Raw genomic sequence first — 461,373 nt, 5'->3', positions numbered from 1 at the left:
CCTCCACCTCGGGGTTGAGGTAGGGCGCGGTCTTCAATGAGTTTTCAATCAGGGCCTGGCCCTCGGCGGTTTTGCCCAGCTTGCTGAGGATGAGGCCGGCGCGGCACAGCAGCACGGGGTTCTTCGAGCCCGTGCGGCGGGCCACCTGCATGTACTTCTGGGCCTCGGCAAACTGGCCGCGCTTGTAGAGCACCCAAGCCATTGTTTCGTTCACGTCGATGTTGTCGGGCCGACGCTCATACTCGATTTTGGCGTGTTCAAGGGCCTTGTCAAGCTCGTTGGTTTTCACGTAGGCGTAGGCCAGCTCCCGGTCGGCGTAGTGGCCCATCTGCTCATTGTCGTCGGCTTCTTTAGCCGCGCTGGCCAGCATTTCAATGGACTCTTTGGCCTTTTTATCGGCTTCGGCGGGCTGGCCGTTCAGGCGGTACAGGTCGGCTAGCTCATCCGAGAAAGCGTAGTCCTTCACCGTCACGCGCGCTTGTTGATAAAGCTTGATGGCTTGCGCGTAGTCCTTATGTGCCGCTGCCATGCGGCCCAGGCCGGCCAGGGCGTAGGCGTAGGCCGGGCGGGCCAGTAGGGCCATTTGGTACTGTGCGCGGGCGCGGGCTGTGTCGCCACTGATTTCATAGAGGTGGCCCAGGGCTACGCGGGTCCACTCGGTCTGCTCCAGGCCAACGTAGCCGGCCTTAGCCGCCATGTCCATGGCCTCGATAGCGCCGGGCACGTCGCCGTAAATCTCGCGCAGGTAGCTCGTGCGGGCATATGAGGCCAGCTCTGGGCGCAAGGCATTCATCTTGTCGGCCATTTTTATGGCCTCGTCGTAGTGGCCCATTTCCACGTTGGCATCGGTCAGCAGCCCATACACGAAACCGCTGTTAGGGTTCAGCTTCACGGCTTGCTCGGCCAGGCCCAGCCCTTGGGCAAAGTGGTGCTGCGTGAGGCAGAGCGACGACTTGCAGCACAGCGCCTCGAAGTTTTCGGGTTCGGCTTGCAGCACTTCATCCAGCAGGCCCATGGCGGCCTCGTCGTAGTACGGGTGGTCGCCGGTCACGCGGGCCTCTTGCATGTAAGCCTGGGCCAGCAGCAGGCGGCTTTTTTGGTCGTTGGGGTCGGCGCGCAGCTTGGCGAGCAGGCCCTCAATGGCCGCCTTGGTGTTCAGCCACTCGCCACCGGCGGCCAGGTCGCCGTGGCGCTCTTTCAGCTGCGGTGTGCGAGGCGCCGGTTTTTTAAATATAAAAATGGCGGCGGCCAACAGGCCAAAAACCACCAGCAAGGTCGGGTATAGGTACTTTCTCAAAGCAGAAGGGTACTTAAGGATTCAAATGGACCGCGTAAATGAAAGATACCGAAAAAGAGCCGCCGCCAGTCCCATACGGGCCCAACGACGGCTCAGTTTTTCAGGCATTAAAACCGCTTACTGGCGCTCAATGCGAACCGATTGCACTATCGTCTTGCCATTGTACAGCGTGGCGATGTATTGGCCAGGGGCTACGTCGCGGCCCGGCTGCCAGGTCAGTTCGTTCACGCCTTGGCCGAAAGTCCGGTCTTTGGCTACTGTAGCCACCCGGCGGCCCGCCGCGTCGCTGATGACGATGCTCATCGTGCCTTTGACGGGCAGCTCAAAGTGCAGCGTGGTGCTTCCAACGAAAGGATTGGGGTAGGCCTGGGCCACGGTCAGGCTGGGCGACAGGCCGAGGCTGGTCGTGCGCTGGGCCAGGGCCACGCGCTGGGCGTTGGTGCCGCTCCAGGGCGTTTGCACATACGGGAAGGCAGTACGGAAGGTCGTATCGTTGCGCTCCACATTGGTGCTAAAGCTCACCACGTTGGTCAGCTGCGTGGTGAGGGGCGAGGGCGAGGTACCTACCGTGTAGTCGTCGTACCACAGGCCAATGGCGGCCAGCACCGCGCCGCTCACAGCTTGCAGCTCGATGCGGGTCACGTCGTCTTCGAGGCGGCGGCCGTTCGGGAAGCCGTCCATGTTCGGGATGGCAATGTAGTTGGCGCCGCTGGCGGTGTAGCGGGCATCGGTGAGGCCCAGCACGGCTGCGGCAAGCAAGCCTTCCGAACTAAAGTCGGCCGAAGTGCGCGAGGTGGGCGGCACGGCCAGGTTGATGCGCAGCATGTCGCCGAAAGTCGGCAGGAAGTTGTTGATGAAGGGCTTGCCAGCCGTCAGCGGGTTGCCGCCGGTTTTGCCGGTAGCCAGCTGGTAGGGCGGCAGGTTGGGCACGCCGGTGTGGAAGATGGGCAGTAAGTCAACCGAGCGCGGCGCGCCGGAGGTGCCGTTGTTCAGCAGGTATTCGCCAAAGCCGCCGCTGGCAATGGGGGCCAGGGCCGTGCCGTTGGTGGCGGCGTTGCCGAACAAGGGCGCCAGGCCGGGGGCGCCGTTGCGGAAGTCGAAGCCAGCAGCCAGAGGCGCGGGCAGCAGGCCGGCCAGCGACTTGGTTTGGATGCGCAACAAGCCCAGGCCGCGCGTTGGGCCCACGGGGCCCTGGATGGCTTCGCCGTAGTACGTTTGGCCGGCCGGCTTGGGAGCTGCGCCGTTCACGGGCACGTTGTCGGCCATGTAGAGCCCCAGTTCGGGGTTCCGCAGGTTGGCTTCAAACATAGCTTGGCGCGAGCCAGCGGCCGCAGCGGCCACCCCATACGGCGTGTCGTTGTTCCAGGCGTCCTTCATGCCCACGGGCTGAATGACTTCGTTGGTGAGGGGCATGCCCAGGCGCGATACCTGCACGTAGGTGCCGGTTTGGGTGCGCGTGCCGTCGGCGTTGATGGTGCGCAGCGACAGGCGGCTGGCCGAAGCCCACACACCCACGGTGTAGGGCGACACGGGCGAGGCGGGCGAAGTGGTGCCTGCCAGGGGGTTGGTGGTAGCCGTCAGGGCCGGCGTGCCGGTGCGCACCAGGGCAGCTACCGGAATCTTCATTACGATGCTGTGCACGTTCTTGCGGGCCAGGCCATCGCGGGCGCTGCTAGGAGCGCGCACCGCGCCCAGGTCGAAAATAGCGCCCAGGTCGGTGAAGAAGGCATCGTCGGCGGGGCCGCAAAACACCTGCATGTTGCCACCAGTAGTGGCTACCGTCTGGATGGTGCTTTCCAGATAAGCTTGGTAGTTGGGCCGGTTAAGGCCAGCCGCGCTGTTGATAGACCGCGGGCCAATGTTAGGCGCCGGCACCACCCCGGCCGTAATCAGGGTCGTAAAAGCGCCACCGGCCAGGCTTTGCTCCAGCTGGTAGGTGGTTTTCAGGTTTTCCTGCCCCAGCCGCACCCGGAAAAAGGTCGTTGGGTCCTGGTTGGTGCGGGTGAACGTGAAGCGGTAGGTAATGTCGTCGCCCGTGGTGGCGGGGTTGTTCTTGACGTGTATCTCGTAGCGGATGTTTTCGCCGAACGAGTTGAAGTTGGGGCCGCCCTGCGGCAGCTCAAACGGGATGTAGTTGGCCACGATGGTGGCCGTGGCGTTGGCGTCGTTGGCGGGCGCGTCCGGGCTGCGGAACACGTAGAGGTCGGTGTTGTCGGCCAGCGGGTCGTCGGCGATGAGCGGGGCTTCGCGGTGGCTGGAGGCTTCCAGCGTGTTGTGCTGGCCACTCCAGGCCAGCATCCCTCCTACCGCAGCGGCGAATACCGCAGCCGGCACCAGAGGACGAGTAAGCAATTTTTTCATGTGAAAGAAAGGGGTTAAAGTGGAAAAAAATAGGCAAAGCGGTGCCTGACACTAGCCTGTGTAAAGGCCAGATAATGAGGCAACCCAAATGTGTTCGAGCATTTGTTATTCCCTTACGAGCCAACTATTCGTTTCGGTTTGAATGCTGCTTAAAATCGTTCAATAAAATTCGGGCTTTTGCTGGCTTTGCGGGCTGAGCCTGCATCAATTCTCAGCCAGCCTGGTTTAGGGGCTACTTTTGTGGTGCGCTTCGCGCTGTTATTTTATTATTTCCTCTGGGCCGGCTGCTACGCCGGCGCCTCCCCTCTTATGGCTACAGTCGCTATCAATCTTGCCACCGGCAGCCTCCAGCAAGAAGAAATCATCGTGGGCATCGACCTGGGCACCACCAACAGCCTGGTGGCCTACGTGCACCCCGAAACCCGCCAGCCGCTGGCCATCAACGACCTGGGCCGCGGCACCATCGTGCCCTCAGTGGTGCACTTCCCGGCCGATGGGTCGGGCCCCATCGTCGGCACCGAAGCCCGCGAGTTCCTGCTCACCGACCCGCAGCGCACCATCTACTCGGTGAAGCGCCTGCTGGGCAAAAGCTACCGCGACCTGGGCCAGCACGCCCAGCAACTGGGCTACAAAGTCATCGACGACAATTCCGAAGGCCTGGTAAAAATCCGGGTAGAAGACCGGTTTTATTCGCCCATCGAGCTGTCGGCCGACATTCTGAAGGAACTACGCGCCCGCGCCGAGCACGCCCTCAAAACGCCCGTGAACCGCGCCGTCATCACCGTGCCGGCTTACTTCAACGACTCGCAGCGCCAAGCCACCCGCGACGCCGGCCGCCTGGCCGGCCTCGAAGTGCTGCGCATCGTGAACGAGCCCACGGCGGCCGCCCTGGCCTACGGCATCGGCCTCGACCCCGATGAGGAAAAAACTGTGGCCGTGTACGACCTCGGCGGCGGCACATTCGACATCAGCATCCTGCGCATTCAGCAAGGCATTTTTGAAGTGCTGAGCACCAACGGCGACACCTATCTGGGAGGCGACGACCTGGACCGCGCCGTGGTGGACCACTGGACGGCCACCTTCGGCCTGCCGGAGGCTTACCACACCAACCCGCACCTGCAGCAGCAGCTGCGCCTGGCCGCCGAGATGGCCAAGAAATACCTGAGCCAGCACGACGACTTCACCACCCACCTGACCGACGAAGCTGGCCAGAACACCACCGTCACGCTCACCCGCGCGCAGTTCAACGACCTCATCCGCCCGCTGGTAGACCGTACCATTGCCGCCTGCCGCCAGGCTGTTCAGGATGCCAAAATCACCGCTCCGCTCGATGCCGTGCTGCTGGTGGGCGGCTCTACCCGCGTGCCGCTGGTGTACGAAGCGGTATCGGAGTTCTTCGGCCAGCCGGCCAACAACTCGCTCAACCCCGATGAAGTGGTGGCGCTGGGCGCGGCCATTCAGGCCGATATCCTGGCTGGCAACCGGCGCGACGTGCTGCTACTCGACGTCACGCCGCTCACGCTTGGCATCGAAACGCTGGGCGGGCTGCTGGACCCCATTATTCCGCGCAACTCTAAGATTCCGACCAAGGCCGGCCGCCAGTACACCACCAGTGTCGACGGGCAGGTGAACCTGAAAATTGCCGTGTACCAGGGCGAGCGCGACCTCGTGAGCCAAAACCGCAAGCTGGGCGAATTTGTGCTCACCGGCATTCCGGCCATGCCGGCGGGCCTGCCCAAGGTTGATGTGAACTTCCTGCTGAACGCCGACGGCATCTTGAAGGTGGAAGCCATTGAGCTGCGCTCGAACACGCGCCAGCAGGTCGAAATCAAGCCCCAGTATGGCCTCACCGACGACCAGGTGGAGCAAATGCTGATGGACTCGCTGCTGAACGCCAAAGACGACGTGGCCGCCCGTCTCCTCATCGAAGCCCGCACGGCCGCCGAGCAGCTGCTGTACCAGGTCGAAAACTTCACCCGCAAAAACCGCCAGCATCTCACCGAAACCGAGCTGGCCGACACCGAAGCGCAAGTAGCCAAGCTGCGCACGGCCCTAGCCGGCCCCGACCGCGACCCCATTCTGAAAGCCATGGACGAACTGGACGAGCTGACGCGCCCCTACGCCGAGCGGGTGATGAACATTTCTATTCAACAAGCCATGGCCGGCAAGAAAATCGGCTAACCACGTCATTGCGCCGGGCCGCGGCGCGCTTTTCATTTTCGCATGACTCCTTCGCTTTTCCGAAGCCGGCTGCTGTGGCTGTTTTACGTAGCGCTGGCCAGCGTGCCCTTGTCGGTGTCCTGGTTTTCGGAACGGTGGCGTTTTGGGTTGCTGCTGGCTTCGGAGCCGCTCATGGCCCTCACGGTGGGCGCGCTGGGGCTGGGGCTGGTGGCGGGTTGGCTGCCCTGGCCCCGCACCGCCCGCCGCCTCGACAAACTCATTGGCCTGCACGTGGGGGCACTTTTCGTGTCCACGGTTTTTTCGAGCGATGTGGTGGTCTCGGCCAAGTACTTCGCTACCATCGTGCTTTACATCAGCTTTGGCTACGGGGTGCAGCGCGTGCTGCGGCTGGAGCGCACCGAGTGGTTCCGGGCCTTGTGGGCGCTGGCGCTGGGCACCGGCCTGCTGGCGGCCTTCGCCTTGATGCGGCATGCGCAAATCGGCATTTCGTACACGTTTTCCTATTTCGTGGCTCGTCCGTTTTTGGAGCACGGCCACACCAACCTCACCGTCATATTAGAGCCGCTGGTGCTGGTGCTCAACATGGCGCTGCTCTACCATCCGCGGGCGCAGCGGCAACGCGGGCGCTTCCTCATCACCATGCTGCTCACGGCCGTGCTGATGGTGGTGGCGTTCTCGTATTCGCGGGCGTCCTACGTCTCGATGCTGGCCCAGGCCCTGCTATTGCTGGCATTTTCGGGGCGCGAGGCCGGGGTGCGTTTGCTGCTGCCCTGGGCCGTGGCCAGCTGCCTGGTGCTCGGCGGCTGGCAGGTCGTCAACATTGTGCACCCGCATCCGCCCACGGCTGCCAAAACCAACCTGCTGCAGGAGTTGGGCTCGGTGAGCGACTTTTCCTCGGCCAACGAGTCAAACGCCGAGCGCATGAGCCGCTGGTTGTTCAGCTTCGACCTCTTCCAGCAGGAGCCGGTGGTAGGCGTGGGCCCCGGCACCTTCCCCGACCGCTACCTCGAGTTTGTGCGCAAAGCCCCGGCCCACCCCAACTACTACACCACCCTGCGGCGCATGAACGCCCACGACCTCTACCTCGACTGGCTGGCCGAGTCTGGTGCGCTAGGGCTGCTTTCGGGCTTGCTGCTGCTGGGCTACCTGCTGGTGCGGCAGCTGAAGTGGGTATTCCACGGACCACAAACGCCCGCGCAGGTTGGCATCACCGCCTACCTGCTGTATTTTCTGCTGCATTCCTTCGCGCAGGACTTTTGGCAGGAGCCCCGCGTGGTGGTGCTGTTTTGGCTGGCTGTGGGTTTGCAGCGCTACTACGCCCGGGCCGCCATGCACAGCGCCCCTACTACGCCCCCGGTCGCCCTTGCCGCTCCAGCCTCTGAACCTACTGCCTAATTGGCCCACCGAGGCTATTTCCTCGCGCCTTGCACGGCTGGTTTTTGGCTTGGCGAACGAGGCTGGCCGCGCACACCAAAACTCAGCACCGCCCGCGCCGCCGTATCGCGGAAAGTTACTTCCAACAGCTCCGAAGGGCTTTTCATAGCCGAATCGGCCGCAAAAGAAAAATTGTAGAACAAACGGGAGCCGCCTCGGTCGCCCAAGCGCACGCCTAGCTTGTATAGCTCAATTTGGGTTCCGTGCCGCTGGCCACTTTTCCAAATGGGGTGGGCTGCCGCAACAAATTGCTTCAGACTGAAGCCCTGGCGCACTTCGGGTGCCAGGCGGGCGTAGGCAGCCGGGTAGTTGGCGCGCAACACGGCGCGCAAAAACAACCCGGCCGCCTGCGCCTGCCCCGGCCGCGGCGCCGTTTGAGCGAGAGGCGCCGGGCGGCCCAAGCCCAGCGCCGCTCCCCCGGCCACCGTCATCAGCACCAAACCCCGGCGGAATATTTTCAGCATGCCCCAAAATAAGCGAAGGCAGCCGGTCCGGCTGTTGTGCCAGGCCTGCTGCCTTCGTTCCGGTGCCGCAGGCACCGATTTCAGCCTATCATTTATTCAATCACCACCCGGCGCGTCACGCTCAGGCCGCTGCCGGTGAGGCGCAGCGTGTACACGCCCGTCGCCAGCCCCTGCGTGGGAAGTTCGGCCTGGTTCACGCGGCCCGTTCCTAGTTGCATGGCTTGGGTGAGCACGCGCTGCCCGAGGGTGTTGTAGAGGTCAGCCGAGGCCGTGCCACTGGTGCCGGCCCCGCTCAGTTGCACGCGCAGCACGTTGCCGTTCGTCACGGGATTGGGCACCACGGCCACGGTGTAGCCAGCCGTTTGCTCGCGGGCGGCCAGGCCCCGGGTTACCGTCACGGCCAGCGCGGCGAGGTTGTTGTTCTCGTTGCTTTCTGTTTCGGCGTTCAGCGGGTCAGCCACGAAGAGGACGTAGTAAGCGCCGGGCGTGGTGGCGGCGGGCACAGTCGCTGCCAGCAATTGGCGGTTAGCGCTGCTGCCAGCGGCCAGCGTAGAGCCGGCGCTGCTGCCCAGCAGCACGTCGCTGGCATCCAGCGTCTGGTTGGTCGAGAGATAATACCCCACGGCCGAAGTAGCGGCCGGCCCCGCCCCCTGGTTCTGCACCGTGGCGCTCAGCGTCAGATTGCCCCCGGCAGGCACTGAGGAGGGCGAAGCCCCAATCTGGGTCAGCAGCAGGTCCGACAGCACCACGGGCGCAGCCACACACGTCACCGTCGCGTCGAAGCCCATGCCTGTCACGCTGCCATCGCTGGTAAATACCAGCGTCAGGGCCCCCGACGTGTTGGTGGGGCTGGCCTGAATGGGCAGCGTGGGCAAGGAGTTCAGCGTGGCCAGCAAGGGCGACTGCGCGTTCGGGCCGTCGTAGATGCGTAGGGCATCGCAGCAGGTTTCCACAGCAAACGAGTTGAAGGACAGCTGCACACGACTGGCGGCCGTGCCAGGGTTGATGACGAGGGTACCGTTGGCATTGTCCGAGTAGGGCCCAAAGCCGCCGTGGTCATATACCGTCGTGCTGCAGGTGGTGATGGTGTTCGTGCCCGTGTAGGGCACCACCGTACCCGTAAACGGCCCCGTTACCGTGAATTGGTAGTAGGCCACGTTGTTGTTCTCGTTGCTCTCGCTCACCACGTTGGTGGGGTCGGCTACGGCCAGCATGTAGTAGTTGCCCGCCGTGGTGCCGGTCGGAATCGTGACCGTGCCGCTGGACGTGTTGTATTGGTTGCTGCCCAACACACCGCCGGTAGTGGTGGTGAGCAGCACGTCGCTGGCATCCAATATCGCGTTGGTCGAAAGGTAGTAGCCCACGTTGCTGCTCGGCGAATTGGTGTTGCCGGCGTTGTAAACCGACGAGTTAACCGTCATCGTCCCCCCCGGCGACATGGAGTTGCTGCCCAGATAAAGCTGCGTCATCTGCAGGTCGATGAACGGCACGGTTAACTGAATCGTGGTAAACGCCAGGTTGTTGTTCTCGTTGGTTTCACTCACCGCATTGGCGGGGTCGGCCACGAACAATATGTAGTAGAAGCCCGGGGCGGTGCTCGCCGGAATGATGGCATTGGCCGTTCGATAAGAACTCAAATTGGCCCCCAGGGCAGCGCCCGGCACAGTCGTCAGCAGCACATCGCTGGCATCCAGCACGGCGTTGGTCGAGAGGTAGTACCCCATGGTGCTGCTCGGCGATGTCAGCGTGCCCGCGTTGTAGATGTAGGAAGTCATTCCAATTGACCCGCCCACGCCCACCAGGTAAGGCGAGGAGTAAGCCTGGCTCACCTGCAGGTCAATGCCCGGAGCCGTCACCGTCAGGGTGGTGTAGGCCACGTTGTTGTTCTCGTTGGTTTCCGCCACCAGGTTCGTAGGGTCGGCTACAAACAGCAGGTAGTAAGTACCCGAAGCCGTACCAGCGGGCACCGTGATGTTGGAATAAATACTGGCATAGTTGCCGCCTGCCAGCGAGGCCGTGTTCTGGTTGCCCACCAGCACGTCGCTGGCATCGAACGTGGTATTGGTCGACAAGTAGAAGCTCAGGTTGGCCGGACTGGCTGGCGCGTTGCCTTGGTTGTATAGGTAGGCCGAGGCATTGGCCGAACCACCCGCTGCCACGGTGTTTGGCGACACATACACCGACGACACCGACAAATCAATTGTGGGCGCAAGCACCGTGAAAGGCAGGCTGCGCACGTTGTTGGTCTCGTTGGTTTCGCTCACCAGGTTGGTGGGGTCGGCCGCAAACAGGATGTAGTAGGTGCCGGGCGCAGTGCCCGCCGGAATGGTGAGGTAGCCCGAGCGGTACGACGCCAGGTTGGCGCTCAGGGCGCTGCCCGTGGCCGTGTACAGTAGCACGTCGCTGGCGTCCAGCGTGGTATTCGTCGATAGATAGAAGCCCATGTTGCTGCTCGTAGCCATCACGTTGCCTTGGTTGTAAATCGAGGCCGAAGCCTGAACCGTGCTGCCGGCCGCGCCTGAATATGGATACAGCGATTCCTGCTGCACCACCAGGTCCACGCCCGGAGGCGCTACCGTGATGGCCACCGAAGCCACGTTGTTGGTTTCATTGGTTTCGCTTACCTGGTTCTGGTAGTCGGCCACAAACAGAATGTAGTAGGTGCCGGGCGTGAGGCCCGTGGGAATGGCCGCCGTGCCGTAGCGCGCCGACGAATACGTCGTCGTGAGCGCGCCGCCGTACTGCGAGGTCAGCAGCACGTCGCTGGCGTCCAGTGTAGCGTTGGTAGAGAGGTAAAAGCCCACGCTGCTGCTGGGCGATACCGCGTTGCCCGTGTTCTGAATGTAGCAGTTCATGTTGATGGGCGTGCCCACAGCCGTAGTCAGCGGCGACACCGCGGCCTGCTGAATGGTCAGGTCGATGCTCGGGGCCACCACCGTCACGTTCACCGCCGCCACGTTGTTGTTCTCGTTGCTTTCCGTCACCTGGCTTTGGTAGTCGCCCACAAACAGGATGTAGTAGTTGCCGGGCGCAGTGCCCGCCGGAATGGTGGCCGTGGCCGAGCGGTAGGAGCTCAGGCCCGGGTTCAGCGCGTAGCCCGTCGAGAAGTTTAGCAGCACGTCGCTGGCATCCAGCGTGGCATCCGTCGAGAAATAGTAGCCCACGTTGCTGCTGGCCGCCGTGCCCGCCCCGATGTTGTAAATAGAGCAGCTCAGCGAAACCGGGTTGCCGGCCACCGTGCTCAGCGGACTTACCGAAGCGCCCTGCACGGCCAGGTCGGCCAGCGGCACGCTCGTCACGCAGGCAATGGAAGCCGCGAAGCCGCTCAGCGTGTAGTAGCCGTCGCTTTGCAGCACCACCGTGAGCGTACCCGCTGCGTTGGTGGCATACAGCGAAGCCGGCGGCTGGTTGTAGTTGGAATACTCGCCAATCAGCGGGGCCGAGGTCGAACTGCCGTCGTACACTCGCACCACGTCGTAGTAAGGGTCGACGTTGAACGTCGAGAACTGCAGCCGAATCTTGTTGCCAGCCGTGGAGGGCACCAGCGTGGTACCACCAAAAGCATTCGAGGAGTAGTTATTCGCCACACCGCCGTCGTCATACAGCGTTCCCGAGCAGGTTGTCACCGACGTGAGGCCTGTGCTGGGCAAATTATACGTTTGGGCCCGTGTTGCCTGGCTCCAGCAAAGCACCGCCACCAGCACCACCATCCACGCATTACCCTTAAAAAACAAACGGTAGTTTTGTTCCATATGAAGAAATTGATGAAAAAAGCATGAATAGTAAAACGAAAAAACCAAGCCATCGCGGCCCCTGCAAGCAGTGGTTGCCTCGACAGCTTGGTTTCGCTATTTAGTTATCGTTTTGGGGCACCAACACGAACACGTCCTCACCGGGACGTTTCATGAGGTATTTCTCCCGGGCAAACTTTTCCAGCAAGGCCGGCGAGCTCATCAGCTCAGCCCGGTCCTTCTTCACCACCTCAATGTTGTCGAGGTAGTATTGCTTCTCGTTGCGCAGTTCCTGCCACTTGCGGTAGATGTCGAACTGCTTGCCCAAATCGTTGGCATCGAACACCAGCATCCAAACCAGGAAGCCCATGCCGGTGAGAAAATAAAAGCTGCGCAACACCCGAAACACCGGGCTAATGAAATGAGGTAGATTCATTGGGATAAAGGTAATACAAAAGGCCAATTCCACTAGCGCAGAATTGGCCTTTTATTCAACTAAGCCTCAGCAGAGTTACATCTTCTTACCAGGGAAATAAGCTACCTCGCCCAGCTCCTCCTCGATGCGAAGCAACTGGTTGTACTTCGCCATCCGGTCGGAGCGCGAAGCCGAGCCGGTCTTAATCTGACCGGTGTTCAAAGCCACGGCCAGGTCGGCAATGGTGTTGTCCTCCGTCTCGCCCGAGCGGTGGCTCATGATGCTCTTGTAGCCGTTGCGGCGCCCCAGGTTGATGGCGTCAATCGTCTCGGTGAGCGTGCCAATCTGGTTCACTTTGATAAGGATGGCATTGGCAATGCCCTCATCAATGCCGCGCTGCAGGCGGTTCACGTTGGTCACGAACAGGTCGTCGCCCACCAGCTGAGTTTGCTTGCCTACACGCTCCGTCAGGGCCTTCCAGCCAGTCCAGTCGTCCTCGTCCATGCCGTCTTCCAGGCTGATGATGGGGTACTTCTTCATCCAGTCAGCCCAGTAGTCCACCATTTGCGAAGAAGTCAGCTTGTCGCCGGTGCTCTTTTTGAAGTGGTACACACCATCCTCATAAAACTCCGATACGGCCGCGTCCATGGCAATGAACACGTCCTCGCCGGGGCGGTAGCCGGCCGTTTCAATGGCCTGCAGCACAATCTTGATGGCGTCCTCGTTCGACTTGATGTTCGGCGCAAAGCCACCTTCATCGCCCACGTTGGTGCTGAAGCCTTGCTTCTTCAGCACGTTCTTCAGGTGGTGGAAGATTTCCGTGCCCCAGCGCAGCGCCTCCGAAAACGAAGAAGCGCCCGTGGGCATAATCATGAACTCCTGGAAGTCGATGGAGTTGTCGGCGTGCGAGCCGCCGTTCAGAATGTTCATCATCGGCACGGGCAGCGTGCTGGCCCCTACCCCACCTACGTAGCGATACAGCGGCATCCCAGCATCCTGTGCAGCGGCGCGAGCAGCGGCTAGGCTCACGCCCAGAATGGCGTTAGCGCCCAGGTTGGCCTTATTAGGCGTGCCGTCCATCTCCAGCATAATCTTGTCGAGCAGCGCCTGCTCGTACACCGAGAAGCCCACCAATTCTTCCGCAATGCGGGAATTCACGTTCTCCACGGCTTTCAGCACACCTTTGCCCATGTACATCGACTTGTCGTCGTCGCGCAGCTCTACAGCCTCGTGTTTGCCCGTGCTGGCGCCCGAGGGCACGGCTGCCCGGCCCACCACGCCCGAGTCGAGCGTTACGTCAACTTCCACCGTCGGATTACCGCGGGAATCAAAAATCTGGCGAGCGTGAATTTGCGAGATGAAGCTCATAACTTAAGATAGGGATTGGTTCGCCGCAAACTTACGCCTGTCGCCCGCAAATGCCGCCTTTGCGGTGTCATCAACGGTTGGCCAGCATTACCGAGTCCAATACCGCCGCATTGAACTTACGAGCTCCTGTTGCGGCGAAAAGCACCTTGTGTTGCTTATCCAAAATGAGGTGGGTTGGAAACCCAACTATTTCGGGGTGACCGGGATAAATTTCCTCGATAAACTTCTGCTGTCTGCGGAGTCCGATATACTCGTCCCCATACCGGTTTAAGTCTAAAATATAAGTCGGAGCAAAAACCTTATTGCGGTACAGAAAGGACTTTATGCGTTCCAAATCACCCCAATTCTCGGTACTAACCAATTAGGTGGTATGTAGCTGCAGGGTAGCTGGCATCTCGGCTACGCACGGCTTGCAAAAGCTAGCGTAGATGTACAGATGCGTAAACCGATTGGGACTTTTATCAATGTATTCCTTTACAAAGCCCGACGTCATCTTATAAATCCTGATTTTATCAGCCGATGCCACGGGTGCCAAATTCTGTACCTGCCCTTCGCCTGCAGCCAGTTGCCCAGCTAAACCAATTGGAGGCGTGAGTGCCTGCTGCTCCTTCACTGGTAGCTTACTAAACCTCGGATTCACTTGACACGACCATAGCATTACACTACCCATCAATGCGATGACTATAGCTATGAATTTCATCTCGATTGCTTGCAGTTAAGGTTTAGATAAGCTTGAGTAAATAAACGCAGAAAGGGACGCCCCAACGGAGCGTCCCTTCCAAATCAGCAGCAACTGCTACGAATTAAGCACCGGCTTCGTCAGCCTTAGCTTCTTCGCGGCTTTCGCCGTCTTTTACCGTTTCGGTAGCCGTGTCAGCCGGAGCCGACTGCTCAACTACTGCGTTCGGAGCCACAGCCTCACCCGATACTTCGGTAGCCGAAGTACCAGCTTCGTTGGTAGCATCCGTAGCCTTCTTGCCACCGCGACGCGAACGACGGGTCGTCGTGGTCTTCTCGGCAGCAGCCTGCTTCGACTCGAGCAGGGTCTCGTTGAAGTCCACCAACTCGATGATGCACATATCGGCGTTGTCGCCCAGACGGCTGTCGCTCAGCTTCAGGATGCGGGTGTAGCCACCGGGACGGTTAGCAATTTTGCCCGAAATCGTACCGAACAGTTCCTTAATCGACTCCTTGTTTTGTAGGGCCGAGAACACCATGCGGCGCGAGTGCGTCGTGTCTTCCTTCGACTTGGTCAGCATCGGCTCCACGTACTTGCGCAGGGCTTTGGCTTTAGCCACAGTCGTCGTCAGACGCTTGTGCAGGATGAGCGACGAAGCCATGTTCGACAACATGGCGTGGCGGTGGGCGGTAGTCCGGCCCAGTTGGTTAACTTTTCTTCCGTGACGCATTGGTCGTTTGAAAAAATGTGTGCTTGCGGGCGGCGACCACGGCGGGCCTCATGGCCTCATTAGAACCGCTGCCCCTGGGGCACACTGTGAATAAAATGTGAGAAATGTATGTAAAAAGAATGTGGAGATGTGAAGTTGAAAACCGAGCCCGAAGCTCATCTTTTCACATTTTCACATCTCCACACTAGTATTCTATTCTTCGTCGAGCCGGTACTTGCTCAGGTCCATGCCGAACTCCAGGCCACGCTCTTCCACGAGGTTTTCGAGTTCGGTGAGGCTCTTCTTACCGAAGTTGCGGAACTTCATCATGTCGGCGATTTCGAGCTGCACTAGCTCACCCATCGTCTTGATGTCGGCCGCCTTCAGGCAGTTTTTAGCGCGTACGCTGAGCTCCATATCCTCCAGGGGAGTCTTGAGCATCTTGCGCATCTGCATGGTTTCCTCATCAATCGGCTCGTCTTCGGTCACGCGCGGGCCCTCTAGGGTCATCGTGTTGTCCGAGAACAGCATGAAGTGCTGAATGAGGATGTTGGCCGCACCTTTCAGCGCGTCCTCCGGGTGAATCGAACCGTCGGTTTGAATCTCGATAACGAGCTTCTCATAGTCGGTCTTCTGCTCCACGCGGGTGTTCTCGATGCTGTACTTCACGTTCTTGATGGGCGTGTAGATAGCATCGATGGCAATCTGACCGAAAACCTGGTCAGCCGGCTTGTTCTCGTCGGCGGGCACGTAGCCGCGGCCCCGGGCAATCGTCAGCTCCATCTCCAGCTCCACGCTGGGGTCGAGGTGAGCAATTACGTGGTCGGGGTTCAGCACCTCGAACCCGCTGGCGAACTTGGCAATATCAGCGCCCGAGAAGGTATCCTGGCCTTTCACGCGCACCGTAATTTTATCCGAGATGGCGTCGCTCACCTTCTTGAAGCGGACCATCTTCAGGTTCAGGATGATTTCGGACATGTCCTCAATCACGCCTTCGATGGTCGAAAACTCGTGCAGCACGCTGTTGGTGCGCACCGAAGTGATGGCGAAACCCTCCAGCGACGACAACAGAATGCGACGCAGCGCATTGCCGATGGTGACGCCGTAGCCCTTCTCGAGCGGCTTAAATTCAAACGTCCCGGTGAAGTCGTCGGATTTCTCCATCACCACTTTCTCCGGCATCTGAAAAGCTAAGATTGACATATGTGGGGCGTAAAAAATGTAAAAAAAGTTGGTGAAGTATAAGCACAAGTGCGGCCCGGCAAATTGCCGGGCCGCTACCAGTAGCGCTATTTACTTCGAATACAGTTCGACGATGAGCTGCTCCGTGATTTTCTCCGGAATCAGGTCACGCGAAGGAGCGTTGGTGAATTTGCCAGCCAGCTCCTTGCCGTCCCACTCCAGCCACGAGAACTGGCGCGAGTTGCGAACCGACAGGCTCGTGGTGATGGCTTCCAGCGACTTCGACTTCTCACGCACGGCCACAATGTCGCCGGGACGCAGGTGGTACGAAGGGATGTTCACCACTTCACCGTTCACGGTGATGTGCTTGTGGCCCACCAGCTGACGAGCCGCGCGACGCGTCGAGGCGATGCCCAAACGGTACACGGTGTTGTCCAGACGGGCTTCCAGCAGTGCGAGCAGGTTGTCGCCGGTGATGCCGGGCATGGTAGCAGCCTTGTGGAACAGGTTTTCGAATTGCTTCTCCAACATGCCGTACATGTACTTCACCTTCTGCTTCTCCATCAGCTGCACGGCGTATTCCGACTGCTTCTTGCGGCGGCCGCGGCCGTGCTGGCCCGGAGGATATGCTTTCTTGTTGAGCGCCTTGCTCGGGCCGAAAATCGGCTCGTTGAAGCGACGGGCAATTTTTGAGGTAGGGCCGGTATAACGTGCCATTTGATTATCCTAACTGAAGTGAAAAACTAAACGCGACGACGCTTGGGGGGGCGGCAGCCGTTGTGGGGCAGCGGCGTTACGTCGCGGATGGTGGTCACCTCAATGCCCACGTTGCCGAGGGCGCGGATGGCCGACTCACGGCCCGCACCCGGGCCTTTCACGAATACTTCGGCTTTGCGCATGCCCAGGTCGTGGGCCACTTTGCCGCAGTCGCTCATCGCCATTTGAGCGGCGTAGGGCGTATTTTTCTTCGAACCACGGAAGCCCATTTTGCCGGCCGAAGCCCACGAAATAACTTGACCGTTGTTGTTGGTGATGGAGATGATGATGTTGTTGAACGAGGCACGGATGTGTACCTGGCCCACCTGCTCCACCACGACAACGCGCTTCTTGGCTTTGTCTTTTCTTTTTTGTGCCATTTGGTTATCGCAAAAAATGCGGGAGGTGTTGGCGCTGGCTGCGCGAGTATGCTACTCGCCAGAGCCAGCGCCGATTCCCGGTTAAGTTTATTTCGTTGCCTTCTTCTTGCCGGCCACCGTTTTGCGCTTGCCCTTGCGGGTACGCGAGTTGTTCTTGGTGCGCTGACCACGAACCGGCAGGCCTTTGCGGTGACGCAGACCACGGTAGCAACCGATGTCCATCAAACGCTTGATGTTCGTCGTTACTTCCGAGCGCAGCACGCCTTCGGTCTTGTGCTCGGCGGCAATGATGGCGCGGATGGCACCCGACTCCTCGTCGGTCCAGTCCTTCACCTTCTTGTTGACGTCGACGCCAGCTTTTACCAGAATCTTGCTGGCGTTGCTCCGGCCGATGCCGAAGATGTAGGTCAGCGAAATTTCGCCGCGCTTGTTGTCCGGGATATCAACCCCTGCGATACGAGCCATTGTGTGTGGTTATGTGTTTGCGGACAGAAACCCGGCAACTGCTTGGAAGGCGGGCGGGAAGTGCTTAACTCCCTGCTCAGTACCCAAGGTTCCGGGATTCTAAAAATTGAATTAACCCTGACGCTGCTTGAAGCGGGGGTTCTTCTTGTTGATGACGTAGAGCTTGCCATTACGGCGGACCAGTTTGCAGTCCACGCTACGCTTTTTCACCGAGGTTTTTACTTTCATGACCTGTGAAGGGAAACGGGTTTATTTATAACGATACTTAATCCGGCCCTTCGACAAGTCGTAGGGCGACATTTCCAGTTTCACCTTGTCGCCGGGCAGAATCTTGATGTAGTGCATCCGCATCTTGCCCGAGATGTGGGCAATCAGCTGGTGGCCATTTTCCAGCTCCACGCGGAACATGGCGTTGGAAAGGGCTTCGAGGATGGTACCGTCCTGCTCAATCGAGGCTTGTTTTGCCATAAGGGCTACTGCTGCAATGCTTTTTCGATGTATTCAAAAGAGGTCAGAATTTCTGCCTTCTCTTTTCTAACTACTACGGTGTGCTCGAAGTGCGCCGAGGGCTTGCGGTCCTTGGTACGTATGGTCCAGCCATCCGCCTCCTGCACCACGTCCTTCTTACCCAGGTTCACCATCGGCTCAATGGCCAATGTCAAACCCGTTTGCAAGAGCGGCCCGGAACCCCGCTTGCCGTAGTTCGGCACCTCGGGCTTTTCGTGTAGCTCCGCGCCAACTCCGTGGCCAACCAACTCGCGCACCACCCCATAGCCCAACCGGCTTACATGGTTCTGGATGGCGTAGCTGATGTCGCCCACGCGGTTGCCGCTCACGGCTTGTTCAATGCCTTTGTACAGCGCCGCTTTTGTTTCCTTGAGCAGCGTCAGCACTTCCGGCGCCACCTCCCCGATTGGATAGGTGTAAGCACTATCTGAATGGTAGCCATTCAGCAACACCCCGCAGTCCACCGAGATGATGTCGCCGCTCTTCAGCGGCTCGTCGGTGGCAAACCCGTGCACCACTACCGCATTCGGCGACAGGCACAGGCTGTAGGGGAAACCGTATAATCCTTTGAAGGAAGGGATGCCGCCGTGGTCTCGGATGAATTCCTCCGCGCGCTTGTCCAGCTGCCGCGTCGTCACTCCTTCCTTCACCAGGCTCGCGACTTCGCCGTGAGCCCGGGCAAGCAGCTGGCCGCTTGCCCGCATGAGGTCAATCTCCTCTTCGGTTTTGTATTGAATCGGACCCTTTGCCATTGCTTGATTACGAGGCGATGGAAATGGGCTGAGCCGTGCGACCGCGCAGCTTACCCGATTTCATCATGCCGTCGTAGTGCTGCATCAACAAGTAGCTCTGCACCTGGTTCACCGTGTCGAGCACCACACCCACCATGATGATGAGCGACGTGCCGCCATAGAAAGCCGAGAACGGACGGGTAACGCCCAGCAACAGTGCCAGCGCGGGGAAGATGGCGATGAGTGCCAGCGCCACGGCACCCGGCAGGGTGATGCGCGTCAGGATTTCATCGATGTATTCCGAGGTATCGCGGCCAGGCTTCACGCCCGGTACGAAACCACCGCTCCGCTTCAGGTCATCGGCAATTTGGTTAGGGTTAACGCTGATGGCCGTGTAGAAGTAGGTGAAGATGATAATCAGCAGACCGAAGGTCAGGTTGTACTGCCACGAGGTGTAGTCCGAGAACTTCACGCCGATGTAGCTGGCGGTATCGCTCTGGTTCTGCCATACCGACGCCACGATGGCGGGCACGAACATCAACGACTGGGCGAAGATGATAGGCATTACACCGGCTGCATTCACCTTGAGGGGAATGAACTGACGCTGGGCGTCCAGCTGCGTAGTGCCACCAACTTGCTTAGCGTACTGCACCGCGATGCGGCGAACCGCTTGCGTGAGCACGATAACCGCCATTACCACGAGGAACAACACCACCATTTCCAGCAGGAAGATGAGGGATTTGTTCACGCCTTTGGCAGCGGCCTCACCGATGATGGCACCGGGGAGACGCGACACGATACCAATCATGATAATCATGGAGATACCGTTGCCGATGCCTTTGTCCGTGATTTTCTCACCCAGCCACATGCAGAACAGTGTGCCGGCCGTGATGATAATCATGGTCGAGACGGTGAAGAACGTGCCGGGATTGATAATGGCTTCGGCGTTAATCGTGGCGATGAAGCCAACCGATTGGGCCAGCACAATCGGAATCGTGAGAATCCGGGTGTACTGGTTGATTTTCTTACGTCCCGACTCGCCTTCCTTCTGGAGTTTCTGGAAGTAGGGCACGGCGATGGTGAGCAGTTGCAACACAATCGACGCCGAGATGTACGGCATGATGCCCAGCGCGAAGATGGACGCGTGGCTGAACGCGCCGCCAAGCAGCGTATCCAGAATGCCAAACAAGCCTTGGGCGCCGGTCTTGAGTTGCGTGGGATCCACGCCCGGCAACACCACGTAAACGCCTAGGCGATAGATGGCAATGAAGAAAAGCGTATTGAGGATTCGCGTACGCAAATCCTCAATCGCAAAAATGTTTTTTATCGACTCGATAAACTTATTCATTGCCGAAGGTAGCTATTAGAGCGTTACCGCTTTGCCGCCGGCTTTCTCGATGGCTTCAACAGCCGACTTCGAGAATGCGTGAGCATGAACTTCAACAGCTTTGGCGATTTCGCCACGGCCGAGAACTTTGATTTTGGCGTTTTTCGACACCAGACCATTGGCCACGAAGTAAGCGGCATCCATGGTCGTAGCCGAAGCGTCTTTGTCGAGCAGCGAGGTCAAGGCATCGAGGTTGATGGCTTTGTACTCGACGCGGTTCAGGCTCTTGAAGCCGAACTTGGGAACGCGGCGCTGGAGGGGCATCTGGCCACCTTCGAAGCCGGACTTACGCTTGTAGCCCGAGCGCGACTTGGCGCCTTTGTGACCACGGGTCGACGTACCGCCGCGGGTCGAGCCTTCGCCCCGGCCGATGATTTTCTTGCTCTTGGTAGAGCCAGCGGCGGGCTGGAGATTGCTGAGATTAAGCATGACGGATACGGAGTCTTACAGTTCGGTTACTTCGAGCAGGTGTTTCACGCTGTTCACCATGCCCATGATGGACGGGTTCACGTCGTGCTGCGCGGTGCTGTTGAGTTTGTTCAGGCCCAGGGACTGAACGATGCGCTTCTGACGCTCGGGGCGGTCGATGGCGCTGCGCACGAGCTTTACTTGAATTTGTGCCATGTTCAATTAACCGTTAAAAACGCGGGCCAAAGAGATACCACGGGCTTGAGCGATTTGCAGCGGGTCGCGCATTTTGGCGAGGGCAGCAAACGTTGCTTTTACCACGTTGTGGGGGTTCGACGAGCCTTTCGACTTCGCCAGCACGTCCTTGATGCCGGCGCTCTCGAACACGGCGCGCATGGCACCGCCGGCGATTACGCCCGTACCAGCGGCAGCCGGCTGCACTAGCACGAAACCACCTCCGTAGCGGCCTTCCATGAGGTGGGGAACGGTGTGCTTGTACATCGGTACCTTCACAATGTTCTTCTTGGCGTCGTCAATGCCTTTGGCAATGGCGTCGGTTACTTCGTTGGCTTTGCCGAGGCCGTAGCCCACGTTGCCGTTGCCGTCGCCTACTACCACAATGGCCGAGAAGCTGAAGCGGCGGCCGCCTTTTACCACCTTCGCTACGCGGTTGATGGCTACTACTTTTTCTTTGAAGTCGGAGTCAGCGCCCATGCGGCTGTTGTCCTTGTTCCGGTCCCGGTCGTTGCTACGCTCCCGGTTGCCGCCGCGGTTGTCGCGGTTGTTGTCGCGTTCTTGCGCCATGATGATTTAGAAATTGAGGCCGCCTTCGCGGGCACCTTCAGCCAATGATTTTACGCGACCGTGGTAGAGGTAGCCGGAGCGGTCGAACACCACTTTCGTGATGCCTTTCTCCTGGGCTACGGCGGCGAGCTGCCGGCCTACGGCGGCGGCCAGGGCCACGCCGTTACCACCTTCGGCGGTTACTTTTTTCGAGGAAGCGGCAGCCAGCGTGCGGCCAGCCGTGTCGTCGATAATCTGGGCGTAGATGCCCGTGTTGCTGCGGAACACCGACAGGCGCGGACGCTCCGAGGTGCCGGACACTTTCGTGCGGATGATGCGCTGAATCCGCTTGCGGCGAGTTGCTTTATCAAATGCCATGATGCGAATTTATTTAGAAGCCGTTTTACCAGCTTTGCGACGGATAACTTCACCCACGAAGCGCACACCTTTGCCTTTGTAGGGCTCTACTTTGCGCAGCGAACGGATTTTGGCGGCCACTTGGCCCAGCAGCTGGTTGTCGATGCTGGTCAGGGTCACGATGGGGTTTTTGCCTTTTTCGGTAACGGCCGTGGCGGCTACTTCTTTCGGCAGGGCCAAGTACACGTTGTGCGAGTAGCCGAGGGCCAGCTCCAGCGTGCTGCCGGTGGCGGTGGCCTTGTAGCCTACGCCCACCAGCTCGAGCTGCTTGGTGAAGCCGGTGCTCACACCGGTTACCATGTTGTTGATGAGGGCGCGGTAGAGGCCGTGCATGGCCTTGTGGCGCTTCTGCTCAGTGGGACGGGTTACGGTGAGGGTACCGTCTTCGATGGCTACGGCGATGTCGCGGTCCACCGGCGTGGTCAGCGTGCCCTTGGGGCCTTTCACCGTCACCGTGTTGTCTTTGTCGACCGAGATGGCGACCCCAGCGGGGACGGCAATCGGCAGTTTACCAATACGTGACATAATTGAATTTGCTAAAGCGGTTCCGGACTAGTACACGTAGCACAGCACCTCGCCGCCCACGTTCTCGGTTTTGCACTCTTTCTCGGTCATCACGCCTTTCGAGGTCGAGATGATGGCGACGCCCAAGCCGCTGAGGACGCGGGGCAGGTTGTCGGCGGCCACGTACTGACGCAAGCCGGGCGTCGAAACGCGCTGCAGCTTGGTGATGGCGGGAGCCTTCGTGGTGGGGTTGTACTTCAGGGCGATTTTGATGGTGCCCTGAACCGACGAATCATCAAAACGGTACGACTGGATGTACCCTTTGTGGTACAGCACTTTCGTGATTTCCTTTTTGATGTTGCTGGCCGGGATTTCTACCACCCGGTGGTTCGCCTTGATGGCGTTGCGTACCCGGGTCAGGTAGTCGGCAATGGGGTCAGTGTTCATTGATAATTAAATACGTCCGCTTTTTTCGGAGCGCAAAGATAAGAAAATTTCGCCCGGCTGCCAATGGCGCCTAACGAAATTTCGGGTTAAGACTACTTGGCACGTCCGGCGACGGTCCGGCCAATGGTTTCTTTCGGCAACCTGCCAAATGATTTTGAGGCACGCCTCAGGTTTGGGAGTGCAAAGGTAGCGGGCTTGCAGGGGCTTTTGCAAGTGCCTGACAGAAATATTCTTGGAAGCCGAACGGCCGCCGCGCCTAAATCACCGCACCGACTAAGAGGCTATTCCTGCTTCAGATGCTTGAGAATGGCAATCACGTCTTCTTCCCCATGCGCAGGCTCGGCTTCCTGAAAGGTCTGATGGACGACGTTGGCCAGCGGCGTATTCGAGCCCTCAGCTTTGGCTAAGCGCAGGTCTTTGGCGAGCAGCTTCAGAGCGAAAGCGGCCTGGTAGTTCTCGTTGAGGATAGCCTCGCCCTTGAGATTAATGAAGATGCTGGCAAGGGCACTGCTTTTGATGAGGGCGAGCAAGTCGGCCGTTTCCAACCCGTGCTGCTGGGCGAAGAGCACGGCTTCGGCCAAGCCCTGCGCCTGGAAGCCGAGCATGGTGTTCATGGCCAGCTTAGCGGTGTTGCCAGAGCCGGTGGAGCCTACTCGTAGCGCCAGCTTGCCGAGGTGGGCAAACAAGGGCTCGGCCTGCTTGAATGCTTCCTCCTCCCCGCCCACCATAATGGCGAGTTGGCCAGACTCCGCTTGCTTCACGCTACCCGACACGGGCGCATCAAGGTACTGATGACCTTTAGCACGGCTGAGCTTGGCCATTTCCTGACTGACTCCGGGTGAGACGGTGCTCATGTTGACGAGCAGCTTGCCGGTGGTAGCCGACTGCAACAGGCCGTGCTCCCAGGTGAACAACTCACGGATGGCCTGGTCATCCGAGACCATGAGGAAGATAACTTGGGCGGCGTCGAGCACGGCGGCGGGCGTGGGGGCCACGGTGGCACCGTCGGCGCGCAGGGCTTCGGCTTTGGCGGGGTTGCGGTTATATGCGGTGACGGGGAGGCCAGCGGCCAGTAAGCGGCGGGCCATGGGCGTGCCCATGTTGCCGAGGCCAATCCAGCCGGTGGTTGTGGTGGTTTCCATAAGGGGTTTTTGAAGGTTAATGCGCTATAGCATGCCCTAAGCGCAGGCTGCCTATAACGGCAAACGGGGCAGCTCCGACTATTGGAGCAGCCCCGTTTGTACCTCTAGTAGTCCAATAGCTGGACATCTACCTCCCCCATACTTAGTTAATCGGCTGGAACAGCCGGCTCCACCGCACCTTGTGCAACAGGTCCGCATTGGGGTCAAGCGAGAGCCAAGTGAACACGGCTTTGCCCACGATATGGTCTTCGGGCACGAAGCCCCAGAAGCGGGAGTCCTCGGAATTATGGCGATTGTCGCCCATCATGAAGTAGTAGTTCTGCTTGATGGTGTAGCGCGTGAGGGGCTGGCCGTGCTGGTATATCATCCCATCCCGCCAGGTGATGCCCTCGTTGTGCTCGTATTGCGACACGATTTTGTAGTAGATGGCGGCATTGGCGGGCGTGAGAGCAATGGTTTGGCCCTGGCGCGGCACGGGCAGCGGGCCGTACTCGTCAAGCTGCCAATGGTTGGGTACGCTGCTGGCGGCCTGCGATACGTCGAAGTCGGCCACGTCGGGGAACAGCTGCACGGGATACTCCAGCACCGCCAGCGACTGCACGTAGGGCTGACCACGGAAATAGGCGGCCACCTCGGCCGGGCAGCTGATGACGAAGCCGGGCTTGCCCGTTTCGGGATTGGCAACGGCGCGGGGCACGCCGTCGGGCTCGCGGTAGTCGACCACGCCCTGGGTGCGCAGGGCGGCCAGGATTTCATCGTTCGGCGCGGCCACCTGCATGAAGTAGGTGGTTTGGGGCCGGCCGGCTACGGCGCTGGGCTGGCCGTTGAGGAACACCTGGCCGTGGCGCAGCGTCAGGGTGTCGCCGGCCACGGCGATGCAGCGCTTGATGAGATTGGTGCGCAGGTCGGCTGGGCGCTGCGGCTCGTGCGGCACGTGGAATACCACCACGTCGTTGCGTTTCACCGTGCTGAAACCCGGGAAGCGGTAGGTGGGCAGTTGGACGAGGTCGGAATAGCTCTGCGGGCCGCCTTCCCACAGCGTTTGGTGCGTGAGGGGCACTTGCAGCGGCGTTTGGGGCGTGATAGGGCCGTAGTGCAACTTACTCACCATGAGGTAGTCGCCCACCAGCAGCGTGCCTTCCATGCTTTCCGAGGGAATGGTGTAGGCCTCCACCGCTGACCAGCGCAGCAGCGTAGCCGCCACAATGGCGAAAATCAGGGAGTCGGCCCACTCACGGGTTTTGCTTTTGGCCAGTTTGGGAGAAGGGTTAGCTCTACGGGAAGAGAAGTAGGGAATGCGCATAAGGAGTGTGTTGAAGTAATAGCTGCGTAGTATCGCAATACTTTCATCAACGCAGTTGCTCTTCCCCTATTGCTAAGCTGTCTCTCCCCTACTCCCGCGACCCTAGCAGCAATGAAAACGGGAGTAGCGGCAGTATTCGGCATCTGCCTAATTTTCGACCCCAACAGTGGGCGAATTGTAATTGCTGCCATTTACTCTGCTCATCTTACCGAATGCGCCCAGAATGAGGCTATCCCCATCAGTATAATATGAAATAGGAAACCTGTAATGCATGCAGCCTTGACGCATTTCAAGGGTATTTCGCGTTTTGTTAAATTCCGAATAGTAAACAGTATAATGGTTCCAAACCACAAATTCTGGCTGTGGCAGCATGCTGAACTCACCGATTATGATTGTAGAATCCTTGGGTGCTTTATCTCGACGCCATTCGCCTTTGATTCGCTTTCTTATATCAATAGGGTTTTTGTGCCTGCAGCCGAACAACGCACTAGCAACATAAAAGCAAATTAGGCAGGTATATTTCATGTGAATAGCCGAGAGGCAAAAGCAAAATTCCCAAGCCGAAGCCTTTGCAGACCTCAACTTGGGAATTAAAACCTTATTGCGAAAATCGAAGCTTACCAGCTCGACTTGGTCACACCGGGAATCTTCCCAGCGAGGGCCATTTCGCGGAAACGCACGCGGCTGATGCCAAACTTGCGCATGTAGCCGCGGGGGCGGCCGTCAATCATGTCGCGGTTGTGCAGGCGCACGGGCGAAGCGTTTTTGGGCAGCTTGTCGAGACCTTCGTAGTCGCCGGCAGCTTTCAGCGCCTTACGCTTCTCAGCGTAGCGGGCCACGGTGGCAATGCGCTTGCGCTCCCGTGCTTTGATGGATTCTTTAGCCATGAGTTCGGAAGATTAAGCGTCTTTTTTAGCGTTGGCGAAAGGCATACCGAACGCCTTCAGCAGTTCGTAGCTCTGCTCGTCGTTCTCGGCGGTGGTCACGAACGTGATGTCCATGCCCGAGATGCCTTTGATTTTGTCAATCGAGATTTCGGGGAAGATGATTTGCTCCTTCACGCCGAGCGTGTAGTTGCCACGGCCGTCGAAACCTTTGTCGTTGATGCCTTTGAAGTCACGTACGCGGGGCAGGGCCACCGTCAGCAGGCGGTCCATGAACTCATACATGCGCTCGCCGCGCAGCGTCACTTTTGCACCGATAGGCATGCCTTCGCGGAGCTTAAAGTTCGACACTGATTTCTTGGCGATGGTCGGAACAGCCTTCTGGCCCGTGATTTGGGTCAGCTCTTCCACGCCGTTGTCCACCAGTTTCTTATCGGCAACGGCCGCGCCAATGCCGCGGTTGATGCAGATTTTGGTGATGCGCGGTACCTGCATGATGCTCTTAAACTGGAATTTCTCCTGGAGCGCCGGTACTACGTCTTTCTGATAAATATCCTTGAGTCGTGCCATGATAGGTGCGGATTAAGCGTTGGCCGAATCAACTTTCTTCACGTTCGACACGTGAATCGAGCCTTCGATTTTGGTGATGCCGCCCTGGGGCGACTTAGCGCTCGGCTTGTTGTGCTTGGTCATCAGGTTGAGACCTTCCACCACCACGCGCTGGGTTACCCGGTTCACCGACTTAATCACGCCGGTTTTGCCCTTCTCGTCGCCGGCAATCACCTTCACGGTATCGCCCGACTTCACGTGCAGCTGCACGGGGTCTGCTTTCTTGATAGCCATGGTTTAGATTACTTCGGGGGCTAGGGATACGATTTTCATGAACTGACGCTCACGCAGCTCGCGGGCCACCGGCCCGAAGATGCGCGTGCCGCGGGGCTCGTCGTTGTTGTTGAGCAACACGGCGGCGTTGTCGTCGAAGCGGATGTACGAACCGTCTTTGCGGCGCACTTCCTTCTTCACGCGAACTACCACAGCCTTGCTCACGGTGCCTTTCTTGGCGTTGCCCGAGGGCAGTGCCGACTTGATAGCCACCACGATTTTGTCGCCTACCGAGGCGTATTTCTTGCCCGTGCCACCCAGTACGCGGATGCAGAGGACTTCCTTGGCGCCGCTGTTATCGGCCACCGTCAGGCGGGATTCTTGCTGTATCATTGTTCTGGATTACTTAGCGCGTTCAACAATTTCAACCAGGCGCCACCGCTTGGTCTTGCTCAGCGGACGGGTGCTCATGATGCGCACCGTGTCGCCTTCGCCGCACTCGTTTTTCTCGTCGTGGGCGTGGAATTTCGTGGTTTTGGTCACGAACTTACCGTACTTGGGGTGCTTCTGTTTCTGCACCACAGCCACGGTGATGGACTTGTCCATCTTCGAGCTCGTTACCGTGCCGGTGATTTCCTTGCGCATGTTGCGCGAGTCTTCAGCTACGGCTTGGTCTTGGGTTGTTACGTCGGTTGCCATCGGTTATTGAGCGGAGTTAGTGGACTGCTCGCTCTTGCGACGGTTCTGCTCGGTGAGCAGACGGGCGACAGTCTTACGGTTAGCCTTGAGACGGGCGGGGTTTTCCAGGGGCGAAATCGCGTGGGCGAAACGCAGCTGCTGGCCCTGGGCCTGCTCGGATTTGAGTTGCTCTTTCAGCTGGTCAGCCGAAAGGCCTTTGAGGTCGGTCTTGTTCTTCATCGGAATTAGGCGGCTTCAGTGTAGTCGCGGCGAACCACGAAAGAAGTTTTCACCGGCAGTTTCTGGGCAGCCAGACGGAGCGACTCCTTGGCTACTTCCAGCGAAACCCCGTCCGACTCGAACATGATTTGGCCGGGCTTCACGCAGGCTACCCAATACTCGGGCGAGCCTTTGCCCTTACCCATGCGCACCTCAGCGGGCTTCTTGGTAATCGGCTTGTCGGGGAAAATGCGAATCCATACTTGCCCTTCGCGTTTCATGGCGCGGGTCATGGCGATACGAGCAGCCTCAATTTGGCGAGCCGTAATCCAAGACACTTCCAGCGACTTGATAGCGAACGAACCGAAGTCAATGGAGCTGCCGCGGTAGGCCAGGCCTGTCACGCGACCCTTTTGCATCTTGCGATACTTGGTCCTTTTCGGTTGTAACATTTTAGTTTATTGTAAAAAGAGTGTTCTTAAAAGAGAGGGGCGAACAGCCAAACATTTCACTTCGTTCACCTAAGCGGCAAACGAAGTGAAATGCGCTTGACAAGTTCTAGCGACGCGGGCCACGGCCAGCACCGCCGGCAGCACCACCGCCTTGGGCGGGGCCGTTGCGACGGGGACCGGCGTTGTCGCCAGCACCGCCACGGGGGCCACGGTCGTTGCCGCCACGGCCACCGGCACCACCGTCACGACGGGGGCCACGGTCGCCTTCGCGACGCTCGCCGCGGGGGCCGCGGTCGTCACGACGACCACCGCCACCTTCGCCACCACCGGGGTTGGTGAGCTGCTGGTTCGGCGAGAGGTCGGGCTTGCCGAACACCTCACCGCGCATCACCCACACCTTGATGCCGATTTTGCCATACACGGTCTGAGCTTCCGACAGAGCGTAGTCGATATCGGCGCGCAGTGTGTGCAGCGGCGTACGACCCTCTTTGTATTGCTCCGAACGGGCGATTTCAGCACCGCCAAGACGGCCACCGCACTGAATCTTGATGCCTTCGGCACCAACACGCATAGCGGCCTGAATCGACATCTTCATGGCGCGACGGAAGGAGATACGAGCGGCCAGCTGCTGGGCGATGCTCTCGCCTACCAGTTTGGCATCCAGCTCCGGACGCTTAATCTCGAAGATGTTGATTTGAACGTCTTTGCTGGTGATTTGCTTCAGCTCGTCCTTAATCTTGTCAACCTCCTGGCCGCCTTTGCCAATCACCACACCCGGACGAGCCGTGTTGATGGTGATGGTGATGCGCTTCAGGGTGCGCTCAATCACGATGCGGCTGATGCCGCCTTTCTGAATGCGCGCGTTGATGTATTTGCGGATTTTCTCGTCCTCCACCAGTTTCTCGGCGAAGTCCTTGCCGCCGTACCAGTTGGAGTCCCAGCCCTTAATCACGCCGAGGCGGAAGCCGGTTGGATTTACTTTTTGTCCCATGTGTGGTTAGGCGTTGGCTTCGTTGTCGGTGGAAGCGGTTTTAGCGGCTTGCGCCTGGGCGGCTTTCGAGCCAGCCTTCTCAACCTTCGTGTCGATTTTCAGCGTCACGTGGTTGCTGCGCTTACGAATGCGGTGGCCACGGCCCTGGGGGGCGGGGCGCAGGCGCTTCAGCTGACGGCCTTCATCCACGAAAATCTCGCTGATGTAGAGGTTGGCGTCTTCGATGCGCTCGTCTTCGTTATGCTGCTGCCAGTTGGCCAGGGCCGACAGGAGCAGTTTCTCAATCTTCTCGGCGCCGATATTGGCTTCGAAGCGCAACAGGCCGAGGGCCTGGGTCACTTTCTTGCCGCGCACGAGGTCGGCCACCAGGCGCATTTTGCGCGGCGAGGTGGGCACATTGCGGAGTTTAGCTACTGCTTCCATCTTAGCGCTTGCCTTTATCTTTTTTGGCGATGTGACCACGGAAGTTGCGCGTCGGGGCGAATTCGCCCAGCTTGTGCCCTACCATGTTCTCGGTCACGTACACCGGGATGAACTTATTGCCGTTGTGAACAGCGAACGTGTGGCCCACGAAATCCGGAGAAATCATCGAGCGGCGCGACCATGTCTTCACCACCGATTTCTTGCCGGCCGTGTCGAGGGCCGTGACTTTCTTTTCCAGCCGGAAGTCAATGTACGGCCCTTTTTTTAGTGAACGTGCCATCTATTACTTCTTGCCTTTGCGGCTCACAATGAGGTTCTCCGAATACTTGTTCTTGTTGCGGGTCTTCTGGCCCTTAGCCAAAATACCGTTGCGGCTGCGCGGGTGACCACCCGACGACTTGCCTTCGCCACCACCCATGGGGTGGTCAACGGGGTTCATCACCACGCCACGAACGCGCGGACGACGACCAGCCCAGCGGTTGCGGCCGGCTTTGCCCATGCGGGTGTTCATGTGGTCGCCATTCGAAACCGTACCTACCGTTGCCATGCAGGTCACGAGCACCATGCGCATCTCGCCCGAAGGCAATTTCAGCGTGGCGTAACGGTCTTCGCGGGCTACGATTTGAGCGTAGGTACCAGCCGAGCGGGCCATGGCAGCGCCTTGGCCGGGGTGCAACTCGATGTTGTGCAGGATGGTACCGAGGGGAATCTCGCGCAGGGGCAGGGTGTTGCCCACTTCGGGAGCCACGCCCGGGCCCGACACAATCGTCGTGCCTACCTGCATGCCGGCGGGCGCAATGATGTAACGCTTCTCGCCGTCAGCATAGTTGAGCAGGGCGATGCGCGCGGTGCGGTTGGGGTCGTACTCGATAGTCTTCACCACGGCCGGAACACCGGCTTTGTCGCGCTTGAAGTCCACGATGCGGTACTGGGTTTTGTGGCCACCGCCGATGTAGCGGTTGGACATCTTACCGGAAGAGTTCCGGCCACCCGTTTTGTTGAGGGAAGTCAAGAGCGACTTCTCCGGGGTCGACGCGGTAATCTCGTCGAACGCCGGCGCAACGCGGAAGCGCTGCCCTGGGGTTGTTGGTCTGAGTTTTTTGAGTGCCATTACTAGCTAGTTGTGCTTTTGCGGCGGAAAAATAAAGGCAGCCTACAGGTTGCCGTAGAAGTCGATAACGTCGCCTTCTTTCACGGTTACGACGGCTTTCTTGCCGTGGGCGCGACGGCCGGTTACTTGGCCGCCTTTGGTGCCACGGGTTTTCATTTTGCCAATGGTGCGCATCGTGTTGATGTCGGTCACGGTCACGCCGTACAGCGCTTCGATGTCCTTCTTGATTTGCACTTTGTTGGCGGTGCGCTCCACTTCAAAAGTGTAGCGGCCTTTTTCGTTGAGGCCGGTGGCCTTTTCGGTCACGATGGGGCGTTTCAGCGTGCTCATTATTCGGCGGTGCTATAGAGTTCAACCAACGATTTCAGGCCGTCTTCCGCAATCAGGAGCGTGTCCGTGTTCAGCAGGTCGTGGGTGTTGAGGCCCACGGGCGTCGACACGGTCACTTTCTGCAGGTTGCGGGCGCTCAGAACCACGTTCTTGTTCACCTCGCCGGTCACCAGCATGGTTTTCTTGCCGTTGTTCAGCTTCAGGCCGTCGAGGATGGCCACGAAGTCCTTCGTGCGGGGGGCATTGAGCGAGATGGTTTCCACGAGAGAAATCTTGCCGTCCTTGGCCAGGCTTGACAGAGCCGACAGGCGAGCTACGCGCTTGGTCTTTTTGTTCAGCTTGAAGCCGTAGTCGCGGGGCTGGGGACCGAAAATGCGGCCACCGCCAACGAACACACCCGACTTCATGGAGCCAGCGCGGGCGCCGCCCGTACCCTTTTGCTTCTTCAGCTTCTTGGTGGTGCGGTTGATTTCGTTCCGCTGCTTGGACTTGTGCGTGCCTTGGCGCTGGTTGGCCAGGTACTGCTTCACGTCCAGGTACATCACGTGCTCGTTTACTTCGAGGCCGAAGATGGCGTCAGACAGGGTCACCTTGCGGCCGGTGTCTTCGCCTTTGATGTTATATACTGCGAGTTCCATCGTACTAGTCTATTTCTCGATTACCACGTAAGAATTCTTCGCGCCGGGAACCGAGCCGCTCACCAGAATGAGGTTCTTGTCGCCTACTACGCGCATCACCTTCAGGTTCTGCACTTTCACGCGGTCGTTGCCCATGCGGCCACCCATGCGCATTCCTTTGAATACGCGCGAAGGCCACGAGCAAGCACCGATAGAACCGGGGTGACGCAGGCGGTTGTGCTGGCCGTGGGTCTGGCCACCAACACCCTGGAAGTTGTAACGCTTCACAACGCCCTGGAAACCCTTGCCTTTGGAGGTACCTACCACGTCCACGAACTCGCCCTCTTCGAACAGAGTAGCGTCGATGGTGGCGCCGGCGGCGTAGGTCGATTCGGCGTCGAGGCGGAATTCAACCAGTTTTTTCTTGGGGGTCGTACCGGCTTTAGCGAAGTGACCAGCCAAGGCTTTGGTGGTGTTTTTGGCTTTTTTCTCGCCGTACCCAATTTGAATGGCGGTGTAACCGTCATTCGCGATAGTCTTAACCTGCGTCACTACGCACGGACCCGCCTCGATGAGCGTGCAGGGAACATTCTTCCCGTCCGGAGTGAAGAGGCTTGTCATACCGATTTTCTTACCGATGATGCCAGGCATTCTATGTGGTTATTAATGAACACAAAAAGAAAACGGCCGAGTGCCGTTTTCGCTAAGGGAGTGCAAAGATAGAAAAAAAGCCACGGGAATCACAATGATGTCCAGAAATATTTTCTGGATGAGGCGGTTAGCTCGGCGGAATTGAATATTTCGCCCGTCAATAAAACCTTTTGCTAAGCAGGACGCCAAATTGGGTCAGAGTCGTCGGTGGGCAGTGAGCCTTGCAAAGCGAGTAAGAGGAAGAACACCACGAAGGCGAGGCCAATCTGCGTTTCAAGCGTGTATTCGACTAAAAACGACAGTGCCACGCTGACGTACTGGGCCAGCAATAGCGGGGCGCATTTGCGGCGGGCCCACCACACGGGATAGAATAGTCCCCAGCAGAAGACTATTAAGCCTACAATGCCATAGGAGGCCAAGTTGTAGAGGTACTGGTTGTGAGGCAGGATGTAATACTCACTAGTCATCTCAGGGTAAGTCTCGGCATAGCGAATAGCCATCTCGCTTTCCAAATCCGGCTTACCTACGCCGAAGAGCTTGTTGTCTTCCCAGACATTCAGGGCTGCTTTATAAGAATACAGGCGGCCGGAGATGGAGAACTTCTTGCCCTCGTCGCTCGTCTTTTGCTGCGCTTTGCTGACGTCTGTTTTCGTATTCGATATCTTATTCCGGAATGTTGGAAACGCTACGTAGCTAAATACCGGCAGCAGCAGCAATACCAAGGCCAACGCGCCAGCCCGTTTCCACTGGCGCTTGCGCAGCACTAGATACAGTACTGCCAAGCCGCCTAGTGCATAGAAGGTCATCTCGCCACTACGCACCGCCAGCATGTGCAGGAACAGCACGAGGCTTACCAATGCCCCAATTAGCCAAGGGCGCCAGGAGGCCCGCACTGCCCGATGCTCTAACAGTAGCACCCCGGCGGCCACGGCCAGTGTAATGAGCAGGCTGAAGCGGATGTGGTCCGGCTCCGTCGGCATTACCTTAGAGCGGTAGTAACTCTCGTTGATTTCGGCGGCGTGAAAGGCGTAATTGATGGTAGCGCCCACCGCGGCCAGCGTCGTCACGCCAATGAGCAGCAGCCAAAGCCCGCGCAAGTAGCGTCCCGGTAGCGGTGGTAGCAGCCAAAAAGCCAAAGGCAGCATCAATAGCGGCAGCTGCATTCCGAGGTCAAACCGATATTCGTCCATGTTAGCCGCCTCCGTGTGCAGGCCCGCAAGCAGGTGTAACCCGAATAACGTAGCAATGCTCCCGAATACCGGCCACAGCGCCCGGTTGGCAATGTGCTTGTGCACCAACGCGTAAACTACCCCAGTCACCGCCAGCCCACCCATGGCAATTCCTAGCGCCACCCGCAGCCAGTTAGCGAGGAAAATGCTAACGATGATGCAAGCGCAGAAGAAGAAAGCAATGCGGTGCAAACGCGCAACGGAAAAGAATGCAAGCATGTAGAAGCAGTAGTGGCCCCGCAAGTTCCAAAGAAAAAGCCCTACTGCAACGCGTGCAGTAGGGCTTTAACTTAATTAAGACTGAAAATCAGTTCCTCAGACTTTGATTTCTACGTCAACGCCGCTGGGCAGTTCCAGCTTCATGAGGGCATCCACGGTCTTTGAAGAGGTCGAGAAGATGTCCACGAGGCGCTTATAGGTGCAAAGCTGGAATTGCTCCCGGCTCTTCTTGTTCACGTGGGGCGAGCGCAGCACGGTGAACTTCTCCTTTTGGGTGGGCAACGGAATGGGGCCGCTCACGATAGCACCGGTGGCCTTCACAGCCTTCACGATTTTCTCGGAGGATTTGTCGACCAGGTTGTGGTCGTAGCTTTTCAGCTTAATGCGAATTTTCTGGTTCATTGTATGGGGGTGGAAGCCGATTGCCTCCTTATAGAAAAGCTTTTTGGATGTTTCTGGTTGCTTATTCCTAGTTGAGTTAACTCAATTCAGGAATAAGCAACCAGAGACTTATTTACCTCCTTTGGTTTTGGCCACGATGGCGTCAGCCAAGTTGCTCGGCACTTGGTCGTAGTGCGAGAACGTGAGCGAAGCCGAAGCACGGCCCGACGACAGCGTGCGCAGGTCGGTTACGTAGCCGAACAGTTCCGACAGCGGAACGTCAGCCTTGATAACCTGAGCACCACCGCGGGTGTCCATGCCTTTCATCATGCCGCGACGACGGTTCAAGTCGCCGGTCACGGGACCGGTGTATTCATCCGGGCACAGCACTTCTACCGACATGATGGGCTCGAGCAGTTTCGGACCAGCCTTCTTGGCAGCTTCACGGAAACCGTCACGGGCGGCGAGTTCGAACGACAGGGCGTCCGAGTCAACGTCGTGGTACGAACCGTGGAACAGACGCACCTTCATGGTTTCGAGCGGGAAGCCAGCCAGCGGGCCACGCTTCATGGCTTCTTCGAAACCTTTCTGGATGGGCTGAATGAATTCGCGCGGGATAACACCGCCCACGATGGCGTTGTCGAACTCAAGACCAGCCTTTTCGGGCTCGGTCTCTTTCGGACCCAGCTCAAACACGATGTCGCCGAATTTACCGCGGCCACCGGTTTGCTTCTTGTAGGTCTCGCGGTGCTCGACTTTCTTGGTGAGAATCTCCTTGTAGGCCACCTGCGGGGCACCTTGGTTGATTTCCACCTTGAATTCGCGCTTCATGCGGTCGATGATGATTTCCAAGTGGAGTTCGCCCATACCGCGCAGTACGGTCTGGCCGGTCTCTTCGTCGGTGTTCACACGCAGCGTGGGGTCTTCCTCGATGAGCTTGGCGATGGCCATGCCCATTTTGTCCACGTCGGCCTGCGTCTTGGGCTCGATGGCGTAGCCGATTACCGGCTCGGGGAAGCTCATGCTTTCCAGTACCAGCGGCTGGCCTTCGGCCGTCAGGGTGTCACCCGTCTTGATGTCTTTGAAACCCACACCGGCGGCAATGTCACCAGCTTGGATTTTGTCAATCGGGTTTTGCTTGTTGGAGTGCATCTGCATGAGGCGCGAGATACGCTCCTTCTTGCCCGTGCGGTTGTTCAGCACATACGAACCGCCGTCGAGCTGGCCCGAGTAGCAGCGGAAGAAGCACAGACGGCCCACGTAGGGGTCGGTAGCAATTTTGAATGCCAGGGCAGTGAAGGGCTCCGTGTTGTCGGGGTGACGCTCCACTTCCTCGCCGCTGTCGGGGTTGGTACCGATGATGGCGGGCATGTCGAGGGGCGACGGCAGGTAAGCCATTACGGCATCCAGCATGGTCTGCACACCTTTGTTCTTGAAAGCCGAGCCGCAGAGCACGGGCGAGAACTTCATGTCGATAACCGCTTTGCGGATAACGTCCATCATTTCTTCGCGGGTGATGCTGTCCGGGTCTTCGAAGAACTTCTCCATCAGCGTGTCGTCGTACTCAGCTACGCTTTCCACGAGCTTTTCGCGCCACTCCTGCACGGTGTCCACGAGGTCTTCGGGAACGGGGATTTCGTCGTACGACTTGCCTTCGGTTTTGTCGTCCCACACAATGGCTTTGCCGGTGAGCAGGTCAACTACGCCTTTGAAGGTGTCTTCGGCGCCAATCGGGATTTGCAGCGGCACGGGGTTAGCGCCGAGCTTGTCTTTGATTTCGGTAACGGCCTTGAAGAAGTCGGCACCAGCACGGTCCATCTTGTTGACGAAGCAGATGCGGGGCACCTTGTACTTGTCAGCCTGACGCCACACGGTTTCCGACTGGGGCTCCACGCCCGATACGGCGCAGAACAAAGCCACGGCACCGTCGAGCACGCGCAGCGAACGTTCTACTTCTACCGTGAAGTCAACGTGGCCGGGGGTGTCAATCAGGTTGATTTTGTACTGCTTGGTGTCGGCCGTCTGGTTGCCCTTGGCGTCGGTGGGGTAGTTCCAGAAGGTGGTGGTAGCGGCCGAGGTGATGGTGATGCCACGCTCCTGCTCCTGCTCCATCCAGTCCATCGTGGCGGCACCGTCGTGCACTTCCCCGATTTTGTGGGTTTTACCCGTGTAATAGAGAATACGCTCCGACGTCGTGGTCTTACCGGCGTCGATGTGCGCCATAATCCCGATGTTGCGGAGGTACTGAAGGTCTTTGTTAACGGCCATTGTTACAAAAAGTGAATGATTGAATGGCTGAATGGGTGAATGAGGTAAATGGTTCCGCTTAGAAACATTCACTCATTCACCCATTCAGTCATTCGCACTTGTATTAGAAACGGAAGTGCGAGAAGGCCTTGTTGGCCTCGGCCATACGGTGGGTGTCGTCCTTTTTCTTCACGGCGGCACCTTCACCTTTGGCGGCAGCGATGATTTCGCCAGCCAGCTTGTCTTTCATGGTCTTCTCACCACGACGACGAGCGTATTGAATCATCCACTTGGCGCCTACCGAAATGCGGCGGTCGGCACGCACTTCAATCGGAACCTGGAAGGTAGCACCACCTACGCGGCGGCTTTTCACTTCCACGGTGGGCATCACGTTGTTCAACGCCTTGCGCCACATTTCGAGGCCGTTCTCCTTGGTGCGCTGCTCCACGAGGTCGCAGGCGTCATAGAAGATGGTGTACGCCAGGTTTTTCTTGCCGTCGTACATCATGTAGTTCACGAAACGGGTTACCAGCGTCTCCTTGTACTTAGGGTCCGGCAGCAGAACGCGCTTCTTCGGTTTGGTCTTTCTCATGATATGGTATAGTTGTCAGTTGTTTGTTGTCAGTTGTCAGTTGCATAGCCGATTGAACGGCCCAACAACTGACAACTAACAGCCAACAACTAAATCATTTACTTTTTCTTACCGGGTGCTGGTTTGCCACCTTTGCCGGTAGCGGCTGCCTGACCGGGCTTCGGACGCTTGGCACCGTACTTCGAGCGGCGCTGCAGACGGCCGTTTACACCGGCGGTGTCCAGGGCGCCACGGATGATGTGGTAACGCACGCCTGGCAGGTCTTTTACCCGGCCACCACGAATCAGCACGATGCTGTGTTCCTGGAGGTTGTGGCCTTCACCGGGGATGTATGCGTTTACTTCCTTACCGTTGGTAAGGCGCACACGGGCCACTTTGCGCATAGCCGAGTTCGGCTTCTTAGGCGTGGTGGTGTACACACGGGTGCACACGCCCCGACGCTGCGGGCACGAATCAAGGGCGGGCGACTTCGACTTGGTAGTCAAAGCCTCACGGCCTTTCCGTACGAGTTGGTTAATGGTTGGCATTTAGAGAATGGTTGGTTTGGAGCCGTTTGCCCCTAAAATTTGGCTTGCAAAGGTAAGAGAATTCCGTGGCAATAGCAAACAGACTGAGGATGTTAATTTTTCGCTCCTGTGGTTTTGTCCAAAAACAAAAGCGCCTCCACTAAGAAATGGAAGCGCTTTCGCGGCTAAAGCATCTGGTTCAGCTTACGCCTCCCCTACCGCGCCGCCGAAGTTCATCGGGTAGCTGGGGGCTTCGGCCTGCATCTTGATGGTGCCGAAGGCGGCTTCAAACCGCTCGATGTTCTCGGTGAGAGCTTGCAGCAGGCGCTTGGCGTGCTCGGGCGTGACGACGATGCGCGCCTTTACCTTGGCCTTGGGCAGGCCGGGCATCATGCGGATGAAGTCAATCACGAACTCGCTGTTGCTGTGCGCAATCATGGCGAGGTTGGCGTATTCGCCCTCGGCCATGGCTTCGGAAAGCTCGATGTTAATGGCGTTGGGGTCCGGGTTTTGGTCGGTTGGTTGCATTATAGATTAACTGTACTCTCTACTCTCAATTGTTTGAGCTTGCTTATAGTCGTAGAGATTGTGAAAAGCGACACAATGACTGTTAGGCCAATGCCAGTGTATCCGAGCAAGTCAAAGAATTCTAGTGGAACAGAATTACTATGTGCATTAACAATGCCGAACACACAGTACGTTACTTGAAGTCCTACTAACCAAATAGCAGATACAAGTAGTGCGATGTACTGGGCCTTTTTCCAACGGGTCATTCCGACAAAGAAACAAAAAAGCCGACCGGTTTCCACCGGTCGGCTTCTTATTGCCTTAGTGAGGCTGATTACTCAGCCGACACTTCGCGCTTGCCAGCACGGCTGGGGCGCTTAGCGGGAGCGGCGGCTTCGGCGGTCTGGGCGGCTTGGGCAGCCTCCATTTCCTCTTTCGAGCCTACTACCTGACGCGTGTACTCGCGCAAGCCAGTACCGGCCGGGATGAGGTGACCAACGATTACGTTCTCCTTCAGGCCCAGCAGCTGGTCGGCCTTGCCACGGATGGCGGCTTCGCTCAGCACCTTGGTCGTTTCCTGGAAGGACGCGGCCGAGATGAACGAGGCCGTACCCAGCGACGCCTGCGTGATGCCTTGCAGCGTGGGGCGCGAAACGGCGGGCTGGGCATCGCGCACTTGCACGAGGGCAAGGTCGCGGCGACGCAGGCTGCTGTTCTCGTCGCGCAGGCGACGGGCCGTCACAATCTGACCGGGCTTCAGGTTGGTCGAGTCACCGGCTTCGGTCACCACCTTCATGTCGATAATCATGTCGTTCTCGGCCATGAAAATGATTTTGTCAATCACCTGGTTTTCGAGGAACGACGTGTCACCGGCATCCAGAATCACGACTTTCTGCATCATCTGGCGGACGACCACCTCGATGTGCTTGTCGTTGATTTTCACACCCTGCAAGCGGTACACTTCCTGAATCTCGTTCACGAGGTACTCCTGCACGGCGCCGGGGCCCTGAATGTTCAGGATGTCGGTCGGCGTGATGGCACCGTCCGACAGCGGCGCGCCGGCGCGTACGAAGTCGTTGTCCTGCACCAGGATGTGCTTCGACAGCGGCACCATGTACTTCTTCTTCACGCCGTCTTTCGACTCCACGAAGATTTCGCGGTTGCCACGCTTCACCGAGCCGTAGGTTACCACGCCGTCGATTTCCGACACCACGGCCGGGTTCGACGGGTTGCGGGCCTCGAACAGTTCGGTCACGCGGGGCAGACCACCGGTGATGTCGCGGGTTTTGCCCACCGAACGCGGAATCTTGGCCAGGATGTGACCGGCCGTGATTTTGTCGTTGTTCTCCACATTCAAGTGCGAGCCCACCGGGATGCTGTAAGCCTTCTGGCCTTCCACATCGCCTTTTTTGCCGGGGCGCACAATGATGGACGGGTTCTGGTCCTTGGCCTTCGATTCGATAATCACCTTCTCGCGGTGACCGGTCTGTTCGTCCGATTCCTCGCGGTAGGTGATGCCTTCGGTGATGGCGTCGAACACCACGGTACCGTCGAACTCGGCCAGAATAACGGCGTTGTAGGGGTCCCAGGTGTTCAGCTCGGTTCCTTTCTCCACTTCCTGGCCTTCTTTCACCAGCATGAACGAGCCATAGGGCACGTGGTTGGTGGTGAAGACGCGGCCGGTGCCTTTCTCCACGATGCGGATTTCGCCCGAGCGGCCCATCACCACGTCGGTTTTGCGGCCTTCGCCGTCGGTGGTAGCCACCGTGCGAACGTCTTCGAATTCCACAACACCGGCGAATTTGGCTTTGATGCTCGATTCAACCGCGATGTTCGATGCCGTACCACCTACGTGGAAGGTACGCAGGGTCAGCTGCGTGCCGGGCTCACCAATCGACTGAGCGGCGATAACACCCACGGCCTCACCCCGCTGTACCATACGGCCCGAAGCCAGGTTGCGGCCGTAGCACTTGGCGCAGATGCCGCGCTTGCTTTCGCAGGTCAGCACCGAGCGGATTTCCACCGATTCGATACCAGCCTGATCGATGCGACGGGTCATGTCTTCCTTGATTTCCGAGCCCGAAGCCAGCAGCACTTCGTTCGTGTTCGGGTCCACGATGTCGTGCACCGTCACGCGGCCGAGGATGCGCTCCGACAGCGGCTCCACGATGTCCTCGTTATCTTTCAACGCGAAGGTCTCGATGCCACGCAGCGTACCGCAGTCCTGCTCGTTCACAATCACGTCCTGCGACACGTCTACCAGACGACGGGTCAGGTAGCCGGCGTCAGCCGTCTTCAGCGCCGTGTCGGCCAGACCTTTACGGGCACCGTGCGTCGAGATGAAGTACTCGATTACGTCGAGGCCTTCTTTGAAGTTCGACAGAATCGGGTTTTCGATAATCTCGCCAATCGAGCCTTGCAGCGACTTCTGGGGCTTGGCCATCAGGCCGCGCATCCCGCCCAGCTGACGAATCTGCTCGCGCGAGCCGCGGGCCCCCGAGTGCATCATCATGTAGATGGAGTTGAAGCCCTGGTTTTCCTTCTCCAGACGGCCCATCAACGTTTCCGTAATCTGGTTGTTGATGCGCGTCCAGATGTCGATAACCTGGTTGTAACGCTCGTTGTCGGTAATCAGACCCATCTGGTAGTTCTGCGTCACCGCAGCCACGTCGGCCTGGGCTTGCGCCACCAGTTCGTCTTTCTCCTTGGGGATGTTGATGTCGCCCAGACCCATGCTCAAGCCGCCTTTGTAAGCCGACTGGAAGCCCAGGGTCTTGATGTCATCGAGGAATTGCGCAGTGCGGGCCATGCCCGTGCGCTTAAACACCAGCGAGATGATTTGCTGGAGCTTCTTCTTGGTGAGCAGTTCGTCCACGAAGCCCACTTCCGTCGGCACCAGTTGGTTGAACAGCACGCGGCCGGCCACGGTCTCGATGACTTTCGTCACGAGGTCGTCGTTCTCGTCGCGCACCTGCGTCCGTACCTTGATGAAGGCGTGCTTCGAGAGCTGGCCTTCGTTAATGGCGATAACCACTTCCTCGTCGGAGTAGAACATGCGGCCTTCGCCGGCTACTTTCTCGTTGTCGGTGCTGCGCTTGCCTTTGGTCACGTAGTACAGCCCGAGCACCATGTCCTGCGACGGTACCGCAATGGGCGCGCCGTTGGCGGGGTTCAGGATGTTGTGCGAGGCCAGCATGAGCATGGAGGCTTCCAGGATAGCGGCCGGGCCGAGGGGCACGTGCACAGCCATCTGGTCACCGTCAAAGTCAGCGTTGAAGGCCGTACAAACGAGCGGGTGCAGCTGGATAGCCTTGCCCTCGATGAGGCGCGGCTGGAACGCCTGGATGCCTAAGCGGTGCAGCGTAGGAGCACGGTTGAGGAGCACCGGGTGGCCTTTCAGCACGTTTTCCAAGATGTCCCACACCACGGCGTCCTTGCGGTCCACAATCTTCTTGGCCGACTTCACCGTCTTCACAATGCCGCGCTCGATGAGCTTGCGGATGATGAACGGCTTGAACAGCTCGGCCGCCATGTTCTTGGGCAGGCCGCACTCGTGCAGCTTCAGCTCCGGACCTACCACGATTACTGAACGACCAGAGTAGTCGACACGCTTACCGAGCAGGTTCTGACGGAAGCGGCCCTGCTTGCCTTTCAGCATATCGGACAGCGACTTCAGGGCGCGGTTGCCTTCGGCGCGCACGGCGTTCACCTTACGCGAGTTGTCGAACAGCGAGTCCACAGCTTCCTGCAGCATGCGCTTCTCGTTGCGCAGAATCACCTCGGGCGCTTTGATTTCAATCAGGCGCTTGAGGCGGTTGTTGCGGATGATAACGCGGCGGTACAGGTCGTTCAGGTCGGAGGTAGCGAAACGGCCGCCGTCCAACGGCACGAGGGGGCGCAGTTCCGGCGGAATCACCGGCACCATGCGAATGACCATCCACTCGGGCTTGTTCTCGATGCGGGTAGCAGCGTCGCGGAAAGCTTCCACCACGCGCAGGCGCTTCAGCGCCTCAGCCTTGCGCTGCTGCGAGGTTTCGTGGGCGGCAGAGTCACGCAGCGAGTAGCTCAGTTCGTCCAGGTTGATGCGCTCGAGCAGCATTTGCAGCGCATCGGCACCCATCTTGGCGATGAACTTCTGCGGGTCCTCGTTGGGCAGCATCTGGTTTTCGCGGGGCAGCTTGTCAATCACGTCGAGGTACTCGTCCTCGGTCATGAAATCGAGTTGCTGCACGCCTTCCTCAGCCATCGTACCGGGCTGAACGACTACGTACCGCTCGTAATAGATAATCTGGTCGAGCTTCTTGGTGGGCAAGCCCAGCAGGTAGCCGATTTTGTTCGGCAAGCTTTTGAAGTACCAGATGTGAGCAACGGGCACTACCAGTTCGATGTGGCCCATGCGCTCACGACGCACCTTCTTCTCGGTCACTTCCACGCCGCAACGGTCGCAGATGATGCCCTTGTAGCGGATGCGCTTGTACTTACCGCAGTGGCATTCCCAGTCCTTCACCGGACCGAAAATCCGTTCGCAGAACAAGCCACCCATTTCGGGCTTGTAGGTGCGGTAGTTGATGGTTTCAGGCTTCACCACTTCGCCGGTGCTCCGCTCCAGAATTGCTTCGGGCGAGGCCAGCGAGATGGTGACTTTGGAGAAGTCCTGAACTACTTTCTTGTTTTTTGCAAAAGCCATTTGATTGGTTTTAAGCGTTTAGCTGTTGGCTTTGTTGCTGTTTGAGCCTTCGCCCATCGCCAGATGGGCGCAAGGGTTCCAAACAGTTCGACACTTCAAAAAGTGCCTTTGCGCAACAGATAGGTATGTCAGGCAAAGGCACTTTCAAAAAGGTCTATTTTATTAATCTCACCGTCAGGGCGAAGGATGGGAAGGCCTTCGATTAAGATTCGTCGGGGTTTTGTTGCTGTTATGACCATATCTCGGAACAGCCCCCGCTCCTCTTTCACCGAAGCGTTTTCGCATCCTCATTTACCAGAGCCGCTCAGTCAGCCGCTCGTCTTGCCTGCCGGTTCGTTATTGGTTTTTGGTTGTTGGTTTTTTGCTCTGACGAACTAAAAACCAACAACCAAAAACCTTAAACCAATTAATCCATCGTGATTTCCAGTGCCAGACCACGGAGTTCGTGGAGCAACACGTTGAAGGACTCGGGGATATTCGGCTTGGGCAGCACGTCGCCTTTTACAATGGCTTCGTACGCCTTGGCGCGGCCCACCACGTCGTCCGACTTCACAGTCAGGATTTCCTGGAGGACGTTGGAAGCACCGAAGGCCTCCAATGCCCACACTTCCATCTCGCCGAAGCGCTGGCCACCGAACTGCGCCTTACCACCCAGCGGCTGCTGCGTGATGAGCGAATACGGCCCGATGGAACGAGCGTGCATCTTGTCGTCCACCAAGTGACCCAGCTTGAGCATGTAAATCACGCCCACGGTCACCGGCTGGTCGAAACGGTCGCCCGTCAGACCATCGTGCAGGTAAGCACGGCCCCAGTCGGGCAAGCCAGCTTCGGTCAACTCGCGAGCTACTTCGTCTTCGGTAGCGCCGTCGAAAATCGGAGTCGAGTAAGTACGACCCATTTTCAGACCAGCCCAGCCAAGTACGGTCTCATAAATCTGACCGATGTTCATGCGGCTCGGTACACCCAGCGGGTTCAGCACAATGTCCATCGGCGTGCCATCGGGCAGGAAGGGCATGTCCTCATCGCGCACGATGCGGGCTACTACCCCTTTGTTACCGTGACGGCCGGCCATTTTATCACCCACCTTCAGCTTGCGCTTTTTGGCGATGTAAACCTTGGCCAGTTGCACGATGCCAGCAGGCAGTTCGTCGCCCACTTCCAGCGTGAAGCGGTTGCGCTTGAAGCGAGCCGTGATGGTGTTGCGGCGCTTGGCGTAGTTTTTCACTAGCTCCTGCACCAACCCATTCACGCGGGCATCAGCGGTCCAGCCTTCCATCACCAAGTCCTTGAACAGGTTGGCTTCTTCAGGCACGGCGTAGTTGCTCTCATCCTTGTAAGGGTTCTTCTCCGGGAACAAGCCTTCCACAATGTTCTTGCGGTTGAACTTCACGCCCTTCGAAATCATCTCCTCGCCAAAGCGGTGCTTGATGCCCTGCGACGTCTTGCCTTCCAGCAGCTGCACCAGCTTGTCGACCATGATGGCACGCACGCCACGGAGTTCCTGAGCGTACTTGTCCTTCAGGTCTTCCACTTCCTTCTTCGACTTGGCCCGGAGGTTTTTGTCTTTCTTCGGACGCGAGAAGAGCTTGGTGCCGATAACCACACCGTTCAAGGAGGGCGGTGCCTTAAGCGAGGCATCCTTTACATCGCCGGCCTTGTCGCCGAAGATGGCGCGGAGCAGCTTCTCTTCCGGAGTCGGGTCCGTCTCGCCCTTGGGCGTGATTTTACCAATCAGGATGTCGCCTTCCCGCACCTCGGCGCCGAGGCGGATGATGCCGTTGTCGTCGAGGTTACGCACGGCTTCTTCGCTCACGTTCGGAATCTCCGAGGTCAGTTCTTCTTCGCCACGCTTCGTTTCGCGCACTTCCAGTTCAAACTCCTCAATGTGAATCGAGGTGAAGATGTCGTCGCGCACCACGCGCTCCGAGATGACGATGGCATCTTCGAAGTTGTAGCCCTGCCACGGCATGAAGGCTACCTGCATGTTGCGGCCCAGGGCGAGTTCGCCCTGGTTGGTGCCGTAGCCTTCGCACAGGGGCTGGCCTTTGCTCACCCGCTCGCCGCGCTTCACGAGCGGCGTCAGGTTGAGGCAGGTATCCTGGTTGGTGCGACGGAACTTGATGAGGTCATAAGTAACCCGTTCGGCGTCGAAGCTCACGAGGATGTCGTCCTCCGAGAGGTCGTACTTCACCACAATCTTGTTGGCGTCCACGAAGTCAATCACGCCTTCGCCTTCGGCCACCACCAGCACACGCGAGTCGGTAGCAATGCGGCCTTCCAGACCCGTGCCCACAATCGGAGCCTCGGGGCGGAGCAGCGGCACAGCCTGACGTTGCATGTTCGAGCCCATAAGTGCACGGTTGGCGTCATCGTGCTCCAGGAACGGAATCAGCGAAGCAGCTACCGATACAATCTGGTTCGGGGCCACGTCCATGTAGGAGTACTCCTCGGGGCTAACCACGGGGAAGTCACCCTCGAAACGGCCTTTCACCAGTTCCTGAGTCAGCTTACCGTTCTCGTCGAGCAGCGAGTTGGCCTGGGCGATGTGGTGCGTGTCCTCTTCCTCAGCGGTCAAAAACTTTACATTTTCGCTCATGTCCACCTTGCCCGACTTCACGTCGCGGTAAGGCGTCTCGATGAAGCCCATCGAGTTCACACGAGCGTGCACGCACAGAGACGAAATCAGACCGATGTTCGGGCCTTCCGGCGTTTCGATGGTGCAAAGACGACCGTAGTGCGTGTAGTGCACGTCACGTACCTCGAAACCAGCGCGCTCACGCGACAGACCTCCCGGCCCGAGTGCCGATACGCGACGCTTGTGCGTCACCTCAGCCAGCGGGTTCGTCTGGTCCATGAACTGCGACAGTTGGTTCGTACCGAAGAACGAGTTGATAACGCTCGACAGGGTACGGGCATTAATCAGGTCAACCGGCTTGAAGTCCTCGTTGTCGCGCACGTTCATACGCTCCTTGATGGTACGGGCCATACGGGCCAGGCCCACGCCAAACTGAGCGTAGAGCTGCTCCCCTACCGTGCGCACACGGCGGTTGCTCAAGTGGTCAATGTCATCGACAATGGCCTTCGAGTTAATCAAGCCAATCAGGTACTTCACGATGAGAACAATGTCCTCATTGGTCAGTACCCGCGACTCCTGCGCCATGTCAATCTGCAGCTTCTTGTTAATCCGGTAGCGGCCCACTTCCCCGAGGTCGTAGCGCTTGTCCGAGAAAAACAGCTTCTGGATGATGTCGCGGGCAGTTTCTTCGTCCGGCGCTTCCGTGTTACGGAGCTGACGGTAAATCTGCTCCACAGCTTCCTTCTCCGAGTTGGAGTTGTCCTTCTGCAGCGTGTTGTAGATGATGGCGAAGTCCGCGATGTTCACGTTCTCGCGGTGCAGGATAACCGACTTGGCGCCGGCCTCCAGAATCACGTCGATGTCAGCGTCCTCAATCGTGGCATCGCGCTCCAGCAACACTTCGTTGCGGTCGATGGATACCACTTCGCCGGTGTCCTCGTCCACGAAGTCTTCCGTCCAGGTGCGCAGCACCCGAGCGGCCAGCTTGCGGCCCACCACTTTCTTGAGGTTTTTCTTGTCGGCTTTCACCTCTTCCGACAGCCCGAACAGGTCGAGAATGTCTTTGTCAGTGCCGTAGCCGATGGCGCGAAGCAGCGTCGTCACCGGGAATTTCTTCTTCCGGTCGATGTACGCGTACATCACGTTGTTCACGTCCGTAGCAAATTCAATCCACGAACCTTTGAACGGAATAATACGGGCCGAGTACAACTTGGTACCGTTCGTGTGCTTGCTCTGGGCAAAGAACACGCCCGGCGAGCGGTGCAGCTGCGATACGATAACGCGCTCGGCGCCGTTGATAACGAACGAGCCCTTTACGGTCATGTAAGGGATGTTCCCGAGAAACACCTCCTGCTCAATCGTCTCGAAGTCCTCGTTGTCCTTATCATTGCAAATCAAACGCAGCTTGGCTTTCAGCGGAACCGAATAAGTCAAACCACGGTCGATGCACTCGTCAACCGAATATTTCGGCGGGTCGACGTGGTAATCGATAAAGTTGAGCACGAAGTTTTCGCGCGAATCCGAAATCGGAAAGTTTTCGGCGAACACTTTGAACAATCCTTCGTTAGAACGACGCTCAGCAGCGGTTTCCAACTGAAAGAATTCCTGGAACGAGCGCACTTGCACATCCAGGAAGTCCGGGTACTCAATAACCTTCTTAATCTTGGCGAAATTGATTCGCTCGGCGGCCGTTTTCTTGAGGGCGGCCGTCTGTGCTTTCGGTGTAGCCAATGCGATGGGGATTATAAGATGGACACAGAAGCGTAAAGTGGGAAGCCAGGGTGGCGGCTCATCAGCGGTGCAGTGCACTCCCTAACCACCTGTGCAACAAGATGGTTAGCTGACATAGCAAAAGCGCGAACCGGGTAGCTCGCGCGGTTGACACGCTACAAACAGGAAAAGACCTGGCTAAGTTGCCAGGTCTAATCCTTATTTGAAGCGGGTCCGGAGATGCTTCAGGAGCAGAAACTACTTAACTTCTACTTCAGCACCGGCTTCTTCGAGTTGCTTCTTCAGCGACTCAGCCTCGTCTTTGGCTACGCCTTCTTTAAGGGGCTTGGGAGCACCGTCAACCAGTTCTTTGGCTTCTTTCAGGCCCAGACCGGTCAGGTCTTTTACCAGTTTCACCACAGCCAGCTTCTGGCCACCAGCAGCCTTCAGGATTACGTCGAAAGCCGTCTTCTCCTCGGGAGCTTCTTCAGCAGCAGCGCCGCCGCCGCCAGCCATCATTACGGGAGCAGCAGCAGCCGGCTCGATGCCGTACTCGTCCTTCAGGATGCCTGCCAATTCGTTTACTTCTTTCACCGTCAGGTTTACGAGCTGCTCAGCGAATGCTTTCAAATCTGCCATTTCTGTAGATTGTTAAAAAATGTGTTGTTGAAAATTTAAAGGGATGCGGAAAAGCGGCGGGCTTAGGCGGCCTCTTTTTCGCTGAGGGTTTTGAGGATACCAGCCAGTTTGTTGCCGCCGCTCTGCAGAGCCGAGATAACATTCTTGGCGGGCGACTGGAGCAGGCCGATGAGTTCACCGAGCAGTTCCTGTTTGCCTTTGATGGTGGTGAGGGTCTCCAGCTGGTTAGCGCCGAGGTAGATGCTAGCATCTACATAAGCACCTTTCAGAACCGGCTTGGGCTCCACGCCACGGGCGTAGTTTTGAGACTTGTAGAAGTCGCGCAGGAGCTTCGCAGGAGCCGAACCGCTCTCCGTAGAGAACAGCACGCCCGACTGACCTTTCAGCGCGGCATCCATTTCCGAAGTGTCGTGGCCGAGGGTGTCCAGTGCTTTCCGGATGAAGGTGTTTTTGTACACCTTGAACTCCAGGCCGCGGGTGAACACCAGGCGACGAAACTCGTTGATTTTCGCTACCGACATTACCGAAGCATCGACAATGTAGAACGAGTTGTGCGACTGCATTTTTCCGCTCAACTCATCCACGAGGGCTTGTTTTTCTTCCCGGGTCATGTTTGGTTGGTTTAATTAGCTAGCGGAATTTACTTGGCTGTCAACCGGCACAGCGGGCGACATCGTGCTCGAGAGCGTGATGCTCTTGATGTAGGTACCTTTCGACGAAGAGGGCTTCAGGCGACCCAGCGTCTGGATTACTTCCAGAGCGTTTTCGGCCAGCATCTTCTCATCGAACGACACTTTACCAACCGAGCAGTGGATGATACCGGTTTTGTCAACTTTGAAGTCGATTTTACCAGCTTTCACTTCCTGCACAGCCTTGGCTACGTCGGTCGTTACGGTGCCCGACTTCGGGTTCGGCATCAGACCACGGGGACCGAGCACGCGGCCCAAGCGACCCACTTTGGCCATTACGGCCGGCATGGTGATGATTACGTCGATGTCGGTCCAGCCTTTCTCGATTTTCGAGATATAGTCGTCCAGACCCACGAAGTCGGCGCCGGCGGCGGTAGCTTCGGCCTCCTTGTCGGGGGTCACGAGAGCCAACACGCGAACGGTTTTGCCGGTGCCGTGGGGCAGGGTGGCCACGCCACGAACCATCTGGTCCGCTTTGCGGGGGTCCACGCCGAGGCGTACGTCGATATCTACCGAGGCGTCAAATTTGGTGTAGGTGATATCCTTCACCACTTTGGCGGCTTCCACGAGGCTGCGCACTTGCGTCAGGTCGTGTTTGGCAAGGGCTTCCTTGCGCTTTTTGCTTACTTTAGCCATCTGTCTTTTCTCCGTTTTAATTATTCAGCAAAAGGAGAATCGCCTTTGATGGTAATGCCCATGCTGCGAGCCGTACCGGCTACCTGCTTCATGGCGGCTTCCACTTCGAAAGCGTTCAAGTCGGGCATTTTCGTTTCGGCGATGGTACGCACCTGGTCCCAGGTGACCGAGCCCACCTTGTTGCGGTTCGGCTCTTTCGAGCCGCTTTGCAGCTTGGCAGCTTCCATGAGCAGCACCGGAGCCGGTGCCGTTTTCACCACGAAGTCGAACGACTTGTCGGTGTACATGGTGATGAGAACAGGACAAACCTGGCCGGCCTTATCTTGGGTGCGAGCATTGAACTGCTTGCAAAACTCCATGATATTCAAGCCTTTGCTACCAAGTGCAGGTCCTACCGGCGGCGAAGGGTTCGCGGCGCCTCCCTTTATCTGCAGACGCAGATAACCTCTGATTTCTTTGGCCATTTGGATGGATTAGGCTGGGGCTCCTGCGTCGTAACTCGCACTTGCCTCAGTATTGAAACTCCTGTTTGGAAGCCCCGCCGACCCGGAGCGAATAATCGGCGTGGATATTTTTAGTACACTAAAACGTCATGCGTCGCTGGGCTCCGCATGACGTTCTTTCTATGCTTCTTTTTCTACTTGCGTATAGCTCAATTCTACTGGCTGCGAGCGGCCGAAAATCTTCACCACCACGTTGAGCTTCTTACGCTCTTCGAATACTTCGTCCACGTTGCCGGAGAAACCGTTGAAGGGGCCGTCCACCACTTTCACGAGTTCGCCCACTACGTAAGGCTTGTCGAGGGTAGCGTCAGCTTGCTGCTCGGCCTCATCCACGATACCGAGGATGCGGTTTACTTCGGTGATGTGCAGCGGAACGGGCTTGTTATTGGCCGCGTCCTTCTTGTCCTTGTCGCCGAGGAAACCAATCACGCCGGGTGTGCTGGTGATGATGTGGTCAACTTCACCGTGGCCCAGCTCAGCCTCGATGAGGATGTAGCCGGGGTACAGGTTACGCTCACGAACGCGCTTCTTGCCGTTGCGCATCTCGAACACCTTCTCTACCGGAATCAGTACCTGGGGCACGTAGGTAGTGAGGTTGTGGCGCGCCAGCTCGGTTTCGAGGTAGTTCTTCGCTTTTTTCTCCTGGCCGCTCACCGAGCGCACCACGTACCATTTCAATTCGCTCATCTTGTTTACTGATTAGCGAAACGAATTATAGAAAGCTTTCAGTACCGACTCAAAGCTGACATCCATGATGCCTACCACCACGGCAAACACGAGCGAGCCTACCAGCACGAGGCCGGCGCTTTTCTGCAGCTCGGTCGTGGAAGGCCACGTTACGTTGTAGCGCATTTCCTCGATGGTGGCGCGGAAATAATTGCTCAGTTTGTCCATTGGATGAAGAAAAAACAGCGTTGCCGCTGAAAACAACATGGAGCGGACCAACCGGCCCAGATTGCACGAGTGGAGAGATTCGAACTCCCATCAAAGGTTTTGGAGACCTCTATTCTACCCTTGAACTACACTCGTGTAAATGCACTTCCCGCTAACGCATTTCGCTAAAGGGAGTGCAAAGGTAAGAGAAACAGAACACAAAACAAATACTTGCTTCTGTTTCAGCGTAAAAAAAGCCGCTCTCGAAATACCGAGAGCGGCTTTTTTACTGGTTAAGCCGGAGCTTAGTCGAGAACTTCGGTTACCTGACCGGCACCTACCGTACGGCCACCCTCACGGATAGCGAAGCGGAGGCCTTTCTCCATTGCCACCTTGTTGATGAGCTCAACCGTGATGGTGATGTTGTCGCCGGGCATTACCATTTCAACGCCCTCGGGGAGGGTGATGATGCCGGTAACGTCGGTGGTACGCAGGTAGAACTGCGGACGGTAGTTGTTGAAGAACGGCGTGTGACGGCCACCTTCCTCTTTCGAGAGAACGTACACCTCAGCCTTGAACTTCTGGTGGGGGGTTACCGAGCCGGGCTTGCAGATAACCATGCCGCGACGGATGGCTTCTTTTTCAATACCGCGGAGCAGCAGACCTACGTTGTCACCAGCTTCGCCACGGTCGAGGATTTTGCGGAACATTTCCACACCCGTAACCGTCGACTTCAGGCCGGCAGCAGCGCCCATGCCAAGGATGTCAACCTGGTCGCCCGAGTTGATAACGCCGCGCTCGATACGACCGGTAGCCACGGTGCCGCGGCCGGTAATCGAGAACACGTCTTCAACCGGCATCAGGAAGGGCAGGTCGGTCAGACGAGCAGGAATCGGAATGAACGAGTCAACCGCGTCCATCAGCTCGTTGATTTTGGGAACCCAGTTGGCATCGCCGTTCAGGCCGCCGAGGGCCGAACCCTGGATAACCGGAATGTTGTCGCCGTCGAAGTCGTAGAACGAGAGGAGTTCGCGGATTTCCATTTCCACCAGCTCGAGGAGCTCGGGGTCATCCACCATGTCCACTTTGTTCATGAACACCACCAGCTGGGGAACACCTACCTGACGAGCGAGCAGGATGTGCTCACGGGTCTGGGGCATCGGACCGTCGGTAGCAGCTACCACGAGGATAGCGCCGTCCATCTGGGCAGCACCCGTTACCATGTTCTTCACGTAGTCGGCGTGACCGGGGCAGTCAACGTGGGCGTAGTGACGGTTCTTGGTGGAGTACTCTACGTGAGCGGTGTTGATGGTAATACCACGCTCTTTTTCTTCGGGAGCATTGTCAATCGAAGAGAAGTCACGCTTTTCGGCCAGGCCCTGGTTTGCTAACACCATGGTGATAGCAGCGGTCAGGGTCGTTTTGCCGTGGTCAACGTGGCCGATGGTGCCGATGTTAACGTGCGGCTTGGACCGGTCGAAATTTTCTTTAGCCATTGTAAAGAGTAAAAAAAGAGGTGGTGAAGTGAATTTGAAGGTAAAAACCGGACCTACACGAAGAAAGCGAGACTCAGCCCCTACTGTAATAGAAAACTGTGCGTCGCTTGCCTGAGAGAACCGTGCCGGCGGCCGGAATAACTCCGACCGCTGGACTTGAACTAATCTGAGCCATTTATGGGATTTGAACCCATGACCTCTTCCTTACCAAGGAAGTGCTCTACCACTGAGCTAAAACGGCTTATTCTGAAAACGTGAGCGGGAGACGAGGTTCGAACCCGCGACCTGCAGCTTGGAAGGCTGCCGCTCTACCAACTGAGCTACTCCCGCAGATGGCATCATGTAAAAAGTGGGGGTAACAGGACTCGAACCTATGAACCCGAAGGAGGTGAGTTACAGTCACCCGCAATTGCCGCTATGCGATACCCCCATTTTTGGTGCTCCCCGGCCGATTGCCGAGAGGCGTTTTCCTCTTGATTCGCTGACCGCTGAAGCAGTTGTGTTTCGTAAGGAGCTGCAAAATTAGAGGTTTTTCGACACAAGGCAAGTGGTAGCGCGAAAAAAGGTTGTTCTTTTTTCGCGCCTTTTGCGGAAGTCGCTTTTACATAAGGTTATAAAATGCTTTGAGCCGGTCATCGGTTTCTTTCTCCCGGATGTTTTGCAGCGTCGCTTTCAGGCTAGGCATGGATGGGAGCAGCAGCGCGAGGCTCTTGTAGGCACCCAGGCGAATTTCGTAGCGCGGGGCGTTGCGGGCGTAGTCTTCCAGGATTCTGATGCCTTTGTCGCGCTCCACGGGTGGGATGTGCGTCATGAGTGTGCCGAAGGACTGGAAGTAGGCGTAAAGGTCCATTTCGGCTACGTCGGGCAGGCGGCGCAGGAACCAGGGGTACTGGTCGAGGGCGCCGTTGAGGGCATAGTAGTCGGCAATGGCGAGGATGAGCGGGCCGCTGCTGGTGTTTTCGATGGCGGCGACTTGCTGGCGGGTATTGAGCTCGGGCTTTTTGGCCAGCACCTGGATGGCGGCGGCGGCTACCAAGGCGGAGCTGTCGGCGATGGCGGCGCCGTAGAGGGGGCCGTAGTTGCCGTCGGGGAAGGTGGCGAGGGTAGCAATGGCCTGGGCGCGGACGCGGGAGCTGCGGTCGGTGGTGGCGAGGCGCTGGATGTCGCGGCGCATGCCTTCGGGCTCGGGGCCACGGTAGCGGCGGAGGTGGTCGAGGGCGAGGCGGCGCACTTGCCAGAATTTGTCGTTCATCGCATTACGCAGCATGCTGCTCACCGAGAGGTCGGCGGTTTTGTTTTGCAGCAGCTCCATTACCTCGGATTTCTGCTGGTAGGTTTTGGCGTGGTAGAATTGGAACACCAACTCGTCCTGGCTGCGGTCTTCGTCGATTTGGGCCAGAAGTTGGTTTTCGCTGTCGAACTTGACCAGGACCGGCTTCTGGCCGGCGGGCAGGGTGAAGGTCTGGTCGGCCTTGGTGACGGTGATGCGGTGCTCGGTGGGCTGATTACCATTGGTCCAGACGGCCACGCTGACGGGCAGGCGGTAGACGGGCTGGAACAGCGTATCCTGAGTTTGCTGCACACGCAGGGCTACCTGGCCGTTGGCGTAGCTGTGGGTGATGTGCAGTTCCGGATGGCCGCGCTGCATGAACCACTGGTTGAAAAACCAGGTCAGGTCCTCGCCGGTGGTTTCCTCGAAAGCGGTGCGCAGCTTCGAGATTTCTACGGCCGAGAGCTTGTTCTGGGTGAGGTAGTGGTTCAGCGCGGTGAAGAAGGCGTCATCGCCCACGTACTTGCGGAGCATGTGGAGTACGCGGCCACCTTTGTCGTAGGAGTGGCGGTCGAACATGTCCTCGCGGTTGACATAGCGGTAGCGGATGAGGGGCTCGCGCTTGGCGGTAGCTTCTTCGAGGTAGTTGTTGAGCTTGATTTCCTGCACGAGGCTGGCCTCGTCGGGGCCATACTTGTACTCGGCCCAGAGGTATTCGGAGTAGTCGGCGAAGGACTCGTTCAGGGGCAGGTTGCTCCAGCTTTCGCAGGTCACATAGTCGCCGAACCAGTGGTGGAACAGCTCGTGGGCGATGACCGTCTCGGCGGTTTGGTAGTTGGCGTCGAGCAGGTCGCGCTTGGTGGCTTGGATGGTACTGCCGTGGGTGGTGGCGGTGGTGTTTTCCATGGCGCCGCTCACGTAGTCGCGCACGGCCACCTGGGCGTATTTCTCCCAAGGGTATTCCACGCCCAGCTTTTTGGAGAAGAAATCCAGCATTTCGGGGGTGTGGCCGAAGATGGCGCGGGCGGTGCCGGCATACTGCGGCTCCACGTAGTAGTCGACGGGCTTGCCGTGCCAGGAGTCGTTCACCACGGCAAAGTCGCCCACCACCATGGTAGCCAGATAAGGCGCGTGGGGCTGCGTGAGCTTCCAGGTATCGGTGCGGGTGCCGTCGGCATTGGCGTGGGAGGATGTCAGCATGCCGTTGGAAAGCGTTTTGAATTGCTTTTCCACCGTCAGGCTGATTTCCTGGGTCATCCGCTGGTTAGGCTTGTCGATGGTGGGGAACCAGCAGGAACTGGCCTCCGTCTCGCCCTGCGTCCAGATTTGGCGGGGTTTGTTCTTCTCGGTGCCCAGCGGGTTGATGAAGTACAGGCCCTTATCGGAGGTAATAGCGGCCGAACCGCCCTGCGGCAGCTCATTGGGCTTGGCCACGTACACGATGCGCAGCTGGTAGGGCGTAGTGCGCGGAAAGGGCTGGCCGAGAGCAATGACGAGCTTCCGGCGGTTGTAATTATAATTGAGGCTGCGGCTCTTCCCCTCCCCCATCAGCTCAATCTTCTGAATGTCGAAACCTTTGGCATCAAGGGTCACCTCGCTCTGCGGGTAGAAGTGCGAGCGCAGCGTGAGCACGGCGGTACCCAGCAGGTGCTGCTTCTTGTAGTCGAAGCGCACGTCGAGCTTTGTGTCGAGGATGTCGGTCAGGATGGTGGCGGCGGGCTGCAGTGGGGCCTCGGCGGGCAGCCAGGAGGGCACCACCAGGCCGGCTGGGGCGGGCGCGGGCGTAGCGGCGGGGGCCGCTTTCTTGTGCACCGGTGCCTTGGGTACGGGCTTGCTGCTGCGCGGCTTAGTGGCTTGGGCAGCAGCCGCTAGTTGCACCAATAATAGCAGACTGGTGAGGCCTGGAACCAGATACTTCATGCCAACAAGAACGGGCGAAAAACGCGTCAATTTCTGAATTAATTTGAGATTTGGGCTACCTTTAACCCCAGCTTTCCTCCCACCCTATTCACCGCAGATGCTTCAAATCAGCACCGGCCCTGGTCAACTCTGGGAAGTTGACTACCGCGCCGCCGACACCGTCACGCTCAATGGTGAGCCTTTTGCCTGGGATTTAGTCGATTTGGGCGAAGGCCGCTTTCATGTGCTGCACGAAGGTCGCTCCTACAACGCCGAAGTTGTAGCGGCCGACTTCGCCACAAAAAGCATTGTGTTCAAAATCAATGGCCAGCGCGTTGAGCTTAATGCCAAAGACCGGTTCGACCTGCTGCTCGAACGCTTGGGTATGAGCGACGCCACCGCCGCGAAAGTAAATGAGCTCAAAGCCCCCATGCCCGGTCTTATCGTAGACATTCGGGTGGCGCCCGGCCAGGCCGTACACAAAGGCGACCCGCTGCTGGTGCTCGAAGCCATGAAAATGGAGAACATCCTGAAAGCACCGGCCGATGGTACCGTGGGCAGCATCAAGGTAAACCTGCGCGACAACGTGCAGAAAGGACAGGTGCTGGTGCAGTTTTCGTAACCGGCCTTATTATTCCGACATTCTTATTCATTACGACTTGAAATACAACCGCATCCTCCTCAAGCTCAGCGGCGAAGCGCTGATGGGCCAGCAGCAGTACGGCATCGACGCCGAGCGGCTGATGCAATACGCCTCCGAAATTAAAGCCGTGGCCGCTACTGGCGTGCAGGTGGCCGTCGTGATTGGCGGCGGCAACATTTACCGCGGCGTGGAGGCAGAAGCCTTCGGCCTCGACCGCGTGCAGGGCGACTACATGGGCATGCTGGCCACGGTCATCAACTCCATGGCCCTGCAAAGTGCCCTCGAAAAGCTGGACGTGAGCACGCGCCTGCTGTCGGGCCTCACCATTCAGCGGGTGTGCGAGCCGTATATCCGGCGCCGCGCCGTGCGGCACCTGGAGAAGGGCCGCGTGGTGATTTTCGGGGCCGGCATCGGCTCGCCTTACTTCACTACCGACTCGGCTGCGTCGTTGCGCGCCATCGAGATTGAAGCCGACGTGGTGCTGAAGGGCACCCGCGTGGACGGCATTTATACGGCCGACCCAGAGAAGGACCCCACCGCTACGCGCTACGCGGAAATTACCTTCGACGAGGTGCTGAGCAAGAAGCTGAATGTGATGGACATGACGGCCTTCACGCTGTGCAAGGAGAATAACCTGCCCATCATCGTGTTCGACATGAACACGGCCGGCAACCTAGAGCGCCTGCTGAACGGCGAGCCGATGGGCACGCTGGTGCACGACGGCGGCAAGGGCGATGGCCGCAAGCACGCCCTCGACCCCATCAACAGCCTGTTGCAGCCGCTGGTGGGCAAGCTACCGGAACAAGCTTAATTTTTAGTTGTCAGTTGCTTGTTGTCAGTTGTTAGTTTGTATCGAGAAACCACACTGATAGCAGAACCTGACAACGGACAACTATCAACTGACAACTAACAAAATGGACGAAGAAATTCAGTTTTACCTTGATGAGCTGGTAGAATCGATGGGCAAGGCCCTAGCCCACGTGAACGTGGAAATGAGCCGCATCCGCGCCGGCAAGGCCTCGCCGGCTATGCTCGACAGCCTGCGGGTGGACTACTACGGCACGCCCACGCCCATCGGCCAGATTGCGAACATCTCGGCGCCGGATGCCCGCTCGCTGTTCATCAAGCCCTGGGAGAAGAACATGATTAGCGAGGTCGTTAAGGCCATTAAGAACAGCGACCTGGGCCTGAACCCGATGTCGGATGCCGAAGGTGTGCGCCTCAACATCCCGGCCATGACTGAGGAGCGCCGCCGTGAGTTGGTGAAGCAAGCCAAAAACGAAGGCGAGGCCGGCAAGGTGCGCGTGCGCGGCATCCGCAAGGATGTGAACGAGGCGCTGCGCAAGTTGTTGAAAGAAGGTGCTTCGGAAGATGCCGTGAAGTCGGCTGAGGAGAAAGTGCAGAAAACTACCGACACTTACATCGCCGAGGTTGAGAAGGTACTCAGCAAGAAAGAATCGGAGATTATGACTATCTGATTTGGTCATTTCTTGATGCGAAAAAGCCCGGCGAGTTATCGTCGGGCTTTTTTATTGTTTGGGAAGTTACCGTAGAGGTGCGCTGTGCTTTGCTACTTTAGAAGCTCGGCCTCGACGGCGGCAGGCACAAGGTAGCGGATGCTGCGGCTGGCGCGCAGGCTTTCGCGGATGTAGGTGGCCGATATGTCGAGTAGCGGGGCGGCTATGACCTGAACGCGGGGAAATGTGGTCAGGTCAGGTAGCTCGGTGCCGGGGCGTGGGTACACGTAGATGTCCACTTCGGCCAGCAGACGCGGCGCTTCCTGCCAGCGCGGGAGGCCAGGAAGGTTGTCGGAGCCCATGAGGAGCACGAAATCGTGCGTGGGGTGGCGCTGACGCAGGGCGTCGAGGGTGGCAATGGTGTAGCTGGGGCGCGGCAGGCCGAACTCGATGTCTTCGGCGCGCAGGCGCGGGTTGCCGGCAATGGCCAGCTCGACCAGGCGTAGGCGCTCGGCTTCGGGCCGCAGGTCGGCAGTGGCTTTGAAGGGGTTGTGCGGCGTGACGACGAGCCAGACTTCGGCTAAATCGGTGCGCGTGGCGAAGTGCTCGGCCAAGATGAGGTGGCCGATGTGCACGGGGTTGAACGAGCCGAAGAGCAGGCCGATGCGTCGGCTCATACCACGGCCGGCTCGGCGCTGATGAACTCACGCACAAGCTTTTCGGCGTGGGCGCTGGCTTCGTCGAGGTTGTCGTTGACGACGGTTACGTCGAACCGGTCTTCAAACGCCAATTCGAACTTGGCCTTGTATACCCGTGAGGAAATGCTGGATTGTGAGTCGGTGGCGCGGGCTTGCAGGCGCTGTTCCAGGACTTCGATGGACGGCGGGCGCACGAAAATGGCCAGCGCGCGGTCTTTGTAGAAATCCTTGATGCTGAGACCACCTTTCACATCCACATCGAGAATGGCGTGCTTGCCGCTGTCCCAGATGCGTTCGATTTCCGACTTGAGCGTGCCATAGAAGGCACCCTCGTAGACTTCCTCCCATTCCACAAATTCGTCGTGCCGAATTTTGTCCTGGAATTCATCTGCCGTGATGAAATAGTAGTCCTTGCCATTCTCTTCGGCCCGGCCGCGACGGTCGCGGGTGCAGGCCGAAATGGAAAAGCTCAGCTCCGGCACCCGCTCCATGAGCCGGTGCACAATAGTGGTTTTGCCCGCGCCCGAGGGCGCCGAAAACACGATGATTTTGCCTTGCATCACGCAAAGCTAAGCCGTCGGAGCCGGTATTAGGCCACCACGGCCCCCACACGGGCCAAAATGGAGTTGTGGAGGGAGGCGGGCGTCGACGGGGAGGGCACGCGCTGCTTCAGGAAGGAGATGAAGATGCGCTGCTTCTCGATGTCGTCGAAGCAAGGCGAGCAGTCGTTGGCGTGGTCGATGAGGTAATCCTCTTCTTCCATGGTCAGGGGCTGGCCTTCGATGAGTTGGTCAAGTACAGTATTCACGCGTTCACAGTCGGGGCCGTTGTCGGGGGTAGCAGCAACGGGGGCCGACGTATTGGTTTTCGTAGTAGCAGATGGGGTCATAATTGAAAAGGCCGGGAAAGAAGTGAACGCCAAGGAAATGCGACCTAAGTACCGACTCGGTGCGCTTGTCGGGAGGGTTAATTATTTTCGGAGTCGGTTAGTTCCGTTTCGCCGTCAATAGCGTCATTGCCATATCCCATTGATTGGGCGTATTTCTCCAGCTTGTCTTTGAGGAAATTGCGGGCCCGGTGCAGGCGCGAACGCACCGTACCAATCGGAATATCAAGCACTTTGGCCATTTCCTCGTAGGTAAAGCCTTCGAGGTCGCAGAGGATGATGACGGTGCGGAAATCGACCGGCAAAGAATTTAGCGCGCTGGCTACTTCGTCGCCAATCAGGTCGCGGGCCGACTGCTGGCGCATATCGGACGACGAAGCGCCTACTTCGCCCTCGGCTTCTACATCGTCGGGGTTGTAATAGCCCTCAATCTCGCTGTAGTCGACCTTGGCGGGCTGCTTGCTCTTCTTGCGGAAGTCGTTGATGAACGAATTCTTGAGAATGCGGAAAAGCCAGGCCTTGGCATTGGTACCGGGCTCGAAGTACTCGAAAAAGCGGTACGCCTTGAGGTAGGTTTCCTGCACGAGGTCGTTGGCATCGTCCTCGTCGAGGGTGAGCCGGTAGGCAAAGTTGTAGAGCGGGTCGAGCACGGGCATGAGCTCGGCCTGGAAGCGGCGGTCTTTTTCCTCTTTGCTCAGTTTAACCCGTTCGGGAGAATCGCTCATACAGGTGGGCGGGGGAAATTGCAGGTCGAAACCTACGAAGGAATAGGGAATTAGGAAAAAATCTGGCGCAATCGGCAACTCGGGAAAATGGGTGGCCGGGTTGCTTTTCGTCGGCGCGAAGCTAGCCAGCAAAGCACGCTTTAGGCATTAAAAACACCTAAAAATGCATCTTCTGGTGGGCTAAGCGCCGCCCGATGTACGCAGGGCGCCGCCCGCTGGGTTGCGTAGCGGCTATTAACTAACAAACGAAGTAGTCGAATTGACCTGAATATGTTTGCTAGCATCCGGCTTTTATAGCGCAGGCAAGCGCTGCCACGCGGCTACTTGTGCCACCACCGCGGCGGCCTCAATGGCCCGGATGCAGGTGCAAGCGGCAGGCTGCTGGCGGCAGTCCTCGCAGTTCGGCTTGTCGAACACGACGAAGCCAGCGTGTGCACCCAGCGGGGCCCAACGGCCGGGGTGCATGGGCCGGATGGGCGGGTAGAGGCCCAGCGCGTGTCGGCCCAGCGCAGCGGCCAAGTGAAGCGGGCCGGTGCTGCCGGCCACGAGGCCATCGGCGGCGGCAATAAAGGCGATGAACTGGGGCAGGCTGAGCTGGCCGGTGAGGTCGGCGGCGAGAAAGGCGGCGTTTTGCGTCAGCCAGTCGGCCAGCTCCTCCCCTTCCGCGGCCGTGCCGGTGACGAAGACGCGGTGGCCGGCCGCGTGCAGCAGTTGAGCGAGGCGAGCATAATTATCCAGCCCCCACTCGCGGGCGCTGCCCCGGCTGCGCGGGTGCAGAAGGACGTTGAGCTGGCCGGGTTGACGCCGATGGAGTAGTTCCTGAAACGCGGACGCCAACGGCTCGGCGGCTTGCAGGCGCACCAGCTTGGCTACTTCGGACAAAGGCGGGGTTTCGAGGAAACCCAGGGGGTGGAGCAGCTTTAGATTCAGCTGGGACTCGTGCAGGGGCGAGTGGCGGCGGCTGAGGGCCACCAGCCGGTTGCAGGTGAGCCAGTGCTGCCAGCGGTTGCGCGTGCCGATGCGAACGGGAATTCGAGCCTTCCGGGCGAGACGCGCCAGGGTTTTATTGGGGAAGACGTGGATGATGGCTGCGGCGCTGTAGCTACGCAAGGCAGCCACTTGCTCAGGCTCCGGCAGCTTCAGCAGTTCGTCCAGGTTCAGAAAATCATCGACCCACGGGCAGGCCGACGCTACAGGCGCGGTGTAGGTGCGGCCGATGAGCACCACCCGGCAACCGGGAAACAGCAGCTTGAGCTGCCCCGCCACGGGCAGGGTCAGCACCACGTCGCCGATGGCATCGGTACGGGAGACGAGGAAGGTCTGGCTCATGCTTCGGCGTTTTCCGTGCGGGTTTTCAGCTTGGCGAATTTCAGGAACACGCCCCAGGCCGATATGCCGGCGATACACAGGCCAGCAAAGCCATCGAGCAGGCCCAACCGGAAAAAGTAGCCGTGCACGAATTTCCAGAGCGGCTTGAGCAGCAGGTGAAACAGGCCTACCTGAGTTTTGCCGCGCAAGGCCAACTCCTGGGCCGTGATGCTGGTGAACTTGTTGAGCTGGCTGACGTGCTGCGCGATGCTGTGGTAGCTGTAGTGCAGGGCGTCGCCGGCGAGGGGGGCGGTGGTTTGACCTTCGTTCACTTCGTAGCGCTCGTGCAGGAGCAGGCCGGTCCAGCGGCCCAAGCGGCGGTCGTAGAGGCGCAGCTTGCGGTCGGGGTACCAGCCGCCGTGGCGCACCCAGTGGCCGCAGTAGTTGGTGAGGCGGGCGAGGCTGTAGGCAGCGTGCTGCCAGTTTTGCTTGGCCGCGCGGATGGACTGCCGCAGCTCCTCGGTCAGCACCTCGTCGGCGTCGAGTTGGAGCACGTGGTCGAACCGCGCTTGGCTGGTGGCGTAGTTTTTCTGCTCCACGTAGCCGGCGAAGGCATGCTGAATGACGCGGGCGCCGTGCTGGCGGCAGAGGTCCACGGTGGCGTCGGTGGAAAAGGAATCGACCACCAGCACGTCGTCGGCCACGTCGCCCAGCGCCTGCAGGCAGCGGACGATGTTGGCTTCTTCGTTGAAGGTGATAATGACGACGGAAAGTGGAACGGGCATGGGCCGGCAAAGGTAAGCGGAGGCCGAATGCGGGGCGGCGGCCATCTTTGTCGACGAAGCGGTATCCCCGCTGCCATAGCTGATGCCACCTGCGGAACTTTGTCGCTCCTATTTCCTGGCCCGTCGTTGGCGGTGGTTCTTTTGCTTGCTAGCGCCGCCGCTAGTGGCATTGCTCGTGGGGCTGCCCGCATCTGTGCTGCTACGGCCGCAGCCGGTGCCAGTGTTTTTTGTGCTGTGCTGCTTGCTGCCGTTTGGCTTGGCAATAATGTTTCTCTATGGGTTGGTGGAGGCCATCTGGGAGCGGGTAACGATAGCGCCGGATGGCGTAACGCAGGCCGAAGTTTTCGGCCACCGCCAGTTGGCTTGGATGGAAATCAGAGGCTATAAAATTGACCGCAACTACTTGCGCCTCTTGCCCACCGACACGCGGAAGCGCCCGGTTAGAATTGGGTTGCTGACGGAGCACATATCCGAAATCATCGACTGGGTGGTCGCATATTACCCTAACCTCAGCCCCCGAACCACCACAATTCAGTCCGAGCCACCATTCGCAGCGCCAGCTACGGAATCTGCCCAAGCCCGCCAACTAGCCGAAGCCCAGCAAACTGCGCGGCTCCTGAACGGGGGCAGCTGGCTGGCCGCAGCGTGGCTGCTTTTCCTGCCGGTGCCCTACTCCATGGCGGTGCTGGCGTGCCTGCTGCTTCCCCTGGCTGCTATTGCCGCACAGTGGCTATATCCCGGTATGCTGCGGGCCGATGAGCCCGATGCCGCGCCGGCACCGTCACTGGGCGTGAGCTTGTCAATTCCCGGGGTTGGCTTATTCATCCGGATGCTGCTGGATGCAGAATTAGTTAGCACATCGGCTATTCAGCCGTGGGCGTACCCTGTGGGCGGCACGTTTGCGCTGCTACTGTTGGCGGGAAGTTGGAGACAGCTCTTGAGCAAAAAGGGAATTGGCGGCTCCGTCATCATCATTGTCGTAACGGCGTGCTGTACGGCTACAGTGCTCCGGTGGCTTATGACGTGGCTTTCGACACCGGCCGGGCCGTCGACTACCGGCCTGTTCTGCTGCGGAAGTACATCAACGACGACGAACTGCCCGGCTTCAGCGCCGTGGTGCAGCCGTGGGGACCTTTCTCCGACTCGACTACGGTGCACGTGAGCAAGGCTTACTACCGCCGGCTACGGCCCGGCAGCCGCGTGCGGGTGCGCCTCATGCCGGGTGCGCTGGGAGTTCCGTGGTTTAAGGTAATGGAATGAAGCCAGCGGCGCTGGCATCGGTGGTTGCAGCCTGCCGCCGCGATTTTCCGTATGGCAAGCCGCACTCCGTGCGTAACTTGCGCCCGCATTCGTTTTCCCATACAATGAAAAAAACGCTCCTCCCCGGCCTGCTGGCCGCTGCCCTGCTGTCGTTTACGCTGCCGTCCTGCGGTCCTTCGGCCACGGAGGGTGACGACGATATTGCCACCGCCACGCTGCCGCCCCTGCCCGCCGCGCCCGACACCACCAAGGGTGCCAAGCAGGCCGAGCAGTTCCGCGAGCTGAACGCCGTGAACGCCACCGAAGACATCAAAAAGATGCAGCCCCAGATGTAATCTGGCCCTTGGCAGCTTCGCAATGAGCAATGAGACATGCCGGATGAGGCGTTTCTCATTGCTCATTTTTCGTTAAAGCCCTTCTTCCCACTTTTTCCTTTCTTCCTTTGGCTACTGATAATTACACCATTCGCCGCGGCGTCGAAGCCGATTTGCCCCAGGTGCTGGGCCTGATTCACGAGCTGGCGCTGTACGAGCGCGCGCCCGAGGCCGTGACCAACACGCTGACGGCCATGCAGCGCGACGGGTTTGGCCCGGCGCCCATCTTTGGATTTTTTGTGCTGGAAAACGAGGCCGCCGAAATTATCGGCCTCGCGCTGTTCTACACCGCCTACTCCACCTGGAAGGGCCGGATGCTTTATTTGGAAGACTTGGTGGTGACCGAAGCGGCGCGGCGCGGCGGCCTGGGCCGGCTGCTGTTCGATGCCGTGGTGGCCGAGGCCCGCGCCTCCGGCGCCGTGCGCCTGAAGTGGCAGGTGCTGAACTGGAACGAGCCCGCCATTGCCTTCTACCAAAAGCTGGGCGCCACCATCGAGAGCGAGTGGTTCAACGGCAACCTTGACGAGGGCCAGCTGGCCACTTATGCAGTGGCGCCAGCGGCCTCGGTGGCAGTGGCCAGACGATGATTTTAGGTAGTAGAAAAGATGTAGAACGTCATGCCTCGCCTCTGCTTGGCATGACGTTCTTTTTTTATCACGTAACTGCCTAATACCGCACAAACCTGCGGCTACCGGTTTTGCCCTGCGCGTCTTGCCAGCGCAGGATGTAGAGGCCCGGAATCAGACTGGCAACGTTGAGGGGCACCACGCTCAGGCCGGCAGAGAGCGTGGTAGAAGTGGTGCTGAGGCGACGACCCAGCCGGTCGTAAATGCGGAACACAACTGCGCCATCTGCCGCGGCGGGGTATTGCAGGCGCAGCACGTCGTCGGTCACCGGGTTGGGGAAGATGGAAGCCGTGGCGCTGGCCCCTTCGGTGGTGATGAGGGCGGGCGCCACGTTGTCGAGGGTGCCGTCGGGGCGCAGCAGGCGCAGGCGGTAGTAGTGCAGCCCGCCGGGCGTTTGCGCGTCCACGTACTGGTATTGGGCCGCGGGCGGGCGAGCGGCCACGGTGGCCAGGCGCGTCCAGGCAGCGGTGTCGCCGGCGAGGCTGCGCTCCACGGCAAAGCTGCTCAGGAAGCATTCGTCGCGGGTGGCCCAGCTGAGGGTGGTGCCCGTGCCGGCGGCGTACTGCGCCGCGAAGCTGGTGAGCGGCGCGGGCAACAGCGCGGGCCCGCCGCAACCCAGCTGCCGGAAACTGCGCACCCGCAGCACTTGCCGCCCACCGGCCACGTCGCTGCTGGTGCTGAGGGTGCGGGTGTTTTGGCCGCGGGCCACGGCGTAGTGCATCACGGCACCGGGCAAGATGAGGTGGGTGAGTTGCTGGGCGTGCCCCAGCTCGTGCACGGCCACCGACTCGAAATCAATTTGCCCCAGGGCCCCAACGGCCAGCGCGGGCCCAAACTGGAAGTTGGTCGCGTCATCGAATTGCATATCGATTTCCTTCACCCAAAACACCACCTCGCCGCTGGGCGCGTAGCAGCCGCGGTAGTAGCTGGTGGTGCGGCCCAGCACCTGGGCCGGCAGGTCGGCGCCGGCGTCGAAGGCTACCACGTTCTGGCCGTCGTCGGCAATGGCGTTGCTGGGGTTGGCGGCAGCCACGTCCCAGTTCATACCGGTTTGGCAGCGCCAGGTGGCCAGGGCCCGCTGCCAAGAGGCCGCCGCGCTGGTCGTGAAGTTGGGCCCGAAGCGAAAGCTGATGCCGCCGGTGGCATTGAGGGCAATGTGGTTGGGCCGCTGCAGCAGAGTGCCGTCGGTATTCTCGACGTTGGTGAGGGCGTAGCCGATGGTGACGGCACTCGCGCTTTCTACCACCGATTGGTCGGACGTGGTGATGCGCAGGGTGCCCGAGCCGGCCGGGTGGCCGTTGCTCACGGGCGAGCCGCCGTTGGCGGCGGAGGGCACCCGCACATCAATGCGGTTGTTGGTCCAGCTCAGGTAGTCGGCGGCGCGGGCTTTCACGCGGGTGCTGCCCCCGTCGTCGGCGTTGCGAAACTCGACGAAGCCCGCGCCCCGGCTGTTGCCAAACCCATCGCCGGTGATGGTGAGCACCGCGCCGGTGCCGGCGGGCAGGCGCTGGGGCGAAAAACCGCTGATGGTGGGCGCCATGTTGCGCTGCCCTGGGGCCGGGGCCATTGGCGCCAGCGCCGGATTGGCTTGCAGCAGCTGGCGCGGCTGGCCGGTGAGGTTGGTTATCTGCTTGAAAAAAGCAGCATCTAGTGCCGGATAGGTGCGAAAGGGCTCGGCGGCGGTGCGCTCGGCGGGGTTAAATTCAATAAAGCCCTGCTGGCTGGCGTAGGGCGTGTAAGCAGCGGCTGCGGGCAGGCCCGACCAGGGCGCCCGGGTTAGAAAAAAGACGCCCTGCTGGCCAGGAGCCAGCTGCAGCGTGTTGGTGAGCACCTGCTGGTCGAGGCCGAGCCGGCCGCCTTCGGTGACGAGCACGAGGCCGGTGGTGTCGGCTACCTGGCCCTTCAGCAGCGAAAACACGCGCAGCCGGTGCCGCGTGAACAGACGCGTGTGGCTGGCATTCCAGAAGCCCTGTGCATCGAGCACCTGGGCTTCTACTACCAAGGCTGCTTGATGGGCGCGTTGGGCTGGCTCGATGGGCTGCATGAGGCAGTGCAGCTCGGGCGCCTGGGCGCGGGCGCTGCCGTAAGCGGCCACCAGCAGCCCCAGTGCCCCCGCCACCCGGCGGCTTAACCCACGAAGAAATGGTAACGAAAGCGGCATAAACAAAGAAAAAAGCGAGGTGTGCCCAAGATACGGCAAACGCGCCGTGCCCGGCGCGCTTAGCGGCTGCGGTGGGCCTCGGCCGCTTCGCGGGCGAAGTGGCGGCCCTGCTGGTGCCGGCGCCAGTCGTGCCAGATGACGCCCACAAATACGTTGAGCCGGTAGCTAAAATACAGGCCATCGAAGTCTTCTTTATAGTCGACTTCGAACACCGACTTGCGGTAGCCGAGGCTGCCGCTCACGCCCACCCAGCGGAAGGGCTTGAGCAGCACCGCCACGCCGGCCTCGACGGGCACAAACAGGCCACGGGTGTTGGTGGGCGTGTTGCCGTTCTGGTCGGTCACGGTGTAGTGGCTGCGGCCCAGGCCCACCTCCAGCGGCAGGCTGATTTCGAGCCAGGGCCGGTGCACGAAGACGTAGCTCACGTTGGGCGTGAGGTAGGTGAGGCTGAGCTGCGGCGTGAGGGTGTCGGCTATTTTCTTGGTGCGCTTGCCGTTTTTGTATTGGTAGGTGTAGAGCGTGGCGTAGTCGCGGCTGAGGGTGTAGCCGCCCACGCCCAGGCGCCAGCGGTGGTTGGGCAGCACCACGCCCGCATTGAGCCCAACGACGTGCACCGCCGACGACTGCACAAAAGACTCCCGGTTGTCGAGCGAGAGCACGAAGCCTACCCGGCGATGCGCCGGGGCCGGCGGCAAGCAGGGCGGCCCCTCGGGCAAGGCCAGCGAGTCGTGCGGTGCAGCCTCCGGCTGCTGCGCGGCCGCCGGGCCTGCCAGCGCCAGCAGTAGCAGCAGGCCCCAGCAACGGCAATGAAAATCAGTGTATATTAGCCTCATGCGCTCAAAGCTAGGAGCGCACCAACCGGGCCCCTGCCGAAAAACGGCCAATTCCGTTTCACGCTCTACAGACTACCAAAAATGCACCGGGTTTAGTCGGCAGCGGGCGCGGGCTGTGGCAGCCACGAGGGCGAGCCACCTGCCACCACAGGCCAGCCGTCAGCGTACGTAATTTGGTCGAGCAGCAGCACACGACGCGAGTAGCCCTCCGAGTCGTCGATGGCGTCGAAGGTGGGCTGGCGCGGGTCGATGGCGTGGCAGGCCAGCCAGTCCTGGCCGGCGCCGTCGGTCACCACGCAGTTGTGGCCGGGGGCGAGCCAATGAGCGTTGGCAGCCAGCAGGGCGGCGTGGGGGTTGCCCGTGGCCGCGGCGTAGGTTTCGAAGGGACCGGTGGCGTGGCGGGCGCGGGCCACCAGCACGGCGTAGTGAGCGTGGGGGCCGCAGCAGTTATCGCCCGAAAAAAAGAGGTAGTACCAACCCTCGTGGTAATGCACCCAGGCGCCTTCCACTAGGCGGTGGTAGTCATTGGGGTCGTTGCTGCCGCTGGGAAACACCACGGCCTGCGCCACGCTGCCAGGCGCGAAGCTAAGCCGGTCTTCGGCCAGCTCGCGCACCCAGATGGGCCCGAAGCCCGAGCCCCAATACAGCAGCCGCTGGCCGGTGGCGGGGTCGTCGTAGGCCATGGGGTCGATGCAGGTGAAGCCGGGGCCGGGCAGCAGCGGCCGGCCGCAGTCGCGGAACGGGCCGGCGGGCGCTTCGGCCACGGCCACGGCCAGGCTGAAGAAGTCGGCGCCGTCGGGCCGGGTAGAGTAGTAGAGGTAATAGCGGCCGCCGTGCTCGCTCACGTGCGGCGCCCATATTTTCTGGCTTTGCAAGGCCCAATCGGGCTTTTCGGGCAGGCCTTCGCCAAGGTAATCCCAGTTTACCAAATCCTGCGAGCGGGCCACTTGCAGGTTGATGATGGCGCCGGCCCGCTTGGTTTGGGTACCGTAGGCGTAGTACCAGCCGTCGGCGGCGTGGATAAGGGTTGGGTCCGGGAAGTTGTCGTCGATGACGGGATTTTGGTACATGCGAGGCTTCGGGGGTACAAGACTGCTATTGGCAACAGCTTTTTAGTACATACGAGGTTTCGACGGTACAAGAACATCAAGCTTCAACTGTTTCCCGCTTGGCGCTCTGCGCGTTTCGCCGCTGCACCACAACCTGCCTCTTCACCTTTGCAACACCCGCACCGGCTGTTGTTGCAGCCACACATAGGCCGATGCCACGTCATCGAAGGTACCAATATGCGGGTTTTCGACGGCTTGCACAATGGCCTCGGTGGTTTGGCGGGCCACCAGGCTGCGGGGCAGCACCCACGCTATGTATTGCAAGCCCGCGTTGCGCATCTCTTCTACCCACCACGCGCCCCACAGCGAGAGCTGCATGGTGGTGCGGATGATGCTAGAATTGTCGTTGAGGATTTTGGCGCAGGGGTGGGCCCGCAGGCTGTCGAGCATCAGCAGGCAGCAGGCCTGCGAAGACTCCTGGTCATGTTCGCCCTTCCAGTCCACGTACAGCCATTGGTTCGGCGCATCGTAGCCGATGAAAATGGCGGGCGTATCAACAATGGTTTGCAACTGCATGGGCAACCGAAGGCAGCAATGAAGCTACAAAACTAAGGCCGGCGGCTATTTCAGAGCGGTCGACAGGAGGAAGGGTTGTTTGCAGCCGGGCCACGGCGGCAGCTATTAGCTTTGTGGTTTGGCCCAGCGGGGCGCGGGGGTTCCGGCGCGTAGTTGAGCTGCTTTATTATTCTTTCTTTTCTCCTTTATGTTCCGAAAAATCGTTGTGCTGCTGGCTCTCTTTTGCGCCCCCTACAGCCTGCTGGCCTGGGGCGTGCTGGGCCACCGGGCCGTGGCGCGCATTGCCGAAAACCACCTCTCCCCCACTGCCAAGCGCGAAGTAGCCCGCATCCTGGGCCGCGAAACCATGCCGCTGGTAAGCACCTGGGCCGACGAGCTGCGCAACGACCCGCAGTTCAAGGAAACGGCCCCCTGGCACTACGTGAACGTACCCACCGGCCTCGACTACACCGCCTTCGCCGCCCAGCTCAAGGCTACCGTGCAACCGGCCCCGGCCCTGCCCGCCAACGCCTACGCGGCCCTGCTGCAGATGCGCCAGGACTTGAAAGACCCCAAGAAAACGGCCGACGAAAAGCGCATTGCCCTCAAATTCCTGATTCACCTGGTGGGCGACGTGCACCAGCCCCTGCACCTGGGCCGCCTCGAAGACAAGGGCGGCAACACCATTCAGGTGAACTGGCGCGGGCGCGACACCAACCTGCACAGCATCTGGGACGGCGACCTGGTGGAATACCCCGGCTTCACGTTCACTGAAATGACGGCCGCATACGACCACCCTACTTCTACCCAGGTTAAGGAATGGCAAAAAAGTGACCCCACGGCCTGGCTGTTTGAGTCGTACCAGCTGTGCTCGCCCATTTATGCCAGCGCGGCCACGCCGCCCACCAAGTTCGACTGGCACTTCTACCCCACTTTCGGGCCCACCGTGGAAGACCAGATTCTCAAAGCCGGTATCCGGCTGGCCGGCATGCTGAACGAGGTGTTCGACAAGTAAAAAGCCCCGGCTCAGTGTTGAGCTCAAAGCCCTTTGGAATGCGCAGGTTGCATTTCGAGGGGCTTTTTGCTGTCCGGCCGTGCAAGCTGCACACTAGCAACATTGGCGCAACATCGTGCGTCCTACCGCACAGGCAAGCGGCCTTTTCGCGCTTGCCACCGTGCTTATGTCTCCTGCTTTACATCAACTGCCGGCCCACGTGCCCCACTCCCGCAGCCGCGTGCACGTGGTGGTAGAAACGCCCAAGGGCAGCCGCAACAAGTTTGCCTTTGAGCCTGATTTGGGTGTTTTCAAGCTGAAGGGTACGCTGCCCGAGGGCCATAGCTTCCCGTTCGATTTTGGGTTTGTGCCTTCGACAAAAGCCGCCGACGGCGACCCGCTCGACGTGCTGCTCATCTTGCCGGCGCCCGCGTTTGCCGGCTGCGTGGTGGAGGCCCGCCTCATCGGGGCCATTGAGGTGGAGCAGCAAGAGAAAGACGGCCAGGTGGTGCGCAACGACCGGCTGCTGGCCGTGGCCGCCGACTCGCGCGAGCACCAGGGCATGCGCGAAATCACGGATTTGCCCAAGGAGCAGCTGCACGAAATCGAGCATTTTTTCATTTCCTACAACGCCGTGAAGGGCCAGGAGCTCAAGATTCTGCGGCGCGTGGGGTCCGAGCGGGCCCACGCGCTACTGGCTCAGGCCGCGGCGGCTAAGCCCTAGCGCCATGCAAGAGCTGATTGACACCCTTTTCGGCCCCGACGCCGACTCGCACACCATCACCGCCCTGCAAATGACGGTGCGGGCCGGGCTGGTATTTTTTGCGGCGCTGGTGCTGCTGCGGTTTTCGGGCAAGCGCACGTTTGGCGGCAACACGGCTTTCGACATGGTGGTGAAAATCATGCTGGGGGCGGTGCTGAGCCGGGCGGTGGTGGCGGCCTCGCCCTTTGGGGGCACGCTGCTGGCCGGGCTGGTGCTGGTGGGCCTGCACCGGCTGCTGGCCTGGGCCTCGTTCCGCAGCGAGGCCGTGAGCCGCTTGGTGAAGGGCGACGCCGTGCTGCTGGCCGAGCACGGCCAGCCCCACCCCGAAACCCTGGCCCAGCACAACCTCACCCACAACGACCTGCTGGAAGGCCTGCGCGACAGCGGCAACGTGGCCTCGCTGGCCGATACCGAAGCCGTGCGCCTGGAGCGCAACGGCAGCATCAGCGTGGTGAAGAAGAACGGCTAGCCCGCATTGCCCTGGCGCTGCAGCCAGCCAAAGGCCGAGGCCAGGTCGTCGAAGGTGCACACCGTGGGGGCTTCAATGTCGAGCACCACGCCTTCGGTGCTTTGCCGGGAGATAAGCTGCCGGGGCAGCACCCAGGCCAGATAGCGCAGGCCGGCGGCGTGCATTTGCGCCACCCACTCCAGGCTGCGGGCCGAGAGCTGCATGGTGGTGCGGGTGATGTTGGAGTTATCGTTCAGGATTTTGGCGCAAGGAAACGCCCGCAGGATTTCCAGCATCAGCCCGCAGGCCGCCCAGGACGAATCGGCGTCGTGCTCGCCCTTCCAGTCCACGTAGAGCCACTCGTTGGCCTCGTCGTAGCCAATGGAAATGCCAGGGGTGTCAACGATGGGGCGCAACTGCATGCAATGGGTAGAGGTGGGGCAAGGCGCGCCTGGCGCTGGAACCACCAAAAATACGCGAGCGCCTGCGGTTGGTCAACTATTCATTCGTTGCATCCAATTTGCCCAACTGCTAGCGTTGGCCGAACCGCTTTGCTGCGGCTGCCTCACCGGCGACTTGCATCATGAGCAGCCACGAACTAGCATGAATCGGGTTACAGAATGCTTCTGCATCGGAGCGCCGGGCCTTTTCTTCACCATCTGACACCAATGGTATTCACACCGGGCCGAATACGGGGCGCTCCGTGGGCTGGCAACACCGGATGGACTTCTTTACGCGGAAAATATCTTGGAGCAAAGCAGCCATTGGCGGGCAACCTCAGCTACTTCTGAAGGGACAGTTGCTAAAAGCCCAGTAATATTCTTTACCTTTCTGTGATTTAACAGCATTATATCCGGAGCAGTTCGCTCACTTCGCTCCCGTATGCTCCTACCTGCCTACATGGTAACTCCCGTTTTCAGCATCTCCGATTACGCGAAAGCCATTGAGTTCTACATTGGTTGGCTGGGCTTTCGCATCGATTGGGAAGAAATGCGCAACAAGCAGCCCGTTTACGTGCAGGTATCGCGCGGCGAGGTCATTCTCCACCTCAATGCCTTGCCCGACGACGTGCCACCCGGCGCCAAAGCCCGGGCCGAAATGCAAGGGCTCTTGGCCTTCCACCGCCAATTGCTGAATAAAAACCAAGCCACCCGCCTCAGCCTCGAGCCCGCTTACTGGAACAACCGCGTGCTGGAAATGGAGGTCGTCGACCCCTTCGGCAACCGCATTGTGTTCTGCGAATTTGCCACGCTGCCGGCGTAGCGGGCTGCCGGCTCAGGCCGGCTGTCCGCTTGAAGTGCCCCGATACCTGCCAAACGACGAGCGGACAGCCGGCCTGAGCCGGCAGCCCGCGCCCATACGTCTGCTCTGCCTACTTCTTCACCGCCTTAGGCGCAACCGGCTTAGCTACCGGCGCCCATTTCTTTACTGGTTTTGGCGCGGCTGGCACGCGGGCCACGGCCACTGGCACAAGGCTGTTCAAATAAGTTTCGAGATGGGTGTAGCCGTTGGCGGCGCGCAGGGCGCGGTCGGCGGCGTTCTGCGGGTTGAGGCCGTGGGCTTTTTCCCAAGCGTCGGGCATGCCGTCGTGGTCGGCATCGGCTGGGGCGGGGGCCGATTTCAGCACCGGCCAGGCGCGCTGGCTCACGCTGTAGGGCGTGCCGTGGGGGTAGTGGCCCTGCACGTCGATGAGGGTGCCGGTGCCGGTGCGCACCTCGCCCACGATGCGCTGGTCCAGGGTGTCGCGCACAGGCCGGATGGCGCCGGCGCCTTGCAGCACCGCTTCGTAGGCCGTTTTGGCCGGCTGCAGAGTGAAAGGGCCCAGGGCAAACGGCTGGGTTACTTTCGACTGCACGGTGTCGGCGGCGGTGCCGCCGTTCATCACCACGCCGCTCCAGTTGTGGGCCGTCACGGCCGGGGCGCCGTCCACATAGTTGCCGGCCAGGTAGAACTTGCCGTAGGGCAGGCGGCCCTTTTCCTTGTCGATTTTATAGGGATTCAGCACCTGGGCGCGGGTTTTGGGATTGGTGCTCGGGCCGGGCTTGTAGTAGTTATTAACGACGTTGTAGTTGCCGCCCTCGCCGGCGTATACGTTGTTGGTGCCCCAGTCGTAGATGACGTTGTTGCTGAAATCGCAGTTTTCGAAGCCCGCCGGGTGGGTGTAGCGGCTGCCGTTGAAGCGGGGCGTGCGGTTGTTGCAGTGGGCAAACAGGTTGTGGTGGAAGGACGAATGCTGCCCACCCCAGATGCCGCCAAAGCCGTGCCGCTCAAAATCTTTGTCGCCGGCCTCGTAGTGGTAGGAGTAATTCAGCGGCTCGGCAATGAGGTTCCACTGCAGAGTGGTGCTGTCGCCCTCGTACACGGAGAAGGCCTCGTCGGTGCTCCAACTCATCGAGCAATGGTCGACCACAAGGTGGTTGTTGCGCGTGCCGCCGAAGGCATCGTCGCCCCCGGCGCCGTCCACGAAGCCCTTGTTCTGGTTTTTGTCGCCCATCCGGAAGCGGATGAAGCGCACGATGACGTTGTTGGCCTTCACCGACACCGGGTAGTCGGCCAGGCAAATGCCGTCGCCGGGCGCGGTTTGGCCCGCAATGGTGGTGTTGGCCTTGCTAATGGTGAGCGGCGAGGCCAGGTGAATGGTGCCCGACACCCGGAACACGATGGTGCGGGCCGGAGCTTTGTCAGCGCTCAGTTGTAGGGCGTAGCGCAGGCTGCCGGGCTTGCCGTCATCGAGCAGATTGGTTACTTCGAGCACCGTGGTGGGCGCTGCTGCTGTTCCCCGCCCGCCGCTGGTGAAACGCCCCGCCCCTTCGGCCCCCGGGAAGGCCAATAGGCCCTGCGCCCGTGCCGGACCGGCGGCCATCAAACCCAAAACGACTACTCCCACGGCCCGCCGGGAAGCCACTTTTGAAAAAAAATCTTTGAAAAAGAATACCATGTGCCTAACTTGAGCTTGCAACTTGGCAGCTCCGGCGTGAACGTGCCGTGAAAACTGCCAGCTGCGGGCGCACAGAAACCGCGCCAGGCTCACGCCATCGATTGCATAGAATTTGTTTGCTGACAGGCAACTTCCTTTTTGGCAGTTGCGTGTTAGAATGTTCTCAGGCCTACCACCCCCTGCCGGGCCGCTTCCCCGATTCGCTTACCTTACTCGTTCGTTATGCGCCTTGCTTTCCTCTCCTTCGCCATAGCAACCTTCGGCGGAATTCACGCGGCCGCTGCCCAGCAGGCCGACTCGCGGGTGTCCGCTTCGGGCAACACCCAGGAGCGTATTGCCCTCTCGGCCCGGCCCGAGCGCGCAGCCCCCGCCCGCCCGCGCCTGGCCTGCGCCCCGCTTATCGGTACCGTATATGACCCCAACGGCAAGCCACTGACGGGCGCCACTCTGCTCATCAAAGGCACCCACGACATCTACGTGACGGACTCGGAAGGCCGCTTTCAGCTCACCGACCCGGTGTACGAAGGCCAGATTCTGGACGTGCAGGCGGCGGGCTACGGTATGATTGAGGTGCCGCTCGACGACTGCACCCTGCCGCGGCTGGTGCTGGCGCCCCTGCCCACGGCCAAGTTCCGCCAGTATGGCAAAAAAGAAGGCCAGCTGATGCGCCTCAACCACCGCAGCACCAACCTGCACTAAACTTTTGGAAAACCGGCCGCGCCGGGCGCCAATGGAGTAAGTAGCCGATGTTTCCGACTGCCCCATTGGCGCCCGGCGCGGCATTTACGGCTTGGCCTCCCAGCAAAAAGCGGATGGCGCAAGGGCCCGGGCGAAAGGTTATGGTGTGTAATAACGGGCTGGGTGCGACCTTCACGCACCAATGAAGACACGCCTTTTCTGCGGCGCGCAGCCGCTTGCTCGTCTGTTGCGGCTGGTAGCCCTGCTCATCTTTACGGGGTTGCCAGGGCTGGCAACGGCCCAAACGCCCGGCGCTGCACTCTCCAAAGTGTGGGTGCCGGACCTGGGCAACGGCCGCTACAAAAACCCCGTGCTCTACGCCGACTACTCCGACCCTGACGTGGTGCGGGTGGGTAGCGACTTCTATTTGACGTCGTCGAGCTTCAACTGCGTGCCGGGCCTGCAGATTCTGCACTCCAAGGATTTGGTGAACTGGACCATTATCGGCAGCGTGTTTAAGGAACAGCCGCCGCTGGCGCGCTACCGCGAGCCCCAGCACGGCAACGGCGTGTGGGCCCCGGCCATTCGCTACCACAATCAGGAGTTCTACATCTACTACCCCGACCCGGACCTGGGCATATTCGTGACCAAGGCCAAAAACCCGGCCGGGCCGTGGTCGGCGCCGGTGTGCGTGAAGGAAGCCAAGGGCTGGATTGACCCCTGCCCGCTCTGGGACACGGACGGCAAGGCCTACCTCGTGCACGGCTTTGCGGGCTCGCGGGCCGGCATCAAAACCATTCTGGCCGTGAGCCCGATGAGTGCCGACGGCCGGCGCCTCACCGGCGACGACGTGCTGGTGTTCGACGGCCACGCCGGGCATCCTACCCTGGAAGGGCCGAAATTTTACAAGCGCAACGGCTACTACTACATTTTTGCGCCGGCCGGGGGCGTGCCCACGGGCTGGCAGCTGGTGCTGCGCTCGAAAAGCGTGTACGGGCCTTATGAGGAGAAGATTGTGATGGACCAGGGCAAAACGCCCATCAACGGCCCGCACCAGGGCGCCTGGGTAGACACCGACGCGGGCGAGGACTGGTTTCTGCACTTCCAGGACCAGGGCGCCTACGGCCGCGTGGTGCACCTGCAGCCCATGGTGTGGAAAAACGACTGGCCTGTTATCGGCGAAGACCCCGACGGCGACGGCAAGGGCCAGCCGGTGCTCACCTACCGCAAGCCGCGCATCAAAAGCCCTGCGCAGCCGCTGGCCACGCCGCCTACTTCAGATGGGTTTGCGGGCACGGTGCTGGGCCGGCAGTGGCAGTGGCACGCCAACCCGCAGGACTACTGGGCCTACCTGAACCCCACGGCCGGCGCGCTGCGCCTCTACTCGGTGCCGCTGCCCGAGGGCTACAAAAACCTCTGGCAGGTGCCCAACCTGCTGCTGCAAAAGCTGCCCGCCGACGTGTTTACGGCCACGGCCAAGCTCACCTTCAGCCCCCGCGTGGAAGGGGAGAAAGTGGCGCTGCTAATGATGGGGCTCGATTACGCTTACATTTCGCTTACCAACCAGGGCGGCAAGCTGCAGCTCAGCCAAAGCGTGTGCAAAGATGCCGACAAGGGCACGGCCGAAACCAGCACCCCCGCCGTGGAGGTGCCCGCCGCCCGCGCCGGCCAGCCCCTCTACCTGCGCGTGGCCGTGAAAGCCGGTGCCAAGTGCCAGTTCAGCTACAGCTTCGACAACCGGACTTTTGAACCGCTGGGGGCCGAGTTTCAGGCCCGCGAGGGCAAATGGATTGGGGCCAAGGTGGGCTTATTCTGCTCCCGCACAACCAAATTCAACGACTCGGGCAACGCCGACGTAGATTGGTTTAATATAGAAAAAATTGTATATTAAGGGAAAATTCCATTCATCGCGATACCCTCGCTTCGTTCGCAGCCCTGCAAATGCCCGTCGACCTGTACCATAATCCGCTCACCGAAATCCTATTTGAGCAGGCCAAAGACTTTGTGGGGCTGTATGATGTGCAGGGCCGGTGGTTTACGCGGGTGAACGCGGCGGGCTACCGTCTGCTGGGCTACCCTACGGCCCAGGCCCTCTATGATGACCCGCGCCGCACCCTGCTGGGCCAGCGCATGAGCTCGGAGGAGTGGGCTGAGCTGTGCGACCGGGTGCTGCGCGACGGGAACTATACCTTCGAAACCGAGCTGCGGCGCCTATCGGGCCAACTGTTCTGGGCCTCGATTGAGCTGACCAACCTGGTGGTGGAAAACCGGCACTACTTCGTGATTCGCCTCACCGACACCGACCGCCTGCACACAGCCGAACGCCGCCTGGCCATGAGCGTGGGCCGCTTCGAGGCGGTGGTAAGCCACGCCACCATCGGCATCATTATGTGCAACGCCGACGGCCGCATTGTGCTGGCCAACGACAAGGCCCACGCTGTGTTCGGCTACGACAGCCCGGCCCTGCTCAGCCACGGCATCGAAGAACTGGTGCCGGCCTCCGTGAGCGGCTACCACGAGCGGCTGCGCACGTCCTTCAACGCCCGGCCGGAGGTGCGCGCCATGGGCCACAACCGCGACCTGATGGCCCGCCGCCGCGACGGCTCGGAGTTTCCGGTGGAGGTGAGTCTGAGTTATTTCCACCTCGACGAAGAGCTGTTTGTGGTGGCCTACGTCGTCGACATCACCTTTAAGAAAGACGCCGAGCGCGAGCTCCTCATTCAAAACAAGCACGTAGCCCGCCTCAATGCCGAGCTGGAGCAAAAGGTGGCCGACCGCACCCACGCCCTGGAAAATACCCTGGCCCAGCTGGAGCAGCGCAGCCAGGAGCTGAGCCAGGCCCTGGCCGCCGAGCAGGAGCTGGGCGAGCTGAAGTCGCGCTTTGTGAGCATGGCCTCGCACGAGTTTCGGACCCCGCTCACCGGGGTGCTTACCTCGGCCGCCCTCATTGAGAAGTACACCACCACCGAGCAGCAGGACAAACGTGAGCGTCATTTGCAGCGCATCCGCACCTCGGTGAAGCACCTGACCGACATTCTGGAGGAGTTTCTGTCGGTGGGCAAGATTGAGGAAGGCCGGCTGGAAGCCCACCCGGCCCAGGTGGCCCTGCCCGCGCTGCTGCGCGAGGCCCAGGCCGACGCCGAGGGCCTGCGCAAGCCCGGCCAGCACGTGCGCGAAGTGTTTGGCCCGCTCGACCTGCTCTGGACCGACGCCTCGCTGCTGCGCAAGGTGCTGGTGAACCTGCTGAGCAACGCCTTCAAGTACTCGCCCGACCAAACCACCGTCACGGTGCGCGCGGCCACGGCGGGCGGCTGGCTCACGCTCAGTGTGCAGGACCAAGGCGTGGGCATTGCCCGCGAAGACCAGGAGCATTTATTTGAGCGGTTTTTCCGGGCGCGCAACGCGGCCAACCTGCCCGGCACCGGCCTGGGGCTCTACATCATTGCCCGCTACATGGAGCTACTAGGCGGCACCGTGGCCCTGCAGAGCGAATTGGGCCACGGCACCACCGTCACCATCACCCTTCCCTATGAAAACGATACTGCTCGTTGAAGACAGCGACCTGATTCGCGAAAACACGGCCGAGATTCTGGAGCTGGCCGGCTACGACGTCATCACGGCCGAAAACGGCAAGGTCGGCGTGGAAAAGGCCCTCGCCACCAAGCCCGATTTGGTGGTGTGCGACATCATGATGCCCGTGCTCGACGGCTACGGCGTGCTGCACATCTTCAGCCAGAACCCGCAGCTGGCGGGCGTGCCCTTCATCTTCCTCACCGCCAAAACCGAGCGCGCCGACCTGCGCCGCGGCATGGAGCTGGGCGCCGACGACTACCTGACCAAGCCTTTCGAGGAAACCGAGCTGCTCAGCGCCATTCACAGCCGGCTGGCCCGCTTCGGCCAGCTGCGGCCCGACTACGACCTGCGCGCGCCCGGCGGCCTGAACCAATTTCTGGACGATGCCACCGCCGTGGGCCACCTCACGGCCCTGGCCGCCGACCGCAAGCCCCACACCCTGCGCAAAAAGCAGGAGCTGTATGCCGAAGGCGACGAGGCCACGCGCCTGTACTTCGTGCAGAGCGGGCGGGTGAAAACCGTGCGCCGCAGCCCCAGCGGCAAAGAATTGATTACGGGCGTGTATGGGCCGGGCGAGTTTTTCGGCTACCTGCCGCTGCTGGAGCAGCGCCCGCACGCCGACTCGGCCGTGGTGCTGGACGATGCAGTGCTGCTCTACATCCCGCAGGAAGATTTTACGCAGCTGCTGCACCGGCACCCGGCCGTGGGCCAGCAGTTTGTGCGCCTGCTGGCCGGCCGCGTGAATGAGCGGGAGCAGCAGCTCCTGGGCATGGCCTACGACTCGTTGCGCCGCCGCGTGGCCACCACCTTGCTGCGCCTGCACGAGCACGCGCCGGAAGGCGCCATTCAGCTCTCGCGCGACGACCTGGCGGCCGTGGTGGGCATCGCGCCCGAGTCGCTGATTCGGACGCTGAGCGAGTTCAAGCACGACGGGCTGATTGAGCAGACGGCCCACGGCATCCGGGTGGTGCAGTCCGAGAAGCTGCGGCAGCCCAACTGGTAGCTTAGGCTGACGAGAATCAGGGCGTTTCGCGTTTGTCGTCAGGTAGGCGGCAGGGCGCGGCCGGTAGGTTTGCAGCGTCTTCATTCAACCGTCAAACCCTTATGCTGACCACCTATCCACCCCTGAAAACCGGCAGCCTGCTGGCCGGCCACCACACGCCGGCGGGCGAGCAAAAAGCCCTGGTGCTGCTCGACAAAAACGGCCAGAAAGTCATTTACAAAACCTTCGCTGCCGGCGAGCGAATGCCCACCCACCACGCGCCCGCTGAGGTGCTGGTGACGGTGCTGGCCGGCCGGCTCGTCATCACGGTGCTCGAAACTTCCACAGAAGTGGAAGCAGGCGACTACCTCGTTATCCCCGCCGGGGCGCCGCATGCGCTGGATTGCCTGGAAGCGGCCCGCATTCTGATTTTCCGCTAACCAGCAACCCACCAAAAAGCCCGGCCCGCACCCTGAACATCAGGACGCGGGCCGGGCTTTTTTTGGTCAAAAATGCGGGTTACAGCACCGAAAGCGGGCCCCGTGCCTGCAGCCGCGTTTCGAATACCTGGGCAATGGCGCGGCCGCGCAGCTTGGCCTCCTCGGCGGTGGGGCCGGCAAAAAGGTCGTCGACGGTGGCGCAGAACAGGGCCACCCAGCGCTGAAAGTGCGTGGCATCGATGGGCAGCGGCACGTGCTTGGGGAAGGGGCGGCCGTGGTAGCGGCTGGTGCCCAGCAGCAGGCCGCTCCAGAAGTCGTACATATTGGGCAGGTGGTGCGCCCAGTCTACCTGCGCGAAGCCGTTGAAAATAGAGTCGAGCAGGGCGTCTTCGTTGACGCGGGCGTAGAACGTATCGACGAGCAGGCGCACGTCGGCTTCGGTGGTGATGTCGGGGCGGGGCGTGGTCATGGCGAATAATAAGAACCGAAATATCAGGCCAGCTGGTGCTGAGCGGCCGCGGGCACCGGAGCTGCCTGGGGAGCTTGGGTGCCCCAACGGTAGGCCCAGCTGCCGGCCAGCAGCAGCGTGATAAGCTTAACCACTTCGAGGCCGATGTAGGTTTTGTGGAGGTTGCTGGGCAGCGGCGGGTGGCCGGCCAGCAGCGCGGTGGCGCGTAGGTCGAGGGCCGGCAGCAGCCACAGGGTTTGGAGCAGGAGCACCGTGCTGAGCAGGGCCAGCGCCGCCCACAGGTGGGCCGGGGCGCGCCGTAGGGCCGCGCTCAGCAGGGCTGCACCGGCCAGGGCCAGCTCCAGCTTGTTGAGCGCGGCAAACACGATGCGGCCGATGCCCAGCCCCAGCGGCACGGTGATGTGCGGCGCGGTGAACTTCAGCGGAGCTTCGAGAAAGGAAATGCCGGCCACCAGGCCCGCCCACACAAAGAGCGACAGCACCAGCAGCAACGAACCAGCAGGACGAACAGCAGACATACGACAACGGAAAAAGAGCGAAAGCCCGGCGCGGAGCAGACCTTGCAGCTAGCGAAAAGATGATACAAAATTGAGTCCGCGCCGGTGCCCGGGGCCTGAAAACAATCAGCCGCGGGCCTGATGTTCGTCAGCCGGGCCCGGCGCGGGGGGCCGGAGCTTTGCGGTTGCCAATTTTCCTGCCTGCCCGTGCCTATCGTCGCCCCTGCCCCTGCCGAAAATCTCACCCATACCGCCTGCGCCCACTGCGGCGACGCCTGCCCCGACGAACCCATCCGGCTGGCCGAGGAGCCGGAATTGAGCTTCTGCTGCCAGGGCTGCCGGGCGGTGTACGAGTTGCTGGCGGCCCGCAACCTGTGCACCTACTACCGCCTCGATGAGCGCCCCGGCCAGAAGGTGAAGCCCGTGGAGTTGCCCGGCCGCTTCGACTACCTCGACCTGGAATCGGTGCAGACACAGCTGCTGGCGTTTCGCTCGCCCACGCTGGCGCGCCTCACGCTCAGCATCCCGCAAATGCACTGCGCCTCCTGCATCTGGCTGCTCGAAAACCTGTTCAAGCTGAATGCGGGCATCACGGCCTCGCGGGTCAATTTTCTGCGCAAAGAGCTTACGGTGAGCTACCAGCCGGCCGCTACTTCCTTGAAAGAGGTGGTGACGCTGCTGGCCTCGGTGGGCTACGAGCCGCAGATTACGCTGGCCGAACTAGGCGCCCAGCCCCACCACGCCAACCGCACGCTGTATTACCAGCTGGGCGTGGCGGCCTTTGCCTTCGGCAACGTGATGCTGTTGGCCCTGCCCGACTACTTTTCCTTCACGGCGCAGCTGCAGGCCGCGTTTGGGGAGTTTTTTGGCGGGCTGAGCTTGCTGCTGGCCCTTCCGGTACTGCTGGTGAGTGCGCGCGGCTTCTACCGCTCGGCCTGGCAGGGGCTGCGGCAGCGCTACATCAACCTCGATTTCCCCATCAGTTTGGGGCTCACGGCGCTGTTCGTGACCAGCGTTTTTGAAATCGTCACGCAGCGCGGGCCGGGGTACCTTGACTCCTTCACAGGGCTGGTGTTTTTCATGCTCATCGGCAAATGGGTGCAGCAGCGCAGCTACGACGCCCTGCGCTTCGACCGCGACTTCACCTCCTACTTCCCGGTGGCCGCCACCCGCCTCACGCCCACCGGCGAGGAGGCCGTGCCGGTGCGGGAGCTGCGCGCCGGCCAGCGCATTCGGGTGCGGCACCAGGAAATTATTCCGGCCGATGCCGTGCTGCTGCGCGGCCAGGGCCTGATTGACTACAGCTTCGTGTCGGGCGAAAGCGAGCCCGTGGCCAAAGCGCCCGGCGACACCCTGTATGCCGGCGGCCGCCAGGTGGGCGAGGCCGTGGAGCTGGAAGTGGTGCGCGAGGTGTCGCAGGGCTACCTCACCCAGCTCTGGAACAACCCCGCCTTCCAGAAAGCCGACACCGCCACGCTGGAAACCTACGCCAATAAAGTGGGCCGCTACTTCGTGGCCCTCACGCTGCTGCTGGCCGTGGGCGCAGCAGCCTACTGGTACCCCAGCAGCCCGGCCATGGCCTTGCGGGCTTGCACATCGGTGCTGGTCATTGCCTGCCCGTGCGCGCTGTCGCTGGCCACGCCGTTTGCGCTGGGGGCCGCGTTGCGGGTGCTGGGCCGCCACAAGCTCTACCTCAAAAACAGCGCCGTGGTCGAAACCTTGGGCCGCGCCGACACCCTGGTATTCGACAAAACCGGTACGCTGACCGATGTAAAACGCTCGGCTGTGGAATACGCGGGGCCGGTGCTCAGCCTGCCGCAGCAGCAAGCCGTGGCGGCCGTGGTGCGCCAGTCCACGCACCCGCTCAGCCAGCGCCTGGCGGTTGAACTGCCTTCGGGCCAGCTGGCTGTGACTGATTTTGCCGAAGTGCCCGGCGCAGGCGTGCGCGGCACGGTGGGTGGTGTGACGGTGCGCGTGGGCTCTGCCGCTTTCGTAGGTCAGGCTGGCGACTCCGCAGGCGAGGCCGGCGTGCGGCAGTCCCGCGTTTACATCAGCTTCGAGGGTGGCCCAAGCGGCTGCTTCACCTTCCACAATGTATACCGCGAAGGCCTGCGCGAGGTGCTAGCCAAGCTCAGCCAGACCTACCGCCTGGCTGTGCTTTCGGGCGACAACGAAACCGAGCGCGCCCGCCTGCGCGAGCTGTTCGGCCCGAAAGCTGAGTTGCATTTCCACCAAACCCCACAGCAGAAGCTCGACTACGTGGCACAGCTCCGGCAGCAGGGCCGCCGCGTGGTGATGGTGGGCGACGGTCTCAACGACGCCGGCGCCCTGCAGCAGGCCGACGCCGGCCTAGCCCTCACCGACACGCTCACCAACTTCTCGCCCGCCTGCGACGGCATCCTCGAAGCCGGCAGCTTCGGCCGGCTGCCCACCGTGCTGGGATTCGCGCAGGACTGCCTGCACATCGTGCTGGCCACGTTCGTGCTGTCGTTTTGCTACAACGGCATCGGCCTGGGGCTGGCGGTGCAGGGCCGGTTCACGCCCATCGTGTCTGCCATTCTCATGCCTATCAGCTCACTGAGCGTAATGGTATTTGCCACGCTGCTGGTTAAGCTGGCCGCCAGGCGGCGCGGGCTGTAATCATCGCACTTATACACCAATCCCACCATGTCAATCATATTCATCCTTATCGGAATCAGCTTGTGCGTAGCCCTTGCGTTTCTGGGCGCTTTCCTGTGGGCCGTGCGCTCGGGGCAGTACGAGGACGACTACACGCCTTCTATACGCATGCTTTTTGAAGATGAAGCCCTGCCTGATGAGAAGTAGCTAAAGCGGCTTGCGGTATCTTGATAGCATTTTCAAGCTTATTGCAGCCAAGCAGCATGGATGGTTTTACGTGTTCAAAATGTGGAGAATTTCATGCTGAGTTTCCGATGTGCTTCGGCGCACAATTCCCCGCTTATTATTTCAGTATTCCGGCGGATGAAAGGGAAAGCCGGATTGAACTGACGGAAAGCCTGTGCATCATTGATGACACCCACTTTTTCATTCGGGGCAGAATTGAAATACCAGTAATTGATTCCACCGAAGTGTTTTGCTGGGACGTGTGGACGACGTTGAGCGAAGCAAATTTCTGGCGCACCAATGAGGTATGGCACGACCCCGAACGCGTGAACGAGCCGGCCTACTTTGGCTGGCTACAAACCAGCCTCCCAGGTTACCCCGAAACATTGAACCTGAAAACGCTGGTCCACACGCAGCCAGTCGGCAGCATTCCGCTCATTGAGGTAACTGAGGAAGGCCATCCATTAAGCGCTGACCAACTGAGCGGCATCACTTGGCAACGCGTGATTGAACTGGTAGAAATAGCCTTACACGGTACGGCCGCCTGACAACAATCAGGCAGCCGTCTGATTTCGCTCAGCCAGGCAAAAAAGGGCTTGCCGGACCTTTGGGGTAATAAAAACAACCCCTCTCCGACCCATGCAGGCCGCTTCATTTGCTCCGACTGTCGCCCCTTCGCCGCCGCTTATTCCGGCTACCCCTGGCCGGGCCGTCGACACCTTTTTCTACGACAACAAGATTGTCCGCAACTTCGGGATTGCCACCGTGGTGTGGGGCATCATCGGCATGATGGTGGGCGTGCTGGCCGCCTTCCAGCTGGCTCGGCCCGAGCTCAACATGAACACGGCCGTCACCACCTTCGGCCGCATCCGCCCGCTGCACACCAACGCCGTGATTTTCGCCTTCGTCGGCAACGGCATTTTCATGGGCGTGTACTACTCCTTGCAGCGCCTGTGTAAGGCCCGCATGTTTTCGGACGTGCTGAGCAAGGTGCACTTCTGGGGCTGGCAGCTCATCATTTTGTCGGCCGTGGCCACGCTGCCGCTGGGCTTCACCACCAGCAAGGAATACGCCGAGCTGGAATGGCCCATCGACATCGCCATCACGCTGGTGTGGGTGGTGTTTGGCTGGAACATGTTCGGCACCATCGCCAAACGGCGCGAGCGGCACCTCTACGTAGGCATCTGGTTCTACATCGCCACCTTCCTGACCGTGGCCGTGCTGCACATCGTCAACTCCATGGAGCTGCCGGTGGGCTGGCTGAAAAGCTATTCGCTGTATGCCGGCGTGCAGGATGCCTTGGTGCAGTGGTGGTACGGCCACAACGCGGTGGCCTTCTTCCTCACCACGCCCTACCTGGGTTTGATGTACTACTTCCTGCCCAAGGCAGCTGAGCGGCCGGTGTATTCCTACCGACTGAGCATCATTCACTTCTGGTCGCTGATTTTCATTTACATCTGGGCCGGCCCGCACCACTTGCTCTACACTGCTCTGCCCGACTGGGCCCAGAGCCTCGGCGTGGCTTTCTCGGTGATGCTGATTGCGCCGAGTTGGGGCGGCATGATTAACGGCCTACTCACCCTGCGCGGCGCCTGGGACAAGGTGCGCGAGGAGCCCGTGCTCAAGTTCATGGTGGTGGCCATCACGGCCTACGGCATGGCTACTTTCGAGGGCCCGATGCTGAGCCTCAAGAACGTAAACGCCATTGCGCACTTTACCGACTGGATTGTAGCGCACGTGCACGTGGGTGCCCTGGGCTGGAACGGCTTCCTCACCTTCGCCGTGCTTTACTGGCTGTGGCCGCGCCTCTACCGCACGCCCTTGTATTCGAAGAAGCTCGCCACCACGCACTTCTGGCTGGGCACGCTGGGCATCGTGTTCTACGCCATCCCGATGTACTGGGCCGGCTTCACGCAGGGCCTGATGTGGAAGCAGTTTAATGCCGAGGGCATGCTGCAATACCCCAACTTCCTCGAAACCGTGCTGCAGCTGGTGCCCATGTACTACCTGCGCGGCATCGGCGGGGTGCTCTACCTCAGCGGCGTGTTCCTGATGATGTACAACCTCATCAAAACCGCCAAAGCCGGCTCGCTGCTGGCCAATGAGAAAGCTCAGGCGCCGGCCCTCCTGCCCGCTGCCTTGGTGGAAGCCCATCACGAGGGCCACTGGCACCGCTGGATTGAGCGTCGTCCCTTTCAGCTGGCCGTGGGTGCCACGGTGGCCATCCTCATCGGCGGCGCGGTGGAGATGATTCCGACCTTCCTGGTGAAGTCGAACGTGCCCACCATTGCCTCCGTGAAGCCCTACCGGCCGCTGGAGCTGCAGGGCCGCGACCTCTACATCCGCGAAGGCTGCTCGAACTGCCACACCCAAATGGTGCGCCCCTTCCGCTCCGAAACCGAGCGCTACGGCGAGTACAGCAAAGCCGGCGAGTACGTGTACGACCGGCCCTTCCTGTGGGGCAGCAAGCGCACCGGGCCCGATTTGCAGCGCGTGGGCGCCAAATACCCCCACTCCTGGCACTACAACCACATGATGGACCCCACCAGCATGTCGCCCGGCTCCATCATGCCGCCCTACCCCTGGCTGTTCGAGGATAAAATCGACTACAACATGCTGCCGGCCAAGATTAAGGCCCTGCGCCACCTGGGTACCCCCTACCCTGCCGGCTTCGAAAACGAGGCCGTGGCCGACGCCCAAAAGCAAGCCCAAGGCATCGTGGCCGATTTGAAAAAAGAAGAAATCGAGGTGATGCCCGACAAGGAAATCGTGGCCCTCATTGCCTACCTCCAGCGCCTGGGCACCGACATCAAGGTGAAGCCCGAGCAAGTTACGGCCAGCGCCACGGCCGCCGCGCAGTAGCGTGGACTCTGCGAGTCCGCGCCCTCCCGAACGACAACCACTAATACGCAGACTCGCAGAGTCCACGCTACTACCCATGGATAAAAACGTCCTGCAATCCATCGCCGGGGTCGGCATCTACCCCGTGATTTCGCTGGTCATTTTCGGCCTTTTCTTCCTCGGGCTGCTGGTGTTTGTGCTGCTGAGCAGCCGCCAGCATCTCCACGCCATGAGCCAAATGCCGCTGCTCGATGACGAACCCACCCTGCAATCCAACCTCAACCACGACGTGATATGCTAACCCTTCGCACTTTCTCGCTGACTACCCTGGGCCTGCTGACCGGCTTTGCCGCCGCCGCCCAAACCGCTGCCCCCACCGCAGGGCCGACGCCCACCAGCATCCTGAGCTGGGTGGTGTGGTGGATGGCCGGCGTGGTGCTGCTGATGGCAGTGATGACGGGCGCCTCGGTGACTTCGGCCGCCCAGCGCCGCTACGCAGACCAGCAAGAGCCCGAGGCCGCTGCCCAACCAGCCGCGCCGCAAGCCCCGGTTCAGGCCCCGGCCCCGGCTGTTGCCGAAGCTGCTTTAGTTGCCACCCGCGAAGAAGTTTACGCATGAGCCGCCACTGCTTAGCGCTATCCGGGGCCGCCGCGCTGCTGCTGACGGCCGGCCCCGCCGCAGCCCAAACGGGGGCCGCGGTTTCGGACCCGCAACGGGCCATGCTCTGGTTTTTGCTGAGCACGCTGGTGCTGGTGCTGCTGGTGTTTCTGCTGCTGTTCGTGGCCCTCATCAGCTGGATGCGGCCGCAACTGCGCCAGTTGTATAACCTGCCCACCGTGCACGACACCTGGAGCGGCCGGGTGCTGGGCCTGCTGGTGGGCGACGCTCGCCTGGTGAAGGGCGAGGTGCGCGACGAGCTGCTCGACCACAATTACGACGGCATCCACGAGTTCGACAATGACCTGCCGCCGTGGTGGAAGTACGGCTTCTACCTCACCATCGTCTTCGCCATCGGCTACGTGGGCTACTACCACGTCCTCAAGACTGGCCAGCTGCAAGGAGCCGAATACGCCGCCGAAATGCAGCAAGCCGCCCTGCTCGTGGCCAGCACCCCCGACGACCCCAACCAGCTCACCACCTACACGGTCCTCACCGCCCCGGCCGACCTGAGCACCGGCAAGAGCCTCTTCGCCACCAACTGCGCCCCCTGCCACGGCGCCAACGCCGAAGGCAAAGTGGGCCCTAACCTAACCGACGAGTACTGGCTGCACGGCGGCGAGGTGAACCACGTCTACAAAACCGTCAAGTACGGCGTCAACGGCAAGGGCATGGTGGCCTGGAAAGGCAAGCTCTCCGGCAAGCAGATTCTGCAGGTAACATCATATGTGCTGAGTCTGCAAGGCTCGAAGCCGGCAAACGCCAAGCCCCCACAGGGCGAGAAAGAGGCACCGGCGGTCGCCAAGCGGTAGTGTGGGTTCGAAAACACATTTCAGAACGGTCATGCTGAGCGCAGTCGAAGCATCTCTACCGCGCAACTAATTCAATGCTGTCACAACGAAGCGGTAGAGATGCTTCGGCTGCGCTCAGCATGACCGTTCAATTAATTCATTACCTCCCATGTCCACCACCCAATTCAAACCCAACGACTCGTACCGCGATTCCATCGCCACGATAGATGCGAAAGGGGCACGGGTGTGGCTCTACCCCAAGAAGCCCAGCGGCCGCCTCTACCGCTACCGCAAGCTGCTCAGCTACGGGTTTCTGGCGCTGCTGTTTGCTGGGCCCTGGCTTCGCATCAACGACCTGCCGGTGCTGCTGCTCAACCTGCCGGCGCGGAAGTTCATCATCTTCGGGCAGATTTTCTGGCCCCAGGATTTCTTCATTCTGCTGCTGGGCTCGCTCACGTTTCTGGTGTTCATCATTGTGTTCACGGTGGTGTATGGGCGGGTATTTTGCGGCTGGGTGTGCCCCCAGACCATTTTTCTGGAGATGGTATTCCGCCGCATCGAGTACTGGCTGGAAGGCGACGCGCCCCAGCAAAAAGCCCTCGACCGCCGCGCCCTGGACTGGGACAAACTCTGGCGCAAAACCACCAAGCACGCGCTGTTCCTGGCCATTTCCTTTCTCATTGCCAACACGTTTCTAGCCTACGTCATCGGCACCGATGAACTGCTGAAACTGGTGACGGACGCACCCTCGGCCCACCTGGGCGGGCTGGCTTCGATGGTGATTTTCACCGGCATTTTCTACGCGGTGTTTGCCCGGTTTCGGGAGCAGGTGTGCACCATTGTGTGCCCCTACGGCCGCCTGCAGGGTGTGCTGGTGGACAAAGACAGCCTGGTGGTAGCATATGACTACCAGCGCGGCGAGCCCCGGGAGAAGCTGCGCAAAAACCAGCTGCGCACCGCCGGCGACTGCATCGACTGCAACCAGTGCGTGCAGGTGTGCCCCACGGGCATCGACATCCGCAACGGTGCCACCCAGCTCGAATGCACCAACTGCACGGCCTGCATCGACGCCTGCAACAACATCATGGCCCTCATCAACAAACCTGAGGGCCTGATTCGGCACGCCACCGAGAATGACATTGCCAACGGCACCAAGTTTCGCGTCACGCGCCGCGTGAAGGCCCTTTCCGGGGTACTGGCCGGGCTGCTGCTGGTGCTCACGGGCCTGCTGGTATCGCGGGCCAACGTGGCGGCCACGGTGCTGCGCACGCCGGGCCAGCTCTTCCAGAAAACCAGCCACGGCACCATCACCAACCTCTACAATATCTCGGTCATCAACAAAACCAACCGCCCCTACCCGCTCACGCTGCGGGTGCTGGAGCCCGCGCAGGGCCGCATCTCGCTGGTGGGTAGCAATGGCCTCAAGCTGCCTGCGCAAGGCATTGCCGAGGGCGTGTTTTTCGCCGAACTACCCCGCACGTCCCTGCACCGCACCAATCAGCCCATCCGCATCGGCCTGTTCAGCGGCAACAAGCTCATTGCCGAAACCAGCACCAAGTTTCTCGGGCCGGCACAGTGAGGCTTTAGCCACCAACCAGCCCGTCATGCCGAGCGCAGCCGAGGCATCTCGCGTGCCGCAGTAATCAATGCTCCCACAACGAAACGAGCGAGATGCCTCGGCTGCACTCGGCATGACGTTCTTCCAAACCATCCAATAACATGGTCACCACCGTTCCCAAAACCCGCACCACCCTCTGGCCCTACGCCATTATTGCCGTGTTCGTGCTGTTCGCGGGCTACATCGGCTTCATGGTGCAGCAGGCCATGCGCACCAGCGTCGACTTGGTTAGCGCCGACTACTACAAGCAGGAGCTGGCCTATACCCAGCGCATGGAATCCGTGGCCCGCACGGCGGCGCTCCCTGCCCCCGTAGAGCTCACCCACGATGCCGCCGCGCAGGAGCTGGCTTTGCAACTACCGCCCACGCTGGCCGGCCAGGCCGTGCAGGGCCAAATTCACTTCTTCCGCCCCTCCAACCAAAAGCTCGATTTCATCCTGCCGCTGCAAAGTGCCGCGCAGGTGCTCAGCACCCGCAAAATGCAGCCCGGCTACTGGCGCGTGCGCCTCGATTTCACGGCCGGCAACCAGGCCTATTTCGTCGAAAAAGAACTCACCATTTAGGTAAGAGGGGGAAGAGGGAGGTGGAGAGAGGGATATCTAAAGACCTTCTTCTGTCTCCCAATCAACATTCTCTCCTTCCCAACTCCCCAACTCCCCACCTTCCCCTCTCCCCTCCTCCCATCTCATGCTTCTCGCTGGCTTTCTGTTTGGCTTACTGGGCAGCTTCCACTGCGTGGGCATGTGCGGCGCCATTGCGCTGGCCCTGCCGGGGCAGCGGAGCGGCTTTGGGCAGCTGCTGACTGGGCGCCTGCTCTACAACTTGGGGCGCGTGAGCACCTACGCTGCCCTGGGCGCCGGGGCCGGACTGGTGGGCGAAAGCCTGCGCTTGGCCGGCGTGCAGCAGGGCTTGTCCATTGCCTCGGGTGTGCTGATTCTGCTGCTGGTAGCGGTGCCCGAGCGGCACACCGGCCGCCTGGCCGCCGCACTGGGCTTGGCCCGGCCGCTGACTTGGGTGAAAACCACGCTGGCCGGCTTGTTTCAGCACAACTCCTGGCCTGCGCTGTATGCAACGGGCCTGCTCAATGGCCTGCTGCCCTGCGGCCTGGTGTACCTGGCCCTGGCTGGGGCCCTGAGCGCGCCGGGCGTGACGGGCGCGGCGGCCTATATGGCCTGCTTCGGCCTGGGCACCCTGCCGCTGATGCTGGGCCTGGCCCTGAGCGGGCAACTGGTGCCGCTGGAGTGGCGCGGCCGCCTGCGCCGGGTGGTGCCCTATGCGGCGTCGGGGCTGGCGGTGCTGTTCATCGTGCGCGGGCTGGGGCTGGGCATCCCCTACCTGAGCCCGCAGCTGGATGCAGCCACCGAAGCGACGACCGCAGCCCAGCCGCTTACCGTCCATTACTGCCACTAGACAAATAGGGAGTGAGAAAACATTAGCCACCAGACCCATTCCTCCTTCGCCTTATTCCTTCTTCCCTGCTCCCCTCTCCCCCATTCCCTAATGAAAACCCTGCTTGTTGCCCTCGACCACACTGCTGCTGCTGAACACACCCTGGCCTACGCCAACAAGCTGGCCGTGCGCTGGCCGGCCGAAATTGTGGTGCTCTACTGCCACCCCAAGCCGGCCGCCGGCCAGCCGCTGGCAGAGCTGCGCGTCCAGGAGCAACGGCTGCGCGGCCTGGTGGAGCGCCTGCGCTACCAGCAGCTCACCCGGCAGGATGGCCGCCGCATTCAGTACCACTACCGCGTGCTGGCCGGCTGCCTGCACGACCACATCCGCGAGGAAGTGCTGCGCTGCGCCGCCGACCTTGTGCTGATGGGCCTGGAGCACATCGACTGCGGCCGGCAGGAGGCGCCCGGCAACCACGCCGCGGCCATTGCCAAGCTGGTGAGCTGCCCCCTGCTGGTGGTGCCGGCCGGCCGCCGCTCCCTGCCCAAGCGCATGGTGTTTTCGGCCGATTTCCGCACGCTGGGGCTGCACATCCTGCCCCGTCTGGCGGCGCTGGAAGGCGCCTTCCCGGCCCCGCTCGACTTGGTGCAGTTCTATGCCCCCGCCGACCGGCCCCAGCGCCGCCAGCTGAAGCAAGCCCTCAGCAAGGCCTCGGCCCACCTGGCCTGGCCCTTCAGCGCCACGCATCTGCTGGAAGACGACGCACCGCTGGAAGGCATCGGCGACTTTTGCGCCCACATGCAGGCGCAGCTGCTCATCATCGCGCCGGGCAGTTCGGAAGAATTGCTGCGCTTTTTCGATGCCTGCTACGCCACCACGCAGGCCTACCACACCCGCATTCCGGCGCTGGTGCTGCCCTCGGCTGCCGAGCGCCAGCCGCAGGTGGCCTGCTGCGACCGTTGCGCCGCCCGCCTGGCGCAGGAGGCCGCCCCCCAATTGGCCCTCGCCAACTACCACGCCGTGCGCTGGGCCTAAGCCCCGGCCGTTTTTCTTCTGCTTTTTCTCTAAACCTCATGACTCCCTCCGTTCTAATTCCCATTGCCCCGCCGCGCACCGTGGTGGAAAGCTGGATGCGCCAGTTCCAGGACTGGCTGTGCCACCGCCTGGAAGCCGCCGACGGCGGCGCCACCTTCAGCCGCGACGACTGGGCCCACGAGGGCGGCGGGGGCGGCTGCACCCGCGTCATTCAGCAAGGCAACGTGCTGGAAAAAGGCGGCGTGGCGTTTTCGGCCGTGTGGGGCGAGATGGACGAGCGGGCCGCCCGGCAGCTGCTCATGCCCGACCGCCGCTACTTCGCCACCGGCGTGAGCGTGGTGCAGCACCCGCGCAGCCCCATGGTGCCCATTTCGCACATGAACGTGCGGTATTTCGAAGCCGGCAACGGCGAGGCCTGGTTTGGCGGCGGGCTCGACCTCACCCCGATTTATGTGGATGCGGAGCAGGCCCGCCGGTTCCACGAGCAAATTGCCGAGGTGTGCGACCGCCACGACACCAGCTATTACCCGCGCTTCAAGCAGTGGGCCGACGAGTATTTCTACCTGCCCCACCGCCGCGAAACGCGCGGCGTGGGCGGCATTTTCTTCGACCGCCTCACGGTGGGGCGCGACGGGCTGTTCGAGGAATTATTCGCCTTCGTGCAGGACGTGGGCGAGGTGTACGGCCGGGCCTACAGCGCCATCATGCGCCAAAACGCGGGCCTGCCCTACGGCGAGCAAGAGTTGCAGTGGCAGCGCGTGCGCCGCGGCCGCTATGCCGAGTTCAACCTGGCCATTGACCGCGGCACCCGCTTCGGCCTCGAAACCGGCGGCCGCACCGAATCCATCCTGATGAGCCTGCCGCCCCAGGCCGACTGGCACTACAACCTGACGCCCGAACCGGACTCGTGCGAAGCCACTACCCAGCAGTGGCTGCGGCCGGGCGTAGACTGGCTTAATGTGGGACAGTAAGTAAAAAGGGTAAGCGGCCCGGTTTAGGCCCAGGCCACGGCCCGCAGTGCCGGCACCGGCAATACCAGAGGCGGCTCCGCCACCTTTACCACCGCTGGGGTGGCAGTGGTGCACCAGCCGGCTCGGACGGCCGCCGTAACGGTGGATGCGCAAAACACGAGTTGCAGGGCGTCGGCAGCGGTAAGCATGATGGTGGGAATTGAGATGAATGGCAAAAATACTATTCAATCTATAAATACTACCTGACGAAAATCAGCCAATCGGCTGATTTTCGTCAGGTAGTATTTTTTTTGCACCCACTAGTAAGTCAAGACTGCCCGCGGACCGATGAGCAAGCAAGCCAGTACACATGCGTCAGTGACGGGTTCTATCTTTTCTGCTTCCGCCGCCGTTATAGCACTGGCTGAACACTATCTTAGATTTTTACCGCTTGCCAGCCCCCAATTGCCTCAATAGACAAGCGGCTGTGACACATCTCTTTCAATGTTAGAAGAAACGAAACACTACTTTTCCAATGCCGTCGGGTCGGTGCTGTACGTGCCCGGCTCTTTCGTATACCTCCACTGGACGGGCGAACCCCTGCACGGGCCCGAACTGCGGGCCCTCTACGTGCACGCCCGCAACCTGCTGCTGCGCTACAAGCTGCGCCGCATCCTGGCCGACCACCGCGCCATGCCCACTGCTTTTGCGCCCACCGAGCGCGAGTGGCTGCTTACCGAGTGGTTTCCCAACACGGCAGAGGAAATACCGCGCGTGCGCTACGCCGCCCTGCCCAGCCCCGACCCGCAGCGCCGCCTGCACACCGACGAGGTGGTGGAAGCCCTGGGCCGCCATGCCGAAGTAGCCGTCTTCGACGACATTGCGCAGGCCACAGCCTGGCTGGAGGCCCAATAGCTCAAAGACGGAACGGCCGGCTTCACCGCACGCTTACGAAGGCCCCCGTCCTTTGTGCTTTTGCTTCCTTATCCTAATCAATGTCCGAATCCGATTCCCGCTATGCCCGCGTGCTGGCCTGGCTCGACCAGCACGTTATCCATCCCTTTTATACCGACCGGGTGCGGCGGCTGATTCTGCAAAGCTTCCCGTTCTGGTTTGCGTCGGTATTGGTGGGCGGAGTAGCTGTGGGCTACGAGAAAGTATTTGGCTGGGCCGAGCAGATGAGCTTTGCTTGGCTGCGCCACGAGCCGCTTTTGGCCTTCGGACTCACGCCGCTAGCGTTTGGCGCCTCGTGGCTGCTGGTGCGGCAATGGGCCCCGGCGGCGCGGGGCAGCGGCATTCCGCAGGTGATGGCAGGCATTGAGCTCTCGAACCCCAGCCAGCACCGCCGCACGGCCTATTTGCTGAGCTTGCGCGTGGCCGTGGTGAAGGTGCTGAGCAGCGTGGTGCTGCTGCTGGGCGGCGGCGTAATTGGCCGCGAGGGGCCTACCATTCAGATTTCGGCGGCCATTTTCAGGGCCATCAACCGGCTACAGCCGGCCGGCTGGCCCCAGCTCTCGCGCCAGATTGCCTTGGTGACGGGCGGCGCGGCGGGGCTGGCGGCGGCCTTCAATACCCCGCTGGGCGGCATCGTGTTTGTAGTGGAGGAGCTGACGCAGATGCACATGGCGCGGTTTCGCATGGCGGTGTTTACGGCCGTCATCATTGCCGGCCTCACGGCCCAGACGTTTCTGGGGCCTTACCTATACTTGGGCTTTCCCAAGATAGTGCCGGCGGTGGGGCGCGTGCAGGTGCTGGTGGTTGTGGTGGCGGTGGTGTGCGGGCTGGCCGGAGCGGTGTTTGCCAAAACCTTGCTCTGGCTGGGGCGTTACCGCCAGCGCTTCGGCACGCTGGCGGCGCAGGCGGGCTGGGTGCTGGGCTGCGGGCTGCTGCTGGGCTGCCTGGCTTACCTGGTGGGCAGCGAGGGCGTGGGCACAGGCAAGCCCATCATCAACCGGCTGCTGTTTCAGAATAACGGCGAGACGCCGTGGTACCTGTTTCCGGTGCGCTTCGCGGGCATGGCCCTGAGCTACAGCAGCGGCGGGGCAGGCGGCGTGTTTGCTACTTCGCTCAGCGCTGGGGCCATTCTGGGCGACGGCATCTGCCAGGTGTTCGACGTGGCCGTGGCCGACCGCAACCTGCTCATTCTGGTGAGCATGGTGAGTTTCCTGACCGGGGTGGTGCGCTCGCCGTTCACGGCCGCCATTTTGGTGCTGGAAATGACGGACCGGCACTCGGCCATTTTCCAGCTGCTCATCAGCGGCCTGCTGGCCCAGGCCGTGGCCGCGCTGGTAGACCCGCACTCGCTTTATGAGCACCTCAAGGCAGGGTTTGTTCGCGAAGCAGGCGAAGTGGACCGGCGGGAGGCCGTGCGGGGGTAGGAGTTAGGACGCCTGTCATCCTGAGCGCAGCGAAGGACCTTCTCACGTCAAGGTTTCTAACGGGAGAAGGTCCTTCGCTGCGCTCAGGATGACAGGCGTCTTCGGCCTCTACTCCCACCCCAGCTAGTAACCTCGACTCAGAAAACGGGGTACACCCTGGCAGCCGGCCCGGTGGGCCACCGCTCCTTTCCCCGACCTGATGACGAAACACACCTATGACATGGGCTTGGTGGGCAACTGCGCCTTTCTCGCCCTCATCAACACCGATACGTCAGTGGCCTGGCTCTGCTGGCCACGCTTCGACAGCAGCTTTGTATTTGGCAGCCTGCTCGATACGCAGAAGGGTGGCGAGTTCAGCGTACGGCCGGCCCACGGCGCGGCCTTTGAGTCGAAGCAGTATTACCAGGAAAATACCAACGTGCTGCGCACCGAAATCACGACGGCCGACGGGCGCTACCGCGTCACGGACTTCGCGCCGCGCTTCGAGCAGTACGACCGGTACTACAAGCCGCTGATGTTCATCCGGAAGCTGGAGCCGCTGGCCGGCGCGCCCCGCGTGCGGGTGGTGTGCAACCCCGTGGGTGAGTACGGCCGCAAGCCGCTCACACACCGGCGCAGCTCCAACCACATTGCTTATCTGGGCCTGGAAGAGGAAATCCGCCTCACCACCAACATCGCCCTCACCTACGTGCTCGACGGCGAAGATTTCGCCCTGAACGAAACCAAGTACCTCGTGCTCACCTACGGCGCGCCGCTGGAAGCCCCGCTGGAAAGCACCGTGGAGCGCTTCCTGGGTGCCACCGGCGACTACTGGCGCAAGTGGGTGAAGAACATGAGCATCGGCAACTTCCACCAGGACCAGGTGATTCGCTCGGCCCTGGCTTTGAAGATGCACCAGTACGAGGACACCGGTGCCATCATTGCGGCCACCACCACCAGCCTGCCCGAAGCGCCCGGCAGCACCCGCAACTGGGACTACCGCTACTGCTGGATGCGCGACACCTACTATATCCTCACGGCCTTCAACAACATCGGCCACTTCGAAGAGATGGAGCGCTACTTCCATTACATCGCCAACCTTTCGGGCAAAGTGAAGGGCAAGTACCAGCCGCTGTATGGCATCAGCGGGACCACGGAGCTGGTGGAGCAGGAACTGGATTTGGAAGGCTACTTGGGCAACCAGCCCGTGCGCATCGGCAACGACGCCTACACCCATGTGCAGAACGACGTGTACGGCCAGGTGCTGGTGGCCCTGCTGCCGCTCTATGTGGACCAGCGCTTCGTAAACCGCGAGCGGGCCAACCCCGAAGCCCTCATGTACGAGGCCCTGCGCCTGATTGACGCCACCATGGACGTGCCCGACGCCGGCCTGTGGGAATTCCGCAACCTGGCGCAGTACCACTGCTATACCTACCTTTTCCACTGGGCCGGCAGCCACGCCGCCCGCCAGACTGCGCGCGCCTTGGGCAATAAGGAAATGGAAGCCCTCGCCACCGAGCTGAACGAGGAAGCGGCCCGCCGTATCGAGCAGTGCTACAGCGAGGAGCTGGGGGCCTACACCAACGCCATCGGCTCGCCCCACCTCGACGCCAGCACGCTTCAGCTCATCCTCATGGGCTACCTCGACCCGCACTCCGACCGCGCCCGCCGCCACCTCGAAGCGCTGGAAAAGGAGCTGAAGACACCCGAGGGCCTGTTCTACCGCTACCGCCACGCCGATGACTTCGGCACGCCCGAAACCACCTTCCTCATCTGCTCCTTCTGGTACGTGGAGGCTCTAGCCTGCGTAGGCCGGCTCGACGACGCCATTCGCGAGTTCGAGAAGCTCATTGCCTATGCCAACCACCTGGGCCTTCTCTCTGAGGACGTGGACGCCAAGACGGGCTCGCAGTGGGGTAACTTCCCGCAAGCCTATAGCCACGTGGGACTAATGAATGCGGCCTACCGCATTGCCAAGAAGCTGGATAGGCCGAATTTTGTGTAGGCCGCTTCTATGTTGACGAAAAAGTAGAACGTCATGCCGAGCGCAGCCGAAGCATCTCTCTACCTCCCCGTCTGTCATCCTGAGCAAAGCGAAGGACCTTATCAAGCTAGAACAATAAACGTTCGTCGGTGATAAGCTGCTTCCTTCGTCAGCATGACAAACAGCGCGGTAAAGATGCTTCGGCTGCGCTCAGCATGACCGTTTAGTTAGTAGTCCAAGCTGGCTACCTGTTTACAGCAGCTCCCGCAACAGCCCCCGCACCGCCGCAGGCCCATCAACGTGGAACCGCGCCAGCGAGCGGGGCGCGCTGCCCACCTTCAGCGTGTAGGCATCGGGCGGCAGGGCGCGGAAGGTATCCTCATCGGTGCGGTCGTCGCCGATGGCCAGGATGAAATCGGGATGGTAGCTACTCACGGTGCGAGCGGCCGCGGTGCCTTTGTTGATGCCAGCGGTTTTGATTTCAACCACCTTGTTACCTTCCATTACCTGCAACTCGGTGTTGGAAGCCATGAAGGTGAGGTGGCTGGTGAGCTCGCGGGCGCGGCTGGCGCCCAGCTCGGCATCGGCGCGGCGGTAGTGCCACACCAGCGAATAGTCTTTTTCCTCAATGAAGGAGCCGGCCGTGCGGCTCACGTACAATTCCAGCACGGGGCGGATGTCCTGCTTCCAGTCGGCCCGCAACTCCTGAAATAAGCTCCACTCTTCCCCCTGGCCGCGCAGCCACACGCCGTGCTCGGCAATAAAATCGAGCGGCAGGTGGCCCAGCCACTCCTGCAAGGTGGCCCGGTCGCGCCCGCTGATGATGACCACGCGGTTGCGCGGCTCGTCGGTGAGGGCCCGCAGCAACAGGCGCAGCTCCTCGTCGGGCTTGGCGCGCTGGGGGTTTGCATTGAAAGGCGCCAGCGTGCCGTCGTAGTCGAGCAGCAGCAGGCGGCGCTCGGTAGCGTGGTAGTCTTGCTTGAGCTGCTGGGTGGCGGCGGGGGTGAGCTTGGTGGTAGCCAATGTCTGCTGCTGGCTCTTGGCATGGGCAAGCCGGTCCATAAACAGCTTGGTCCAGGCAAACACGTCGTACTGGCGCACCAAGGCCTGCATGTTGGTCATGCGGGCTATCTGGTCTTCCTCGGGCATTACCAAGGCCTCATGCATGGCCTCGGCCAGCTGGCCGGTGTCGGTGGGGTTGATGATGAGGGCGTCGGAGAGCTCGCGCGCCGCCCCGGCCCGCTCGCTCAGAATGAGCACGCCGCGCTGGTCGGCCTTGCTGGCCACATACTCCTTGGCCACCAGGTTCATGCCGTCGCGCATGGGCGTCACCAGCGCCACCTCGGCCAAGCGGTAGAAAGCGGCCAGCTCTTCCAGCGGAAACGAGCGGTAGAAGTAGTGCACCGGGTTCCAGGCAATGGTGCGGTACTGGGCGTTGATGCGGCCCACCAGCTCGTCGATTTCCACTTTCAGGTCGGCGTATTGCGCCACCTGGTCGCGCGAGGGCACCACCACCATCAGCAAGCTTACCTGCCCGCGCCATTCGGGGTAGCGCAACAGCAGCAGCTCAAACGCCCGCAGCCGCTGGGCAATGCCCTTGGTGTAGTCGAGCCGGTCGATGCTCAGGATAACGCGCACCTCCTTCAGCGCCTCGCGGTACTCGCGCACGTGTGCATCGGCCGCTTCCGAGGCTGCCGCGTCGGCGTAGCGCTGGTGGTCGATGCCCATCGGGAAGGCATCCACCAGCACCGAGCGGGTGGGGGTTTCAATCTGGCCGTGCTGGTTGGGCAGGCCCAGCAACTGTGACACGGCACTGAGAAAGTGCCGCATGTAGCCGAAGGTGTGGAAGCCAATCAGGTCGGCCCCGAGCATGCCCTGCAGCAGTTCGGTGCGCCAGGGCAGCACCCGAATCAGCTCGTAGCTCGGAAACGGGATGTGCAGGAAAAAGCCAATGGTGGCCTGCGGGCGGGCCGCGCGCAGCATTTCGGGCAATAGCAGCAGCTGGTAGTCGTGCACCCAGATGGTGTCGTCGGGGCCGGCCTGCTCCAGCACAGCGCGGCAGAATTTCTCGTTCACGGCCACGTAGGCCTTCCACATGTCCTCTTCATACACTGCCAATTGAGCGAAGTAGTGAAAGGTGGGCCAAAGCGTGCCGTTGCTGAAGCCCTCGTAGTAGTCGCGGATTTCGTCTTCGGTCAGAAACACCGGCGCCATGCTGTCGGCGGCCAACTGCTCGGTTACAAAAGTGGCCTCGGCTTCATCTTCAACAAACAAACCCGGCCAGCCTACCCACACGTTGCCATCGGCCCGGTAGATGGAGCCCAGGCCGGTGGCCAGCCCGCCCTCGCTGGGCTGAAAAGCAAGGCCGTCGTCGGTACGCAGGGCTTTCGTAGGCAGGCGATTGGAGACAATAATCGTTCGTGACATAGCAACAGGAAGAATGAATAATCTTCCTGTTTACGGCAAAAAGCCACTTTTCGCCGAATTCACGCACTTTTAGGACCGCACCCGCCGCCTTTTAATGCGTCTGCTGAGCAAACAGCATGCCCGCGGAGATGGAAAAGCCGTGGCTACGGGCGTGGTAAGGGGTGCCCTGGTAATCGCGCTGGTAATAGTCGGTTAAGTCCTGGGTGAAACGGGCGGTGAGCGTGTACACCCGCCGCTCGTGGGCCCAAGCCAGTTCGGCACCATACGCCTGCGCCCAGAAACTGCCCTGGTTGTTAAACCGATTCCCCGGGGCAAACGACGTCGCGTCGAGCTCCACGCCGTTGACTACCGCCACAAAGGCCACGCCTCCTTGCAGGTGCAGCGCGGGGCCGGATGGCCCGCCCAGGCGCACGTCCAGCAGCAGCGGCACCTGCACGCAATCAATGTCGTAGGTCGATTTACCGGTAAATACCCGACGGGTAAAATTACCGCCTTCGCGGACGTAGAGCACTTCGCATTGCGCCGACAAAGGTTTGTAGAGGCGCCGCCGCACCACGGCCCCAGCCGTGAGTCCCGGCACGCGCAGCACCTGGTCGGCCCCGGGCCGGGTGTGCAGGTCTACTTCTGTGCCGGTGATGGTGTAGTTGCTGTAGCCTGCGCGCAAGCCCAGGTACAGTTTCGGTTCGGCTGGGACATCCGAGCTTTGGGCCCTGGCCCAAGCGGGAATCAGGAACAGAGCAAGGGCAAAGAAGCGGTGAAAACGCGGGCAGGGCATAAGGAAGGCCAATAAGGAGCCGAAAAGATAGAGCGTACGTCCGGGCTTTGGCTACTAAATCGGAGCATTCAAAGCCGGCCCAGCCAGAAAAAACGTCTCATTCGATATAATTCGCTACCCGTCAGCCCTATGCAGAACATCTTATTCCCTTCATAAACTGGGAGAAGTGTTCTGCATAGAGCTGCAAAAGCCAGCATCGCCCCAACGTTAGCTATGCGCCTGACATGCGCCGAAGCAGCTGCGCTCGTCTGGGCACAATTTGACCCGGCTGGATAAAATGTTCAATGCGGACCCAACTCAGTTTTAGCTCAAAATGGACTACATGAACTTCGAGCATGGTCCCTACCTAGACCTGGCCAACGAGCGCCTGGCGGAACTCAACCTGGTACAGCGGCGGGGCGCGGTGCGCCTGATTGTGAGTATTGTTCTTTGATAATTACGGGCTGCTCAAGCCAATTGGCGTCGATTGGCAGAGGTTAGGTTGGATGCTGGCCTGTGCTTACGCAACTTTGGGGCCGGCCAAGCGGCCGAATCGTTCGGAGCACCGTGCCGGCGAGTTACTCAACTGCCGCCACTCTCACCCATTGCCTATCACTGTGTTGCCGGTCTGCCGTCCGTTTTTTGCTAGCTGTCGCCGGGCTTACCAGACCTGGGGCCGGGGCGGACGGGCATACCTGCTGCTGGGTGGGCTGCTTGCAACCCATCTTGCCCCGGCCCAAACCACCGGGCGGCAGCCGTCCGATGTCTTAGCCCCGCCGGCCCGGGTCAACGACCTGGCCCACCGTCTGCCCGCCGACTCGCTCGGGCGGCTGCTGGCCTATGTGCGCCTGGCGCATGCTATTCAAGACCGGCACCGCCCCGATTCTGCCGCCTACTACCTGGGCCGGGCCTGGCGGCTGGCCGGGGCGCGGCAAAGGCAACAGCGGCCGGCCGCTGTGATAGCGCTGGCCAACGAGCTAGCCGGGCAGCACTACGTTCGGGGCAACTTTGACAGCACTCTCTACTACTACCAGCAGGCGGTTCAGCAGTTTCAGGGAGCAGGGCCCGACAGCAGTCTGACGCCCGACCCGGCCACCACCCGGCCCACCAACTCGGGCCAACCCCTCCCCCTTTTGCTGGCCGGGACGCTGGCCAATGCCGGCTCGGCCGGTCGCGTGCTGGGCCGCCTGCCCCTGGCGCTGCGCTACTACGAGCGGGCCCGAAACCTCTACCAACGGCAAGGTAACCTGAACGGCATCGGCTGGACGCAGTGCCTGATAGGCGAAGCCTATGCCGCCCAAGGCAACTACCCCCAAGCCGAGCAGGCGTATGAGCAGGCCCTGGTTACCTATCGCCGCTACGCCCAGCCAGCCGCCAACCGAGACCCGGCCGGGGGCGCGCTGGCCGACGTGCTGCTGAGCTACTACCTGCCCCTGCTGCTGGAGGGCCACAGCAGCCGCCCGCCCGCCTACGCCAGTGCCCTGGCCGCCGAGGCCACCGCCCTGGTGCGGGCCGCTCCCTACAACGCCTTGCTGCTCACCCGCCTGAACCTGGTGCCGGCTCAGGTGGCGCTGCAAGCCGGCCAGCCGGCCGAGGCGGCCCCTTGGCTGAGCCGCGCCTGCACCTGGCTTCGCCGCGGGGCCAGCGCCGACACCGCGGTGGCCGGCTGGCCCGCTCGCAACCAGCCCTACGCCGAAGTGAAAGCCCTGACCCTGGGCCTGACGGCCTGGCAGCAGCAGCCCACCCACCCCGAGCGGGCCCGTAGCCTGCTAGCCGAAGCCGTGGCCCTGCTCACCCGCTACCCCCGCACCGCCCCCCAGCCCAAGCCCCGCCAAACCCTGGCCCGAATTGCCCTAGCCATGGGCGAGCCGTCGGCCGCCGTGGCGCTGCTGCGGCCCCTGCTGCGCGGCTACCAGCAGTCGGGCAGCCTGCTGCCGCTGAGCCAGCTCACCGAATTGCTTACCCAAGCCTATGCCCGGGTTGGCCGCTACGACAGCGCCTACGCCTATTCCCGCCGCACCCAGACCCTCACCGACACCTTGCGCCAGGCTCAGCAGTTTGCGGCCCTGGCCGCCTCCGAGGCCCGGTTCCGTAGCCGCGAGCAGGCCTCCCAAATTGCCCATCTCACCGAGCGCGAGCGCCAGCAGACCCGCCTGGTGCGCCTGGCCGCAGCCGGGGCGGGGCTGCTGGCCCTGCTAGCGCTGGCCATCCTACTGGCCCTGCGCATCACTCGCCGCCTCAATAGGCGGTTGGCCGCTCAGACCGTCCAATTGCAAGCTCAAGCTGAGCGCCTACAGGAGCAGGCCGGGCACTTACAGATGCAAACCGAGCACCTACAGGCGCAGACCGAGCGCCTGGGTGAGCTGGATGCGGCCAAAAACCAGTTTTTTGCTAATGCCAGCCACGAGCTGCGCACCCCACTCACGCTGGTGCTGGCCCCGCTCGACACCCTGCTGCACGCCCCTGCCCAGAAGCTGCCCGCCGCCGCGCGCGCCGCCGTGGCCCTGGCCCATCGCCAGGCCCAGCGCCTGCACGAATTGGTGAACCGCATCCTGGACCTGACCAAGCTCGAAGCCGGGCAACTGGCGGTGCAGCCCGTGCCCACGGCCGTGGCCCCGCTGCTGCGCAACCTGCTGGCCTCCTTCGAGCCGCTGGCGGCCGCTCGGGGCCTGTCCCTGCACGGCCCCGAACGTCTGCCGGAGGGGCTGCATCTGCTGCTGGATGCGGATAAGGTGGCGCAAATTCTGACCAACCTGCTCGGCAACGCTTTGAACCACACGCCTGCCGGCGGCACCGTGACGCTAACAGCCGCTCTGCCCGCTGCCGACGGCTATTACACCCTGACCGTGCAGGACACCGGCCCCGGCATCGCGCCGGCCGAGCAGGAACGGGTGTTCGAGCGCTTCTACCAGGGCAAGCAACACCAGGCGCAGGGCGGCACCGGCCTGGGCCTGGCCCTGAGCCGCGAGCTGGCTACCCTGCTGGGGGGTACTCTCACGCTGGCCAGCCAGCCCGGCCAGGGCGCCGCCTTCACCCTGCGCTTTCCAGCTACGGTGTTAAGAATTGAGAGTGAAGAGTTAAGAGGTGAAGGAGTGAATGAACTGGACTTAAGAAATAAGAGGGCGGAAACAGGGCCTGTGTCTGACGACGCGTCGATATCCCCAACGCTTAACTCTTCACTCCTAACTCTTAACTCCAAACCTCGTGTGCTGGTGGTGGAAGACCATCCCGACCTGCGTGATTACCTGCGCGAGCTACTGGCGCCCACCTACGAGGTGCTGACGGCCACTGACGGCCAGGACGCGCTGGAACTGCTGACCCGCGAAGCACCCGTGGACTTGGTAATCACCGACGCCATGATGCCGCGCCTGAGCGGCACCGAGCTGCTGGCCCAGCTCAAGGCCGACCCGGCCCGCGCCGGCCTGCCCGTGCTCATGCTCACGGCCCGGGCCGACGAGGCCCACCGCCGGGCCGCCCTCACGGTGGGGGTCGACGATTACCTGACCAAGCCCTTCGCCCCGGCCGAACTGCTGGCCCGGGTGCAAGTGCTGCTGGCCCGCCACAACGTGCGCCGCCAGTTTGCCTACCGGCCCGAAGTCGCCGTCCCGGCCGGGCTGGCTCCGCTCACCGACGCCGGACCGGCCACGGCGGCAACCGAAGGAACCGGAGCGAACGAACAACTGGCCCAGTGGCAGGCCCAGGTGGTAGCCCACCTGGCCGACGAGAATTTTGGGCCGGCCGAGCTGGCGGGTTTGCTTGCCGTGAGCGAGCGCACCCTCTACCGCCGGTTGGGCGAAAGCGCTGGGCTCACGCCGGCGGCCTGGCTGCGCGAGCTGCGCCTCAACCAAGCCCGGCAGCTGCTCGAAGCCGGCGATTTCCGCACGGTGGTGGCAGTAGCCGAGGCGGTGGGCTTTGCCTCGGCCAGCTACTTCAGCAGCCTGTATACCGAGCGCTTTGGTCGCCGGCCCAGCGACTACCGAAAGTCGAAAAAGTAACGTTTCGGGGAAGCCGGGCTGCCGCCCGGATGGCCGGAGCAGGTGTGCTGGTGGCCAAGCAAAGAGGCCATTTGCCTGCCAGAAAGGTGTAATTCCCTGCCAAAATGCGGCAGAAGACAAAATTGGCGGGGAATTGTGCCTTTTTAAAGGAGCCTCAATTCCAACTTTGTAAGAGGTAGTTACGGGTCAGCTTTTGTGTCCGCAGGCTTTGCCTACTAGCGGCTGGCCTGGGACTGCGCGGACTCCCCGTGTGCTCGCGGGGCTTCCTGGCAAGCAGCCAATAGCCCGACAAACCGGCAGCACTCCCCCGGCTCAAGTGGCACTCCCCACCGCACTCGACTAGGCGACGCGAACACTTCGCGACCAAGGGTACCCGCCTTCGGTACCGCACCCCAGTCTCTGATTATCTATCCTACCTCCTCCACTTATTTTTATGAAGTACGTCTCCTCGCTGTTTTTGCCAAAAGGTGCCTCGCGGTGCGCGGCTCCCTCACTACCCCTCCGCCTCCGCTGGGCCGTCGTGCTGCTCCTGCTCGTGGCGCCGCTGCTGAGCCGGGCACAGGACTACTGGATGACTCCGGCGGCCATCACCACCTGCTCGGGCAACTTGTATGACCCCGCCGGACCGGTCAACAACACCACGAGCTCTAACACGACCTACAGCACCACTCTGACGCCAGCCACGCCCGGAACCTCAGTGCGCCTCATCTTCACGCAATATTATGGGCAAGCTAGTGAAGGCAGTCTCTTTATCTACGACGGGCCGGACACCAATGCCCCGCTCATCGGGGAGTATTCTCAGAACCCCCGCACTGTAACCGCGAACAACGTCACGGGCCAGCTCACCGTCGTTCTCAAAACCCTGGTACACCCTATCGGCAGTAGCGGGGTGGGGTTTTCCGCCATTATATCCTGTCAGAGGAGCCCGTACATCAGCAGCTTTACGCCCACCAGCGGCACGGGGGGCACCAGCGTGGTCCTGACGGGAAGAAATTTTACCGGCGCCACGGACGTGACCTTCAACAGCATGTTGGGCTACGACATTGCGGCGACGAGCTTCACCGTCAACTCTGACAACCAGATAACCGTGCAAGTACCGGCTGGGGCTCCCACCGGCCCCATCAGTGTGCAAAATGGCTCTGGTACGGGCACCAGTGCTGCCAACTATACCAGCACCGATTCCTACTGGATGACTCCGGCGGCCATAACCGCCTGCTCGGGTACCTTGTACGACCCCGCCGGCCCCATCTACAATACCACGAACTACGACTACGCGTACCCCAAGACCTATACCACTACCCTGACGCCGGCCACGCCCGGGGCCTCAATGCGCCTCAATTTCACGTCTTTTTATGTGCCATACGATGAAGGCAGACTCCTCCTCTACGACGGACCGGATACCAATGCCCCGCTCATCGGGGAGTACTCCCGGAACACCCCCCCTGGCACCGTGACCGCGAGCAACGCCACGGGCCAGCTCACCGTCGTCTTCAGAAACATACTAACCCTTTCCGGCAGTAACGGCACGGGGTTTGCCGCCACTATTTCCTGCGTGAATCGCCCGTACATCAGCAGCTTTACGCCCACCAGCGGCACGGGGGGCACCAGCGTGGTCCTGACGGGAAGGAATTTTACTGGCACCACGGCCGTGACCTTCAACAACACGTTGGGCAACGGCCTGGCGGCGACGAGCTTCACAGTCGATAATGACAACCAAATTACGGTGCAGGTGCCGGCCGGGGCCCCCACCGGCCCCATCAGTGTCACCAATGCCTATGACAAGGGCACCAGTGCGGCCCACTTTATCACTGGTACCTACTGGATGGGCCCGGCGGCCATTACTACCTGCTCGGGCACGCTGTATAACCCGGGCGGCCCTAGCGCCGGCAACCCCGCCGGCAGTGCCACCACTACCCTGACGCCGGCCACGCCCGGGGCCAAAGTGCGCCTCAGCTTCTCGCAGTTCAGCGTGAATGAATCGGTCGTCCTCTCCATTTACGACGGGCCGGATACCAATGCCCCGCTCATCGGGCAATACTACCAGAACGACGTTCCCGGCACCGTGACGGCGACCAATGCCACCGGCCAGCTCACGGTTCGCTTGATTGGCAATCTTACCTGGAGACAGGGCGTCGCCAATTATACCGCCGCCGTTTCCTGCGCCACGGGCATGCCTACGGTGAGCAGCTTCACGCCGTCCAGCGGGGGGCAGGGGGATTTAGTGGTCATCACGGGCACCGGTTTTACCAACGCGACGGGGGTGGCATTCAACGGTTCGGTTTATAATAACCGCGTGCCGGCCCCGGGTTTTGTCATCAATTCCAGCACCCAGATTACGGTGCCGGTGCCGGCCGGGGCCACGGTTGGGCGCATCAGCGTGAGCAACGCCAACGGCGCGGGCAGCAGCAGCACCGACTTCACGCCGCTCCCCCCGGTCATCAGCAGCTTCACGCCCACCAGCGGCACGGGGGGCACCAGCGTAGTCCTGACGGGAAACTACTTTACTGGCACCACGGCCGTGGCCTTCAACGGCTTGGCGGCGCCGAACTTCGTGGTCAACTCCAGCACCCAGATTACGGTGCCGGTGCCGGCCGGGGTCACCACCGGCCCCATCACCGTCACCACCAGCTTCGGCACGGGTACTAGCAGCGTTTTTGCCACCGACGTCATTCTGATTGGCACGGCGGCCGTCACCACCTGCTCGGGCAGCATCTACGATTCGGGCGGGCCCAACGGCAACTACGGCAACGACGAGAACCTGACGACCACCATCACGCCGGCCACGGCCGGAGCCAAGGTGCGACTCAGCTTCTCCCAGATAAACACAAGAAGTGGTACGGATGTCCTGCGCGTGTATGACGGCCCCAACACCAGCGCGCCCTTCCTTCGCTCCTTCGGTGCCGGCAGCGCGGGCGGTGTCGTGACAGCCACGAACCCCACCGGCCAGCTGACGCTGAATTTCACCTCCGGCAATACGAATTATTACATGTCCGGCTTCGCCGCCGCCATTTCCTGCGTCAAGCCCACCATCAGCAGCTTCACGCCCACCAGCGGGCAGGCGGGCACCACGGTAGTCATTACGGGCACGGAATTCAACACGACCACGGCCGTGCGCTTCAACGGCGTGCTGGCTCCGGGCTTCGTGGTCAATTCCGACACGCAAATCACGGTGAACGTGCCGGCCGGGGCTACTTCGGGGCCGATTTCGGTGATTGCTTCTTACGGCACCGCCGTCAGCGCCGGCAGCTTCACGGTGCCGCAGCCCGCCCTCACGGCGGTGAGCCCGTTCCTGGGCGTGCCGGGCACGGTGCTCACCCTCACGGGCACCAACCTGAGCGGCACCAGCGCCATCACCTTCACGGGCAGCGCCGGGGTGAAAACCGTGACCAGCGGCTTCGTGGTGAATGCCGCCGGCACCCAGATTACGGGGGTAGTAGTGCCCGCCGGCGCCCAAAGCGGCCCCGTGACGGCCACCACGGGCGGCGGTACCGCCCCGGTAGCCACGGCCCTGTTTTCGCGGGCCACTACTCTGGCCGCCGGGGGCAGCCACATGGTGGCCGTGCGGGCCGACGGGTCCTTGTGGGCTTGGGGCAACAACGCCAACGGCCAACTGGGCCTGGGCAGCGCGGCCAATCAAAACACCCCGCAGCGCGTGGGCACCGGCAATAGCTGGGTGAGCGTGGCCGCCGGCGGTAGCTACACGCTGGCTATCCAGGCCGACGGTTCGCTCTGGGCCTGGGGCCTGAATGACAGCGGCCAGCTCGGCCTGGGCAACACCACCAATCAAAACACCCCGCAGCGCGTGGGCACCAGTACCAGCTGGGCCAGTGTGACAGCGGGCACTTACCACACGGCGGCCGTTCAGGCCGACGGCTCTTTGTGGACCTGGGGCTACAGTGGCTCCGGCCAGCTCGGCTTGGGCAGCACACTCCAGGCGAACAGCCCGACGCGGGTAGGCACCGGCACCACTTGGGCCAGTGCGGCCGCGGGCGAAAAATACATGCTGGCCGTGCAGGCCGATGGCTCGCTCTGGGCCTGGGGCGGCAACGAATACGGCCAGTTGGGCCTGGGCAACACCACCAATCAAAACACGCCCCAACGGGTGGGCACTAGCACTAACTGGGTGAGTGCGAAGGCGGGCAAATTACACTCGGCCGCCGTGCAGGCCGATGGCTCGCTCTGGGCCTGGGGCCTGAATACCAACGGCCAACTCGGCCTGGGCAACACCACCAATCAAAACACGCCCCAACGGGTGGGTACTAGCACTAACTGGCTGAGCGCCGCCGCTGGCGACGCGCACAGCCTGGCCGTGCAGGCCGACGGCACGCTCTGGGCCTGGGGCGCCAATGCCAACGGCCAGCTCGGCCTGGGCAACACCACCAACCAGACCACCCCGCAATCCGTGGCGGCCGTCACCAGCTGGCTGAGCGCTGCGGCGGGCACCGGCTACTCGGCGGGCGAACAGAGCTGCGGAGCCACTTGGGCCTGGGGCCTGAACACCGCCGGCCAAGTGGGCGACGGCAGCACCACCGCGCGCACCAGCCCGGTACTCATTTACAATCCCATCAGCCTGCTCACCTTCTCGCCCGCTACGGCCGGGAGCGGTAGCCCCGTCACGGTGACGGGCACCAACCTGGCCGGTCTCACGGCCCTCACGGTGAACGGGGCCAACGCCTTTACCAGCGTGACCAACAGCACGGCCACGGGCTTCACCTTCGTGGTGCCGGCCGCGGCCCCGCTCGGTGCGGGCACCGTGACCGTGGCGGCCGGCTGCGGCACGGGCAGCAGCACGGCCTTCACGGTGGGCGCGCCCACGCCCATTCTCAACACGGTGAGCCCCGCAGCCGAACTGCCGGGCCAGGCCGTGACGCTCACGGGCCTCAACTTCACCAGCACCAGCACGGTGAGCTTCGGCGGGGTGGCCGCGGCCAGCGTGACCTACAACTCGGCTACTTCGCTCACGGCCGTGGTGCCGGTGGGCGCCACGCCGGGCAGCAGCGCCGTAGTGGTGAGCACCGCCACCGGCAGCAGCCCCAACAGCCCCGCTTTTGAGGTGCTGCAAGTGTACCGGGGCACGGCGGCCAGCGGCTGCCTGGCCACGGCCAGCGTGAGCATAACGGGCAGCGGCGGGGCCAATACTTGGCGCTACCTGCGCCTGCCCGGCGCGGGCGGGGCCGTGGTGGCCGCCATCGAGGACACCCGCAACCTGGGCACCGTGTCGGCAGGCATGCTCGACCTGGGTACGGCCACGACCGCACCCGTGCGCACCGACGCCAACGTCCAGGCTTACTTCGACCGCAACTTCTACCTGACGGCCACCAACAAGACCTTCACCGGCCAGACTGTGCGCGTGCGTTTCTTCGGACTGAGCAGTGAGCTGACCCGCCTGGCAGCGGTGGATGCCAACGCCACGCTGGCCGGCCTGAAAGCCTCGCAATACAGCGGCGCCAACGAAAACTGCGACCTGGTCGACAACGACCCGAACGGCGAGTCGCGCCTGCTGCCCGCGCCCGCCACCATGCTCAGCGGGGCCGACTGGTTTACGGCCCAGGTGAGCGTGACCAACCATTTCTCCGAGTTCTACCTGACCGCGGCCAGCGTGCCGCTGCAAGCCGTGAGCCAGGCCCCCATGCTCACGGGCGTGTCGCCGGCGCGCAACCTGCCCACGGCCCCGCGGGGGGCCAACGTGGCGCTCACCTTCTCGCAGCCCATTGCGACGGGCACGGCGGGCAACGTGCGCGTGTTTGGCTCGCAAAGCGGTGGGCAACTGGTGCGCGGCGGCAATGCCACCGCCAGCGGCAACCTCATTACCGTGGACCCGACCCGTCCGTTTGCGCCCGGCGAACGGGTGATGGTGACGGTGCCGGCCACGGTGCAGAGCACGGCAGGCTACAATGCGCTGGCCCAAGTGCATGAATTCACGGCCGGGACGGTCCCGGCCACCGGTACCTTCCTCACCCCCCCGACGCAGCTCAACATGGGAGGAGCGGCGACTTCGGTAGCCGTGGGCGACCTGAACGGCGACGGCATGCTGGACGTGGTAACCAGTGACCCTTACAGCAAGGGCTTTTATTCTGCCTTTCCATCCCCGGGGGTAGTGGTGCGGCTAGGGGCGGGGGGCGGCCAGTTTGACGCGGCCGGCAGCAATCCGCTCTCTGACCCCGGCAACATTACATTGGGCGACGTAGACGGCGACGGCGACCTGGACATTGTCATAACCCCAACAACTTACAATGGCAGCATCACCGTTAGGCTGAACAACTCGCAAGGTCAATTTCCCCCTGGTGGTCGAAATATTTATCTATACTCATATACTGGACCTAGCCACGTAGTACTGGGCGACGTAGACGGCGACGGTGACCTGGACATGCTGATAGCCGCCAGCAAGGCGTCCGTCAGCTTCAACGATGGCACTGGCAACTTCACTAGCGCCTCCACTACTGCCTCCAGCATCCCCACAGCTAATGCAGCGTCGGATGTGGCGCTGGCCGACGTGGACGGCGACGGCGACCTGGATGCCCTGATAGCCAACAACAACCAGGTGAGCGTGCGGCTCAACAACGGCAGCGGCAGCTTTAGCGGCGGCACTGACGTGCCCGTGGGCGGCGCACTCAATAAGCTGGCGGTGGGCGACGTGAACGGCGACGGCTACCTGGACTTTGCGACGAGCAGTGGGTCGGCGGCCTCGCTGAGCGTGCGGCTCAACAACGGCAATGGCACGTTCGGGGGCGGCACCGACTATCCGGTGAGCTTCACGCCGGGCTCCCTGGCGCTGGGCGACGTGGACGGCGACGGCTACCTCGACCTGGCGGCGGCTGGCTACTCGAGTAGCAGCAACTCTCCGGGGCAAGCGGCGGTGCGGTTAAATAACGGCAACGGCACGTTCAGCGGCGGCTCCGACTTTGCCACTGGGGGAAGTCGGGCCTCCGTGGCGCTAGGCGACATGGACAACGACGGCACCCTCGACTTGGTTACGCCGCACCTCGGCTACCAGTCGGGCTATGACTTTAATAGCCAGGTCCCTATTTTCTCAATGGCCGACCTTTTTATTCGCTTCAATACGGCCTTGCCGCCGACCATCACCGGCTTTTCGCCGCAGAGCGGGCTGGCGGGTACGCCCGTCACCATCACCGGTACTAACCTGAACCGCGTGCGCGGCGTGCGCTTCGGCGGTAGCAGTGAGCTAGCCCTCTTAGACCCTAATGCAGTACAGACGGCCACCAGCCTCACGGTGCTGGTGCCGGTGCGGGCGGCCAGCGGCGTCATTACCCTCACCTCTGCGCAGGGCGTTAACGTGCCCACGGCCACGTCCTTTACCTACACGCCCCGCCCCCTGGACCTGGTGGCCACGTTGAGCCCGGCCGGGCCGCTGGATGTGTGCCAGCCGCGCACCCTCACGGCCACGGCCGCTAGCCCGGCATTTGCTGCCGGGGGCGGCATTAATTTGGCCGTCTTTGCTGCACTGGAGCAGCCCAATGGCAAGCTGCTGCTGGGCGGTGCCTTCACCACCTATCAGGGTGCGACGGCCAACCACCTCATCCGGCTCAACCCCGACGGCAGCCCCGAGTCTACGTCTACCTTCAGTACCGGCACGGGTGCTACCGCCGGCTTCAATGGCACGGTGTATAGCGCCGCGCTGCAAGCCGATGGCAAGCTGCTGGTGGGCGGTATCTTCACCACCTATCAGGGCGCGCCGGCCAACCAACTGATTCGGCTCAACCCCGACGGCAGCCCCGACGCCACCTTCAACACCGGCGCCGGTGCGGGCTTTACCGGCGGCACGGTGGGCGTGAACAGTATTGCAGTGCAGCCCGATGGCAAAATTCTGCTGGGCGGCGACTTCACCACCTATCAGGGTGCGACGGCCAACCGCCTCATCCGGCTCAACCCCGACGGCAGCCCCGACATTCTGTTCGGCACCGGTACGGGTGCTACCGTGGGTCTCAATGGCGTGGTGAACAGCATTGTGGTGCAGCCCGATGGCAAAATTCTGCTGGGCGGCGACTTCACCATGTACAAGGACGCTACGGCTAGCTACCTCATCCGGCTCAACGCCGATGGCAGCCCCGACGCCAGCTTTGCCGTCGGCAACAGCTTTCAAAATACGGTGTATGGGCTTGCCCTGCAGGCCGACGGCAAAGTGCTGGTGCATGGGAGTACTTTTTCGCAATCCCTCCGCTACCTTGTCCGACTCACCGCTAACGGCAGCACCGACGGCACCTTCAACGCCGGGGCCTTAAGCGGCACGGTGAACCACTTGGCGCTGCAGGCCGATGGTAAGATAGTGGTAGTCGGCACCTTCACTAGGCCTGGCAGCCGCATCGCGCGGCTCACCACCACTGGCAGTGTGGATGGCACCTTCAACGCTGGTGGTTCGGGCCTCGACAACGGGGCGCGGCGGGTACTGGTACAGTCCGACGGCAACATCCTGGTAACCGGCGGCTCATTCCTGAACTATAACGGCGCTGCTGCCCCCAAGCTCATTCGCCTCAACGCTGACGGTATCCCCAATATGCCTACTCCCGTGAGTGGGGCCACGTTCACCTTCTCGCCGGGCGGCACCACCACCAACCCGCTCGTCACCAACACGGCCGGCAGCTACTCGGTGGTGGCCAGCCTCAACGGGGCCACGTCGGCTCCCTCCAACACCGTCACCCTCACGCCCTGCACCACCATGCCCACCATCACGGTGCTGAGCACGGCGGCTGAGCTGCCGGGGATGCCCGTTACCATCACGGGCACGGGCTTCGCGGCGGGCAGCACCGTCTCGTTTGGCGGGGTGGCGGCTAGCAGCGTAACGGTGAATTCGGCTACCTCGCTCACGGCCGTGGTGCCGGCCGGCGCGGTGCCGGGCAGCAGCGCCGTGGTGGTGGGCACGCCCGGGCTGGGCAACAGCGCCAGCGCGCCGCCCTTCACCGTACTGGCCGTGTACAGCGGGACCACCCTGGGCACCTGCCTGCCGGCCGTGCCCGCCACGGCCAGCGTGGGCGACGGCGCCTGGCACTACCTGCTGAGCAGCGGCGGCCAGGTGGTGGCAGCCTACAACTACACCGGTACTTCGCTGGGCAACCTCTCCATCGACGTGTTGCTGGCCGACCCGGCCCAGCCCGTGCGCCACGATGCCGGCAGCCGCTCCTACCTGGACCGTAACTGGCACCTCACGGCCAGCGCCGGCCGCTTCGACGGCCGCACCGTGCAGCTGCGCCTCTACGGCCTCAATAGCGAGCAGGCCCGCCTGCTGGCGGCTGACAACACCGCCACGCTGGCCAACCTGAAAGCCACCCAATACAGCGGCCCCAACGAGGACTGCCAGTTGGGCAATAACGACGCCACCGGCGAGCGCCGCGTGCTGCCCGCCCCGGCCAGCTCGCCGGCCGGCACGGCCTGGTTTGCGGCCGAAATGACCGTGGCCGACCACTTCTCTGAGTTCTACCTCACCGGCAGCAGCACCCCGCTGCCCGTGGAGCTGCTGAGCTTTACGGCTGAAAAGCGCGGTACCACCGTGGCGCTGGCCTGGGCCACGGCCTCGGAGAAGAATTCCGACCGATTTGAGGTGGAGCGCAGCCGCGACGGCCGCATCTTCGAGCGCATCGGCCAGGTGGCCGCCGCCGGCAGCAGCGTCAGCATCCACCGCTACGACTTCCTCGACCGACAGTACCCCGGCGAAACCAATCAACTCTACTACCGCCTGCGGCAGGTGGATTTGGATGGCACGTTCAGCTACTCGCCCATGCGCACCGTGACGGTAGGCGGCCCGGCCACGCTGGCGCTGTTTCCCAACCCGACGCACGGCGGCGCGGCTACCCTCACGGGCGCGGTACCGGGCACGACAGTGCGCGTGTACGACGCCCTGGGCCGCGAGGTGCTGGCCGCTATGGCCGATGCTTCTGGTACGGCCGCGCTGGCGCTGCCGGTCGGGCTGCCGGCGGGCGTGTATGTGGTGCACGCCGGCAGCAAAGCCTTGCGCCTCACGGTGGAGTAAGGCCCCTGGTCTTTTTACCCAAGTTGAAAAGCCCGTCGTTCCCGCGACGGGCTTTTTGACGTTTAATGGGGAGAGTCCACCGGCGACCGGGCTACGCAATTTGCACTGGCATTTGGCCTGGCAGCGACTGGCAACTGGTAGCAGTGGAAGATGTGTGGGGCATGGGCCGGCAATACGCCACCAAGCTACACGGGCTGGGCATCACTCCGGCGGCCCTAGCCCGGTGTACCGAGGCGATGTTTTAGTAAGCTCTCGACATCAACCGGGGGCTAAACCGCGGGCATTAAATAAAAAAGGCCTCTTACGCTAACGTAAGAGGCCTTTTAGCGCTCCCTCCTGGGCTCGAACCAGGGACCCTCTGATTAACAGTCAGATGCTCTAACCGGCTGAGCTAAGGAAGCTTTTTCTAGTCCGAAACCCGGTTGTTGTCGTTTCGGAGTGCAAATCTACAACGGCTTTTCAGAGATACACAAGCTCTGCATAATATTTTTTCAAAAATTCGCCAGCTAGCTCAGTTCGTAATGTTGAGCTGCGAACCTTGTTGGCTGACATTGTACTGTTTAAGTGGCCGCGAGGCCGGTCCGCCGGTGACTTGTCCTTGCAAATTAAATTGTGAATTGCAGCAGGAATCCCGCATAAACAGGCTCGAATTTCGGTCCAAGCTTACCAGAGCGCAGGCATCGTAAGGTTGGTAGGGGCAGTTGCGCTCGAAGGCCAGGTAAGAAGTCGCGTTCTGCCGCACCACAATGACGCCCTTCACGCCCCCATTGCCCGCGGGGCCCTTCACCGGCAGCATTACCGCCCCGTTATCGAATCGCAACTTCACGTATTCCTGGCTGGTCAGGTTAATGCTAAGGTTGACCGGAGCATAAGGAATAGCCGGCTGGCTGTCGTTTTTGCTGCCGCAACTGGCCAGCGCCAAGGCAACGCCTGCAGCCGGCAACATCCAAGAATAATGGCTCATATCGTCACGAAATAAAGGCGGAAAAGCAATAAGCCACTTCAAGGGCCAATAGTTCGGCGCTCGAAGTGGCTTATCCAGCAAACGCCGGAAGGCGGCGCTTATTTCTTAAACAGTGAATTCACGAACGTGTGCCGGTCGAACAACTGCAGGTCGGTCATCTTCTCCCCCACCCCAATGTAGCGCACCGGAATGCTGAACTGGTCCGAGATGCCGATGACCACACCGCCGCGGGCCGTACCGTCGAGCTTGGTGATGGCCAGGGCCGTAACTTCAGTGGCTTTGGTGAATTCCTTGGCTTGCATGAAGGCGTTCTGGCCCGTGCTGCCGTCGAGCACCAGCAGCACTTCGTGCGGTGCATCGGGAATCATTTTCTGCATCACGCGCTTGATTTTGCTCAGCTCGTTCATCAGGTTCACCTTGTTGTGCAGGCGGCCGGCCGTGTCAATGATGACCACGTCGGCATTCATTTCCACGCCTTTTTTCACCGCATCGAAGGCCACCGAAGCCGGGTCGGTGTTCATGCCGTGGCTCACCACGGGCACGCCCACACGCTGCCCCCAGATGATGAGCTGGTCGACGGCCGCGGCGCGGAAAGTGTCGGCGGCGCCCAGCACCACTTTTTTGCCAGCTGCGTGGAAGCGGTGCGCCAGCTTGCCAATGGTGGTGGTTTTGCCCACCCCGTTCACGCCCACCACCATGATGACGAAGGGCTGGCCGGTGCTGCCCGCGCGGTCGAGCACGGCCATCGAGCCGGATTTGTTGTCTTCCAACAGCTCGGCGATTTCCTCGCGCAGGATGCGGTCGAGCTCCCCGGTGCTCACGTACTTGTCGCGCGCCACGCGCGCTTCAATACGGTCAATGACCTTGACGGTGGTTTCAATGCCCACGTCGGCGTGCACGAGCAGGCCCTCCAGGTCGTCGAGCACGGCCTCGTCCACGGTGCTTTTGCCCACCACGGCCTTGCTCAACTGCTCGAAGAAACTGGTTTTGGTTTTTTCCAGGCCCGCGTCCAGCGAGGCTTGCTGGGCGGGGGTTTCCTTATCTTTTTTAAAAAAATCGAAGAGGCCCATGAGGGGAAGGGTATGAGGGTATGAGGGCGTGATTCGAGGAGGTATAAAGGGTTGCCAAAGCCGTGCGGCTGCGCCGCCAATTCCCTCATAAACTCCTTCCCTCCTACCCCCTTAAACTGCAAAAAGTCCCACGAAGGTGGGACTTTTTACTCTTTTAACGAAGCCGCAGCGGCCAACAATTACTTGTTGCCGGTGGCCAGGTATTCCTGTACTTTGTCGAGCAGCACCATTTCCTCGCGGAAAGTGTAGGCACCGGTTTTCTCCGATTTCACGGCCCGAATCACCTTCGCCCAGTTCTTGGCGTTCTCGGTGGTTTTCAGCGTAGCAACTACTTTCTTAGCCATTGTTCAGGTTATTTAATTTCCTTGTGAACGGTCATTTTCTTGAGGATGGGGTTGAATTTCTTCAACTCGATGCGCTCAGGCGTATTCTTGCGGTTCTTGGTGGTGACGTAGCGCGAGGTGCCCGGCATCCCCGAGTTTTTATGCTCGGTGCATTCCATGATAACCTGCACCCGGTTTCCTTTCTTGGCCATCTCGACGGGGGTGTATGATTTTAATTTTTAGGACTGCAAAGGTACGTGGATTTTTGGAAATCACAAAGGGTCAAGTCAACATCGTGTAAAACAATGGCTCTGCCTTACTTCAACTCCGGCAGTTTGAAGCCTTCTAAGGCGCTGGGTTCGGCCATGAGCTTTTCGATGTCGGCCACCGTACGTGGCGCTTCGGCCGATAAATTATCGTAGCCGGTGGGCGTAATCAGCGCGTCGTCTTCGATGCGGACGCCGATGTTCCACCACTTGGGGTCGCAGGGCGAGCCGGCGGGGATGTAGATGCCGGGCTCCACGGTGATGACGTTGCCGGCCTGCAGGGGGCCGTAGCGGCCCCGGTCGTGCACGTCGAGGCCAAGGTAATGGCTGGCGCCGTGCGGGTAGTAGCGGCGGAAATCCTCTTTCTTTTTGATGATACCAAGCTTCACCAAGCCATTGGCCACCACTTCCTGGGTGGCTTTGCTGGGGGCATTGAACTCGGCGCCGGGCTTGCAGGCGGCAAAGCCGGCCTCCTGAGCGGCCAGCACCAGTTCGTAAATCTGGCGCTGGGCGGGGCTGAACGTGCCGGAGGGTGGCGCGGTGCGCGTTACGTCGGCTGAGTAGCCGTGGTACTCGGCGCCGCAGTCCATGAGCACGAGGTCGTTGTCGAGGCGCTGGCGGTCGTTGGTTTCGTAGTGCAGAATGCAGCCGTTGGCCCCGCCGCCCACAATGCTGGGGTAGCCCTGAAACTCGGCGCCGTAGCGGCGGTACACGTATTCGTGCAGGCCCTGCACCTCCATCTCGCCCATGTCGGGGCGCAGCAGCTTCAGCACCTCGCGCTGGCCCTGCGCGCTGATGCGGATGGCCCGGCGCAGTAGGGCCAGTTCCTCGGGCGTTTTGATGGCGCGCAAGCCGTCGAGCTTTTCGCCCAGCGTGGCGTCGTCGAGCCGGCCGGGTGGGTGCGCTTCGATGGCGGCTTTGCGGGCGGCATCATTGGGCGCGGCCAGGAAAGCTTTCAGCAGCGCCGAGGTACCCAGCGCCGGATTGTCCTTGATGGCTTGGCTGATGAACCCGTTGGCACCCTTGCCATCGAGCAGGCCGTAGCGGCGGGTCATGTTTTCAGCCTCCGAGACGGCGGGGTTGTAGTTGGTGGTCAGGCCGGCCTGCTGGCGGAAAGTATTTACCAGGCTGTAAAGGTCAGCAGGGTTGCGCGCATCGTCGCGCGCATCGGTGGGCAGGTTGTCGAACAACACCTTATCGAAATCTCCCCACTTGATGCCGGCAGCTTCAAAGTCTTTGTTGTCGGCAGCGAACTGTAACCGGAGTTGGCCTTTGGCCCCGGCGGCGCCCAGGCGGCGGCCGGTCCACTGCTCGCGGGCGGGGTTGCGGGGCTGGGTGAAGAGGGCCTCGGTGATGCCCGGCTGGCCGCCCACGGTGCGCGGCTCCTTGAAGAGCAGCAGCACGGCGTCGGGCTCCTCGTAGCCGGTGAGGTAGTAAAAATCGGGGTTTTGGTGGTAGACGTAGTTCACGTCGTTGGCCCGGTTGCGCACGGGCGCGGCGAAAACGACGGCCACGCTATTGGCGGGCATCTGGGCCCGCAGTAGCTCACGGCGCTGCTTGTGAAAGGCCGGCGTCAGGAAATCGGTGGGCCGGGCGGGCGCGGGGTTGTCAACCAGCGGCTCGGGAATGGACGTGGGCGCTTGGGCCGAAGCGTTAAGGCTGGTCATTCCCAGCCATCCGGCCAGCGCCAGCTGCGCAACGTGCTGCCATGGCCGTGACGTCCGGAAACGAGGGTAAAGCGATAGTAGCATAGCAACCAGCTGGTAAGAAGGTGATAATGCAAGTTAGCCGCCAATAGACAAAGCCAGCGCCGCTGCGGTTGCCTGAGAGACAACCGCAGCGGCGCTGGCTTTATGGAGTAGTCAGTAAAAAGTATTAAGCAGAAAGACCTGGTGCCATCGCGGCTACATCTTATTGCTTACGACCCCTACCTGATGCTAAAATCTAGTAAACGATGAAGCCCTGCTCCTTGGCCTTCTTCAAGGTGGCCATGATGCCGTTCTTGTTGATGGTGCGGATGGTGGAGGTAGCCACTTTCAGCGTTACCCAGGCGTCTTGCTCGGGCACGTAGAAGCGCTTTTTCTGCAGGTTCGGGTAGAACTTGCGCTTGGTCTTGTTGTTAGCGTGCGAAACGTTGTTACCAACGCGGGTACGCTTGCCGGTCAAATCACAAACACGGGCCATGATATCGGAGGGTTAATTAGTTACTAAGCAGGGAAACGGGCCGCAAATATCGGCAAAAGTCTGGCATTCACCAAACACCCCTGCTTATTTCTGACCGGAAGGGCCCGCAGGGTTGTTTTTGGGCCGAAATTTCCAGGGACAGTGGCGGCAGCCGCTGCCGCAGCAGGAACCCCGCCGAAGGTGATATTGCTCCGTGAAAACGAGGTAGCCCTCGGGCGTGTAGTAGAAATCGCCGGGTTGGAGCGGCTGGGGTTGGACGGGAGGCATGGGCGAATCAAAGTTAAGACTCGGTACGTTGAATGGGCGGTAAGCCGTATATTGTTCTCGCAATCCGCACATTCGTTCTATGAAAACGTCTACTTCCTTCGCGCGGCCGCTGCTGGCCGGGGCAGCCTTGTTATTGGCGCTGCCTACCATTGCCCAGGGCCCGGCGCCGGTGGTGCTCACGGCCGATACCGCCCCGGCGGGCGTGCGCCCGGCCCTCACGCGCGAGGAGGCTGCGCTGGCCGACCCCATGCGCGAGGCGTTGCGGACGTTGCCGCAGGCGAAAAAGAAGTTTTTGGCGGGCCTACCCAGCGGCGACCAGTTTCTGCTGTCGGTGCGGGTGATTGCCACGGACACCAGCTTCCGGCAGGCGTCGGCGCGGGTGCTGGGCTGGCACGGCAACACGGTGCAAGCCCTACTGCTGCCGCCGGCCGACGCAGCTGTGAAAGCCGAGCCTACTCCCGTGAGCTTCCCCGAAACGGCGGTGGTGGACTGGACGCTGCTGCGCGCCAGTGGCCGCGAAGAAGGCAACTACGTGGGCCGCTACATCGACACGTCGAAGCAGATGGAAAGCCTACCGTTTCGGTAGGCAAACGCCACCCGGCGGGCGGGAAAATCGTAGTTTCGTGGGCTCACCCATTTTCCCACCTGCCTTATGAATTCGACCTCCTCCCCCACCGCCACCAGCCGCCGCGCCGAGCAGCTCATGCAGCTCGAAGACCGGTACGGCGCCCACAACTACCACCCGCTGCCCGTGGTGCTGAGCCGCGGCGAAGGCCCGCTGCTGTGGGATGTAGATGGCAAGCAGTACTACGATTTTCTCTCGGCCTACTCGGCCGTGAACCAAGGGCACTGCCACCCGCACATCATTGGGGCGCTCACTAAGCAGGCGCAGCAGCTCACGCTCACGTCGCGGGCGTTTTTTAACGACCAGCTGGGTGAGGCCGAGAAGCAGCTATGCGAGCTGTTTGGCTACGACAAAGCTTTGTTGATGAACTCCGGGGCTGAAGCCGTGGAAACCGCCCTGAAGCTGGCCCGCAAGTGGGGCTACCAGGAAAAAGGCATCGCGCCAAACACGGCCCGCATCATTGTGGCAGAGCACAACTTCCACGGGCGCACCACGGGCATCATCTCCTTCAGCACCGACGGGGACAGCACCCACGGCTTCGGGCCCTACATGCCGGGCTACCAAGTGGTGCCCTACGACGACCTAGAGGCGCTGGAGGAAGCCGTGCGGGAGCCGCACGTGTGTGCCTTTATGGTGGAGCCTATTCAGGGCGAAGCGGGTGTAATGGTGCCGTCGGAGGGGTATTTGAAGAAGGCCGCGGCCATTTGCCAGGCGCACAACGTGCTGTTCATTGCCGATGAAATCCAGACCGGGCTGGGCCGCACGGGCCGCATGCTGGCCTGCGACTACGAAGGCGTGGACCCGGATATTCTCATCCTAGGCAAGGCCCTGAGCGGGGGCGTGCTGCCGGTGTCGGCGGTGCTGGCCAATGACATTATCATGCTCACTATTCAGCCCGGGCAGCACGGCTCTACCTTTGGTGGCAACCCGCTGGCCTGCGCCGTGATGCGCGCCGCGCTCGACGTCATTAAGGATGAAAAACTGACGGATAACGCCTTCCGGCTGGGCGAGATTTTCCGCGAGCGGATGCGCCAGGTGCAAGCCAAGCGCCCCGAAGTGGTGGACTTGGTGCGCGGCAAAGGCCTATTGAATGCCGTTGTCATCAACCCCACCGACGACGGCCGCACGGCCTGGGACGTGTGCGTGAGCCTGATGGAGCGCGGCGTGCTGGCCAAGCCCACGCACGGCGACATCATCCGCTTCGCCCCGCCGCTGGTGATTACGGAGGAGCAGTTGCACGCGGCCTGCGACGTGATTGAAGAGGTGATTCTTGCGTTTTGATGGCTCTCCGTCATCCAGAGCGCAGCGAAGGACCTTCTCACGAAAGAACAAAATTCATTTCATCGTGAGAAGGTCCTTCGCTGCGCTCTGGATGATAGATTTCTCCCATGTTTAACACAAACCTGTCCTACTGGGAGCACCAGTCCTTTTTCGGCCCGGCCGACGTGGCCATCGTTGGTGCAGGGCTGGTGGGCCTCACGGCGGCGCTTTACCTGAAGCAGCGCCGGCCTACTTGGCGGGTGGTGGTGCTAGAACGCGGCGCGTTGCCCAGCGGGGCCTCGACCAAGAATGCGGGCTTTGCCTGTTTCGGGTCGGTTTCGGAGTTGATGGAGCAGGAAAAGCGCGGCGACCTGCAAGCCGTGGTGGCGGCCCGTTTCGAAGGGCTGCAACGGTTGCGCGAGCTGCTGAGCGATGCCGCGCTGGACTACCGGCCAGTGGGTGGTTACGAGTTGTTTCGGCACGAAGAATCAGCACTAGCAGCGGAGTGCCGCGAACGAATTGATTATTTCAATGCCCTGCTGGCGCCGGTGGTGGGCCAAGCCCGCACCTTTCGGGATGCGAGTACTGAGGCGGGCCATTTTGGTTTTGCGGGCGTGGGCACGCTGCTCAAAAACGAGCACGAGGGCAGCCTCAATACCGGGCGCATGATGCGCAGCCTGCTGGCCCGCGCGTGGGCTGCTGATGTGCCGGTGCTTACCAATAGCGGGGTAGAAATCATTGAAGCCTCGGCCGCCGGGCACTCGCTGCACCTTGCCAACGGCGCGACCGTCGAAGCCAGCCAAGTGCTGCTGGCAACCAACGCTTTTGCCACTGAGCTGCTGCCGGAGCTCGCCGTGATGCCTGGCCGGGGCCAGGTGCTGGTGACGGAACCAGTGCCTGCCGTGGAACTGCCGGGCACCTTCCACTACGACCACGGCTACGCCTACTTCCGCCAGCTGCCCGACCACCGCATACTGCTCGGCGGTGGGCGCAACCTGGACTTCGCGGCCGAAGCCACCACTGCGCCCGGCCTCACGCCCACCGTGCAGCATTATCTTGAAAACCTGCTGCACGAAGTTATTTTGCCCGGGCGGCAACCGCGCATCGACTACCGGTGGAGCGGTGTGATGGGCTTCGGGCCGGCGCTGGCGCCCATCATTGCGTGGGCGCAGCCGGGCGTGCTGGCCGCCGTGCGCTGCAATGGCATGGGGGTGGCCCTGGGCGCGGGCACCGGCTGGCGCGCCGCCGAAATGCTGGCCGGCGCATAGCGAAAACTCCCGGATATTCGTAGAGCACAGTTCAGATTCTACTTTCGGCTTCCTGCTATGCCTCTTGTTACGCGTGCTCGTTTTTTTCCTTTCCGTTTGCTGCCCGTGGTGGCGCTGCTTGTCGGCTTGATGAGTAGCTGCCAGAGCAGCCGGCCTGGCTTTGCTTTTCAGCCTGCCTCGGGCCGGGCAGTGGCGGTAGTAGCGCCGGCTTCGGCCGTTGCTGTCCCTAATGGTGCAGTGGTAATGGCAGCAACGGCAGCGGCCGATGATGCCGCGCCTGTTGTGGCGCGGGTATCAGGCAAGGCACGGCGGCCGCGAGCTGCAGCCCGCCTTGCCGTCGTAGCAAAAGCGGCGTTAGCGCCCAAAACTGTCCGCCCGCCGTTGCTGCAGCGGCGCGCGCTGCTCCAGCGGCCCCACGCTACTGCTGAAGCCGGGCTGGGTACCACGGTGCTGGGAGTGCTGGGTTTGATAACGCTGCCCATTGCCGCGGTGGGGCTCATTCTGAGTGGCGGCGCGCTGGGCTGGATAATTGTGGGCGGGCTGGCGGCGCTGGCCGTGCTGGTAGCGTACATCGACCCGTTTGGGCGGTAAGAGGCGTGGCAACACGCCGTTTTATAAAATCGAATAATTACTGTTATAATATTTTATCAATCAGTAATTTGTCGCCAAATATAATTTCATTTTAAAGTCTGACTAATTGAAAATTACGTTAGGCTTTCCTACGGTGAGCTAGTGAACTTGGGCCATTGTCTTTCATCACAATGTTCCAATGGCACGAGCACGAAATGGGGGTTGGGGTCTCCTAATTTTAATATGCTGGGCCGCAGGGTGCCGGAGCGAGCAGGTGGCTTTTCGGTTTCAACCAGTTGCTTTGTATCAGGACGCGGAGTTAACTCCCAAGACTGCAGTAGCCACACAGCCGAGCGAAACGGCTTGTTTTGGGAATCCTTTGTTGCCGGCAGTTCCCGCAGCTTCTTCATTGTCGGCATTGCAACGCGCAACACGGCAGCCGCCGCATGGCAGCCGCTTTGGGGTCGTCAAGCGTTGCGGGCAATTGCTGCCACATGGCAAGGCCGACCGTCACGCGCTGCCTGTCGCGGCCTCCGAACCTAAACGCAAACGTTCGATTGATGACCCGCCTTGGGGCGGTATCATGTTTTTGCTGGGTGTGTCGTTGTGTGTGGCCGCGGTAATATCAGGCATTAAAATTGGCGGTTTGTTGGGCTTGGGCGTTGGGGTGCTGATGTATCTGGTCGACGCTTACATCGGGGCCAGAGGCTTTGCTGGGCCTGATAAACACGCTTCGGCCAGCGTCTACTCTGGCCCAACCCGGCATCGCCTTAAGTTCATCATTCTCAACAAGGCACGGAAGCCTACCCAAAAGGATGTTTCCGATACCAGTCTCGGACAAATTATTTTTATAATTGGCGGTTTAATGATGATTACGGGAATATTTGCCGGAATCATTCTGGGACTTCTAAGCATCTTTCCAAGCGTCAGCTTAGGTACGCTGGCTTTATGGCTTCTTTTCGGGGGGTGCCTTCTAGCCGGTGCAGCCTACGGTGGTATCGGGTAGCCGGGCCCGCCCAACATTACCTTTGCGGGGGTTGTTTCAACCCGTCTTACCAATCCTATTCGCTGTGTCTTTTCTCCCGACCCACCGCCCCCGCCGCAACCGCAAGTCCGCTGTCATTCGCGACATGGTGCAGGAAACCCGCCTCACCGCCCACGATTTTATCTACCCCATCTTCATCACCGAAGGCCAGAACCAGACCGAGGAAATTAAGTCGATGCCCGGCATCATGCGCTTCACGGCCGACCGGGTGATTGACGAAATCGGGCAGTGCGTGGAGCTAGGCGTGAAAGCCTTCGCGCCCTTCCCCAACATCAACGAAGTGCTGAAGGACCCCATGGCCCGCGAAAGCACCAACCTCGAAGGACTCTACCTGAAAACGGTGGCCGACATCAAGCGCCAGTTCCCGAAGGTGGTGCTGATGACCGATGTGGCCATGGACCCCTACAGCTCCGACGGGCACGACGGCGTGGTGGACCCCGACTCGGGCGAAATCCTCAACGACCCCAGCCTGGAAGTGCTGGGCCAAATGGCCCTGGCCCAGGCCCGCGCCGGCGCCGACATCATCGGGCCGAGCGACATGATGGACGGCCGCGTGGCCTGGATTCGGCGGGTGCTGGACGAGAATGGCTTTCAGCACGTGAGCATCATGAGCTACACGGCCAAGTACGCTTCGGCGTTTTACGGGCCGTTCCGGGATGCGCTGTCGTCGGCGCCCAAGAAGGGCGACAAGAAAAGCTACCAGATGAACCCGGCCAACCGCCTGGAGGCCCTGCGTGAGCTGGCGCTGGACGAGGCCGAGGGCGCCGACATGGTGATGATTAAGCCCGCGCTGAGCTACCTGGACATCATTCGGGAAGTGAAAAACCACACCCATCTGCCCGTGACGGCCTACAACGTGAGCGGTGAGTACGCTATGATTAAGGCCGCCGCCCAAAATGGATGGGTGGATGGCGAGCGCACCATGATGGAAGTGCTGATGAGCATCAAGCGCGCCGGCGCCGATGCCATCCTGACTTACTTCGCCAAAGAAGCGGCCGAGGTGCTGCGCCGCGGGTAATGCAGACTGCTGAACGGCCCCTCACCCGCCGCGCCACGCCAGATGACGTTCCGGCCATCCTCGCGTTGGTGCGGCGGGTGGTGCCGCTAATGCAAGCCATCGGCAACTTCCAATGGTCGGCCGACTACCCGAACGAGGCCGTTTTCCTGACCGACATTGCGCAAAACCACCTTTGGGTGGCTGAGCTGGACGGCGCCGTGGCCGGCGTAGCCGCCCTCACCCAAGACCAGGACGCCGAATACGCTCAGGCCGACTGGGACGTGACCGAGCCCGCCCTCGTGACGCACCGTCTGGCCGTGGACCCGGCCGCCCAGGGCCGGGGCGTGGCGCTGGCCCTGATGGAGCGGGCTGAGAAGCAAGCCGTAGCGCAGGGCCTGCGAGTGTTGCGCGTGGATACCAACTCCGAAAACGCCGCCACCCAGCGGCTGTTTCCGAAGCTGGGCTACCGCTTTGCGGGCGAAATCACGCTGGCGTTTCGGCCGGGGCTGCGGTTCTTCTGCTACGAAAAGCGGCTGGCGTAATGGACATGCCTCGGCTGGGTTTGGTGGTGGCGCTGCTGGCCGTGGGCATGGCCTACAGCGTGCGCGCCGGCAAACTGACGACGGCCGCTGCCACTACGGGTGGCGGGCTGGGGCTGCTGATTTACCTAGGTGGCGGCTTCGGCGGGCTGGCGCTGCTGGCTTTGTTTTTTGGGCTGGGCACAGTGGCCTCCGGCTGGCGCGTGGCCGAGAAGCGTCGGCTGGGGCTAGCCGAAGAAAACAAGGGCCGCCGCACCGACGGCCAGGTGGTGGCCAACGCCGGCGTGGCCGCGCTGCTGGGCCTTTGGGCCTGGCAGCTGCCCGCCCAAGCGCCGCTAGCTTGCCTGATGCTGGCCGGTAGCTTCTGCGCCGCCACGGCCGATACGCTGTCGTCGGAGCTGGGCAACGTGTATGGGCAGCGCTACTATAACATCCTGACTTTCCGGCCCGACACGCGCGGCCTCAACGGCGTGGTGAGTTTGGAAGGCACCCTGTTGGGGCTGGCGGGCACGGCCGTGCTGGCGGGCGCCTACTGTTTGGGCGCGGGCTGGGGGCCGGTGTTTGGCTGGCTGCTGGTGGCGGGCACGGCTGGCAACATGATGGATTCGGTGCTGGGCGCCACGCTGGAACGGCGCGGCGTGCTGGGCAACAACGCCGTCAACTTTATTAATACCCTGACCGGGGCGCTGGTGGCTGGCGGGCTGATGCATTGGCTGGGCTAAAGCTCACCTGTGCACAGCTACCCATTTGCTTACACCAACACGCCTCCTCCGTCCACCACCACAATTTGGCCGGTGCTGAAAGACTGGCGCAGCAGGTAGAGGTAGGTTTGCGCCACCTCCACAGCCTCGCCCACGCGGCGAGTCAGGAGCTGCTGGCTGAAGCTGGCATACATGGCTTCGCGCTCGGCTTCGGGGATGCTGGCCCACAGGTCGGTTCTGACAATGCCGGGCGAGACAGCATTTACCCGAATGGGAGCCAGCTCCACGGCCAGGGCGCGGGTGAGGCCATCCATTGCCCCGCAAATGCTGGCACCCACAGCCCAGCCTTTGCCCGGGCGGCGGCTGGCAATGCCCGTCGTCAGTACTACCGAGCCGCCGGGGCGCAGGTGTGGCTGGGCGTATTTCACGGCCGTTATGGCGCCGAAATAGCGCAGTTCGAAAGCCCGGCGCATGGCATCGAGGCCAGTTGTGGCAACTTCGCCGAGCTGCAGGCTTTCGCCAGCTGTGAAGATGAGGTGGTCGAAAGCACCGCGTTGCGCGAAGAAGGTCTGCACCTGCGCTTCGTTGGTGAGGTCCAGGGCGTAGCCTTCGCTGCCGGCGGGCAGGGTTTGCAGCGCCCCATCGACGCGGGCTTGGTTGCTGGATGCAATGACTACTAGGGCGCCTTCGGCAGCCGCGGCCTGGGCGGTGGCGAGGCCGATGCCGGCGCTGCCGCCAAGGATGACGACGCGTTTGTTGGTTAAGAATCCGGGGGTGGTGGAGGTGCTCATGGTTGCTTTGTTTGGTTGAAACAAAGGTCCCCAGCGGCCTGGTGGGGCCACTTACTAAATGGTAAAAAGCGCGCTACCGAATGTTTTTGCGGATGCGGCTGAGCGACTGCGGCGTGATGCCCAGGTAAGAAGCCACGTCGGCCAGCGGCACACGCCGCACCACATCGGGCTGCTGGCGCAGGAACTGCTGGTAGCGCGTGGTGGAATCCAACCCCAAGTAGGCGTTGCGGATTTGAATCTTTTCGAGCAGGGCTCGCTGGGTAATCTGACTGATGTAGGCGCGCAGGTAGGGCAATTGTTGGTAAAGCTCCTCAAGCCGGGGCCGGGTGATGGCCAATACCTGTGCCGCACAGGCCGCCTGAATGCTTTCGGCGGCGGGCACCTGGTTGTCGAAGCTGTGGAGAATGGTGCACAGCTGGCCCTCTTTCAGGAAAAAGTGCGTCACCTCCTTGCCGCTGGGCTGCAGCACCATGATGCGCAGCACGCCTTCCTCGATAAAGAAACGCTCCTGGCAAATGTGGCCGGCGGCAAAGAGCGTTTCGCCCTCGGCCACGGCGCGGGGCCGCCAGGCTTGGAGAATGAGCGCCTGGTCGGCCTCGGGAATGGGGCCGGCGTCTTGCAGACAGGCGATGAGAGATGCGGGCATCGGGCAGCAGGCGAAAGGCGCAACGAAACTATGCCACCGGCTTATTTGCAAACGGCCAACGCCCCAGCCGCCGGCTCCAGAGCAGAAACGCGCCGGTGCCCAGCGCCATCATGCCCAGCGCCGCCAGCTGGAAATAGAGCTTAAAGGTGACGCCGCCCCAGGTCACCTCAGCTGGCGCTATGCCCACGAACACGAACAGCCACACCGCAATGGCCACAATGACCGGCAGCGGAAACAGGGGCATCTTGAAGGGCAGCGCCGCCGTACCGCGCCGGCGCCGGAGCAGCACCAGCCCCACGGCCTGCCCCACAAACTGCACCAGAATGCGCATGGCCAGAATGGCCGAAATCACCTCGCCCAGCCGGAACAACAGGCTGAACACGAAGCCTACGCCGCCCAGCAGCAGCAGCGACACGTAGGGGAACTGCTTGGTGGGGTGCAGCTTGCCAAACAGGGGCAAGAATTCGCCGTCGGCTGCCGCGGCGTAGGGGATGCGCGAGTAACCTAGCAACACCGCAAACAGCGAGGCAAACGCCACCAGCAGCACCAGCGCCGTGGCTGCCGTGGCAGCAGCCGGCCCGTAGAGGCGCTCCACAAACACGCTCACAATGAACTGCGATTTGTCGCTGGCGCCGGATTGCCAAGCCTGCACCTCCTGCCAGGGAATGACCGTCCCTACGCTCCAGTTCAGTAGCAGGTAGAGCGCCGCAATGCCCAGAATGCTCAGGAAAATGCTGCGCGGAATGACGCGCTGCGGGTTCACGATTTCGGCGCCGAGGTGGCACACGTTGTAGTAGCCCAGGTAGGAATAGATGGTTTTGACGGCCGCTTGGCCCATGGCCGCCGAGATGAGCAGGCCCGGCAAGGCCGGAAAGCCCCCCGCCGGGAAAAGGTCGACGGGGTGGTTGGGGTGCGTGACGCCACCCACAATCAGCCAGCCCATGAGGCCCAGCACGCCCACCCACAAAGCCACGCCTAGCTTGCCAATGTCTTCGATGCGGCGGTAGAGCAGCACGATGAGCAGCAGCACCACGGCGCCGGCCACGGCTTTGGGCTGCCACCACTCGGTGAGCGGCACGAGGTAGCCAAAGTATTGGGCAAAGCCAATGGCGCCCGAGGCCAGCACCAGCGGCGACTGAATGAGCGTCTGCCACACGTAGAGAAACGACATGAACCGGCCCCAGGTCTGTTCGCCGTAGGCCAGCTTGAGGAAGCGGTAGGAGCCGCCGGCTTCGGGGTAGGCCGCGCCCAGCTCGCTCCAGATGAGGCCGTCGACCAGGGCCAGGGCCGCGCCCACCAACCAGGCCAGCAGGAAGTTCGGCCCCATGAAGCCCATGACGAGCGGCAGGGTGACAAAGGGGCCAATGCCCACCATGTCAATCATATTTAAAGCTGTTGCCTGCACAAGGCCCAGGCGGCGCTGCAAAGTGGGTGCGGACATGGGGGCGAAAGTACCGATGTAGCGTGGACTCTGCGAGTCCGCGCCTGGCAGAACGTTCGCCCAGGCGCGGACTCGCAGAGTCCACGCTACATTCCAACCCCTGCCACTGCCTGCGCGTAAGCCCGGCCAACGCTTCACCAGTTCTTCATCTAAAATCCATGGCCGGTAGCTCTTCTAAAATTGTGGTGTACGGTGCCATTGGGGCCAACCTGGCCATTGCCGCTTCCAAGTTTGTGGCGGCGGCCTTCACCGGCAGCGCGGCCATGATGTCGGAGGGTATTCACTCGCTGGTGGACAGCGGCAACGGCCTGCTCATTCTGTTCGGCATGAACCGCAGCGCCCGGCCCGCCGACGCGCAACACCCCTTCGGCCACAGCAAGGAAATCTATTTCTGGACGGTGATTGTGGCGGTGCTCATTTTTGCGGTGGGCGGCGGCATGTCGCTTTACAAGGGCTATCAATACTTGCAAAACCCCGCCCCGCTCACCGACCCTACCTGGAACTACTGGGTGCTGGGGCTGGCCATTGTGTTCGAGGGCGTGGCCTGCACGCTGGCGTTCCGGGAGTTTCGAAAGACGCAGGGCGAACAGGGCTTCTGGCAGGCCCTGCGCACCAGCCGCGACCCGGCCGTGTTCGCCATTCTGCTCGAAGACCTGGCGGCGCTGGTGGGCCTGGTGATTGCGCTGGCGGGCATTTTCTTCGGGCATCTGCTGAATAACCTGTATTTCGACGGCGCGGCTTCCATGGCCATTGGGGCGCTGCTGGTGGGCATGGCCGTGTTTATGCTCACCGAAGCAAAGGGCCTATTGGTGGGCGAAGGCGCCAGCCCCGCCGTGCTGAATCAGCTCGAAACTCTGGCCCGTCAAGACGCGGCCGTAAGTGCGTTGCGCCCCCCGCTCACCATGTACCTGGGTCCGAATGACGGCATCCTGGCGCTCGACGTGGCGTTTCACGACCACCTCACGGCAGTGGAAGTGGAACAGGCGGTGGAGCGTCTGCAAACCAGCATTAAAGCGCAACACCCGGAGTTCAGCAAGATTTTCATCGAAGCCTCCTCGCTCACCGGGCACGCTCAGTAGCGCGGACTTTTAGTCCGCGGGGCTACTACGCCACTCGCGGACTAAAAGTCCGCGCTACGGCCCCAACCTCCCACGCAACCTCCGCCATGAGTTCAGCCCACAGTTCAAAATTTGCCATCTATGGCGCCATCGGGGCCAACGTGGCCATTGCCGCCAGCAAGTTCGTGGCGGCGTATTTCACGGGCTCCTCGGCTATGCTCTCGGAGGGCATTCACTCGCTGGTGGACAGCGGCAACGGCCTGCTCATCCTCCACGGCGTGAAGCAGGCCGAGAAGCCGGCCGACAAGCGCCACCCCTTCGGCCGCAGCAAGGAGCTGTACTTCTGGGCCCTGATTGTGGCCATTCTGGTGTTTTCCGTCGGCGGCGGCATGTCGTTCTACGAAGGCATCGAGCACCTCAAGCATCCCGCCCCCATCTCCGACCCCACTTGGAACTACTGGGTACTGGGCCTGTCGCTGCTTTTTGAAGGCATTTCCTGCTTCCTGGCCTTCAAAGCTTTCAACGCCGACCGGGGCGACACGGGCTTCTGGGAAACGCTGCGCCGCAGCAAAGACCCGTCGGTGTTTGCCATTCTGCTCGAAGACCTGGCGGCCTTGCTGGGCCTGGTGATTGCGTTGGCCGGCGTGTATTTCGGGCATTTGCTCAACAACCCCTATCTCGATGGCGCGGCCTCCATTGCCATTGGGGTGCTGCTGGTGGGCGTGGCGCTGTTTCTCATCTACAAAACCAAGCGCCTGCTGGTAGGCACCGGCGTCGACGACGAAACCATCGACGACATTGAGCGCATTGTGCAGTCCCAGCCCCACGTGGAGCAAGTGGGGCCGCCCCTCACCTCCTACCTCGGCCCGGCCGACGTGGTATTGGCCCTGGACGTGGAGTTCAAGGACCACCTCACGGCCGAGGAAATCGAGCACGCCATCGACAAGCTGCAGGACGACGTTCGGGCCAAGTACCCCGAGATGAAGCGCATTTTCGTAGAAGCCAAGTCGCTGTCGAGCCGGGCGGCTTTGTAATAGGCAAAAGAAGAACGTCATGCCTCGGCTGCGCTCGGCATGACGTTCTTTGAGTTCAAGACAACTACCTCATTCTCCTCCTTCCTCAGCCTTATGGCCGACGCAAACGCTTCTAAACTTTCCCTCTACGGCGGCATTGCTGCCAACGTCGCCATTGCCGTGAGCAAGTTTGTGGCGGCGTATTTCACCGGTTCTTCGGCCATGTTGTCGGAGGGCATTCACTCGCTGGTTGATACCGGCAACAGCGGCCTGCTCCTTTACGGCACCGCCCAAAGCCAGCGCCCGCCCGATGCCGAACACCCCTTCGGCCACAGCAAGGAGCTGTACTTCTGGGGCCTGATTGTGGCCGTGCTCATCTTCGCCATCGGCGGCGGCATGTCGTTTTACGAAGGCATCAAGCACATTCAACACCCCGAGCCCATCGAAGACGCTACTTGGAACTATGTGGTGCTGGGCCTTTCCTTCCTGTTTGAGGGCATTGCGTTCTACCTCTCGGTGAAGGCCCTGCTGGCCCAGGCTGACCGCAGCGTGGGCTTCACGGCAATGCTCAAGACCAGCCGCGACCCGGCCGTGTTTGCCTCGGTGATGGAAAACCTGGCCGCACTGATTGGCCTGGCCATTGCCGGCCTGGGCGTATTTCTGGGCCACTTGCTGAATAACCCGTATTTCGATGGCGGGGCATCCATTGCCATTGGGCTGCTGCTGATGGGCGTGGCCGTTTTCCTGGTGAGCCGCACCAAGGGCCTGCTAGTGGGCACCGGCGTGGACGCCGACACGCTCGCCAACCTGGAGCGCATTGCGCGCGCCGCGCCGCAGGTGCGCGAAATCCGTTCGCCCCTCACCATGTACCTCGGCCCGAACGACGTCATCATGGCCCTCGATGTGGACTTTGCCGACGACCTCACCTCCACGCAGGTGGCGGCGGCCGTGGAGCACTTGCAGGACGCCATCCGGGCCGAACACCCGGAAGTGCAACGTATTTTCATCGAGGCGAAGAACTTGGTGCAGGCCGCGCCAACGGAGGGCAAATAGCCCGTCATACCGAGTGCAGCCGCGGCATAACGGACTTGCTTATCCATCCAGATAAGCTCAACCTTAACCCTAGCCCTGCTTTTTCGGTTTAAGCCATACCTGTGCCCGTGTCCGCCCAACCAGCGGGCGCGGGCATTCGCCTATTATCCCCTTTCCTGATTTATGGCTCTTCTTTCCTCCGAGACCAACCCGTTCCAATCCTTTTGGTGGGGCGGATACGAGTGCACCGACCAGCTCAACGCCTTTGGCAACCGCGTCGATTTCCTGCCGCTCACCGGCCATTTGCAGCTGATTGACGAAGATTATGCGGCCCAGAAACCGTTTAATATCGGCACCGTGCGCGAAGGCATTCGTTGGGCCATGATTGAGAAAACGCCCTACCATTACGATTTCAGCACCGTGAAAACGATGCTGGACGCGGGCAAGCGCCACGGCGTGCAGCAAATCTGGGACCTGTGCCACTTCGGCTACCCCGACGACTTGACGCCCTTGCATCCCATGTTTGCCCGGCGCTTCGCGGCACTGTGCCGCGCGTTTGTGGATTTCTATCGCTCCGAGCGGCCCGACGATGTGCTCATCGTCACGCCCATCAACGAGGTGAGCTTCATCAGCTGGCTGGGCGGCGACGCCAACGGCACCTCGCCCTACTGCCACGGCCAGGGCTGGCGCGTGAAGTACGGCCTGATGCGCGCCTACATCGAGGGCAGCTATGCCCTGCGCGAGGCCGACCCCAGCATTCGCCTGCTCACCACCGAGCCGCTCATCAGCATTGTGCCCCCGCCCAACGCCTGGCCCGAGCACCGCCGCGACGCCCGCCAGTCGCACGAAAACCAGTTTCAGGCCACCGACATTCTCTGCGGCCGCTTGAGCCCCGAGCTGGGCGGCTCGCCCGAGCTGCTCGACATTGTGGGCTTCAACTACTACTACGACAACCAGTGGCAGCTGCACCCCTACCGCAAGCTGGGCTGGAACGATGCGCCCATGGACCCACGCTGGGTGCCACTGCACAAGCTGCTGCGCAAGGCCTACCAGCGCTACGGCCGTCCCTTCGCCATCACCGAAACCAGCCACCCCGGCGTGGACCGGCCCATCTGGTGGCGCATGATTGCCGACGAGTGCGCCCAGGTGCTGCGCAAGGGCCTGCCGCTGCAAGGCGTGTGCATCTACCCGCTCATCGACCGCCCCGACTGGGACCACCTCGACCAGTGGCACCGCTCCGGCCTCTGGGACGCCGACCTCGCGCAGCCCGGGCCTGGCCGCGTGCTGCACCAGCCCAGCGCCGAAGCCCTGCTGCAGGCCCAGGCCCTGGTGGCCGCTGCCAAGCCGCCCCGCCGCCGGCAAAGCGCCACCAGCGTGCAAGCCAGTCTTTCGCTGGCCGCGCCTATTTTTAAGCCATGAACCTTTCGGTGTTTCTGGGCACTCCCATCGGCCCGCTGGCCATCAGTGGCTGCGAGGAAGGCTTGAGTGCGGTTACTTTTCTGAACGATGCGGTGATTCCGGCAACGCCGCTGGCTGCTGTGCCCGAATGCCTGCGCCCGGCGTACGAGCAGCTGCAAGCCTACTTTGCCCGCGAATTACGCACGTTCGATTTGACGTACTACTCCACTTTTGGCACCGATTTTCAACGGCAGGTGTGGCAGGCGCTCACGGGGATTGGCTACGGGCGCACGGCCTCTTACCTCGACGTGGCCAAGCTGCTGAACAACCCTAAATCGGTGCGCGCCGTGGGCGCGGCCAATGGGCAGAATCCGCTGGCCATTGTGTGGCCCTGCCACCGCATCATCGGCGCCGACGGCAGCCTGACGGGCTACGCCGGCGGCATGCACCGCAAGAAGTGGCTGCTCGAATTTGAGCAGCCCACGCGGCAGGGCGGGCTGTTTGGGTAAATGGTCTGAAAGCGGCTATGCCGCCCCTGCCAAGCACACAGCAGTTATTTCAGCAGGCCAGGAACGGTGCAACGGATGAGTTTCCAACTAGTCGTGTCCATACACTTGGGCCCCAGGTATTGTAGTTCAACAACATAGGGGAAAGGGATAAACCGAGGCTCAACAAATTGAAAGATTTTGCCCTGCACGATGAAATGGCCTTGGGGAGACATCTTCACCTCGGGGGAAGCTTTGGGGTAAGTGAGGTCGGGCGAATAGTGCAACCGCTCGTCCATTAGGATATGAGCCATGCGCAACGCGTCGATGTAGTTCGGTTCTTCGACGATGACGTTGCCTGTATAGCTTTCATACAGGCTAATCCCTACTCCCACCAAAAAAGGAATGGCCACCATGGCCACGCCCAGGCACGCCAGGACTACGAACAGACGAGTCAGATTGGGCGGGGGCGGCGGGGGCATGGCAGCGAAGTGGACAGCGTAAAAATAAGCGGTGTCCACGGGTACGACAAGGCAGATGGACATTTCGCTACCCCTCCAATCCACCTCACGCCCCCACAAACTTCAGTAGGCCCTGATAGATAATGTTGTGCTGCCAATACAGCTGCAATACCATGGGAATGTGGTGCCGGCCGGGAATGATGGTGTATGTTGGTGCTTGCCCAATGGCTTTGAGCCGGTCGCGGAAGCGTCCCGCGCTGCCACTGATGCTCGGGTAGGTTTCGCCGCCGAGGTAGAACAGAAAAGGCGGAATGCCTGGCCGAATCTTGTAAATGGCTGACATCTCCTTCCAAACCGCGGGGTCGTGGCCGAAAGGCACTTTGTACTGGGCGTCGCCTTCGTAGCGCATTTCCTTTAGGTAGCTGTACATATCCAGCCCGGCCGGGTCGTCTAGGATGGCGCCGCGCACGGGGTTTTGGGGCAGGCCGTTTCGGGCCAGCAAGGCATCGTCGGTAGCGAGCAGCGCGGCTAAGCCACCACCGGCGGAGTGTCCCATTACGAACACGCGCTGCGGGTCGCCGCCGTACCGGGCAATGTGCTGCACCGTCCAGGCCAGGGCGCGGGCGCAGTCGGCGGCCTGCTCGGGCACGTGCACGGCGGGCGCGAGGCGGTAGTTGATGACGACGGCCACCACGCCCTGCTTGGCCAGGCGCCGGCCGATGAAGCTGTAGATGTTCTTGTTGCCGCTCGTCCAGCTGCCGCCGTGGATGAACAGCACCACCGGGTAGCCGGCCGCCTGAGGCGCGGCTTTTTTGGGTGAATACACATCTAGCACGTGGCGCTCCTTGTCAAAATCGGGTGCAGTGCTGGCCACATAAGGCACATTTTTGGTGCGGTGGCTGGGGCGGGCTACCACGTATTCGGTGGCGAGCAGGACGGCCACGGCCGACAGTAGCACCGCCACGGGTGCTACCAGAAGAAAACGACGCATAAAACGGGAACGAATGACCGGCGGCCATGCTTCGGAATGCGCATGGCCGGGGCTCACCTACGCCGCGCCGGTGGCTGCGGTTTGCGCGGCTCGGCAGCAGCGCGGGCTTTGCAGCCCGCGTCCCCGCGCCGTTGGAATCGTTCGGGCTTCCGCTGGAGACGCGGGTTACAAAGTTCGCGCTACGAGCTCTGGCTTTATCTTTGTCAGAAACTGCGGCCGGCGCATTTTAATAGCGGCCGGCATTATTCATTTCTTTAATCTTCAACGTGTTTATCCCTGCTTCGCTCAAAACCGTTTCGTCGGCCCTGACGGCGGCCTTGGTACTGGGGGTGCTGCTGGCCACGCCGGCCCAGGCCCAGCGCCGGGGCAAAACCTCGGCCGCCAACGCCGACGGCAGCCTGGCCACCGCCCCGGCAGCGCCCGGCCGCCCGGCCCGCCTACAGCCTATGTTCGGTGGCCTCAGCCCGGCTCAGGCCACCCAGATTATTGGCGAGGCGCAGCTCAAGGCCATTGCCGCCAGCTTTGCCTCCACGGCCGAAGCCAGCACCTTTTTCACCAATAAAGGCTACGAGTATCTGCGCGAAAACCAGCCCGACACGGCCGTTTACCGCTTCAACCTGGCCTGGCTGCTCGACCCCAAAAATGCCGAGGCCTACCGGGGCATGGGCATTGTGGCCAGCAGCGAGCCCACGCCCGACGCCGCCATCGGCCTGCTCACCAAAGGCCTGGCGCTGTCGCCCAGCAGCGCAGTGCTGATGAGCGACCTGGGCACCAGCCACCTCATCCGCTACAACCAAACCAAGAAGAAGAAGGACCTCACCACCGGCATCGAGCTGTTGCAGCGCGCCACCGCCGCCGAGCCCACCAACGCCGTGGCCTGGCAGGAGCTGGCCCGCGGCTATTTCTACCAGGAGAAGTACGCCGAGGCCTGGGCCGCCGTGCACAAAGGGCAGGCGCTGAGCCCCACCAGCCTCGATTTCAACCTTGTGTCGGACCTGCTGGCCAAGCAGCCCGACCCGCAAGGCACTTTCAAATAAACCCCGCCCGGCAGACCAATTCCGGCAGCCTTGCCGTTGTTGGCCGTACAAGCGGAGTTTCATCATCCTTTATCTCTAGCATGCGGTTTCGTCTTTTTATTCTGGGAGTGCTGGCGGCTGGCTTTCTCAGCAGCCACACGGCCCACGCCCAATACCACTACTCGGTGCGCCACTACAACCGGCAGGGCCGCCCCTACTACCGGGGGCCGCTGCACGTCACGCTCGGCGGCGGCACGGGGCTCTACGACGGCGACCTGGGCAACAGCCCCGGCGACAATTTCTTTGGCCCGGCCGTGAGCGCGGGCATTCTCTACCGCCTCACGCCGCACCTGCACCTGGGCAGCGAGTTCAGCTACCTGAAGCTGGGCGCGCGCGACAAGGCCAAAGAGCGTGGCCTGGCCTTCACCAGCACCAACGGGCTGGGCACGGTGTTTCTGCGGTTTGACCTGCTCCCCGATGAGTCGATTTTTGCGTCGTCGGTGGCCGAGGCACCCATCTTTCAGGTGTTCGTGCAAGGCGGCGCCGGTTTGATGCTTTTCGACCCCCGCTCCTACCTGGGCACTGCGCGGCCCAGCAACGAAACAGCGTACCTGGCCCCAGAGCGCAACGACTATCCCTACCTGGCCGGCGTGGCGCCGGTGGGCGGCGGCTTCAGCGTGCGCCTCACCGACCAGTTCCGGGCGAATCTGGAAGCCAACTACTACTTCACCACCACCGACCAGCTCGATGACATCAGCAAGCGGCTGGGTGGTGCCTCGCGCAACAATGATGGCTTCGGCACGGTGATGCTAAAGCTGGATTACTCGCTGAAATAAGCCAAGCGGCCATACTTCATAACGAAACAAAAAGGCCCGTCAGCAATGCTGACGGGCCTTTTTTAGTCTATTTGCCGAGCGGCTACTCTTTCACGAAGCGCTGGCGGAAGGTTTGCTGCCCGTCGCTCACGCTGATGACGTACATGCCCTTGGCCAGGCTGCTCACGTCGAGCGTGCCGTTGCCGTCGTAGCGTACGCTGCCCACGTTGGCGCCGCGCAGGTCGGCCACGCGCACGCTGATGATGTCAGCATTGTTGCCGAGCAGCAGGTGCAGCTCGTTGGTGGCGGGCACGGGGTAGATGCTCAGCTCGTGGGCCGAGGCCAGGCCGGTGTTGCTGCCGGTCAGGGTAGCGTTGCCGCTGTTCACGGCTGGGGTGCTGGTGCTGGTGCCACCGGCCACCAGGGCCGTGCTGCCGGTTACGCCCACGGCGTCCCAGGCGTTGGTCACAGAAATTACTTCGGGCGAGCCGGCGCCGTAAATGTCCGCGGCGGCCTGAATGGAGTAGGTGCGGGCCTGGGCGTAGGTGGTGCCGGCTGTCATGTACACGTCTTCCATACGGAAGGTAATGAGGGCGGCTTTGTCGATGCCGATGCCATTTACGGAGTAGGCCACGCCCTTCTCGTTGGTGGCCGTCTTACCCACCGAAATCAGGTAGTACCAGAAGTTGATAACACCCGAGTTGGTGTGCACTCCGCCGTAGTCGCCGGTGCCGGTGTACCAGTTGATGCCCTTGTAGTAGTCGGGCTGGCCCTGCGTCTTGGGGGCGCTCATCGAGCGCAAAGCGGCCTGCTGCTTGTCAATTTCCTCGCCAATCAGCCAGGTCGATTTCGGCTTGGCACCGCTCGAGGTCACGCCCAGGTGGTTTACCGCATAGTCCTCAATGCTGGCGCCCCAGATGTCGGACAGGCCCTCGTTCATGGCGCCCGACTCGTTCGAGTAGGTCAGGTTGGCAGTGTTTTCGCACACGGCGTGGCCGATTTCGTGGCCGCACACGTCCAGGGCCGTGAGGGGACGGAAACGGGTGGCGCCGTCGCCGTAGGTCATGCGCACGCCGTCCCAGTAAGCATTCTCGTAGCTGCGGCTGTAGTGCACGTAGCTCTTGATGATGGCGCCGGCGTTGTCGTAGGAGTTGCGGCCGTGCACAGTCTTCCAGTAGTCGTAGGTGAGCTGGGCACCCACGTGGGCGTCGCCGGCTACCCAGTCGAAGTTGGCGTTGTTGTACTCGGCCGACGTCCAGTTGTTGTCAGCGTCGACGAAGTCGACGGCGCGGGCATACTGCGTGCCCTTCTTCATGTTGAAGGTCTGGATGCCGAGGCCGCGGGTGGTTTCGCGCAGGAAATAGCCGCCGGTGGTGGTGCCGTCGGCAAAGGTGCGGGTGCCGCTGTAGGCCGTGGCAAAAGTGCCGGTAGCGCCCGCGTGCTTGATGATGTTGTCTTGCAGCACCACCTGGCCGGTGTGGGCATCCACGTAGATGAGGGCGCGGCTAACCGGCTCCTGAGCGTAAATGTTGAATTTCCAGGCCAGCACCGGCTGGCCTTTCTCGCTGGCGTTGGTGGTCAGGCCATTGCGCACAATCACCAACTCGCCCTGCGGGTAGTAGGTAGCGGCCGAGTTGTTGGTTTCCTGCTTCAGGCCGGCTTCCTCGGCCACGTCCTGCCACATGTACTTGGTGGCGCCCACGTGGGCCAGCGCCCGCGTGAGGGCCGCCGAGGCACTCAGGGCCGGTGTGGTGTTGAAGTTGGTCAGCTTCTCGAAGTCGCCGCTGATGCTTTCCACCGCGCCGCCCTTGGCGTGCACCGTGTAGTCGGCATGCTCTACCCGGATACCCTGGTAGTACTGCGCAAATTTCTCATGGGTATAGCCCAGCGCATCGGTTTTCACGCGGGTCGAGCGCATCTGGTCGGCGTTGGTGAGGGCCAGCTGCTGGCGCAGCACGTCCTCAGCGGACACCCCGCGATAGGCAGCCTTGCCCTCGGCGCTGAACTGCACCAGCACGGGCTGCTTGTCATCGCCCAATACTTTGGTTTGGATGCGGCGGGCATCCTGGGCCTGGGCCACGTTGGCGGCCAGGGTGCCGAGCATCAGTAAAACGGCAGCAGAGTATTTGTTTGTCATGCTTTTAAGTATTTAGAAAAGGATTGAAAGGAAGGTGGAAAGTTGATTGTGAAAAAATCATGAAGTGAAAGCAGGCATTGAATAAAAATGAGCCGCCAGCAGCGCCAGCGGCTCATTTCCATAAAATTCAACCGCTTATTCCTTCACGAAGCGCTGGTGGAACACTTTCTGCCCGTCGCTCACGCTGATGGTGTACATGCCCTTGGCCAGGCCGCTGATGTTAAGCACACCGTTGCTGAGCGTGGTCCCGGTCATGCGGGCGCCGCGCACGTCGGTTACCGTCACATCGGTTACTTCAGCATTGCCGGGCAGCACGAGGCGCAGGGCGTCGGTGGCCGGGTTGGGGAACAGCTCCAGGGTGCGGGCCACATCGTTGCCGAGCGGCGTAGCGTCGCCGGTCAGCGTAGTGGGCGCAATGGCCGCGCCGCCCGTGATGTTGAGGGTGTAGTCCTCGGCCTCGCCGTAGCTGAAGGTGCCGCAGCTGGTGGTGGCCGAGTTGTCGCTCATTATCACGCGCATCACGGTGCTGCCGTTGCGGGCCGTGGTGGGCACCGTGAAGGTGGCGCTCAGGGTGCCGGAGCTGGCGCTGCTGCCGCTAATCACCAGTTCGCCGGCATCGGTGAACACGCCGTTCTTGTTGTAGTCGATGTACACCTTCCAGTACTCGGTGTAGGCGGTGCTGGTGAAGCCAGCCGAGAAGTACATGGTCTGCGACGAGCCAGCGGCCACGCTGGTGCTCAGCGCCGTACCGTTGTAGTAGCCGCCATCTTTACCGGAAGTGCGGTTGATGCTGCCCAGCTGCACGAGGTCAATCCACTCATAGGCCTGGCTGGTGCCTTTGATAGTGCAGTAGGTAGTAGTGGTGGGGGGCGGCGTGGTGGTGCCACCGCCGGCGTAAGACGCGCCCACTCCCACAGCATACCAAGCATCGGTTACGGCAATTACCTGGGCCGAGCCGGCACCGTAGAGGTCGGTAGCGGCCTGGATGGCGTAGGTGCGAGCCTGGGCGTAGGTCGAGCTGGCCGTCATATACACGCTTTCCATGCGGAAGGTGATTTTGGCAGCAGCATCAATGCCCTGGCCGGTCACGCTGTAGGTATTGCCACCTTCGTTGGTGCCCGATTTGCCCACCGCCAGGATGTAGTACCAGTGGTTGAGCACGCCCGAGTTGGTGTGCACGCCGCCCTGGTCGTTGGCATTGGAGGGCGCCGACGACAGCGGCGCCCAGTACTGACCCTTGTAATAAGCCGGCTGGCCCAAGGATTTCGGGTCGCTCATCGAGCGCAAAGCGGCCTGCTGTTTGTCGATTTCCTCGCCAATGAGCCAGGTCGACTTCGCTTTCACGCCGCCCGAAGTGAAACCCAGATTGGCCACTGCGTAGGCTTCGATGCTGGCACCCCAGATGTCGGACAAGCCTTCGTTCATGGCGCCCGACTCGTTGGCGTAGGTCAGGTTGGCCGTTTTCTCGCACACGGCGTGGCCGATTTCGTGGCCGCACACGTCCAGGGCCGTCAGGGGGCGGAAACGGGTAGCGCCGTCGCCGTAGGTCATGCGCACGCCGTCCCAGTAGGCATTTTCGTAGCCGGCACCGCCGGGCACGTCGTCGAAGTGCACGTAGCTTTTGATGATGGCACCGGCGTTGTCGTAGGAGTTGCGGCCGTGCACGTTCTTCCAGTAGTCGTAGGTGGCTTGGGCACCCACGTGGGCGTCGCCGGCCACGTTGTCGAAGTTGGCGTTGTTGTACTCGGCCGACGTCCAGTTGTTGTCGGCGTCGATGAAGTCGGTGGCCGAAGTATAGCTGTTGCTCTTCTTACAGTTGAAGGTCTGGATGCCGAGGCCGCGGGTGGTTTCGCGCAGGAAATAGCCGCCGGTGGTGGTGCCGTCGGCAAACGAGCGGGTGCCGCTGTAGGCCGTGGCAAAGGTGCCGGTGGCCGCCGCGTGCTTGATGATGTTGTCTTGCAACACCACCTGGCCGGTGTGGGCGTCCACATACACGTAGGAGCGGCTAATGGGCTGCGCGGCGTACACGTTGAACTTCCAGGCCAGCACCAGCGGGCCGTTCTCAGCGCCTTGGCGCATATCACGCACAATCACCAACTCGCCGGTCGGGGCGAATTCGTTGGCGTTGGCTTCATTGGTTTGCCACATGTACTTGCGGGCACCTACGTGGGCCAGGGCGCGGCTCAGAGCGGTGCTCTCATTCAGGCCGGGCGTGGTATTCAGGCCCGAAATGCGCTCGAAGTCGCCGCTGATGCTTTCTACCGTGCCGCCCTTGGCGTGCACCGTGTAGTCGGCGTGCTCTACCCGAATGCCTTGGTAGTACTGCGAGAACTTCTGGTGCGTGAAGCCCAGTTGGTCGGTTTCGACGCGGGCCACGCGCATCTGGTCGGCGTTGGTAAGGGCCAGCTGCTGCCGCAGCACCTGTTCGCCGCTCAGGCCGCGCAGGGCCATCTTGCCTTCGGCGTTGAATTGCACCAGCACGGGCTGTTTGTCGTCGCCCAAAACCTTGGTTTGGATGCGCGCGGCATCCTGAGCGTGAGCCGTGGTAGCGGCCAAGGCGCCGAGCAGAGTTAATGCTACAGCTGAGTATTGTTTTCTCATTTAAATGGATGAAAAATGTGGTGGGAAAGGCTTAGCACTTTTTGCAATATTCGTGCTTTTGCCTTCGCAACCTAGACATTATTTCAATCCGCAAACGTTATCGATTAAAAATTTTAATGTTAATGCCAAAATTTTATACAATTCATGAAGATGAATTTGCACTCAGCCAAATTGAAATAATCCTTTACCTTGAAACGAGCAAACTGGACTTATTTTTGCTGATTTTGGGTACGGTTGAGGTAGTCGGCGGCTAAGGTCGACAGTGTCTTCACGCCTAGCGTCAACCCGCTCTCATCAATGCGGAAGCCGGCCGTGTGGTGGTCGGCCGCAGTAGCGGGGTCTTGCCCCTTGGCCATGCCGCCCACGAACAGGAACAGGCCCGGTACCTTCTCCTGGTAAAAAGAGAAGTCCTCCGCACCCGTCACAGCCTTAATTTCGTGCACATGCGCCGGGCCGGCCACCGCCTGCAGCGTGGGCAGCATCCGGGCCATGAGGGCGGGGTCGTTGGTGGTCACGGGCACGTAGGGCTCGATGCTGACGTCGGCGGTGGCCCCGGCGCTCTCGGCAATGTTGGTGGCAATGCGGCGGATGCTGGCCCAGATTTGCTTTTGCACTTCGGGGTTGAGGGCCCGAATGGTGCCGCTCAGCTCTACATCGGGCGGGATGACGTTGTAGCGCACGCCGCCGTTGATGGTGCCTACCGTGACAACGGCCGCGTCGTCAATCAGCTTCACCTGCCGGCTCACGATGGTTTGCAGGCCCAGAATAATCTGCGCAGCCGTCACCACGGGGTCCACGCTGTTCCAGGGGTAGGCGCCGTGGGCGCCCTTGCCGTGCACCTTGATGGTAAACCGGTCGGAGGAAGCCATTTCGCCGCCAGGGCGGTAGCTCAGGTTGCCCACCTCGGTCTGGGCCTGAATGTGCACCCCGAACACGGCGTCCACCTTGGGCTTGTCGAGCACGCCCTCCTTCACCATGAGCTTGGCGCCGCCCTCCACACCGGGCAGGGAGCCTTCTTCGGCGGGCTGGAAAATGAATTTCACGGTGCCGGGCAAGTCGGCTTTCACTTGGCTGAGCACTTCGGCGGCGCCCATGAGCATGGCCACGTGGGTGTCGTGGCCGCAGGCGTGCATCACGCCCACGGGCTGGCCCAGGTAGGTGGTTTTCACCTTGGAGGCGAAGGGCAGGTCGTTGCTTTCGGTGAGGGGCAGGCCGTCCATGTCGGCACGCAGGGCCACCACCGGGCCCGGCTTGCCGCCGCGCAGCACGCCCACCACGCCGGTGCGGCCCACGCCGGTTTGCACTTCCAGGCCCAGCTTTTTGAGGTGGGCGGCAATGAGGGCAGCGGTGCGGGTTTCCTGGTTGCCCAGCTCGGGGTGCTCGTGGATGTCGCGCCGCCAGGCTATCACTTTGGTTTCTTCCTGGGCGGCCAATTGGGCAATGCGGGCATTGAGGGCTGTGTTTTGGGCTTGTGCGGCGGGCGCAGCCAGGGCAAAGGCCGCAGTGGCCGTGAGTAGGGCAAATGTAGAAGTGGAGCGCATCGAGAAGCCAATTTTAGCGGTGAATGGACCCGCAGCGGCACCTGCAGGCAGGTTGCAATGTTACGTTAATGCTACCGGCTTCCGCGCGGCGGTCGAGCTTGTGCCGTATTTTTGCAGCAGTATTTCTTCCTGGTTAATTATTTGATTGCCTTAACTCTGTGGCTACTCTCTTAAAACCGGTTAACTCCTCTCCTGCCGATTCTGCCTCGTTGCCCACCCGCCCGGCTCCCTGGGCAGCGGCCTGGGCCCGCCCCGGCTACCGGCTGCGCCTGGCGCTGGTGCTGCTGCTGATGGCCGCGCTGCTATCGGTGGTGCCGGGCTTCTTTCACTTCATTCAGGCCCGCCCGGGCCACCGACTGGCCGACCCGCTGCTGGCGCTGCTGCCGGTGCACGACGTATCGGTGCCCACCTTTGCGCTGATTTACGGCGCCGTGGCCGGTACGCTGGTGTACCTGCTGCCGCGCCCCAACCTGCTGCTGCGGGCCCTGTGGGCCTACCTGTTTCTGCAGTTGCTGCGCATGGGCACGCTGTGGCTGCTGCCCCTCGACCCGCCCGCGGCCCTGGTGCTGCTGCGCGACCCGGTGATGGACCGCATTTTTGAGGTGACCACGCAGCCCATCGTGCGCGACCTGTTTTTCTCGGGCCACACCGCCACCATGACGCTGCTCGCGCTGGTCGTGCGCGGCCGCAAGCTGCGCCGCGCCCTGCTGCTGATGACGGTGGCCGTGGGCATGCTGGTGCTCATCCAGCGTGTGCACTACAGCTACGACGTGCTGGCCGCCCCGCTGTTTGCCTGGCTGGCCTACTGGCTGGCGGGGCGAGTAACAAAGCAGCAACCCGCCGCTCAAGATTCTATTCCTCTTTGAATATTCTTCGCAATGCACCTAAAAGCCCCGAAAATGTAAATTTTCGGGGCTTTTTTAGGGATTCATTCAAGCGCCCTTAATTTTAGAATAGCTACCTTTTGCGTGAACCGACTGGGGATGGTTTACAAGGCTTGAACGTTGGCCAGCGTGACTTCCGGCAAGTCATAATGCGGCGGCCGTGGGGCGGCAGAGATGGCTTCCGGGATGGAATACCACTGCGGGGGGCTCCAGGGCAGGACTTGGTAGGTGAAGGAGATGCGCGTGCCGGGGCGGAACGCGGCCGTGTCGGCGACGGCGAAGGAAAAGGTTTTCACTTCCGAAAAGGCCGTCGTGTGGCTGTTGGGGTTGCCCGGCAGGGTCAGCGGGGGCGCCAGCTCCACCCGCCACCGCCAGCGCACAGGCGAGACGTTGAAGGAGGCAATGAGCTTGGTGGGCTCGACAGCCACAATCCGCCCCTGCACGGAAGCCAGCGGCGCCGCGGTTGTGGCGGCTGGCACTGGGGCCACCATTTGTTGTTGACAACCTCCTAGCGAAGCGGCAGCCAGCAAACACAGGAACGTTTTCATGGGCGTAGCGGGGAAAGAGGTGGAGTGTATCGGTTTGACCGGCAACTAATGAACGAGGTTGCATTTTGCTCAAAGCGCTCTACAAGCAGAACGGTCCCGGCCAAGTGCCCGAAGCGGGGATGGGTCATGACCGTCTTGAGCTCCATTCCCTTCAAAAAACGCTCCAAAAACCTCGTTTGTCGAGACGCAGTAAGTCTAGGGCGCGACCGTTTTCCTGAACGCAAGTTCAGGGAGGCTGACCAACCCAGTGGACACGGCCACCCGCGCCCGGGTGCTGGCCTAGGTTTCTTCCATATATTAGCCCGCCGGAAGGACTCACCTTTCTGCTTTTGCCGCCCCGCCAGATGCCCCTGCTCCAGTTCTACGCCCATCTGTTGTTCCGGGCAGCCGCGCTGCTCACGGCGGGGCTCGCCCTGGTCTGCCTCGCGGTCATCAACGTGCTGGGTGGGGCCCTGCCGGGCGTGGAATTGAACGAACTGGTGGCCCGCGCGGCGACGGCGTTGCACCGCGACGCCGGCAGGCTGCTGGCTTCGGCCCGGACCCGCAACGCCCCGGAGCCCACCGTTTCCAGGTCCGGCGACGCCGGGTAAGCCCCGGGATTGCCTCCTTCGGAAGGCCGCTACACCTGCCCGAACCTAGCGGCTTTTTGGTGGGGCTTTATTCTCATACGCCCCCAGATGAGGCATTCGGGCCCATTTATTGCCAGGAAAGAGCATATTAGCCTCCCTGTGGAGGCCAGAGCGAAGGTGGCGTTAGCGTGACCAGTCGGCTGACATATTCCTCGTTTCAATAAACGGCCAATAATTTCCCGCCACCAGATGCCAACAAGCTACCGCGGTACTTGGCGAGTCTAAGAAACTCGTCTACGAATCAAAGTTTACAAAATACGCCAAGTAGATGAGTTTTGTAAACTTGTGGGTTTCTCAAAAAAACCATGACTCATAAAAGTGAAAGCCCCAAACCACTCAGGTTTGGGGCTTTCACTTTTATGAAATCTGATTCAAAATGACCACCTAGCCCTACAAATACTTCTCGTAAATCCCGGCCGCGATTTTCTCCACAATGCCCTTGGGCACCACGCTGGTGAGGCCGGCCGACACCTTGTTGAGCACGCCGGGAATGATTTCAGCTTCGCCGGCCAGCAGGCCCGCCACGGCGGCTTCGGCCACGGCTTCGGGCGTCATCGAGACCTTGTTGGCGGTGGCTTGCAGCTCGGCGCCCATGCCGGCGCGGTCAGCAAAGCTGGTGGTGGTGGCACCGGGACTCAGGCACGTCACCGATATATTACTAGCTTTTAACTCGTAGCGCAGGCCGCGGCTGAAACTCAGCAGAAACGCCTTGCTGGCCGCGTAGAGCGAGAGCGAGGGCACCGCCTGATAGGCGGCCGTGCTGGCTACGTTCAGGATGTATGCTTTAGACGCCCGGTGCAGGACCGGCAGCAGGGCGTGCGTGAGGGCCACGGGCAGATGCATGTTCAATTGCAGCATGTTTTGCTGCTCGGCCAGGCCCAACTGCTCAAAGCGGCCCCAGAGGCCGTAGCCGGCGTTGTTCACCAATACGGCCAGCTGGTCGGTTTGCTGGGTGGCCCAGGCGGTCACGGTTTCGGCGGCACCGGGGGCAGCCAGGTCGAGGGCCAGCACTTTGGCCTGGCGCTGGTGTTTTTGGCTGATTTCCTCGGCCAGGGCCGTGAGTTGGTCTTCGGAGCGGGCCACCAGCAGCAGGTCGTAGCCGCGCCGGGCTAGTTGCAGGGAAATGGCGCGGCCAATGCCGCGCGAAGCGCCGGTGACGAGTGCGTACATGGTGGATTAAATTAGTGGGATGTTTGTCATCCTGAGCGCAGCGAAGGACCTTCTCACGTTTACGCCGATTGATTTACTGGAAACCGTTTAGCCGTGAGAGGGTCCTTCGCTGCGCTCAGGATGACAAGCGTTTTTTACTTCACCAAGTGCAGGAAGCGCAGGTAGAAGGGCGTGGGGCTGTCTTCGCTCTTGGGCTGGTACTTGCCTGCGATGATGGGCACGTACATCACGCGGCGGCGGCTGGCCTCGCCGATGAGCGGCGACTGGGCCACGCGGTGCCACATGCGGCCGTCGTGCACGGTGAGGTCGCCGGGCTCGGTTTCGATGGCCATTTCGTTGGGGTCGTAGTACACGTCTTTGTAGTACTTCTTGCGAAACAGCATCTTGTGCAAGCCCTGGCGGTGGGTGCCAGGTATCACGCGCAGGCCGCCGTTGGTGGCCTTGGTGCCGTCGAGGTGCAGGCCCACGTTGAGCATGGGCCCGATGCGCTTGCCGTAGAACACGTCGCGCAGCGAATCGGTGTGCCAGCCCATCTGGCTGAACTCGGAGCCGGGCACGTTTACGTAGTGGTTCACTACGAGGCCGTCTTTCTCGTTTTCGCCCACGCGGCCGCCTTCGGCTTCGAGCAGCGGAAACAGGGCCCGGAACCGCTCATCCTGCAGCAACTCGTGCAGCACGGGATGGTGCTGCGAGGCGAAGGCAAAGCGCTGCACAATGCGCGAGCCGTCCACGTCCTTGCCGTATTTGATGGGCACGCCGTTCACTTTTTCCACGCCCTCAGCCAGCCACTTGGCTTGCACCTCCTGCGTGGCTTGCAGAATTTGCTGAACGTGTTCGGGCGAGGCGAACGGGCGAAAGTGCAGGAAACCGTATTTAGCGAAAAAAGCCCGCTGCTCGGCCGTGAGGGCGTGGCCGAGGGTAAAGCGTGGGTAATCAGCAGATAGAGCCATAGCAGAAAAGAGGCGGCCGGCGGGAAGGCCAACCGACATACAAAGATAACATGCCCGGCGCAGCCCTTGCCCTGCCGAAAGGGCGTTGGCGGCTGCGCAGCGGCTATAAACCGCGCCGGTGCGCGAGGGTTTTAAACAGGGCAAGTACGCACCCGGTGAGTGAACAGATTGTGAATCTGCCGCCGGCTCCGCCTTGCAAACGGTCCGGTTTGCCAAATACTTTACCGGCCTCAACTTAGCCGCCCACCCAACGTGCTAAATAACCGGCCGCTAGCGTTAGGCAGCTATTCCGGGCGCACGTCAATTAGCCCGGGTTCGCTTGGTTTTATTTCTATGCTTCTTCAATTACCCACTTTCAACGCGGTGCTGAACCCTTGCCCCGTCGACCGGGCCGCGTTTGCGGCGCATCCGCGGGGAAGCTTCTGCGGCCAGTGCCAGCGCGTGGTGCAGGATTTCAGCCAAAGCCCCGACCCCCTGGCCGACCTGGCCGCCGCCCGCGCCGCCTCGCCCAATGGGCAGGTGTGCGGCAGCTTTCGGCAGGCGCAGGTGGCCCCCGCCCCTACCCTGCCGCGGCGGCTGCGCTGGTTTCTGCTGGCGCTGGTGCTGGTGGTGGGCCAGGGCCTCACGGCGCGCGAGGCGTGGGCGCAGGTGCGGCGACGGGGAATTGACTATGAGCAGCTAGTAACACAGCCAGCGCAAGCGCACACAGAAGCCTCAAAGCAGGATTCGGCGGCGTTGGCAGATAAGAACCGGCTGCCGTTTCTGGGCGTGGTGGTGGAGCACATGCCAACTTTCCGGGGCGGTGGCGTCCGGGCGATGGCCGACTACCTGCAGCGGCACACCAACTGGCCGGCGCCGGATGTTCTGGCAGGTGAGGGCGCTTCCGGACGCATTTTCGTGGCCTTCACGGTGGGTGCCGATGGGCTTCCCAGCAACGCGAGAGTAATCAGGGGGTTTAGCCCGCAAGTGGACGCTGCCGTATTGAAAACCATTGGGGGAATGGTTGGCTTCGAGCCGGGTATGCAAAATGGCCACCCAGTTAGCGTAGACGTGGTGCTGCCAGTGAACTTTAAGCTAAAATAGCCGTGGTCGTACATTCCAGCACTTCAAATACTGTCGCGGGGCCGCTTATTTGGCTGGTGCTGGTTTTGACCGGGGCATTCTGCTGCAGAAGTTCAACTGTTGCGGCCCAGGCTGCTCATATTTCGCACACCCCGGTTGGGGCGGCGCCCGTATTCCTTTTCGTGGAGCGCATGCCTGAGTTTCGAACGGGTGGCGGAGATGCCGCCTGGCGGCAATACCTGCAGCGGCATATTCACCTGCCAGCCACCACTCAGGAAGCGCCCAACCGGTTTGTGGCCACTTTTATCGTCAGCGAAACGGGCGCCATTCGGCAGGCCCGCCTTGCCCGCAGCTCCGGCATTGCGGCACTCGATGCGGAAGTGGTACGCGCTATTCGCGCCCTGCCTCCTTTTCGACCGGGGCAGCAAAACGGTGTGAATGTGAGCGTGCAATTATCTTTCTCCATGATTATTTGCCTACAGTGAGCCCCGCAGCGTAGCGGCAGCTTGCCGATTCCGCCCAAAATTCCCCATCTTCCCCCCGCGCTTCTTCGCCACTTCACTTCCACACAACCTCAACCCCACCGCTCCCATGGTCTTCACGCCCAGCCCCATGCTTCTCAAGCTGCTCTACACGCGCGGCAGCCTGCACAACCTGCCCGACAACCAAGGCGTGGCCTTCAGCATCAAAAACCGGCTCGACACCGTGAAGGTGACCGGCTTCAAGCAGGTGAAGATTGGGGAGACGATAGTGCCAGCCGAGCAGATAGTAGTGGACCTGGGCGACGGCGAGCAGCGCCCCGCCAGCCAGATTAACGCGGACGGCCAGGCCATCGACCTACCCGTGGGCCGCTCCCTCACCATTCGGCTGGCCACGCCGGCCCTGCCCGAGGGCATGCACCCGGTGCAGGCCTGGTTCAGCACCGATGCCTTCGGCGAGCTGCACGTGGAAGTGGAAGACGCCATTGTAGGCGCCGCCATGCACAAGCCCCGCATCCCGCGCTCCGACGAGGACGACTACGCCGAAGCCGCCATTGCGGCCCGCCAGCGCTTTGCCGAGGAATTTTCGGGCAAAGAATTTAAACACCTGAAGGAGTACTCATTCGATGCGCACGTGCTGAAAGGTAACTGCGAGCATTTCATGGGCGTGGCCCAGATTCCGGTGGGCCTGGCCGGGCCGCTCACCGTGCACGGCGAGCACGCGCAGGGCGATTTCCTCATTCCAATGGCCACCACCGAGGGCACGCTGGTGGCCAGCTACAACCGCGGCATGCAGGTGCTGAACCTGTGCGGCGGCGTGAAGTGCACCGTCATTGGCGATGCCATGCAGCGGGCACCGGTGTTCGTATTCGACGATGCCCGTGGGGCCCGCGACTTTGGCAAGTGGGTGGAAGACAACATCAACCAGATTCGGCCGCAGGCCGAAAGCACGTCTAGCGTGGCCAAGTTGCAGTACATCGACACGTATTTGAGCAACAAGTTTGCTTACCTGCGCTTCAATTTCAGCACCGGCGACGCGGCGGGGCAAAACATGGTGGGCCGCGCCACCTTCGCGGCCTGCTCCTGGATTCTGGAAAACTACAAGGGCCCGAAAATCGAGCACTTCTACCTCGAATCGAACTTTGCTACTGATAAAAAAGCCTCGCAAATCAACGTGATGCGCACCCGTGGCAAGCGCGTGGTGGCCGAGGCCGTGGTGAAGCGCGACGTGCTGATGCAGCGCATGCGCGTGACGCCCGAGCAGCTGGCCTACCACGGCCAGGTGAGCAACGTGGGCGCCTTCATCTCGGGCGCCAACAACAACGGCGCTCACTCGGCCAACGGCATCACGGCCCTGTTCATCGCCACCGGGCAAGACGTGGCCAACGTGAGCGAGTCGAGCGCGGGCATTCTGTATTCGGAAGTGACCAAGGACGGGGACTTGTACATCAGCATCACCATTCCGTCGCTCATCGTGGCCACGCACGGCGGCGGCACCGGCCTGGCCACCCAAAACGAGTGCCTGCAAATGCTGGGCTGCGTGGGCCGCGGCACGGTGCGCAAGTTTGCCGAAATAGTGGCCGGCGTGGTGCTGGCCGGCGAGCTAAGCCTGGGCGCCGCCATCAGCAGTTCCGACTGGGTGAGCAGCCACGAGCAGTACGGCCGCAACCGGTAGGCACCGGCACTGCGGGCCTGCGCCATGCTTTGGCACTCTTTCTGCCAACGCCACAAGGTTCCAACTATTTTCTCCATGAAACGTCCCTTTACCTCTCTCTTTGTCGGCCTGGCGCTCACCGTCAGTGGCTTGCTCACGCCAGCCCGCGCCCAGCCCACCTACACGCGCGACTTGGGCGAAGTGGCCCTGGGCATCTACCAGCAGGCCAACTCGCCGGGCGCGCTGGAACGCATGCGCAAAGACCTCATCAAGGCGCCCGAAGCCTACCTCGTCAGCGTCGACCAGCCCGGCGTGCTGGTGCTGCCCAACAAGCGCCGCGTGCGCGTGCCGGCCATGAAGTACAACGTGGCCCTGCACCTGCTCGAAGTGCGCGACTCGACCGGCAGCCACGTGTGGCCGCCCGGTAGCCTCGACGGCTTTTATATGGGTAAAGGGGCCGATACGCGGCATTTCCGCACCTTCCTGGTGCGCAACGGAGGCACCGAGCGCAACTTTGTGGAAGTGCTCACGCCCGACGACAACGCTTTCCTGGTGCTGGCCGTGCTGCACCACTACGTGCACGACGACGCCGTGCTCGACCCCATTCTGCACACCGAAACCCGCCCGGCCCGCACCGAAATCGGCCAGGTGGTGTTGGCGGGTCCCTCCTCCACGCCGCAGGAGCCCCTGCGGGCCCTCTCGCTCAATCGGCGGGACGTGTTGCGGCTGTTTGGCACCCGCGCTGCTCAGGTAGAAGCTTATGCCGCCAAGGAACACCTCAGCTACACCGACCTGGCCCAGGTGCTGCGCATGGTGGAATACTACAACCAGCAGGGCAAATAGCCATATTCTGCTGCTGACTTCGTGAAATTCAGCCGTTAAGGCCACGGCAACTACTTTTTTGCCTGGCCCACGACAGCCGTTGGCGTTGTAATTTTGTGCCTTTCCTTATAGGCTTTACTTCATTATTCGTGAAAACTTCTTTCTGCTTATCACTCCTTTTTGCCGCGGCCGTGAGCGGGGCCGCGCCTGCCGCCGCCCAAACCTCGCGCGACGTAGCCGATGCACGCGTGGCTTACCAGCAAGCCAACACCGGCGCCGTGGCCGAGGGTTACCGCGCTTCGCTGAAGCAACAAACTAGTGGGTTCGTGGGCGGCCCTGCTTTTCAATTGGGCTATTTGCGCACCGCCGATGGCCGCTCCCTGCTAGTGCCCGGCCTGCGCTACCACGCGGGCCTGCACCTGCTCGAAGCCCAGGACTCCATCGACCTCGAATCGACGCACTTTTGGCCCGCCAGCAGCCTGCGCGGCTTCGACCTGGGCGAGGCCGGCGACCCCGCCGCCCCGGTGCGCCGCTTCCGCTCGCGCCTGGTGAAAGAAGGCAGCGCCGGCACCCGCCGCGAGTACGTGGAAGTTCTCACCGCCATCGACGCGGGCCCGCTGCTGCTGGCCTGGCTGTATGCCCCGGCTGACGAGGCCACCACCAGCAAGCGCCCCCTGGTGGGCACGCTGGTGGCCGGCCCCGGCACCGTGGGTACCGAGCCTCTGCGTCCGCTGGAGCCCACCGAATCGGCCGTGCTGCGCCTCTTCGGCAGCCGGGCCAACGACGTGCGCACCTTCGCCAACACCCAGCACCTCGACTACACCCGCCCGGCCGACATCGCCAAAATGATGGACCACTACAACCGCATTGCGGTGGTCAAATAACGCAGCTGCCCGGCCCGCCCGGTGCAATCAATGCAACAAAAAAGCCGACCTGCGAGGGTCGGCTTTTTTATTAGAAGCCTGGGCCAAATGGGCTTACAGCGAGTTGGCCGTCACTTTAAAGCGCGTGTCGGAACGAATGGTGAGCGAGTCGCGGACGAAGTAGTTGGGCCGTTGCCGGCTATACACCGTCAGCTCGTAGGTTTCCGATTTCAGGTAGTCGTCGAGGCGCTCGGTGGTGGGCACCAGCGTCAGGGTTTTCGCTCCTCTGGGCGGGTTGTAGAGGTAGGCGAGCATAATCCGGTTGTTGGTTTTCGGGGTGTTGATGTACACCTTGAGGCTATCCAGAAAGTCGAAGTTGAGCGTGGACGGGCTCACCAACGTGAGCTGCATCTGGTCGAGCAGCACGTTCTTGACTTTGTCGCGAGTGGTCTTGTTGTTGCGAAACGATGCCTCCGAGTTCGTGATGATGGAAACCGGCTTGGGCAGGCCCGTGTAAAAAATGCTGGGCGGGGGGATGCGCGAGTTCTGCGACACGTCTACGGTAAATGTCAGCAGCTCATCGAGCGGGTTCTTTTTGCAGCCGAATACCGTCAGTAGCACCAGCGCCGGGGCGAGGAAAAGTAATTTTTTCATAGATGGTCAAACGGTTGGTTAGGTTTCGGTATACGCAATGCGGCCGCTAAAAAGTTCGCTCACAGCGGCCCGGCAACCCGATGAAGTTACGCATTTCCAGCTCAATCCATCATGTCGGCCGAGCGCGGCGGGTCGGGCACGAAGCCGGGGTTCCAGCTCATGGGGTAGCGGGCATCCACATACGGCAGGGCCGCTTCGGTGAGGTAGAGCGGGCGGAAGGTGTCCACCATCACGGCCAGCTCGTGGGTTTCGGTCTTGCCAATGCTGGCTTCCACGGTGCCGGGGTGCGGGCCGTGGGGCAGCCCCGTGGGGTGCCAGGTGAAAGACGCCAAATCGACGCCCTTGCGCGACATGAAGTTGCCGGCCACGTAGTACAGCACCTCGTCCGAGTCCACGTTGGCGTGGTTGTAAGGCGCCGGAATGCTGAGCGGGTGATAGTCGAACAAACGCGGCACGAAGGAACAGATGACGTAGTTGTGCCCCTCAAACGTCTGGTGCACGGGCGGCGGCTGGTGCAGGCGCCCGGTGATGGGCTCAAAATCGTGGATGCTAAAGGCGTAGGGGTAGAAATACCCGTCCCAGCCCACCACGTCGAAGGGCGTGTGGGCGTAGGTCAGCTCATGCAGCATGCCCTCCTTTTTCACGCGCACCAGATAGTCGCCCTCGGGCTGCTCGTGGGGCAGCAGCTCGGTGGGCGGGCGCATGTCGCGCTCGCAGTAGGGCGAGTGCTCCAGCAGCTGGCCGAAGTGGTTGCGGTAGCGCCGCACCGTTTCCACGGGGCTGAACGACTCGATAATCATGAGCCGCACCGGCCCTTCTTCGAAGTGCAGCTGGTGAATGATGGTGCGCGGCACCACCACGTAGTCGCCGGGCTCGAAGGCCACCTTGCCCATCTGGCTCCACAGCTCGCCGCGGCCTTCGTGCACGAAAATCACCTCGTCGGCCTGGGCGTTTTTGTAGTAGTAATCCATTCGCTTCTCCGTGGGGTTGCAGATGCTCATGGTCACGTCGGCGTTGCCGAGCAGCGTTTGGCGGGCGGCCAGGTAGTCGCCGCCGGTGGTAGTTTGGGCGAGCGTGCGCAGGTGCTCGGGCTGCAGGGGCCGGTCTTTCAGCAGCTTGGGCGCGAAGGGCTTGGGCTCGCCCACATGCTTAATCTGGGTGGGCGGGTGCACGTGGTAGAGCAGCGACGACACGCCGTGAAAACCCAGCGTGCCCACCAATTGCTCCGAATACAAGGAGCCATCGGGCTGCCGAAACTGGGTGTGGCGCTTGCGCGGAATCTGGCCGAGGCGGTGGTAATGCGACATGGGGCGGGGTGGGGAAAATGGAGCAGTGAAGGTAAGAACCCCAGCTGTTTTGCGCGCAAAATGCACCATCTGTCATTGTGAGGAGGAGCCGAAGCAATCCGTCCTGTCAATGCCAGACACTCCCTTTCACCAGAACCGTAGGTCAGCGAAGCTAAAGCCCCGGTACCGCACTGGCACCAAGGCTTTGTCACAATAGAAGGCAGGTCGCTGAGACAAGGACGGATTGCCGCGCTCCACTGCGTTTCGCTCGCAATGACAAATGTCCCGCAATGACAGACATCTCCTGCTCCTACTTCCCCAGCAGCGCCAGCTGGGCCGAGCTGTCGCTCACGGCGTGCAGGGCGCTTTGCAGCTCGGCGTCCTGCTCGCGCAGCACCGTGTAGTAGGGCACTAGGCCGTAGGCACTGCGGGCAATGTAAGCCTTGAGGAGGTTGCGCAACAGCGGCGCGCAGCGGCGCACGGTGGCCCCGTCGGCCTTCACGCCATCTTGGGCGGCCTGGGCTGTGAGGCTCGCCAGCTGCGCATCGGAAATGCGGAAGGTGGCGTTGAACTGCTCAAAGCGCAGGCCTTCTAGCTCGGCCTTGTGGCCCTGGTAGAAACTTAGGGCAAAGGCGCGGGGCACGCCGTGGGCCAGCAGCTTGGTGTAATACGCCGAGTGGGCCACCGAGTCGCGCGGCACAAACACGTCGGGCATGATGCCGCCGCCGCCGTACACGGTACGGCCGTGGTCGGTGCGGAAGCGCAGTTCCTTGGCAAAGTGCACGCTGTCGGCCGACTGCAGCTCGCCGCGGGCGGCGCGGTTGGCCACGTCGGCGCTGTATTCGGCGTAGTTGGCGCCATAGGGCTTCTGAATGGAGCGGCCGGCCGGCGTGTAGTAACGGGCAATGGTGAGGCGCAGCTCGCCGCCGTCGCTCAGGGCAATGGGTTGCTGCACGAGGCCTTTGCCAAAGGTGCGGCGGCCAACGAGGATGGCGCGGTCGTGGTCTTGCAGGGCGCCGGCCACCACCTCGGCGGCCGAGGCGCTGCCTTCGTCCACGAGCACCACCAGGGCGCCTTCCTCAAATTCGCCGGCCACTTTGGCGTAGGTCTGCGAGTCGTACTGCTCGCCCTTGCCGTCGGTGTACACGATTTTGCGCGAGCCCCCGATGAACTCATCGGCCAGGCGGGTGGCGCGGTCGAGGTAGCCGCCGGGGTTGCCGCGCAGGTCGAGCACGAGGCGCGTGAGGCCCTGCCGCCGCAAATCGACCAATGCGGCCTTGAACTCGTCGTAAGTATTCGAAGCGAAGCGGCTCACCTTGATGTAGCCGGTCTGGTCATCCACTAGATAAGCCGCGTCGATGGACGAGTTGGCAATGCGGCTGCGGGCCACGCTCAGGCGCAGCGGCTGAGCCAGATGCCGGCGGCGCAGCTCCAGGGTGAGGCTGCTGCCGCGCGGGCCGCGCAGCAGCTCGCTAAGGCGGGCCGTGCTGAGGCGGGCCCCCGACACACGCTTGCCCCCGATGCTCAGAATCTGGTCGCCGGGCTGCACGCCGGCTTGCTCGGCCGGGCCGCCGCTGAGCGGGGCCACCACCGTCACGGTGTCGCGGAAGACGTTGAATTCGATGCCCACGCCGTCGTAGTCACTCTGCAGGAAAGCATCGGTCTTCTGCCGGTCGCGGGCCGGGATGTACACCGAGTGCGGGTCGAGCTTTTCCAGCATCTGCGTCACGGCGTAGTCGGCCAGGCCCTCGGTATCCACCGAGTCGGCGTAGTCACGGTCCACGTAGCTCAGTATTTCCTTGAAGCGCAGGTAGCCACGGGCGGTAGCATCGGGGTTTTCGGAAGAGGGTCGGAAGGGGTTGTTGGCCACCAGCACGCCGCAGCCCATGGCCAGTCCCAGCATGAGAATTTGCCGCAGCCCAGCCCGCCGCCGGGAGGCAACGGGCCGGGTCTTCTTTAAAGAATCGAACGGCGAATCGGACATGTAAAGAATAGAAGTGTTCGAATAGGGTATAGAATAATGGAGTTCAAAGCTATTGAAATTTTCTCAGCCTAAAAGCCCCAAATATTGCATCCCGACACTTTATAAGATTTATCCTATGACAATCTTAAATTAAGTAAACAACAGGCCTTCTTATTGCCATATTACAATTTATGGCGAATTAAGAATGCCAGCAAAAACGCGCTGCAATTTGTAACTTTATTTATACCGGCATGAATCACTTTCGATGAAGCAGCCTTTATTCACGGCGAGTTGCGGCCTGGGCAATGCCGACTCAAAACGTCGGATGCAGCAGGCTATGCTGCTACCGACGGGCTTTGGATTACCTCCCTGCCTCTGTCCGTATCTTTGCCGTTGCAACCTTGGTTGCGTCACTTTTTTCGCTTCTCCTGCCCTGCCATGCCCCGCATCCTTGCCATCGACTACGGAAACAAGCGCGTGGGCCTGGCCGTGACCGACCCGCTGTGCATGATAGCCTCGCCGCTGGAAACTGTGCACAGCAAAGACCTAGTGGCGTATGTGAAAGCCTACCACCAGCGCGAGCCGCTCCGGGCCGTGGTGGTGGGCATGCCCCGCACCTTGCTCAACGAGCCCACCGATGCCACCAGCGCCGTGGTGGGCCTGTTGCGCACGCTGCGCCGCGAGCTGCCCGAGGTGCCCGTGCACGAACTCGACGAGCGGTTTACCTCGCGCATGGCCCACGCGGCCATGCTGGCCGGTGGCCTCGGCCAGAAAGCCCGGCGCGACAAAGCCACCGTGGACCGCGTCAGCGCCACGCTCATTTTACAGTCTTTTCTCGAATCGCCGCTGATGCGGGAAGTGTAACCGGTTTAGTTGTTTTAAAGAAACGTTATGCTGAGCGCAGCGAAGCATCTTGCCCGCCGCCAGTAATTATTTACTATAGCACGCGAGGTGCTTCGCTGCACTCGGCATGACGGCCATATAGTCCCTGATACCATGATTTACCCCATTGTCGCCATCGGCGACCCCGTGCTGAAAACCAAAGCCAAGAACCTGCCCGCCGACCTGCCTGCGGCCGAGCTCAAGCAGCTCATCGCCGACATGTACGAAACCATGTACTCGGCCCACGGTGTGGGCCTGGCCGCTCCCCAGATTGGCAAGGCCATCCGGCTATTTGTGATGGACTCGGGGCCGATGGTGGAGCTCGACGAGGAAGACCTGGCCGAGCTGGAAGAGGGCGAAGTGCCCGAGCAGGGCATCAAGCGGGCCTTCATCAACCCGCAGATGGTGAGCGAAACCGGCGAGGAATGGGGCTTTGAGGAAGGCTGCCTGAGCATTCCCGGCATCCGGGAGCTGGTGACGCGCCACGCCGACATTGTGCTGCGCTACGAGGACGAAAACCGCCAGGTGCACGAAGAAGCATTTTCGGGCATGGCCGCGCGCGTCATCCAGCACGAGTACGACCACCTGGAAGGCGTGCTGTTCACTGACAAGCTCTCGGGCTTTAAGAAGCAGCTGCTCAAGGGCAAGCTGGCCCGCATCAGCAAGGGCGACGTGCGGCACGACTACCGCATGAAGTTTGCCGCCGACGGCAAACGGCGGTAGGTATTTATCCCGCGGTAAACTTTATATCCTGTCATCCTGAGCGCAGCGAAGGCCCTTATCACGCCAGAAGTTTCTAACGTGATAAGGGCCTTCGCTGCGCTCAGGATGACAGGTTTCATAGTGTTTCTTTGAATAGTTACGCCCCCGGCTCCGTATCTTGTTACTCGTGAAAAAATACGGCTACTTCCTGCTGATTTGCTTGCCCTTACTGTTTGTGGCTTACCGGGCGCAAGCCTGGGGCTTTTTTGGGCACCGGCTGCTCAACCGGCTGGCGGTGTACACCCTGCCGCCGGGCATGATAGGCTTCTACAAAGCCAACATTGACTACCTGACGGTGAATGCTACGCGGCCTGACTCGCGCCGCACCATTGTGCCCGACGAAGCCCCCAAACACTTTCTGGACGTGGACCGCTACGGCGACAGCGCCGAGTATAAGCTGCCGCGCAAGTATGCCGACGCCGTGGCCCGCTACGGCGAAGACTCCTTGCAGCGCCACGGCATTGTGCCCTGGAACGTGGTGGCCATGAAAAACCAGCTCACCGCCGCCTTCAAGGCCAAGGACACTGACCGCATTCTTCGCCTCTCGGCCGACCTGGGACATTACGTGGCCGATGCCTGCGTGCCGCTGCACACCACCAAGAATTACAACGGCCAGCTCACCGGCCAGCGCGGCATTCACGGGCTGTGGGAATCGCGCCTGCCCGAGCTGCTGAGCAGTGACTACGACCTGTTTACGGGCAAGGCCGAATACCTGGAAAACCCCACCAACGCCATTTGGGCCGCGGTGATTCGCTCGCACGCGGCCGTCGATTCGGTGCTGCTGTTTGAGAAGCAGCTGACGGCACAGATGGCAGGCGACCAGAAATACGGCTATGAGCAGCGCGGCAACAACACGGTGCGGGCCTACTCACGCGAGTTCAGCCGGGCCTACCACGCACGGCTCAACGGGCAGGTGGAGCGGCAGATGCGCTACGCAGCGGGACTCATCGGCGACTTCTGGTTTACCTGCTGGGTAGACGGTGGTTCGCCTGATTTGCGCCAGCTGCCGCGCACGCCTTCCGAAAAAGAGCAGCTGCGCTTGGAGCAGGAGGCCAAACAAACCGCTGTGGCCCCCACGCGGGTGGTGCCGGGGCACGACGAGTAAGCGGGCTTCAGCTGGCATTATCGGGAATACACAACAGAAAACGTCTGTCATCCTGAGCGCAGCGAAGGACCTTATCACCACGGAACGAACAACGTTCTGACTGGATAAGGTCCTTCGCTGCGCTCAGGATGACAGACGTTTTTATTAGCGCAACGCTTCGGTGTCGTGCACCTGGTCCAGGTTGACCACGGCGATGCCGTCATCGCCGACTTCGTAGGCGCGGATGAAGCGGCGGTGCCACTCGATTTCGTCGTGGGTGTAGGAGTTGCGGGCGTGCACGTCCTGGGCAAAGGTGTCGTCGTAGCCTTTGAGCTGCACGATGACTTCGATGCCCAGCCGGGCGTAGTCTTCGGCTTGCAACTCGTAGAGCGGGCTTTCGGGGGTGATGTCGTGCACCAGCGTCCAGGTGAGGGGGAAGAAGCTGATGGCGCTGCGCTCCAAGGGCAGCAGGTCGTAGCGCTGGTCGAGGGTGGCCTCGTCCACGGTTTTGAGGATGACGCGGGCCTGCAGGTCGATGAGAATGCTGTTGCGCAGGTTGGCAATGCGGAACTGCAGGCAGGGCGTGCCATCGGCCCGGCGGCTGATGAGGGCCGTGCGGCTGAACAGGATGCGCGCCGTAGGCCGCGAAAACCGCCCGTATAGCAAGCCCGTGGCCAAGGCAAAGGTGAGTACACCCACCAATGCTTCCACGCTGGAAAGAAAGCCGCTGCCGTTGCTGCCGGGGTACACGTGCCCGTAGCCGACGGAGGTGAATGTTTGGATGGAGAAAAACAGGGCGCTGAGAAAGTCCTGCCACCAGCCGTGCGGGGCGGCCACGCCGGGCAAATCATCGAGCCCGAGCGCGATGTAGGCCAGCGCAAAACCCACGTTCAGCACCGTGAAAAACACCACCACAATGCCGATAAACGGCCACCACGGCATGGTGATGAGCCACTGATAAGGGTCGTGCTGGTGGGGGCCGCCGCGCCGCCGCACGTTGAAAGTGCCGTCGTGGTTGATGGCGCGCTGGGTGCGGCGCGAGAATTTTTCGCCAATGCCAGGGTCGAGCGTGGGCATGAGAATAAAAGGCTAATAACCGCTGCCAAAGAACGTCATGCTTTATCCGACGTCCGTTTGCCGAGGCGTCTTTATCGCTTCGTTGCAACGAATAAGTTACTTCAGCGGTAGAGATGCTTCGACAAGCTCAGCATGACGTTCTTATTTGCTTTACCCCTTCCCTTCATGAAAGGCGTTTACTCCCTCATCCTGCTCACCATTTCCAACCTTTTCATGACGTTTGCCTGGTACGGCCACCTGCACCTGTTCAAGAAAATGGCCTGGTTTGCCAAGCTGGGGCTGGTGGGCGTCATCCTGGTGAGTTGGGGGCTAGCCTTGTTTGAGTACGTGTTTCAGGTGCCGGCCAACCGGCTGGGGTTTGAGGAAAACGGCGGGCCGTTCAGCCTGTTTCAACTCAAAGTCATTCAGGAAGTCATCACGCTCACGGTGTTCACGCTGTGCGCGGTGTTCGTGTTCAAAACGGACAAGCTGGGCTGGAACCACATTGTGGGCTTTGTGCTGCTGGTGGCGGCCGTGTATGTGATTTTTAAGAAGTGGTAAGAAGCGGCGCTACTGCGCTTTGGCTACCCGCAGCACTTCGGTGCGGCCTTCGCCAACGAAGCGCAAGTGCAGGCTGTACACGCCTGCTGGCAGGCCGGTGGTAGGGAGCGCCACCTGCTGAGCGCCGCCCGGCAACAGCGCCGCCGGCCAGGCCAGCACCACGCGGCCCAGCCCGTCGTGCAACGTGAGGGCCACAGCCTGGGCATGCGCAAGGGTGAAAGCTACGGACAGCTCGGCTCCGAAGGGATTGGGAAAGGCGGCCGTAGTGGCGGCCGGGCGGCTGGCGGCCGTGGCCAGGGGCCGACAGGCTTGGCGCGGCGTTTGGCCCCAGGTTTCAGTGCCTTTCCGATAGCCAATCAAATTGGTGGTTATGGTGCAGCAGGAGGAATTGTATTCAATGTGGTTGGTTCGGCCCAGCCCGACAGCGTAAGTTTCATAGAGTTCGCAGTCGACACACGGCCTTTGCAGACAGACCGAGTCGTTGGGAGGGGTGCTAAAACTACCCCCACTCCAGCTATACCGGCCATCGTAACGCCAAACAGGCCGGCGGTTCCATTGCGCCGAACGGATGGCATCGCGCATAACGCCTCCGGTGCGCTGCCGGGGCCCATCGGGCACGTATTCGCCGGTACCCCGGGCAAAGCGGGACATTGTGCGACTGGAAACAACCAACGTAATAATCTGGCCATAAGTTTGGCGGGAAGCCGCGCAGTGCCAGATGCGATAGGTAAGTGTGTCGCCCGTGCGGCTAGCCGTGCGCGTGAGGACGCTGTCTACGTAGTTGTAGTTGTAGATAAAAGGGGAAGGGGCGGGCACGCCACTATTATACTCGGAAGTATTGTACCAGAATGCGTCGCCGGGCTGAAAATCGTAAATAGCCTGGGGCGTGAGTTGCGCGGTGCCCAGACGGCGGCCGGGCACTGCGCTTAGCACCAATTGCCGCACCCGGTTAGCCGCCCGAAGCCGGACATCACTCAGTGAGGGGCCCTCTACCAGGCCGTTGTTTTTACTAAGTCGCCATATTTTGCCAGCCGAAGACGTGATGGTCACCACCGAGTCTGTCTGCCCTAGCACCGTAACTAAGCCGCGGGCCGTGACGCGAGCCGTTTCGGCGCTTCCCTGTCCGTATAGCCCCCACGCCTGATTGAGTGGCGCGCGCGGACGCAAGACAAACACCTTGAAGTACTGCATATTAGCATAATCACCAAAAATCAGTCGGTATTCTTCCTGCGCGGTTCCGGCACTGCGTACTTCCAGATAGCCGCCAAACAAGTTATCTGAATAGCGGCAATTGCGACAATTGGCTACGTATGACGCTCCTAGATTAGGACCGACGCGGGAATTGAAAAAGTAGGCCGAGTCGGTTCCGCCGCTCACTCCGGCGCGTTCCAGTCGCAACGAGTAGAGTGTGTCGCTCCCCACTTGACTGAACTCGTACGAGGCACCCGGCCGAAACGGACGGAAATTCTGCCCCCGGGCCGTGATAGAGAATAGCAAGATGAGCAGCCAGTAAGCGTTTTTCATAAGCAATGGGCAGGGATGATGGCGGCAGGACGGTGCGCCGCCAAGCCAGGATAGCAATATAGATTATTGCTATAGAAATAAATGTGCGGCCCCGCGTCGACGCCTCACTACCCGTGCCATTGCGCTGCCAATCAGCAAGCTGTTGCTTGGCTACGGCCGGCAAAAACCTAGCGGGCCGGCCCGGCGTACCAGCCGCAGCGGCGCGGCTCTGGGCCGCGCGCTTTTCTGCATTTTATGGCTCAATTTTGCTCCCGGATGCTGCTGGCGCTGCTGCTGGCAGGTGTTTTTAGGTTTTCGGCCCAGGCCCAGAAGGTGGGTGTGGTGCTCAGCGGCGGTGGGGCCAAAGGCCTGGCCCACATTGGCGTGCTCAAGCAGCTGGAGAAAAACCACATTCCCATCGACTACATCGTGGGCACGAGCATGGGCGCCGTGGTGGGCGGCATGTACGCGGCCGGCTACTCGCCGGAGGAAATTGAGCAGATTGTGCTCACGCCCGAGTTTCAGCGTTGGACATCGGGCAAGCCACTGGAAAGCAAGACATTCAATTTCCTCACGGCCGAACCTTCGCCCTCGGCCCTGCGGCTCGGCATTGCCATCGACTCGACCTTCAAGGCGCGGGTGAGCACCAACCTGGTGAACGACCTGAACCTGAACCTGGCCCTGACCCGCATGCTGGCGCCGGCCTCGGCCAGCAGCGGCTACAATTTCGACAAGCTGTTTGTGCCCTTCCGCTGCATGGCCTCGGAGGTGTTTACGCGGCAGGTGGTGGAGCAGAAGTCGGGCTCGTTGTCTGACGCCATTCGCAACTCGATGGCCTTCCCGCTGGCGTTCCGGCCCATCCGCAACCTCGACGGCAAGTACTACTACGATGGGGCGGTGTACGATAACTTCCCCACGAATACAATGAAGAAAACCTTCGCCCCGGACATCATCATTGGGGTGAACGTGGGCGACGTGGCCTTCAAGAAATACCCCAAAAACGACGACCAGCTGCTGGCCAGCACGGTGGCCTTTCTGGGCACGAGCGTGGCCGACACGGGCAGCGTGGGCAAAAACGGCATCTACATTCAGCCTGACCTCGACGGCATGGGCGTGGGCGACTTCGACCGGGTGAAGGACTTTATTGCCGAAGGCGACACGGCCGCCCTGCGCAACATGGAAAAAATAAAGGCCCGCATCGGCCGCCGCGTCGACTCGACCGAGCTCCAGAAGCGCCGGCTGGCCTTCCAGGCGCTGGCCCCCAAGCCCCGCTTCATCGACGTGAAAGTGAACGGCCTGCGGCCCGACCAGAACGAGTATGCGGCGCGGTTTTTCCGGAAGACCGGCCGCGAATACACGCTCGACGACTTAGAGGAAGGCTACTACCGCCTGGCGTCGGACGACTATTTCAAGAACATCTACCCGCGCATTCGCTACGACGCAGCACGGCAGGGCTACGTCTTCAGCGTGGATGCCCAGCGCAACAACAACGTGAGCACGGAGCTGGGCTTCGTGCTTTCCAACCGGCCCATCGACAACCTGTACTTCGGGCTCGAATACCGCTACCTGCGCCGGCTGCTCTACACGGCCTCGGCCGACGTGAGCCTGGGCCGCTTCTACAATGGCGCGCACGGCTCGTTCCGCATCAGCGTGCCGGCCAAGTATTCCTACTTTATTGAGCCCGAAGTCACCTATAACCAGTGGGATTACCAAAACACCGGCGGGCTGCTGGGCCGCGACGTGCTGAGCACCCAGGTGCGGCAGCAGGACACCAAGCTGGGCGGGCAGTTCGGCATTAGTCCCACCTACCGCAGCCGCCTGCTGCTCGACCTGGCCACCTTCGTGACCAAGGACGAATACACCAACTCTAAGGAAATCAACTCGGCCGATGTACTTGATGCCACGGTGTTTCGGGGGGCCACGGCGGCGCTACGCCTGGCCCGCAACACTCTCAACCGCAAGCAGTACGCCACCAGCGGCCACCGCTACGTGTACACGCTGCGCGGCGTGACGGGCGAAGCCGACTACACGCCCGGCTCCACGGGCCAGCAGCCGGGCAGCTCCACCCACCACGAGTGGCTGCAGTTTCGGGCCACGGTGGAGCGGTATTTTGTGTTGAAGGGCGACCGCCACGCCTGGGGCTATTTCGCCGAGTTGATGGCCAGCTCGCAGGGCACGTTCTCGAACTACCGCTCTTCGCAAACCACGGCGCCGGTTTTTGCCCCGCTGCCCGATACGCGCACGCTGTTTCTGGACAGCTACCGCTCGGCGCGCTACGGCGCGGTGGGCCTGCGCTACACTCAGCCCTTCCTGAAAAAGCTGGAATGGCGCTCCGAAGTGTACGTGCACGTGAACGCCCAGCCCCTGAAGCAGGGCGAACAGCAGGTGGCCGTGCGCCAGTCCGGCCTCGACCGACCCCGCCTGACGGCCAGCACGGGCCTGATTTTCCAGACGCCGGTGGGCCCGCTGGCCGTGCACGCCCGTTTCTACGACGACCCAGCCGAGCGGTTCGGTGTGTACGGGCATCTGGGCTTCCTGCTGTTCCGCAGCCGCGCGCTGGAGTAGGAATCTAACTACCAAGCGACTCTGTCATCCTGAGCGCAGCGAAGGACCTTATCACGCTAGAATATTCTGACGTGGTAAGGTCCTTCGCTGCGCTCAGGATGACAGGTTTTCGTAATACTCAAGCTACCTCCGCACCGCCTCCATCACCTCGTCTGGCGCTTCCAGCGGCAGCAGGTGGCCGGCACCGGGCACCACGCGGAAGGGCGTGCCAGCCGGCAACAGCGGCAGCGTGAGGTGCCGTTGGCTTTCGGGCGTAATGGCGGTATCGCCTTCGCCCACCAGCAGGTGGCAGGGCACTTGCACGCGCGGCATCAGGGCGGTGATGTCTTCGCGCGCGCCTTCGAGCAGCCAATGCGTCCAAGCGGCCTGGGTGGTGCGCAGGTTGTCGGCGATGACGCGGGCGCGGATTTCGGGCGCGATGGGACGGCGGGTGATTTTGCGGAAGGTTTTTTCGGCCTCTTCCAGTTTGCCGTGGGCGGCCACGGAAGCGGCGCGGTCCTCGTCGGTCATGGGCTCGCCGGCGGGCGGCGAGGGCGACAGTAGTACCAGGCGGCGCAGGCCCGCCGGCTGCCGGGCGGCCAGCGCCAGCGCCATTTTGCCGCTCATGCTGTGGCCAATGAGGGTGAAATCGGCCACGTGGTGCTGCGCGATAAAAGCGGCTATCCAGTCGGCATAGGCCCGCACCGAGTAATCGTACCCTGCCGGCACCGCTTGTCCGCCAAAACCGGGGAGGTCGGGTGCGAGTAGGGCTGCAGGCGCAGGCAGCAACTGACGCAGCAAGTCGTACTCACGGCCCGAGCTGGCCCAGCAGTGCAACGCGATAATGGTGTGGGACATAGCAGCAAAGTGGGGCGTAAGCGCTACTGTACGCAGCCGGCCTGAAAAAGCCGTCTGCTTCCCTACTTGTTTTGCCTCCGGGCGAAAATTTGCCTTCACCATCCCATTTTCTTCCGGCGGATGGAAGCGTAGCAATAACTATTATCTGCTTCGGTGCGCGCCGTTGGCATCGGTCAGCATCGGGTTGTGCATCAGCATTTCAGGCGCAGTAGTCAACTTTTTTCGCCAGTAATGCAAACCGCAGCCCCTTTCCGGCTCGTAAGTGCGCTTCAATTACCCGATATCAACGCCATAGCCCGTCTTCGGGTCGCTTCATTAACTTCTAGATTACGTACTTATACATAGCCTCTATCTGCAATAAACTCGTACTAGCCCCATCCTCCGTTCTTTTATTGCAAGCTCTGCCCCTCGCCGCCCACCGGCCAGCGCCAGTTACACTCTTTCCATGAAATCAACTCAGGCGCTGCTGTCGGCAGCGGACGAAGACGCGCTGGTGCAGCGCCTCCTTGCCCGTGACGAACAGGCTCTCCGACTCCTGCATGACCATTATTCCCGCAACCTGCTCACAGTCATTATCCGCCTGGTGCGGCATGAAGACCTGGCGCAGGACGTGTTGCAGGAGGGCCTGCTGAAAGTGTGGCTCAGCATTGCCCGCTACGACCCCGCCCGGGGCCGCCTTTTCACTTGGATGGTGCGCGTGTGCTGCAATCAGGCCATTGATGCGATGCGTAGCCCGCGGCACCGCTTCCACAGCGCCAACAAGTCGTTGGAAGTGGGCGGCGCGCAGCAGGCCTCGGCCCCCGCTTCGTTCAATCCCGAGCACATTGGCTTGCGCGAGTTGGTGCTGCGCCTCAAGCCCCGGCAGCGCGAGGTTATCGACCTGCTCTACTTCGGCGGCTGCACGCAGGTGGAAGCTGCTGAGCAACTCGGTATTCCGCTGGCCACGGTGAAAACCCGCGCCCGCGCCGCCCTGCTGGTATTGGGCAATATGGCGAAGTAGCGTTTATAATACTGTTTCCTTTCGCTGCGCGAAGAATGGCAGTATTATAGGCTCATCCCCTCCTTACTTTGGGCACTCCTCCCGCGTCAGACCTTCATTGATAAGGATGGCGGCGCGGTTGCCCTCCGCCGCGGCAATGAGGGCTTGCTGGGCGCCGGGTGTGGTGTCGCCGGCGGCGTAGAGGCGCGGAATGGACGTCTGCATTCCACTATCCACCCACACGGCACCCTTGCTGGTGAGGCGAGCCCCCATGTCGGTGGCCAAAGCGCTGCGTTGCAACTGCGGCGCGTGCAGAAACAGGGCGGCTCGCTCCAGCTGGCTACCGTCTTCGAACTCGATGCACTTCAAGTCGCGCGCCGGCGAGCCAATGAGCCGGGCAATGGGCGCGTCGTGCACGCGAATGTGCTGGCGGCGCAGGCGGCGGCGGGCGTTGGGCGTGAGGTGACCCGGGCCGTTAGTAACCACCACAATGTCGGAACTCCAGCGGCTCACCAGCAGGGCCAGGCCCGTCACGGTACGGCCCTGCCCGAACACGGCCAAGGGTTGGTTGCGCACCTCCCAACCGTGGCAGTACGGGCAATGCAGCACGCCCCTCCCCCACAATTCCCGAAAGCCCGGCAGCGGCGGCAATACGTCGGACACGCCCGTGGCCAGCAGCACGCGCCGGGCGTTGCACTCAAACGGCGCGTCGTCGGCGGTGCCCCGGCCGGTGGCCCGGAAGCCGCCATCCTGCCGGGTGATGCTCTCGATGCGCAGGCACTGTACTTCTACCGTTTCGTAGGGGCGCAGCTGCTCGTGGCCCAGGCGCAGCAACTCGTCGGGGGCCACGCCGTCGCGGGTGAGAAAACCGTGCACGCCCGGCGAGCATTCATTGCGGGGGCGGCCACCGTCGGCCAGCAGCACCCGGCGCAGGCAGCGGCCCAACGTGAGGGCCGCCGAAAGCCCGGCGCTGCCCGCACCCACTATCAAAACATCGTATTGCATAAGTAGAAGAAACGTCGGTTGCTGTAACTGCCCCCACGGCGCTGGGGTTGTGATAAAAGCAAAAAAGCCCTCCCCAGCGTGGGGAGGGCTTTTTAGTCAAATCGCCGGCTAGGCCGGAAGCGGCCTTATTCCTTGATAAGGCGCTTGGTGAGGTTAATGGTTTGGCCGTTGCTCACGCCGCGCACCAGCACCATGTAGGTGCCGCTGGCAATGGTGTTCACATCCAATGCCTGGGCCAAGCCGGCTTCGCGCGTTACGCTCAGCACCATGCGGCCCGTGGCGTCGAGCACGCTCACCTGGTAGCTACCAGCAGGCAGCGCCGTCAGGTCGAGTTGCGTGGTCGAGGTGGCGGGGTTCGGGAACAGGGTGATGGCCGGCTCGGCGGTGGCGGTGCCCGTGAAGGCCACGGTGCGCACCGGCGAGTAGGTCGCCGTGCCGTCGGTGTCGACCTGCTTGAGGCGGTAGTACACCAAGCCGGTGGCCTTGCGGCCGATACCAGCGTCCGTCAGGCCGTAGGGCGTGGCCACCGAGCTCGAGCCCTGGCCTTTCACTTGCGCGATTTTCACGAAGTCGGTGCCATTCAAGCTACGCTCCACATCGAAGTGGTCGTTGTTCTTCTCCGAAGCCGTGTGCCACACCAAGGCAGCGTCCACGTTTTTCACTGCCGTCGCCGTGAAGTCGGTCAGCTCCACCGGCAGCGGGTTGGCGCCCAGCACGAGGTTGAAGGTCTGCGTGGTGATACCGCCGTAGAGGTCGGTGGTGGTGATGGTCACCGGGATGGTCTGGCCGGCGCGGGGCAGCTTGGTGCGGTCCGTTACCGTGAACAAGCCGGTGGTGGCGTTATAGGCAATGCCCACCGCCGTCAGGGCCGCGGTGTTGGCAGCCGTGATGGAACCGGTGACGATGCCGTTGTTCACCGTGCCCGTGGCCGGGGTGCCGTTGGCGTTGTACACCAGGCCGGAGGCATTGTAGAGGGCACCGTTGGTGTCGATGCCGTAGGCCACCACGTCGCCGTTCTGGTATTGGTTGGCATTGCCACCCTTGGTGATAACCGTGTAAACTGCAGCGTTGTCCTGGCCCACCGGGATGGTGTAGAGCGCCGGAAGCGACTGCCCATCTTGGTTATCGACGGCCAGGTAGGTGAAGAAAGCATTGCCCACGAAGTTGGCAGCGGGGTCGAACGTCAGCTTGGTGGCGTCCGTCACCACCGTACCCACGGTGGCCACTGCGCCGTTGTAGTACAGCACCCCGGGGCTGTTGCCACTGGGGGCCGCCGTGGGCAGCGACGTGATGATGTACTTCACCACCGTGCCGGGGTCGGTATCGGTGCCTTGCACCGGCGAAAGCGCGAGCTGGTCGGCCGTGTTGCCTTCGGGGACGCGGTAGTTGACGCCGGTATTCACCAAGGGCAGGGCCACGGGCAGGTAGTTCACCTGCGTGGTCACCGACGAAGTGTTGTCCGAGGCCAGAATATCGCCGCTAGCCGTCACGCTGGCCACCGCTGTGTACGAGTAGGTGGGCGAGGTGAAGGTGATAGTGTTCAGGGCCTGATTCGTCGCGCCAGTGTTTTGGGTGCTGAGCGCGGGGAAGGTCACGATGCCCGTGGCGTTGTCGTAGGTGCCACCGCCCGAGGCGGTCACCGTGCCCAGGCCGGCCGGCAGCTGCACCGAGTAGTTCACGTTCGAAGCCGTCGAGGGGCCGTTGTTGCGCGTCGTCACAGTGTAGGTCACGGGCGTGTTGGGCTGCACTTGTGCCGGGCCCGCCAGCGAGATTTGCTCGTTCACCTGAGTTGCTACCGACACTGAGGTGCTGGCAATGTTGTTGGCCAGGTTCGGGTCGGAGGTGTTATCGGTTACGGCAGCAGTGGCCAGCAGCGGGCCTGTGCCGGGCGCGTTCACCGTGATGGTGTACGTGTTGGTCGTGTTGGCTGCCATCGAGGCAACCACCGGGAAGGTGACCACGCCGGTCGTGGCGTCGTAATTGGCGTTGCTGGCCGTAGCGCCCGCCGGGCCGCCCGAAATCGTCACGCCGGTCAGGCCGGCCGGCAGCAGCACCTTCTGGGCCACCTGAGCGGCCGCCGTGGTGATGCTGGCGTTCACCGTGGTCACGGTGAACGTCACCGCCGAGCCGGCCGCTTGCGTTTCCAGGTTGGACGTGATGGTCGTTTGCACGTCGGCCACAGCGGCCGTCTGCGCGCCCAGGGTGGTCACCGTGGCCGCGTAGTTGTTATTGAAAATCTGGTCATTGCTGGCGTCGGTGGGCGTTACCGTGGCGGCAGCTGTGATTTCGGGCACGTAAGGCGACGTAAACGTGATGGTGTTCACGATGGCGTTGGCTGCACCAGGTGCCTGGTTGGTTTGGGCCGGGAAGGTCACCAGGCCCGTGGCGTTGTTGTAGGTGCCGCCGCCCGAGACGGCTACCGACGTCAGGCCAGTCAGGCCCGCCGGCAGTTGCACGGTCGTCGTCTGGCCATTGCTGGCCGAGGGGCCGTTGTTGGTCGTCGTCACCGTGTACGTCACCAGGTTGCCGGCCGCCACCGTCGTGGCGGGTCCGTTGATGGCCACGGTGAAGTCGCTGTTCGGAATCACGGTGGTGCTGGCCGTGGCCGCGTTGTTGGCCGGCGCACTGTCAATCCGGTAGCCCGTTACCGAGGCCACGTTGGTCAGCGTGGGCACGTTGGGCGCTAGGTAGGTCACGGTGTTTTCGCGGCGCGTGCCGGGCGCCAGGTTTGCCACCTGCGGGAAGGTGACCAGCCCGGTCGTGGCGTCGTAAGTGGCACCCGCTGCATCCGGGCCGCCAAAGGTCACCTGGCTGGCCGTCAGGCCGGCCGGGATAGAAACGGTCTGCGTCGGCGTAGCCGTCAGGGGACCGTTGTTGAGGGTGGTCACCGTGTAGGTCACGGCCTGTCCGGCCAGCACCGAGGCCGGGCCCGTGATGGTCGTTGCCAGGTCGTTGGTGGTGGGGCTCACCGTCACGTCCACGTTCGACAGGTTGTTGCTGGGCATGGGGTCCGACGTGTCGGAGCCGATGGTCGACATGGCCGTGATGGTGCCCCCGCCGGGAGCCGTGGCCGTGATGGTGTAGGTGTACGCCGAGCCCGAAGTCACTGCGCCCGAAATAGTGGGCAGCGTAACCACGCCGGTTGTAGCGTTGTAGTTGGCGTTGCTGGCTGTGGCGCCTGCCGGGCCGCCCGATACGGTTACCCCGCTCAGGCCGGCCGGCAACGACACCGTCTGGGTCACGTTGGTGGCCGCGCCCGGGCCGGCGTTGCCCGAAGCCACCGTGAAGGTGACGGTGCTGCCGGCGGTCACCGCATTGCTCGGCACCGTGATGGTCGTGTACAGGTTGGCCGATGCCGCCGTGGCGGCGTTCACGGTCAGGTTCACCACGGCCGAGTTGTTGGCCGTGTTCAGGTCGCCGGCCGCCGTGGTATTGGGCGTGGCCGTGGCCGTCACAGCGAAGGCCGTCGCGGCAGCCGTGGGGCTGTAGCTGATGACGTTGTTGACGCTGGCACCGGGCGCCAGGCTGGGCAGGGCCGGGAAGGTCACCAAGCCGCTGCTCTTGTCGTACGTGCCGCCGTTGGTCACAAACACGTTGGTCAGGTTAGTTGGCAGCTGCACCGTCTGCACCACGTTCAAGGCCGGCGAGATAGAGCCCGTCGTCTGGGTGCTGGTGGCGTTGAAGGTCGTCACATCGTAAGTCACCGTGCCGTTGGCCGGTACCGAAGTGGGCCCCACGATGCGCGTCTGCACGTCGAACTGCGGGGTGACGTTGATGGAAGCCGATGCCGAATTGTTGGCCGTCTGGCCGCCTTCGTTGGTGCTGGTGCTAATATTGGCCGTAGCCGTTACCGGGCCGGTGGCCGGCACGTCAAACTTGATGGCCGAAGTGGCCAGCGTAGTCCCGGCCGCAAGGGTAGTCCCGGCCGCCGTGGGCGTGTACGTTACAAGGCCCGTGGTGGCGTCGTAAGCCGCGGTGTAGCCCGTGATGGCGCCAATGGTAACGTTGGTCAGGTTAGGCACCAGCTCCACAATCAGCGAAGGGTCGGCCGCCGCCACCGCACCGGTGTTCCGGAACGTCACGTTGAACTGTCCTTGGTTGGCACCCGTGCCGCCGGCCGTGGCCGTGGCGTTCGAAGCCGTGATAGCAGCCTGCACGTCGGCGGTACCCACCACCGTCAGGGCCAGCGAGGCGGCGTCGTTGGCGGTGATGCCGCCCTGGCCGGAAGTAGTCGTGGTGTTGCTGGTCAGCGTGTTGGCAGCCGTGGCCGGAGTCGAGGCGGTAGGCGTGGTCGAAGCGGTGTAGCTGAACGTGAACATGTTAGTGGCGCCGCTGGCCAGCGTAGCTGCCGTACCGAAGTCGATAACGTTGCCCGCCAGGGTAGCACCAGTGGGCAATACCACATTGGTGACGCCGGTGGGCAGAGTTACTTTCTGCGTCACCTGCACCGCCGTTGCCGGGCCGTTGTTGGTGAAGGTCGCGGTGTAAGTACCCGAAGGCTGGCCAGCGTACAGCGACGTGGGGCCGCTGAGCGTAGTGGCCACGTCGGCATTGGTCGAAATGGTGGTCGTCAGCTGGTCGGTGTTGTTCGCCGGCACTGCGTCGGCGGCCGGCGTGATGTTGGAGTTGGCCACCGCCGAAGTCGTGCCTGCAGCCACCACATACGAGATACCGAAAGAAGTAATGGTACCACCGGCCATAGTCGTCAGGGTCGGGTAGGTGACCGTGTAAGTCCCAGCGGCCACGTTGTAGGCGCCCACTGTGCCGCCGGTAGCGGTAATAACCGTGGCCACCGGCACTTTGAGAGTGACGGTGCGCACCACGTTGCTGGCCGCCGTACCACCGTTGTTATAGAAGTCTACGTTCAGGTTCACTGTGCTGCCCACCGCGGCCGTGGTCGGGCCAGTCAGGTCCGAAATCAAGTCGAAGGTGCAGTTGATGCCAGCCGTGGTGTTGGTGATGACGTTGCCAATGTTCTTGTTCACCACCCCGGCCAAGCCGGGTTGCGCGCCGTAGGCAGTTGTGCCGCTCGTGGCGAGCGTGAGGCCGTTGGCCCCGCCGTTGGCCGACGAGGCACTCGACGCCGGACCGTTGGTGTACACAAAGCCGCCGCCACCGCCGCCGCCCGGGCCGTGGGGGTCGGCGCCCGGGGTGTTCGTTCCGCCGTTGCCGCCGTTGGCTTGCAGAATGATGTTGGGCAGACCCAGCGTATTGTTGGCCGTGAGCAGCACCGAGCCACCCGCGCCGCCGCCGCCGCTGCCGTCGTTCAGCACGCTGTTGTTGGCATTGGCGCCGTTGGCCAGCACCGAACCCGCGCCGCTCACCGAGCCGGTCCGAATCAGCACCAGGCCGCCGCCGGCCGCGCCGCTGCTGGCGAAGCCGTTGGCGTTGTCGCCGGTGCCGTTGTTGGTGGTGCCGGCGCCGCCGCCACCGCCCATCACTAGGCGGTTGGTGCTGGCCACCGCGAAGGCGGCCCCGGGCTCCCCGCCCACCGGTTGGTTGCTGTTCCACGAGTTGCCGCCACGGCCGCCCTGGCCGCCGTTGGCGCCGCCGCCGCCGCCGGTGTTTTGGTCGTTGGCCGCCGGGTTGGCGTCGGTGCCGCCACCGCCGGCATTGCCGGGCCCGCCGCGGCCGTTGCTGCCGCTGGGGTAGCCTTCCGCTACGTTATCGGTTGCGGCCGTTGTAGCGCCACCGTTATTGGTGAAACGGGGAGTACCCGCCATGCCTTCGCCTTTGGCGCCGTGCACGGTTTTAGAAGCTAGGTTTCGGTAGTCGGTGCCGCTAGCGGTGGCGTCGCCGGCCTGTTCAATGCCCGCGCCCCCGCGGAAGCCGGCACCCGAAGCATCAATATTAAAACCATTGAAATTAAGCGTCCCCAGCACGTCAAGCGCGATAACGCCGCCCACGCGGCCGTTCCACACCTGGCCGCCGGCCGATGTTTGCAGCGACAGGTTGCCGCTTAGCGTCAGGCTTTGGTAAGACGCCACTTTGATAATCTGAAACCGGCGCTGACCGGTCGCAGCAGTAGCATCTGCATTCGAGTAAGCGTTGCGCAGCGCGGTGCTGAGGGTTACGCTGCCGTCTTGGTTGTTTTTCGGAGCATTGTACGAGCTGGCGATGGCATACTCGTAGCGGCCCGCCGTGAAATTGTTGTTGGAGAGGTTGCCGTTCACGGGTGCGCTGGGCACACCGTTGCCGTAGCTCACCGTGTTGGTGGCGTCGATGTCGGCTCCCTGCATCTGCACTATCAGCAGTAAGTCACCGCTGTTGATGGCAGCCGTACTACCTCCGTAGCCTTGGTTAAGGCTGGGCAGCGTGATTACCGTGGTCGTGCCCGCCGTGGTCGTTTGGTTGGATACCGCATAGTATTGGTTGCCAATGGCGGCCGTAGGGGTAGTGGCCGTGCTGGGCGTGGTCGGGCACGGGCCGGGGGTGGCGGCGGTGCTAGCCGCACCCACCGTCGTGGTCACGTTGGCCGCGGCGGCGGTGCCGTTGTTGTTGGCTGCCGCAGGGTCGGCCGTGGAGCTGGTGCTGGCGGCCTTGCCGGTCACGTTCACGCTGCCGCTGGTTGGCGTGGGCGCCACGAAGCTCACCGAGTTCACCACCGAGGCGCCGCTAGCAATGCCTACGGCGTCAAACGTCACCAGCCCAGTCGAAGGATTATAGCTGCCATTCGTTACGTTGACGCCCGTGGTACCGGCCGGGAGCTGAATAGTAGCCACCACGGCCTGGGCGTAGTTGGGGCCATTGTTCTGGCTGATGGCCTGGTAGGCCACCGTCTGGCCGGCCGCCGCAGCGGTGGGGCCCGAAATCGTCGTCACCACGTCGGCCGAGCCGGCGCTAGTGGGGATGATGTAGTTAGCAGTGTTTGAAGCAGCACCTTGGTCGTCGGTAGCCAAGTAAGTAAAGGTGGGCGAAGATGCGTTCACATAAGTGCCCACCGGCGCGAAGCTGAGCTGCGAAATTTGGGTGGGGGTCAGCACCTGGCCGGCGCGGGCCGGGCCACCGTTCACGTACAGCGTGCCCTGCGTGGTCGGGTTGGGCACGGTCACCAGGGTATACGACACAATGGAGCCATTGCCGTTGGCGTCGGTGGCGCTCAGCGGAGCAATGGCGGTGGCGGGGCTGCTGTTAGGCAGCACCGGCGAGTTGGTCACGTTGTTGGCCACGGGCGGCGTATTGGCCGCTACTGTGGTGGTAATGTTGGCGGCAGTAGCTGTGCCGTTGTTGTTGGCCACGGTGCCGTCGTTGGGCGAAGCCGAGCTAGCGGCTTTGCCGGTCACGGTTTGGTTTGGCATCACAAAGCTGACCGAGTTCGTGACGGCGTTGGCCGCGCCGGTCGCCAGGTTGTTGATGGTGGCAAACGTGACCACGCCCGTGCTGGCCGTGTAGGTGGCGCCGGCGGGCAGCGTCAGGCTGGCCAGGGGTAGGTTGGGCACCAGCGTCAGCGTGGGCACCACGCCGTTGGCAACGTCGCCGCTCAGGTTCTGGGTGGTCACGCTGTAGGTGGCCGTCGAGTTGAACGAGGCGCTGGTTGGCCCGCTGATGGTCGTTTGAATGTCGGACTGGGCGCACCAGGCTAGGTCTACAATGCCCGTGGTTTGCGTGCGGTCGGCCGTGGTGTTGGCCGGGGCAATGTTTTCGTAGGTGAGCACCAAGCGCTGAATCGGGCTGGGGAAGCGCACGGTCACGTCGCTGGCACGGTCAGCAGCGCTGGCAGCTATGCCGGTCACGGCATTGGTCTTGAACTGCGGCGTCGTGGCCGCCGTGAGGCCCGAGCCCGAGCCCACAAAGCGGTTGGTGTTGTTCGTGCCCACAGTCACGTTGGCAGTAGTCAGCGTGACGAGGTTGCCGCCCGTGGCCGCGTCGTAGCCGTCGAACGTCACGCGGTCGATGAAGTCGGCCGGCGTGGCGGAAGTGGGCTGCACGTCCTGGTCGATGTCGGTAAGGCGGATGGTGAAATTGCTTAACGGCCGGCTGAACGTATAGGTAACGGTCGCTACGTTGGCACCGGTCACGCCCACGTTGTTCTGCTTCCACACCAAGTAATTACCAGTGCCCAACACCGCATCGGCGCCCACCGAGAATAAGTTGGTGTTCGTCCCGGTCACGGTCGAGGTGTAGCCACTGGTAGTCAGTGTGGTACCACCTACCACATCGCTGGCGGCCTTGCGGCTGCCGGGAGCGGCCGTGGCGTAGTTAAAGGTCGTGGTTTGGTTGCAGGTTTGGGCCCACGTCTCAATACTTATGAGACTGACCCAAGCCAACAATAGGGCCCTAATAGGTATGTTTATTTTCATGAAAAAAAACTTATTGTGAAAAATCAGAAAATGGGAAGCACAATTCTGAGTGGGGCGGGCAAGCGAATGCACAATTGATTTCCCCGGTTACAAAAGTATTTTTAATGCCAGATGTTCTTGTATTGCTTTCGTTTAACCCACCGGGTCCGCCGGCAAACGCGCCAAAAGAGGAGGTGAACGGCAGACATGATGCTACTTTCATTTTGCTCAAGAGGGCAACCCTGAAAATGCCATCCTAAAAACAAATTGAAAAAGTCATATATTTTATTTTACAATAAATTTTTTAAGCCTTGTGGCGCCTCAACAACCTATATCGAATCGGCTTAGAAATAAGCACTATGGTCGGAATGCAGCCACTAATTACGGAGCCAATTTCAAATCGGATTTGGCCTTAAATTAATAATTTGCTACGTTTACCCATTCTATATAAAATCCTATTTATCAATCACTTATCATTTATATCAATACGATTTCTATTCGGTTGAATTAGTTTAACGACTCGTTCAAGGGTTCCTAGCCAGCAGCTGCCTGATTGCCGAAACGTGACCACATGAACGTGCTCCCTGCTGCTGATTACTGGTAGCGCCGCATTGGGTCCTAATGCAAAAAGCCCCGTCGGAGACCGACGGGGCTTTTTGTTTTTATCAGGTCGCCCCGAATCGGAGCCACTTGTTTTATCGCCAATTAGCGGCGGATGAGCGGCAGCGCTTGGCTGATACCCGCGCCTTGCACCTGCACGATGTAGGCACCCTGCGGCAGGCCTTGCAAATCGAGCGACGCAGCCACCGCTTCCATTTGCTGTTTGCGCAGCACACGGCCGGCCAGGTCAACTACCTGCACCTGGTACGAGCCGGCGGCTAGGCCACTGAGGTCAAGCGTGGCGTTTTCCTGGCTGGGGTTGGGGTAGAGCGACACCGCGGCTTTACCTATGCCAAACACCACCTTGCGAATGGGGCCGTATGAGGCAGTGCCATCGGCATCTACCTGCTTCAGGCGGTAGTAAGCCACACCCTGCGTCAGCGGGCCCACCCCGGCGTCGGTGAAGCGGTACTCGGTGGCGCGGGTGGTACTGCCCTGGCCGCGCACCGTGCCCACAGCTACGAACGTGGTGCTGTTGATAGAGCGCTCCACCACGAAATGGTCGTTATTCTTCTCCGAAGCCGTGGTCCAGGTTAGCACGGCATCGGCCTTCTTGGCCGTGGCCTCAAAAACTGTCAGCTCAACCGGCAGGGGCACGGCAACGGCATTGGAGCGGAACAGGTACTGGGTGCCTGCCGCGTTTTTGGGCGCGGTCGACGGCGTGCCGCCGTACGTGGGGTCGTATAGGTCTACTAGTCCGTTGAAGTTGGCATCGTGGTAATACGGGCTGTCGGTGTCGAGGAAATTTGGAATCTTGTCGTTGTCCGTATCCTGGAGGAACGCCGTAGCCGCCAAGGTATTGCCTACCGGGTAATAGGTAGCTTTTTCCGTGTTAGCAACCGTGAAGGCGCGGGCTTTGGCCAGGATTTCATCACCGGCCCGGCCGTTGTCGTTCGTGTCAAAGCCCTCGGACCAGTCGGCCGTTTGCTGCAGTACAGATTTGGCACCGTTGGCCGCATTATCGTTGTCGGAATCGGCGTCGAACATATCGGCTTTGGTGTCGGCATCCGTATCCACGGCATACGTCAAGCTGGTGCCAACGAGTGCGGTGCCACCCGGGGTAGCATCGTAGGCATTGTCCAGCCCATCCTTGTCATTGTCGAGGCCGGTGGGGGCTACATAAGTCAGCGTGGCCTGGGCCTCGCGGCCGTCGTCGATGCCGTCGTTGTCTGAATCAAAATCCAGGAAATTATAGTTGCGCACGGTCTGGCTGTTAGCCGTGAACGTATCGGCGTCGTTGTCGGTCAGCGTGTATTTGCTTACACCGTCTTCAGCTGTAATGGTGCCGGTATTTGAATAAGTCATGGTTTGCTTCACGGCATCGGGCAAGCCGTTGCTTCCCACACTGGAAGGGGCTGTGCTTACGTCGGTTGCCATGTACTTGCCCAGCGAGGTGTTGTAGTCGCTGGATTTGGTGCCGCCGCCGGCCAGGTTTTTTCTGAATGAATAAGTCGGAGCCGATACCGTTGAGTTGTTGCCGTTGGCTTCCACGGCGTCGGGCAGGCCGTCGCCATCAGCATCCACGTCGAAATGATTGGGAATGCCGTCGAGGTCGATATCGAAGATATCGTTAATGCCGTCTTTGTTGGCATCGCGGAACGCACCCAGCACGGGGTGCACGTAGTCCACGTCGAGGTAGCGAATGGGCGACTGGGCGTCGGCAAAGCCACTGGGGTCGATGCTGGTCGTGTTCGTGGACAGGGCTTCCACCACATCCAGCACCCCGTCGTTGTCGTCGTCGATGTCTGTGTTGTCGGTCACACCGTCGTTGTCATTGTCGCATACGCTCACCGTGGTGTAGGATAGGTTGCTGGCGGTGCTCACGAAACCGTACGTCCAGCTGTTCACTAGGTAGTTGTTGCCCACAGTGTTGGTGCCATTGCCCCAGGGGTGGCCGGCGTTTGCGGCGTTGGTGCCAGTGGTTTGAACGGTGGGCGTCGGGAAGCCGGTCAGGTTGGTGTCGTCCCAATACAGCAGGTCGGTGCCGGTGGATGAAGGCCGCACGTTGCGCACGACAAAGCCGCCTTCGTTGCCTTCGGCGTCGTACAGGGGAAAGTTGACGGCCACGCCGCGGTTTACAAAGCTATAGGAAATGGTTTGGCCTGCGGGCACCCGAACGCCGTTCACCAAACCGTCCCATAGCACGGTGGCCGAAGTGCCAGCCGTTACATCAGCCGTCAGCGTCCGGGTATTGCCGCCGTAGGTGATATTAATGTCAAACCGGCCCGTTTCCGATGAATAGGTAGTAAACGCCACTTCCGTGTTACCACTGCGGCAGTAGGGCTGAGGCGTGATGCTGGCCACCGGCACCGCGGCGCTGGGCCAAATGGTGCGGTCGGGGTCGTTCACGAAACTGGGGTATTGTGCATACGCTAGGTTGCTAGTCTGGCTGCGCCGACGCAGCGCTACCGTGTTGCGCCCAGTAGCGGTGGTGGAGCCAAACTCATTGGTAACAAAGAAGAAAGCGTAGGGTCGCAGGCCTGCCAGCTCAATGGCTTTCACATAATACTGGCCCGGCGTGGCCCGGCTTTCCACCAAGGGATAAAGCGTAAAGTTTTTGGATAGCCGGTTTTCAAACGTGGTGCCGCCCGGCGCGTTGACCGAAGGACCGGTCGAAAAAGCCCAGAACTTGCTGAACAGGCGGCCCGTTTTCTCCAGGTTGTCGGTGCCAGTTACGGTGAAGTCCCATTTATCGTACACGCTGTAGCGCTGGCCGGGAAAGGCCGTATTGTTGCTACGCGTTTTCAAATCATTGAAGGCACCCTGCGTGCCTTGGCTCGTGTATTCGCCCACCTGCGTGAACTCTACAAAGAAGTCCTGCGTGGCGCCGGTATTGTTGACGTAGGTAAGCGGCACATAGCCATTGGCGCCGCCTGGGCCCGCGGTGGCCTGTGCATAGCTATTAATCACCCCCGCCTGCGTGGTCAGCAGTTGGTAGGTGTTGGTAGTGGTGCTGGCGCGGGTCAGGGTTTTCTGGTCTACAATAGTCCCATCGCCGGTGCCGTAGCGCAGCGTAATCATCAAATCCTGATAGGCCGCAGCAGCGCCCGTCAGGCTTGTGAGCGGGGCCGTGCGGTTTACGCCGTACGACAACTTTTCGCCGGGCAGCAGCCGGATATACAGGCGCTGGTCGGGCGAGAACGAAGAGCCAGCTGCGGTGCTGGTCCAGCTAGCCGGTTTCAAAAACCCATAGGAGACGTCAATCCCCCCCGAAGCCACGTCCGAATCGTGCACCAGAAATCCGGTTCGGTCATTAGTCGTGGCCGTTAAGGCATCGGTATTAGTGCCGGGGGTGAGGTTTTTTGACCCCTCGGCCCAGGCCTGTGAGCCGAAGCTTAGGTTAGCTAGAAGGCCCCCAAGCGCCAGTGCTTTGGTCAGTAGTCTCTGTTTCATATCAGAAGTGGTAGTGTGGAAATAGATTATAATCAGACAGTATGCCGGCTAATTATTAAGCTTGGCATAACGAAGGGCAGAGGGCTCTTGCGTTTTAATGGCAGCGTTTGGCAATGAATCGCAGACGTAGCTGGTGCGGGTAAAATACCATCAATACCGCCAAAGGCTTTTATTAATTAAATTCAATTACAAACGCTCATTTAAATGACAAAATTAGAGCTTTTGGCCTTAACCAGACACGTATAATTATAAAATTAACATCAATTGCACATGAATAATTTTACTATATTGACTTTATAAACGGCAGTATTTTTTTGACATTATTTACCTAATAATCAAAGGCGTAAATCTAAAATTGTTAGAATCATTTTTTTTAAATACCAATATGATTTAACTCTATATCTATTGTAAATAATCCAATTATTTATTCATCATGTCTCAATTCTGAGTAAAATCTGTTTACACATAATTGTACAAAACCCAGTAAAATAGCGAGAAAATAAAAGCGGGCGGTCGACCACTTGTATGGCCAACCGCCCGCTTCGGCGGAATTTCTAAAAGTGGGCGACCTTACGCCCGGCCGCTATTAGTCACCAGCGCCCGCAGGGGCTCATTGAAGCCAACGGACTCCACCAACTCCTCCAGCGGCAGGTGCAGGCGGTATTTCCAGAAGTGCGTGGGGTTGCTGGGCACGTTGATTTGCTCGTCGTGCGGGTTGGCGCGGCGCAGGTGGCCATCGATGGCCAGCAGGTCTTGCAGCGGGAAAATGGCCCACATGGCCGGCGAATGCAGATGCTGCACCAGGATTTCGCGCGCTACCCAGGGCTCGCAGTAGAAGGGGGCGATTTCGCGCCAGTGGCCCAGCATGGTTTCGAAGAAGCGCTGGGTGCGCACCCGGTCTTCTTCCCACCAGCCGCGGATGGTGCTCATGTCGTGGCTACTGGTGGTCACCACGCTTAGGTAAGGCGCCGCGTCGGGGTGGCCAAACTCGGTGGCGGGGTCGGCGGGCATGCGCTGGATGTTGAGGCCCAAGATGCCGAGTTCCTTCATCACGCCGGGCACGGATGCGGGCACCATGCCCAAGTCTTCGCCACAGATGAGCATGTCGGTGGCGTAGCGCACGGGCGGCAGTTTGATGAGGCCCTGCTGGCGCCAGAACTCCTCGTGGCGGCGGAAGAAGAAGTCGAGGTAGATGTCGTCGTAGAGGCGGCGGCGGTCCTCGTCGCTGTCCAGCTCGCGGAAGGAGTAGCTCTTGTTGAGCGTGATGCGCGGGTGGTAGAAGTCATCGCCGGCCGGCACAAACAGCACTTCGTTCACCAGCTTGAACAAACCGGTTTGCACCCACTGGAAGTACTCGGCATGTTCGGGGTAATCGGCAATTTTCTGGGCAATGTAAGCCTCTATCTTGCGCTGGTTGTCGACTTCTTCTTTCAAGTGAATGCGGCCGTAGCTGGCATCGTACATGTATTCATCGAATACATTTTGCGCCTCGCCTTGGAAGATTTCCTGGAGCATGTGCCAGCGGATGTACGGCTCGCACAGGCGCGAGTAGTCGAACCAGCCAAGGCGGCGCTCAATCTCGTGGCGGTGCAGCGGCAGGGCCGGCGAAAAGTGGCCCAGCAGGCCTTCTACTGACTCAATGGGCATTTCCCAGATGCGGAAGAAGCCCAAAATATGGTCGATGCGCAGGGCGTCGAAGTAGCGGGCGAGGTGGCCCATGCGCTGCTTCCACCACTTGTAGCCATCCTCGGCCATGCGCTCCCAGTTGTAGGTGGGGAAGCGCCAGTTCTGGCCGGTGGTGGAAAAATCGTCTGGCGGGGCGCCGGCCTGGCGGTTCATGTGGTAGAGTTCGGGCTGGGTCCAGGCATCCACCGAGTGCCGGTAGATGCCGATGGGCAGGTCGCCCTTCAGCACTACGCCCTTCGAACGGGCATAATCGACGGCGGCCAGCAACTGCTTGTCGAGGTGGTACTGCACGAAGAAGAACAAACCGTACTCATCGTAGTCGGGCGCGTTTTCAGCGGTGAGGGTCTCTAGGTTACGGGGAGAGCGAAACTCCTCGGGCCACTGCTGGAAGTCGGCCGTGCCGAACCGGTCGCGCAGGGCTGAGAAGGCCGCGTAGGGCACCAGCCACTCGGCTTGGCTGGCGTAGAAGGCGCGGTAGCCAGCATCAGCCAGGAAGTTCTGTTTTTCCTGCTTGTAGAGCAGCTTCAGGAACTTCCACTTGGCATTCATCACCGGCTCGTAGTCCACGAAATCTTTGGCGTTGAATTCCTGCTTGAGTTGGGCCAGCTCTTTGGCGGTATTCTTGTCCTTGAGGGCGGCAATGCCTTCGAGGTGAATAAACTGCGGGTGCAGCGCAAACACCGAAATGGCTGCGTATGGGTAGGAATCGACCCAGGTGTGGGTGGCTGTGGTGTCGTTGATGGGCAGAATCTGGACCAGCTTGAGGCCGGTTTGCACGGCCCAATCGGTGAGCAGCTTCAAATCGGAGAACTCCCCTACCCCAAGGCCGCTTTCGGAGCGCATGGCGAAAACGGGCAAAGCCACACCGGCCCCGCGCCAGGCGTCGGGGTGGCGGTAGCCTTCGTCGTTGAACACGCGGGCGGCGGTGCTATCCTGCGTGGCGGGCACTACGCGGTTTTCGCCGCCTTCCATGTCGAGGGCGTGGCCGGCGACGGCATCCCACATGGCGTATTTATAGTGGCAGTCCTCGCCCGGGTTTTGCAGCGTGACGCGGCCGGTCCAAGTCGGGTAGTTGGCATCCGACAGCACGAGTCCCTTGGTGTTGTCCCAGGCGCCCAGCGCGGGGTCGGAGCCGAGAATGCACAGCCCCAGGTGGGGCGCCACGCGGGGCGCGACGAGTTGGAAAACGGTTTCGCCAGCGGCGGGGGCTGGCTGGTTGGTGGTCGCTAGTTGCTGGTTGTTGCCTGTCGCGGCGGTTTCCGCAACATCCGCAGCGTCTTTAGCTGCTTTAGTACCTCTGGCTGCTTTCTTGGCTTTGGGAGCCGGGGTTTCGGCGGGCGCGGCGGGCCGGGCAGGGCGGCGAAACAGGGCCTTGGTGAAGGCGGCAGTCTGCAGCTCATTTTCGGGCTGGGCGGGGGCGCGCCAGTAGTCGGCCAGGCGCAGGGCGGGGGTGCGGGCGGGGTCGTAGGTTACGGTGCGGTTGGGGCCGTGCTCCCAGTGCTGGGCGCCGGTGTTTGCGTCGAGCAGTACATACTTATAGGTAAGCGTACCGGCCGCGTCGGGCACTTCCAGGTCGAAACTCCAGCAGGTGGTGGCTTCGTCGTAGCGCATGAGGGCGGCCCCCGCCAGCAACCAATCGCCTAGCTCGGGGCGGGAGCCGCACACGGCCAGCCGTTGGCCAAACACGGTGCGGTAGGGAAGAGAGAAACGTATTATCATGGGAAGCTCGGTGGGATTTCGGGTCGAAGATAAGGCGGCGTTTAGTGAGGAAGACGGAAAGAAAGCGCGTCAGGCTGAGCAGGGTTGGGCCGTTTCCGGCTGTTTTGTGCAATCGATTGAACAACTAGCTAAATCAAGCGGCTTTTACCCAGCTCAAACAGACAACTTTTTACGCCCCAATTATTCGTTCTTAATTCTACATTCCTCCTGGAGCGCCGTGTTGATGTCCAACCCCGGCGTACGGTTTTGCGTTTGGAATAGCTGCTTTGCCTGGTGTAGTTGCTAATCCCATCCTGCTTTGTCCACTTTTCTGCGTCGTGCCCTTTACGGATTGTTGGGCTTAATTGCCTTGGTGCTACTGCTCGTTGTTGCAGTGGTGGTGTTTCTGCAATTCGATGCCGGACAAGACTTTGTAGCCAAGAGAGCCGAGAATTACTTACGCGGCAAGCTGGGTACGGAAGTGCGCATTGGCAAGTTCCGCACCGACTTCCGCCACGCCATCAACCTCGACGGCGTGTACCTCGAAGACCAGCAGCGCGACACGCTACTGTCGGTGGGCCACCTGGGCGTCGACCTTGCCATCTGGGACCTGCTGCACAAACAAATCAACGTTTCGAACATCGAGTTGAACGACGGCCGCGTGCGCCTCACCCGCACCGAGCCCGACTCGGTGAACAATTACGATTTCATCATCAAAGCCTTCACCGACCCCACCGCGCCGGTCGATACCACGGCTTCGGGTTTGAAGTACGACATCGGCAAGGCCCGGCTCACTAACATTTACTTTACGCAGCTCGACCAGATTACGGGCTCCGACATCCGGGCCCGCATCGGCGAGTTCACGGCCAACATGGACGAGGTGGATGTGGACAACTCCATCTACAAGGTGGATAAAGCGGCCCTGCGCCGCTCGGCCATCAGCATCGTGCAAACCAAGACGGCGCCCGAGGTGGAAAACCCCGGCCCTACCGAGCCGCTCACCCTGCAGTTTGGCCTTAACCGCGCCACGCTCGACAGCGTGCAGTTTACTTATAAGAATAACCCCGCGGCGCAGTACATCAACACCAACATCGGTCTGGCCGACATCACCGCTAAGGACATCGACCTGCAGCGGCAGCGGGTGAACCTGGGCAAGCTCACCCTCAAGAACACCACCTTCGCCTATGCCCAAAACGAGCAGGTGCCCGTGGAAGAAAGGGTAGTGAACCCCGCCGAGGCTGTGCGCAAACTCGACGAGGCCACCGACAAAGCCAAGGCCGCCACCGGCCAGGCCGCCGCCTCGCCCGGTTGGCGCGTGAACCTGGACCAGTCGGACATCAGCGGCCTGGCCGTGAAGTTTGACAACTTCAACCAACCCCAGCAGCGCACCCGCATCCCGGCGCTCGACTACAACCACCTCGATTTTACCAACCTTGTACTCAACACGCGCGACCTGCGCTATTCCGAAAACCGCACAACGGGCAAGGTGGACAACCTGGCTGGGCAAGAGAAAAGCGGCTTCCGAGTGGATTCGTGGAAGGCTAACGTGGTGTACGACTCGGTACAGATTCGGCTAGATAGCCTCGATTTGGTGACGCCGCACACCCGCATCCGGCGCACGCTGGCCATTGGCTACGAGAGCCTGGCCGCGCTGGGCGATGTGAATAAGCTGCCGAATCTGAAGATTGAAGGTGACCTGCGCGACGTGCGACTGGGCTTCCGCGACATTTTGTACCTGGCGCCGGACTTGGCCGGCACCTCGCCCTTCAACACCGGACCCAACCAGTCGGTGCTGCTGAACGGGCAGGTAGCGGGCCGTGTAGGCGACATGACCATTCGCAACTTCGAGTTTGTGGGCCTGCGCAACACCATTGTGAAGGTGCCCCGCATCCACATCACCGGCCTGCCGGAGGTGGACGGGCGGTTGTACGTCGATGCCAACCTGCGGCAGTTCAGCTCGTCGCGGGCTGATGTGCTGAGCCTCGCGCCCAAGGGCAGCATTCCGAACAACATCAGCATTCCACCCACTTTTGCGGTGAGCGGCACTTTCAAGGGTTACCCCACCACGCTGCAATTCAACACCGACCTGCAGGCCCGCACTAGCTACGGCAACCTGGCTTTCAGCGGCAACCTGGGCCGCAAGCAGGCCAACGGACAGCAGCCGCTGGTGGGCACGTTTGCCATTGGCGGGTTCGATTTTGGCAAGCTGCTGAAAGACCCGACCATTGGGCGCGTCACGGCCACAGGCCGCATCAACGCTACCGGCAACCTGCAGGACCCCGGCACGCTCGTGGGCCAGGTGCGCGCCAACGTGCAGAGCGCCCGCTACAACGGCTATACTTATAAAGGCGTAGCCGCCACCGTCGACCTCGACCGCAACCGCTACGTCATCAACGCCAGCAGCAAAAACGACCCCAACCTCAACCTCGACCTGAGCGCTGTGGTGAACCTGCGCGACCCGCGCAACCCCACCTACGAAGTCACCAACCTGAACCTGCGCGGCGCCAACCTCACGGCGCTGGGCTTCTACACCGGCGGCGACTTGCGCGTGCAGGGCAACCTCAAGGCCAACCTGCGCGGCTCGAACCTGAACACGCTGAACGGCACCTTCAGCGGGCAGAAGATTGTGATTGTGCGCGACAACCAGCCTTTCGCGCTCGACTCGCTCAACGGCCGCATTGTGCAGACGGCTACCCGCACCACGGCCGTCATCACCTCCGATATCGCCAACGTGAACCTCGACGGCAACGTGCACCTCGGCGACATTGCCACCGAGCTGCAGCAGCACCTCGACCGCTACTTCGACGTGCCTGGTGTGCGCTACGTGCCCAGCACGGCTGACCGGCATTTCACCTACTCGCTCAAGCTGAAAGACCCGCGGCTGGCCACCAAACTGGTGCCGGGCCTCAAGAAGATTTCGCCTTTCACGCTGGCCGGCGACTACTCGCGGCAGGCCGCCCGCCTTACGGCCAACACCAGCATTCCGCTTATTCAGTACAACAACTACCGGCTCGATTCGCTGCGCCTGAACGTGGACTCGGACCCCAGCAAACTGGACTTCGGCCTGCGCCTGGCCCAGGCCGCGCAGGATACCACGCTGCGGCTGCGGCGCCCCAGCGTGGTGGGCAACATTGCCAACAACAAGGTGTTTGCCCGGGCCGCTATCCTCGGCGACTCGGCCAACCGTGAGCGGCTGGCGCTGGCGGGCACCGTGCAGGCCCTGGCCCAGCCCGGCGGCAAGGAAGTGGCCTACCAGTTTGAGGCCGCGCCCGAGCAGATTATCAACTACCAGAACTGGACGGCCGGCGCCAACAATTACGTGCGCTACTACCCCAGCGGCGCCGTGGTGGCCGATGGCCTGAACCTGACCAACGGCCGCAGCACCCTGGCCCTGCAAAGCCAGAATCCGCAGGTACCCACCTCGCCGCTGGGCGTCACGTTCACCAATTTCGAGCTGGCCGAGCTGGCCCGCATCGTGCAGCAGCAGGATTCGCTGGTGGCGGGGCAGCTCAATGGCACGGCCCGCATCGACAACCTGGGCAAGCCCAACCAAGCCTTCACGGCCGATGCCACCATCAAAAACCTGGTGTTCCAGAAGGCTTCGATTGGCGACATTGCCTTCCAGGCCACCAATCCCGCTCCCAGCCGCTACGACATCGACGCGCGCCTGACCGGCGGAGCGGCCGGCACCGTGGGCGGCGCCGGCAACGACGTGCACGTAACCGGCACCTACTTAGCCAGCAGCCCCACTCCGCTCAACCTGACCGTGGACGCCAACCGGCTCAACCTGAAGCTAGTGGAGCCTTTCTCGGTGGGGCAGGTGCGCAGCGCCACGGGCTACATCCGCGGGCAGCTGACGGTAACGGGCGCCCCCTCCGCTCCTATCGTGCGCGGTACGCTCAATACCTCGGATGATGCCGGCTTCATCGTGCCACAGCTGGGCTCGCCCTTCCGCTTGCCCAACCAGGCGCTGACGTTTGATGTCCGGGGCATTGCCTTCAACAACTTCACGGTGCTGGATTCTGCTTCCAACAAGGCCGTCATTAACGGCTACCTGCTGAGCAAGGATTTCATCAACTACGCCTTCGACATGCGGGCAACAACCAATGATTTCCTGGCCGTGCGCAGTACCCGCGAAAACAACGAGCTGTTCTACGGCCGCCTGGTGCTTGATTCGGAAACGCGCCTCACCGGGCCGGTCGACCTCATCAAAATTGACACCCGCGTGACCGTGGTGGATGGCTCCAACCTCACGGTGGAGTCGCCGGCGGCCACGCCTACTACTCAAGAGCGCACGGGTATTGTTGAATTTATTGACAAGAGCGCCCCGCTCGATACCATGCTGGCCCGCAAAGTAGCCGTGGATACTACCAAGGTGAACGCCACGGGCTACGACATCACGGCCGTGGTTACCATCACCAACCGCACGCCCTTTACCATCGTCATCGACCCGGCCAGCGGCGACAACCTGAAGGTGCGGGCCGCCGGCACGCTCAACACCAACATTGCGCCCGACGGCACCATCTCGCTCAGCGGCCGGCTGGACGTGGCCCGCGGGCAGTACCACATGTCGCTCTACAACCTGGCGCAGCGCGATTTTATCCTGAGCCGGGGCTCGTCCATCACCTGGGACGGCGACCCCTACAATGCCACGCTCGACCTCACGGCCATATACAAGGTGCAGGCTGCGCCGGCCGAGCTGCTGGCCGGCCAGGGCACCGACGACCTGACCAGCGCCACGGTATCGCGCAACCGGTTGCCGTTTAACGTGCTGCTGAAAGTGACCGACCAGCTCAGCAAGCCCACCATCGGCTTCGACATCACGCTGCCCGAAAACCAGCGCGGCGCCCTCAACGGCCAGGTGGAAGCCAAGCTGGCCCAGCTGCGCCAGCCCAACCAAACCTCGGAGCTGAGCAAGCAGGTGTTTTCGCTGCTGATTCTGGGCCGGTTTGTGGCCCAGAACCCTTTCCAGACCAGCAGCGGCGAGGGTTTGGTGGCCACGCAGCTGCGCGGCAGCGCCAGCGCCGTGCTGACGGACCAGCTCACCAACCTCACCGACAAGTACCTCTCCGGCCTGGGCCTCGACCTGGGCGTGACCAACCAAGCTGCCTACGGCGCCGACGGCAGCCAGGGCAGCCGCACCGACCTGAACGTGGGCCTGCGCCGCCAGCTGCTCAACAACCGCCTCACCGTGCGCGTGGGCACCGACATCAACCTGAGCGGCGGCACGGGCACCCAGGCCACCCGTGGCCAAAACAGCGCCAGCAACCTGGCCGGCGACGTGAGCATCGAATACCGCGTGCTGGCCGACGGCCGCCTGCGGGTGCGCGTGTTCCGCCAAAACAGCTATGAGGACATCGATGGGCAGATTATTCGCACGGGTGCGGCCTTGGTGTTCCAGCGCGACTACCAGGATTTGAAGGAGCTGTTTTCGAAGGTACCCAAGGACATCAAAGCCGAGCGCCGGGCCGATAAAAAGGACGCCAAAGCTGAGAAGAAGGCCGAAAAGGACTCCGTGCAAAGCCAGCCTTCGGCGCGGGTAGACACCACGCGGACGCCCAAAAAATAGAGACCAAGAATGAGGAATGGAGAATACGATATGGCTAACAGGGACTCGGGTACGAGCGGTCTGAAATTGCTAATGAAGCGGTTTCCACTGCTTGTTGCTTCGTTGCTGGCGCTCTCCGCATGCTCGGGCCTGAAGTATGTGCCCGAAGGCCAGAAGCTGTACACAGGCAGCAAGGTCATCATCAAGTCGCCCGAGAAGCTACCGAACCAGAGTGCGCTGCAAACCGAGCTTGAGTCCGTTATCACGCCCAAGCCCAACGGCTCCTTTCTGGGCATGCGGCCCAAGCTGTATTTCTGGGGCCGCGGCCAGGTTAAGAAAAAGGGCCTGGGCAAGTTCCTGGCCGACAAGTTTGGCGAGCCGCCGGTGCTGCTGAAAGACGTGAAAATCAAAGCCACCAGCGGCCTCATCACCAATCGCCTCTACAACAACGGCTTCTTTAAGGGCGTGGTAACCAACGAGGTGAAAACCCAGGAGAAAACCGCTCAGGTTAACTACACCGCCACCACGGGCCAGGTCTACACCATCGAGAAAATTTTCTTTCCCGACCGCGACACGTTGATTGACAAAGACATTCGGGCCACCCAGCCCGGCACGCTGCTCAAGGAAGGCGATGCTTATAACCTCAATACATTCATCGCCGAGCGGGTCCGCATCGACAATGAGCTGAAAAACAGCGGCTATTTCTACTTCAACCCCGACTACATCCTATTCCAGGTAGATAGCACGTTGAACAACAAAATCAACGTGTACCTGCGCGTGAAGGCCTCGGCCCCCACCAAAGCCACCCGCCCCTACTGGCTCGACCGCATCAAGCTGAACACCAACTACGTGCTGACCGATACCACCACGCGGCAGCCGGTGCTTTATAAAAAATACGAGTACTACCCCGACGAGAAGGTGTTTAAGGCCAAGGCCATTACCAACGCCACCTTCCTGTATCCGGACAGCCTGTTCCGGCGCAAGCGGCGCGACCAGACCATCAGCCGCCTGATGAGCCTGAACACGTTCAAGTTCGTGGAAATCCGCTTCCTGCCGTCGGCGGCCGGCGACTCGGCCGGCCGCGCCCGCCTCGATGCCGACGTGCGCATGACCCAGCTCAAGAAGAAAAGCCTACGGGCCGACTTGCAGCTGGTGAGCAAGAGCAACGGCTTCACCGGCCCGGGCCTCACCGTGTCGTTCCGCAACCGCTCGGCCCTGCGCGGCGGCGAGCAGCTGCTGGTGAACGCCGTGGTGTCGACCGAAACGCAAACCGGCAACGGCAATGGCGCCCTGGGCCTCACCAGCTACGAGTACGGCATCAACGCGCAGCTGCTGTTTCCGCGGCTGGTGGTGCCGCACCTGCCCTTGCTGGATGTGCATTTGCCCAACTCTGACTTCCAGCCGCGCACCACGCTGGGCGTCGGTGTGCGAACGGTGACGCGGGCCAACTACTTCTCGCAGAACTTCTTCAACCTGAACTACGGCTACACCTTCAAAACCAAGATTACCAACGAGCAGGAAATCCGGCCCATTGACATTACCTACGTTCAGTTTGCGCCTACCGACACCTTCAACATCATTCTTAAGGACCGGCGCTACCTAAAAACGGCCTTTGAGCAACAGTTCATCCTGGCCAGTTCTTACCGCTACACCTACAACCAGCAGGTGCTGGAGCAGCGCCGCCAGCAGATTTATTTCAGCGGGCAGGTGGAAGGCAGCGGCAACCTGGCCAGCCTCATTGCCGGCTCCACGGGCCAGACGCGCAACCCGCCCGAGCGCGGCTACACCGTGGGCGGCCAGCAGTTCAGCCAGTACCTGAAGTTTGACTTGGAGTTGCGCGAGTACTACCGCATCAGCCCGAACCCCGCCTCTGGCAACCGCATTGTGGGCCGCTTGCAAGCCGGCGTGGGCATGCCTTACGGCAATTCGGTGGTGCTCCCCTACCCTCGCCAGTACGGCATTGGCGGGCCCAACAGCATCCGCGCCTTTGCGGCCCGCGGCATCGGGCCGGGCACCTACAAGCCGGCGCCGGGCGAGCAAACCCTCAACCAGTTCTACGACCAGGTGGGCGACATCCGCCTCGAGGGCAACCTCGAGTACCGCCAAGACCTTATTCCCTACCTCAAAGGTGCTGTGTTCGTGGATGCCGGCAACATCTGGCTGGCCAACGACGACCCCGACCGCCCCGGCGGCAAGTTCAACCCCAAAACCTTTCTCAAAGAATTGGCGGTAGGCTATGGTGTGGGCCTGCGCGTTGATGTGCAGTTCTTCGTCATCCGCTTCGACCTGGCCTTCCCGCTGCAGGCGCCTTATGGCCCGCCCGACAGCACCAGCCCCCGCTTCAACCTGGCCATCGGGTATCCGTTCTAAAACGGGCCCCGTCATTGCGAGGCGCAGCCGAAGCAATCCGTCTTGACCTCAGTGACCAGCCCGAAGAAGTGATAAAGCCAATTAAAAAGCCCCGGTACCAATGCGGTATCGGGGCTTTCTGGCAAAAGAGCGTGTATGATGTTGACAGGACGGATTGCTTCGGCTTTGCCTCGCAATGACAAGTCTATTCTCTACCGAATAATGGGCATGCGTTCAAACGGCCGCTCCCGGTCGAACAGGTAGCGGTAGGTGGCGTGCGTCTTCAGAATCTTGGCGCCGATGGAACGTATGGTAACCAGCATACGCGGGTTGAAGTCGCCAATCCAGTTCATTTCCAGGTCGGCATAGCCCGCGTCGATGAATGCCTGGCGCGCATACACCAGCATGGCCGCGTCCACACCCTTGCCCTGGTGCTCGGGCACCACCCCGTAGATGATGCCGAACATCTTCTTATCGGTCCGCTGCATGTAGCGCCGCTGCTCCCACAGGAAGCGCAGCTTGCCCAGCAAGTTTAGGCGCCGCCCCACGTGCTTGAAAATCTGATTCAGAGCAGGCAGGCTGATGAAAAACGCCACCGGCTCTTCGCCGTGGTAGGCAAACCACAGCAGGCGCTCATCCACCACGGGCTTCATTTCCTTCACAATCTTGCGGGCTTCCTCCAGCGCCATGGGCTTCACGCCGGTATGCTTGGCCCAGGCCAGGTTGTATACGTGGTGAAAATCCTGCGCCAGCTTCTCGGCGTCCTGCTTGCGGGCGTGGGCGAAGCGGTAGGCGGCGGCATGTTCCTCGGCCCGCTTGGCAAAGCTGGGGTGCAAGGGAGCTGCCGTGGTGCGGTAGCAGGTGTATTGTTTGAAGTACACCTCAAACCCGTACTGCTCAAACAGCTGCCGGTAATAGGCCGGGTGCCAAAACATGCCGTAGTTGGGCTCCAAGTCGTAGCCGTCGATGAGCAAGCCCCAGAACCGGTCCCGCTCGCCAAAGTTGATGGGGCCGTCCATGGCCTGCATGCCCCGGGCCGCCAGCCACTGGCGCGCCGCCTCAAATAGTTGGTTGGCCGCCGCCTGGTCGTCGATGCACTCAAAAAAGCCCATGCCACCGGTGGGCAGGTCGGCGTTTTGCACATCCACCGCGTCGCGGTTGAGGAAGGCCGCCACACGGCCCACGGTTTGGCCGCCGGCATCGGTCAGCACCCAGCGCACGCACTCCCCATTTTTGAACTTGGGATTTTTGGCAGGGTCGAATACGGCCTCCACCTCGTTTTCCAGCGGGCCAATGTAATTCGGTATGCCCGCGTGCAAGCGGGCCGGCAGTTCAATAAACTCCCGCGCCAGGCGGGCGTCGACAACTTCTAGAAGTGGCATAGCAAAGTGTGTTCCGCGGCCGGGCCACGCAAGCGCGCCGCCGAAAACCCGGTAACGCCGCAAAGAAACGCCTCAACCTCCTCTCGCCCTTGGCCAGCGGGGGTGCCCCGGCCTTTTATTGCAGCCGCGAGGACCCACTGCGTGCTGCCGTGGCGTAGTCTGCCTGCGCGGGGGCAGGGACAGAATTACCGGAGGCACCGCCCTTTCGCGGCAGTTTGGTAGCGCCCAGCTGGCCCAGCACGAAGCAAAAGGGGCATTCTTTCCGTCCTTCGCCCATGCCATATATGCGGTTGGCGGGCTCTATTTTCTGGCCAACACGGCAGTTGGGGTGGGTGTGATAAACCTCAGCCGCTGGCATTTCCAGTGAGACTGCATAAAACGGCAAGCTGTATTTCATAGCGCGCAGAATTGGTGTAGGATAGCATGCAAGCGCAACTGCCCTGGGAACGCATGGGCAATTGCTGCAATAAATGTACTTATAAAGTAATAAATTTACTTATTTTCAAAAAACATATTTTTCATTATTGGAAAAATATCATAAAATGCGCCCGCAAAATATTTTATTTATTAAATTCTGGCTGGGCTACTGTTAATAATTCATGATTAGGATTGTCGAAATCCTATGCCGGAAGCTGACCATCTTTCCGCCCCTGCTACTTAGCCAACAATGCAACCAACTGGGTTGGTGCCTATAAAAAAGCCAGTCATAGCTTTCTACGACTGGCTTTTTTATAGGCTAAAGGCTTATACACCTTAGTCTTTGGGCTTCACTTTGGTTTTGCCACCGCGCTTACCCTTTATCTTGGTATCGCTCGGAATAACCGGAGCCTGGTTTACGGTAGTGGTAGTCGATGGCTCTACCGTTGTGGTCGTCGACTCGGTGGTGGTCGATGAGGCGGGGGTTTGCACCGGGGTGGCCGGGTACGCGGGCGTGGCCGGCGTCACCGTGGTTTGCCGCGTGGTGGTGGTAGTCGTGCTCGACTGAGCGCTGGCCGAGTAGCCTGCTGAAGCAAACAGCAGTGCTAAGAAAAGTTGCTTTTTCATAGGTAAGATGGCGTTAAGAGAACGTTGAGCCGGCCTAAGTGGAATACCGGCTGTGAGTTGGCTTAAACGACTGTTCTGCCCAAAGGGTTGGCCTAGTGCAGGCGGTAGGCGGTTGCATGGCCAGACGAGAAAAACGCAAAGGCCCACCGGTGGAGCACCGGTGGGCCTTCGACCGCTCTGACGAAAGCGGGTGATTAGTTAGAAGCCATTACCTCAACGGCCGCTGGGTTCCGAGCCGGTGCCCCCTTCTTTAGGTAGCGGTGGGCTTCCTGATAAAGGTCCGACTTGCGTTCGGCCTGCTCCAGCACCACCTGGAAGTAGCGCTGCGCCAGCGGGCGGTTGCTGGCCTGCGCCGCCAGCCGGCCCAGCCCGGCCGCGGCAAACAGGTAGTAGCCGCCCTTGGTCTGGCCCACCGATTCGGAAAACACCAGGCAGCGCTGGTAGAAATCCTGCGCGGCTGCGAAATTGTGGTAGCGGTGCTGCTCCACGTAGCCCAAGTAGTAGGCCGCCGCGCGGCCGCTGAAGCCTTCGTAGCCGGGCAGGCCTTTGTTTATCTTGGCCAGAATGTCGCGGCTGGTGCGCTCGCACTCTGTCAGCTCGCCTTCGGCAAAAGCATTCTGGGCACGGGCACGCTGAAAGCAGCTGTTGTCAGGAAAGTCGCGGGTGAGGTCGCGGGCAGCGGAAAGAGCACCGGCCGTGTTGTTTTCGCGGGTGCTGCCCAGAATGCGCATGCGGAAGAAGCGGGCCTCGGCAGCGGTGTAGAAACCGTGCTGGGCCACATCTTCCAGTTGGGCCAGGCCGGTGTTGCGGTTGCCCTTGGGGAAAAACCAAAGCACAGGGCGCAGCCAGCGATATTCCTCGGCAATCCAGACGGCGTAGTAATTGAACAAGCCTTCGCCGAACACGAATTCCGGGCTCAGACCGTTGGCCTCGCGGCTTTTTTGCAGGTAAGTCAGCGCCCGCTTGCTGCTCACCGTGGCCTTGCGCCAGTCGTGCCGCTCGGCGTGCAGGCGGGCATCAAAGCCGTAGGCGGCCGAGAGGAAGAAGCTGGCTTCGTAGTTGTTGTTGTCGGCGTCGTAGAGCTTCTGGGCCTTGGTGGTGGCCGTGTCCATGTAGGCGAAGAAGGTCTTGTCGTACTGCTGATTATGGGTGTTGCTGGGCATGATTTTCCACCACGTGCTCAGGCCCAGTAGGAAGTAGGGCATGGGATGGTTGGGGTAGCGCCGCCGCAACGACCGGAACTGCCGCTCAGCCTGGTCAAACTTGAAGTTGTAGAGGTTGTGCACTGCCCCGTCCAGCTCGGTCTGGATGTCGGCGTTGAGCAGCAGCCACTCCTTGGTATCGACGGCGGCCGGGGCCACCAGCACGTCGTCAAGCGCCACCTCGGGCATGGCCCGCACGGTATCAGCAGGCGAAGGCAGCGGAGCCTGAGCCGACGCGGTGGTCAGCGAAAAAAAACTAAATATTCCTGCGCTCACAAAACGCAGGGCACGACGAAATTGGTAGAAATTTGCCATGTGCGAGCCTTTGTATAATTTAACCGATAATTAACTTAATAAACAAGAGAGGCGAAAGCGGTGAATACGCTTTATAAACCCTAATTCAGACCAAATTAAACGCATTATCTAATAACTGATACAAATTTAGCAAATATAATTTTACTAATTTCCACAGAAATATAATTTCATGCTTCTTCATGGTATAATCCAATAACAAGAGCATGTTTGACTCTTACGGCAACCTCAACATGGGAACATTCAGGATGAGCTTTTTCGAAAACCTCACCTACGATTTTGCAGTTGAATTCAGATTTATCAGCTACTAAATCATCGGCTGGCGCTGGCCAGCCTTTTTCCCGCTTTTTATGGAATACTTACGTTTGGGCAACACCGGCCTGCAGGTGTCGCGCATCTGCCTCGGCACGATGACCTACGGCACCCCCACCGAGCGCTGGCCCTGGGCCCTGAAAGAGGACGAAAGCCGGCCCTTCATCCAGAAGGCGCTGGAGCTGGGCATCAATTTCTTCGACACGGCCGACGTGTACAGCAACGGCGCCAGCGAGGAAGTGGTGGGCCGCGCCCTGCGCGACTTTGCCAAGCGCGACGAAGTGGTGCTGGCCACTAAAGTCTTCAACCCCATGGGACCCGGCCCCAACGACAAGGGCCTCTCGCGCAAGCACATCATGAGTGCTATTGATGCCAGCCTCAAGCGCCTGGGCACCGATTACGTGGACCTGTACCAGATTCACCGCTGGGACTACCACACCCCCATCGAGGAAACACTGGAGGCCCTGCACGACGTGGTGAAGGCCGGCAAGGCGCGCTACATCGGGGCGTCGTCGATGTACAGCTGGCAGTTTGCGCAGGCTCTGTACTTGGCCGACAAGCACAACTGGACACGCTTCGTGAGCATGCAGCCGCACTACAACCTTGTGTACCGCGAGGAGGAACGCGAGATGCTGCCGCTGTGCGAAGACCAGAAAATCGGCGTCATTCCGTGGTCGCCGCTGGCGCGGGGGCTGCTCACGGGCGGCCGCGGCAAGGCCCGCAACGAAACCGAACGCGCCAAAACTGACGCCTTCGGCAAAAGCCTCTACGGCCGCGACGACGACTTTGCCGTGGCCGACCGTGTGACGGAAATTGCCCAGGCACATGGCCTCCCCAACGCCCAGATTGCGCTGGCCTGGATGCTAAGCAAGCCCGTCATCACGGCGCCCATTGTGGGCGCCAGCAAGCCCGGCCACCTCGAAGACGCCGTAGCGGCGGTGGACGTGAAACTCAGCGCCGAAGAAATAAAGCGCCTGGAAGAGCCGTACCAGCCGCACCCGGTGCTGGGCTTCTCGTAGGGCAGAATTTTAGAAAGGAAACAGAACGGTCATGCTGAGCGCAGCCGAAGCATCTCTACCGCAGCAGTATATGAATTTCACTGCGCGGTAGAGATGCTTCGGCTGCGCTCAGCATGACCGTTCTGTTTATTCTCTGACGTTCCCAGCTCCTCCCCTATTTCTTCAGTACCAGATAGCCATACGCTGGCAGCGAAATGGTAGTGCCCACGGCATAGGTCCCGCCCTGCAAGGCGTTGGTCCAGGTGGTGTTGGCCAGGGCGGCGGGCACGGTGAAGGTCTGCACCGAATTGCGCACATTGGCCAGCACGAAGGCTTGCTCGGTACCGGTGGTTTTGGTGAAGGCGCACACGTTGGCGGTGCTGTAGGCGGTGGGCGTGCCGGTGCGCAGGGCGGGGCTGGCGGCGCGCGCCGTCATCAGCTGCTGGTAGGCGCGCTTCACGTCGGGGTTCAGGCCCCACTGCACTTTCACGGAGGTGAAGGGAAAGGGAATGTTGGCCGCCATACCCGTTTCCTGGCCGTTGTAAATCATGGGGACGCCCTTATAGAGGGCCGCCACCACGAAGGCCGACATGGCGCCCGCCTTGCCGCCAAACAGCGCCACGGGCGAGCCGTCGGAGCCGTTCACGTCGTGGTTGGTGATGTAGCGCACCACCTGCTGCGTGCCCGTGGCGCCCAAGTATTCGCTGGCGTTGAGGGCGTCGAAGCTGGTGGCCGACTGGCCGTTTTTATACACGTTGTAAACGCCGCCGTAGAAATTGAAGCCGTAGTTGTAGTCGAAGCCCGAGGCGAAGTTGCTGCTACGGTTGGCTTCGGCCAGCAGCAGCAGTTTGTGGGTCTTCACGTTGCGCAGCGTGTCGATGGTTTGCTTCCAGAAATCGTTGGGCTGAAAGTCGGCGTAGTCGAAGCGGAAGCCGTCGACGTTGGCCGTGAACACCCACGACTTAATGGCCGAAATCATTTCGGCCCGCATGTAGGCATTGTTGAAATCGAGTTGGGCCACGTCGTTGTAGGTAGTGCCGTTGTTCGACACCGCCGCAATGCCGCCGCCCGGATTGGTCTTGTACCAGTCCGGGTGGGCAGTAATCCAGGCATTGTCCCAACTGGTGTGGTTGGCCACCCAGTCCAGCATCACGACCATGCCGCGGGTATGGGCGGCATCCACCAAGGTGCGCAAATCGGCCAGCGTGCCAAATTCCGGGTTCACGGCGCGGTAGTCCTTCACGGCATAGGGCGAATTCACCGATTTGCTGTCGGTGCCGATGGGGTAAATCGGCATCAAATACAGCACGTTCGTGCCCACGGCTTTGATGGAATCGAGCCGGGCCAGCACGCCCGCAAAGTTGCCCGCCTGGCTGAAGGCGCGCATGTTGACCTGGTAAATCACCGCATCCTCACGGTTAGGCACCCCGTTGAAGGGCGTGCCGTACTGCGGCGGCGTGGGCGTGGAAGTAACCGTTGGGAAATCTACAGCTGGGGGCGTAGCGTCCTTATTGCAGGCGGCCAGCAAGCCCACGGTGGCCAGCACCAGTGCGTTAGCGCGTAAAATTTGGCGAATCGACATTGTAAAGCGTTTATATAAAGCGAAAAGAAAGACCGGCGGCTACTTCACCGGCTTGAAGCTGACGGCTGCCCCGCCGCCCGGCGCCAGTTGTAGCTTCAGTACCGATTTGCTGGTCACCGTCTGCTTGGTAATGCGGTAGGCCATGGGGTTTTTCTGCCAGTCGGCCCCTTTGCCGTCGGCGTAAATAATGGCCTCGTAACGCTGGCCGGGCGTTAAAAAGTCCAGTTTCACGGCCTGTTGGCGGGCATTCTCGTCGGTGATGGCACCCAGGTACCACTCATCCTTGCCCTTTGCCTTGCGCACGGTGGTGAGGTAGTCGCCGGGCTCGGCGGCCAGAATGCGGGTATCATCCCAGTCCACGGGCACGTCCTCGATGAATTGGAAGGCGTCGAGGTGCTGGTTGTAAGCCTCGGGCAGGTCGGCGGCCATTTGGAGGGGCGAGTACATTGTCACGTACAGGGCCAGCTGCTTGGCCAGGGTGGTGTGCACCTGCTTGCATTGGTTACGGGCCGGGTTCCAGTCGTCGAGCTTAATCTGAAAGATGCCGGGCGTGTAGTCCATAGGCCCGCCCATGAGGCGGGTGAAGGGCAGGATGGTTTCGTGCTCGGGCGGGTTGCCGCTGCTCCAGGCGTTGAACTCGTTGCCGCGGGCGGCTTCGTTGGCCAGCCAGTTGGGGTAGGTGCGGTGCAGGCCGGTGGGCCGCACGCTCTCGTGCATGTCCACCATGATGCGGCTGTCGGCCGTGCGCTGGGCCGTGCGCACGTAGTGGTTCACCATCCACTGCCCGTCGTGGTGTTCGCCGCGCGGAATGATTCGGCCCACGTAGCCGGTTTTCACGGCGTCGTAGCCGTGCTGCTGCATGAAGCGGTAAGCGGCGTCCTGCCGGCGCTCATAATTTGTCACGGAGCTGCTCGTCTCGTGGTGCATGATGAGCTTGACGCCCTTGCCAGCGGCGTAGCGCTGCAGCTCGTCCACGTCGAAGTCGGGGTAAGGCGTCACGAAGTCGAAAACTTCCTCCTTCCAGTTATTGGCCCAGTCTTCCCAGCCCACGTTCCAACCTTCTACCAGTACGCCGGGGATGTGGTGCGCGGCGGCGAAGTCGATGTAGCGCTTCACGTTGGCGGTGTTGGCGCCGTGGTGACCGTTGTTTTTCAGGGCGTTCCAGTTGGTGCCGGCCAGCTTGATGTTGCTGGTGTCGGCGTAGTTCCAGCTGGCGCGGTTCACGTGCATCTCCCACCACACGCCCACAAACTTTTGGGGCTTAATCCAGCTGGTTTCAGCTACTTTGCTGGGTTCGTTCAGGTTTAGGATGAGCTTGCTGGCCAGCACGGCGGGGGCATTGTCGGCCACCACAATGGTGCGCCAGGGCGTGTGCTCGGGTGCTTGCAGGTAGGCCTTGGCGCCGGTGCCGGTGGCATCGGGCACCAGCTGGCTGCTCAGGCCGAAGGTTTGCGTGTTCACGTTCAGGAACATGGCCGGGTAATTCACCAGCGCCGCCTCGTGGATGTTCACGTACAGCCCGTCATCCGATTTCAGCATCAGCGGCGTCTGCACCCGCTTGGGGTCGGCCTTCTGCTGAATGGGCTCAATGGGCGTGGTGTTTACCTCGCTCAGGCGGCTGGTGGTGTAGGTATACTCGTTCGAATCGTAGTCGCCCGGAATCCAGAAGGCCTTGTGGTTGGCCGGCAGGTTGAACTCGGTGTGCTCGTCTTGCACCGTGAAGTACTGCAGGCGCGTCTGCCGCGGAAACTCATACCGAAAGCCTACCCCGTCGGCAAACACCCGAAACACCACGTCCATCTTGCGCCCGTCAGCCGCGGGCTGGCGAAGGTGCACCGTGAGCTGCTGGTAGTGGTTGCGAATGCTTTTCACCTCGCCCCACACCGGTTGCCAGGTCTCGTCTACGTCCTTGGTTTCGCTGCCCACCATCACCAGCGGCCCGTCAAAACCATTGCCATCGGCAAACGACAGGCCCAGCCGTGAGGGCTTGATAACCTCTTTCGGCCCTTTAACCATCCCTTCTTGTCTCAGCGACACCTCATTCGGGCCGTAAAACACGGAATAGGTAGGGCGTCTATCAGGCCCCAGCGCCACCCTCAGGCTGACTTTATCGAGGCGGGCGGTGAGAGGTGAAGCAGCCTGAGCGTGGGCGCAGTGCCCAGCTCCCAAGAGGCCAACGGCCAGTAGGATTCTTTTCATAAATAGGCATCGAATGCACCGAGCCCAGGGGCCTGGGTTGCATTCGTTTCGAGTGGGAATCCGACAAAGCTAGTCCCACCTTTACCTGCCCGTAAGTAATCAAGCCCTAATATAAAAATTATTAAGCTCCCATTAGGCAAACACGCTCACTAACAGCGCAGTATCACTTATAAAACGAGGCAAAATATTGACCTAATATTGCTGCATTCAAGTCAGTTTTGGCCGCAAAGCACCCCACCTTCGGCCATTTACCTACACCGCCTCGATGGCCTGAATGCGTGCCTCAAACTCCTCGTTCGGAACTACCGACCGGTTCTTCACCCGGGTCTTGTAAGTGTAAATCGTGTTGATGGAATAGCCCAGCATGCGGCTGATTTGCTCGCTGTCGGCAATGCCCAACCGGATGAGGGCGAAGATGCGTAGCTCGGCCGTTAGCAGCTGGTCATCGGAAAGCACCACCCGGTCTTCCTCCCGAAACAGCGCGTTGAATTGCGCAATGAAGTTGGGAAACAGCCGCAGAAAAACCGTGTCGAAGCCGCGCAGTAATTCGTTGCGCTCGGTCTTGATGTTGACGCCATCGACCAACTTTTGCAGGCCGGCGTACTGCTTGCTGCTCAGCAGGGCCTCTACCCGCTTTTTCAGGTTCTCCAGCTTGTCAATGTACTGTGAGTTGTTGTGGAAGTAGTAGCCAATGTACTCTTCCTTAATCTTGTTGGCTTCGTTGAGGCCGTGGTTGAGTTGGTACAGTTCGTTGTTGCGGGCCTGCAGCGCGCCGTTGGCCGCTGAAATGAGGCGGTCGGCCCGGCGCAATTTGCGCAGCGCCAGCGCGCTTACCACCGCAAAGGCAATAACCACCCCAGCCAGCGCTGTCATGATGATGGCATAAGTTTTCAGCGACTTGCGCTGGTTTTCAATGATGCTGATTTTCTGCCCCTCGATAATGGACGACACGTGGCTGATTTCAATCTGCCGCTGCCGCGCCTTGTAAAACGCCGCATTTTCGCGCGCTTCGCGGATGAAAGTATATGCGTTCTGGAGGTCGCCCTGCCGGTAGCAATAGTCGGAGAGCTTGAAGATGGCCGTGGTTTCCTTGGTGGCAGTTTTCACGTCGGCAATGGCCGCCAGCAGCAGCAGCTCAAACGCCTTGCCGGGCTGGCCAGCCAGCTCGTAGAGGTAGGCGGTGGTGCTGGCACTCACCGCTAGCTGGTGCAGCGTGAGGCGGGGCAGCTGCCGGATTTGCTGGTAAGCCGCAACGCCGGCCCGCAGGTCGTTGCGTTTCTGCGCCCTAAACTCCTGCACCGACAGGTAGTCGTAAGAACCGGGCCGGCTGAACTGCAGAGCCTTGTCGGCATACGCCAGGGCTTTGGCGTAGTAGCCCGGGCGATACACCTGGTCCTGGTTGAAGTTGCCTAGGTCGCTGTAAGCCCGGGCTTTCAGGAAATAGAAGCTTTGCTTATCTGGCCCGCTTAGCAGCTTTGGGTTGATGCGGTCCAGGGTGTCGAAGGTTTCCTTAAACAAGCCCGATGAGAGTAGCACAAAGGCCAGCTTCAACTTGGCCAGCTCCATCTTCTCGGGGCTGCGCAGCTGGGCCGCCAGGCGCGTAATCTTCTGGCAGTAAGCAAATGCCGAGTCGTACTTGAACGCCTTGTATTCCTCGTAAATCCGCACTCCCAGGTCGAACTTGGCATTGTCGCTGGCTTCGCTGGAGGCGAAGTCGGCCGTGAGGGCCGCAATGCGATTCAGGCGCTGCCCGTCGTATTCCTTCTTATGGGCCAGGGTTTGGTTGAGCACCGTAAGCAGGCTGTCGGTGGTGCCTGTTCGCTCTATTGCGCAAGCCCACAAACTGCTGAGCAGCAAGCCCCCAAAAAGAACAAAGCGCTTCAACAAGTAGCTCACGTTGCGGAAGAGCCGCGGCGCGGCTTTGAATCGGATGATACGGCGTCGGAAGCTGTAAAAAAACGAGTTGCGGCGAAAGGCCAAGGCAGCTTTCGCACCAAGCCAAACCGGGGCAAAAACAAAACCGCCACTCAATTCTACAACTGAGTGGCGGTTTTTCGTGTGGGAAGTAAAGGATTCGAACCTTCGACCTCTTGCGTGTGAAGCAAGCGCTCTAAACCAACTGAGCTAACCTCCCAAAAGCATAAACAACAAGCGCCAATTACACTTGCGGCAAAAAAAACAGCCACCTAGCTTAACGCCTAAGTGGCTGCTTCTCAGTGTGGGAGATGTAGGGTTCGAACCTACGACCCTCTGCTTGTAAGGCAGATGCTCTGAACCAGCTGAGCTAATCTCCCGTGGGGTTGTTCCCGTTTGGGATTGCAAAGATGGGAGGTGATTTTGGAAATGCCAAACGGAACGAAGCTTTAGCCTCTTGATTTTTTCGTGCAATCCATCATTTCAGCAGCAATTCATTCATTTTCAGGCAAAGAATTTTTCCTCAAAATTGTCGGCCGGTATCTCAATTGAGCAGTTTCCGGAGCTGGCAACGTATTCGGGCCACTCCCGTTAAGCTTCCAAATCTCACTTTCCAACCAAACTGTCTTTCCCAATGGATACCCAACTCCTCCAAAACTACTCCGAGCAAGAGAAAACAGCTTACCTGAGCGCCATTGCCAGCCTCGCCACTGCTGACCGCCAGGCCTCCCAGGCCGAAGGCCAGTTCCTGCAGGCACTATGCCAGCAAGCGGGCCTCTCCGAAAGCTCAACCCAGCAGGTGGCCGCTGCTGCCCAAAATGCTAGCAACGAAGGCATTCAGCAGAACCTGGACGCGCTGAAAAACAGCGACCTGCGCTTCTCGCTCGTCACCGACCTCATCAGCTTCGCGCGCGCCGATGGCTCCTACGCCAACGACGAGGAAGCCATGATTAGCAAGATGGCGCAGTACCTCGGCATCAACCCCGAGCAAAAACAGACGCTGGAAACCGTAGTGGACCAAGCCGCCAACGTGCCGCACGACCCGCAGGACCCCGCCAAGCAGGGCTTCTTCGACCGCATCGGCGACAAGCTCTCCAACGTGGGCATTCCCAAAAGCGCTCTGATGACGGGCCTGCTCGGTGTGGTGGCCCCCATGGTGATTTCGCGCGTGATGAGCGGCGGCAGCCAGAACCAGGGCTATGGCAACCAGGGTGGTGGTTTGTTGGGCGGCAGCATGGGCGGCCTGCTGGGCGGCGCGGCCCACAGCGGCCTGGGCGGCATGCTCGGCGGCTTGCTGGGCGGTGGTATGCTGGGCGGCCTCATGGGTGGCGGCAATCAAGCGGCCAACTACCCGCAGCAAGGCTCGGCCATTGGCAGCGGCGGTCTGGGCTCGATGATGTCCATCCTTGGCGGCCTGGGCGGGCGTCCTAACTCGCAGCCGGCCAGTGCGGGCGGCAGCGGCCTGGGTGGTTTGCTGGGCGGTGGCAGCTTGGGCGGCATGCTCGGCGGGCTGTTCGGCGGCAATCGCTAAATCTTGAACCACGGACCACGGATTCGCGCGGATTTTTCGAATGCCACAGATTTTGTGGACGCCTTTATCTTCTGATTGCACAAATAGAAAGGCCACTCATTGAGTGGCTTTTCTATTTTTAATTGAGCTCGGGGTTGATTTATGTGCATCCGTCCACAAAATCCGTGGCATCCGAAAAATCCGCGCGAATCCGTGGTCCGTGGTTCAGGGCTTGGTTGGCGGCGCTACCACCGGCGCGCCGGCAAACACGCCGCCGTGCTGCTCCACCATTTCCACGAGGCGGTAGTTAAGGTCTTCCTTCACGTCGAGGTACTCGTCGTAGCTGGTGGTGTCGACGAAGTACTGCACGGTGACTTCGCGGCCGGCGGGCGTGAGGGCGTTGAATTTCATTTGCACGTCTTGCGTCACCAGCGGGTGGGCCTGCATGGCGGCAATGGAGCCTGCGATGATGGCGTGGAGTTGGGCGCTGGTGGTTTTCTGGTCGAAGACGAGGGTGAAACCCACGCGGCGCGAGGTGCGCAGCGAGAGGTTATCCAGCGGCTTGTCAATCATGCTTTTGTTGGGTACGGTCACATAGCTTTTCTCGGCGGTGCGCAGGCGCGTGCTGCGGAAACCGATTTTTTCTACGGTGCCGCTCACGTCGCCGGCCGTCACAAGGTCGCCCACCCCAAAGGGCTGGTCGAGGAAGATGGTGAAGGAGGCAATAAGGTTTTCGAGGCTTTCCTTGGCTGCGAAAGCCACCGCCAGCCCGCCGATGCCAAGGCCGCCAATCAGGGCCGTCACGTTCACGTTGAAGACTTCGCCCAGCACCACCAGCACCCCGATGATGATAACCAGCACCTTCAGCAGGTCTTTGGCGAAGGGCAGAAACTGGCTGTCGAGCCGGGTAGCGGTGGCAGTTTGGCGCAGCTCGTTGCGGCGCTGCACCACCAGTAAAGCGAAGTCGACCAGCCGCAGCACCACCCAGGTAACGGTGAGAATAATGCCCAACAAAAACACGCGCAGCATTGCCACCTTGGGCCAGGGCTCAACCCCGGGCACGGCATCGGGCGGCAGTGGGTAGCGCAGCACCCCAAACGCCAGGTAGAGCGTGGCCAGCAGCAGCAGCACCGACAGCGGCTGAATCAGCAAATCGTGCAGTTCCCGCTCGGTCACCCCGGCCGTGTAGCGCTTGGTGAGTCGGAAAAGAATGGCACTCAGCAGCCGCGACATCAGCCGCCGCAATGCCGCGCCCACCAGCAGAATAAACCCGGCCAGCAAGTACTGGCCGATGGAATTGCCTAGAATTTCATGATTTAGAAAAGGAGGAAGCGTCATCAAGCAAGGAAATGGATACGCTGTAGAGACGCAGGTTGGCGCCGCGTGGTTGGGAGGGCATGGATGCAATAGCCAGCAAAAAGAACGTCATGCTGAGCGCAGCGAAGCATCTCTACTGCAGGAGTAATTATCTACTCTCGCGGTAAAGATGCTTCGCTGCGCTCAGCACGGCTTTTCCGCTCCCTACTTCGCCCGGATGGCAATCACCGGGTCCAGATTGGCTGCCACGGCCGCGGGCACGATACCGGCGATGACGCCAATGGCCACCGAAATGAGCAGGCCCAGTGCGATGCGGGCCGCTGTCATGGTGAGCGGCAGAGCGTCCTGCGGGATGGTAGTGACGAGCCACACCAGGAAAAGGCCGGCTCCGCCCCCGATAAGGCACAGGCAGATGGCCTCAAACAAGAATTGGAATAGGATGAAGAAGTTTTTGGCGCCCAACGACTTCTGTATGCCGATGATATTGGTCCGCTCGCGCACCGACACGAACATGATGTTGGCAATGCCGAAGCCGCCCACCAGCGTGGCCAGCCCGCCAATAACGGCCCCAATGACGCCGATGCGGCTGAACAGCGTGCCAATCATGGAGGCAATCATTTCGGGGCGGTTCAGGGCGAAATTGTCTTCCTCGCGGGGCTTGAGGCCGCGAATGTTGCGCATCACGCCCTGTATCTCGTATTCCAAATCGAGCAGGCCGGCGTCCTCGTCGCGGCCCTTCACGGCGATGGATGTGCTCGGGCCGTTGCCATAGCCGGTGGTACTCACGCTGAAGAGCTTGGCAAACAGACTGAAAGGAATGATGCAGTTGTCGTCGTTGCTGGCGATGGTGAGCAGCTTTTTACCCTCTTTCTCCATTACGCCAATGACGGTGAACGTGCGGCCGCGCACTTTGAACTCCTTGCCCAGGGCATTGCCATTGGGAAACAGGTTTTCGGCGATGATGGCGCCGATGATGGCAACGGGCCGGCCCGCATCCATCTCCTGCGTGGTGAAATAGCGGCCTTCTTTGAGCGGCACGTTGCGCACCGCCCGGAAATCGTAGGTGACGCCCTGCAGTACGCAGTCGGCCACCGAGTTGGAGCCGGCTTTGAACGTATTGCTGCCGCTGGCGGCAAACATGGCCACGCCCTTGTTGTTGGGCCCAAGCTGCCGGCGTAGCTGTTGGAACTCGCGCGGCGTGGGGTTGGGGCGGTTGAAGTATTTCCACCAGGGCGAATCGGGCGAAAAAATAAACGGCCATTTCTGGACGTAGATGATTTTATCGCCCACAAAATCGAGGCTGCTGCGAATGTTCGTTTCCAGCGAATCGACGACGGTGAAGACGGCGATGATGGAGAAAATGCCCACCGTGACGCCCAGCAGCGACAAAATAGTGCGCAACAAATTGGCCTTCAGGGCGTCGAGGGCAAAGCGAAAGCTTTCGAAGACGAGACGGAGCGTGAGCATGGCAAAAGGCAGGGATGCAGAAAAGAGGAATGGCGGCCGGTAGCGCCTGCAAAAGTGCACCGGATAACTTTCGCCGCGGGCGGCGGTTTTCCGTAGAGGCGTTTTACAAGCTCAAAAGAAGGGATTGCGCGGGGAAGTTGCTGACGGTGAAAGCCCGCCCATGCAACCAGCCTCCTCAAAAAAACCGATACTCCCGAAAAAAGCCGTACTTTTGCCTCCCCAAAATTCCGTATATTCCCCAATTACTGCCCTATGGCGATGAAATTGCATGAGTTCAAGTTTGAACTCCCCGAGGAGCTGGTGGCCATGCACCCGGCCCGCAACCGCGACGAAAGCCGCCTGATGGTGGTGCACCGCGCCACCGGCCAGATTGAGCACCGCAACTTCAAAGATATTCTCGATTATTTTGACGAAGGCGACGTGTTGGTGTTCAACGACACGAAAGTATTCCCCGCCCGCCTCTACGGCAACAAAGAAAAAACCGGCGCTAAAATCGAAGTGTTCCTGCTCCGCGAGCTGAACAAGGAGCTGCGCCTGTGGGATGTGCTGGTGGACCCCGCCCGCAAAATCCGCGTGGGCAACAAGCTGTACTTCGGCGAGTCGGACATGGTAGCCGAGGTGATTGACAACACCACTTCGCGCGGCCGCACCATCAAGTTCCTGTTCGATGGCACCGACGAGGAATTCCGCAAGGCCCTCTACGAGCTGGGCGAAACCCCGATTCCGAAGGAAGTCATCAACCGCGAAACCGAGCCTTCGGACAAGGAGCGGTACCAAACCATCTACGCCGAGCACATTGGCGCGGTGGCGGCTCCCTCGGCTGGCCTGCACTTCACCCGCGAGGTGATGAAGCGCATGGAAATCAAGGGCGTGGAGCCGGCGTTTGTGACGCTGCACGTGGGCCTGGGCACCTTCCGCACCGTGGACGTGGAAGACCTGACCAAGCACAAGATGGATTCGGAGAACTTCATCGTGACGGCCCCGGCCTGCGAGGTGGTGAACAAGGCCCTCGACGCCAAGAAGAAGGTGTGCGCCGTGGGCACCACCACCATCCGCGCCATGGAAGCCTCGGTGTCGGCCAATGCCCGCATGAAGCCCACGCAGGGCTGGATTGACCGGTTCATCTTCCCGCCTCACGATTTCAAAATCGCCAACTGCATGCTCACCAACTTCCACATGCCGGAGAGCACGCTCATCATGCTGGCGTCGGCCTTCGCCGGCTACCCGCTGCTGATGGAAGCCTACAAGGAGGCCATCAAAGAGAAGTATAAGTTCTTCAGCTACGGCGACGCCATGCTGATTCTGTAAGCATTCGAGCCGCTGGCTTTCGGAACGCCGGAATTCCTTGTCAGGAGTTCCGGCGTTCTTTTTTAACAGAACTTCGCGCCGATGAAAGCAAAGCGTCTCAGTACCCAGGCCCCCAAGCCTCAGCCCGTCCAAGCTCCCAAGTCCCCAGGTGCCCAAGCTCCGCGGTTCGCCATTCTGGTGGCCGGCGGCAGTGGCACCCGCATGGGCGCCGACCGGCCCAAGCAGTTTCTGCTGCTACGCGGCGAGCCTGTGCTGCTGCATACCCTGCGCCGCTTTGCCGAGACGGCGCTGGGCGTGCAGGAAATTGTGCTGGTGCTGCCCGCTGACCAATTCGATACCTGGCAAGGGCTGTGTGCACAGTTCGGCATTAACATTCCGCACCGGCTGGTGACGGGCGGCGCCACGCGCTGGGCATCCGTGAAAGCCGGCTTGGCAGCGCTGAGCGAACACCCCGAAGGCCTCGTGGCCGTGCACGACGGCGTGCGCCCGCTGGTGTCGCGCCAAGTGGTGGAGCGCACCTATGCCGCGGCCGCTACGCACGCCGCTGCCGCCGCCGCGGTGATGCCGAAGGACTCGGTGCGGTTGGTGTCGCAGCACGGCTCCTCGGCCCAAAACCGCAACCGCCTGCGCCTGATGCAAACACCCCAGACCTTCGAAATCGACCTGCTGCGCCGGGCCTACGCCATGCCGGAGTTGGCTTCGTTCACCGACGATGCCACGGTAGTGGACGACCTTTGCCGCGTGCAGTTGGTGGATGGTGACTATCGCAACCTGAAAATCACAACGCCCGAGGATTTGGTGGTAGCCGAAGCGCTGCTGGGCGGTGGGTTGGCGGATTAGTGAACTTAAAAGAACGTCATGCAGAGCGCAGCGAAGCATCTCGCGTGCAGCAGTAATTAATGATTAGTTGGAGCGGGCGAGATGCTTCGCTGTGCTCTGCATGACGTTCTTGCATTCTCAATCCCGCCACTCTACAAATCCACTACTTCACTGACCCACCAATCCACCCAATGGAATACACCAGCCTGCTCTACGACGTGCGCCCTGACGGCGTGGCCACCATCACCCTGAACCGCCCAGAAGTATTCAACGCTTTTAATGACCCCATGAGCTACGAGCTGCAGGATGCCCTGAAGCAAGTGGCACGCGATGCCGCCGTGCGGGCCGTGGTGCTCACGGGCGCCGGCCGGGCCTTTTGCTCGGGCCAGGATTTGAAGGCGGCGCAGGAGGCTGCTGCTGCTGAGGGGAAGCCCCGCTCCTTCTACGACTCGCTGCATCAGCGCTACAACCCCATCATTCGGGCCATGCGCGGGCTGCCCAAGCCGATTATTGGCCGGCTGAATGGCGTGGCGGCGGGCGCGGGCTGCTCGCTGGCGCTGGCTTGCGACGCCATTATTGCCAGCAGCGACGCTTCGCTGATTGAGGTGTTCATCAACATCGGGCTGGTGCCGGACTCGGGCTCGTCGTGGTTTTTGCCGCGGCTGGTGGGCACGCTCAAAGCCTTTGAGCTGTGCAGCCTGGGCTCGAAAGTGCCGGCCGATGAGGCGCTGCGGCTGGGCCTGGTGAACCAGGTGGTGGCGCCCGAGCAGCTCGACGAAGCCACTTACGCGCTGGCGTCCCGTTACGCTTCTGCTCCTACTAAGTCCATCGGCCTCATCAAGCAGATGCTGAACAAAGCCGGCGCGGCCACCCTGGACGAGATGCTGGATTACGAAGCCCACTGCCAGCAGATTGCCGGCGAATCGGCCGACTATCTGGAGGGCGTGAAGGCGTTCAGCGAGAAGCGCAAGCCGGCATTCAAGGGAGTCTGAACCACGGATTCGCTCGGATTTTCCGGATTCTACGGATTTTGTGGGCGTATCCGTACCGCAGAATTCAAGACATAAAAAAGGCCACCCTAACAGGTGGCCTTTTTCATTGAATTGTGGGACGTCTACAAAATCCGTGACATCCGAAAAATCCGAGCGAATCCGTGGTCTAGCGCAGGGTGATGGTGCGGGTGCGGCCGTTGATGGACACCGTGGCGGTATTGTCGCAGGCACCGTTGCCGTAGTCCAGCACCATGGTTTTGCCCTTGGTGTTGCTAATGCTGATGGTACCCTGCACGAAGTACTTGAAGCAGTCGCCGCGCTTGGTGAGGGGCGACTGCACGGTGGTGGTGTAGCCGACGCCGTTGCGGTTGGTGCCGGCCGAGGAGCCGGTCACGCTGAACACGTCATCCGAGAACTGGGGCGTGCCGAAGCCGGCCGTCTGGGTGAAGGTCCAGCTGGCGGTCCAGGAGTGGGTGCCGCCGTTGTTGGCGCGGATGATGCTGGCGTTGGTGACGTCCACCGAAAACGAACCCAGCCCAAGGTCGGTGAAGGTGCGGGTGGCGGTGTGCTGGTTGTCGTTAACAAAATAGTTCTGGCGCGTAACCACGGCGCCGGCGCGACGCGTCTGTACATCGGTGGTGAAGCGCACCAGAATCTGGCCGCGGCGGTAGCGGCCGTCGGGGCACAGGCAGTTGGTGGGCCCAAAGTCGATGGTAAGCGTGCGGGTGTTGTAGTCGTAGCTGCGGGTGGCGCAGGAGCCAAAGCGGGCGCGGAACTCAGCATCGGTGGTGGCGTAGGACGAGCCCTGCACGGTGGGGTCGGTGGGGCCGGCCAGCTTGGCGTCGGAGCTCACCGCGGTTTCGATATTGTCCTCGCTGCGGTCTTCGGCGGTGGTGATGTCGTCGGGAGCAGCATCGTCGGACTTACGGTTGCAGCTGGCGGTGAGCAGCAGGCCGCTGGCCAGGCAGGCAAAGGTGAGGGAGCGGAGCGAAAAGGTACGCATGGTGAAAAAGGTGGGAATATAAAGATGTTGAAAGATACGCTGCGTTTGTGGCCGTTTGGAGGCGGCGGGCAAGGCCAGGTTTAACGGCTTTTTAAAAAAATGCCGAAAACGCTAAAAAACCCGGCCCCTACGCCCGCGTATAGCGGGCCAGATTATTCCTTAACTTCTTCAAGCACCCTTACCATGCGCCTTTCGCTGAATATGTTGCCAGCCCTGCGGCGGTGGTCCTGCGGTGGGCTGGTAGTACTGCTGGCCGCCTGCTCCTCGGGCGGCGGCTCCGATGCCTCGGCCGAGGCCGACGCCTTGAACGAGCACAAAATCAATGAAGCGGCCATCACCGACAAGCAGGAGGCCGATGCCAAATTCCTGGTGCGGGCCGCCAGCAACGCCTTGCTGGAAGTTGAATTAGGCAAGCTGGCCCAGGCCCGGGCCGCGGCGCCGGCCGTGCGCGCCTTTGGCACGGAGGTGGTGCGCAGCCGCCTCGACCTGCTGGCTGCCCTCCGCACCCTGGCTGCCGCCAAGCAGCTGGCCGTGCCCTCAGCATTGGGCGACGACGAACAATCAGCTTATCACGAAGCCAGCACCCAAACCGGCAATGAGCTCGACAAGCGCGTGATGGCGCTGCTGGTGAAAACCCAGAAGCAGGACGAGGATGCCTTTGATGACATGAAGGACGACGCCTATGACGGCGACATTCGCGGCCTGGCCGCGAAGTACTATCCGCCCATCGACGAGCAGCTGGACGCTGCTAAGGAAGCGGCCGAAGCAGCGGAAAAACTGCCGTAGGCGTCGGCGTTTCTTCAGCATCTGTTCATCTAGCTATTTCAATTTTAGCATCTCATCAAACTCATTCTCTTCCATGAAACGCCTATTCATCACCCTATGCAGCGCGGCCACGGTACTGCTCGCGGCGGCCGGCTGCAACTCCAACGACTCAGTGAAAGAAGCCCAGAAAACCAATGAGGTGAAAGCCGACAGCGCGACGGCCGACACCAAAATGGGCGACATCGAGAAGAAAGGGATGGACTATGACTCCGAATTCATGACCAAGGCGGCCAGCGGCGGCATGCTGGAAGTAGAGCTGGGCAAGCAGGTGGTGGCCCGCGCCATCACGCCGCAAGCCAAGGAGTATGCCCAGAAAATGATTGACGACCACACCAAAGGCAACGCCGAACTAATGGCCCTGGCCACCAAGAAGAACATCACGCTGTCCACCACCCTCGGCGACGACCATCAGAAAGTGCTGAAAGACGTGACCGAGGAAAAAGGGGTGAAGATGGACCAGGAGTATATGAAGGAGATGCTCAAAGACCACCAGGAAGACGTGAAGGAATACACCGACGCTTCCATTAAAGCCTCCGACCCCGACATCAAGGCTTTTGCCGCCAAGACAGTGCCCATGCTGAAAATGCACCTCGACATGGTGACGAAAATGAAAGCGACGGTAGACGCTGCCAAGTAGCCAGAGGTGTGGCCACGAAAAAGGCCTGTCCCGCACCGGGGCAGGCCTTTTTTGTGGCCTCTAGGAACCAGTTTATTGATAATCAACGGTTGTGCTTAGGAATTTTAATAAACAAACTGTGCAACATCGACCTGCGATTCTTCCGTAACACCCGCGAGCACACGCTTAAGCCAACACCTTCCTTCACTTTTTCCTTTCCAAAATCCATGGTACGCTCCCTCCTTCCCTTGCTGGCTACGGGCCTGCTCACGCTGGCCGCTTGCGGCGATGCCAATAAATCGACCACCGAAAGCAATACCGACAGCAACATGGCCAACACGCCGGCCGCCGGCACCGATACTACCGCCGGGGCAGGCTCCGCTATGGGCGATAGCAGCGCTATGAGCGGTGACGCGATGAGCGGCGGCGCGGCCAAGGCCGACCCCAACGGCCCCACCGGCCCTCACAAAGACGACAAGGAATTTATGATGACGGCCGCCCACAGCGACCAGAACGAAATTCAGCAAAGCAAAATGGCCCTGGCCAAAGGCGTGACCGGCATGGCCAAAGAGATGGCCAATAAAATGATTGCCGACCACACCAAATCGACCAACGACCTGAAAGCCATTGCGGCCAAGAAAGGCGTGACCCTGCCCACCGACATGGACGCCGAGCACAAAGCCATGGCCCCGGCCATGGAGAAGCTCTCGGGCAAGGAGTTTGAAGCCAAATACATGGCTCAGATGCAAACCGACCATCAGAAGACGGCCAACACCATGGCCGCCCACGAGAAAATGACCCAGGACGCCGACCTGAAAGCCTTCATCGGCAAAACCCTGCCGGTGGTGGAGCAGCACCTGGGCATGGCCAAGCAAGGCTCGGATATGAAGATGTAGCCACCACTTGGGTGCTAGCCCTAAAGCCCACCTGCCGCATGCAGGTGGGCTTTTTTTTGTTTCTTTCCAATGGAAACAACTTATTCTATATTCATTTTATGCAGCACGTTCCTGACACCGCCCTCGACCACCACGACCGCACCGAGTTTCAGATAGAGCGCATGATTTTGTTTTCGGACGCCGTGTTTGCCATCGCCATCACGCTACTCATCATCGAAATCAAGGTGCCCGAGTTGCACGAGAAGTCCAACCACGCGGCCTTTACGGCGCTGCTGTGGCTTATTCCCAAATTCGTGGGCTTCTTTATCGGCTTCTTCGTCATTGCCACGTACTGGGCGGCCCACCACCGCATTTTCCGCTTTGTGCAACGCTACGACGACGGCCTGATTTGGCTAAACGTGTTTTTCCTACTCAGCATCGTGCTTATGCCCTTCACCTCGGCCTACTACGGCGAGTACCCCATGCTGCGCGTGCCATTCGTGCTGTATTGTGCCAGCGTCATCGGCACTGGCCTGCTCCAGATGCTGATGCAGCGCACCTTAGCCAACCCCAAGCGCAACTACGTGTACCCCGAGGCCCTCTCCCACCCCGACCTGGACCTGGGCCGCCCCCTGATTCCGACGGCGGTATTCGCCCTGGGCATTGTGCTGACCTTGCTGCTTCCGCACTCCTTCATCAGCCGCACGGTCTTCATCCTGATTTTCCCATTCATGATGCTCTACGGCAAGCGCTACAAGCGCCTGAAAAGCGAGTATGATGCCCGCCAGCCGGCGGCAGTGGCGCACTGAAACGGGTCCGTCGCCTCCAGATAAAGCGCGCCCTACTTGGCCGGGCCAACGGCCGCAGCCTCCCATTGCAGCTCGTAGGAGTCGCAGCGCAGGGCGTTGATGTTCATGCGGAAACGGCCGGTGGCGGTTTTGCCCGCAATTTTGCCGCCCAGGTCGAAGCACCAGGCGGTAGCTCCGCCGTCTGGTGGCTCGCAGATGCGGCCCGCAATGGTGCCGTTGCTCACGGCGAAGGTGCCCTTGGTGGGGCCGGCCGCGCCCAGCATCTCCAGCTTGCCATCGCAGCGCCAGTAGCCTTTGAAAGTGAAGTCGCGGATGGTTTTGCCGTCAGGTGCCACTACGAAGCTGAGCGTATTCCCTTTCAAGCCGTTGGTGAATTTGCCCTCGAAGCGGGTGCCCGCCGGGGGCGCGGCAGGATTGGCGGCGCTCAGGAGCGTCAGTAATGGAAACAGTAACAATGTTCGCATAGCGGTGGGAATGAAATGAGGCCGGCAAATAACCATTTGCCGGCCTCATTCGCAATATCCCTTTCCGGCTACGCCGTGGCGTATTTGCTCGTGCGCAGCTCCTCGGCCAAGAAGCGGGCGGTGTGGCCCTTGCCGGCCTTGGCTACCTGCTCGGGCGTGCCCTGGGCCACGATGATGCCGCCGCCCGCGCCGCCCTCGGGGCCGATGTCAATAATGTGGTCGGCCACCTTAATCAGGTCGAGGTTGTGCTCGATGATGAGGACGGTGTTGCCCTTGTCGGCCAGCTTCTGGAGTACATCCGCGAGGTGATTAATATCCTCGAAGTGCAGGCCGGTGGTGGGCTCGTCGAGGATGTAGAAGGTCTTGCCGGTGTCTTTCTTGCTGAGCTCAGTGGCCAGCTTCACGCGCTGCGCTTCGCCGCCCGAAAGCGTGGTGGCCTGCTGGCCCAGCGTGAGGTAGCCCAGACCCACGTCGTTCAGGGTTTTGATTTTACGCAGGATGCGGGGCTGAAACTCGAAGAACTCCACGGCCTTCTCCACGGTCATATCCAGCACGTCGGTGATGGACTTGCCCTTGAAGCGGACTTCGAGCGTTTCGCGGTTGTAGCGGCGGCCCTTGCAGGTTTCGCAGGGCACGTGCACGTCGGGCAGGAAGTTCATCTCGATGGTGCGGATGCCGGCGCCCTCGCAGGTTTCGCAGCGCCCGCCCTTCACGTTGAAGGAGAAGCGCCCCGGGCCATAGCCGCGGATTTTAGCTTCCGCCATCTCACCAAACAGCTGTCGGATTTCGGTGAACACGCCCGTGTAGGTGGCCGGGTTCGAGCGCGGCGTGCGGCCGATGGGCGACTGGTCAACCTCAATCACCTTATCGATAAAATCCAGCCCCTCGATGCTGCCGTAAGCCAGAGGCTCCTTCTTGGAATTAAAGAAGTGCTGGTTGAGAATCGGGTACAGCGTATCGTGAATGAGCGTAGACTTGCCCGAGCCCGATACACCCGTGACGGCCACCAGCTTGCCCAGCGGCACTTTCAGGGTCACGTTTTTGAGGTTGTTGCCCTTGGCGCCTTTCAGCACCAGCTCGGTGCCTTCGCCCTTGCGCTTCCTCTTTTGCAGCTCAATGTGCTTCTGCCCGCTGAGGTACTGCGAGGTGAGCGAACCCGAGTTGAAAATCTCGGTGGGCGTGCCCGAGGCCACGATGCTGCCGCCATGAATGCCCGCGCCGGGGCCAATGTCCAGCACGTGGTCGGCGTGCAGAATCATGTCCTTGTCGTGCTCCACCACAATGACGGAGTTGCCAATGTCGCGCAGGTGCTGCAGCGCCTTGATTAGCCGCTCGTTGTCGCGCTGGTGCAGGCCGATGCTGGGCTCGTCCATGATGTAGAGCACGCCCACGAGCTGGGTGCCAATCTGGGTGGCGAGGCGGATGCGCTGGCTTTCGCCGCCGCTCAGCGTGCGCACCGGGCGGTGCAGGTTCAGGTAGTCCAGGCCCACTTCGAGCAGGAAGCCGATGCGCTTGCGGATTTCCTTAAGGAGCTCCCGCGCAATCACGTTCTGGCGCTCCGTCAGCCGGTCTTCCAATCCATCAAACCAGCCAGCCAGCTCGTTCAAATCCATCACCGACAGCTCGCCTATGTGCTTGCCGTCCATCTTGAAGTGCAGGCTTTCCTTCTTAAGGCGGAAGCCCTGGCACTCGGGGCAGGGCTGGGCCTGTGCGTACTGCGCAATCCACTCCCGGATGCTGTCCGACTCCGAGTCCATCTGCCGGCGCAGGAAGGGAATAATGCCCTCGAACGGCTCGGTGAAGGTACCTTTGCCGCTGTCGGCCTCGTCTTCCGAGATGCCGTGGAGCAGGCGCTTGAGCAGCTCCTCGGGCAGCTTCTCGATGGCCGTATTCAGGGTGGCCTTGTTCTTCTTGAGGATGAGCGAAAGCTGCTGGAAAATCCAGATGTCGCGGTACTCGCCCAGCGGCGCGATGCCGCCCCGGCTGATGCTCAGCTTGCGGTCGGGCAGCACGGCTTCCTCGGTGATTTCCTGCACCTCGCCCAGTCCATTGCAGGTGGGGCAGGCGCCGTAGGGCGAGTTGAACGAGAATGTGTTGGGCGCCGGGTCGTCGTAGGCGATGCCGGTGGCCGGGTCCATCAGAAAGCGCGAGAAGAACTGCGGCGCGGCCTTTTTGGCGTCGGGGTCGAGCACCAACATGGTGCCCTTGCCGTGCGTGAGTGCGTTCTGCACCGAGCCCGAGAGGCGGAACCGGTCTTCCTCCTTCACGATGAGCCGGTCGATGACGATTTCGATATCGTGGATTTTGTAGCGGTCCACCTGCATCTTGGGCGTGATGTCGAGGATTTCGCCATCTACCCGCACCTTAGCGAAGCCCAACTTGGCAATCTTCTGGAAATCTTCGCGGTAGTGGCCCTTGCGGCCCTTCACCACGGGCGCCAGCACCACCAGCTTTTTGCCGTCGAAGTGCTTGAGAATGTAGTTGATAATCTGGTCATCAGATTGCCGAATCATCTTCTTGCCGGTGGCATAGCTGAACGCCTCGGCCGTGCGCGCATACAGCAGGCGCAGGAAGTCATAGATTTCGGTGATGGTGCCCACCGTGGAGCGCGGGTTGCGCGAGGTGGTTTTCTGTTCGATGCTGATAACCGGCGACAGGCCCTCAATCTTGTCCACGTCGGGCCGCTCCAGCCCGCCCATGAAGCTGCGGGCGTAGGCCGAAAACGTCTCCATGTAGCGGCGCTGCCCTTCCGCATAAATGGTATCGAAGGCCAAGCTGCTCTTGCCCGAGCCCGAGATGCCCGTGAACACCACCAGCCGGTTGCGCGGAATCTGCACACTCACGTTCTTGAGGTTGTGCTCGCGCGCGCCGTACACTTCGATAAACGGGGCATCGATGTGGTGGGCCGCGCCGTTGGCGGCGGGCGCCGTGGTGGGCGGCAGCGTCTCGGGCGTCTGGTGTTGCAGGGCTACGGCCACGCTGGCCGGGTTGGGCTGGGTGGCAGCGGCGGCTTCCGGCTCGGTGAGGGCACCGGCGAGCTGCTTTTTTAGCGCGGCGCCGTTGGCAACTGGTTTTTTCTTGGCGGAAGCGGCGGCTTTAGGAGCTTGGGCAACCGGGGTAGCAGTGGATTTTTTGGCCATTCAGGAACGCAGCGAATAAGTGCGTAAAGGTACGTAGATGGGACGCCGAAGGCTAACCCGAAAGGCAACTTTGCCAGTCGGGTTAGCTTCCGGGGCGTCGGGGTGTAACAGCACAGGCAGGCGGTTTGTCCCCGGCTTTCTGATAGAAAATGAATGGGCGAGGGTTCCCGGCATTTGGGCGACGTTTTTAGCCGGTGAATCTACCTTTTCGGGCACATTGGCACTAGCCTTGCACCTATGGAAGAGCAGCGCCGTTAGTGGCCTGTTATTCCATTTTTTCCAACCCAATAGCATGAAACCCCTCGCAAGATTATTTGGCGCGGCCCTGGTGGGCGCGTTTGCCCTGTTGGCCACGCCGGCCGCCCAGGCGCAGGTGGGGGTGAATATTAATATCGGCGTGCCGGCCTGGGGGCCCCAGGTGCCCTACGGCACGCAGTATTACTACATCCCCGAGATTGATGGGTATTACGACCTCTACAACCAACAGTACATCGTGTTCCAGGACGGCTACTGGGTGCCCCAGCCGGAGCTGTATGGCTACGACCCCTACCTGTTTCATCCGGTGATAGTGGACTACCGTGGCACCCAGCCCTGGACGCGCCTCGACTACTACCACCAACGCTACGCCTACCAGCCCTACCGCTACTACGGCCCCGCCCGCTCCGGCTACTATGGCTACGGCCACAACGGCTATGGCAACTACTACGGTGGCAACTACGGCTACCCGCGCCCCGGTTATTACTCCAACGGCCGCAGCTACAATGCCCCCGGCGGCTACAGCGGCCACGACAACCGCGGCGGCAACCCCTACCCCGGCGGTAGCTACAACCCGCCCCGCGGCAACCAACAGCCTCAACCGCATCAGGGCAACTACAGCCCCGGCCCAGGCCAGACCCCGGGCAACCACGGCGGCTATGGCGGCGGTCAGGGCCAGCCAAGTGGTGGCAACGGCGGCGGTCGGCACGGCCGCAGCTAAGGCAGCCAACTGAGCGTTATTAACCAACTTTTTGCCGATGCAGTATAACAGCACCCGGCCCGGCGCCGGGTGCTGTGTACCTCACCCCATCCTAACCTCATGAAACTGATTCCCAATCTTTTTTGCGCCGCCCTGATTGGCAGTGCCGCGCTGACCGCTGCCCCCGCGGCCCAGGCTCAGATTAACGTCAACATCAACCCGGCGCCGCCCGCTGTGGTGGGCGCACCGGCTGATGCGCAGTACTACTACGTGCCCGAAATCAAGGGCTACTACGACGTGCCGGCCCGCACATACATCGTGCAGCGCAACGGCCAATGGACGCGCCTGGAGCGGTTGGAGGGCTACAACCCGGCCAACTTCCATCCCCAATACATCGACTACCGCGGCAACTCGCCCTGGACCTACCGCGGCGGCAACCCCAGCAACGGTGCCCTCCCCCCCGGCCAGGCTAAAAAGATGGGCTACCCCGCCAACCCCAGCAACGGCGGCCTGCCCCCCGGACAAGCCAAGAAAATGTATCGGCACGACGACCATGACCGCCACGAAGACCACGACGATGACCGCGGCAAGGGTCGCGGCAAGGGCAAAGGCCGGGACCACGACCGTGACTAATTTTCCGAACGCACAAAAAAACCGACCACTTTTAGGGTCGGTTTTTTTGTGCGTTGAGTAGTTGACTATAAGCTTAAAACGCCGCGTTCTTGGGGTAGCGCGGGAAGGGAATCACGTCGCGGATGTTGCCCATGCCCGTCACGAACAGCACGAGGCGCTCGAAGCCCAGGCCGAAGCCGGCGTGCGGCGCCGAGCCGAAACGGCGGGTGTCAAGGTACCAGTCGAGGTCTTCGGCGGGCACGTGCATTTCGGCCATGCGGGTGGTGAGCTTGGTGTAGTCTTCCTCACGCTGCGAGCCGCCGATGATTTCGCCGATGCCCGGAAACAGCACGTCCATGGCGCGCACGGTGCGGCCGTCGTCGTCCAGCTTCATGTAGAAGGCTTTGATGTCCTTCGGGTAGTTGGTGAGGATGACGGGCTTCTTGAAGTGCTTCTCCACCAGGTACCGCTCGTGCTCGCTCTGCAGGTCTGTGCCCCAGTCCACCGGGAACTCGAACTTCTGCTTGGCCGACTTCAGAATGTCGATGGCCGCGGTGTAGGTGAGGCGCTGGAAGGCGTTATCGACCACGAAGTGCAGGCGGGTGAGGAGTTCCTTGTCGTACTGGTCGTTGAGGAACTGCAGGTCGTCGGCGCAGTGCTCTAGGGCGTAGCGCACCAGGCTTTGGAGGAAGTCCTCGGCCAGGTCCATGTTTTCTTCGAGCTCGATGAAGGCCACTTCGGGCTCAATCATCCAGAACTCGGCCAAGTGGCGGGCGGTGTTGGAATTTTCGGCCCGGAAGGTGGGGCCGAAGGTGTAGATACTGCCCAGGGCCATGGCGGCCAGCTCGCCTTCGAGCTGGCCGCTCACGGTGAGGTTGGTTTGCTTGCCGAAGAAGTCCTGGGTGAAGTCCACCGAGCCGTCGGCGGTGCGGGGCGGGTGCTCGGGGGGAAGGGTGGTCACGCGGAACATCTGGCCGGCACCTTCGGCGTCGGAGCCGGTGATGATGGGAGTGTGCACGTAATAGAACCCGTGGCGGTTGAAGTAGTCGTGGATGGCGAAGGCCAGGGCATGCCGGATGCGCAGCACCGCCCCGAAAGTGTTGGTGCGGGGGCGCAGGTGGGCGATGTCGCGCAGGTGCTCCAGCGAGGTGGCTTTCTTTTGCAGCGGGTAAGCTTCGGCGTCGGCCTTGCCCAGCACCGTGATTTCGGTGGCCTGGATTTCCACGGCCTGGCCCTTGCCTTGCGAGGCCACCAGCTGGCCGCGAATGGCCACGGCGGCACCGTTGCTCACGTCTTTGAGGCTTTCCTCGGGGAAATTCTCGGCGGCGGCCACGGCCTGAATGGTGTGGATGGTGGAGCCGTCATTCACGATGATGAACTGCACGTATTTGTTGCCGCGGCGGGAGCGAACCCAGCCTTTCACGAGGACTTCGCGGTCGAGCTCCTGGCTGGCCAGAAGGTCTTTGACGGTGGACCGTTTGAGGGACATGGTATTGAACTAGCGGGATGTAAGTGGGGCAAAGGTAGGTCCTGGCCGCAGTAGCACGAAGTTTGCAGGGCGCGCCCCGGCCGCGAAACCGCCGTTGTTATCAACTTTTCAGGCCAAGATTTAGTAAAATTGACCTCCGCTGTCGCCTTTCCGTACTTTCGTTACTATGCAACGCCTCGACCTTAAACAGCTCCTCTCCCAAAAGCTCAGCCCGCAGCAGATTCAGTTCATCAAGCTGCTGCAAATCCCGACGGCGGAGCTGGAGACGCGCATCAAGGAGGAAATGGAGGTGAACCCGGCCCTGGAGGAAGACGAACCCGACGACGCCGAAGAACTGGACCGCGACGATGACGACAGCGACGACTCGGATGACCCCGACGCCAGCCTCGACAACGACGACAACACGCTGGACGAGGACTTTGACGACCGCAGCAGCTCGGACGACAACGCGGAAGAGATGCACGAGCCCGACCTGGCGGCGAAAGAAGACCTGGCCTCGACCGACGACGCGCCCGACAACACCGACCTGGACCTGAGCGACTACCTCAACGACGACGAAATAGCGGGCTACAAGATGCAGGGCGACGGCCCCGGCGAGGAAGAAGAGCGCGACACCCCGCTGGCCGACACCAGCGCCTCGCTCATCGACTCGCTGATGGACCAGCTGCACTTTGCAGATTTGGATGAGCGGCAGGAGGCCATTGGCCAACAACTCATCGGCTCGATTGACGGCGACGGCTACATCCGGCGCGACCTGGCGGCCATTGCCAACGACATGGCCTTTGCGCAAAATCTGGAGGTGACCGTGCCCGAAATTGAGGCAGTGCTGCGCGTGGTGCAACAGTTCGACCCGCCTGGCATTGCGGCGCGCGACCTGCCCGAGTGCCTGCTGCTGCAACTGGAGCGCCGGCCCCAGGACGACAACACCGTGAACGCCGAGCGGATTCTGACTGAAACCTTCGAGGAATTCACCAAAAAGCACTACCCGCGCATTCAGCAGCGGCTCGACCTGGAGGACGACGAGCTGAAGGAGGCCATCAATGTCATTTTGAAGCTGAACCCCAAGCCGGGCGGTAGCGGCCCCACTGGCGCGGGCAAGACGCAGTACCTGATGCCGGACTTCATTCTGACGAACGACAACGGCGTGCTGAACCTGACCCTGAACGCCCGCAACGCCCCCGAGCTGCGCGTGAGCCCGGCCTACACCGAAATGTTCCGCACCTACGACAAGGCCGCCAAGAAGGACGCCAAGATGAAGGAGGCCGTGACCTTCGTGAAGCAGAAGCTCGACTCGGCCAAGTGGTTTATCGACGCCATCCGGCAGCGGCAAAACACGCTGCTGCGCACCATGAACGCCATTGTGGAGCTGCAGCGCGAATTCTTCGTGGAGGGCGATGAGAGTAAGCTCAAACCCATGATTCTTAAAGACATCGCCCAGATGATAGGCATGGACATCTCGACCGTGAGCCGGGTGGCCAACTCCAAATCGGTGCAAACGGAATTCGGCATCTACCCGCTCAAGTACTTCTTCTCAGAGGGCATTGCCACCGACTCTGGCGAAGACGCCAGCAGCCGCGAGGTGAAAAGCATTCTCAAGGACCTCATCGGCAAGGAGAGCAAGGAGCGGCCCCTTAGCGACGACAAGCTGGAGAAGATGCTCAACGCCCGCGGCTACAACATTGCCCGCCGCACCGTGGCTAAGTACCGCGAGCAGCTGAACATTCCGGTGGCCCGGCTGCGGAAGGAGCTGTAGGGGCGCTGGCCTTAATCAGAAAAACGCCTGTCATCCTGAGCATTCACGCTCTTTTTTCATCGCCATTAAGCCCATCTTCAGCATATTTACAGGGTGAAAACCGACGCCCTGCCCTCCCCTACTCTTCCTACTGGCTTAGCTGAGCTGCAAGAGCTGCTGCTCACCGAGCGCGCCCGCCGCGAGCAGGCCGAAGCCGAATTGGCCCGCCTGCAGGCCCTGAGCCAGGTGCCCTTGCTCAATCCCAACCCCTCTCTGCGGGTGAACAAGGACGGCCAGCTGCTGTATGCCAACAACGCGGCCGAGGGCCTGGCGCAGGAAATGCAAGGCACCGGCCCCTCACGGCTGCGGCCGCAGCTGCTGCACGCCGCCACCCAGGCCCTGCGCAGCGGCGAGGTGACGCGGCACGAAGTAGTAGCCAACGGACAGTACTTCGTGCTGCACGTGGTGCCGGTGCTGGAAGAGCAAACCGCCCTGCTCTACCTCACCGACGTGACCAACCAGCGGCAGGCCGAAAAGCACAACGACGAGCGGCGCGAGTTCTATGAAACCGTGCTGGCCCACCTGCCGGCCGTGGTGACGGTGCTCGACCCCGACCAACGCTACCGCTACATCAACCCCTACGCCGAGCCCGACCCAGTGAAACGGCAGGCCCGCATCGGCATGTCGTTTGCCGACCACGCGGCCGCCCGGGGCCTGCCCACCGCCCTGATGGTACGCCGCCGCCGCCTGTTTGAGCGGGCCGTGCAGAGCCGCGAGCTGGTGAGCTGGGAGGAGCGCTGGCCCGGCCCCGACGGCGAGCCCAACCTGTACTGGCTGTGCTACTACCAGCCCGTGTTCAGCTCCGATGGCGGGCTGCGCGAGGTGCTGTGCTACGGCTTCGACATCACGGTGCGGCGGCAGGCCGAGGCGCGCACCCGCCAGAGCGAGGCCGAACGCGACGCCCAGCAGGCCTTCACCAACCTGGTGCTCGACCTCAACCCCAACCTCATCTGGGTGCGCGACGCCCAAGGCCGCACCATCTTCGAGAACGCCGAAATGCGGTCCCAGCGCCAGCACATCGCCGAAGTGGCGGGGGCTGCGTCGATGGAAGCAGCCATGAGCAAGGACGAAATCCAAGAGGCCATTCAGGCTGACCAGCAGGTGCTGCGCACCCGCCAGCCGCTCACCACGCAGTTTTCGATGAAGCTGGGCAACGGCGAAACCCAGTGGTACCAAACCGTGCGCTGCCCCCTGGTGCAGGCCGACGGCACCGTGCAGGTGCTGGGCGTGAGCACCGACATTACGGCCCTGAAAAAAGCCCAGCACGCGGCCGAAGCCGCCGCCACGGCCCGCGAAAACTTCCTGGCCAACATGAGCCACGAAATTCGCACGCCCCTGAACGGGGTGCTGGGCATGACCAGCCTGCTGGCCAAAACCGGCCTCAACGAGCAGCAGCGCAACTACGCGGCCATCATTCAGCACTCGGGCCGCCACCTGCTGAACGTGGTGAACGACGTGCTCGACATGGCCAAAATCACCTCGGGCAAGCTGGAGCTGGAGCAGTCGGCCTTCAACCTCTGCGACTCGATGGCCAACGCGGGCCAGCCCTTGGCCATTCAGGCCCAGGAAAAAGGCATCCGGGTGGTGGGCACGCTGCTGCGCGACTCCTGCCCCCACCCTTGGGTGATGGGCGACTCCTACCGCCTCAACCAGGTGCTCATCAACCTGCTTTCCAACGCCATCAAGTTCACGCCGCCGGGGGGCACCATCACGGTGGGCGGCTACTTCGTGCGCGAAACCGAGGACACGCTCACCACTGAATTTCGGGTGACGGACACGGGCATCGGCATTGCGCCCGACAAGCTGGAAACCATTTTCCAGGAATTTACGCAGGCCTACGCCGACACCACCCGGCAGTTTGGCGGCACCGGCCTGGGCCTGAGCATCAGCCGGGCGCTGGTGCAGCAGATGGGCGGCCAGCTCACGGTGCAGAGCGAGCTGGGCAAAGGCAGCTCGTTTGCCTTTATTACCACCCTGCCCAAGGCCAGCGCCGAGGCCCGGGCGGCGGCCCTGGCCCCGCTGGCGCCGGTGCACGAGGCCACCGTGCGCGGCGCTCGTGTGCTGCTGGTGGAAGACAACCCCGTGAACCGCGAAGTGGCCCAACTGCTGCTCGAAGGCCACGGCGTCATTGTAGACGAAGCGGCCAGCGGCGTCGAAGCCCTGGAGATGTTTGAGCACCAGCGCTACGACGTGGTGCTGATGGACATTCAGATGCCGGGCATGAACGGGCTGGAGGCCACCGCCCGCATCCGGGCCCACGCCGATGCCACCAAGGCGGCCACCCCCATTCTGGCCCTAACGGCCAACGCCTTCCGGGCCGACGCCGAGAAGTACGCCGCCGCCGGCATGAACGACACCCTGCCCAAGCCCTTCGACGAAGCCGAGCTGCTCAGCAAGCTGGCCGCCCTGATGGGCGGCGGCACGCCCCTGCCCAAGGCCACCACCGCCGAGCCAGTGGCTACCGAGCCGGCCCCGGCAGTGGAATCCGCTGCGCCCGAGCCCGCCGCCCCAGCCAAGCCCGCACCAACAACGCCCAACGCGCCGCTCTACAACCTGGCCCTGCTACACGAAACCGCCCACGGCAGCATCGCTTTCATGAACCGCATTCTCACTTCGTTCCACACCAACACGCCCGCCAGCGTGGCCGAGCTACGCACCGCCCTAGCCGCTGCCGACTGGCCCGCCGTGGCTACCGTGGCGCACCGCCTGCGCCCCTCACTGAATTTGGTGGGCGCCGCCCGGGTGGCTCCCCACCTGCAAACCGTCGAGTCGAAAGAAGCGACTGATGCCGAACGACGGGCCGCTACGGAAGGCTTCATCGCAGAGCTGACGGCACTGCTGGACGGGCTGCCGGAACGCGTGACGGCGTAGAGGAGGAGGGCATTGGGGCGGCGGCTTGCGGCGCAAGCTCGCACTAAATGGGCCATCCAACGCAAAGGAGCGCGTTTTTCTAACCCGCCCTCAGAACTGGCTGGGCGGCCTCAGGGCTGCACCACCAGCCGTTGAGCGGCGCCCAGCTCCCCGCCCGTCGAATCGACGAGGCGGGCCAGGTACACGCCTGCGGCCAGCCCTGTCACGTGGGCTGTGCCCGCAGCGGACGGGGCCAAGCCTTTTTCCAGCACCAGTTGCCCCAGTGCGGAATACACCAGCAGCCGCGCGGCCTGGTGGCCCGGCGCCGATTGCCAGGTAAGCGTGGCGTCGCCCGTGCGGCTGGGGTTGGGGTAGAGGGCAAACGCTCCTGCCTCCCGGGCCGTGGCGGCGGACAACGGTTGGCAGCTCAGGTGGGCGCTGAAGGGCGAATAGCCCCCGCCGGTGCCGGCCGGGTTGTTTAGCGTGAGCGAGCCGAAGCGCAGCGTGGGACTATTAAAATACCCTGTGACGGTTAAGCACCCAGCCGCGTCCATCGTGATGCCGGTACCATAGTCGCTGGTATTCCCACCGGCGCTAATGGCCCATTCAAAAACGCCCGCGGCGTTTACCTTGGCCACGTACACGTCGTTGTATTTGAAGTAGCTTGTGCCTGGGCCGTTGTTAATGGAATACATCGCGCTTCCATTATTAAGCGTAGTGTTGCCAAAGCTGGCCGGAGAGTCGGCAAAGTAGCCCGTCAGGTACGCGTTGCCCGCCGCGTCGATGGCCACGGCTTGGTTACTATCGCTGCCCGAGCCGCCGCCTCGCACGGCCCACTGCCAGGCGCCGCTGGCGTTGAGCTTGGCCACAAACATGTCGCTGGGGGCAGCGCAACTGGTAGAAATTCGAGGCCCGGGCGTGTTGGTGAGGGTGGTGGTGCCGAAGGTGGCAGTGGTAGAACTAAAGGAACCCATCACGTAGATATTCCCCTGCCCATCCACCAAGGCCCGCTGTGCTATCCGAGTACCGCCGCAAGGGTCGTTGCCGCTGCTAGACGTGGCCCATTGCCAAACGCCGGCGGGGCTGAGCTTGGCCACGAAAGCGCCGCCCGTGGGATTGGTGATGGTGACGGTGCCGAAAGTGGCGGTGAAGTTATACAGGTGGCCAGTCACCAATAAGTCGCCTCCCGCGGTAAAAGCCAGGTAGGGCGCCTCATCATTGCCAGGGCCGCCACCCTGCACGGCCCACTGCCACGCTCCGGCAGCGTTGAGCTTGGCCACGAACACGTCGGTTAAGTCGTTACGGACTTGGGGAGCGTTGGTCAACACTGTGCTGCCAAATTGCGCCGTAGGCCCATCGAAGGTGCCGCTCACGTAAGCGTTGCCGGCACTGTCGAGCAGCAAATCCGTCACGAGGTCGAAGGCGCCGGTTTGGGTGGCGCCGCCCGCTCGCACCGCCCACAGCCAAGTGCCCGTGGCGCTCAGCTTAGCCACGAAAATATCTGGCCGCTGGTAGGCATTGGGAATGCCCACGTAGGAATTGGTGAGCGTGAAGGGGCCGAAGGTGGCCGTGCTGCCATCAAAGCTACCGGCTATTACCACTCCCCCATTGGCGTCGGCGCTGAAGGCGTTCACGCGCATCGTGCCGTTGCTGCTCGCGCCCACTGCCCATTGGTAAACGCCCGCGGCGTTGCGAAAAGCCACAAACGTTTGGGTGGGAGCGGCAATGCTGAACGGACCGAACGCAGCGGAACTGCCGTAGAAAGTGCCCGCTTCGTAGGTGTTGCCCTGGGCATCGGGGGCACTCCGGCTGCCATAGATGTTGCTCCCGGCCCCAGCCACCACCCCACCAAACACGGCATTGGCCGGTACCGATACCTGGTCGAATACAGGCACCTGCGCGCGTACTCCGGTACCCAGCAGCACAATAATCCATAGCAGTATAATGTGTTTCATGGGATTATGGAAGAAGTGAAAGCCGAATATAGGCTTTTATCTTCTACCCACACGCCATTCCGCCGTCAGCTCGAAGTAGGGCAGCACGCGGCTGGTTTCGCGCTCCAAATCAGCTGCCGAGTAGCTGGTGCCTATGAAGCTGCCCTTGCCTACGGTATAAGTCGAGTACGTCCGCATCCACTGCAGCCACAGGCTGGCCGTGAGGTTGAAGCCGGCGGTGGCGCGGCGCTCCACGGCCACCTCGGGCCCCTGCTGCCGGGTAATGTTGTGCAGGTAAATCAAGCTCACGGCGGGGTTCGCGGCCGAGGCGTCGGGCAGCAGGGCGGCGCGGCCGTAGTTGCGCTGCTCCAGCAGGCGGTAGCCCAGGCGCAGGCTGGTGCTGCCCTTGGGCCCGGCCCAGCTCTGGCGGGCGCCGATGTTCAGGTCGTGGGTCACGCTGGTATCGAGCGGGCTTTCGCGGAACTTGGTCCAGTCGAGCTGGCCCACACGGTTTTCGCGGCGCACGTAGTCGGCCAGCAGCAGCAGGCGCGGGCGCAGCTGGTAAGTGATGCCCTGGGTTTGCTCCAGCACGCGGCTGGCGCGGTTGCGGGCCTGCTCGGTGGCCTGGTCGCGCACCTGGTAGCTCACCCATAGGTGGTAATTGGAGCGGATGCTCCATTTGCCCGGCGCCCACGTGAAGCCCGGTTCCCAGTGCAGCAGGTGGTCGGTGTAGTTCTCGGCGCTCAGCCCCGCCCGGATGAACACCGTTTGGCGGTACTCGCCGGCCACGCCCAGCGTGGTGCGGAAGGCCCCGGCCCAGCGGCCCGTCCAGGTCAGGCGGGCCAGGTGCTGGGCTTCGTCGCGGATTTGCTGGTTGTCCTTGCTGGGGGCGTCCACGCGCAGCAGCTGGGCCGAGCCCAGCAGCGCCAGGGCGTGGCGAGCCGTGGGCAGCCAGGTGAGGTTGCCCTGCCACAGAGTGGTTTGCTCGGTGATGTCCTTCACCTGCTCGCGGGCCAGGGCGGCCGCCAGCCGGGGCGCGTTCAGGCGGCGGGAGTTGTCGAGGTAGTAGGCGCGGGTGCGCTCGTGGTAGTTGAAGGTGATGCTGGCCTGCAGCTTGGGCCGGGCAAAGCGCAGCTCCTGCCGGGTGTCGATTTCGCGTTGGCGGTAGCCCACGTCCTGCAGGGTGTCGGCTCCCTCGCTCAGCCGGCGGTACAGAAAGGCGCGGGTGGGCAGTAGCACGCTGTTGTCGGAGCGCAGCGTGGCATACTCGTTCACTTTATAGGTAGCGCCCGCCTGGGCCAGCACCGTGTCGGACTGGATGCGTTGCACCGAGCCCAGCAGGTAGTCTTCGGCGCGGTTGGTGCGGAAGCCCAGGCGGCCCTGTACCAGCAGCGGCGCATTTTCCAGGAAAGTCTGCTCGCCGGCCGCCTCGGCCACCAAACGCTGCATGGTGCGCGGGCCCAGCTGGGCGCGGGTGCCCAGCACGCGCAAAGCCAGCGGTGGCGCGGCCGTACCGTTGAGAAAATACAGCGCGGCGGCGTCGAAGCCGTAGGCCAGGCCCGCGTCGGAGCGGCCGTTGCGGTGGTCGGTGGCCAGGCCGCCCAGGGCGGTGAGGTGCAGCTGGCTCAGGGTATCGAGGGCATTGCCGGGGCGCAGGCGGCGCTGGTAGCCCAGGCGGCCCAGCCACAGGCCAGTGCGGGTGGCGTTGGCGCGGCTTTGGTCGTAGTGCAGTTGCTGGCCGATATGCCAGTGCTGGGCGGCATCAAGCATGAAGACGTGGGCCACGTCGGCCCCGTAGTCTTGCCGCACGAAAGGCGGCGTGCCGCGCGAGTCGTAAATCCAGTCGGAGCCCACCCGGTAGCGCAGCTGCTGGCGCGGCCCCAGCTGCAGGTAGCCCAGCGCCCGGCTGGTTTGCACGAAGGTGCTCACGCCCACACGCCGCGCCTGAGCCAGCAGAAATAGGGCCGTGTCGGCTCCGGCCGGGCGCAGGCCCCGAAACACGGGGCCGAACGGAGTGGCCCCTACCTGAGCGGAGGCGCGTGGGGCCGGCACTAGGAAAAACAATAAAATCAGCCCGGCCACGGCGCGTCGAATCAGGAGGCGCCCCCTGGCCGCCGTCCACTTTTTACGCACCGTAAAACCTTGAATTACCACACCTCCCCGCCCCGCCGAATAACGCCTCGCGGAACGGCACCGGGAAGGTAATACATTCATTCGGGAGGCTCCGCAAATCCTTTTCGGCAGGTTGGCGGCGGTAAATTATTCTTCATTCGTTTGCTTTTGCCGTTATTTGCCCTGCCTACTCCTGTTGCTACATTTTTCATCCTGCCGTTACTATGAATAATTATCTTATCCGAAACACCTTACTGGCCGTACCAGCAGCCCTGCTGCTCTCGGCGGCGCCGGCCCTGGCCCAGCACGTGCAGTGGGCCGCCCGCCTCGTCGCGGTATCGTCCTACAAGTCGGAAGGCAAGGACCCATTTTCGCCCAATCAGGTGCTGGGCGTGCCCAACGCCCTGCCACTGGGCCAAATCAGCAACGACGCCTGGATTCCGCGCAAGGAGGGGCCCAATGAGTTCATTGAAGTGCGCTTCGCCCGCTCCATTGCGGCCCAGCAGGTCACTATCGTGGAGAACTTCAACCCCGGCTCTATCACCAAAGTGGAGCTGGTAGACACCAAGGGCGAGCACCACGAAGTGTACGCCAACGCCAACCCTGGCCCCCTGCCCGAAACCTTCCGCACGCTTGAAATTCGCTTTCCGACAGCCGACTACCGCACCCTGGGCGTGAAGGTGTACATGAACACGGCCAAGGTAGAGGGCGTTAACCAGATTGATGCCATTGGCGTGGCCGACGTGGCCTCCACCATGGTGAAGCAGGACTTCACCGAGCCCAAAGGCCCCGAGGCAGTGAAGTCGACGCAGTTCGACTCGTCGCTGGTGAACCTGGGACCGAACGTGAACACGCGCTATGTGGACACCCACCCCGTGATTTCGCCCGACGGCCGCACCCTGTACTTTGCCCGCCAAAACCATCCCGGCAACGTGGGCGGCTCGCGCGACCCGCAGGACATTTGGTACTCGAAGCTGCTATCGGGCCGCAACAAAACCTGGAGCTTGGCAAAGAACATGGCCGAGCCCAGCAACAGCCCCGAAGACCCCAACGGCCTGGCCTCGGTGTCGGCCAACGGCCGGTCGGCCCTGCTCATTGGCGTGTACGAAGACGGCCTGATGCAGCCTAAAGGCTTCAGCATGAGCAAGCAAACACCCGGCGGCTGGACCAAGCCGGTGAAGGTAGAAATTGACGACTTCTACAACAAAGACCCCGAGCACATCGACGGCTTTCTGGCTACTTCGGGCAAGGCTCTGCTCATGGCCGTGGAGCGCAACGACGGCGTTGGCGGGCAAGACTTGTACGTGAGCTTCCCCAAACCCGAAACCCTGCCCGAAGGCGTGGCCACTGTGAAAAAGCAAACCGAGTGGACCAAGCCCATCAACCTGGGCCGCAACATCAACACTACCGGCTCGGACTTCGCCCCTTTCCTGGCGGCCGATGAAAAGACCTTGTACTTCGCCAGCGACGGGCGCGGTGGCTACGGCAAGTCCGACATCTTTTATACCAAGCGCCTCGATGATACCTGGACCAACTGGAGCACGCCCCGCAACCTGGGCCCGGTGGTGAACTCGCCCGACTTCGACGCCTACTATACCATCTCGGCCGCCGGCCAGGACGCTTACCTGGTGTCGTCGCGCAACGGCATCGACGGTTCGAAGGACATCTTCCGCATCTCGCTGGCCCCCGCCTTCCAGCCCGAAGTGGTGACCCTGCTGACCGGCCAGGTGCTCGACGTGAACACCAAGAAACCCATCCGGGCCATCATTCACTACGAAAACCTGCTCACGGGCGAGGAAATCGGTGTGACCGAGACGGACCCGCGTGATGGCTCCTATACCATTGTGCTGCCCAGCGGCGTGCAGTACGGCGTGCGCGCCGAGGCCAAAGGCTACATCGCCGAAAACGCCAACCTCGACGTGACGGCCAAGGACAAGTACTCGGAGCAGAAGCAAGACCTGTTCCTCGTGCCCTTCGACGTGGGCCAGACCGTGAAGCTGAACAACATCTTCTTCCAGCAAAGCAAGTACTACCTCAACACCAGCTCCTACCCCGAACTGCTGCGCCTCATCCGCATCATGAAAGACTACCCCACGGTGGAAATCAAGATTTCCGGCCACACCGACAACCAGGGCGACCCTGCCCTGAACCTGAAGCTGAGCCAGGACCGCGTGAACGAGGTGAAGAAGTACCTCGTGGCCCACGGCATCAACGGGGGCCGCATCACCACCGAGGGTTTCGGTGGCACCAAGCCCATTGCCAGCAACGACCAGGAAGAAACCCGCTCGCGCAACCGCCGCGTGGAGTTCACCATTACCAAGAAGTAGCGCTTTCGCACTACTTTCCCGGTCAAACAAGAAGCCCCGGTACCGCTTGGTACCGGGGCTTCTTGTTTGACCGGGAAAGTAGCTTACTGCTTGGCCGTTGACTCGCTTTCGACAAAGGCCGTGAGGCGCCCTTCGGAGCTTTCAATGCCCACCAAATCGAGCAGGTCCTGATAGAAAGAAGCGGTCTGCTGACGGTCCTCCAGGGTTTTCATCAGCGGGTTGATGCGGCTTAGGCCAGCGTCGAGGCTCTGCAGAAAGGCTTCCTTGGTGGGATTGGTGCGTGAGGCGAGGGCCAGGAAATCGGAAGTGGACTGCGCCAATACACGGTTGGTCAGCGGGCGGGCTTCGACGGGCAGAATTGCCGCCTTCTTGCCCACCTCCATAGCATCTTGCGTTTGCTTGAGCAGCTTCTCAAGCTTGCTCGCCGCTTTGCTGGGAATGGTGATGGTAGTTTGGGCGTAAGCATTGCTGCCCAGTAAGATAAGGAGTGCGAGTAGAAAATTACGCATGAGTGAAAGAAGTTAGCACCACGCAACCACGTGGCACTTTAATGGCCCAAAGATAGTGCCAACAACGAGCCATTTTATGAATTAAATCAAATTTTTTATTTAATTCATAATAAAATTTAACCTACCCTACAGGTTATGAGCTCATGCTGAATGAATCAGGCCTCAGCGAGGCCACAGCTTCAGAAACAAAGCTGTGGCCTCGCTGAGGCCTGAAATTTATCCTGGTGCACCCGTGTATTGACAGCTGCCCCGCGGTTAGCTTATCGCGTTTTAGTAAGCCCGGGCGAAGTAGGCCCGGCGCGGGCTCGGCTTGCCCGTCACCATGCAAATGCCTTCCTCGTCGGGTTCGGCCAGGGCCAGGCAACGCACGGTGGCTTTGGTTTCTTCCTTGATGCGTTCCTCGGTTTCGGAAGTGCCGTCGTAGTGAGCCAGCAGGAAGCCGGGCTCCTCGTCCAGCATGCGCTTGAACTCGTCGTAGCTGTCCACGCGCGTGGTGTGCGTGTCGCGGAAGTCCTTGGCCTTGGCGTAGATGTTGGTTTGAATATCAACCAACAGCTGGTCAACGGTGGCCACAATGTCGGCCAGCGGCAGGCTCATTTTCTCCTTGGTGTCGCGACGCACCACTTCCACCATGCCGGCGTCGAGGTCGCGCGCGCCGATGGCCAGGCGCACGGGCACGCCCTTCAGCTCCCACTCGGCAAATTTGAAGCCGGGGCGCTCGGTGTCGCGGCTGTCGAGCTTCACCGAGATGCCGCGCGCGATAAGGCCCTGCTGAATAGGCCGGATGCGCTCGATGAGAGCGTCCAGCTCGCCGGTTTTGTAGATGGGCACGATGACCACCTGGATGGGCGCCAGCTTGGGCGGCAGCACCAGGCCTTCATCGTCGGAGTGGGCCATGATGAGGGCGCCCATCAGGCGGGTGCTCACGCCCCAGCTGGTGCCCCACACGTGCTCGCGCACGCCTTCCTTGTTCGAAAACTGCACGTCGAAGGCTTTGGCGAAGTTCTGGCCCAGGAAGTGGCTGGTGCCGGCCTGCAGGGCCTTGCCGTCCTGCATCAGCGCCTCAATGCAATAGGTGTCTTCGGCACCGGCAAACCGTTCGTTGGGGGTTTTCACGCCTTTCACCACGGGCAGGGCCATATGCTCCTCGGCAAACTCGGCGTACACGTCGAGCATCTGGCGGGTTTCGGCCACGGCTTCCTCGGCGGTGGCGTGGGCGGTGTGGCCCTCCTGCCACAGAAACTCGGCCGTGCGCAGGAAGAGGCGCGTGCGCATTTCCCAGCGCACCACGTTGGCCCACTGGTTGATGAGCAGCGGCAGGTCGCGGTAGCTCTGTACCCAGTTTTTGTAGGTGTTCCAGATAATGGCTTCGGAGGTAGGGCGCACCACCAGTTCTTCTTCCAGCTTGGCGTTGGGGTCCACGCGCAGCTTGCCCGGCTTGTCGGGGTCGGTCTGGAGGCGGTAGTGCGTCACCACGGCGCACTCTTTGGCAAAGCCTTCGGCGTTTTTCTCCTCGGCTTCGAACAGGCTTTTGGGCACGAAGAGCGGGAAGTAGGCGTTTTCGTGGCCGGTGCGCTTGAACATGTCGTCGAGCTGGCGCTGCATTTTTTCCCAAATGGCGTAGCCGTAGGGCTTAATCACCATGCAGCCGCGCACGGCCGAATTTTCGGCCAGGCCAGCACGCTTTACTAACTCATTGTACCAGAGCGAATAATCTTCTTGGCGGGTAGGCAACTTTTTGCTCATAAAAGGCATCTTAGGGGTAATCGAAAAAGTTCCCAACTCTGGTACAACATTTGAATTGACCAAGCGGCACCGTTTCGGTGCCAAATTACGTTAGGAATACGCGGACCTTCCCAGCGCCGCACGGCCGGCCCTCACGGGCGGGCGCGCAAGGCCAGTGAGCAGGGGCTTCGTGTTCTGTTTATTAGCAGGTGCCGGCCCGCGCTTCCTTCATCTACCTTCTACTATTTGCGTTGTTACTTTACCGCTGTCCCACTCTTTTCGTCCTCAGTCATGAAAAATTCGCTCACCGCTTTGTTGCCCGCCATGGCCCTGCTCGCGCTGGGCGGCTGCGCGAGCACCGCGGGCCTCGCCACGTCGGAAGACGACGGGGTCTATTACTCTTCGAAAGACCGCACCACGGCCGTGGTGGCCGCCGCGCCCGCCCCGGCCGCTACCGACGAAGCTGCCAACCCCGACTACCATGGCGGCTCGGCCAAGTCATCGGCCAGCCAGGGCACTGGCTCCGACCAGTACTACGACAACACGTACACCTACATGAAGGGCGTGCCCACCAGCCCGGGCCTGGCCTATTACACCCCGTATAGCCCCTACACTACCCTCAGCTACGCCGGGGCGTATGGCTACGGCTGGGGCGGCGGTGCCTGCGGCTTCTCGCCGTATCCCTGCGTTGGCGTTTACGACCCGTTCTATAGCTCGTTTTACAGCCCCTTCTACAGCCCGTTTGGCTATGGCTACCGGTCGGGCATTAGCGTAAGCTTCGGCTTTGGCTACGGTCGTTCGTACGGGTATTACGGCTATTCGCCTTTTGGCTACGGCTACTCCCCGTACGGTTATGGCTACGGTGGCTTCTACGACCCCTTCTACTCGCCCTATTACTACGGCGGGGCCTTTTACGGTGGCTACTACGGCCGGGGTGGTTACTACGGCAACAGCTACAATGGCGGCTATTATGGCAACAGCGGCAGCTACGACAACCGTGGCAACGGCCGCACTTACGGCCACCGCACCGACCGCGCCTCCGAAGGCCGGGCTTCGACGGCGGGCGTGAATAGCGGCTCTACGCCGGCACCGGTGCCGGCAGGTGGCGGGCGCATGCGCAGCGAGATGGTGGTGCAGCCGGGTACCACACCCACCTCGACGCCTGACGGCGTGTCGATTGAACGGAGCCGTGGGCGTTCCGACGCGGGCTCCCTCACCTCTACTCCGGGGCAGGAACAGAGCACTGGCGGCTTCAACCGCCCGCAGCGCATGGACCGCACCGGCCAGCCGCAATACCGCGACATGAGCCAGCCGACCACCATTTCGGCCCAGCCCGATGCGGCACCCGCCCAGGGCCAGGACATTCGTGACAACGGCCGCGGCCGCTGGCGCAATGCCGACGCCAACCCGCAAGGGGGCCAGATGCAGCCCACTGCTGCCCCGCAGCCGGTTGAAAACGAGCGCCGCCGCGGCGGGTTCTTCCGCAACCTGGCCGGCGACCAGCCGGCTAACAATGGTGGTCAGACGGCCGAGCAGCCGCAACGCCGCAGCTACGAACAACCCCGCCCGCAACGCACCTTCGAGCAGCCCCAGCGCACCTTCGAGCAGCCCCAACAGCGTAGTTACGAGCAGCCTCAGCAGCGCAGCTACGAGCAGCCGCGGCAGGAGCGCACCTTTAGCCAGCCTTCGTACTCGGCTCCGTCGTATGGCGGCGGGGGCGGCGGCGGAAACAGCGGCGGTGGCGGTGGCGGCGGTCGCCGGGGTCGCGACTAAACGAATCGGTTTGTTTTCTGCAAAAATTCCCCTTAGCGAGCCGGCCCGACGGCCGGCTCCTTTTCTTTCCCTTCCCCATGAAAAACCGGATATTATGGCTTAGCCTGGCCCTCGTTGCGGGGCAGGCCGGCCACGCCTTTGCCCAAGGCCCCAGCGATGCCCTGCGCTATTCGCGCCTGCAGTTTGGTGGCCCAGCCCGTACGCAGGGAATCGGCGGGGCCAACGTGGCCCTGGGCGCCGATTTTGGCAACCTCACCAGCAACCCCGCGGGGCTGGGCCTGTTTCAGAAGTCGGAGCTGCACTTCACGCCGGGTGTGGGCGTGGGCCAAAGCGACGGCCGCATTGAAGGCATCTCCAGCGCCGCTGTCAACGATACCAAGAACAGCTTCCACATTGCCAGCACGGGCGTGGTGCTGGCCAACCGCAAGGCCGACACCGAGGACGGCGACTGGCGCGGCGGGGCCTTTGCGCTGGGCTTCACCCGGCTGGCCGATTTCAACGCGAGTTCCAACTACCAGGGCACGTTTGGTCTGGAACGGGCTTCTTTTCTGGAACGGCTGAAACCTTCCGCTGGGGTGCAGCCACAAAGTTTCTATGACAACCTGGACGCTCAGGCCAGCAGCGGCCGCTACACTTCCGACCTGGGCCTGGCCTATGGCGCTTACCTGGCTAATATCTCTTCCTATCGGCGGGGCACCCGCGGCGACTCGGCCGTGGTGTTGCGCGCGCAGGGCAACCAGATAACCCAGGGCGAGCTGGTGACCAATTCGGGCTCGCTGTCGCAGTTTGACATCGGCTACGGGGGCAGCTTCCGCGACCGGTTGTACATCGGCGGCGGCATTGGCATTGTGAGCTCCAACTTCACCCAAACCCGCACGCTCACGGAGTCGGACAACGACCCCAACACCCACTTCCAGAGCCTGACCAGCAGCACGGAGCTGCGCACCAAGGGCAGCGGCTTCAATGCCCGCCTGGGCGTCATTGTGCGGGCCTTAGATAACCTGCGCATCGGCGCCTCGGTGCAAACGCCGACTTTCATGCGCCTGAGCGATACCTACAACGAAAGCCTGGTGGGCAGCTTCAGCGCCACCGGCACCGACCGCGTGCCCGGCGACCTGCCCGTGGGCACCGGCCCCAAGGTGTCTTTTCAACCCAATGACTACGACTACACGCTAACGACGCCCTTCCGGGCCAACGGCGGCGTGGCCTACACGCTGGGCAAGCACGGTTTCGTGACGGGTGACGTGGAATATGTGGGCTACCGCCAGGCCCGCCTGCACAACGACCCCAACGGCGCCAACGGCGACGACTACTCGTTTTCGGCCGAGAACCTCGCCGTCCGCAACCTGTATAAGAACACCGTAAACCTGCGCTTCGGCGCCGAGGGTCGGTTCGACGTGTTCCGGGTGCGGTTGGGCTATGCCCGCTACGGCGACCCCTACGTGGCCGACACCAACGACGACCGGGCCCAGAACTTCTACACCGCCGGCCTGGGCCTGCGCCAGGGCAATTTCTTCCTCGACGCGGCCGGCGTTTACACCACCTTCAACCAGGTGTACACGCCCTACAGCGTGGGCGGCCTGGAGCCCACCATTAAGGTGAGCAATACACGCTTCACCACCAGCGTCACGGCCGGCATCACGTTTTAGTGGCGGGCCTACACGCCGCTTGTTGCGTACAAAAAAAGGCGTCCTCTGCATGAGGGCGCCTTTTTTATTGATTGGCTGGCGGTTGGCCCTATTTCGTCACCTTCACCGAGCAAGTGAGTAGCGGAGCGGTGCCAAACACCGCGTTGCTCACCAGCAGCACGCCGGTGTGCGTAAGCCCGCTTTCGGTCACCCGGAACGCAACCACCTGGTTTTTAGCCAGCACACCGGTATTGAAGGGATTGATAAAGGTCGTTCCGGCAGTGAAGGCACTGGTGATGGCTGCCCCCGTGGTGATGCCGGCAAAATCGTTTTCGTTGAGCCGCGTGGCGCGCAGCTCGGTGGCTTTGCGGTTGCTGCGGGGCCACCGCTGGGGGTTTAGCTTAAACACACTGGTATCGACGGGGGCGTGCAGGCTCACGGAAGTGCCGTCGAGGCTGTAGGCTATCAAATCCACCAGCAACTGGTTGCCTTGCACGGTGGTTTCGCGGTTCAACACGGCGTACTTGGGCAGCAGCAAGCCGGTGCGCAGGTTCAGGAACACGCGGCGGCTGTCGCGCGTGCTGGCGGGCACGGCGCGGCTGCGGGGCACAGGCCGCAGCAAGGCCGTGTAGCTGTGGTACACGGCCGCCGAATCGGCTTTGCGCACCGTGAGGCGCAGGGCCCGGCTAGCCGATTCACCTTGCTTGTCCTTGATGGTGTACTGCCACTGCTCGGAGCCCGAAGTGGCCCGCGCCACAAAGGAATTGTTGAACAGGTACTCGCCGCCAGCCGGTGCAGGGGTAGAGGCCCCAAATACCGGCTCGATAAGGGAATCGAGGTACACAATGGTTTGTGCCTGAGGGGCATTCTTGGGGTCGAAGCTGGATACCGGCGTTGGGTAATTGATGGGGCTGAGCCCCGGGCTGTAAGTTACCTCCGCGTGCAGGCGCTCTAAAGCCACGTCGTTGCCCAGGGCGTAGATGCGCGTGGTGAGGGTGTCGTTGGCATTCACCGTCCGGTTGCCCGACGTAAGCGATGACGCGCCCACCAGGTCGAGCCGGACGGGCCCGTTGGTTTTGGCACAGGCGCCCAGCAGCGCGGGCAGGCAAAGCAGCAAAAAGCGAAAACGCATGGTGCAAAGGTAACGGTGGGCGCGGCCAGCCGTGGGGCGCAGGGCAGGTCCGCTCATCAACGGTCCATTGGCGTTCATATTTTACCGGCATCGGCAGCCACATCGCCTTGCCTGCACCCAACAAAAAAGGGCTCCCATTACCGGGAGCCCTTTCTCTTACTTATTTATCCGAAACTAGTACGGCTTGGCGTCGTGGGCCACTGCTTCGGCTTCGGCCGCTGCTTTCGAGCCTTTGGCTTCGTTGTACTGGTTGCCACCTTCGGCGTTCTGGCCGCCGCGGGCCGCGGCGAGGCCGTCGGCCAGGCGCTTGCCCCAGTCGGCGTCGCAGTTGGTGCACAGTTCCACCATCTTGTCGCTCACGGTGCGGTTGGCGGTAGCCAGGGCGCCCACCATGTTGCTGATGAGGTCGTCGCGCTCCCAATCTTCGTGCAGGCGGTAGCGCTCACCGGCTTGCTTGAAGTTGTTTTGGCGGTCGATGGTCTGGCGCATCAGGCGGCCCTTGTACTCGGGCATGTGGTCGGGTGCCGTGCGGGGCGCCTCCTTCAGGCCGTTCAGCGAGCTGGGCTCGTAGTTGATGTGGTTGTTCTGGCCCGGGGCCGAGTCCACGTGGTAGGCCATCTGGCCGTCGCGCTGGTTGGTGGCCACGTGCTTTTTGGGCGCGTTGATGGGCAGCTGCAAGTAGTTGGTGCCCACGCGGTAGCGCTGCGTGTCGGAGTACGAGAAGGTGCGGCCCTGCAGCATCTTGTCGTCGGAGAAGTCGAGGCCGTCCACCAGCACGCCCGTGCCGAACGCCGACTGCTCTACTTCAGCGAAGTAGTTCTCGGGGTTGCGGTTCAGCGTCATCATGCCCACGGGCAGGTGCGGGAACTGGTCTTCGGGCCAGATTTTGGTGTCGTCGAGCGGGTCGAAGTCCAGTTCCGGGTGCTCGTCGTCGCTCATAATCTGCACGCGCAGCTCCCACTTGGGGAAGTTGCCCTTTTCAATGTTCTCGAACAGGTCCTGCGTGGCGTGGTTGAAGTTTTTGGCCTGAATGGCTTCGGCTTCGGCGGCGGTCAGGTTTTTCACGCCCTGCTGCGGCTCCCAGTGGTATTTCACCAGCACAGCGTCGCCGTTCTGGTTCACCCACTTGTAGGTGTTCACGCCCGAGCCCTGCATCTGGCGGTAGTTGGCCGGGATGCCCCAGGGCGAGAACAGGAAGCTCACCATGTGCATGGCTTCCGGCGTGTTCGAGATGAAGTCAAAAATGCGCTCGCCGGTCTGGCGGTTGTGCACCGGGTCGGGCTTCTGCGAGTGAATGAGGTCCGGAAACTTCATGGCGTCGCGGATGAAGAACACCTTCAGGTTGTTGCCCACCAGGTCCCAGTTGCCGTCTTCGGTGTAAAACTTCACCGCGAAGCCGCGCGGGTCGCGCAGGGTTTCGGGCGAGTGGCCGCCGTGGCCCACCGTGCTGAAGCGCACGAACACCGGCGTCTGCTTGCCGGCGGTATTGAACAGCTTGGCGCGGGTGTACTTCTCGATGGGCTCGTTGCCCACCTTGCCGTAGGCTTCAAACACGCCGTGGGCGCCGGCGCCGCGGGCGTGCACCACGCGCTCGGGCACGCGCTCCCGGTCGAAGTGGCTGATTTTCTCAATGAACTGGTAGTTCTCGAGCGTGGCCGGGCCGCGGTTGCCCACGGTGCGGGTGTTCTGGTTGTTGGTGAGGGGGTGGCCCTGGCGGGTGGTCAGGGTCTGGGCGTTTTCGCCGGAAGCCATGCGGCCGTCCTGCGAGGTGCCGGCGCCGTTCACGGCCGTGCCGGTGCCGTCGCCCGACGTGGGATTTTGCGCTTCGCTCATGGAATGAATGCGTTTAGGTTGAAAGGATGGATTCGGAATTACTGTGCAAGTAACACCAAATTTTGGCCGCTTGTTTATAGATTTTGGTTATGGCAGCATTAGGAAAAGGCCGTTCGGAGGAAGGGCACCGTCTGTCATCCTGAGTGTAGCAAAGGACCCTATCACGACTGACCAGCTTGCAGTAAACCAGTTGGCGCAAGCGTGAGAAGGTCCTTCGCGGCGCTCAGGATGACAGACGAATATTAGCGCCGCGTACCCCGCACCATCCGCGCTTTGCCGAACATATCGGGCACCACGCGCACGTCCTCAAAAGCTTCTGGCGAGAGCAGAGCGGCTGTTTCGGCGCCTAGTGCTTCGTTAATCTCCCAATAAATACTGCCGCCGGCAACCAGCAGCTCCTGCCCTACCTCGGCCAGGCGGCGGTAGAACAGCAGCGGGTCGTCATCGGGCACAAACAGCGCTGTGGCGGGCTCCCAGGCCAGCACGTTTTCGCGCATGAGCGGCCGCTCGCTTTCGCGCACGTAGGGCGGGTTGCTCACCAGCACATCGAGGGCGCCGGGCGCGAGACCAGCGGGCAGCCCCCCTAAAATATCAACTTGCTGAAAGGCCACGGCCGGGGCGTAGCGCGCGCCGTTGCGCCGGGCCACGGCCAGCGCCTCGGCCGAAATATCGACGGCCATCACCTCGGCTTGGGGCAAGGCGCGGGCCAGCGCCAGCGCCAGACAACCCGAGCCGGTGCCCACGTCGAGCACGTGCAGGCCGGCGCGCGCGCGCTGCTCCTGGGTGATGAGGTGCACCAGCTCCTCGGTTTCGGGGCGCGGAATGAGCGTGGCGGGCGTCACTTCTAGCTCCATATCGGCGAAGTAGGCGGTGCCCAGCACGTATTGCACGGGCTCGTGGGCTTGCAGGCGGGCCAGCAGCGCAGGGCAGGCGGCCTCGGCGGCGGGTGGCACGGGCTGCTGGGCGTCCATCATGCGTTGCAGCGAGTCGATGCCCAGCAGGTGCTCCACCACCAGCGTGGCAATGGCCTGGGCTTCGCGCTCGGGGTAGAGCGGGTGGAGGGCCGCAGCAATGTCGGCGGTGAACTGGCGCGTGGTCATCGAGACAAATGTAGGCTCCGGCGTAGCTGCGGCGCGGCTGCTACCTTCGTCCTGATGAAAACAGACGACGCCACTTTCATGCGCCGCGCCCTCGATTTGGCGCAGCAAGGCACCGGCTACGCCCGCCCCAACCCGCTGGTAGGCTGTGTGGTCACGCACCAGGGCCGCATCATTGGCGAGGGCTGGCACCGGCAGTACGGAGGCCCCCACGCCGAAGTAAATGCCTTGGCCGCCGTGGCCGACCAGGAGCTGCTGAAGCAAAGCCGCGTGTACGTGACGCTGGAACCCTGCGCCCACCACGGCAAAACGCCCCCCTGCGCCGACCTGCTCATTGCCAAGGGCGTGCCCGAGGTGGTGATATGCAACGACGACCCCTTCCCGCTGGTGGCGGGCCGCGGCCTGGAAAAGCTGCGCGCCGCCGGCGTACGCGTTGAAACCGGCCTGCTGGCCGAGGAAGGTCGCTGGCTTAACCGCCGTTTCTTCACTTTCCACGAGAAAAAACGGCCCTACCTGGTGCTGAAATGGGCCGAAACGGCCGACGGTTTCCTGGCCGGGCGCTACTTCCAGCCCGTGCAAATCAGCGGGCCGCAGGCGGGCCTGCTCACCCACCGCTGGCGGGCCGAGGAGCAGGCCATATTAGTGGGCACCCGCACGGCCCTGCACGACAACCCGCGCCTGAGCGTGCGCGACTGGCCCGGCCAGCAGCCCACGCGCCTCGTCATCGACAAAAATCTGAGCCTTCCGCCCACGCACCACTTGCTCGACGGTTCGCAGCCCACCCTCATCTACACCTACCGCCAGCCCTATCACAAAGCCAACCTCGACCTGGTGCACCTCTCCGAAGCAGACGACCTCATGCCTCAGGTGCTGGCCGATTTGTATGAGCGCAACATTCAGTCGGTGCTGGTAGAAGGCGGGCCCACGGTGCTCAACGCCCTCATTAATGCGGGATTGTGGGACGAAATCCGGGTGTTCCGGTCGCCCACGACGCTGGGCCAGGGCATTGCGGCCCCGCGCATCGGCTTCGGTGGCTTGCGCAGCCAGGAAAACGTTGGGCCAGACCAGCTGTTCTGGTACGTAAACGAGTAATTTTTATTTGGTTGTCAGTTGCTCGTTATCAGTTGTTAGCCCTTTCCGGTTTCCTTCTGATAACCGACCTGACAACTAACAACAGACAACTGACAACCATGGCCGAATCCCTCACCCTCGATACCACGCTCACCAAAGCCGAGCAATACCAGCAGCTCCTGCCCCAAATCGAAGCCCTCACCACCGGCGAGCCCGACCTCACGGCCAACCTGGCCAATACGGCAGCGGCCCTACGGCAGGCTTTCGGCTTTTTCTGGGTGGGCTTTTACCTCGTAAAAGGCGATGAACTGGTGCTGGGTCCATTCCAGGGGCCCATTGCCTGCACGCGCATCCGGCACGGCAAGGGCGTGTGCGGTGCCAGCTGGGCGCGGGCCGAAACCGTGCTGGTGCCCGACGTGGAAGCTTTCCCCGGCCACATCGCCTGCAGTTCGGAGTCGAAATCAGAAATCGTGGTGCCGGTTTTAAAGAACGGGCAGGTAGTGGCCGTGCTCGACGTGGACAGCGACCAGCTCAACGATTTTGACGTCGACGACCAAGCGGCACTGGAGCAGCTGATGCAACTGGCGGCGCGGTGGTTTTAAGCATCACCGGGAGTTGCTCTCCTAATAGTTAATGTCCATTTCTTATGCGTGGCGCCCTTCGTCTCGGCCGCAAATACACCGTTGGCCCGGCCCTGTTGGCTGGCTTGTTGCTGGCGGGCGCGAAGGTTCGGGCGCAAGCCGTTGCGCTATCGGGCGTGGTGGTAGATGCTGTTTCTGGGCAGCCGGTGCCGTTTGCGGTAGTTGAAATCCGAGCGCGCCACTTGGGGGTGCAAACCACGGAACAGGGCCAGTTCACCATGGACTTGCCGACGGCTTGCACAACCTCCGACTCGTTGCAGGTTTCATCCTTGGGGTTTGCCCCGCGGGTGGTAGCCGTGCCGGGCGTCTCGCCGTGCCGGCTGGCCCTGCGGCCGTTGGCCGTGGCGCTGCCCGAAGCCGTGGTGCGGCCTTCCACGGCGCGCCCGGTGCTGCTGGGTCCCGCCGGGGCGGGCGATAAAGCCGGCTTTGGGGGCGGGGCCGGCATGAGCGCCGCGCACAGTTCAGGCTGGCAAGTGGCCCGGCGGTTCACTGAGGCTCCGGCCGGGACCATTCAGGCCGTTCGGTTTTACGTGAAGCCCAACCCGCATTGCGGCAAAACCTCCGTGACAGCGCCGTTTCGGGTTCGGCTTTATGCGGCCGACGGCCCCAACGGCGCACCAGGCACCGATTTGCTAACCACATCCGTTATCAGTGCCGCTGGCAAAGCGGGCTGGCACGAGGTAAATCTGGCCAATTACCAGGTGGCGGTGCCAACGGGCGGCTTCTTCGTGGCCATGGAGTGGCTCTACACCAAGCCCGATTTTGGCTGCGAATTCCACTACGTCACCTCGACCAAAGAGCAGAAAACAGTGTCGGTCTACGGCCAGAGCCTCGGCGGCTATCGGAATGCCACCGAGCCGCCGGGGTGGTACCTGAGCGCCGGCTATCCGTGGCAAACATTCCGGGCACTGCCGGACCATGCTGCCCTTGGCAGCCAGAGCGCCGCCATCCAGGCTTTGGTGCAACCCAATTAAAGCCGGCCCTGGGTTATATTTTTTCATCTGTTCCCCCTGAGCTCCTTCTTTTCTATGAAAAAGCACTTCCATTTCCTCGGCGACTGGCGCCGCAACGTGCTACTGCTGGCCGCCGCCGGCAGCCTTGGCCTCGCGCTGCCGGCCTGCTCCAACGACCACGACACCCGCACCGACGACAACGGCGCCGAGGGCAACTGGGGTGGCGAAACCTACAGCCAGGGCGTCATCACTGAAATGACCGAAGTGCAGCCCGGCGAGTGGAAAATCACGGCCGAGCGCCCCGCGGGCAAGGAGGAAGTGGCCGCCATTCTGCACCACGCCGACGGCAAAACCGACACCCTGCAAGGCCAGGCCCTGCAACGCCAGATGCAGGATTACAGCCGCCGCTACCCCGAAAACCACGCCAGTGGCAACGGCCTGATGAACGTGCTGATGTGGAGTAGCATCGGCTACATGGCCGGCCGTTTCATGACGCCTAACCCTACCTACTACGCCAACCCCGGCGTGATGCAGCAAACCCAGGCTTGGCGCAGCACCGTGGCCGACGAGCGCCGGGGCGGCCGCGGCTTCTTCGGGCGGGGCTTCAGCGGCGGACGCACCTCCCCTTCAGCCGGCATTCAGGAAAGCCGTTCCATCATGCGCAGCTCGCCGCGGCCCAGCTTCCGCAGCAGCGCGCCGGCGGGCCGCAGCAGCGGCTTCGGCAGCCGCGGCGGCTTCCGGGGGTTTGGGGGCTAAGGATATTCAAGTAAAAAAGCCCGTCATGCTGAGCGCAGCCGAAGCATCTCTACCGCGCAATGCAATTCTTTTAAGTGAATTACTGCTGCACGCGAGATGCTTCGGCTGCGCTCAGCATGACGTTCTGATTTTCATTGTCCAACTATGATAAATCTTCTCCCCCTCTCTGGCGACGTAGCCCCGGCCGTGCGCGCCCTGGGCTGGGACTGGGCCGTTGAAGACGCCTGCCAGCACTACGTGGCCCGTGAGGCCGTGCAGCTCACCGAAAACGAGGCCGAAACCCTGCTGCAAGCCGCTGATACGCTCTACGACATGCTGGTAGAAGCCATTCCCGACCCCATCCCCGACGAGCTGCTGCAAAAGCTAGCCATTGCGCCCGACCTGTGGGAAGCCGTGCGCCACTCCTGGAACGACGAGCGGCACTGGCATCTCTACGGCCGCTTCGACCTTGCCCTGACCGCCGATGGCCCCAAACTCCTAGAATTCAACGCCGACACTGCATCCAGCCTGCCCGAAACCGCTGTGGTGCAGTGGGCCAGCCTGGTAGCCGCCGGCCAGGCCAGCGACGAGCGCCAAGCCAACGGCCTGTTTGAGTGCCTCGAAGACCAATTCCGCCACTGGCGCGCCCTCAACAACGACCGGCAGGCCACTCTCCTGCTCGTGCATCTGCCCGACAGTGCCGAGGACGAAGCCAACTGCGCCGTGCTGGCCGAAGCCGCCCGCACGGCCGGCTTTGCCGATGTGTTTGTATGCTCGGTAGATGCCATGACGGTATCGGTGCAGGGCGAAGACCGGGGCGTATGGGCCGAATCGGTACCCGGCGAGTGGCAAAAGTTTGACTTCCTGTTCAAGCTAGTGCCCTGGGAAATTCTGGCCGAAGAGGAGCCCGAGCTCACCGCTGACCTTGCCCACCTGCAGCTCACCCGCGACGTGGTGACTGCCAACCCCGCTTACGCTCTGCTATTCCAATGCAAGGCCCTGCTGGCCCTCCTCTGGGACACCTTCCCCCACCACCCGCTGCTGCTCGAAGCAAGCCTGCAGCCCCTGCCCGGCCACCACGTGCGCAAGCCTCTGCTGGGCCGCGAGGGCCAGAATGTAACCGAAATCCAGCCTGATGGCCGCCCCGGCGCCGCCGTGCCCGGCGAGTTTGACCAGCAGCCCCAGTTCTACCAACGCTGGGCCGAGCTACCCACCGATGCCCAGGGCCGCCGCTACCAGGCCGGCGTGTTCTGGGCCGGCGAAGCCTGCGCCATCGGCTTCCGCCGCGACGCCGGGCTCATCACCAACCTGTCGGAATTCGTGCCTCACATTCTTATCTGAACCGCAGATTTTCGCAGATTAAACGGATAAGAACGGATTCGAATGGGTCCGTTCTTTTTCATTTTATGTTCTATGAGAATTCAATAAATGGGCTTGGTTTTGACGAAGCATTTGTATTCCAAAGAAGGGCCACCGAAATTGATGAGCAAGCCAACAGGAAGACGGTACGCCTCTAAGTAGTTGATGATTTGAGCATGGTGCGTTTCATTTAGAACGCTTAGAGCTTTAAGTTCCACCAACACGGTATCATTCACAAGAAAATCGACTCGACGCGAGCCAATTTCCTTTTGACGGTAGTAAATAGGCATTTCTAACTCGCGCTGCGCTACTACGCCACACTGTTCCAACTCGATAGCTAACGCCCGCTGATAAATCACCTCCTGAAAACCAGTTCCCAGCACCCGATGCACCTGCATGGCACAACCAATGATTTTGCCCGTCAATTCTTTGTACAGACTCAAATCAACTGGTGTCTTTTCCATACTGGAGCATCTTTCCAACAAGATAGCAAATTCAGTGAAGCACAAAAAAAGAACGGACCCATTCGAATCCGTTCTTATCCGTTTAATCTGCGAAAATCTGCGGTTCAGACCTTCAACTGGCAAATCACCGTTTCGCCGCCTTTCACCTTCTGGCCCAGCTCCACTTTCACATCCGAATCCACGGGCACGAATACATCGACGCGAGAACCGAACTTGATGAAGCCGAACTCCTCGCCCTGGCTCACTTCGTCACCCTCGTTCACGTACCACACAATGCGGCGGGCCATGGCGCCGGCAATTTGCCGGAAGAGCACGAGCGGGCCGGCGTCCGACTCTACTACCACGGTGGTACGCTCGTTTTGGGTGCTGCTTTTGGGGTGCCAGGCCACGAGGTAGTTGCCGGGGTGGTACTTGAAGTATTTTACCAGGCCCGAAATCGGGTTGCGCGTCACGTGCACGTTGATGGGCGACATGAAAATGCTGATTTGCTTGCGCTCGTCCTCGAAATACTCGGGCTCGAACACGTTCTCAATCACCACCACTTTGCCGTCGGCTGGCGCAATCAGCAGGTCTTCGTGGGTGAACATGTGCCGGTACGGGCTCCGGAAGAACTGTAGAATCAGCAGGAAGATGATGGCCGTAGCGCCTGCGAACAGGCCGTTCACCAACGTGTTGCCCCGGTTGAAATAGAACATCAACAAGTTGAGCGTCAGCAAAATCAGCAGCGTCACAAACAGAATGCGTCGTCCTTCTTTATGTATTTTCATGAACCGCGGATTGAACGGATTTTAACGGCTGAAACGGATTTTAGAGGTTCCAGGCAGCCGTTAAGATGAGTGGTCGGGGTGAATTTGGGCAAACAAAGGTCGGCAGGAAAACCAAAAAGGCACGAACCTCGCGGCCCGTGCCTTTTCAAAAGCAATTACGTCAGGATGTTAAAAACGGTTGAGGCTTCGCTTTCAAAGCAGGCGGAACCACCAAAAACCCGTTTTCTTCCGTCGCAATTTGTTATATCTGCGGGCTAGAAGCCGCCGCGGAACTTGTAGGTCTGAGCTACTTTGTCGATGGCCACCACGTAGGCCGCAATGCGCATCGGGATTTTATACTTCTGGCTGGTTTCGTACACCTTCTCGAAGGCTTCGGACATAATACGGTCGGCGCGCTCGGTCACCATGTCCAGGCTCCACTTGAAGCCCTGCTTGTTCTGCACCCACTCGAAGTACGACACCGTGACGCCGCCCGAGTTGGCCAGAATATCCGGCACCACCATAATGCCCTTCTCGTTGATGATGGGGTCGGCTGAGGCCGAGGTGGGGCCATTGGCGCCCTCCACAATGAGTTTGGCCTTGATGTCGTGGGCGTTGTGCTCGGTGATGACGTCCTCCACGGCGGCGGGCACCAGTACGTCCACATCAGAAGTCAGCAGGTCGTTCGGGTCCATCGGCGTGGCGCCGGTGAAGCCTTCGAGGCGGCCGTTGTGGACGTTTTTGTAGGCAATGGCCTCGTCAATGTTAATGCCGTTCTCGTTCCAGTAAGCGCCCGAGATGTCCGACACGGCCTTGATTTTCACGCCCTGCTGGTGCAGCAGCACCGCGGCCCAAGAGCCCACGTTGCCGAAGCCCTGCACAGCGGCCGATACTTCCGTGGGCTTGAGGCCCAGCTTCTTGAGCGCGGCCAGAGCCGACACCATCACGCCGCGGCCGGTGGCCTCGGTGCGGCCCAGCGAGCCGCCCATTACCAGGGGCTTGCCAGTCACCACGGCGGGCGAGGTCAGGCCGTTGGTTTTCGAGAATTCGTCCATCAGCCAGGCCATCTCGCGGGGGCCGGTGCCCATGTCGGGGGCCGGAATGTCGCGGTCGGGGCCAAAAATGTCTTTCAGGGCCAGCGTATAACCGCGCGTCAGGCGCTCAATCTCGCCGGCGCTCATGGTGGTGGGGTCGCAGATGATGCCGCCCTTGGCGCCGCCATAGGGAATATCAACCACGGCGCACTTCCAGGTCATCCAGGCCGCCAGAGCCTTCACCTCGTCGAGGTGCACGTTTTTGTCGTAGCGGATGCCGCCCTTGCTCGGGCCCAGAATGGTGTTGTGAATAACGCGGTAGCCTTCGAAAACGCGGATTTTCCCGTTATCCATCGTCACCGGAATGTGCACAATCACCTGCTTGTCAGGAGCTTTGAGCACGTTGTAGGTTTCATCATCAAGGCCGAGGATTTCGGCGGCGATGTTGAAACGCGACATCATCGACTCGAGCGGGTTTTCGCGGTCGACTTTCGGGGCCGGTTCTTTATACACGGTATTAGCAGCCATGCGGAAGGGGGTTGGTTAAGGAAACGTTGGGTGGGACGATAGGTACGTTTTAGGCCCGCAAAGGTATTGGTTTTGGCAGGATGCGGAAGGAATTTGCTGCAAACGTTTGGGGATGGTTGTAACTCCCTGTTATGCCTGTCATTGCGAGCGAAACGCAGTGAAGCGCGGCAATCCGTCCTGTCAAAACCAAATATGCCCTTTTACCAGAAAGCCCCAATACCACAATGGTACAGGGGCTTTTCGCGGGTTAAAATAGCCTTATCACCTCTCAAAGGCTGGTTGCGGCTGAGAGGACGGATTGCCGCGCTTCACTGCGTTTCGCTCGCAATGACAGACGAAGCAAAAGCCCCTACCCTGCCAGCAACTGCAGCAGCGCCAGCACCGGCAGCACCAGCAGAAACGCGTCGAATCGGTCGAGCAGGCCGCCGTGGCCGGGCATGATGCTGCCCGAGTCCTTTACCCCCACGCTGCGCTTGAGCATGGACTCGGCCAAATCGCCGAGCGGGGCAAACACGGCCACCACGCCGGCCGCCACCAGACGGTGCATGAGCGGCATGTTGGGCAGCATGAAGCCGATAGCCCAGCCCACTATCAGCGTCATTACAAAGCCGCCGGCCCAGCCTTCCCAGGTTTTGCCGGGCGAGACTTTGGGGGCCAGCTTGTGCTTGCCAATGGCCCGGCCCACGGCATAGGCGCCGATATCAGACGCCCAGATGAGAAAGAGCAGGGCGAAGATGCGGCGGTAGTCGTAGCCTTCGCCGCTTTGGGCCAGCAATGAAAGCAAAGCCATTGGCACACTGACGTAGAAAACGCCCATCAGCACCACACCGGCGTTGCCGAAAGGGCTTTTGTAGCGGGGCCACACGAGTAGCTCCCGCAGCAGCAGAATCACGGGAACCAGCACCGCCAGCCCCGTCCAAAGCAAACGCAGGTATAAACCGTTAATGACCCTAAAAAACTCGTCAAGAGCTGTCGCTGATTCGCCACTGAGGCCATAATCGAGTCGTACAAACCAAAATGTACCGACAAACACTAATATCCCTAGGGCCATGCCTACACCTGTGGCCGGATACAAATCACCCGCCCGCATCATGCGGTAAAATTCCCACAGCATGACGGCCTGCACGGCAGCGAAGAACAGCCCGAACGTCCAGGGGCTGAACCAGACGCTGCCCAGCAGCAGCGCGGCGCCCAGCACGCCATAAATGACGCGCAGGCGCAGGTTGCTGGGGCCGGCTTTTTCGGCGGGCGTTTCAGCGGGAGAGGTCGGAAGCGTAGAGTCGGGCAAGTTGGGAAAGGCTGTAGAGGAAGAATGAATTTTAGAACGTCATGCCGAGCGCGGCCGAGGCATCTGGCGTGCTGAAGTAAATCAATCGTGGCAACGAAGCACGCGAGATGCCTCGGCTGCGCTCGGCATGACGTTTTTCCGGCAATCGGGTTACGTTGTTTGCTGAACGCCCTCGCGGCTGAGGATGCGCATTTCGGTGGGCGGTGCCGGGGCTACGGCCGTCATGCGCTGGTGCAGCACGTAGAGCAGCCCCACCGTGAGCAGGCCCGAGGGCAGCACCCACCACCACGGCAGCGCCTCGTTGGAATCAGCATCGAAGCCCCAGCCCAGGGCGCCCTGCTGGGCAAGGTAGAGCAGCAGCAGTTGGAAAGCATTCTGGGTGAAGTGGGCGGCCATGCTCACCAGGATGTTGCCGCTCCACAGATACAGGTAGCCAAGTACCAGCCCCAATATGAAGCGCGGCACAAACCCAAAAAATTGAATGTGAATGGCCGAAAAAATAGCTGCTGCCAGCCACACGCCCACGTGCGGCGAAAACCAGCGCACCAGGTTTTTCTGCACCACGCCCCGGAAAACCAACTCCTCGGCCACGGCCGGCACCAGCGCCACCACCACCACGCCCACCAGGAAGCGCGCGCCCGTGTTGAAGCGGGTGAGGAACTTGGTGAGGGCAGCGGCGCGGTCTTCGCTGGCGCGGGCCCACACTTCAAAATCATGCAGCGCGGCCGGGAAGTGCGCGCCCGCATTCCAAGCAATGATGACCGACATCAGCGGCATGATGACGAGGATGAGCGCGCCCGCCGCCAGCAGCCACCAGCCCGCCCCGAGCCGGCGCGGATTGAAGTATTCGGCCCAGCCGTAGCCCAGCGCCGAGGCCAGCGCCAGCGCGCCGCCCCCAAACACCAGCCCCAGCGTGACGCCCTGAATCATCATCATCAGGCCCCAGCCGTTGGGCACGTCGGCCGGGCGCTGCATGGCCGTTATCATCTCGCCCACGCTCAGCCCGAAGCCGCCCATGCCCCAGGCAAATATCACGGCATAGGCCACACAAAGGCACAAAACCATGAAACCCAGGAGCAGCAGAATCTGCAGGCCGGGGTGCAGGGTGCGGGGCAGGAAACCTTTCATGGCGGGGTGCAAGTTGGGAAGGGCGTAAATTTACCGCAGTTTTTAACTTAGGCTTGAACAGCACGTCACATTAGAACGTCATGCTGAGCGCAGCCGAAGCATCTCTACTGCAGTAGCAAATGATTACTTGCACAGTAGAGATGCTTCGGCTGCGCTCAGCATGACGTTCGGAATAAAATAACCAAGCATTCCCGTGGTCAAAATAGGCAACATCGAACTCCCCGACTTCCCGCTCCTGCTCGCCCCCATGGAGGACGTGAGCGACCCGCCCTTCCGCGCCGTGTGCAAGGCCAACGGGGCCGATTTGATGTACACAGAGTTTATTTCCTCGGAGGGCCTTATCCGGGCGGCCGCCAAGAGCCGCAAGAAGCTCGACGTGTTCGACTACGAGCGGCCCATTGGCATTCAGCTCTTTGGCTCCGACGTGGAAACCATGGGCGAGTGCGCGGCCATCAGCACCGAGGCCGGGCCCGACCTCATCGACATTAACTACGGCTGCCCCGTGAAGCAGGTGGCCTGCCGCGGGGCCGGCGCTGCCCTGCTCCAGGACATCCCCAAAATGGTGGCCATGACCGCCGCCGTGGTCAAAAGCACCCACCTGCCCGTGACCGTGAAAACCCGCCTGGGTTGGGACGAGGGCACCAAAAACGTGGAGGAAGTGGCCGAGCGCCTGCAGGATGTGGGCATCAAGGCCCTCACAGTGCACGGCCGTACCCGCGCCCAACTCTACAAGGGCGAGGCCGACTGGCGCCTCATCGCCAAAATCAAGGACAACCCGCGCATCCAGATTCCCATCTTCGGCAACGGCGACATCGACTCGCCCCAGAAGGCGCTGGAATACCAGCAGCGCTACGGCGTGGACGGCGTGATGATAGGCCGCGCCAGCATCGGCTACCCTTGGATTTTCCGCGAGGTGAAGCATTACGTGGCCACCGGCCAGCTACTGGCGCCGCCCACGCTGGAGGAGCGGGTGGCCATGTGCCAAATGCACTTCGACCGCAGCGTGGAGTGGAAAGGCCCGAAAGTGGGCATCTTCGAGATGCGCCGCCACTACGCGCACTACTTCCGCGGCTTGGAAGGCGCCAAGGCCTGGCGTACCCGTCTGGTAGAGGCCGGCACCCCGGCCGAGGTGTACGAGATTTTGCAGGAGATTGCCAGCAGCGACGCCGTGCTGGTGGGGTAACTTTTGGCTTTGTTTGTCAACTCACGGCCCGTCATGCCGAGCGCAGCCGAGGCATCTCGCGTGCCGCAGTAAATCAATCGTGAGAACGATTTGAATTACTCCACCAAGCGAGATGCCTCGGCTGCGCTCGGCATGACGTTCTTTTTGCTCAGCCCGACGTTCTTTGTCGTTGCTACGTTACCGCTTTCATGATTCCGATTTACGAAAAGAAAACCCGCGTCAAAATCCTAGTGGCGGCGCTGGCGCTGCTCATTGGCGCGGCCACGGTGGTGTATACCAACCTGCTGGTGCAGCGCGTATCGGAACGGGAGCAGCAGCAGATTCAGCTCTACGCCAAGGCGCAGCAATTCATCGTCAACTCGGAAACGGACATCAATCCCTTCGTTTTCGACGAAATCATCAACGGCAACACTACCATTCCGGTCATCCTCACCGATGGCACCAACGTGGTGAGCGCCAAGAATGTGGCCATGCCACCGGGCGTTTCTGTTGCTGATTCGGTGGCACTGCTCAGCGCCGAGCTGGCCATCATGAAGGAAAAGCACCCGCCCATTCTGGTGAAGCTGGGCGCCGGGCAAGTAAACTACATCTACTACCGCGACTCGCAGCTGCTGCGGCAACTGCGTACCTACCCGCTGGTGCAGCTGGTGGTAATTGGCTGCCTGGCCATCATCGCCTACTTCGCGTTCAGCGCCTCGCGCCGGGCCGAGCAAAACCGTGTATGGGTGGGCCTGGCCAAGGAAACAGCCCACCAACTGGGCACGCCACTCAGCAGCCTGGTGGGCTGGCAGAGCTATCTGCGCGAGAGCGACCGGTTCCGGGGCGAGCCCATTGTGGAAGAGCTGGGCAAGGACATTCGGCGCCTCGAAATCATCACCGAGCGGTTCAGCAACATCGGCTCGGTGCCGGTGCTCAAAGATGAAAACCTGCTCCAGTCGACCCGCAACGCCATCGAGTACCTGCAAAGCCGGGTGTCGAAGAAGGTGGTGTTCAAGATTGAGTCGGACCTGCCGATGGACACGCCGGCCCGCATCAACGTGCCGCTGTTCGACTGGGTCATCGAAAACATCTGCAAAAACGCTGTGGACGCCATGGACGGGCGCGGCTCCATCACGCTGCACCTACGGCGGGTGCGCACGCGCCGCACCTGGTACCGCCGCGGCGCCCCGCCCCGCCAGGTGGCCGTCGACATCACTGACACGGGCAAGGGCATTCCCAAAAACAAGATGGAAAGCGTGTTCATGCCCGGCTACACCACTAAGAAGCGCGGCTGGGGCCTGGGGCTAGCGTTGGCCAAGCGCATCATCGAGAATTACCACGAGGGCAAGCTCTTCGTGAAGTGGAGCGAGATGGGCCGCGGCACCACCTTCCGCGTAGTGCTGAACCAATAAAGGGTTGAGTTTTGAGGGTTAAATGTTGAATGAAACACAATGGAAAAACTCAACATTCAACCCTCAAAACTCAACCCTTCTTTACCTATTCGTAATCTCCACATACGCATTGCCCGTCACGGGCTGGCCGTGGTGGGTGCCGGTCACGCGGCACATGCCTTCCCAGTACCGCAGGTTCAGCACTTTGAAGACGCGCAGGTTCAGTTCCTGGTTGGGCACGAGGGGCGTCACGGTAAGCTCATAGCCTTTGCTGGGCACGCTGACGTGCCAGGTGGCAGGGTATTTTTTCTTGGAGACCGGGCTGGTCCAGTACGTGAGGGGCTCCAGCTTAAAGTCGGCTTCGGCGAGGTGCAGGTTTTCGCCTTTGGAGCCAAAATGTGAGCCGCCGCCGATGTGCTGGCCGGTTTGGGTGTCGTGCACGGTGTAGAGCATCAGCTCCTCGCGGGGCTCGTCGAGCTGCAGGCTGAGCCAGTCCCAGGCCACGTTTTTCTTGTTCACGCCGCCGCAGTTCCACTGGCGGTCATACCACAGCTCGCCGGTCACTTCGTGCGTTTTGCCGGCCACTTCGATGGTGCCAGTGGCCGCGAGGCGCGGGTAGCTGTAGTAGCCGGCCTGGGCTACGGGGCCGTATTGCTCGTAGCCGGTGCCGCCGTGCAGCAGCACGGGCTTGGCCGGCGTGGTGCGCAAGCTAATGGCCTGGCCGGCGTGGTTGGTCATGCGGGCCTGCAAATTGTAGGTGCCCTCCTGGCCGGTCAGCGTCCAGGCTTGGGCGGCTTTTGGCTGCTGGAGGCTGAGGGGCAGCGTGGCCGCAAGCGGCTGGGGCAGCTTGCCGAGGTAGTAGTCGTAGCGGAACTGCTGGGCTTGCGGGTCGGTGAGGGCGAAGTGCACCATCTGGTAGTCCTGCTTGCCGTCGGGGTTGAAGTGGAAGAAAACATATTCTACACCGAAGCTTTCGCCGGTTTTCACATCCTTCAGGTGTCCCGTGAAGTACCACCACTCCAGCGAGTTGTTTACGTGCGGCGCCTCTTCCTGCGGCAGCTCGGCGCGGCCGGGAAAACGGTCGTTTTTGGTGGTAGGCTTGAGGATGGAACAGGCCGAAACGGCCGCGAGCAACAGAGCAAAACGCAGAAACTTCATACCCTTTGAGAAGGCTTTTCGGGGCCGAAAAGTTTGGGTTCAGGAGCTGCTTTTGTGCGGCCGGGGTGGCCGCACCGGTGGGCGAGTGCGGGCAATCTTGCCCATGATTCCGCCCCGCCCGAGTGTAGAGAGTAGCCGCACTTCCAGCCGCGCCGTGGGCGGGCGGTTGATATCCAGCGGAACATACTTCGGCATGAAAACGAAGTGACCGGCTGTAAATCGCAGTACGAGTTGCCGCTGTTCGAGCACTTTCCAATCGCGGGCAAACGTAAGCTTGAATTCGCCTTGCCCGTTGGCCACGGTCCCGTATTTAGTACCATCGATGAATACCTCGGCCCCGGGCACCGGCAACTGAAGCGAATCGTCCACGACCACCCCGCGAATGGTGATGGCCGCGCGGCTGGCAGCCAGCGAAAACAACGCGCCGGGCACCGGCGCCGGGGGCCCCTCTGCATCGGCCTTTCCTTTAAGAAAGCCCCGTTGCGGTACCGATAGCTGGCGTATGACGACCGGAGCCGGCGCGGGTTCGCCTTTCACCGACACCACCACCGTTTTTTCGAGCAAGGCAAACGGCCGCCGGGCAATGCGCAACGTGACGGAGCCGGCTTTCACCGGCTCCCAGTTGGCAGGCAACGTCACCGAGAATTCGCCGCGCTCGTTGGTTATCACCCCGTAGGGAGTTTTGTCGATATAGACCGGGGCGCTGGCCAACGGCACATTCAACGAGTCATCGAGCACCACGCCCCGGATGGTGATAATGGCCTGGGCCGGGTTTTGCCGGACTAGCACCTCCGCCGGCAAGGGGCTGGGCAGCCGTAGCGCCGCCACAGGCTGGCCGCTGAGCAGGGTCATGGCCGCCAGCAACCAGCGTCGCGGGCCTTGGGCGCGCCCAAACGAAAATCCAACGGCCGGCACCGCCGGGGCGGCTATGAAAGCGCACACGGGCCCACGGCGCGCCGCCAGAAAGGCCAGCACCTCGGCCTCGCTCATGCGCGTGAAATCGACCACTTCCGTTTGGCAGCTGTGGCAGTGGCGGCCCGCCGCAGTGGGGGACATGTTGTCCCAGTTGGCGGCGCAGGGCTTCGGAATGGTTACCATGGAAACAGCGGCTAGCGAGCTTAGCTTATTTCACGGGCGGCGCCACCGGCGGCTCCGGCATCCGGATGCGCCCCATCACCTTGCCCCGGTCGGGAATGGAGGCCAGCTGCACCATTAGTGGCGCGGGCCGGGGCGTGGTGCGCACGTCCACGGCCACGGTTTGTTCCTTGAAGTCAAAGGGATTGCCGGAAAATTTGAGTGCCACTTTACCGTTAGCAATGGGGGCCCAGCTACGGGCCATGGTCAGCTCGAAATTGCCTTTGTCGTCGGTAGTGGTGCCAAACTCGGTGTCGTTGATGAGCACCCGGATGCCGGCCACGGGCGTATTATTGGCCCCGTCCAGCACCTGCCCGCGAATGACAATTTGCTGGGTTTCGGGAGCCGTGGCATCGGATGCAGGGGAAGCGCTGGCCTGTGCGGGCGGCGACTGGGGCGGCTTGGGGGCGCACGACGAAGCCACCGGCTGCCAGCCCAACAGGGCCAGCCCCGCCACCAGCCAGCGCCGCCAACGGCTAGCCGGCACTGGCGCTAGCTGTGTGCTAAAAGCAAGCCCGCATACCCGCTGCCCACTACGCGCCGCCAAAAAGGCCAGCACCTCGGCCTCGCTCATGCGCGTGAAATCGACCACTTCGGTGGCGCACACGGCGCAGTGGCGGCCCTGGGCCGTGGGCGTCATGGCGGCCCAGCTTTCGGGGCAGGGCTGCGGAATGCGGAGGGCGGGGCTGGTAGTCATGCGGCTAATGTAACGTTTTCGGCGGCTCAGCCGCGGCGGAAGGGGCGCGTGAGCCAGTATTTGCTCCACCGATAGAAAGCGCGTGGGTGCCAGGGCCACGGCGAAGCTAATGCCATAACTCCTCCCGCCACGACAACCACTTCGCCGCTCAACATGCCTTTCACATCGGGCTGAAGCTTAAATGTCAGCGGCTTCGGGCTGCTGGTTGCGATGCTTAGTTCTTGCGAAACATACCCAAGGCAGCGTACCTCTAACACGACTAGGCCATACTGTCGGTATTCGTCGGGCACCCGCAATTCAAATGTGCCGTCGGCAACGGTTGCAACTCCTACCGTGGAGTTCCGAATAAGTACGGACGCGCCCGGCAAACCTTCCCGAGTGGTCGAGTCGAGCACCAAGCCCTTCAATACCAACGGCTCGGAGGCCTCTGCTACGTCTTTCATATCGGCTGCTTGCGCCACCGGCACCGGGCCGCCCCAGTAGCGGGCGCGCCATTCCGTCGGCGCTTGGGCCTTCGCATCCGTCCCTATTCCTTCGCGCAGCCCCCACAAAGCCACGGCCGCCGCCAGCCAGGTGCGCCAGCGCGCCACCGTTGGGGCAGCCGGGGCGGCGCGCTGCAACGGCCGCCCGAGCTGCCCCGCCGCGAAACGGCCGCAGGTGCGGCCGCCCGCGGCACCGGCCAGCAAGGCCAGAATTTCGGCGTCGGTTTTGTGAGTGAAGTCGACTACCGTTTTCTGGCAGGCGGCGCAGTGGCGGCCCTGGGCGGCGGGCGTCATGGCGGCCCAGCTTTCATGGCAGGGCTGCGGAATGTGAAGGATGGTAGCTGGGCGCATCGGTACAGGCTTTTGCTCTTGATGCCCGGCCGGCAAAAACTGCACACATTCCGGCGCAAAATCTCGTACCTTGGTTATTGTCATCCTCCTACCCCACTGCCATGACATCTGCTCTACGCCTCAGCCCACTTGCCCTGCTACTGCTGCCGCTGCTCGGCCAAGCCCAAACGGGCGCCACCAGCTCTATTGGCTTAGAGCTGCCAGCGCCGGCGCCGCCCAGCAGGGGCCACTTCCTGACGGGTGCCTACGTGGTGGGCACCTACTCGGCCCTACCCCTCAGCAGCAGCTACGGCTACGGGGTGCAGCCGTTTTTGCGCTACCAGTGGGGCAGCGGTACCAGCAGCCGGCGGCCGTACGTGCAGTACAGCTTCGCGCCTTACCGCATGCCTACCTACAGCGCCGGTCAATTTGCTGGGACCGACGCTGCGGCCCGGCCCGCCAATGCTGGGTTTGCACCGCTGGCTTTTCGCCAGGCACCACTTGGCGCACTGCCCTACGGCAGCTACGGCGGGCTGGGCGCTTTCTCGGTGGGAATCCCCATGCAGATTGGACGCAGTTCGGCCGTGTTGAATGTGACCGGCACAATAGTTCAGGGACTCCTGAACCCGGCCACCTGGGGCGTGACGGGGCTATAACCCGCGCCGGGGCGCTATCTTTTGCCCCTCAAACCCGCCCCTCCACCTTTCATGAGTTCCCAGAAGTCCTTGTTTCGTCGCAAAACCATTGCGGCCATCCTCCAAAATCCACCCGCCGACCACGAGGGCCACGCCAGCGGCCTGGCCCGCCACCTGACCGTGCGCGACCTCACGGCCCTCGGCATTGCGGCCATCATCGGGGCCGGTATCTTCAGCACCATAGGCAAGGCCAGCCTGGATGGCGGCCCGGCGGTGTCGCTGCTGTTTGTGTTCACGGCCGTGGCCTGCGCGTTTTCGGCCCTGTGCTACGCGCAGTTTGCGGCCACCATCCCGGTCAGCGGCTCGGCTTATACTTATGCCTACGCCTCCTTCGGCGAGCTGGCAGCCTGGATTATCGGCTGGGCGCTGATAATGGAATATGCGGTGGGCAACATCGTGGTGGCCATTTCCTGGTCCGACTACTTCACCGGGCTGCTCGATGGGATAGGAATACACATCCCCGACTACCTCAGCACCGGCACCCAGAGCGCCTACCAGGGCTATCATTCTGCTCTTAATGCGATGATTGCGCACCAGCCGCTCACGGCGGCGCAGGAAGCCAGCTACAAGCTCTGGGCCACCGCACCGCTGCTGTTCGGCGACTTCCATTTGGTGTGCGACCTGCCGGCTTTCCTCATCACGGTCCTCATCACGGCGCTGGTGTACGTGGGCATCAAGGAAAGCAAAAACGCCTCCAACCTGCTGGTGCTGCTCAAGCTGATTGTGGTGTTCGTCGTCATTGCGGTAGGCGCCTTCTACGTGCAGCCGGCCAACTGGACGCCCTTCGCCCCCAACGGCGTGAGCGGTGTGCTCAAGGGCGTGTCGGCGGTGTTTTTTGCCTACATCGGCTTCGATGCCATCTCCACCACGGCTGAGGAATGCAAGAACCCGCAGCGCGACCTGCCCAAGGCCATGATGTACGCCCTCGTCATCTGCACGGTGCTGTACGTCATCATCACGCTGGTGCTCACGGGCATGGTGAGCTATAAAGAACTGGGCGTGGGCGACCCGCTCTCGTTCGTGTTTGCCAAGGTGGGGCTGTCGCGCCTGTCGGGCCTGGTGGCGGTGAGTGCGGTGTTTGCCATGGCCTCGGTGCTGCTGGTGTTCCAATTGGGGCAGCCGCGCATCTGGCTCACCATGAGCCGCGACGGGCTGCTGCCATCGGTGTTTTCCAAGATTCACCCGCGCTTCCACACGCCTTCGTTCAGCACCATTGTCACGGGCTTTTTTGTGGCGGTGCCGGCCTTGGTGCTCAACATGGATTTGGTGGTCGACCTCACCAGCATCGGCACGCTGTTCGCGTTTGCGCTGGTGTGCGGTGGCATTCTGATTATCGACCCCTACGGCAAGTCGGAGGCTCGCTTCAAGGTGCCCTACATCAACGGGCAGTGGCTGGTGCCGCTGATTCTGGCCATCGGCGCCTTCCTGGTGGTGCGCTACAACGCAGCCTCCAACCATGAGTTCTGGCTCGATGCCAGCGGGCAGCACGGCTGGCTGCAAACCGATGCCGTGAGCGGCAAGGTGACGGGCGGCTTCGCCCACCAGATTCCCACGCTGGTGTTTTTCCTGTTCTGCATCGGCCTGAGCGTGCTGTCGTTCCGCAAAAAGCTTTCGCTGCTGCCGGTGCTGGGGCTGCTTATCAACCTGTACCTGATGACAGAGCTGGGCATCAGCAACTGGACCCTGTTCTTCGTGTGGCTACTGATTGGGCTGGCGGTTTACTTTGGCTATGGGTACCGTAACTCGCGGCTAAACCCGGCGGTGGGCTAAGCAGTTGCGCGTGGGTTAGGTATTTGGCTGCTGCTTTTTTTCTTTGCGCTGACTTATGAATCCCTCCGCTGCTTTTCTGCAACAAGCCCTCGACGCCAGTCCGCAAGTTTTCTTTGTATACGACGCCACGGCCGCCCGCATCGATTTTGTGAGCGCGGCCTACGAGCAGCTTTTCCCCGATTTTCGGCGCGAAAACGCCACCGCCGACCTGCCCCGCCTGTTGGCCTTGCTACCGGCCGAAGACCAGCAATATGCCCGGCGCTGCCTGGGCGAACTGCTGGCCGGCCACCACTGCGACGACCTGCTGTTGCGCCTGCAACCCAGCCCCGACGCGCCCCTGCGCTGGGTATCGATGCGGGCCCAACGCAGCGTGAGTTCCGAAGGCCAGGTGCTGCTTTCGGGCACCGTAGAAGACGTGACGGCGGAACAGGAGTACTTGCGCAACTCTGACAAGTACATGGCCAAGAAGAACACCACGCTCGAAATTCTGTCGCACGACCTGGCCGGTCCGTTTAACATGCTGCAGCAATTGGCTGAGTTCCTGGAGGAGCGCACCCGCAGCCTGCAGGACGAGCACGTGCAGAAGATGCTACGCATCATGCGCGACACCTGCCGCGACAGCGTGAACCTCATCCGCGACTTCGTGGACGGCGAGTTCATGGAATCGTCCAACGTCGATTTTAAGCCCTCGCGCGTCGACTTGGTGCAGGCCCTGCGGGAAGTGGTTGACATGTACAGGCAGGGGGAGCACCTGGTGGCCAAGCATTTCTTCTTCCGCTCTGCGCAGCCCTTGTTGCTGATGGAGGTTGACAACAACAAATTTCTACAGGTCATCAACAACCTGATATCCAACTCCATCAAATTCACCCGCGAGGGTGGTAACATTACTGTCTCGGTGGAGCAGCAAGCCGACCAGGTGCTCGTGTCCGTGGCCGACGACGGCGTGGGTATTCCGCCCAAGATGTTGCCGGTGCTGTTCGACCGCTTCACGCCGGCCCGCCGGCCGGGCTTGCTCGGAGAGAAAACCACCGGTCTGGGCATGCACATCATCGAAACCATTGTGCGCCTGCACCACGGCCGCATTTGGGTGGAAAGCGAGGAGAACGTGGGCACCACATTCTACATTCAACTGCCGCTGCCGAGCGGGGCGGGGGCTAAATAGAAACGCATGGTCCGCTAGCATTGGGGCCTCCCCCGCTTCATGACCTCCCTCCTCACCTTCCGACTGCACGGCACCATACCGGCCGCCACCGGCCGCGAGCTGCAGGCCGAGTTGCGCCAGGCCCAGGAAGTCGGTACCGACCACCGCCGCGCTCAAAAACAGTTTTTTGCCAAGTTCGATGCCGTGCTCGACCGCGGCCCCATCGGCCCGCGCTACTTCGAAAACGAGAAAATAGCCGAAGTGCTGGCTGGTGAAATCATGATGCTGGAAGAAACCGGTTTCCGCGTGCACGCCTTCGCCATCTTGCCCAATCACGCCCACCTCGTGCTGGAACTGTCCGCCGACAGCTCCCTGTCTTTCGCCAAAGCCGTCGACCTGCTGCACCTGCGCACCGGCACCGCCTGCCGCCGTTTGGTACGCCCCAAGCTCCCGCCCGAAGCCGAGTTTTGGCAGGTAGGCTGGCACGAATACGGCGTGCAGGATGCTGCCGAGCTGGCGCGCCTGCTGACTTATGTGCGCGGCAATGCCCGGCAGGCAGGGCTACCGGCGCGGTTTCAGGAGTGGCCGTACGCGAGTGAGTAAAATGGGAAAACGCTCCTACTTCGCCCGGTGTACAATCAGCACGCCGCCCAGAATCACCACCATGCCTACGAAGTGCCAGATATTGAACGCCTCCCCGTCGAGCGCACCCAAGGCCAGGGCAACGATGGGAATGAGGTAGGTGCTGGACGAAGCAAACAGGGCCGTTGACTGCTGAATTAGCTTGTTGAACAATACCATGGCCACCGCCGTGCTCATGGTGGCCAGCAGCGCGATGTAGCCGAAGGCCGTCCAGGCGCCCGGTACGGTAGCCAGCTTGTGCAAGAAATCGGTGCCCAGCAGCAGGAAAGCCAGCGCCGGCCCGCCAATGAGCATGAGCAGCACGGAAGTCACCGCCACCGGCGTCAATCCGTTTAGCTTGTGTTTAATCACGTTTACGCTCACGCCGTAGCCGATGGTGGCGGCCACAATGTAGAGGCCGTACCAGGCGTTGCCCTCGCCGGTGGGCGTGGCGTCGCCGCCGCTGCCGCCCAGCTGCAGCATCACCACCGTGCCCACCAGTCCCAGGCCGATGCCCAGCACCCGCAGCACCGTGAGCCGCTGCCCAAACAGCAGCGCACCCACCAGCAGCACGAATACCGCCGTGAGGGCATTGAGCACGCCCGCCAGCCCCGAGGCCAGCCGGGTTTCGGCGTAAGCAAACAGGAAAGCCGGCAGCAGCGTGCCCACCACGCCGCTTAGCGCCAGCCACTTGAAGCGGCTGCGCGCCACGCTGCCCACGTGGCGCAGGGCAAATGGCAGCAGCAGCGCCGCTGCCACGCTTACCCGAATAGCGCCCAGCTCGAGGGCCGAAAACACCACCAAGCCCTTCTTCATCAGAATGAACGAGGTGCCCCAGATGCAGGCCAGGATAATCAGCAAGGCCCATGCCATGGGCGTGGTGGCAGCCGGCGCGGGGGCGGCCAGCGCCTCGGCTGCTTCAAGGGAAGCCGTTTCGTCGGTGGCGCCCAAGGCACCGGTGTTGCCGCTGGGTTGGAACCCGCCCGAGGCAACCCCGGCGGTGCGGGACGCGAGTGGAGAATCAGTGGCAGCAGGGTTTTTCGATAACATGGGGCAAAGGTACGCGCCCTCCGCACGGCGGTTATTCCGGAAAGTTGCGGCTTTGGGGCTGGCTGTCTGGCGCGGGGCGGCTGATTTTCGTCAGCTGCCACTTGGTTGCTGGCCTTTGCACCGCCTGAGGCTGCCCTGGCGCCTGATATTCGTCAGGTTTGGGGGCGAACCCTGGCTTAGCCTTGGCTGTTGGTAGGGCGTACCGAAATCCTGCCGTAATTTTGTCGTCCGATTTCGTGTCGTTTCTATCTATGTCGCATCCGTTCAAGGCCGTTAGCCTATCGTTCAAGAAAGCGCCGCTGGCCATCCGCGAGCTGCTTTCGCTGGACGAGGCCGCCTGTCGCCGCTTTCTACACACGCTGCACAATGAGCTGGGCCTAAGCGACCTGCTCGTGCTCAGCACCTGCAACCGCACCGAAGTTTACTACGCCGCCGAGGACGACCGCAGCCGCGAGATTATCCTCGCCCTCGGCGACCTCAAGGGCCGCCCCGACGTGGGCCAGTTCCTCCCCTACTTCGACTTGCTCCCCACCGCCGACGCGGCCGTGCAGCACCTCTTCGACGTAGCCATGGGCCTCGACGCCCAGGTGGTGGGCGACCTGCAAATCAGCAACCAGGTGAAAATGGCCTACCAATGGGCCGCCGACGCCGACGCCGCCGGCCCCTTCCTGCACCGCCTGCTGCACACGGTATTCTTCACCAACAAGCGCGTGCAAACCGAAACCAGCTTCCGCGACGGCGCTGCCTCCGTGAGCTACGCCGCCCTGGAATTGGTAGAGGAGTTGACCGCCGACGTGGCCAACCCCAAAGTGCTGGTGGTGGGCCTGGGTGAAATTGGGGCCGACGTGTGCCGCCACCTGGCCGCCAGCAAAGGCTTCGGCGAAATCACGCTCTGCAACCGCACCCGCAGCAAGGCCGAGGCCCTGGCCGAAGAGTGCGGCATGAACATCGTGGACTTCGAGGACCTAGTGCCCGCGCTGAAAGAAGCCGACGTCATTATCTCGTCCATCAACCGCGCCGAGCCCTTCTTCACCAAGGAATTGGTGCAGCACCTCGACGTGCTGAGCTTCAAATTCTTTATTGACCTGAGCGTGCCCCGCAGCATCGCTGCCGACGTGGAGCAAGTGCCCGGCGTGCTGGTGTATAACATCGACGCCATCCAGAGCAAAGCCTCAGCCGCGCTGGAAGTGCGCTTGGCCGCTGTGCCGCAGGTGCGCGCCATCATCGGCGAGAGCATTGCCGGCCTCAGCGAGTGGAGCAAGGAAATGATGGTGTCGCCCATCATCCAGAAAGTGAAAGCCAGCCTGGAGCAGCTGCGCCAGGAAGAGTTGGACCGTTTCCAGAAAAAAGCCACCCCCGCCGAAAGCAAGCTCCTCGACGAGGCCACCCGCTCCCTCATGCAAAAGGTGCTCAAGCAGCACGTGCTGCAGCTCAAAGCCGCCTGCAAGCGCGACGACGCTGGCCAGCTGGTGGAATTGCTGGGCGAGCTGTTCGACCTGGAGAAGCAGCCGGCAGCGGTATAACCCTGTTCGTCTGTCATTGCGAGTGAAGCGCAGCGAAACGCAGCAATCCTTCATCTCATCCGCGACAAGCCTTGAGAAGTAATAAAGTCAAACAAAAGCCCCAGTGCCATTGCGGTACCGGGGCTTTCTGGTAAGAGGGCGTGTCTGGTATTGACAGGACGGATTGCCGCGTTTCGCTGCGCTCCACTCGCAATGACAGGCGGGACGCTTATGCCTGCTCCATCATCTTCTCCCGCTCCTTGATGCGGAGGTCATTGTTGGCAGCAGTGGGCACCACCGTTACCACCACGTATTTCGAGGTGGGCGTATTGCTCACTTTAGCCACGCTGCCGATGGGTACCAGGGGGTTGGCCTCGGGGAAGTAGGCCGAAACGTTGCCTTTCGGGATATCATACGGGACGGCAACAAACTTCTCTACCCGGCGCTGCTCGCCCTTGTAGTGGCTGGTGATGTCGATGAGGTCCTTAGCCTTAATATTGCGGTCGGCCATGTCGGCCGGGTTCATGAAGAGCACGCGGCGTTCGCCGTGGATACCGCGGTATCGGTCGTTATACTCGTAGATGGTGGTATTGAACTGGTCGTGCGAGCGCACGGTCATCAGCACTAGTTGGTCGGGCTCCAGGTGGTATTTCTCCAGCGTGGTTTTGCTGAAGTTGGCCTTGCCGTTGTCGGTGGTGAATTTCCGTTCGCGGGGGCCATTGGGTAGGTAGAAGCCGCCCGGCTTGCGCAGCTTGCGGTTGTAGTCCTCAAAGCCCGGAATGACACGGGCAATGTGGTCGCGGATGACGTCGTAGTTCTCCGTCATGGCTACCCAGTCAGTCTTGGTTTTGCTGCCCAGCGTGGCTATTGCCATGCCGCAGATGATGGCCACTTCGCTCAGTTGGTCGCCCTCCACGGGCACCAGCACGCCCTTATTCTGGCTCACCACGCCCATCGAGTTTTCGCAGCTCGTCATCTGGTGGCCAGCCCTTTGCATATCGATATCGGCGTGGGCGAAGGTGGGCAGCAGCAGGCTGGTTTCGCCGGTCACCAAGTGGCCGCGGTTGAGCTTAGTGCCCACGTACACCGTCAGCTTTTGCTTGCGCATGGCTTCGGCAATGACTTCGGTATCGGGGCCGGCCGCCAGCAGGTTGCCGCCCAGGCTGAAGTATACCTTGGTGTGTCCTAGGCGCATGGCCTTGATGGATTCGACCACGTCGAACCCGTCTTTCGTGGGTGGCTTGAAGCCGAACTCTTTCTCCAGCGAATCAAGGAAATGCTTCGGCATGCGCTCCCAGATGCCCATCGTGCGGTCGCCCTGCACGTTGGAGTGGCCGCGCACCGGGCAGGTGCCCGCGCCGGGCTTGCCGATGGCGCCCTTCATCAGCAGCAGGTTCACAATTTCCTTCACCGTTTCCACGCCCTGGCGCTGCTGCGTGATGCCCATGGCCCAGCACACGATGATTTTCTGCTTGCGGGCAATGATGTTGGCTGCCTCCAGCAGCTGCGCGCGGCTGATGCCGCTGATGGTTTCAATATCTTCCCAGCTGGTATCAAGAATATTCTGTTTAAACTCCTCGAAGCCAGTGGTGAACTCCTTCACAAATGCGTGGTCGACCACCTGGCCGGGGTTCAGTTCCTCAGCTTCAAACAGGTGCTTCATGATGCCGCGCAGCAGGGCCATGTCGCCGTCGATGCGCACTTGCAGGTAGAGGTCGGTAATCTGGGTGCCGCCGCCGAGGAGAGTACCCATGGCTCTCAGCGGGTTCATGAAGTCCTGCGGGTTGCGGAAGTGGTTGAGGCCGGCTTCAATCAGCGGGTTCACGCTGATGATTTTGGCGCCATTTTTCTTCGCGATTTGCAGGGCCGAGAGCATGCGCGGGTGATTGGTGCCCGGGTTTTGGCCCATGATGATGAGCACCTCCGCCTCGTGAATGTCGTTAAGCGTGACCGAGCCTTTGCCCAGCCCAGTAGTGGGTGTGAGGCCCGAGCCGCTGCTCTCGTGGCACATGTTGGAGCAGTCGGGCAGATTGTTGGTGCCAAACTCGCGGGCAAACAGCTGGAACAAGAAGGCCGGCTCGTTCGGCACTTTGCCCGAGGTGTAGAAAATGGCTTCCTCCGGCGACTTTATGGCGTTCAGCTCCTTAGCAATAATGTCGAAAGCATCGGGCCAGGCAATGCGCGAGTAGTGGTTGTCGCCGGGGCGCTTCACCAGCGGGTGGGTGAGGCGGCCGGCGTTGTTGAGGTCGCGGTCGGTCATGCGCGAAAGCTCGGCCAGGCTGTGCTTGGCGAAGAATTCGGGGCCAGCAGCGCGGTGGTCGGAATCGGAAGCGCTGGCCTTGGCCCCGTTCTCGCAGAACTCGGCCACCGAGCGGTGTTCGTCGGGGTCGGGCCAGGCGCAGCTGGAGCAGTCGAAGCCGTCCTTCTGATTCATCTTCAGCAGCGCGTGGGTGCCGCGGGTCATGCCGCCCTCGCTCCAGCTGAACTGCATCGACTTGAGCACGGCCGTGACGCCGGCCGCAATTTTCTGCCGCTCCTCCAGCTGCAGGCCGGTGAGGGCCTCCGGCGGCTGGGCCAGCACGGGGTGTTCGTATTTGGCGTTGGCCACGTCGGGTGCGGGAATGTGGGCGTGCACGTGGGTTCGGTTGGGGTCGGAACGGTAGTGGTTGGGCGCGGGTGCCGCGCCCTGGGCGGGCCGTTCGCCGCTTTTGGGCGCGTTGGCTTCGGCGCCCTGCTCGTGGGTACGGCCGGCCTTGCTGGGGTCGTTCTGGGGAGAGTGCGGAGTATCGGGCATGGCTTGAAGTGTTGAATTTTCAGGGTTGAGGGTTGAGTTTGTGGAAGCGTTGAACTGAAGACTCACTAAGTGGCAGCACACTCAACATTCAACCCTCAAAACTCAACATTCTTGCTAGTGCTTGCAGTCCAAGTCCTTCTCTACCAGAATGCGCAGGTGCTGGCTTTCGGACAGTGGCAAGTCGTGGGAGAAGCCGTTCTGCTCGGTTTCGACCCAAGCTTTGGCCAGCGCAAAGGGCACCAACACGGTGAGGGCGCCCGGCTCGTAATGAATCTGCACGGGCTCCTCGTTGGGCATCGTCTGGGGGCGCTCGGAGCCGCGCTCCAGGGCGTAGGTGAGGCGCTGCTCGGGGTTGGGGCCGAAGTGCACGGCCCCTTCCACGTGGCCCTTTTCGGCAAACTCGGCTACCTCGCCATCGGAGAGGCGCAGGCGCAGGGTGTCGTCTTCGATGCGGAGTTTCATAGATGGGTGGGATTTGGGGTGAAAGTTAAACGGATGGCCCCGGCGGGCGTTGCCGGATGCAGGTGCATTGGGTGGCTTTTCCCACTAAATTTTCACCGCACAGCACGTAGCCTAAACCGTTACACGGCCAACCGCCAGCCGTGACTGTAAATATTGAACCGCTCGTTGCGCACAAAGCCCAGCACCGTCATTCCAAAGTTTTCGGCCGCCTGCACCGCTAGGCTGCTTGGGGCTCCCACTGCCGCCAGAATGCCAATGCCCGCCGCCGCCGCTTTCTGCACCAACTCGAAACTGACGCGGCCGCTCACCAGCAACACGTGCTGATGCAACGGCAGCCACCCGGCCAGCAGCGCGGCCCCAATCACCTTGTCCAGCGCGTTGTGACGGCCCACATCTTCGCGCAACAGCAGCAGCTCCCCCTCCGGCGAAAACAGGGCCGAGGCGTGCTGGCCGCCCGTCTGCTCGAAGCCGGCCTGGGCTGCGCGCAGCTTCTCCGGTAGCTGGTGCACCACGGCTGCACTGAGGAGCGGGCCGGCAGCGGGCAGCACCGGGCAGCTTGCGGTTTGCACAGCGGCTATGCTGGTTTTCCCGCACACGCCACAGCTGGAGCTGGTGTAGAAATGGCGCTCCATCGCCTGGAAATCGACTTGCACATGAGCGTCCAGCTCGGCCCTCACTACGTTACCGGCCTCTTCGGCCTTTTGCACATCGGGGCAGGGAATGATGCCCAGCAAGTCGGCTTTATCGTGGATAAGGCCTTCGGTGAGCAGAAAGCCGGCAGCCAGCTCTTCGTCGTGGCCGGGCGTGCGCATGGTGACGGACAGGGTACGGTGCAGGCGCTGGCCCCCGGCCTCGTAGCCGACGCGGATTTCCAGCGGTTCTTCGGCGGCCAGCTGGTCGGAGGCGGGCACGGGTGGGCCGCTGCCGCTCACTTTCTGGATGGTGGCGAATTCGTAGCTGGTGGCGGGGAGCAGAATGGCGGGATTCATGGGGATGGGGTGAGCGCACCTTCGAAAGTAGAAAGTGAAGCTGCTGGTTTTTAATTTTTGATTGCGCTCGCTAGTTGCCCGCTGGCTCGGCACTGGCCAGACCCGAAGCGCAGTATGGCAACTGCAAACGCACAAAACCTGCCGCCGTCAGCCTCGTACTGCTAACTTATTAGTATTCAACGCCACTCAGGTAGTCCCAGATGAAAAAACTTTCCGCACGGTTAACCTCATTGCTGGTGGCTGCTCTGTGGTTGATATCCCCATGGGCGCAGGCGCAGACGCCCGCCTGGCAGCAGCTGACGGCCCCCGCGTGCGCCTTGGGTAGTGCTGCCAATGCCCAAGCGCTGGCGGCCGATGCCAATGGCAACGTCTTCATGGCCGGCACCTTCAGCAACGCCATCCGTTTCGGCACTACCTTACTAACCACCCGCAACTCGCAAGACAGCGAAGCCTACGTGGCGAAATGGAACCCTGCCGGCGGCTTCATGTGGGCACAACGCATCGAAGGTTCTTTTGTTCAAATCAGTGCGCTGGCCGTGAACGGAAGCGGCGTGTACGTGGCCGGCACGTTCAGCAACAGCCTCCGTTTGGGAGCGGTGCAGCTGACCAATGCTTCGCAGGCAAATTCTCCCGACATCTTCATCGCGAAATTGATTGACCAAGGTTCCACTGCCGCAGTGGCCTGGGGCCAGCGCACCGGCGGGCCCGCGTATGAAACGATTTCGGCCCTGGCCGTAAGCGGTTCTGACGTCTACTTAGTGGGCAAAGTAGGGCCTAACGGGGGCACGATTGGCAACGTGGCCTTTCCCAATACCGGCTACTGGGGCTTTGTGGCCAAGCTCACCGACGCGGGCACCAGCGGGACCATTGCCTGGGCCCACCAGCTTCAGGGCAATTCCTATGTTATTCCGTTTGCGGTTGCCGCCAATGCGGGAAATGTTTACATCGCCGGCACGTTCGGCACAACCGCTACATTCGGCGCCACCGCCCTGACCGGCACCGACGATTGTTTTGTGGCCAAGCTGACCGACACGGGCACCGGCGCCAACTACGTGTGGGCGCAGCAGGCCGGTGGCACCGATGTTGAACAGGCATCCGCACTGGCGGTGGCGGGAGCCAACGTGTACGTGGCAGGCTACGCCGAAAGCTCCAATGCGGCCTTCGGTGCCTTGCGGCCGGCCGCCTCGGGGCCCCGCTCCTTCGTTGCCAAACTCACCGATGCCGGTAACAGCAGCCATTTTGCGTGGGTGCAACAGTCGGTGGATGGAGGCTTGGGCTCCATCTCCTCGCTGGCCGTCAGCGGCCCCAACATCTACGCCGCCGGCAGTTTTTCCACTTCTTCCATTGCCTTTGGCAGCGCTGCTACGCTAGTCAACTCGTCGCAGCCATCCGGAAATCCCTTAAGTCCTTGGGGTCGGGACGGATATGTGCTCAAAATAAGCGAAACAAACAGTGGCGCCGCTTTTGCCTGGGCCAAGCCCGTAGGTGGCCGCTTTGAAGAAGTGAGTACCGGAGTGGCCTGCAGCGGGACCAGCGTGTACCTCACGGGTTGGACCAACAGCCAGACCGCAGATTTTGATGGCCGCCCCCTAGCCAATCCTTCCGGAAACAACGCCTTTCTAGCCTATTTTGATGACCCCACCCTCACCGCTACCACGGCCGTTCACAGCGATTTGAACTTCCGATTGTCGCCCAACCCGGCCCACGGCCGCGCTACTGTCGCGCTGCCCGGGGTGCCGGGTGTTCCGAGGGTTGCCCTCACCCTGCTCGACGCCCTGGGCCGGGTGGTGCGCACCACCACGGTGCTGTTACCAGCCACTGGCCTATCACTAGAGGTGGACCTCAGTGCACTGCCAGCTGGCCTTTACGCCCTGCAAGTGCGGGCGGGCGGGGCCACAGCCACACGCCGGCTGCTAGTAGAATAAGGCGGCGACCGGTCATTTCCGGCTCGGCAACAGCGCAAGCCGGTTGGGCGCTGGGCAAGCGCCCGTCAATCTTTCGTATGGGTGCATGCGGCTCACTCAATTTGCACAGCAGCTGGCAGCGTGCGCCCCCGTGCCGAACTTGCGGCGCGTGGGGCACTCACCGCTTCTACCGCTGCCTATGAAAATCAAGAAACTCACCCGTAACCTTACCTTCTGGGTACTGCTGGCCATTGTGGCGGGGGCCCTGCTGGGTCACTTCGCCCCCGCCAGGGCGGTGCTGATGGAGCCGCTGGGCAAGCGCTTCATCGACGTGGTGAAGCTGTTTATCAATCCCATCATCTTCCTCACCATCACGCTCGGCATTAGCACGATGGGCGATTTAAAGAAGGTGGGGCGCATTGGCGGGAAGGCACTGCTGTACTTCGAAATCGTGACTACGCTGGCGCTGCTCATTGGTGTGGGCGTGGCGGCGCTGGTGCGGCCGGGTGCGGGCGTAAGCACCGGCCGGCTCGATACAGGCAAGGTGGGCGAGTTCACGAAGCGGGCCTCGGAGTTTTCGTGGGGGCACTTTCTGGCCGATAACCTGACGCTACAAGTTCTCCTCGTGGCCATTGTGCTCGGCATTGTGCTTAGCAAGTACGCCGGGCGCAAACCCATCATCCACTTCCTCAAAGAAGCCTCGAAGTATGTATTTCGGGGGCTGCACCTGGTGATGCTGTTGGCGCCCATTGGGGCATTTGGAGGCATGGCCTTCACCATCGGTAAGTACGGCATCGCCACGCTGCTGCCGCTGGGCAAACTCATGGTGACGGTGTATTTGACCATGGGCGTGTTTGTTTTTGCGGTGTTGGGGGCCATTTTGCGTTCCTGCAACATCGGCGTGTGGTCATTCCTGAAATATCTCAAGGCCGAGCTGCTGATTGTGCTAGGTACTTCGTCGTCGGAAGCCGGCCTGCCGGGCCTCATGGAGAAGTTGGAGCGCATGGGCTGCGCCCAGCCGGTGGTGGGGCTGGTGGTGCCTACGGGCTATTCCTTCAACCTCGACGGCACCACCATTTACCTTTCGCTTTCGACCCTTTTCCTGGCTCAGGTGTTCCACGTCGACCTTTCCGGCGCCCAGATTCTGACCATGATGGGCATCCTGATGGTGACCAGCAAAGGCGCGGCCGGCGTAGCGGGCAGCGGCTTTGTGGTACTGGCCAGCACGCTCACGGCCATGAAGGTGATTCCGGTAGAGGGCCTGGCCTTGCTGCTGGGCGTCGACCGGTTTATGTCGGAAGCACGCAGCATCACCAACTTCATCGGCAACGGTGTGGCCACTGTGTTCCTCGCTCATCACGAAGGCGCCCTCGACCACGAAATGGCCGCAGAGGCCCTGGGCAAGCGTCTCAAACCGTTGCGTTTCCGCCGGGGCTACACCAGCGGCGAGTACCTGGGCGACGCCGCCGAGCATGCCAGCGAGGTGGCGCGCCTGCTGAACAATAAGAAGTAGAAACGGGTAGAGACATTCCCACTTCGCCCTGATGCAACCTACTGTTACGCCGCCCCCCGCCCCTACCCGTCCGCCCATCCGCTTCGACCGCAACGAGCTGGCCGGCGCGTTTGGCGACCTCGGCACCGACCTGCCGCTGCTCATCGGCGTCATCGCCGCCTCGGGAATCGACAGTGCGAGTGTGCTCATTCTCTTTGGGCTGATGCAGGTGTTTACCGGGCTGTGGTACCGCATGCCCATGCCGGTGCAGCCGCTCAAGGCTTTCGCGGCGCTGGTTATTGCTCAAAAGCTCCCGGGCCGCGTCATTTTCGGCGGGGGGCTGGCCATTGGCATCGGCATGTTTTTTTTGTCGATAACCGGGCTGATTGATGCCTTGGGAAGGCTGGTACCCAAGGCCGTGGTGCGCGGCATTCAGTTTGGGCTGGCCCTGCAGCTGGCCACGCTGGCCCTCACCAAGTATGTGGGGGCCGATGGCGCGGCCGGCTACGCGCTGGCGGCGGCGGCTTTTGTGGTCACGGTGGTGCTGTTTGGCAACCGGCGCTGGCCCGCGGCGCTGGTAGTCATTGCCCTGGGCGTAGCTTACGCGTTGGTATTCAAGCTCGATTTAGCTACTGCCCAGAAGGCCGTGGGTCTGCACTTGCCCACCTGGCACCTGCCCCAGCGAGCCGACATCCTCACCGGAGCCCTGCTGCTGGCCCTGCCTCAGATTCCCTTGTCGCTCGGCAACTCCATCCTTGCCACCAAGCAGGTAGCCCAGGATTTATTCCCCGAACGGACACCGCTCACCATCCGCAAAATCAGCTTCACCTACGCCCTGATGAATTTGGTGAATCCCTTTTTCGGCGGGTTTCCGGTGTGCCACGGCTCGGGCGGCATGGTGGGGCACTACGCGTTTGGGGCCCGCACCGGCGGCTCGGTGGTCATCTACGGCGGTATTTTCTTGGTGCTGGGGCTGTTTTTCAGCCAAGGCTTTGCCGACGTGGTGCAGATATTTCCGCTGCCCATTCTGGGTGTGCTGCTGCTGTTCGAGGCGCTGTCGCTGGCCGTGCTGTTGCGCGACATCAGCGACCGCCGCGCCGACATGCTGCTGGCGCTGCTGGTGGGCCTGCTCTGCGCCGGGCTGCCCTACGGCTACCTGGTGGGCCTGGTGGTGGGCACGGCGGCCTACTACACCCAGCAGCGCGGCTGGGTGGGGCTGGGCAAGCACTAGCCCCACCCAGTTCCTACAAGAGCCCGCGAATCCAGCCGCCATCGACCGGAATGGAGGTGCCGGTGATGTAGCTGGCTCGTTCCGAGCACAGAAAAGCAGCCAGCGCAGCGAACTCCCGCGGCTCGCCCAGCCGCCGCATAGGAATCTGGCTTTCCCAGCGCGCCGTAGCGTCGGCGGCCGAAATGCCTTCTTTGGCGGCCGTGACATCGGCCAGGCCTACCACCCGCTCGGTGCGCGTGTAGCCGGGCAGAATATTGTTGACGGTGATGCCTTGGGCGGCCACTTCGGTGGCCAGGGTGCGTGCCATGCCGGTTACGGCTGCGCGCAGGCTGTTGGAGAGCATCAGGTTTTCCACCGGCTGCTTCACCGAAATGGACGTGATGTTGAGAATGCGGCCCCAGCCGCGCGCTTTCATGCCGGGCAGCACGGCGCGCGTCAGCTCCACCACGCTGGTGAGGAGCAGACTGGTGGCGGCCTGCCATTGCTCAGGCCCCAGCGTGTCGAAGGTGCCGGCGGGCGGGCCGCCGGCGTTGGTTACCAAGATGTCGATGCGGCCGAAACGCTCCTGTGCAGCCTGCGTCACGCGGGCCACGTCGGAGGGGTTGGCCACGTCGGCCACCACACCCAGCACCGGCACACCAGCGCTTTGCTCGATGGCTGCGCAGGTTTCGCGCAGGGCTTGCTCACCCCGCGCGCACAGCACGAGGGAGGCACCTTCGGCGGCCAACTCTTCGGCCACGGCGCGGCCCAGGCCCTTGCTGGCAGCGGCCACCAGGGCCACTCTGCCTTTTAGTCCGAGGTCCATGGGCTTATTTCTGGCGCAGGTAGTCGTCCGATTTATCGAGCCAATCCTGACGGGGCGGGCTGAAAATGTCTACGTCCAGCGTGTCTTCGAGGGCCTCGGCCTTGTGGGGCACGTTGCCGGGGATGTGCAGCACCTCGCCCACACCCACCACAATGGGCTCGGCATCCTCGGAGCCAATCCAGAAGCGCAGCGCACCTTCCAGAATATAAGTTATCTGCTCGTTTTCATGCTGGTGCAGGGGCACAATGCAGCCCTTTTTGAGGTAGACGTGGGCCAGCATCATCTTGTCGCCGGTGATGAGGCGGCGCGAGAGCTGCTCGGTCACCTGCTCTTTGGGCATGGCGTCCCATGTGTATTTGGTGGCGGTGGGGTTTTCGGGCATGAAATGGTTCGTGGGTTAGTATGGGCGAAAAATAAGGAAGGTCATGCAGAGCGCAGTGAAGCGTCTCGCGTGCCGCAAGTAAATCCTTATGATTGGTTTACTACTGCACGCGAGATGCTTCGCTGCGCTCTGCATGACGTTCTGATTTAAGCTCCTTTCCTGTATACCCTATTCCTTCTCCCCTATCCCCAAACAAACTACACCCGCACCCGGCCCGCCACCGCCGACACGCATAGCCCCATGAAGGCAATAAACGCAAACGACACGCGCAGGCTCGTGGCACCGGCCACAAAACCGATGATGGGCGGCCCCAGCAAAAAGCCGAAGAAGCCGATGGTAGACACTGCCGCCAGCGCCATGCCTGCCGACATGTGCGTAGACCGCCCCGCCGCTGAGTACACCAGCGGCACCACCGCCGAGGTGCCAAAGCCCACCAAAAGGAAGCCCAATAGAGCCGTGGGCAGCATCGGAAACACCACCGCAATGCTGAGTCCGGTGGCTGTAAGCAGCCCGCAGAGCTGAATCACGCGCTTCGGCCCGAGCCGGTGAGCCAGCCAGTCGGCCCCGAAGCGGCCAGCGGCCATGGTGCTCATGAAGGCCGTGTAGCCCGCGCCCACCCAGGCCTTGTCGGCCTGAATAACTTTCTTGAAATAAACGCCGCTCCAGTCGAACATGGCCCCCTCGCAGATGAGCGCGCAGAAGGCAATAGCGCCTAGGCCCAACAGCTCCTTGTCGGGCCGCACGAAGATGGGCTGGTCGGGGTCGACACCACTGTCCTGGCGCACGGTGTAGCCGGCGCTCACCACCAGGCCGGTCAGAATAAACAGCGCAATGCCCACGAAATGCCAGCCCGGCGGTACCGCGTGCCCAATCATAAACGAGCCAATGGCCGCCCCCACGAAGCCCGCGAGGCTCCACAGCCCGTGAAACGAGCCCATGATGGGCTTGTGCTTATACAGCCGCTCCACGCCTACAGCCTGCGTATTCACCGAGATATTGGTCAGGTTGCCGCCCACGCCGAACAGTATCAGGCAGGGCACCAGCTGGAACAGGTTTTGGGCCCAGCCCAGGCCCAGCAGCGCCGTGGCGTAGAGCACCACGCTGCCCAGTATCACCCGGCGGCTGCCGTGTTTGGCCACCAGCCAGCCGGCTAGCGGCAGCGTAAGCATCTGCCCCAGCGGAATAGCCAGCAGCACGCCGCCCAGTCCCGCTTCCGAAATGCCCATGCGCTGCTGAATGCTCGGAATACGCGAGGCCCAGGTAGCAAAGCACAAACCCAGCAAAAAGAACAAAGCGCCTACCGCCACGCGGTGGGCCTGGCGGGAAACTGTCCGCACCGAAGAAGTAACTGAAACCATATTGCTTGCCGCCCACCGGCGGCGCTGTAGCGCCGCGTCCCGCACGTTGTGTGCCGTAAAATTAAGTTTCCCAAACGCCCCAGCCGCCCGATAAGTTTTGCGGAATACCTGCTGCCAAACAGCCAACGGCCCGGCACACCAAAGGTGCACCGGGCCGCAAAGCCGACTTTGCCCGCTGCTTAGGCGTTGGTATCGAGCGTTATCTGCGTCACCACGTCGCGCAGCAGCAAGGTGATGGAATCGACCAGCGGCTGCAGAGCTTCGGCCTGGAAGGGGCCTTCCCATTGGTCCAGCGCCTCCACGGGCGGCAGCACGTGCAGGGCGTGCAGGTGCTCCACGCCGGGCTTTAGCGTGTGGGCGGTAGTTTTCAGCAGCTTGATGTCGCCTTCCTGCATGCCGCGGTTCAGATTCTGGACGGCTTCCTCGCAGCTCTCCACGAAGGTGGTGAGCATGAAAGCCACAAATTCCTGGTCGCCCTGGCCGGCCACCAGCAAGTCTGCAATGGAATAAAGCTTTACTTCCGCTGCCATTGGCGGGGCGGGCGGTGGGGCCAGTATTTCGGGCTCGGCGGCCGCGCTGGGGGCCGGCGCGGGCTCAGATTCCAGCGCGGGCAGCGGCATGGTCAGGGTCCAGTCGCCCACCACGCGCAGCAGTTCTTCTTCCTTAAAGGGCTTGGCCAGGTAGCCGTTCATGCCGGCCGAGAGGCACTTCTCGCGCTCGCCTTTCACAGCGTTGGCCGTGAGGGCCACAATGGGGGTAGCCAGGCCCAACTGTTGGCGCAACAGCGCGGTGGCCGCGTAGCCGTCCATCACCGGCATCTGAATGTCCATCAGAATCAAGTCGAAGCGCGTGTGCTGGGCCAGCTCCACGGCCATAGCGCCGTGCTCGGCCTCAGTCACCTGCACGTGGGCGTGGCTGAGGAAGGTTTTGGCAATCTGACGGTTGAAGCGGTTGTCTTCCACCAGCAGCACCTGCTTGTTGCGCAGGTACTGGAAGGCCGGGCTGTCGGGGGGCAGCACCACTTTAGGGGCTAGGTCTTCGGCCGTGCCCACGGGCAGGCGCAGGGCAAAGGCCATGGTGGTGCCCTTGTTGCGCTCGCTCTGCAGCTGCACGTCGCTGCCCATCAGCTTCACCAGGTTGCGGCAAATGCTCAGGCCCAGGCCCGTGCCGCCAAATTTGCGCGTCACCGACGAGTCCTGCTGGCTGAACTCGCTGAAAATGTGCTGCACAAACTCCGGTTCGATGCCAATGCCCGTATCGGCCACCCGGAATACCACCTCGCCGGTGTCGCCATCGGCGGCGGGCTGGTAGTCGCAGGTAATGGCCACGTAGCCGGTTTCGGTGAACTTGATGGCGTTGCCGGCCAGGTTCAGCAGCACCTGCCGGATGCGGTAGGGGTCGCCGAGCAGCACGCGGGGCACGGCCGGGGCCACCCGCGTGAGCAGGCGCAAGCCCTTTTCTTCGGCCTTGTAGTGCAGGGTTTGCTCAATCTCGGCCAGCAGGTGCGTGGGCGTGAAGCCGACTTGCTCCAGCGCCATCTTGCCAGCCTCCAGCTTCGAAAGGTCCAGAATGTCGTTGATAATCACCAGCAGGTGCTCGGCCGAGGTGCTGATGGCCTGGCGGTAGCTATCCTGGTCGGGCGCCAGCTCGGTTTTGGCCAGCAGCTGGCTCATGCCCAAGATGGCGTTCATGGGCGTGCGGATTTCGTGGCTCATGTTGGCCAGGAAAATCTCGCGGGCCCGCACGGCGCTCTCGGCCGCCAGCTTGGCATGGCGCAGGGCCCGCTCGGTGGCCACCCGCTCGGTGATGTCGAGGCCGTAGGCCACCAGCATGCGCGGCGAGCCGTCGGGGTGAAACACGGGCTGCAGGCAGCGGAACTGGTGCCGCAGGCCCTCGGGCCGGTCAAAGGTTTCTTCAAACGTCACCAGCCGGCGCTCCTGGAACGCCTCGCGCAGGCGCTCCTGCCGCTCCTCGGCCAGGGCCTGGGGGTAGCCGTATTGCGCGCAATATTCGAAGTTGTTTTTGCCAATCACCCACTCGCGCTTCACGGGGTCTTTGATGCCGCTCTGGTTGACAAACAAGTAGCGGCCTTCAGCGTCGAACACACCAATGTCGCTGGGTATGTGATTGAGCGTGAACTCGAAGAACTCACGCTGCTCTTCCAGCTTTTGCTCGGCTAGCCGGCGCTTGGTGATGTCGGTACCCGTGCCCACCACCATGCGTACGGCCCCGTCGGAATCCAGCACAGGCACGTAGTAGCGCAGCAGTTGGCACGGACCATCGTCTGTCATTAGGGTTTCCTCCCAGCTGGTTTCGACGCCGGTTTCAATCACCTGGGTCAGCAGGCGCCGCCGGGTAGCCCCGATTTCGGGCGCCACGCCGCGGTGCTCGCAGTATTCGTCGTTGGTTTTGCCAATCACCCATTCCCGCAGCTCGGGGTTGCTGAAGGACTTGGCATTGACTACCTGAAACCGTTGCTCAGGGTCGAACACGGCCACATTTACCTTTAGGTGGTCGAGCACCGCCTGGTAATAATCCTTCTGGTCTGCCAGCCGTTGCTCGGCGCAACGCAACGCCGCCTGCGCGTCGGCCAGGGCCTGACGCAGCTGGGCTACCTGGCAAGATTCGGCAGATGTGTCGCTCATTAGCTGAGTCTGAAGAGTAACAGATGCCGACAAAACGGTAGAATTGTAAAAATCAGACATAGAATATAATTACGACCCTGTATAGCACTAGCAAATATACGTTATTGCACCATGCTAACACCTTTATTTTCTACTTATTAAAATAAATAAAATTGCACTATAATTTTTAAAATTATAAAACCCATTTAACTCAACATGCAATTGGCCGTGGTTAACTACAAGAAAGTCTAATGCTTGTGAAAGGCTTACGTGACTGCTTGTAGCTCCGGATTTACATCGATTTTCTGCGTGTTTTTTACTTATAGCAAAGTCGCCAGCTCTCGCTGATACATAGGATTATCAGTCATGCCGTTGTGGCCCGCGCCGGGCAGCAGCACCAACCGGTCGGTGGGCTTCAATAACGCTTTGAGCCGGAGCGACGACTGATGATAAATCACCTCATCCCGGTCGCCGTGAAACAGCACGACGGGCGCCTTGACTTTGCCAATCAACTCGTTGGTAGGCAACGGGTAGCGCACCAGAAACCCCGGCACGAATGGGTACAGCCGCGCCGCCAGGTCGCGCATGCTGAAGTACGGCGCCTGTAGTATCAGCAGCTTGGGGTGCTGCTGTGCGGCCAGCCAAGTGGCCAGGCCCGTGCCCACAGAGTAGCCCAGCACCACGGTGCGGCTTTCGGGATACTCGGGCAGCAGCTGTTGGTAGACCGTCTGCACGTCGCCCGGCAACTGCGCCTGGCTGCTAATGCGCCCCTCGCTTTTGCCGTAGCCACGGTAGTCGAGGAAGAAAACGTCATAGCCCAGGCGGGTGTACACGGGCGCGGCCTCGGCCCAGCTGCTCACGTCGCCGCCGTTGCCGTGCAGGTAGAACACCAGCCCTTTGGAGTGGGGAGCGTGGAATAACAGGCCGTGCAGGCGGGTGCCATCGGCCATCTTAAACCACCGTTCTTCGAAGCTACCGGGAAAGCGAAACCGATAATCGACCGGCAGCCGGCTGGGGAAGAATAGCAGCTTTTCCTGCTTAAAATAGAGCACCGCGCACAGCAGCACATACAGGCCAACCAGCATGCCCAGGATAATAAAAACAACTTTCATTGCAGCGGGTCCCGGGCTTTAATGCCCCGGCCCCAATAGCAGGCAAGGTAAGATAACGACCGTGGCTTCCTAGCCCCCAATGGTGGCCATGCTCTCGAAGCTGAGCTGGTGCAGAGGCCGCTGCCGCTCGGCCTCGAAGCCATTGGCGGCGCGGTGACGGAATGCGGCCGACAGCGCCGCCACAATTTCCTCATCAGACTTGCCGCCGCGCAGCAGGGCGCGGGTATCGAGCACGCCCTGGTCGTAGAGGCAGGTTTTGATGCCTCCTTCGGCGGTGAGGCGCAGGCGGTTGCAGGTGCCGCAAAAAGTACGCGAATACGCGGCAATGATGCCCACACGGCCTTGGTGGCCGGCCACGCGGTAGTCGGAAGCCGTGGCACCGGCCGCCATGGGCACGGGCGTGAGTGCGCCAAAATGCGCTTCCAAGTGCTGGCGGATGCGCAGGTGGTTCCAGGGCAGCGAGGCAGGTCCGGCCTCGTGGCTGCCGCCGTTGAAGGGCATTTCTTCGATGAATCGCACGTCTACGGGCAGGTCGCGGCTGAGGGCGGCCAACGGAATGAGGTCGTCAATGTTTCGGCCGTCCATCACCACAGCATTGATTTTGACCTGAATACCGGCATCCAGCAGGGCGTAAAAGGTTTCCAGCACCCGGGGCAGCTCGTCGCGCCGCGTGATTTGGAAGAACCGCTCGCGGTTTAGCGTGTCGAGGCTGAGGTTCACGGCCTTCACGCCCAGGCGGGCCAGGGCGGGCACGTGCGGTGCCGTCAGCACGCCGTTGGTGGTCAGGCTGATGTCGTCGATGCCAGGCAGCTGGGCTAGTTGCTCCATGAAGGGCACCAGGTCGCGCCGCACGAAGGGCTCGCCGCCGGTGAGGCGCACTTTGCGCACGCCCAGCCCGGCCAGGAGGCCCGTCAGGCGCAGCATCTCCTCGTAGCTCAGCAGTTCGTGCTTGGGCATGTACCGGATGCCTTCCTCGGGCATGCAGTAGAAGCAGCGCAGGTTGCAGCGGTCCGTCACGGCCAGGCGCAGGTATTCCAGCGGCCGGCCGTGCTGGTCGTAGAGCGTGGGGCGGGCCGGGGCGGCTGGGGCGAGGAGAGATGGAAGCACGTTTATCACCAATTTTGCCGGGCTGTACGTAAGACTGCCGACTTGTGGTAACCCCGGACGCCGGGCCGGTGTTCAGGCCACAGCCCAAAGCGCCGCCCGCGGCTGATTTTCGCCCAAGTTTACGTCGAAAGATATGTCCTTAAAAATCGCCCTCTTCGGCATCACCCGCGACATCGTGGGCACTTCCGTCATCGAGCTGCCGGCCCCCGCCCCTGCCACCGTGGGCGAGCTGCTGGCCGAAATGCGCCGCCAGTACCCCGCGCTGGGCGAGCTGCGCAGCTGCGCCGTGGCCGTCAACAACGAGTACGCCAACGCCGACCAGCCGCTGCACACCGTGGATGAAATTGCGTTGATTCCGCCCGTGGCCGGCGGCTAAACGTCATGCTTCGCTGCGCTCGGCATACGTTCTATGTAATTTCAACTGACACATGACCCCTACCCTTTCCATTACCGACCAGCCCATTGACATTGCCGCGGCCCTCGCCGCCGTGCAAACCGACGCGGCCGGGGCGGTCAATTCCTTTATCGGCACGGTGCGCAATCAATCGGGCGGCCGGCCCGTGCGCCGCCTGCACTACGAATCCTACGACAGCATGGCCCTCACGCAGCTGGGCCACGTGGTGGCGCAGGCCTACGACAAGTGGCCCATGCTGCAGGAAGTGGCCGTGGTACACCGCAAAGGCACCCTGGAGCTGGGCGACGTGGCCGTGGTGGTGGCCGTGGCCACCCCGCACCGTGCCGAAAGCTTCGCCGCCTGCCAGTTCATTATCGACACGCTAAAACAAGTGGTGACCATCTGGAAGCGCGAGGAGTACGAAGACGGCACCGAGTGGGTGGCCGCGCACCCATAAAGCTCTGAACAAGCAAAAAGCCCGGTTCCTACGCAGGAACCGGGCTTTTTGCTGTTAAATCAAGACCTTACTTCGCCGGAATCAAATAGCCGAGCGAGAGCTGAAAGGCCGAGTGACGGGCGTTTTTCAGGTCGCCGTTGAAATAGGTGCTGTTGTCGGATTTCACAAAGTCGCTGAAGGCGCCGGTGTAGCGCAGGTTCAGGCTCAAGCCGTTGTCGGCCTGGTAGCCGATGCCGGCCAGGTAGCCCAGCTCGTTGCGGTTGAGGCCGCTCACGTCGCGCTTGTTCTGCGACTCGGTGGTGGTGGGCGTGCCGTTCAGGGCCGAAGTGGTGGTGACTTTGGTCTCGTCGTTGGCGCTGATGAGGTAGGAGTACTGCGGGCCCACCTCCGCGATGAAGCCACCGGCGTTGATTTTTAGCAGCACCGGCACATCGAGGTAGTTGTAGTTCACCTGGCCTTCGCGCTTTTGCTTGGTGCCGAGCAGGTTGGTGTATTCGGTGGGCTTGTTCTCAAACCCTTTCTGCGAATACAGCACTTCGGGCTGCACCGAGAAGAAGCCGTCGCTGGTGACGGGCACGTTCACCATGACGCCGCCCAGAAAGCCGACTTTGTTGTTATAGGTCGATTCGTTTTTGACGTCGCCGGCCAGGTTGGAGTAGTTGGCGCCGGCGCGCAAGCCAAAGCGCACGTCCTGGGCCCGGGCCGAAGAAACAGCGGCCAAGGCTAACAGCGCAGCGGCCGGAATGATGACTTTTTTCATGATAGTAATAGCGAGTGAATGAATAAACGCTGGCCGGCTAAATTCGAAAAGTGTGCCAACCTGCGCCGTAAACGCCCTTTTCCTTTCTCGCATTGCATCCGCCGCGCACGAAAAAGCCTGACTACCGTGGCGGCAATCAGGCTTTCAGAACGTTAATTACTAATCTTTTTTTCGAGCTACCCGGCATACCAGGCGCTGGCCTAGCTGCCTTTTTCAAAAATCAGTGGGCCAGTTCCTGCTCGGCGGCGGCCCGTTCTTCGGGCGTGTTCACATTGCGCAGCTCGGCGGGCACCGGCGGGGCCAGCAGCTCGATATCGGAGTTTATCAGCGCCTTGCGCGGGCAGGAATAGCCCATGCCCAGAAAGCGCAGCAGCTGCCCGTAGCTGCGCGGCTCCCAGATGCTGACCAAGGGCTCCGGAAAATCATCCCACGGGCTGCGAAAGGACGTGGCCATGCGCGCCGGCTGCCGGTTGCTCACCAGGTATTCCAGCGTGTCGCGGGTCAGGAAGGGCAGGTCGCAGGCCAGTACTAGCCACGCCGCATTGGGGTCGGCTTGAAAAGCTGATAGGATGCCGCCCAGTGGCCCCAGGCCCAGAAAAGTATCGGGCAGGGCTTTGAGGCCGGCGGGCAGGTCGGCCGCCTGGTCGGGCCGAACAGACACGCGCACGTCGGGGCAAAACTCGGCCAGCAGTGCGGCGGTGTGCTGGCGCTGGTCGAGGCCGTGGTAGTGCAGGGCGCCTTTGTCGGTTTGCATGCGCTCGCTGCGGCCACCAGCCAGCACCAGGGCGCGCAGCACCGGCACGGCCATGTGGTACCACTGTTGCAGGAAGGCCGCAATTTTGGCCGTGTCGGCCAGCGGCAGCACCGGGGGCAGCAGCCCGGCGCTCAGGTGCTCGGTGAGCACGGCGGGCAGCTCGGTCTGGCCCTCGGCCAGCAAAATCAGCCGCACATCGGTGAGGCGGTCGAGCTTCTTATCCAAGGGCTTGCGCGGGTCGACGATGACGACCTGCTGGCGGGCGCGGAAGTGGTTGCCGTTCACCAGCACCACGCTTTCGTGGGCCAGCAGCTCGGGCTGGCTGAAGCGGTCCAGCACCCGCGTGAGGTTGAGCTGGCGATAGGTAATTTTATCAACCAGCTCCGCCGAAAGGCCATTATCGGCCACGTAGGGCGTGGCTTTGATGGCTGCCGGTGCCTCGGCAGCGGCGTCGCCGGCGGCGTGGTCGGCATCCACATAGGCCATGCGCAATTGGGGGGCCAAATGCGGCAGCAGCCGGGCTACGAGCGCCTGAATGTCGCCGCAGGGCGCGCCGAGGATGGCGAGTTCGTGGCGACCAAATTCGCCCACATCGGGGCGGGTGAGGGCGGCGTGCTTGAAGCGTTTTACGGTTGAGCTGGGCAGACTATCCATGCCGGAATCTACGAATTTTCGAATCGATTGAAATCTTTCTTACCGCCGGTTTTGGCGATAAGCTGCACGTTATCAATCGTGATATCGTGCGAAAAGGCTTTGCACATGTCGTAAATGGTGAGGGCAGCTACGGTGGCGCCGGTGAGGGCTTCCATTTCCACGCCGGTGCGGCCCGTGACCACGGCGGTGCACACCACGCGCAGGGCGTCGGGGCCGTCGGGCTCGATGGTGAGACTGCAGTCGTCCAGGCCCAGCGGGTGGCAGAGGGGAATGAGGTCGGCCGTTTTTTTGGCGCCCATGATGCCCGCCAGAATCGCCGTGTGAATGACCGGGCCTTTGTGCGAGGGCATTTCGCCGGCCTGCACGCGGCTTAGTAACTCTTCGCCCAGCACCACGCGGCAGTGGGCGCGGGCCACGCGGCGGGTGGGGGGCTTGGCGCCCACATCCACCATGGTGGGCTGGTTGGCGGCGTTGACGTGGGTGAAATTTTTGGTTTGCATAGGGCGTAGAGACGTGGGAAAGGGCCTAATCGTTGAAAGTAGCGCGGACTTTTAGTTCGCGTCGCCAAGGGTCGCTTAGACACTTAGTAGGGCCGCAACCTAAACCTCCAGGCTAATCTAGCCAACTCGGCGCCCAATTGTTTTAGCCCAAACCATTGGGCTAGGCAGCCGTTTTGTATCCGGCACCGAGCCCAACAACCGACGCCCAACGCGGCAAATCTGCCGCATCGGCCCCTTTGGACCGCCCATTTCCCATCCCGAATTATGACCAATACCGCTTTAGTCGTTGGTGCCAGCGGCATCATCGGCAGCAACTTAGCCCAGGAACTGCTGGCCAATGACTGGCCGACTTACGGCCTGGCCCGCCGCCCCGGCACCGACATTCCCGACCTGCAACCCGTGGCCGCCGACTTGTTGGACGTAGCCAGCCTGGAAACCGCCCTGGCCAATATTCGCCCTACGCACGTGTTCATTACCAGCTGGATGCGTAATGACACCGAGGCCGAAAACATCCGCGTGAACAGCGCCATGGTGCGCAACCTCCTGGCCGTGCTGGGGCCGAAGCACTCGGTGCAGCACGTGGCCCTCGTAACGGGGTTGAAGCACTACCTGGGGCCGTTCGAGGCTTACGTGAGCGGAGGCGTGCCCCCACCCACGCCGCTGCGTGAGTCGCAGCCCCGGCTGGCGCTCGACAACTTTTACTACGCGCAGGAAGACGAGGTGTACGCGGCGGCCGAACGCGACGGCTTCACCTGGAGCATTCACCGGCCGCACACCATCATTGGCAAGGCGGTGGGCAACCTGATGAATCTGGGCACCACGCTGGCCGTCTACGCCAGCATCTGCAAGGAAACAGGGCGCCCTTTCCGCTGGCCGGGCTCGCGGGCGCAGTGGGAAGGCCTGTCGGACGTGACCGATGCCCGCGTCATCGCCAAGCAACTGGTGTGGGCCGCCACCACCGAATCCGCCCGCAACGAGGCCTACAACGTGGTGAACGGCGACGTTTTCCGCTGGAGTCAGCTCTGGGGGCGCTTGGCCGAGTGGTTTGGCGTGGAACCGGCAGGTTTCGACGGCGCCACCTACCCGCTTGAAACGGAGATGGCCGGCGACGCAGACACTTGGCGTGAAATTGCTATGAAATACGGCTTGGCAGAGGCTGATTTGAGCCGTCTGGCCTCGCCCTGGCACACCGATTTGGACCTGGGCCGGCCCATCGAAGTGATGACGGACATGGCTAACAGTCGCAAGCGCGGCTTCACCGTGTTTCAGAGCACGGAAGACTCGTTCTTTGATTTGTTCGCGCAGCTGCGCCAGGACCGGCTGATTCCGTAGGCGCTACACAGAAATATTCAGTACGTCATGCTGAGCGCAGTCGAAGCATCTCTACCGCGCAAGTATTCATTTACTGTTGCGGCAGAGATGCTTCGACTGCGCTCAGCATGACGTGCTGTTTTTTGGCCACCGCTTCATCCTTTGCTTTTAACTCTCAACCAATACCCATGCTCTCCCCCGCCGAAGCCACGGCCCGCGTCCTCGCCACGGCCCGCCCGCTGCCGCCCGAAACCGTGCCCCTGCCCCACGCCGCTGGCCGCATCCTGGCCGAGACCCTGATGGCCGACCGCGACTTCCCGCCCTTCAACCGCGTGGCCATGGACGGCATTGCCCTGGCGCACACCGCCTGGGCCGGTGGGCAAACAGAGTTTGAAATTCAGCACGCGCAATTTGCCGGCGCCCCGCCCCGGCCGCTGCTTGATGCCCGACAGGCCGTAGAGGTGATGACTGGCGCGGTGCTGCCCGCCGGCACCGACGTGGTGGTGCGCTACGAGGACATTCTGCTGCACGACAACCGCGCCCACATTCAGATTCCGCCGCCCGAAGCGCCCGGCGTCAATATCCACCACCAGGCCGCCGACCGCCGCGCGGGCGATGCCCTGCTCACGCCCGGCACCCGCCTAGGACCGGCCGAGCTGGCCGTGGCCGCCACCGTGGGCGCCGCTGAGTTGGCCGTGACGCGCGCCGCTCGTGTGGCCGTGGTGAGCACCGGCGACGAGTTGGTAGGCATCCCGGAAACGCCGCTGCCGCACCAGATTCGGCGTTCCAATGCCTACGCCTTGCAGGCGCTGTTCACGCAGGATGGCGCCGCAGTTTCGATGTTCCACTTGCCCGATGCACTGGAGGAGCTGCGCGATGGCCTCACCAAAATCCTCGGCGCCGACTTCGATGCCGTGGTGCTGAGCGGGGCCGTGAGCAAGGGCCGCGCTGACCACCTGCCGGGCCTGCTGCGTGAACTGCAGGTGCGCGAAATTTTCCACGAGGTGCAGCAGCGGCCTGGCAAACCGTTGTGGTTTGGGGCGCGGGAAGGTGGGCCGGTGGTGTTTGGCCTGCCCGGCAATCCGGTGTCCACCTTCATCACGGCCTGCCGCTACGCGCGGCCCTGGCTGCGCGCCGTGCAGCAGCCAGAAGGCGCACCGGCAGCGGTGGAAGCCCCCGCACCGGCCGTGCTTACGGTGGATATCAATTTCAAGCCCCTGCTCACGCACTTCGTGCCCGTACGCCTGGCGGTGGATGCCGAGGGCCGGCGACTGGCCACGCCGCTCCGGGTGGGCGGCTCGGGCGACATGCTGGGCCTGGTGGGAGCCACTGCGTTTCTGGAGCTGCCGCCGGAGCCAGCCGTGTTTCCGGCAGGCAGCGCGTGGCCGTGCTGGTTACTGTAAGCTTGGTTTTTTCTGAACTTCTGGCGGGCAAATGCGTAAACCCATCCGAGTCGCAGCGCCAGCGGCTGAGTGTTGAGGGTGGCCCGGCGCACTGGCCACCGTCTTTTTTCTCACCGGAAGCCACCCGAATTATGCCGACGAAAAAAGCAAGCACCGCCAAAAAAGACCCCTGCTGGAAAGGCTACGAGCAGGAAGGCACCAAGAAAAAGGACGGCAAGACCGTTCCGAATTGCGTGAAGAAAGACTAGCTCTCGTAGCAGCTTCATAATATCAAATGGCCCCGGCCCGTGCCCACTCGGCGCGGGCCGGGGCTTTGTGTTAGAGTCGGGCCCAAAACCCAAAATTGATTTAAAGGGCTGCGTCGTATCTTCGCCTTACGCTGCTATCCAGAAAGACCGAGGGACCGGGCCCGATGACGTCTTGGCAACCTACCGCGAGTAGGTGCCAACTCCCGTTTCACCGCCATTTTGGGTGAAAGAAGATGACAGCCGGAACTGTGCGCCTGCGCACGGGTTTCTTTCTGGATACGCGCTTACGTAGCTATTCGCCCCAGATAAGAAATGCCCAACGCCACCCTCGCTGCTCCCTCTCCGCTTCCCGAAATCCTACGCCAGCGCCTGCTGATTCTTGACGGCGCCATGGGCACCATGATTCAGCGCCACCCGCTCACGGAAGAGGACTTTCGCGGCACCCGCTTCGCCGACCACGACCGGCCTCTACGCGGCAACAACGACCTGCTGAGCCTTACGCGGCCCGACATCATCAAGGGCATTCACGCTGAATACTTCGCCGCCGGGGCCGACATGGTGGAAACCAACACCTTCTCGGGCACCACCATTGCGCAGGCTGATTATGGCCTGGAGCACGTGGTGTATGAGCTAAACTATGAGTCGGCCCGCCTGGCCCGCGAGGCGGCCGACGAGTACTCCACACCCGACAAGCCGCGCTTCGTGGCAGGCGCCGTGGGCCCCACCAACCGCACCGCCTCGCTCTCGCCCGACGTGAATCGGCCCGGCTTCCGCGCCGTGACCTTCGACGAGTTGGCCACCGCCTACCTGGAGCAGGTGCGCGGCCTCGTGGACGGCGGCGTAGATGCCCTGCTCATCGAAACCATCTTCGACACGCTGAACGCCAAGGCGGCACTCTACGCCGTACAAAAGTTTTTTGACGAGGGAGGCCGCGTGGTGCCCATCATGATTTCGGGCACCATCACCGATGCCTCGGGCCGTACCCTGAGCGGGCAGACGGTAGAAGCTTTCTGGAACAGCATCAGCCACCTGCCACTGCTAAGCGTGGGCCTGAACTGCGCCCTGGGCGCCCACCAGCTCAAGCAGTACGTGGAGGAGTTGAGCCGCATTTCCGACGTGCACATCTCGGCCTACCCCAACGCGGGCCTGCCCAATGCCTTCGGGGGCTATGACGAGTCGGCCCAGGAGTTTGCGGCGGTGGTTGAAGACTACTTGAAAGACGGTATTGTGACGGTAGTGGGCGGCTGTTGCGGCACCACGCCCCAACACATTGCCGAGCTGAGCAAGCTGGCCGACAAGTACAAGCCGCGCCAGCTACCCACTGAAATTACCCCTGCTACCCACCTTAGCGGCCTCGAACCGTTCGACATCAAGCCCGAAAGCCTTTTCGTGAACGTAGGCGAGCGCTGCAACGTGACGGGTTCGCGCGCCTTCGCCCGTCTCATTCGTACCGGCGCTTATGAGGAGGCGCTGGCCGTGGCCCGCGTGCAGGTGGAAGAAGGGGCCCAGGTGCTCGACATTAACATGGATGAAGGCATGCTTGACTCGGAGCAGGCCATGACCACCTTCCTGCACCTCATTGCCTCGGAGCCTGACATTGCGCGGGTGCCGGTGATGATAGACTCTTCGAAGTGGAGCGTGATTGAGGCGGGCCTGAAGTGCGTGCAGGGCAAGAGCATTGTGAATTCGATTTCGCTGAAAGAGGGCGAGGAGGTGTTTTTGCAGCGGGCCCGCACAGTGCGCCAGTACGGCGCCGCCATGGTGGTGATGGCCTTCGACGAGGAAGGCCAGGCCGACACTTACGAGCGGCGCATTGCCATTTGCCAGCGCAGCTATGACCTGCTGATGAGCATCGGCTTCCCGGCTACCGACATCATTTTCGACCCCAATATCCTCATTGTCGGCACCGGCATGGAGGAGCACCGCAACTACGCGGTCGACTTTATCGAATCGGTGCGCTGGATTAAACAAAACCTGCCCGGGGCCCTCACCAGCGGTGGGGTGAGCAATATCTCGTTCTCCTTCCGCGGCAACGATGTGGTGCGCGAGGCCATGCACGCGGCCTTCCTCTACCACGCCATCCAGGCGGGGCTGGATATGGGCATCGTGAACCCCAACCAGCTCGCGGTGTACGACGAAGTACCGAAAGACCTGCTGGAACTGGTAGAAGACGTGCTGCTCAACCGCCGCGCCGACGCCACCGAGCGCCTGCTGGAATTTGCCGACCGCATCAAGGGCCAGAAATCCAGCAACCAGCAAGCCAGTGCCACCGCCCAGGAATGGCGCAGCCTGCCGGTGCAGGAGCGCCTGGCGCACGCACTGGTGAAGGGTATCACCGAGTTCATTGACGAGGACACCGAGGCCGCCCGCCAGGAGCTGGCCCGGCCGCTCGACGTGATTGAAGGCCCGCTGATGGCCGGCATGAACGTGGTGGGCGACCTGTTTGGGGCCGGCAAGATGTTCCTGCCCCAAGTGGTAAAATCGGCCCGCGTGATGAAGAAGGCGGTAGCTTATCTGGAGCCGTATCTATTGGCCGACAAGCAGGGCTCGGACCGGCAGACGGCCGGCAAAATCCTGATGGCTACGGTGAAGGGCGACGTGCACGACATCGGCAAAAACATTGTGGGCGTGGTGCTGGCCTGCAACAACTTCGACATCGTGGACTTGGGCGTAATGGTACCGCTGGAGAAAATTTTGGACGAGGCCCAGGCCCAGCAGGTGGACGTTATTGGCCTGTCCGGCCTCATCACGCCCTCGCTTGATGAGATGGTGTACGTGGCCCAGGCCATGGAAAAGCGCGGCATGAAAACCCCGCTGCTCATCGGTGGCGCCACCACCTCGCGCCTGCACACGGCAGTGAAAATTGCGCCGGCCTACAGCGGCCCGGTGGTGCACGTAAATGACGCCTCGCGCAGCGTGGGGGTAGCGGCGGGCCTGCTCGGCTCGGGCGAAGTGGCGTATGCCGAGACGGTGGCCGCCGACTACGCCGCCCTGCGCGCCGACTACGCCAGCCGCCAGCGCGAGAAAAACTACCTGACCATTGAGGCCGCCCGCGAAAACGGCTTCAAGTCAGATTGGGACACGGTTTCAATTACCAAGCCTAGCTTCCTCGGCACCAAGGTGCTGGAAGACTACGACCTGGCCGAACTGGCCGAATACATCGACTGGACGCCCTTCTTCCATACCTGGGAGCTGAAGGGCCGCTACCCGCGCATTCTCACCGACGAGACGCTGGGCGAGGCCGCCACCAAGCTATTTGAGGATGCGCAGGCCATGCTTAAGCGCATCATTGATGGCAAGCTGCTGTCGGCCCGCGCGGTGCTGGGCTTCTGGCCGGCCAATACGGTGGATTACGACACCATCGAGGTGTACGCCGACGACACGCGCGAAGCCGTAGCCACCGAGTTTTTTACCTTGCGGCAGCAGGGCGAGAAGGGGCCGAAAATCCCCAACCTCGCTTTCTCCGACTTCTTGGCGCCGAAGGAATCCGGCCGGGCCGACTACCTGGGCGGCTTTGCCGTGACGGCCGGCATCGGCATTGAGAAGCTGCTCGAACAGTTTGCGGCCGACCACGACGACTACTCCAGCATCATGGTGAAGGCCCTGGCCGACCGCCTGGCCGAAGCCTTTGCCGAGCGCCTGCACGAGCGGGTGCGCCGCGAGTTCTGGGGCTATGCGCCCGACGAGCACCTTTCCGGCGACGACCTGATTCAGGAGAAATACCGCGGCGTGCGCCCCGCGCCCGGCTACCCCGGCTGCCCCGACCACACCGAGAAAATCACGCTTTTCAACCTGCTCGACGCGGAAGGCAAAACCGGCATTTCACTCACTGAAAACCTGGCTATGTACCCGGCCTCGTCGGTAAGCGGCCTTTACTACGCGCATCCCGACTCGCGCTACTTCGGCCTCGGCCGCATTGGCCTGGACCAGGTGAGCGACATTGCCCACCGCAAGGGCATGGCCACGGCCGAGCTGGAGCGCTGGCTGATGCCCAACCTGAACTACGAGCCGAAGAAGTAGCGCGGACTCTGCGAGTCCGCGCCTGAAAGGCCTCTAACCATATTGACTTTACGCTTCCAAGCGCGGACTAAAAGTCCGCGCTACACTCAATGAAAGTTACCGACCACCTGGAGCGTGCCAAGGGCAAGACGCTCTTCTCCTTTGAAGTGCTGCCGCCGAAAAAGGGCGAAAACATCCACAACCTGTTTTCGAACATTGAGCCCCTGATGGAGTTCAAGCCGCCGTTTATCGACGTGACCTACCACCGCGAGGAGTATGTGTACCGCCACCACCCCAACGGCCTGCTCGAAAAGAAAACCGTGCGCCGGCGCCCCGGCACGGTGGGCATTTGCGCGGCCATCAAAAACCGGTTTGATGTGGACACCGTGCCCCACCTCATCTGCGGCGGCTTCACGAAGGAGGAAACGGAAAATGCGCTGATTGACTTACACTTCCTCGGCATCGACTCTATCCTGGCCCTGCGCGGCGACCCCATCAAGAGCGAGGGCGTGTTCAAGCCCGAGCCTGACGGCCACGCCTACGCCTGCGACCTCATCGGGCAGGTGGCCAACCTGAACAAGGGCGAATACCTCGACCAGGAGCAGGACGACACCTGGGCCACTAATTTCTGCATTGGCACGGCGGGCTACCCCGAAAAGCACTTCGAGGCGCCCAACTACAACGCCGACATCCGCTACCTCAAGCACAAGGTGGACCGCGGCGCCGACTACATCGTGACGCAGATGTTTTTCGATAACGAGGAGTTTTTCCGCTTCGAGAAGCTGTGCCGGGCCGCAGGCATTGACGTGCCCATCATTCCGGGCCTCAAGCCGCTCACCACCAAGAGCCAGCTCACCATGCTGCCCCGCTCCTTCTACCTCAACCTGCCCGAGCCCTTGGTGGAAGCCGTGAGCCAGTGCCGCGACAACGACGCGGCCCGCGCCGTGGGCATTGAGTGGTGCCTCAACCAGAGCCGCGAGCTGATGGCCCACGGCGTGCCCTGCCTGCACTACTACAGCATGGGCAAGTCGGAAAGCATCCGGCGAGTGGCAGCGGAGTTATTTTAAGTCAGGTTTGGGGTAAACCCAGAACGTCATGCAGAGCGCCAGCGAAGCATCTTTACCGCAATAGCAATTCAATCGTATGGATTGATTAGTTGTGCGGTAAAGATGCTTCGCTGGCGCTCTGCATGACGTCCTTTTTAAAACCTGACCGAATCAAAGAATGCTCGACGACCTGTTTGCCCAACTGCGCACAGCTACTGCGCCGGCCGAGATTGAGGCACTGCAAAGTGGTATCTGGCAGCTCTGGCTCACGAGCGGCGACGTGGCCCTCGACAAAGTGCTGGAGGCTGGCATGCGCGCCATGCAGGCCGAAGACCACACGCTGGCCATTAAACATTTTACCGAAATAATTCAAATTAATCCGGCATTCGCCGAGGCTTGGAACAAGCGGGCCACGGCGCATTACCTGCGCGGCGAATACCGGGCTTCGCTTGATGACATTGCCGAGACGCTGCGCCGGGAGCCCCGGCACTTTGGGGCGCTGTGGGGCGAGGCCAGCATCTGGCGGCAGCTCGGCGAGTACCGGCGGGCACTGCGGGTACTGAGCCAGTTGGCCGCTATTTGCCCGCACCTGCCTGGCCTTCACGAACAACAGCTCTACTTCCGGGAACGCCTCGAAGACGGCGGAGCAATGGAGTAGCATTATGGGTAAGAAGAAGATTTTGCTACCTTAGGTCTCAGCAAACGTTTGGGACCGAACCAGCAGCAATTTCTCATTCTTCAATACCCGTGCTACTATGAATAATTACATTTACTCCATTTGTCAACTTTTCCTCATCACGCTGACGCTGACAGCCAACGCCCAAAAAATGCACACCACCAAATGGGAAAGCGGCCAACTCGACCGCCGCACCAAAGTGGGCGTGTGGGAATACTACGGCTACACGGCCTCGAAGGAGCAGGTGGTGGTGCAGCGCTACGACCATTCGACCAAAGAATTGCTGTATTTCCGCCCCAATGGCGAGTTTATCTATAACATCGAAATGAAGCCCGGCCAGTGGACGCGGCACGCCGTGGACCGGCCGCCGCTGTTCATTGGTGGCGACCCGGCCCTGGCCACCTACACCACCCAGCTGCAATACCCACCGCAAGCGCAGGAGCGCAACATCCAAGGCCAGGTCACGGTGAGTTTTGCGGTTGATACGCTGGGGCGGGCCAGTGGGCACCGGGTGCTGCGCAGCATTGGGGGCGGCTGCGACCAGGAGGCCCTGCGCGTGGCCCGCACCATCCCGGATGAGTGGATTCCGGCCAAGCTGGGCAGCCACGCGGTGGCCGTCGAATATGAGCTGACGCTTACCTTTCGCCTGGCCCAGCCGTAGAAGGCGGGGCTGAATTGGCTCCACCACCTGCCCGCCTGTGCGCTATGAAACTACGATTTGAAGGAAACAGCGGCCGCTGCGCCCGGCTGGCTGGCACCCTCGCGGCCCTGACGCTGGCCCTGACCAGCTGCGACTCAACCCCGAACGAACGCCGCGCCGCCGCCCGCAATGCCGGCCGCGAACTCGACACCCTGGCCAGCAGCGCGGCCCACAAGCTCGCCCGCGTGGGCAAAGGCGCCGCCACCTACAACGCCGCCAACCGCGCCCGCCGCGCCCGGCCCCTCGACCCGCGCCAGCAGATTGCTATGGAAACCAAGCTGCTGGGGCCGTACTCGGGCCAGGTAAATGCCCTCACGCCGGCCGACCTGCCCAATGCCTACACCCAATTTATTCGGGAAGTACGCGCCCAGCGCGGCGCCTGGACCGACCGCGACTGGGACTACGCCCGCGCCGTGTACCAGCGCCTGAACGACCAGCTCAAGCAAATTCGGCTCGACATGCCGGCCCGCTATGAAGTAGCCATTCGGGCCCGGCAGGCCGAGTGGGTGACGCTGCAAGCCGGCCACACGGCCTCCGGCATCAGCGACGCCACCAAAGCGCAGCCGAAATAAGAAATGTTGAGTGCTGCGGGTTGAATGTTGAGTTGCCAGTCGACCATTATCCGGCTCCGGAACTGAATCATTCAACACGCAGCAGTCAAAACTCAACACTTCCCAAGGTGCCCGGTCCCGATTCCATCGTTTTTCTTGAATCGTTTTACGAGCCGCTGGCGGCCAACCTGGCGCGCACCCGCCTGGAGGCGGCGGGCATTCCGTGCTTTCTGAGCAACGAAAACCTGGTGTCGCTGCTGCCGCTCTACAGCCCCATCACGGGTGGCGTGCGGCTGTATGTGCGGCAGCGCGACGCCGAGGCGGCCCTGGAAATCCTGCACCACGAGCCGGTGCCGCTAGCCACCGAGCCCGACGTAGCCTCCTTCGCCGCCGATGCCCCCGACCCGGTGACGCCGCGCTGCCCCCGCTGCGGGTCATCGGATGTGGCCTGGGGGCCGGCCACGCGCAATACCTATGGCTTCTGGGAATCGGTGCTGTCGGTGCTACTGCGGTTTCCGGTGCGGGGCCACCGGTATCACTGCTTCCATTGTGGGAACGAGTTTAAGTAGAGCGGCCGGGTGGGTTTCGTGAAAATGATACTACTTTTTGGAGCCGTTGCGTTGTCGAAAGATGAGCTCCCTGAATAACAAACGCCGGCCCATAGTGGCCTTACTTTCGATACTGCTGGCCACGCAAGTAGCTGGGGCACAAGGCCAGGCGCAGCCCGCCATTAACGGTTTGCGGGGCGACTACTACGAGGGCACTGATTTTGAAAAGTATGTTTTGACCCGGCGCGACGCCACTATCGATTTCAATTGGGGCCATCAGCCGCCCGCGCCAGGCCTGCCAGCCGAGGATTTTTCGGTGCGCTGGACGGGCTGGCTGGTACCGCCGGCCAGCGGCGAATATACCTTTCACGTAACCGTGGACGACGGCATCCGGCTGTGGGTGAACGACAAACTGCTACTAAATGAGTGGCGCGGGCAGCCCGTAAGCGTATACACCGCCACCGTGACGCTGCGGGCCGGCGAGCCCTACCGCCTGCGGGTCGACTACTGCCAATACCGCCTCGATACCCGCGTGTTCGTCAACTGGGAGCTGCCGTCGACGGTGTCTTCCTCCTGGCGAAATCTATGGGGCGTGGCCGCCAGCAAACCCAAGCCCGTGCCCATTTCGGCGGCTTATTTGTTTCGGAGCAATCCCAAACTAGTGGCAAGGCCGGCCACCCCTCCCACGCCGGCCCCCAAAGCGCTGGCTCCTCAAACGGTGGCCGCAAGCAAGCCGCCACTGCCCGCGCCGCCACCGAGGAAAAAACCAGTGGCGTCGGCATTGCCCCGCATACCAGCACCGAAGCCTGTGGCCACAAAGCGGGTGGTGCCAGCAGTAGAAAAGGCCCCTCTTCCCGTTTCGGTCGTTATTGATTCGAGCAGCACGGCGCGGCTGACCACGTTGGCAGTGGGCGAGGCCTTGACCCTGCCCGAGCTTTATTTCGACCAGGGGCAGGCGCGGCTGCTGCCGGCCGTGCGCACTGCCCTGGACGGGCTGGCTGCCACCTTGCGCGCCCAGCCGGCGTTGCGCTTCGAAGTGCAGGGCCACACCGACAACGTGGGCAATGCCGAGCTCAACCGCCAGCTGTCGCAGCAGCGAGCCGAGGTGGTGTGCCTCTACCTCACGGCCCACGGCGTGGCGGCCGGGCAGCTGCGTCCCGTGGGCTACGGCGGCACCCAGCCCGTGGCCGACAACGCCGACCCTGCCCAGCGCCCGCGCAACCGCCGGGTGGCATTGCGCCGGCTGTAAGGCCAACCCCGTGGCCTTTTCTGCGTTGCATCAACGCACCCATTGGCCCACCCCTATGGCATTTGCCACCCGCATGACCCAGGCCCTGCGCCAAAATTGGAGGCATTATTTGGTTGAAGCGGGCGGCATCATCGCCTTTCTCACGTTTTCGAGCCTGGCCGCGGTGGTCTTTCACCATCCCGATTCGGCGGTGGCGCGGGCGCTGGGGCCGCGGGAGTGGGTGCAGCGCATCGGGATGGGGCTGGTGGTGGGCGGCCTGATTGCGGCCATGGCTTACTCGCCCTGGGGAAAACGCTCGGGCGCCCACTTCAACCCGGCCGTGACGCTTGGCTTCTGGCACCTGGGGCACATCGCCGCGGCCGATGCGCTGTGGTATGCGCTGGCACAGTTTGCGGGGGCCCTGGGAGCGGGCGCGGTGCTGCATTGGGCGTTGGCGCCGTGGTTTGGGCACCCAAGTATTCACCACAACACCACCCGCCCCCTGGAAGGCCCCCACGGCTGGGCGGTGGCGCTGGGCGCGGAGGTCGTTATTTCCAGCATGCTGATGCTGGGACTGCTATGGACCATGCACTCGGCCCGGGGCAAAAAGTGGACGGGCGCGCTGGCCGGCCTGCTGCTGGCCGTGTTTGTGGTGGTTGAGGCACCGCTGTCGGGCATGAGTTTGAACCCGGCCCGCACCCTTGGCTCGGCCGTGGCGGCGGGTGAGGCGCCGCACCTGTGGCTGTATTTTGTGGGGCCGCTGGGCGCCATGTGGGCCACGGCCGAAGCCTACCGACGCCACCGACTTCGCCGGCTTCCCACCGAGTACCCGCCCCAATTTCCGGATGCCGCAGCGTAGGCCATGCCAGAAGCAATTCGCTATAGCCTTCCCCAAGTTTTTCGCGTAATGCAGGGCAACCCATACTTCCTTGCTCATGCCCACCAAAAAACCTGCGGCAGCCAAATCTGCCGCTAAGAAAGCTCCTGCTGCGCCCAAAGCGGCTCCTGCCAAAGCCGAGCGCCGCCCCATGGCCGCCGACATGAAGGCCGCTGCCCAAAAACTGCCCTATCCGGCCAAGCAAGCCGACATGAAGCTGCAGCCCGACTCCGACCTGGCCAACTACCGGGCCGCCGGCAAGCTGCAAGACAAAGTAGCCATCATCACCGGGGCCGACTCCGGCATTGGCCGGGCCGTGGCTATTGCCTTTGCCAAGGAGGGCGCCCACGTGGCCGTGGTGTTCAACGAAAACGTGGAGGATGCCGAGAAAACCAGGCAGCTGGTGGAGCGCGAAAAGCGCAAGTGCCTGCTGCTGCAGCTCGACGTGCGCGACTCCGAGCAATGCAAGCAGGCCGTGCGCCGCACCCTGGCCGAGCTGGGAGGGCTGAACATCCTGGTGAATAACGCGGCTTTCCAGAACAGCCAGTTAACGTTTGAGGAAATTCCCGAAGAGCAAATCCGCCGGACTTTCGACACCAATATTCTGGGCTACATCTGGATGGCGCAGGCGGCCATTCCGCACTTGAAGAAGGACGATTGCATCATCAATACGGGCAGCATTGTGGGCATCACGGGCATCCCCATTCTGGTGGATTATGCCGCCTCGAAGGCCGGCATTCATGCTCTCACCAAGTCGCTGGCTTTGTACCTGGGCGAGAAAGGCATTCGGGTGAACTGCGTGGTTCCCGGTCCGGTCTGGACGCCCAACATTCCCGGCACCATGCCACGCGAAGAAATCGAGAAATTCGGTCACGAAGTGGCACTCAAGCGCCCCGGGCAGCCCGAAGAAATAGCCCCGGCCTACGTGCTGCTGGCATCGCAGGACGGCTCCTTCATGACCGGCAGCCTGGTGCACGTAACCGGCGGCAAGCTCAGCAGCGACGAGTAAGCCGCCCGGCTGAAAAAGGCTGTCATCCTGAGCGGAGCGAAGGACCTTCTCGCGTTGGAACGACTGCTTCTGGCGTGAGAAGGTCCTTCGCTAAGCTCAGGATGACAGACGAATTCTTAACTATAATCCACTTTGCTTTATGACCGACAACTCCTCCTCGCTGCTCGACCGCAGCCGCACCGTGGCCGGCCCCGGCTACAACCGCTGGCTGGTGCCGCCGGCGGCGCTGGCCATTCACCTGGCTATTGGGCAAGCGTATGCGTTCAGCGTGTTCAACAAGCCGCTGGGCGCGCTCATCAGCGGCGACGTGGACAAGCCCGCGTCCGACGACTGGACGCCGCTGCAAATCGGCGTCACGTTTTCCATCGCCATTGTGCTGCTGGGCTTGTCAGCGGCCGTGTTTGGGAAGTGGCTGGAGCGCGTGGGGCCGCGCAAGGCCATGCTGGCGGCGTCGCTGTGCTTTGGCGGCGGCTTTCTGATTGGGGCGCTGGGGGTGCACCTACACAACCTCTGGCTGCTGTATTTCGGCTATGGCTTTGTGGGCGGCATCGGGTTGGGCATCGGCTACATTTCGCCGGTGAGCACGCTGATTAAGTGGTTTCCCGACCGCAAGGGCGTGGCCACGGGCATGGCCATAATGGGCTTTGGCGGCGGCGCTATGATTGGCTCGCCCTTGGCCAACAACCTGATGAACCATTTCAAAGCCTCGGCCCCGATGGGTGTAGCGCCTACGTTCATTGTGATGGGCCTTATTTACCTGGTTTTTATGCAGTTTGGCGTCTGGACCATTCGGGTGCCGGCCGATGACTGGAAACCTGCCGGCTACGTGCCCAGCACCGAGCACAACGACCTCATCACCACGGCCAACGTCTCGGCCGACAACGCCATCAAAACGCCGCAGTTCTGGCTGCTGTGGGTGGTGCTGCTCTGCAACGTGACGGCCGGCATTGGGGTGCTCGAAACCGCCTCCCCGCTTATTCAGGAGACGTTTTCGGACTCGGCCATGGGCCCGGGCAAGGGCGTGACGGCGGCCGCGGCGGCTGGCTTCGTGGGCTTGCTTAGCTTGTTCAACTTGCTGGGCCGCTTCTTCTGGTCGTCGGCCTCAGACAAGTTGGGCCGGAAGGTGGCCTACGCCATCTACTTCGGGCTGGGTATGGTTCTCTACGCCTTGATTCCAACACTGGGCCACAACCTGCAGCTGACCTTGTTTGTGGCCGTGGCTTGTGTGATTATCAGCATGTACGGCGGCGGCTTTGCCACGGCGCCCGCCTACTTGTCCGACCTTTTTGGCAAGTACCAGGTGGGCGCCATCCACGGCCGTTTGCTCACGGCCTGGAGCACGGCCGGGGTGCTGGGCCCGCTCATTGTGCACTACCTCTCCAACAGCCGCAAAGCCCAGGGCCTATCGGGCGCTGCGGCCTACCAAACGGTGTTTTACACCATGGCCGGCTTGCTGGTGGTGGGCTTCATCGCCAACATCGTTGTGACGGCCGTGAACGAGCGGTATTACGAAAAGGGCCCAGTTACGATAGAACCCGGCGCCCACTAGGCTTCATTTCCAATTTCTAATCTGACTGCATTATGAATCCGCAATCCAATTCCCCTACGCCGCCGGCCACGACGGCCGACACTAGCAGCGGCGGCTCGGTGGTGCTGGCTTGGCTGGTGGTGGGCCTGCCCCTGGCCTGGGGCGTGTCGCAAACCTTTATCAAAGCACTGGCTTTGTTCAAGTAAGCCCGTTCATTTCCTCTGGTTTCTAGGAGCAGCCGGCCCGCAAACTGGCTGCTCTTTTTATGAATTTTGTTTAAGAAATAAACCCCAAAAGTTGAACCCTTTGGATGGGCTTCCCTCGTAAGGAGTATTAGCTGAGCCGTTCCTGGCGGTGCGGCTGTCAGCCCAAGCTCCTTATATGCTCACTCCCGAATACCCAAGCGGCACCGTGCGCGCCCTTCTGGACAGCTCGCACGTTTCCGAAGCCACCCGCGCCGCTTTGCAAGCCCGGCTCGAAGCGCCCGCAGCCTACGTGCCGCAGTTTCTGGCCCCCGACGCCTACGCGCTGCTCGAAGCCGTGGCCGCCCGCCTCTTCCCGCAGCCCGACCGGCCCACGCAGCCTGTGCCGCTGGCCCCGGCCGTGGACCAGCGCCTGGCCGAAGGCCGCGCCGACGGCTGGCGCTACGACGCCCTGCCGCCCGACCGCGAGGCCTACCGGCTGGGCCTCGGCGGCATTCAGGAAATTGCGCAGGCATTGTTCCAGGCCAATTTCGCGGACCTGAATACTACCGGGCAAGACGCCGTGCTGAAGGCACTGGCTACCGGCAACCCACCCGGCGCCACCTGGCAAACCCTCGATGCAGGCCGCTTCTTCGAGGAGCTGCTGGCCGAGCTGACCGAAACCTACTACGCCCACCCGCTGGCCCAGGAAGAAATTGGCTACGTAGGCATGGCCGACCTGCCCGCCTGGACGAAAATCGGCCTCAACCAGAAAGAAGACCGGGAGCCGTCCCTGTCATCCTGAGCATAGCGAAGGACCTTATCACGTCAGCAGCAAAATACTGCAAGGTATTCAGGCTTGATAAGGTCCTTCGCTATGCTCAGGATGACAGCCGATTTCCTCCTCAAACATATTGATATCCATGCCCGACGAAGAAGTTCTCGAAGAAGGCGTCCTCAACCCCATCAAGCCCGAAGTGCAGGACCCGCTGCTACGCGCGCTGCTGGCCGACGAGCCTGCTCCGGCGGCCGCAACGCCCGTTGATACTCCGCTGGAACAGCCCCAGGCCGTGGAGCCCGAAGCCGACGAGGTGGACTGCGTGGTGATAGGGCTGGGCGCGGGCGGCGCGCCACTGCTGGCCCGCCTGGCCATGGCCGGCCTGAAAGTGGTGGCCCTCGAAGCTGGCCCCTGGCACAACCCTGAGAAGGACTTTGCCACCGATGAAAGGGCGCAAGACTTCTTGTTTTGGAACGACGAGCGGCTCTCGGCGGGCCACGACCCGCTGGCCATGGGCAAAAACAACTCCGGCATGGGCGTGGGCGGCTCAACACTGCACTACACCGCGTACACGCCCCGCCCCCTGCCCGACGACCTGAGCCTGCGGCGCGACTTTGGCCGGGGCGAAGACTGGCCGGTGAGCTACCAGGAGCTGGAACCGTACTACGAGGAACTGGAGCAGTTTCTGGGCATCTCGGGCCCCACGCCCTACCCTTGGGGCCCGACCCGCCGCAAGGGCTACCCGCTGGCGCCGCTGCCACTCAATAGCGCCGCCCAGCTAATGGTGCGTGGTGCCGAGAAGGTGGGCATTCGTACCTCGCCGGCGGCCAATGCGGCGCTGTCGGGGCGCTACTACCAGGAGGGCGTGGGCTGGCGCGAGGCCTGCACCAACCGCGGTTTCTGCCAGGCCGGCTGTTTCAACGGCGCCAAGGCCAGCATGGACGTCACCTTCATTCCGCTGGCCGTGAAGCACGGCGCCGACATCAGGCCCAACAGCTTCGTGACGGAGATTGAGCGCGACGCGCGGGGCTACATCACCGGTGTGGTGTACACCCAGAATGGCGAGCAGAAGCGCCAGCGTTGTCGCCATCTGTTCCTGTGCGCCGGCTCGGTGGAAACACCTCGCTTGCTGCTGCTGAACGAGTTGGCTCTGACCAGCGGGCAAGTGGGCAAAAACCTCATGGCCCACCCCGGCCTGCAGGTGTTCGGCACCTTTGCCGAGGAAGTGCGGCCCAACAAGGGCATTCCGGGCGGCCTGATTTCGCAAGACACCCACCGGCCGCAGGATGCGGATTTCGCGGGCGGGTACTTGCTGCAAAGCATTGGCGTGATGCCTGTGACGTTTGCCGGGCAGGTAGCACGCGGGCGCAAGCTCTGGGGCCAGCCCCTGCGCGACTACATGCGCAACTTCAACCACATTGCCGGCATCAACATCTTGGGCGACTGCCTGCCGCACGCCGACAACTTCTTGGAACTGGCCGAGGAAAAGGACGCCCGCGGCCTGCCCAAGCCGCGCCTGCACTTCACCGCTCAGGAAAACGAGCAGCGCATGAACGCCCACGCCGAGAAGACGATGCGCAGCATCTGGGAAGCGGCCGGCGCCACCGACATCTGGGCGTTTCAGCGCTACGCGCACGTCATCGGCACGGCGCGCATGGGCCTGAGCGGCGATGATGCCGTGGTGGACGCCAACGGCCGCGCCTTCGACGTGCCCAACCTCTACATCGCCGACAATTCCGTTTTCCCCAGCGCCCTAAGCGTGAACCCGGCTCTGACCATCATGGCCCTGAGCCTGCGCACCGCCGACAAGTTTCTGGAGCAACAGCAGCGGCGCGACGTTTGATTCTGGTTGTTAGTTGCTCGTTGTCAGTTGTTAGTCAATGACTACTCCTTGAACAGCCTGACAACCGACAACAAGCAACTGACAACTATTCTTTCATGAAAACCTTCCTCACCCACATCAAGGAGAAGTACGGCGACGGCGGCTACGCAGGCGACGAGTTTGGCGGGGCGCGCGGGCACGACGGGCGCGGCCTGCCCACGGGCCAGCCCAACAACTTCATGTTCGCCACCGGCATTGAGTGCTCGAACCCCACCATCGACCACGGCCGCATCCGGCGCGACCTGTTGCAGGAGTGCGGGCACTACGAACGGTGGCGCGAGGATTTTGCCTTAGTGAAGGAGCTGGGCCTAAAGGTGCTGCGCTACGGCCTGCCCTACCACAAAACCCACCTCGGCCCCGGCCGCTACGACTGGGAATTTGCCGACCAGGTAATGGCCGAGCTGCAGCGCCTCGAAATCACGCCCATTCTGGACTTGCTGCACTTTGGCGTGCCCGACTGGCTGGGCAATTTCCAGAACCCCGAGTTGCCCGTGCACTTCGCCGACTACGCCGCCGCCGTGGCCGAGCGATACCCCTGGGTGCGGTACTACACGCCTATCAACGAAATCTACGTGACGGCCCGCATGAGCGGCAAAGACGGCATCTGGAACGAGCAGCTGAAGACGGACCGCGGCTTTGTAACGGCCATGAAGCACCTGGTGGCGGCCAGCATCATGGCTACCCAGCAAATTGCCCAGCGCCGGCCCGATTGCATCATCGTGCAAAGCGAATCGGCCGAGTTTGTGCACGAGCTGCGCTCCAATCCCTCGCCGCAGATTACGCTGGATAACAAGCTGCGCTTCGTGTCGCTCGATTTGCTGTATGCCCACCACCCCGACGGCGATGTGCTGAACTACCTCTTTGACAACGGCCTGACCCGGCGCGAGTACGACTGGTTTATGGCTGGCGAGCCGCCCGGCTACCAGATTATGGGCAACGACTACTACGGCCGCAACGAGCGCATCATCCTGCCCGATGGCACCGAGTGCACCAGCATGGACGTGCTGGGCTGGTACAACATCACGCTGGAATACTACCGGCGCTACCGCAAGCCCGTGATGCACACCGAAACCAACGTTTTTTCGGCCCACGAGGCCCCCACCTGGCTCTGGAAGCAGTGGGTGAACATTCTTCGCATGCGCGCTGAGGGCGTGCCGGTGCTCGGCTTCACTTGGTATTCGCTCATCGACCAGGTGGACTGGGACATTGGCCTGAGCCGCCAGGTGGGCAAGGTGAACGCCTGCGGCCTCTACGATTTGGACCGCAAGCCGCGTCCCGTGGCCGCCAGCTACAAGATGCTGCTCCAGGAATACGGCCAGATTACCATTGTACCCCACGGCGAGCTGTTCGAGGTAACAAAAGGTCCGGCTACGCTCAAAGTGGAAGTATAATGCCAGCGCCAGCCGTCTTGCTGCTGCGCGTGGCCGCCGCCTGGCCTTTGCCAGGCCTGGGCATGCTGGTGCTGCCCGAAAAGCCCGCGCCAGCTCTGGCCGTCTACCCCCTGCACACAGCCCTGCCCGTGGAAGCGGCCCTGCCCGACGGAGGCCGCCACCCCGCCGTGGCCACCGTGGAAGAGCTGACCCGCTCCGACGCGCCCGCCCCCGAGCGGGGCTTACTGCTGGACCTGGAAGCCGACCGGCTTCCGGTCGGCACCGAGATATGGCTGGTTGAAGCCAGCGCCGACCCGTACGCAGGCCTTCATTGATGATGTAGTTGAAAGGCACGTCCGTCTTTGCCGACGCGTGGCCAAGGCCGTCGACTTTTTGCGGGGCTTGCTAGACGAGCGTTGGCAGGCCCCATCGGGGCGGCTAGCTTGGTGGCTACCGGTGCTGCCCGCGCGGCGCTGGGTGTTCATTTCCCACCTTTCACTTATCTCGTGATGTCCAAAATTCTTACCCCTCTGCTGTTTGGCGCGCTGCTGGCGCTGGCGGGCCAACCCCTCAGCGCCTCGGCTCAATGCCGCGACCCCTGGATTGCCAAAGCCTACCAACAGGTGGCGAGGCGCAACCCCGTGGGCCAGGGCGAAATCTGCGAATGCAACATCAAGCTCTATAATAATGGCTCCTGGGGCAATTACAACGAGTTGGTGGGCTACGTGCAGCAATTCCTGAACAGCGGCACGCGCGTGGGCTACGCGCCCCTTTCCAACGGCAACTTTGCCATGGCCATTCTCAGCGGCAACCAGGTTTCGGCCGTGTCGGTACTGAATGCGGGGGGCAACGTGGTGGCCGCGGGCGGCGGCAACGTGGTGGCGGCCGGCGGTGGCAATGTGGTAGCTGCGGGCGGTGGCAACCTGGTAGCAGCCGGCGGCGGGAACATCACGGGGCTAAGCAATAGCACTCCGGGCTTTGCGTTTGGCATGAGCCGCGGCCTGCTGGCGGCGGGCGAGCAGCGCAAGCCCACCAGCGGCAACGGCGCCATCGTTATCAAATAACCGGTACGGCCCAGCTGCTGCGACTGCCCGGCAATAGACAGCTGAATTTGCAGCGTTGCAACTTAAACAGGCGCGGATGGTGAGCAAGTCCTCACTATCCGCGCTTTTCTATTTAGCCGCCCCCGACAACAATTCATCCAGCAGGTTTAACCGTTCATCCGTTTTTTTTCTCCGCTGGCCGCGGAACTAGTTGGGAGCCACCCTTGCTTTGCGTAAATTGCGAGACTACTACTCGTCCAGGTATTTGGCTCCTTACTACTTTCTATGAAATTTCTTGCTCCGCTGCTCCTGGCCTGCCTCTTGGTATTGCCCGCCGCAGCCCAGCGTATCATCATAAGCGGCCAGGTGGTGGAAGCCGTCAACGGCGAGCCGGTGCCGTTTGCTTCCGTCTTCATCCCCAAAACCAGCAGCGGCGTTACGGCCGATGCCGACGGCAAGTTCAAGCTGGCCGTGGCCGGCTCGCCCGACTCCATTGCAGCGTCGGCCATGGGCTTTGCCACCCAGCGGCGCAAGCTCACCAACGCCCCCACCCAAACGGTGCTGTTTCGGATGAAAACCGGTGGGGTGACCCTGGGCGAGGTCTTCGTGTCGTCGCGCCAACCCGAAAACCCCGCCTTCCGCATCCTGCGCGAAGTGCAGAAGCACAAGCCCGAGAACGAGCGCAACGCCCTGCAAGCAGCCGAGTTCGACTCTTATAACCGCATCGAAACCAGCCTCATCGACCTGCCTAAGTCCCTCTCGAACCGCAAGGTGGTGAAAGACATCCGGGCGCTGGCCGTGCGGCGCGGCGCCGTGGCCGCCGCCGACCCCGACGCGCCGCTGCCCGTATTTGCCTCGGAAGTGGGCTCGCGCGTGTATCAGAAGTACTCGCCCCTGCGCCGGCGCGAAGACCTACTGCACAAGCAGATGCGTGGCGTCGGCCCCCGCGAGGGCTCGGTACTGAGCCAGATGCTGGGCTCGAACTTTCAGAGCTTCGACTTCTACCCCAACTGGCAGAACGTGCTGGGCAAGGACTTCATCTCGCCCATCGCCGAAGGCGGCCGCCTCACCTACGAGTACGAGCTACAGGACTCGGTGTTTGTGGGCAAAGACTGGTGCTACAAGATTGCCGTAACGCCCAAGCGCAGCCACGACCTGGCTTTTAAGGGCACCATCTGGATTACGCAGCAGGGCTACGCGCTGCGCCGCATCGACGTGGTAGCCAGCCCCGAAGCCAACATCAACTTCGTGAGCGACCTGCGCATCTACCAGGACCTGACCTCGCCCGACGACGGCCCCGGCATTGCGGCCCGCACCAAGCTGCTCATCAGCGTGCGGCCCTACGAAAAGCAGGCGGCCATGCTGGTACGCTTCACCACGGTGAACAGCAATATTGTGCGCAACAAGGTGCACACCGAATCCGGCTTCTACGACCAGCCCATCGTGTCGTCGCTGATGGAAACCGACGACAAATCCAGCGGACTGCTGGGTGGTTTGTCGCCCAATGGGCCGGGCTATTTCGACCAGCACCGCCCCGACACCCTGAGCCTTTCGGAGCAGCAGACGTTTGCCGTGCTCGACTCGGCCAAGTCGCTGCCGTCGGTGCGCAACGTGCTCGACTGGGTTGAACTGCTGGTGAACGGCTACAAGCGCGTGGGCAAACTCGATTTTGGTCCTATCTCGACCCTGTATGCCCACAACGACTTTGAGGGCAACCGCTTCCGCATCGGCTTCCGTACCACACCCGAAATTAGCCACAACTGGCTCACCCAAGCCTACCTGGCCTACGGCACCCTCGACGGCCGCTTCAAGTACGGCGCGCGGGTGAGCTACATTGCCGAACGCCGGCACTGGACGGTGTTTTCCGGCGAGTTTAAGCACGACGTGGAGCAGGCCGCTCTGCTCGACAACGACTTCCTCGACAACAACAACTTGTTCATTGCGGCCTCGCGCTGGGGCCGCTTCAAGCAGGGCCGCCCGGTACTGCGCGACCTCACGTCGTTCAGCATGCAGCGCGACCTGTTCCACGGCTTCACGCAGACCATGACGCTGCGCTACCAGTACGTCAACCCGCTGTTTGAAATTCACTCCCGCCCTTCCGGCCCCGGTGCTCCCATGCCCACCGACGAACCCGGCTCCAACATTTTACACCTGAGCGAGCTGGTGTCGGAATCGCGCTACGCGCCCGACGAAAACCTGGTGCAGAGCGAAAACCGCCGCCGGGCCGTGGGCCTGAAGCGCTGGCCGGTGTTTGGCTTCCGCTACACGTTGGGCGCCATCGACTGGACGCATGGCAACTTCATGTACCACAAGTTCAACCTGTCGGTGCAGCACAGCGTGTCGCTGGGCCAGCTGGGCCGCCTCACCTACCGCGCCGAGGGCAATTACATTCCCACGGCCCTGCCCTACTTCATCCTGAAAACGCCGCTGGGCAACCAGACGCCCTTCTACAACGCCAACGCGTTCAACCTGATGAATTACTTCGAGTTCGTGACGGACCGCTCGGCCTCGCTGCGCCTCGACCACCATTTCGAAGGCCTGTTCATCAACGCCATTCCCGGCCTGCGCGCCCTCAACTGGCGCTTTGTGGCCACTGGCAACGTGCTCTACGGCAAACTTTCGGACCGCAGCCGCCGCATCAACCGCGACTCGCCCGACCTGCCCGGCCAGATTTCGACCCCCTACGTGGAAGTGGGCTACGGCGTGGAAAACATCTTTAAGTTCATCCGCGTCGATTTCATTCACCGCCTCACCTACCGCGACGTGCCCAACACCAACAATTTCGGCATCAAAGTGGGCGCCCAGTTCCGCCTGTAACCGGCTGTAACCGGCTGCAACCCGCCGGCAGCAAAGCCCATCGGCCCAAAGCCGGTGGGCTTTCTGTATTTTAGACGCCTTACGCAATAGGCACATATTTACGCGTAGCCTCGGAGCCCGCGCGGTGGGTTTGGCAAGAAGCTGCTGAAGCTCGTTTTGAGCACGGGTTTGCTGTTGGCCAGCCTGCTGGGCCATAGCCTGACGGCCCAAGCCGCGCCCGAAGACACGCTGGTGGTGAACCCGGCCCAGCAAGCCATCTACCTCGACGAGAACCACTACAGCATGCTCGCCAAGGCAGCCATGCCGCAGAAGCAGCTCAAAGCCTTCGAGCGCATCAACCGAGCGCCGCAACAGAAGAAGACAGTAACGTTCAGCCTCACGGCCGAAGCCATTTACCCTGGAACGAGCAAAGCAACACCAGCTTCAGCCGGCAGCTCAAGGTGTATTAATTCATGAAGCAAAGCCGATGCACGCAAGGGGCTTCGTATCTCGTTTGCCGAGCCCCGCCTCCCCTGCCATTTGGCTTATGGGAAGGCAGGGCTTTGCGCTTGGTGGGGACATGGAGCCCAGCTGCCAAATATCATCTAATCTGGCCCGCAACCCAGTCTGGCGTTTTATCATTTTCGCATCATGTTGGCCTGATAGGTTTGTTTCATTCTTCACCTTCTTATCAGTTCCAACTCATGAAAAAGATGCTTTTTTCCGCTGCTGCGCTGCTGTGCACCGTGGCCGCAATGGCGCAAGCCCCCGCTTCCGCCTCGCACGCCGTGAAGCCAGCCACCACCCGCCAGCACGATGCTGACGATGAACGCGACGGCAAAGCCGGCGCCCCCGCCAACCACGGCCAGACCGTGAGCAACGTGGCCCAGACCACTACTCTGACCGGTGCCGACAAAGGCGCCGCCGTGAGCGCCGTGGCCCGCAGTGGCCGAGGCGTCGACCACGCCACCCGCAGCGCCCGCGGCGAGCACAGCCATGCCGGCGGGGGCCATCTGGGCGGCGGCCACAGCGCCGGCAGCCACGGCGGTGGCCGCGGCCACGGCCACTAAAAGCCCATCGCACATGCGCCGGCCGCGCTTCTGAGCTACTCGGGGGTGCGGCCGGCTTTGTCGCTTAGCAGCCACCCGGGCTTTGCTACGTTGTAATTTGCCTCCTTCCATTCTGCCGGGAAACCGGGTTTGCTTATCATGAAAATCGTGTTTCGCTTTCTTTTTCTGGGGCTGCTGCTCGGGGCTGCCCGGGCGCAGGCCCAGGCCGTGCCCGAGTTTGCCCAAGGCGCGCAGCCTGTGGCCCAAGCCCCGGCGCAGACCGCGCCCGGCACCGAGCCACCCGTGAAAGCCGTGCCCCAAACCGAACGCAAGCCCAAGCCCGAACGGGTGGATGACGGTGCCTCCGAAAACCCCGGCAACAGCGCGTCGGCCCGGGGCAGCCGGCCGGAGCGGAGCGCCCGCGGGGCGCGCGGCAGTCAGGGCGCCGGGGCCGGTGGCGGCCGGGGTGCCCGCGGAGCCGGGGCAGGGGGCGTGGGCCGCTCAGTAGGCGCGGGGCGCGGGCATCGATAACGACAACGGGCTTATCCATGCGCTTTTTCTACCGAACCGCTGTCCTGTTGGTGTTTCTTGGTCAGTGCCTGAGTGGCCGGCCTGCGGCCGCGCAGGACGTGGGCAGCGGGCTGCCAACCGGCAGCTCGGCCACCCCAGCTGATGCTAGCGCGGCCCACGGCGGCTTCACGGCGGCGCTGAGCTACGGCAGCAACTCGTCGTTTTTTGGCCGCACCCAAACCACGCGCTACCCTTACACAGCCGGCGAACTCATCTATAAAAGCCGCTGGGGCGTGTGGGGCTCGGCAGTGGGCTACAACCTGCTCAACACCAGTACTTTTTTGGACGAAACCGACCTGTCGGCCGGTTGGGATGGCGACTTATCGAAAACGGTGGATGCTTCGGTAAGCTACTCGCGCTTTCTGTTTGCGCCCAACAGCCCGCTCGTCAAGTCCAGCGTCAACAACTCCATTGATGGCTACGTGGGCTGGGACTGGGGCTACGTGTACACCCGCCTGAACGCAGCCTACCTGTTCGGCGAAACCAGCGACTTTTTTCTGGTGCTCGATAACTCCCGCAACTTCGAGTTCGAGAAGGTGCTCACAGACAAAGGCTACCTGTCCATCGAGCCGCGCGTGAGCGTGACAGCTGGGACGCAGCGCTTTGCCGAAACCAGCCTAGTGCAGCAGGTGCAGCGCGGCAATGGCAACGGCCGCGGCAACAGTGGCAGCGGCAAAACGACCCTCGCGACCACCACCAAGACGCGCTTTCAGGTGCTCAACTACGAGCTGCGCGTGCCCGTGACCTATTCGCTGGGCGTGGTGGCGCTGCAGGTGGCGTGGCGCTACGCCATTCCCGTGAACCTGCTGCCGGAGGATGCCTCCGGGGCGCGCTCCTACTTCACCACCAGCCTTTCCCTCAACCTGTAACCGCACGGCGGGTCTGTTTTTACTTCGCTCATGACCGTTTTGATTGTGGAAGACGAGCGCACCCTAGCGCGCGAGCTGGGCATCTTCCTGCACAACCACAATTTTGCCTGCACGGTGGCCCGAACGGCCGCCGAAGCCCGCGCCCAACTGGCCGACACCCCCTTCGACTTCGTGCTACTCGACCTGGGCTTGCCCGACGGCGACGGCCTGCAGGTGCTGGCCGAAGCCAAACAAAACGAGCTGACGGCCGCCGTCATCATCCTCACGGCCCGCTCGGCCGTGGAAGACCGCATCGGCGGGCTGGAGCTGGGCGCAGACGACTATTTGGCCAAGCCCTTCTCGCTGCCCGAACTACTGGCCCGCATGCACGCCATCACGCGGCGGCGCTTTGGGCTGCACAAGCCCCGGGTGGCCTGCGGCGCGTTTGAGCTGGACTTGCAAACGCGGCAGCTGTTTTGCGCGGGGCAGGAAGTGAGCTTGTCGGTGAAGGAGTTCAACGTGTTGAGCTACCTCGTGCTGCACAAAAACCGCGTGCTGACGCGCCTGCAGCTCACCGAGCACATCTGGGGAAACCTGGCCGACACCGGCTTCGACTCCAACTTCATCGACGCCCACATTAAGAACCTTCGCAAGAAGCTGGGCCAGTACGCCGACACCGACTGGCTCGAAACCGTGCGGGGGATGGGCTACCGGGCCCGGCTGTAGCTTGCGCGCTTCCCACCTCGGCTCTTCACTCGCATTGCTTTGAAGCTCAGCACCAAATTTTCCTTGTTCAATGCCCTGTCCCGGGTGGCCATTCTGCTGCTGCTGGTGGTGGGGCTGCCGCCGGTGATGAGCCGCCTGGCCCTGCTGGCCACCGACCAGCGCCTGGTGCAGAAAAAGGAGAAGGTGCTGCGCCTGATTCGGCGAACTGGCATTTCGGCCTTCATTGCCGGCGAGCAGTCGTCCTACGGCAGCTACAACCTGCTCAAGGAGGAGTTCATCTCGCTCGAAACCATTGTGCCAGGGCCCAAAATCGACGTCATCGAGGACTCGAAGCGGGCTGTGGAAGACGAAATCGTGCCCTACCGCGTGCTGAGCTACTCCTTTGCCCAGAACGGGCAGAATTACCTACTCGAAATCGGGCGCAGCACCGACAGTATCGGCGAAACGGAACGCAACTTCCGGCGCTACGCCTTCTACCTGCTGCTGCTGGGCGTGGCCCTCACCACGCTCGCCGACCTGGCTTTTTTCCGCTACCTGCTGGCGCCGTTCTACACCATCATCCGGCAGCGGCTGCGCAACAGCCATTACCCGCCGGCGTTCGATTTTGACCCGGTGGAAACCAGCACCGACGACTTCCGCTACCTCGACGAGAGCCTGCGCGAGATGATGGCCACCATTCAGGCCTCGTTCAGCAAGGAGCGCAAGTTTATTGCCGATGCCTCGCACGAGCTGCTGACGCCGCTGGCTGCCCTGCAATACCGCTTCGACAACATGCTGGCCGACGAAAGCCTGTCGGAAGAAAACCAATTGCGCGTGGTGGAGTCGCAACGCACCGTGCACCGCCTGCGCACCATTATCAAGTCTTTGCTCATGATTTCTAAGATTGAGAATGACCAGTTTACCCGCACCGACTCCGTGCGCCTGCAAGAGCTGACGGCCGAGGTGAGCGAGGAAGTGCAGGACCGGCTGGCCGTGCGGAACCTAACCCTCACCTGCCTTGTGGAGCCCGATTTTGTGGTGGAGCGCTGCAACCGCGGGCTGCTATTCACGCTGCTGTTCAACCTGGTGAGCAACGCCATCAAGTACAACCGCGAAAACGGGCAGGTGTACCTACTGGGCCGGCCCGATCCCACCGGCCGGGGCTACGTGCTGGAAGTGCGCGACACCGGCCAGGGCATTGCCAAGGAGCAGCTGCCCCACCTCTTTCACCGCTTCGACAAAGGCGCCGCGGCCGATGCCGACAGCTATGGCCTGGGCCTGAGCATCGCCCGCACCATTGCCGACCTGCACGACATCGCCATCGAAGTGAATTCCATCGAAGGGCTCGGCACATCCTTCCTGCTCACCTTTCCGCCCACGCCCGCCGCGAGGCGCTAAAGGAGCGGGCCGCGTGGGCCGTTGTGCGGCGCGGCTTTTTGCGCCCGTATCTTTGGCAACGGCTGTGCCCGGTGGTGCCGGCCGTTCTTTCTGCATGCTCTCGGCCACCTCCCTTCAACGCCTGTTCGGCATCAAAGCCAGCGAAACCCGCACCGTGGGGCTGTTTTTGCTGCACAACTTCCTGCTCGGCATCGGTTCGGTGCTGGTGTACGTGGCGGCTAACGTGCTGCTGCTGGAGCACGAGCCCGAGCTCAGCCTGCCCCTCGGCTACCTGGCCGGCGCCGCCGCCATGATGGCCGTGGGCAAAATCTACACCTACTTCGAGCACCACCTGCTGCTGAAAAAGCTGGCCGTGCGCGTGCTGCTGGCCGTGGTCGCACTAGTGGGCGCAGTGGGCGCGCTGGTGGTATTCGGCCACTCGGTGGCGGCTGCGGTGGCCATAATGGCCGGCTATCGGGTTATTTATCTGCTCACCAACCTGGAATTCTGGGGCGTGTCGGCGGTGGTGTTTGATGTGCGCCAGAGCAAGCGCCTGTTCAGCGTCATCAGCTCGGGCGATATGCCGGCCAAGGCCCTGGGCGCCTTGCTGGCCGCCCTCATCCACGGCGATGCCCAGCTGCCAGTGCTGCTAGGTGTGTCGTTTGCGGCGTATCTGGCGGCGTTGTTTGCCTTGCGCGCCACGCTCGGCTCGCACGTGGTGGAGGCCGCTGCCCGGCCGGTGCGGCGGCCCCAGCGGGCGCCGGGCCAGCTGGCCCGGCAGCTGTTTGGCGGCAGCGAGCTGGTGCTGGCCATGTGCATGAGTTTGCTGGCCATCGGGGCCGTGCTTACGGGCGTCGAGTACATGTTTTTCCTCAATGTGAAGCATAAGTTTCACGCGTCGGAAGACGTGATGCGCTCGGTGGGCTGGGTGCTGGGCGGCACTTACCTCGCGGCCATGTTTTTCAAGCTGCTGGTGAGCCGGCAGGCCCTGGAGCGATACGGCGTGCAATGGTCGCTGCGGCTACTGCCGGTGGTGGCGCTGGCAGCGCTGGCCATTTTCGGGGGCTTGCAAGCCACAGGCGCTTACTCCCAAACCGGCCAGCTGGCCTTTTTCTGCGGCCTGTATTTGCTACTGGAAGTGCTGCGCCGCACCGTGTTCGACCCGGTGTTTCTAGTGCTGTTTCAGCCGCTGGCGCCGCAGCAGCGCCTGGCCGCGCACACGCTGGCCAAGGGCTTTTATGAGCCGCTAGGCATGGGCCTCACGGGGCTACTGTTTTTCATGTTCCGCTACACTGGCTGGCTCAGCGGGGTAGCGCCTTTCATTTGGATGGGTGCCTTGCTGCTGCTGGCGCTGTTGTTGCTGGCCCGTACCTACCGCAGCTACCTGGCCGAGTTGAAGGAAGGCCTGGGCCGCCGCTTCGCCGAAACCGCCGACCTGGCCCTGCCCGACGCCGCGCGCCAGGTGGTGCTTGGCCACTTGCAAAGCGCCCACCCGCTCGAAGTACTGAATGCCATGAGCTGGCTGCACCAGCGCGAGCCCCAAGCTCTGGCCCTTCACGCCCCTGCCCTGCTCCAGCACCCCGACGAGCGGGTGCGCCTGGCCCTGCTGGCCACCCCCGAAGTGCGCCCCCTACCCCTCGACACCCTGCAGCAGCTCGCCCACCATGACCCCGCCCCTGCTGTGCGCGAAGCTGCCGCCCGCGAGTTTGCCGCCGCTGCGCCTGAGGTTTCCACACTGACGGCTCTATTAGAAAGCACCGACCTGGCCGTGCGCCAGGGGGCCCTGCGCGGCAGCCTCGAAACCACCCCCCAGCACGCCGCCGCCCAAGCTAACCTTGGCGAGTTAGCCGCCACCCCGGCCACCCACCGCGCCGCCCTGGCGCTGCTGGCTTTTTTTCCGCTCGATGTGCAGATTGAGCTAGTGGAGCGCAGCCTCGGCAGTACCGATGCGGCCGAAGCTCAGGCGGCGCTGGCCGCCATTGGCACCGTGGGGCATACCGCTCTGGCGCCCTACCTGCTGCATGCCCTGGGCGACAAGCAGCGCTGGCAGCCTGCCGCCGACAGCCTTGTGGCCCTAGGCCCCGCCGTGGTGCCGCTGGTGCGCGAAGCCCTTGCACACGAGCCCGGCAATGCCATTACCCACCGCCTCACCACCGTGCTCGAGCGCCTGGACGCGCCCGCCAGCCGCGCCGCCCTGGTCGAGTTGGCCCAGCGGCCCAACCTGTTTTCCCGCTTGGTAGCGCTGCGGGCCCTGCGCCGCTTCCCGGCCGAACCTGCCGAAACGCCGCTGTTTGAACGCCTGCTGCGCGAAGAATTTGGCTTGGCCGCCCAATTGCTGCGCGGCTTGGTGGCCGACCCGCGCCCGGCCCTGCAGGCCCCCGTGCAGTACGAGTTTGAGCTATTGCACCAGCGGGTGTTCGGCCTGCTGGCCCAACTGTACGATGCGGAGTCGGTGGCCACGGCCCAGCGCAACGTAGCCCACGCCGCCCGCGAGCGCCAGGCCAACGCCCTCGAAATTCTCGACAACTTGATTCCGCGCACTATTTATCAGGGGCTGCAAACCCTGCTTGACGACACCCCGCTGGCCGAAAAGGCCCGCATTTTTGCCACGCTCACCAGCGCCGGTGTAGCCATTCACCACCCGGCCCCGGCTGGCCCCGCAGCTGCCGCGGGCAGTGCCATAGCGCCGCCAGTGGCACCCGCGCTGGCCGTGGCCGAAGAGCCATTGCCGACGCTGCTGCTACGCCGCGGCCCGGCCGCCTTCACCACCTGGACGCTGAGCGTGGCCTTGCGCCACTGGCAACCCACCGAACCCGACGCCGAGGCGCTGCTCCGGCCCTACCTTCACTCGCCCCTGGCGCTGCTGCAAGAAAGCGCCCTGCTAGCCGGCCGCGCGCTGGAAGCCCTTACCGGCCGGCCGCTATCCATTTCGCCCATTTCCATGAGCCACGCTGCCACATCCGAAACCCGCGTCTCTGCCCTGGAGCGCGTGGTGGTGCTCAAAAGCACCGCCCTATTTGCCTCCACGCCCGAAAACGTGCTCAGCAGCATTGTGCCTATCATGAAAGAGGTAACGTTCCACGAAGGCGAGGAAATCTTTGCCAAGGGCGACATCGGCACCTCGCTCTTCATCCTGCACGACGGGCAGGTAGGCATCTTCAACGGCGAGCAGCAGCTGGCCACCTTCGGCCCCGGCGACTTCTTCGGCGAGCTGGCCCTGCTCGATGCCGAGCCCCGCTCCGCCTCGGCCGCGGCGCTGAGCCAGGTGCTGGCTTTCCGCATCGACCAGGAGGACTTCTACGACGTGATGGAAGAGCGCGCCGAGGTGTTGCGCAACATCCTGCGCATGCTCTGCCAGCGCATTCGCACCCAGAACGAGAAGATGCGGGAGCTGGCAGGGTAAGCCACCCCTAGTGTCATGCTGAGCGCAGCGAAGGACCTTATCACGGCTGAACAAGTCATTGTTGCGTGATAAGGTCCTTCGCTGCGCTCAGCATGACAGGTAAGATGGCTATTCCACCACTTCGTAAATCTTCACCGGCAGCGCCTTGTTCTTGAGCGTCACTTCGCCCACAAACTGGCAGTGAAACGACTCTTTCACCCGCTCATATACGGCTTCGCTGATGATAATCTGGCCGGCTTTGGCGGCCGACTGCAGGCGTTGTGACATGTTCACCACGTCGCCGATGACGGTGTAGTCCAGGCGCTTGAGCGAGGCCGAGCCGATGTTGCCCGAGACCACTTCGCCGGTGTTCACGCCGATGCTCACTTCGGGGCGGTAGTCGAAGCCTTGGGGTAGCGGCGTTTCGCTGTTCTTCAGCGCGGCGCGGGCCGAGAGGGCGGCATCAATGGCGCGGTCGAGGTGGTGCTCGCCGCGGAACACGCCCATCACGGCATCGCCCATGAACTTATCGACGTGGCCGCCCTGCGCGATTACCTCCTTCACAATCAGGTCGAAGTAAGTATTGAGCAAACTCACCACGTCGGTGGGGTTTAGCTTTTCGGCCAAGGCCGTGAAGCCGCAGATGTCGAGGAAAACCACGGTGGCTTCCACGGTTTCGGAAGCCAGCAGGCGGTTCTCGAAGTCGGGCCGGGTCATGAAGTTGAGCACCGTTTCATCCACGTACATCTTCAGGATGTTGTTTTCCTGGATGGCGCGCAGGGTTTCGCGCAGTTGGCGCACCTGGTCGGCGGTTTTTTCGATGGTCACCTCCAGGTCAGCGAAGTCCACGGGCTTCACCACGAAGTCGAAGGCGCCGCGGTTCATGGCGGTGCGCAGGTTGCCCAGGTCGCCGTAGGCCGACACGATGACCGTTTTCATGGCCGGGTGCTCGGAGTGGGTGCGCGTGAGCAGGGTCAGCCCGTCCATCACCGGCATGTTGATGTCGGAGAGGATGATGTCGGTATCGGGGTGCTCGTCGATGCGCGCCAAGGCTTCTTCGCCGTTGGTGGCGAACACAAACTCGTAGGCCTGCTCCCGAATCTTGCGTCTGAATTTCTGTTTAATCAGCAGCTCCAGGTCGGTTTCGTCGTCGACCACCAGAATTTTAGTTTTCATACAACTGATTATAATGGAGCAGTGGCCACGCGTTGGGAACGGTCATGCCGAGCGCAGCGAAGCATCTCGCGTGCAAGTGCAATAGTAAACCACGGGATTAAAATTACTGCCACAAGCGAGATGCTTCGCTGCGCTCGGCATGACCTGCTGCCGGGCTGTCTCCGTTAAGCCGGCCGCAAATGCGCCAGCTTTTCCTTGAGCACGGCAAAATCCACCGGCTTGCTCAAAAAATCGTGGGCGCCTAAGGCCAACGCCTTCCGGTGGCTGTCGTCGTCGCCGTAGGCCGTAATCATCATCATGGTGGTGGGCGGCATCTCGAACTCCTCCTTCACGTGGCCCAGCAGGTCGAGTCCGCTCATGCCGGGCATGTTGATGTCGGAGAGGATGATGAGCACCTCGGAATGGTGCTGGCGCAGAAAATCCAGCGCCTCCTCGCCCGAAAACGCGAAGCTGAAGCTCCACTCGCCGCTCCGGATTTCGCGCCGGAAGCGCTGCTGGAACAAGTCGCGCACATCGGTTTCATCGTCAACCACCAGGATTTGCATGGGTAGATTCCTTATTGAATTTGGTTGCTTCAAAGGTAAAGCCGCCCGTTGCCTTTCTAATGCAGGATGAATTGGGGGAATTGCTCTAACCGTATTCCCTGCGGCGGAACAGCAGCGGCTAGGCCGGCAGCCGCACCACAAACTCGGTGCCCTGGCCTTCCTGGCTTTCCACGGTGAGGGTGCCGCCGTGGCCGGTGGTCACGATGTCGTGGCTCAGCGAGAGGCCCAGACCGGTGCCCTCGCCCACGGCTTTGGTGGTGAAAAAGGGCTGGAATATTTTGGCCCTGATGCCGTCGGGAATGCCCACACCGTTGTCGCGCACCCGAATTTCCACGTCATTGCCCACCCGCTTGGTGCTCACGCTCACTTGCGGCTGGTAGTCCGAGTCGGCGCCTTGCCGCTGGCGCTGCTGCACGGCATGAAAGGCATTGGTGAACAGGTTGATGAGCACGCGCCCCAGGTCCTGGGCCACCACGGTTACCGCGGGCAATGCGGCGTCGAAATGCGTGCTAAGCTCGGCGCTGAAGTCCTTGTCTTTGGTGCGCAGGCCCTGGTAAGCCAGGCGCAGGCTGTCGTCGACCAACGCGTTGAGGTCGGTGGGCATGCGCTGGCTGGTGCCCGCGCGCGAGTGCTCGAGCATGCCCTTGATGATGGACGTGGCCCGCTGCCCGTGCTGGCTGATTTGCTGCAGGTTTTGCTTCAGCCCGCTCAATATTTCTTGCTCTAGCCCCGTGGAGCGGGCCGGGCCCTCGCCTTTGATATCGTCGACCAAACCGGAGCTGACTTCGGCGAAGTTTTTCATGAAGTTGAGCGGATTTTGCAGCTCGTGGGCAATGCCGGCCGTCAGCTCGCCCAAAAAGGCCATCTTCTCGCGCTGCACCAATTGGTCTTGGGCCGTTTTCAGCTCGGCCAACGACTGCTCCAGGGCTTCGCGGGCCCGCTGCTGCTGGCGGGCGTGGCGGCCTAGCAGCAAGGCCAGGGCCAGCAGCGCCACCACCCCCGCCACCAGGGCGTAGGTGCGGTAGCGGGCCTTGAGCGCGGCCTGGGCCGCGGCGGCCTCCTGCATGCGCTGCTGCTCGCGGTAGTTGAGGGCTTGCAGGCGCATCACTTTTTCCTGGCCAAAGAGCGTGTCCTGCATCAGGATTTTCAAACTCTGGTACTTGAGGGCGCTGTCGGCGTTGCGGCGGGCCTTAAAGTCCTGCGTGAGCAAGTTGCTCGCGTTGAGCACACCGCGCAGGAAGCCGTTGGTTTGGGCGGCCTGGCAGCCCAGGCGGGCGTAGTAGATGCTGGAATCGGCCTGGCCCTGCTGCTGGTAGAGCGTGGCCAGGCCCACGTAGGCAAAATTGAGGCTGCGCAGGTGTTGCACCTGCTTCGACTCGGCGATGCTGGCCCGGTAAAAGGCTTTGGCCTGTGCCGTGCGGCCTTGCTTGCGGGCCACGTTGCCCAAGCCGTAGAGGATGTAGTTGGTAGGCGTGTGCAGGCGCCGGGCCAGGGTGTAAGCCCTTTCCTGGAAAATACGGGCCGAGTCGAGTTGGTTGAACAGGTCGTAGGCCAGCCCGATGTTACTCAGCTCAATCACCACGCGGCGGTCGTCGCGCAGCTCCTCGCCCAGGCGCAAGGCCCGGAAATAGTAGGCCAGCCCCTGGCGCTGGTCGCGCAGGTACACGTAGATGATGCCGATGCTGCGCAGGTTCTGGGCGGCCAGGGCGCGGTCGTGGGTGGCTTCGGCAATGCGCAGCGACTTCTGAAACACTTCCAGCGCGCGGGCCAGGTTGCTTTCGCGCAGGGCGGCGCCCAGGCGGTTCAGGGCCTCGCCTTCGCCGTGGCGGTAGCCAATGCGGCGGGCCAGGTTCAGGGCCTTGTAGGCGTACACGGCGGCCGAGTCGGTGCGCTGCGTCCAGAGCTGGTCGCTGAGCTGGCAGAGCAGCAGCACCTGGTCGTAGTTGGTTTGGGGCAGCGAGAGCAGGTGGCGCAGGCTGTCCACGGCCCGGCTTTGTGGGGGCTTCGGCGCGGGTGCCGGCAGCGCGCGCCCCGAAGCCGGGAGCAGGAGCAGCAACCAGCCCATCAGCGCCAGCCGCCGCCAGCCGGACTTAGGCAGTAACACGGAAAAGAGCGTAACGATTTGGCGCAAGAATCGACGGTTAAACGCGGATGGAGAAAAAGCAGATTCCTATTCTGAGAAGGCCTAGCCGGTTGGCCCAACGCCAGCCGGCTGCTTTCGCGGGCCGCTGACTAGCGTTGGGGTTTCCGGCCAGAAACAAGCCCAAATGCCTGCTGGCAAAGAGAGCGTTGGCAATATGACCAGCCAGAAAACCTATAGACAAACAAACCGCTAAGTGGTTCTGAAACAGGCGCACCTAATTAAGTGGCAAGCTAATCAGAAACTCGGTGAAATTCCCCGGTTGAGACTCGACGCTCAGCGTGCCACCGTGGCCCTGGGCGATGATGTCGTGGCTCAGCGAGAGGCCCAGCCCCGTGCCCTCGCCCGTGGGCTTGGTGGTGAAGAAGGGCTGGAAGATTTTGGCCCGGGCCTCGTCGGGAATGCCCGTGCCATTGTCGCGCACCCGGATTTCCACGCCGCCTGGGCCGGCGCTGGTTTGCACCGTCACCTCGGGGCGGTAAGATGAGTCGGCTTGGCGCTGGCGCTGCTGTACGGCGTAAAGGGCATTTGTGAGCAAGTTGATGAGTACGCGGCTCAGGTCCTGCGGCACCACGGCCACCGGGGGCAGGGCCGGGGCGAGTATGGTGTTGAGCTCGGCTCTAAAGGTCTTGTCTTTAGCGCGCAGGCCCTGGTAGGCCAGGCGCAGGCTGTCTTCCACCAGGGCGTTGAGGTCGGTGGGTACGCGCTGGCTGGTGCCTGTGCGCGAATGCTCGAGCATGCCTTTAATAATGGCCGTGGCCCGCTGCCCGTGCTGGCTGATTTCGCGCAGGTTCTGCTTCAGACCGGCCAGAATCTCGCCCTGGAGCCGAGCCCCAGGTTCGTGGGGCACGGCTGGGCCGTCGATGTCGTCGACGAGGCCGGTGCTGACTTCGGCGAAGTTCTTCATGAAGTTGAGCGGGTTTTGCAGCTCGTGGGCGATACCAGCCGTGAGTTCGCCCAAAAAGGCCATTTTCTCGCGCTGCACCAGTTGGGCCTGGGCGGCGTGCAGGTTGGCCAGCGACTGCTCGAGCTGGGCGTTCTGGGCTTCCACGAGTTGAAGCGCCTGGGCGTTGATGCTGTCAAAAACCAGCGTTACCACCAGCAGAATCAGCATCAGCCCCACCAGGATGTCGAGGTGCCAGAACTGAGCCTTGGCAGCCGGCACCTGGTTCGGAAACCGGTAGTGCAGCTGTTCCGCTCCCCAAAAAGCCAGCACCGTGGCCAGGCCCAGGCCAAAATAAATCAACCCTGCCCGGCGTCCTAGCAGGAAGGTGGCAATGACGCTGCATAGCCCCAGCCACCAGGTAGTGGCCGCGTAGTAGCCGCCCTGGTAGGCCGAGTTCACCGCCACCGTGAGGTAGCCCACAAACACAAACGCATAGCCCAGCACCACGTGCGAATACCACCCGGCGCGGTAGCCAAACAGCAACAGCACAAAGCTCACCACCCCAAAAAGCAGCACGTACAGCCCCGGCAGCAAATCGCCCCACCAGCACAACAACATAAAGTTGATTGAGAACAGGCCGGTGAGCAGCACGGTATTGACGATGATGCGCACCCGCCGCCGCAGGTCGAGGCTACCGGTAAAGCCAGCGGGAATGAAGTAGTCGGTAATGGAGGTGAACATAGCTACGCGGCACTGCCGACAATGGAAAGGGCGGTGCAGCTCCACCAGCCGGCCCGAATGGTCCAACCCCGTCCGGCTGCGGGCGGCCGTCGTGCCCGCGCAACGCACGACCGTAGGCCATCAGGCCCAGGCGCAGCAGGGAGGCAGCAACGCAACCAAACAGGTTTTTACACCGGCAAGCTAATGACAAACTCGGTGCCTTCGCCCTCGCGGCTTTCCACGGCCAGCGTGCCGCCGTGGCCTTGGGTCACAATGTCATAGCTCAGCGAGAGGCCCAGCCCCGTGCCCTCGCCCGTGGGCTTGGTGGTGAAGAAGGGCTGGAAGATTTTGGCCTGCACGCTCTCGGGCATGCCCGTGCCGTTGTCGCGCACCCGGATTTCCACGTCGTCGCCCACGCGCCGGGTGCTCACGCTCACGGTGGGCGCGTAGCCGGGCTCGCCCTTTTGCTGGCGCTGCTTCACGGCGTAGAAGGCGTTGGTGAGCAGGTTGAGCAGCACCCGGCCCAGGTCCTGGGCGATGACGGCCACGGGCGGCAGGCTGGGGTCAAACTCGGGCTTGAGGGTGGCATTAAAGGTTTTGTCTTTGGCCCGTAGGCCGTGGTAGGCCAGGCGCAGGTACTCGTCGGCCAGCTGGTTGAGGTCGGTGGGCACCCGCTCGCCGGAGCTGGCGCGCGAGTGCTCCAGCATGCCCCGCACAATGCTGGCCGCCCGCCCGCCGTGCTGGTGAATTTTCTGCAGGTTCTGCTTGAGGTCGGCCAGCAGGTCGGCTTCCAGCTCCAGGTCGCGGTCGGGTTTTTCGCGCTCCTCTTCCAGCTCGGTCACCAGCTCGGCGCTCACCTCGGCAAAGTTGTTGACAAAGTTGAGCGGGTTTTGAATCTCGTGGGCAATGCCGGCCGTGAGTTCGCCCAGGCTGGCCATCTTCTCGCTCTGAATGAGCTGGGCCTGCGTAGTACGCAGCTCCGTGAGGGCCGTGCGCAGCTCTTCGGCCTGGTTGGTGAGGGCGGCGGTGCGCTCGGCCACCAGGTGTTCGAGCTGCGCGTTCTGGGCCTCGATGAGGCGCTTGGCTTTCTCTTCCTCCTCGCGCAAGGCCTGCTCTTTTTCGAGCTGCTTTTTTTGGCTGCGGGCAATGAAAATGAAGGTAAACAGCCAAATGATGACGAAGGCCTGCGAAGTATCAAGGGCCGAATCGTACTGTTTGGGAATTTTGCCCTGGGGCGTTTCCAGCACGTATTCCACCAGCTTGTAGAGCACAAAGGGCGCCATGGCCAGCAGCAGCGAGCGGGCCGGGCGGTAGTCGCGCAGCACCAGCAGCATGGCCATTATCACGCCCAGGGCCAACAGCCAGTACACGTCGCCCAGCGTCGTGGTTTGCAAATTCAACGCCTGAGACGCCACAAACAGCGCCGCGCCCGGCACCCAAATCCAGTTCAGGGCGCGGTTCCAGACGGGTAGGCGACGGGGCAGGTCCAGGAACTTGCGCAGGGCGCCCACCATCCCATACACCAAGGGAGTGACAAAAAATAGGTCGCTGTTTGAGTAATGAGCCATGAATGGAAAGCAGCTGCCGGCCGGGCGCTCCCCGGCCGTAGTTCCCGGCAATGTTAATCAGCAGCGAACGAACTGTGATTTCGCGCCGAGGTCAGCAGCCATCGAAACGACAGCTGCGGGCCACGCCGGCAGGCGCTAGCCGGGCAGCACAATCAGAAACTCGGTGCCCTCGCCTTCGCGGCTTTCCACGGTGAGGGTGCCGCCATGGCCCTTGGTGATGATGTCGTAGCTCAGCGACAGGCCCAGCCCCGTGCCCTGCCCGGCGGGCTTGGTGGTGAAGAAGGGCTCGAATATCCGGGCCTGCACCGCCGCCGACATGCCCGTGCCGTTGTCGCGCACCCGGATTTCGACGGTGCGGCCGGTGGGCCGGCGCGTGCTCACGTCCACGGTGGGCACGTAGCCCGCGTCGGGGCGGGTTTCGTGCTGGCGCTGGCGCACGGCGTGCAGGGCGTTGGTGCACAGGTTGAGCAGCACCCGGCCCAGGTCCTGCGGCACGGCGGCCACCGTGCCCATGCGCGGGTCGAATTCCTTATTCAATTGGGCCTCGAAGGCTTGGTCCTCGGTGCGTAGTCCCTGGTAGGCCAATGTCAGCGACTCATCGGCCAGGGCGTTGAGGTCGCTGGGTTCGCGCCGGCCGATGCCACTACGCGAATGCTCGAGCATGCCCTTGATGATGGAAGAGGCCCGCTGCCCGTGCTGGCTGATTTGTTGCAGGTTCTGCTTCAGCCCGCTCAAAATTTCCTGTTCCAATCCCTTGGAGCGGGCGGGGTCCTTGCCGTTCATGTTGTCCACTAGGCCGGAGCTGACTTCGGCGAAGTTTTTCATGAAGTTGAGCGGGTTTTGCAGCTCGTGGGCGATGCCCGCCGTGAGCTCGCCCAAAAACGCCATCTTCTCGGCCTGCACCAGCTGCGACTGCGTGTGGCGGAGTTGGGCCAGGGTGCGGCGGTTGGTTTGCAATTGCAGGTAGATGAACACGCCCAGCCCCGACACCAGCGCCACCACCAGCAGGGCACCCAGCAGCAGCCAGTTGCGCAGGCGCAGGCGCTCGGTCTGCACGGCCTGGGCTTGCCGCAGGTCGTTTATCTGGTTGCTTTGGGCCTGTTCCACACGCTGGGCCTCGTACTGGGCCACGTTGAAGGCGGCCTGGGCAGCCTTGAAGGTATCGGCCAGGGCAATGTAGGCACGCGAATAGCGCTGAGCTTCCACCAGCTGGCCCCGGGCGTCGTAGAAGGCGGCCAGTTCCTGCAGGTATTTCGGCCGCAGGCGGTCGAGGCGGGCCAGGGTGGCCTTTTGGTAGGCCAGTAGCCAGTGCTGCTCGGCCTCGCGGTCGTTGCCCTGCGCGGCGTAGTACTGCGCCCAGGTAGCGTCCAGCTCAAACTCGCCGGGCCCACTGGACATGGGCAGGTCAAGAGAATCGTCGAGCTGCTGCGCGCGGCGCAGCAAGGGCGCCGCCTGGGCCGGGGCGTGCATCTGGAGCAGCACGGCCGCTTTTTGCACCAAGGCACAGGCCCGGTCCATTTGCTGCTCGCTGGGGTCGGCCACGTGGGCGGCCAGGGCCGAATCGGCCGAGCGCAGCGCGGCGGGGAAATGCTTTTGCTGCACAAACAGCTTCGACAGCGCCAGGAAAGTAAAGACCCGGTTGGTGCCCTGCACGCGGCGGAACTCCGGCATAGCCTGGGCCCGGCTCAGGTATTGCACGGCCTTGTCGTGGTTGCCCCAGTCGGCGTAAAGGCCCCCGGTCACTATCAGCTCGTTGATGTGCAGCTTGTGGCTGAAGGGCAGCGCCGTGTCGGCCGCGCGCAAGGTGCTGTTGATGGCCCGGTTGTAGTCGCCCATGCGCCGGTAGTAGGCGCCCTGCGACACGTAGCAGGCCGTGATGTTTTCGATGGCGCCGCGCAGGCGGTAGAACGTCAGCTTCTCGTCGTAATATTTTTTTCGCGCCGCCATGTTGTTCTGCTCGTTGTACAGCCCCACCAGGTTCATCAGCAGCCACGGAATGGGACGCTCCAGCCGGTCAAACTCGCTGACGGCGGCCTTCATGGTGTCGAGGGCCGCGGGCACGTTGCGGCGCCACAGTTGCAGGCCGGCGCGCAGGCGGCGGTAGGGGGCGTCGTCGATAGCCTGCTCGCGCTGGTTCAGCAGCAGCAGCTGGTCTAGCCAGGAAATGGCCTCGACGCCGGTGGGGCGCAGGTCCAGCAGGTGCACGAGGGTGCGCAGGCGGGCCGAGTCGGCCGTTTGCCGTGGCAACGTCCGGGCCAGCGAGTCGCAATCTGCGTCCCAGTAGCGCTGCTGGGCCCGCGCCGGGCCGCAGAGCGCCCACATCGCCAGCACCGTAAAAATCCATCTCATGGGTAGAACCTAAGCGTAAAGGGCGGGAATTATCGAACCAGGCAGACTGCTATAGCCGTGTTTTTGCCCGGCCGGAAGATTCGCCGCCATTTCCATGCCGTAAAGATGGATTAATTCCCGCGCAACATCGACAACCCGGCGCAGAATTATGCTGCCCGCTGGGTTCAGATAAGCGCTTGATTTTCTGTTTTGAATTTTACCTGCTTGCTTTGCTTGCCTCCCGGGCACTTTTGCCCGCCCGCTTTGCCGCATGAACCTCCAAGCCGCCGAAGATTTTATCGTGAACGAGCTGCGGCGCGGCCTCTCCCCCACGCTCTACTACCACGGCCTGCACCACACCCTCGACGTGGCCGCCGTGGCGCTGAAGCTGGCCGCCGCCGAGGGCGTGACCGATGCCGAGGCCCTGGCGTTGCTGCGCATCGCCGCGCTGTACCACGACGCTGGCTTCCTGCACAGCTACCAGGGCCACGAAGACGAGGGCTGCGCGCTGGCCCGCGCCACGCTGCCGGGTTTTGGTTTTACGCCCGCGCAAATCGAGCAAATTTGCGGCCTGATAACGGCCACAAAATACCCGCAGGAGCCGCGCAACCACCTCGAGCAAATCATCTGCGACGCCGACCTCGACTACCTCGGCCGGCCCGATTTTGTGCCCATCTCCACCAGCTTGTTCGACGAGCTTACGGCCCGCCAGCTTATTGCCGACGAGCACGCCTGGTTTCAATTGCAGGCGCGGTTCTTGGCCAGCCACCACTTCTGGACGCGCACGGCCGTGGCCCGGCGCGCGGCGCCCAAGCAGGCCCGGCTCGACCATATTCTGGCGCTGCTGGCCAACTGGCCCGCGCCCGGCGAAACCGCCTGACCCGCCGTGCAGCTCGTCGTGATTTCGGCACCGGAAGCGGTAGCGCACGAAACGGACAAAATGCGCGGCCTGCTGGACGCCGGCCTCCGCCGCCTGCACCTGCGCAAGCCGGGCTTTAGCGCCGGCGAAATGGCCAGCATCATTGAGCAGCTGCCCGCCCGCTACCACGCGCGGCTGGTGCTGCACGGGCATCCGGCCCTGGTTTCGACGATGAAGCTGGGCGGCCTGCACCTCACCGCCGCCGCCCGAACCAGCCCGAGCAGTCGGCCCAAACTAGCCACTGGCCAAACCTTATCCACCTCTTTCCACACGCTGGCCGATGTTCGGCAGCACCGCCGAAAGTACGACTACGTATTCCTGAGCCCCATTTTCGACAGCCTCAGCAAGAGCGGCTACGCGGCAGGTTTTGAATTATCCACCGTAGCGGAGGCGTTACGGCACCTGCGGCAGCGCACCGGCTACGTGCCGCAAGTGCTGGCCCTGGGCGGCATCGAAGCCGAAAAGCTGGCGGCCGTGCGGCAGGCGGGCTTTGCGGGCGCCGCCGTGCTGGGCGCCATGTGGCAAAGCCCCGACCCGGTGGCCGCATTCCGCGAGCTGCAGGCCCTGGCCGGCTAGTAGTCGGCCAGCCCGTTTCGCAGCGAATACACCTCCCGAAATCCCAACCCCAGCAGCTGCTGCGCGGCTTTCTGGCTGCGCACTCCGCTGGCGCAATGCACCACCACGGGCACAGCGGGCACAATTTCACCCAACCTCCCTTCCAACTGGCCCAGCGGAATCAGCCGCCCGCCAATGCTGCGCCGGGCCGCCTCATGCGGCTCACGCACGTCGAGCAGCTGCAGCGGCCGGCCGCTTTGCTGCCAGGCCTTGAGTTCGTCGGCCGTGATTTCGGGCGCGCGCTGCGGTGCGGCGCGCAACGGGGCCTCGCCACAAAAAGCGGCGTAGTCGGGCGCCAGCTCGGTGAGCTGCTGGTTGGCCGCTACGGCGCGGAAGCGGATGCTTTGGAAGCGCATGCCCAGGGCGTCGACCAGCAACAGGCGGCTGCTCAGCACCTCGCCCAGTTCCAGAATGATTTTCAACGCCTCGGTGGCCTGCAGGGTGCCAACCAAGCCCGGCAGCACGCCCAGCACCCCAATTTCGGCGCAGCTGGGGGCGTCGCCCGGCGCGGGCGGCTCCGGGTAGAGGCAGCGGTAGGTAGGGCCGTTTTGGTAATTAAAAACCGACACCTGCCCCTCAAACTTAAAAATGGCCCCAAACACTAATGGCTTGCCGAGGATGACGCAGGCGTCGTTCACCAGGTAGCGGGTGGCAAAGTTGTCGGAGCAGTCCACTACGATGTCGTAGCTGGCAAACAGGTCAAGCACGTTGTCTCTCGACAGCAGCTCCTGGTGTGTTTGCAGGACGATAAACGGGTTTTGCGCCGCCAGCTTTTCGGCGGCTACCACGGCTTTAGGCCGGCCCACGTCGGCGGTGGCATAAAGCACCTGGCGCTGCAGGTTGCTGTCGTCCACCGTATCGAAATCGAGCAAACCCAACGTGCCCACGCCGGCCGCCGCCAGGTATTGCAGCACCGGGCAGCCCAAGCCCCCGCAGCCCACCACCAGCACGCGGGCCGCCTTCATGCGCTGCTGGCCGGCCGTGCCTATTTCGGGCAGCAGCAGGTGGCGGCTGTAGCGGTTGGTTTCGGGAGGGGAAAGCGAGAGGTCGGCGGGGTTCATCAAGAGTAAGTTTTGAACGTCATGCAGAGCGCAGCGAAGCATCTTTACCGCCACAGCTAAACCAATCGTTGAATGAAAAGGATTAGTGAATGCGGTAAAGATGCTTCGCTGCGCTCTGCATGACGGCCGAGTGGAGGCGTTCTACCGGCCCAACCCTACCAGCGTCGCGTCCCAGTCTTTCCAAACCGGCTCATAGCCCTGGCGGCGCAGCATGGCGGCAATTTCGGCGGGGCTGCGCTCGTCCGAAATCTCGAATTGCTCCAGCGACTCCGGCGCCACCGCGTAGCCGCCGGGGTTGGTCTTCGAGCCCGCGCTGATACTGGTGATGCCCAGCTTCACCACGTGGTCGCGAAAAACCGGATGTTCGCGGGTCGAAATCGACAATTCTACTTCCTCGTTCAGCAGGCGGTAGGCGCAAATGAGCTGCACCAGTTCCCGGTCGCTCATCTCCACCTTCGGCTGCAGCAGCCCCTCGGCCGGCCGCAGCCGCGGAAATGACAGGCTGTACTTGGTCTGCCAATAGGTTTTTTCGAGGTAGTCGAGGTGTAGCGCGGTATAGAAGCAGTCGGTGCGCCAGTCTTCGAGCCCGATGAGTACGCCCAGCCCCATTTTGTGAATGCCGGCCCGGCCCAGCCGGTCGGGCGTGTCGAGGCGGTAGTTGAAATTCGACTTCTTGCCCTTGGGGTGGTGCTTTTTATAGTCGTCGCGGTGGTAAGTTTCCTGGTACACCAGCACCGTGTTCAGCCCCTCGGGAATCAGGCGCTCGTAGTCGGCCTGGTCCAGCGGCTGCACTTCCATGGAGAGATGCGCAAAGTGCGGCCGCAGCGTACGCAGGGCCTTTTCCAGGTAGTCCACACCCACTGTCACGTTGGCCTCGCCCGTCACCAGCAGCACATGGTCGTAGCCCCAGTCCTTGAGCACGGCGGCTTCCTGCAGCATCTCTACGCTGCTCAGCGTACGCCGCGCAATCTTGTTATCGAGGCTAAAGCCGCAGTAGGTGCAGATGTTCTGGCACTCGTTGCTCAGGTACAGCGGCGCGTAGAGCTGCACCGTATTGCCGAACCGTTTGCGCGTGAGCTGGTGGCTGAGCTGCGCCATCTGTTCCAGATACGGCGCGGCGGCCGGCGAAATCAGCGCTTTGAAATCCTCCAGCGTGCGGTGGGGCGCGGCCAGGGCACGCGCCACATCGGCCGCCGTCTTGGCGTAGATGCTGGCTTGCACTTCGTCCCAAGGGTGGGCTTCAAAGAGGGGGCGGAAGCTCATGGTAGCTGGTTTTTTAATTTCAGAACGGTCATGCTGAGCGCAGTCAAAGCATCTCTACCGCTTCGTTGCTTTGATTGAATTAGTACTGAGGTAGAGATGCTTCGACTGCGCTCAGCATGACGTTCTACCATTCTCTGCTTTCAACCAAAATCTACATATCCAGAAATGCCGTGAGCGGCGAGCTGGCCACTGCTTCTGTGTGCACCACGGGCGCGGCTAGCCGGGCCTCGTAAGCCATGCGGCCGGCTTCCACGGCCATTTTGAAAGCTGTCGCCATCGCCACCGGGTTGCCGGCCACGGCGATAGCCGTGTTCACCAGCACCGCATCGGCGCCCATTTCCAGGGCGGCCGCGGCGTGCGAAGGTGCCCCAATGCCGGCATCCACCACTACCGGTACCTTGCTCTGGCCGATGATGATTTCGAGAAATTCCCGCGTCAGCAGGCCCTTGTTCGAGCCGATGGGCGAGCCCAGCGGCATCACGGCCGCCACGCCCACTTCTTCCAGGCGTTTGCACAGCACCGGGTCGGCGTGGATGTAAGGCAACACCACGAAGCCCAGCTTCACCAGTTCCTCGGCGGCTTTCAGTGTCTCAATGGGGTCGGGCAGCAGGTACTTGGGGTCGGGGTGAATTTCGAGCTTGAGCCAGTTGGTTTCCAGTGCCTCGCGCGCCAGCTGGGCGGCAAACACCGCTTCTTTGGCCGTGCGCACGCCGGAGGTATTGGGCAGCAGATTAAACTGCGGATGCGACAGGTGGCGCAGGATGTCGTCCTCGGCATCGGCCACGTCCACCCTTTTCAGCGCCACCGTCACCAATTCCGAGCCCGACGCCAACAAGGCTTCTTCCATCAGCCCCGACGAGCTAAATTTGCCCGTGCCAGTGAACAGCCGGGAGCTAAACGTGCGGTCAGCAATGACCAGATTATTATTTAACATAATAATTAAATAGCATTTACTGCTGATAATTCGCTGACAAACAAACCTGCTGCATCTGCCGGGTTTTCAGTTGCCCCAATGGCGCCGGACACCGCCACTCCATGCAGCCCCGCAGCCAGCAGCGCCGGCACGTCGGCCAACGTGATGCCGCCGATGCCAATGACGGGCGCTGTAATGCCCATTGCCTGGCATTGTCGCATGATTTCAGTGTAGCCTGCCAGGCCCAGAATCGGGCTCAGCTTCTCTTTGGTGCTAGTGAAGCGGAAAGGCCCCAGCCCCACGTAGTTGACGCCGGCTGCGGCCAGGCGCTGCACATCAGCAAAGGTGTTGGCGGTGCCGCCGATGATGAACTTCGAACCCAGCATTTCGCGGGCTTCGTCGGGTGGCAGGTCTTCTTTGCCCAGGTGCACGCCGTCGGCCCCGATTTCCTGCGCTAACGCAGGATTGTCGTTGATGATGAGTGTTGCGCCGTGGCGCCGGCACACGGCCTGCGTGTCGAGCGCCAGCTGTTTCCAGATGGCGGGCGGCTGGTTTTTCACTCGAAGCTGCACCCAGCGCACCCCGCCCCGGCAGGCCAACTCGGCCGCCTCAGCGTTGGTGGTGATGTAGTGGAGCGCGTTGATTTTCATGGTTGGTTCGGTTGAGTGTCGCTGAAGCTGAGTTGGTGCTATAGTTTCGAATGGTATCCCAGCAGCGTGTTGTTGCTGGCCAAAAACGCGGTGGTATAGTCTTTAGCGGCTTCGCAGGCTTCCACCAGCGCTTCGCCCTTAGCTAGGTTGGCCAGCACCGCGGCCGAGAGCACACAGCCGCTGCCATGCTTCTCGCCGTGCGGCAGCCGCGTCACCGAAAACGAGTCCCACCGGCCGCGGGCGTAGAGCACGTCGGTTGATAGCTCGCCTTCGTCGTGGCCGCCTTTCAGCAGCACCGGGCAGAAGGCGCTCACAGCTTGCGCCGCCAGCTCCGCCGATTCTTCGCCGGGCCACATGCGTAATATTTCGGGCTTGTTGGGCGTCACGAGGGCCATTTCGGCGCACAGGGCCTGCATGAGCTGCCGGTCGGTTTTGCGGTGGAACTCGTAGCCGGCCGAAGCTTTCAGTACCGGGTCCCACACGAGTTGCAGACGCGGGTTCTGCCCTTTCAGCCAGCCCACCAGTTCCAGTAGCTGCGGTAAGCTTTCGACCAGGCCAATCTTGATAAAATCGACCTTAAAACGGGCAAATAGCACGCGAATCTGCTCCCGAATTTCGGCCGCTGGCACCCAGTTCACCCGCTCAAACGACACGTCGTTTTGCATGGTGAGGGCCGTGCACACGCCCAGCCCATACACGCCGTGGCTCTCAAACGTTTTCACGTCGGCCAGCAGACCGGCCCCCGCGCTGGGGTCGAAACCGGCAATGCTAAGGGCGTAGGGGCGGAAGGGTTGGGACATAGAGTTGTGGGCTTAGAAGGTTGGGCAGCAGAACGTCATGTCGAGCGCAGCCGAGACATCTCGCCGCGGAAGACTAATCACTTCGGCACGCGAGATGCCTCGGCTGCGCTCGACATGACGTTCTGGTTTGACCATTTACAGATAAATCTCGCTGCCCTTTTCCACAAATTCACGCGACTTTTCCACAAGACCCTGGGCCAGCACCTCGCTGGCCGTCAGGTCCTGCGTGGCGGCATAGTCGCGCACTTCCTGGGTGATTTTCATCGAGCAGAAATGCGGGCCGCACATCGAGCAGAAGTGAGCTACTTTGGCGCCTTCGGCGGGCAAGGTTTCGTCGTGGTACTCGCGGGCCGTATCGGGGTCGAGGCTGAGGTTGAACTGGTCTTCCCAGCGGAACTCGAAGCGGGCCTTGCTTAGGGCGTTGTCGCGGTATTGGGCGCCCGGGTGGCCTTTGGCCAAATCGGCGGCGTGGGCCGCAATTTTGTAGGCGATGACCCCGTCTTTCACGTCCTGCTTGTTGGGCAGGCCGAGGTGCTCTTTGGGCGTCACGTAGCACAGCATGGCCGTGCCAAACCAGCCAATCATGGCCGCGCCGATGGCCGAGGTGATGTGGTCGTAGCCGGGCGCAATGTCCGTCGTGAGCGGCCCCAGCGTGTAGAAAGGCGCCTCGTGACACTCTTTCAACTGCTTGTCCATGTTTTCCTTGATGAGGTGCATGGGCACGTGGCCGGGGCCCTCAATCATCACCTGCACATCGTGCTTCCAGGCAATTTTGGTGAGCTCGCCCAGCGCCTCCAGCTCGGCAAACTGCGCTTCGTCGTTGGCGTCGGCGATGGAGCCGGGGCGCAGGCCGTCGCCCAGCGAAAAGGCCACGTCGTAGGCCTTCATGATTTCGCAGATTTCCTCAAAGTGCGTGTAGAGGAAGCTCTCTTTGTGGTGCGCCAGGCACCATTTGGCCATGATGGAGCCCCCGCGCGACACGATGCCGGTCACGCGCTTGGCCGTCATGGGCACGTAGCGCAGCAGCACGCCGGCGTGGATGGTAAAGTAGTCGACGCCCTGCTCGGCCTGCTCAATGAGCGTGTCGCGAAACAACTCCCAGGTCAGGTCCTCGGCCTTGCCGTTCACCTTTTCGAGGGCCTGGTAGATGGGCACGGTGCCCACCGGCACGGGGCAGTTGCGGATAATCCACTCGCGGGTTTCGTGGATGTTTTTGCCAGTGCTCAAATCCATCAGCGTGTCGCCGCCCCAGCGGCAGCTCCACACGGCTTTATCCACCTCTTCCTCAATGGATGAAGTCACCACCGAGTTACCGATGTTAGTATTGATTTTCACCAGGAAATTGCGCCCGATAATCATGGGTTCGCTCTCCGGGTGGTTGATGTTGCTGGGAATGACGGCGCGGCCGGCGGCCACTTCCTGGCGCACAAATTCGGCCGTGATGTGGCCCTCGGGCGTATTGGCCCCAAAGCTGTGGCCGCGGTGTTGGGTGCGCAGCGGGTCGTCGGCCGGTAGCTCGTCGAAACGCTGGTTTTCGCGGATGGCGATGTACTCCATCTCGGGCGTGATAATGCCCTTTTTGGCGTAGTGCATCTGGCTCACGTTGTGGCCTGACTTGGCGCGCAGCGGGGCTTGGATGTGCTCGAAGCGCAGATGGTCGAGGCTGGTGTCGGCAGCGCGTTGCTGGCCGTATTCCGACGTGGTGCCGGCGAGCTGCTCCACGTCGCCGCGGTTCAGAATCCATTGCTGGCGCAGGCGGGGTAGGCCCTTTTTCAGGTCGATTTCAACGTTGGGGTCGGTGTAGGGGCCGCTGGTGTCGTACACCGTCACGGGCGCGTTCTGCTCCGAAGGGAAGCCGAAATCGAACTTGCGCTCGGTGTCGGCGAGAGCGATTTCGCGCATGGCCACCCGGATTTCGGGGTGCAGCTTGCCGGGCACGTAGATTTTGCGGGAGCCGGTGAGCGGCTGGCGCTCCACCAGCGTCTGCTGCGGGGCCTGGTCTTTTTTCTTCATCTATCGAAAGTGTAGCGGTGAAATATTCCTGTTTGGCTTTTAAATCGTCTGTCATCCTGAGCGCAGCGAAGGACCTTCTCACGCTGGCGCCAATTGAGTTGCTGCAAACCATTCACCGGTGAGAAGGTCCTTCGCTGCGCTCAGGATGACAGGCGTTTAGCCGCCCTGCGTGGCGCGGATAATCGTGACCCGGTCGTGCTCGCGCAGCTCATGCGCAGCCCAGGCGGCGCGGGGCACCACCTCGTCGTTCACGGCCACGGCGAGGCCGCGCTGCTCGGCCAGCGCGAGGCCGGCGAGGAGCTGCGTGAGCGTCTGAGAATCGGAGGTTTCCTGAGGCGAATTGTTTACGTAGCAAACCATAGCAACTGAAAAAGTTGGTGGTGAGGCAAATCCATAAACAATAGCGGGTGCCGGCAACGGACCACCCATAGGCAGCCGCGAGCGGACCATTACTTTTCCCTTCGCCGGTATTAGCCGGAATCAGGTTCCAAGGGTATTATCTCAGCCGCGCCGAAGCGAAGCACCCCTAAAGTTTATGGGCCAAAGCTACACACCGCTTCCAAATAACCGACCAGTCAGTGGTAATAATTGGATAGGGCATCGGCGCCGTGGCGCGCCACGGCGCTGCAAAAGTTTCTTGTGCAGGATTAAGCCGAAAGCAAAAATCCTATATCTTCGCTACAGATGCGTTGCTTTCGAACTATCAGCCAGCTATGATGCAAAAAGCTCTATCTATTTTCGTGTTACTCGCCGCACCCGTCGCAGCGAAGGCGCAGGTCGACACCGTGCGGGCCAGCACCCTACCCGGCCCGCAGTTGGCCGAAAAGGCTTACAATGCCGGCCTGGCCAGCTTCCAGGCCCAGAGCTACCCGGCCGCGCTGCGCAGCTTCGACCAGGCCTTAGCCGCCAAGCCGGACTTTGTGGCTGCCTACACCAACCGCGCCGCCACGCATTTCGAGCTGAAAGAATACCCGCAGGCCCAGGCTGACTACGACCAGGCCCTGAAACTGGAGCCCGGCAACTACGCCAGCTACTTCGGCCGCGCCCGCGCCCAGGAAGCTCAAAACCACCTCCCCGAAGCCGAGCAGGACTATTCCGAAGCCCTGAAAGCCAAGCCCGACTACGCGCCTGCCTGGTACAACCGCGGCGTGCTGCGCTTCGAGAAAGGCGACTATCAGGCCGCCCGCGACGATTTCGACGGAGCCCTCAAGGCCGACCCTAAGCTGGCCTATGCTTACCACGACCGCGCCAGCGCCCAGCAGAAGCTCGGCAATTTCGCTGCCGCTACGCAGGATTACACCCAAGCCCTAGCCCTGCAGCCCGACCTGCTGCCCGCCCTGCTCAACCGCGCCGCCGCTGAGCGCCGCACCGGCCAGTTGCCCCAGGCCCTGAAAGACTACGACGCCTACCTGGCGAAGAAGTCCGACAACGCCTTGGCCTACACTAACCGCGGCAGCGCCCGCTTCGAAAACAAGGACTACGCCGGCGCCATCGCCGATTTCAGCCAGGCCCTGCAACTCGACCCTAAGTATGCCTACGCTTGGAACAACCGCGCCGCTGCCCTGCTCAAGCAGGAGAAATACGCCGATGCCGCCGCCGACGCCAGCCAAGCCCTCCAGCTGAAACCCGACTACGCCGAAGCCTACCTCAACCGCGGCCACGCCCGCGAAATGCTCCGCCAGGCCGACGAAGCCTGCCAAGACTGGCGCAAAGCCGCCGAGCTGGGTTTGACGGTGGGCAACCAGTACGCCGCCGCGGCCGGCTGCGCGGGCGAAGCGGCGGAATAACAGCACGTCATGCCGAGCGCAGCCGAGGCATCTCGCGTGCCTTAACTACTTAAGTCTACTGGATTACTTCGGCACGCGAGATGCTTCGCTGCGCTCTGCATGACGACAATAATTAAGTTTTATATAATGCCCTTTTCTATTCGTTTGCTCCTCCTGCTCCTTACCGCCGCCCTACCCGCCGCGGCCCAAAGCATCGCCTTCACCAAAGACAACTTTGGCGACAACAAGGACGGCCTGCGCGAAGCAAACCGCGAGCTAAAGGACGGCGACACCGAGTACCGCGCCGACCCGCCGCGCTACGCCGCCGCGCTGCCGCACTTCCTGGCCGCCCAGCAGTTCAACCCCAACAACGCGGCCCTGAACGTGAAAATTGGCGACTGCTACCTGCACTCGCCCACCAAAACCGCCGCCCTGCCCTACCTGCAAAAAGCCGCCAAGCTCGACGCCACGGCCGATGTGCGCACGCACTACCTACTGGCCCGCTCCCTGCACCTGAGCGGTAAGTGGCGCGAGGCCCTGGCCGAATACCAACAGGCCCAGCCCACCGGCACGAATACCCGCAGCGGCGACGCCGAAACGGTGACGGCCACCGACTTGCAGCGCCACATGCAGCAGTGCCGTAATGGCCAGCAACTGGCCGCCCACCCCACCCGCGTATTCATCGACAACGCCGGGCCGGAGCTAAACTCTCCTGATTCGGACTATGGGCCGGTGGTGTCGGCCGACGAGTCGACCATTCTCATTACCTCCCGCCGGGCGGGCTCGACGGGCGGCAAGAAAGACCCCGAGGGCAACGGCTATTTCGAGGACATTTACCAGGCCAACTGGCAGGGCAAGAAGTGGAGCCGCGCCACCAACCTGGGCGCCCCCGTGAATACCGACGACCACAACGCCACCGTGGGCCTGGCCCCCGACGGCCAGCGCATGCTGGTATATGTGGGCACCAACGGCGGCGACCTGCTCGAAGCCAACCTCACTGGCACCACCTGGACCAAGCCCCGGCAGCTCGGCTCGCGCATCAACACCAAGGCCCACGAAACCTCGGCCAGCTACTCGCCCGATGGGCGCTGGCTCTACTTCGTGAGCGACCGGGTGGAGGGCAGCCTCGGCGGCTCCGACATTTATAAAGTGGACATGGAAGGCCGCAACCAACCCGTGAACTTGGGCCCAACCATCAACACCGGTTCCGGGGAGGAAGGCGTTTTTATGGCCCCCGATGGCAAGACGCTGTACTTCTCCTCAGAAGGCCACAACTCGATGGGCGGCTACGACATCTTCAAATCCGTGTTTGAGAACGGCAAGTGGAGCGAGCCCGAGAACTTGGGCTGGCCCATCAACACGCCCGATGATGACGTGTTTTTCGTAACCTCGGCCTCAGGGCGACATGGCTACTACAGCAGCGACCGGCCCGGCGGCCTCGGCGCCAAGGACATCTACCGCATCACCTTCCTTGGCCCCGAAAAGCCGCCCGTGCTCAGCCAGGAAGACCAGCTGCTGGCCTCGCGCCTAAACCCCGTGAAGCAAACCGTGCTGGCGCCCGCCGTAGCCGTGGCCACCGCCCAGGTCACCATCCTGAAAGGCACCGTGACCGATGCCGCCAGCCAGCAGCCGCTCGACGCCGCCATCGACCTCATCGACAATACCAGCGGCCAGACCATTGCCACTTTCCGCAGCAACGCCACTTCGGGACGCTACCTCGTGAGTTTGCCCTCGGGCACCAACTACGGCATCGTGGTGCGGCAGGAGGGCTACCTGTTTCACTCCGAAAACTTCGACCTACCCGCCGGCGCGGCCTACGCCGAGGTGGTGAAAGACATCCCGCTCAAGAAACTGGAAGTGGGCACCACCATCGTGCTGCGCAACATTTTCTTCGACACCGGCAAGGCCACCCTGCGCCCCGAAAGCACCGCCGAGTTGGAGCGCCTGCAAAAGCTCCTCACCGAAACGCCCGCCCTCAAGCTGGAAATGGCCGGCCACACCGACGACGTGGGCGAAGCCGCCATGAACCAGGACCTGAGCCAGCGCCGCGCCCAGGCCGTAGTCACTTACCTCACGCAACACGGCATCGCCGGCGCCCGCCTCACGGCCGTGGGCTACGGCGAAACCCGCCCTGAAGTGCCCAACACCAGCAAAGGCAACCGCCAACTCAACCGCCGCACCGAGTTCAAGGTGGTGGCCAAGTAGCCTTGCAAAAGCAGAGCAAACAACCTCAGAACATCCTGCTAAGCGCAGCCGGTGCATACCTACTGCATTAGTAATCCAACAATTAGGATTAATTAGGTAGTAGAGCTGCTTCGGCTGCGCTCAGCAGGACGTTCTGATATCCTTCAACTGCAAGCGCGACCCGGTAAAATGTCGCATTGACCGGGCGGGGCGCTTTGATAATCGGAAAGTTGCCTCTGGCGAAGGTGATGGCTTTTTACTTTGCGCCATTAGATTATTGGGTGACTTTCTCCGCTTGAAACTGATACGCTATTTCATTTACCGCCGCCGGCTGGGGTTGCTGTTGCTGGCGCTGCTGGGCGGTCTGTTGCTGCTCACGCGGCCGGCGCAGGCCCAGCAGGTATTTCTGCAGCGGTTTGGTCCGGCCGAGGGCTTGCAGCCGAACTTCATCTACGCGCTGCTGCAAGACCGGCAGGGCTACCTCTGGATGGGCACCGGCGAGGGACTGGTGCGCTACGACGGCACCCGCTTCGTCACCTTCACCAAAAAAGATGGGCTGGCCGAGGATTTCGTGGTCTCGTTGGGTGAGGAACCTGCTACGGGGCGGCTCTGGGTTGGGCACTACGATGGAGGCGTTTCGGTGAGGAACGCGGCCACCGGCCGCTTTGCGCCGACGAAGCTTGCTGCCGTGCCGCGTGCCCTGCACCTGCGCGCCGACGGCCCGCCACCCGTCGACACGGCCGCCATAGGCCGCTACCTGCGCCATTACCATATAACGCTGCAAGAAGGCACCGAGCCCATCTGCCTGCTGCCCGACCGCGAAGGCAACACTTGGTTGGGCACCGCCGGGCAGGGCTTGCTGCGGCATTCAGACCGCCACTTGCGGCTGGAAGCCCAGCCTGCTTTTCCCTCCGGGCAGGCACCCGCGCTGGCCACCGTGCCCCAAAAGCAACGCACAGAAGCCTGGGGCACCCTCAGCGGCAACCGTTTCTTCCAGTTGCTGCCCAGTAACGATGCTCCACTGATGCTCGGCACCGCCTTGGCTCCGCCCCTGCCCGGCGCCCCGGTCAAGGCCTTGCTACCCCGCCCAGCCCGGTTCGGCGGGGGCTTCTGGGTGGGCACTTCGACGGGGCTTTACGCCGTAGCCGCCCCCGGCCAGCCCGGCGAGGCGGTGCCCGGCCTGTCGGGGCGAACGGACTTCAACGTTAGCGCCCTCGCCTACGCCCCCGGCACCGGTCTGTGGGTGGGCACCGCCGCCGACGGCCTCTACCTGTTACCGGCCGACGCAACCAGGCCCATCCGCCACTTCACCACCGCCGAAGGCTTACTTCACAACACCATCACCGCCTTGCTGGCCGACCGCGCCGGGCGAGTGTGGGTGGGCACGCACGGCACCGGCCTGGCCTTCTACGAGCCCGCCCGCAATGCCTTCGATTACGCTCGCCTCACCAAAAAGGGCCTCGACGTGAGCAGCTTCGCCGAAGATGCCGATGGCCGCCTGTGGGTGGGCACCGAAGGCCAGGGGCTGTTTTGCCGCCTGCCCACCGGGCAATGGGAGCAGTTCACGGGCGGGCAATTACCTTCTGATTATATCTATGGCCTGCTGCCGCTGCCCGACGCCGCGCCGCGCTTGCTGCTGGTGCACCGCCAGGGCCTCACGGTGCTGCACGCCCGCACCCAGCAGTTTTCCCCGCTCGCGGCCCCCGACAACCCGCTGGTGCGCGACTGCCTGGGCCCGGCCGCCCTGGCCCAGCAACCCAGCGCCCCCACCGTGGCTTGGCTGAGCACCCGCGCCGGCCTGCTCCGCCTCGACCTCACGGCCGGCCTGCAGCAGCTTAGCCCACCTGCTCCCGGCCTGGCCCTGCTCGGCGCCGAAGTCGATGGCGAGGCCCGTCCGGTGCAGGCGCTGGGCCAGCTTTCGGCCACCCGGCACCGGATTTCGTTTGCCTTTGAAGGCATCAGCCTGAGCGCCGGCGAGCCGCTGCAATACCAGTTCCGCCTGCGGGGCCTTTCCGATGAGTGGAGCCGCCCCAGCCGCGCCGGCGAGGCCCAGTTTCCGGGCCTCGATGCTGGACGCTACGATTTCCAGGCGCGGGTGCGGCGGGGCGACGCCGGGCCTTGGAGCTCGGTAGTTTCGGCCCGCTTCGGCATTGCCACGCCATTTTGGCGCACGGGATGGTTTGCGGTATTAGCGGTGCTGGGTTTGGGGGCGTTGGTGGTTGGGCTGGTTCGTTTCCGGGAGCGCACGCTGCGCCGCACGCAGCTGGTACTGGAACGCACCGTGCGCGAGCGCACCGCCGAGCTGCGCCAGCAAAAGGCCCAGATTGAAGACATAAACGCCGACTTGGTGGTGGCCCGCGACGCCGCTGAGGCCTCACGCCGGGCCAAGGCGCAGTTTCTGGCCAACATGAGCCACGAAATCCGCACGCCCATGAACGCCGTCATCGGCCTCACCAACCTGCTGCAAGCCACCCGGCCCACGCAGGAGCAAGCCGAGTACCTCACGGCCATCGAGTCGTCGTCGCAAAACCTGCTGGTCATCATCAACGACATCCTCGACAGCTCCAAGATGGAGGCCGGCAAGCTGACGCTGGAGCAGGTGCCCTTCCGCCTACCCGAAGCCGTGCGCCGCCTGGGTGCCATGTTCAAATTCGCCACCGAAAGCAAGGGCCTGGCCCTGCACATTGAGGTGGCTGACGGCGTGCCCGCCGCCGTGGTGGGCGACCCCGTGCGCCTGAACCAGATTCTGGTAAACTTGGTGGGTAACGCCATCAAATTTACCCGCCAGGGCAGTGTAACGGTGCGGGCCGAAGTCGTCAACCAATCCGCCAATTCGCCCACCCACCAGCTCATTCGCTTTGCGGTGCGTGACACCGGCATTGGCATTCCGCAGGATAAGCTGGGGGCTATTTTCGAGGATTTCTCGCAGGCCAACACCTCCACCACGCGCGAGTTTGGCGGCACCGGCCTGGGCCTGAGCATTGCCCGCAACCTGGTGCAGCTGCACGGCGGCCAGCTGGGCGTGACCAGCGAGGAAGGTCAGGGTTCGGAGTTTTTCTTCGAGCTGCCCTATGAGGTGGCCGATGCCAGCGCCGCCCAGCCCGAGGCCCACGCCGGCCTACTCGCGCCCTTCGAGCCCGCACTGCGCGTGCTGGTGGCCGAAGACAACGCCCTCAACCAGCTGGTAGCCCGCAAAACCCTCGAAGCCTGGAACGTGCAGGTCGTTATTGCCGAAAACGGGCGCCTCGCCGTCGAAGCCGCCGCGGCCGACTCCACGCCCTTCGACGCGGTGCTGATGGACGTGCAGATGCCCGAAATGGATGGCTACGAAGCCGCCCGCCGCATCCGCGCCCTGTTTCCCGACGCCAACCAGCTGCCCATCATCGGCCTCACCGCCTCGGTACTGCCCGAAGACCGGGTGCTGGCCCTGGCCGCCGGCATGAACGACACGCTGGCCAAGCCCTTCGAGCCAGCTGTGCTCTACGCGCGCCTGGCCCACTTCACGGGACGAGCTTTAGGGCAGGAGAGTAAGAGGGTAGGAGAGTATGAGGGCGCGGCTACCGACCCTTCGGAAGCAACTTCTACCCCCCTACCCCCACACCTTCCTACCCTAAAGCCCGACTGGCACCTGCTGGAAGAGTTGGCCGGCGGCAACGAAGGCTTCCTGCGCCAGATTGTGGGCACCTTCCTGGCCGAAGCTCCGGCCCTGGAAGGCCTGCTGGCCGCTCACTGCATGAGCGACCCGGCTGCGCTGGCCGCCACTGCCCACAAGCTCAAGGGGCAAGTGGCCTACTTTGGCGTGCCGGTGCTGCACACCCAGCTCGACGAGCTGGAGCGCGCGGCCAAGCACCCGGCGCATCCTTACTGCGAACCGCTGGTGGACTCCATTCGCCAGCAGCTGGCCGAGCTGTACCCGCAACTCGAAGCCCGGGCTTCGGCTTAGAAATCGACAGCACCGGTTACATTCGCTTTCTTAACGATTGCCTTTTCCGCGCCTATGTCTGCATCTGTTCTAAGTTGTCTGGTGGTCGACGACGACCCCATGTCGGTGCAAGTGGTGCTCAACTGCATCAACAACACGCCATTCCTCACCGCCGCCGGCAGCTACACCAACCCCGTCGAAGCCGCCGAAGCCCTGCGCACGCAGCCCGTCGACCTGCTGTTTCTGGACGTGGAAATGCCGCTCATGTCGGGCATTGAGTTGCTGCGCACCCTGCAGCACCCGCCCCTGGTGGTGCTCATCACCAGCAGCAAAGACTACGCGGTGCAGGCCTTCGAGCACGCCGTGGTCGACTACCTGGTGAAGCCCGTGAGCTACGGCCGTTTTCTGCAAGCCGCCCAAAAAGCGCTGGAAATGGCCGAACGCCAGTCGTCGGCCGGCGCCGACAACATTGAGGACACTCCGGCCAACGCGGCGTTTACCTTCGTGAAAGTCGACAACAAACTGGTGCGCGTCACCTTCGCCGACGTGCGCTACGTGGAAGCCCTCGGCGACTACGTGCACATCATCACCGGCCAAAGCAAGCTCATTGTGTATAGCACTATGAAGGGCGTGGAGGAGAAATTTCCCAGCAGCTTGTTTGTGCGGGTGCACCGGTCTTTTATCGTCAACGTCAACCACATCCAGGCCCTCGAAGACAACATGCTGACCGTGGAAGGCAAGCAAATCCCAGTGGGTCAAACCTACCTGCGCGATGTGATGCAGCGCCTCAACAAGTTTTAGCCGGCTGCCCCGTCGTTTTTTCATTCCTCATCCTTCTTTTCGGCATGCGCTTCCGCTTAGAGTTTCGTCCCGGCAGCCTGGCGGCCACTGTCGCTTTGCTTTCCCTACTCATGGGTTCCGCCGCCCGCGCCCAGCAGGCCGGCGACACCACCAGCGTGAGCTGCGGCCCGCCCCTGCCGCGCATGCTCTGCGTCGACCTCGACGGCCGCCCGTCCATCGACGAAGCCGCCGGCCCCTTCACCTACCGCTGGCAAATGGGCGACGGCACCACCCTCACCGGCCCCACCATCACGCACTGCTATAAGGAGCGCAAAAACTACGTGGTGCAGCTCGACGTCATCGTGGACAAGACCGGCGAGGTGCGCACCGGCCAGAAATACATCCCCATCAACCTCGTGCAGCAAGACGTGGTCGACTTCACCGCCTCCACCACCCGCGTGCGCGTGGGCCAGCCCGTCAGCTTTGCCTCGCCCGAAGCCCAGCTCCTCAGCTGCCAGAACGTGCAGTTCGTGTGGGACTTCCGCGACGGTACCGTGCAAAGAGGCCGCACCGCCGAGCACGTGTTCCGCCGCCCCGGCACCTACGCCGTGCGTTTCAGCATGCGCGGCTACGGCTCCGAAGCCTGCATTCAAAGCCACTGCGTTTCGCGCCAGATTGTGGTTGAGCCCTAAAGAGGAGAGTAAACGCCCGAGAACGAAACGTCAGGCCGAGCGCAGCAGAAATAATTCTACTGCGCTCGGCCTGACGTTTTTTATGACCCTTCGTACCTACACCGCTGCATCGTTGGCCACCGGCGCACCCTCGCGCAACAGCTTCAACACCAGTTGCCACAGGTGCTCATAGGGGATGATTTCTACTTCGGCAAACGCCTCGCCGGGCGGCGCGGTGTCGTACAGTTGCTGCAGCAGCGCCTTGCCGCGCTCGGCGGCTTTGGCAGCGTCGAAGTTCTTTTCCACAATTAGCTGCAACAGGCGCAGAAACAGCCGGCTGCGCACCGTGGAGGGTTCGTATAAGTGCCGCTGCTGGTACTTGCGCAGGCGCTCCAAGCGCAGGAGCACGGCTTCGAGGTTGCGCTCGCGCAGAAAGTGCAGCAACTGCAGCACCAAAATGGCCACGTTGTGCCCGCGCTTATCACGGGCGTATTCGGGCAGCTGCAGCACCCATTGGGCCATTTGGCGCTGCCGGGCAACAGATGGCCGCGGCGGCGGCAACACAAAGTCGATGTAGGCCCTGTACAAATCCCAGCGCTGCAAAGCCGCCTCGCGCTGAATCAGATACGCCGGGTTTTGGGTGATGGTTTCCATCAGCTGCTGGGCCCGCTCGTATTGTTCGGCGTGCAGCGCCAGCAGCACGTGGTGTTCCTGAAAATAAAACCAGTTGTTCGACGACGGGTGAAAGTCCCGGTTGTATTCTTCGGCCAGGCGCAGGCCCTGCACCGGCTGCCGGCTGCGCAGGTAAGCGTAAATGCTCACGAAGTGGTTGAAGCGCAAATCGAACCGCCGCTCGTTCAGCTTGCCCTCCTTCAGGCGCCGCGAGGCCGCCGCCGTCACCCGAATCATTTCCTGGAAATTGCCCTGCAGCTCCTCGTAAGCCAGCCGCGCCCGGTACACCACATTATATGTGGTGAAGCTGCGGGCTTTGCGGTGCAGGGCTTCGAGCTGGGCAATACGCTCGGGCAGCACGGCCAGCACGGCCCGGCGCGCGGCCACGGTACCGCTCAGGGCCAGCTGGGTGTCGGTGTACAGCTGTTCGGCTTCGTCTTCCAGCGCCAGCACCTGCTGCGCGTGCGCCAGCACCTTCACGGCTTTCTTATAAGGTATGACATCGCGCTTTTCGGCGTGCAGGTTGCGCAGCATGCGGGCGCACTGCACGGCATACTGCGTGAATTCGCCTTTTTCGGCCAGTACCAGGCAGCGTTGCAACAGCCGTTCCGACAGCTTGTACTCGCGCTCGGCATATAAAATGCTTACCTTGTGTAACATGTCCAGACACTCCAGCTCGTAACGGCGCGACACCAGGTGCCGCGGGTCGGAATGGTCCAGGAAATAGAGTTGGTTGAGCAGCTTGCTGCGCACGCGCGACTGCAGCTTTTGCAGCGCCCGCACGTTGGTCGGCGTGGCCTTGCCATACAAAGCCTTCACCACCTGCAGCTGGGTGGCATCGGGCGAGTTGGCCAGGGTCTTCACAAACTGGTTCTCTTTGCTCGGCTGACGGCTGTTTAGGTCCAAAACCGGCAAAGAATTCAGAGTGCGCGATGTCACAATTCGCGCCAAATTCGCAATTTCATTCATCTAAAATCGGCTCAATTGAATTGCAAACGCAGTTTTCACACAAAATATGCACCTAAAACCGATGTCACAAAAAGACGGATTCTTTCCTTTTTCCGATGACAGCGTCCGCTCACCTTTGTATCGTGAATATTTACGACCAATTTTCGGCTTCGACGTCACAAATTGACTGTTTTTTCTGAAAGCGCCATCAAAAAAAGTTTGTTTAAAATCAGAAAAACTTATTCCATATATTTTTTCTGATTTTAGTTAAGTTATTTATAATTTGTATACAAGTCAACTTTAGGGCGGAAATGTCCTTTTGCACGGTCTGGTAGCCCCCCAACTTTGTGGTGTTCAAATAGCTGACACACATTTAAAGCCTCACACCCCGTGCTGAATCTCCTTACCATCGCCCTGTTCCAAGTTGCTAGCATCTGCACTCCCGCCGCCCCCACTGCGGCACCGGCTAATTCTGCGAACATCACCAGCATGACCGACGGCGGCACCGGCGGCTGGGCCGGCGACATCACCGCTTCGGTAGATGGCGGCACGGGTGGCTGGGCTGGCGATATCACGATGCAACTGGATGGTGGCACGGGCGGCTGGGCCGGCGACATTGCCATGCAGTTGGACGGCGGCACCGGCGGTTGGGCTGGCGACATCACCATGCAGCTCGATGGCGGTACCGGTGGTTGGGCTGGCGACATCACCACCACGGCAGACGGCGGCACCGGCGGCTGGGCCGGCGACTACACGGGCAAGTAAAGCCCCGCTTTTCGTGCCTATATTGCCTGCTCACTGTAGCATGACTTTATAGTCGGAATGTACCGCGCGAGGCACAACTTCCTGGTCGGAGCCCGTCTCTGTCTTGCAATTGCCTTGCTGCTACAGGGTTGTACGGCCAAGCGCCGCGCCGCGGGCTCCGTTCAAATCCGCTGGGCGCACGACCCCGAAAACCTCGACCCTATGGCCATGGCGAACCAAACCGCCATCGACGCCATCAATTTATTAAACTGCAGCCTGCTCCAGGTTGATTTTGCCACAAATCAGTTTGCGCCGGCCTTGGCCGAAGCGCTGCCCACCGTGCAGCTCCTCGGCGACTCGCTCATGCGGCTGCATTACACCCTCCGGCCCGAGGCCGCCTGGGACAACGGCCGCCCGGTGCTGGCCACCGATGTGGCTTTTACCCTCAAGCTGATGTTCTGCCCCGGGCTGCCCAACACGGGCCCCAGCAGCCAGTACCGCTTCATTCGGGATATTCTGGTTGACCCCCACTACCCGCGGCGGTTCACCCTGGTCTGCACCAGCCAGTCGGTGGAAAACGTGCAGGCATCAGGCGATTTTTTTATACTGCCCGAGGCTGCGCTCGACCCCAAGGGCGAGTTGCGCGCCTTTTCGCTGGCGGCGCTGCAACGCCACGTGGCCGCGGCGCCCTCCCCCGCAGTATTGCAGGCGCTGGCTCGGCGCTACGCGGCTGCCTCGCCCGGCCAAACGCCTGCGCGGCTGCCCGGCTGCGGGCCCTACCAGTTGGTGAAGTGGGAGAAAGACCGGTATCTGAGCTTCCAGCGCAAGGCTCACTGGTGGGCCGACCGGGTACGTTCCCGCCCGCTCGCGCTACAAGCACGCCCGGCCCGGCTCGAATACGCCATCATTCCCGACCCGGCCACGGCGTCGCTGGCCCTGCAGCGCGGCGATATTGACGTTTTCCCGCAAATGCCTCCCCGGGAGTTTAAGCGCCTGCGCCAAACCCCGGCTGCCCGCGCGGCGCTGAATTTTTACACCACGGCTTCCTACGACGTCGTCACCGCAGGCTTCAACACCCGGCATCCGGCCTTGTCCGATGCCCTGACGCGCCAGGCCCTGGGCCGCTGTTTCGACGCCGCGGGCCTCTTGCAAGGCAGCGAGTTGGGCGAAGGCCAGCGCACAGTGGGCCTTATCAGCCCCGCCGACCGGCTCAATTACAACAACAAACTGGTGCTGCTGCCCTTCGACCTAGCTGGCGCCGTGGCGCTGCTGCGCCAAGCGGGCTGGCAGCGCGGAACTTCCGTTGCGGCCGGCTGGCAGCGCCTCAGCGCCCAAGGCCCCCAGCAGCTGCGCCTGACGATGCGCTACCGAACCGATGAACCGCTTTTTGCCACGGTTGCGCTCCAGTTCCAGGCGGCGGCGGCCAGCATTGGGGTGCCCGTTAGCCTGCAGCCTACCGAGGCGGGCGCTTTCACTGTAGCGCTGCACAACGGCGAGTTCGATGTATACGTGCGGGCGCTGCGCGGCAACCCGTTCATGTTCAATTTTACGTCGATTCTGCATTCGCAGGCCATTGGTGCGGGCAACACTACTGGTTTTGGCACCCCCGAAAGCGACCGGCTGATTGAAGCCATTGCGGCGGCCAGCACCGTGCCGCACCGCGCGCAGTTGCTGCACCGTTTTCAGGCCCTGATGCAGCAGCAGATGCCGCTGGTGCCTCTTTTTTTTCGGTCGAACCACCTGGTGGCGCAAAAACGGCTCACCAGCCTGCACCCCACCAGCCTCAAACCCGGCTTTGCGGCCATGGCCATTGGCGAAGCGGTCCCTTCCACTTCGCCTTAACTTATGGCCCGGCTACTTTTCTGGCGACTGCTGCGGACGGCGTTGGCCGTGTGGGCGTTGGCTTCGGGGGTGTTCCTGCTCAGCCGCCTCGAAGGCAGCACGGCCGTAGAACTGGCGCAACCCGACCCAGCCGAGCTGCGCGTGGCGGGCGCCGCTGCTACCCCTGCCGCACGCCAGGCACTCGATGAAGCCACGCGGCATCGCCTGGGGCTCGATATTCCGCTTTTCTATGTTGGCACGCACCCCGTGGCGGCGACCACGGCGGACCGATGGCATTGGAATGGGGTACCCAATCAGTATCATAAGTGGCTCAGTGAGGTGGTGCGTGGGCGGCTTGGCACCTCTTTCCGCACGGGCGAGAGCGTAGGCGGGCGCTTGCAGCAAGCGCTGCGTTTCACGCTGCCGCTCACCGGCACCGCCGCGGCACTTGCTGTTGTATTCGCGTTGCTTCTGGCCCAGCGCCTGGCGGCCCGCCCGGGCTGGCACCGGCCGGTGCGGGGTGCGCTTGTGGCCTTGCAAGCCCTGCCCCTTTTTGTCATCGCGCTGGGCTTGCTGCTGCTCTTTGCCAACCCGGCAACCCTGGCCTGGTTTCCCAGCTATGGCCTCGAACAAGCCATTGATGCAGATGTGGACGAGGGCAGCCGGCTTGGTTCCTATTTGTGGCACTTGGCGTTGCCTGTAGCAGCACTCACGCTAAGTGCCCTCCCCGAACTCACGCTGCAGCTAACGGCAGCCCTAGAGCAAGAGCTCGGCAGCCAATATGCCACCACGGCCCGGGCCAAAGGCCTGGGCGAGCGGGCCATAATCAGCCACCACGCGCTGCGCAATGCCCTACTGCCCTCGCTAGCCCAACTGGCTGAGTTGCTTCCTGCCCTGGTGGCCGGCGCCGTGGTAGTAGAAGTGGCATTTGCCCTGCCCGGCATGGGCCGCTTGCTGGCAGAAGCCGCCGCCGCCCGCGACTTTCCCGTGCTTGTGGGCAGCGTGCTGCTCGTGGGCACAGCCCGACTGCTGGCGTTGCTCATCACCGACCTACTGGCCCGCTGGGCCGACCCTCGCATTCGTTGGCAGCAATAATCCCTCCGTCCGCATTTCGGCTGCCCCGGTGGGCGGCGGCCTGGCTGGGGCTGCTGGGGCTGTTGGCCGTGGCGGCGCCTGTGCTGCCCCTTCCCTACCCTCCCCACGTGCCCGACCTGGCGCATATCGCCCAAGCCCCCTTAGGCCCTGGCCAGCATTGGCTCGGCACCGACCCACAGGGGCGCGACGTCCTGAGCTTGCTGGTGTTTGGCACGCGCACTGCGGTGTTGCTCACCTTGCCAGCGGCCCTGCTGGCGGCTGTTCTGGGAGCATTGCTGGGTGGGGTGGCGGGCTACTGGGGCAATCGGACGCGGGTTGCGGTGCCGTACTGGGCCGTGGCGGCGGGTGCCGCGTGGTGGGTCTTGCGCCTGCCCGCTCCGTGGTTGGGGCCGCTGGTAGGCACACTTGGGCTTGGCAGCTTGGTGGCGGGCGGCTCCGGGCGCCGGGTATTGGCCTGGCGCGTGCCGCTCGATGGTGTGGTAATGGCCGGCGCCGCCACGCTCGATACCGTGCCGCGACTGGTATTGGTGGTGGCCTTGGCGGCCAGCACCGGGAGCATTTCCGCCCTCGGTTTGCTGGTGCTGCTCACGGTTACGTCGTGGCCTTCGTCTGCTCGCCTGGTACGCGCCCAGATGCTGCGGGTCCGAGCATTGCCATTCGTGGAAGCGGCTCAAGCGGCTGGCCTGCCTGCGTGGCGCATTTGGCTGAAGCACGCCATGCCACACGCTATCAGCCCATTACGCACAACATTGCCCCTAAGCTTGGCCACGCTATTGGGGCTGGAAAGCACACTGTCTTTTTTGGGCATTGGCTTGCCTCCTGAGGTAGCAAGTTGGGGCCGGCTGATGGCCTCTTACCGACAGGACACCGATGCTTGGTGGCTTTTTCTTTTTCCATCAATCATGCTAACAATCAGCATTATATCTCTAAACAAACTAGCAAAATACAGGACATAGAAGCTACTGTACACAGGCATTGCTCACGGCGGGAGTGAAGCATAAATATGCTTACGCCATTGTAAAACCACGATATTTTAAATGTCGCAAATGACTCATTTTTTCAAGACCATCTGCAGTAATGAGCCATAGAATCATGATGGCCATTTAACTGAACTACAGTACAATACATAAAACAACCTTACTAATAACTTTTACAAAAATTGAATTATAATCAGTTCTTAATTAACAAAAACAACAATAAGGCAACTTTTACAATGTCTCAATCTTAGCTAGTATGTCCTTTTTTGGGGTAAAATGGAGCTGTAACATTGTATTGCTTTTCGGGACAATAATTAAATCCCCGAGCGAATGTTCCCTCCGTTTCTCTACCCACAGCCCATGTATCTTCTCATTTACCCTTCTTTGAGTGCCCCCCGCCGCCCTAAAACTGCGGCGCGGCCTGCCGGTTCCGTTTCGGTGGGCGTCGATTTCGTCACCCCCGATGGCATGGTTGTTCCCCGTGCATTGGGCGAAGCGGCCTTACTGGGCCGCACGGCGGTTCTGGTGGGCGGCCTGCTGGTAGGGGTATGGCCCCAGTCTTAAGTTCTTCCTTTCCGCTTTAGTCGATAGCAAGCCATCTAGTTTATTACCAATTACTTATTTTACAACGCCGCATTTGGTATAATACTTTACCCATTTCTACTATCCTTAAGTCTACCGCTCGCAGGCTACCCCCGCCGAGCTTTAACCCGCCGTCTACCCCGGCGGGTTTTTTATTGGCCGGCTTCGCTTTGCCGGCCCACGATGTCGATGCCTTCGGCAAAGGAATGAGGGCTGTAGCCCAGGTCGCGCCGGGCCTTGTCGATGCGAAAGCCGGTGCGGGCCGGGCGGCGGGCGGGCTGCGAAAACGTGCTGGCATCGACGCGCTCAATCAGCCCTTTGTCGAGCCCGAAGAAGTCGGCCACCTGCAGGGCCATGGCGTAGGGCGTGAGCATGTCGGCACCGCTGAGGTGGTAGATGCCTTGGGCGGAATGCCGGGCCAGCAGCCAGCAGCCTTCGGCCAGGTCCTCGGCCAAGGTGGGCGTGCGCCACTGGTCGGCCACTACTTTAATGGGCTTGCCAGCGCGGAGCGAGTCGCGCACCCACAGCACGATGTTGGTGCGCCCGTATTCGTGTGCCACGCCATATACCAGCACGGTGCGGGCAATGGCCCAGCGGCCGGAGCTGGCTTGCACCAGCTGCTCGGCAGCCACCTTGCTTTCGCCGTAAAAATTGACGGGGCCGGGCGCGGCGTCTTCATCAAGCGGCCCTGCTTCGCCGCTGAAGATGAAATCGGTGCTCAGGTGAGTGAGGTGAATGTCCAGCGTAGCGCACAGGTTCACCAAATGGCCTACGGCTGTCACGTTCTGCTGCCAGCAGGCGTCGCGATTCAACTCGCAGTCGTCTACATTGGTCAGGGCGGCGGTGTGGATGACGTGGGTGGGCTGCTCTTGTGTTAGCACCTGTCGCACCTGGGCGGCGTCGGTCACATCGAGCGGCACAAAACGCACGTCGGGATACAGAGCAGCCAGCTTGTTGGCGCCGCGCGACGTGGCCACCACTGTTACTTCGGGCTTGGGCTGCAGCAGCGCCACCAGCTTCTGCCCCAGCAGACCGTTGGAACCGGTGACGAGGATTTTCATTTGACAATTAAGAGTTGTCAGCTAACAAGCTCCGCTGTGGCGGTTAGCAACGCAGGCCGCGGTGTTCATTTGGAGCGTTAAATGCCGAATATTAATTGCCAAACGAATAGCCGTAGAGCTTGGTGATTTTTTTGCGCTTGAGCTTCTCCACTTTCATGGTCATTTTGGCGTCGGCCAGCGGCCGGTCGCGCGGGTCTTTGGGCAGCTTGGCAATCTTGTCGATGACATCGAGCCCCTGAATGGCCTGACCGAAAACCGTGTACTGCCCGTCGAGGAAGTGGGTGCCGTCGTGGTTTTCGACTAGGTAAAACTGGCTGCCGCTGCTGGGCGTGCCGGCGGGGCCGCCCATACGGGCGGCAGCCAGGGCGCCGTAGTTGTGCTGGTGGCCCACCAGCTCGGCCGGGATGCTGGGCTCGTTGGGCTGGCCCAAGCCGTCGTTGGTGGGGTCGGCGTCCTTGGAGTTGGCGTCGCCGCCCTGAATCATGAAATTGTCGATGACGCGGTGGAACGTGGTCCCGTTGTAGAAACCGCTCTGCGCCTTTTTCAGGAAGTTGGCCTTGTGTAGCGGCGTGTCATCGAACAGAATGACCCGGATAACGCCCTGCGGTGTGGTGATGGTGACGACCTCTTCTTTGCCGCCCTTTTTCGGCTTGTCGGGTTTAGCGGCCCAGGCCGGCGCGGCTGTGGCCAACAACATCAGCAAAGACCCAGCGAGGAAAGCGGAAGCACGTTTCATAATTGCAGAAGGAAAGTCTAATGAAAAACAAAGCTAACGGTGGCGACGGGCTAGCCGCGGTGCTCGCGGATGCTGGCCAGAATTTCGCGGCCACCACGCGCCAATACGGCATCGGCCACGGCCACGCCCAGCGCCCGGGCACCGGCTTCGGTGGCTGCGTCGGCGGTTTGAATTTCTTCCACGTACTCTTCCCCGCTCAGGCTGATGAGGCCGCCGTGCAGCCGCAGCCGGCCGCCGTCCAGCGTAGCCAGCGCGAATGAGGGAATGCTGCAGCCGCCTTCCATGGTGTGCAGGAAGGCGCGCTCGGCCAGCAGGCAGGTGTGGGTGGCGGGGTGGTCGAGGGCCGCTTTGAGGCGGGCTTTTAGGTCGGCGTCCAGGTCGGCGGCGCACTCCACGGCAATGCTGCCCTGGCCGGTGGCGGGCACAAACTGGCTGGTGGGCAGCGTGTAGCGCACCAGGTGCTCGTAGCCCATGCGGTGCACGCCGGCGTAGGCCAGCACCAAGGCATCAAACTGGCCTTCTTCGAGCTTGCGCAGGCGGGTTTGGAGGTTGCCGCGGGCTTCGGCGGTTTCGGCGTGGGGGTAGAACCGGCGGAGCTGGGCCTTGCGGCGGGTGCTGCTGGTGCCCAGCACAATGCCGGGCTGGTCGAGCACGAAGTTTTCGTTGAAGCTTAGCACCACGTCGTTCACCTGCTCGCGCTCCAGAAAAGCCAGCAGCTCCAACTCGCGCGGAATGCTGCTTTGCACGTCCTTGGCCGAGTGCACGGCCAGGTGGGTGTCGCCGCGCAGCAAGCTGTTTTCCAGCTCTTCGGTAAAGACGCCCTTGGAACCGATTTTGGCTAGGCTGCGGTCCTGCACGGCGTCGCCGGTGGTTTGCATGGGCACTATTTCGGTTTCGAAACCGGCTTGCTGCAGCAGGGCGGCCACGTGTTCGGTTTGCCACAGGGCAAGGCGGCTGGCGCGGGTAGCGAGGCGGATTTTCATTTTGCTGAATGGATTTGGAACGTCATGCTGAGCGCAGCCGAAGCATCTCGCTCACATCGTTGAACAATTGAATTACTACCCTAAGCGAGATGCTTCGGCTGCGCTCAGCATGACGTTCAGATTTTTAGAAAGCCGCCCAACCGCAGCGAGCTGTCGACAAACACCATTTTGGCGTTGGCATTGCGCTCGATATGGTAGTGGGCGTCGGTGAGTTCTTTGGTAAGCAAGTCGGCGTTGCGCGGGGTCACGAATTTGGCGAAGCCGGTCACGAATTGCTGCTCGCCGCTGGCCAGGTGCGGCACAAATTTCGGGTCGATGCCGAACAGCAGCACCTTGCGCAGCAGGCCCAGCGAGTAGCTCAGCAGCTCCTTCTGGTTTTCGCGGCCCAGCTTCTGGAATTCGTCACTTTGCTTGAGGATGTCGGCCGCTTTCTGACTATAGCACTGGCGCATCCACTTCGCGAAGAACTCGAAGTAGTCATGGTCGGCGTTAGCGTCGCGGCTGGCAATGGCGGCGCCCAGGCTGCCCTCTGCCAGCTGCGCCACCTGGCGCGCTTTGGCTTCGGGCACTTGGTAGGCGTCGCGCAAAAAATCCGTGATGTCGTCCTCCGAAAACGGGCGCACCACCACCGGCTGCACCCGGCTGATGATGGTGGGCAGCAGCTGCTCGGGCGCGTGGCTCACCAGCAGGAAAATGGTGGCGGGCGGCGGCTCTTCCAGCAGCTTGAGCACGGCGTTGGCGGCGGCGGGGTGCATCAGCTCGGGCAGCCAGATGATGACGATTTTGAAGCGCGCCTCGAAGGCTTTCAGGCTCACTAGCTTCAGAATCTGCACGGCCTCGTCTTTCGAGATATTGCCTTGCTTGTTTTCGGCCCCGATGTGCTGCATCCAGTCGTTGAGGCCCTGGTAGGGGTTGTCGAGCACGAAGCTGCGCCACTCGCCCATGAACTTGCTGCTCACCGCGTCCTTGGTCACCGTTTTGGTGGTGGTCACGGGCATGATAAAATTCAGGTCGGGGTGGGCCAGTTTGGCCATTTTGGTGCAGGCCGGGCAGTGGCCGCAGCTGTCTTGGGCGTCGGGGGCACGCTCTTCACAGTTCAGAAACTGTGCGTAGGCCAGTGCCAGCGCCAGCGCCGCGCCCCCCTCCTGCCCCCGAAATAGCTGCGCGTGCGCCACGTGCTGCCGCGCCACCGATTGGCGCAACAAGGCTTTGACGGCCGTTTGGTTGGGAATATCCTGGAATAGCACGGCTTAATTGATACTGGGTTTCAACTGTTTCGGGCGCGACTTGTGCTGCCACAGCAGCTTCATGGAATTGAAATAGTCCGTATCGAAGCGAAGCAGCTGGATTTCCGACAGCATGAAGGGCGGGTTGTCATCATCGCGCACGCTCACCGTGCAGTCGGGCCCCAGCGTATCTACCCACAAATGCACCGCGTCGGTTTCCTTCACCCAGCCAAAGAAGGTGCTTTCTTCCTCGTCGGCAAATTCAACCAAGCCGTACTGCCGCTCCACCCAGCGCATCATGTCTACCAAGTCTAAGAAGACAAAACCAGGCGGCACACCGGGCTGAATTCCCTTTAGTTTCAGGACCTGCTCCACCTGCTTTCGGCCGCGGTGCGGCCGGCGCGACACGATGTGCTTTTTAACTATCAAGGCGTAGCCATCCACCACATAATCGGCCGGAATAGAGCGTAGCAACAGCCAATCCTCGTTTTCGGCCACCCACAGGCCCACCTCATCGGTTTGCCAGCCGGCCAGCTGCACGTATTCCACGCGGTAGGGCTTCATCTTACTTCGCCTTTTCCCAAATCCGGTCCTCGGCCGTTGCATCGAACACCGCTTTCAAAATGTCCCGCTCCACCGCGTCATACGGCAGGTTGCGGCGGGCCATCACGCGCTCGGCTACCTCGTTGGCCTTGGGCAGCTGGAAGGTTTCGAAGCCGGCCGCGCCGCCCCAGCTGAAACTCGGGATGAAGGTGCGCGGGAAGCCGGCGCCGAAAATATTGGCCCCCACGCCCACCACCGTGCCGGTATTGAACATGGTGTTGATGCCGGCCTTGCTGTGGTCGCCCATCATGAGGCCGCAGAAGGTCTGGCCCGTATCCACGAAGCGCTTGGCGGTGTGGCTCCAGATTTTGACGGGCGCGTAGTTGTTCTTCAGGTTCGACGTGTTGGTGTCGGCCCCGAGGTTGCACCACTCGCCGATGACGGAATTGCCGAGGTAGCCGTCGTGGCCCTTGTTGCTATAGCCCAGCACGATGCTGTTGCCCACTTCGCCGCCCACCTTTGAGAAAGGGCCTACGGTGTTGTCGCCGCGCATTTTGGCGCCGGCATTGATGTGCGAGCCTTCGCACAGCGCCAGCGGACCTTTGATGATGGCGCCCTCATGCACTTGCGAGTTCTTGCCCAGATAAATCGGGCCGTCCTCGGCGTTGAGAATGGCGGCCCGAATTTTCACGCCTTCCTCAATGAAGATGTTTTCGGCCCCGTACACGATGGTGTGGGCGTCGCCAACTGGCTGCGAGGTGCGGCCTTTGGTAAGGAGGGCGAAGTCGCGGCGGATTTCGACACCATTGCGCAGAAACAGCTGCCACGGCCGGTCAATCACCGTCACGGGCTCGGCTACCTGCTTGGTTTCGGGAATGCCGTCCTGAATGAGCTCGGCCACCAGCGAGGCATCGGCCACGTGGGCAGCCACCAGCAGCTCGTCGCTGTAGAGGGCCTGGCCGGGCTGCAGGGCCTGCACTTGGCGGGTCAGCAGGTCGTCGGGGCACACAGCGCCGTTGACGATGAGGGCGGGGCCGCTCACGTCGCCGGCCGGAAACTTGGTTTGCAGGTAGGGCTGCGTAAGGTAGCCAACAGAGTCAACCCCCAGCCGGTGCTGCCACTTTTCAGCCAGCGTGAGGATGCCGCAGCGCAGCGCCGCCACCGGCCGCGTGAAAGTGAAGGGCAGCAAGTGGGGCCGAATGGCCGGGTCGTCGAACAGGAGAACGTGCATAATTTGAAGCTTCAGGCCGCAAGCTACAAGCCACGAGCGGGCAGCTACGGCCAGTGGCCGCCGTTGACGGCGGAAAACGGAGGAACTCAGCAAGAAAAAACTCCTGCCAGCTTTCGCCAACAGGAGTTCTATCAAAAAGCTTGTGGCTTGCAGCTTGGCGCTTGCGGCCGGGCCAACAGAAATTACTTGTTGGTGCTGGTCTGCTCTTTCTTGGCGTAACGGCTGCGGAATTTCTCCACGCGGCCGGCCGTGTCGATGAACATGTTTTTGCCCGTGTAGAAGGGGTGCGAAGCGGAGCTCACTTCGATTTTCACCAGCGGGTAGGTTTTGCCGTCTTCCATCACGATGGTGTCGGTCGGCTTCATCGTGGAGCGGGTGATGAACTTAAAGTCCGAAGAAGAGTCCTGGAATACGACTTCCTGGTACTCGGGGTGGGTGTCCTTTTTCATATCGAGAGGTCGGTTTTACCGGTTAAACCCTGCCGATTTTGCGGAAGGGACTGCAAAAGTACAGCTTAGCTCCGAAATTCCCAACGCCGGCCCCAAGATTTTCTTGCCGGGCCGGCACGTCCGGGCCGGCTGCAGAGTATGTTGATTTTCTGAAAAGGTTTGTACATTTGAATCCGGCCGCACCCTCAGGCCGCTTTGCCGCGCGTGATGCCACCCGTACTCGTCCGCCGTATATCCCGCCGTTTTGGCCTGGCAGTGCTGCTGCTGGTGCTGGGGAGTGCCGTGGCCGCCGTGGCCGCCTCGCTCAGCTTGTTCACCGCCTCCTACGACAGCGCCCGGGTCCGCATCGACTGGGAAGTGAACACCGAAGCCGACGTGACGAGCTTCGACCTGGCCCGCAAAACTTCTACTGAAACCAGCTACTCCGCCCTCACCAACGTGACGCCCAACGGCCAGCGCCGCTACACGTTCTACGACGCCAACGTGTTTCGTACCGCCAGCGGCGGTGCGCCCACGCCGGCCCTGGGCGGCGGCCCGGTCACTTACCGCCTCACCATTCACGGCCCCGGCGGCGACCAAAGCTTTCTGACCGTGCTGGCCGGCACTCCCAGCTCCGTGCAACGCTCCTGGGGCACCATCAAGTCGATGTTCCGGTAGGGAAAGTCCGAATTTTTGTAGAACGTCATGCTGAGCGCAGCCGAAGCATCTCTACTGCAACACTAAACCAATCGACGGGTTTAATTGCGGGAGAGATGCTTCGGCTGCGCTCAGCATGACGTTCTTTCTATTTCTATTTGATTGATTAAACCCGATTCCATGCCTGCCCAGCTCTGCTTCGCTTCCAACAACGCCCACAAGCTCGATGAAATCCGGCCGCTGCTGCCCGCTGGCCTCACGCTGCTGAGCCTGGCCGATATTGGCTGCCACGAAGAATTGCCCGAAACCCAGGATACGCTCGAAGGCAATGCCCGCCAAAAAGCGGAGTACGTGCGCCAGCACTACGGCGTGGCCTGCTTCGCCGACGATACCGGTCTGGAAGTGACGGCTCTGGGTGGCGAGCCCGGCGTATACTCAGCCCGCTACGCCGGCCCTCAGCGCCGCGCCGAAGACAATGTGGCCAAGCTCCTGCACGAGCTGCAAGGCGCTGCAGACCGCTCGGCCCGCTTCCGCACCGTGGTGGCCCTGGCCCGCGCCGATGGCAGCACGCACGAATTTGCGGGCGAGGTACTGGGGCACATCACCGAAGACACCCGGGGCGCGGGCGGCTTCGGCTACGACCCGGTGTTTGTGCCCGACGAAGGCGACGGCCGCACGTTTGCCGAGATGAGCGGGGCCGAAAAAAACCGCATCAGTCACCGGGCGCGGGCCGTGGCCGGGCTGCTGGCGTTTTTGCAAAAGGAATAAGAAACGCCTGTCATCCCGAGCGCAGCGAAGGACCTTTCACGCCAAACGTGCCGTTGCAAAGTGATAAGGCCCTTCGCTGCGCTCAGGACGACAGGCGTTTTTCGCTGGATGCTCTGTTCATTCCTCGCCTCCCTTTCCCGCGCAGCATTATCTTTGCCTGCTATGCACACCCCGTATCTAATTGGCATCACCGGCGGCAGCGCTTCTGGTAAAACCACGTTTCTGCGCCGGCTTCTGGCTTCTTTTCCCGAAGAGCAGATTTGCCTCATCTCGCAGGATAATTATTACCACCCGCGCGAAAAGCAGCTGCGCGACGACCAGGGCGTTGAGAACTTCGACCTACCCGCCAGCATCGACGCCGCGGCCTATGCCGACGACGTACTGCGCATCAGCCAGGGACAGGAGGTGCGCCGCAAGGAATACACCTTCAACAACGCGGCCGTGACGCCCAAGGAACTGGTGTTTCGGCCGGCGCCCATCGTGGTGGTGGAGGGTATTTTCGTGTTTCACTTCGAGGAAATCGCCAAGCTGCTCGACCTCAAGGTGTACATCGATGCCCAGGAGCACGTGAAGCTGCATCGCCGCATCATCCGCGACCGTGATGAGCGGGGCTACGACCTGGCCGATGTGCTCTACCGCTACACTCACCACGTGGCCCCCACCTACGAGCAGTTCATTGCGCCCTACAAGCACTACGCCGACATCGTAATTCCAAACAACCGCCACTTCGAGAAAGGGCTGGAGGTGCTGGTAGGCTTCCTGCAGGGCAAGGTGGCCGCCGCTCAGCGATAAACGCTGGCGGAGTTAGAAGGGCAGTTTTGAGGCCGTTTGAACGCCGAGGCATTCGACTTTGCGGATGCTTTTTTGGCCTACTTCATAAAATGGAAGTTAAAATAGATTATCTTGTACCTGCAATTGACGCCAGCCCGGCAGACACTAACGCCGTATAGGACCTGATTGCTTTCTGGTTTTGATAATCCATTTTGCTTTGCCACTTATGAAACGTGCACGTTTACTCTTTTCTCAATGGGCGGTGCTCACTGCCCTTTCGGCCGGGCTGCTGGGGCTGACCAGCTGCGATAAGAACGGTCAGGCGGGCATTTTGCAGCACCCGGCCGGCAACTCGGCCTACCGCGTGGAGGTGACGCCCGACAACGCCTACAGCCAGGCCTTCGACGCCAACCTGGGCAAGCTCAACGACACCACTTACCTCATTATTACCAAGGCCGAGCGCGGCAGCGTGTTTGCGGTGCACACCGGCCCGCTGCCCACCGCCGACCACGCCGTGTGCTTTGCCAGCACCAACAACGCCGGCTTCAAAGAGTGCGTGCAGGAGTATTACCACAACGCAGGCGGCGTAGCCATCCAAAGCAACGAAGCCGGCTGGTGGGCCACGCCGCTGTAGGCGGAAGATTTCGACAGCAACACAAGCCCGTCATGCTGAGCGCAGCCGAAGCATCTCTACCGCGCAAGTAATTTATTTACTGCCGCACGCGAGATGCTTCGGCTGCGCTCAGCATGACGCTTTTTACCTACCTAATGTATAGCAAAGCAGAAGCTACCCAACTGCGTCAGGCTTTCTGGACCACCTTCGGGCAATACATGGCGCCCATTCCATCGGCCGAGGGCGAAACCACCAATTGGATAAACTACAAGACGGGCATCAAGCACCTGTATTTCCGAATGCAGGCCGACAACCGGCGCGCCAAAATTGCCATCGAGCTGAACCACCCCGACGCGGGCATTCGGGAGTTGTTCTGGGAGCAGTTTCTGGAGTTGAAAACCCTGCTGCACGAAACCTTGGGCGAAACCTGGATATGGGAAGCTGAGTCCATCGATGCGCAGGGCTTGCCGCTGAGCTGCATCTACCAGGAGCTAAGCCCCGTCAACATTTTCAACCGCGAAGACTGGCCCAAGCTGATTTCCTTTTTCAAGCCCCGCATTATTGCCCTTGATGCGTTCTGGGCCGACGCGCAATACACGTTTGAGGCGCTGAAATAGCCGGCACGCCGACTATAAAGATGCCTCTTGCCCGCATTGCCTTGAAATGGGTATCTTTGCAGACCCCGTACATACCCATGCTGGTTCTGCTCTCCCGTTTTTGGTTCTCGCTCCGCTTTGCCCTGCTCGCCGCCACGGTGCTGCTGGTGCTGGGCCTGAACCAGCGCGCCGTGAGCGTGCTGCGGCCCGTGGGCAAGGGCGAAGCGCGGTTTACGCGCGCCACGGTGGTGAAACAAAAGGTAATGCTAGAAGCCACGGCTTCGCTCAAGCATTTTGTGGCTCCGCTGGGCACGGCCTGGCTGCCGCTGCCGGCCATTGCGGCCACTTGGCTGCCCACGCTGCGCCAGTTGCTGGCCGTGCCGCGCCTGCGGGCCGGCATCCGGGCGGGCGAGGTGTTTCGGGCGCGGCTGCTGGCCGTGGCGCTGTCGCCGCAGGCCCCTTAGTGAAGTGTTGAGTTTTGAGGGTTGAATGCTGAATGACCTTTTGCCAAACGGCAGAGGGTTCAGGCAGCATCCAACCCTTTTCCACTTCCCCATTCTTCCGCTTTGCTATTCCTGGCTATCCAGTGCAGGAATTCAACCCTCAACATTCAAAACTCAACCCTTTTCTCTAATGCGTAACAAAGGATTAATCATCGCGCTTACCGTCGTTGTCACGGCGTTGTGCGCGTACTTCCTCTTCTTCACCTACGTCTCGCGCGGGGTGCAGCAGAAGGCGGTGGCCTACGCCACCCGCAACGGCAAGATTGACGAAACCGCCCGCCAGCACTACCTTGATTCGGTGTGGCGTGCCCCGGTGTTTGGGCCCTTCACCTACCGCGAGGTGCGCCAGAGCGAGCTCGGCCTCGGCCTTGACCTGAAAGGCGGCATGCACGTGACGCTGGAAGTATCGCCGGTGGAAATTGTGCGCGCCATGAGCGGCAACAGCAAAGACCCCGCCTTCAACAAATCGTTGGCCGATGCCCAGGAGGCGCAGAAAACCAATTCCAGCACGCCCTTCACGGCCCTCTTCGCCCAGGCTTGGCAGCAGAACGCCGCTGGCCGCCCGCTGGCCAGCATCTTCGCCAACACCACCAACAAGAGCCGCAACATCGACATCAACTCCTCGAACGAGAAGGTGATTGGCGCCATCGACAAGGAAGTGGAAGAAGCCATTGACCGTTCCTTCAACATCCTGCGCACCCGCGTAGACAAGTTCGGCGTGAACCAGCCCAGCATTCAGCGCGTGAAAGGCACCGGCCGCCTGCAAATCGAACTGCCCGGCGTTGATAACCCCGACCGCGTGCGCAAGCTGCTGCAAGGCCAAGCCAAGCTGGAATTCTGGGAAGTATGGAACCAGAACGAAGTAGCCCCCTACCTGGTGGCCCTCGACAAGCAACTGCAAGCCAAGCAAACCGCTGCTAAAGCTGCTCCCGCTGCTGCTACCACCGACACCACCGCTACGGCCGCTGCCGCCGGCGACTCGACCTCGCTGGCTGCTCAGCTGGCTAAGAAGACCAAAGCTGGCAAAGCTGGCGCCGACACGGCTGCCGCCAACACGCCTGGTGTGCTGGCCAAGCTCTTCACCATGCCCGGCCGCCTGGGCGTGAACCTGCGCGACACCTCGGCCATGAACAAAATCCTGCGCTCGCCCGAGGCTAAGGCTACCCTGCCCCCCACCCTGGCCCTGCTCTGGAGCCTGAAGCCCACCACCATCGACAAGCAGGAATACCTGGAGCTGGTGCCGGTGCGCAAAACCCGCGACGGCGTGCCCCCCATGGGCGGCGAAGTAGTGAGCGACGCCCGCGCCGACCTCGGCCAGAACGGCCAGCCCGAAGTGTTGATGAACATGACGCCCTCGGGCGCCCGCAAGTGGCAGAAAATGACGGCTGCCAACATCGGCAAGCAGATTGCCATGGTGCTGGATGACTACGTGTGCTCGGCGCCGGTGGTGCAGGGCGAAATCTCGGGCGGCGGCACCAGCATCACGGGCAGCTTCCAGGTAGAAGACACCGACGACTTGGCCAACCAGCTGAAAGCCGGTAAGCTGCCCGCTCCCACGCGCATCGTGGAAGAAGCCGTAGTAGGTCCGTCGCTGGGTAAGGAAGCCATCAACCAGGGCCTGTACTCGTCGCTGGCCGGTGTGGTGATTATCATGCTGTTCATGGCATTTTACTACGGCCGCGCCGGCATCGTGGCCGACATCGCCCTGCTCTTCAACATCTTCCTGATTCTGGGCGTGCTCGCTCAGTTCGGCACCGCCCTCACGCTGCCCGGTATTGCCGGTCTGATTCTGGTGATGGGCACCTCGGTGGACGCCAACGTACTGATTTTCGAACGGATTCGAGAAGAACTGGACCACGGCCTCAGCCTGCCTGACGCTATTAACAAAGGCTACTCGCGTGCCTTCTCGGCCATCTTCGACTCGAACGTGACCACCATGCTGATTGCCGTGATTCTCGGCTTCTTCGGCACGGGCCCGGTGCAAAACTTCGCCATCACGCTGGGTATCGGTGTGCTCACCTCGTTCCTGTCGGCCGTGTTCGTGTCGCGCCTCATCATCGAGTGGATGGTGAAGGGCAACGAAAACCACCCGATGACCTTCAGCACGGTGATTTCGCGCAACCTGTTCAAGAACCTGAACTTCGACATCGTGGGCAAGCGCAAGCTGGCTTACACCTTCTCGACGCTGTTCATCGTGGCCGGCTTCGTGCTGATGTTCGTGCAGGGCGGCCCCAACCTGGGCGTGGACTTCAAAGGCGGCCGTGCCTACGTGGTTGACTTCAACAAGACGATGGTGGCCTCCGACGTGGCCGACAAAATCCGCCCCGTGTTTGAAGGTGCCGGCCTCGAAGTGAAGCAGTACGGCTCGCCCGACCGCCTGCGCATCACCACCGGCTACCTGGCCGAAGATGAAAGCGTAGCCGCCGACAAAAAGGTGGTAGCTGCCCTCAACAAAGGCCTGGAAGCTTACAGCGCCGATGCCCCGGTTATCAAGTCGACCTCGAAAGTGGGTGCTACCATCGCCGACGACATCAAGCGCACCTCGGTGCTGTCGCTGGGCCTGACGCTGCTGGGCATCTTCGTGTACGTGCTGTTCCGCTTCGAAAAGTGGCAGTATTCGATGGCTGCCGTGGTGGCCCTGTTCCACGACGCCCTGCTCGTGATTGCGGCCTTCCCGATTGCCCGCCTCTTTGGCCTGAACTACGAGATGGACCAGATTTTCGTGGCTGCCCTGCTCACGGTTATCGGCTTCTCAATGAACGACACGGTGGTTATCTATGACCGTATCCGCGAGTACCTGCGCGAGAACCCCAAGCTGACCTTCGCCCAGGTGGTGAACCCGGCCCTGAACTCGACCTTCTCGCGCACCATGATTACGTTCACCACGGTGTTCCTGGTGGTGTTTGTGATGTACGTGTTCGGCGGCGAAACCCTGCGTTCGTTCTCCTTCGCCATGATTATCGGCATCATCTTCGGCACGTACTCGTCGCTGTTCATCGCCACGCCGATTATCCTCGACACCTACGGCAAGAAAGAAGAGCGGGAGCGCCGCGCCGCCGGTGAGGACCTCAGCAACGTGGGCACCGACGCTCCGAAGCTGAGCCAGGCTAACGTGTAATCTGAACCGCAGATTAAGCAGATTTAACGGATTGAACAGATTCAAGCGTTAATACTGATTTGAGAAAAGGCCGTCCAATGGACGGCCTTTTTTTGTGACTAATTGTGGCTTCGCGGCTGTAGCAAGCCAGGAATAATGGTCGAATCCGTTCAATCCGTTAAATCTGCTTAATCTGCGGTTCAGACACAGGCAACCCTTTTTTACTATCTTCCGAGTGGTCTTGTGAAGTCCCGCCAACGGCCGCTTGTATGCTGCACCTTTCCTCACCTAAATCTGCTCCCCCGACGCTGCCGGAGCTGCTGGCGGCCTGCCAACGGCAGGACCGGCTGGCGCAGCGGCGCCTCTACGGGCAGTTCCACGGCTTTGCGATGAGCATTTGCCTGCGCTACGCCCGCGACCGTGACCAAGCTCTTGAAGCCGCCAACGACGGTTTTCTGAAAGTATTCCGCGATTTGTACCGCTTCGATGCAGCGCGCCACCCCGAAGATGTGCTGGGCTCGTTCCGGGGCTGGCTCAAGCGCATCATGATTCACACGGCCATCGACCACTACCGCGCCAACGAGCGCCACCAGCACCAGCAGGAACTTGACGACGTGACCCTGAACCAGGCCGACCAGGGCGCCACGCCCCTCGATGCGCTGAGCTACGACGAGTTGCTGGGGCTTGTGCAGCGCCTGCCACCGGCCTACCGCGCTGTGTTTAACCTGGCGGTGATTGACGGATTTGGCCACGAGGAAATTGCCGAGCAGCTGCGCATCTCGGTGGGCACGTCCAAATCCAACCTATTCAAGGCCCGCGCCCATTTGCGCGCCATGCTGGCCCAACACGCTACTATTTCTATGCCCCGCTATGTGGTCGGATAACGATATTGATAAAGCATTTCAACGGCTCAACCCACCGGAGCCGGAGCCCGCGCCCTTCCCGCTGGACGCCTGGCTGCGCCTGGAAAATGAGTTGGACAAGGAAGAAGTGGCCCGCACCGTGCGGCGGAAGATGTGGCGCTTTTTTGCGGCCGAGGTGCTTATCGTGGCACTCGTAGGCTTGGGCTGGCTGCTGTGGAAACCAGCGGACGCGGTGGCTCCGGCTGCTTCCCGGGTAGCTGCCAGTGGCACACCCCGTCCGAAGGAAAGCCAGCACCTTTCGGCATCCACCGCAGCACAGCCAACGGTGGCCGCCCGGCCGCACGGTGCGGCAGACGCATCGGCTGTTTCCCCGGCCAGGTTGAGCGCCGCGACGGTTAATTTGGCTCCTGCTGCAAATGCAGCGGCTGGTGCTGCTACGCCCGGGTTAGCGCCAGTAGCCGCACGTGCTGCTTCCAGCACCCAGGGCGCTGCATTAGAGCCCCGCAAATCCGTTTTGGGCGTGGCAGTTGCCACACCTCGATTCAACTCGGCTTCGGCACGTGGCGGGGCAGAACACCAGACCAGCCGTCTGCCTTTGGCCGCCGCTATTCCCTCCAAATCCCGCAAGGCCCGTCGGCTTGCTGAGCAACAGGCACAGCGTAGCCACCAACGCAATGGTTCGGTCGTGGCAGCGCGGTTTCATTCGCAGGCGTCCTCGGCAGTAGCCACGTCTGGGACTCCAGCAACTGCATTAAGCGCTACCAATAGCACCCGTGGCGAGGGCTGGACGAACCCGCAGCCTGAGGCCCGCATTTCTGATGAGGCGGATGGAAATTCAGCAACTGCTACACCACTGGCTGCCGCAGAACTCGACTCCGAAACCAGCCCGGTAGCATCTGATAACGCAGCACTTGTGCCACAGGCGGTGAGCTTGCCCACCGCGGCCCTTGCGCTGCCTGCGCCCCTAACGCCGGTAGCCGAGACGAAGCTCACTACTGCAGCACCGGAGCCGCGCTTCTTCATTAGCCTGGTGGGCGCGCCCGACGTGAGCACTGTGAGGTTCGTTAGCGTAGAGCGGCCCTTGCTCAACCTGGGGTTGACCTTGGAGTACCGTTTCACCAATCGTCTGCGCTTGAGCACCGGCCTGCTGCGCGCCAATAAGGAATATTACGCTCGCCGCGAGGACTATGATTGGACGAACTACCCCCGGGCGCAAACGCGAACCTTTAGCTGGGTGGAGGGCAAATGCATTGTGCTCGACGTACCGCTGAACCTGCGCTACGACGCCGTGGTGCGCGACAACGCCCGGTGGTTCGGCACGACTGGCCTCTCGTCGTTCTTCATGCACCGCGAAAACTACAGCTACGACTACCTCGAAGGTGGCGACTACAAGCTCTGGGAAATGCCGGGCCTAGTCAACGCCAACCAGCACCTGTTCAGCGTCCTCAACCTCTCGGCCGGCTACGAGCGCAGCCTGGGCCAGCACTGGCGCCTGCAGGCCGAGCCCTACGTGAAGGTGCCGCTGGGCGGCGTGGGCGCCGGCAAGGTGAAGCTGACCAGCGCAGGCGTATTTCTGGGCGTGAAATACGGATTTTAGGTGCGGGCACGCCCCATTGCTTCGTAGCTTTCCGGTTTCAGTTGCCAAGCGGCATTTCTTCTCCTTCTTTTTGATGCTATTCGGTATGTCCGTCTTCTACTCCTTTTCTGCTCAGCTGCGGCTCGCGCTAGCGGGCGTTTCACTCCTCACGCTGGGCCTTGCGGCCGGCTGCACCTATTCGCACGGCGACCCCGCCCCTGCCTGCGACGTGCCCAGCGAAAACGTGACGTACAGCGCGGTCGTCTCGCCCATTTTCGATGCGCATTGCCGCGAGTGCCACGGCACCAGCGTGTATACTGTGAAAGGCGGGGGCAACAACTTCGGCGACTATGCGGCCATCAACCGCTACTTCTCGCCTTCCAAAATCATCGGCAGCATTCGGCACGACCCCAACTTCGACCCCATGCCGCAGAACCGCGACAAGCTCTCCGACTGCGACATCCAGCGCATCGAGAAGTGGATAGCGGCCGGCAAACCCAATAACTGAGTCAGTATCCGGAATTGAGCTATAAGTGCTTTGGCTTGATTCTCACTACTCATTACTTCATCCTCTTTCGCTATGAAACGCCCTTTCTTTCTGCTGCTGGTCTTTTTCTCGCTCACGGCACTGAGTCACTCCCACGCGCAAAGCAAGTTCATGACCAAGACGGGGCGGGTATCGTTTTTTTCGTCCAGCCCCATCGAGGATATTGAGGCCCGAAACGAGCAGATGGCTGCCGTGCTCGACTTTGCGGGCGGGCAGCTGGCTTTTTCAGTTCCGATTAAAGCCTTCGTGTTCAAGCGCACGCTCATGCAAGAGCACTTCAACGAGAACTACATGGAGTCGGACAAATACCCGAAAGCCACGTTCTCGGGCCGCTTCGTGAGCTTTGACGCCGCCACGCTGGCCACCGCCGGCCCGCACAATGTGCAGGTGGAAGGCGACCTGACCCTGCACGGCGTGAAGCGCCACATCACGGTACCGGCCAGCGTGGAGCTGAAAGGCAGCCAACTGCTGGCGTTTGCCACGTTTCCGGTGGCCACGGCCGACTACAACATCGAAATTCCGCTGCTTGTGCGCAACAACATCGCCAAAATCGTGACCGTGCGCGTGGCCCTCACCTGCGACGCCGTGCCCGGAGCAGCCGTGGGCGCCGCCACCCCGGCCCATTAACTTCAACTTTCCCGCCTATTTCCGTTTTTATGTGCCGTCATTTCTACACTACTTACTGCTTCACGGGCTTGCTGCTGGCTGGCCTGCTCGCGCTGGCCAGCCCCGCCCGCGCCCAAACCGACTTGCTGCGCGACCTCGAAAAGCAAACCACCGACTCGACCAAGCAGGAAGCGGTGGCGGCCACGTTCAAGGGCACGCACATCATCAACGCGCAATCCGTTGAAACGCCGGGCCGCGGCACGCTGGCCTTCCTCATTCAGCACCGCTTTGGCACGCTCAACAGCGGCGCCTACGAGTTTTTCGGCCTCGACCAGGCCGTGCTGCGCCTGAGCTTCGAGTACGGCTTGAGCGACCGGCTGGCCGTGGGCGTGGGCCGCAGCTCGCAGGAAAAAACCTTCGACGGCTTCCTGAAATACCGCGCCCTGCGCCAGAGCACCGGCGCGCACGCCATGCCGGTATCGGTTACACTGTTTGCGTCGTCGGCCATCACCACGCTCAAGTTCAATGAGATTGCCAACACCGAAAAGCGCAGCACGGCCTCGCGGCTCGACTATGCTTACCAGGTGCTCATCGCCCGCAAGTTCAGTCCCAGCTTGTCGGTGCAGCTTATGCCCACACTCATTCATCGCAACTACGTGGCACTGGCTGGCATGCAGAACGACGTGTACTCCATCGGGGCCGGCCTGCGCCAGAAGCTGACCAAGCGTGTGGCCTTCACCGCCGACTACTTCTATGTGCTGCCTGGCTACGTGGCCGACAACTTCCACAACGCCCTCGGCCTGGGCTTCGACATCGAAACCGGCGGCCACGTCTTCCAGCTGCACGTCACTAACTCTAAGGGCATGACCGAGAAGTTTTTCGTACCCCAGACGGATGGCAACTTCTTCAAAGGCGACATCTATTTCGGCTTCACCGTGGCGCGGAATTTTACCATCAAGTCGCAGCTGTAAAGCCAAGCGCTTCATCTGTCATTGCGAGCATTCCGCGCATGAAGCGGCGACGAAGCAATCCGTCCTCTCAACGCGACTAGCCTTTCGTTGTAATGAAGCCAATCAAAAAGCCCCGGCGCCATTACGGCACCGGGGCTTTCTGGTAAAAAAGAGTGTCTAGTTTCGACAGGACGGAATGCTTCGTCGCCGCTTCATGCGCGGAATGCTCGCAACGACAATGTTTCGTGCTTACACCAGCACGCCTTCGGCTACTACGCTCTGCACTTCGGGCACCATGCGCTTGAGCAGGTTTTCGATGCCCGATTTCAGCGTAACAGTAGCCGAGGGGCAGCCGGAGCAGGAGCCCTGCAGATTTACGGTCACCACGCCTTCGTGGTAGCTTTTGAAGGTGATGTTGCCACCGTCTTGTTCCACGGCGGGGCGCACGTAGTTGTCGAGCAGGTCGATAACTTTTTGGGCAATCTGACCTTCCTGCTGGGTGGGGTCGCCGGCGGTGGCGGCCTGGGCAGCCTTCTGCTCAGCGGCGGGGTCGACGGTGAAGATGGGGCCGCCGGCTTCAACGTAGCCCTTCAGGAACTGGCGCAACTCGGGGATGAGCTGCGTCCAGCCGAGGTCGGGCTGGGTTTTGGTGATGGTGACGAAGTTCTGGGCAATGAATACGCGGCCCACATAATCGAAATTGAACAGCTCCTGCGCCAGCGGCGAGTTGGCAGCAGCTTCGAGGTTGGGGTAATCGACGCTCACGCCATCAACCAGCAGGTTTTGGTTGAGGACAAATTTCATGCTCTCCGGGTTGGGAGAGGCTTCGGCATAAATGGAAACAGACATGGCTGGGAGGCTTAAAATCAAGGAGAAAGCTTGACGCGCTTGCAACGGCAAAGATACAACCGCAACGGGGCATCATAGGTTGCAAATGTACCTACATTGATTTGTTTGTGCCGGGTGCCTGGTTGCCCCCGGCTATTGGGGGCCTAGCAGCCACAGCCCACGCTCGCGCAACATCCGGGCCACGGGCGAATCGGGACGCAGCAGGGGCAGCAGCTCTGCCCAAGGCACCACTAGGTTGGGGCCCCAGCGGTAGAATAGCAATTCATGGTCGCTGTATTGAAACTCAAGCCCCTTTTCGACTATGCCAAATGCGTCGTTGGCCGGCAACGGCAGCCACTCAAAGCTGTCGTCGGCGCTTTGCTCCCCGCCAAGGCCCGTCGGGCTGCCGGATTCGGATTGGTCGTCATCGGTGCGCAGGTGGCGAGCCAAGGCGTGGCGTAGGGCCACCGCGGCGCCGGGCTGCAGAATGTCGTTCAGCGTCAGCACAGCGCCGGTATTCAGGTCGTATACCACGTGGGTGAAGCCGTGCGAACAAGCCGAGGACCCCGAGCAGTAAGAATGGTCTTCGGCCCAGGATAACAGCCCGTAGTCCAGGTATTCCACATAAAGGCTGCTGTATTCCTCTTCGGTGCCACGTGGCTCCTCGTAGTAGCCCTGTCTCCTAGCTTCGGCTACATGATTAAGCTTTTCGCCGGCTCTTTGCCGGGGTCCGGTGGCGCGTGCCGCCGGGGGCGGGCACTGCAGTTCGGCCAGTGCCGGGCGTAGGGTGTCGGGGCCCAGTAGGTGCAGGTAGGCTTGGCCATACATGCCGTACATGGTTGCGTGGCGCAGCACCGTGTCCTGGCTCACCCGCTGGGTCCAGTCGGCGCTGCGCATCACCTGCTCCCCCACAGCCACGTAATCCACCATGAGTACTTCGTAGGGCACGGCGGCGAGCTTACCCTGGTCGTCGTGGTAGTCTTCGTGCAGTTCAAAAGGCTGCGGAGGGCCCGTTGGCCCCGTCCACGTGCCCGTCAGTCGGGGCCCTACGGACTGGTCGGCCCGCCAAAACCCCACGCCGACGGTGGGCTGAGCGCTGTCGGCTTCTACCAGCCGCAGAGCTACGGCGGGGCGGTAGTCTGGCCACGCCCGCAGGCAGTGAAGCACCGCGGGCCGGCCCGCAAAACGCACGGTGCCGCGCAGGGCCGGGTCGCCGTTTTCGTCTTTGTCGCGGTTCAGCTCAACGGTGACTTGCTGCCCGCCCACGGTTCCGCGGTAGCGGGCCCCTGCAAACGGCGGGGCCACTGCATTTGGCGGCGCAAAGCGAAAGATGGGGCCTGGTGCTTCTGCCCACTGTGCCCAGGCCACCTGTTCTCGGCCAGCCAGCAGCAGAATCATGAATCCAAATCGAAGGAAAGACGAATGCACCGGCACCAGATGGTTTTTATAACCGGTTGGCCCGCGCCCGCAGCAGCAGGTCGGCCAGCACCAGTTGCGTCATGGCCTCCACAATGGGCACGGCGCGGGGCAGCACGCAGGCATCGTGGCGGCCTTTTCCAACTAGGGTGATGGCCTCGCCTTTGTCATTAATGGTTTGCTGGGGCTGGAGCAGGGTGGCCACGGGCTTGAAGGCGACGCGGAAATAAATGTCCTGTCCGTTGCTGATGCCGCCTTGGCTGCCGCCGCTGTGGTTGGTGCGGGTGCGCACGGCGCCGGTTTCGTCGGTGTAGAATTCGTCGTTGTGCACCGAGCCGGGCAGCTTCGTACCCGCAAAGCCGGAGCCGAATTCGAATCCCTTCACCGCATTGATGCTGAGCAAAGCGTGGCCCAACACGGCCGGCAGCTTGTCGAACACAGGCTCGCCCAGCCCGGCGGGCACGTGCCGGGCCACGCCCGTGATGATGCCGCCCACAGTATCGCGCGCGGCCTGCGCCTCGCGGATGCGGGCTTCCATGCGGGCGGCCGTGTCGGGGTGCGGGCAGCGCACGGGGTTGCTGTCAATGAGGCTCAGGTCCAGTTCCTGATATTCCAAAGGCAATTCTACCTCGCCCACGGCCGAGACGTAGGCAGCAATTTCAACCCCGAAATGCGCCAGCAGCTGCATAGCCACGGCCCCGGCGGCCACACGGGCGGCGGTTTCGCGGGCCGAGCTGCGGCCGCCGCCGCGGTAGTCGCGCCGGCCGTACTTCACGTCGTAGGTGTAGTCGGCATGGCTGGCGCGGTAGGCGTGCGCAATGTGCGAATAATCGTCGGAGCGTTGGTCGGCGTTGGGGATGAACAGGCTGATGGGCGTGCCGGTGGTCAGCCCCTCGAACAGGCCCGACTGTATGTGCACCGTGTCGGATTCCTTGCGCGGGGTGGTGAGGTCGGACTGTCCCGGCCGGCGCCGGTCCAGCGCCGCCTGAATCTGGGCGGCCTCCACGGCCACGCCGGCCGGACAGCCATCGATGACGACGCCGATGCCCGCCCCGTGCGACTCGCCAAACGTGGTGATGCGAAAGAGGGAGCCGAAAGTATTGGACATGTTTTGTTAGTGGTTAACGGGTTAATGATTAGTGGTTAATTGGTGGCAATGAAGCGTGGCGCTGGACGAGCCAACACAAGCATTAATCACTAGCCGTTAATCATTAATCATTGACAAAATTACGCCCGCCGCCCTGCCCGCCACCAGCCGAAGCCGGCCAGGCCGGCCAGGCCGATGAGCAGCCAGTCGGCGTAGCGACGCACATCCCGGTACACGTCGAGCGACTGCAGGGTATCGTCGGCGCTGGCCAGGGCGGGGCCGTAGAAGGGGTCGTCTTCGGGCTTGGGCATGGATGCGGGCGGGGTTGCCACACCCTGAATGTTCGGACGCAGCTCGGGGCGCAGGGTGTCGTAGTGGGCCGTGGCCGGATTGAACACCACAAGGCGGATGAGGCTGTCGAGCGGGAGCACGCCGGGGCGCCGGGCCACCAGCCGGTAGCGAAACATCTTGCGCCCACCGCCGGACGTGGCGGCCTCTTTCACTTCGGGCCCAAATACTTCCAGGCCCGGGCGGGCCGGCCACTCGGGTGCCAGCACGGCCGCCAAGTTGCCACGCCCTTCCACCCCAAACGTGTAAGTGAACGACTCGCCCACCCGAAACCGGATGCGGCTGATGGCCTCCCGCACCTGAAAAGTGCCCACAGCCACGGCCCCGCGCTGCTCGGCCTGCGGCAGGGGCTGCACCTGCACGCTCAGGCCCGGCGCGTAGTAGGTTTTGTAGCCCGCCAAGCGGTTGTCCTGGCCCGGCTCGGGCTTTTTCAACACCTTGAATTTCACCATCGTCAGGGCCAGGGGCGGGAAGTGCAGGGGCTGGGCCGTGAGCGGGTAATAAATGTTTTCGGCCAGCCGGAAACGCAGGTAACGCTCGCCCTGGTGGCGCACGGTGTCGGGCGTCACGCTGGCCTCGGGGCCGGGCTCCTGCCAGGCGGTGGGCTGGTGCAGCTCGTGCAGCAGCGGCGGCAGTTGGTCGTTGAAATCGTGAAACGCCAACAGGGCTTGGTCTTCGGGCTTGAGGTAGAAGTAGAGGCCCACCCGCACGCCCTCGCCCACAAACACACGCGGGCGCTCCGCCACCACGGCCAGAAAGGCGTGGTCGGGCACGTCCTGGTAAAGCACTGGCTTGGGCTTGCCAAACATCTTGTCGAGGTCGCCCACGGCTTGCAGGGGCGCGGTGGGGTTGGCCGGCTTGGTAATGGTGCCGGGGTTGGGCACCGGGGCGGGGCCCACGTGCACGGTGCTCCCGCTGCTGCGCAGCACCACGCCGTTCACCGTCAATTGAAAGGGTTTGATGACAACGTCGCCCTCGCCGTAGGGCACGTAGCGCTGCGTAATGGTGACGTCGACAAAGCGCCGGCCCTGCACGGTGCGCACGGTGTTGGTGCGCGTCTTGCCTGCTTTCTTAAAGCCGTCGAGCTCCGGAAAATCCGAGTATTTCTCCAGCGTGCCGCCCCGTAGCCGGAAGCCCAGCGTGAAAACGCCCGTCACGGGCAAGGCGCTCGGGCCGGGCACCAGTTCCACATCGGCTGGAGCGGGGCTGGCGGCGGGCTTGGGCACTGCGGCGGGCTGCGCCACGGCTGCGCTTAGTCCCAGCAGCCACCAGAGCCCCGCCATTCGCCAAAAAAGTCTTCCCATAGTTGCCGGCCCGTTAGCAAACCTTAAAAGTAGGCTGAATTGCTGGAATCCCCATTTTCGCTAAAAGAACGCCAGGATATATACAGCAGCAGGATGACATTTGCAAAATAAAATTTCGGCTTCATAAATCCTTTTCTGATGCAGTTGCCGTATCTGCCCTCACATACCCCAACAATAAATCTGGTTTTCTTCCTTGCAGTGGCCTTTATAGGCCGCACGGTTGTGTATTGCCTTTGCTGGCCACCTTATTTTCCCACTTAACTTTTCTCACCATGTCCGACAATCTCCAGCCCCGCGGCTCCGACGACGCTGCGTTCGCCCAGCCGCTGTACACGCCCATCAAGCGGCGCTCGTTTTTCATGTACGCCGGCGCTACCGCTGGGGCTACGGCCCTGGTGCTGGCCGGCTGCTCCAAAGACAACGACAACAACCCCGTCAGCAATGGCATCAGCCTGGGCTCGGGCGATGTGGGCGTGCTCAACTACGCCTACGCCCTGGAGCAGCTCGAAGCCGCGTTCTACGCCCAGGTGGTGAAGACGCCCGCTTCCGACTTCCAGACCGGTGAGCTGGCCTATTTCACCCAGGTAGCCGCCCACGAAGCCATTCACCGCGACTTCTTCAAGGCCGCCATCAACCGCGACGCTCCGGGCAAAATCCTGCAGGACCTCACCCCAAACTTCACCAGCATTGACTTCACCAAGCGCGCCAGCGTGCTGGGCGCAGCCAAAACCTTTGAAGACCTGGGCGTAGCCGCCTACAACGGGGCCGGCATTCTCCTCAAAAATGCTGCTTACCTGGTCATTGCCGGCCAGATTGTGTCGGTGGAAGCCCGCCACGCCGCTTACGTACGCGACCTGCTCACGCCCGGCTCGTTTGCCGACGACAACCAGGTTGACGCCAATGGCCTCGACAAGCAGATGATGCCGACGGATGTAATTACCGCCGCCCAAGGCTTCATCACGCAGAAACTGGACGCCAGCTCGGTTGGCAAATAAGGCTTCCTTTCCTCCACTTGTAACTCCTCATTGCCATGAATTTTTTCCAAATCATCGACCAGCTGGCGGCCGTAGACCCCGACGTACTGGACCGCTTCGATTCGCGTCGCTCCGTCTTTAACTCCCTGGGCTCCGTAGCCAAACGCTCGGCCCTGGCTGCCACGCCGCTGTTCTTAGGCGCGCTGTTCCAGAAAGCCTATGCCGGCACCAAGTCGACGCCCGTGGAGGTGCTCAACTACGCCCTGACCCTGGAGCTGCTCGAAGCCGACTATTACCGCCTGTTCCTGGCGGCCGGCACCATTCCGGCCGGCGCCGCCACCGCGGCTATCACCCAAATCAAGAAGCACGAGGACGCGCACGTGGCGCTGCTTACGGGGGCCATCCGCTCGGCGGGCGGCACGCCCGTAACGGGCAGCTCGACGGCGGGCGTGCGCTTCAAGCCCTCGGCGTTTCCTTCCACCTATGCGGGCCAGCTGCAGGTAGCCCAGTTGCTAGAAGACGCTGGCGTGCGCGCCTACAAAGGCCGCGCCGGCGAGTTGATTGGCACTACCCTGCTCACTACGGCTCTGCAGATTCACTCGGTGGAGGCACGCCACGCGGCTCACATCCGCACCATGCGCGGCCAGCTGCCGTGGGTGAACCCCGCCGATGACCTGGCCTCGAACGCCATCTACACCAGCGGCGTCACGGCTACGCCTTCCACCACCGTCACCACGGCCGGTGGCTCCTACGGCATCCCGGCCTACACGGCCGCTAGCCCCACCGAAAACAACACCGTGCAGTCGAACGTGCCCCTCACCTCGGGCCTGGGTGCTACCTACACCGCCGCCGATGCTGCCGCCGCTTTCGACGAATACCTGCAGGCAGCCGAGGTAGTAGATGCTTCGCGCGCCGGTGGCCTGTTGGCTTAAATTCAGCCGTTAGGACACTTTTTCGGGCTTAGCCCCCTTATGAAGCCGGTTCCGCTTGCGCGGGGCCGGCTTTGTTGTGCTGGCGTTGCAACCATTGGTCGGGCAGGAAGTACCTTTGTACTGGCTGGGACCCGGCTTATCGGGTAGGCGGGCTGGCTTGAAACGTTTACGAATGTCTGACCTCTCTCATTTGCCCGCTCGGCGGGAGCCGTCGCTGGGGCGACGCTTGTTTTTGCAGCTTTCGGCGGCTTCGGCGGCTTCGGTTGCCCTGGCTGCGGCGGGCTGCAGCCCTTCCTCCACCCCTACCCCGGCGGCCGCCTCCAACCAGATTGTCCTGCCCCAGGGCAACCAGGGCCTGCTCTACTACGCCTACTTTCTGGCCCTGGCCCAGGCCACTACCTACCAGAAAGTAGTGGATGCACCACCCAGCGACTTCACCCCCGTTGACCGGGCCGTCTTCGACGACCTGCGCGACCACGCCGTGGTGCACCGCGAAACGCTGAAGTACCTCATCGACCCCACCCGGGCCACCGTCATCTTCCCCGCGGATTTTGCGTTCAACCTCAAGTCCTTCACGCTCACTACGCGGGCGGGAGCACTGGCGGCGGCGCAGCAGCTCGAAGACCTGGTGGCCTCGGCCTACCCCGTGATTTTGCCGCTGTTCAGCAGCACGAACATCTATAAGCGCACGCTGCTGCTTAAGATGTCGACGGTGCAGGCCCGGCATGCCGCCACGGTGCGCGACCTGCTCACGCCCGGCGGCTTTGCCAGCAGCGCTGTCGTGGATGGCAACGGGCAGCTCATCACCCAAACGCCTTTTGTTGTGCTCACGGCGCTGGCGCCTTTCGTGGCGCCCTATGTGCTGGCCTTCACTTGCCCCGACACCAATTCCAGCACCGACGCCGGCCTTTGCACCGCCAACGGCTAGCGCTGCCTTATTCGTTATTTCTACGGCCGCCCCGGCGGTTTCTGCATGAAGCTGATATCCTTGCTTGACCATTTGGCCGCCACGCCGGCCAGTTCTGCGGCCGCCCCACGCCGCGACGTGCTGGCGCAGCTGGGCCGGGCCGCCGCTGCGGCGCTGCCGCTGGCCCTCGGCACCCTGCCGGCCGCTGCCGCCACCAACGACACGCCCCTGGATGCCTTGCTGCAACTGCTGCAGCTCGAGCGCCTGCAGGCGGCCCTCTACACCCAGGGTCTGGCCGCGACAGGCCTGATTCCGGCGGGCCAGACGGCTGATTTCCAGCGCTTGCTGGCTCATCAAAACCAACACGTGGCGTTCCTGACGCGCACCCTGCAAGATGCCGGCAGTGCTGCGCCCACGGCCCCCACCTTTGACTTCAGCGGCCGGCGCAACGTGGCTTCCAACCCCGAGCTGTTCCCGGCCGTGTTCAGCAACTACGACAATTTCCTGGCCCTGGCGCAGCAGATTGAAGACCTAGGCGTGCGCCTCTACCAATATCAGGCGTTCAACATCAATTCTGATACCCGCCTGACCCAGGCCGTGTTGCGCATGCAAAGTGTGGAAGCCCAGCATTCGGCTCACGTGCGCAGCCTGCGCCGCGGGCGGGGGGCCACGGTGGGCACCTGGCCCAGCGACGAAGATGCCACCATTGTGCGGCCGGCGGCCCAGGCCCTCACCACGGCCGCTACCGGCGGCGAAGCCAACGTTGTGCAATTCGCGTCGGCCAGCACCCAGGTGCCGTTTTCGACGTTCTTTCTCATTCGCGACAATACGGCCATTCACGACCCGGCCCTGGCCGAGGCGTTCGACGAGCCCATTACCAGCGCCGTAGGGCAAGCCGCCCTCAACTTATTTAGTTAAGCCGCTTGTCGGCATAAAATTTTGGCATTTTCCCGGAAAAGAGCGGCCCTGGCCGCTCTTTTCGCGTATTGTCCCTCCCGCAAGCCCCGCCACCCTTACGATTCTGCTTGCGTTCGCTGCCTGTTATATTGTATCTTTCCTATTATCAAAAGCACCAAGCCCAGGCCACGCCTTGCCGTTGCCTTTCCTCTGTTCTTCACCGTCCTCCCAATCCCACCCAAATGTTAGACTATGTAAAACTGATACTGACGAAAGTCAGCTTCAACAAGGCGCTGTTTGAGAAAGAACTTCGCAAAGCCCTCCACATAGTACTGCCGGCCGAGCTGGCCGATTTTCGCAGCTGGTGCTACCAGCAGTTTGCCCGCGTGTACCGACACGTGCTGAAACGGGTGTTTGGCCGCTTCCGCGACGATTTCCCGGTTGCTGGCGTGGGCTAGTCTATAGGTAGCGGTGCTGGTTCGTTGCTTTCCGTCACGAACCGGATGTTGCGCCGGAGGCCTTCGTAGCCCGTGCGCTTCACGGCCGACTGGCGGAATAACTCCGTAAATAGTTCGTGGGTGATTTCGCGCCAGTCGCCCGGCGTCAGGTCTTTCAGGCCAGGCGCGGGGTTGAACTGTGGCTCGTTGTGCGGTTTCGAGAAGCGGTTCCAAGGGCACACGTCCTGGCAGATGTCGCAGCCGAACACCCAGTTGCCGAATTGCCCAGCCACTTCGGTCGGAATCTGGTCCTTGAGCTCGATGGTGAAGTAGCTGATGCACTTGCTGCCATCCACCACGTAGGGCTCGGTGATGGCCTGCGTGGGGCAGGCGTCGAGGCACTTGGTGCAGGTGCCGCAGTAGTCGCGAATGGGCCCATCGGCAGGCAGCTCCACGTCCACAATCAGCTCGGCGATGAAGTAGAACGAGCCCGTGCCCGGCGTTATCAGGTTGGAGTTTTTACCCACCCAGCCCAGGCCCGACTTCTTGGCCCAGGCCTTGTCCAGCACCGGCGCCGAATCGACGAAACAGCGCCCGCCAATCTGGCCAATCTCCGCTTCCATGTCGGCCAGCAGCGTCTTCAGCTTGTCCTTGATGACGAAGTGGTAGTCGCGCCCGTAGGCGTACTTGCTGATTTTGAGCGTGTCGTCGGGCTGCTGGGTTTCGGGCGCGGGGTAGTAGTTGAGCAGCAGCGAAATCACCGACTTGGCGCCGTCCACCAACAGGCGCGGGTCGAGGCGCTTGTCGAAGTGGTTTTCCATGTAGCCCATGCGGCCGTTCATGCGGCGGGTGAGCCAGGTTTCGAGGCGCGGCGCTTCTTCCTCCAGAAACTCCGCCTTCGAAATGCCACAGGCCATGAAGCCCAGTTCTGCCGCGCGGCGCTTGATGAACGGGGCCCATTGGAACTGAGGAAGCATTCTTGACGAGAATAGGGTTAGGGACGGTCGCGGCCAACGAAGCGGTTTCTGCCCAGCAAAAATCCGACAGCGCGCTCTAAGTTGCGCGCCAGGGTTTCTTCGCTTTTCAAACGCACCAGATAACGCACCAACTCGTGCTGGCGCGAGGGCGGCAGTCGGTCGAACACCTCCCGGGCTTCGGGAGTTTCGGCCAGTGCCTTTTCAAAAGCCGGGCAAGCAAGCACCGGCGCAGGCGCTGGGTTGTAATCAATACCAATGGCCAGCACCTCCCCAATTCGGCGCGGCGAGTTGGGCAGCATCAGCAAATTGATATACAGGCGCCAGAGGCCGGCGTAGCGCACCAGCGTCTGCTGATAGGGCTGGCCGTTCACGGTTCCGTGCACGCGTATCGGCCCCTTGATGCGCCCCGCCCGAGCGAAAACGTCGGCCAATACCTCGGCGGGCACCTGCACAAACGGATTGACGCCAATGATTTCCAGCGTAGCGGTAAAAGTGTGCATGAGCAGCGGCCATATACAAAAACGCACCGCCGGATGGCGGTGCGTTTTCATCAAATGATAACAAACCTACGAGGTTATCTCGTCGAACAGGCTGGCGCCGTTGTTGCCGCGCAGGTGGTTGGGCAACAGGCGGCCGAGGTGCTGATACGCCGCCTCGGTGGCTTCGCGGCCACGCGAGGTGCGCTTGATGTAGCCTTCCTGGATGAGGAAGGGCTCGTACACCTCCTCGATGGTTTCGCCTTCCTCGCCGCAAGCCGTGGCGATGGTGCTGATGCCCACCGGTCCGCCCTTGAACTTGTCGATGATGGTGCTGAGGATGCGCTTGTCCATGTCGTCGAGGCCGCGCGAGTCCACGTCCAGGGCGTTGAGGGCAAACTGCGCGATTTCGACCGTGATGGTGCCGTTGCCTTTAATCTGGGCGAAGTCGCGGGTGCGGCGCAGCAGGTTGTTGGCAATACGGGGCGTGCCGCGCGAGCGGCGGGCAATTTCGAAGGCCGCGTCCTCGTGGATGGGCGTGCCCAGAATTTCGGCCGAGCGCTGCACGATGCTGGTCAGCAGCTTCGAGTCGTAGTACTCCAGACGGGCCGAGATGCCGAAACGGGCGCGCAACGGCGCCGTGAGCATACCCGAGCGTGTGGTGGCGCCCACCAGGGTGAAGGGCGACAGCGAAATCTGCACCGAGCGGGCGTTGGGGCCCGAGTCGAGCATGATGTCGATGCGGTAGTCCTCCATCGCCGAGTACAGGTACTCTTCCACCACGGGGTTGAGGCGGTGGATTTCGTCGATGAACAGCACGTCGTGCGGCTCTAGGTTGGTGAGCAGGCCGGCCAGGTCGGAGGGCTTGTCGAGCACCGGGCCACTGGTCATCTTGATGCCCGAGCCCAGCTCGTTGGCGATGATGTGCGAGAGGGTGGTTTTGCCCAGGCCGGGAGGGCCGTGCAGCAGCACGTGGTCGAGGGCGTCGCCGCGCTGCTTGGCGGCGGCCACGAACACCTTCAAGTTCTCCAGAATCTTGTCCTGGCCCGTGAAATCGTCGAAACTAAGCGGGCGGAGGGCTTTGTCGATGTCCTTGTCGGTGGCATCAAACCCATCGGTTCCGCCGGTGAGAAAGGCTTCGCGCATAGATATAGTTGCTAAAATTATTGGTCGCTTCTTGCTAAGCTAATGAGTAACTATTTACCAGGCAAAAAAGCTCCTTTTATTGAATAAAAAACGCCTCTCATCCTGAGCGCAGCGAAGGACCTTACCACGTTGGAAACTTCGGGCGTGATAAGGTCCTTCGCTGCGCTCAGGATGACAGAATTTTGTCTGTCTCTTCTACTCGTGCAGCAGCACTTCAATGTCTAGGTGCAGCCAGTCGGTTTCCCAGGATTTGTGGTTGAGGCGAGCGGTGAGGTGCTTGCCGGCGTCGAGCAAGCGGGCCACGGTTTCGTTGCGGCCTTCGGGCAGGTAGCCGAGCCATACGTTGGCGGGGTCGGTGGCGGGGGCGGTGTGCACCTGCACGGCCCAGTCGTCGTAGTGGTTGTCGGCCTCGCGGGTGAGGTGCAGGGCCTGGCCCACCTTCAGCTTGGGCTCGTACTTCTCCAGGTTGGGGCGGTGCGAGGTGCCGGCCACGAGGCATTCGAGCAGCACGAGGGGTTCGGACGCAGGGACGATTTTCATCATGGGGCCAAATTACGGCACGGGCGAACTATATGGATGAAGCCTGCGGCACAGGCGAATGGCCCGCAAGCAAATATTTTCCACATTCTATTGCGGCCATCGTGCGTCGTTCTTCTGACTGTTTCAACTTCTGGGTGATTTTGATGCCCAACCTTGCTTTTAAAGATGCCTGCACGAAAAATGCTGCGCTAGCGTCGGCAGAGTTCCACGATGCCCTGCTGCCACTGCTACAGGGCTACAGCGATGAAAAGGAAGTGGCCAAGGATAGGCAGCGGTTTTGAGGTGGGCGGAACTGATGATGGAGTAAGAATTGAAATCCATATTTCAACCATCTAACGCTTTCTCATTCATGAAAACTTTCTACGCTTCCTCGCCACGGCCACTTGTTGCTGCGCTGCTCCTTGCTGCGGTGGGCCCGGCTTTGGCCCAGGCGCCGGTTATCACCTCAGTTGTCCCGATGGCCAACGCCCGCGCGGTGGCCCCTAACAGCGCGGTCACGGTCAACTTCAGCCCGCCGCTCACGGCGGCTTCGGCCGGGGCGCTGAAGGTGTTCAGCAGCCAGCGCGGCGGGCTGCGCACACGCGGAGCCACGCCGGCGACTGTGAACGGGAGCGCGCTGAGCTTTGCGCCCACTACCTACCCGTATATGCCCGGCGAAACGGTGCGGTACACCGTGACCACGGCCGCGGCCGGCAGCGGCGGGGCCATGGCGCAGAGCCGGGTCGGGCAGTTTACGGCGGCGGTGGGCGGCACGGGCACAGGCAGTAATTTCAGCCTACCGAGCGCCAATGCTCAGGTAGCCACGAACTACTACCCGTCAAGTGTAGCACTGGGAGACATAGACGGCGACGGTGATTTAGACTTTGTTACGGCCAATAATGGCACGACGTCTATTCCCGGTTCGGTCAGCCTGGGTTTCAACAACGGAAGTGGTGTATTTAGCCGGGGTTCTGACGTAGCTATAGGTCTGATTTGCTACGGCGTGGCCCTGGGCGACCTAGACGGGGACGGTGACTTGGATTTGCTCATCGCCAACCAAGAGCAGAACGGCACTGTGAGCGTGCGCCTCAACAACGGGAATGGCACGTTTGTGGCGCCAAGCAGCACACCTGAGGTGACCGTGAGTAGCTATCCAGGCAGTGTAATAGTGGGCGACGTAGACGGCAATGGCGATTTGGACCTGCTCACTGCTGCCACCATCAATACATATGGCACTAACAGCGGCAATACAGTGAGTGTCCGGCTCAACAACGGCGCCGGTGTTTTTACTACCCCAACTAGAAATCCGGAGGTTACCTTTAGCAAAGACATCACTGGTTTGGCACTGGGCGACGTGGACAGCGACGGCGATTTTGACCTGCTCACAACCAACTATCGTTCTTCTGCTGCAGCTATGAGCGTGCGCCTCAACGATGGGCAAGGCAGCTTCACTGCGTCAACGCTCTACCCTGACCTTGTCATTCCAGCTTATTCCGGTGGCGTGGTATTAGGCGACGTGGATGGCGACGGCGACCTCGACGCGCTGACGGGCGCCACTGAATCGGCTTTCTTGTGGCTTAACGATGGACAAGGCAACTTCTCCGGGTCAATTCCCAGCAATGAAATCTATATAGGGTCTATCTACATAAGCAATGTAGTGCTAGGCGATATGGATGGCGACGGTGACCTCGACTTAATTGGCACCACCCTGATTACCGGGGTACGGTATCCAGGAGCAAGAAATGGCCACGTCAGGATATGCTTTAATAACGGTCAGGGCAATTTCGCTTCTCCGACCAGCGCCTCCCACTTCTCTACAAACAGCGACTTCTCCACCAGCACAGCCCTGGGCGATATTGATGGCGATGGTGACCTGGACTTTGTGGTTGCCAACTATCAAGGCTTCACTGTGAGTGTGCACTTGAACAGCAGCGGCCCGCTGGCCACGGCCACCGGTCGCACCGCCGCTGCCCTCTCCGCCTTTCCCAACCCCGCCCGCGGCGCAGCTACCGTCACCGGCGCCACGCCGAACGCGCCGCTTACCATACTTGATGCCGTGGGCCGGGCGCTGCTCACCGCTACCACCGATGCGACCGGCACGGCCCGGCTGCCGCTTGAGGGGCTGCCGGCGGGCGTGTACCTCGTGCGCTGCGGCGAACAGGTGCGCCGGCTGACGGTGGAGTAAGCCCACACCGCGTAAGTTGCGTGGGCATTTCCATCCCCCTTCTTCCTTCATGCCATGAAAAAAGTGCTTCTCTCTGCCGCCCTCGTGCTAGCCGTGGCTGGCTCCTGGGCGTTTTACCCCAACGGGGCCCCGGTGGCTTCCGGCTACCTGATGGTGGTGGGCAGCGGCCGCCCGGGCAATGAGTCCTACGTGCCCGAAATCGTCACCATCATGCCCGATGGCAAGCAGCAGGTGCAGCGCCTCACCAACGTGAAACCCAGCTCGGACCGCAGCACCACCGACGTGGCCGTGGCCCTGCACCACGCCGAGTTGCTGCAAGTAAACAAGCTGGTGGCCCAGGGCTGGCGCCTGGTGAGCGTGGCCCAAAGCACCGTGGGCGTGGGCGCCACCACCGAAACGGTGTATATGATGGAGCGGCGGTAAGGGCGTTGCGCCATATAGAAAACGGCCGCCTCATTGCTGAGGCGGCCGTTTTTCTTGCGGTGCTATTTGAATACTACTACTTGGTCAATCCTGTTACGGACCAACGAAGAGCAGCAAGGCATTATTTACTTCGGTCGCTTCTTGTAAGAAGCGTTGGAAATCCTGAAACATTTCAACCATCAGCGCGTCTCCATCGAATTGCTCATCAGCTTGACTTAGCGATATCGAGGCCAAGGCGCGATACAAGGTGGCCACCTCATCCGGGTGGAATACCTGCGCTTCGCCTTCCAACTGCCAGGATTCTTCCAGCCCACCTACTGGCTGGCCGCCGTGCACGATTAAATGGTGCGCTATGCTGCTGAATGAGAGCATGCCTTTCACCAACACCACCCAATCGTAGCTGCGCGCTTTTTTTGCCTCGTACCAAGACGTAGAATCAAAGCGCGGGTGCCACTGCTTGATAAACTCTTCTTGTTCGGCCCGTAGTACTTCAACAAGCATGGCCGGCTGCCGAACATACATCTCGGCAGCCGGCCATGCGATTTGTTGCAGTGAACAAGTGATGCTCACACGCGTTATTTAAACGCCTGAATGCCCGTAATGTCAGCGCCCGTGATGAGCAGGTGAATGTCGTGGGTGCCCTCGTAGGTAATCACCGATTCCAGGTTCATCATATGACGCATGATGGGGTACTCGCCGGTGATGCCCATGCCGCCGTGAATCTGGCGGGCTTCGCGGGCCACGTGCAGGGCCATGTCCACGCTGTTGCGCTTGGCCATCGAGATTTGGGCGCTGGTGGCTTTGCCTTCGTTTTTGAGCACGCCCAAGCGCCAGGCCATGAGTTGGGCCTTGGTAATTTCGGTAATCATCTCGGCCAGCTTCTTCTGCTGGAGCTGGTAGCTGGCAATCGGCTTGCCGAACTGCTCGCGCTGCAGCGAGTATTTCAGGGCCGACTCGTAGCAGTCGATGGCTGCGCCGATGGCGCCCCAGGCAATGCCGAAGCGGGCCGAGTCGAGGCAGGAGAGCGGGCCGCGCAGGCCGTCGACGTTGGGCAGGATGTTCTCTTTGGGGATTTTCACGTCCTCAAACACCAGCTCGCCGGTGCAGGAGGCGCGCAGGCTCCACTTGTTGTGGATTTCGGGGGTGCTGAAGCCTTCCATACCGCGCTCCACGATAAGACCTTTGATGCGGCCTTGCTCGTTTTTGGCCCACACCACGGCCACCTGGCACTCGGGCGAGTTCGAAATCCAGAGCTTGGCGCCGTTCAGCAGGTAATGGTCGCCCATGTCCTTGATGTTCGTGGTCATGCCGCCGGGGTTCGAGCCGTGGTCAGGCTCGGTGAGGCCGAAGCAGCCGAGCCACTCGCCGCTGGCGAGCTTGGGCAGGTACTTCTTGCGTTGCTCTTCGGAGCCGTAGGCGTAGATGGGGAACATCACCAGCGAGCCCTGCACCGAGGCGGTGGAGCGCATGCCGGAGTCGCCGCGCTCAATTTCCTGCATGATGAGGCCGTAGCTGATGTAGTCGAGCCCGCCGCCGCCGTATTCCTGCGGAATGGTGGGGCCGAAGGCGCCCACGTCGCCAAACTTGCGCACAATTTCCGAGGGGAAGTGTGCGTCCTGTGCCCACTTCTCGATGTTGGGCGAAATCTCTTTCTTCACGAAGTCGCGGATGGACTGGCGGATGAGCAGGTGCTCCTCGGTCAGCAGGCCGTCGAGGTCGAAATAATCGGTGAAGCCGTTGGCGTTGGTGCTGCCTTTCTGGGCAGTGTGGGCCTTGGCTTGGGGGGAGAGAACGTCGGCTTCGGATGACATGGTGGAGGGTTGGGTGGTGAGGTGGGAGATTCAGCAAAGATAAGAGGCTGAGGTGGCCTCTGCGTGGGCAGAGCTACGGCTCCGCGCGCTGATACCAGCCGGCTACCAGGCGGTAGGTGCCGGGCGGGTAAGGTTCTTGCTTAACGGGCGGCTCGTCACCGAAAAGCCCGATGGGCATGGTGTCGGTTGAGTCTTTGGACAAAGGCTTTTCCGAGGAACTGTCGATGCGGTAGCGACCCAACACCACGGTACGGGCCTGGTTGAGCACGCGGTAATAGCGACTCACGTTTTGTTCCTGACCGGGCGATTGCTCGCCATCGTCGGTTTCGGAACTCAGGCCCGTTTCGTAGCGCCCGACGGGTGCGTCGAGCAGCCATTCATCGCGCTCCAGGTCGTAAATCTGTAGCCGGGTAGTGGCTTCGCCGGTGGCACCCCGGCCGGCGCCCATCCAGCCGTCCACATTGGTCAGGACCAGCAGCGTGGTATCTGGGCGAGCAAAAACCTGGTGCGTAAGGCCGCCAAACGTGTTTTTTTGGCCCAGAATGCTTGCCCGGTAACGGTCTTTTCCGAATTCGAGCAACACATAATAACCTGCCATGCCCTCAACGATATACAGCTCCCGCCCGGCCGCAACGGGCAGCGCCACCGGTTTGTCGTAAGGGTCGGGTTCAGCATTTGCGGGTGGCGGCACCACCGTTAAAAACTCATCTAACGCGCAGAAATCCGTGCGCCAGTCCGTTCTTAATTTTAACGAATCAGCATTCTCTTGCTGGGTCAGCAGCCTAATTACTTCATCGAAATTGCAGCGCTTGCCCACAGTATCTGAGGCAATACGATGGTCAATGTCTTTGGAAAAGCGCCAGGTCGCGACGGGCACAGCGGGTGGGGCTGCTACCCGTGTATCGGGGGCCGGCTTTTTCACCGGCTCGGAGCACGCATGCAGTAGCAGGCAGAGGGGCAGCCCCCATTTCCACGTAAAAATCATGATACTTGCGGGCTAAAGCCTTGTGGTAAAAGTAGCACGCCGTTTTCAAGCGCAGTCATGCGGCCGGCATCCTCGTAACAGCCCTACCCGTTCCCCTTGTCATCACCATGCCTACCTCTATTCCCCCTCACCACCCCGCCAAACTAAACGAGTTGGAAGCCACTGCCATTTGCGGCAACGACATTTCCTCCTCTTGTCTTTATGTGTCGGCATTGGCCATTTCCTACGCCGGGCAGTACGCCTGGCTGGCCCTGCTGGTGGTGGGCGCGGTGCTGTTTCTGTTTCGCAAAATCTACGGCGAAGTGGTGGGCGCCCTGCCCCTGAACGGCGGCGCCTACAACGTGCTGCTCAACACCACCAGCAAGCGCAACGCCGCGCTGGCCGCCTGCCTTACCATTCTCTCCTACATGGCCACGGCGGTGCTCTCGGCCAACGAGGCCATGCACTACCTGCACACGCTGTGGGAAGGGTTGCCCATTCTGTGGGCCACGGTGGGGCTGCTGGGGCTGTTTTTGCTGCTCACCATCCTGGGCATGTCGGAGTCGGCCATTGTAGCCGTCATCATTTTCATCACACACCTGGCCTCGCTCACGCTGCTGGTGGGGGTAGCCATTTGGTACCTGGCCACCCACGGCTTCCATAATCTGGCCCTGAATTTCCAGGTGCCGGTGAAGGGCGGCAGCATTCTCAACGCGCTGTTTTTTGGGTTTAGCGCGGCCATGCTGGGCATTTCGGGGTTCGAGAGCTCGGCCAACTTTGTGGAAGAGCAGGCCCGCGGGGTGTTTCAGAAAACCCTGCGCAACATGTGGGTGGTGGTCACCGTGTTCAACCCACTCATTGCCTTTCTGGCCGTGGCGGTGCTGCCGCTAGTGGAAGTGGGCCAGCACACCGAAACGCTGCTTTCGTACCTGGGCACCGTCACGGGCGGGCCGTGGCTGGGCATGGTCATTTCGGTGAATGCGGTGGCGGTGCTCAGCGGGGCCGTGCTTACCTCCTTTGTAGGTGTGAGCGGCCTGATGAAGCGCATGACGCTGGACCGCATTCTGCCACAGTTTTTCCTTAAAGAGAACAAGCGCGGCAGCAACTACCTCATTCTCGTCATGTTTTTTGCCTTGTGCTGTTCGGTGTTGTTCATCACGCAGGGCCAGCTGGGGCCACTGGCGGGGGTTTATACCATCTCGTTTTTGTCGGTGATGGCCTTTTTTGCGCTGGGCAACTTCCTGCTGAAGCGCAAGCGGCCCAACCTGCCGCGGCCCGTGTACGCGGGCATCCTCACGGTGTCGTTGGCGCTGCTGGGGGTGCTGGTGGCGCTGTTCGGCAACGTGCGCATTCACCCGGAGTACCTGATTGTGTTCCTGGAGTATTTCCTGCCGGCTATGGGCGTGGTGGCCATCATGCTCAACCGCATTGCCATTCTCAACCTGGCGCTGTCGGCGGCCGAGTCGCTGGCCCAGCACCTGCCCAAAGCGGCCCGGCTGGCGCGCCTCAAGGTACGGCGGCAGCTCAAGGAGCTGGCCCAGCAGGAATTCGTGTTTTTCACGAAGGGCGACAATGTAGCCAACCTCAACAAGGTGATGGCCTACGTGGTGGAAAACGAATTCACCAACCGCCTGCGCATCGTGACGCTACTCAAAGAAGGCGAGCGGTACCCCGAGGAATTGCTCAACGACATTCGGGTACTGGACCGCGCCTACGAGCAGATTGAGGTGGAACTGGTGACGATGGAGGGCCACTTTGGCCCAGAGCTGATTAACGAGCTGTCGGAGAAGTGGAATATCCCCAAAAACTTCATGTTCATCGGTTCACCCGGCGACCGGTTTCCCTACCAAGTGTCGGAGCTGGGCGGCGTGCGGCTGATTATCTGAACCGCAGATTAAGCAGATTGAACGGATTTCACAGATTTTAATTTTGCGGACGATGCTAACGTACTACCGCAAGCTCAGCAAAAAAGGCCACTCATTCAGAGTGGCCTTTTTTACAAATCAGGCTTTAGGGTTTGTCCACAGAAATCTGTGAAATCCGTTTAATCTGCTTAATCTGCGGTCTAGAAACGCAGGTTCAGCGAGGCCAGGAAATTGGTTTTGGCCTGGGGGTAGTAGTAGTTAAAATACTGGGTCTGCCCGCCGTAGACGTAACCGTACGTGTAGCCGTTGTTCACGTACTCTGTGCCGAAAATGTTGTTGACCAACACGGCCATTTCCACTTCCCGGAAGCCCAGTTTCTGCGGCTGCCAGAGGTAGCGCAGGCGCAGGTCCTGCACATAGTAGGGGTTGATGCTGCGCGCCTCCGTGCTGGTATTATCGAGGTACTGGCGGCCGGCGTAGCGGGCCAGGGTGGCCAGCTTCAGGCCGGGCAGAGCCTCGTACTCCACGGTGTAGGCGGCCGTGAGGCCGGGCGAGAAGGCAATGTTGGTTTGGCTGTAGGTGGTGGCTTTTTCGCCGCCCTGGTCGTAGTCGGCCAGGTAGTCGGTGTAGTTGTTGATTTTGTTCTGGCTGGCCGTGGCAGTGGCCGTAAAACTCAGGACAGGTACAGGCTTGTAGGTTACCTGAGCCTCCACGCCGCGGCGGTAGCTCTCGGCCACGTTGGTGTGAATGGGGTTGCCCACGTCGTCGAGCTGGCCACTCAGCACCAGCTGGTTGCGGTAGTACATGTAGTAGAAGTTCAGGTTCGCCTGCACCTTTTCGGTGGCGTGGCGCAGGCCCAACTCATAGTTGTAAAGCTTTTCGGCGGTGGGGCGGCGCTCGGCGGGCGTGTCGGTGTAGTCGGTGCGGGTGGGCTCGCGCTGGGCGATGGCAAAGGAAGCGTAAAGCTGCGTGCTGGGGCGCAGCTGGTAGGTGAGGCCGAACTTGGGATTGAGGAAGGTGAAGCGGGCCGTTTGCTGGCTTTTGGAGCCGTTGGGGCGGCCGTCGGGGGCGTACAGCTCGTAGCGCACGTAGCGGTTTTGCAGGTCGACGAAGCCCGCCAGCTTATCGGCCAGGCTCACGTTCAGCCGGGCGTACACGTTGATGTCCTGCTTGTGGGCATTGGGTTCGTCGTTGTAGCGCGTGCCGGTTTCGGGAATGCTGAGGCCGCGCTGCGCCCAGGTCAGTTCATCGAAATGCTGGCCCCGGTAGCCCACCACGGCCCCGCCCAACGTGGCTTCGGTGATGCGGCTGTTTGTGGGCCGGGCCTGCAAGGCAAAGGTGGCACCGTACATATCGGTCTTCAGCCAGCGCCGCCGAATAACGTCGGTCAGCGAATCGGGCCCGGTCGGGCTGATTGGTACAATGCCGTAATTCACGGCCGTCTGCCCAGCCTTGTACTCCTCGTAGTAGCCGCCACCGCGCGTCCAGAAGGGCGTCACGCTCAGGTTGAGGGTGGGTGCGAGCTGGCGCGAAATCAGGAACTGGTAGTAGTCCTGCTGGTAGTTGTCGGTCTGGTTCTTATAGGCCGGCAGGTGCTGGCCGTAGTCGGTGCCGGCCTCGTTGTAGCGCCGGTTTTTGTGCAGCAGCGAGTCGGCCAGGCCGTACCAGCTTTGGTAGGTGGTTTCGTAGCCGGTGAGCACAAGGGCCCGCAGCAGCGTTTTGTCGTCGGAATACGTGCCGGTCAGGTACAGTGACCTGAGCCGCGACGAGGCGCGGTCCACGTAGCCGTCGCTCTGCACCCGCGAGGCGCGGGCATCTACTGAGAAGTGGCCGTTGATAAGCCCCGTGCCGGCCATGATGGTCGACTTCCAGGTGCCAAACGAGCCGGCCGAGTTGTTGATTTCGGCATACGCCTTGGGCCGCAGCCCCAGCGTTTCCACGTTAAGGCTGGCCCCGAAGGCGCCCGCGCCGTTGGTGCTGGGCCCGGCCCCGCGCTGCACCTGAATGCTTTGGGTAGACGAGGCCAAATCCGGCAAATCGACAAAAAACACGCCGTGGCTTTCGGCCTCGTTCACCGGCACGCCGTTCAGCGTCACGTTGATGCGGGTGCCGTCGGTGCCGCGAATGCGGATGCCGGTGTAGCCCACGCCGGTGCCCGCGTCGGAGGTCGTCGTCACGCTGGGCGTCTGGTCGAGCAGGTAGGGAATGTCCTGGCCAAAGTTGCGCGCTTGCAATTGCTGGCGACTCACGTTTTGGTAGGCAGTGCCGGTTTTGTCGGTGGCGCGGGTGGCCGTCACCACGGCCTCGGGCGTCAGGATGCGGCGCAGTTTGGCCGTGTCAGGCGGGGCGGTTTGCTGGGCCCGCGCCGGGGCTGCAGCCAGCCCGGCAAGGGCGGCTCCAGCGAGCAGTATAGTTTTCAAAAAGAAAGACTAAAGATGGAACGCGCCGTCGCCCCAGGGGTCGGAGCGGCAGCGGAAACGTCCGCGGATTGTTTGTTCCCTGCGCCGGCATTACCCGGTTCAGGTTCGATGGGTATCATCTCAGCCGATGTGTTGTGCACAACACCAGCACCCCTAAACAGACCGCAAAGGTAACACCTGGCCCGCCCCGCATCATTTTTTTATTATTCAACCGCTCGGAGTGCGCGCGTTTCCTGACTGTCAGTTAATTTAGGGACGTCGGGCGACGCAACGCCGAACCCGGAACCTGCGTTTCTAGTTTCCCTCCCGATTAAGCTGCTTTCGCCATGTTCAGCCTCCTCTACGCCGTCGCCTTCTGCGCCTTTTTCCTGTTTGTGCTGGCCATGCCGCGGCGCCGCGGCGTGGTGCCCCCGCCCCCACCCTCCGATGGCGACGACGACGGCGGCGAACCGCACGACCCCGGCCTGCCCGACCTCGACTTGCCGCCCGGCATCTCGCGCCCCATCAACGACTGGGAGCCCGAATACAACCGCCGCCGCGTGGGTGTGTAAGCCTATTTTCAGCTAAAACCGAAGGGCCCGTGGTCTACAGTGTGCACGCCATGCGCACGTAGGCCACGGGCCCTTTATAAAATATTTCGCCCTCAGGCTGCATGCCAAACCGGGCATAAAATGCCGCGCTGTCCTGCCGGGCATCGCACCAGATGTGCTTGGCTCCTAGCCGTTGAGCCTCAGCGAAAACATGCTTCAGCAACTCAGACCCAATGCCCTGCCGCTGACAATCAGGCCGGGTGGCGAATTTGCGAAACCGGGCTTCCGGCCCCGTCACGAATAGGGAAATAACGGCCACTACTTCACCGGCCCGCAAAGCGCCGAAATGGTGGCCGGCCGCGTCCTCGGCAATTTTTACGTAGTCCAGCGGCTTGTCGGGCCATAGCACCTGGTGGCGCAGGGCGTAGGTAGCTTCAGGCGCAATGGGTTGAATGTGCAACAGTTCAGGCATAAATCAAGGGCAGGCAGGGAAGTCATGCTGCGCGCAGTGAAGCATGACCCGCTTAGTTGCATTACTTAGCCTACCTCAATGCTGAACGCAGCCGTGAACACCTGACCGGGCTCCAGCGTCATGATGCCTTCCTTGTCGCGCAGCTCACCGGGCTCGCCGGTGGGGCTGGCCACGCCGTGCCAGGGCTCCACGCACACAAAGCCCGCGCCGGGGCCTTTGGTCCAGAGGCCGAGGTAGGGAAAGCCATCGAAGCGGAAGCGCACAAAGTGCGCCGACTTGCGCGTGCGCAGCGTGAGGTTGGTAAAATCGTAGTGCTTAAACACCAGCGCATCGTCGGCGAATAGCTCGTAACTCAGCGGCAGCTCTTGCGCATGGTTCAGCACAGGCGCGGTGGCGCCGGTGAGCAAGCCGCCCCGCAGCAAGTGGCGCTCCAGCGTCACGGGGTGGTCGAACTCGAAGTAATAGTCTTCAAATGCCTCGCCCGGCAGCAGGGGGCAGCGCACCGCCGGGTGCCCGCCAATGCTGAACAGCAAGGGCTGGTTGGCGGCGGGGTTGCGCACGTCCCAGCGCACGGTGAGTTGGGCCTCGCGCAGGGTGTAGGTAATGGTCAGCTCAAAGGCGAAGGGGAAAATGGCCTGGGTGGTTTCGTCGTGCTGCAGCCGGAACACCAGTTCGGTAGCATCGTGGCGCAGCACGGCAAACTCCTGGTCGCGGGCGAAGCCGTGCTGCGGCAGCTTGTAGTCGCGCCCCTCGTAGTGGTACACGTCGTCGGGCAGGCGGCCCACTAGGGGGAAGAGCACCGGCGCGTGCCGGGCCCACACGGCGGGGTCGCCGGGCCACACATATTCGAGGTTGTCGGCCCGGGTGACGAGGCTGGTAAGCTCGGCGCCGTGGGCGGCGAAGGAAGCCCGGCAGGTTGAGTTTTCGAGGGTGTAGCGGGCGGACGTGTTCGGCATAACAGGTTGTTGCAGGGAAAGTGGCTGTTGCTCGGCACTACGCAGCAGCTCATCGACCAGAAAACAGGCCTGGGCAAAGCGGCGGGGGCCATCGCCGGAAATTTCGGCAAAGTTGGACATGCGTTCCCGCAGTTCGCGCTGGTAGAGGTCGTAGAACTGCTGGCGCAGGTGCGGGTGCTCGCGCAAGGGGTCGGGCTGCCAGGGCAGGTCCACGCCCATGAGCAGCACCAAGTCGTACTGCTGCTGGTCGATGCAGCGCAGTATCCACTCGGGGCAGGTGCCGAAGGAATGTTCGGCCCAGATTTTAATCACCAGCAAATCGGTGTCGCTGAATACCAGGCGATGGGCCCGGGCTTCGGCCGCGGCTTCGGCTTGCAGCTGGCCCCGGGCAATTTCCTCGAGGTCTTCGAGCGTGTAGCGCGGCCCCGAATCGGCGAGGTATTCGCGGGCAAATTCGGGGGCGAAGGACGTGCCGTAGTGCGCCGCCAACTGGGCAGCCAGCGTCGTTTTGCCCGTGGATTCCGGGCCGGTCAGGGAAATGCGCAGCAAGGGTGGGCGAAGTGAAAAGGGGGGTGGAAAGGAGACCAGACAGCCGCGCGGAGACGTTAGGGGGTGGACTAACGAGGTGCCTCCGGGCTGCCCAATCGGTCAAATATTGCACATCGCCATGACTTTATTGCCATAGCTAGCGCTAAGCGCCTCCTTGTGAGGCCGTAACCGTGCCCGCCGCGGCCCGCATTTCTCGGCGCCACTGCCAATAACCGTAGGCCGCCAGCCCCAGAAATATCACGTACAGCCCGCTGGTGAGGAAAAGGTCGCGGTGCCAGTACATACCCACGTAGGCCACGTCGACACCCACCCAGAGCAGCCAGTTTTCGAGGTGGCGGCGCGAGAGCAGCAGCTGGGCCGCCAGGCTGATGGCCGTGGTGGTGCTGTCCCAGTAAGGCAGGGCGGCGTCGGTGCGGGTTGAGAACAGAAAACCGGCGACCAGCGCGTAAAGCAGCCCAGCCCCCAGGAGCCCGGCCGCCAACCGGGGCGGCGTGCGCGTGATGGGCAGCGGCGCGGCTTCGGCTGCGGCGTTGCCGCGCAGCCACCTCGCCCAGCCATACAATAGCAGGGCAATGAAGGCCAGCTGCAAGCCCGCATCGGAGTAGAGTCGGCTTTGCCAGAACACCGCCATGTACAGCACGCCGTTGAGGATGCCGATGGGAAAATTCCAGATGGAATTGCGGGCCGCCAGCCACACGCAGGCCACACCCGTGAGCACGCCCGCCACCTCCAGTGGGCTGGCCGACCGGATGGCAGCCGCTACAGCAGCCAGAATAGCGCTCAGAATATCGGGAAGGGACAACGCAGCCACCGGGGAAAGAATAAGCAAGGCTGCAAGGTAGCCCCGCCCCTACTTTTGCGCCCTCAATCCCCTCGCCCATGGAAAGCGCCCCCCTCGAAATCAGTCCCGAAGAGCTGCACCGCCGCCTGCAAGCCGGCGACGACCTTCAACTCATCGACGTGCGCGAGGAAATGGAGTTTGAGTACTGCCACCTGCCCGGCAGCCAGCTAGTGCCGCTAAGCGAATTCACACGCCGCACCGCCGAAATCCGCGAGGAAGGCCCCGTGGTGGTCATTTGCCACCACGGCGTGCGCTCGGGGCAGGCGGCCGGCTACCTGCGCCACCGCCTGGGCCGCACCAACGTGCTGAACCTGCGCGGCGGCGTGGCCGCTTGGGCCGCGCAGGTCGACCCCACGTTTCCGACGTATTGAGTTGGGCAGTTGTTAAAGTAGTTTGAGAAGCCATAACGCCTGTCATCCTGAGCGCAGCGAAGGACCTTATCCAGTTAGAATTATCCAACGGGACAAGGTCCTTCGCTGCGCTCAGGATGACAGGCGTTACGATTTTACCCAATCGTTTGGAGCCGAAATCCGTTGTAAGGGCACTTGATGCTTCCAGCTATGCCTGATTTCGCTCTCTCCCCGCCCGTGCCCGCCCCCACCCTGGCCGACCGGCTGGCCCTGCGCGAACGGCCCTTGGGCACGCCCCTGCTGCGCCAGGAATGGAAAGAACTATTGTTTTTGCACTGGCCGGTGCCGCCCGACTTATTGCAGGCGCACCTGCCGCCCCGCCTTCGCATCGACACATTCGACGGCCAGGCCTGGCTGGCGGTGGTGCCGTTTCAAATGGCCAAGGTGCGCACCCGGGCTACGCCGCCTATGCCTGGCACCGATGAGTTTCTGGAGCTGAACGTGCGCACCTACGTGCACCTCGACGGCGTGCCCGGCGTGTGGTTCTTCTCGCTCGATGCCACCAGCGCGCTGGCCGTGTGGGTGGCGCGCACCTTCTTCCACCTGCCCTACCTGCGGGCCGACATGCGCCTCGACAGCCCAAGCGCGCAGCTGCGGCAGTTCGCGGCCCGACGCACGCACGGCGGCGCCCCGCCCGCGCACTTCCGCGCCACCTGGAAAATCGGCGCGCCCCTGCCTCCGGCCGAGCCAGGCTCGCTGGCGTTTTTTCTTACCGAACGCTACTGCCTCTACGCCAGCAACAAGGCCCGTACCAAGCTCTACCGGGGCCGGGTGGCCCACCAGCCCTGGCCCCTCAGCGCGGCCCAGGTGCTGCACTACGAATCGAGCCTGGTAGAAAGCCACGGACTGCCCACGCCCAGCAGTGCCCCGCTGGTGCACGCCGGCGGCCCGGTGAGCGTGGAGCTGTGGCCCATGCAGCAAGTGTAACCGGCGGATAGGCTAGTCGCGCAGCCAGCGCGTCATGCGCGGAAAATCCTCGTTGGTGGTCAGGCCCATCCACACCAGCAGGGGCAGGCCGGGGTAAATGCCCTGGCTGAAGTTGCCCAGTATCCACGGGCTGCTGCCGCGGTAGCCGGCGGGGTGAAACACGATTTCGGGCGGTACGCCAATGGCCTGGGCCGCGGCGTATGACCACAGGATGGCTCCTATCTCTTCGCCGTCGGTGCCGTGTTGCTCGGGCTTGCCGGCCATCACGTTGCCCGCCAGCTGGCGGCGCTCGGCGGCGGGCGTCATGGCCAGGTGGCCGGCCTCGTGCAGTAGGTCGCCGGGATAAAGCAATTTGGAGAGGTCAAGAAGCAGGCCGCCGTCTTCGATGAGAATACCAGGCAGGAAAGAATCGGCCTTTAAATTGGCTTCCCGGGTCGGAATGCCGATGTTGGCCAGAAACTGGCGCATGGCAGGCAAATAGGCGAGGGCAGCTTCGTCGGCGGGGGGCGAAGCAGGGCGCTTGTTGAACATTGCGAAAAAGGACGAGACGGCCACAAACCAAACTTAGCCTCATTTCGCCAATATCTGGCTGTGCGCCATGGCCTGCCAGTGGCTTGGGGGCTTTGACGGCAAGCCACTGCGGCGGTTCAGGCCGTAATTTTGGGCCGATGCCCAACGCCTTCATCCTACCTCCGCTGCCCGATTTGCCCATTCTTGCGGCGCTGCCCGAACTCATGTCGGCGCTGGCCGCCAGCAGCCGCGTGGTGCTGGAGGCCCCGCCCGGCGCGGGCAAAACCACCGTGGTACCGCTGGCGCTGCTGGCCGCCGAGTGGCGCAATCCCGAGGACAAAATTCTGGTGCTGGAGCCGCGCCAGCTAGCCGTGCGCGGCGCAGCTGCCCGCCTGGCCCAGCTGCTGGGTGAGCCCGTGGGCCGCACCATCGGCTACCGCGTGCGGCTCGACAGCAAGGTGAGTGCCGACACCCGCGTGGAAGTCATCACCGAGGGCATTCTCACCCGCATGATTCAGGACGACCCGGCGCTGGAAGGCGTGGCAGCTGTGGTGTTCGATGAGTTCCACGAGCGCAGCCTGAACGCCGACCTCGGCCTGGCGCTGGCGCTGGATGCGCAAGCTGTGCTGCGCGACGACCTGCGCATTCTGATAATGAGCGCCACGCTCGAAGCCCAGCGGCTGGGGCAATGGCTACCGGCCCCGGTAGTGTCGTCGGCCGGCTTTCTATTCCCCATCGAAACCCACTACCTCGACCCGCGCCGCGCGGCCAGCCTGCCCAACAAGCCCGCCGACCGGCTGGCCGAGCTGGTGCCGGCCCAGGTACGCGCCGCGCTCAACACGCACGCCGAGGGCGACATTCTGGTATTTCTGCCCGGCGTGGGTGACTTGCAGCGCAGTGCCCGCAAGCTGGAAGACACGCTGCCCGACCACGTCGACCTGCACCTGCTGCACGGCGAGCTTCCGCTCGAAACCCAGGACGCCGCGCTGCGCCCCGCCCGGGCCGGCCGGCGCAAGGTCATTCTGGCCACCAGCATTGCCGAAACCAGCCTCACCATCGAAGGCGTGCGGGTGGTGATTGACGGCGGCTTTGCGCGGGTGCCGCGCTTTGTGCCGCGCACCGGCTTCACCACCCTCGAAACAGTGCCCGTGGCCCGCGCCGCCGCCGACCAGCGCCGGGGCCGCGCCGGCCGCCTGGCCCCCGGCACCTGCTACCGCCTCTGGACCGAAGCCGAGCACCACAACTTGCCCGCCCACCGCCCGCCCGAAATCCAGACCGCCGACCTCAGCAGCTTGGCCCTGGAACTTGCCCTGTGGGGCGCCGCCGAGCCCACCAGCCTGCGCTGGCTGGATGTGCCGCCGGCCGCTGCCTTCGGGCAGGCGCGGGAACTGCTGCTGCGGCTGGGAGCCTTGGCTGAGTTAAGAGTTGGGAGTGAAGAGTTAAGAGTTGAAACTGATGCGTCAACTAAATCAACTCTTAACTCTTCACTCCTAACTCTTAACTCGGCAAAGCCGACGCCCCACGGCCGCCAGCTGGCGGCGCTGGGCTTGCCGCCGCGGCTGGGCCACCTGGTGGTGCGCGGGCAGGAGCTGGGCCACGGAGCCGCCGCAGCTTCCCTGGCGGCGCTGCTGGCCGAACGCGACTTGCTACGCTGGGCCTCTCCCACCGACACGCGCCCTGCCCCGCCTGACCTACGCCTGCGCCTCGAAGCGCTGGCTAGCGGCCGGCCGCCTCTGCCGGGCCTGGCCCTGCACCATGCCACGCTGCAACGGGCGCGCGACGTGGCCCGCAACCTCACCGGCCGCTTGAGCAGAACCGCTAGTTTACCAACTCACCAATTCGCTCATCCACCCGTAGGCCTGCTCACCGCCCTGGCCTACCCCGACCGGCTGGCCCAGCGCGAAACCCACGACCGCCTGCGCCTCGTGACGGGCCAGCGCGTGAGCCTGAACACGACCGATGTCGACCCCCAAGCCACCTTTTTTGCAGTGGCGCATTTGGCGGGTACGGCCTCGGCCCCGCGGGCTACGCTGGCCGCCCCGCTGGGGCAAGACGAGCTGGAGTTGGCCTTCGCCGAGCAGATTACGACCACCGACGAAGTGCGCTACGACCCGACCACGCAGCGCGTAACCGGCCGCCGGGTACGTCGCCTTGGGGCCCTGTTGCTCGATGAAAAAGTAATCGGCCAGCCCGATGCGAAACTGGTAGCGCGGGCCTTGCTCGATTATTTGCAGGAAGCCGGTGCAAGCAAGCTAAACTGGACGCCCACCGCCCGCCAGCTGCAGCAGCGGCTGGAGTTTCTGCGGCAGCAATTTCCTGCGAATGATGCCGCCGAGCCATGGCCGGCCTTCGACGACGAAACCCTTACGCATGAGCTGGCCGACTGGCTCGGGCCCCACCTTACCGGCCTCAAAACCCTCGACCAGGTGCAGCGCCTCGACCTCTACGAGCCCCTGCTGGCCCGCCTGCCCGGCGGCTGGAACCAGCGCCAGGAACTCGACCGCTTGGCCCCCGCCGCGCTGGAAGTGCCCAGCGGCTCGCACATCACCCTCGACTACAGCGACCCGGCCGCACCCGTGCTGGCCGTGAAGCTGCAGGAGCTATTTGGCCTGACCGAAACGCCCACGGTGGCGGGCGGCCGTGTGCCCCTGCTGCTGCACCTACTCTCGCCGGGTGGCCGCCCGGCCCAGGTGACGCGCGACCTGCGCAGCTTTTGGGAGAAAGGTTACTTCGACGTGCGCAAGGATTTGAAAGGCCGCTACCCCAAGCACCCCTGGCCCGACAAACCCATGGAACACATTCCGACTAAGCTTACTAAAAAGCGACTAGGGCAATAGGCGGATTGGTGGGATAGTAGGCCGGCGGATTAGTTCGGTTATACCATCGAACCTCAATCCACCATTTAGCGCATTTCGTTCTCGTCCAGGAAGTTCTTGCCGTTGGTGCGGGGCGAGTAGTGGCGGTGCAGCCAGCGGCTCAGGCCGCCGAGACCGGGCAGCAGCACCCGCTCGGTAATGTTGGCCTGGTCGAGTTTGTCGCGCACTTCCCACTTCAATTCGGCGGGAATGATGATGCGGAAATACAGCTCGGGATGAGCGGCCAGCCAGTCGTGCAGCACGCTCTGGGCCGTGCTCATGAGCGAGAAAAGCGCGTACTGGTGCACGATGCGGGCATCGAGGCTGGGCGGCTCTAGAAACAGCACGTAGGGCTCGGCCTGCAGTTGCTCCAGCTCGTGCAAGCTGCTGCTCACCGACTGCAGCAGCTCGGAGGTGAATACGTTGGAACCCTCCTGGCGCAGGGCCTGGCGCAGGCGCTCGGGCAGATGCTCGGCGGCTTTCACATAGTTCAGGGCCCAGATGATGCCGTCTTCGTGGTAGGCGGCGAGGTCGTCGGTGGCAAAGTGCAGGGCCACGTAGGGCGAATACGTCCAGTCGAGCAGGCGGGTGGGCAGGCCGTGGTGCTGGGCCAGGGCCAGCCAGTCCCAGGTGCTGGTAGTGGCCGTGGGCAGGCTGGTTTCGCGGGCGTACTTGCGGAAATTGCGCAGCAGGTGGTGCTCCAGGTTGTGGTATTCGCCGCCCAGCCGCTGCAGGCTGGTATCTAGCAGGTAGTGCCGCGAGCGGCTGCCCCGGTACACAAACGGCGACCGAAACCGCCCAATGCGCGCGTCCCAGGTGTTTTGGAACAGCAGGCGCTGCAGGTCTTCCCAGGAGGCGGCGCGGTGGTCGGTGGCAGAATGCGGCATGGGGCGAAGATACACTGGGCAGAAGGCAAGCCCAGGTTAAAAAAACGTCATGCTGAGCGTAGCCGAAGCATCTCTACCACCACGCTAATCAAATTACTTGCGCGGTAGAGATGCTTCGGCTACGCTCAGCATGACGTTCTGTGTCGGCAACTCCGGCAAACCGAAGCTGACCGCCCAAGTCTACTCTCCTGCCGGAAAGTCAGCGGCATCGCCTACTTCGGCGTATTGCTCCAGCTCTTTGCTGATGGCCGCAAACTTCTCGCGGGCGCCTTTCACGGCGGCTTTGCCCAGGGGCAGGTGAAGCGGCGGATTCTCCAGCTGTACCACATCGTACATGGCTTTGGCGGCGCGCACGGGGTCGCCGGGCTGGCGGCCGCTGTATCCCTGAATGCCGCGCAGGTTTTCGCCCACCGTGGCCTCGTAATCAGCAATTTTGGTGTTGGCAATAGTGGCCGACTCGCCCGCCCACTTGGTGCGGAAGCCACTGGGCTCAATGTTCGTCACCTTGATGCCGAGCGGGGCCACCTGCTGGCTCAGGCTCTCGCCAATGGCTTCGAGAGCAAACTTTGAGGCATTGTAGATGCCCACGCCGGGGAACGTTTTCAGCCCGCCGATGCTGGTGATGTTCAGCACATGGCCGCTCCGCTGCTTGCGTAGCTGCGGCAGCACCGCCCGCAGCACGTGCAGCGCCCCAAATACGTTCACGTCGAACTGGCGCTGCACTTCCTCGGCCGGCACTTCTTCAATGCTGCCCATAGAGCCGTAGCCCGCATTGTTTACGACAACGTCAAGCTGGTTGAACTTTGCAATAGCGTCGGTAATAGCTTTTTTCACAGCGGCTTCGTCGGTCACGTCGCACACCAGGCCGAGGGTGCGGCCGTCGGCCTTTTGGGTGAAGGCATCGGCTTGCTCGGGCTTGCGAAAAGTGGCGGCCACGCGGCCACCTTTTTCGAGCACATAATCGGCCAGTGCTTCGCCAAAACCGGACGAGGCGCCGGTGATAAACCAGGTTTGGTTGGTGGAATCAGGCATGTTTGGTTGATTTGAAATGGGAGCTGCTAAGACGGCCCGACGCGGCGAATTGTTTGGTTAAGGTTTCATTAGGCAAAACACCTGTCATCCTGAACTTCGCGAAGGGCCTTGTCACGTTTGAACCACTTGTTTTTGCTTGACAAGGTCCATCGCGAAGCTCAGGATGACAGTTAAAATAAGAATTTCTGCCACGCCAACCCAACTTCTCGCCGTACCTTTGCCTGGCAAAAGGCCCCAACCCCCAACCCCTTTTGCCATGGCGGACTCCGCAACCCCCAAAATTGCCTTCGAGGCCCTCACCTACGACGACGTACTGCTGCTGCCAGCGTACTCCGAGGTTTTGCCCCGCGACTGCGACACCGGCACCCGCCTCACCGCCAACATCCGGCTGCAAACCCCGCTGATTTCGGCGGCCATGGACACCGTTACGGAGTCGGACATGGCCATTGCGCTGGCGCAGGAAGGCGGCCTGGGCATCATTCACAAGAACATGTCGGTGAAGGCGCAGGCCGAGCAGGTGCGCCGCGTGAAGCGCAGCGAGTCGGCCCTGATTCAAGACCCCTTCACCCTGCCGCCCACCGCCACCCTGGCCGACGCCCGCCAGCTCATGCGCAAGCACAACATCGGCGGCATTCCGGTGGTGAGTGCCGACCACCACCTCGAAGGCATCCTCACCAACCGCGACCTGCGCTTCGAGAAAGACATGGCCCAGCCCGTGACCACCGTCATGGTACCCCTGGACCGCCTCGTGACGGCCCCCGCCGGCATCACTCAAGCCGCGGCCGAGCAGCTGCTCACCGACAGCAAAGTCGATAAGCTCCCGCTGGTGGACGCCGACGGCCGTCTCGCCGGCCTGATGACCTACAAAGACATTCGCAAGCGCCGCCGCTCCCCCAACGCCAGCAAAGACCACCTAGGCCGCCTGCGCGTTGGCGCCGCCGTGGGCGTCACGCCCGACTTGCTCCAGCGCGTGGCCGCCCTGGTTGAGGCCGGCGTCGACATTGTAAGCCTCGACACGGCCCATGGCCACTCCAAGGGCGTGATGGACGCCGTGCGCGCCATCAAAGCCGCTTATCCTAACCTCGACGTGATGGCCGGCAACGTAGCCACCGAAGCAGGCGCCCGCGCCCTGGCCGAGGCCGGCGCCGACGTGGTGAAGGTGGGCGTGGGCCCGGGCTCCATCTGCACCACGCGCATCATTGCCGGCATCGGGGTACCGCAGTTGTCGGCTGTGCTCGAAGCTGCGAAAGGCCTGGCCGGTACCGGCGTGACGCTGGTGGCCGACGGCGGCATCAAGTTTTCGGGCGACGTGGTGAAGGCCCTGGCTGGGGGTGCCGCCGCCGTGATGGTGGGTTCGCTGCTGGCCGGCACCGAGGAAGCCCCCGGCGACCTCATCATCTACGAGGGCCGCAAGTACAAAAGCTACCGCGGCATGGGCTCGGTGGAAGCTATGGAAGACGGCAGCAAGGACCGGTACTTCCAGGACGCCGAAGACGACGTGAAGAAGCTGGTGCCCGAGGGCATTGTGGGCCGCGTGCCTTTCAAAGGCAATGTGAGCGAGGTGATTTATCAGCTGGCCGGCGGGCTGCGTGCCGGCATGGGTTACGTGGGCGCGCCCAACATCGAGGCCCTGCAGGCGGCGCAGTTTGTGCGCATCACCGGGGCGGGCCTGCGCGAAAGCCACCCGCACGACGTGCAAATCACCCGCGAGGCGCCAAATTATTCGAGCCGCTAATTAAACATTTTTAGCCTGCTGACATTCAAGAAGCCCCGCTGGTCTACGCTGGTGGGGCTTCTTGCGTATGGTCTTTCGGCGAAGCCCTATTTTGCCCCTGCGATTGTATCTTGCAAGCCGGTTGAGCGCCCTCCAAGGCGCAAGAGGCTGGTGGGCTTGTGTTATTCCTAGTTTCTGTCTGTGCCTCAACGCTTACGCTCCATTTTATTGCCGCTGACAGCCCTGAGCTGGCTGCTGCTGCTGCTGAGTGCCCTGAGCCACTCGGGAGCCGGGTCGTGGCTGGGCGTGTGGCCGCAGTGGGCCACGCAGCTCGCGCAAGGCGCGTTCGTGCTAGGCGTGTTTTTGCTCTACCGCTACCACCGCTCGCCCCTGCAGGGCCAGGCCTTTGTGCGGCTGCTGAAGCAGTTGCTGCTGGGGCCGGGCCTGCTGGCGTTGGTCTGCATCGGCCTGCATTTGTTTGAGCGCCTGCTCGAACCCGACGCCGGCGCGGGCAAGGCCAGCATCCTGTTCACGAGTGTTTACACGGTCAACCTGGCGCTGTTCGTCATTTTCCTGGCTCGCACCAATTATGCGTGGCGGGCGCTGGTGCTCTTCCGCTCTACACCCCGCCTGCAGCGCGAGTGGACCATTTTTGAGGTGTTGCTAGGCGCCACGCTATTGTTCCGGCTGGTAGGCGTGAACCCGCCCAATTATCTGACTTACCCCCTCATGGCGGGGCTGGGCTTATTCGGTGTGTACCTGAGCGGGCACCAGAAATGGGTAGCCTACCTCAGCCAGCGCGAGAAGTGGCGGGCGGTGGCCTTTCAGGCGGGACTGTTGTTCAGCTTGTTGGTCTTTGTGCAATACTTCCGGGTCACGCAGGTCGACCCGCAGCTCATTGCCCCGCAGCCGCAGTACGCCTTTTTGCTGCTCACGGCCTTTTTCTCAGCATTTTATGCGCTGATGGGCCTGCTGGTCACGTTTTTCAACATGCCCATTGCCGACGTCATCGAGCAGCGGCGCAACGAAATCCTGCGCCTGCAGCGCCTCACTCAGATTATCCAGCGCGGCCAAACCACCACCGAGGTGTACCGCATTCTGCTAGAGTCGGCGGTGCAAACGGCGCAGGCCGACGCTGCCTGGCTCGACCTCGACCCCGTCCACGCCGGCATCGACGCGGCCGACGCCACGCAGTATTACAACTTCACCCAGGCCCAGGCCGATGCCATGCGCCCCCGCCTGCAGGGCCATGAGCTGCCCGAGGGCGAGCACATCACCAACGACCTGCACACCCGCGCGGGCTTCGAAGGTCCCGCGCAGCTCTACCGCTCGCTGCTGCAGCTGCCTTTGCGCGGCCTGCACTTCAACTACGGCATGCTCTACCTGCTGAAAACAGAGCCGCACACCTTCGACCGCGAAGACCTCAGCATTCTGCAAACCTTCACCAGCCAAGCCGTTCTCAGCATCGAAAACCTGGAGCTGGTGCGCACCTCGCTGGCCAACCAGCGCACCCAGGAAGAGCTGAAAATTGCCTCGCAGGTGCAGGACAGCCTCATTCCCAAGAACCTACCTACTGACAACTGGTTCGACATCAGCTCTCACTCGCTGGCGGCCAAAGAGGTGGGCGGCGACTTCTACGACTTCCTACACTTGCAGGGCCGACGCCTAGCCGTCATCATCGGCGACGTGAGCGGCAAGGGCGTGACCGCCGCCTTCCACATGGCCCAGATGAAGGGGATTTTCCACTCGCTGATGCAGGAAAACCCGCTGGCTAAGAACGAGCGCGACAAATTCCCGGTGCCCAGCAAGTTCATGGCCCAGGCCAACACGGCCCTCACCCACTGCCTCGAAAAGTCCTCGTTCATCACGTCTTCGCTCTACATCATTGATTATGAGCAGGGCGGCTTTGTCTTTGCCCGCGCCGGGCATTGCCACACGCTCTACTACCACGCGCTGCGCGAGGAGGTATTCTATTTCGAGTCGCAGGGTCTCGGCCTCGGCATCATCCGCAACGAGAGCTACGAGAAGCACATCAAGAATCAGTTTTACGACTACAGCCCCGGCGACGTGATGGTGATTTACACCGACGGCATTGTGGAAGCCCGCGGCGGCGACGGCACCGAGGAGTACGGCGAAGACCGGCTGAAGCTGCGCCTCGAGGAAAGCTATTTTCAGGAAGCCGAAGAAATCAAAAACTTCATCCTCGACGACCTCAACAGCTTCACCCACGGCCATCCGATTCACGACGACCAGACGCTGCTCGTCATTAAATTCAAGTCGGCCCAACCCCTGCCGTTGGCCTAACGTATCGACCTCACTATGAAAGTAACTGCTCAACCCTCCGCCGATACGCTTACCCTCCTGCTCGACGGCGAGCTGGACGCCAGCTCCGCCATTGTGCTTGACACTGAGCTGGCTAAGCCCGATATTCTGAACTACCGTAAGGTGCTCGTCGACTGCGCCAAGCTCAGCTATATCTCCTCCGCTGGCTTGGGCGTGTTCATCTCGCACCTGCAGCGTTTCCAGGACGCCAACGTGAAGCTGGTGTTCTTCAACATGCAGGAGAAAGTGTTCAACGTGTTCGAAATCCTGGGCCTGGATGCGCTGATGACCATCGTGCCCAGCGCCGCCGAAGCCGAAGCCGCCTGATATTCAGTTTTGAGTGTTGAGGGTTGATTGTTGAGTTGTTAGGCTTGTCCATACTCCGCACATCTACTCACTCAGCATTCAACCCTCAACATTCAACCCTTCCCAAGTGAAATCCTCCCTCCGCATTGCTTGCTCCCGCAGCCACCTCCAAGAGGTGCGGGATTTCGTGCGGACTTACCTCATGGGGCTCGACCTCCCCGAAATCACCATCAACCAAGTGGTGCTGGCCATCGATGAGGTGGTGGCCAATTTCATCATCCACGCCAATGGGGAGGACGAAACCCAGTTTCTGGACCTGGAGCTGGCCGTGGCCCAGCACGAGTTGAACGTAGAAATTGCCGACCACGGCGATACCATTTTCCTGCCCGGCGCCCACCAGTCGCCCGACCTGCGCGCCTACATCAAAGAGGGCCGCAAGGGTGGCATGGGCATGGCCCTGGTGAACCGTCTGATGGACCGCGTGGAATTTTTTACCCGCGGCAACCACACGGTGTGCCACCTGAGCAAGCACTTGGCTTAGGCCTAATAGGCCAAATATCCTCAAGAACGTCATGCTGCGCGCAGCCGAAGCATCTCGCTTGTGATAGTAAATCAATCGATAAAACGGTGCTGATTACTACCTCAAGCAAGATGCTTCGGCTGCGGGCAGCATGACGTTCTATTTGGTATTGGCTATCAGTTGGCCTCGTCTTTCTTTCCGTCCGGAAATTGGTTAATTTCGCACCGGTAATTTTATGCCCACGCGGCTCACTTCTTCCCGGCCGCAATTCTTGTTTTCTCTAGCTTTTTATATGCACAAACGCATTCTGTACGCCGGCGCGGCCGTCGTGACGTTGCTGGCTGGTTGCCAGACTTCCAAACCGGCGGCTACGGCCACTGCGGCTTCTACCCCCGCCACCGGCCCCGTGGTCGAAACGCTGGGGACCTACCCCGTGCCGGCCAACGAGTTTGCCTACGTGTACCGCAAAAACAACAGCTCGGCCCCCGACTACGGCACGCGCCAAAGCGTGACCGACTACCTCGACCTCTACACCAACTTCCGCCTGAAGGTGCTGGAAGCCGAGCAGCGCGGCCTCGATACCACTCAAGCCTTTAAGCGCGAGCTGGAGGGCTACCGCCAGCAGCTGGCCCAGCCCTACCTCACCGAGAAGAGCGTGACCGACCAGCTGGTGCGCGAAGCCTACGACCGCATGAGCCAGGAGGTGAACGCCTCGCACATCCTCATCCGCGTAGCCCCCGATGCCACCCCGCAGGACACGCTGGCCGCCTACCAGAAAATCACCAAGCTGCGCCAGCAAGCCCTGGCCGGCGAGGACTTCGGCCAGCTGGCCCGCGCCAACAGCGAAGACCCTTCGGCCAAGGAAAACGGCGGCAAGCTGGGCTACTTCACGGCCATGCAGATGGTATATCCCTTCGAGTCGGTGGCGTATAAGACGCCGGTGGGGCAGGTGTCGCAGCCGGTCCGCACGCGCTTCGGCTACCACCTCATCAAGGTGAACGACAAGCGCGCGGCGCAGGGCGAAATCAAGGTAGCTCACCTCATGGTGCGGGCCAATGCCAACGCGCCCAAGGCCGACTCCATCACCGCCAAAAAGAAGATTGACGAGCTTTACAGCCGCCTGAAAAAGGGCGAAAACTGGGACAAGCTCGTGGCGCAGTTCTCGGAAGATGCCGGCTCGGCCGCTAACGGCGGCGAGCTGCCGCCCTTCGGCACCGGCCGCATGATTCCCTCGTTCGAAGAAGCCGCTTTCAAGCTGCAAAAGCCCGGCGACCTCTCGGCCCCCGTGCAAACGCCCTACGGCTGGCACGTTATCAAGCTGATTGAGAAGCAGCCGCTGGCCAAGTTTGCCGACCTCGAAGCCGGCTTGAAAAGCAAAGTGGCCAAGGATTCGCGCTCGGAGCTGAACAAAGCCGCCTTCCTGAAGCGCGTGCGCCAGGAAGACCAGTTTGTGGAGGTGCCCGCCGCCAAAACCTACGTGTTCAGCAAAGCCGACACGGCGCTGGTAGCCGGCCGCTACAAGTACGTGGCCCCGGCCGCCGCTACCGGCAAGCCCGCCAAAAACGCCGTGACCGACAATTCGGCTCTGTTCACCATCAAGGGCAAGCCCTACACGGTGAAGGACTTCCTGACTTACGCGCAGCAAAACCAGCGCCCCCGCGCCGGCGCGCAACCCAGCTTCGCCATGCAGCAGCTCTACGACCAGTACGTGGAGCAGAGCCTGACCGACTTCGAAAAGAACAGCCTCGACAGCAAGTACGAAGACTACCGCATGCTGGTGAAGGAGTACCGCGACGGCATCCTGCTGTTCCAGTTGATGGACGAGAAAGTGTGGAGCAAAGCCATTGAGGACACCGTTGGCCTGAAGAAGTACTTCGCCGCTAACCAGGACAAGTACCAGTGGGACCAGCGCGTGCAGGGCACCGTGGTGAGCGCAGCCACCCCCGCCCTGCTCACCCGCGCGCAGCAGGAGTTGAAAGCCGGCCGTTTCGCAGTGACGAAAAACGTACCGAAGGCCATTGCCATTCGCCCAGGCACGGCCGTTCAAACCAAAATCGGCAGCATTGCGCTGGACGGTTTGATTAAGCAAATGCTGCAGGACACCCTTTCGCGCGTAACCCTGACCGGCCGCGTGAAGAAAGGCGAAAAAGCCAGCCTGGCCGGTGCCCGCGCCGACTCAGTGGCCAGCTACCTGCGCAAGCGCGGGGGCATTTCGGCCCGCCGCATCAGCAAAACCGTGGCCAAGGCGCCCGCCGCCGAAAGCCAGGTGCAAGTGGCGCTGGTAAGCGCTAACCCGGCCGCCATCGAATCGGCGCTGAACGAGCAAAACCCGCTGTCGGTGCAAATCAGCCAGCGCATCTTCCAGAAAGGCGACAACAAGGTGATGGACGACCTGCTGGGCAAGGGCCCCGGCACCTACAACGTGCAGAAAGACGGCCGCTACTACGCCGTGACCATCGACAAGGTGCTGCCCGCAGGCCCCAAAACCTTGGCCGAAGCCCGCGGCCAAGCCACCAGCGACTACCAGACCTACCTCGAGAAAGAGTGGATTGCGCAAATGCGCGCCACCCGCCCCGTGAAGGTGAATGAGGCTGAGGTAAACAAGCTCATTACGAAGTAATAATTGCCAGTTAGCAGTGAACAGTTAACGGGGATACTGCTCCCCGTTAACTGTTCACTGCTAACTGTTTTTACGCCCTGCAACCTTCACCGCCGGGTATGGCTCCTTGTTTTTGTCCGCCCGCGGATTTATCATGAAATTTGTGCGTGCATTTACGTGTTGAGCGTGGGTGTGGCTCAGGTCCCGGCTGATTGGCCAGCGGACTTTACTTATTTAATTTATGCTTGTTAAAGTGAATCGCGCTGCGGCGTCGGCCCTGCTTACGCTGTTGTTGCTTCTGGGCCTGGCGCCCGCTTCCAAAGCCCAGTTGGGCATCAGCCGGCCCAAGGGGCAGGAGCTGCTCGATGGCATCATGGTCAAGGTGGACAACCAGATTGTGCTCCGCTCTGATGTGGAAATGATTTATGCTCAGGAAGTGGCCCGCGCGGCCGGCAAGCCGCTGCCGCCCGATTTGAAGTGCAAAATTCTGCAGAGCTTGGTGCTCAACAAGCTGATGCTGGCCAAAGCCGAGACAGACTCGGTGGTGGTAGAAGACAAGCAGGTGAACAACGAGGTAGACCGCCGCATGGCCTACTTCGTGCAGCAGATTGGCTCGGAAAAGCGCTTGGAGGAGCAGTACAACAAGCCCATCAAGGCGCTGAAGGACGACCTGCGGCCCCAAATCAAGGAGCAGCTCACCCAGCAGAAGATGCAGGAAACCATCACAGGCAAGGTGGCTGTGACGCCCCGCGAAGTGGCTCAGTACTTCAGCCGCGTGCCCAAAGACAGTCTGCCCTACTTCAGCACCGAGGTGGAAGTGGGTCAGATTGTGATTCCAGCCCAGGTGAATGATAAAGCCAAGCAGGCCGCCATGGCCAAGCTGAACGACATCCGGGCACAGGTGCTGGCCGGCGCCGACTTTGCCACCCTGGCCAAGCAGTATTCCGAAGACCCGGGCTCGGCCAAAGAAGGCGGCTACCTGGGCTTCTTTAAGCGCGGCGAGCTGGTGCCCGAGTACGAGGCGGCTTCCATGAAGCTGGAGCCGGGGCAGCTGTCGCCGGTGGTGCAGTCGCAGTTTGGTTTCCACCTGATTCAGTTCATCGAGCGCAAGGGCAATACCTATGCTACCCGCCACATCCTGCTGAAGCCCGAAACCGGCGCGGCCGATGCCAGCGCCGCAGCCAAGCAACTGGTGCGCCTGCGTCGTCAGATTTTGTCCGACAGCATCAGCTTCGCCAAGGCCGCCAAAGACAACTCGACCGACAAGCAGAGCAGCACCAACGGCGGCCTGCTAGCCAACCGCCAGGACGGCGGCTCGCGCCTGCCGCTCGACAAGCTCGACCCGGCCATCTTCTTCGTTATCGACACCATGAAGGTGGGCCACATCACCCCGCCCATGCCCTACCGTACCGACGACGGCAAGGACGCCATGCGCATCCTGTGGCTGAAATCGAACACCCCGCCCCACCAGGCCAACTTGGAGCAGGACTACCAGAAAATTGCCGCCGCTGCCCTCAACGAGAAGCGCAACAAAGCCCTGGATGAGTGGTTTGCCAAGAACCGCAACTCGGTGTATTTGGAAGTGGCCCCGGAGTACGCCCAGTGCAAGGTGCTGGAGTCGACGGACAACCGATAGCTGCGGACTATTTGAACGTCATGCCGAGCGCAGCCGAGGCATCTCGCGTGCAGCAGTAATCCATTCATCAGGTTTACTATTGCATGCGAGATGCCTCGGCTGCGCTCGGCATGACGGGCTTTTTATTTTCTACTAGAATTTTCTAATGGCTCAATTCCAAAACGACAAAGAAGCAGCCGATGCCCTGGCGGCCTCCTACCAGAAGCTGCGCCAGGAAATCGGCAAGGTCATCGTGGGGCAGGACGAGGTAGTGCGGCTGGTGCTCACGGCCGTGTTTTCGCAGGGGCACGCTCTGCTGGTGGGCGTGCCCGGATTGGCTAAAACCTTGCTGGTTCAAACCATTGCCGCTTCGCTGGACCTGTCCTTCAACCGCATCCAGTTCACGCCCGATTTGATGCCTTCCGATATCGTGGGCTCAGAAACGATGAACCAGCAGCGGGATTTTCACTTCGTGAAAGGCCCCATCTTCGCCAACATCATTCTGGCCGACGAAATCAACCGGACGCCGCCCAAGACCCAGGCTGCCCTGCTTGAGAGCATGCAGGAATACGCCGTGACGGTGGCCGGGCAGCGCTACCCGCTCAGCCGCCCGTTCTTCGTGCTAGCCACCCAAAACCCCATCGAGCAGGAAGGCACCTACCCCCTGCCCGAGGCGCAGCTCGACCGCTTCATGTTCAACATCGAGCTGGGCTACCCAACTTATGCTGAGGAGTTGAACATCGTGAAAAACACGACTTCGAACATCAAGCAAACGGTGAGCAAAGTGCTGCACGCGGCCGACATTCAGGCCTTCCAGGAACTGGTGCGTCGTGTGCCGGTGGCCGATAATGTGGTGGAGTACGCCGTGGGCCTCGTGCGTAAAACCCGCCCCAACACCGACCGCGCCCATGCCCGCACCAACCAGCTGCTAGAATGGGGTGCCGGCCCACGGGCCTCGCAGCACTTGGTAGTGGGTGCCAAATGCAACGCCTTGCTCAACGGCAAGTACTCGCCCGACATAGAGGACGTGCGCGCCGTGGCCGTGCCGATTTTGCGCCACCGCCTCGTGCGCAACTTCAAAGCCGAAGCCGAAGGCCTCGGCGTGGAGCAGATTGTGAAAGAGTTGTTGTAGAAAACGGCTGTCATCCTGAGCGCAGCGAAGGACCTTATCACGCCTGAGGCAGTAGATTTGTCAATCTTTGCAACGCAAGCGTGATAAGTTCCTTCGCTGCGCTCAGAAAGACAAAAGCCCCAAACCGAATGGAAGCCCAAGCCTACTATCAGCAATTTGAGCGCAACGTGCGCATCATCCTCGACGCCCTGGCCGCCGGCCTCGACCTGCGCACCACGTCCCTCGAAACCAGCCTGCCCCTCGAAGTGTACGTGCTGTGTGAGGTGTTGAACCAGGGCGCTGGCGAAGACTTCACGCTCTCGGCCAGCGGCGTGGCCCGGCTGGCCGAGTTCCAGCAGCAGTTCATGAAGCACGAAGGCCAGACGCTGGCCGCCATGCAGCGCGTGCTGGCCGACAAGCGCGGCACCATGCGCACCCCCGAAGGCCGTGTGCTGACCAAGGAAATGCTCATCCGTCGCTTCGAGTTCTTCAACGAAGCCGCCCGGCAGGTGAACGTGATGCGCACCCAACAGTCGCTGGGCAGCCCCTACCCCCACGTGGGCGCCAATAAGTAGCCAATTTAATTTTTGGAAAAAGGCCGCTTCTGAGCCCAGAAGCGGCCTTTTTCGTTTTTACTGAATTGCCCGGTCTGCTGCGACCAATTTGCCGTATTTGCCTGCATGCTGTCCCGCGCCCCGCTCCACACCGCCCGCCTCTGCCTGCGCCCCTACGAACCGGCCGATGCCGAGGCCTTCTTCGCCCTGCTCCACGCCGACCGGGCGCGCTTCCAGCCCTCCTTCCCCGACCGCCTGCAGGCCGTGCGCTCCGTAGCCGATGCCCAAACCTCCCTCAACACCTTCGCCGACGATTGGCGCACGGGCCGCTTCTATGTGTTTGGCATCTGGGAGCGCGCCACTGGCGTGTACATCGGCGACATTTGCATCATGCCCCAGCAAAAAGGGCAGGCCGAAATTGGCTATTACCTGGCCGCTGCCGCCGAGGGCCGCGGCTACGCCCGCGAAGCGTTGGCAGCCGTTATTGATTTTGGCTTCGAAAACCTGGGCAGCCAGCGCCTGCTGGTGCGCTGCTTCTTGAGCAACGAGAAAGGCCAGGCCGTGGCCCGCGCCGCAGGCTTCATGCCCGAGCCGCCACCCAAGCGCCCGCTCTGGTTCCGCAACTCCGATGCCCTGAGCCGCATTTGCCGCTTGTGGCTTGAGCGGCCGGTCTTGAGCAACTGATTAGTTTCGGAGCGAGGTGAAGTAAGGCGGCCGAGGCTTCTATTGCCCCACCCGCGTCCGCCGGCCGATATTGCCCAGCAGCCATTCCTGCCGGAAATTGAAGTACATGGCCAGCGAATAATCAAGTGCGCCGCTGTTGAGGTCGTACACCGGCTCGACGCGGGCTGTGATGGCGGCAGCATCCGAAATGCGGATATCGCGCATCAGGCGTACCATGATAATCTTGCGGTGCGGGTCCAGAAAGCCGGGGTCCGACACGGTGCGCGAGGCGCTTTGGTAGAAGTCGCCCCCCAGCGGCGAGAGAAAGCGCTGACCCTGCCAGTAGCTCACCATCACATCTAGAATGCGGCTTTCGAGGGTGCCGTTGAGATACAGGCCCCAGCCGTTGCGGTACGGGAATTGGTTCCGGGTGAAGGAATAATCCTGGTAGCCCAGCACGTAGCCCTGGAAGCGCACGGCCTGCATAGTCGGCCTTTGCAATAAATAACGCGTTTCCAGGCCCAGCGCGCCGTTGAACACGGTTTGCAGGGGTTTGTCGAGCGTATCAATCTGCCCGCCGTGGTGGATGGCCGTGAACTGGAACGGGATGGTGGTTGTCCAGCGGCTGCCGTCGCGGCTGGTGCGGTAGCTGGTGCTCAGACCGCCGGCCACTTCCTCCTGGTAGTTGCTGTAGCGGTACTGCTGGCGCTGCCAGTCCACCCACTGGTCGAGGAAAAAGCGGTGAGTGCGAATGACGGTCTGGATGCCCTCCTCCAACGGGTTTAGCATTACCCGCTCAAAGTTGAACATCGGCTCGATGTAGTTGTGGTGCAGGTGCGGGCGGATGTTGCCGAAGATAAGCTGCTGCTTGCCGTGCGTCCAGGTGGCCCGGAAGGTGGGCCGCACTGCCTTCAGCACCGGGTTGCCAAAATCCTTCCACAGAAACACGCCGCCTTCGAGGCGCAGGTTTTGCGATGGGTAGTACACCAGCTGCGGGTTCAGGTGCGTGCCGTAGAGCGTGTAGCCGTCGATGATTTTGTTGAAGTACTCGTTGTCCTTGAAGAAAACGAAGGCATTGAGCGAGAGCCGCAGGTCGCCAGAGGAAACAGAATCCTCTCGTGCCCGCTGCTGACTTTCCCGTCTAAGCGAATCATCTAATTTGGTATCGGGTCCGTCTGGATTTCGTGAGATGTAAGTATACTTCAGTTGACCAGGACGATTGCCTATAAACGCCCGATTATCCAGTTGTGCTTGGGCCGTTTCCACTCTAATTAGCAGAGCCACAACACCAACTAAAATTTTTAGATAATTCCTCATATATTTCCGCTTTCTGCGGCACGATTCCGGTAGGCGTTGTGTTAGAAAAAGCCGTCGCAAAAGGGGCTATTCGGAGGATTTACCAAAGAATAGCTTTATCTGATTGCCACGTCGCCAAAACCCTTAACTTTACCAAACCTAATTCCTTTTTCCCAACCAACCCCAATGGCAGTAGCTACCGAAAAGGCTTCCAAAGCCGATAAGGCCGAGACCAACGTCGCCGCCGAAAAAATGAAAGCCCTCCAGCTTACCCTCGACAAGCTGGACAAAGCCTACGGCAAAGGCACCGTGATGAAGCTCAGCGACCAGAAGGTGGGCGACATTCCGGCCAACAGCACCGGCTCGCTCTCGCTCGACATCGCGCTCGGCATTGGCGGGTTGCCCAAGGGCCGCATCGTCGAAATCTACGGGCCGGAATCGTCGGGTAAAACCACGCTGACCCTGCACGCCATTGCCGAAGCTCAAAAGGCCGGTGGCATGGCCGCCTTCATCGACGCCGAACACGCTTTCGACCCCATCTATGCTCAGAAACTGGGCATCGACACCGCCAACCTGCTCATCGCCCAGCCCGACAACGGCGAGCAAGCCCTCGAAATCGCCGACCAGCTGATTTCTTCGGGTGCCGTCGACATCTGCGTGATTGACTCCGTGGCCGCCCTCGTGCCGAAAGGCGAACTCGAAGGCGACATGGGCGACTCGAAAGTGGGTTTGCACGCCCGCCTTATGAGCCAGGCCCTGCGCAAGCTCACCGGCACCATCAACAAAACCGGCTGCTTGTGCATCTTCATCAACCAGCTGCGCGAGAAAATCGGCGTGATGTTCGGCTCGCCCGAAACCACCACCGGTGGTAACGCCCTGAAATTCTACGCTTCGGTTCGTCTTGACATCCGCCGCATTGGCCAAATCAAGGAGGACAAAGATAACGTGACCGGCAACCGCACCAAGGTGAAAGTGGTGAAGAACAAAGTGGCCCCGCCCTTCAAGGTGGTCGAGTTCGACATCATCTACGGTCAAGGCATCTCGAAAGTCGGCGAAATCGTTGACCTCGGCGTCGACATGGGCATCATTGCCAAGTCGGGCTCGTGGTTCAGCTACGGCGACCAGAAAATTGGTCAGGGCCGCGAAGCCGTGAAAACCCTGCTGCTCGACAACCCCGAGCTGGCCGACGAAATCGAACAGAAAATCCGCACCATGGCCAAGGGCGACGAAGATGTCATCCCCGTGGATATGGCCGGTCCCGAAGACGGCGAAGACACGCTGTAAGGCTTGTTGAACCGGAACCCTGAAAAGCCCGTTGCCTGTCGCAACGGGCTTTTTCTATGTCCGTATCTTTGGCAAGATTCCGAACTGGCACTGCGTTTGTCTTTGGGCTGCCTAAGCTATTTCTTATTTATCCTTATGAATCGCCGCTGGCTCATTTTTACCCCTGCTATCCTGTTTGTATTGGCGTCGGCGCGGCTGGCGCTGGGCCCCGGCGATGCCGTGCGCAGCATTCCGCAAAACAGCTTCGGGCGCGGCGAAACCATTAAGTATACCGTGCACTACGGCCTCATCAACGGCGGCGAGGCCACCGTAGAAACCAGCGGCGGCCTGGAGCGCGTGAACGACCGGCCCTGCTACAAGGCCACGGTGAGCGGCAAAACCACCGGCTCGTTCGATTTTTTTCTGCGCATCCGCGACCAATGGCGGGCCTACATCGACACCACCAGCATCTTGCCCCTGCGCGCCCAGCGCGAGATTGCCGAGAAGAACTACCGCAAAAAGGAAACCGTTGATTTCGACCACCTGCACGACGTGGCCGAGGTGACCGACCACACCCACAACAATGCCCGCTCCACGGTGAAAGTGGCCAACAACTCGCTGGAACTGGTGAGTGGGTTCTACTACCTGCGCACCCTGAATTTTGACCGCATGCGGGTGGGCGACGTGGTGCGCGTGCCAGGCTACTTCGACGGCGACAATTTCATGCTGGAAGTGACCTTCAAAGGGCGCGAGGTGGTGGAAACCAAAGCCGGCGACGTGCGCGCCTTCAAGCTGGTGCCTAAGATGCCGAATAACAAGCTGTTTCGGGGCGAGAATGCCATTTCGGTGTACTTCTCCGACGACCGCAACAAGATTCCGGTGCTGTTTCAGGCCGAGATGTTTGTGGGCACGGTGAAAGTGGACATGACGGGCTACAAAGGCTTGAAGTGGAAGCTGAACATGGTGAATTAAACCGGTTAGCTTTGCCAAATGCCTGATTCTATTGCCGATATTTGCAGTTATGTCCTTCCCTATCGAAAGATATGTTGCAAATTTATCGGTAGTCGCGCTGTGCGTTGCAGGCATTATTGGCTTGGTTCGGTATCGAAAGCTTGACGGCAACATGCGGCTGCTTTTGCTGCTGACGCTGCTTGCCATGGCCGTCACGACGGTGGCCATGACGCTGCAGCGGCAGCATCGGCCCAATCTGTTTCTCTTTCCCATCGACACGGCCATCGAGGGTACGCTCCTGGCCCTCATCTACCGCAATGCCCTGCGGCCCTTGCCCATCACCCGGTTCATTCCGGCGTTCATTGGGGTGTTTTTGCTGGGCTCGGCCGTCAGCTACAGCCCCCGCCTCGACACAGTAGAGTTCAGCCCGGTGCAGCATTTCATCGAGGGGGTGGCGGTGCTCACCTTCGTATTCTATTATTTCCACCGCGAAATCACGCGCCAGGTGGTGACGCGCCGCTTGGAGCGCGAGCCCATGCTCTGGGTATCGACGGGCCTGCTGCTGTATTTCTCGGGCAACCTGCTGATATTCCTGACCAGCAATCTGGTGCTGAAGTACTCCGTCGTTGTCAGCCGACACGTGTGGGCCATTCATGCCCTGCTCTACACTTTCCTCAACGTGTTCTACTGCATAGCCTTCAGCCTCAGGCCTCGCTTAGCCGACGAAACCGTCTATACCCGGTAGCAAATTGGTATTCAGTGGCTAGGATGGGTACGGCCGAGTGGCGTCACACAATCGTAACATAGCACCGGCCGCATCGGGCGGTACTTTTGCGGAAACATTGTTTCGCTTCACTTTAGCCCCAACCGCCGTGAGCACTCCTAAATCCGCCGTGTACAAGATTCTGGTAGTCGATGACGACCCGGACATCGTTGAGTTGCTGGAGTTCAACCTCAAGAAAGAAGGCTACAACACCGCGTCGGCCGCCGACGGCCGCAAGGCCCTCGAAATCGCCGCCGATTTCAACCCCGACATCATCCTGCTCGACGTGATGATGCCTCACCTCGATGGCATTGCCACCTGCCGCCTCCTGCGCGAGCAGCCCAAGTTCAAAGACACCTACATCCTGTTTCTGACGGCCCGCGCCGAGGAATTCTCCGAAGTGGCCGCCTTCGAGGCCGGCGCCGACGACTTCATTGCCAAGCCCATCAAGCCTCGCGCGCTGCTGGGCCGCCTGGCCGCCGTGAAGCGCCGCGACCAGGACCCCCACACCGCCGTCGACGCCATCGATATCAACGGCCTGCGCATCGACCGCACAGCCTTTGCCGTGTACCAGGACGGCAAAAAAATTACCCTGCCCAAGAAAGAGTTCGAGCTGCTGGCCTTCCTGGCCGCCACGCCGCACAAGGTGTTCAACCGCGAAGAGCTGCTGCAAAACATCTGGGGCAACGACGTCTTTGTGCTGGCCCGCACCGTGGACGTGCACGTGCGCAAGGTGCGCGAGAAAGTGGGCGACCACCACATCCAGACCATCAAGGGCGTGGGCTACAAATTCAATGTAGACTAAGCTTCTGGTCCCTTGCCTGTCATCCTGAGCGCAGCGAAGGACCTTACCACGTCAGCATCTTTGAACGTGATAAGGTCCTTCGCTACGCTCAGGATGACTTATTTTTATCCTTATAGCCCCGTCTTATGAACCTCTCCTCCCGCACCATCGCCATTCTCATTGCGCTGCTGGTGGCCGGCGTGCTCACTACTTATGCCCGCATTGGCCCCACACTGCCATTCCGGGAGGCCTTTCTGGCGGCGGGCGTCACGGTGGCGGCGTGCTTTCTACTACTGTATCTGTCGTTCGAAGCCCTGATTTTTCGCGAAATCAACGGTATCTACGCGGGCCTGGAGCACATCAAGCGCAAGGAGTTCAAAAAGCTGAGTGCCAAGTTCCTGTTCCGGCCGGAACCGGTGAAACGCGTGCGAGATGAGATTCTGCAGATGGCCGAGCGCCGCCAGCAGGAGCTCGACGAGCTGGTGCGCCTGCAGGCCCTGCGCCGCGACTTTCTGGCCGACGTGTCGCACGAGCTGAAAACGCCCCTGTTTGCGGCGCAGGGCTTCGTGCATACCATCTTAGACGACGAAGACGACGACATCGACCTGGCCACCCGCCGCAAATTTCTGAGCAAAGCTGCCGCCAGCCTCGACACCCTCAACGCGCTGGTGCAGGACCTAGTCACCATCGCACAGCTCGAAAAAGGCGTGGTCCGCATGCGCCGCCAGCGCTTCGACCTCATCGTACTGGTGCGCGAGATATTCGAGCTGCTGGAGCAACAGGCCGCCCGACGCGGCACCACCGTCGAGCTGTTTCCGCCCAGCCTGCCCGAGTCTGGCCTGCTGGTGATAGCCGACCGCAACCGCATCCGCCAGGTTCTCATCAATCTGATTGACAATGCTATCAAATACGGCCGCGACCACGGCCGCGTGGTGGTGGCCCTGATAGAAGGCAGCCGCAGCGTGCGCATTGCCGTGCGCGACGACGGCAGCGGCATTGCTCCCGAGCACCAAAATCGCATTTTCGAACGCTTCTACCGCATCGACAAAAGTCGCTCGCGCGAGTCGGGCGGCTCGGGGCTGGGCCTGGCCATCAGCAAGCACATTGTGGAAGCGCACAAGTCCACCATCAAGGTAAAAAGCACCGTGGGCGAAGGCACCACGCTGGAGTTTAAGTTGAGCAAGCCGAAAAGTGGCCTGGTGGGCAGCTAGTTTGTAGAACCAAAGCAAGTACGTCCTGCTGAGCGCAGCCGTACCTTTGCAGCTTCCTATGAAGCTCCCGAATTTCTCCGACCTCGTACTTTTCGAAAACGACGACTACCTCGTTGTCAACAAGCCGCCGTTTCTGGCCACGCTCGACGAGCGGGTGGGCGGCGCGCCCAACATGCTGCGCCTGGCCCGGCAGCACCATGATGACATTCAGGCCGCTCACCGCCTCGACCGCGAAACCAGCGGCGCGCTGGCTTTCGCCAAAAACCCGGCAGCCTACCGCCACCTCGCCATGCAGTTCGAAAACCGCGAGGTGAAAAAGCAATACCACGCCGTGGTGTGGGGCACCCCGCAGCTACAGGACGAAGTGGTGGAGCGCAACATCGAAACCACCAGCCGCGGCAAGGCCCGCCTCGCCTACAAGGGCAAGCCCGCCGAAACCCACTTCACCACCCTCGACACCTACGCCCGCCACGCCCTCGTGCTGGCCGAGCCCGTGACGGGCCGCATGCACCAGATTCGCCTGCACCTCATGTATTTGCAGGCGCCTATTGTGGGCGATAAGGACTACGGCGGCGAAGATTTCTACCTGTCGTCGCTGAAGAAAAAATTTAACATGAAGGAAGGCGAGGAAGAGCAGCCCTTCATCAAGCGCTTCGCCCTGCACGCCCTCAAGCTGCAATTCACGGGCCTGGATGGTGAGGAAATTGCAGTGGAGGCGCCTTACCCCAAAGATTTCCGTGTGCTGGTAGAAGTGCTGGGCCAAAACCGCTAGTCGGCTATGACAAATGCGATGCAGGAAGTATGGGCGCGCTTCGAAAACTGGCTGCAAGCTCATGCGCCTCAGCTGTTGGAAAACTTGAGCCTGGGCGCATCCGAAACGGCATTAGAGAAACTGGCCCAAACGCTGGATGCCGCGTTGCCCGATGACTTTTTGGCCTTTTACCGAATTCACAACGGGCAACAGAGCCAGAGCGGTGGGCTTATCAATGCGGAGGAGTTGCTATCGGTGCCCCGCATGTTGGAGGAGTGGACGGTCTGGAATGACTTATTAGCCGGCGGCGATTTTGAAGGGGCCAGTTCTACACCAGCCCGTGGCATTCGAGCCGATTGGTGGAATCCGCGGTGGCTACCCCTCACGTACGACGGCGCCGGGAATCACTGCTGCCTCGACCTGGCACCGGCCGATGGCGGCACCTATGGGCAGGTTATCCGCATGTGGCACGACGATGCCGAGCGCACCCTGCTCGCCAGCTCTTTCACAGAATGGATAACCGACTATGTGCAGGCGCTAGAAGCGGGCCAGTACGTTTTTAGTGAAGATTACGACGGCATCTTATCGGTAGATGACCTGTAGGCAAAGGCCCTTCCCGCAGATTTCCGGGCATGGGTATAGATGTTCAGGCAAAACCGCTACCGTGCTTACCGCACCCGTTCAAATATGATGATGCGCGTGGTGTCGCGCTCCGGCCGTTCGGGGTGGCGGGGCAGGGCCGTTTGCCACCGCTCGCGGTAGCGCGCATCAGTACGCATGTTATTCAACTTCACGTGGGCCTCGGTGGGTGCGTACCAGTCGTCCCATATCAGCAGCGCGCCCACGGGCAACGATTCCAGCTGGCCGTTTTGGTTCAAACCCAGGCCGGGATGCATTTGCGGAGAAAAGGGATTGTTGCCCGTGGCCACAGCTACGTAAGGAAACTCGTAGGCCATTGGCCGCCACGCCAGGTCGTCGGTTTGGCGCAGCCAGGCAGCGGCCTGCTCCACCACCAATTGGTCGGGGGGCAGGGTGAAGTCGCGCTGCCAGCGGAGGGCGTTGCGAGCCCCCGAGAAGAGAAACAGCACGGCCGCCACCGCGAAACCAAGTTGAATGCGCCGCTGGGCCTGCGGACTGCGGCCCAGCAGGGCCAGTGCGGCCAAGCCATTGAGCGCCACCACGGCAAACAGCGGCGTGGTCACGTCCAGCACCCGCGTCAGGCCGAAGGAATTGAACAAGCCCTTGGCCCAGAATATGGTGTGGGCCGCAATGAACACCGTGATGCTGCCGTACACCAGCAGCAGTTCGGCGCTGAACAATGGTTCTTGGCGCCGCTCGGGCCGGAGGCAGTCGCGGAGCATGCGCAGACCACCTACCGCCACCAGCACCGATAACACCCAGCCCAGCAGCCCCGGCAAGCTCTTCACGAAATGCGGCCAGTCGCCGTGCCCATACACCGAGATGGTGGCGTACGGATTGCGCCCAAACACCCAGCCCGGCTCGCCCAGCACGATGGCACCCGCAATAGTGAACAACACGTAGCCCAGCACCACGAGCGGCAAAAAGCGCCACTGCCGCTTCCAGGCCAAGTACACCACCCAGATGCCAATTAGAATAAAGCCCTCGGAGCGCACAAAGGGCAAAAAGGAAATCAGCGCGGCCGACCAGCCCGGCCGCCCCGTCATGGCCAGCGCCACCGAGGCCACCAGCACCAGCCCAAACAGCGGTTCCGTGAGGCCGGAATATTGAATGATAAAGTAATCGGGCGCGGTGTAGCAGAACAGCACCGCCAGCTCCGGCATGGGCAGGCGCAAGGCCCGCGCAATGACGTAGGCGCACCACGCCGACGTGGCTACCACGGTGCACTGAAACAGCTTCATGCCAATGAAACCTGCTTGTGCCGGCCCCGATGCCAGCAGCGTAAACAAGGGCTTGGCCCACGAATCGAAATAATTCAGTGGGTTTTGAAAAGCGTAGTGCGCAAACAGGTAATGCTTCACGCTGTCGCCCGAATCGTAGGTGCCTTTGGTGATGAAGGCCATGACCACCGAAATCAGGAAACAACCGGCTAGCAGCAGCTGAGCGCGGCGGTCGGAAACACGTGTATCAGAAAGGGCAGCCGTAGGATTCATAAGCAACATTAAGCTTCAAAAGTACGCCCAAGCGCTAAGCATTGCCATTTGTGGGAACAGACGTTTGGCTTGATTCAAACCGCATTCGGGAAAAACTACGGCGCCACGTTTGGCTATTCCACGACAAATCAGTACCTTTGTGTCCGTTTTTCCCGAAGCCTATTCGGCTCCGTACTCTTATTCAATAGTTTAGCATACCTTTTTTTCGACTCATGGACCACCTGAGCTTCAAGACGACCCACGTCAATAAGGCCAACGCCCAGAAGAGCTGGGTTATCGTAGACGCCAGCGTGGCCCCGCTGGGCCGCGTTGCCAGCCAAATTGCCAACATCCTGCGTGGCAAGCACAAGCCTTCCTTCACCCCCAACTCCGACTGCGGCGACAACGTGATTGTTGTGAACGCCGACAAGCTGCGCGTGACGGGCAAGAAAATGACCGAGAAGGTCTACATCACCCACTCGGGCTACCCCGGCGGCCAGAAGCGTCGCACGGTGCGCGAGCAGATGGAGCGTGATTCGCGTCGCGTGATTGAGCACGCTGTGAAAGGCATGCTGCAAGACAACCGCCTCGGCGCCGCCCAGTACCGCAACCTGTACGTGTACGCCGGCACCGAGCACCCCCACGAGGCCCAGCAGCCCGTGAACTACGAACTGAAAAACCTGTAAGTCAACGCCGACTTACCCTTTTATTTTTCCACTAAATGGCAATTACCAACACCTCTGGTAGAAGAAAAACCTCGGTGGCCCGCATCTACATGCAGGCCGGGCAAGGGAATATCACTATCAATGACCGGGACATGAAGTCGTACTTCAGCAACGAACTGCTGGAGAACGTCGTGAACCAACCCCTGGCAATCCTCGAGCAAGTCGGCCAGTACGACATCAAGGTGAACGTGCGCGGCGGCGGCATTTCGGCTCAGGCCGAGGCAATTCGTCTGGCCATCACCAAGGCTCTGGTGAGCGACAACGAAGAAAGCCGCCCCGCTCTGAAGAAGGAAGGCTTCCTGACCCGCGACCCGCGCATGGTGGAACGCAAGAAATTCGGCAAGCGCAAGGCTCGTCGTTCGTTCCAGTTCTCGAAACGCTAATCCAGGAGGAAATTTATCATGGCCCAGACTACCTATAAGGACCTGCTCGACGCAGGTGCCCACTTTGGTCACCTCACCCGCAAGTGGGACCCCAAAATGGCGCCGTACATCTTCATGGAGAAGAACGGCATCCACATCATTGACCTCAACAAGACGCTGGTTTCGCTTGACTACGCAGCCCAGGCTATTCGCAACATCGCGAAGAGCGGCCGCAAAATCATGTTCGTAGCCACGAAAAAGCAGGCGCAGGAAATCGTTACGACGGAAGCCGAGCGTTTGAAAATGCCCTTCGTGACCGACCGGTGGTTGGGCGGCATGCTCACCAACTTCGCCACGGTTCGCAAGAGCCTGAAGAAGATGGCCACCATCGACAAGATGGTGAAAGAAAACACTGCCTACGCCGCACTGGCTAAGCGCGAGAAGCTGATGATGTCGCGTGAGCGTGAGAAACTCGGCCGTGTGCTGGGTGGTATCTCCGACCTCGGCCGTCTGCCCGCCGCCTTGTTCGTAGTGGACGTGAAGCGCGAGCACATTGCCGTGAAAGAGGCGCAGAAACTGGGCATCCCGGTTTTCGCCATCTGCGACACGAACTCGAACCCCGAGCTGGTGCAGTTCCCGATTCCTGCCAACGACGACGCCTCGAAGTCTATCCAACTGATTGTTGGCGTGATTGGCAAGGCCATCGAAGAAGGCCTGTCGGAGCGCAAAGTTGACAAAGAAGATGCCGACCGCAAGGAAGCCGATGAGGCCGCCATTGCCGAGAAAACGGCTGCTGACGAAGAATAGTCTCTTCTTAGCTCTTTGAAAGAAGGGAACCTTCGAGTAGTCTAGGCTCCGGAGGTTCCCTTTTTCTTTTCCCTGAATTCTAACCCAACCAAACAAAATCTAATGGCCGCTATTACCGCCGCAGACGTAAACAAGCTCCGCACCATGACCGGTGCCGGCATGATGGATTGCAAAAAAGCCCTGACCGAAGCCGATGGCGACTTCGAAGCTGCGCGCGACATTCTGCGCAAGGCTGGTCAGAAAATCGCTGACAAGCGCGCCGAGAACGAAACCTCGGAAGGCTTCGTGGCTGTGAGCGTGAGCGAGGACGGCACCAACGGCAAGCTGGTGGCTCTGGCCTGCGAAACTGAGTCGGTGGCCAAAGTGGCTAACTTCCGCGAGCTGGTGCAGCGCATCCTGGATGCCGCTGTGCGCACCAACGCTGCTACCAAAGAGGAGCTGCTGGCCGTGAAAGAGGACGATGGCCTGACCATTCAGGAGCACATCACCGACCTGACCGGCAAAATCGGCGAGAAGCTGGACCTGACCTACGTGACGCTGAGCGGCGAGAAAGTGGCTTCGTACATCCACTCCGACAGCAAAAAAGGCGTACTTGTAGCCCTGAAAAATGTGGGTTCGGCCGACGCTGCTGCCGTGGGCCGCGACGTGGCTATGCAAATCGTGGCCATGAAGCCCGTTGCCGTTGACAAAGACGGTGTGGACTCGGCTACGGTGGAGCGCGAAATCGAAATCGGCAAAGAGCAGGCGCGTGCCGAAGGCAAGCCCGAAGCTATGCTGGAGAAAATTGCCCAAGGCAAGCTGAACAAGTTCTACAAAGAGCAGACCCTGCTGAACCAGGAGTTCGTGAAAGACGGTTCGATGACCATCGCCCAGCTGCTCGACAGCAAGTCGAAAGGCATGACCGTGACGGACTTCAAGCGCGTGGCTATCGGCGCTTAATTGCCGCTTGCAATTGCTGAAAAAAAAGCCGCTGGCGCAATGCCAGCGGCTTTTTTTATTGTCCTTTCGGTTTAGGTTTATTCATTTGGCGGGTCATATCGGCCATACCGTTTAGATAATCTTGCAGCGGTCCCATGCCAATCGCAGCGCGGCGTTTATCTACGTTCTTGGGGTCGCGCAACGATACAGGAATAGCGACAACCTTACTGTAATCATCACCTACATTTCCGGTGTATTTCACCTGGGTTCCGTATTCTTCGAGTTGACCCGTATTGATTGCCAGGCGGTCGACCAGGTACGCGTAATTAACCGGGTCGGCATTGTGCCGTTCCACTTCGCGTCGCATCAGCTTAAGAACTTTCCGTTGAAAATCGACGTGGGCGTCGGCGTGCTGCACGAGCAGCCAAAAGTTATAAGAGCTGGTTTTGCCTACTTCGCGGAATCCGGGAAAGCCAAATTGACGCACAATCTTTTCCAGGACAGGCTGATGCCGCGCATAGTTGTCTTTCTCAACCTGTTCCAGATTGCGTCCAACGCTGTCGGGCTCTTGCCTCGTGATGCGTTGCATGGGCCATTGGTCCACATTCCTTAAGCTGTCCAAGGTCTTGCTCAGCTTCGGGTATAATACCACCGTTTGGGCTTTGGCTGATACGCTCACAACTAACGCAACCAGCAATAAGCATATCAATTTTGCAGTAGTCATTAGTGCTGTGATTACAGACTATTTCTGATTGTTTAATTCGCTAAGTCAATAATACATAAATACCACCTAATCTGCATAATGTAGGCGATATGCCTTACTTGTGCTGTCGCTGCCACGCCCGCACCCGCGCCTTGACATTCTCGCGGATGTTCATGTAAAACAGCGCGTAGTCGGCGATGTGGCGGGAGTAACGCAGCTTCTTCTTGCCGGAGGGCGGGAAATGAGGGAAGCCTTTGAAGCGCGGCGCGTGCACCCAGAGTTGGCCGTGGTGAATCTGGGCATCGGTGAAGTGCGGGTGGACGTGCTTGAAGCGAATGCTAACCGCGCCGCGGTTGAGGCTGGCGGGCGCCAAAGTGGAATCGAGCGTCCAGGTGAGGGGGTTGACGGCGATGCTGGGCTGGAACATGGTGGATTCGTGGCCGGCATCGGAGGTGTTGTAGGCGATGTAGCAGTCGGTAGCCAGTGAATCGGGGCAGGGCTTGATGGCGAGGAATTCATTGGGCTTCACCTGGAAGCCGATAAGGTAGGCGGCCACGAGCTGGCCGCGCAGCGGGGTGGCTTTGTCGAAGAATTCGTGGAGAAGGCGCGTAGCGTGGTCGGTGCCCTGGCTGTGGCTGGCGATGATGAACGGGCGCCCCTGGTTGTAGTGCGCGAGGTAGTACTGGAAAGCGGCTCGCACGTCGGAATAAGCCAGTTCCAGGGCTTTTTGGCCGTTGGGCTCTTTGTCGAGGAAGGAGAAAAGCGTGGCTTGGCGGTAGCGCGGGGCATAAATACGGCCAGTGGCGTTGAACACGCTGGCCTGCTGCTTGATGGTGGTGCGGTCGGTGTACTTGTTCAGCCACTTTTTGCGCACGTCGCCGTTCCAGTGGCGGGGCGAGTAGTAGGTGGTAGGATGCACAAAGAATACATCCACGGCGGCTGTGGCCTGCCCGTCGCGCAGGGTGGAATGGCGCGGCACGGCGTCGGCCGAGTCACGCCGAGTGGGCAGGGCGGCCCAGCTGCTGGCCTGGGCGTAGTCGGGCGCCGGCGGGGGCGTGTATTTCTCAAAATCCCGGCCCGGCTTGAGCAGCAGCCGGATGCAGCCGTTGAGCGGCAGGAGCAGTAGCAGAATCAGCGCGGTGCGGAGGCAGGAAGGCAGCGCAAGCATGGCCGTTCTATCTCTTTATTGAACAGATTCGGGCCAATGCTTCAGCTCGCGCGGCGTACCGTCGGCGTTGTACAGCAGCGTCATCGGCTCGGCGGGTTTGGCTACTACGTCGGCGAGGGTGATGTTCCAGCGGAGCCACATTTCGGCCAGGGTTTGGGTGTAGGCGCTGTTTTCCCAAGGGTTGAATATGGCGCCGGTCACGTCATCGATGAGGGCATCGAAAACGAGTTGGGTGTCGCCGGGGCGCGGGTGGCGGGGGTAGATGTCGGGCACGACGTGCAGCAGGTGCGCCGCATAGTACACGCGGGCCTTGAACTCGGCAATCTGTACCGGGTGCAGGGGCCGCTGAGCGTCGGCGTAAACCTTGCCCATGGCTTGGCCAATCAGCCCGACATCAACCAAACAAGCCACCAGCACGGCTTTATCGAGCTTGATGCTGAACACGAGCGTATTCAGGTCGTCGTCGTACTCGAAGGGCGTCACGTCCTCAGTGGGGTCGGCTTCGAGCACGAAAATGGAGCCGGGCACAAAATCGGCATACTCCGTGGGCACGCGCAGGCCCTGCAGCAGCTGGAAAAAGGCTTGGAAGCGACGCACCAACGCGGCATTTTCGGCCAGCGGGTACTTAGGCTTTATCAGTGGTTCAAACTCATTCAGCAGCTCGGTGATGAAGATGCCGTAGAACATTTTACCCATCCACAGGAACAGCGTGTCGTCGCCGAGGGCGCGCAGGGCGGCAGGGCCTTCCAGGCTGGCTGCCTCTACCCTACTCTCCAGCTCTGCGATGCGCTGGCGGGCGGCAGGGCTGGCGGGTAGGCGCAGGTCTCTGATGAGAACGGTGCGCTGGTCGAGCAGTTGAATGGGGCGCTCGGCCAGGTTGTACCGGGCTTGCAGCCACTCGGCGAAGACGGGCACAGTGTCGGCAGGGCCGACGGGCTGGCCGCTGAGAAAGCAGATTTCGGGGCCGAAGCGCATGCCGTCGAAGGGGTCGTAGGGCAGCAGGTCGGCGGGGGTAAGCTGGGGCATAAAACAGTAGCGCGAACTTGGTACTTCGCGTCGCCACGCGGCCGGCCGGAAAATCCGGGAGGCGCGGGGACGCGAACTACAAAGTTCGCGCTACAATGGTTACGAGGCGCGGCTTAGCGCGACAGCGTGTTGCCCGCCTTGATGAGCAGCTTGCTCAGGTTGTTGAGCGGGCCGCTGTAGTCGCCACCGGCATCTTCGGCCACCTTGGCCGTTTCGGCGCCGAGGCTGGCCAGGATTTCGGCAATGTCGTGGGCCGGGCTTTTGGGGTCGGCCAGCAACTCGCTCAGCTGGTTGAGCTCCTGTTTGATTTTGGCTAGGCCGGAGCGGTCCGACGCGGCCAGCACCGCGGCCCAGCGCTCTACTTCGGTGCGGCCCTGGGGGCCGGAGTTGGTGGGCGTACTGGCCGTCAGAAAGGTCAGGGTGTCGTCGAGCAACGCGGTGTTTTGCTGGTCGCTCACGGCCAGGGGCACTTCGGGCGTGGGGGGCGTTTGCGGCGTGGAGGCAGTGGAGTCCATAGGAAAGCGGGAAATAAGAATGCGTAGGGGGCTATACTAGCGCAGAGGCTAAAAAGTTAGCTTGGCCCTTCGTCCGCTCGCCCGGAGCTGAGGCCGATGGCCGGGTTACCTTTTGCCAGCACATTTCATTAAGCTCATCCATTCACTTCAATTCCGTTTTCCAATGAAAATGTCGCTGAAACCGCTGTTCCTAGCTGCCGCCGTGGCCCTCGCCGCTACCGCCTGCGAAACCAAAACTGCTGAGACTTCGACTGCCGCCGACGGCACCACCACGACCACCGTGACCACCGACAGCACGGCCCCTGCCGGCTCGGCCACCGAAGCCGGTGCCAAAATCGATGCGGCTGCCGACAAAGCCGAAGCTAAAATGGAGGCCGCTGCCGACAAGCTGGGCGCGAAAATGGACGCTGCCGGCGAAAAGCTCGATGCCAAAATGAATGAGGCCGGCGCCAAAATGGACGCCGCTGGCGACAAGATTGACGCCAAAATGCGCGCCATGGGCGACGCCGCCAAACGCTCGGCTGAGCAGACCAAAGCCAACGCCAAGGAAGCCGCCAATAAGTAAGCCTGCGCCACTTTTTATAAAAAGGGCCCGCCTGCAATTGCAGACGGGCCTTTTTTATTACGCATACGCCAGTTCCAGTAGCACGTCGTAGTAGGGCCGGCCCAAGGTCCGGGCACGTAGCCAAGCGTAGAAGCTGAGCACCTGCAAGTCTTCGCGCTCTGAGGACAGGAAATTCGGCATATTGAACACGCGGTTGCCGAAATCTGGTCGGCGTGCGATGGCGGGGTCTTCAATTACCTCGCGCACCAAGGACAAGTATTGTAGCACGGCTTGGTAGGGTCCGCCCACGGGCACGGCAGGCGTGTCGCCCTCGGCCGGCGTGGCCGGAAACTGCTCGCGCAAGGTGCGCTCGATGGCGCGCAGGCGGGTGAGGGCCAGCTCCTGGTTGCCCAGCTCAAACTGAATCAGCAGCTCGCCGATGTTGCGGTTCACCATCCATTCCAGGCCCAGGTGCTGCTCCAGCCAGTGGTCGGTGCGGTTGAGGCTGAGCATGCTTTGGTTGGCTTTGGCGAATTTTCCTTCGACGAAATAGTGAAACGAGAGCTGGAAGCGGGCCGTGAGGTCGTCGGCGGCCGCCAGAGGCTTGGGGCCGTGCAGGGCGTTTTCGAGCAGGGCAATGCTTTCGGCGTTGCGACGCAGGAAGGCGTAGTTGGCCGCCAGCAGGAAGGTGAAGCGCGGCACCAACTCGCCAAACTGCCGGGCCGGGCCGGCGTCAATCAGGGCCTGCCCCTTTTCCAGGTACGCCACCGATTCTTCGAAGCGGCGCGAGCGGTAGAGGGCGTGCGCTAGCATGTAGAGCAGCCGCAGCTGGTGCCCGCGCTGGGCCGGCGCAAAGCCGTGGCGCCGCTCCATGAGGGTGTAGCAGCGTTCAATGAAGGGCGCAAACGAGGTGAAGTCGCGCCGCACCAGCATGGCATTGCGGGCAATGGACATGAGCCGACTCAGCAGCGAGGGCGAGCGGGCAAAGGCCTCCTGCAAGTCGTACTCGGCCAGAATCTGCTGCACGAGGCCATCGACGGCTACGGTGGCTCGGCCGCGGGCGCGCGACTCGCGCAGGCGCTGGCGCAGCAGGCTGTCGGCAATGTTGGCGCGCTCCTCCTCATCGGCGGCCTTTTTGTTGGCGCGGTAGCGAGGCAGGATTTCATCGAGCGGCACGGCGTGGGGCGTGCCCGCGTATTGAATCTGAAGGTTGTACACCGCGTTCAGGGGCTCGTATTGCTCGCTTTCGCGGGCCAGCTTTTCGGCCTTGCGCAGCGTGCTCCAGGCCAGACGCGGAATGCCGGTTTCGAACAGGTACTGGGCCAGGGTGAGCTGCCCGCGCACCGAGGCGGCAGCCGTGGTGTCGAGCTGGCGCTGGCGCAGCAGCAGGAAGTCGGTGAGGTGGCGCAGCAGGCGCTTGCGCAGCGCGTAGTAGGCCACGGGGTTGGGCTCGTCGGGGTAGAGCTTGGCAATGAGCTTGTCCTTTTTCAGCTCCTTGGCTTGCACCAGCAGCTCGTAGAGGCGTGAGTCTTGCCGGCCGGCGGCCTTGCGGCGCTGCCGCTGAATGAATACGCCGAAGTCGCGGCGCTCGTCGGGGGCCAGGGTCAGCAGTGTGGTGCGCAGGTCGTCCATGGGGCCAAATTACGGCGCGGCGGGACGTTGTGGGATGGGCCGCGTTGAACCGCTGATTCGTGCCTGAAACTGAACGTCGTACCGGGCAGAGCGAAATATCTTGCCTGCCGCCAGCCATTATTTACCGCTGCTGTACAAACTGGTCGGGGCACTCTGTGTGACGGCGTTAGCGCCGTAACCATTTTTATTTACGGCCTTCTATCAAGCTCAGCCTTATAAATTTATCGGGTTACCTTTTACCTGGGGCTTTATTAAAGGCAGATTTTTCAATCATTCCTTTCCTTATCATCTCATGAAGACCTCCTTCAAAACCTTGATGCTGGTGGCTGCCCTGGGCACCTTCACCTTCGCTTCGTGCTCCGAGAAAAAAGCCGATGAGGCTGCCACCACCACCGAAAACACCGCCTCTAACGCCGGCGACGCTGTGGGCGATGCTGTGGACAGCGCCAAAGCCGACATGGCCCGCGAACCCGGCGACACCGCCGTGGTGCGCAATAAGCCCGCCAACGGCGTGGTAGAAGAAACGCCTGCTACCCCGCAGAAATAAGCTGGTTCGCCTCGCTTGAGAAAGCCCCGCCGTGCACACGGCGGGGCTTTTTTGCTTCATGCTCACAGGTTGGAAAGCAGAACAGAGGTGCAAAATTCGGGCATTCGTGAAGCGGCTATAAACTCAGCCATTGGACCGGGCGTACAACTGCCACCAAACGACGTTTTTCCTTTTCATTCCCACCTCTTTCACTCATGGACCTCAACAACAATAACATCGGCGACAGCACCGAGCTGCGGGCTCGCGGCAACTGGAACGACATCAAGGGCCAGGCCAAGCAGAAATGGGGCAACCTCACCGACGACGACCTGACTTACGACGAAGGCCGCCAGGACGAGTGGTTTGGCCGCCTGCAGCAGAAAACCGGCGAAACCATCGATAACATCAAGAACTGGTTCAACGAAAAAACCGACAATGCCACGGCTTCGACCACTGGCACCGAGTGGCGCGCCCGCGGCAACTGGGACCAGGTGAAAGGCCAGGCCAAACAGAAGTGGGGCAACCTCACCGACGATGACCTGACCTACGAAGAAGGCAAGCAGGACGAGTGGCTCGGCCGCTTGCAAGAGAAAACCGGCCACGCCGTCGACGACATCAAGGCCTGGTTCAACCGCACTTTCTAACCTTCCGCATTTCCCCGATGAAGTAAACGCGCCTTCCAGTTCCACACGCGGCTGCTTCGTCACGAAAGGCCCCTTCTGATTTCAGGAGGGGCCTTTTTTTGCTGCTAAAGGGCCTGGTAACCCAACCTTGTAATTCGGGTGCACGTCTAGAAAGCCCTTTTCCCACTCTTTCCGCCTGTGCCATGTCGGTTGCCAACACCTTACTTTCTGCCGTTCCTGGCTCGCCTTCGGCCGGCATCCGCCTGCTGGCCCGCCTGGGCTTTGCCGCCATCGGGGTGGTTTACTTGCTGATGGGCGCGCTGGCCCTCATGGTAGCTACCGGCCTGCGGCTGGCTGCACAAGCTGACAAAGAGGAAGCCGTGCAGCATCTGCAGACCGTACCGGGCGGCCGCCTGCTGCTGGGCCTCATTGCGGTGGGGCTGCTGGGCTACATCGTCTGGCGTTTCACCCAGGCCATTCGCGACACCGAAGGCAAGGGTTCGGACGCCAAAGGGGTGGGCACGCGGCTCTGGTACGTGTGCAGCGGACTTTTCTACAGTGGCCTGGCCCTATATGCCGGGCGCCTGGCTTTGCAAGGCTACGCCGACAAGGGCGGCAGCACCTCGCAGTCGCTGACGGCCAAGGTGCTGGCCTGGCCCGGTGGCAACTGGCTGGTGCTGCTAGCGGGCGTGGTCATCATCGGGGTGGGCCTGTACCAGGGCTACCGGGCATTTTCGGGCCAGTTGCGCAACGACGTGGACGGCAGCAGCCTCACCAGTGCGCAGCAGCGGCTGGTGTATCGCGCGGCCCAAATCGGCATCACGGCCCGGGGCGCGGTGGTGGCCATCATCGGCTACTTTGTGGTGCAGGCCGGGCGGCAGTCGCGGGCCGGCGCCGTGGGCAGCACCGACGAGGCCTTCGACCTGCTGGCCGCCATGGGGCCGCTGGCGCTGGGGGTGGTGGCACTAGGCTTCGTGGCCTACGGCCTTTACTCCCTGGTGCAGGCCAAATACCCCATTTTGCGCGGGCTTTAAAAGTGGCTCGTTCCGTAAGAAGCCGTTATCGGGCCAGCACCTCCATGTAATCGGTCAGGCTTAGCGTTTAGTCAGAACCAGCGGTGCATCGGTTCCGGCAAACATTACAGCCATCACGCCAACGTAGTTTCAGCTACGTAATCAGCTAAATAAGCGTAGCGCTCCGTGAGCTGGCCGCCTTTGGCAATGGTGGCCCGCGCAATCACGCCTTCGGCATCATCGCCCACCAAGTGCGGAAGCACGTTGTCGATGAGCTGGCGGCCAAAGTCGCGGCTGGCGTTGCGGGGCAGTTCGCAGGGCAGGTTATCTACGGCCATAATCGTGATGTTTTCGGGCCGGGAGTAGGCGGGCTCCAGTTCGCCGGTGGCGGGATTATAGTCGAAAGCCGGGTCGGTGATGGTGCTGCTGCGCTTGGTGGTCGGAATGGAGCCGTTCACGTCGCAGGTCACGTCGGCAATGGTGTTGATGCGGAAACCCGGCATCCGGGTGTCGGCTTCTTCGAACAGCCGGGGCGCCGCCGGGTGCCAGTAGGCGCAGGCAATGAGCAAGTCGGTGACGGGCACAAATAAGTTAAAAGCAGACTCGTACTCCTGCGGGTTTTGGTGGAAATCGGGGGTATCCCACACGCGGCCGTCGCGGCGGCGATTGTAGTCGGAGCTGCCCAGCTGGGTATACACCGGCTCGGTAAAATCGTGGTAGAGGTAGTCGTATACACTCACCCGCCTGATGCCCATGCGGTTGAGCACCTCCAGGGCGCCCTGCGCCACGCGGCCCGAGCCCGTCACGGCCATCTTGATGGGCGGCAGCTTCTTCACCTTGAAAAACTCCTCCTGCATGTCGTCCATGTCCACGCACTGGTAGGCCGGCTTCAGGTCGTAGAGGCCGTGCTTGCGCCCGTAAGTCAGCAGGCCGTTGTAGGCCCCCACGATGCCGGCGTAGCGCCCGAAGGCCACAATACGCTCGCCGCGCGCGTTGGTCAGCAACTCGTAGTCGATGAGGGTGATGTTCTTTTTCAGCACGGCCTGCAGCAGCTTCCGGTTGGCGGGCTGCTTCTTCACGGTGTGCGAGAAAAAGAGGTACGTTTTGTTGGGAATGAGCTGGTCCACGGGTACCTCTTTCACGCCCATTAGCACATCGCATTCGCTCACGTCGTCGCGCACCTCAATGCCAAGGTCGCGGTATTCCTGGTCGGCGTAGCTGCGGATGGGGCTGCTTTGCGCCACCACGCGCAGGCCAGGGAAGGTGGCCTGGGCTTCGACGCATTTTTTCGGGGTGAGGGGCACGCGCTTGTCGGGCGGCGTTTTGCCTTCGCGGATGAGGCCAATGGTAAAGGGCATGAGCGGGGTGGGATGGGGAATGGATGGGCTGGCAAAGCTAGAAATTTTGGGCTGTTGGGGCGGGGCCCGCCCCCGCCCGGTCGGCTGCGCCGGCTCACTGATACCGTTCAATAGTCGGGCGGGGGCAAGCCCCGTCTCTACGTCATTCGCCGGTATTTTATGGCGCTAGGGGAAGCCTTTCGCCCGTACCTTTGTTATCCCGGAAGTTAGCTTTCTCCCCACCCCTTTTTCGTCTTTATGTCGTTGAAATTCTCGTCCGTTGACGTTTTTGAAGCTCGCCACAACGCGCCCGGCGCCGACGAGCAGGCCGCTATGCTCCGCACCATCGGCGTGGAAAGCATCGAGCAGCTCATCAATGAAACCGTACCGCCGGCCATCCGCCTGAAAAAACCCCTCAACCTGCCCGCCGCCCTCAGCGAACGGGCTTTTTTGGCGAAATTCAAGCAGATTGCCAGCCAGAACCAAGTGTTCAAGTCTTACATCGGCCTTGGCTACCACGACACCACCCTGCCCCCCGTCATCCAGCGCAACATCCTGGAAAACCCGGGCTGGTACACCGCCTACACGCCCTACCAGGCCGAAATTGCTCAGGGCCGCCTCGAAGCCCTCATCAATTACCAGACCCTGGTAATTGACCTCACCGGCCTCGAAATTGCCAACGCCAGCCTGCTGGACGAAGGCACCGCCGCCGCCGAGGCCATGCACATGCTGCACAGCCAGACCAAGAAAAAAGGCGCCCACCAGTACTTCGTGTCGGAGCAGGTGCTGCCCCAAACCATCGACCTGCTGCGCACCCGCGCCACCCCCATCGGCATTGAGCTAGTGGTGGGCGACCACCGCCAGGTAGACCTGAGCAACGAAGGTTTCTTCGGCGCCATGGTGCAGTACCCGGCCGCCGACGGCGAGGTGTTTGATTACACAGACTTCATTGCGCAGGCACAAAAAAATAACGTCTTCGTGGTGATGGGCGCCGACCTGCTGGCCCTCACGCTGCTCACCTCGCCCGGCGAGCTGGGCGCCGATGTGTGCGTGGGCAACTCGCAGCGCTTCGGCGTGCCGATGGGCTATGGCGGCCCGCACGCCGGCTTCTTCGCCTGCAAAGACCAATTCAAGCGCGTGATTCCCGGCCGCCTCATCGGCCAGAGCGTGGACGCGGCCGGCAACAAGGCCTACCGCATGGCCCTGCAAACCCGCGAGCAGCACATCCGCCGCGAAAAAGCCACCTCCAACATCTGCACCGCCCAGGTGCTGCTGAGCGTGCTGGCCGGCATGTACGCCGTGTACCACGGCCCGCAGCGCATCCGCCAGTTTGCCGTGAACACCCACTTGCTGGCCCAAACCCTGGAAGCTGGCCTGAAAAAGCTGGGCATGGAGCAAACCAACGAACATTACTTCGACACGCTGAACCTGCGCCTGGAAAGCACCGAACTGCAGCAGGCGGTGAAGAAGGAAGCCGAAGCCGCCCGCATCAACTTCCGCTACTTCGACGAAGTGCGCGTAGGCATCTCGCTCAACCAGAACACCGAGCTGAGCGACGTGAACGACATCCTGAACGTCTTCGCCAAGGTGCTGGGCAAGCAGGCCGAAGCCGCCCAGCTGCCCGCCGAGGCGGAGCTGAGCTGGCCCGCCAGCCTGCAGCGTACCAGCGAGTACCTCACGCACCCGGTGTTCAACACGCACCACGCCGAGCACGAGATGCTGCGCTACATGAAGCAGCTCGAAAACAAGGACCTGAGCCTGGCCCACAGCATGATTCCGCTGGGCTCGTGCACGATGAAGCTCAACGCCACCGCCGAGATGATTCCGGTGACCTGGGCCGAAATCGGCGGCCTGCACCCCTTCGCTCCCATCGAGCAAGCCCAGGGCTACCAGCAGATTTTCTCGGACCTACAAGCCTGGCTGTGCGAGGTGACCGGCTTTGCCGCCGTAAGCCTGCAGCCCAACTCCGGCGCGCAGGGCGAATACGCCGGCCTGCTGGCCATCAAAGGCTATCACGATGCGCGCGGCGACCACCACCGCAACGTGGCCCTGATTCCGGCCTCGGCCCACGGCACCAACCCCGCCTCGGCCGTGATGGCCGGCATGCAGGTAGTGGTAGTGAAGAGCACCGAAGATGGCAACATCGACGTGGCCGACCTCAAGGCCCAGGCCGAGAAGCACGCTGCCAACCTGAGCTGCCTGATGGTGACCTACCCCAGCACGCACGGCGTGTACGAGGAAACCATCATCGACATCTGCGACACCATTCACCAGCACGGCGGCCGCGTGTACATGGACGGCGCCAACATGAACGCCCAGGTGGGCCTCACCTCGCCCGCCAACATCGGCGCCGATGTGTGCCACCTCAACCTGCACAAAACCTTCTGCATTCCGCACGGCGGCGGCGGCCCCGGCGTGGGTCCCATCGGCGTGGTGGCCGACTTGGTGCCCTACCTGCCCGGCCACGCCGTGGTGCCCGTGGAAGGCCGCGACGCCGGCTCGGTATCGGCCGCGCCGTGGGGCTCGGCCAGCATTCTGCCCATCAGCTACGCCTACATCTCGATGATGGGCGGCGACGGCTTGAAGCGCGCCACCGAAACGGCCATCCTGAACGCCAACTACATCAAGGCTCGCCTCGAAAGCCACTACCCGGTGTTGTACTCGGGTAGCAACGGCCGGTGCGCCCACGAGATGATTCTGGAATGCCGCCAGTTCAAAAAGGCCGGCATTGAAGTAGAAGACATTGCCAAGCGCCTGATGGACTATGGCTTCCACGCCCCCACGGTGAGCTTCCCAGTGGCCGGCACCCTGATGGTGGAGCCCACCGAAAGCGAAAGCAAGGACGAGCTGGACCGTTTCTGCGACGCCATGATTTCCATCCGCAAGGAAATTGCCGCTGTGGAGGCTGGCCAGGCCGATGCCAAGGAAAACGTGCTGAAGCACGCTCCCCACACCGCCGCCACCGTCCTGGCCCACGAGTGGACCCGCCCCTACACCCGCGAGCAGGCCGTGTACCCCATGGACTACGTGCGCGCCAACAAGTTCTGGCCCAGCGTAAGCCGCATCGACTCGGCCTACGGCGACCGCAACCTCATCTGCAGCTGCACTCCCATCGAGCAGTACGCCGACAAAGAGGAAGACTTGGTGCAAACCGATAAAGGGCCGTCGTATTAAGCAGCGGCAGCGTCTGTCATTGCGAGGAGGCACGACGAATCAATCCGTCCTGTTCTCAGCGACTAGCCCTCTAATGTGACAAAGACCTAAAAAAGCCCCGGCACCATTGCGGTGCCGGGGCTTTTTGGTAAAAGAGCGTGTCTGGTTCTAAGAGGACGGATTAGCTTCGCTGAACTTCGTTTGCTACGGCCTGCGGCCTCGCAATGACAGGCGATTCCTGCTATTTATCCCCTCGCACGCCGAAGCAGCGGCGGTCCATGTAGCCGGTTTGCACCAGGCCGTTCTTCTCCAGCCGCACACGCACAAAATAGGCATTGATGGTATCGAGCACCTGCACGGTATTGCCGGCGGTGGTCTGCGTCAGCACGTTGGAGGTTTTGGTCATGCCGTCGTACACGGGGCAGTCCACAATGGTGTTGTGCGGCACCGGCGTGGTATTGGGCGCCGTGCGCCGCACCTCGTCGCGGGCAGAGGTGCAAGCGGTGAACAAGCCGACGGTAGCCAAAACCAACAAGGCAGTACTTTTCATTGACGAAGCTGGAAATTGATGAGGGGAATTCGGGGGTAAGGTAGGACAAAATCCGGTTATCTCAAGATGGGACAGTTGGAAATTCATCGCTCAAACCCGAGCTTCGTTCGACTAAAATGTGAACGACGGGGGTGGCTTTTTCGTTAGTGTAATAGCTTCCGAAACAGGCTGCTGGGCTTTCGCCGCGCTCGTTTCAAAGCTTCCTCTCATCTGTATTCTAATCGTCTTTATGAACCGCATCACCCGTTCCCTGGCCCGCCCGATTGGCTTAGTGGCTGCTGCCGTAGCCCTGCTGCTGGGCCCCAGCGCCTGCTCGCCGGCCGCCCGCGTGGGCGTCACCAACGACTTCGACCACGCCGTTAATTTCCGCGCCTTCAAAACCTGGGCCTGGTACCCGCAGCAGCCCAAAGATGTGGAAGGCGGCCCTGCCAAAGGCTATGAGTCTTTCCTCGACAAGCGCATGCGTGCCGCCGTGGCGGCTGAGATGACGGCCAAAGGCCTGACCGAAGTAACGACGGCGCCCGACATCTATATTGCCTACAGCGCCCGTGTGGAGGACAAGCAGCAAGTGTCGCCCTACTACAACGGCCTCGGCTATCCCTACGGGTATGGCTACGGCTACTACGGCCGCGGCTACTCGCCCGTGACGCAGTACAAGGCCGGCACCGTGGTAATTGACATCATCGATGCCCGCCGCAAAGAGCTGGCGTGGCGCGGCACCGGCCAGGCCCAAGTCGACCAAAACACCATCGACGAAGCCGAAACCCACCGCATCGTGAACGGCATCCTGAGCACCTACCCGCCCCAGGACAACAACGCCCGCCGCTAGGCTGCTTGCAACGTCCCGCTTCCTAAAAAGCCTCTTCTGTCCGAAGGGGCTTTTTTTGTGTGTTCCATCTGATAAATACCGTGCGCTTTTCTTCTCTTTTTGTTTTGGCAATTGGCCTGTTGCTAAGTAGTTGCCAAGCTGTTTTCACGGGCATCTACAGCATTCGCGAACCCAAGCCTTTGGCAGCAGGCAGCTTGCCCAAGCTAGCAGAAGACTATGGTGTCCCTCCCGACAGTCGCAACGGGGTGCTCGATACCAGTTTCCGCCGCGTGTTGCGCCGGATGCACCGCCAAGATTCCAGCGTAGCCAAAAACCATTGGCAGTTTTTGCAGGCCGTGTACTACGATGCGGCGGGCCGCCAGCAGTCCTTTCACATTAACTGCTACGCCGGGGGCTTCCCCAACCTGCATTGGGAGCGCGACGGCATCATGGCGCAGTTTCCACCGGCCCAACAAGCCCCGCGCGACTCGGCTTTGTCTTTGGCCGAGCATCTGAAGTTCATTTACTCTGGCAGTGCACCAATATCGGCTCCGCCCGCCAATTACACAGTAGTAGTGCATTGGAGCCGCTTCATGACGCGGCAAAGCAGACGGCTCATTCAGGCGGTGCGCCGCAACGTGGCCTTGGCCCCTGCGGGCACGCGGGTGGCGCTGGTATTCGTGAATACCGATGACTTTTATTACCTCACTTATAAACGAGAGGACGAGCGGCTTGCGGCGCTGCAACAAAAAAGCCCGGCCAAATAGCCGGGCTTTTTTGTTAATAATAAGTTGATAAACCAACTACACCGGCACGTTCACATGGCGCTCGGCGTGGTAGGAGCTGCGCACCAGCGGGCCGCTTTCCACATACTTCAGGCCGCGGCGCAAGCCTTCTTCGCGGTAGTGGGCAAACTGGTCGGGGGTGATGAACTCGGCCACGTCGAGGTGGCGCTTGGTGGGCTGCAGGTACTGGCCCAGGGTGAGGATGTCGAGGCCGTTGGCCACGAGGTCGTCCATGGCCTGGTACAGCTCGTCGGGCTTTTCGCCCAGGCCCAGCATGATGCCAGACTTGGTGCGATGGCCAGCCAGCTTGGTGCGGCGGATTTGCTCCAGGCTGCGGTCGTACTTGGCCTGCGGGCGCACGAGGCGGTAGAGGCTGCCCACGGTTTCGATGTTGTGCGAAATCACTTCCTGGCCGCCCGATATCATGACGTCCAGCGCGTCCCAGTTGGCTTTTACGTCCGGAATCAGGGTTTCGATGGTGGTGCCGGGCGAGAGCTGCTTGGTGAGCACCACGGTGTCGCGCCACACGCTGGCGCCGCGGTCCTTGAGCTCGTCGCGGTTCACGCTGGTGATGACGGCGTGCTTCACTTTCATCAGGGCAATGGCCTCGGCCACGCGGCGGGGCTCGTCGAGGTCGTATTCGGTGGGGCGGCCGGTGGCCACGGCGCAAAACGAGCACGAACGGGTGCAGATGTTACCCAGAATCATGAACGTGGCCGTGCCCGCACCCCAGCATTCGCCCATGTTGGGGCAGTTGCCGCTTTCGCAAATGGTGTGCAGCTTGTGCTCGTCCACGAGGCGGCGCACGGCGGCGTATTCTTCGCCCACGGGCAGCTTCACGCGCAGCCAGTCGGGCTTGCGGGGACGGGCGGGGGCAGCCGTTTCGGGCTGGATAACGGGCAAGTCTATCATCTCAATTGACAGTTGGCAGTTAACAGTGAGCAGTTAACTTCAAGTAAAAGCAATTTCCCGCCCAATCGGTTCGAAGAAAAAGCTTCCCAAAATTACGCACATAAAGGCCGGCTTTTACCTTCCTGCCCCAATAGGCCTCAGCATCGGCTCACTACCAACTATTAACTGAGAACTGTCCCTAGCTCCGGTGCCCGAAATACAGCGTAAGGTACACCGAGGGAAAGAACTGGCGGTTCACGGCCTGGTTCTCGGGGCCAGTATAGGGGCTGAGGATGACCATGCGCTTGGTGAAGGCCTCGACCAATACGCCCACTTCGAGGCCCGTCACGGCGTCGCGGTAGCGGCCGTACTCAAAGCTCAGGCCGCCGCGCACGTGGAAGCCCGGCACCACCTTGGTATCGCTGATGCCGCTGAAGAGCGGGCCGTGGTCGAGGATGGCCGGCAGAAAAGTGTGCTTGAGCGGGTCGTACTGCTCGTTCACAATCTCGTCGGTGGCCAGGCTGGGCACCTGCGTGCGGGCAAACGTGCGGTCGTAGGAAATGTAGTAGGGCATGAGCAAGCCCAAGGACGGCCCTGCGCTCAGCAGGCCGTTCACCTGCACACCGGCATCGGCGGCTTTGCGGAAGAGGATGCGCTGCATGCCAAACGACGGGCGCAGCACAAAAGCATAGTTGGTTTTGCGGTCGATGTAGCTGCCCCCCACGGCGGTGTTGATGCGCTCTTCCTTGGCGTTCTTCAGCATCACGCCCTCGAGGCTCCAGAAACGCAGCAGGCGGTTGTCGAGCACACGGGTAGAGCGGACGGACACCCCTCCAATCAAGCCGCCCTGGGTATTGAAGTTGATGCCGTACACGAACTCCTTGCGGTACGACTGCTCATCCGACGGCGCCTCGGGCACGGGCGCGTAGCGGGTGGGCGTCGTTGGGGCAGGCGCTTCGGGCGCCGTCGTCGAACGCGAAGCAGGAGCCGCCGGCCGCACCGGCCGTTCCTGCGCCTGCGCTGCGGTGGTCAGGCTGGCAGCCGCCGCCAGCAAGCCGAAATAACGAGAGAAGGAGGAAAGCATAATCAACCAAAAAAGGGCCCCGGCCGCTGCCACCAACGCGGCGCACGACTTGATACGTAATTTAGCGAAAGAAGAAACTACTTGGTAAAGGTAACTCGCTGACTTGATGAACACCGCCACCGCCCGCTACGCCGGCAACCTCCGCACCGAAGCCACGCACGTCGCGTCCGGCACCACCATTCAAACCGACGCGCCCGTTGATAACCACGGCCGGGGCGAAGCGTTTTCGCCCACCGACCTGGTGAGTACCGCCCTCGGGGCCTGCATCATCACCACGATGGGCATTGTGGCCGAGCGCCACGCCTGGGACTTGACCGGCAGCACCTTCAACGTCACCAAGCACATGAGCACGGATGCCCCACGCCGCATTGCGCAAATTGACGTTGCGCTGACATTGCCGGCCACGCTGGACGCCAACGCCCGGACCGTGCTGGAGCGGGCCGCCCACACCTGCCCGGTGGCCCTGAGCCTGCACCCCGACCTGGTGCAGAACGTGGTGTTTGAGTATCGGTAGAAGAAATTAGGCTCAGCTGTCACCCTGAGCGCAGCGAAGGACCTTCTCACCGAGAAACAACTAGCGTGAGAAGGTCCTTCGCTGCGCTCAGGATGACAGCCTTTAGCAACTGTTTACTTCACCACGCTCTGCACGTCGCTCAGGCGGATGCCCATGTGCGAGGCATCGTAGGTGCACTCGCCGCCCTGGATGAGCAAGAGCTGCGGCGACTCGTGGCGCACGCCAAACTGCTCGGCAATCTGAGCCGAAAGGGGGCGGAAGCGCAGCAAATCGAGGTAGTAAATGGGGAGGTCGAGGCCACTGTCGGCCCATTGGCGCTCAATCTTGCTCTTGGCCGCCGCGCTGATGGAGCAAGTGGTGCTGTGCTTGAAAATGAGCACCGGCTGCTCGTAGGAGGCCCGGGCCAGGTCGGTAAGCTGTTCGGGTTGGGTGAGGGGAAGCCAGGGAGTCGACATAAGAGATTCTGGGTAAAAAGAGCAACGGGGTGCGCCGGCGCACCACAAGGCAAGCCGGCGCCGGAATACTACAACAGATTTTGAGCTAGTTGATTCCCGCGCGGCTGGTCATTTTTTTTCGTCGTTGCGGGCGGCCAGCTTGCGGCGCTGGCGCTGCTCTTTGCGCACGAGGGTGGTGGTTTTGTCGCGGCGCAGGCCCAGCAGGCCGGCGGGCTTCACGTTGGGCGCGGTGCCTTTGCCGTAGTTCACGTCGCGGCTAATGTCGGCTTGGGGCTGGGTGCTTTTGCCGCGCTTGAGCTGCTCGGCCGTCACGTCGAGGTGGCTGTCTTTGTAAGGCGAGTCGGTGCGCTTGGCCTCGCGCAGGGCGCGGCGGTTGGCAGCCTTCACCTTAGCCGGTTTTTCCTTCACAATTTGGGCGTGCGCCGCCCCGCTACCCAAGGCCAGCAGGGCCCCCAAAGCAAATAGCACGCTACGGCTTGTCGCCGCCAGTAGGCGCTGCATCGGGCGTTGATTCTTCCTTGGGCGCTTTGGGAGAAGCACCGTGCTCGTAATCGGGTTTCTTGTGGAGGCCATATTTGAAAAAGTCACGGATGGATTGCCAGGGACGGAACGGCTTGGATTGTTTGTTGACTTTGCGGCGCTTGAGCTTGGGCTTCTTCATGAGCCCTTTTTTGTCGTAGCGCACCGTCGATTTCTCGGGCAGCGTGCGGGCCGCCGGGGCTTGCGAGGGGGCCGTTACCGTGCCGCCGCTGGGCGTGGAAACGTCGGTGGCGGCTTCCACATCGGGCCCGCCTTCTACCGACTTTTCTTTCTTCTTGGCGTGGGTGAAGGCCAGCAGTCCTTTCTCTTTTTCCTTTTTGGCCTTTTGCTGGGCAATGTATTCGGGCGAGGGCTTGGGCGTAGGCAGCCGGTACGGATGGAACACCTTGTGGTAGAGCGAGCAACTGCTCAGCAGCCACGCGCCCAGCAAGGACCAAAGAACAACGGGAGGTATACGTGTCAGCACCGTAAAACGGACAAAGTCAGGAAGGAAGCGAAAGAAAGGTACGGCCCGGCCGCGCGAAAACCGAGCCATTTAATCGGTAGCAAGACTTAAGTAGCAAGTAATAAGATTCGGAGCTTCGGGGTTCAGGGCTTTCGTCTTATTACTTGCTACTAAATACTTGCTACTCGTTAATAGTTGCGCAACGCCTGCACCTGCTCGCGCAGGCGCTGCTGAGGCAGGAAGGCAGCCTCCAGCGGCGGCGCAAACGGGATGGCCGTGTCGAGCGAGGCCACGCGGCGCACGGGCGCGTCGAGGTGCTCGAAGCAGTTCTCCCCTATCCAGGCCGCGATTTCGCCGCCGATGCCGCCGGTCATGGTGTCTTCGTGCAGGATGAGGACGCGGCCGTTTTTCTCCACGGTGCGGCGCACAGCCTCCTGGTCCCACGGCAGCAGGGTGCGCAGGTCGAGCACGTCGGCCGACACGCCCAGGTCCTGGCACACCTCCAGGGCCCAGCGCACGCCCATGCCGTAAGTGATGATGCTCAGCTCGTCGCCCTCGGCCGCGAGCGCAGCCTGGCCAATGGGCGTGGTGTAGTAGGCCGCCGGTACCGGGCCGCTCATGCTGCGGTAGAGCATTTTGTGCTCGAAATACAGCACCGGGTTGGGGTCTTCGAAGGCGGCGCAGAGCAGGCCCTTGGCATCGTGCGGGTTGCTGGGGTATACCACCTTCAGGCCGGGCACGTGCGTGAACCAAGCTTCGTTGCTCTGCGAGTGGAAGGGCCCGGCCGCCGAGCCGGCACCGGTGGGCATGCGAATGACGACGTCGGCATTTTGGCCCCAGCGGTAGTGGCTCTTGGCCAGGTTGTTCACAATCTGGTTGAAACCGCAGGTCACGAAATCGGCGAACTGCATCTCCACCATGCTTTTCTTCTTCTTGATGCTCAAGCCCAAGCCAATGCCCACAATGGCCGACTCGCACAAAGGCGTGTTGCGCACCCGCGACTTGCCAAACGCAGCCACGAAGCCTTCGGTGATTTTGAACACCCCGCCGTAGTCGGCAATGTCCTGGCCCATGAGCACGAGGTCGGGGTAGCGCTCCATGCTCTGCTTCAGGCCTTCGGAAATGGCGTCGATGAAGCGCTTGTCGGGCGCGGCGCTGCCCGCAGGCGCGTCCGTCACGGGCGCCTCGAAAGGCTGGTACATGTCCGCAATTTCCTCCTGAATGTCGGCCGTGGGCATGGGCACGGCGTCGGCTTCCTGCAGGCCAGCTTCAATAGCAGCCTTAATGGTTTCGCGGATGCTGTGGCGGGCGGTTTCGGTGAGAATGCCCTCGGCCAGCAGCCATTTTTCGTAGTTTTCGACCGGGTCTTTGGCGGCCCACTCTTCCATCAGGCTCTGGGGCACGTACTTGGTGCCGCTGGCTTCCTCGTGGCCGCGCATGCGGAACGTCAGGGCCTCTACCAGCACGGGGCGCGGGTTTTCGCGTAGGTCCTCGGCCAGGCGCTTCACAGTGGTGTACACTTCAAGCACGTTGTTGCCGTCTACCTGCACGGCCTCCATGCCGTAGGCCGGGCCTTTGTCCACAAAGGACTTGAAGCGAAACTGCTCGTTGCTGGGCGTGCTGAGGCCGTAGCCGTTGTTTTCAATCATGAAAATGACCGGGAGCTGCCACACGGCGGCCACGTTCAGGGCCTCGTGGAAGTCGCCCTCGGAAGCACCGCCGTCGCCGCTGTACGTCAGCGTCACCTTGGGCTTTTTGTCGAGCAAATCGGCCAAGGCGATGCCGCCGGCCACGGCCAGCTGCGGGCCGAGGTGCGAAATCATGCCCACGATGTGGTGCTCGTTGGTGCCGAAGTGGAAGCTGCGGTCGCGGCCCTTGGTGAAGCCGGTGCGCTTGCCCTGCCACTGCGCAAACAGGCGCCCCAGCGGCACCTCGCGGCCCGTGAACACGCCCAGGTTGCGGTGCAGGGGCAGAATGTATTCGTCGGCCTCCAGGGCCAGGGTGCTGCCCACCGAAATGGCCTCCTGACCGATGCCCGAAAACCACTTGCTCACCTTGCCCTGGCGCAGCAGAATCAGCATTTTTTCCTCAATCAGCCGCGGGCGCAGCAGGTGTTGGTAGAGGTGCAGCAGGGTTTCGTTGGAGAGGTCTTGGCGGTCGAAGGTCATAAAAAGAGGGGCGGGTTGGGAGCAGCAAAGGTAGCGGCCATGCGGCAGGTCGACAGCTACTCTGCCAATCCGGGTTCGGGATGCGGCCCATGGGCGCGTGCACAGAAAAGCAGCACCAGTCAGCCGTGGCACAGTCTGCGCATTTCGCGGGGCACGACACCTCATTTGCACGGAGCCTGACGCCGCCGTTAAGCACCGACAACGCAAGCGGCACGGCGCCGCGTGCCCACCGCCGCGGCACAACGGCTGCGACCCGGCAAAGGACCCGGACCTTTATCTTCGGTGCCCATTTCCCACCTGGTATTTGGCCTACGCCGATTCCTGCCCAAGCCGTTGCCAATGGTTTCCCTGCCTTACGGGAGAGAACTTTGGGCTCCGCCTCGCTTCTACATGAAAAAACACGCTCTCTCCTTTTTCCTCGCCCTGCTGGTGCTGCTGGACTTAGGCTACACGTTCGTGCAGAGCTACCAGTTGCCGCTCGATGGCGACATCTGCCCCATTGTGGCCCCGGCGGCCGACTGCCGCCAGGTGCTTGGCGACCCCTTTGGCTGGGCGGCGCTCACCCGCCACGAGGTGTACGTGGCCCCGAACCGTTTTTTTGCTCATGCCGCCATGTTCACCTACTTCAAGTCGGTGCCCCTGGCTTTGCACAAGCTCACCGACCCCATTAGCAGCGTGTACGCCGCGTGCGCCCTGTTTGGCGTGCTGGTACAGGCCCTGCTGCTTTACCTGCTTGGAGTATACATCACCGGCCGCTACCGGCCGAACCGCCGCTTCTGGCTGGCGGTGCTGCTGGTGCTGCCGCTGTTTCAAATGGCCGGCTATAACGACCAGATGGGCATCATCGACCAAAGCATTACCTATACTTTTTTTTATGCCCTCCCCATGGCGCTGCTGCTGCTGCTGCTGCTGCCTTTCTACCTGGCCGCGCGGGAGCAACGCCCTTTGCAGCTGGGGTGGGCCGCCTGCGTGGCCCTGGTGGGGCTGATGGTGGTGCTGGCCTTCAATGGCGCCATCATCACCGGCACCGTGGCGGTGCTCTACTGCTGCCTGGCCGCCCACTGGCTGGTGCAGCAATGGCACACCGGTGTGGGCACTGGGTGGCAGCAATGGATGCAACGGGTTCGCGCGCTGCCGCGTCAGCCCCTGGTGCTACTGGGGCTGTTTGGGCTGCTGTGCCTGTATTCGCTCTACCTGAGCCGCTACGAGCGCGAAAACCTGGACCACTCCCTTCCCCTGTGGGAGCGATACAGCCGCATTCCGGCCGGCATTGCCTGGCAGTACCGCAAGCTGGGCATGCCGCTGCTCACGCTGGCCGTGCTGGCCAATGTGCAGCTGCTGCGCCGCCAGCTGTCGGCCGCGGCGGGCAGCCAGCGCATCCGGCACCTGATACGGTGGTTGGGAATATTCGCGCTGATTTACTTGCTGGTGCTACCCCTGGGCGGCTACCGCGAGTACCGAGCCCTCATTGTGCGCCGCGACTCCGTGATTCCGCTCATCCTGGGTTTGGTCTTTGCCTATGGGCTTTCGACGCTTTACTTGCTCTACCACCTGCCTACCCGGCCGCGGCGCTGGTACGCCGGAGCGGTGCTGCTATTTGCATTCATCTACCTCAACGCCGACCGACACCTGCCCAACGTTTCCAACACCTGCGAGCGGCAGCACCTGACGCGCCTGGCCCAAGCCACCGAGCCAGTGGTCCGCCTAAGCACCGACTGTACACTGATGTCCTGGGAAATCAACCGCTGGCCGCAGTACTCCGACCTGAATGCGCAGCTGTTTGAGTACTGGGGCATTACACAGGGCAAAAAGCTTTATTACCAGCAAGACTAGCCGTGGGCACTGCCGGCCGCGTATTGCGCTTTTGCGCAGGGAGAGTCACGGAACGTCCTTTTGAAGCTGACACCATTTGTAGCCAATGGTGTTTACCTCAAAAGCAAGCCGGCTCAGGCCTCGTTTGCCAGGCACCGTCGGATGCGTTATAGCTTCCCCGAACATTGGCTAAAGTGCTTTTTAATCTACCGCGTGGGGCCCGGCCCGAGGCCCCAACTTTCGTTACATCCCGCGGGTTATAGCCTCGCGTGTTCCCGCCTACTTTTATTTCATGATTCATTTCCAGGAATTCACCCTCGCCAACGGCCTGCGCTGCATTGTGCACGAAGATTTTTCCACGCCCATGGCCGTGCTCAATGTGATGTACGACGTGGGCTCGCGCGACGAAGACCCCGGCCATACTGGCTTCGCCCACTTGTTTGAGCACCTGATGTTTTCGGGCTCGGTGAACATCCCGAGCTACGACGAGCCCCTGCAGCGCGTGGGCGGCGAAAACAACGCCTTCACCTCCAGCGACATCACCAATTATTACCTCTCGCTGCCCGCGGCCAACCTCGAAACCGGCTTCTGGCTGGAAAGCGACCGGATGCTGAACCTGGCTTTCTCGGAAAACGGGCTGGAAGTGCAGCGCAAAGTGGTGGTGGAAGAGTTCAAGCAGAGCTACCTCAACCAGCCCTACGGCGATGTGTGGCTGCAACTCAAGCCCCTGGCCTACCACACCCACCCCTACCAGTGGAACACCATCGGTAAGGAAATTTCGCACATCGAAAACGCGGTGATGGACGACGTGCGCGGCTTCTTCCAGAAGCACTACGCGCCCCAGAACGCTATTCTGGTGGTGGCCGGCGCTGCCAGCGTGGCCGAGGTGCGCCGCCTGGCCGAAAAGTGGTTCGGACCCATTCCGGGCGGACCAGTTTACCAGCGCCAGCTTCCGCAAGAGCCCGCGCAGACCGAAGCGCGCCACCGCACCACGCAGGCGCCGGTGCCGCTGTCGGCGCTCTACAAGGCCTACCACATGCCCGCGCGTGGCGACGCCCGCTACCACTCCGTCGACCTGCTCAGCGACATGCTCGGCCACGGCAAGTCGGCCCGCCTGCACCAACGCCTGGTGAAAGAGCAAGCTTTGTTCAACAACATCTCGGCCTCCCTCACCGGTTCGCTCGACCCTGGCTTGCTCGTCATCAGCGGCAAGCTGAACGCAGGCGTCGACCTCAAAGAGGCCGATGCCGCCGTGGAAGCCGTGGTGGCCGAATTCCTGACCGCCGACGTGGACCCGCAGGAGCTGGAAAAAGTAAAAAACCAGGCCGAAAGCAGCCTGGTTTTCGGCGAAATCGACCTGCTGAACCGCGCCCTCAACCTGGCCTACAGCAAGCTGCAGGGCGACGCCAACCTGGTGAACGAGGAAAGCCGCCGCATTCAGGCCGTGACGGTGGCCAGCGTGCGCGCCGCGGCCCAGGAAGTGCTACGCCCCGAGAACTGCAGCACGCTTTATTATGAAGCAGTGGAGCAGAACGAGATGGTAGAAGTCGAGTAGCAGATGTATTCAGCTTAAATGAAGAACGTCATGCTGAGCTTGCCGAAGCATCTCTACCGCGCAAGTAATTATTTACAGTTGCGGTAGAGATGCTTCGGCAAGCTCAGCATGACGTTCTTGTATTCTAGTGCTGTCCTACTTTTTCTTGGCTTTCACCTTGGTCTTTGAAGCCGGCGCCGTGGGCAGGTTGCTGTCGCGGCTCAGGGAGCTGTTGGCGGGCTTGGCGTAGCGGGGGCGCGGGGTGCGGTTGTCGTTGTAGCCGCCGTTGTTGGTGTAGCCCACTTGCCGGCGCATGGGCGTGGCGGGCGCCAGGTACATCGAGCCGTTGCGGATGTCTTCGGGCACGCCGGCACCGTAGGGTTTGCCGGTGTGGGGGTTGATTTTGACGGCCGTTTTCACCTTGCGCGGGCCGCGCGTGGAGTAGGGCGTGAGTTTTTTGCTGCGTGACTGCGCCGAAGCATCGGTAGCGGCCACTGCAAGCAGGAGCAGCGAAGCGAAAAGGTAGCGGAACATATTGCTGACGAAAAAGATGAAATGAATTGCTTGCTCGAAGTCCCGGCCGCACCGGGCCCAAAGCGAATCGGCTTCCATTCATACGCACAACTGCCGGGGGCGGATGGTGCCATGAAATGGAAGCCGATGCAAAAATAAAGCGGAGCAGGGGCCGGAGCCAGCCGCCGTTAGTTGCCGAGCGTGGTTTGGGTAGCGGCGGGCTTGCGAGCCGGGCGCACGCTGTAGGGGGTCAGGCCGTTGCTGGTGCGCACGTGCACGGGCATGCCGGGAGCGGCCGAAATGTTCTGGTTGTCGATTTCGCCGCGGGAGGTGGTAGCGGGCAGAACATCCGTGGCGCCCCAGCCGTCGTTAGAAGCCACGGCCGTTTGGGTGTTGTTTTCGATGGGCGGCCAGCCGTCGTTCAGGGGTGCGGCGGGGGCCGATTTCACGGCCACGCGGCGAGCCTTCTTGGCCTGGCGGGCGGCTACCTTGGCGGCTTTGGTGGTTTTCTTGGATGCCTTCACCGGAGCGGTTTGGGCGCTAGCTTCAGCCAGCAGGAACATCGACAGGGCGAGGGTGAGGAAGGAACGAAGCATGGCTGAAATGAAAAGAATGTGGAGTTGAAAAGTTGATTACCGTAGCTGAGAGGACATATTCCAAAGGCGTGCCAACTTTTTCAACTGCTGATTTCCGACCAGCAAAAAAGCCCGGCCGGCCCGCAAACGCAGACCATCCGGGCCATTGTCCCGACCAACGCCGCGGTTTTATCGCGGCGTGAGCGTGGTGCGGCTTTTGGTGCGGGCGGGCGCAGGCCCGTTGTAGCCCTGCACCGTCTTGGGGTTGTCCACGTTCACGGGCATGCCAGGGGCGGCGTACACGTTCTGGCCTTTGCCGTCGGCACTTTCGGTAGAGCCCACGGCGCCGTTGCCGCCGGGGCCAATGGCGTTGCGCCCCTCAGAGCTGGCCTTACCAGTCGCCGATGCGGAGCCGGTAGCCGGCTTCATGGAGGTGTTGCGGGTGGCCGTAGTGCGAGTGGTTTTGGCCTTGGTGGTTTTGGTAGCGGGGGCCGACTGGGCCGCCGCTTCAACAACGAAGGCAAGCGCGAGCAGGGCGGAAAGCAGGGAGCGAAGCATAAGCGGGGTGGTGAGAAGTGAAAGAAAAGTGACTAAGTGCCCTGCAGCAGGCCTAAGAAACAGGCGGCTTCCGGTTGCTACGGCGGCGTTGGGCATACGCGAAACCCCGTGGCCCGGTATGCGCGGGGGCCAAAGTTTTGGTGCCCATCTGCCTCTTAGCGCAACCGCTACAACGCCAAACGGCCCGGCCGCCCCACCCATCAGGTGAAGCAACCGGGCCGAAGTAGATATAAGCCGGGAGCTTGGCTTGCTTACCAGCCGAGGGGTTCGGGCGCTTTTTTCTTGGGAGCCGCTTTCACGGGCGCTTTTGCAGGGGCCTTGGCTTTATCGGCAGCACCGCCTTTTGCAGCGGTGGCAGCCGTGCCGGCGGTGGCCTCCGTAGCAGGAGCCGGAGCGGGCTCGGGCGTAGCGGGAGCAGCGGCCGCAGCCGGGGCAGGCGCAGCGGCCGGGGTGGTGTCTACCGGGCGGGGCGGCCAGGGCTTTTCGCGGCGCGGCTTGCGGTTGAGGCGGCGCTCACGGGCGGCAATGGCGTCGTCTTCCATCACGTGGCGGCCGCCGCGCATCATCACCGGGGCGCCGGGCGCTACCGAGATGCCCTGGCCAATGCTGGCGCTGCTGGGCGTGGCTGCGCCGCCACCAAAGCCTTTATCGGCGGCAGGAGTTGCAGCGGCAGCTTCCGGAGCGGGAGCAGCTTCGGGGGCAGGAGCTTCGGGCGTGGCGCCGCCGCTGGCCGTGGCCTTGGTGCTGGTGGCGGCTGCGTTGGTTTTAGGAGTGGTTTTCTTGGCGGGGGCTTTTTTGGGCGTATCCCAGCCGCCGGTGTCCCAGCCGCTCTGGGCCGAGGCGGAAGTTGCTACGCCTCCGAGGATAAGCAAGAAAAATAGCGCACGTTTCATGGTAAAAGTTTTAGAGAAGGTGAATCAGGAATTGCGGTAACTGAATGTGTTCGTGAATCGTTCGGCGAGGGCCGGGCCCTTGCCGTAACTTTGCGGCCTATGATGCAGGAATCCATTGCCGCTCTTACGGCCGAAATTACGACGGCCGAACTGAATAATCCCGCCGCCCTCGATGCTTTCCGCATCAGTTACCTCGGCCGCAAGGGCCGGCTGGCCGATTTGTTCGACCAGCTGAAGACCGTGCCCAACGAAGAGAAACGTGCCGTGGGCCAGCAGCTCAACGCCCTGAAGCAGCAGGCCCAGGCCCGTTTCGACGAGGCCCAGCAGGCCGCCGAAGCGGCCGCCGACAACGCCCCCGCCAACCCCGACTTCGACTATACCCTTCCTATCGTGCCCAATGCCCTGGGCACCCGTCACCCGCTGAGCCTGGTGCGCGAGGAGATGCTGCGCGTGTTCGCCCGCATCGGTTTCGCCGTGGCCGAAGGTCCCGAAATTGAGGACGACTGGCACAATTTCACCGCCCTCAACTTCCCCGAAAACCACCCGGCGCGCGACATGCAGGACACGTTCTTCGTGGCCTCGGTGTCGAACGCGGCCGGTGCAGCCGACACCGGCGCAACCGGTGAGGCGGCAACCGGCGCGCCCAATTTGCCGCACCTGCTCCGCACCCACACCAGCACCGTGCAGGTGCGCGTGATGGAAACTGAGCCGCTGCCCATTCGCCGCGTGATGCCGGGTCGCGTGTTCCGCAACGAGGCCATTTCGGCCCGCGCCCACATGATGTTCCACCAGGTGGAGGGCATTTTCATTGACGAGGGCGTGAGCTTCGCCGACCTCAAGCAGACGGTGTATTACTTCGTGCAGGAGCTGTTCGGGCAGGATATCAACATCCGCTTCCGCCCTAGCTTCTTCCCTTTCACCGAGCCCAGCGCCGAAATCGACATCACCTGCCTCATTTGCAAAGGCAAGGGCTGCAACATCTGCAAGTACTCGGGCTGGGTTGAAATTGGCGGCTGCGGCATGGTGGACCCCGCCGTGCTCGAAAACGCCGGCATCGACCCCGAGAAATACTCCGGCTATGCCTGGGGCATGGGCATCGAGCGCATTGCCATGCTCAAATACCAGATTAAGGACCTGCGCTTGTTCACGGAAAACGACATGCGCTTCCTACGGCAATTCGAGGCGCTGTAGGGTGCTCTGACCTCATTTGCATAAACTTGCGAAAAGCGGGAGATGGTTGGCCAGCCAACTGTTTCCCGCTTTTTCGCATCCTTACGGCCATGTCTGCACCTGTACCGCCCGCCCCCACTGCTTTAGATTCTTTTCTCAGCCAGAAGCTGCGGTTTTGGTCGCTGATGGCCATGGTGCTGCTGGTGTACGTGCACGCCTACAACCTGCACCCGCGCTACCTGCAGCCCTTCACGCCGGTGCAGGAGCCGCTGGGGCCGGGCACCTGGCTGCAATATTTGCTGGCCAACGGGCTGCTGCGCTTCCGCATCCCCATTCTGTTTGCCATTTCGGGCTACCTCTTTGCCTGGCGCGACGGCGCCGAGCCGCACGGACAGCGGGTGCGGCGGCGCCTGCGCACGCTGGGACTCCCCTACCTGCTCTGGAGCGGGCTGTGGCTGGCCGCGCTTTGGGCGCTGGAGCAATTTCCCATCACCAAGCAAGCTATAATTGACGCCGAAATCAGCCCATTCTGGCCGCGGCAGCTGCTCAGCCAGTACTCGGCGGGCGAGTTGGTGCAGCGTTGGCTGGTGGTGCCGGCGCCTTTTCAGTTGTGGTTTTTGCGCAGCCTGTTGGTGCTGAATCTGGTGTATCCGTGGCTGCGCGTGGCGGTTTTGCGCCGGCCGGTTATATACTTTAGCGTAGTGGGGCTGCTATGGTTTTTCATGATAGACCTGCCTTTTCTGGAAAGTGCAGGGCTATTGTATTTTGGACTGGGCGTGTGGCTGGCGCTACGAGGCCAAGACGTGCTGACGCCGCCCAGCTGGGTACGGCCAGGGCTGCTGGCGGGGCTGTGGCTGGGCGTGTGCCTGCTCAAAACCTGGCTGGCGTTTCACGCGGGGCCACCGTTTTCTACGCCGCTGGCGCTGGGCATGCTGGCGCTGCACAAAGTGGGCGAAGTGAGCGGCATGCTGGTGGCTTGGTTCGGGCTGAACGGGCTGGTGCGCTGGTGCATGGTCCGCGGCTGGTTTCGGTGGCTGACGGGCTTTTCATTTATGATTTATGTGCTGCACGTGCCGCTGGTGAACTATGCCACCGAGCTGGCGTTGCGCTACGGGCGGGCCGTTCCGCACATCCATTTGCTCACTTACCTCGCCCTACCCCTCCTGGTAGTGGTTGTGAGTGTGGCCTTTGGCGCACTGCTTCGTGCGGTGGCACCACGCATTTATAGGGTGCTTACTGGTGGCCGGGGACTGGCTACGTCGTAATTTTGGGGTTCGGCCGGCAAGCAATCTATCCTATTCGCGCTTGTGGCCCTTTTTTCTGAAGCCGCTGGTGCCCGTGCGCCAAGAACTACTTCAGAAAAATCCCGGTTAGTCAGTTTAAATCAGCGATAAGTGAAAGTTAGAAATCAGACCCAGAATAAGGTAAACGTCATCACCCTCGGCTGCTCGAAAAACGTCGTGGACTCGGAAGTCCTGATGGGCCAGCTGCAGGCCAATAAGTTCGACGTGACGCACGAGGCCGAGAAATCGGACGCCAACATCGTTATTATCAACACCTGCGGCTTCATCGACAACGCCAAGCAGGAAAGCATCGACACCATTCTGCGCTACGCGGATGAGAAAGAAGCCGGCCGCCTCGAAAAGCTGTACGTGACGGGCTGCCTCTCGCAGCGCTACAAGGACGAGCTGGAAGTGGAAATCCCGCAGGTGGATGCCTATTTCGGCACCCTGGAGCTGCCCCAGATGCTGAAGACGCTGAACGCCGACTACAAGCACGAGCTGGTGGGCGAGCGCCTGATTACCACGCCGCGCCACTACGCCTACTTCAAAATTGCTGAGGGCTGCAACCGCCCCTGCTCGTTCTGCGCCATCCCGCTGATGCGCGGCAAGCACGTGGACCGGCCCATCGAAGACCTGGTGAAAGAGGCCAAGCGCCTGGCCGGCATGGGCACCAAGGAGCTGATTCTCATTGCCCAGGACCTGACCTACTATGGCCTGCAGCACTACGGCGAGCGCAAGCTGGCCGACCTGCTCCGCAACCTGTCCGATGTGAACGGCATTGACTGGATTCGCCTGCAGTACGCCTACCCCTCGCAGTTCCCGCTGGATGCGCTGGACGTGATGGCCGAGCGTGAGAACATCTGCAAGTACCTCGACATGCCCCTGCAGCACGGCTCCGACAACATGCTGAAAACCATGCGCCGCGGCATCACCAAGCGCCGCACCATCGAGCTGGTGGACACCATCCGGCAGCGCGTGCCGGGCATTGCGCTGCGCACCACGCTCATCAGCGGCCACCCCGGCGAGACGGAGCAGGACTTCCAGGAAATGTATGACTTCGTGGAGCAGACGCGCTTCGAGCGCCTGGGCATCTTCACCTACTCGCACGAGGAAAACACCCATTCGCACACGCTGGTGGACGATGTGCCGGCCGAAGTGAAACAGGAGCGTGCCGATGCCATCATGGAGCTGCAGCAGGGCATCTCGATGGAGCTGAACGAAGCCCGCGTAGGCCAGACCTACAAGGTGCTGTTCGACCGCAAGGAAAGCGGCCACTTCGTGGGCCGTACCGAGTTTGACTCGCCCGAAGTAGACAACGAAGTGCTGGTGCCAGTGGAGAAAAACACCTTCGTGCGCCTGGGCGACTTCGCGAATGTGAAAATTGACTCGGCGTCGGATTTCGACCTGTACGGGCACTTGGTATAATCGTGGGCAGCTAGCCGTTTTCAAGGCTGAAAGCAACTTTTCCGGCGGGGCCGGGTTTAGTGCGGACTTTTGCTACTGGCAAGGGTTCGCACCGAACCCGGCCCCGCTCGTATTACCCCTATGCCCACTCGCTGTACCACCCTGCCCTACGCCGAAACCGGCGCTTTCTCCGGCCTGCTCACCGATTACCTGGCCCAGAAACCCGCCTTAGCGCCTTTTTACAACCGCTTTCCGTCGCTGGAAAATTTTGCGGCGCAAATAGAGGAAAAGCAGGCCAGTTACACACCCGAGGCCCGGCAGCGGCTGGTAGCAGCACTACAGCAGCAATACGGCGGCGCAGCCCCGGCCGCCACCGCCGCCAACATCGAGCTGCTGGCCCAGAAAACCACCTTCACCGTGACCACCGGGCACCAGCTCAACCTGCTCACGGGGCCGCTGTACTTCATTTACAAAATCGTGTCGGCCGTCAAGCTGAGCCGGGAGTTAAAGGCGCAGTACCCGCAGTACGATTTCGTGCCGGTGTACTGGATGGCCACCGAGGACCATGATTTCGCCGAAATCAACCACTTCACGCTGTTCGGCAAGACTTACTCCTGGGACGCGGCCAGCACCGGCGGCCCCGTCGGCCGCCTGCCGCTCGAAGGCCTGGAGGAGCAGCTGCTGAGCCAGCTGCCGCCCGAGGTGCCGACGGCGTTTCGCGAGGCGTATGCGTCTTCGCAGAACCTAGCCGAAGCCACCCGCAAGCTGGCCGATGCTTTGTTTGGCGAGTTCGGGCTGGTGACGCTTGATGCCGACCGCTCGGCCCTGAAACAGGCCTTGGTGCCGCTGCTGACCAAGGAAATTCAGGAGCAGGTTTCTAACACCGCCGTGCAGGCTACTAACGGTCGCCTTACCGAGGCGGGCTACAAGCCGCAGGTGTACTCGCGGCCCATCAACCTGTTTTTCATCACCGACGAGGGCAAGCGCGAGCGCCTGGAGCCCGACGCCAGCGGCGCCGACTGTGTGGAAGTCACCATCCGCAACACCGCTAAGTGCCACAGCCAGGCTGAACTGCTGGACTTGGCCCAAACGCACCCCGAGCAGTTCAGCCCCAACGTGGTGCTGCGACCGGTGTACCAGGAAATCCTGCTGCCCAACCTGGCTTACATCGGCGGTGGGGCCGAGGTGGCGTACTGGTTTCAGCTCAAGGACGTGTTTGCCGCGTTTGGTGTGCCCTACCCCATCGTGCTGCCGCGCAACTCGGCCGAGTACATCAGCCGGGCCAACGCAGGCAAGCTGAAAAAGTTGGGGCTGACTTCGCTGGAAATCTTCCGCCCGCTACCCGAGCTGAAAAAGCAGGTGGGCGCCGCCCTGGGCCAGGAAGAAGTGAGCCTGCGTGAGCAGCAGCAGGCGCTGGCCGCTGCCTTCCAGCAGGTGCAGGACCTGGCCCAGCGCCTCGACCCCACCCTGGTCAAAACCGTGGCCGCTGAAGCTCAGAAAGCCGCCGGCGGCCTCGCCGGCCTGGAAAAGCGCCTCAGCAAAGCCGCCGAAACCAAGCACGAAACTGCCTACTCGCAGCTAGCCGCCCTCAAGGAAAAGCTCTTCCCTGGCGGCGGCTTGCAGGAGCGCAGCGACAACGTGCTCAGCATTTTGATTAACAACCCTGGCTTCATCGAGCAGCTGGTGGAGGCGTTTGAACCGCTAGCGCTGGAGTTTACCGTTTTGACCGAAGAATAGCCTAGATTTGGCCAGTCGTCTGTTCTGGCCTGTTTCGCTCATGCTTCAGTTTTTTCGCTCGCTTTTCGCCAAAGCATCCCCTGCCGCTACCGACTTATCCTACGGCTTGCTCACCCAACTTGAAATTGAACCGCTGCTTACCGGTAATCAATGGGAAAAGCTGGAAGCCACGGCCACCGCGCTGGCCACCGACGACCTTAGCCGGCTCTTGGATGGCTGGTGCCTCAGCCACCGCTATGCGCCGGCTATTCAGCGCTACCTGGCGGCCGGCAGTTCCGAACTGCGGCAATTGGTGGCGGGTGTGCACGCCACTTTTCTGGCTTGGGAAGCCCGGGGCGGCCTTATTGCCACCGAAACTACCCAAGGGCAAGCGGATGGGTTTTTCCACTACCTCAACCAGGCCTACGACCATCTGAACCAACCCTTTGAAAACCCAGCGTTTCAGGCCGAAGCGGCCGCCCGGCTGGTACGGGTGGGCATGGGCTTGGGCGAGCGGGAGCTTGCTACCGATGCCTTTGCCGTGTGCGCCGAGCTAGCGCCCACGCACCTGACCGGTCATTATAATTACATGCGGCTCGTATCGCCGTGGTGGCACGAAGGCTTGGAAGACTTAACAAGCTACGTCGACTCTATTGCCGACCCGGCTTTGCGCCGCTTGTTCCAGCTCCTTGCTTTACACGAGATTCACAGCTTTTTAGGGCACGAGCACAACAGCGTGGCCACAGCTACCAAGCTGCTGAAGCAGGACTATCGGGCGCGAATCGACCAAGTACTGGCCGGGCCGGGCCGGGCCGAAGGAAACTCCCTGGCGGCTATATACTACAATAACTACCTGGCGGGACTGCATCACATTCTGGGCAACACCGCTGCGCGCAACCAACTTATCCAAACGTTGGGGGCACATTTCACCCCCTACCCCTGGCAGTATTTCGGGCTGAACAATGCTGCTGCCGTACAAAGCCTGTTGAAGTCCTAATGCTTGGGCTGGAGCCAAAAACCAAGGCCGACCTGCGCCGCGCCGCGCTGGCCCGCCGCCTGGCCCTGGACGACGACGAAGTAGCGCGCCGCAGCATCAAGCTGCGCGAAAACCTGTTCCGCCAGTTTCCGGTGGCGCAGTGGCAGTGGCTGCACCTGTTTCTGCCGCTGCAAAAGCGGAACGAACCCGATACTTGGAACGTCATCCGCTGGGTGTGGGGCGAGGAGCTACCCCTGCGCCTGGCCACGCCCGTGGTGCAACCCGATGGCGCTTCGCTGAAGCATTACGAACTGCTGCCCGAAACCCAGCTCACCCAAAACCGCTGGGGTATTGACGAGCCCGTGCCCGACCCCACCACCGCGCCGGAAGTTTTCCCTGCGGCCTTCGATGCCGTGCTGGTGCCGCTGCTGGCCGTGGACCGCATGGGCCAGCGCGTGGGCTACGGCGGCGGCTTCTACGACCGGTTTCTGGCCCAGTGCCGACCGGGCACGCAGTTCATCGGGCTGAATGTGTTGGATGAGCAACCAGTCGAGCGCATTGCCGACGTGCTGCCCACCGATGTACCGCTCACGGCCTGTATTACGCCGGGCCGGGTATGGCAGTTTTAGGGCAACCTGAGAGAACGGGATTTATAGCGTTTAGTATGCCGATAAAAATTTATTTTTTCGACGTAAAACACTAGCAATAAGCCATTCATAAATAGCGTTGGCCGGGTATCTATCATTCCAAAAGGACAGAACCCATGGCCGAAATCCAACCGCAAGCCGCCGGGCCCAACAAGGCCGGCAAGCGCCGCGCCAAGAAGATGTCGACGCGCATCGACATGACCCCGATGGTGGACCTGGCGTTTCTGCTGCTCACCTTCTTCATGCTCACCACCACGTTTGCCAAGCCCAACAACCTGGAGCTGCAAATGCCGGTGAAAGGCCCGCAAACCTTCACCCGCGAATCGGGCGCCATGACCATTGTGCTGGGCAAGGGCCACCGCGTGCACTACTTCTTCGGGCTGAATGCGCCGCACGACCCCAGCGTGCCAACGCCGGAGCTGCACACCACCTCTTTCGCGGCCGATGGCATTCGGCAGGTATTGCTCGACCGCCAGCGGCAGCAACCGTCCCTGGTGGTGCTCATCAAGCCCAGCGAGGAATCTCGCTACAAGGACATGGTGGACATCCTCGACGAAATGAACATCACCCAGCAGAAGAAATACGCGCTGGTAAAAATTACCCCCGACGACCTCACCCTCCTTAAAACCGCCGCATTATGATGACCAATACCCAACTGGCCACGGCCAGCCTCGACGACATCGTATTCGATGGTCGCAACCGCCACTACGGGGCCTACCAGCTCCGCGCCCTCTACCAGCGCCACATGACACGGGCGCTGATTATTGCCACCGCCCTTTGCGCGCTGCTGCTGGTGTTTCCGCTGGTGGCCCGGTGGCTGGAAGGGCCGCCCGCGCCCCCGCGCAAGGTAACCGTGCTGGCCGACCCCATGGCGCCGCCACTCGACCCCAAAACGGCCACTCCGCCCCCGGTGACGCCCCCGCCCGTGGCCCCGCCCGCGCAGCTCCGCCCGGCCACCATCCGCTTTACCCCTCCCGTGGTGGCGCCCGACCCGCAAGTGACCGAGGACGTACCGGAGCAGGCTGCACTGCAAAATGCCAACATCTCGACGGTGACGCGCGCCGGCAGCGACGAGCCCGCCGACCTTACCCAGTTGCAGGAAACCACCGGCCCGACTGAAGTTGCCGGTACCGTGGCCGAGAAGCCCTATGCCTGGGTGGAGCAGATGCCCGAGTTGCCGGGCGGTGGGGGCAACGCCGCCATCGTCGCCGCCATTCAGAAGGCCGTTAAGTACCCGGCCCTGGCCCTCCGCAACCAGGTCGAAGGCCGCGTTTTCGTGAGCTTCACGGTGAATGCCCAGGGCGAAATTTCAGACGTGAATGTGGTGAAAGGCCTGGGTTCGGGCTTGGACGAGGAAACGATTCGGGCGGTGAAAACCCTGCCCAAGTTCATTCCCGGCAAGCAGAATGGCCGCGCCGTAAGCGTATCGTTTACCGTGCCGGTGACATTCAAGATTCAGTAATCGTCCGTCGTTGCGCGGTTCTGTCCTTGCAAGGCCGCAGGCCGTGGCAACCGAAGGTCAGCGTAGCTAATCCGTCCTGCACCCTGCGACCAGACTCGGCTGTGACAAGGCCACTAAAAAGCCCCGGCACCATTGTGGTGCCGGGGCTTTCTGGTAAAAAGATGTGTCTGGTGTTGAGAGGACGGATTGCTTCGCTCCGCTCGCAATGACAGACGATGCCCTACTTCCTCACTGCCCCTACGTCCTCTACCCGCTCAATGCGTGCTTGCCCCCAGGGTGCAATGCCAACGTGCACGCGCAACGGGTGCAGGCGGCCAGCTTTTTCGAGGCGCAGGCCGCTGCCTTCGGGTACGTAATAGCGCTCCAGGTTGAAACGCAGCGTGAGCGAGTGGCGGTACACGTCCGTTATCCAGGCGCGTAGCACGGCCTGGCCGGGAGCGGCCGTGGGGGCCTTGGGGTACACGCCCACGGTGGTGCTGAGGCTGTCGGGCCCTTGGGCCAGCAGCACGAACACCCCCTGGCGGCGGCGTGGCGCGGCGGCGTCGTGCCACTGGTTCAGGGACGCATCGCTGATGACGTAGCGCAGGCGAACGAAGTCGCCGTGGAGCAAGTCGCGCGGGTCGACGGGCGTGGTGGCCAGCACCACGTGCTGGCCCAGGGCCGTGGTGGCGTAGCCCGCGCCAGCCACCCCCAGCACGTAGAGCACCTGCGCCGCCACCAGCAGGCGCAGCAGCGGCCGGCGGCGCGCCGGGTTTGAGGCCCAAGTGAGCAGGTCGGGCATTCCTTTCAATTATAAATTTTGAATTATAAATTATGAATTGACGCTTCAGCGTCGGGGGCGTCTGTTGCTTCGGTAGGTAGTGCGGGCGGGGCGGCGGCCAGCGTTTGGGCGTTGCGGCGGCGCAGGTACCAGCTCAGGCCCAGCAGCAGCACGCCGCCGAGCAGGAAGAACAGCGACTTATCCAGGAAAGCCCAGGTCAGCTTGAAGTAGGCCACGGCCGTGGCCGCCACAAACAACACCGCGCCCAGCGTAAGCTGGTCAGAGTCTTGGTTGCGGTGGGCGCGGGCCAGCACCGAGCCGGCATGGGCGTAGAGCACCACCAGCGTAGCCACTGCCAGCGGCAGCCCGCCCGGCAGGTAAAACCCCGGCAGCAAAAGCAGCCAATCAAGCAGCGTATTCATCCGGCCGTGTGCCCGCTTACCGGCCACGGACAGCGCAAATACGGCCGCCAGCGACGCCAGGTAGGGCAGCAGTGGCGGCCGCAGCACGTTGGCGTAGGTATCGGTTTCGCCGAAGGTAGCCAGCCCGAACATAAACAAGTAGGCCGCCACCAGCGGTGGCGCCTGCAGGGCGCGGGCCCCGGCGCGGTTGGCCTGCCAGTCGCCGGCGGCATATATGGCCATGGCGGGCACAAAAAACCAGGTGATTTTGGCGTGGAGCACGGCCACCAGCAGGCCCGCCTGCCACAGCAGCCCCACGGCCAGCACCGTGCTGCTTACTACCGCGGGCCGGCGCCACCAGTAGTAGCCCAGCCCCGCGGCCACCAGCGCCGCCGTGGCATAGCTGAAGCTGCCCAGCACCTGCACGCAATACGTTTGCACGGCCGCCCCAATAAGCACCGTGAGCAGCACCAGCAGCCGCGAACCGTACACGTAGCTCAGGGCCGTGCCGGCCACCACCCAGGCCAGCAGCCCACTTACGTCGTAGCCCACCAGCTGGTAGAGCTGGCTCACAAGGATGATGCTGGCACCGAACAATATCAGCCCCAGCCCGATAAGGCCGTGGCCCAGGTCGGCGTTGCCGCGGCGCAGGAAATAGGCGCCCGCCCCGTAAGCCCCCAACAAGCTGCCCAGCAGCAAGGCCAGCCGCAGCGCAGCGGGCAGGGCCTGCCAGTTGGCCGCCACCACGCTCAGGGCGCTCAGGCCCACCAGCACGCTGCCCAGCAGCGGCAGCAGCCCCAGCGTGGGCGCGTCGGTGGGGTAGCGGGCCAGCAGCTGCTGGCGCTGTGCCTCGCTGATGAGGCCATCGGCCACCCAACCGGGGCTTTCGGTTTCGAGGAATTTGCGCGACAAGGGTGGTGAGTTAGCGGATTGGTGGATTGTAGGTAGGCGCAATTTGCATAATTTATGACCGACTCATCATTGGCTAATCCGCCAATCCGCCGAGCCACAAACCGGCTAAATCACTTCACCGCCCGCGTCATTTCGCGCTTACCGGGGGGGCCAGGCAGCTTTTCGGTGTGCCACCCGGCCGCCCGCAGGTTGCGCCGAAACTGACCTTGGGCGCAGTAGCTCACCAGCACCGCGCCGGCCGCGGAGGCGGCGTAAAGCTGGGCAAAGATGGCTTCTGTCCACAGCTCGGGCTGCTTTTCGGGGGCGAAGGCGTCGAAGTAAATCAGGTCGTAATAGTTGGCCGGCAGCGTGGCTTCTTCCAGCGCATCGGGCAGCTTGGTGAGAAAGAAGTGGGGCGCCAGTGGCACAGTTTCGCGCCAGGGGGCGGCGTGCAGCTGGTGCAGCAGCGGCACGGCATCGGGCGAGTCGGCAGTCCATTTGCGGGCCAGCTCGGCCACCACTTCGGCGGGCAGCGGCACGGTTTCGAGGGCATCGTAGGCCACGGCGGCTCCGGCGGCTTGGGCGCGGCTCAGGGTGAGCAGGGCGTTGAGGCCGGTGCCCAGGCCCACTTCGAGCAGGTGCAGCGGCCGGGCGCAGGGCCCGCCCAGGCCGGCCTCCAACCGGGGCAGCAGCCCCGCCTCGATGAACACGTGCTCCGATTCCTGCCGGGCGCCGTGCCGCGAGTGGTAATGCTCATCGAGTGCCGGCACGTAGAGCGTGGCCGAGCCGTCGGCCGTGCGCCGCACTTCTACCTTTGGCGACTCCAAAAATTGCTCACTGCTCATTGCTAACTGTTATCTGATTTTATGGCCCGCGTAAAAGTAGCCCTGCCCGCTGCCTTCTCCTTCCGCACCGAAATCCCGGTGCGCATCACCGACCTGAACTACGGCGGCCACCTCGGCAACGATGCGCTGCTCAGCATCCTGCACGAGGCGCGGGTGCAGTTCCTGCGCTCTCTGGGCCTCGAAAATGACTTCGACCCGGTGAGCAAGCTCGGCCTCATCATGGTAGATGTGGCCGTGGAGTACAAAGGCGAGGCCTTCCACGGCGACGTGCTGCACCTGCAGATGGCCGCTACCGACGCCAACAAGTACGGCTTCGATGTGGTGTACCACGTGCACAACCAGGCCGGCAAGGAAATAGCCCGCGCCAAAACCGGCATGCTCTGCTTCGATTACAACGTGCGCAAGCTGCGCCTGCTGCCCGAGGCGCTAGCGGCTCAGGTGCATTAAACGTTTAGCGGTGTTTCGCCAACCCGTCCTCCCCATAGCCCCACCCAATGTGCTGCAGGTGCTGGGCGCAAATTGGGCTGGTATTGCCGGTTTTTAAGCTCGGCCACTTCCGCCCCGCAGGTCTCCACCTTAAGGGCCAGCCATGGGCGGCTTCCAAGCATTGCCTGGTTACGAGCCTAGACCACTAGTGCCGACACACGCCACGACATAAAAAAAGGCAGCTTCTCAGGGAAGCTGCCTTTTTTGTGCCAAGTGTTGGGCCTTACCGGCGAGCTTCCTCGCGGGTCAGCTCAGCAATGAGGTTGTTGTAACGCGTCTGCATCTTCTGCACCAGTTCCGCTTTGTAAGCCGGGTCGGACGAGAACCGCTTCAGCAGGTTGACCTTGCTCACATCGGTACCCCGTTCGCGCAGGTTCTTCTCAGCCAGGGCAAATCCGGCTTCGATATCGGCGCTCTTCAGCGGGTTGTAGCGAATGGGCTGTGCAGCCAGTGGGCCATCCTTCAGGCCCGGCAGCTTCGGAGCCGCCGCGGGAGCCGTAGCCACCACGGGAGCAGGCTGCGCTGCCACGGCCGGCACGTTGCCACCCATGGCTTCACGGAAGCCGGGCACTAGGGTAGCCAGCGCCGAATTGGTTTGATTGATTTGGGCACGCAGGGCAGCAATTTCAGCAGCTTGGGCCGAAATTTTGCTTTCCTGGCTTTGCACCAACTGTGCAATGTCGTTGGTGTTCAAGCCCACGGCCACGTTCACATGGTTCACGCCCTCACGGTCGGAGGCCGACCAGGCAATGCCCACAATGCGCTTGTAGTCGGCAGCTTCCATGGCACCGGGTCGCTTGGCTACGCCAAAGCCATTGCCGCCGCCGCTTGCCAGCACGTAGTCGCCGGGCTGCACCCGACCAATCACCTTCACCGGCACCTGGCCCATGAACGCCACCTTTTCATAGTTGGCTTCTTTGCCGGCTTCCGGCATGTTGCCCAGCACAATGGGACGCTCTGAAATCACCATCACTTTTTCGGCGCCGGCGGTAACTTTCGAAATCACCCCACCTTTCACCCCCACTACATCACCGAAATGAAACTGCTCGACGGCGCTGGCTTTGGGCAGCCATTCGGCGTAGTCGCCGGCGCCCGACTGGTAGGTCACGCCAATCTGCGTTTGACGGAAGGTATTGTAAGTTACTATTTCGGCGCTGGCAATGGCCAGGTTGGCGGTGGCAATTACCGCGTTGGCCACCGAGGCGGCAATGAGCGAGGGGATGGGCACGGTTTCGCACACGCCCAGCCCCACGCATGGGGTAGTGGAAGCAAGCGCAGCGGCTACGTCGGCGAGGGCCATGCCTTCCTCGGCAATGGCGATGGCTTCATTGGCCGCCAGCATCGAGTTGTCATAAATGTACTCGGGGTCTGAATTCAACTCGCTGGTAGTCTGGCCCTCGATACGGCCTTGCACCCCGTCATTGTCGAAA

At 61.7% G+C, this 461,373-nt stretch carries 402 protein-coding genes, 7 tRNA genes and 3 riboswitches (2 of these 412 cut by a window edge); of the genes, 201 read left to right on the top strand and 208 right to left on the bottom strand.

Features of this window, described 5'->3' with window-relative positions; genetic code table 11:
* Positions 1-1,297, bottom strand: the 5' portion of a protein-coding gene (locus tag I2I01_RS08675; protein ID WP_196286046.1) for a tetratricopeptide repeat protein. The gene continues 32 nt to the left of window position 1, outside the view; 1,297 of the gene's 1,329 nt are visible here — the first part of the coding sequence; its start codon is at positions 1,295-1,297; its stop codon lies beyond the left edge, outside the window.
* 117 nt (positions 1,298-1,414) lie between these two features.
* Complete coding sequence (locus I2I01_RS08670) at positions 1,415-3,658, bottom strand: DUF4331 family protein (RefSeq protein ID WP_196286045.1); 2,244 nt, start codon at positions 3,656-3,658, stop codon at positions 1,415-1,417.
* A gap of 309 nt (positions 3,659-3,967) precedes the next feature.
* Between I2I01_RS08670 and hscA the strand changes: the two genes are divergently transcribed.
* Together hscA and I2I01_RS08660 are read left to right on the top strand one after the other, a co-directional pair.
* A complete protein-coding gene (gene hscA / locus I2I01_RS08665; protein WP_196286044.1) occupies positions 3,968-5,839 on the top strand; it encodes a Fe-S protein assembly chaperone HscA in 1,872 nt (623 codons plus the stop codon).
* Between the two features lie 42 nt (positions 5,840-5,881).
* Positions 5,882-7,234, top strand: coding sequence for an O-antigen ligase family protein (locus tag I2I01_RS08660; RefSeq protein WP_196286043.1), 1,353 nt, complete (start codon positions 5,882-5,884; stop codon positions 7,232-7,234).
* Positions 7,235-7,248: 14 nt separating this feature from the next.
* Here I2I01_RS08660 and I2I01_RS08655 read toward each other — a convergent pair whose 3' ends face one another.
* From I2I01_RS08655 to I2I01_RS08385, 55 genes are all read right to left on the bottom strand, one after another.
* Positions 7,249-7,737 carry a hypothetical protein gene (locus I2I01_RS08655; protein ID WP_196286042.1) on the bottom strand — a complete coding sequence of 163 codons (489 nt, stop codon included), beginning with the start codon at positions 7,735-7,737 and terminating at the stop codon, positions 7,249-7,251.
* A gap of 92 nt (positions 7,738-7,829) precedes the next feature.
* A complete protein-coding gene (locus tag I2I01_RS08650) occupies positions 7,830-11,489 on the bottom strand; it encodes a CARDB domain-containing protein (protein WP_196286041.1) in 3,660 nt (1,219 codons plus the stop codon).
* A gap of 100 nt (positions 11,490-11,589) precedes the next feature.
* Positions 11,590-11,904, bottom strand: coding sequence for an FtsB family cell division protein (locus I2I01_RS08645; RefSeq protein WP_196286040.1), 315 nt, complete (start codon positions 11,902-11,904; stop codon positions 11,590-11,592).
* 75 nt (positions 11,905-11,979) lie between these two features.
* Positions 11,980-13,251, bottom strand: a complete 1,272-nt coding sequence (eno, locus tag I2I01_RS08640) for a phosphopyruvate hydratase (protein ID WP_196286039.1) — start codon at positions 13,249-13,251, stop codon at positions 11,980-11,982.
* Positions 13,252-14,054: 803 nt separating this feature from the next.
* Positions 14,055-14,660, bottom strand: coding sequence for a 50S ribosomal protein L17 (gene rplQ / locus I2I01_RS08635; protein WP_196286038.1), 606 nt, complete (start codon positions 14,658-14,660; stop codon positions 14,055-14,057).
* A 192-nt stretch (positions 14,661-14,852) separates the two neighbouring features.
* Positions 14,853-15,842, bottom strand: coding sequence for a DNA-directed RNA polymerase subunit alpha (locus I2I01_RS08630; protein WP_196286037.1), 990 nt, complete (start codon positions 15,840-15,842; stop codon positions 14,853-14,855).
* Positions 15,843-15,932: 90 nt separating this feature from the next.
* A complete protein-coding gene (gene rpsD / locus I2I01_RS08625) occupies positions 15,933-16,538 on the bottom strand; it encodes a 30S ribosomal protein S4 (RefSeq protein WP_196286036.1) in 606 nt (201 codons plus the stop codon).
* Positions 16,539-16,564: 26 nt separating this feature from the next.
* On the bottom strand, positions 16,565-16,957 hold the full coding sequence (gene rpsK, locus I2I01_RS08620; protein WP_196286035.1) for a 30S ribosomal protein S11: 393 nt from the start codon (positions 16,955-16,957) through the stop codon (positions 16,565-16,567).
* A gap of 87 nt (positions 16,958-17,044) precedes the next feature.
* Positions 17,045-17,422 carry a 30S ribosomal protein S13 gene (gene rpsM, locus I2I01_RS08615; RefSeq protein ID WP_196286034.1) on the bottom strand — a complete coding sequence of 126 codons (378 nt, stop codon included), beginning with the start codon at positions 17,420-17,422 and terminating at the stop codon, positions 17,045-17,047.
* A gap of 111 nt (positions 17,423-17,533) precedes the next feature.
* Positions 17,534-17,650 (bottom strand): 50S ribosomal protein L36, encoded by a 117-nt coding sequence (rpmJ, locus tag I2I01_RS08610; protein ID WP_046246595.1) that lies wholly within the window; start codon positions 17,648-17,650, stop codon positions 17,534-17,536.
* A gap of 21 nt (positions 17,651-17,671) precedes the next feature.
* Positions 17,672-17,890: a translation initiation factor IF-1 gene (infA, locus tag I2I01_RS08605; RefSeq protein ID WP_035567874.1), complete on the bottom strand. Its 219-nt coding sequence runs from the start codon at positions 17,888-17,890 to the stop codon at positions 17,672-17,674.
* 5 nt (positions 17,891-17,895) lie between these two features.
* The gene (map, locus tag I2I01_RS08600; protein WP_196286033.1) at positions 17,896-18,681 is read right to left on the bottom strand and encodes a type I methionyl aminopeptidase; all 786 of its coding nucleotides are present in this window, start codon (positions 18,679-18,681) and stop codon (positions 17,896-17,898) included.
* 7 nt (positions 18,682-18,688) lie between these two features.
* Positions 18,689-20,008: a preprotein translocase subunit SecY gene (gene secY, locus I2I01_RS08595; RefSeq protein ID WP_196286032.1), complete on the bottom strand. Its 1,320-nt coding sequence runs from the start codon at positions 20,006-20,008 to the stop codon at positions 18,689-18,691.
* Between the two features lie 15 nt (positions 20,009-20,023).
* On the bottom strand, positions 20,024-20,476 hold the full coding sequence (gene rplO / locus I2I01_RS08590; RefSeq protein ID WP_196286031.1) for a 50S ribosomal protein L15: 453 nt from the start codon (positions 20,474-20,476) through the stop codon (positions 20,024-20,026).
* Positions 20,477-20,491: 15 nt separating this feature from the next.
* Positions 20,492-20,671, bottom strand: a complete 180-nt coding sequence (gene rpmD / locus I2I01_RS08585) for a 50S ribosomal protein L30 (RefSeq protein WP_196286030.1) — start codon at positions 20,669-20,671, stop codon at positions 20,492-20,494.
* A gap of 6 nt (positions 20,672-20,677) precedes the next feature.
* Positions 20,678-21,169 (bottom strand): 30S ribosomal protein S5, encoded by a 492-nt coding sequence (rpsE, locus tag I2I01_RS08580; protein WP_196286704.1) that lies wholly within the window; start codon positions 21,167-21,169, stop codon positions 20,678-20,680.
* A 96-nt stretch (positions 21,170-21,265) separates the two neighbouring features.
* A complete protein-coding gene (gene rplR / locus I2I01_RS08575) occupies positions 21,266-21,616 on the bottom strand; it encodes a 50S ribosomal protein L18 (RefSeq protein WP_196286029.1) in 351 nt (116 codons plus the stop codon).
* A 9-nt stretch (positions 21,617-21,625) separates the two neighbouring features.
* Positions 21,626-22,180 (bottom strand): 50S ribosomal protein L6, encoded by a 555-nt coding sequence (gene rplF / locus I2I01_RS08570; RefSeq protein ID WP_196286028.1) that lies wholly within the window; start codon positions 22,178-22,180, stop codon positions 21,626-21,628.
* Between the two features lie 27 nt (positions 22,181-22,207).
* The gene (gene rpsH / locus I2I01_RS08565; protein WP_068191741.1) at positions 22,208-22,606 is read right to left on the bottom strand and encodes a 30S ribosomal protein S8; all 399 of its coding nucleotides are present in this window, start codon (positions 22,604-22,606) and stop codon (positions 22,208-22,210) included.
* A 281-nt stretch (positions 22,607-22,887) separates the two neighbouring features.
* Positions 22,888-23,748 (bottom strand): NAD(P)-dependent oxidoreductase, encoded by an 861-nt coding sequence (locus I2I01_RS08560; protein ID WP_196286027.1) that lies wholly within the window; start codon positions 23,746-23,748, stop codon positions 22,888-22,890.
* A 142-nt stretch (positions 23,749-23,890) separates the two neighbouring features.
* Positions 23,891-25,051 (bottom strand): signal peptidase I, encoded by a 1,161-nt coding sequence (gene lepB, locus I2I01_RS08555; RefSeq protein ID WP_196286026.1) that lies wholly within the window; start codon positions 25,049-25,051, stop codon positions 23,891-23,893.
* Between the two features lie 617 nt (positions 25,052-25,668).
* On the bottom strand, positions 25,669-25,938 hold the full coding sequence (rpsN, locus tag I2I01_RS08550; RefSeq protein WP_035567891.1) for a 30S ribosomal protein S14: 270 nt from the start codon (positions 25,936-25,938) through the stop codon (positions 25,669-25,671).
* Between the two features lie 12 nt (positions 25,939-25,950).
* Positions 25,951-26,505 carry a 50S ribosomal protein L5 gene (gene rplE, locus I2I01_RS08545; protein ID WP_196286025.1) on the bottom strand — a complete coding sequence of 185 codons (555 nt, stop codon included), beginning with the start codon at positions 26,503-26,505 and terminating at the stop codon, positions 25,951-25,953.
* Between the two features lie 12 nt (positions 26,506-26,517).
* Positions 26,518-26,778 (bottom strand): 50S ribosomal protein L24, encoded by a 261-nt coding sequence (gene rplX / locus I2I01_RS08540; RefSeq protein ID WP_196286024.1) that lies wholly within the window; start codon positions 26,776-26,778, stop codon positions 26,518-26,520.
* A 3-nt stretch (positions 26,779-26,781) separates the two neighbouring features.
* Complete coding sequence (gene rplN / locus I2I01_RS08535) at positions 26,782-27,150, bottom strand: 50S ribosomal protein L14 (protein ID WP_196286023.1); 369 nt, start codon at positions 27,148-27,150, stop codon at positions 26,782-26,784.
* Between the two features lie 9 nt (positions 27,151-27,159).
* Positions 27,160-27,456 carry a 30S ribosomal protein S17 gene (gene rpsQ, locus I2I01_RS08530; RefSeq protein ID WP_196286022.1) on the bottom strand — a complete coding sequence of 99 codons (297 nt, stop codon included), beginning with the start codon at positions 27,454-27,456 and terminating at the stop codon, positions 27,160-27,162.
* 3 nt (positions 27,457-27,459) lie between these two features.
* On the bottom strand, positions 27,460-27,675 hold the full coding sequence (gene rpmC / locus I2I01_RS08525; RefSeq protein ID WP_196286021.1) for a 50S ribosomal protein L29: 216 nt from the start codon (positions 27,673-27,675) through the stop codon (positions 27,460-27,462).
* A gap of 5 nt (positions 27,676-27,680) precedes the next feature.
* Positions 27,681-28,106, bottom strand: a complete 426-nt coding sequence (gene rplP / locus I2I01_RS08520) for a 50S ribosomal protein L16 (protein WP_196286020.1) — start codon at positions 28,104-28,106, stop codon at positions 27,681-27,683.
* Positions 28,107-28,212: 106 nt separating this feature from the next.
* Positions 28,213-29,097, bottom strand: a complete 885-nt coding sequence (gene rpsC, locus I2I01_RS08515) for a 30S ribosomal protein S3 (protein ID WP_196286019.1) — start codon at positions 29,095-29,097, stop codon at positions 28,213-28,215.
* Positions 29,098-29,103: 6 nt separating this feature from the next.
* The gene (gene rplV / locus I2I01_RS08510; RefSeq protein WP_196286018.1) at positions 29,104-29,520 is read right to left on the bottom strand and encodes a 50S ribosomal protein L22; all 417 of its coding nucleotides are present in this window, start codon (positions 29,518-29,520) and stop codon (positions 29,104-29,106) included.
* A 1-nt stretch (position 29,521) separates the two neighbouring features.
* Positions 29,522-29,800: a 30S ribosomal protein S19 gene (gene rpsS / locus I2I01_RS08505; RefSeq protein ID WP_190925685.1), complete on the bottom strand. Its 279-nt coding sequence runs from the start codon at positions 29,798-29,800 to the stop codon at positions 29,522-29,524.
* A gap of 3 nt (positions 29,801-29,803) precedes the next feature.
* Positions 29,804-30,631, bottom strand: a complete 828-nt coding sequence (gene rplB / locus I2I01_RS08500; RefSeq protein ID WP_196286017.1) for a 50S ribosomal protein L2 — start codon at positions 30,629-30,631, stop codon at positions 29,804-29,806.
* A gap of 42 nt (positions 30,632-30,673) precedes the next feature.
* On the bottom strand, positions 30,674-30,961 hold the full coding sequence (rplW, locus tag I2I01_RS08495; protein WP_196286016.1) for a 50S ribosomal protein L23: 288 nt from the start codon (positions 30,959-30,961) through the stop codon (positions 30,674-30,676).
* The gene (rplD, locus tag I2I01_RS08490; protein ID WP_196286015.1) at positions 30,961-31,599 is read right to left on the bottom strand and encodes a 50S ribosomal protein L4; all 639 of its coding nucleotides are present in this window, start codon (positions 31,597-31,599) and stop codon (positions 30,961-30,963) included. Before rplD ends, rplW begins: the two co-directional genes overlap by 1 nt.
* Positions 31,600-31,608: 9 nt before the next feature.
* Positions 31,609-32,229, bottom strand: coding sequence for a 50S ribosomal protein L3 (rplC, locus tag I2I01_RS08485; RefSeq protein WP_196286014.1), 621 nt, complete (start codon positions 32,227-32,229; stop codon positions 31,609-31,611).
* A gap of 173 nt (positions 32,230-32,402) precedes the next feature.
* Positions 32,403-33,701, bottom strand: coding sequence for an O-antigen ligase family protein (locus I2I01_RS08480; protein ID WP_196286013.1), 1,299 nt, complete (start codon positions 33,699-33,701; stop codon positions 32,403-32,405).
* A 72-nt stretch (positions 33,702-33,773) separates the two neighbouring features.
* Complete coding sequence (gene rpsJ / locus I2I01_RS08475) at positions 33,774-34,079, bottom strand: 30S ribosomal protein S10 (protein ID WP_190925673.1); 306 nt, start codon at positions 34,077-34,079, stop codon at positions 33,774-33,776.
* A gap of 108 nt (positions 34,080-34,187) precedes the next feature.
* A complete protein-coding gene (fusA, locus tag I2I01_RS08470) occupies positions 34,188-36,326 on the bottom strand; it encodes an elongation factor G (RefSeq protein ID WP_196286012.1) in 2,139 nt (712 codons plus the stop codon).
* A gap of 103 nt (positions 36,327-36,429) precedes the next feature.
* Positions 36,430-36,897, bottom strand: coding sequence for a 30S ribosomal protein S7 (gene rpsG, locus I2I01_RS08465; protein WP_196286011.1), 468 nt, complete (start codon positions 36,895-36,897; stop codon positions 36,430-36,432).
* Between the two features lie 98 nt (positions 36,898-36,995).
* Positions 36,996-37,424, bottom strand: a complete 429-nt coding sequence (gene rpsL, locus I2I01_RS08460; protein WP_196286010.1) for a 30S ribosomal protein S12 — start codon at positions 37,422-37,424, stop codon at positions 36,996-36,998.
* A 183-nt stretch (positions 37,425-37,607) separates the two neighbouring features.
* The gene (locus I2I01_RS08455) at positions 37,608-37,931 is read right to left on the bottom strand and encodes a DUF3467 domain-containing protein (RefSeq protein ID WP_196286009.1); all 324 of its coding nucleotides are present in this window, start codon (positions 37,929-37,931) and stop codon (positions 37,608-37,610) included.
* A gap of 313 nt (positions 37,932-38,244) precedes the next feature.
* Entirely contained in the window at positions 38,245-42,597 is a 4,353-nt protein-coding gene (rpoC, locus tag I2I01_RS08450; RefSeq protein ID WP_196286008.1) for a DNA-directed RNA polymerase subunit beta', read from the bottom strand.
* Positions 42,598-43,003: 406 nt separating this feature from the next.
* The gene (rpoB, locus tag I2I01_RS08445; RefSeq protein ID WP_211537926.1) at positions 43,004-46,849 is read right to left on the bottom strand and encodes a DNA-directed RNA polymerase subunit beta; all 3,846 of its coding nucleotides are present in this window, start codon (positions 46,847-46,849) and stop codon (positions 43,004-43,006) included.
* Positions 46,850-47,140: 291 nt separating this feature from the next.
* Positions 47,141-47,521, bottom strand: a complete 381-nt coding sequence (rplL, locus tag I2I01_RS08440) for a 50S ribosomal protein L7/L12 (protein WP_196286006.1) — start codon at positions 47,519-47,521, stop codon at positions 47,141-47,143.
* A 62-nt stretch (positions 47,522-47,583) separates the two neighbouring features.
* Positions 47,584-48,132: a 50S ribosomal protein L10 gene (gene rplJ / locus I2I01_RS08435; RefSeq protein ID WP_196286005.1), complete on the bottom strand. Its 549-nt coding sequence runs from the start codon at positions 48,130-48,132 to the stop codon at positions 47,584-47,586.
* A 15-nt stretch (positions 48,133-48,147) separates the two neighbouring features.
* Positions 48,148-48,846: a 50S ribosomal protein L1 gene (gene rplA, locus I2I01_RS08430; protein WP_196286004.1), complete on the bottom strand. Its 699-nt coding sequence runs from the start codon at positions 48,844-48,846 to the stop codon at positions 48,148-48,150.
* A 20-nt stretch (positions 48,847-48,866) separates the two neighbouring features.
* Positions 48,867-49,310, bottom strand: a complete 444-nt coding sequence (gene rplK / locus I2I01_RS08425; protein WP_196286003.1) for a 50S ribosomal protein L11 — start codon at positions 49,308-49,310, stop codon at positions 48,867-48,869.
* A 159-nt stretch (positions 49,311-49,469) separates the two neighbouring features.
* A complete protein-coding gene (gene nusG / locus I2I01_RS08420; protein ID WP_196286002.1) occupies positions 49,470-50,036 on the bottom strand; it encodes a transcription termination/antitermination protein NusG in 567 nt (188 codons plus the stop codon).
* A gap of 12 nt (positions 50,037-50,048) precedes the next feature.
* The gene (gene secE, locus I2I01_RS08415; RefSeq protein WP_196286001.1) at positions 50,049-50,243 is read right to left on the bottom strand and encodes a preprotein translocase subunit SecE; all 195 of its coding nucleotides are present in this window, start codon (positions 50,241-50,243) and stop codon (positions 50,049-50,051) included.
* Positions 50,244-50,307: 64 nt separating this feature from the next.
* Positions 50,308-50,378: transfer RNA gene (locus tag I2I01_RS08410), tRNA-Trp, on the bottom strand.
* A gap of 149 nt (positions 50,379-50,527) precedes the next feature.
* Complete coding sequence (gene tuf, locus I2I01_RS08405; protein ID WP_196286000.1) at positions 50,528-51,718, bottom strand: elongation factor Tu; 1,191 nt, start codon at positions 51,716-51,718, stop codon at positions 50,528-50,530.
* 169 nt (positions 51,719-51,887) lie between these two features.
* A tRNA-Thr gene (locus tag I2I01_RS08400) sits at positions 51,888-51,959 on the bottom strand.
* Between the two features lie 16 nt (positions 51,960-51,975).
* Positions 51,976-52,048 (bottom strand) — tRNA-Gly (locus I2I01_RS08395).
* A gap of 20 nt (positions 52,049-52,068) precedes the next feature.
* Positions 52,069-52,148: transfer RNA gene (locus I2I01_RS08390), tRNA-Tyr, on the bottom strand.
* A gap of 171 nt (positions 52,149-52,319) precedes the next feature.
* Positions 52,320-54,908, bottom strand: coding sequence for a M1 family metallopeptidase (locus I2I01_RS08385; RefSeq protein WP_196285999.1), 2,589 nt, complete (start codon positions 54,906-54,908; stop codon positions 52,320-52,322).
* A 97-nt stretch (positions 54,909-55,005) separates the two neighbouring features.
* On the opposite strand from I2I01_RS08385, the gene I2I01_RS08380 reads away from it, so the two are divergent.
* The 3 genes from I2I01_RS08380 to frr all read left to right on the top strand — a co-directional run bounded on the left by I2I01_RS08380 (position 55,006) and on the right by frr (position 57,008).
* Positions 55,006-55,509, top strand: a complete 504-nt coding sequence (locus tag I2I01_RS08380; RefSeq protein WP_196285998.1) for a biotin/lipoyl-containing protein — start codon at positions 55,006-55,008, stop codon at positions 55,507-55,509.
* Positions 55,510-55,546: 37 nt separating this feature from the next.
* Positions 55,547-56,341 (top strand): UMP kinase, encoded by a 795-nt coding sequence (pyrH, locus tag I2I01_RS08375; protein WP_196285997.1) that lies wholly within the window; start codon positions 55,547-55,549, stop codon positions 56,339-56,341.
* Between the two features lie 103 nt (positions 56,342-56,444).
* Complete coding sequence (gene frr, locus I2I01_RS08370) at positions 56,445-57,008, top strand: ribosome recycling factor (protein WP_196285996.1); 564 nt, start codon at positions 56,445-56,447, stop codon at positions 57,006-57,008.
* Positions 57,009-57,100: 92 nt separating this feature from the next.
* Here frr and nadD read toward each other — a convergent pair whose 3' ends face one another.
* The 6 genes from nadD to I2I01_RS08340 all read right to left on the bottom strand — a co-directional run bounded on the left by nadD (position 57,101) and on the right by I2I01_RS08340 (position 61,389).
* Positions 57,101-57,664 carry a nicotinate (nicotinamide) nucleotide adenylyltransferase gene (gene nadD, locus I2I01_RS08365; RefSeq protein WP_196285995.1) on the bottom strand — a complete coding sequence of 188 codons (564 nt, stop codon included), beginning with the start codon at positions 57,662-57,664 and terminating at the stop codon, positions 57,101-57,103.
* Positions 57,661-58,245, bottom strand: coding sequence for a guanylate kinase (gene gmk, locus I2I01_RS08360; protein ID WP_196285994.1), 585 nt, complete (start codon positions 58,243-58,245; stop codon positions 57,661-57,663). The genes nadD and gmk overlap by 4 nt, the downstream gene beginning before the upstream one ends.
* A 29-nt stretch (positions 58,246-58,274) precedes the next feature.
* On the bottom strand, positions 58,275-58,574 hold the full coding sequence (locus I2I01_RS08355) for a hypothetical protein (protein ID WP_196285993.1): 300 nt from the start codon (positions 58,572-58,574) through the stop codon (positions 58,275-58,277).
* Between the two features lie 77 nt (positions 58,575-58,651).
* Positions 58,652-59,296: a sigma-70 family RNA polymerase sigma factor gene (locus I2I01_RS08350; RefSeq protein ID WP_196285992.1), complete on the bottom strand. Its 645-nt coding sequence runs from the start codon at positions 59,294-59,296 to the stop codon at positions 58,652-58,654.
* Positions 59,297-59,587: 291 nt separating this feature from the next.
* Positions 59,588-60,625: a glycosyltransferase family 9 protein gene (locus I2I01_RS08345; protein WP_196285991.1), complete on the bottom strand. Its 1,038-nt coding sequence runs from the start codon at positions 60,623-60,625 to the stop codon at positions 59,588-59,590.
* Positions 60,622-61,389, bottom strand: coding sequence for a glycosyltransferase family 2 protein (locus I2I01_RS08340; protein WP_196285990.1), 768 nt, complete (start codon positions 61,387-61,389; stop codon positions 60,622-60,624). Before I2I01_RS08340 ends, I2I01_RS08345 begins: the two co-directional genes overlap by 4 nt.
* 987 nt (positions 61,390-62,376) lie before the next feature.
* Here I2I01_RS08340 and I2I01_RS08335 point away from each other — a divergent pair.
* The 3 genes from I2I01_RS08335 to I2I01_RS08325 all read left to right on the top strand — a co-directional run bounded on the left by I2I01_RS08335 (position 62,377) and on the right by I2I01_RS08325 (position 63,610).
* Positions 62,377-62,649 (top strand): hypothetical protein, encoded by a 273-nt coding sequence (locus I2I01_RS08335; protein ID WP_196285989.1) that lies wholly within the window; start codon positions 62,377-62,379, stop codon positions 62,647-62,649.
* Positions 62,650-62,753: 104 nt separating this feature from the next.
* Positions 62,754-62,984, top strand: a complete 231-nt coding sequence (locus tag I2I01_RS08330) for a hypothetical protein (protein ID WP_196285988.1) — start codon at positions 62,754-62,756, stop codon at positions 62,982-62,984.
* A 107-nt stretch (positions 62,985-63,091) separates the two neighbouring features.
* Positions 63,092-63,610 carry a GNAT family N-acetyltransferase gene (locus tag I2I01_RS08325; RefSeq protein ID WP_196285987.1) on the top strand — a complete coding sequence of 173 codons (519 nt, stop codon included), beginning with the start codon at positions 63,092-63,094 and terminating at the stop codon, positions 63,608-63,610.
* Positions 63,611-63,689: 79 nt separating this feature from the next.
* Here the strand turns inward: I2I01_RS08325 and I2I01_RS08320 are convergent, their stop codons facing one another.
* The 4 genes from I2I01_RS08320 to I2I01_RS08305 form a co-directional block, all read right to left on the bottom strand.
* Positions 63,690-65,810 carry a T9SS type A sorting domain-containing protein gene (locus I2I01_RS08320; RefSeq protein WP_196285986.1) on the bottom strand — a complete coding sequence of 707 codons (2,121 nt, stop codon included), beginning with the start codon at positions 65,808-65,810 and terminating at the stop codon, positions 63,690-63,692.
* A gap of 59 nt (positions 65,811-65,869) precedes the next feature.
* Positions 65,870-66,643, bottom strand: a complete 774-nt coding sequence (locus tag I2I01_RS08315) for a hypothetical protein (protein WP_196285985.1) — start codon at positions 66,641-66,643, stop codon at positions 65,870-65,872.
* 92 nt (positions 66,644-66,735) lie between these two features.
* The gene (locus I2I01_RS08310) at positions 66,736-67,713 is read right to left on the bottom strand and encodes a glycoside hydrolase family 43 protein (RefSeq protein WP_196285984.1); all 978 of its coding nucleotides are present in this window, start codon (positions 67,711-67,713) and stop codon (positions 66,736-66,738) included.
* Between the two features lie 141 nt (positions 67,714-67,854).
* A complete protein-coding gene (locus tag I2I01_RS08305) occupies positions 67,855-68,268 on the bottom strand; it encodes a hypothetical protein (RefSeq protein ID WP_196285983.1) in 414 nt (137 codons plus the stop codon).
* Between the two features lie 187 nt (positions 68,269-68,455).
* Here I2I01_RS08305 and I2I01_RS08300 point away from each other — a divergent pair, with 187 nt between their 5' ends.
* The 3 genes from I2I01_RS08300 (at position 68,456) to I2I01_RS08290 (ending at position 70,473) form a co-directional block, all read left to right on the top strand.
* Entirely contained in the window at positions 68,456-69,262 is an 807-nt protein-coding gene (locus I2I01_RS08300) for a S1/P1 nuclease (protein WP_196285982.1), read from the top strand.
* A 166-nt stretch (positions 69,263-69,428) separates the two neighbouring features.
* Positions 69,429-69,965 (top strand): inorganic diphosphatase, encoded by a 537-nt coding sequence (locus I2I01_RS08295; protein ID WP_196285981.1) that lies wholly within the window; start codon positions 69,429-69,431, stop codon positions 69,963-69,965.
* 4 nt (positions 69,966-69,969) lie between these two features.
* The gene (locus tag I2I01_RS08290) at positions 69,970-70,473 is read left to right on the top strand and encodes a DUF421 domain-containing protein (protein ID WP_196285980.1); all 504 of its coding nucleotides are present in this window, start codon (positions 69,970-69,972) and stop codon (positions 70,471-70,473) included.
* Here the strand turns inward: I2I01_RS08290 and I2I01_RS08285 are convergent.
* Positions 70,470-70,874 (bottom strand): hypothetical protein, encoded by a 405-nt coding sequence (locus I2I01_RS08285; protein WP_196285979.1) that lies wholly within the window; start codon positions 70,872-70,874, stop codon positions 70,470-70,472. The two genes, I2I01_RS08290 and I2I01_RS08285, sit on opposite strands and share 4 nt — an antisense overlap.
* A gap of 478 nt (positions 70,875-71,352) precedes the next feature.
* On the opposite strand from I2I01_RS08285, the gene I2I01_RS08280 reads away from it, so the two are divergent.
* Positions 71,353-71,715, top strand: coding sequence for a glyoxalase superfamily protein (locus tag I2I01_RS08280; RefSeq protein WP_196285978.1), 363 nt, complete (start codon positions 71,353-71,355; stop codon positions 71,713-71,715).
* 109 nt (positions 71,716-71,824) lie between these two features.
* Here I2I01_RS08280 and I2I01_RS08275 read toward each other — a convergent pair whose 3' ends face one another.
* Positions 71,825-73,339: a pectate lyase family protein gene (locus I2I01_RS08275; RefSeq protein ID WP_196285977.1), complete on the bottom strand. Its 1,515-nt coding sequence runs from the start codon at positions 73,337-73,339 to the stop codon at positions 71,825-71,827.
* Between the two features lie 273 nt (positions 73,340-73,612).
* On the opposite strand from I2I01_RS08275, the gene I2I01_RS08270 reads away from it, so the two are divergent.
* From I2I01_RS08270 to I2I01_RS08250, 5 genes are all read left to right on the top strand, one after another.
* The gene (locus I2I01_RS08270) at positions 73,613-74,089 is read left to right on the top strand and encodes a carboxypeptidase-like regulatory domain-containing protein (protein WP_196285976.1); all 477 of its coding nucleotides are present in this window, start codon (positions 73,613-73,615) and stop codon (positions 74,087-74,089) included.
* A 181-nt stretch (positions 74,090-74,270) separates the two neighbouring features.
* On the top strand, positions 74,271-75,959 hold the full coding sequence (locus tag I2I01_RS08265) for a glycoside hydrolase family 43 protein (RefSeq protein ID WP_196285975.1): 1,689 nt from the start codon (positions 74,271-74,273) through the stop codon (positions 75,957-75,959).
* A 50-nt stretch (positions 75,960-76,009) separates the two neighbouring features.
* Positions 76,010-77,620 (top strand): sensor histidine kinase, encoded by a 1,611-nt coding sequence (locus I2I01_RS08260; RefSeq protein WP_196285974.1) that lies wholly within the window; start codon positions 76,010-76,012, stop codon positions 77,618-77,620.
* A complete protein-coding gene (locus I2I01_RS08255) occupies positions 77,598-78,644 on the top strand; it encodes a response regulator (RefSeq protein ID WP_196285973.1) in 1,047 nt (348 codons plus the stop codon). Before I2I01_RS08260 ends, I2I01_RS08255 begins: the two co-directional genes overlap by 23 nt.
* 101 nt (positions 78,645-78,745) lie before the next feature.
* Positions 78,746-79,063 (top strand): cupin domain-containing protein, encoded by a 318-nt coding sequence (locus tag I2I01_RS08250; protein WP_196285972.1) that lies wholly within the window; start codon positions 78,746-78,748, stop codon positions 79,061-79,063.
* Between the two features lie 79 nt (positions 79,064-79,142).
* Here the strand turns inward: I2I01_RS08250 and I2I01_RS08245 are convergent, their stop codons facing one another.
* Complete coding sequence (locus I2I01_RS08245; RefSeq protein ID WP_196285971.1) at positions 79,143-79,532, bottom strand: group III truncated hemoglobin; 390 nt, start codon at positions 79,530-79,532, stop codon at positions 79,143-79,145.
* 23 nt (positions 79,533-79,555) lie between these two features.
* A complete protein-coding gene (locus I2I01_RS08240; protein WP_196285970.1) occupies positions 79,556-80,050 on the bottom strand; it encodes a hypothetical protein in 495 nt (164 codons plus the stop codon).
* A gap of 186 nt (positions 80,051-80,236) precedes the next feature.
* Here I2I01_RS08240 and I2I01_RS08235 point away from each other — a divergent pair, with 186 nt between their 5' ends.
* The 12 genes from I2I01_RS08235 to hemF all read left to right on the top strand — a co-directional run bounded on the left by I2I01_RS08235 (position 80,237) and on the right by hemF (position 92,175).
* Positions 80,237-82,669, top strand: coding sequence for a heavy metal translocating P-type ATPase (locus tag I2I01_RS08235; protein WP_211537880.1), 2,433 nt, complete (start codon positions 80,237-80,239; stop codon positions 82,667-82,669).
* Between the two features lie 27 nt (positions 82,670-82,696).
* Positions 82,697-82,855, top strand: a complete 159-nt coding sequence (ccoS, locus tag I2I01_RS08230) for a cbb3-type cytochrome oxidase assembly protein CcoS (protein WP_196285968.1) — start codon at positions 82,697-82,699, stop codon at positions 82,853-82,855.
* Between the two features lie 56 nt (positions 82,856-82,911).
* A complete protein-coding gene (locus I2I01_RS08225) occupies positions 82,912-83,421 on the top strand; it encodes a DUF2199 domain-containing protein (RefSeq protein WP_196285967.1) in 510 nt (169 codons plus the stop codon).
* A 91-nt stretch (positions 83,422-83,512) separates the two neighbouring features.
* Positions 83,513-85,735, top strand: a complete 2,223-nt coding sequence (ccoN, locus tag I2I01_RS08220; RefSeq protein WP_196285966.1) for a cytochrome-c oxidase, cbb3-type subunit I — start codon at positions 83,513-83,515, stop codon at positions 85,733-85,735.
* Between the two features lie 76 nt (positions 85,736-85,811).
* The gene (locus I2I01_RS08215; RefSeq protein WP_196285965.1) at positions 85,812-86,015 is read left to right on the top strand and encodes a hypothetical protein; all 204 of its coding nucleotides are present in this window, start codon (positions 85,812-85,814) and stop codon (positions 86,013-86,015) included.
* Positions 86,009-86,332 carry a hypothetical protein gene (locus I2I01_RS08210; RefSeq protein ID WP_196285964.1) on the top strand — a complete coding sequence of 108 codons (324 nt, stop codon included), beginning with the start codon at positions 86,009-86,011 and terminating at the stop codon, positions 86,330-86,332. The genes I2I01_RS08215 and I2I01_RS08210 overlap by 7 nt, the downstream gene beginning before the upstream one ends.
* Positions 86,329-87,183: a cbb3-type cytochrome c oxidase N-terminal domain-containing protein gene (locus tag I2I01_RS08205; RefSeq protein ID WP_196285963.1), complete on the top strand. Its 855-nt coding sequence runs from the start codon at positions 86,329-86,331 to the stop codon at positions 87,181-87,183. The genes I2I01_RS08210 and I2I01_RS08205 overlap by 4 nt, the downstream gene beginning before the upstream one ends.
* Before the next feature lie 148 nt (positions 87,184-87,331).
* A complete protein-coding gene (ccoG, locus tag I2I01_RS08200) occupies positions 87,332-88,741 on the top strand; it encodes a cytochrome c oxidase accessory protein CcoG (RefSeq protein ID WP_196285962.1) in 1,410 nt (469 codons plus the stop codon).
* A gap of 140 nt (positions 88,742-88,881) precedes the next feature.
* Positions 88,882-89,343, top strand: coding sequence for a FixH family protein (locus tag I2I01_RS08195; protein ID WP_196285961.1), 462 nt, complete (start codon positions 88,882-88,884; stop codon positions 89,341-89,343).
* Positions 89,344-89,467: 124 nt separating this feature from the next.
* On the top strand, positions 89,468-90,190 hold the full coding sequence (locus I2I01_RS08190; RefSeq protein WP_196285960.1) for a sulfite exporter TauE/SafE family protein: 723 nt from the start codon (positions 89,468-89,470) through the stop codon (positions 90,188-90,190).
* A 90-nt stretch (positions 90,191-90,280) separates the two neighbouring features.
* Complete coding sequence (locus tag I2I01_RS08185; protein ID WP_196285959.1) at positions 90,281-91,204, top strand: universal stress protein; 924 nt, start codon at positions 90,281-90,283, stop codon at positions 91,202-91,204.
* A 38-nt stretch (positions 91,205-91,242) separates the two neighbouring features.
* A complete protein-coding gene (gene hemF, locus I2I01_RS08180) occupies positions 91,243-92,175 on the top strand; it encodes an oxygen-dependent coproporphyrinogen oxidase (protein ID WP_196285958.1) in 933 nt (310 codons plus the stop codon).
* A 23-nt stretch (positions 92,176-92,198) separates the two neighbouring features.
* Here hemF and I2I01_RS08175 read toward each other — a convergent pair whose 3' ends face one another.
* Entirely contained in the window at positions 92,199-92,363 is a 165-nt protein-coding gene (locus I2I01_RS08175; protein ID WP_196285957.1) for a hypothetical protein, read from the bottom strand.
* Positions 92,364-92,658: 295 nt separating this feature from the next.
* Between I2I01_RS08175 and I2I01_RS08170 the strand changes: the two genes are divergently transcribed.
* The 3 genes from I2I01_RS08170 (at position 92,659) to I2I01_RS08160 (ending at position 96,516) form a co-directional block, all read left to right on the top strand.
* Complete coding sequence (locus I2I01_RS08170; RefSeq protein ID WP_196285956.1) at positions 92,659-93,069, top strand: hypothetical protein; 411 nt, start codon at positions 92,659-92,661, stop codon at positions 93,067-93,069.
* Between the two features lie 80 nt (positions 93,070-93,149).
* Positions 93,150-94,532 (top strand): chloride channel protein, encoded by a 1,383-nt coding sequence (locus I2I01_RS08165; RefSeq protein WP_196285955.1) that lies wholly within the window; start codon positions 93,150-93,152, stop codon positions 94,530-94,532.
* Positions 94,533-94,731: 199 nt separating this feature from the next.
* Positions 94,732-96,516, top strand: coding sequence for a glycoside hydrolase family 15 protein (locus tag I2I01_RS08160; RefSeq protein WP_196285954.1), 1,785 nt, complete (start codon positions 94,732-94,734; stop codon positions 96,514-96,516).
* Between the two features lie 231 nt (positions 96,517-96,747).
* On the opposite strand, the gene I2I01_RS08155 is transcribed toward I2I01_RS08160, so the two are convergent.
* A complete protein-coding gene (locus I2I01_RS08155) occupies positions 96,748-98,922 on the bottom strand; it encodes a bifunctional alpha,alpha-trehalose-phosphate synthase (UDP-forming)/trehalose-phosphatase (protein WP_196285953.1) in 2,175 nt (724 codons plus the stop codon).
* Between the two features lie 91 nt (positions 98,923-99,013).
* Entirely contained in the window at positions 99,014-99,697 is a 684-nt protein-coding gene (locus I2I01_RS08150; RefSeq protein WP_196285952.1) for an outer membrane beta-barrel protein, read from the bottom strand.
* A 596-nt stretch (positions 99,698-100,293) separates the two neighbouring features.
* Between I2I01_RS08150 and I2I01_RS08145 the strand changes: the two genes are divergently transcribed.
* Together I2I01_RS08145 and I2I01_RS08140 are read left to right on the top strand one after the other, a co-directional pair.
* On the top strand, positions 100,294-103,671 hold the full coding sequence (locus tag I2I01_RS08145) for an ATP-binding protein (RefSeq protein WP_196285951.1): 3,378 nt from the start codon (positions 100,294-100,296) through the stop codon (positions 103,669-103,671).
* A gap of 433 nt (positions 103,672-104,104) precedes the next feature.
* A complete protein-coding gene (locus tag I2I01_RS08140; RefSeq protein ID WP_196285950.1) occupies positions 104,105-113,653 on the top strand; it encodes an RCC1 domain-containing protein in 9,549 nt (3,182 codons plus the stop codon).
* Between the two features lie 327 nt (positions 113,654-113,980).
* Here the strand turns inward: I2I01_RS08140 and I2I01_RS08135 are convergent.
* From I2I01_RS08135 to I2I01_RS08100, 8 genes are all read right to left on the bottom strand, one after another.
* Positions 113,981-114,054: transfer RNA gene (locus I2I01_RS08135), tRNA-Asn, on the bottom strand.
* 110 nt (positions 114,055-114,164) lie between these two features.
* Positions 114,165-114,659, bottom strand: coding sequence for a Rieske (2Fe-2S) protein (locus I2I01_RS08130; RefSeq protein ID WP_211537879.1), 495 nt, complete (start codon positions 114,657-114,659; stop codon positions 114,165-114,167).
* A 56-nt stretch (positions 114,660-114,715) separates the two neighbouring features.
* Positions 114,716-115,687: a signal recognition particle-docking protein FtsY gene (ftsY, locus tag I2I01_RS08125; protein WP_196285949.1), complete on the bottom strand. Its 972-nt coding sequence runs from the start codon at positions 115,685-115,687 to the stop codon at positions 114,716-114,718.
* A 179-nt stretch (positions 115,688-115,866) separates the two neighbouring features.
* Positions 115,867-116,031 (bottom strand): DUF4295 domain-containing protein, encoded by a 165-nt coding sequence (locus I2I01_RS08120; RefSeq protein WP_083322258.1) that lies wholly within the window; start codon positions 116,029-116,031, stop codon positions 115,867-115,869.
* An 8-nt stretch (positions 116,032-116,039) separates the two neighbouring features.
* Positions 116,040-116,222 carry a 50S ribosomal protein L33 gene (gene rpmG, locus I2I01_RS08115; RefSeq protein WP_196285948.1) on the bottom strand — a complete coding sequence of 61 codons (183 nt, stop codon included), beginning with the start codon at positions 116,220-116,222 and terminating at the stop codon, positions 116,040-116,042.
* A gap of 104 nt (positions 116,223-116,326) precedes the next feature.
* Positions 116,327-117,943 carry an aminopeptidase P N-terminal domain-containing protein gene (locus I2I01_RS08110; protein WP_196285947.1) on the bottom strand — a complete coding sequence of 539 codons (1,617 nt, stop codon included), beginning with the start codon at positions 117,941-117,943 and terminating at the stop codon, positions 116,327-116,329.
* A gap of 277 nt (positions 117,944-118,220) precedes the next feature.
* The gene (rpmB, locus tag I2I01_RS08105) at positions 118,221-118,460 is read right to left on the bottom strand and encodes a 50S ribosomal protein L28 (RefSeq protein ID WP_196285946.1); all 240 of its coding nucleotides are present in this window, start codon (positions 118,458-118,460) and stop codon (positions 118,221-118,223) included.
* 84 nt (positions 118,461-118,544) lie between these two features.
* On the bottom strand, positions 118,545-118,727 hold the full coding sequence (locus tag I2I01_RS08100; RefSeq protein WP_196285945.1) for a DUF5522 domain-containing protein: 183 nt from the start codon (positions 118,725-118,727) through the stop codon (positions 118,545-118,547).
* A gap of 79 nt (positions 118,728-118,806) precedes the next feature.
* Between I2I01_RS08100 and I2I01_RS08095 the strand changes: the two genes are divergently transcribed.
* From I2I01_RS08095 to I2I01_RS08060, 8 genes are all read left to right on the top strand, one after another.
* Positions 118,807-119,313 (top strand): hypothetical protein, encoded by a 507-nt coding sequence (locus tag I2I01_RS08095; protein ID WP_196285944.1) that lies wholly within the window; start codon positions 118,807-118,809, stop codon positions 119,311-119,313.
* A gap of 66 nt (positions 119,314-119,379) precedes the next feature.
* Complete coding sequence (rocD, locus tag I2I01_RS08090; protein ID WP_196285943.1) at positions 119,380-120,633, top strand: ornithine--oxo-acid transaminase; 1,254 nt, start codon at positions 119,380-119,382, stop codon at positions 120,631-120,633.
* 107 nt (positions 120,634-120,740) lie between these two features.
* On the top strand, positions 120,741-121,880 hold the full coding sequence (locus tag I2I01_RS08085) for an NAD(P)/FAD-dependent oxidoreductase (RefSeq protein ID WP_196285942.1): 1,140 nt from the start codon (positions 120,741-120,743) through the stop codon (positions 121,878-121,880).
* A 381-nt stretch (positions 121,881-122,261) separates the two neighbouring features.
* Entirely contained in the window at positions 122,262-122,471 is a 210-nt protein-coding gene (locus I2I01_RS08080) for a hypothetical protein (RefSeq protein WP_196285941.1), read from the top strand.
* Positions 122,472-122,751: 280 nt separating this feature from the next.
* On the top strand, positions 122,752-123,456 hold the full coding sequence (locus I2I01_RS08075; protein WP_196285940.1) for a hypothetical protein: 705 nt from the start codon (positions 122,752-122,754) through the stop codon (positions 123,454-123,456).
* Between the two features lie 64 nt (positions 123,457-123,520).
* On the top strand, positions 123,521-124,513 hold the full coding sequence (hemB, locus tag I2I01_RS08070) for a porphobilinogen synthase (RefSeq protein WP_196285939.1): 993 nt from the start codon (positions 123,521-123,523) through the stop codon (positions 124,511-124,513).
* On the top strand, positions 124,513-125,034 hold the full coding sequence (locus I2I01_RS08065) for a GNAT family N-acetyltransferase (protein WP_196285938.1): 522 nt from the start codon (positions 124,513-124,515) through the stop codon (positions 125,032-125,034). Before hemB ends, I2I01_RS08065 begins: the two co-directional genes overlap by 1 nt.
* Positions 125,034-125,753, top strand: a complete 720-nt coding sequence (locus I2I01_RS08060; RefSeq protein WP_211537877.1) for a DUF92 domain-containing protein — start codon at positions 125,034-125,036, stop codon at positions 125,751-125,753. The genes I2I01_RS08065 and I2I01_RS08060 overlap by 1 nt, the downstream gene beginning before the upstream one ends.
* A gap of 29 nt (positions 125,754-125,782) precedes the next feature.
* On the opposite strand, the gene I2I01_RS08055 is transcribed toward I2I01_RS08060, so the two are convergent.
* The 3 genes from I2I01_RS08055 to I2I01_RS08045 all read right to left on the bottom strand — a co-directional run bounded on the left by I2I01_RS08055 (position 125,783) and on the right by I2I01_RS08045 (position 128,610).
* The gene (locus tag I2I01_RS08055) at positions 125,783-126,523 is read right to left on the bottom strand and encodes an SDR family oxidoreductase (protein ID WP_196285937.1); all 741 of its coding nucleotides are present in this window, start codon (positions 126,521-126,523) and stop codon (positions 125,783-125,785) included.
* A gap of 73 nt (positions 126,524-126,596) precedes the next feature.
* The gene (locus I2I01_RS08050) at positions 126,597-127,169 is read right to left on the bottom strand and encodes a Crp/Fnr family transcriptional regulator (RefSeq protein ID WP_196285936.1); all 573 of its coding nucleotides are present in this window, start codon (positions 127,167-127,169) and stop codon (positions 126,597-126,599) included.
* A 28-nt stretch (positions 127,170-127,197) separates the two neighbouring features.
* Positions 127,198-128,610, bottom strand: coding sequence for an APC family permease (locus I2I01_RS08045; RefSeq protein ID WP_196285935.1), 1,413 nt, complete (start codon positions 128,608-128,610; stop codon positions 127,198-127,200).
* Between the two features lie 158 nt (positions 128,611-128,768).
* Here I2I01_RS08045 and I2I01_RS08040 point away from each other — a divergent pair, with 158 nt between their 5' ends.
* The 5 genes from I2I01_RS08040 (at position 128,769) to I2I01_RS08020 (ending at position 133,620) form a co-directional block, all read left to right on the top strand.
* A complete protein-coding gene (locus tag I2I01_RS08040) occupies positions 128,769-129,689 on the top strand; it encodes a cation diffusion facilitator family transporter (RefSeq protein WP_196285934.1) in 921 nt (306 codons plus the stop codon).
* An 86-nt stretch (positions 129,690-129,775) separates the two neighbouring features.
* Positions 129,776-130,702 carry a cation diffusion facilitator family transporter gene (locus tag I2I01_RS08035; protein ID WP_196285933.1) on the top strand — a complete coding sequence of 309 codons (927 nt, stop codon included), beginning with the start codon at positions 129,776-129,778 and terminating at the stop codon, positions 130,700-130,702.
* Between the two features lie 93 nt (positions 130,703-130,795).
* Complete coding sequence (locus tag I2I01_RS08030) at positions 130,796-131,734, top strand: cation diffusion facilitator family transporter (protein ID WP_196285932.1); 939 nt, start codon at positions 130,796-130,798, stop codon at positions 131,732-131,734.
* Between the two features lie 162 nt (positions 131,735-131,896).
* Positions 131,897-133,132, top strand: coding sequence for an amine oxidase (locus I2I01_RS08025; RefSeq protein ID WP_196285931.1), 1,236 nt, complete (start codon positions 131,897-131,899; stop codon positions 133,130-133,132).
* Positions 133,129-133,620 (top strand): methylated-DNA--[protein]-cysteine S-methyltransferase, encoded by a 492-nt coding sequence (locus tag I2I01_RS08020; protein WP_196285930.1) that lies wholly within the window; start codon positions 133,129-133,131, stop codon positions 133,618-133,620. Before I2I01_RS08025 ends, I2I01_RS08020 begins: the two co-directional genes overlap by 4 nt.
* A gap of 44 nt (positions 133,621-133,664) precedes the next feature.
* Here the strand turns inward: I2I01_RS08020 and I2I01_RS08015 are convergent, their stop codons facing one another.
* A complete protein-coding gene (locus I2I01_RS08015) occupies positions 133,665-134,117 on the bottom strand; it encodes a hypothetical protein (RefSeq protein WP_196285929.1) in 453 nt (150 codons plus the stop codon).
* A 46-nt stretch (positions 134,118-134,163) separates the two neighbouring features.
* Positions 134,164-135,048: an alpha/beta hydrolase gene (locus I2I01_RS08010; RefSeq protein ID WP_196285928.1), complete on the bottom strand. Its 885-nt coding sequence runs from the start codon at positions 135,046-135,048 to the stop codon at positions 134,164-134,166.
* Positions 135,049-135,314: 266 nt separating this feature from the next.
* Here I2I01_RS08010 and I2I01_RS08005 point away from each other — a divergent pair, with 266 nt between their 5' ends.
* Positions 135,315-136,085: a tetratricopeptide repeat protein gene (locus I2I01_RS08005; RefSeq protein ID WP_196285927.1), complete on the top strand. Its 771-nt coding sequence runs from the start codon at positions 135,315-135,317 to the stop codon at positions 136,083-136,085.
* An 80-nt stretch (positions 136,086-136,165) separates the two neighbouring features.
* On the top strand, positions 136,166-136,900 hold the full coding sequence (locus I2I01_RS08000) for a hypothetical protein (protein WP_196285926.1): 735 nt from the start codon (positions 136,166-136,168) through the stop codon (positions 136,898-136,900).
* Positions 136,901-136,982: 82 nt separating this feature from the next.
* Here I2I01_RS08000 and I2I01_RS07995 read toward each other — a convergent pair whose 3' ends face one another.
* From I2I01_RS07995 to I2I01_RS07985, 3 genes are all read right to left on the bottom strand, one after another.
* Positions 136,983-139,016: a M4 family metallopeptidase gene (locus tag I2I01_RS07995; RefSeq protein ID WP_196285925.1), complete on the bottom strand. Its 2,034-nt coding sequence runs from the start codon at positions 139,014-139,016 to the stop codon at positions 136,983-136,985.
* Between the two features lie 135 nt (positions 139,017-139,151).
* Positions 139,152-141,617, bottom strand: coding sequence for a M4 family metallopeptidase (locus I2I01_RS07990; RefSeq protein ID WP_196285924.1), 2,466 nt, complete (start codon positions 141,615-141,617; stop codon positions 139,152-139,154).
* 209 nt (positions 141,618-141,826) lie between these two features.
* Positions 141,827-143,158, bottom strand: a complete 1,332-nt coding sequence (locus I2I01_RS07985) for an amidohydrolase (RefSeq protein WP_196285923.1) — start codon at positions 143,156-143,158, stop codon at positions 141,827-141,829.
* A 158-nt stretch (positions 143,159-143,316) separates the two neighbouring features.
* On the opposite strand from I2I01_RS07985, the gene I2I01_RS23540 reads away from it, so the two are divergent.
* On the top strand, positions 143,317-144,024 hold the full coding sequence (locus tag I2I01_RS23540) for a phosphatase PAP2-related protein (protein ID WP_196285922.1): 708 nt from the start codon (positions 143,317-143,319) through the stop codon (positions 144,022-144,024).
* Positions 144,025-144,146: 122 nt separating this feature from the next.
* Here the strand turns inward: I2I01_RS23540 and I2I01_RS07975 are convergent, their stop codons facing one another.
* Positions 144,147-144,590, bottom strand: a complete 444-nt coding sequence (locus I2I01_RS07975; RefSeq protein ID WP_196285921.1) for a hypothetical protein — start codon at positions 144,588-144,590, stop codon at positions 144,147-144,149.
* Positions 144,591-144,934: 344 nt separating this feature from the next.
* Here I2I01_RS07975 and I2I01_RS07970 point away from each other — a divergent pair, with 344 nt between their 5' ends.
* Positions 144,935-145,180 (top strand): hypothetical protein, encoded by a 246-nt coding sequence (locus I2I01_RS07970; protein ID WP_196285920.1) that lies wholly within the window; start codon positions 144,935-144,937, stop codon positions 145,178-145,180.
* A gap of 429 nt (positions 145,181-145,609) precedes the next feature.
* Here I2I01_RS07970 and I2I01_RS07965 read toward each other — a convergent pair whose 3' ends face one another.
* Both I2I01_RS07965 and I2I01_RS07960 read right to left on the bottom strand, forming a co-directional pair.
* Positions 145,610-146,389, bottom strand: coding sequence for an SDR family NAD(P)-dependent oxidoreductase (locus I2I01_RS07965; RefSeq protein WP_196285919.1), 780 nt, complete (start codon positions 146,387-146,389; stop codon positions 145,610-145,612).
* Between the two features lie 134 nt (positions 146,390-146,523).
* Positions 146,524-147,339, bottom strand: a complete 816-nt coding sequence (locus I2I01_RS07960) for a phytanoyl-CoA dioxygenase family protein (protein WP_196285918.1) — start codon at positions 147,337-147,339, stop codon at positions 146,524-146,526.
* A 333-nt stretch (positions 147,340-147,672) separates the two neighbouring features.
* Here I2I01_RS07960 and I2I01_RS07955 point away from each other — a divergent pair, with 333 nt between their 5' ends.
* From I2I01_RS07955 to I2I01_RS07935, 5 genes are all read left to right on the top strand, one after another.
* Positions 147,673-148,422 carry an energy transducer TonB gene (locus tag I2I01_RS07955; protein WP_196285917.1) on the top strand — a complete coding sequence of 250 codons (750 nt, stop codon included), beginning with the start codon at positions 147,673-147,675 and terminating at the stop codon, positions 148,420-148,422.
* Between the two features lie 170 nt (positions 148,423-148,592).
* Positions 148,593-148,886, top strand: coding sequence for an energy transducer TonB (locus tag I2I01_RS07950; protein WP_196285916.1), 294 nt, complete (start codon positions 148,593-148,595; stop codon positions 148,884-148,886).
* A 106-nt stretch (positions 148,887-148,992) separates the two neighbouring features.
* Positions 148,993-150,555, top strand: a complete 1,563-nt coding sequence (locus I2I01_RS07945; RefSeq protein WP_196285915.1) for a hydroxymethylglutaryl-CoA reductase — start codon at positions 148,993-148,995, stop codon at positions 150,553-150,555.
* 75 nt (positions 150,556-150,630) lie between these two features.
* Positions 150,631-151,377: a hypothetical protein gene (locus I2I01_RS07940; protein WP_196285914.1), complete on the top strand. Its 747-nt coding sequence runs from the start codon at positions 150,631-150,633 to the stop codon at positions 151,375-151,377.
* A gap of 128 nt (positions 151,378-151,505) precedes the next feature.
* Positions 151,506-152,240, top strand: a complete 735-nt coding sequence (locus tag I2I01_RS07935) for a hypothetical protein (protein ID WP_196285913.1) — start codon at positions 151,506-151,508, stop codon at positions 152,238-152,240.
* A gap of 93 nt (positions 152,241-152,333) precedes the next feature.
* Here I2I01_RS07935 and I2I01_RS07930 read toward each other — a convergent pair whose 3' ends face one another.
* The 3 genes from I2I01_RS07930 to I2I01_RS07920 form a co-directional block, all read right to left on the bottom strand.
* Positions 152,334-152,873 (bottom strand): hypothetical protein, encoded by a 540-nt coding sequence (locus I2I01_RS07930; protein ID WP_196285912.1) that lies wholly within the window; start codon positions 152,871-152,873, stop codon positions 152,334-152,336.
* 101 nt (positions 152,874-152,974) lie between these two features.
* Positions 152,975-154,180 (bottom strand): homogentisate 1,2-dioxygenase, encoded by a 1,206-nt coding sequence (locus I2I01_RS07925; RefSeq protein WP_196285911.1) that lies wholly within the window; start codon positions 154,178-154,180, stop codon positions 152,975-152,977.
* Between the two features lie 289 nt (positions 154,181-154,469).
* Positions 154,470-156,143 carry a S41 family peptidase gene (locus tag I2I01_RS07920; protein WP_196285910.1) on the bottom strand — a complete coding sequence of 558 codons (1,674 nt, stop codon included), beginning with the start codon at positions 156,141-156,143 and terminating at the stop codon, positions 154,470-154,472.
* Positions 156,144-156,560: 417 nt separating this feature from the next.
* Here I2I01_RS07920 and ruvX point away from each other — a divergent pair, with 417 nt between their 5' ends.
* From ruvX to I2I01_RS07905, 3 genes are all read left to right on the top strand, one after another.
* On the top strand, positions 156,561-156,986 hold the full coding sequence (gene ruvX, locus I2I01_RS07915) for a Holliday junction resolvase RuvX (RefSeq protein ID WP_196285909.1): 426 nt from the start codon (positions 156,561-156,563) through the stop codon (positions 156,984-156,986).
* A 132-nt stretch (positions 156,987-157,118) separates the two neighbouring features.
* Positions 157,119-157,727, top strand: coding sequence for a peptide deformylase (gene def, locus I2I01_RS07910; RefSeq protein ID WP_196285908.1), 609 nt, complete (start codon positions 157,119-157,121; stop codon positions 157,725-157,727).
* A 166-nt stretch (positions 157,728-157,893) separates the two neighbouring features.
* Positions 157,894-158,871 carry a zinc dependent phospholipase C family protein gene (locus I2I01_RS07905; protein ID WP_211537876.1) on the top strand — a complete coding sequence of 326 codons (978 nt, stop codon included), beginning with the start codon at positions 157,894-157,896 and terminating at the stop codon, positions 158,869-158,871.
* 144 nt (positions 158,872-159,015) lie between these two features.
* Here the strand turns inward: I2I01_RS07905 and I2I01_RS07900 are convergent, their stop codons facing one another.
* Entirely contained in the window at positions 159,016-159,927 is a 912-nt protein-coding gene (locus I2I01_RS07900) for an ion channel (RefSeq protein ID WP_196285907.1), read from the bottom strand.
* A gap of 165 nt (positions 159,928-160,092) precedes the next feature.
* On the opposite strand from I2I01_RS07900, the gene I2I01_RS07895 reads away from it, so the two are divergent.
* Positions 160,093-160,467, top strand: coding sequence for a DMT family protein (locus tag I2I01_RS07895; RefSeq protein ID WP_196285906.1), 375 nt, complete (start codon positions 160,093-160,095; stop codon positions 160,465-160,467).
* A 9-nt stretch (positions 160,468-160,476) separates the two neighbouring features.
* On the opposite strand, the gene I2I01_RS07890 is transcribed toward I2I01_RS07895, so the two are convergent.
* Complete coding sequence (locus tag I2I01_RS07890; protein ID WP_196285905.1) at positions 160,477-161,991, bottom strand: hypothetical protein; 1,515 nt, start codon at positions 161,989-161,991, stop codon at positions 160,477-160,479.
* A 234-nt stretch (positions 161,992-162,225) separates the two neighbouring features.
* On the opposite strand from I2I01_RS07890, the gene I2I01_RS07885 reads away from it, so the two are divergent.
* Entirely contained in the window at positions 162,226-164,535 is a 2,310-nt protein-coding gene (locus I2I01_RS07885; RefSeq protein WP_196285904.1) for a patatin-like phospholipase family protein, read from the top strand.
* Positions 164,536-164,658: 123 nt separating this feature from the next.
* Here I2I01_RS07885 and I2I01_RS07880 read toward each other — a convergent pair whose 3' ends face one another.
* Entirely contained in the window at positions 164,659-165,372 is a 714-nt protein-coding gene (locus tag I2I01_RS07880; RefSeq protein WP_196285903.1) for an alpha/beta fold hydrolase, read from the bottom strand.
* A 445-nt stretch (positions 165,373-165,817) separates the two neighbouring features.
* On the opposite strand from I2I01_RS07880, the gene I2I01_RS07875 reads away from it, so the two are divergent.
* Positions 165,818-166,372 carry an RNA polymerase sigma factor gene (locus I2I01_RS07875; protein ID WP_196285902.1) on the top strand — a complete coding sequence of 185 codons (555 nt, stop codon included), beginning with the start codon at positions 165,818-165,820 and terminating at the stop codon, positions 166,370-166,372.
* 63 nt (positions 166,373-166,435) lie between these two features.
* On the opposite strand, the gene I2I01_RS07870 is transcribed toward I2I01_RS07875, so the two are convergent.
* From I2I01_RS07870 to I2I01_RS07855, 4 genes are all read right to left on the bottom strand, one after another.
* On the bottom strand, positions 166,436-167,356 hold the full coding sequence (locus tag I2I01_RS07870; protein ID WP_196285901.1) for an NAD(P)/FAD-dependent oxidoreductase: 921 nt from the start codon (positions 167,354-167,356) through the stop codon (positions 166,436-166,438).
* Positions 167,357-167,481: 125 nt separating this feature from the next.
* Positions 167,482-175,656 (bottom strand): T9SS type A sorting domain-containing protein, encoded by an 8,175-nt coding sequence (locus I2I01_RS07865; protein ID WP_196285900.1) that lies wholly within the window; start codon positions 175,654-175,656, stop codon positions 167,482-167,484.
* 684 nt (positions 175,657-176,340) lie between these two features.
* Positions 176,341-179,688 carry a T9SS type A sorting domain-containing protein gene (locus I2I01_RS07860; protein WP_196285899.1) on the bottom strand — a complete coding sequence of 1,116 codons (3,348 nt, stop codon included), beginning with the start codon at positions 179,686-179,688 and terminating at the stop codon, positions 176,341-176,343.
* 570 nt (positions 179,689-180,258) lie between these two features.
* Positions 180,259-183,093, bottom strand: a complete 2,835-nt coding sequence (locus tag I2I01_RS07855; protein WP_196285898.1) for a 4-alpha-glucanotransferase — start codon at positions 183,091-183,093, stop codon at positions 180,259-180,261.
* 298 nt (positions 183,094-183,391) lie between these two features.
* On the opposite strand from I2I01_RS07855, the gene I2I01_RS07850 reads away from it, so the two are divergent.
* Positions 183,392-188,641, top strand: a complete 5,250-nt coding sequence (locus I2I01_RS07850) for a translocation/assembly module TamB domain-containing protein (protein WP_196285897.1) — start codon at positions 183,392-183,394, stop codon at positions 188,639-188,641.
* Between the two features lie 72 nt (positions 188,642-188,713).
* The gene (gene tamL / locus I2I01_RS07845; protein ID WP_196285896.1) at positions 188,714-190,990 is read left to right on the top strand and encodes a translocation and assembly module lipoprotein TamL; all 2,277 of its coding nucleotides are present in this window, start codon (positions 188,714-188,716) and stop codon (positions 190,988-190,990) included.
* 191 nt (positions 190,991-191,181) lie between these two features.
* On the opposite strand, the gene I2I01_RS07840 is transcribed toward tamL, so the two are convergent.
* The 3 genes from I2I01_RS07840 to I2I01_RS07830 form a co-directional block, all read right to left on the bottom strand.
* Positions 191,182-192,351, bottom strand: coding sequence for a hypothetical protein (locus tag I2I01_RS07840; protein ID WP_196285895.1), 1,170 nt, complete (start codon positions 192,349-192,351; stop codon positions 191,182-191,184).
* Positions 192,352-193,104: 753 nt separating this feature from the next.
* Positions 193,105-193,395 carry a hypothetical protein gene (locus I2I01_RS07835; RefSeq protein WP_196285894.1) on the bottom strand — a complete coding sequence of 97 codons (291 nt, stop codon included), beginning with the start codon at positions 193,393-193,395 and terminating at the stop codon, positions 193,105-193,107.
* A 194-nt stretch (positions 193,396-193,589) separates the two neighbouring features.
* Complete coding sequence (locus I2I01_RS07830) at positions 193,590-194,912, bottom strand: hypothetical protein (protein WP_211537875.1); 1,323 nt, start codon at positions 194,910-194,912, stop codon at positions 193,590-193,592.
* A 347-nt stretch (positions 194,913-195,259) separates the two neighbouring features.
* Here I2I01_RS07830 and I2I01_RS07825 point away from each other — a divergent pair, with 347 nt between their 5' ends.
* A complete protein-coding gene (locus I2I01_RS07825) occupies positions 195,260-196,240 on the top strand; it encodes an aldo/keto reductase (RefSeq protein WP_196285893.1) in 981 nt (326 codons plus the stop codon).
* Between the two features lie 154 nt (positions 196,241-196,394).
* On the opposite strand, the gene I2I01_RS07820 is transcribed toward I2I01_RS07825, so the two are convergent.
* The 3 genes from I2I01_RS07820 to I2I01_RS07810 all read right to left on the bottom strand — a co-directional run bounded on the left by I2I01_RS07820 (position 196,395) and on the right by I2I01_RS07810 (position 201,791).
* Entirely contained in the window at positions 196,395-197,801 is a 1,407-nt protein-coding gene (locus I2I01_RS07820; RefSeq protein WP_196285892.1) for an alpha-amylase family glycosyl hydrolase, read from the bottom strand.
* 39 nt (positions 197,802-197,840) lie between these two features.
* Positions 197,841-200,000: a glycoside hydrolase family 97 protein gene (locus tag I2I01_RS07815; RefSeq protein ID WP_196285891.1), complete on the bottom strand. Its 2,160-nt coding sequence runs from the start codon at positions 199,998-200,000 to the stop codon at positions 197,841-197,843.
* A gap of 252 nt (positions 200,001-200,252) precedes the next feature.
* Positions 200,253-201,791, bottom strand: a complete 1,539-nt coding sequence (locus I2I01_RS07810; protein WP_196285890.1) for a DUF6377 domain-containing protein — start codon at positions 201,789-201,791, stop codon at positions 200,253-200,255.
* Between I2I01_RS07810 and I2I01_RS07805 the strand changes: the two genes are divergently transcribed.
* Entirely contained in the window at positions 201,768-202,043 is a 276-nt protein-coding gene (locus tag I2I01_RS07805) for a hypothetical protein (RefSeq protein WP_196285889.1), read from the top strand. The two genes, I2I01_RS07810 and I2I01_RS07805, sit on opposite strands and share 24 nt — an antisense overlap.
* Before the next feature lie 16 nt (positions 202,044-202,059).
* Here I2I01_RS07805 and I2I01_RS07800 read toward each other — a convergent pair.
* Both I2I01_RS07800 and I2I01_RS07795 read right to left on the bottom strand, forming a co-directional pair.
* Positions 202,060-202,134 (bottom strand) — tRNA-Val (locus I2I01_RS07800).
* Positions 202,135-202,219: 85 nt separating this feature from the next.
* Positions 202,220-202,294 (bottom strand) — tRNA-Val (locus I2I01_RS07795).
* Between the two features lie 254 nt (positions 202,295-202,548).
* Here I2I01_RS07795 and I2I01_RS07790 point away from each other — a divergent pair.
* Positions 202,549-203,445: a TerB family tellurite resistance protein gene (locus I2I01_RS07790; RefSeq protein ID WP_196285888.1), complete on the top strand. Its 897-nt coding sequence runs from the start codon at positions 202,549-202,551 to the stop codon at positions 203,443-203,445.
* Positions 203,446-203,649: 204 nt separating this feature from the next.
* Here I2I01_RS07790 and I2I01_RS07785 read toward each other — a convergent pair whose 3' ends face one another.
* Together I2I01_RS07785 and I2I01_RS07780 are read right to left on the bottom strand one after the other, a co-directional pair.
* Positions 203,650-204,762 carry a mechanosensitive ion channel family protein gene (locus I2I01_RS07785; protein WP_196285887.1) on the bottom strand — a complete coding sequence of 371 codons (1,113 nt, stop codon included), beginning with the start codon at positions 204,760-204,762 and terminating at the stop codon, positions 203,650-203,652.
* Positions 204,763-204,945: 183 nt separating this feature from the next.
* Entirely contained in the window at positions 204,946-206,208 is a 1,263-nt protein-coding gene (locus I2I01_RS07780; RefSeq protein WP_196285886.1) for an ABC transporter permease, read from the bottom strand.
* Positions 206,209-206,466: 258 nt separating this feature from the next.
* Here I2I01_RS07780 and queA point away from each other — a divergent pair, with 258 nt between their 5' ends.
* The 3 genes from queA (at position 206,467) to I2I01_RS07765 (ending at position 209,327) form a co-directional block, all read left to right on the top strand.
* Entirely contained in the window at positions 206,467-207,516 is a 1,050-nt protein-coding gene (gene queA, locus I2I01_RS07775; RefSeq protein ID WP_196286699.1) for a tRNA preQ1(34) S-adenosylmethionine ribosyltransferase-isomerase QueA, read from the top strand.
* An 81-nt stretch (positions 207,517-207,597) separates the two neighbouring features.
* Complete coding sequence (locus I2I01_RS07770; protein WP_196285885.1) at positions 207,598-208,356, top strand: 2-C-methyl-D-erythritol 4-phosphate cytidylyltransferase; 759 nt, start codon at positions 207,598-207,600, stop codon at positions 208,354-208,356.
* Positions 208,357-208,526: 170 nt separating this feature from the next.
* Positions 208,527-209,327: an enoyl-CoA hydratase-related protein gene (locus tag I2I01_RS07765; protein WP_196285884.1), complete on the top strand. Its 801-nt coding sequence runs from the start codon at positions 208,527-208,529 to the stop codon at positions 209,325-209,327.
* Between the two features lie 166 nt (positions 209,328-209,493).
* Here the strand turns inward: I2I01_RS07765 and I2I01_RS07760 are convergent, their stop codons facing one another.
* Positions 209,494-210,330: a hypothetical protein gene (locus I2I01_RS07760; RefSeq protein WP_196285883.1), complete on the bottom strand. Its 837-nt coding sequence runs from the start codon at positions 210,328-210,330 to the stop codon at positions 209,494-209,496.
* 183 nt (positions 210,331-210,513) lie between these two features.
* On the opposite strand from I2I01_RS07760, the gene I2I01_RS07755 reads away from it, so the two are divergent.
* The 4 genes from I2I01_RS07755 (at position 210,514) to I2I01_RS07740 (ending at position 213,455) form a co-directional block, all read left to right on the top strand.
* Positions 210,514-211,116, top strand: a complete 603-nt coding sequence (locus I2I01_RS07755; protein ID WP_196285882.1) for a DUF4142 domain-containing protein — start codon at positions 210,514-210,516, stop codon at positions 211,114-211,116.
* Between the two features lie 73 nt (positions 211,117-211,189).
* Positions 211,190-211,792: a DUF4142 domain-containing protein gene (locus tag I2I01_RS07750; protein WP_196285881.1), complete on the top strand. Its 603-nt coding sequence runs from the start codon at positions 211,190-211,192 to the stop codon at positions 211,790-211,792.
* A gap of 206 nt (positions 211,793-211,998) precedes the next feature.
* The gene (locus I2I01_RS07745) at positions 211,999-212,667 is read left to right on the top strand and encodes a DUF4142 domain-containing protein (protein WP_196285880.1); all 669 of its coding nucleotides are present in this window, start codon (positions 211,999-212,001) and stop codon (positions 212,665-212,667) included.
* Between the two features lie 98 nt (positions 212,668-212,765).
* A complete protein-coding gene (locus I2I01_RS07740; protein WP_196285879.1) occupies positions 212,766-213,455 on the top strand; it encodes a TMEM175 family protein in 690 nt (229 codons plus the stop codon).
* A 32-nt stretch (positions 213,456-213,487) separates the two neighbouring features.
* Here I2I01_RS07740 and I2I01_RS07735 read toward each other — a convergent pair whose 3' ends face one another.
* The gene (locus tag I2I01_RS07735; RefSeq protein WP_196285878.1) at positions 213,488-213,919 is read right to left on the bottom strand and encodes a hypothetical protein; all 432 of its coding nucleotides are present in this window, start codon (positions 213,917-213,919) and stop codon (positions 213,488-213,490) included.
* Between the two features lie 68 nt (positions 213,920-213,987).
* Entirely contained in the window at positions 213,988-217,059 is a 3,072-nt protein-coding gene (gene uvrA / locus I2I01_RS07730) for an excinuclease ABC subunit UvrA (RefSeq protein WP_211537874.1), read from the bottom strand.
* Positions 217,060-217,351: 292 nt separating this feature from the next.
* On the opposite strand from uvrA, the gene I2I01_RS07725 reads away from it, so the two are divergent.
* Together I2I01_RS07725 and I2I01_RS07720 are read left to right on the top strand one after the other, a co-directional pair.
* Entirely contained in the window at positions 217,352-218,035 is a 684-nt protein-coding gene (locus tag I2I01_RS07725) for a hypothetical protein (RefSeq protein WP_196285877.1), read from the top strand.
* Between the two features lie 99 nt (positions 218,036-218,134).
* Positions 218,135-218,647, top strand: coding sequence for a hypothetical protein (locus tag I2I01_RS07720; RefSeq protein WP_196285876.1), 513 nt, complete (start codon positions 218,135-218,137; stop codon positions 218,645-218,647).
* Positions 218,648-218,720: 73 nt separating this feature from the next.
* On the opposite strand, the gene asnS is transcribed toward I2I01_RS07720, so the two are convergent.
* Positions 218,721-220,115 carry an asparagine--tRNA ligase gene (gene asnS / locus I2I01_RS07715; RefSeq protein ID WP_196285875.1) on the bottom strand — a complete coding sequence of 465 codons (1,395 nt, stop codon included), beginning with the start codon at positions 220,113-220,115 and terminating at the stop codon, positions 218,721-218,723.
* A 166-nt stretch (positions 220,116-220,281) separates the two neighbouring features.
* On the opposite strand from asnS, the gene rpoN reads away from it, so the two are divergent.
* Entirely contained in the window at positions 220,282-221,868 is a 1,587-nt protein-coding gene (gene rpoN, locus I2I01_RS07710) for an RNA polymerase factor sigma-54 (protein WP_196285874.1), read from the top strand.
* Positions 221,869-221,961: 93 nt separating this feature from the next.
* Positions 221,962-224,778: a response regulator gene (locus I2I01_RS07705; protein ID WP_196285873.1), complete on the top strand. Its 2,817-nt coding sequence runs from the start codon at positions 221,962-221,964 to the stop codon at positions 224,776-224,778.
* Positions 224,779-224,888: 110 nt separating this feature from the next.
* On the opposite strand, the gene I2I01_RS07700 is transcribed toward I2I01_RS07705, so the two are convergent.
* Both I2I01_RS07700 and I2I01_RS07695 read right to left on the bottom strand, forming a co-directional pair.
* Positions 224,889-226,712: a T9SS type A sorting domain-containing protein gene (locus tag I2I01_RS07700; RefSeq protein WP_196285872.1), complete on the bottom strand. Its 1,824-nt coding sequence runs from the start codon at positions 226,710-226,712 to the stop codon at positions 224,889-224,891.
* Between the two features lie 36 nt (positions 226,713-226,748).
* Entirely contained in the window at positions 226,749-228,773 is a 2,025-nt protein-coding gene (locus I2I01_RS07695; RefSeq protein WP_196285871.1) for a hypothetical protein, read from the bottom strand.
* 254 nt (positions 228,774-229,027) lie between these two features.
* On the opposite strand from I2I01_RS07695, the gene I2I01_RS07690 reads away from it, so the two are divergent.
* Positions 229,028-231,130 carry an OmpA family protein gene (locus tag I2I01_RS07690; protein ID WP_196285870.1) on the top strand — a complete coding sequence of 701 codons (2,103 nt, stop codon included), beginning with the start codon at positions 229,028-229,030 and terminating at the stop codon, positions 231,128-231,130.
* Between the two features lie 83 nt (positions 231,131-231,213).
* Here I2I01_RS07690 and I2I01_RS07685 read toward each other — a convergent pair whose 3' ends face one another.
* Both I2I01_RS07685 and proS read right to left on the bottom strand, forming a co-directional pair.
* Positions 231,214-231,639: a DUF4844 domain-containing protein gene (locus tag I2I01_RS07685; RefSeq protein WP_196285869.1), complete on the bottom strand. Its 426-nt coding sequence runs from the start codon at positions 231,637-231,639 to the stop codon at positions 231,214-231,216.
* Positions 231,640-231,909: 270 nt separating this feature from the next.
* Positions 231,910-233,385 carry a proline--tRNA ligase gene (gene proS, locus I2I01_RS07680; RefSeq protein ID WP_196285868.1) on the bottom strand — a complete coding sequence of 492 codons (1,476 nt, stop codon included), beginning with the start codon at positions 233,383-233,385 and terminating at the stop codon, positions 231,910-231,912.
* Between the two features lie 270 nt (positions 233,386-233,655).
* On the opposite strand from proS, the gene I2I01_RS07675 reads away from it, so the two are divergent.
* On the top strand, positions 233,656-235,137 hold the full coding sequence (locus I2I01_RS07675) for a hypothetical protein (RefSeq protein ID WP_196285867.1): 1,482 nt from the start codon (positions 233,656-233,658) through the stop codon (positions 235,135-235,137).
* 77 nt (positions 235,138-235,214) lie between these two features.
* Entirely contained in the window at positions 235,215-236,786 is a 1,572-nt protein-coding gene (locus I2I01_RS07670) for an OmpP1/FadL family transporter (RefSeq protein ID WP_196285866.1), read from the top strand.
* 88 nt (positions 236,787-236,874) lie between these two features.
* Here the strand turns inward: I2I01_RS07670 and I2I01_RS07665 are convergent, their stop codons facing one another.
* From I2I01_RS07665 to prmC, 3 genes are all read right to left on the bottom strand, one after another.
* Positions 236,875-237,897: a hypothetical protein gene (locus I2I01_RS07665; protein ID WP_196285865.1), complete on the bottom strand. Its 1,023-nt coding sequence runs from the start codon at positions 237,895-237,897 to the stop codon at positions 236,875-236,877.
* Between the two features lie 174 nt (positions 237,898-238,071).
* Entirely contained in the window at positions 238,072-239,730 is a 1,659-nt protein-coding gene (locus I2I01_RS07660) for a catalase (RefSeq protein WP_196285864.1), read from the bottom strand.
* Between the two features lie 242 nt (positions 239,731-239,972).
* Entirely contained in the window at positions 239,973-240,830 is an 858-nt protein-coding gene (gene prmC / locus I2I01_RS07655) for a peptide chain release factor N(5)-glutamine methyltransferase (RefSeq protein ID WP_196285863.1), read from the bottom strand.
* Between the two features lie 54 nt (positions 240,831-240,884).
* On the opposite strand from prmC, the gene ribD reads away from it, so the two are divergent.
* The 5 genes from ribD (at position 240,885) to I2I01_RS07630 (ending at position 245,568) form a co-directional block, all read left to right on the top strand.
* Positions 240,885-241,919, top strand: a complete 1,035-nt coding sequence (gene ribD, locus I2I01_RS07650) for a bifunctional diaminohydroxyphosphoribosylaminopyrimidine deaminase/5-amino-6-(5-phosphoribosylamino)uracil reductase RibD (protein WP_196285862.1) — start codon at positions 240,885-240,887, stop codon at positions 241,917-241,919.
* A 98-nt stretch (positions 241,920-242,017) separates the two neighbouring features.
* Positions 242,018-242,500: a GAF domain-containing protein gene (locus tag I2I01_RS07645; protein WP_196285861.1), complete on the top strand. Its 483-nt coding sequence runs from the start codon at positions 242,018-242,020 to the stop codon at positions 242,498-242,500.
* 44 nt (positions 242,501-242,544) lie between these two features.
* A complete protein-coding gene (locus tag I2I01_RS07640; protein WP_196285860.1) occupies positions 242,545-243,513 on the top strand; it encodes a carboxypeptidase regulatory-like domain-containing protein in 969 nt (322 codons plus the stop codon).
* Positions 243,514-243,567: 54 nt separating this feature from the next.
* Positions 243,568-244,248, top strand: a complete 681-nt coding sequence (locus tag I2I01_RS07635; protein WP_196285859.1) for a hypothetical protein — start codon at positions 243,568-243,570, stop codon at positions 244,246-244,248.
* A 144-nt stretch (positions 244,249-244,392) separates the two neighbouring features.
* A complete protein-coding gene (locus I2I01_RS07630; protein WP_196285858.1) occupies positions 244,393-245,568 on the top strand; it encodes a glutathionylspermidine synthase family protein in 1,176 nt (391 codons plus the stop codon).
* Positions 245,569-245,648: 80 nt separating this feature from the next.
* Here the strand turns inward: I2I01_RS07630 and I2I01_RS07625 are convergent, their stop codons facing one another.
* The 5 genes from I2I01_RS07625 to I2I01_RS07605 all read right to left on the bottom strand — a co-directional run bounded on the left by I2I01_RS07625 (position 245,649) and on the right by I2I01_RS07605 (position 250,774).
* The gene (locus I2I01_RS07625) at positions 245,649-246,050 is read right to left on the bottom strand and encodes a GxxExxY protein (RefSeq protein WP_196285857.1); all 402 of its coding nucleotides are present in this window, start codon (positions 246,048-246,050) and stop codon (positions 245,649-245,651) included.
* Between the two features lie 104 nt (positions 246,051-246,154).
* Positions 246,155-246,817, bottom strand: coding sequence for a phosphatidylserine decarboxylase family protein (locus I2I01_RS07620; protein WP_196285856.1), 663 nt, complete (start codon positions 246,815-246,817; stop codon positions 246,155-246,157).
* A gap of 254 nt (positions 246,818-247,071) precedes the next feature.
* Positions 247,072-248,358, bottom strand: a complete 1,287-nt coding sequence (locus I2I01_RS07615) for a Glu/Leu/Phe/Val family dehydrogenase (RefSeq protein ID WP_196285855.1) — start codon at positions 248,356-248,358, stop codon at positions 247,072-247,074.
* Positions 248,359-248,707: 349 nt separating this feature from the next.
* Positions 248,708-249,646 (bottom strand): phosphatidate cytidylyltransferase, encoded by a 939-nt coding sequence (locus I2I01_RS07610; RefSeq protein ID WP_196285854.1) that lies wholly within the window; start codon positions 249,644-249,646, stop codon positions 248,708-248,710.
* A 150-nt stretch (positions 249,647-249,796) separates the two neighbouring features.
* Positions 249,797-250,774: a CPBP family intramembrane glutamic endopeptidase gene (locus tag I2I01_RS07605; protein WP_196285853.1), complete on the bottom strand. Its 978-nt coding sequence runs from the start codon at positions 250,772-250,774 to the stop codon at positions 249,797-249,799.
* Positions 250,775-250,967: 193 nt separating this feature from the next.
* Here I2I01_RS07605 and dusB point away from each other — a divergent pair, with 193 nt between their 5' ends.
* Together dusB and I2I01_RS07595 are read left to right on the top strand one after the other, a co-directional pair.
* Positions 250,968-251,957, top strand: coding sequence for a tRNA dihydrouridine synthase DusB (gene dusB / locus I2I01_RS07600; protein ID WP_196285852.1), 990 nt, complete (start codon positions 250,968-250,970; stop codon positions 251,955-251,957).
* A gap of 188 nt (positions 251,958-252,145) precedes the next feature.
* Complete coding sequence (locus I2I01_RS07595; protein WP_196285851.1) at positions 252,146-253,348, top strand: ATP-binding protein; 1,203 nt, start codon at positions 252,146-252,148, stop codon at positions 253,346-253,348.
* Between the two features lie 81 nt (positions 253,349-253,429).
* Here I2I01_RS07595 and I2I01_RS07590 read toward each other — a convergent pair whose 3' ends face one another.
* The 4 genes from I2I01_RS07590 to I2I01_RS07575 are packed head-to-tail and all read right to left on the bottom strand — an operon-like array spanning position 253,430 to position 257,149.
* Positions 253,430-254,485 (bottom strand): lipocalin family protein, encoded by a 1,056-nt coding sequence (locus I2I01_RS07590; RefSeq protein WP_196285850.1) that lies wholly within the window; start codon positions 254,483-254,485, stop codon positions 253,430-253,432.
* A 39-nt stretch (positions 254,486-254,524) separates the two neighbouring features.
* Positions 254,525-255,583: a carboxypeptidase-like regulatory domain-containing protein gene (locus tag I2I01_RS07585; protein ID WP_196285849.1), complete on the bottom strand. Its 1,059-nt coding sequence runs from the start codon at positions 255,581-255,583 to the stop codon at positions 254,525-254,527.
* A gap of 25 nt (positions 255,584-255,608) precedes the next feature.
* Positions 255,609-256,316 carry a carboxypeptidase-like regulatory domain-containing protein gene (locus tag I2I01_RS07580; protein ID WP_196285848.1) on the bottom strand — a complete coding sequence of 236 codons (708 nt, stop codon included), beginning with the start codon at positions 256,314-256,316 and terminating at the stop codon, positions 255,609-255,611.
* 26 nt (positions 256,317-256,342) lie between these two features.
* On the bottom strand, positions 256,343-257,149 hold the full coding sequence (locus I2I01_RS07575; RefSeq protein WP_196285847.1) for a carboxypeptidase-like regulatory domain-containing protein: 807 nt from the start codon (positions 257,147-257,149) through the stop codon (positions 256,343-256,345).
* Positions 257,150-257,250: 101 nt separating this feature from the next.
* Between I2I01_RS07575 and I2I01_RS07570 the strand changes: the two genes are divergently transcribed.
* Genes I2I01_RS07570 through I2I01_RS07555 form a run of 4 tightly spaced genes read left to right on the top strand, consistent with a single transcriptional unit; the run spans position 257,251 to position 261,337 of the window.
* On the top strand, positions 257,251-257,784 hold the full coding sequence (locus I2I01_RS07570) for a hypothetical protein (RefSeq protein WP_196285846.1): 534 nt from the start codon (positions 257,251-257,253) through the stop codon (positions 257,782-257,784).
* A gap of 51 nt (positions 257,785-257,835) precedes the next feature.
* The gene (locus I2I01_RS07565) at positions 257,836-259,593 is read left to right on the top strand and encodes an amino acid permease (protein WP_196285845.1); all 1,758 of its coding nucleotides are present in this window, start codon (positions 257,836-257,838) and stop codon (positions 259,591-259,593) included.
* A gap of 55 nt (positions 259,594-259,648) precedes the next feature.
* On the top strand, positions 259,649-260,755 hold the full coding sequence (locus I2I01_RS07560) for a sensor histidine kinase (RefSeq protein ID WP_196285844.1): 1,107 nt from the start codon (positions 259,649-259,651) through the stop codon (positions 260,753-260,755).
* Between the two features lie 39 nt (positions 260,756-260,794).
* A complete protein-coding gene (locus I2I01_RS07555; protein WP_196285843.1) occupies positions 260,795-261,337 on the top strand; it encodes a transposase in 543 nt (180 codons plus the stop codon).
* 15 nt (positions 261,338-261,352) lie between these two features.
* Here the strand turns inward: I2I01_RS07555 and I2I01_RS07550 are convergent, their stop codons facing one another.
* On the bottom strand, positions 261,353-262,405 hold the full coding sequence (locus I2I01_RS07550; protein WP_211537871.1) for a DMT family transporter: 1,053 nt from the start codon (positions 262,403-262,405) through the stop codon (positions 261,353-261,355).
* 251 nt (positions 262,406-262,656) lie between these two features.
* Between I2I01_RS07550 and hemA the strand changes: the two genes are divergently transcribed.
* Positions 262,657-263,928 (top strand): glutamyl-tRNA reductase, encoded by a 1,272-nt coding sequence (gene hemA, locus I2I01_RS07545; RefSeq protein WP_196286696.1) that lies wholly within the window; start codon positions 262,657-262,659, stop codon positions 263,926-263,928.
* Between the two features lie 208 nt (positions 263,929-264,136).
* Here hemA and I2I01_RS07540 read toward each other — a convergent pair whose 3' ends face one another.
* The 3 genes from I2I01_RS07540 to fdhD form a co-directional block, all read right to left on the bottom strand.
* Positions 264,137-266,701 (bottom strand): FdhF/YdeP family oxidoreductase, encoded by a 2,565-nt coding sequence (locus I2I01_RS07540; protein WP_196285842.1) that lies wholly within the window; start codon positions 266,699-266,701, stop codon positions 264,137-264,139.
* A 114-nt stretch (positions 266,702-266,815) separates the two neighbouring features.
* A complete protein-coding gene (locus I2I01_RS07535; RefSeq protein WP_196285841.1) occupies positions 266,816-267,163 on the bottom strand; it encodes a DUF7009 family protein in 348 nt (115 codons plus the stop codon).
* Positions 267,164-267,282: 119 nt separating this feature from the next.
* Entirely contained in the window at positions 267,283-268,152 is an 870-nt protein-coding gene (gene fdhD, locus I2I01_RS07530; protein WP_196285840.1) for a formate dehydrogenase accessory sulfurtransferase FdhD, read from the bottom strand.
* A gap of 236 nt (positions 268,153-268,388) precedes the next feature.
* On the opposite strand from fdhD, the gene I2I01_RS07525 reads away from it, so the two are divergent.
* The 3 genes from I2I01_RS07525 (at position 268,389) to I2I01_RS07515 (ending at position 272,779) form a co-directional block, all read left to right on the top strand.
* On the top strand, positions 268,389-270,077 hold the full coding sequence (locus I2I01_RS07525; RefSeq protein ID WP_196285839.1) for a T9SS type A sorting domain-containing protein: 1,689 nt from the start codon (positions 268,389-268,391) through the stop codon (positions 270,075-270,077).
* A 184-nt stretch (positions 270,078-270,261) separates the two neighbouring features.
* Positions 270,262-271,569 (top strand): cation:dicarboxylate symporter family transporter, encoded by a 1,308-nt coding sequence (locus I2I01_RS07520; protein WP_196286695.1) that lies wholly within the window; start codon positions 270,262-270,264, stop codon positions 271,567-271,569.
* A 31-nt stretch (positions 271,570-271,600) separates the two neighbouring features.
* Positions 271,601-272,779 carry a putative sulfate/molybdate transporter gene (locus tag I2I01_RS07515; protein WP_196285838.1) on the top strand — a complete coding sequence of 393 codons (1,179 nt, stop codon included), beginning with the start codon at positions 271,601-271,603 and terminating at the stop codon, positions 272,777-272,779.
* 13 nt (positions 272,780-272,792) lie between these two features.
* Here the strand turns inward: I2I01_RS07515 and I2I01_RS07510 are convergent, their stop codons facing one another.
* The 6 genes from I2I01_RS07510 to moaA all read right to left on the bottom strand — a co-directional run bounded on the left by I2I01_RS07510 (position 272,793) and on the right by moaA (position 280,167).
* Positions 272,793-273,584 (bottom strand): SDR family oxidoreductase, encoded by a 792-nt coding sequence (locus I2I01_RS07510; protein ID WP_196285837.1) that lies wholly within the window; start codon positions 273,582-273,584, stop codon positions 272,793-272,795.
* Positions 273,585-273,588: 4 nt separating this feature from the next.
* A complete protein-coding gene (locus tag I2I01_RS07505) occupies positions 273,589-273,966 on the bottom strand; it encodes a cupin domain-containing protein (RefSeq protein WP_196285836.1) in 378 nt (125 codons plus the stop codon).
* Between the two features lie 197 nt (positions 273,967-274,163).
* The gene (locus I2I01_RS07500) at positions 274,164-275,303 is read right to left on the bottom strand and encodes an MFS transporter (protein WP_211537868.1); all 1,140 of its coding nucleotides are present in this window, start codon (positions 275,301-275,303) and stop codon (positions 274,164-274,166) included.
* 200 nt (positions 275,304-275,503) lie between these two features.
* Positions 275,504-277,969 carry a response regulator gene (locus I2I01_RS07495; RefSeq protein WP_196285834.1) on the bottom strand — a complete coding sequence of 822 codons (2,466 nt, stop codon included), beginning with the start codon at positions 277,967-277,969 and terminating at the stop codon, positions 275,504-275,506.
* A 299-nt stretch (positions 277,970-278,268) separates the two neighbouring features.
* Positions 278,269-279,060 carry an alpha/beta hydrolase gene (locus I2I01_RS07490; RefSeq protein ID WP_196285833.1) on the bottom strand — a complete coding sequence of 264 codons (792 nt, stop codon included), beginning with the start codon at positions 279,058-279,060 and terminating at the stop codon, positions 278,269-278,271.
* A gap of 69 nt (positions 279,061-279,129) precedes the next feature.
* Entirely contained in the window at positions 279,130-280,167 is a 1,038-nt protein-coding gene (moaA, locus tag I2I01_RS07485; protein ID WP_196285832.1) for a GTP 3',8-cyclase MoaA, read from the bottom strand.
* A 133-nt stretch (positions 280,168-280,300) separates the two neighbouring features.
* On the opposite strand from moaA, the gene I2I01_RS07480 reads away from it, so the two are divergent.
* Together I2I01_RS07480 and I2I01_RS07475 are read left to right on the top strand one after the other, a co-directional pair.
* Positions 280,301-280,543 carry a MoaD/ThiS family protein gene (locus tag I2I01_RS07480; RefSeq protein ID WP_196285831.1) on the top strand — a complete coding sequence of 81 codons (243 nt, stop codon included), beginning with the start codon at positions 280,301-280,303 and terminating at the stop codon, positions 280,541-280,543.
* A gap of 52 nt (positions 280,544-280,595) precedes the next feature.
* Positions 280,596-281,018, top strand: coding sequence for a molybdenum cofactor biosynthesis protein MoaE (locus tag I2I01_RS07475; RefSeq protein WP_196285830.1), 423 nt, complete (start codon positions 280,596-280,598; stop codon positions 281,016-281,018).
* Positions 281,019-281,085: 67 nt separating this feature from the next.
* Here the strand turns inward: I2I01_RS07475 and I2I01_RS07470 are convergent, their stop codons facing one another.
* The 3 genes from I2I01_RS07470 to moaC all read right to left on the bottom strand — a co-directional run bounded on the left by I2I01_RS07470 (position 281,086) and on the right by moaC (position 283,686).
* Entirely contained in the window at positions 281,086-281,778 is a 693-nt protein-coding gene (locus tag I2I01_RS07470) for a porin family protein (protein ID WP_196285829.1), read from the bottom strand.
* A gap of 220 nt (positions 281,779-281,998) precedes the next feature.
* On the bottom strand, positions 281,999-283,186 hold the full coding sequence (locus tag I2I01_RS23195; RefSeq protein ID WP_211537867.1) for an NTP transferase domain-containing protein: 1,188 nt from the start codon (positions 283,184-283,186) through the stop codon (positions 281,999-282,001).
* Between the two features lie 8 nt (positions 283,187-283,194).
* On the bottom strand, positions 283,195-283,686 hold the full coding sequence (moaC, locus tag I2I01_RS07460; protein ID WP_196285828.1) for a cyclic pyranopterin monophosphate synthase MoaC: 492 nt from the start codon (positions 283,684-283,686) through the stop codon (positions 283,195-283,197).
* A 264-nt stretch (positions 283,687-283,950) separates the two neighbouring features.
* Between moaC and I2I01_RS07455 the strand changes: the two genes are divergently transcribed.
* The 27 genes from I2I01_RS07455 to I2I01_RS07325 all read left to right on the top strand — a co-directional run bounded on the left by I2I01_RS07455 (position 283,951) and on the right by I2I01_RS07325 (position 314,813).
* Positions 283,951-285,018, top strand: coding sequence for an SDR family oxidoreductase (locus I2I01_RS07455; protein WP_196285827.1), 1,068 nt, complete (start codon positions 283,951-283,953; stop codon positions 285,016-285,018).
* Positions 285,019-285,185: 167 nt separating this feature from the next.
* A complete protein-coding gene (locus I2I01_RS07450; RefSeq protein WP_196285826.1) occupies positions 285,186-286,400 on the top strand; it encodes a molybdopterin molybdotransferase MoeA in 1,215 nt (404 codons plus the stop codon).
* Positions 286,379-286,648 (top strand): hypothetical protein, encoded by a 270-nt coding sequence (locus I2I01_RS07445; RefSeq protein ID WP_196285825.1) that lies wholly within the window; start codon positions 286,379-286,381, stop codon positions 286,646-286,648. Before I2I01_RS07450 ends, I2I01_RS07445 begins: the two co-directional genes overlap by 22 nt.
* Before the next feature lie 131 nt (positions 286,649-286,779).
* Positions 286,780-286,888: riboswitch (SAM riboswitch) on the top strand.
* 72 nt (positions 286,889-286,960) lie between these two features.
* Positions 286,961-290,668, top strand: a complete 3,708-nt coding sequence (metH, locus tag I2I01_RS07440) for a methionine synthase (protein WP_196285824.1) — start codon at positions 286,961-286,963, stop codon at positions 290,666-290,668.
* Between the two features lie 89 nt (positions 290,669-290,757).
* Positions 290,758-291,714: a methylenetetrahydrofolate reductase [NAD(P)H] gene (metF, locus tag I2I01_RS07435; protein WP_196285823.1), complete on the top strand. Its 957-nt coding sequence runs from the start codon at positions 290,758-290,760 to the stop codon at positions 291,712-291,714.
* Between the two features lie 157 nt (positions 291,715-291,871).
* Positions 291,872-292,351 (top strand): tetratricopeptide repeat protein, encoded by a 480-nt coding sequence (locus I2I01_RS07430; RefSeq protein ID WP_196285822.1) that lies wholly within the window; start codon positions 291,872-291,874, stop codon positions 292,349-292,351.
* 97 nt (positions 292,352-292,448) lie between these two features.
* Positions 292,449-293,030, top strand: coding sequence for an energy transducer TonB (locus tag I2I01_RS07425; protein ID WP_196285821.1), 582 nt, complete (start codon positions 292,449-292,451; stop codon positions 293,028-293,030).
* A 44-nt stretch (positions 293,031-293,074) separates the two neighbouring features.
* Positions 293,075-293,641, top strand: a complete 567-nt coding sequence (locus I2I01_RS07420; protein WP_196285820.1) for a hypothetical protein — start codon at positions 293,075-293,077, stop codon at positions 293,639-293,641.
* 107 nt (positions 293,642-293,748) lie between these two features.
* On the top strand, positions 293,749-294,189 hold the full coding sequence (locus I2I01_RS07415) for a putative signal transducing protein (protein ID WP_196285819.1): 441 nt from the start codon (positions 293,749-293,751) through the stop codon (positions 294,187-294,189).
* Between the two features lie 61 nt (positions 294,190-294,250).
* Positions 294,251-295,417: a PA14 domain-containing protein gene (locus I2I01_RS07410; RefSeq protein ID WP_196285818.1), complete on the top strand. Its 1,167-nt coding sequence runs from the start codon at positions 294,251-294,253 to the stop codon at positions 295,415-295,417.
* A gap of 55 nt (positions 295,418-295,472) precedes the next feature.
* Positions 295,473-296,255, top strand: coding sequence for an MIP/aquaporin family protein (locus tag I2I01_RS07405; protein ID WP_196285817.1), 783 nt, complete (start codon positions 295,473-295,475; stop codon positions 296,253-296,255).
* Positions 296,256-296,424: 169 nt separating this feature from the next.
* The gene (locus tag I2I01_RS07400; RefSeq protein ID WP_196286693.1) at positions 296,425-297,282 is read left to right on the top strand and encodes an SDR family oxidoreductase; all 858 of its coding nucleotides are present in this window, start codon (positions 296,425-296,427) and stop codon (positions 297,280-297,282) included.
* Between the two features lie 139 nt (positions 297,283-297,421).
* Positions 297,422-298,831, top strand: coding sequence for an L-lactate MFS transporter (locus I2I01_RS07395; protein ID WP_196285816.1), 1,410 nt, complete (start codon positions 297,422-297,424; stop codon positions 298,829-298,831).
* 32 nt (positions 298,832-298,863) lie between these two features.
* Entirely contained in the window at positions 298,864-299,016 is a 153-nt protein-coding gene (locus tag I2I01_RS07390; protein WP_196286736.1) for an MFS transporter small subunit, read from the top strand.
* A gap of 175 nt (positions 299,017-299,191) precedes the next feature.
* On the top strand, positions 299,192-299,797 hold the full coding sequence (locus I2I01_RS07385; RefSeq protein WP_196285815.1) for a gluconate 2-dehydrogenase subunit 3 family protein: 606 nt from the start codon (positions 299,192-299,194) through the stop codon (positions 299,795-299,797).
* A 118-nt stretch (positions 299,798-299,915) separates the two neighbouring features.
* Positions 299,916-301,613 carry a GMC family oxidoreductase gene (locus tag I2I01_RS07380; protein WP_196285814.1) on the top strand — a complete coding sequence of 566 codons (1,698 nt, stop codon included), beginning with the start codon at positions 299,916-299,918 and terminating at the stop codon, positions 301,611-301,613.
* A gap of 95 nt (positions 301,614-301,708) precedes the next feature.
* The gene (locus I2I01_RS07375; protein ID WP_196285813.1) at positions 301,709-303,043 is read left to right on the top strand and encodes a family 1 glycosylhydrolase; all 1,335 of its coding nucleotides are present in this window, start codon (positions 301,709-301,711) and stop codon (positions 303,041-303,043) included.
* Positions 303,043-303,357 (top strand): hypothetical protein, encoded by a 315-nt coding sequence (locus tag I2I01_RS07370; RefSeq protein WP_196285812.1) that lies wholly within the window; start codon positions 303,043-303,045, stop codon positions 303,355-303,357. The genes I2I01_RS07375 and I2I01_RS07370 overlap by 1 nt, the downstream gene beginning before the upstream one ends.
* Before the next feature lie 174 nt (positions 303,358-303,531).
* Entirely contained in the window at positions 303,532-304,086 is a 555-nt protein-coding gene (locus tag I2I01_RS07365) for a hypothetical protein (RefSeq protein ID WP_196285811.1), read from the top strand.
* A 264-nt stretch (positions 304,087-304,350) separates the two neighbouring features.
* The gene (locus I2I01_RS07360; RefSeq protein WP_196285810.1) at positions 304,351-306,882 is read left to right on the top strand and encodes a DUF5686 and carboxypeptidase-like regulatory domain-containing protein; all 2,532 of its coding nucleotides are present in this window, start codon (positions 304,351-304,353) and stop codon (positions 306,880-306,882) included.
* Between the two features lie 156 nt (positions 306,883-307,038).
* The gene (locus I2I01_RS07355; RefSeq protein WP_196285809.1) at positions 307,039-307,338 is read left to right on the top strand and encodes a fibronectin type III-like domain-contianing protein; all 300 of its coding nucleotides are present in this window, start codon (positions 307,039-307,041) and stop codon (positions 307,336-307,338) included.
* A 227-nt stretch (positions 307,339-307,565) separates the two neighbouring features.
* Positions 307,566-307,931, top strand: coding sequence for a hypothetical protein (locus tag I2I01_RS07350; protein WP_196285808.1), 366 nt, complete (start codon positions 307,566-307,568; stop codon positions 307,929-307,931).
* A 138-nt stretch (positions 307,932-308,069) separates the two neighbouring features.
* On the top strand, positions 308,070-308,441 hold the full coding sequence (locus I2I01_RS07345; RefSeq protein WP_196285807.1) for a hypothetical protein: 372 nt from the start codon (positions 308,070-308,072) through the stop codon (positions 308,439-308,441).
* 17 nt (positions 308,442-308,458) lie between these two features.
* Entirely contained in the window at positions 308,459-309,349 is an 891-nt protein-coding gene (locus tag I2I01_RS07340) for a hypothetical protein (RefSeq protein WP_196285806.1), read from the top strand.
* Between the two features lie 30 nt (positions 309,350-309,379).
* Positions 309,380-310,054 (top strand): response regulator transcription factor, encoded by a 675-nt coding sequence (locus I2I01_RS07335; protein WP_196285805.1) that lies wholly within the window; start codon positions 309,380-309,382, stop codon positions 310,052-310,054.
* A 39-nt stretch (positions 310,055-310,093) separates the two neighbouring features.
* Positions 310,094-311,431 carry a sensor histidine kinase gene (locus I2I01_RS07330; protein ID WP_196285804.1) on the top strand — a complete coding sequence of 446 codons (1,338 nt, stop codon included), beginning with the start codon at positions 310,094-310,096 and terminating at the stop codon, positions 311,429-311,431.
* Positions 311,432-311,525: 94 nt separating this feature from the next.
* A complete protein-coding gene (locus tag I2I01_RS07325) occupies positions 311,526-314,813 on the top strand; it encodes a cyclic nucleotide-binding domain-containing protein (RefSeq protein ID WP_196285803.1) in 3,288 nt (1,095 codons plus the stop codon).
* Positions 314,814-314,921: 108 nt separating this feature from the next.
* Here the strand turns inward: I2I01_RS07325 and I2I01_RS07320 are convergent, their stop codons facing one another.
* The 6 genes from I2I01_RS07320 to I2I01_RS23185 form a co-directional block, all read right to left on the bottom strand.
* Positions 314,922-315,968, bottom strand: coding sequence for an adenylate/guanylate cyclase domain-containing protein (locus I2I01_RS07320; RefSeq protein ID WP_196285802.1), 1,047 nt, complete (start codon positions 315,966-315,968; stop codon positions 314,922-314,924).
* Positions 315,969-316,132: 164 nt separating this feature from the next.
* Positions 316,133-316,513: a response regulator gene (locus tag I2I01_RS07315; RefSeq protein ID WP_196285801.1), complete on the bottom strand. Its 381-nt coding sequence runs from the start codon at positions 316,511-316,513 to the stop codon at positions 316,133-316,135.
* Positions 316,514-316,631: 118 nt separating this feature from the next.
* Positions 316,632-318,617 (bottom strand): ATP-binding protein, encoded by a 1,986-nt coding sequence (locus I2I01_RS23190; RefSeq protein WP_211537865.1) that lies wholly within the window; start codon positions 318,615-318,617, stop codon positions 316,632-316,634.
* Between the two features lie 253 nt (positions 318,618-318,870).
* Positions 318,871-320,280: a sensor histidine kinase gene (locus tag I2I01_RS07305; RefSeq protein ID WP_196285800.1), complete on the bottom strand. Its 1,410-nt coding sequence runs from the start codon at positions 320,278-320,280 to the stop codon at positions 318,871-318,873.
* Between the two features lie 167 nt (positions 320,281-320,447).
* The gene (locus I2I01_RS07300; RefSeq protein WP_211537864.1) at positions 320,448-321,827 is read right to left on the bottom strand and encodes an ATP-binding protein; all 1,380 of its coding nucleotides are present in this window, start codon (positions 321,825-321,827) and stop codon (positions 320,448-320,450) included.
* A 135-nt stretch (positions 321,828-321,962) separates the two neighbouring features.
* Positions 321,963-324,176, bottom strand: coding sequence for an ATP-binding protein (locus I2I01_RS23185; RefSeq protein WP_211537863.1), 2,214 nt, complete (start codon positions 324,174-324,176; stop codon positions 321,963-321,965).
* A gap of 250 nt (positions 324,177-324,426) precedes the next feature.
* Here I2I01_RS23185 and I2I01_RS07290 point away from each other — a divergent pair, with 250 nt between their 5' ends.
* Both I2I01_RS07290 and I2I01_RS07285 read left to right on the top strand, forming a co-directional pair.
* Complete coding sequence (locus tag I2I01_RS07290) at positions 324,427-325,035, top strand: HD domain-containing protein (RefSeq protein ID WP_196285799.1); 609 nt, start codon at positions 324,427-324,429, stop codon at positions 325,033-325,035.
* A 6-nt stretch (positions 325,036-325,041) separates the two neighbouring features.
* Entirely contained in the window at positions 325,042-325,650 is a 609-nt protein-coding gene (locus I2I01_RS07285) for a thiamine phosphate synthase (protein ID WP_196285798.1), read from the top strand.
* Here I2I01_RS07285 and moeB read toward each other — a convergent pair.
* The 7 genes from moeB to thiS all read right to left on the bottom strand — a co-directional run bounded on the left by moeB (position 325,647) and on the right by thiS (position 332,749).
* Positions 325,647-326,750, bottom strand: a complete 1,104-nt coding sequence (gene moeB / locus I2I01_RS07280; protein WP_196285797.1) for a molybdopterin-synthase adenylyltransferase MoeB — start codon at positions 326,748-326,750, stop codon at positions 325,647-325,649. The two genes, I2I01_RS07285 and moeB, sit on opposite strands and share 4 nt — an antisense overlap.
* 141 nt (positions 326,751-326,891) lie before the next feature.
* Positions 326,892-328,013 (bottom strand): 2-iminoacetate synthase ThiH, encoded by a 1,122-nt coding sequence (gene thiH, locus I2I01_RS07275; RefSeq protein ID WP_196285796.1) that lies wholly within the window; start codon positions 328,011-328,013, stop codon positions 326,892-326,894.
* A 151-nt stretch (positions 328,014-328,164) separates the two neighbouring features.
* On the bottom strand, positions 328,165-328,947 hold the full coding sequence (locus I2I01_RS07270; protein ID WP_196285795.1) for a thiazole synthase: 783 nt from the start codon (positions 328,945-328,947) through the stop codon (positions 328,165-328,167).
* A gap of 5 nt (positions 328,948-328,952) precedes the next feature.
* A complete protein-coding gene (locus tag I2I01_RS07265) occupies positions 328,953-329,576 on the bottom strand; it encodes a thiamine phosphate synthase (protein WP_196285794.1) in 624 nt (207 codons plus the stop codon).
* Between the two features lie 38 nt (positions 329,577-329,614).
* Positions 329,615-330,376, bottom strand: coding sequence for a bifunctional hydroxymethylpyrimidine kinase/phosphomethylpyrimidine kinase (thiD, locus tag I2I01_RS07260; protein WP_196285793.1), 762 nt, complete (start codon positions 330,374-330,376; stop codon positions 329,615-329,617).
* 135 nt (positions 330,377-330,511) lie between these two features.
* The gene (gene thiC, locus I2I01_RS07255; protein ID WP_196285792.1) at positions 330,512-332,389 is read right to left on the bottom strand and encodes a phosphomethylpyrimidine synthase ThiC; all 1,878 of its coding nucleotides are present in this window, start codon (positions 332,387-332,389) and stop codon (positions 330,512-330,514) included.
* 156 nt (positions 332,390-332,545) lie between these two features.
* A complete protein-coding gene (gene thiS / locus I2I01_RS07250; RefSeq protein ID WP_196285791.1) occupies positions 332,546-332,749 on the bottom strand; it encodes a sulfur carrier protein ThiS in 204 nt (67 codons plus the stop codon).
* A gap of 79 nt (positions 332,750-332,828) precedes the next feature.
* A riboswitch (TPP riboswitch) is annotated at positions 332,829-332,927 on the bottom strand.
* Between the two features lie 175 nt (positions 332,928-333,102).
* Between thiS and I2I01_RS07245 the strand changes: the two genes are divergently transcribed.
* The 5 genes from I2I01_RS07245 (at position 333,103) to I2I01_RS07225 (ending at position 341,733) form a co-directional block, all read left to right on the top strand.
* Positions 333,103-334,176 (top strand): tetratricopeptide repeat protein, encoded by a 1,074-nt coding sequence (locus I2I01_RS07245; RefSeq protein ID WP_196285790.1) that lies wholly within the window; start codon positions 333,103-333,105, stop codon positions 334,174-334,176.
* Positions 334,177-334,320: 144 nt separating this feature from the next.
* On the top strand, positions 334,321-336,360 hold the full coding sequence (locus I2I01_RS07240; protein WP_196285789.1) for an OmpA family protein: 2,040 nt from the start codon (positions 334,321-334,323) through the stop codon (positions 336,358-336,360).
* Positions 336,361-336,634: 274 nt separating this feature from the next.
* The gene (locus I2I01_RS07235; RefSeq protein ID WP_196285788.1) at positions 336,635-340,282 is read left to right on the top strand and encodes a hybrid sensor histidine kinase/response regulator; all 3,648 of its coding nucleotides are present in this window, start codon (positions 336,635-336,637) and stop codon (positions 340,280-340,282) included.
* A gap of 54 nt (positions 340,283-340,336) precedes the next feature.
* Positions 340,337-341,062 (top strand): LytR/AlgR family response regulator transcription factor, encoded by a 726-nt coding sequence (locus I2I01_RS07230; RefSeq protein ID WP_196285787.1) that lies wholly within the window; start codon positions 340,337-340,339, stop codon positions 341,060-341,062.
* 44 nt (positions 341,063-341,106) lie between these two features.
* Positions 341,107-341,733, top strand: coding sequence for a PKD domain-containing protein (locus I2I01_RS07225; protein ID WP_196285786.1), 627 nt, complete (start codon positions 341,107-341,109; stop codon positions 341,731-341,733).
* A gap of 96 nt (positions 341,734-341,829) precedes the next feature.
* Here I2I01_RS07225 and I2I01_RS07220 read toward each other — a convergent pair whose 3' ends face one another.
* Positions 341,830-343,290, bottom strand: coding sequence for a hypothetical protein (locus tag I2I01_RS07220; protein ID WP_196285785.1), 1,461 nt, complete (start codon positions 343,288-343,290; stop codon positions 341,830-341,832).
* 432 nt (positions 343,291-343,722) lie between these two features.
* Here I2I01_RS07220 and I2I01_RS07215 point away from each other — a divergent pair, with 432 nt between their 5' ends.
* The 5 genes from I2I01_RS07215 to I2I01_RS07195 all read left to right on the top strand — a co-directional run bounded on the left by I2I01_RS07215 (position 343,723) and on the right by I2I01_RS07195 (position 348,533).
* The gene (locus I2I01_RS07215; protein ID WP_196285784.1) at positions 343,723-344,097 is read left to right on the top strand and encodes a hypothetical protein; all 375 of its coding nucleotides are present in this window, start codon (positions 343,723-343,725) and stop codon (positions 344,095-344,097) included.
* Positions 344,098-344,211: 114 nt separating this feature from the next.
* Positions 344,212-345,918, top strand: a complete 1,707-nt coding sequence (locus I2I01_RS07210; RefSeq protein WP_196285783.1) for an ABC transporter substrate-binding protein — start codon at positions 344,212-344,214, stop codon at positions 345,916-345,918.
* Between the two features lie 3 nt (positions 345,919-345,921).
* Positions 345,922-346,992 carry an ABC transporter permease gene (locus I2I01_RS07205; protein ID WP_196285782.1) on the top strand — a complete coding sequence of 357 codons (1,071 nt, stop codon included), beginning with the start codon at positions 345,922-345,924 and terminating at the stop codon, positions 346,990-346,992.
* The gene (locus I2I01_RS07200) at positions 346,980-347,948 is read left to right on the top strand and encodes an ABC transporter permease (RefSeq protein WP_196285781.1); all 969 of its coding nucleotides are present in this window, start codon (positions 346,980-346,982) and stop codon (positions 347,946-347,948) included. Before I2I01_RS07205 ends, I2I01_RS07200 begins: the two co-directional genes overlap by 13 nt.
* A gap of 381 nt (positions 347,949-348,329) precedes the next feature.
* Positions 348,330-348,533 (top strand): hypothetical protein, encoded by a 204-nt coding sequence (locus tag I2I01_RS07195; RefSeq protein WP_196285780.1) that lies wholly within the window; start codon positions 348,330-348,332, stop codon positions 348,531-348,533.
* A gap of 170 nt (positions 348,534-348,703) precedes the next feature.
* Here I2I01_RS07195 and I2I01_RS07190 read toward each other — a convergent pair whose 3' ends face one another.
* From I2I01_RS07190 to I2I01_RS07160, 7 genes are all read right to left on the bottom strand, one after another.
* Entirely contained in the window at positions 348,704-349,612 is a 909-nt protein-coding gene (locus I2I01_RS07190; protein ID WP_196285779.1) for an SDR family oxidoreductase, read from the bottom strand.
* A gap of 91 nt (positions 349,613-349,703) precedes the next feature.
* Complete coding sequence (locus I2I01_RS07185; RefSeq protein ID WP_211537862.1) at positions 349,704-350,348, bottom strand: peptidylprolyl isomerase; 645 nt, start codon at positions 350,346-350,348, stop codon at positions 349,704-349,706.
* 50 nt (positions 350,349-350,398) lie between these two features.
* Positions 350,399-351,331 carry a hydroxymethylbilane synthase gene (gene hemC, locus I2I01_RS07180; RefSeq protein ID WP_196285778.1) on the bottom strand — a complete coding sequence of 311 codons (933 nt, stop codon included), beginning with the start codon at positions 351,329-351,331 and terminating at the stop codon, positions 350,399-350,401.
* Between the two features lie 116 nt (positions 351,332-351,447).
* Entirely contained in the window at positions 351,448-352,578 is a 1,131-nt protein-coding gene (locus I2I01_RS07175) for a DNA polymerase III subunit (protein WP_196285777.1), read from the bottom strand.
* 3 nt (positions 352,579-352,581) lie between these two features.
* Positions 352,582-353,121 (bottom strand): hypothetical protein, encoded by a 540-nt coding sequence (locus tag I2I01_RS07170; RefSeq protein ID WP_196285776.1) that lies wholly within the window; start codon positions 353,119-353,121, stop codon positions 352,582-352,584.
* 1 nt (position 353,122) lies between these two features.
* Positions 353,123-354,331, bottom strand: coding sequence for a GlmU family protein (locus tag I2I01_RS07165; protein ID WP_196285775.1), 1,209 nt, complete (start codon positions 354,329-354,331; stop codon positions 353,123-353,125).
* Between the two features lie 182 nt (positions 354,332-354,513).
* Entirely contained in the window at positions 354,514-354,780 is a 267-nt protein-coding gene (locus I2I01_RS07160; RefSeq protein ID WP_196285774.1) for a type B 50S ribosomal protein L31, read from the bottom strand.
* 207 nt (positions 354,781-354,987) lie between these two features.
* On the opposite strand from I2I01_RS07160, the gene I2I01_RS07155 reads away from it, so the two are divergent.
* The 12 genes from I2I01_RS07155 to I2I01_RS07100 all read left to right on the top strand — a co-directional run bounded on the left by I2I01_RS07155 (position 354,988) and on the right by I2I01_RS07100 (position 366,327).
* Complete coding sequence (locus tag I2I01_RS07155; protein ID WP_196285773.1) at positions 354,988-355,437, top strand: hypothetical protein; 450 nt, start codon at positions 354,988-354,990, stop codon at positions 355,435-355,437.
* Positions 355,438-355,596: 159 nt separating this feature from the next.
* Positions 355,597-356,184, top strand: coding sequence for an RdgB/HAM1 family non-canonical purine NTP pyrophosphatase (rdgB, locus tag I2I01_RS07150; protein WP_196285772.1), 588 nt, complete (start codon positions 355,597-355,599; stop codon positions 356,182-356,184).
* Between the two features lie 162 nt (positions 356,185-356,346).
* Positions 356,347-356,976, top strand: a complete 630-nt coding sequence (locus I2I01_RS07145; protein ID WP_196285771.1) for a uridine kinase family protein — start codon at positions 356,347-356,349, stop codon at positions 356,974-356,976.
* A gap of 205 nt (positions 356,977-357,181) precedes the next feature.
* Complete coding sequence (locus tag I2I01_RS07140; RefSeq protein ID WP_196285770.1) at positions 357,182-357,589, top strand: hypothetical protein; 408 nt, start codon at positions 357,182-357,184, stop codon at positions 357,587-357,589.
* A gap of 134 nt (positions 357,590-357,723) precedes the next feature.
* Positions 357,724-358,185: a DUF4268 domain-containing protein gene (locus I2I01_RS07135; RefSeq protein WP_196285769.1), complete on the top strand. Its 462-nt coding sequence runs from the start codon at positions 357,724-357,726 to the stop codon at positions 358,183-358,185.
* Between the two features lie 77 nt (positions 358,186-358,262).
* On the top strand, positions 358,263-358,628 hold the full coding sequence (locus I2I01_RS07130) for a hypothetical protein (RefSeq protein WP_196285768.1): 366 nt from the start codon (positions 358,263-358,265) through the stop codon (positions 358,626-358,628).
* A gap of 169 nt (positions 358,629-358,797) precedes the next feature.
* Positions 358,798-361,785 (top strand): protein translocase subunit SecDF, encoded by a 2,988-nt coding sequence (gene secDF / locus I2I01_RS07125; RefSeq protein WP_196285767.1) that lies wholly within the window; start codon positions 358,798-358,800, stop codon positions 361,783-361,785.
* Between the two features lie 248 nt (positions 361,786-362,033).
* Positions 362,034-362,648 carry an RNA polymerase sigma factor gene (locus I2I01_RS07120; RefSeq protein WP_196285766.1) on the top strand — a complete coding sequence of 205 codons (615 nt, stop codon included), beginning with the start codon at positions 362,034-362,036 and terminating at the stop codon, positions 362,646-362,648.
* A 904-nt stretch (positions 362,649-363,552) separates the two neighbouring features.
* The gene (locus tag I2I01_RS07115) at positions 363,553-364,224 is read left to right on the top strand and encodes a porin family protein (RefSeq protein WP_196285765.1); all 672 of its coding nucleotides are present in this window, start codon (positions 363,553-363,555) and stop codon (positions 364,222-364,224) included.
* 85 nt (positions 364,225-364,309) lie between these two features.
* Positions 364,310-364,711, top strand: a complete 402-nt coding sequence (locus I2I01_RS07110) for a c-type cytochrome (protein ID WP_196285764.1) — start codon at positions 364,310-364,312, stop codon at positions 364,709-364,711.
* Between the two features lie 72 nt (positions 364,712-364,783).
* Positions 364,784-365,377 carry a YceI family protein gene (locus I2I01_RS07105; RefSeq protein WP_196285763.1) on the top strand — a complete coding sequence of 198 codons (594 nt, stop codon included), beginning with the start codon at positions 364,784-364,786 and terminating at the stop codon, positions 365,375-365,377.
* A gap of 29 nt (positions 365,378-365,406) precedes the next feature.
* A complete protein-coding gene (locus tag I2I01_RS07100) occupies positions 365,407-366,327 on the top strand; it encodes a DUF5777 family beta-barrel protein (RefSeq protein ID WP_211537861.1) in 921 nt (306 codons plus the stop codon).
* 228 nt (positions 366,328-366,555) lie between these two features.
* Here the strand turns inward: I2I01_RS07100 and I2I01_RS07095 are convergent, their stop codons facing one another.
* The 4 genes from I2I01_RS07095 to I2I01_RS07080 form a co-directional block, all read right to left on the bottom strand.
* Complete coding sequence (locus I2I01_RS07095; RefSeq protein ID WP_196285762.1) at positions 366,556-367,155, bottom strand: NifU family protein; 600 nt, start codon at positions 367,153-367,155, stop codon at positions 366,556-366,558.
* A 132-nt stretch (positions 367,156-367,287) separates the two neighbouring features.
* Positions 367,288-368,532 (bottom strand): hypothetical protein, encoded by a 1,245-nt coding sequence (locus I2I01_RS07090; RefSeq protein WP_196285761.1) that lies wholly within the window; start codon positions 368,530-368,532, stop codon positions 367,288-367,290.
* A 46-nt stretch (positions 368,533-368,578) separates the two neighbouring features.
* Positions 368,579-369,658, bottom strand: a complete 1,080-nt coding sequence (gene aroC / locus I2I01_RS07085) for a chorismate synthase (RefSeq protein WP_196285760.1) — start codon at positions 369,656-369,658, stop codon at positions 368,579-368,581.
* Positions 369,659-369,777: 119 nt separating this feature from the next.
* Positions 369,778-371,268, bottom strand: coding sequence for a BatD family protein (locus tag I2I01_RS07080; RefSeq protein ID WP_196285759.1), 1,491 nt, complete (start codon positions 371,266-371,268; stop codon positions 369,778-369,780).
* Between the two features lie 293 nt (positions 371,269-371,561).
* On the opposite strand from I2I01_RS07080, the gene I2I01_RS07075 reads away from it, so the two are divergent.
* From I2I01_RS07075 to I2I01_RS07055, 5 genes are all read left to right on the top strand, one after another.
* Positions 371,562-372,284, top strand: a complete 723-nt coding sequence (locus I2I01_RS07075; protein ID WP_196285758.1) for a ferritin-like domain-containing protein — start codon at positions 371,562-371,564, stop codon at positions 372,282-372,284.
* A 35-nt stretch (positions 372,285-372,319) separates the two neighbouring features.
* Entirely contained in the window at positions 372,320-373,195 is an 876-nt protein-coding gene (locus I2I01_RS07070) for a ferritin-like domain-containing protein (protein WP_196285757.1), read from the top strand.
* A gap of 172 nt (positions 373,196-373,367) precedes the next feature.
* Entirely contained in the window at positions 373,368-374,123 is a 756-nt protein-coding gene (locus I2I01_RS07065; RefSeq protein WP_196285756.1) for a ferritin-like domain-containing protein, read from the top strand.
* A 45-nt stretch (positions 374,124-374,168) separates the two neighbouring features.
* Entirely contained in the window at positions 374,169-375,020 is an 852-nt protein-coding gene (locus I2I01_RS07060) for a ferritin-like domain-containing protein (protein ID WP_196285755.1), read from the top strand.
* Between the two features lie 221 nt (positions 375,021-375,241).
* Positions 375,242-375,457, top strand: a complete 216-nt coding sequence (locus I2I01_RS07055) for a hypothetical protein (protein ID WP_196285754.1) — start codon at positions 375,242-375,244, stop codon at positions 375,455-375,457.
* Here the strand turns inward: I2I01_RS07055 and queG are convergent.
* The 4 genes from queG to I2I01_RS07035 form a co-directional block, all read right to left on the bottom strand.
* Complete coding sequence (gene queG, locus I2I01_RS07050) at positions 375,454-376,413, bottom strand: tRNA epoxyqueuosine(34) reductase QueG (RefSeq protein ID WP_196285753.1); 960 nt, start codon at positions 376,411-376,413, stop codon at positions 375,454-375,456. The two genes, I2I01_RS07055 and queG, sit on opposite strands and share 4 nt — an antisense overlap.
* Before the next feature lie 17 nt (positions 376,414-376,430).
* Positions 376,431-376,913 (bottom strand): YdeI/OmpD-associated family protein, encoded by a 483-nt coding sequence (locus I2I01_RS07045; RefSeq protein ID WP_211537860.1) that lies wholly within the window; start codon positions 376,911-376,913, stop codon positions 376,431-376,433.
* A gap of 66 nt (positions 376,914-376,979) precedes the next feature.
* On the bottom strand, positions 376,980-378,035 hold the full coding sequence (ruvB, locus tag I2I01_RS07040) for a Holliday junction branch migration DNA helicase RuvB (protein ID WP_196285752.1): 1,056 nt from the start codon (positions 378,033-378,035) through the stop codon (positions 376,980-376,982).
* 195 nt (positions 378,036-378,230) lie between these two features.
* Complete coding sequence (locus tag I2I01_RS07035; RefSeq protein ID WP_196285751.1) at positions 378,231-378,578, bottom strand: HIRAN domain-containing protein; 348 nt, start codon at positions 378,576-378,578, stop codon at positions 378,231-378,233.
* A gap of 29 nt (positions 378,579-378,607) precedes the next feature.
* Here I2I01_RS07035 and I2I01_RS07030 point away from each other — a divergent pair, with 29 nt between their 5' ends.
* The 3 genes from I2I01_RS07030 to I2I01_RS07020 all read left to right on the top strand — a co-directional run bounded on the left by I2I01_RS07030 (position 378,608) and on the right by I2I01_RS07020 (position 381,162).
* Positions 378,608-378,856 (top strand): hypothetical protein, encoded by a 249-nt coding sequence (locus tag I2I01_RS07030; protein WP_196285750.1) that lies wholly within the window; start codon positions 378,608-378,610, stop codon positions 378,854-378,856.
* Positions 378,857-378,924: 68 nt separating this feature from the next.
* Positions 378,925-380,739, top strand: coding sequence for an FG-GAP-like repeat-containing protein (locus I2I01_RS07025; RefSeq protein ID WP_196285749.1), 1,815 nt, complete (start codon positions 378,925-378,927; stop codon positions 380,737-380,739).
* Between the two features lie 54 nt (positions 380,740-380,793).
* Complete coding sequence (locus I2I01_RS07020; protein ID WP_196285748.1) at positions 380,794-381,162, top strand: hypothetical protein; 369 nt, start codon at positions 380,794-380,796, stop codon at positions 381,160-381,162.
* A 93-nt stretch (positions 381,163-381,255) separates the two neighbouring features.
* Here the strand turns inward: I2I01_RS07020 and I2I01_RS07015 are convergent, their stop codons facing one another.
* The 3 genes from I2I01_RS07015 to I2I01_RS07005 all read right to left on the bottom strand — a co-directional run bounded on the left by I2I01_RS07015 (position 381,256) and on the right by I2I01_RS07005 (position 383,850).
* Positions 381,256-381,732 carry a hypothetical protein gene (locus tag I2I01_RS07015; protein ID WP_196285747.1) on the bottom strand — a complete coding sequence of 159 codons (477 nt, stop codon included), beginning with the start codon at positions 381,730-381,732 and terminating at the stop codon, positions 381,256-381,258.
* 5 nt (positions 381,733-381,737) lie between these two features.
* Positions 381,738-382,973 (bottom strand): acyl-CoA dehydrogenase family protein, encoded by a 1,236-nt coding sequence (locus I2I01_RS07010; protein ID WP_211537858.1) that lies wholly within the window; start codon positions 382,971-382,973, stop codon positions 381,738-381,740.
* 73 nt (positions 382,974-383,046) lie between these two features.
* On the bottom strand, positions 383,047-383,850 hold the full coding sequence (locus I2I01_RS07005; RefSeq protein WP_196285746.1) for a hypothetical protein: 804 nt from the start codon (positions 383,848-383,850) through the stop codon (positions 383,047-383,049).
* A gap of 215 nt (positions 383,851-384,065) precedes the next feature.
* Between I2I01_RS07005 and I2I01_RS07000 the strand changes: the two genes are divergently transcribed.
* On the top strand, positions 384,066-385,823 hold the full coding sequence (locus I2I01_RS07000; RefSeq protein WP_196285745.1) for an APC family permease: 1,758 nt from the start codon (positions 384,066-384,068) through the stop codon (positions 385,821-385,823).
* A 179-nt stretch (positions 385,824-386,002) separates the two neighbouring features.
* On the opposite strand, the gene I2I01_RS06995 is transcribed toward I2I01_RS07000, so the two are convergent.
* Positions 386,003-388,222 carry a TonB-dependent receptor gene (locus I2I01_RS06995; RefSeq protein ID WP_196285744.1) on the bottom strand — a complete coding sequence of 740 codons (2,220 nt, stop codon included), beginning with the start codon at positions 388,220-388,222 and terminating at the stop codon, positions 386,003-386,005.
* A 57-nt stretch (positions 388,223-388,279) separates the two neighbouring features.
* Positions 388,280-388,387: riboswitch (TPP riboswitch) on the bottom strand.
* Between the two features lie 161 nt (positions 388,388-388,548).
* Here I2I01_RS06995 and I2I01_RS06990 point away from each other — a divergent pair.
* Positions 388,549-388,773, top strand: a complete 225-nt coding sequence (locus I2I01_RS06990; protein ID WP_196285743.1) for a hypothetical protein — start codon at positions 388,549-388,551, stop codon at positions 388,771-388,773.
* A 34-nt stretch (positions 388,774-388,807) separates the two neighbouring features.
* Here the strand turns inward: I2I01_RS06990 and I2I01_RS06985 are convergent, their stop codons facing one another.
* The 3 genes from I2I01_RS06985 to pnuC all read right to left on the bottom strand — a co-directional run bounded on the left by I2I01_RS06985 (position 388,808) and on the right by pnuC (position 391,558).
* Positions 388,808-389,224 carry a GNAT family N-acetyltransferase gene (locus tag I2I01_RS06985; RefSeq protein ID WP_196285742.1) on the bottom strand — a complete coding sequence of 139 codons (417 nt, stop codon included), beginning with the start codon at positions 389,222-389,224 and terminating at the stop codon, positions 388,808-388,810.
* A 65-nt stretch (positions 389,225-389,289) separates the two neighbouring features.
* Positions 389,290-390,729 carry an aldose epimerase family protein gene (locus I2I01_RS06980; protein WP_196285741.1) on the bottom strand — a complete coding sequence of 480 codons (1,440 nt, stop codon included), beginning with the start codon at positions 390,727-390,729 and terminating at the stop codon, positions 389,290-389,292.
* Positions 390,730-390,871: 142 nt separating this feature from the next.
* The gene (gene pnuC, locus I2I01_RS06975; RefSeq protein ID WP_196285740.1) at positions 390,872-391,558 is read right to left on the bottom strand and encodes a nicotinamide riboside transporter PnuC; all 687 of its coding nucleotides are present in this window, start codon (positions 391,556-391,558) and stop codon (positions 390,872-390,874) included.
* A 50-nt stretch (positions 391,559-391,608) separates the two neighbouring features.
* On the opposite strand from pnuC, the gene I2I01_RS06970 reads away from it, so the two are divergent.
* Positions 391,609-391,941 (top strand): rhodanese-like domain-containing protein, encoded by a 333-nt coding sequence (locus tag I2I01_RS06970; RefSeq protein ID WP_196285739.1) that lies wholly within the window; start codon positions 391,609-391,611, stop codon positions 391,939-391,941.
* A gap of 189 nt (positions 391,942-392,130) precedes the next feature.
* A complete protein-coding gene (locus I2I01_RS06965) occupies positions 392,131-392,907 on the top strand; it encodes a YqjF family protein (RefSeq protein WP_196285738.1) in 777 nt (258 codons plus the stop codon).
* A gap of 12 nt (positions 392,908-392,919) precedes the next feature.
* Here I2I01_RS06965 and I2I01_RS06960 read toward each other — a convergent pair whose 3' ends face one another.
* Positions 392,920-393,438 (bottom strand): hypothetical protein, encoded by a 519-nt coding sequence (locus I2I01_RS06960; protein ID WP_211537857.1) that lies wholly within the window; start codon positions 393,436-393,438, stop codon positions 392,920-392,922.
* Positions 393,439-393,575: 137 nt separating this feature from the next.
* On the opposite strand from I2I01_RS06960, the gene hrpB reads away from it, so the two are divergent.
* Positions 393,576-396,254: an ATP-dependent helicase HrpB gene (gene hrpB, locus I2I01_RS06955; RefSeq protein WP_196285737.1), complete on the top strand. Its 2,679-nt coding sequence runs from the start codon at positions 393,576-393,578 to the stop codon at positions 396,252-396,254.
* A 65-nt stretch (positions 396,255-396,319) separates the two neighbouring features.
* Here hrpB and I2I01_RS06950 read toward each other — a convergent pair whose 3' ends face one another.
* A complete protein-coding gene (locus I2I01_RS06950; protein ID WP_196285736.1) occupies positions 396,320-397,159 on the bottom strand; it encodes an FRG domain-containing protein in 840 nt (279 codons plus the stop codon).
* Between the two features lie 180 nt (positions 397,160-397,339).
* Positions 397,340-398,191 (bottom strand): oxidoreductase, encoded by an 852-nt coding sequence (locus tag I2I01_RS06945; RefSeq protein WP_196285735.1) that lies wholly within the window; start codon positions 398,189-398,191, stop codon positions 397,340-397,342.
* A gap of 256 nt (positions 398,192-398,447) precedes the next feature.
* Between I2I01_RS06945 and guaB the strand changes: the two genes are divergently transcribed.
* The 9 genes from guaB to I2I01_RS06900 all read left to right on the top strand — a co-directional run bounded on the left by guaB (position 398,448) and on the right by I2I01_RS06900 (position 409,616).
* Positions 398,448-399,926 (top strand): IMP dehydrogenase, encoded by a 1,479-nt coding sequence (guaB, locus tag I2I01_RS06940; RefSeq protein WP_196285734.1) that lies wholly within the window; start codon positions 398,448-398,450, stop codon positions 399,924-399,926.
* A gap of 180 nt (positions 399,927-400,106) precedes the next feature.
* On the top strand, positions 400,107-402,209 hold the full coding sequence (locus I2I01_RS23535; RefSeq protein ID WP_196285733.1) for a PP2C family protein-serine/threonine phosphatase: 2,103 nt from the start codon (positions 400,107-400,109) through the stop codon (positions 402,207-402,209).
* A 15-nt stretch (positions 402,210-402,224) separates the two neighbouring features.
* The gene (locus I2I01_RS06930; RefSeq protein WP_190925021.1) at positions 402,225-402,554 is read left to right on the top strand and encodes an STAS domain-containing protein; all 330 of its coding nucleotides are present in this window, start codon (positions 402,225-402,227) and stop codon (positions 402,552-402,554) included.
* 106 nt (positions 402,555-402,660) lie between these two features.
* Positions 402,661-403,074: an ATP-binding protein gene (locus tag I2I01_RS06925; protein WP_196285732.1), complete on the top strand. Its 414-nt coding sequence runs from the start codon at positions 402,661-402,663 to the stop codon at positions 403,072-403,074.
* 271 nt (positions 403,075-403,345) lie between these two features.
* Positions 403,346-405,673, top strand: a complete 2,328-nt coding sequence (locus I2I01_RS06920; protein ID WP_196285731.1) for a peptidylprolyl isomerase — start codon at positions 403,346-403,348, stop codon at positions 405,671-405,673.
* Positions 405,674-405,905: 232 nt separating this feature from the next.
* Positions 405,906-407,288: a peptidylprolyl isomerase gene (locus I2I01_RS06915; RefSeq protein WP_317196869.1), complete on the top strand. Its 1,383-nt coding sequence runs from the start codon at positions 405,906-405,908 to the stop codon at positions 407,286-407,288.
* 145 nt (positions 407,289-407,433) lie between these two features.
* Entirely contained in the window at positions 407,434-408,399 is a 966-nt protein-coding gene (locus I2I01_RS06910; protein WP_196285729.1) for an AAA family ATPase, read from the top strand.
* A 128-nt stretch (positions 408,400-408,527) separates the two neighbouring features.
* Complete coding sequence (locus tag I2I01_RS06905; RefSeq protein WP_196285728.1) at positions 408,528-408,953, top strand: hypothetical protein; 426 nt, start codon at positions 408,528-408,530, stop codon at positions 408,951-408,953.
* A 105-nt stretch (positions 408,954-409,058) separates the two neighbouring features.
* Positions 409,059-409,616, top strand: a complete 558-nt coding sequence (locus I2I01_RS06900; RefSeq protein ID WP_196285727.1) for a GNAT family N-acetyltransferase — start codon at positions 409,059-409,061, stop codon at positions 409,614-409,616.
* A 39-nt stretch (positions 409,617-409,655) separates the two neighbouring features.
* On the opposite strand, the gene I2I01_RS06895 is transcribed toward I2I01_RS06900, so the two are convergent.
* A complete protein-coding gene (locus I2I01_RS06895; protein WP_196285726.1) occupies positions 409,656-410,861 on the bottom strand; it encodes a hypothetical protein in 1,206 nt (401 codons plus the stop codon).
* 216 nt (positions 410,862-411,077) lie between these two features.
* Between I2I01_RS06895 and recA the strand changes: the two genes are divergently transcribed.
* The 7 genes from recA (at position 411,078) to I2I01_RS06860 (ending at position 417,217) form a co-directional block, all read left to right on the top strand.
* Positions 411,078-412,175, top strand: a complete 1,098-nt coding sequence (gene recA / locus I2I01_RS06890) for a recombinase RecA (RefSeq protein WP_196285725.1) — start codon at positions 411,078-411,080, stop codon at positions 412,173-412,175.
* A gap of 135 nt (positions 412,176-412,310) precedes the next feature.
* Positions 412,311-413,126 carry a DUF3108 domain-containing protein gene (locus tag I2I01_RS06885; protein ID WP_196285724.1) on the top strand — a complete coding sequence of 272 codons (816 nt, stop codon included), beginning with the start codon at positions 412,311-412,313 and terminating at the stop codon, positions 413,124-413,126.
* A 151-nt stretch (positions 413,127-413,277) separates the two neighbouring features.
* On the top strand, positions 413,278-413,850 hold the full coding sequence (locus I2I01_RS06880) for a hypothetical protein (RefSeq protein WP_196285723.1): 573 nt from the start codon (positions 413,278-413,280) through the stop codon (positions 413,848-413,850).
* A 127-nt stretch (positions 413,851-413,977) separates the two neighbouring features.
* Positions 413,978-414,673 carry a response regulator transcription factor gene (locus I2I01_RS06875; protein ID WP_196285722.1) on the top strand — a complete coding sequence of 232 codons (696 nt, stop codon included), beginning with the start codon at positions 413,978-413,980 and terminating at the stop codon, positions 414,671-414,673.
* Between the two features lie 125 nt (positions 414,674-414,798).
* Positions 414,799-415,863: a sensor histidine kinase gene (locus I2I01_RS06870; protein ID WP_196285721.1), complete on the top strand. Its 1,065-nt coding sequence runs from the start codon at positions 414,799-414,801 to the stop codon at positions 415,861-415,863.
* Positions 415,864-415,921: 58 nt separating this feature from the next.
* Complete coding sequence (locus tag I2I01_RS06865) at positions 415,922-416,635, top strand: RluA family pseudouridine synthase (RefSeq protein ID WP_196285720.1); 714 nt, start codon at positions 415,922-415,924, stop codon at positions 416,633-416,635.
* A 6-nt stretch (positions 416,636-416,641) separates the two neighbouring features.
* Positions 416,642-417,217 (top strand): SMI1/KNR4 family protein, encoded by a 576-nt coding sequence (locus I2I01_RS06860; RefSeq protein WP_196285719.1) that lies wholly within the window; start codon positions 416,642-416,644, stop codon positions 417,215-417,217.
* A 65-nt stretch (positions 417,218-417,282) separates the two neighbouring features.
* On the opposite strand, the gene I2I01_RS06855 is transcribed toward I2I01_RS06860, so the two are convergent.
* Positions 417,283-418,746 carry a hypothetical protein gene (locus I2I01_RS06855; protein WP_196285718.1) on the bottom strand — a complete coding sequence of 488 codons (1,464 nt, stop codon included), beginning with the start codon at positions 418,744-418,746 and terminating at the stop codon, positions 417,283-417,285.
* Between the two features lie 212 nt (positions 418,747-418,958).
* Between I2I01_RS06855 and rplM the strand changes: the two genes are divergently transcribed.
* The 4 genes from rplM to tsf all read left to right on the top strand — a co-directional run bounded on the left by rplM (position 418,959) and on the right by tsf (position 421,558).
* Entirely contained in the window at positions 418,959-419,411 is a 453-nt protein-coding gene (gene rplM / locus I2I01_RS06850; protein ID WP_196285717.1) for a 50S ribosomal protein L13, read from the top strand.
* A gap of 35 nt (positions 419,412-419,446) precedes the next feature.
* Positions 419,447-419,833, top strand: a complete 387-nt coding sequence (gene rpsI / locus I2I01_RS06845; RefSeq protein WP_191003878.1) for a 30S ribosomal protein S9 — start codon at positions 419,447-419,449, stop codon at positions 419,831-419,833.
* 18 nt (positions 419,834-419,851) lie between these two features.
* Complete coding sequence (rpsB, locus tag I2I01_RS06840; protein ID WP_196285716.1) at positions 419,852-420,619, top strand: 30S ribosomal protein S2; 768 nt, start codon at positions 419,852-419,854, stop codon at positions 420,617-420,619.
* 102 nt (positions 420,620-420,721) lie between these two features.
* Positions 420,722-421,558 (top strand): translation elongation factor Ts, encoded by an 837-nt coding sequence (gene tsf / locus I2I01_RS06835; protein WP_196285715.1) that lies wholly within the window; start codon positions 420,722-420,724, stop codon positions 421,556-421,558.
* 55 nt (positions 421,559-421,613) lie between these two features.
* Here the strand turns inward: tsf and I2I01_RS06830 are convergent, their stop codons facing one another.
* From I2I01_RS06830 to I2I01_RS06815, 4 genes are all read right to left on the bottom strand, one after another.
* On the bottom strand, positions 421,614-422,261 hold the full coding sequence (locus tag I2I01_RS06830; RefSeq protein ID WP_196285714.1) for a DUF6624 domain-containing protein: 648 nt from the start codon (positions 422,259-422,261) through the stop codon (positions 421,614-421,616).
* 94 nt (positions 422,262-422,355) lie between these two features.
* Complete coding sequence (locus I2I01_RS06825) at positions 422,356-423,408, bottom strand: DUF3089 domain-containing protein (protein ID WP_196285713.1); 1,053 nt, start codon at positions 423,406-423,408, stop codon at positions 422,356-422,358.
* Positions 423,409-423,423: 15 nt separating this feature from the next.
* Positions 423,424-424,434, bottom strand: a complete 1,011-nt coding sequence (locus I2I01_RS06820) for a hypothetical protein (RefSeq protein ID WP_196285712.1) — start codon at positions 424,432-424,434, stop codon at positions 423,424-423,426.
* 113 nt (positions 424,435-424,547) lie between these two features.
* Positions 424,548-424,949: a hypothetical protein gene (locus I2I01_RS06815; protein ID WP_196285711.1), complete on the bottom strand. Its 402-nt coding sequence runs from the start codon at positions 424,947-424,949 to the stop codon at positions 424,548-424,550.
* Positions 424,950-425,112: 163 nt separating this feature from the next.
* Between I2I01_RS06815 and I2I01_RS06810 the strand changes: the two genes are divergently transcribed.
* The gene (locus I2I01_RS06810) at positions 425,113-425,514 is read left to right on the top strand and encodes a hypothetical protein (protein WP_196285710.1); all 402 of its coding nucleotides are present in this window, start codon (positions 425,113-425,115) and stop codon (positions 425,512-425,514) included.
* Between the two features lie 57 nt (positions 425,515-425,571).
* Here I2I01_RS06810 and I2I01_RS06805 read toward each other — a convergent pair whose 3' ends face one another.
* The gene (locus I2I01_RS06805; protein ID WP_196285709.1) at positions 425,572-427,125 is read right to left on the bottom strand and encodes a tetratricopeptide repeat protein; all 1,554 of its coding nucleotides are present in this window, start codon (positions 427,123-427,125) and stop codon (positions 425,572-425,574) included.
* A gap of 292 nt (positions 427,126-427,417) precedes the next feature.
* On the opposite strand from I2I01_RS06805, the gene I2I01_RS06800 reads away from it, so the two are divergent.
* The 3 genes from I2I01_RS06800 (at position 427,418) to I2I01_RS06785 (ending at position 429,308) form a co-directional block, all read left to right on the top strand.
* Positions 427,418-427,672, top strand: a complete 255-nt coding sequence (locus tag I2I01_RS06800; protein WP_196285708.1) for a hypothetical protein — start codon at positions 427,418-427,420, stop codon at positions 427,670-427,672.
* A 194-nt stretch (positions 427,673-427,866) separates the two neighbouring features.
* Complete coding sequence (locus tag I2I01_RS23530) at positions 427,867-428,295, top strand: CsbD family protein (RefSeq protein ID WP_317196868.1); 429 nt, start codon at positions 427,867-427,869, stop codon at positions 428,293-428,295.
* Positions 428,296-428,477: 182 nt separating this feature from the next.
* Positions 428,478-429,308: a DUF1206 domain-containing protein gene (locus tag I2I01_RS06785; RefSeq protein ID WP_196285707.1), complete on the top strand. Its 831-nt coding sequence runs from the start codon at positions 428,478-428,480 to the stop codon at positions 429,306-429,308.
* A gap of 113 nt (positions 429,309-429,421) precedes the next feature.
* On the opposite strand, the gene I2I01_RS06780 is transcribed toward I2I01_RS06785, so the two are convergent.
* Positions 429,422-430,645, bottom strand: a complete 1,224-nt coding sequence (locus I2I01_RS06780) for an NAD(P)-dependent oxidoreductase (protein WP_196285706.1) — start codon at positions 430,643-430,645, stop codon at positions 429,422-429,424.
* 237 nt (positions 430,646-430,882) lie between these two features.
* On the opposite strand from I2I01_RS06780, the gene gcvP reads away from it, so the two are divergent.
* Complete coding sequence (gcvP, locus tag I2I01_RS06775; RefSeq protein ID WP_196285705.1) at positions 430,883-433,798, top strand: aminomethyl-transferring glycine dehydrogenase; 2,916 nt, start codon at positions 430,883-430,885, stop codon at positions 433,796-433,798.
* Between the two features lie 220 nt (positions 433,799-434,018).
* Here gcvP and I2I01_RS06770 read toward each other — a convergent pair whose 3' ends face one another.
* Positions 434,019-434,327, bottom strand: coding sequence for an SH3 domain-containing protein (locus I2I01_RS06770; protein WP_196285704.1), 309 nt, complete (start codon positions 434,325-434,327; stop codon positions 434,019-434,021).
* 229 nt (positions 434,328-434,556) lie between these two features.
* Between I2I01_RS06770 and I2I01_RS06765 the strand changes: the two genes are divergently transcribed.
* Positions 434,557-435,156 (top strand): DUF4136 domain-containing protein, encoded by a 600-nt coding sequence (locus I2I01_RS06765; RefSeq protein ID WP_196285703.1) that lies wholly within the window; start codon positions 434,557-434,559, stop codon positions 435,154-435,156.
* A 194-nt stretch (positions 435,157-435,350) separates the two neighbouring features.
* Positions 435,351-435,902: a hypothetical protein gene (locus I2I01_RS06760; protein ID WP_196285702.1), complete on the top strand. Its 552-nt coding sequence runs from the start codon at positions 435,351-435,353 to the stop codon at positions 435,900-435,902.
* Positions 435,903-435,938: 36 nt separating this feature from the next.
* Here I2I01_RS06760 and lipA read toward each other — a convergent pair whose 3' ends face one another.
* Complete coding sequence (gene lipA, locus I2I01_RS06755; protein ID WP_196285701.1) at positions 435,939-436,832, bottom strand: lipoyl synthase; 894 nt, start codon at positions 436,830-436,832, stop codon at positions 435,939-435,941.
* Between the two features lie 178 nt (positions 436,833-437,010).
* Entirely contained in the window at positions 437,011-437,895 is an 885-nt protein-coding gene (locus I2I01_RS06750; protein WP_196285700.1) for a hypothetical protein, read from the bottom strand.
* Positions 437,896-438,001: 106 nt separating this feature from the next.
* Between I2I01_RS06750 and I2I01_RS06745 the strand changes: the two genes are divergently transcribed.
* Complete coding sequence (locus I2I01_RS06745) at positions 438,002-438,409, top strand: OsmC family protein (protein ID WP_196285699.1); 408 nt, start codon at positions 438,002-438,004, stop codon at positions 438,407-438,409.
* Positions 438,410-438,522: 113 nt separating this feature from the next.
* Here the strand turns inward: I2I01_RS06745 and ytxJ are convergent, their stop codons facing one another.
* The 4 genes from ytxJ to I2I01_RS06725 form a co-directional block, all read right to left on the bottom strand.
* A complete protein-coding gene (gene ytxJ / locus I2I01_RS06740) occupies positions 438,523-438,864 on the bottom strand; it encodes a bacillithiol system redox-active protein YtxJ (RefSeq protein ID WP_196285698.1) in 342 nt (113 codons plus the stop codon).
* A 108-nt stretch (positions 438,865-438,972) separates the two neighbouring features.
* Positions 438,973-439,332, bottom strand: coding sequence for a hypothetical protein (locus I2I01_RS06735; RefSeq protein ID WP_196285697.1), 360 nt, complete (start codon positions 439,330-439,332; stop codon positions 438,973-438,975).
* A gap of 1 nt (position 439,333) precedes the next feature.
* A complete protein-coding gene (locus I2I01_RS06730) occupies positions 439,334-439,834 on the bottom strand; it encodes a hypothetical protein (RefSeq protein ID WP_196285696.1) in 501 nt (166 codons plus the stop codon).
* A gap of 203 nt (positions 439,835-440,037) precedes the next feature.
* Positions 440,038-442,017, bottom strand: a complete 1,980-nt coding sequence (locus tag I2I01_RS06725; protein ID WP_196285695.1) for an alpha-ketoacid dehydrogenase subunit alpha/beta — start codon at positions 442,015-442,017, stop codon at positions 440,038-440,040.
* Between the two features lie 390 nt (positions 442,018-442,407).
* Here I2I01_RS06725 and I2I01_RS06720 point away from each other — a divergent pair, with 390 nt between their 5' ends.
* Complete coding sequence (locus I2I01_RS06720) at positions 442,408-443,850, top strand: hypothetical protein (RefSeq protein WP_196285694.1); 1,443 nt, start codon at positions 442,408-442,410, stop codon at positions 443,848-443,850.
* Between the two features lie 271 nt (positions 443,851-444,121).
* The gene (locus tag I2I01_RS06715) at positions 444,122-445,384 is read left to right on the top strand and encodes a M16 family metallopeptidase (protein WP_196285693.1); all 1,263 of its coding nucleotides are present in this window, start codon (positions 444,122-444,124) and stop codon (positions 445,382-445,384) included.
* Between the two features lie 135 nt (positions 445,385-445,519).
* Here I2I01_RS06715 and I2I01_RS06710 read toward each other — a convergent pair whose 3' ends face one another.
* The 4 genes from I2I01_RS06710 to I2I01_RS06695 form a co-directional block, all read right to left on the bottom strand.
* On the bottom strand, positions 445,520-445,897 hold the full coding sequence (locus I2I01_RS06710; RefSeq protein WP_196285692.1) for a hypothetical protein: 378 nt from the start codon (positions 445,895-445,897) through the stop codon (positions 445,520-445,522).
* A gap of 167 nt (positions 445,898-446,064) precedes the next feature.
* Positions 446,065-446,472: a hypothetical protein gene (locus tag I2I01_RS06705; protein WP_196285691.1), complete on the bottom strand. Its 408-nt coding sequence runs from the start codon at positions 446,470-446,472 to the stop codon at positions 446,065-446,067.
* A gap of 168 nt (positions 446,473-446,640) precedes the next feature.
* A complete protein-coding gene (locus I2I01_RS06700; protein ID WP_196285690.1) occupies positions 446,641-447,009 on the bottom strand; it encodes a hypothetical protein in 369 nt (122 codons plus the stop codon).
* A 251-nt stretch (positions 447,010-447,260) separates the two neighbouring features.
* The gene (locus tag I2I01_RS06695; RefSeq protein ID WP_196285689.1) at positions 447,261-447,902 is read right to left on the bottom strand and encodes a hypothetical protein; all 642 of its coding nucleotides are present in this window, start codon (positions 447,900-447,902) and stop codon (positions 447,261-447,263) included.
* 102 nt (positions 447,903-448,004) lie between these two features.
* On the opposite strand from I2I01_RS06695, the gene pheS reads away from it, so the two are divergent.
* The 8 genes from pheS to I2I01_RS06655 all read left to right on the top strand — a co-directional run bounded on the left by pheS (position 448,005) and on the right by I2I01_RS06655 (position 456,560).
* The gene (gene pheS / locus I2I01_RS06690) at positions 448,005-449,093 is read left to right on the top strand and encodes a phenylalanine--tRNA ligase subunit alpha (protein ID WP_211537923.1); all 1,089 of its coding nucleotides are present in this window, start codon (positions 448,005-448,007) and stop codon (positions 449,091-449,093) included.
* Positions 449,094-449,182: 89 nt separating this feature from the next.
* A complete protein-coding gene (locus I2I01_RS06685) occupies positions 449,183-450,337 on the top strand; it encodes an acyltransferase family protein (protein WP_196285687.1) in 1,155 nt (384 codons plus the stop codon).
* Between the two features lie 129 nt (positions 450,338-450,466).
* Positions 450,467-451,780, top strand: a complete 1,314-nt coding sequence (gene rimO, locus I2I01_RS06680; protein ID WP_196285686.1) for a 30S ribosomal protein S12 methylthiotransferase RimO — start codon at positions 450,467-450,469, stop codon at positions 451,778-451,780.
* A gap of 120 nt (positions 451,781-451,900) precedes the next feature.
* Positions 451,901-453,496 carry a bacillithiol biosynthesis cysteine-adding enzyme BshC gene (gene bshC / locus I2I01_RS06675; RefSeq protein ID WP_196285685.1) on the top strand — a complete coding sequence of 532 codons (1,596 nt, stop codon included), beginning with the start codon at positions 451,901-451,903 and terminating at the stop codon, positions 453,494-453,496.
* 40 nt (positions 453,497-453,536) lie between these two features.
* On the top strand, positions 453,537-454,472 hold the full coding sequence (locus tag I2I01_RS06670) for a hypothetical protein (protein ID WP_196285684.1): 936 nt from the start codon (positions 453,537-453,539) through the stop codon (positions 454,470-454,472).
* Complete coding sequence (locus I2I01_RS06665; RefSeq protein WP_196285683.1) at positions 454,472-455,080, top strand: 5-formyltetrahydrofolate cyclo-ligase; 609 nt, start codon at positions 454,472-454,474, stop codon at positions 455,078-455,080. The genes I2I01_RS06670 and I2I01_RS06665 overlap by 1 nt, the downstream gene beginning before the upstream one ends.
* 134 nt (positions 455,081-455,214) lie before the next feature.
* Positions 455,215-455,739 carry an ExbD/TolR family protein gene (locus tag I2I01_RS06660; protein ID WP_196285682.1) on the top strand — a complete coding sequence of 175 codons (525 nt, stop codon included), beginning with the start codon at positions 455,215-455,217 and terminating at the stop codon, positions 455,737-455,739.
* Positions 455,736-456,560, top strand: coding sequence for an energy transducer TonB (locus tag I2I01_RS06655; protein ID WP_211537855.1), 825 nt, complete (start codon positions 455,736-455,738; stop codon positions 456,558-456,560). The genes I2I01_RS06660 and I2I01_RS06655 overlap by 4 nt, the downstream gene beginning before the upstream one ends.
* A gap of 220 nt (positions 456,561-456,780) precedes the next feature.
* Here I2I01_RS06655 and I2I01_RS06650 read toward each other — a convergent pair whose 3' ends face one another.
* The 3 genes from I2I01_RS06650 to mnmD all read right to left on the bottom strand — a co-directional run bounded on the left by I2I01_RS06650 (position 456,781) and on the right by mnmD (position 459,457).
* On the bottom strand, positions 456,781-457,341 hold the full coding sequence (locus I2I01_RS06650; protein ID WP_196285681.1) for a GDYXXLXY domain-containing protein: 561 nt from the start codon (positions 457,339-457,341) through the stop codon (positions 456,781-456,783).
* Between the two features lie 23 nt (positions 457,342-457,364).
* Positions 457,365-458,633: a DUF2157 domain-containing protein gene (locus I2I01_RS06645; RefSeq protein WP_196285680.1), complete on the bottom strand. Its 1,269-nt coding sequence runs from the start codon at positions 458,631-458,633 to the stop codon at positions 457,365-457,367.
* A 110-nt stretch (positions 458,634-458,743) separates the two neighbouring features.
* Positions 458,744-459,457, bottom strand: a complete 714-nt coding sequence (gene mnmD / locus I2I01_RS06640) for a tRNA (5-methylaminomethyl-2-thiouridine)(34)-methyltransferase MnmD (protein ID WP_196285679.1) — start codon at positions 459,455-459,457, stop codon at positions 458,744-458,746.
* Between the two features lie 21 nt (positions 459,458-459,478).
* Between mnmD and I2I01_RS06635 the strand changes: the two genes are divergently transcribed.
* Complete coding sequence (locus tag I2I01_RS06635; RefSeq protein ID WP_196285678.1) at positions 459,479-459,904, top strand: thioesterase family protein; 426 nt, start codon at positions 459,479-459,481, stop codon at positions 459,902-459,904.
* A 262-nt stretch (positions 459,905-460,166) separates the two neighbouring features.
* Here I2I01_RS06635 and I2I01_RS06630 read toward each other — a convergent pair whose 3' ends face one another.
* A protein-coding gene (locus I2I01_RS06630; RefSeq protein ID WP_196285677.1) for an autotransporter outer membrane beta-barrel domain-containing protein crosses the window boundary here: on the bottom strand, positions 460,167-461,373 show its final stretch. It continues 1,538 nt past the right edge of the window; only the last 1,207 of its 2,745 coding nucleotides appear in the window; the start codon falls outside the window, past its right edge; the stop codon is at positions 460,167-460,169.

The organism is Hymenobacter properus, assembly GCF_015694735.1.
Classification (GTDB): Bacteria; Bacteroidota; Bacteroidia; order Cytophagales; family Hymenobacteraceae; genus Hymenobacter; species Hymenobacter properus.
Note: the sequence above shows the minus strand (reverse complement) of the source record. Positions and strands in the feature narration are given on the sequence as shown.

Excerpts from the sequence above, each read along its gene's own strand:
- I2I01_RS08670 (WP_196286045.1), bottom strand. The coding sequence starts at position 3,658 with ATGAAAAAATTGCTTACTCGTCCTCTGGTGCCGGCTGCGGTATTCGCC.
- hscA (WP_196286044.1), top strand. The coding sequence starts at position 3,968 with ATGGCTACAGTCGCTATCAATCTTGCCACCGGCAGCCTCCAGCAAGAA.
- I2I01_RS08660 (WP_196286043.1), top strand. The coding sequence starts at position 5,882 with ATGACTCCTTCGCTTTTCCGAAGCCGGCTGCTGTGGCTGTTTTACGTA.
- I2I01_RS08655 (WP_196286042.1), bottom strand. The coding sequence starts at position 7,737 with ATGCTGAAAATATTCCGCCGGGGTTTGGTGCTGATGACGGTGGCCGGG.
- I2I01_RS08650 (WP_196286041.1), bottom strand. The coding sequence starts at position 11,489 with ATGGAACAAAACTACCGTTTGTTTTTTAAGGGTAATGCGTGGATGGTG.
- I2I01_RS08645 (WP_196286040.1), bottom strand. The coding sequence starts at position 11,904 with ATGAATCTACCTCATTTCATTAGCCCGGTGTTTCGGGTGTTGCGCAGC.
- eno (WP_196286039.1), bottom strand. The coding sequence starts at position 13,251 with ATGAGCTTCATCTCGCAAATTCACGCTCGCCAGATTTTTGATTCCCGC.
- rplQ (WP_196286038.1), bottom strand. The coding sequence starts at position 14,660 with ATGCGTCACGGAAGAAAAGTTAACCAACTGGGCCGGACTACCGCCCAC.
- I2I01_RS08630 (WP_196286037.1), bottom strand. The coding sequence starts at position 15,842 with ATGTCAATCTTAGCTTTTCAGATGCCGGAGAAAGTGGTGATGGAGAAA.
- rpsD (WP_196286036.1), bottom strand. The coding sequence starts at position 16,538 with ATGGCACGTTATACCGGCCCTACCTCAAAAATTGCCCGTCGCTTCAAC.
- rpsK (WP_196286035.1), bottom strand. The coding sequence starts at position 16,957 with ATGGCACAAAAAAGAAAAGACAAAGCCAAGAAGCGCGTTGTCGTGGTG.
- rpsM (WP_196286034.1), bottom strand. The coding sequence starts at position 17,422 with ATGGCTCGTATCGCAGGGGTTGATATCCCGGACAACAAGCGCGGCGAA.
- rpmJ (WP_046246595.1), bottom strand. The coding sequence starts at position 17,650 with ATGAAAGTAAAAACCTCGGTGAAAAAGCGTAGCGTGGACTGCAAACTG.
- infA (WP_035567874.1), bottom strand. The coding sequence starts at position 17,890 with ATGGCAAAACAAGCCTCGATTGAGCAGGACGGTACCATCCTCGAAGCC.
- map (WP_196286033.1), bottom strand. The coding sequence starts at position 18,681 with ATGGCAAAGGGTCCGATTCAATACAAAACCGAAGAGGAGATTGACCTC.
- secY (WP_196286032.1), bottom strand. The coding sequence starts at position 20,008 with ATGAATAAGTTTATCGAGTCGATAAAAAACATTTTTGCGATTGAGGAT.
- rplO (WP_196286031.1), bottom strand. The coding sequence starts at position 20,476 with ATGCTTAATCTCAGCAATCTCCAGCCCGCCGCTGGCTCTACCAAGAGC.
- rpmD (WP_196286030.1), bottom strand. The coding sequence starts at position 20,671 with ATGGCACAAATTCAAGTAAAGCTCGTGCGCAGCGCCATCGACCGCCCC.
- rpsE (WP_196286704.1), bottom strand. The coding sequence starts at position 21,169 with ATGGGCGCTGACTCCGACTTCAAAGAAAAAGTAGTAGCCATCAACCGC.
- rplR (WP_196286029.1), bottom strand. The coding sequence starts at position 21,616 with ATGGCATTTGATAAAGCAACTCGCCGCAAGCGGATTCAGCGCATCATC.
- rplF (WP_196286028.1), bottom strand. The coding sequence starts at position 22,180 with ATGTCACGTATTGGTAAACTGCCGATTGCCGTCCCCGCTGGGGTCGCC.
- rpsH (WP_068191741.1), bottom strand. The coding sequence starts at position 22,606 with ATGAACACTGACCCCATTGCCGACTACCTGACCCGGGTACGCAACGCC.
- I2I01_RS08560 (WP_196286027.1), bottom strand. The coding sequence starts at position 23,748 with ATGGAAACCACCACAACCACCGGCTGGATTGGCCTCGGCAACATGGGC.
- lepB (WP_196286026.1), bottom strand. The coding sequence starts at position 25,051 with ATGCGCATTCCCTACTTCTCTTCCCGTAGAGCTAACCCTTCTCCCAAA.
- rpsN (WP_035567891.1), bottom strand. The coding sequence starts at position 25,938 with ATGGCTAAAGAATCCATCAAAGCACGGGAGCGCAAGCGCATTGCCACC.
- rplE (WP_196286025.1), bottom strand. The coding sequence starts at position 26,505 with ATGGCACGACTCAAGGATATTTATCAGAAAGACGTAGTACCGGCGCTC.
- rplX (WP_196286024.1), bottom strand. The coding sequence starts at position 26,778 with ATGGCTATCAAGAAAGCAGACCCCGTGCAGCTGCACGTGAAGTCGGGC.
- rplN (WP_196286023.1), bottom strand. The coding sequence starts at position 27,150 with ATGATACAGCAAGAATCCCGCCTGACGGTGGCCGATAACAGCGGCGCC.
- rpsQ (WP_196286022.1), bottom strand. The coding sequence starts at position 27,456 with ATGGCAACCGACGTAACAACCCAAGACCAAGCCGTAGCTGAAGACTCG.
- rpmC (WP_196286021.1), bottom strand. The coding sequence starts at position 27,675 with ATGAAGAACAAGACCGACCTCAAAGGCCTTTCGGCTGACCAGCTGAAA.
- rplP (WP_196286020.1), bottom strand. The coding sequence starts at position 28,106 with ATGTTACAACCGAAAAGGACCAAGTATCGCAAGATGCAAAAGGGTCGC.
- rpsC (WP_196286019.1), bottom strand. The coding sequence starts at position 29,097 with ATGGGACAAAAAGTAAATCCAACCGGCTTCCGCCTCGGCGTGATTAAG.
- rplV (WP_196286018.1), bottom strand. The coding sequence starts at position 29,520 with ATGGAAGCAGTAGCTAAACTCCGCAATGTGCCCACCTCGCCGCGCAAA.
- rpsS (WP_190925685.1), bottom strand. The coding sequence starts at position 29,800 with ATGGCACGTTCACTAAAAAAAGGGCCGTACATTGACTTCCGGCTGGAA.
- rplB (WP_196286017.1), bottom strand. The coding sequence starts at position 30,631 with ATGGCACTCAAAAAACTCAGACCAACAACCCCAGGGCAGCGCTTCCGC.
- rplW (WP_196286016.1), bottom strand. The coding sequence starts at position 30,961 with ATGAGCACGCTGAAACGCCCCATCGTGACCGAAAAGGCCACCGGCCTC.
- rplD (WP_196286015.1), bottom strand. The coding sequence starts at position 31,599 with ATGGAACTCGCAGTATATAACATCAAAGGCGAAGACACCGGCCGCAAG.
- rplC (WP_196286014.1), bottom strand. The coding sequence starts at position 32,229 with ATGCCTGGCATCATCGGTAAGAAAATCGGTATGACAAGCCTCTTCACT.
- rpsJ (WP_190925673.1), bottom strand. The coding sequence starts at position 34,079 with ATGAACCAGAAAATTCGCATTAAGCTGAAAAGCTACGACCACAACCTG.
- fusA (WP_196286012.1), bottom strand. The coding sequence starts at position 36,326 with ATGGCCGTTAACAAAGACCTTCAGTACCTCCGCAACATCGGGATTATG.
- rpsG (WP_196286011.1), bottom strand. The coding sequence starts at position 36,897 with ATGAGAAAGACCAAACCGAAGAAGCGCGTTCTGCTGCCGGACCCTAAG.
- rpsL (WP_196286010.1), bottom strand. The coding sequence starts at position 37,424 with ATGCCAACCATTAACCAACTCGTACGGAAAGGCCGTGAGGCTTTGACT.
- I2I01_RS08455 (WP_196286009.1), bottom strand. The coding sequence starts at position 37,931 with ATGCAACCAACCGACCAAAACCCGGACCCCAACGCCATTAACATCGAG.
- rpoC (WP_196286008.1), bottom strand. The coding sequence starts at position 42,597 with ATGGCTTTTGCAAAAAACAAGAAAGTAGTTCAGGACTTCTCCAAAGTC.
- rplL (WP_196286006.1), bottom strand. The coding sequence starts at position 47,521 with ATGGCAGATTTGAAAGCATTCGCTGAGCAGCTCGTAAACCTGACGGTG.
- rplJ (WP_196286005.1), bottom strand. The coding sequence starts at position 48,132 with ATGACCCGGGAAGAAAAACAAGCCCTCGTGGATGAGTTGAGCGGAAAA.
- rplA (WP_196286004.1), bottom strand. The coding sequence starts at position 48,846 with ATGGCTAAAGTAAGCAAAAAGCGCAAGGAAGCCCTTGCCAAACACGAC.
- rplK (WP_196286003.1), bottom strand. The coding sequence starts at position 49,310 with ATGGCCAAAGAAATCAGAGGTTATCTGCGTCTGCAGATAAAGGGAGGC.
- nusG (WP_196286002.1), bottom strand. The coding sequence starts at position 50,036 with ATGAGCGAATTGAAATGGTACGTGGTGCGCTCGGTGAGCGGCCAGGAG.
- secE (WP_196286001.1), bottom strand. The coding sequence starts at position 50,243 with ATGGACAAACTGAGCAATTATTTCCGCGCCACCATCGAGGAAATGCGC.
- tuf (WP_196286000.1), bottom strand. The coding sequence starts at position 51,718 with ATGGCTAAAGAAAATTTCGACCGGTCCAAGCCGCACGTTAACATCGGC.
- I2I01_RS08385 (WP_196285999.1), bottom strand. The coding sequence starts at position 54,908 with ATGAAGTATCTGGTTCCAGGCCTCACCAGTCTGCTATTATTGGTGCAA.
- I2I01_RS08380 (WP_196285998.1), top strand. The coding sequence starts at position 55,006 with ATGCTTCAAATCAGCACCGGCCCTGGTCAACTCTGGGAAGTTGACTAC.
- frr (WP_196285996.1), top strand. The coding sequence starts at position 56,445 with ATGGACGAAGAAATTCAGTTTTACCTTGATGAGCTGGTAGAATCGATG.
- nadD (WP_196285995.1), bottom strand. The coding sequence starts at position 57,664 with ATGAGCCGACGCATCGGCCTGCTCTTCGGCTCGTTCAACCCCGTGCAC.
- gmk (WP_196285994.1), bottom strand. The coding sequence starts at position 58,245 with ATGCAAGGCAAAATCATCGTGTTTTCGGCGCCCTCGGGCGCGGGCAAA.
- I2I01_RS08355 (WP_196285993.1), bottom strand. The coding sequence starts at position 58,574 with ATGACCCCATCTGCTACTACGAAAACCAATACGTCGGCCCCCGTTGCT.
- I2I01_RS08350 (WP_196285992.1), bottom strand. The coding sequence starts at position 59,296 with ATGAGCGATTCTCCCGAACGGGTTAAACTGAGCAAAGAGGAAAAAGAC.
- I2I01_RS08345 (WP_196285991.1), bottom strand. The coding sequence starts at position 60,625 with ATGAGCCAGACCTTCCTCGTCTCCCGTACCGATGCCATCGGCGACGTG.
- I2I01_RS08340 (WP_196285990.1), bottom strand. The coding sequence starts at position 61,389 with ATGCCCGTTCCACTTTCCGTCGTCATTATCACCTTCAACGAAGAAGCC.
- I2I01_RS08330 (WP_196285988.1), top strand. The coding sequence starts at position 62,754 with ATGAAAAAAACGCTCCTCCCCGGCCTGCTGGCCGCTGCCCTGCTGTCG.
- I2I01_RS08320 (WP_196285986.1), bottom strand. The coding sequence starts at position 65,810 with ATGCCGCTTTCGTTACCATTTCTTCGTGGGTTAAGCCGCCGGGTGGCG.
- I2I01_RS08315 (WP_196285985.1), bottom strand. The coding sequence starts at position 66,643 with ATGAGGCTAATATACACTGATTTTCATTGCCGTTGCTGGGGCCTGCTG.
- I2I01_RS08310 (WP_196285984.1), bottom strand. The coding sequence starts at position 67,713 with ATGTACCAAAATCCCGTCATCGACGACAACTTCCCGGACCCAACCCTT.
- I2I01_RS08305 (WP_196285983.1), bottom strand. The coding sequence starts at position 68,268 with ATGCAGTTGCAAACCATTGTTGATACGCCCGCCATTTTCATCGGCTAC.
- I2I01_RS08300 (WP_196285982.1), top strand. The coding sequence starts at position 68,456 with ATGTTCCGAAAAATCGTTGTGCTGCTGGCTCTCTTTTGCGCCCCCTAC.
- I2I01_RS08295 (WP_196285981.1), top strand. The coding sequence starts at position 69,429 with ATGTCTCCTGCTTTACATCAACTGCCGGCCCACGTGCCCCACTCCCGC.
- I2I01_RS08290 (WP_196285980.1), top strand. The coding sequence starts at position 69,970 with ATGCAAGAGCTGATTGACACCCTTTTCGGCCCCGACGCCGACTCGCAC.
- I2I01_RS08285 (WP_196285979.1), bottom strand. The coding sequence starts at position 70,874 with ATGCAGTTGCGCCCCATCGTTGACACCCCTGGCATTTCCATTGGCTAC.
- I2I01_RS08280 (WP_196285978.1), top strand. The coding sequence starts at position 71,353 with ATGGTAACTCCCGTTTTCAGCATCTCCGATTACGCGAAAGCCATTGAG.
- I2I01_RS08270 (WP_196285976.1), top strand. The coding sequence starts at position 73,613 with ATGCGCCTTGCTTTCCTCTCCTTCGCCATAGCAACCTTCGGCGGAATT.
- I2I01_RS08265 (WP_196285975.1), top strand. The coding sequence starts at position 74,271 with ATGAAGACACGCCTTTTCTGCGGCGCGCAGCCGCTTGCTCGTCTGTTG.
- I2I01_RS08260 (WP_196285974.1), top strand. The coding sequence starts at position 76,010 with ATGCCCGTCGACCTGTACCATAATCCGCTCACCGAAATCCTATTTGAG.
- I2I01_RS08255 (WP_196285973.1), top strand. The coding sequence starts at position 77,598 with ATGAAAACGATACTGCTCGTTGAAGACAGCGACCTGATTCGCGAAAAC.
- I2I01_RS08250 (WP_196285972.1), top strand. The coding sequence starts at position 78,746 with ATGCTGACCACCTATCCACCCCTGAAAACCGGCAGCCTGCTGGCCGGC.
- I2I01_RS08245 (WP_196285971.1), bottom strand. The coding sequence starts at position 79,532 with ATGACCACGCCCCGCCCCGACATCACCACCGAAGCCGACGTGCGCCTG.
- I2I01_RS08240 (WP_196285970.1), bottom strand. The coding sequence starts at position 80,050 with ATGTCTGCTGTTCGTCCTGCTGGTTCGTTGCTGCTGGTGCTGTCGCTC.
- ccoS (WP_196285968.1), top strand. The coding sequence starts at position 82,697 with ATGTCAATCATATTCATCCTTATCGGAATCAGCTTGTGCGTAGCCCTT.
- I2I01_RS08225 (WP_196285967.1), top strand. The coding sequence starts at position 82,912 with ATGGATGGTTTTACGTGTTCAAAATGTGGAGAATTTCATGCTGAGTTT.
- ccoN (WP_196285966.1), top strand. The coding sequence starts at position 83,513 with ATGCAGGCCGCTTCATTTGCTCCGACTGTCGCCCCTTCGCCGCCGCTT.
- I2I01_RS08215 (WP_196285965.1), top strand. The coding sequence starts at position 85,812 with ATGGATAAAAACGTCCTGCAATCCATCGCCGGGGTCGGCATCTACCCC.
- I2I01_RS08210 (WP_196285964.1), top strand. The coding sequence starts at position 86,009 with ATGCTAACCCTTCGCACTTTCTCGCTGACTACCCTGGGCCTGCTGACC.
- I2I01_RS08205 (WP_196285963.1), top strand. The coding sequence starts at position 86,329 with ATGAGCCGCCACTGCTTAGCGCTATCCGGGGCCGCCGCGCTGCTGCTG.
- ccoG (WP_196285962.1), top strand. The coding sequence starts at position 87,332 with ATGTCCACCACCCAATTCAAACCCAACGACTCGTACCGCGATTCCATC.
- I2I01_RS08195 (WP_196285961.1), top strand. The coding sequence starts at position 88,882 with ATGGTCACCACCGTTCCCAAAACCCGCACCACCCTCTGGCCCTACGCC.
- I2I01_RS08190 (WP_196285960.1), top strand. The coding sequence starts at position 89,468 with ATGCTTCTCGCTGGCTTTCTGTTTGGCTTACTGGGCAGCTTCCACTGC.
- I2I01_RS08185 (WP_196285959.1), top strand. The coding sequence starts at position 90,281 with ATGAAAACCCTGCTTGTTGCCCTCGACCACACTGCTGCTGCTGAACAC.
- hemF (WP_196285958.1), top strand. The coding sequence starts at position 91,243 with ATGACTCCCTCCGTTCTAATTCCCATTGCCCCGCCGCGCACCGTGGTG.
- I2I01_RS08175 (WP_196285957.1), bottom strand. The coding sequence starts at position 92,363 with ATGCTTACCGCTGCCGACGCCCTGCAACTCGTGTTTTGCGCATCCACC.
- I2I01_RS08170 (WP_196285956.1), top strand. The coding sequence starts at position 92,659 with ATGTTAGAAGAAACGAAACACTACTTTTCCAATGCCGTCGGGTCGGTG.
- I2I01_RS08165 (WP_196285955.1), top strand. The coding sequence starts at position 93,150 with ATGTCCGAATCCGATTCCCGCTATGCCCGCGTGCTGGCCTGGCTCGAC.
- I2I01_RS08160 (WP_196285954.1), top strand. The coding sequence starts at position 94,732 with ATGACGAAACACACCTATGACATGGGCTTGGTGGGCAACTGCGCCTTT.
- I2I01_RS08155 (WP_196285953.1), bottom strand. The coding sequence starts at position 98,922 with ATGTCACGAACGATTATTGTCTCCAATCGCCTGCCTACGAAAGCCCTG.
- I2I01_RS08150 (WP_196285952.1), bottom strand. The coding sequence starts at position 99,697 with ATGCCCTGCCCGCGTTTTCACCGCTTCTTTGCCCTTGCTCTGTTCCTG.
- I2I01_RS08140 (WP_196285950.1), top strand. The coding sequence starts at position 104,105 with ATGAAGTACGTCTCCTCGCTGTTTTTGCCAAAAGGTGCCTCGCGGTGC.
- ftsY (WP_196285949.1), bottom strand. The coding sequence starts at position 115,687 with ATGGGCCTCTTCGATTTTTTTAAAAAAGATAAGGAAACCCCCGCCCAG.
- I2I01_RS08120 (WP_083322258.1), bottom strand. The coding sequence starts at position 116,031 with ATGGCTAAGAAAGTAGTTGCTACGCTGAAAACCACCGAGAACGCCAAG.
- rpmG (WP_196285948.1), bottom strand. The coding sequence starts at position 116,222 with ATGGCCAAGAAAGGAAACCGGGTGCAGGTTATCATGGAATGCACCGAG.
- I2I01_RS08110 (WP_196285947.1), bottom strand. The coding sequence starts at position 117,943 with ATGACCAGCCTTAACGCTTCGGCCCAAGCGCCCACGTCCATTCCCGAG.
- rpmB (WP_196285946.1), bottom strand. The coding sequence starts at position 118,460 with ATGGCCCGTGTTTGTGATTTGACCGGCAAGCGTACCCGCGTTGGTAAC.
- I2I01_RS08100 (WP_196285945.1), bottom strand. The coding sequence starts at position 118,727 with ATGCCTCCCGTCCAACCCCAGCCGCTCCAACCCGGCGATTTCTACTAC.
- I2I01_RS08095 (WP_196285944.1), top strand. The coding sequence starts at position 118,807 with ATGAAAACGTCTACTTCCTTCGCGCGGCCGCTGCTGGCCGGGGCAGCC.
- rocD (WP_196285943.1), top strand. The coding sequence starts at position 119,380 with ATGAATTCGACCTCCTCCCCCACCGCCACCAGCCGCCGCGCCGAGCAG.
- I2I01_RS08085 (WP_196285942.1), top strand. The coding sequence starts at position 120,741 with ATGTTTAACACAAACCTGTCCTACTGGGAGCACCAGTCCTTTTTCGGC.
- I2I01_RS08065 (WP_196285938.1), top strand. The coding sequence starts at position 124,513 with ATGCAGACTGCTGAACGGCCCCTCACCCGCCGCGCCACGCCAGATGAC.
- I2I01_RS08060 (WP_211537877.1), top strand. The coding sequence starts at position 125,034 with ATGGACATGCCTCGGCTGGGTTTGGTGGTGGCGCTGCTGGCCGTGGGC.
- I2I01_RS08055 (WP_196285937.1), bottom strand. The coding sequence starts at position 126,523 with ATGAGCACCTCCACCACCCCCGGATTCTTAACCAACAAACGCGTCGTC.
- I2I01_RS08050 (WP_196285936.1), bottom strand. The coding sequence starts at position 127,169 with ATGCCCGCATCTCTCATCGCCTGTCTGCAAGACGCCGGCCCCATTCCC.
- I2I01_RS08045 (WP_196285935.1), bottom strand. The coding sequence starts at position 128,610 with ATGTCCGCACCCACTTTGCAGCGCCGCCTGGGCCTTGTGCAGGCAACA.
- I2I01_RS08040 (WP_196285934.1), top strand. The coding sequence starts at position 128,769 with ATGGCCGGTAGCTCTTCTAAAATTGTGGTGTACGGTGCCATTGGGGCC.
- I2I01_RS08035 (WP_196285933.1), top strand. The coding sequence starts at position 129,776 with ATGAGTTCAGCCCACAGTTCAAAATTTGCCATCTATGGCGCCATCGGG.
- I2I01_RS08030 (WP_196285932.1), top strand. The coding sequence starts at position 130,796 with ATGGCCGACGCAAACGCTTCTAAACTTTCCCTCTACGGCGGCATTGCT.
- I2I01_RS08025 (WP_196285931.1), top strand. The coding sequence starts at position 131,897 with ATGGCTCTTCTTTCCTCCGAGACCAACCCGTTCCAATCCTTTTGGTGG.
- I2I01_RS08020 (WP_196285930.1), top strand. The coding sequence starts at position 133,129 with ATGAACCTTTCGGTGTTTCTGGGCACTCCCATCGGCCCGCTGGCCATC.
- I2I01_RS08010 (WP_196285928.1), bottom strand. The coding sequence starts at position 135,048 with ATGCGTCGTTTTCTTCTGGTAGCACCCGTGGCGGTGCTACTGTCGGCC.
- I2I01_RS08000 (WP_196285926.1), top strand. The coding sequence starts at position 136,166 with ATGCGGTTTCGTCTTTTTATTCTGGGAGTGCTGGCGGCTGGCTTTCTC.
- I2I01_RS07995 (WP_196285925.1), bottom strand. The coding sequence starts at position 139,016 with ATGACAAACAAATACTCTGCTGCCGTTTTACTGATGCTCGGCACCCTG.
- I2I01_RS07990 (WP_196285924.1), bottom strand. The coding sequence starts at position 141,617 with ATGAGAAAACAATACTCAGCTGTAGCATTAACTCTGCTCGGCGCCTTG.
- I2I01_RS07985 (WP_196285923.1), bottom strand. The coding sequence starts at position 143,158 with ATGCGCTCCACTTCTACATTTGCCCTACTCACGGCCACTGCGGCCTTT.
- I2I01_RS07975 (WP_196285921.1), bottom strand. The coding sequence starts at position 144,590 with ATGAAAACGTTCCTGTGTTTGCTGGCTGCCGCTTCGCTAGGAGGTTGT.
- I2I01_RS07970 (WP_196285920.1), top strand. The coding sequence starts at position 144,935 with ATGCCCCTGCTCCAGTTCTACGCCCATCTGTTGTTCCGGGCAGCCGCG.
- I2I01_RS07965 (WP_196285919.1), bottom strand. The coding sequence starts at position 146,389 with ATGTACGCACTCGTCACCGGCGCTTCGCGCGGCATTGGCCGCGCCATT.
- I2I01_RS07960 (WP_196285918.1), bottom strand. The coding sequence starts at position 147,339 with ATGGCTCTATCTGCTGATTACCCACGCTTTACCCTCGGCCACGCCCTC.
- I2I01_RS07955 (WP_196285917.1), top strand. The coding sequence starts at position 147,673 with ATGCTTCTTCAATTACCCACTTTCAACGCGGTGCTGAACCCTTGCCCC.
- I2I01_RS07950 (WP_196285916.1), top strand. The coding sequence starts at position 148,593 with ATGCCTGAGTTTCGAACGGGTGGCGGAGATGCCGCCTGGCGGCAATAC.
- I2I01_RS07945 (WP_196285915.1), top strand. The coding sequence starts at position 148,993 with ATGGTCTTCACGCCCAGCCCCATGCTTCTCAAGCTGCTCTACACGCGC.
- I2I01_RS07940 (WP_196285914.1), top strand. The coding sequence starts at position 150,631 with ATGAAACGTCCCTTTACCTCTCTCTTTGTCGGCCTGGCGCTCACCGTC.
- I2I01_RS07930 (WP_196285912.1), bottom strand. The coding sequence starts at position 152,873 with ATGAAAAAATTACTTTTCCTCGCCCCGGCGCTGGTGCTACTGACGGTA.
- I2I01_RS07925 (WP_196285911.1), bottom strand. The coding sequence starts at position 154,180 with ATGTCGCATTACCACCGCCTCGGCCAGATTCCGCGCAAGCGCCACACC.
- I2I01_RS07920 (WP_196285910.1), bottom strand. The coding sequence starts at position 156,143 with ATGTCCGATTCGCCGTTCGATTCTTTAAAGAAGACCCGGCCCGTTGCC.
- ruvX (WP_196285909.1), top strand. The coding sequence starts at position 156,561 with ATGCCCCGCATCCTTGCCATCGACTACGGAAACAAGCGCGTGGGCCTG.
- def (WP_196285908.1), top strand. The coding sequence starts at position 157,119 with ATGATTTACCCCATTGTCGCCATCGGCGACCCCGTGCTGAAAACCAAA.
- I2I01_RS07900 (WP_196285907.1), bottom strand. The coding sequence starts at position 159,927 with ATGCCCACGCTCGACCCTGGCATTGGCGAAAAATTCTCGCGCCGCACC.
- I2I01_RS07895 (WP_196285906.1), top strand. The coding sequence starts at position 160,093 with ATGAAAGGCGTTTACTCCCTCATCCTGCTCACCATTTCCAACCTTTTC.
- I2I01_RS07890 (WP_196285905.1), bottom strand. The coding sequence starts at position 161,991 with ATGAAAAACGCTTACTGGCTGCTCATCTTGCTATTCTCTATCACGGCC.
- I2I01_RS07885 (WP_196285904.1), top strand. The coding sequence starts at position 162,226 with ATGGCTCAATTTTGCTCCCGGATGCTGCTGGCGCTGCTGCTGGCAGGT.
- I2I01_RS07880 (WP_196285903.1), bottom strand. The coding sequence starts at position 165,372 with ATGTCCCACACCATTATCGCGTTGCACTGCTGGGCCAGCTCGGGCCGT.
- I2I01_RS07875 (WP_196285902.1), top strand. The coding sequence starts at position 165,818 with ATGAAATCAACTCAGGCGCTGCTGTCGGCAGCGGACGAAGACGCGCTG.
- I2I01_RS07870 (WP_196285901.1), bottom strand. The coding sequence starts at position 167,356 with ATGCAATACGATGTTTTGATAGTGGGTGCGGGCAGCGCCGGGCTTTCG.
- I2I01_RS07865 (WP_196285900.1), bottom strand. The coding sequence starts at position 175,656 with ATGAAAATAAACATACCTATTAGGGCCCTATTGTTGGCTTGGGTCAGT.
- I2I01_RS07860 (WP_196285899.1), bottom strand. The coding sequence starts at position 179,688 with ATGAAACAGAGACTACTGACCAAAGCACTGGCGCTTGGGGGCCTTCTA.
- I2I01_RS07855 (WP_196285898.1), bottom strand. The coding sequence starts at position 183,093 with ATGATAATACGTTTCTCTCTTCCCTACCGCACCGTGTTTGGCCAACGG.
- tamL (WP_196285896.1), top strand. The coding sequence starts at position 188,714 with ATGAAGCGGTTTCCACTGCTTGTTGCTTCGTTGCTGGCGCTCTCCGCA.
- I2I01_RS07840 (WP_196285895.1), bottom strand. The coding sequence starts at position 192,351 with ATGCCACTTCTAGAAGTTGTCGACGCCCGCCTGGCGCGGGAGTTTATT.
- I2I01_RS07835 (WP_196285894.1), bottom strand. The coding sequence starts at position 193,395 with ATGAAAAAGCAACTTTTCTTAGCACTGCTGTTTGCTTCAGCAGGCTAC.
- I2I01_RS07830 (WP_211537875.1), bottom strand. The coding sequence starts at position 194,912 with ATGGCAAATTTCTACCAATTTCGTCGTGCCCTGCGTTTTGTGAGCGCA.
- I2I01_RS07825 (WP_196285893.1), top strand. The coding sequence starts at position 195,260 with ATGGAATACTTACGTTTGGGCAACACCGGCCTGCAGGTGTCGCGCATC.
- I2I01_RS07820 (WP_196285892.1), bottom strand. The coding sequence starts at position 197,801 with ATGTCGATTCGCCAAATTTTACGCGCTAACGCACTGGTGCTGGCCACC.
- I2I01_RS07815 (WP_196285891.1), bottom strand. The coding sequence starts at position 200,000 with ATGAAAAGAATCCTACTGGCCGTTGGCCTCTTGGGAGCTGGGCACTGC.
- I2I01_RS07805 (WP_196285889.1), top strand. The coding sequence starts at position 201,768 with ATGGGCCAGGGTTTGGTTGAGCACCGTAAGCAGGCTGTCGGTGGTGCC.
- I2I01_RS07790 (WP_196285888.1), top strand. The coding sequence starts at position 202,549 with ATGGATACCCAACTCCTCCAAAACTACTCCGAGCAAGAGAAAACAGCT.
- I2I01_RS07785 (WP_196285887.1), bottom strand. The coding sequence starts at position 204,762 with ATGACGCTTCCTCCTTTTCTAAATCATGAAATTCTAGGCAATTCCATC.
- I2I01_RS07780 (WP_196285886.1), bottom strand. The coding sequence starts at position 206,208 with ATGCTCACGCTCCGTCTCGTCTTCGAAAGCTTTCGCTTTGCCCTCGAC.
- queA (WP_196286699.1), top strand. The coding sequence starts at position 206,467 with ATGAAATTGCATGAGTTCAAGTTTGAACTCCCCGAGGAGCTGGTGGCC.
- I2I01_RS07770 (WP_196285885.1), top strand. The coding sequence starts at position 207,598 with ATGAAAGCAAAGCGTCTCAGTACCCAGGCCCCCAAGCCTCAGCCCGTC.
- I2I01_RS07765 (WP_196285884.1), top strand. The coding sequence starts at position 208,527 with ATGGAATACACCAGCCTGCTCTACGACGTGCGCCCTGACGGCGTGGCC.
- I2I01_RS07760 (WP_196285883.1), bottom strand. The coding sequence starts at position 210,330 with ATGCGTACCTTTTCGCTCCGCTCCCTCACCTTTGCCTGCCTGGCCAGC.
- I2I01_RS07755 (WP_196285882.1), top strand. The coding sequence starts at position 210,514 with ATGCGCCTTTCGCTGAATATGTTGCCAGCCCTGCGGCGGTGGTCCTGC.
- I2I01_RS07750 (WP_196285881.1), top strand. The coding sequence starts at position 211,190 with ATGAAACGCCTATTCATCACCCTATGCAGCGCGGCCACGGTACTGCTC.
- I2I01_RS07745 (WP_196285880.1), top strand. The coding sequence starts at position 211,999 with ATGGTACGCTCCCTCCTTCCCTTGCTGGCTACGGGCCTGCTCACGCTG.
- I2I01_RS07740 (WP_196285879.1), top strand. The coding sequence starts at position 212,766 with ATGCAGCACGTTCCTGACACCGCCCTCGACCACCACGACCGCACCGAG.
- I2I01_RS07735 (WP_196285878.1), bottom strand. The coding sequence starts at position 213,919 with ATGCGAACATTGTTACTGTTTCCATTACTGACGCTCCTGAGCGCCGCC.
- uvrA (WP_211537874.1), bottom strand. The coding sequence starts at position 217,059 with ATGGCCAAAAAATCCACTGCTACCCCGGTTGCCCAAGCTCCTAAAGCC.
- I2I01_RS07725 (WP_196285877.1), top strand. The coding sequence starts at position 217,352 with ATGAAACCCCTCGCAAGATTATTTGGCGCGGCCCTGGTGGGCGCGTTT.
- I2I01_RS07720 (WP_196285876.1), top strand. The coding sequence starts at position 218,135 with ATGAAACTGATTCCCAATCTTTTTTGCGCCGCCCTGATTGGCAGTGCC.
- asnS (WP_196285875.1), bottom strand. The coding sequence starts at position 220,115 with ATGTCCCTCAAACGGTCCACCGTCAAAGACCTTCTGGCCAGCCAGGAG.
- rpoN (WP_196285874.1), top strand. The coding sequence starts at position 220,282 with ATGCAACGCCTCGACCTTAAACAGCTCCTCTCCCAAAAGCTCAGCCCG.
- I2I01_RS07700 (WP_196285872.1), bottom strand. The coding sequence starts at position 226,712 with ATGAAACACATTATACTGCTATGGATTATTGTGCTGCTGGGTACCGGA.
- I2I01_RS07690 (WP_196285870.1), top strand. The coding sequence starts at position 229,028 with ATGAATAATTATCTTATCCGAAACACCTTACTGGCCGTACCAGCAGCC.
- I2I01_RS07685 (WP_196285869.1), bottom strand. The coding sequence starts at position 231,639 with ATGCGTAATTTTCTACTCGCACTCCTTATCTTACTGGGCAGCAATGCT.
- proS (WP_196285868.1), bottom strand. The coding sequence starts at position 233,385 with ATGAGCAAAAAGTTGCCTACCCGCCAAGAAGATTATTCGCTCTGGTAC.
- I2I01_RS07675 (WP_196285867.1), top strand. The coding sequence starts at position 233,656 with ATGAAAAATTCGCTCACCGCTTTGTTGCCCGCCATGGCCCTGCTCGCG.
- I2I01_RS07670 (WP_196285866.1), top strand. The coding sequence starts at position 235,215 with ATGAAAAACCGGATATTATGGCTTAGCCTGGCCCTCGTTGCGGGGCAG.
- I2I01_RS07665 (WP_196285865.1), bottom strand. The coding sequence starts at position 237,897 with ATGCGTTTTCGCTTTTTGCTGCTTTGCCTGCCCGCGCTGCTGGGCGCC.
- I2I01_RS07660 (WP_196285864.1), bottom strand. The coding sequence starts at position 239,730 with ATGAGCGAAGCGCAAAATCCCACGTCGGGCGACGGCACCGGCACGGCC.
- prmC (WP_196285863.1), bottom strand. The coding sequence starts at position 240,830 with ATGACCACGCGCCAGTTCACCGCCGACATTGCTGCGGCCCTCCACCCG.
- ribD (WP_196285862.1), top strand. The coding sequence starts at position 240,885 with ATGAAAACAGACGACGCCACTTTCATGCGCCGCGCCCTCGATTTGGCG.
- I2I01_RS07645 (WP_196285861.1), top strand. The coding sequence starts at position 242,018 with ATGGCCGAATCCCTCACCCTCGATACCACGCTCACCAAAGCCGAGCAA.
- I2I01_RS07640 (WP_196285860.1), top strand. The coding sequence starts at position 242,545 with ATGCGTGGCGCCCTTCGTCTCGGCCGCAAATACACCGTTGGCCCGGCC.
- I2I01_RS07635 (WP_196285859.1), top strand. The coding sequence starts at position 243,568 with ATGAAAAAGCACTTCCATTTCCTCGGCGACTGGCGCCGCAACGTGCTA.
- I2I01_RS07630 (WP_196285858.1), top strand. The coding sequence starts at position 244,393 with ATGATAAATCTTCTCCCCCTCTCTGGCGACGTAGCCCCGGCCGTGCGC.
- I2I01_RS07625 (WP_196285857.1), bottom strand. The coding sequence starts at position 246,050 with ATGGAAAAGACACCAGTTGATTTGAGTCTGTACAAAGAATTGACGGGC.
- I2I01_RS07620 (WP_196285856.1), bottom strand. The coding sequence starts at position 246,817 with ATGAAAATACATAAAGAAGGACGACGCATTCTGTTTGTGACGCTGCTG.
- I2I01_RS07615 (WP_196285855.1), bottom strand. The coding sequence starts at position 248,358 with ATGGCTGCTAATACCGTGTATAAAGAACCGGCCCCGAAAGTCGACCGC.
- I2I01_RS07605 (WP_196285853.1), bottom strand. The coding sequence starts at position 250,774 with ATGAAAGGTTTCCTGCCCCGCACCCTGCACCCCGGCCTGCAGATTCTG.
- I2I01_RS07595 (WP_196285851.1), top strand. The coding sequence starts at position 252,146 with ATGATTCCGATTTACGAAAAGAAAACCCGCGTCAAAATCCTAGTGGCG.
- I2I01_RS07590 (WP_196285850.1), bottom strand. The coding sequence starts at position 254,485 with ATGAAGTTTCTGCGTTTTGCTCTGTTGCTCGCGGCCGTTTCGGCCTGT.
- I2I01_RS07585 (WP_196285849.1), bottom strand. The coding sequence starts at position 255,583 with ATGGTAACCATTCCGAAGCCCTGCGCCGCCAACTGGGACAACATGTCC.
- I2I01_RS07580 (WP_196285848.1), bottom strand. The coding sequence starts at position 256,316 with ATGACTACCAGCCCCGCCCTCCGCATTCCGCAGCCCTGCCCCGAAAGC.
- I2I01_RS07575 (WP_196285847.1), bottom strand. The coding sequence starts at position 257,149 with ATGCGCCCAGCTACCATCCTTCACATTCCGCAGCCCTGCCATGAAAGC.
- I2I01_RS07570 (WP_196285846.1), top strand. The coding sequence starts at position 257,251 with ATGACATCTGCTCTACGCCTCAGCCCACTTGCCCTGCTACTGCTGCCG.
- I2I01_RS07565 (WP_196285845.1), top strand. The coding sequence starts at position 257,836 with ATGAGTTCCCAGAAGTCCTTGTTTCGTCGCAAAACCATTGCGGCCATC.
- I2I01_RS07560 (WP_196285844.1), top strand. The coding sequence starts at position 259,649 with ATGAATCCCTCCGCTGCTTTTCTGCAACAAGCCCTCGACGCCAGTCCG.
- I2I01_RS07555 (WP_196285843.1), top strand. The coding sequence starts at position 260,795 with ATGACCTCCCTCCTCACCTTCCGACTGCACGGCACCATACCGGCCGCC.
- I2I01_RS07550 (WP_211537871.1), bottom strand. The coding sequence starts at position 262,405 with ATGTTATCGAAAAACCCTGCTGCCACTGATTCTCCACTCGCGTCCCGC.
- hemA (WP_196286696.1), top strand. The coding sequence starts at position 262,657 with ATGTCGCATCCGTTCAAGGCCGTTAGCCTATCGTTCAAGAAAGCGCCG.
- I2I01_RS07540 (WP_196285842.1), bottom strand. The coding sequence starts at position 266,701 with ATGCCCGATACTCCGCACTCTCCCCAGAACGACCCCAGCAAGGCCGGC.
- I2I01_RS07535 (WP_196285841.1), bottom strand. The coding sequence starts at position 267,163 with ATGAAACTCCGCATCGAAGACGACACCCTGCGCCTGCGCCTCTCCGAT.
- fdhD (WP_196285840.1), bottom strand. The coding sequence starts at position 268,152 with ATGAATCCCGCCATTCTGCTCCCCGCCACCAGCTACGAATTCGCCACC.
- I2I01_RS07515 (WP_196285838.1), top strand. The coding sequence starts at position 271,601 with ATGCAACCTACTGTTACGCCGCCCCCCGCCCCTACCCGTCCGCCCATC.
- I2I01_RS07510 (WP_196285837.1), bottom strand. The coding sequence starts at position 273,584 with ATGGACCTCGGACTAAAAGGCAGAGTGGCCCTGGTGGCCGCTGCCAGC.
- I2I01_RS07505 (WP_196285836.1), bottom strand. The coding sequence starts at position 273,966 with ATGCCCGAAAACCCCACCGCCACCAAATACACATGGGACGCCATGCCC.
- I2I01_RS07495 (WP_196285834.1), bottom strand. The coding sequence starts at position 277,969 with ATGAGCGACACATCTGCCGAATCTTGCCAGGTAGCCCAGCTGCGTCAG.
- I2I01_RS07490 (WP_196285833.1), bottom strand. The coding sequence starts at position 279,060 with ATGAAAGTTGTTTTTATTATCCTGGGCATGCTGGTTGGCCTGTATGTG.
- I2I01_RS07480 (WP_196285831.1), top strand. The coding sequence starts at position 280,301 with ATGTCCTTAAAAATCGCCCTCTTCGGCATCACCCGCGACATCGTGGGC.
- I2I01_RS07475 (WP_196285830.1), top strand. The coding sequence starts at position 280,596 with ATGACCCCTACCCTTTCCATTACCGACCAGCCCATTGACATTGCCGCG.
- I2I01_RS07470 (WP_196285829.1), bottom strand. The coding sequence starts at position 281,778 with ATGAAAAAAGTCATCATTCCGGCCGCTGCGCTGTTAGCCTTGGCCGCT.
- I2I01_RS23195 (WP_211537867.1), bottom strand. The coding sequence starts at position 283,186 with ATGGATAGTCTGCCCAGCTCAACCGTAAAACGCTTCAAGCACGCCGCC.
- moaC (WP_196285828.1), bottom strand. The coding sequence starts at position 283,686 with ATGCAAACCAAAAATTTCACCCACGTCAACGCCGCCAACCAGCCCACC.
- I2I01_RS07455 (WP_196285827.1), top strand. The coding sequence starts at position 283,951 with ATGACCAATACCGCTTTAGTCGTTGGTGCCAGCGGCATCATCGGCAGC.
- I2I01_RS07450 (WP_196285826.1), top strand. The coding sequence starts at position 285,186 with ATGCTCTCCCCCGCCGAAGCCACGGCCCGCGTCCTCGCCACGGCCCGC.
- metH (WP_196285824.1), top strand. The coding sequence starts at position 286,961 with ATGCCCAACGCCACCCTCGCTGCTCCCTCTCCGCTTCCCGAAATCCTA.
- metF (WP_196285823.1), top strand. The coding sequence starts at position 290,758 with ATGAAAGTTACCGACCACCTGGAGCGTGCCAAGGGCAAGACGCTCTTC.
- I2I01_RS07430 (WP_196285822.1), top strand. The coding sequence starts at position 291,872 with ATGCTCGACGACCTGTTTGCCCAACTGCGCACAGCTACTGCGCCGGCC.
- I2I01_RS07425 (WP_196285821.1), top strand. The coding sequence starts at position 292,449 with ATGAATAATTACATTTACTCCATTTGTCAACTTTTCCTCATCACGCTG.
- I2I01_RS07420 (WP_196285820.1), top strand. The coding sequence starts at position 293,075 with ATGAAACTACGATTTGAAGGAAACAGCGGCCGCTGCGCCCGGCTGGCT.
- I2I01_RS07410 (WP_196285818.1), top strand. The coding sequence starts at position 294,251 with ATGAGCTCCCTGAATAACAAACGCCGGCCCATAGTGGCCTTACTTTCG.
- I2I01_RS07405 (WP_196285817.1), top strand. The coding sequence starts at position 295,473 with ATGGCATTTGCCACCCGCATGACCCAGGCCCTGCGCCAAAATTGGAGG.
- I2I01_RS07400 (WP_196286693.1), top strand. The coding sequence starts at position 296,425 with ATGGCCGCCGACATGAAGGCCGCTGCCCAAAAACTGCCCTATCCGGCC.
- I2I01_RS07395 (WP_196285816.1), top strand. The coding sequence starts at position 297,422 with ATGACCGACAACTCCTCCTCGCTGCTCGACCGCAGCCGCACCGTGGCC.
- I2I01_RS07390 (WP_196286736.1), top strand. The coding sequence starts at position 298,864 with ATGAATCCGCAATCCAATTCCCCTACGCCGCCGGCCACGACGGCCGAC.
- I2I01_RS07385 (WP_196285815.1), top strand. The coding sequence starts at position 299,192 with ATGCTCACTCCCGAATACCCAAGCGGCACCGTGCGCGCCCTTCTGGAC.
- I2I01_RS07380 (WP_196285814.1), top strand. The coding sequence starts at position 299,916 with ATGCCCGACGAAGAAGTTCTCGAAGAAGGCGTCCTCAACCCCATCAAG.
- I2I01_RS07375 (WP_196285813.1), top strand. The coding sequence starts at position 301,709 with ATGAAAACCTTCCTCACCCACATCAAGGAGAAGTACGGCGACGGCGGC.
- I2I01_RS07370 (WP_196285812.1), top strand. The coding sequence starts at position 303,043 with ATGCCAGCGCCAGCCGTCTTGCTGCTGCGCGTGGCCGCCGCCTGGCCT.
- I2I01_RS07365 (WP_196285811.1), top strand. The coding sequence starts at position 303,532 with ATGTCCAAAATTCTTACCCCTCTGCTGTTTGGCGCGCTGCTGGCGCTG.
- I2I01_RS07360 (WP_196285810.1), top strand. The coding sequence starts at position 304,351 with ATGAAATTTCTTGCTCCGCTGCTCCTGGCCTGCCTCTTGGTATTGCCC.
- I2I01_RS07350 (WP_196285808.1), top strand. The coding sequence starts at position 307,566 with ATGAAAAAGATGCTTTTTTCCGCTGCTGCGCTGCTGTGCACCGTGGCC.
- I2I01_RS07345 (WP_196285807.1), top strand. The coding sequence starts at position 308,070 with ATGAAAATCGTGTTTCGCTTTCTTTTTCTGGGGCTGCTGCTCGGGGCT.
- I2I01_RS07340 (WP_196285806.1), top strand. The coding sequence starts at position 308,459 with ATGCGCTTTTTCTACCGAACCGCTGTCCTGTTGGTGTTTCTTGGTCAG.
- I2I01_RS07335 (WP_196285805.1), top strand. The coding sequence starts at position 309,380 with ATGACCGTTTTGATTGTGGAAGACGAGCGCACCCTAGCGCGCGAGCTG.
- I2I01_RS07325 (WP_196285803.1), top strand. The coding sequence starts at position 311,526 with ATGCTCTCGGCCACCTCCCTTCAACGCCTGTTCGGCATCAAAGCCAGC.
- I2I01_RS07320 (WP_196285802.1), bottom strand. The coding sequence starts at position 315,968 with ATGAAAACTAAAATTCTGGTGGTCGACGACGAAACCGACCTGGAGCTG.
- I2I01_RS07315 (WP_196285801.1), bottom strand. The coding sequence starts at position 316,513 with ATGCAAATCCTGGTGGTTGACGATGAAACCGATGTGCGCGACTTGTTC.
- I2I01_RS07305 (WP_196285800.1), bottom strand. The coding sequence starts at position 320,280 with ATGTTCACCTCCATTACCGACTACTTCATTCCCGCTGGCTTTACCGGT.
- I2I01_RS07300 (WP_211537864.1), bottom strand. The coding sequence starts at position 321,827 with ATGGCTCATTACTCAAACAGCGACCTATTTTTTGTCACTCCCTTGGTG.
- I2I01_RS23185 (WP_211537863.1), bottom strand. The coding sequence starts at position 324,176 with ATGAGATGGATTTTTACGGTGCTGGCGATGTGGGCGCTCTGCGGCCCG.
- I2I01_RS07290 (WP_196285799.1), top strand. The coding sequence starts at position 324,427 with ATGAACCTCCAAGCCGCCGAAGATTTTATCGTGAACGAGCTGCGGCGC.
- moeB (WP_196285797.1), bottom strand. The coding sequence starts at position 326,750 with ATGAACCCCGCCGACCTCTCGCTTTCCCCTCCCGAAACCAACCGCTAC.
- thiH (WP_196285796.1), bottom strand. The coding sequence starts at position 328,013 with ATGAGCTTCCGCCCCCTCTTTGAAGCCCACCCTTGGGACGAAGTGCAA.
- I2I01_RS07270 (WP_196285795.1), bottom strand. The coding sequence starts at position 328,947 with ATGTTAAATAATAATCTGGTCATTGCTGACCGCACGTTTAGCTCCCGG.
- I2I01_RS07265 (WP_196285794.1), bottom strand. The coding sequence starts at position 329,576 with ATGAAAATCAACGCGCTCCACTACATCACCACCAACGCTGAGGCGGCC.
- thiD (WP_196285793.1), bottom strand. The coding sequence starts at position 330,376 with ATGTCCCAACCCTTCCGCCCCTACGCCCTTAGCATTGCCGGTTTCGAC.
- thiC (WP_196285792.1), bottom strand. The coding sequence starts at position 332,389 with ATGAAGAAAAAAGACCAGGCCCCGCAGCAGACGCTGGTGGAGCGCCAG.
- thiS (WP_196285791.1), bottom strand. The coding sequence starts at position 332,749 with ATGGTTTGCTACGTAAACAATTCGCCTCAGGAAACCTCCGATTCTCAG.
- I2I01_RS07245 (WP_196285790.1), top strand. The coding sequence starts at position 333,103 with ATGATGCAAAAAGCTCTATCTATTTTCGTGTTACTCGCCGCACCCGTC.
- I2I01_RS07230 (WP_196285787.1), top strand. The coding sequence starts at position 340,337 with ATGTCTGCATCTGTTCTAAGTTGTCTGGTGGTCGACGACGACCCCATG.
- I2I01_RS07225 (WP_196285786.1), top strand. The coding sequence starts at position 341,107 with ATGCGCTTCCGCTTAGAGTTTCGTCCCGGCAGCCTGGCGGCCACTGTC.
- I2I01_RS07205 (WP_196285782.1), top strand. The coding sequence starts at position 345,922 with ATGGCCCGGCTACTTTTCTGGCGACTGCTGCGGACGGCGTTGGCCGTG.
- I2I01_RS07195 (WP_196285780.1), top strand. The coding sequence starts at position 348,330 with ATGTATCTTCTCATTTACCCTTCTTTGAGTGCCCCCCGCCGCCCTAAA.
- I2I01_RS07190 (WP_196285779.1), bottom strand. The coding sequence starts at position 349,612 with ATGAAAATCCTCGTCACCGGTTCCAACGGTCTGCTGGGGCAGAAGCTG.
- I2I01_RS07185 (WP_211537862.1), bottom strand. The coding sequence starts at position 350,348 with ATGAAACGTGCTTCCGCTTTCCTCGCTGGGTCTTTGCTGATGTTGTTG.
- hemC (WP_196285778.1), bottom strand. The coding sequence starts at position 351,331 with ATGAAAATCCGCCTCGCTACCCGCGCCAGCCGCCTTGCCCTGTGGCAA.
- I2I01_RS07170 (WP_196285776.1), bottom strand. The coding sequence starts at position 353,121 with ATGAAGCCCTACCGCGTGGAATACGTGCAGCTGGCCGGCTGGCAAACC.
- I2I01_RS07165 (WP_196285775.1), bottom strand. The coding sequence starts at position 354,331 with ATGCACGTTCTCCTGTTCGACGACCCGGCCATTCGGCCCCACTTGCTG.
- I2I01_RS07160 (WP_196285774.1), bottom strand. The coding sequence starts at position 354,780 with ATGAAAAAGGACACCCACCCCGAGTACCAGGAAGTCGTATTCCAGGAC.
- I2I01_RS07155 (WP_196285773.1), top strand. The coding sequence starts at position 354,988 with ATGCCACCCGTACTCGTCCGCCGTATATCCCGCCGTTTTGGCCTGGCA.
- rdgB (WP_196285772.1), top strand. The coding sequence starts at position 355,597 with ATGCCTGCCCAGCTCTGCTTCGCTTCCAACAACGCCCACAAGCTCGAT.
- I2I01_RS07145 (WP_196285771.1), top strand. The coding sequence starts at position 356,347 with ATGCACACCCCGTATCTAATTGGCATCACCGGCGGCAGCGCTTCTGGT.
- I2I01_RS07140 (WP_196285770.1), top strand. The coding sequence starts at position 357,182 with ATGAAACGTGCACGTTTACTCTTTTCTCAATGGGCGGTGCTCACTGCC.
- I2I01_RS07135 (WP_196285769.1), top strand. The coding sequence starts at position 357,724 with ATGTATAGCAAAGCAGAAGCTACCCAACTGCGTCAGGCTTTCTGGACC.
- I2I01_RS07130 (WP_196285768.1), top strand. The coding sequence starts at position 358,263 with ATGCTGGTTCTGCTCTCCCGTTTTTGGTTCTCGCTCCGCTTTGCCCTG.
- secDF (WP_196285767.1), top strand. The coding sequence starts at position 358,798 with ATGCGTAACAAAGGATTAATCATCGCGCTTACCGTCGTTGTCACGGCG.
- I2I01_RS07120 (WP_196285766.1), top strand. The coding sequence starts at position 362,034 with ATGCTGCACCTTTCCTCACCTAAATCTGCTCCCCCGACGCTGCCGGAG.
- I2I01_RS07110 (WP_196285764.1), top strand. The coding sequence starts at position 364,310 with ATGTCCGTCTTCTACTCCTTTTCTGCTCAGCTGCGGCTCGCGCTAGCG.
- I2I01_RS07105 (WP_196285763.1), top strand. The coding sequence starts at position 364,784 with ATGAAACGCCCTTTCTTTCTGCTGCTGGTCTTTTTCTCGCTCACGGCA.
- I2I01_RS07100 (WP_211537861.1), top strand. The coding sequence starts at position 365,407 with ATGTGCCGTCATTTCTACACTACTTACTGCTTCACGGGCTTGCTGCTG.
- I2I01_RS07095 (WP_196285762.1), bottom strand. The coding sequence starts at position 367,155 with ATGTCTGTTTCCATTTATGCCGAAGCCTCTCCCAACCCGGAGAGCATG.
- I2I01_RS07090 (WP_196285761.1), bottom strand. The coding sequence starts at position 368,532 with ATGATTCTGCTGCTGGCTGGCCGAGAACAGGTGGCCTGGGCACAGTGG.
- aroC (WP_196285760.1), bottom strand. The coding sequence starts at position 369,658 with ATGTCCAATACTTTCGGCTCCCTCTTTCGCATCACCACGTTTGGCGAG.
- I2I01_RS07080 (WP_196285759.1), bottom strand. The coding sequence starts at position 371,268 with ATGGCGGGGCTCTGGTGGCTGCTGGGACTAAGCGCAGCCGTGGCGCAG.
- I2I01_RS07075 (WP_196285758.1), top strand. The coding sequence starts at position 371,562 with ATGTCCGACAATCTCCAGCCCCGCGGCTCCGACGACGCTGCGTTCGCC.
- I2I01_RS07070 (WP_196285757.1), top strand. The coding sequence starts at position 372,320 with ATGAATTTTTTCCAAATCATCGACCAGCTGGCGGCCGTAGACCCCGAC.
- I2I01_RS07065 (WP_196285756.1), top strand. The coding sequence starts at position 373,368 with ATGTCTGACCTCTCTCATTTGCCCGCTCGGCGGGAGCCGTCGCTGGGG.
- I2I01_RS07060 (WP_196285755.1), top strand. The coding sequence starts at position 374,169 with ATGAAGCTGATATCCTTGCTTGACCATTTGGCCGCCACGCCGGCCAGT.
- I2I01_RS07055 (WP_196285754.1), top strand. The coding sequence starts at position 375,242 with ATGTTAGACTATGTAAAACTGATACTGACGAAAGTCAGCTTCAACAAG.
- queG (WP_196285753.1), bottom strand. The coding sequence starts at position 376,413 with ATGCTTCCTCAGTTCCAATGGGCCCCGTTCATCAAGCGCCGCGCGGCA.
- I2I01_RS07045 (WP_211537860.1), bottom strand. The coding sequence starts at position 376,913 with ATGCACACTTTTACCGCTACGCTGGAAATCATTGGCGTCAATCCGTTT.
- ruvB (WP_196285752.1), bottom strand. The coding sequence starts at position 378,035 with ATGCGCGAAGCCTTTCTCACCGGCGGAACCGATGGGTTTGATGCCACC.
- I2I01_RS07035 (WP_196285751.1), bottom strand. The coding sequence starts at position 378,578 with ATGATGAAAATCGTCCCTGCGTCCGAACCCCTCGTGCTGCTCGAATGC.
- I2I01_RS07030 (WP_196285750.1), top strand. The coding sequence starts at position 378,608 with ATGGATGAAGCCTGCGGCACAGGCGAATGGCCCGCAAGCAAATATTTT.
- I2I01_RS07025 (WP_196285749.1), top strand. The coding sequence starts at position 378,925 with ATGAAAACTTTCTACGCTTCCTCGCCACGGCCACTTGTTGCTGCGCTG.
- I2I01_RS07020 (WP_196285748.1), top strand. The coding sequence starts at position 380,794 with ATGAAAAAAGTGCTTCTCTCTGCCGCCCTCGTGCTAGCCGTGGCTGGC.
- I2I01_RS07010 (WP_211537858.1), bottom strand. The coding sequence starts at position 382,973 with ATGTCATCCGAAGCCGACGTTCTCTCCCCCCAAGCCAAGGCCCACACT.
- I2I01_RS07000 (WP_196285745.1), top strand. The coding sequence starts at position 384,066 with ATGCCTACCTCTATTCCCCCTCACCACCCCGCCAAACTAAACGAGTTG.
- I2I01_RS06990 (WP_196285743.1), top strand. The coding sequence starts at position 388,549 with ATGTTCAGCCTCCTCTACGCCGTCGCCTTCTGCGCCTTTTTCCTGTTT.
- I2I01_RS06985 (WP_196285742.1), bottom strand. The coding sequence starts at position 389,224 with ATGCCTGAACTGTTGCACATTCAACCCATTGCGCCTGAAGCTACCTAC.
- I2I01_RS06970 (WP_196285739.1), top strand. The coding sequence starts at position 391,609 with ATGGAAAGCGCCCCCCTCGAAATCAGTCCCGAAGAGCTGCACCGCCGC.
- I2I01_RS06965 (WP_196285738.1), top strand. The coding sequence starts at position 392,131 with ATGCCTGATTTCGCTCTCTCCCCGCCCGTGCCCGCCCCCACCCTGGCC.
- I2I01_RS06960 (WP_211537857.1), bottom strand. The coding sequence starts at position 393,438 with ATGTTCAACAAGCGCCCTGCTTCGCCCCCCGCCGACGAAGCTGCCCTC.
- hrpB (WP_196285737.1), top strand. The coding sequence starts at position 393,576 with ATGCCCAACGCCTTCATCCTACCTCCGCTGCCCGATTTGCCCATTCTT.
- I2I01_RS06950 (WP_196285736.1), bottom strand. The coding sequence starts at position 397,159 with ATGCCGCATTCTGCCACCGACCACCGCGCCGCCTCCTGGGAAGACCTG.
- I2I01_RS06945 (WP_196285735.1), bottom strand. The coding sequence starts at position 398,191 with ATGCCTGATTCCACCAACCAAACCTGGTTTATCACCGGCGCCTCGTCC.
- guaB (WP_196285734.1), top strand. The coding sequence starts at position 398,448 with ATGGCGGACTCCGCAACCCCCAAAATTGCCTTCGAGGCCCTCACCTAC.
- I2I01_RS06930 (WP_190925021.1), top strand. The coding sequence starts at position 402,225 with ATGAAAGTAACTGCTCAACCCTCCGCCGATACGCTTACCCTCCTGCTC.
- I2I01_RS06920 (WP_196285731.1), top strand. The coding sequence starts at position 403,346 with ATGCACAAACGCATTCTGTACGCCGGCGCGGCCGTCGTGACGTTGCTG.
- I2I01_RS06910 (WP_196285729.1), top strand. The coding sequence starts at position 407,434 with ATGGCTCAATTCCAAAACGACAAAGAAGCAGCCGATGCCCTGGCGGCC.
- I2I01_RS06905 (WP_196285728.1), top strand. The coding sequence starts at position 408,528 with ATGGAAGCCCAAGCCTACTATCAGCAATTTGAGCGCAACGTGCGCATC.
- I2I01_RS06900 (WP_196285727.1), top strand. The coding sequence starts at position 409,059 with ATGCTGTCCCGCGCCCCGCTCCACACCGCCCGCCTCTGCCTGCGCCCC.
- recA (WP_196285725.1), top strand. The coding sequence starts at position 411,078 with ATGGCAGTAGCTACCGAAAAGGCTTCCAAAGCCGATAAGGCCGAGACC.
- I2I01_RS06885 (WP_196285724.1), top strand. The coding sequence starts at position 412,311 with ATGAATCGCCGCTGGCTCATTTTTACCCCTGCTATCCTGTTTGTATTG.
- I2I01_RS06880 (WP_196285723.1), top strand. The coding sequence starts at position 413,278 with ATGCGGCTGCTTTTGCTGCTGACGCTGCTTGCCATGGCCGTCACGACG.
- I2I01_RS06870 (WP_196285721.1), top strand. The coding sequence starts at position 414,799 with ATGAACCTCTCCTCCCGCACCATCGCCATTCTCATTGCGCTGCTGGTG.
- I2I01_RS06865 (WP_196285720.1), top strand. The coding sequence starts at position 415,922 with ATGAAGCTCCCGAATTTCTCCGACCTCGTACTTTTCGAAAACGACGAC.
- I2I01_RS06860 (WP_196285719.1), top strand. The coding sequence starts at position 416,642 with ATGACAAATGCGATGCAGGAAGTATGGGCGCGCTTCGAAAACTGGCTG.
- I2I01_RS06855 (WP_196285718.1), bottom strand. The coding sequence starts at position 418,746 with ATGAATCCTACGGCTGCCCTTTCTGATACACGTGTTTCCGACCGCCGC.
- rplM (WP_196285717.1), top strand. The coding sequence starts at position 418,959 with ATGGACCACCTGAGCTTCAAGACGACCCACGTCAATAAGGCCAACGCC.
- rpsI (WP_191003878.1), top strand. The coding sequence starts at position 419,447 with ATGGCAATTACCAACACCTCTGGTAGAAGAAAAACCTCGGTGGCCCGC.
- rpsB (WP_196285716.1), top strand. The coding sequence starts at position 419,852 with ATGGCCCAGACTACCTATAAGGACCTGCTCGACGCAGGTGCCCACTTT.
- tsf (WP_196285715.1), top strand. The coding sequence starts at position 420,722 with ATGGCCGCTATTACCGCCGCAGACGTAAACAAGCTCCGCACCATGACC.
- I2I01_RS06830 (WP_196285714.1), bottom strand. The coding sequence starts at position 422,261 with ATGACTACTGCAAAATTGATATGCTTATTGCTGGTTGCGTTAGTTGTG.
- I2I01_RS06825 (WP_196285713.1), bottom strand. The coding sequence starts at position 423,408 with ATGCTTGCGCTGCCTTCCTGCCTCCGCACCGCGCTGATTCTGCTACTG.
- I2I01_RS06820 (WP_196285712.1), bottom strand. The coding sequence starts at position 424,434 with ATGCCCCAGCTTACCCCCGCCGACCTGCTGCCCTACGACCCCTTCGAC.
- I2I01_RS06815 (WP_196285711.1), bottom strand. The coding sequence starts at position 424,949 with ATGGACTCCACTGCCTCCACGCCGCAAACGCCCCCCACGCCCGAAGTG.
- I2I01_RS06810 (WP_196285710.1), top strand. The coding sequence starts at position 425,113 with ATGAAAATGTCGCTGAAACCGCTGTTCCTAGCTGCCGCCGTGGCCCTC.
- I2I01_RS06805 (WP_196285709.1), bottom strand. The coding sequence starts at position 427,125 with ATGGACGACCTGCGCACCACACTGCTGACCCTGGCCCCCGACGAGCGC.
- I2I01_RS06800 (WP_196285708.1), top strand. The coding sequence starts at position 427,418 with ATGAAGACCTCCTTCAAAACCTTGATGCTGGTGGCTGCCCTGGGCACC.
- I2I01_RS23530 (WP_317196868.1), top strand. The coding sequence starts at position 427,867 with ATGGACCTCAACAACAATAACATCGGCGACAGCACCGAGCTGCGGGCT.
- I2I01_RS06785 (WP_196285707.1), top strand. The coding sequence starts at position 428,478 with ATGTCGGTTGCCAACACCTTACTTTCTGCCGTTCCTGGCTCGCCTTCG.
- I2I01_RS06780 (WP_196285706.1), bottom strand. The coding sequence starts at position 430,645 with ATGCCCTTTACCATTGGCCTCATCCGCGAAGGCAAAACGCCGCCCGAC.
- gcvP (WP_196285705.1), top strand. The coding sequence starts at position 430,883 with ATGTCGTTGAAATTCTCGTCCGTTGACGTTTTTGAAGCTCGCCACAAC.
- I2I01_RS06770 (WP_196285704.1), bottom strand. The coding sequence starts at position 434,327 with ATGAAAAGTACTGCCTTGTTGGTTTTGGCTACCGTCGGCTTGTTCACC.
- I2I01_RS06765 (WP_196285703.1), top strand. The coding sequence starts at position 434,557 with ATGAACCGCATCACCCGTTCCCTGGCCCGCCCGATTGGCTTAGTGGCT.
- lipA (WP_196285701.1), bottom strand. The coding sequence starts at position 436,832 with ATGATAGACTTGCCCGTTATCCAGCCCGAAACGGCTGCCCCCGCCCGT.
- I2I01_RS06750 (WP_196285700.1), bottom strand. The coding sequence starts at position 437,895 with ATGCTTTCCTCCTTCTCTCGTTATTTCGGCTTGCTGGCGGCGGCTGCC.
- I2I01_RS06745 (WP_196285699.1), top strand. The coding sequence starts at position 438,002 with ATGAACACCGCCACCGCCCGCTACGCCGGCAACCTCCGCACCGAAGCC.
- ytxJ (WP_196285698.1), bottom strand. The coding sequence starts at position 438,864 with ATGTCGACTCCCTGGCTTCCCCTCACCCAACCCGAACAGCTTACCGAC.
- I2I01_RS06725 (WP_196285695.1), bottom strand. The coding sequence starts at position 442,017 with ATGACCTTCGACCGCCAAGACCTCTCCAACGAAACCCTGCTGCACCTC.
- I2I01_RS06720 (WP_196285694.1), top strand. The coding sequence starts at position 442,408 with ATGAAAAAACACGCTCTCTCCTTTTTCCTCGCCCTGCTGGTGCTGCTG.
- I2I01_RS06715 (WP_196285693.1), top strand. The coding sequence starts at position 444,122 with ATGATTCATTTCCAGGAATTCACCCTCGCCAACGGCCTGCGCTGCATT.
- I2I01_RS06710 (WP_196285692.1), bottom strand. The coding sequence starts at position 445,897 with ATGTTCCGCTACCTTTTCGCTTCGCTGCTCCTGCTTGCAGTGGCCGCT.
- I2I01_RS06705 (WP_196285691.1), bottom strand. The coding sequence starts at position 446,472 with ATGCTTCGTTCCTTCCTCACCCTCGCCCTGTCGATGTTCCTGCTGGCT.
- I2I01_RS06700 (WP_196285690.1), bottom strand. The coding sequence starts at position 447,009 with ATGCTTCGCTCCCTGCTTTCCGCCCTGCTCGCGCTTGCCTTCGTTGTT.
- I2I01_RS06695 (WP_196285689.1), bottom strand. The coding sequence starts at position 447,902 with ATGAAACGTGCGCTATTTTTCTTGCTTATCCTCGGAGGCGTAGCAACT.
- pheS (WP_211537923.1), top strand. The coding sequence starts at position 448,005 with ATGCAGGAATCCATTGCCGCTCTTACGGCCGAAATTACGACGGCCGAA.
- I2I01_RS06685 (WP_196285687.1), top strand. The coding sequence starts at position 449,183 with ATGTCTGCACCTGTACCGCCCGCCCCCACTGCTTTAGATTCTTTTCTC.
- bshC (WP_196285685.1), top strand. The coding sequence starts at position 451,901 with ATGCCCACTCGCTGTACCACCCTGCCCTACGCCGAAACCGGCGCTTTC.
- I2I01_RS06670 (WP_196285684.1), top strand. The coding sequence starts at position 453,537 with ATGCTTCAGTTTTTTCGCTCGCTTTTCGCCAAAGCATCCCCTGCCGCT.
- I2I01_RS06665 (WP_196285683.1), top strand. The coding sequence starts at position 454,472 with ATGCTTGGGCTGGAGCCAAAAACCAAGGCCGACCTGCGCCGCGCCGCG.
- I2I01_RS06660 (WP_196285682.1), top strand. The coding sequence starts at position 455,215 with ATGGCCGAAATCCAACCGCAAGCCGCCGGGCCCAACAAGGCCGGCAAG.
- I2I01_RS06655 (WP_211537855.1), top strand. The coding sequence starts at position 455,736 with ATGATGACCAATACCCAACTGGCCACGGCCAGCCTCGACGACATCGTA.
- I2I01_RS06650 (WP_196285681.1), bottom strand. The coding sequence starts at position 457,341 with ATGCCCGACCTGCTCACTTGGGCCTCAAACCCGGCGCGCCGCCGGCCG.
- mnmD (WP_196285679.1), bottom strand. The coding sequence starts at position 459,457 with ATGAGCAGTGAGCAATTTTTGGAGTCGCCAAAGGTAGAAGTGCGGCGC.
- I2I01_RS06635 (WP_196285678.1), top strand. The coding sequence starts at position 459,479 with ATGGCCCGCGTAAAAGTAGCCCTGCCCGCTGCCTTCTCCTTCCGCACC.